The organism is Streptomyces sp. NBC_00457 (genome assembly GCF_036014015.1).
GTDB lineage: Bacteria > Actinomycetota > Actinomycetes > Streptomycetales > Streptomycetaceae > Streptomyces.
The window spans coordinates 2806694-3268066 of record NZ_CP107905.1 but is presented as its reverse complement, the minus strand read 5'-3'; the positions used below and the strand labels follow the sequence as shown (position 1 = coordinate 3268066).

Here is a 461373-nt window from a genome sequence, read left to right as displayed (position 1 = left end):
GTTCCCAACGTGGCGCAGGCCGACGGCTGCTGAACTCGGGCCGTCCATCGGCCGGCGTGGTTACGTACAGGCCAGAGGGTTGTGGCTCACGATCCGGACATGGATGCGTGACCTACGCGGCAACGAGTTCGCACCATACGCATTTCCCTCGGTTGCCGTTCCTGGTCAGCGGCTGCCACCCCCAGACGTCGGCGCAGGCGCGGACCAGTGCGAGGCCGCGGCCTTCCTCCGCGTCGGTCAAGTCGTCGAGTTTTGATGGCGGTTCCGGTGGCTGGGGATCAGCGTCCCAGGCGCCGATACGCAGCACGCCGTCGCGCCATCGCAGGCGCAGGGCGGCAGGTCCCTTGGTGTGGCGTACGGCGTTGGAGATCAGCTCCGCCGCGAGGAGTTCGGCGGTGTCGGTGAGGCGGATCAAGCCGTGCATCGTGAGGATCAGGCGAACGGTGCGGCGACAGACGGTGACGGCGCGTGGGTCGTTCGGGATGCAGAGGGAGTACTCCCAGGGTTCGTTTTCGGGCATGACGGAACTCCTGTCGAAGTAAGGGGAGCTGGCGACCTCTGCGGAAGGGCCGGTGGTGGCAGTGCCGCAGCCGTCATGGCATGACGGAGCGGTGCGCTTCCGGGATCCGGCCGATCTCGCAGCGTGTGCGTGGCGATACCGACAGTAGGTACCAATGTTGGAACGCTGCAAGTCGTTGTCGTAATCTGACGTCTAACGGGTCACCGTTCCAAGGTTGCTGAGGCAGGGAGGCGTTCGTGCCGCGGAGACGGGAGCCCACCGCGCGGCAGGCGCGACTGGGTGCAGAACTACTGAAACTGCGCGACGCGGCGGGGCTCTCGGGGCGCGAGGCTGCTGCGTTGCTCGGAACCGATGCGGCACGGCTCAGCCAGATCGAGTCCGGGGTCGGGGGCGTGAGTGAAGACACTGTGCGACGCGTTGCGGCCAACTATTCCTGCGCCGATGCCGAGTTGATTGAGGCTCTCGTGGCCATGGCGACCGATCGGTCCCGGGGCTGGTGGGAGGAGTACCGAGGCAAGCTCCCCAATACGTTCCTGGACCTTGCCGAGTTGGAACACCACTGCACGTTTCGGCTGGACGTGGAGTTCTTGCACATCCCCGGCCTTTTCCAGACTGAGGCCTACGCCCGTGCTGTCTTCTCGTACCGAGTCCCCGAGCTGCCCGACGCCGACCTCGAGCGGAGGGTTCGTCACCGAATGGCACGCAAGGTGATCATCGAGGGCCCGGCCGTTGTCCCGTATGAAGCGGTGATTCACGAAGCGGCACTGCGCATCAGGGTCGGCGACCGCACCGCGACGCGGACTCAACTCGCCCGCGTCCTCGAACTGAGCGAAGCGGACCATGTCGCGGTGCGGGTGATTCCTTTCGACCTGGACGGCTTTGCCGGGGCCACAAACTCGATGATGTACGTGGGTGGTGTCGTGCCGAAGCTGGATACGGCGGTACGCGACGGGCCTCAGGGTGCTGGCTTCATCGACTCCGAGGCCCAGCTCGGCGCTTTTCGAACGCTCTTCCGTAAAGTGGAGGCCGTGTCGCTCGACCCCGAGAGATCGCGTGACTTCATCCACAAGCTGGCGAAGGAATTGTGAGGCGCACCGTGATTACCCCCGACAACTGGCGGAAGTCGTCTTACTCAGGCAGCGGTGACGGCAACAACTGCGTCGAGATAGTCAACCTCCAGACGCGAGTCGCGATACGCGACTCCAAGACCCCGGCGCAGGGCACGATCTCTCTCCCGGCCGGCACCTTCTCGGCGTTCATCAGCGGCCTCAAGGCCGACGCCGGTCGTGATATCGAAGGCCCGTAGGGTTTTGGTGGCCAGATTCTCTAGGGGGGTCGGCTCCGCGATCATTGCGATCCAGCTCAGGATGCCCACGGGGATGGCGACCACAACGGCGTAGCCTGGCCAGTTGGCCACCTTCTGGCGCAGTGAAGGCTCCCGAGGGCGGGCCTCGCGGCGTTGTCCCTCCGCCCGCGGCTTGATCGCCTGGTATGCCAGGACCGCGAGGACGGCCACGCAGACCGCGACCTGCCAGAGGTTGCCCACGACGCCCCAGAACCCTGCCCGTTGAATTGTCTCCGGCTCTATCCCCTGTTGGGCGTCGAACTCGGTGCCGTCCGGATAGTCGTGCCCGGTGTCCTGGAGGTTGACGAAGATGACCATCGGCGGTGCCGCCGTCCGGCGTGAAGTCCCCTGAGTATGTCGATGAAGGGCGGATCTGGCGTTGATCTTGGGGAGCCGTCACGGCGGGTCACTGATGCACCACCTTCCACGCCGTAGACGACGTGCTCGGCCTGAATCTGCTGCCCTACAGGCGGTCCGGGAGGAGGACGGTGAGGGACACCCAGGGGCGCGCTAGGCTGCCGTTCTTCGGCGGATGGGGGCAGGGCATGTGGCAGCGGGGGACGGGGATACGGGCTGCCGTGCTCGGCGCGGCCCTGATGGTCCTCGTCGGCTGCGGTTCCCAGGCCGCCGGGACCGATGAGGAGACGACGACAGGTGAGGCCACGGCCTCCGCCTGGACGATCGCCGCTCCGATTCGGATCGACGGTGTCCGTGCCGCCGGCGGTGGCCGGTCTCTGGTGGTCGGTGCCGAAGTGCCTGACGGGGCACGCGACTGTGTGCGCGGCCTGCGCGGTGAGCTGGAGACCGTCGAGCACGGCACGGTGTACGTGAGGGTCACGTTCGAGACGCGTTCCCTGGACCAGGACTCCGGCTGCACCGGCACGCGGCGGGTGAAAGCGACGGTGAAGTTGGGCGAGCCCCTGGGCTCGCGCTGGGTCATGGTGAACAGCATGGATGTGTACACCCCCGTCGGTGCCACGCCACCCGCCCTGCGGCAGTGCGGTGAGAACGGCTGCGACCCCACGCCGCCGCGTTGCACCTCGTCCTCGTACGGGCAGGCCGTCAACGACACGGACATCCCCAAGCACACGAGCTGGGAGGAACGCGGCTGCGACGAGACGTGGCTGGTGCTGGACCTGTCGACCCGGATGGGGCCGGCGTGCGGTGACGCCGGCGACGGGTGTTCCTCCTCTGGCGTCTCCCAGCGCTGGTTCTACCGGGCCGAGTCCTCGGGCTGGCGGCCGGTCGCCACGAACGGAGATGCGGGGTGCGCCGGGATCCACAAAGTCCTGCCGGAATTGCCAGAGCACCTCTGTGCGTCGCTGCCGCGGCTCGACCGCGGCTGATCCCCGAGCCTGCGGCCGCTTGGTTACTGGAGTGGAGCAGGATCATCTTGCTGAGTAGTGCGAATCCGGCCCGCCCATAGAGCTGCCTTTTTGATCATTTTCATCCGATGCATGGCACCTTCGACACCCCGGTGAATGCGCGCGCGTGTAGTCCCTGGAGTTCCTCTCGGTGCTGCACCCGGTCATGATTCCCGCCGATTCACGGGTCGGACAAGGCCCTCAGCCCAGGCCCAACCGGCCAGCTGCGCCTTCTCGCCCGGCACGCCACCAGCGGTTACGACCAGCAACTTCAAGGTGAACGGGCTCGGTTCGCCGGAGCAGGAGGACCTCCTTGACAGCACGCATATCGTTTATCGATAGCATCGATAAACGATATGCGTGCGGCGATGGGCAGGGAGAATCATGGGTACGAAGTCCTGGTGGAGCGGCAGCGACAGCCGACTGCTGGAGGCGGCTCTAAGCCTGGCAGTCGTGCTGGTCGGCGTCTTCCAAGTGCTGATCCCGGCCCTCGGAGTGGTCGGTCTCATCGATCCGATGAACACCCGTGAGATCGAGGCCGCGACCACGACCCGGGTAGCGGACACCGTCACCGACGCGGTGGCGGGACACGGCATGGCCCTCACCGGCACCCACCAGGCCGACCTCGTCTTCGCCAGCCCCGACCTGGGTCAGCGTCTGCTGCTCGCCCTGCCGCAGACCATAGACGGCCTGCTCCTGCTCCTCATCCTGGCCGTCCTCCTTCAGATGGCCAGGACCCTGCGCGGCGGCGATGTCTTCGTACCGATGAATGCCCGACGCCTGAGCGTCGTAGGACTCACGGTGCTGGTGCAGACGACCCTCGCCCCGGTACTGCTGGCGTTCACCACGCAGATTCTGGTGAGCGGTGCCCCCATGGCCGAACAGATCCCCTTCTCGGCCACCTTCACCGGCGAGTACGTCCTGCTGGCCCTCCTCATCCTGGCCCTGGGAGAGGTCTTCCGGCGTGGTACGAAGCTTCGCGCCGACACCGAGGGGCTGGTCTGATGCCGCCAGAAGAGGAACACAGGGTCCAGGTCCACCTGGACCGGCTGCTGGCCGAGCGCGGCATGACGCTGTCCGAACTGGCGGCCAGGGTCGGGGTGACGGTGGTCAACCTCTCCATCCTGAAGAACGACCGGGCAAGGGCGATCCGCTTCTCCACCCTCACCGCGATCTGCCGCGAACTGAACTGCCAGCCCGGCGACCTGCTCAGCATCCGCAAGGACTGACCCGCTCCGGAGAAGCTGGACAGAGAGAGGAACCCCAGTCGACGCGCGGCTGGGGTTCCTCGAGTCGGTGAGTATCGGTGAGTATCGGTCAACAGGTGGAGTCGCTCACGCCGTAAGCCACTCGTCTACTCGTCTACGGACCGCACAGCATCGCGATCACCGTGGATCCGGCGGGTCAGCGCTGCAGGGTGAGCACGCCCGGCCGGTACGGCAGTTGCAAGTAGGGGGTGCCCGGCGGTGTGTTGGGGGAGTGGCCCTGGTAGAGGAACTGCAGGTTGCAGGGGTCGATGGTCATGGTCTGGTCGGGGTTGTTGCGGACCAGGTCACCGTGGCTGATGTCGTTGGTCCAGGTGGCACCGCTGTTGGCCTTGCCCGCGAAGGGGTTGCTTTCGGTGGCGGCCTGCGGGGTCCACGAACCGTTCAGGCCGGCGGCCGTGAACGAGCGGAAGAAGCGCTGCTCAGTCGCACCCCGAGCCTCAACGATCATGAGGTACTGGTTCTGGCCCTGGACCTTGTAGACCTCCGGCGCCTCGAACAGGTTCTTCTCCGTGTCGCTCATGATCGTCGTGTACGACGAGCCGAAGCTGCCGGGGAAGTTCCCGATCGGCATGCTCGCCCGGTAGATCTTGCCGTTGTCACCGGCGAAGAACAGGTACATGTTCTGGTTGTCGGCGATCAGCGTCGGGTCGATCGGGACGCCGCCCTCGCCGCCAGGGAAGCTGCCGGTGAACAGCGGCTGCGGCGCGGACCAGCCGTTGGGGTTGGTGGGGTCGCTGGACGTGCGGTAGGCGAACTGCCAGGGGGTACCCCACCCATTCGAGGCCAGTACCCAGATGTTCTTGGGCGCGAAGTAGAACAGTTTGGGCGCCACCGCGAGCTGGCTCATCTCGGTCTGGGTGGCTGACGCCATGTCCGACCAGTTCGTGAAGGGACTGAACCCCATCGTGCCCCAGTTCGATCCGTCAGAGGTCGTCGCGTAGACCAGGCGCTTGCCGTTGTGCGTCGTGGTGGTGAAGTCCTTCAGCGCGATGCCCCCGTTCGCCGGTTGCGCCAGTGGACCCGTCGAGGTCCACCGGTACGTCGACGGAAGAGCACACGCGTTGCCCGTCTCGGACAGGCCGGTCCATTTCTGGTTGTTGGCGCCGTTGCACGTCCAGATCTGCACCGCCGTGGTGTTGGCCGTACCGCCGCCCGAGACGTCCAGGCACAGCCCGGACTGCACGCCGACGATCGTGCCGTCGGAGGTCGCCCGCCACTGCTGGTTCGGACCGCCGTTGCAGGTGTAGATCTGTACCCGGGTCCCGGACGTGGTGGCGTGGCCCGGGACATCCAGGCACTTGTTGCCGTACACGGTCAGCTGGTTGTTGTCCGTCAGCGTCCACTGCTGGTTGGTTCCGCCGTGGCAGTCCCAGATCTGCAGGAACGTGCCGTCGGTCTGGCTGGCGCCCGGCACATCGAGACACCGGCCGGAACCGACACCGCGCACCGCGCCGCTGGTGGCCGCCTGAGCCGGGCCGGCGACGAGCATCGCCGCCAACGTGGCCAGGACCGCGACCGCGGCGGCGAGCACCGCACCCGGATGTCTGCGGCTGAAACTACGTCTATGCATAAGGACCTCGTCATCCTTGAGCGAGCGGCTCCGGTTTGCCCCGTCCGAGGCTGTCCGGCTGTCGGGTGTGGTGCGGTCCTGGAGCATTCGGTATGTCGAACAAGGGTCGAAGTGTCGAGCAACTGGATGATTGAGGCTCCGTTGATCAGCGTCAATACCTCTCGCAGAAATCGAGAGCCGAAACGTTCGCAGGCTGAAACCAAGTGGCTTCAAGTTCTGTGGTCGTACGGGTCTTTGGCGTGGGGGGAGATAGCAGTGCGGGCACGGGCTTGGTGATCATTACGGCTGTTCTGCGCCTGACGATCACGAGAGTGTCCCGTGCCACTGATGCGTCATCCCTGGTCCCTGCCGTGCACCCGCATCCCCGGCCTGCCGAGTTGGGCCCGAACCCAGGGTGGTCGGCCTCAGGAGGCGGCGGGCAGCAGCACCGAAGAGTCCGGTTCCAGCTGGGTGCCGAAGCCGCCGACGACGGCAAGCCGGTCCAGATCGACGACGGCGATCCGGTTGGTGCCCAGCAGGGACACATACGCCAGGGGCCTGCCGGGGTGCAGTGACACGGCGGCCGGGGTCCCGTCGAGCTGAAGGGAGCGGACCGGCCGCAGGTCGGTGCTGAACACGGTGAGGGTGCCCGCGACTATGTCCGTAACCAACAGCCGCTCGTCGTCGAGGGTGTAGACCCGCAGCGGGTCTCCGCCCACCTTCCGGCTCCGCCGCACCTTCATGGTGCGCGCGTCCATGGCGACCAGGGAGGAGCTCTTACGGGCACCGACGAACAGCGTCTTCTCGTCCCGGCTCAGACAGCTGCTCTCGGGCAGTTGGCCGGGAGTCACCAGGAGCGGTGGGACGGAGGCGTCGTGGGGGCGCACAAGGCTCACCGTGTGGGACAACAGGCCGGTGACGTAGGCTCGTTCGCCGTCCCGGCTGAGCGTGAACAGATGGGTCTTCACCCCGTGCGTGGGTACCGCCCTGGTGGGTGCCTGGTCGGTGGTCGGGGCGTCGAAACCGAGCAGTACCGCCTTCTCCTCACTCAGGGCGTACAGCCGGTCGTGGCGGTCGATGCCCATGCCGTGGATGCGGTTGAACGGCCGGGTGTCGATGGTCCGGGCCAGGGACCGCTCGACGAGGTCGATGACGAAGACCGCGGCGCCGCCCTCGCCGACGACGGAGGCCATGCGCACTCCATAGTGCCCGACATAGGCGAATCGCCCGCGCGAGTCGACGACCATCTCATGCGGATAGTCGGGCAGCCCGACGGTCTGCAGGCGCTGCCCCGACGCGGCGTCGTAGAAACCGACCGCGTGGCTGCCCTTCTCCACCACCACCAGTACGTCGGCCTCCGCCGCCCGGGGAGCACCGGCAGCCGGCGTGGTCAGCCCGCTCGCTAACGTTCCGGCGCCCGCCGCCTTGATCACCGTACGACGCGTTACCACAGTCCCTCACCTCGATCTCTCGACAGCCCGTCATCCTCGCCGGCACGGGACCGCGGCCCTCGCGTCCAGGCGTGAGTCTGCTCGACACGGAACCGTAGTAGGCCGGACTGGGACAAGGCCACCGCGCACTTTCTATGTTGAACTGCCCGTTTATCAGGGAGAGTTGCACGATGGCCCGCCTCATGCGCAGGAAGCGGAAGCCCCTCGTGGGTGGGCCCCCCGGGAGTAAGCCCGCGCACACCTGAACCTCGATCGGCCACACCCACGCAACAGGACACCATCGCGGAGTCCCCCGACAAAGGAGCTTGAATGTCAGGACTCAGACGAGTGGGGCTCGTGTTGACGATGGCTGCTCTGCTGTCTGCCACGGTCGTGCCGGCCGCGTCCGCGGCGCCGGACGGTTCTGGTCACGGTGTGCCTCTGGACCAGTTGACGGTGGTCACTACCCCGGTAGTTGACGGTGGTCACCACCCCGGTGGCATCCGGTCTGAAGCAACCGGTCGTGATGGTCACGGCCAACGAGACCCGAATACGCCCTTCATCCGCCCACCATGATGTTGGGTTCCTTCTCCAAGAGTCTTGAGAGACCGGCCTGTTCGGCAAGGGCCCTGCGCTGTGGTTCGGCTTGGGCGCGTTCCTGCTCGTACCTTGCCCAGTCCGCTGGCTGCACGAAGAGCATGTCGTTGCTCGCCGGCACGATCATGACGCCGCCGAAGGCCATGTCACCGGCGAACCAGGCACCCCCCTCCTCGGCCTCCTTCGGCCAGCGGCGCACCGTCGAGGCGTTGAGGGCACGCAGGGAAGGGGTGCCGTGCTGCCCGCGTACCGTCAGCCTGACGGTGTGCACATTTCCGAGGTACTTCCACTCGGAGCCCTTCTTCAACACCCGGGTGCGGTACTCCAGCGGGTAGGTGCGCAGCACCTTCTCGCACACCTTGAGTCGCGACCCGTGGCGCAGTCTGAGTGCCAGGAAGATCAGCACGAACAGGGCGGCTGGGATGCCGAACGCGGGGAGGGCGGCGTCATAGCCGACCAGGTGAGCCGCGTACGGCATCGCGAACAGGGCCATGGCGAGCGCCAGGCGTGTGGCGATGTGCTGGTACAGCTGCGTGCGGTTGTGCTTGGGACTGCTGCAGGGTTGGGTGACACCTGATCTGGCTCGCTGAGAGGCGGGCTGGAAGGATGTCGCAATGCCCAAGCCGTATCCGAAGGAGTTCCGGGAGGACGTCGTGCGGGTCGCGCGCAACCGCGAGCCCGGCGTCACCCTGGAGCAGGTAGCCACCGATTTCGGCGTCCACCCGGCCTCGTTGACGAAGTGGATCCGACGTGCGGAGGCCGAGGAACGCGGTGAGCCGGGCCCTGCCGCCGGTCCCGGCTCCGCAAGGAGTGAGTCGGCTGAGCTGGCCGAGGCCGGCAAGCGGATCCGGATGCTGGAGCAGGAGAACGAGGTGCTCAGGCGGGCTGCGGCCTATCTGTCGCAGGCGAACCTGCCGGCAAAATGATGTACCCGCTCGTCCGCGAGCGGGCCGCCTCCGGTGCCCCTGTGCGGGTGCCGGTGGCGGTGACGTGCCGGGTGCTGGGGCTGGCCCGCCAGCCCTACTACCGGTAGCTGAACAGCCCGGTCACCGACGCCGAACTGGCCGAGGCATACCGGGCCAACGCCCTGTTCGACGCGCACCGCGACGACCCTGAATTCGGTCATCGCTTCCTTGCCGACGAGGCCCGCGCCGCGGGCGAGGCGATGGCGGAGCGCATCGCTTACCTCGTGGGTGCCCAGATGTATGGGCTGTTCAAGCTCTGGCGCATGCACCGGATCCTCAAGGTCTATCCCTGGCGGCAGCAGCCCGACGGTGTCCACGCTGATCGGCGACGGTCCAGGTGGGTGAGGGCAGTGTTCGTCCTGCCGAACCCGGACCAGCCCGAGAAGACGGAGTCAGCTGAGGAGCATGGGGGGATGTTCCGAATCTGGGACCGCGTCGTCCGCAAGGGGTTCGACGACGAGTTGTGGCACGCGGGAGACCCGCGCTTCGCTTGCGTGGTTGCCAGGCCTGGGCCGAAGACGTTGAGCTACGTCGCCCAGCCCACCGCGTACGACCAACGCACCTCCCCCCGCCGCAAAGGCCTCAGCCCCGAAGCCCGCGACCGCGCCCGGGCGATCGGCGCGCGCGTCGCCGACTGATGCAGCCCGAGTACAACCAACGCGCGCCCCAAGTGAGTTGGTGTCGGCATGGCAGGGCGCTCGCGTCCGCGCACAGTGAACCGCTCCGGGATCACTGGAGGCTCTATGCGTTGACTCCAGCCGCCGGTTGGGGCTGGTGTTGAGCGTAGTAGTTGGTCTCGTGCTCGTGGGGCGGGATGTTTCCGATCGCTGTGTGGAGGCGGTGGTTGTTGAACCAGTCGACCCATTCCGCGGTGGCGAGTTCGATGTCGGCCAGGCCGTGCCAGGGCTTGCGGGGCTTGATCAGCTCCGTCTTGTAGAGGCCGATCTGGGATTCCATGAGCGCGTTGTCCAGGGCGTCGCCGACGGTGCCGATCGAGGCGTCGATGCCGGCGTCGAGGAGGTGCGCGGTGAACGCGAACGACGTGTATTGACTGCCCGCATCCGAATGATGAATGAGCCCTGGTCCGGCGGGAGTTCCAGCGCGGTCGCGGCGCCACAGGGCCATGTCGAGGGCGTCGAGGACGAGCTTGGCCCGTTTGCTGGTGGCGGCGGACCAGCCCACGATCGTGCGGGAGAAGACATCGACGACGAACGCGACGTAGACGATCCCGGACCAGGCGGCGACATAGGTGAAGTCCGCCACCCACCGCTCGTTCGGACGCGACGCGGTGAAGTCGCGTCCAAGCAGGTCACCAGCCCTGTCCTGGCCGTCGTCCCGGATAGTGGTGCGGATCTTCTTCCCGCGTCGGGCGCCCTCCAGGCCCAGGTCGCGCATCAGCCGGGCGACCGTGCAGCGGGCCACTGGTATGCCTTCGCGGTGCAGCTGGCGCCAGACTTTTCGGACCCCATAGACGCTGAAGTTGTCCGTGTGGACGCGGCTGATCTGTGTCTTCAGCTCGTCGTCGCGGACCGACCGGGTGCTGGGGGTGCGGTTCTTGGCGGCGTAGTAGGTGCTCGTCGCGATCTTCAGTCCATGGCTGGTCAGGACTCTGCAGATCGGCTCGACTCCGAACACCTGACGGTGTGCGTCGATGAACGCTACGAGCGCTTCGACGGCCGGTCGAGCTCGGCCGCGAAGAAAGCGGACGCCGCCTTCAAGATCTCGTTGGCCCGCCGCAGCTCGGCGTTCTCGGCCTTCAGCCGCTTGATTTCCGCGGCCTCCTCGGACGTGACGCCGGGCCGCTGGCCGCCGTCGACTTCGGCCTTGCGGACCCAGGTCCGCACCGTCTCGGCCGCGCCGATCCCCAGCTTGGCTGCGACCGCCTTCATTGCGGCCCACTCGGTCGGGTAGTTGGGACGGATCTCCGCGACCATGCGCACCGCACGCTCACGAAGCTCGGGCGGATAGGGGGACGGACGAGCCATGACTCGATCCTCTCAGGGAATCGAGCCTCCATCAGACCCGGAGCGGTTCACAGCGCTTGCGGGTCGTCGTCGACCGATAGGCTCGGTTGCCATGACAACGCATGGTGATGAGGTGACGAACGGGCCGGACGGGACGGGTGGGGGGCCGTTGCCGTCCGGGGTGAGCGCGGACGAGTTGCGGGCGCGGTTCGAGGCTCAGGGACAGCCGGGGCTCGTGGAGGAGCGGCGGCGGGATGCGCGGCAGGCGCGTGGGTTGTACGGGGTGTTCGCCGGGCTGGTGGCCGTTGCCTGCCTTGTGCTGATGGTCGTACGCCTCGGTCAGGGCGACGCGCTGGGGGTCTGGGTCGCTACGTATGCCGTGGGTGTGGCCTGTGGTGGGTGGGGTTTTGTGCTGGCCCGGAGCGGCCACACGCGCTGGGCGATGATGGTCACCTGTATTGGGGTGGCGTTGGCGGGTGTCGGCGACAGTCCCGCATTCCGTTGAGGCGGCTCGAAGTCACGGCCGACGGCGGCTGTTGCCGATCACGTAGGCGAGGCCCCAGGCGGCGGCTGCGGCGAGCACGAGGCCGAGCGGGGAGAACCAGTCGACTCCGCCGTCGATCTCGTTGTTCCACCAGGCCTTGGCCGGGAGGAAGGGGTCGGCCTCCATCATGTCGCCGATGGCGCTGGGGGATTGGCTCTCGGCGATGATGAGCGGGACGGTGTTGGTGAAGCCGAAGAACGCACCGAGCGCGGCGATGACGGCACCACCGACATGTGCGCCGGCGCTGCGGTGAGCCACCGAGCCGACCAGGCAGCCGACGATCGCTCCGTTGACCAGCGCGTGGGCCAAGTAGAGGGTGTGGGCAGTGGTGAGCGACTGGTCCTTGTACGTCGCCAGCATCAGACCGCTGTAGAGCAGCGAGACGATGACCGAGGCGAAGAGGCCGAGGAAGACCGCGCCGACCGGATGACCGCCGGCGGTGGGCTGATGCCCGAATGGGAGCGCCTGGAACGGCGGCGGTGCGGCGTGCATCGGATGCATCGGTTGCGTCGGCGGCATTCCCGGATATGCCGGTGCCGAGGGCTGCTGCCCAGGGGCAGGCGGCGGTCCGAACCCCGGTGACTGTGACTGCTGTTGCTGCGGTGGGGCGGGCTGGCTGTAAGGGTTGTAGGCGGGCTGCTGTCGTTGCTGCGGCGGCAGTGGTGGATGCGGTGGCGGTTGGAACGGCGGCTGGCTCATCGGTTTCCCCCGGAGTGAACAAGTAGAGACAGAAAGTTATCAGTGAGATCAGGAGGGGGACTTCGGAGCCCGAGCGGGCCGCGTGAAGGGCGCTGAGCGGCAACTACGGCCGGATGCGGAGGGCCTTCGCCCCGCGTTCGGTGGCCACGAGGAGGATGCCGTCGGGGGAAAGGTCTGCGGCGGTGACGGGTGTGTCGGCCAGCAGCGTGGCCACGACGTCCCCGCTTGCGCGGTCCCAGACCCGTACGTGGTCGGCGCCGCGGGTCAGTTCCAGCGGGGTGGCGGCCCGCTCCTGCTCGGACGGGTGCAGGATCAGTTCGGGGTCAGGGTCTGTGTCGCCGAAGTGATCAGGCTGTACGAGACCCAGGACGAGCACCCCGGAACGGGAGCCCTCGCCGGGCGTGCCCGCGGGTACCTCGAGAACGGCGACGGGAGTGGCCGGCCCCTCGGAGCGGGGCAGGCTGCCGACGGTCACGGCGCTGATGCCGGGGACGGGCCGGCTCCACAGCGTCTGCCAGGGGAGGTTGACGCCGAGGCTGTGTATGGCTTCCGCGTACTCGGGCAGGCCGTCCTCGACGAACGCGGTCTCCAGCAGGGCGGCACGCTGCACGGCGGGTGCCTGGGTGCGGGTCAGGAGGGGGGCCGTACGGAGGTACGTGCGGGCCGGTGCGCCGAGTTCCTCAGTCGGTACGGCTTCGATGGCGGCGCGTAGTGGCACCGGGTCGGCGTGCACGAACAGCCCGGGGTCCGTGAGGAGTTGGGGCAGCAGGCCTGCTTCCAGGGTGTGGCTCGCTATGTGGTCCCGTACGTACGAGTCCGCCTTGCTCCAGTCCTGTTCCGGCACAGCCTCCAGCAGGGCCATCGCGAACTGCGTCTGAGCGGCGCGGACGTTCGGCAGGCCGGCGCGGATCTCGTCGGCGATGGCCGGGTGCAGCAGCTGGAGAAGCGTCTGCGGGCCGTCGTCCCCGTCGCGCTGAAGTGACCGGACGAACGGTTCAGTCAGCGAGCTGCCCCCCGCGATGACTCCGCTCATGTCCTTGCCCGCAAGGGCGTTGACGAGCCCGGGCCAGAGCTCGACGGGCAGACCGTCGCCCTCCGCGAGGGCCAAGGGCGCCAGGAGGTGACGTAGCGTCTGCGGGTCGGCTTGCAGGCGGCGGGCGTGCAGGTCGAGTGCCTGGCCGATGGAGGAGGGGAGCAGGGCCTCGTCGTGGGGGGCGAAGGTCTCCGGGCTCGTCAGGATGCTCTGCACGGCCAGTTCCACGGTGAGCGGACTCGTCCCGGCTCGGCGGCCGATCGCCTCGGCGAGAAAGCGTCGGGTTGGGGCGTCGGTGGTGAACGGCAGCTCGGGTGCGCCGAGTTGGGGGTTGAGCAGTGCCTCGGCCTGCCGTACCAGGTCCTGCGGGTCTGCCCACTGCGGTGCATCGAGATCGATGACTTGTACGGTGCCGACAGGGAGGCCCGCTGCGAACTCCTCCGCGAGTTCGCGAGGCATCTCCGTGAGCAGGTGGACCGTCTCGATGGCGGCGAGGGGTTTGAGTACCTCGCGCGTGAGTCGGGCGGGTTCTGCTGCCGTACGGACCGGTCCGGCGCGATCGACGTCCGGTACCACCACGGTCACCGGGGCCGGGAGGGTGGCCAGCTCGGTGAGTACGTCCGTTGCCTCGTCGGCCTCCAGGCCGAAATGACCGGCGAGGAGCCAGAGGACCTGGGCCGCGGTCATCCCGGCCGCGCCCGGAACGGCGGGGGCGGGCAGTTCGGGCGGTACGGTCGACGGGTCGAGGGCGTCCAGGGGCAGCCGCTTGCGGTACTCCGGGTCGCAGAGCATCAGGAACCCGGTGAGCAGATGCGATCGACCACTGCCAGGGTTTCCTGTCAGGACCAGGACGCGCGGGGTGCCGGGCCTCTCCATCCGCCAGGCGGCGAGGGCTCGTAGCACTGCGGTGCGGCCGCCTATGTAGGGGTGCGGTGCGTAGCCGTCGGGCGCGTCGTCGGTCATGGGTGCCAGTCCTGGTGGGGCGGTCGGGGGACAGAGCGGTGCTGCGTGGGGCGGGCCCGTCGGCTACGCGTTGCGGGCGCGGTTCTTCCGGTACAGCGCGATGGCCTGCTCGATCGGGTAGTTGGGGACCGTCACGGATTCGCCGGTCTCCTTCGACACTACGATCTTGGCTCCGCCGGGTGGGGCGGGCTGGGGTCGGCCGGATGCGTCGACGCTGGGCGGGAAGACCGCGTAAACCAGGTAGCCGATGTCGAATTCGTGGACGTTCAGTTCGGCGGGGGTGCCGTCGGGGAGTTTGGGCTGGGCGTAACGCGCCTGAACGATGGCGATGGCCTCGCTGGGGGTGGTGGGCGGACCTTGTGGTGTCGGGGTGGGGGCGTCGGGAACCATGCGCTGCCTTTCAGATGCCTGGGTGCCGGGCCGGGACTATGTGGGGAATTCGTTGAGCCAGGCGCCTTCGAGGAGGTGCTTGGGGAGGTATTCGGATTCGACGGTGATGGTGAAGCCGGCCTGGACGGCGAGGCAGCAGGCGCCCAGCGGGCCCAGAGCGACGAGGCCTTCGGTGTCCAGTTCGCGGTCTTCGTCGTGGGTCCAGTAGTCCTTGTGCCATTCAAGGGTTTTGGCGAGTTCGGTGTTGAATTTGTTCTGGTCGCCGCGTGTCAGCTGAGTCAGGAGGTTCATGGGCGGGTACATGATCTGGAAGACGCCGTCGCGCGGGGCATGGCGCAGGGCTCCGGGGTCTGTTCCGTCCACCGCGGCCACCAGTTTGTCGCCGAATTCGGGGCGCTTGAGCCAGTAGGCCTGTAGCGCTTCCACCCAGTTGTAGATGTACTCGTCGAAGACGCCGTCGGCTTGCCGTAGTTGTGCGGCCGGGAACTGGCACAGTTCCGTCATGCGTTTCTTTTCGCGGCAGATGCAGGCGAGCCAGAAGGCGCTGAGCCAGTTCCCGGCGTGGGCGCGGGGCAGGGCGCCGACGCGGATGGTCCGCATCTCGTGACCGATGCGGCATTCGATGGCGTCGGTTGTCGCCCGCGCCGACTCGAAGAGGGCGGAGCCGACCTGCATGGCGGTGACGCAAGCTTCCCAGGTCTCGACCTTGTCGGCCTCCGGGTCCACGACACATTGGCGGCAGAAGAGCCCGATGGCGTCGGCCAGAACGTTCGAGAACCACGACGGTTCGTCCCGTAGGTCTTGAACGTCGTCCCAGAAGTCCTTGGTACGGGTTTCAAGGATCCGCAGGGCATTTCGCGTCGGGAATTCATGCCGCGGAATCTGCATCGCTTTCCCCTTCTCCTCCGTTCTGGTATCGAACTCGTTGGGTAGGCACTCGTTGTTGGGGATACTCCTTGTTGGGGATCAGGTGGGGAAGTCGCCGACGCGGCCGCGTTCCAGCAGATACTTGGGGATGTAGCCGGACTCCACCTCAATGGGCATGCCGCTGTCGTAGGCGAGGCAGGCCATCGCGAGCGGGCCCACTGCGACGAGACCGCTCACCTGCGCTGCCGTCGACTCCTCCGCCGTCCAGTACTCCTTGTGCGATTCCAGGGCCTTGACCAGTTCTGCGTTGAAGCGCTCACCGTCGCCTGCGGCCCAGCGGTAGAACAGGTTGAGCGGGGGATACAGGATGCGCAGCATCAGGCTGCGGTCGGTGACCTGTAGGACCTCCGGGTCCGTTCCCCTGATCGCGGCCGTCAGCTTGTCGCCGAGGCCGGGGCCTTCCTTCCAGTACGTCTGGAGGGTGTCGACCCAGTCGTAGATGTACTCGTCGAACACCGCTCCGGACTCGCGCAACAGCGAGATCGGGACGTCGCTCAGCTCGTTCAGCCGTTCCTTTTCGCGGCAGATGAGTGCCAGGTAGAACGCGGTGAGCCAGTTGCCCGCGTCGGCGGGCGACTGCGGGCCGGTGGTGGGGATCGTCCGCCGTTTGCCCGAGATCAGACATTCCACCGTGGGTTCCGACGAGGTGGCCGACCGGAACAGGGCGGAGCCGATCTGCATGGCCGCGACCCATGCCTCCCAGGTCTCGATCCGTGCGGCGCGGGGATCGAGGGCGCAGTGATTCTTGGCGTCCGACAGCGCCGTGTTCAGCGCCATGTTGAACGTGCTGGGCATGGTTTCGAGCTCTCGGGCCCGTTCTTCGGCGTCGTCAAGGAGCTCTTGCGCACTGATAACTCGGTCGGCAGGCACCTCGTGACGTGTCACTTGGGTAGTCATTGCTGCCTGTCCTCCGGCTTCCGGATGTCGAAGTAGTCCATGTTCGCTCCACCGTACCTCTTGCGATCACGGTGGCCGTCGTCGCCGACGTAACCGCCTTCGTGGTTGCCGTTGTTGGCCTGTGCGTTGGCTTCCGGATCGCTTTCGACCTTGGACTGCACCACGACGTACTGGACGTTCCCCAGTTTGTAGGCGGCCTGCAGTTTCTTGGCAATTGCCCTTTGTTCTGGAGTCCCCTCTCGCATCAGCATATTGATGGTTTCGAAGTACTCCCGGGTGCCCTGCATCACCTTCTTGCCGGTATGGCCGTTGCGTTCACCGAGCTGACCCGTGGGCGCCTTGGCTTCGACCACAATGTAATGTCCGGGCTTGTTCGGGTCCTCGTAGATCTGGTCGAACTGATCGCTTCCATTTCCGGTATGAGGTACGTCGACCAGTACGTACTCAGGGTGCTGGCTGGACATCGCATGATGCAGCGCCGAGTACTCGCCGTGGTTCTCGCCGATGTCGCGTACCGCGGAATGCGTGTCCGCGTACACGCGCTTGGCCGCTTTGTATTCCTCGGAATCCTCGCCGTGGTCCGCCTTCGCCTGCAATTTGGCGGCCTCGGCGATGCGGTCGGCCTGGAGCGTCCACTCGCGATTGTTGGTCTCAGCGTCGAGAGCCTCAAGATTCTCGGGTGTGATCTGGCCGTCCTCGCGGCCCAGCTTGACGGGCTTGACGATGTCTTCGGGCATGTAGTCGGGCGCGTCCGGTGGCGGGACCTCGCTGGCCGCGATGAATTTATCTGGATCGTCCGGTTGGTCCGGGTCCCGCTTGAGCTGCGGAAGCCTTTGGCCATCGACCCTGTCGTCCAGGCTGTTGCGATTGCCGTTCTTCTGCCAGTACTGCTTGCGGTTCTCCCTGCTCTCATTGGCGAAGTCGACCATCCTGCGGATGAAGGCCTTGTCGTCCTCGCTATTGCGCGCGGCGGGTTCGGCGGGCCCTGGCGGTGGGGTGGTGTTGCCGTCGGAATGGGGCCTGTTGCCGACTGCGTTGGTTTCGCCGGTAATGGGGCCGTACAGCGGTTCCTTGCCGCGCGTGGAATCCCTGACGTAGCCGGCCGCATCGGCGTTCTTGCCGTCCGGAAGGCTCTCGCGTGTGGGGACCGCGGAGTCCTTGGTCATGTCGCTCGGGCGGTCGCGGCGGTCGTCGGCCGGCGACTGATTCGGTTCGTCGGGACGGGTCAGGCCCGGGGTCTCGGAACGGTCCTTGTCCGGCGTCTCCGATCGCGGATCATCGACATGATCGGGGTGAGTCGGGTCCGGTCGCGGCGGGGTGTTCGGGTGCCGGCCGTCCGAGCGCTCGTTGGTCTCCGGCTTCTGCTGGGTGGGTGTGTCCCGATGGGGATCGGCTGCGCGGGGGTCGGACGTGCGCGGATCCGTCGTGCGGGGATCTGCAATGCGCGGGTCGGTGGTACGCGGGTCCGCGGTCTGCTGGTGCGGGACGGACGTCCGCGGGTCTGAGGGCGCGGTGGTCTGCTGGGGCGTGTCCCGGTTGTTGGTGGTGGGGTCGTTCGGAGCGTCCTGGGATGACTTCCGGCCGTCAGGCCTGCTGTCCGCTTCGGTCTGCCTGCTATCCGGTTCGGTTGGCTTGCTGCTCTCGCGCTCGGGCCTGCCGTTCTCGTTTGCAGGCTCGCCGTTCGTCGGGTCCTGCGTGGATCGCGTCGAGTCCGGCGACGTGTTCGGGTCGCGCGTCGACGGCTGTGCGGAGTCCGCGTCGTTGGATACGTCCGGGGTCGCCGGGTCCGCCTGAGTACGGGAGGTGGCTTCCGCTTCGGTGTCGTCGCCCTGCTTCGCGGTGTCGCCAGAGACGTCGTTCTGCGGCTGCCCGTTGTTCGCGGAGGTCTCGGAGGTCTCGGACTTCTCCGGCTGCGCCCCGTCGTCCTGCTGGTTCTGCGACGCGTCACTCTGGTTCCCGGAGTCCTCCGCGGCGGGCTGCGTGAGGTCGATCGGGTTGCGGTCGGCGTCGAGCGGGATGTGCCAGACGTGTGCGGCGTTGTCCAGGTGGAGGGGGTCGTGGCTGACCTCTCCGCTCTGGGTGTCGATCCAGATGATGTTGCCGTTGTGGTTGACGGCGTTGAAGGCGTGGCCGCCTCCGCCGGGCCAGTCGACCTGGACGATGGCCGCTGAGCCGGGGCCCGCCTGCTGGAGGACCGAGGCGATCCTGTTGGCGGTGTCGGGGTCGTTGCCGGGGCCGGCGTAGGTGTGTGCGGCGCCCGTCCAGCGGATCTGGTTGGCGTTCGCGTTGTCCTCGGGGGACCAGGGGTCGGGGTTGCCGTGTGCGTCCGTGTCGAGGGTGCGGGGCGCCGACACCTGGGGGTCGCCGTACCAGGTCTCCAGGAAGGAGCGGGAGCAGTCGGCGCAGTTGTTGCTGCGGCCGGGGACTTCGTTGCCGCCGTCGTTCTGGAGCTGCGTCCATGGGCCGAAGGGGTCGGGGAACCGTTCCGGGGTGCCGTCCTCGTTGCGCGGGACCGCGTCGGCCAGCGCCTGCTGGTCGCTGGGGTCGGGCTCTGACAGGCCTCCGGGGTAGTGGTCCAGGTCGGCGCGGATGTCGTCCAGGCTGTCCTGCTGGGCGTGTTGCTGGTTGTTGGCGGTCCCGGGGTCGGCCTGCGGCGAGCCGGGAGGCTGCGGCGTGGCCGGGGTCGCGTGTGATGGCGGCGTCGAGGAGCTTGGAGTGGTGACGACGGTGTGGATCGGGACCGCTGTCACCTGCTGTTGCTGCTGCTGATGCTGTGGGTTGGGCGGCGTGTGGGGCTGGGCAGTCGGCTGCTGCGGGGTACCTGGGGCATGAGGCGCGTTGGGCGTGCTGCCCGGGGGCTGCTGGGGAGGCCTGGTGGGAGTGGAGCCGGTGCCCGGCTGGTTCTGGGCGCCGGGTGTGCCGGGGGTGTTCGTGCTGGTGGCGGCGCCCGGACGTGCTGAAGCGTTCGAGTTGTCGCCGCTCGGTGTCGAAGTGCGGTCCGGTCCGGCGCCGGACGACGTCGAGGGCGTCGTCGTCGGGGTGCTCGGGGACGGAGCCGCGGTCCTCGATGGAGTCGACCGGTCCGGGTTCGGGCTCGGGCTCGGGCTGGTCGTACTCGGGTTCTGACCCGGCGTGGGGGTACGGCTGCTGCCGGTCGGGGGCGGGGTACGGTCCCCCGGCGTCGTACCGGGGTTGTTCCGGGGCGGAGTCCGGTCTCCCGGCGTCGTACCGGAGGAGTCACGCGGCGGCGTTCGGTCCCCGGGCGTCGTACCAGGCGCGTTCCGTGGCGGCATGCCGTCGCCCGGCGTCGTACCAGGCGCGTTCCGTGGCGGCATGCCGTCGCCCGGCGTCGTACCAGGGATGCGCTGGCCCGGCGTTCGACCGTCAGGCGTTCCGGGCGTACGACCGTCCGCCGCACCGGGACTCCGCCCGTCGGGCGTCGTGGCGGGCGTGCTCCGCGGTGTTGTCGGAGACGTGGGGTTCGGCGTGGACGCAGGTCCGGTTCCCACGGACGACGGCGTACCCGGCGTACTGGCGGAAGGGTTCCTCGCCGCACCCGAGTTGGGGGTCGGGCTGGTGGCGGAGGGCGTGCTGCCGGACGTACTCCCGGCGTGGTGCGAACCGGCCGTACCACCTGCAGCCGCCGACGCCGTCGACGCCGTCGACGCCACCGGCGACGTCGGAACGGCCGAGCCGCCATCCGTACGACCCCCCGACCCCGCGGGAGACGGGTCGCCCGTCGTCGGTGTCGGCGCCGCGTTGGACTGGGTGGGGACGCTGGTGGCCAGGCCGTCGATCTGAGTGCCGATCGAGCCGCCCCCCGACGAGGACGACGGGCCGCCGGACGATGTGGGGGTGGGTGCGGACTGCGGGGTCGGGGAGGAGAGGCCGGAGACGGAGGGGCCGCCGTTGGTACCGGGCGAGCTGTTGGTGGACGGGGTGCTCGGCGAGGCTCCGCCGGGCGCCGGATCGTCGAAGTCCGACAGGGACGGCCCCGACAGTGACGGCGCCGGCCTCGAGTACGGCGAGTCTGAAGAGGACGGACCCTGCCCGGAATCCGAACCGGAGCCGGAGTTGGATCCCGAGCCCGCCCCGGAATCAGGGCCGGACCCCACATCCGGTCCACCGACGCCTGCCCCACCGGCATCCGCGGATATCCCACCGCCGATGTTCACACCCGGCCCACTGCCAGTGCTCGCACGCGTAGAACTGGACGAGTCCGAGGAGGAGTTGGAGCTCCCGGAGTTGGAGTCGGAACTTCCCGAGTCGGAACCTCCCGAGTCAGAACTCCCAGAATCGGAGCCCCCCGAGTCAGAACTCCCCAAGCCGGCGCCCCCGCTGCCGCTGCCGTCGCCATTGCTACCCGGCAACCCCGACGGCCCGCGATACCCGTCAATACGGCTGTCGACCGCGTTATGCACGCCGTCGCCCGCCTTCTTCCCCAGGCTGTCGCGCACCCCCTCCGCCAGCGTCTGCGGCGACTGCTTGAGGGCCTCCAGGCCCGCCGTGCCGCCGGTCTTCATGGTGTGGGCGAGGTCGAAACCCTGCTGGGCGCCGAAGCCGACGTTCACCGTCTGGCGGATGAGGTCGGAGATGATCGCCTCGATCGCCGAGATCGCCGGCTCCTTCATCGCCTCGATGATCGCCTCGAGCAACGCCTGTTTCAGCTCGTCGAGGAGGCGCCGGACGATCAGGCGGGCGGCCGCGGTGGCGCCCATACCCGCGACCGAGGACAGACCGAAGGTGAAGGGTGCGGCGGCCGCGGCGGCGGCGATCTGGATGGCGAGGGCGATCAGCTGGGCGATCACCGCCCATTTGGCGAACTCGACCAGGTAGGCGCAGGCCTCCATCACGTTCGCGATGATGTGGGCGGCCTGCGCGGCGTTCGCGAGGTAGCCGTCGGAGCCGTCTCCGCCGTCGAACTTCTTGTAGGTCTTGGAGAACTTGTCGATCGATTCGCCGGCGTTGTGGGCGGTCACCATACGCGCGGCGCTGTTCGCGGAGGTGTGGAGTCCGGTGACGTCGTCGCCGAACTTCCGCCACAGTGCGGCCGAGTCCCTGAGCTTGTCCTCGTCAGCCGTCGGCCAGTTGAAGCCGAGCATCTGGAGAACCCATTCGAGCTCGTCCGGCAGCATCATCGACACAGCAGAAAGCACCCCCGTTGGACCAACACGGCCGTACAACCCCCTCGCTCACCAAGGGAAATCACTCAGCTGTACCACCGTGCGCACAGCTTACGGACTCACCCGCAGGCAACTTCAGAGGGTTGCTGTCACAAATCTGTTGCAGGGCAGTGCTGTTGTCCGGCGCGGCAGCCCGCGCCCGGGCCGCCGGTGACGTCGTGTCACGGCGTACGGCCCTGAGTGCGCTGCCGGTGTCCCTTCACGTCGGGCCGGCCGATGTGGCCCGCCGCGCGTTCGGACTCGCCGAGCCAGATGTGCGGGACGTACTGCTGGACCGCGCTCACCACCTCCTGCCGGTAGGGGGCGGGGAAGGGGAGGCGGTAGCGCAGGCGGGGCAGGTCGGGGTGCAGCGGCTCCTCGTCGCGGACCAGCGTCCACAGCACCGGGTCGTCCCGGTCGATGGGGCCGTTGGGGAACAGCTCAAGGGAGTAGAGCTTCTGGCTGCGGCCGAGCTTGCTCCAGTAGAGGCCGACCCCGGCGAGCGTCTGCCAGGGGATGACGTTCCGCACGTTTCCGTTTGCGACCCACAGGCCCGTGTGGTCGACGAGGATCCTGCTGCGGCGGTTCGCCCAGTTGGAGAGGAAGAGGAACACGCCGAGCACACCGAGCGCCAGCGTGAAGACGAGGCCCGCGAACCCCGCGACGGTGGACTCGCCCTTCTGATTCCCCGTGGTGACGATGGCAGCGCCGACGACGCCGACGGCCCCCACCGCGATGAGCAGGACGGAACAGGGCAGTCCCACCATGACGCTGCGGCGGCCGGTCCGTATGACCATCGCGTCCGGGGCTGGGGAGAGGGAGTGCGGTGTCATGGTGCGTGAGCCTAACGAATCGCCGACGGCCTACGGCAGTTGCGGCTGCGGCACGTATCCCGCCGACCGTGGAGTAGCCCCGCGTAGTACCGGCGCCTCAGAAGAAGTAGCTCACCAGGAAGCACACACCCGCACCCACAAGCCCGACCCCGATCATCCCGATCACAGCAGCCCGCGTCACTCCCCGCCCAGCCGCCTCCCACGCCGCGTCGTACGAGATACGGCTCCGACCGAACGGGGCGAAACCCGTGGCGAGGCAGAAGACGCCGAGGCCCGTGAGGACCCAGCCGCCGAAGAAGGCGCCGAACCAGCGCCATGCCCGGTCCATGCCGCTCTGGACGTAGTCGGCATCGCCCGCGCCGGCCGCCGTCGGTGGCTCCGTCTGCTGCACCGACAACTCGGTGCCCTGCGCGTACCGTTGCCGGACCTGCACCGCGGCCTTGGGGTCCGTGCTCGAGCCGCCGTCGGCGACGAAAGTGCCCTCGCAGCGGACGGGCCGGCGGTTCTTGCGGCTGCTGCGCGAGGCGTTGTTCGGGTAACTCACCTCGCACTGCTGCACGGTGAGGGTGCCGGCCGTACCCGTCCAACCCGCCGCGTACGCCCCCTCGTACGCGCCGAATCCGCTCAGGGCGAGCCCCGCCAGCAGGAAGACCAGTCCGCCCGCGCGCCCGAGGCGACCGAGGGCCCGCCCGAGGAGACCGGCGGCGGAACGGTCGGGTCCGGTGCCCTTGCCGGTGGCTTGCGTCCGAGCCATGACAATCTGTCCTTCTCTTCCGCGGCGGCCGGTGGCGGTCGGTGGCGGCCATCGGCGAGCCATTGGCGGCCAGTGGAAGTCAGCATGGCATCTCGTGCGTGACGCGAGATACTGCGGGTGGCCGAGAGGCGACGAGCACTGAGGAGACGCGACATGGCCAGTCGACCCGACAACTCACCCGATCCGCACGGCTCTTCGCCGGACCGCGGTGTGCTGGACGAGGCACTCGAACCGGAGCAGATCCGTTCCCTGAACTCCGCCCTGCGTCAGCTGTCCACGTCCGACGGTGTCAGCAAGGACATGCAGGAGGCGGCCAAGAAGCTGCTCTCCGGCCGACTTGCCCTGCGCGACGCCCTCGACGACCCCGCGGTGGCCCGCGCGCTGGGCAGCGGCATGTCGTCCCTGCGCGGTCAGTGGGAGTCGCTGTCCGAGGAGGAGCGCGAGCAGATCAGGCGCGGGGAGGCGGGAGGGAGCGGAGACCCCTCCGCCGGGCCGTCCGAGCCGAATCGGCCAGAAGGCGATAACTCGCAGCCCGGAAAGAAGAACCAAGGGCGCCACAGCGGCGGGTTCTCGCTGTACTGACGCCCCTGGGGACGACCGTACGTCCTACTCAGCCGCCATCCCACCATTGTGCGGCGCGGGCTCCAGGTCGAACTCCCCGTCCCGCGCCCCGAGTACGAACGCCCGCCACTCCGCCTCGGTGTACCGCAGCACGGTGTCGGGGTCGAGGGACGAGCGCATGGCGACCGCGCCCTGCGGCAGATACGCGATCTCGACACGCTCCTCGTGTGTCTCGGTGCCGGGCGCGGAGTGCCACTCGACCCCCGAGATGTCGAGGGCGTACAGCTCGTCCCGCTCGCGCTCCTTGCGCGCCTTGACGTCCTCGGGCTGAGTCTCGACCTCGTTGTCCCGTGCCTGGGTCATGCTGCTGGGCCTCTTCCTGACGTGCGAACGAAGTGTGCGTCTCAGCCTACTTGCGCAGAGCGCACTCACGCTGCGGAACCGTCAGGTCACGCACAGCTCACGCTCAGCACAGCTCACAGAGCCGGGTCAGGTCACTCCTGCCGCCGACGCTCATGATGCACGCCGGTCACCATCTCCACCTGGCCGTCGTACTTCGAGGTCAGGTCCCGCCAGGCGGCGTCCTCGTTGCCCTCGTTCAGCTCGTGCCGGACGCCCATCTCCGTGAACGCCAGCCCTATCCCCGCGATGCGCTCCGCCAGGCTGCCCATCGACTGGTACATGCCGTCGCGCAGACCCTCGTAGACGACCCCGAACTTCTCGCCGATGTCGTCGTCGCCCCAGGGCGGCGTGCTGCCGCTGCCGCCCTCCAGCGCGGTCAGGCCGGTTTGCAGGGCCTGCACCGCCTTGCTGAAGTCCAGGCCGACACTGAACATGTTGAAGCCCTCGGTCTTGAGGACCCCAGGATCGGCCTGCATCCCGTCGTTGGCCACAACTGCCCCCCGTGACTCGGCTCTTCTGTCGCAGCGTCACCTTAACGGGCCCGCCGTGGCCCGAACCAGACCCACCCGCACACGGCGGAGGGGCGGCCCCAAAACGGGTGCCGCCCCCCTGCACAGGTCACTCAACCGCGCACAACTCAGTGCCGCGGCGGCAGCCACCCCGTCTGGATCAGCTGCCCGCTCCGGCGCCGGGTGTGGAAGTGCCCACGCCCGGGCGGCAGTTGCGACGCCGTGATGTTGCCGAGCAGCGCCCCCTCGGTCCGGTCGCCGGAAAGCACGATGCCCTGGGCGCCGAGCTCGCGCAGACGCTGCATCACCGGCTCGTACAGCGACCGGCTGGCGCCGCCCGAAGCGCGCGCGATGATGACGCGCAGGCCGACGTCACGGGCGAAGGGCAGGTACTCGAGCAGCGGGGACAGCGGGTTCATACCGGTCGCCACCAGGTCGTAGTCGTCGATGATGACGAACGCGTCCGGGCTGCTGTACCAGCTGCGGTTGCGCAGCTGCTCGGGCGTCACGTCCGGGCCCGGCATCCGGCGGCCGAGCGAACCGGCCAGGCCCTCCAGCGTCTCCTGCAGCGCAGGTGCCGCCGCGCAGTACCGGGAGAGGTGCGACTCGGGCACGCCCTCCAGGTGAGCGCGTCGGTAGTCACCCATGACGATCTTCGCCTGCTGCGGTGTGTAGCGCTCACAGATCTGCTTGATGAGCAGCCGCAGCATCGCGGACTTACCGGACTCGCTCTCACCGAACACGATGAAGTGCGGGTCCGTCTCGAAGTCCACGAAGACCGGCGCCAGCGACGACTCGTCGATGCCGATGGCGACACCGCGCTCCGGGTGCTCGAAGCCCTTGGGCAGCCGGTCCCAGGGCAGCATCGTCGGCAGCAGCCGCACGGCCGGGGCGGGGGCGCCCTGCCAGTTGTCGTTGATGCCCCGGACGAGGATCGCCGTCGCCTCCGACAGGTCCTCCGTCTCCGAGGAGCCGTCTACCCGCGGCAGAGCGGTCATGAAGTGCAGCTTGTCCGGCGTCAGACCGCGGCCCGGCACGGTGGACGGCACGTTCTGCGCGACCTTGCGGTCGATCTCCGACTCGGTCGGGTCACCGAGCCGCAGCTCGATGCGGTTCTGCAGCATGTCCTTGAGCGCGGGCCGCACTTCGGTGTAGCGGCTCGCGGTGAGGATCACATGCACACCGAAGCCGAGGCCACGCGTGGCGATCTCGGTGACGGTGGACTCGAGCAGCTCGTAGTCCGTCTTGAAGGTGGCCCAGCCGTCGATGACCAGGAAGACGTCACCCCAGGGCTGGTCGGGCAGCTGGCCCGCGTTCCGGCGCTGCCGGTAGGTCTGCACCGAGTCCACGTTGTTCGCGCGGAAGTACTCCTCACGCGCGTTGAGGATTCCCTCGACCTCGCTGACCGTACGGCGCACCTTCTCGGCGTCGAGCCGGTTGGCGACCCCGCCGACGTGGGCCAGGTCCTCCATCGAGATGAGACTGCCACCGCCGAAGTCCAGGCAGTAGAACTGCACTTCGGACGGTGTGTGGGTGAGCGCGAACGACGAGATCAGCGTGCGCAGCAGCGTCGACTTGCCGGACTGCGGACCACCGACGAACAGACCGTGGCCCGCGCCACCGGAGAAGTCCCGGTACAGCACGTCGCGCCGCTGCTCGAACGGCTTGTCGACCAGGCCGACTGGCACATTGAGCCGGCCGAGTGCCGTGTAGTCGGGCGCGGTCAGGCCGCGTTCCGGGTGGACGGCGAGCTGGGGGAGCAGCTGCTCCAGCGAGGGCGCCTCCTCCAGCGGGGGCAGCCACACCTGGTGGGCGGGCGGACCCTGGTTGACCATCCGGCTGACGAGGACGTCCAGGACGGTGTCGGCGAGCGCGTCGTCCACCCTGTTGTCGGGCTCCGGCTCGTCGATCACCGGCTGCGGCGGCAGCGCCACGTGCTCCGCGGAGAACAGCGCGGGCCGCAGCTGCGTCGAGCGGTGCACCCGGGACGGGCCTTCGCCGTGGTACGGCCCCGACACGTACGCCGCCTTGAAGCGGACCATGGTGTCGGTGTCGTAGCGGAGGTAACCCGAGCCGGGGATCGACGGGAGGTGGTAGGCGTCCGGGACGCCGATCGCCGTACGCGACTCGGCGGCGGAGAAGGTCCGCAGACCGATCCGGTACGACAGATAGGTGTCCAGGCCGCGCAGCTTGCCCTCTTCCAGGCGCTGCGAGGCCAGCAGCAGGTGGATGCCCAGCGACCGGCCGATACGGCCGATCTGGATGAACATGTCGATGAAGTCGGGCTTGGCGGTGAGGAGTTCGGAGAACTCGTCGAGCACGATCACCAGCGAGGCCATCGGCTCCAGCGCGGCGCCCGCCGCCCGGGCCTTCTCGTAGTCGTGCAGGTTGGCGTAGTTGCCGGCCGAGCGCAGCAGTTCCTGACGGCGCTGCGTCTCACCCATGATCGAGTCGCGCATACGGTCGACGAGGGTGAGGTCGTCGGCGAGGTTGGTGATGACCGCCGCGGTGTGCGGCATGTCCGCCATACCGGCGAAGGTCGCACCGCCCTTGAAGTCCGCGAGGATGAAGTTCAGCGTCTCCGAGGAGTGCGTCACCGCGAGACCGAGCACCAGCGTGCGCAGCACCTCGGACTTGCCGGAACCGGTGGCGCCGACGCACAGACCGTGCGGGCCCATGCCCTCCTGCGAGGCCTCCTTGAGGTCCAGCATGACCGGCTCGCCGTTCTCGCCGACACCGATCGGCACCCGCAGCCGCTCGTGCAGGGTGCGGGGCCGCCAGGTGCGGGAGACGTCGACGGCGCCCGCGTCGCCGATGCCCATGAGGTCGGTGAAGTCCAGGTTGGACAGCAGGGGTTCGCCCTCCTCCGCGGAGCCGACCCGGAAGGGGGCCAGCTGCCGGGCCAGGGACTCGGCCTGCGCCGGGTTCAGCACATCGGGCTTGCCGTTGTACGCGGACTCATGGCCGACGAACAGCCGCATCCGCTCCGGCTTGACGTAGACCGTCAGGCCCGCGCGCAGCTCCTCCTCCAGCTCGCCGGGGGAGATCTCGATGAACGTGACGCCCTGCAGGCCCTCGGCGCTGGCGAGTTCGGAGTCCGGCGGTACGGTGCCGCCGTCGAGCACCACGATCAGATGCGGCTGGTCGTAGACCGGGTTGGCGTCCCGGTTCCAGCGCGGCCGGTCGTCCAACTGGTCCGCCAGCGCCTCCTCCAGCTCCCCGAGGTCGTCGAAGAGCAGCCGGGTCGAGCCCGCGCCGTCTTTGACCTTCGGGTGCTGGCTGTGCGGCAGCCACTTGATCCAGTCCCAGTCCGCCGTCGCCGAGGGATGCGCCACCACGGCGATCATCAGGTCCTCGGGCGAGTGCAGCGTCGCCAGTTGGGCCAGGGCCGCGCGGGCACTGCCGTAGACCGTGTCGGTCTCTCCGCACACCGTCACGTGGTAGAAGGCGCGCAGCGAGACGGAGACGGGCAGGTCGGAGAGGCTGCCGTGCGCGTCGAGGAAGGCCTTCATCGCCGCCGCGGTCAGCGGCTCCAGCTCGTCCTTGGGCGCCGTCTCCGGCGCGACGAGCGGAGTGTTCAGCTGCTGGATGCCACGGCCGATGCGTACGGAGGCGAAGTCCGCGTCCGTCGGGCGGCGTTCCCACAGTCGCTTGCCGTCGGCCGCCACCGCCCACAGCTGTTCCGGGTCGGGGTGCTGGAAGAGCTGGCTGCGCCGCTGCAGTTCGGCGGTCTTGTGCACGTCCTTGCGGACCTGCTCGAGATAGCGGAAGTAGTCACGCCGGTCCTGCGCCATGCCCGCGCCGCCGTTCTGCCGGGACCTGGCGAACTGGGCGATGGCCATGGCCAGCGTCGAGGCCAGCATCAGCCCGCCGACGACCCTCATGTAGGGGGGCAGGCCGGGCATGAAGAAGAAGCCCACGGAACCCAGCATGCCCATCATGGGCAGCATGTTCATCAACATGCTCTCGTCGCCCTCGCGAGGGATCTCGGGCGGCGTCTCGAGCTTGACCTCGCCGTCCGGGACCGCCGGGGGCACTATCCGCGGTGGTCGCTTGATGATGACGACGCTCACCGATGCACTCATCCTTCGCGATTGATACGTCCTGGCATCGACGCCCCCGTGTACCGCGACGTGTTCTCGTTCGCGTAGGCGTCATACGTGTGGGCGTCGATCCTACTGATGCTTCGAGTGCCGGAGGGAGCCAGGAGGATGGAGATGCCGAGGGGGGCCGGGGAGGAAACGGGGGAGGTGGCCCCCGCACCCCCCGTGCCAACGGATATGGTGGCGCTCCGCGTCGTACGAGCGGCGCGAGGAAGCCTTGTCCAGCAGGGGGAAGTACCAGGTGAGCACGGGGACGTCGACAGGTTTCTGCCGAATCACGATCGCGGCGCCGGACAGCCGGGTCGATGTCGCGCTACCGGAGGATCTGCCGATTCAGGACCTTTTTCCTGAGATCGTCAGACTCTCGGGCCTGGCCCGGCCGGACACCGATCCGGCCGGCTACCACCTGGTCACCCGCGAGGGCCAAGTCCTCGACGCCAGCCGCTCGTTGCTCGAGCACCGGGTCAGGGACGGCGACGTGCTGCTGCTGCGCACCTTCGCCGACTCCCTGCCGCCGGCCGTGCACGACGACGTCGTGGACGCGATCGCCGCCGCGGTCAAGCAGGACATCCGCAGCTGGAACGACAACCTGATGCGCGTGGCCGGACTCGTCTCCGGCGCCCTGCTGCTGGTCATGCTCGGCTTCGTCTTCTGGTTCGCGGATCCGATACGGCACGACATGCACGGCCTGCAGGGCATCCTGGCCGGCGTGGTCGCCCTGGCCCTGACGGCACTCGCCGGGGTACGGGCCCGGGTGTACGACGACCGTGGTTCCGCCGTCGCGCTCGGCATCTCGGCGCTGCCGCACGCACTCATCGCGGGCTCCGGCGTCATCCCCCAGGACGCGGGCGAAGGCCCCGGCCGGATCCAGTTCCTCGTCGGCTGTGTCGCCGTACTGCTGTTCTCGGTCGTGCTGATCATGCTGCTGCCGCAGGGCGACGCCCCGTTCGTGGCCGCCGCGCTGGCCGCCGGGATCGGCACGCTCGCCGTGTTCTGCGGCGTGCTCACCGAGGCGGAGCCGCGGGAGATCGCCGCCGGCACCTCCGTCGTCGGCCTGGCTGTCGTCGGCTTCCTGCCCGGCTGGTCCGCCCGCTTCGCCAAGCTGCCGATCGGCTTCCGCAACCCGGAGGACCTGGCCCGGGCCCGTCGTGAGGGCCGCGAGGGCGACCTCGAAGCCGTCGACGTCCAGCGCATCGTCGCCCAGACCAGCCGCGGTCACGAACTGCTGCTCGGCCTGGTCGGGGGCTGCGCCGCCGTGATCGTCGGCGCCGGTGGCGCGGTGCTCGGCTTCAGCGACGGGGGCTGGGCCCAGCTGCTGGCCCTGTGCACCGGCCTCGCCGCGATGCTGCGCGCCCGTCTCTTCCGGTACACCGCCCAGGTCACCTGCCTGTTCGTGGCCGGTGTCAGCACGATCGCGCTGCTGGTGCTCGGGCTGGCCATCTCGCCGCCGGCCGGCATCATCGTCGACCTCCTCAAGGGCGACTCCAGCGCCGTCGACATCCGGACCCTGTGGCTCGCCGCCACGGTCGGGGTGGGCGTGCTGGTCCTGATCGCGATCGCGCTGATCGTGCCGCAGAAGGGGCTCTCCCCGTTCTGGGGCCGCATGCTCGATCTCGCCGACTCGCTGGTGCTGCTCTCCCTGGTCCCGATCTGCCTGGCCGTCCTCGATGTCTACGGCGAGGTCCGCGGCGGCATCTGACCGGCGCGGGACGCCTGTCAAGAGCGCGCTCGTCTGCTGGTACGCTGTGTAACGGCCGTTTGTGTACGCACCCCCGGAGCCCCTGGCTCTGGAGGCCGCGCCCAGCGGATCCCCGCCTCCCGAGTAATGGAAGCTCCCCCGAGAAGTGGACCGGGGGCACTCGGTGGCCCTTCACAGACTACGAGGAGTACGCGTGTCGCTCGACGCCGCTACGAAGAAGCAGATCATCACCGAGTTCGGTACCAAGGAGGGCGACACCGGCTCTCCCGAGGTCCAGGTCGCGATGCTCTCGCGCCGTATCTCGGACCTGACCGAGCACCTCAAGACCCACAAGCACGACCACCACTCCCGTCGTGGTCTGCTGATCCTGGTCGGTCAGCGCCGTCGGCTGCTGCAGTACCTGGCGAAGAAGGACATCGCGCGCTTCCGCGCGCTGGTCGACCGCCTCGGCATCCGCCGCGGTGCGGCGGGCGCCAAGTAAGACGCCGTGAAGGGAGCGGTTCCCGAGACGATCGGGGGCCGCTCCCTTTGCCGTACGTGCGGAAACGTGCGGAGTGTCACACCCGCTTTGTAGTGTGGTAGCACAACGCAATAACAGAACAGAGAGGAGAAGCGCGCCTCGCCGCCGCCGGTCCTCGGTAGTGGCCCCCGGGCGAAGAGCCCCGGGTGCTTCGATCGAAGACCGGCCCGCACCAGACGGAGCGCTTCTCCGCAATCGTCCCCCTGCCACACGGGCAGCCACGGGACAAAGACGACAAGTAACGGAGAAAACGCTAGTGGAGAACGAGACCCACTACGCCGAGGCCGTCATCGACAACGGCTCCTTCGGCACCCGCACCATCCGCTTCGAGACGGGCCGCCTGGCCAAGCAGGCCGCCGGCTCCGCCGTGGCGTACCTGGACGACGACACCATGGTGCTGTCGGCCACCACCGCCTCCAAGAACCCCAAGGACCAGCTCGACTTCTTCCCCCTCACGGTGGACGTCGAGGAGCGGATGTACGCCGCCGGCAAGATCCCCGGCAGCTTCTTCCGCCGTGAGGGCCGGCCGTCCGAGGACGCCATCCTCACCTGCCGCCTCATCGACCGCCCGCTGCGCCCGTCCTTCAAGAAGGGCCTGCGCAACGAGATCCAGGTCGTCGCCACGATCATGGCCCTCAACCCCGACCACCTGTACGACGTCGTGGCGATCAACGCCGCCTCCGCGTCCACGCAGCTGGCCGGCCTGCCCTTCTCCGGCCCGATCGGCGGCGTCCGCGTCGCGCTGATCGGCGGCCAGTGGGTGGCGTTCCCGACGCACACCGAGCTCGAGGACGCCGTCTTCGACATGGTGGTCGCGGGCCGCACCCTGGAGGACGGCGACGTCGCGATCATGATGGTCGAGGCCGAGGCCACCGAGAAGACCATCCAGTTGGTCAAGGGCGGCGTCGAGGCGCCGACCGAGGATGTCGTCGCCGCCGGTCTGGACGCCGCGAAGCCCTTCATCAAGGTCCTCTGCAAGGCCCAGTCGGACCTCGCCGCGAAGGCCGCCAAGCCGACCGGCGAGTTCCCGATCTTCCTGGACTACCAGGACGACGTGCTTGAGGCGCTCACCGGCGCCGTCAAGCCGGAGCTCGCCCAGGCGCTCACCATCGTCGGCAAGCAGGAGCGCGAGGCCGAGCTGGACCGCGTGAAGGCGCTCGCCGCCGAGAAGCTCCTGCCGGAGTTCGAGGGCCGCGAGAAGGAGATCTCCGCCGCGTACCGCTCGCTGACCAAGTCCCTGGTCCGTGAGCGCGTCATCAAGGAGAAGAAGCGCATCGACGGGCGCGGCGTCACGGACATCCGTACGCTCGCCGCCGAGGTCGAGGCCATCCCGCGGGTGCACGGTTCCGCCGTGTTCGAGCGGGGCGAGACCCAGATCCTGGGCGTCACCACGCTGAACATGCTCCGTATGGAGCAGCAGCTGGACACCCTCTCCCCGGTGACTCGCAAGCGCTACATGCACAACTACAACTTCCCGCCGTACTCCACCGGCGAGACCGGCCGCGTCGGCTCCCCGAAGCGCCGCGAGATCGGCCACGGCGCCCTCGCCGAGCGCGCCCTGATCCCGGTCCTGCCGACGCGTGAGGAGTTCCCCTACGCGATCCGCCAGGTGTCCGAGGCGCTCAGCTCGAACGGCTCGACGTCCATGGGCTCGGTCTGCGCCTCCACCATGTCGCTGCTGAACGCCGGTGTGCCGCTGAAGGCCCCCGTCGCCGGTATCGCCATGGGTCTGATCTCCCAGGAGATCGACGGCGAGACGCACTACGTCACCCTCACCGACATCCTCGGTGCGGAGGACGCCTTCGGCGACATGGACTTCAAGGTCGCCGGCACCAAGGAGTTCGTGACCGCCCTCCAGCTCGACACCAAGCTGGACGGCATCCCGGCCTCCGTCCTGGCCGCGGCCCTCAAGCAGGCCCGTGACGCCCGCCTCCACATCCTCGACGTGATGATGGAAGCGATCGACACGCCGGACGAGATGTCCCCGAACGCCCCGCGGATCATCACCGTCAAGATCCCCGTGGACAAGATCGGCGAGGTCATCGGCCCCAAGGGCAAGATGATCAACCAGATCCAGGAGGACACCGGCGCCGACATCACGATCGAGGACGACGGCACGATCTACATCGGCGCGGTCGACGGACCCTCCGCCGAGGCCGCCCGCACCACGATCAACGGCATCGCCAACCCGACGATGCCCGAGGTCGGCGAGCGCTACCTGGGTACGGTCGTGAAGACCACCACCTTCGGCGCCTTCGTGTCCCTGCTCCCCGGCAAGGACGGTCTGCTGCACATCTCGCAGATCCGCAAGCTGGCCGGCGGCAAGCGCGTGGAGAACGTCGAGGACGTCGTCGGCGTGGGCCAGAAGGTCCAGGTCGAGATCGCCGAGATCGACTCCCGCGGCAAGCTCTCCCTGATCCCCGTGATCGAGGGCGAAGACGCTGATGCTGCCGCAGACGACAAGAAGGACGACACCGACCAGTGACGTCGAGCAGCTCCACGGCGACGGCCCGCACCTCTTCGGAGGCGCGGGCCGTCGCCCGTACCCAAACCCTGATCAAGGGCGTCAACGGCATCGGTACGGTCCGTAAGACCACCCTCCCCGGCGGCCTCCGGGTCGTCACCGAAACCCTCCCGTCCGTGCGCTCCGCCACCTTCGGCATCTGGGCGCACGTCGGCTCCCGCGACGAGACGCCGGCCCTGAACGGCGCCACGCACTATCTGGAGCACCTTCTCTTCAAGGGCACCACCCGCAGGTCCGCGCTCGACATCTCCTCGGCCCTCGACGCGGTCGGCGGCGAGATGAACGCGTTCACGGCCAAGGAGTACACGTGCTACTACGCGCGCGTGCTCGACGCCGACCTGCCCCTCGCCATCGACGTCGTCTGCGACATGCTCACGGGCTCCCTCATCCTCGAAGAGGACGTCAACGTCGAGCGGGGCGCCATCCTCGAAGAGATCGCGATGACCGAGGACGACCCGGGCGACTGTGTGCACGACCTGTTCGCGCACACCATGTTCGGCGACAACCCCCTCGGCCGCCCCGTCCTCGGCACGGTCGACACGGTCAACGCCCTCACCGCCGACCGCATCCGCCGCTTCTACAAGAAGCACTACGACCCGACCCACCTCGTGGTCGCCTGCGCCGGCAACATCGACCACAACAAGGTCGTACGACAGGTCCGCGCCGCCTTCGAGAAGGCGGGCGCCCTCCAGAGCCTCGACGCCACGCCCAGCGCCCCGCGCCACGGCAGCCGGAGCATCCGCACCGCCGGACGCGTCGAGCTGATCGGCCGCAAGACGGAGCAGGCGCACATCGTCCTCGGCATGCCGGGCCTGGCCCGCACGGACGAGCGCCGCTGGGCGCTGGGCGTGCTGAACACGGCCCTCGGCGGCGGGATGTCGTCCCGCCTCTTCCAGGAGGTCCGCGAAAAGCGCGGCCTGGCCTACAGCGTGTACTCGTACACCTCCGGCTTCGCCGACTGCGGCCTCTTCGGCGTGTACGCGGGCTGCCGCCCGTCCCAGGTGCACGACGTGCTGAAGATCTGCCGCGACGAACTCGACCAGGTCGCCGAGCACGGCCTGCCCGAGGACGAGATCGACCGCGCCATCGGCCAGCTCCGCGGCTCCACGGTCCTCGGCCTGGAGGACACGGGCGCGCTGATGAACCGTATCGGCAAGAGTGAACTGTGCTGGGGCGAGCAGATGTCCGTCGACGACATGCTGGCCCGGATAGCCTCGGTCACCCCGGACGACGTCCGCGCGGTCGCCCGCGACATCCTGGGACAGCGGCCCTCGCTGTCGGTCATCGGCCCGCTGAAGGACAAACAGGCGTCCCGTCTGCACGAAGCGGTCGCGTCGTGAGCCTCTCGGTCGCGTAAGTCCTCTCCTGAAGGAACTGAAGGAAGCAAGAACATGAGCAAGCTGCGCGTGGCGGTCCTCGGTGCCAAGGGCCGGATCGGATCCGAGGCGGTACGGGCGGTCGAGGCCGCCGAGGACATGGAGCTGGTCGCCGCCCTCAGCCGGGGCGACAAACTGGAGACGCTGGCCGAGACCGGCGCCCAGGTCGCCGTCGAACTGACCACGCCGGCCTCGGTGATGGGCAACCTCGACTTCTGCGTACGGCACGGCATCCACGCCGTCGTCGGTACGACGGGCTGGACCGAGGACCGCCTCGCGCAGCTCAAGGGCTGGCTGGCCCAGTCCCCGGAGACGGGTGTGCTCATCGCGCCCAACTTCTCCATCGGGGCCGTCCTGACGATGAAGTTCGCGCAGATCGCGGCGCCCTACTTCGAGTCCGTCGAGGTCGTCGAGCTGCACCACCCGAACAAGGTGGACGCCCCCAGCGGCACCGCCACCCGCACGGCCCAGCTCATCGCCGAGGCCCGGGCGAACGCGGGCTCCGCCCCGGCGCCGGACGCGACGGTCACCGCCCTGGACGGCGCCCGCGGTGCGACCGTCGACGGGGTCCCGGTCCACGCGATCCGGCTGCGCGGTCTGCTCGCCCACCAGGAGGTGCTGCTGGGCGGCGAGGGCGAGACGCTGACCGTCCGCCACGACTCGCTCCACCACAGCAGCTTCATGCCGGGCATCCTGCTCGGCACCCGCCGCGTGGTGACCACTCCGGGCCTCACCTTCGGCCTGGAACACTTCCTGGACCTCGGCTGACCGTCATGCGCGCGAAGATCACTTATGCCGTCACGGCTGCTGTCCTGGTCATCTACTTCGTCCTGGTCGGCAGCCGCGGCGTCATGCTCATCCAGGCCGGCACGGCCCTGACCGTCACCTTCGGTGTCGCGGTGCTGATCCTGCCGGTGATCGGCGTGTGGTTCCTGTGGAAGAACACCGAGTTCGTCCGCAAGGCCAACCGGCTCGCCGCCGAACTCGACGCCGAGGGCGGCCTGCCCGTCGACGAACTGAAGCGCACCCCCGGCGGACGCATCGACCGCGACTCGGCCGACGAGGTCTTCGCCAAGCGCAAGGCCGAGACCGAGGCCGCCCCCGACGACTGGCGCAGTTGGTTCCGCCTCGCCGTCGCCTACCACGACGCCCGCGACACCCCCCGCGCCCGCAAGGCGATGCAGCGGGCGATCTCCCTCCACGAAGCCACCCGCTGAAGCATCTCCACCATGTGAGGGGGTCCGGTCCACACACGCGGACCGACCCCCTCACATGCGCGTCACCCGTGCCGGCTCTCCGCCGCCCACGCCTCGATCGTGTCCGCCGCCCGGTCGAACGCCTCCGGCCGCGCCAGGAAGTCGGCGTTGTGCGTGGTCAGCAGCGGCTTCTCGTCCTCCGGGGACCGCCCGTGTCGTACGAGGGCCAGAGCCTGGCCCTGCACCGTGCGCGGCAGCCCGAGCCAGCGCACCGGCTGCTGCACCGTCCGCACGGTGACGATCCGGTCCCAGGCCACCGTACGGGTGCCGAGGAAGCCCACCCGGCGCAGACCGCGCACGCTCACCCACACGCCCATGCGCAGCATCCGCAGGGCGGCGGCGATCACGACGAGCGCGATGCCGAAGACCACTCCGGCCTCGGTGAGCGTGCCGGTCAACGCGATGATGACGGCCGCGAACAGCACATACGAGGCGAGCAGCAGCGCAATCGCCGCCACGCCCACCCGGCAGGGCCCGGGACGGTAGGGACGCCGCCACCGGTCGCGGTCGTCGAACGGCAGCGGGACATCCTCCGCTGCCTCGTATGCGCGGTCGGCCGTCAGGAAGGGCAGGGGCACGGCTGGTCCTCACTCAATCCATGCATGGGCTGTGCCCGGTGAGGTTATCGACCCGCGTCCCCGCTCACCACCCTCGGGGGTCCGGATGGGGTCAGCGCCCGCTGTCCGCCTGCGACTGCTCGGGCTGCGTGGACGACTGGTCCTGGGACAGCGCCGGCATTCCGAGCACCAGGGACCCGACCAGCCCCGCCACGATGGTGAGGCCCAGCAGCCAGCGCCCGGCTATCTGCCCCGCGGACGCCCGCTCACGCGGTGGGGGCGCGACATTGCTGCGATACCTGTCGGACTCGGCGACGAAGGCGAACGGAACGGGTTCGCGCCGACGAAACATCAGAGGTACCTCTCCTCTCCAGGACCCTGGGCCTCTTCGGGGCTCTCAGGGATCGAACGAATCGCTGTCACCGAGACAGACGAGCGAACGCCTCAAAAGGTGCCCGATTTCCCCGACTTCGCAGAAGTTCGCCAAAGTTCGCCGCTGTTCGCGACCGAATGTCGCGGCCCGGCACCGAACGCCCCGGTGTCAGTGCCGGGCCGTAGAGTGGGCGCCGCCCCACAGAAGTGATGGAAGGGACCCTCCGAGCCGTGACCGACACCCCCGCCGACGACCTCAAGCCCAGCTTCCGCGGTGATGTCACCGTCGAGCTGGTGAAGCACACCGCGTCCGACGCCGACGTGCTGTTCGCCGCCCGCGTCTCGACCATCGGCGAGCAGTCCCTGGACGAGCTGGGCAAGGACCCCGAGCGCTCCAAGGGCCTGATCAACTACCTGATGCGGGACCGGCACGGCAGCCCCTTCGAGCACAACTCGATGACCTTCTTCATCAGCGCCCCGATCTTCGTCTTCCGCGAGTTCATGCGCCACCGCGTGGGCTGGTCGTACAACGAGGAATCGGGCCGGTATCGCGAGCTCCAGCCGGTCTTCTACGTCCCCGACGAGTCCCGCAAGCTGGTCCAGGAGGGCCGCCCCGGCAAGTACGTCTTCGTCGAGGGCACCCAGGCCCAGCAGGAGCTGGTCGGCCGCGTGATGGAGGACTCGTACCGACAGGCATACGAGTCGTACCAGGAGATGCTCGCCGCCGGCGTCGCCCGCGAAGTCGCCCGCGCGGTCCTTCCGGTCGGCCTGTTCTCCTCCATGTACGCCACCTGCAACGCCCGCTCGCTGATGCACTTCCTCGGCCTGCGCACCCAGCACGAACTGGCGAAGGTCCCGTCCTTCCCGCAGCGCGAGATCGAGATGGTCGGCGAGAAGATGGAGGCGGAGTGGGCCAAGCTCATGCCGCTCACCTACGCCGCGTTCAACGCCAACGGCCGCGTCGCGCCGTAACGCACTGAGGCTGCCCCGCCGGGCACAGATGTGCGGGGTGGCCGGGCGAAGTGTCCGTATTGCGGCATTTGGAGAAGTTCATCTAGCCTGATCAAACGGACCCGGCACTGCTTGAACCCCCGAGCAGGCAGTGCCGGGATCCATCTTTGTCACGACTTGTCGCCTGCCCCTAGGGCAGACCCCGCCCTGAGCAACGAGTAGCGTGTTACCCATGGCTCCGACCTCCACTCCGCAGACCCCCTTCGGGCGGGTCCTCACCGCCATGGTCACGCCCTTCACGGCGGACGGCGCACTCGACCTCGACGGCGCGCAGCGGCTCGCTACCCACCTGGTGGACGCAGGCAACGACGGCCTGATCATCAACGGCACCACCGGCGAGTCCCCCACCACCAGCAATGCGGAGAAAAAGGATCTCGTACGAGCCGTCCTCGAGGCGGTCGGAGACCGGGCCCACGTCGTCGCCGGCGTCGGCACCAACGACACCCGCCACAGCCTCGAACTCGCCCGCGAGGCCGAGAAGACGGGCGCGCACGGCCTCCTGGTCGTGACGCCGTACTACAACAAGCCCCCGCAGGAAGGCCTCTACCGGCACTTCACGGCCATCGCCGACGCCACCGAGCTGCCGGTCATGCTCTACGACATCCCCGGCCGCAGCGGCGTCCCGATCAACTCCGAGACACTGGTCCGTCTCGCCGAACACCCGCGCATCGTCGCCAACAAGGACGCCAAGGGCGACCTCGGCCGGGCCAGCTGGGCCATCGCACGCTCCGCCCTCGCCTGGTACTCCGGCGACGACATGCTGAACCTGCCGCTGCTCTCCGTGGGCGCCGTCGGCTTCGTCTCCGTCGTCGGCCACGTCGTCACCCCCGAGCTGCGCGCCCTGGTCGATGCGTACACCGCGGGCGACGTCCACAAGGCGACCGAGATCCACCAGAAGCTGCTCCCGGTCTACACCGGCATGTTCCGCACCCAGGGCGTCATGACAACCAAGGCCGCGCTCACCCTCCAGGGCCTGCCCGCCGGACCGCTGCGCGCACCGATGGTCGAACTCACTCCAGAGGAGATCGAGCAGCTCAAGATCGATCTTGCCGCGGGCGGGGTACAGCTCTAACACCAGACTTCGCGCGAGTCCTCGCGCAACGAAACTCCACAACTGAATAGCAGGCCACCGGTGCCTGCACAGACAACGACAACTGCTACTGCACGAACGTCATGCGCGCCACGTGCCCACCGGTACGTGGCGCGTGTGGTGAGGAGAGTCTTTTGAGTCATCCGCATCCCGAACTCGCCCCGCCCCCGGCGCTGCCCGACGGCGGCCTACGGGTCACCCCGCTCGGCGGCCTCGGTGAAATCGGCCGGAACATGACGGTCTTCGAATACGGGGGCCGCCTCCTGATCGTCGACTGCGGAGTGCTCTTCCCCGAGGAGGAGCAGCCCGGAATCGACCTGATCCTGCCGGACTTCTCGTCCGTCAGGGACCGCCTCGACGACATCGAGGGCATCGTCCTCACGCACGGCCACGAGGACCACATCGGCGGCGTCCCCTTCCTGCTCCGCGAGAAGCCGGACATCCCGCTGATCGGCTCCAAGCTGACCCTCGCCCTCATCGAGGCCAAGCTCCAGGAGCACCGCATCCGCCCCTACACGCTCGAAGTCGCGGAGGGCCACCGCGAACGCATCGGCCCCTTCGACTGCGAGTTCGTGGCGGTCAACCACTCCATCCCGGACGCCCTCGCGGTCGCCATCCGCACACCCGCGGGCATGGTGGTCCACACCGGCGACTTCAAGATGGACCAGCTCCCGCTGGACGGCCGGCTCACGGACCTGCACGCGTTCGCACGTCTGAGCGAGGAGGGCATCGATCTGCTCCTCTCCGACTCGACGAACGCCGAGGTCCCGGGCTTCGTCCCGCCCGAGCGCGACATCTCGAACGTCCTGCGCCAGGTCTTCGGGACCGCCCGCAAGCGGATCATCGTGGCCAGCTTCGCCAGCCACGTCCACCGCATCCAGCAGATCCTGGACGCGGCCCACGAGTACGGCCGTCGCGTCGCCTTCGTCGGCCGCTCCATGGTCCGCAACATGGGCATCGCACGGGACCTGGGCTACCTCAAGGTCCCACCCGGCCTGGTCGTCGACGTCAAGACCCTCGACGACCTCCCGGACGACGAGATCGTGCTGGTCTGCACGGGCTCACAGGGCGAACCGATGGCAGCCCTGTCGAGGATGGCCAACCGCGACCACCAGATCCGCATCGTCGAGGGCGACACGGTGATCCTGGCGTCGTCGCTCATCCCCGGCAACGAGAACGCGGTCTACCGCGTGATCAACGGCCTGACCCGCTGGGGCGCGAACGTCGTCCACAAGGGCAACGCCAAGGTCCACGTCTCGGGCCACGCCTCCGCCGGCGAGCTCCTGTACTTCTACAACATCTGCCGCCCGAAGAACCTGATGCCGGTGCACGGCGAATGGCGCCACCTACGGGCCAACGCCGAACTGGGCGCCCTGACCGGCGTCCCGCACGACCGCATCGTCATCGCCGAGGACGGCGTCGTCGTCGACCTCGTCGAGGGCAAAGCCAAGATCTCCGGCAAGGTCCAGGCGGGCTATGTCTACGTCGACGGCCTCTCCGTCGGCGACGTGGGCGAGCCGGCCCTCAAGGACCGCAAGATCCTCGGCGACGAGGGCATCATCTCGGTCTTCGTCGTGATGGACGCGTCGACCGGCAAGATCACGGCCGGACCCCATGTCCAGGCCCGTGGCTCCGGCATCGAGGACTCGGCCTTCAGCGACGTCCTCCCGAAGGTCACGGAAGTCCTGGAGCGCTCCGCCCAGGACGGCGTCGTGGAGCCCCACCAGATGCAGCAACTCATCCGACGCACGCTGGGCAAGTGGGTCTCGGACACGTACCGGCGCAGGCCGATGATCCTCCCTGTTGTGGTGGAGGTCTGACCGGCGTACGACCCCTGGCTACGCGCCAACCTGGAGCGGGGCGCCTCGATTTGCATCGAGGCGCCCCGCTCCAGTACGTTTACGGCTCCTCCTCCACGGGAACCCGGCCACCTCGTGCGCCGGAACCAGTCCCCGAAGGGGATGGGAATTCCGACTCAGAATCTCTGATAAAGTCGGAGCCGCTGGAAAGGGAAACGCGAAAGCGGGAACCTGGAAAGCACCGAGGAAATCGGATCGAGAAACGATCTGATAGAGTCGGAAACGCAAGACCGAAGGGAAGCGCCCGGAGGAAAGCCGCGAGAGAGAGTTTCTCGGGTGAGTACGAAGGAAGCGTCCGTTCCTTGAGAACTCAACAGCGTGCCAAAAATCAACGCCAGATATGTTGATACCCCGTCTCTCTCAATTTGAGAGGGCGTGGTTCCTTTGAAGAAATACACAGCGAGGACGTTGTGAACGGTCGGGCTTATTCCGCCCGATGGTTCCGCTCTCGTGGTGTCGACCCGGATGACCGGGAATACATTCACGGAGAGTTTGATCCTGGCTCAGGACGAACGCTGGCGGCGTGCTTAACACATGCAAGTCGAACGATGAACCACTTCGGTGGGGATTAGTGGCGAACGGGTGAGTAACACGTGGGCAATCTGCCCTTCACTCTGGGACAAGCCCTGGAAACGGGGTCTAATACCGGATAGCACTTCCACGCGCATGGGTGGGGGTTGAAAGCTCCGGCGGTGAAGGATGGGCCCGCGGCCTATCAGCTTGTTGGTGAGGTAATGGCTCACCAAGGCGACGACGGGTAGCCGGCCTGAGAGGGCGACCGGCCACACTGGGACTGAGACACGGCCCAGACTCCTACGGGAGGCAGCAGTGGGGAATATTGCACAATGGGCGCAAGCCTGATGCAGCGACGCCGCGTGAGGGATGACGGCCTTCGGGTTGTAAACCTCTTTCAGCAGGGAAGAAGCGCAAGTGACGGTACCTGCAGAAGAAGCGCCGGCTAACTACGTGCCAGCAGCCGCGGTAATACGTAGGGCGCAAGCGTTGTCCGGAATTATTGGGCGTAAAGAGCTCGTAGGCGGCTTGTCACGTCGGGTGTGAAAGCCCGGGGCTTAACCCCGGGTCTGCATTCGATACGGGCTAGCTAGAGTGTGGTAGGGGAGATCGGAATTCCTGGTGTAGCGGTGAAATGCGCAGATATCAGGAGGAACACCGGTGGCGAAGGCGGATCTCTGGGCCATTACTGACGCTGAGGAGCGAAAGCGTGGGGAGCGAACAGGATTAGATACCCTGGTAGTCCACGCCGTAAACGGTGGGAACTAGGTGTTGGCGACATTCCACGTCGTCGGTGCCGCAGCTAACGCATTAAGTTCCCCGCCTGGGGAGTACGGCCGCAAGGCTAAAACTCAAAGGAATTGACGGGGGCCCGCACAAGCAGCGGAGCATGTGGCTTAATTCGACGCAACGCGAAGAACCTTACCAAGGCTTGACATCGCCCGGAAAGCATCAGAGATGGTGCCCCCCTTGTGGCCGGGTGACAGGTGGTGCATGGCTGTCGTCAGCTCGTGTCGTGAGATGTTGGGTTAAGTCCCGCAACGAGCGCAACCCTTGTCCTGTGTTGCCAGCATGCCCTTCGGGGTGATGGGGACTCACAGGAGACCGCCGGGGTCAACTCGGAGGAAGGTGGGGACGACGTCAAGTCATCATGCCCCTTATGTCTTGGGCTGCACACGTGCTACAATGGCCGGTACAATGAGCTGCGATGCCGTGAGGTGGAGCGAATCTCAAAAAGCCGGTCTCAGTTCGGATTGGGGTCTGCAACTCGACCCCATGAAGTCGGAGTTGCTAGTAATCGCAGATCAGCAGTGCTGCGGTGAATACGTTCCCGGGCCTTGTACACACCGCCCGTCACGTCACGAAAGTCGGTAACACCCGAAGCCGGTGGCCCAACCCCTTGTGGGAGGGAGCTGTCGAAGGTGGGACTGGCGATTGGGACGAAGTCGTAACAAGGTAGCCGTACCGGAAGGTGCGGCTGGATCACCTCCTTTCTAAGGAGCAATAGCCGACTGCGAGCAAATGTCTCGCACGGTTGCTCATGGGTGGAACGTTGATTATTCGGCACTCTCAGTCATCTCGGGCTGCCAGTACTGCTCTTCGGAGCGTGGAAAGCTGATCACGAGTGGCGAGGGTGTCGGGCACGCTGTTGGGTGTCTGAGGGAATGAATTTTTCCTCGGGTGCCGGCCCCAGTGAACTCGCCGTGTGACGGTGGGGTGATGGGTGGCTGGTCGTTGTTTGAGAACTGCACAGTGGACGCGAGCATCTGTGGCCAAGTTTTTAAGGGCGCACGGTGGATGCCTTGGCACCAGGAACCGATGAAGGACGTGGGAGGCCACGATAGGCCCCGGGGAGTCGTCAACCAGGCTTTGATCCGGGGGTGTCCGAATGGGGAAACCCGGCAGTCGTCATGGGCTGTCACCCATACCTGAACACATAGGGTATGTGGAGGGAACGCGGGGAAGTGAAACATCTCAGTACCCGCAGGAAGAGAAAACAACCGTGATTCCGGGAGTAGTGGCGAGCGAAACCGGATGAGGCCAAACCGTATGCGTGTGAGACCCGGCAGGGGTTGCGTATACGGGGTTGTGGGATCTCTCTTTCACGGTCTGCCGGCCGTGAGACGAGTGAGAAACCGTTGATGTAGGCGAAGGACATGCGAAAGGTCCGGCGTAGAGGGTAAGACCCCCGTAGTCGAAACATCAGCGGCTCGTTGGAGAGACACCCAAGTAGCACGGGGCCCGAGAAATCCCGTGTGAATCTGGCGGGACCACCCGCTAAGCCTAAATATTCCCTGGTGACCGATAGCGGATAGTACCGTGAGGGAATGGTGAAAAGTACCGCGGGAGCGGAGTGAAATAGTACCTGAAACCGTGTGCCTACAAGCCGTGGGAGCGTCGCGCATCGAGCTTGCTCGGTGCGTCGTGACTGCGTGCCTTTTGAAGAATGAGCCTGCGAGTTTGCGGTGTGTTGCGAGGTTAACCCGTGTGGGGAAGCCGTAGCGAAAGCGAGTCCGAACAGGGCGGTAGAGTAGCGCGCTCAAGACCCGAAGCGGAGTGATCTAGCCATGGGCAGGTTGAAGCGGCTGTAAGAGGTCGTGGAGGACCGAACCCACCAGGGTTGAAAACCTGGGGGATGACCTGTGGTTAGGGGTGAAAGGCCAATCAAACTCCGTGATAGCTGGTTCTCCCCGAAATGCATTTAGGTGCAGCGTCGTGTGTTTCTTGCCGGAGGTAGAGCACTGGATAGGCGATGGGCCCTACCGGGTTACTGACCTTAGCCAAACTCCGAATGCCGGTAAGTGAGAGCGCGGCAGTGAGACTGTGGGGGATAAGCTCCATGGTCGAGAGGGAAACAGCCCAGAGCATCGACTAAGGCCCCTAAGCGTACGCTAAGTGGGAAAGGATGTGGAGTCGCACAGACAACCAGGAGGTTGGCTTAGAAGCAGCCACCCTTGAAAGAGTGCGTAATAGCTCACTGGTCTAGTGATTCCGCGCCGACAATGTAGCGGGGCTCAAGCGTACCGCCGAAGTCGTGTCATTCATACACATAGGGCCAACGCCTGTATGGATGGGTAGGGGAGCGTCGTCTGCCGGGTGAAGCAGCCGCGGAAGCGAGTTGTGGACGGTTGACGAGTGAGAATGCAGGCATGAGTAGCGATTCACACGTGGGAAACGTGTGCGCCGATTGACTAAGGGTTCCTGGGTCAAGCTGATCTGCCCAGGGTAAGTCGGGACCTAAGGCGAGGCCGACAGGCGTAGTCGATGGATAACCGGTTGATATTCCGGTACCCGCTGTAAAGCGTCTAACACTGAACCGGGCGATGCTAAGTCCGTGAAGCCGCCCCGGAGCCTTCGGGCAAGGGGGAGTGGTGGAGCCGGCGAACCAGACCTGTAGTAGGTGAGTGATGGGGTGACGCAGGAAGGTAGTCCATCCCGGGCGGTGGTTGTCCCGGGGTAAGGGTGTAGGACGTCAGGTAGGTAAATCCGCCTGGCAGGAGTCTGAGACCTGATGCCGAGCCGATTGTGGTGAAGTGGATGATCCTATGCTGTCGAGAAAAGCCTCTAGCGAGTTTTATGGCGGCCCGTACCCTAAACCGACTCAGGTGGTCAGGTAGAGAATACCGAGGCGTTCGGGTGAACTATGGTTAAGGAACTCGGCAAAATGCCCCCGTAACTTCGGGAGAAGGGGGGCCATCACCGGTGATCCGATTTACTCGGTGAGCTGGGGGTGGCCGCAGAGACCAGCGAGAAGCGACTGTTTACTAAAAACACAGGTCCGTGCGAAGCCGTAAGGCGATGTATACGGACTGACGCCTGCCCGGTGCTGGAACGTTAAGGGGACCGGTTAGTCATCCTTCGGGGTGGCGAAGCTGAGAACTTAAGCGCCAGTAAACGGCGGTGGTAACTATAACCATCCTAAGGTAGCGAAATTCCTTGTCGGGTAAGTTCCGACCTGCACGAATGGCGTAACGACTTCTCGACTGTCTCAACCATAGGCCCGGTGAAATTGCACTACGAGTAAAGATGCTCGTTTCGCGCAGCAGGACGGAAAGACCCCGGGACCTTTACTACAGTTTGATATTGGTGTTCGGTTCGGCTTGTGTAGGATAGCTGGGAGACTGTGAACTCTGGACGCCAGTTCAGGGGGAGTCGTCGTTGAAATACCAGTCTGGTCGTGCTGGATGTCTAACCTGGGTCCGTGATCCGGATCAGGGACAGTGTCTGATGGGTAGTTTAACTGGGGCGGTTGCCTCCTAAAGAGTAACGGAGGCGCCCAAAGGTTCCCTCAGCCTGGTTGGCAATCAGGTGTTGAGTGTAAGTGCACAAGGGAGCTTGACTGTGAGACCGACGGGTCGAGCAGGGACGAAAGTCGGGACTAGTGATCCGGCGGTGGCTTGTGGAAGCGCCGTCGCTCAACGGATAAAAGGTACCCCGGGGATAACAGGCTGATCTTCCCCAAGAGTCCATATCGACGGGATGGTTTGGCACCTCGATGTCGGCTCGTCGCATCCTGGGGCTGGAGTCGGTCCCAAGGGTTGGGCTGTTCGCCCATTAAAGCGGTACGCGAGCTGGGTTTAGAACGTCGTGAGACAGTTCGGTCCCTATCCGCTGCGCGCGCAGGAACATTGAGAAGGGCTGTCCCTAGTACGAGAGGACCGGGACGGACGAACCTCTGGTGTGCCAGTTGTTCTGCCAAGGGCATGGCTGGTTGGCTACGTTCGGGAGGGATAACCGCTGAAAGCATCTAAGCGGGAAGCCTGCTTCGAGATGAGTGTTCCCACCCCCTTGAGGGGTTAAGGCTCCCAGGAGACGACTGGGTTGATAGGCCGGATCTGGAAGGCGGGTAACCGCTGGAGGTGACCGGTACTAATAGGCCGAGGGCTTGTCCTCAGTTGCTCGCGTCCACTGTGTTAGTTCTGAGGCAACGACCGTGTTGTGTCCGGTCGTCACTTCATAGTGTTTCGGTGGTCATAGCGTGAGGGAAACGCCCGGTTACATTCCGAACCCGGAAGCTAAGCCTTACAGCGCCGATGGTACTGCAGGGGGGACCCTGTGGGAGAGTAGGACACCGCCGAACAAAACTTGAAAGGGTTGGACCCGGAACTTCGGTTCTGGGTCCAACCCTTTTTTGTTGTGCGTTACTTCAAGTTCACGTTGCGCAACGAGCATCCGCAACATGGGTACTGCTGCAATGCTCCGGGCTGCCGGTGTCGGAGTCGGTGACGAGGTCGTCGTCCCGGCGTTCGGGAACGTGGAGGTCGCCGAGGCCGTGGCGATGGCGGGCGCGCTGCCGGTGTTCGCCGATATAGATCCGGTGACGTACTGCCTGGACACGTCCGCCGTCGAGGCGGCCGTAACTCCACGGACAGCGGCCCTGGTTGTCGTACACCGCTTCGGTCGGCCGGCGGACATCGCGCGGCTGCATGAGCTCGGGAAGCGGCATGGGCTGCTGGTGCTGGAGCAGGGGGAGTCCGAGGTGCCGTACGACGAGGTTGCTCAGCGCAGGGAGCGTGCCTCGTATCTCGATGCGAAGTTGAGGGGCGTGCGGACGCCCGATGGTGGTCACGGGCACACCTATCAGCAGTACGTCGTGCGGGTGCCGGGGAACGGGCGGCCCGACCGGGACGCCTTCGCTCGGGCATTGCGGGTCAGGGGAGTTGAGTGCCGGGTGCCGGTGAAGACGCCTGTGCATCGGCTGCCCGAGTTCCGTCGGTGTGTGTCGCTTCCGGAGACCGAGCGGGCTGCGGACGAGACGTTGGCGCTGCCTGTGGACGCGTCGTTGACGAAGCGGGACATGCAGCGAATAGTGTCCGCGTGCAATGCCCTCGGGGGACTGCTTCAGCCCGCCTTCTGACAGGGAGAGCGTGTTGGGAGCACAGGTTCGTTCGGGGTATGATCTATTCCGTCGCCGCGAGGGACACCTCGAGAACGCGACAGGCCCCTATAGCTCAGTCGGTAGAGCGTCTCCATGGTAAGGAGAAGGTCAACGGTTCGATTCCGTTTGGGGGCTCCAGTGAAAAGGCCTCCCGCCCATCGGCGGGGGGCCTTTGTGCTGTTGTCCTAGTCCTTGTGGAGTCCCGGGACTCGCATCGCGAGGATCGCCATGTCATCGGACGGGGCGTCGGATGCGAAGCGCTCCACCGCGCGCATGATGCGGGCCGCGACGGCGCCGGCCGTGAGGCCCGTGCAGGTGGTGAGGACGTCGGTGAGGCCGTCGTCGCCCAGCATGCGGCTGCCCTCGCGGCGTTCGGTGACGCCGTCCGTGACGCACAGGAGGACGTCGCCGGGGTCCAGGGTGACCGTCTGCTCGTACAGCTCGAGGTCCTCCATGACACCGAGGAGCGGCTGGGGTTCGGCGGCCGGTTCGACCGTGCCGTCCTGGCGGAGGCGGAGGGGGAGCGGGTGGCCGGCGCAGACGACCTTCAGCTCCGCGCTGCCGTCGTCCTGGGGGCGCATCTCGCCGTACAGGAGCGTCAGGAAGCGGCTGCGGGCGCCCTCGTCGAGGATGGCGGAGTTCAGGCGCTCCAGGACCGCAGGGCCGCTCAGGCCCTCGCGGGCGAGCAGGCGCAAGGCGTGCCGGGCCAGGCCCGTGACCGCCGCCGCGTTCGGACCCGTACCGCAGACGTCGCCGATGGCGAAGCCGTAGGCGCCGTCGCTGATGGGGAAGACGTCGTAGAAGTCGCCGCCGACCTCGTTGCCCTCGCCGGCCGCGCGGTAGATGACCTCGACCTCTACGCCCTCGATGTCGGGGAGTTCGGGCGGCAGGAGGCTGCGCTGGAGGGACTGGCTGATGGCTGTGCGCTCGGAGTAGAGGCGGGCGTTGTCCAGGGCGAGGGCGGCTCGGCGGGACAGGTCCTCGGCCAGCTCCAGGATTTCCTGGCGGAAGTGTTCGTCCGTCGGCTTCCCGAGGGTGAGCATGCCGATGACACGGTTGCGGGCCACGAGGGGCAGAACCACGGTCTCGCCGCCGACCGCCGAGGCCGTGGCCAGCGTCGGGCCGATGCCCGAGCTGACGCGCGGGATGGGCTCGCCGAGGCCCAGGCTACGCATGGACGTGCGCAGCGCCGCCTGGTGGGCCGACTCCGCGGGGGCCGACCAGACGCGGGCGCCGGGCGTGGGCACGGGATCCGGCGGGGCGATCTTCGAGAGCAACGACTTGATGCCGTCGATGAGTTCCTCGTCCTCGTGCAGGACGTACGACAGGTACGGCTCCGAGGCCTGGTCGGCGATCGTGTAGACCGCACACCAGGTCGCGAGGGTCGGGACCGTCATCTGGGCCATGAGGGCGAGCGTCTGGTCGCGGTCGAGCGTGCCGGCGAGCAGGTCGGAGGCCTCGACCAGGAAGCTCAGCGAGCCTCGGCGCAGGCGCTCCAGTTCGCCCAGTCGGGCCGACTCGACGGCCAACGCGATGCGGTCCGCGGCGAATTGGAGGCGCAGTGCCTCTTCGTTCGAGTATCTGCCGGGGCCCTCCGCGGCGACGCCCAGGGAGCCGGTGAGGCGGCCCTCGACCTTCAGCGGGACGGTGACGACCGAGCGCATACCGGTGCCGTTCAGCAGGGGTACGGCGCCGGGGACCATGGTGAGGTCCTCGTGGACCGCGGGCATGCGGGCCGAGCCGTAGCGGCCGGGGCCCGCCTCGACGGGGACGCGGGCGAAGCGCTGGCGGGCGGAGGGCAGGCCGGTGGAGGCGCGGACCTCCAGCTCCGTTTCGTCGTCGGTGGCGAGGAGGAGGAACGCGCTGTCGCCGTCGAGCATGTCGCGGGCGCGTTCCACGGTGCGCTGGAGGAGGCCGTCGAGGTCGTCCGGGGGCGGGGAGCCGATGAACACCTCGAAGGGGTCGGTGTTCTGGCCGTCCGGGCCGGTGCCGGAGTCGGAGGAGGAATGGCGCAACGGCGTCTGCAGGACGGCGCGTTCGTGGTCCCGTACGAGAAGGCAGACCGTGGACGGCTCGCCGCCGGTGTCGCGGACTCGGAGGTGGGAGGCGTACACCGGGGTCACCCGGCCATTGGCTCCGCGGATGCCGTAACTGCCCTCCCAGCGCGAGAGTTGGAGTGCCTCCGCGACGCCGGTGCTGGTGCCCGGGGTGTGCGGCCAGGCCGCGAGGTCCGTGAGGGGCTTGCCGTTCACTTGTTCGGAGGCGTAGCCGAAGAGTTCCTCGGCGTCCTCGTTCCAGGCGGAGATGCAGCCCGTACGGTCGATCTGGACGACGGCGACGCGGACGCGGCCGTCGGCGAGGGGCAGGAGGTCTGCGGGGAGCGAGGGGCCCGCCGTGCGGGTGCCCACCGCACGGTCGGGGAGGTCGAGTTGGAACCAGACCTGCTTGTGCGTGGGCGTGTACTCGACGCCCCAGCGGCCGGCCAGCGCCGCGCACAGCTGGAGGCCGCGGCCGCCCTCGCGGTCCGGGCTGCCCATGTTGACGGCGGAGCCCTGGAGGGGGATTTCGCGCTCCGGGTAGCGGTCGGCGACTTCGATCCGGACGCCGTCGTCACTGCGCAGGCACAGGACGTCGGCGGAGGTGCCCGCGTGCACCACGGCGTTGGTCACCAGCTCGCTGGTGAGGACCACGGCGTCGTCGACGATGTCGGCGAAGCCCCAGCCCTGGAGCGTGTCGCGGACGAAGGCGCGGGCGGTCGCGACCGATCGCCCGACGGGCTCGAAGCTGGCGGCCGCGCGCGCGGTGATCACAGAACTCCTCGACCGGTTGTCGACGTGCAGGGCTCCGTGGCCGACCGGCTCCCGTCGCGTTTGCGACGGCAGGCCGTCGGTCGGCCGGGGGTCCGGGGGATGTCCCCCCGGGATCAGTCCGGTGGTCATGGTGCGGCCGCCCCTCCGATGCCCGCTCGTTCTCGTGCCACCGCCCAGGCCGGACGGACCGGCGCGGCTGGACAGCCGCATGCAAGGTTACTTACCTTCCCCGTCCATGCGGATGCCGGTCTGCAGTGTTTCCGTCCGGAGGGTGTGCGGACGGTGTGGGAAGCTGCCGAACTGTTATGGCCGGGTTCAGCGAGGGTGAAACACTGGGCAAGCTTCTTGTGAAGGTCCGGACAGGCAGAGTGAGATCCGCCTCCGGGGGGCAGCAGCCCCGGGTGTGGCCTGGTATATCCGGCAGGAATACGCAGTAGTAACTGGTACGCCGAGCAGTAGTACCGGATCGCAGCAGCAACGGTCGACCCCTGCGGGAGGGACAAGTGGAGTCTGGCGCAGCGACGCGGGGCACTAAAACGCGCGCGAAAGGCGGACAGTCCCTGAGTAACCAGCGCAAACCGCGGGGCGGGACCACCGCGGTCGACACGGCGTCCCTGGACAGACTGCTGGCGGCCCTCGTGTCGATGCGGGACGGGAACTTCCGCAAGCGGCTCACGGTGTCCGGTGACGGCGTGATGTCCGAGATTGCTGCGGTCTTCAACGAGGTGGCCGACCGCAATCTGCACCTGACGGGTGAGCTGTCGCGCGTGCGGCGCATGGTGGGCCGAGAGGGCAAGCTCACAGAACGGCTGGAATCAGGCGCCTGTGAGGGCTCCTGGGCGGCCGCCATCGACCACTCGAACGCCCTGGTCGACGATCTCGTACGACCGGTCTCCGAGGTCGGCCGGGTGCTCTCGGCGGTGGCCGAGGGCGATCTGTCGCCGCGTATGGAGCTGCGGACGCAGGCGCCGGACGGCACCACGGGGCAGCCGCTGCGCGGGGAGTTCCTGAAGGTCGGGCGGACGGTCAACAATCTGGTCGACCAGCTGTCGATCTTCACCGACGAGGTCACGCGTGTGGCCAGTGAGGTCGGGACCGAGGGCAAGCTGGGCGGACAGGCCCAGGTGCGCGGTATGTCGGGTTCGTGGAAGGACCTCACGGATTCCGTCAACACCATGGCGTACCGGCTGACGGCCCAGGTGCGGGACATCGCGCTGGTGACGACCGCGGTCGCGAAGGGTGATCTGTCCCGGAAGGTCACGGTTCATGTGGCCGGCGAGATGCTGGAGCTGAAGAACACCGTCAACACGATGGTGGACCAGCTGTCGTCCTTCTCCTCCGAGGTGACGCGAGTCGCACGCGAGGTGGGTACCGAGGGCGAGCTGGGCGGGCAGGCGCAGGTGCCGGGTGTGGCCGGCGTGTGGAAGGACCTCACCGATTCGGTGAACCTCATGGCCGGCAACCTGACGGCCCAGGTGCGCGGTATCGCACAAGTGACGACGGCGGTCGCCAACGGTGATCTGTCGCGGAAGGTGACGGTGTCGGCGCGCGGTGAGGTCGCGCAGCTCGCGGACACGATCAACCAGATGACCGAGACGCTGCGGATCTTCGCCGACGAGGTCACGCGCGTGGCCAACGAGGTCGGTGCCGAGGGACAGCTGGGCGGTCAGGCGAATGTGCCGGGTGCGGCGGGGACGTGGAAGGACCTGACGGACTCCGTCAACACGGTCTTCCGGAACCTCACGACCCAGGTGCGGGACATCGCCGCCGTGACGACGGCCGTGGCCAGCGGTGACCTGTCGCAGAAGGTCACCGTCGACGTGGCCGGCGAGATGCTGGAGCTGAAGAACACCGTCAACGGGATGGTGGACCAGCTGTCGTCCTTCGGTTCCGAGGTCACGCGCGTGGCGCGGGAGGTCGGTGTCGAGGGTGAGCTCGGCGGGCAGGCGCAGGTCCCGGGCGCGGCGGGAACGTGGAAGGACCTGACGGACTCCGTCAACACCGCGTTCCGGAATCTCACCGGACAGGTGAGGAACATCGCGCAGGTCACGACCGCGGTGGCCAACGGTGACCTGTCGCAGAAGGTCACCGTGGACGTCTCCGGCGAGATGCTCCAGCTGAAGAACACCGTGAACACGATGGTGGACCAGCTGTCGGCCTTCGCGGATCAGGTGACCCGGATGGCCCGGGACGTGGGCACGGAGGGCCGGCTGGGCGGGCAGGCCGTCGTACCGGGCGTGTCCGGTACGTGGAAGGAGCTCACCGACTCCGTCAACTTCATGGGCGGCAACCTCACCTCGCAGGTGCGGCAGATCGCCCAGGTGACGACGGCGGTGGCCCGGGGTGACCTGTCCCAGAAGATCGACGTCGACGCGCGCGGCGAGATCCTGGAGCTGAAGAACACCATCAACACGATGGTCGACCAGCTCTCCGCCTTCGCCGACCAGGTGACCCGGGTCGCCCGTGAGGTGGGCACGGAGGGCCGCCTCGGCGGTCAGGCGCAGGTGCCCGGCGTCGCCGGTGTGTGGCGTGACCTGACCGACTCCGTGAACGGAATGGCAGGAAACCTCACCGCCCAGGTGCGCAACATCGCGCAGGTCGCGACGGCGGTGGCCCGGGGTGACCTGTCCCAGAAGATCACCGTGGACGCGCGCGGCGAGATCCTGGAGCTGAAGAACACCCTGAACACGATGGTCGACCAGCTGTCGTCGTTCGCGGAGGAGGTCACCCGGGTCGCCCGTGAGGTGGGCACGGAGGGCGAGCTGGGCGGGCAGGCCGAGGTGCAGGGCGTCTCCGGCACCTGGAAGGACCTCACCCAGTCCGTGAACTTCATGGCGAACAACCTGACCATCCAGGTGCGTCAGATCGCCGAGGTCACGACCGCTGTCGCCAAGGGCGACCTGTCGAAGAAGATCACTGTCGACGCGAAGGGCGAGATCCTCGAACTCGTCACCACCGTCAACACGATGGTCGACCAGCTGTCGTCCTTCGCCGAGCAGGTGACCCGCGTGGCCCGCGAGGTGGGCACCGAGGGCATTCTGGGCGGCCAGGCGCACGTACCGGGTGTCACGGGCATCTGGAAGGACCTCAGCGGCAACGTCAACCTGATGGCCAAGAACCTGACCATGCAGGTGCGGAACATCTCCCAGGTCGCGGCGGCCGTCGCCAACGGTGATCTGACGCGGACGGTGACGATCGAGGCGCGCGGCGAGGTCGCGCAGCTCGCGGACACCTTCAACACCATGGTGAAGACGCTGAGTTCGTTCGCCGACCAGGTCACCAAGGTGGCCCGCGAGGTGGGCACGGACGGCATCCTCGGCGGGCAGGCGCACGTTCCGGGCGTGGCCGGCACCTGGAAGGACCTCACCGAGTCCGTGAACCAGATGGCGTCCAACCTGACCGGCCAGGTGCGCAACATCGCCATGGTCACGACCGCCATCGCCAAGGGTGACCTGACGAAGAAGATCGACATCGACGCCCGCGGTGAGATCCTCGAGCTCAAGACGACCATCAACACGATGGTCGACCAGCTGTCGTCCTTCGCCGAAGAGGTCACCCGAGTCGCCCGCGAGGTGGGTACCGAAGGCCAGCTCGGCGGTCAGGCACGCGTGCGTGACGTCGACGGCACCTGGCGGGACCTCACCGAGTCCGTGAACGAAATGGCAGGAAACCTTACGCGGCAGGTACGTGCCATCGCGCGCGTGGCGACCGCGGTGACCCGCGGTGACCTGAACCTGAAGATCGACGTCGATGCCTCCGGCGAGATCCAGGAACTCCAGGACTACATCAACAAGATGATCGCCAACCTGCGCGACACCACGATCGCCAACAAGGAGCAGGACTGGCTCAAGGGCAACCTCGCCCGTATCTCCGCGCTCATGCAGGGCCGCCGCGACCTCGACGACGTGGCCTCGCTGATCATGAGCGAGCTGACGCCGGTGGTCTCCGCACAGCACGGTGCGTTCTTCCTCGCCATGCCCCTGCTCGACGGCAAGGACATCAGCGGCGACCAGGAGGACGCGTACGAGCTGCGCATGCTCGGCTCGTACGGCTACTCGATGGGCTCCATGCCGACGTCGTTCCGGCCCGGTGAGGCGCTGATCGGGACGGCCGCCGAGGAGAAGCGCACGATCCTCGTGGAGAACGCGCCGAGCGGCTATCTGAAGATCTCCTCGGGGCTCGGCGAGGCACCGCCCGCCCAAGTGATCGTGCTTCCGGTGCTGTTCGAGGGCAAGGTGCTCGGTGTCATCGAGCTGGCGTCCTTCACGCCGTTCACGCAGATCCAGAAGGACTTCCTCAACCAGATCGCCGAGATGATCGCGACCAGCGTCAACACCATCTCCGTCAACACCAAGACCGAGGTGCTGCTGCGGCAGTCGCAGGAGCTGACCGAGCAACTGCGCGAGCGGTCGGCGGAGTTGGAGAACCGGCAGAAGGCCCTCCAGGAGTCCAACGCCCAACTGGAAGAGAAGGCCGAGCTGCTGGCCCAGCAGAACCGCGACATCGAGGTCAAGAACACCGAGATCGAGGAGGCGCGGCAGGTCCTGGAGGAGCGTGCCGAGCAACTCGCCGTCTCCATGCGATACAAGAGCGAGTTCCTGGCGAACATGTCGCACGAGCTGCGTACGCCGCTCAACTCGCTGCTGATTCTGGCCAAGTTGCTCGCCGACAACGCGGACTCCAACCTCACCCCCAAGCAGGTGGAGTTCGCCGAGACGATCCATGGCGCCGGCTCCGATCTGCTCCAGCTGATCAACGACATCCTCGATCTGTCGAAGGTCGAGGCGGGCAAGATGGACGTCTCGCCGACGCGTATCGCGCTCGTCCAGCTCGTCGACTACGTGGAGGCCACGTTCCGCCCGCTGACCGCGGAGAAGGGCCTCGACCTGTCCGTACGGGTGTCTCCGGAACTGCCCGCCACGCTGCACACCGACGAGCAGCGGCTCCTCCAGGTGCTGCGCAACCTGCTGTCCAACGCGGTGAAGTTCACCGACTCCGGATCGGTCGAGCTGGTGATCCGGCCGGCCGGAGCGGACGTCCCGCTGGCGATTCGCGAGCAGCTCCTGGAGACAGGCTCGCTGCGGGACGCGGACGCGGATCTGATCGCGTTCTCGGTGACCGACACCGGCATCGGTATCGCGGCCAGCAAGATGCGGGTGATCTTCGAGGCGTTCAAGCAGGCGGACGGCACGACCAGCCGGAAGTACGGCGGTACGGGTCTGGGGCTGTCGATCTCGCGGGAGATCGCCCAGCTGCTCGGCGGTGAGATCCACGCGCAGAGCGAGCCGGGCCGCGGGTCGACGTTCACGCTGTATCTGCCGCTGCATCCGAGCGAACTGCCGCCGCAGGGCTACCACCAGGGGCTGCCCGTGCTGGAGGCCGGCGACCTGGTGGCGTCCGCGTCCCGGGCAGCGGCCGACCTGTCGGAGCTGTCCGAGGTGGAGGTCGAGACGCCGGCCGAGGTGAGGTCGTACCGCGAGACCCAGAACGGCGCCGCCGCGCTCTTCAGGCGCCGGCGCAGGACCACGCCCATCGCGGCGGCCGAGCAGCCGGGACAGGAGCGCTGGCCCGCCGACGATCAGGCCACGGCGCCGCGGGCGCACCGGGGTATCCGGTTCGGCGGGCAGAAGGTGCTGATCGTCGACGACGACATCCGCAACGTCTTCGCGCTCACCAGCGTCCTGGAGCAGCACGGCCTGTCGGTGCTGTACGCCGAGAACGGCCGTGAGGGCATCGAAGTCCTGGAGCAGCACGACGATGCGGCGGTCGTCCTGATGGACATCATGATGCCCGAGATGGACGGGTATGCGACGACGACGGCGATCCGTAGGATGCCGCAGTTCGCCGGGCTGCCGATCATCGCGCTCACCGCGAAGGCGATGAAGGGCGACCGGGAGAAGGCGATCGAGTCGGGTGCCTCCGACTATGTGACGAAGCCGGTCGACCCCGATCATCTGCTGGCGGTCATGCAGCAGTGGATGAGGGAGGAGTGACCAAAACCGTCGGGGCGCGAGGCGAAGCGGCGGGGAAGTAGTGGGAACCTTCGGTGTTCACCCGGAGTTGCTGACGCAGGGTGGCCGCAGCCGTGTAGAAGTACGGGATACGGGGAACCTTCTGGTCTCCTGCTGCGTTTCTGCTACGTGCACAGTGACATCGCGGTGACAGGGTGTGGCGACAGGCAGGGTGCGGCTACCATGACCGGCACAAGGACGGGCGGCGCAAGGGAGTCGTCCCCTGGGGCGGCGCGTACCGGCGTCACCCCAAGTCCTGAGGACAGGGGAGGCCCCAAGCCGGGGCGAGGAGGGCGGGCCATGGTGCAGAAGGCCAAGATCCTCCTGGTCGATGACCGGCCGGAGAATCTGCTGGCGCTGGAGGCCATCCTCTCTGCGCTCGATCAGACGCTGGTGCGGGCATCGTCCGGGGAGGAAGCGCTCAAAGCACTGCTGACGGACGACTTCGCGGTCATCCTGCTGGATGTCCAGATGCCGGGCATGGACGGTTTCGAAACCGCCGCGCACATCAAGCGGCGGGAACGGACCCGGGACATCCCGATCATCTTCCTCACCGCCATCAACCACGGCCCGCATCACACCTTCCGCGGCTATGCGGCGGGCGCGGTCGACTACATCTCCAAGCCCTTCGACCCGTGGGTGCTGCGCGCGAAGGTCTCCGTTTTCGTCGAGCTCTACATGAAGAACTGCCAGCTCCGGGAACAGGCGGCCCTGCTGCGGCTCCAGTTGGAGGGCGGCGGAGGCAAGACCGCGGTCGGCGAGGCGAAGGAGCCGGCCGGGCTGCTCGCCGAATTGTCGGCGCGGCTCGCGGCCGTCGAGGAGCAGGCCGAGGCGCTGTCCAAGCAGCTCGACGACGAGTCCGCGGACGCGGCGGCCGTAGCCACGGCCGCGCACCTCGAGCGCAAACTCACGGGCTTGCGCCGGGCGCTGGACGCTCTGGAGCCGGGCGCGGGCAATGGAGCACCGTCGGTGCCCTCGCAGAACTGACGCCTGCCGCAGACGCAGTTGTACCCGCGTGCACGTGGTGTTTGAGCGCGCGTCAGTTTCCCGCCCCGGCAAGGGCGACACGAACGGGTGAAGCAGTGGGCACACGTGTCCGCTGCCGTCTCCACCGGTAACCTCACACCTATGGCCTCACGTCCCTCCGCAGCCAAGAAGCAGCCTTCGAAGAAGGCTGCCGCTTCGGCGAAGGCTCCGGCGAAGAAGGCCGCCGCCAAAAAGGCCCCGGCGAAGAAGGCGCCCGCCAAGAAGGCCGCGGCCAAGAAGCCCGCGCCCAGGCCGGCGCCGAACCCCACCGGGGGCATCCTCTGGCTCGTGCGCGCGATCTGGCTCGGCGCCGCGCACGCCGTCGGCGCGGTGTTCCGGGGCATAGGGCAGGGCGCGAAGAACCTCGACCCGGCGCACCGCAAGGACGGCATCGCCCTGCTGCTGCTCGGCCTCGCGCTGATCGTGGCCGCGGGGACCTGGTCCAACCTGCGCGGTCCCGTCGGCGACCTGGTCGAAATCCTGGTCACCGGCGCCTTCGGCCGCCTCGATCTGCTGGTGCCGCCGCTGCTCGCCCTCATCGCCGTGCGCTTCATCCGGCATCCCGAGAAGCCCGAGGCCAACGGCCGCATCGTGATCGGCCTGTCCGCGCTCCTCATCGGCGTGCTCGGCCAGGTCCACATCGCCTGCGGCGCGCCCGCCCGCAGCGACGGCATGCAGGCCATAAGGGCCGCCGGCGGTCTCATCGGCTGGGGCGCGGCGACCCCGCTGACGTACACCATGGGTGAACTGCTCGCCGTACCGCTGCTCGTGCTGCTCACGATCTTCGGGCTGCTGGTCGTCACGGCGACCCCGGTCAACGCCATCCCGCAGCGGCTGCGGCTGCTCGGCAGGAAGCTCGGGCTCCTCCACGACCCGGCCGACGACGAGGACGAGTTCTCCGACGACGACGAGCGCTACGACGACCAGTGGCGCGACGCGCTGCCCGAGCGCCCGCGCAGGCGCGGACCCAAGCCCGAGGCGTACGACCCCGAGAGCGCGGAGCAGGAGGCCCTCTCGCGGCGTCGCGGTCGTCCGAGGCGTTCCGCGGTGCCCAAGCCCGCGATGGACCGGCAGATGGACGCCGTGGACGTCGCGGCCGCCGCCGCTGCCGCCCTGGACGGTGCCGTGATGCACGGCATGCCGCCCTCGCCGATCGTCGCCGACCTCACCCAGGGCGTGAGCGTGGGCGACCGTGAAGGCACGCCGACCCCCACCCCGACGCCTGTCCCGGCCGCACGGCCGAAGCAGGAGAAGCTCAAGGCGGACGTACCGGATCTCACGAAGTCCGCCCCCGACGAGATCCGCGATCTGCCGCCGCGCGCCGAGCAGCTCCAGCTCTCTGGAGACATCACCTACTCCCTGCCGTCGCTCGACCTCCTCACGCGCGGCGGCCCCGGCAAGGCGCGCAGCGCCGCGAACGACGCCGTCGTCGCCTCGCTCACCACCGTCTTCTCCGAGTTCAAGGTCGACGCGGCCGTCACCGGCTTCACGCGCGGGCCGACGGTCACGCGGTACGAGGTCGAGCTCGGCCCCGCCGTCAAGGTCGAGCGGATCACCGCGCTGACCAAGAACATCGCGTACGCCGTCGCCAGCCCGGACGTGCGGATCATCAGCCCGATCCCCGGAAAGTCGGCGGTCGGCATCGAGATCCCGAACACCGACCGCGAGATGGTCAACCTCGGGGACGTGCTGCGGCTCGCGGCGGCGGCCGAGGACGAGCATCCGATGCTGGTCGCGCTCGGCAAGGACGTCGAGGGCGGCTATGTGATGGCGAACATGGCGAAGATGCCGCACATCCTGGTCGCCGGAGCCACCGGTTCGGGTAAGTCCTCGTGCATCAACTGCCTGATCACGTCGATCATGATGCGGGCGACCCCCGAGGACGTGCGCATGGTCCTCGTCGACCCCAAGCGCGTCGAGCTGACCGCCTACGAGGGCATTCCTCACCTGATCACGCCGATCATCACCAACCCGAAGCGGGCCGCCGAGGCGCTCCAGTGGGTCGTACGGGAAATGGACCTTCGGTACGACGATCTGGCGGCGTTCGGATACCGGCACATCGACGACTTCAACCAGGCCATCCGCGACGGCAAACTCAAAACGCCGGAAGGCAGCGAGCGGGAGCTCAAGACCTATCCGTATCTGCTGGTGATCGTCGATGAGCTCGCCGACCTGATGATGGTCGCGCCGCGGGACGTCGAGGACTCGATCGTGCGGATCACGCAGCTCGCGCGCGCGGCCGGTATCCACCTGGTGCTGGCCACGCAGCGGCCGTCGGTGGATGTCGTGACCGGTCTGATCAAGGCCAACGTGCCCTCCCGGCTCGCCTTCGCGACGTCGTCGCTGGCGGACTCACGGGTCATCCTCGACCAGCCCGGTGCCGAGAAGCTGATCGGCAAGGGCGACGGCCTGTTCCTGCCGATGGGGGCGAACAAGCCGACCCGTATGCAGGGCGCCTTCGTGACCGAGGAAGAGGTCGCGGTCGTCGTCCAGCACTGCAAGGACCAGATGGCGCCCGTCTTCCGGGACGACGTCACCGTGGGCACCAAGCAGAAGAAGGAGATCGACGAGGACATCGGCGACGACCTCGACCTGCTGTGCCAGGCGGCCGAACTGGTCGTCTCCACGCAGTTCGGGTCCACCTCGATGCTCCAGCGCAAACTGCGCGTCGGCTTCGCCAAGGCGGGCCGGCTGATGGACCTCATGGAGTCCCGGGGCATCGTCGGACCGAGCGAGGGGTCCAAGGCACGTGACGTTCTTGTGAAACCTGACGAGCTGGATGGCGTGCTGGCCGTGATCCGTGGGGAGTCTGACGGGTAGGAATCACGCGCAGTGGTCACCTTGCGTGCGGATGCGCGGCGGGCCGATGTTCAACCGTGACCTGCCCGTAAGGGATCATTGAGCAACCGTTTCCCTTGGACGTACGTCAAGTTGAGGGAAGCGAAAAGCTTGTGCCCCACCATCGGGATGCCGGGCCATTCCGATGGCGTACAAAGTCCCACCGCCCGGTTGCCCCACCCTTTCGCACCCCCCCTAGACTGAACCTCCAGCACAGGTGGCTATACGCTCGAAAGGCGCCCCCGTGTCACTCGGCAACTCCCCTGAAGACGAGCGTCCGTTCGAAGACGACCGTGAGGAAGCCCGCCTGTCGATCGGCCGTGTCCTTCAGCAGGCACGTATCGCGGCCGGGCTGACCGTCGACGACCTCACCAACGCCACCCGGGTCCGCCTGCCCATCGTGCACGCCATCGAGGCGGACGACTTCGGCCCCTGCGGCGGAGACGTCTACGCCCGCGGTCACATCCGGACCCTGGCCAAGGCCGTCGGCATCGACCCGGCCCCGCTGCTCGCCCAGTACGACGCCGACCACGGCGGGCGTCCGGCGCCGACCCCGGCCGCCCCGCTCTTCGAGGCGGAACGCATCCGCCCCGAGCGGCGCGGGCCCAACTGGACCGCGGCCATGGTCGCCGCGATCGTCGCCGTGGTCGGGTTCGTCGGGTTCACCGCGTTCAAGGGCGGTGACGGCGGCGACAAGACCCAGGTCGCCGAAGGGTCCACGCCCTCGACGAGCAAGACCGCCTCGCCCACGCCGACCAAGCCCGACGAACCCAAGCCCGACCCGACGGACAGCGCCATCGCGGCCGCGCCCCAGGACAAGGTGACCGTCCAGGTCAGCGCCGCCGACGGCCGCAGCTGGATCTCGGCCAAGGACCACAACGGCCGGCTCCTCTTCGACGGCCTCCTCAAGCAGGGCGAGTCCAAGACCTTCCAGGACAGCGAGAAGATCAACCTCGTCCTCGGTGACGCCGGCGCGATCCAGCTCTACGTCAACGGCAAGAAGATCGACGAGGACTGGCAGCCGGGGGCCGTCGAGCGGCTGACGTACACGAAGGGCGATCCGCAGGTCGGATAAGCGGTCGCATCGGGTGAAGCACTCACGGGGTTGGCCAAGATCGGCCAACCCCGTCGACGTGGGGTGTCAGTGGGACGAAGTAGTCTTGAGCCCATGCCTGAACGCCGTACCGTCGCACTCGTCACCCTTGGCTGCGCCCGTAACGAGGTGGACTCGGAGGAGCTCGCAGGCCGCTTGGAGGCGGACGGCTGGGAACTCGTCGAGGACGCTGAGGACGCGGATGTCGCCGTCGTCAACACGTGCGGCTTCGTCGAAGCCGCCAAGAAGGACTCCGTCGACGCCCTCCTCGAAGCCAATGACCTCAAGGGGCAGGGCAGAACCCAGGCCGTCGTGGCGGTGGGCTGCATGGCCGAGCGGTACGGCAAGGAGCTGGCTCAGGCGCTGCCGGAGGCCGACGGCGTGCTCGGCTTCGACGACTACTCCGACATCTCCGACCGGCTCCAGACCATCCTGAGCGGCGGCATCCACGCCGCCCACACCCCGCGTGACCGGCGCAAGCTGCTGCCGATCAGCCCGGCGGAGCGCCAGTCGGTGTCCGACGTCGCCCTCCCCGGCCATGGCGCTCCGGCCGACCTGCCGGAAGGTGTGGCTCCGGTCTCCGGTCCGCGTGCGCCCCTGCGCCGCCGTCTGGACGGCTCCCCGGTCGCCTCGGTGAAGCTCGCCTCCGGCTGCGACCGGCGCTGCTCCTTCTGCGCCATCCCGTCCTTCCGCGGCTCCTTCATCTCTCGCCGGCCCAGCGATGTGCTGAACGAGACACGGTGGCTGGCCGAGCAGGGCGTCAAGGAGATCATGCTGGTCTCCGAGAACAACACGTCGTACGGCAAGGACCTGGGCGACATCCGGCTGCTGGAGTCCCTGCTGCCGGAGCTCGCCGAGGTCGACGGCATCGAGCGGGTGCGCGTCAGCTATCTGCAGCCGGCCGAGATGCGCCCCGGGCTCATCGACGTCCTGACGTCGACCGAGAAGGTCGCGCCCTACTTCGACCTGTCCTTCCAGCACTCCGCCCCCGACGTGCTGCGTGCGATGCGCCGCTTCGGCGACACCGACCGCTTCCTGGAACTGCTCGACACCATCCGCAGCAAGGCCCCGCAGGCCGGCGTGCGTTCCAACTTCATCGTGGGCTTCCCCGGCGAGACCGAGGCCGACCTGGCCGAGCTGGAGCGATTCCTGAACGGCGCGCGGCTGGACGCCATCGGCGTCTTCGGCTACTCCGACGAGGAGGGCACCGAGGCGGCGACGTACGACCACAAGCTGGACGAGGACGTCGTCGCCGAGCGACTGGCACATGTCTCCCGGCTGGCCGAGGAACTCGTCTCGCAGCGCGCGGAGGAGCGCGTGGGCGAGACCGTGCAGGTGCTCGTCGAATCGGTCGACGACGAAGAGGGCGCGTACGGCCGCGGTATGCACCAGGCGCCGGAGACGGACGGCCAGGTGCTGCTCACGAGCGGCGAAGGCCTCGGCGTCGGTCGTATGGTCGAGGCGAAGGTGGTCGGTACGGAGGGTGTCGACCTGGTGGCCGAGCCGTTGCAGGGCTCGCTCGGATACGGAGAGGAGGCGACCAGATGACGGGAGTCCCGGCGTCCGCCGCGGGCGGCTCCGCCAAGGCGAAAGGACCGGTGACCTCGGCAGCGTCGGTCTCCGGGGGTGCCTCCGCGTCCGTCTCCGGTGGTGCCTCCGGTGCATCGGGCGGCGCCAAGTCGGCGCGGGGCGGAAAGCTGGCCGCCGCAGCCGTCGATCAGGCCAGCGTCTGGAACATCGCCAACCTCCTGACCATGCTCCGGCTGCTTCTCGTTCCCGGCTTCGTCGCGCTGATGCTGGCCGACGGCGGCTATGACCCGGCGTGGCGCTCGCTCGCCTGGGCGGCCTTCGCCATCGCCATGATCACGGACCTGTTCGACGGTCATCTGGCGCGCGCGTACAACCTCGTCACCGACTTCGGGAAGATCGCCGATCCCATCGCCGACAAGGCGATCATGGGCGCCGCGCTGATCTGTCTGTCCGCCCTCGGCGATCTGCCGTGGTGGGTGACGATCGTCATCCTCGGCCGGGAACTCGGGATCACCCTGCTGCGTTTCATCGTCATCCGGTACGGCGTCATTCCGGCGAGCCGTGGCGGCAAGGTGAAGACCCTCACCCAGGGCGTCGCGGTCGGGATGTACGTCCTGGCGCTCACGGGATGGCTCGCCACACTGCGGTGGTGGGTGATGGCGGCGGCGGTGGTTCTGACCGTGGTGACCGGGCTCGACTATGTGAGACAAGCCATTGTGCTGCGCAGGCAGGGAATCGCCGAGCGCAGGGCCGCGTCGGAGGAGGCGGACGCATGAATTCCGCAGCTGACGAGCTGGTGAGACTACTCACTGTGAGGGGTGAGACGCTGGCCGTCGCCGAATCCCTCACCGGCGGGCTGGTTGCGGCGGAAATCACAGCGGCACCAGGAGCGTCCAAGGCCTTCCGGGGATCGGTGACCGCCTATGCCACCGAGCTCAAGCATGAACTGCTCGGTGTCGACGCCACCCTGCTGGCGCAGCGGGGAGCGGTGGATCCGCAGGTCGCGGCCCAGATGGCGGCCGGAGTGCGCAAGGCGCTGGGCGCCGACTGGGGCCTCGCGACGACTGGCGTCGCCGGTCCGGAACCCCAGGACGGACAGCCCGTCGGCACGGTTTTCATCGCCGTCGACGGCCCCTTCGCGGCGGACTCCGCGGCAACCGATGGCGGGAAAGTGGCCTCGCTGCGGTTGAACGGCCACCGGGCGGAAATTCGTATGGAGAGTGTACGGAGCGTACTCGCTCTGCTCCTGCAGCAGCTTGCGAGCGAACAGACTGGGAATGAGCGGGCACAGGATACGGAACAGAACGGGGGGTTTTGATGTTTGCAGCCCTGAGTGAACACGACATCGCTCCCCGCACGGCCGCGGCGCAAGGCGGTACGGTGGGGCGTGAAGGATGCGGCTACACGGTCCGAGGAGGGAGCCACCGATGATTCTGCTCCGTCGCCTATTGGGTGACGTGCTGCGTCGGCAGCGCCAACGCCAGGGCCGTACTCTGCGCGAAGTCTCCTCGTCCGCCCGAGTCTCACTCGGCTATCTCTCCGAGGTGGAGCGGGGGCAGAAGGAGGCTTCCTCCGAGCTGCTGTCCGCCATCTGCGACGCGCTGGACGTACGGATGTCCGAACTCATGCGGGAAGTGAGCGACGAGCTCGCACTCGCCGAGCTGGCCCGGTCCGCTGCGGCCACTTCGAGCGAGTCCGTACCCACGTCGGTGCGTCCGATGCTGGGTTCCGTATCGGTGACCGGTGTGCCACCGGAACGGGTGACCATCAAGGCGCCCGCCGAGGCCGTGGACGTGGTTGCCGCGTGAGTCATGCGCCTGCGCGCATGAGCTGACCAAGTGTGTGAAGCCCCGGTCGGGGCTCCTCCGGGAAGAACCGGGGGAGCGCTGCCGGGGTTTTCTCGTCCCTGTATGTCCCTTTTGATCCGTTTGCCGGTGTCGGGTGGGGCGGTCATGGTGGAGAGATGTGACGGGGCGACCCAACGGAGGTTCGGATGTACGTCGTCAAGAGCCCGCTGTCCGACGCGGATCTGAAGACCGTGTCCGAGGCGCTGCAGGGCGCTCTCGTCGACTTGGTCGACCTGGCCCTGGTGGCCAAGCAGATCCACTGGAACGTGGTCGGCCCGCGCTTCCGCTCCGTCCATCTTCAGCTCGACGAGCTGGTGGCCCTGGCCCGGACGCACTCCGACACCGTCGCCGAGCGTGCCTCGGCGCTGGGTGTCTCACCGGACGGGCGCGCGGCGACCGTGGCAGTCGGCAGCGGTATCGGTCCGGTGCGCGAGGGCTGGGTCACGGACGGCGATGCGGTGGCCACGCTGGTCGATGCCCTGGGTGCGGTGATCACTCGCATGCGGGACCGGATCAAGGCGACCGCCGAGCCCGATCCGGTCAGCCAGGACATCTTCATCGGGATCACCGCGGACCTGGAGAAGCAGCACTGGATGTTCCAGGCCGAGAACGGGTGACGCGGTGCTGCTTGCGGAATGTTCCGCGCCGCAGATCTGTGGCGCGGTCGTGCTCGCGGGACGACCCGGGCCGCGAGCTTGAAAGCGCCGTGCTCGACGGGGGTCGTGCCTCCTGGGTGTGACGGCATTGGCCAGTGCTGCGTCCGTGTGCCGTGGGTGCGCCCTTCCGGCGGGTGAGTGCGGCCCCCTAGCGTCGGGCCGGAGGTGGTGCCATGACGGGGTCGATAGTGCGCTGGGGGGCGGCCCTCGGGCTCGGGGCGCTGTGGTGGTGGGCCGTGCTGCGGCTCGCGCTGGCGCCCGATGCCGGGGTGCTGGAGGGCGCCGTCGCCGCCGGGGGATGGGGGCTGAGCCTGCTGCCGGTGCACTGTGTGCCGAAGGCGCGGGCGGCTGGCGCCATGCGGGCCGGGCGCTGGCGGGAGGCCTGGCGGGTGGCCCTCGCTACCAGGGCATCGCCACCCCGCCGTTCGGGCGCAGAATCTGGCCCGTCGTGAACGCCGACGCGTCCGACGCCAGATGCAGGACCGTGTGGGCGACGTCCTCCGGCTCGCCGACACGGCCCAGGGGCGACCTCCGGGCCATCAGCGACTCGGTGCGCGCCTGGGCCTCGCTGTCGTGGCGGTCCGTCATCGGTGTGCGGATCCAGCCCGGAGCGACCGCGTTGACGCGTATGCCGTGCCGGCCGACCTCGGCCGCCAGAGTCTTCGTCAGCTGGACCACGGCCGCCTTGGCGGCGCCGTAGCAGAGCAGGCCGGGGCCGCCGGTGTCGACGGCTCCCGACGCCATGGTGATGATGCTGCCCCTGATCTGCTGGGCGAGCATCAGCCGGGCGGCCTCCTGGCAGGCGTACAGCACGCCCTTGAAGTTGACGTTCAGTACGCGGTCGAGGTCTTCGTCCCTGGTGTCCAGGACGGGGCTGCTGTGCATGATTCCGGCGACCGCGGCCATGACGTGCAGATGCTCGCAGGAGTGGACGGCCTGCTGGAGCTGCGTGCGGTCGGTGACGTCGAGGGCGTGCGTGTGGGCCACGCCTCCCGCGTCCTTGATCAGGGTCGCCGTCTCGTGCAGGCCCTGTGTGTCGCGGTCCGCGCAGTGCACGGTGGCTCCCGCCTCCGCGAGCAGGACCGCCGAGGCCCGGCCGATTCCGCCGGCGGCGCCGGTGACGAATGCGGTGCGTCCGGTGAGGTCGTACGCCTTGACGGGCATGAAGGGACGGTACGAGGGTTTCTGACGGGTCGTCAATTAGTTGGGCGGGGGCGGGTTCCGTCGCATCGGCCGGTTCGTTCAGTCGTACGAGGGTGGGTTCCGTCTCCTGCGAGGGGCGCCGGGCGCCGGGGCGGGGCCGGCCTGGCAGCTCGGGCACCAGTACGTGGGGCGTTCGCGGCGGCCGTCGCCCTGGTCGGCCACGCGGATCGGGGTGTGGCAGCGGAGGCAGGGGCGGGGTGCGCGGCCGTACACGAAGAGGTCCTGGCCGCGGAGGCCCGTGGTGGCGCGGACAGGGCGGTCGCGGTTGGCCTCCAGGAGCTTTTTGGCGAGGGCGGGGAGGTGGGCGGCGTGCTCGGCGGGAAGGGCGCCGATGGGGAGCCAGGGGGTGGCGCCGAGCAGGAAGCAGAGCTCGCTCTTGTAGACGTTGCCGATACCGGCCAGATTGCGCTGGTCGACCAGGGCCTCGCCGAGAGGGCGTGCGGGGTCCGTGAGGAGGTTGACCAGGGCGCGGTCGGGGTCCCAGTCCGGGCCAAGGAGGTCGGGGCCGAGGTGGCCCACGGCCCGGTGCTCGTCGGTCGTGCGGAGGAGCTCCAGGACGGGGAGGCGGTAGCCGACGGCTGTGTGGGCAGTTGCGCCGAGGATGGCGCGGATCTGGTGGGCGGGGCCGCCGGTCCAGCGCTGGCCCGCGTCGAACACCTTCCAGGAGCCGTCCATCCGTAGGTGCGAGTGGAGGGTCAGGCCGCCCTCGAGGCGGGTCAGCAGGTGCTTGCCGCGAGGCGTGACCTCCAGGACGGTCCGGCCGGTGAGGTCGGCGGTGGCGAATTTGGGGACCCGGAGTTCGCTCCGGGTCAGCATCTGGCCCGCGAGCGCGCCGTGCAGGCGCCTTGCGGCTTGCCAGACGGTGTCTCCTTCGGGCATGTGGGTCCGTTTCTCCTTCGGGGGCGTCGTCCTCGACGGGGCTTGCCTTGGTGCTCCGACGAGGGCTCCGCCGTGGTGCTCTGATGAGAGCTGCCGTCGTAGTGCTCTGATTCCTTGCCCGTGCGTGCGGGTGGGTCAGGCCCGCAGTCTCAGGCCCCTGGGGGTGGCGATGAAACCGGATCCTTCCAGGAGGCTGCCGAGGGGGGAAGTCAGGGCCGAGGCGCCGTTGACGCGTTCCACCGTGACCGTGCCGAGGGAGCCCGCGCGGGCGGCCGTGGCGAGCGCGTCGGCGGCCTCCCGCAGGCGTGGGTCGTCCGTGGCCGCGCTGTCCGGGGTGGAGGGCCAGGCCAGGAGCGTCTTGCCGCCGCGCTCCATGTAGAGCGTCAGCTCGCCGTCGACGAGGACCACGAGGGAGCCCGCCTTGCGACCCGGCTTGTGCCCGGCGCCGGTCGGGGGCTCGGGCCAGGGAAGTGCGGCACCGTAGGCGTTCGCGGGGTCGGCGGCGGCGAGGACGACGGCTCGGGAGTCGGAGGTGGGGCGGGTGCGGTGCGGGGTCGTACGAGGTGGGGGGAAGTCGCGCGGTGATGTGTACTCGTCGCGGGCGCGGGGGGAGTTGGGGCGGGAGGCGTGGGAGCGGGGGGCTTGGGAATGGGGGGTGCCGAAGCCGTCTTCGAAGGCCGGGGTTCCGAAGTCATGGCCGGGAGTGGGGCCGTAGTCGTGGCTGGGAGCGGGGCTGTAGTCACGGCCCGGGATGGAGCCGTAGCCACGGCCGGGAGTAGCGCCGTCGGTTTGCTTGAAGCCGTCCGCTGTCTTGAAGCCGTCCGCTGTGGAGCCGTCGGGCGCGTCGAAGCCGTCCGGCGTGAAGCCGTCCAGCGGTTCGAAGGCACCGGACGGGAAGTCGTGGGAGGTGTCGTGCGGCTGGGGCGGCAGGGCCTCGCCCCGGTCTCGGGCGGACGCCACCGCGCGGAGGCGGTCGACCGCGCCGTCCATGGCGAACTGGGCGGCGCCCAGGCCCTCCACCACGTAGCCGCGCCTTGCCTGGCCGCTGTCTTCGAAGGCGGACAGGATGCGGTACGTCGCCGAGAAGCCGCCCTCGACGCCTTCGGCGGAGACGGCTCCCCGCGTCACCACGCCATGCCGGTCGAGGAGGGTGCGGGCCAGGGCGTGGGCGCGGACGGTGGGGTCGGGCTCACGCTCCGGCAGCAGGGACCAGCGGCCGGCGACCGTCGGCGGGCCGGTGCGGGAGGCGGGGCGGGCGGCGGCGGTCAGTGAGCCGTAACGACCGCGCGGGACCGTGCGCTTGGCGCGGTGGGCCGTGGAGCCCGCGGTACGGCCCGAGCCCAGGAGGGAACGCATGGGGGTGAGGGTGTCGTTCGTCAGACGTCCCGACCAGGCGAGGTCCCAGATGGCGTCGGCCAGTTGGGGGTCGGTGGCGTCGGGGTGGGTGGTGGCCCGGACCTGGTCGGCGATCTGGCGGAAGAACAGGCCGTAGCCCCCGGAGAGGGCGTCCAGGACGGACTGGTGGAGCGCGGTCAGTTCCAGGGGATGTGGGGGCGGCAGGAGCAGTGGGGCCGCGTCCGCGAGGTAGAGGGACACCCAGCCGTCCTTGCCGGGGAGAGCGCCCGCGCCGGCCCAGATGATCTCTCCGGCGGTGGTGAGTTCGTCGAGCAACGCGGGCGTGTAGTTCGCGACGCGGGACGGCAGGACGAGCTTTTCCAGTGCCGATGCCGGTACGGACGCGCCCTGCAACTGCTCCACGGCACGCACCAGTCCGTCGATGCCGCGCAGTCCGTGGCCCTTGCCGACGTGCTGCCACTGGGGCAGGAACTGGGCCAGCGCGGGCGGCGACACCGGCTCCAGTTCATGCCGCAGCGCGGCCAGCGAACGGCGCCGCAGACGGCGCAGGACCGCGGCGTCACACCACTCCTGACCGATACCGGCGGGGTGGAACTCCCCTTGCACGACCCGGCCGTTCGCCGCCAGGCGCTGCAACGCGCCCTCGGTGACCGCCACGCCGAGACCGAAGCGGGCCGCCGCGACGGCCGATGTGAACGGGCCGTGGGTGCGGGCATACCGGGCGAGGAGGTCGCCGAGCGGGTCCTTGACCGGCTCGGTGAAGGCCTCCGGGACGCCGACCGGCAGCGCCGTGCCCAGCGCGTCGCGCAGGCGGCCCGCGTCCTCGATCGCCGCCCAGTGGTCGGCGCCGGCGATCCGGACCCGGATGGCGCGGCGCGCGCCGGCCAGCTCCTGGGCCCACTGCGGTTCGGCGCCTCGCTCGGCCAACTCGGCCTCTGTCAGCGGGCCGAGCAGGCGCAGCAGGTCGGCGACGCTCTCGGTGTCCTTGGCGCGGCGGTCCTCGGTGAGCCACTGGAGTTCCTTCTCCAGCTCGGTGAGCACCTCGGCGTCGAGCAGTTCGCGCAGCTCCGCCTGGCCGAGCAGCTCGGCCAGCAGTCGCGAGTCCAGAGAGAGGGCGGCGGCGCGGCGCTCGGCGAGCGGGGAGTCCCCCTCGTACAGGAACTGGGCCACGTACCCGAAGAGGAGGGAACGGGCGAAGGGGGAGGGCTCGGGGGTGGTGACCTCGACCAGGCGGATCTTGCGAGACTCCAGGTCGCCCATCAGCTCGACGAGTCCGGGGACGTCGAAGACGTCCTGGAGGCACTCGCGGACCGCTTCCAGGACGATCGGGAACGAGCCGAACTCGCTGGCCACCTGGAGCAGTTGGGCGGCGCGCTGGCGCTGCTGCCACAAGGGGGTGCGCTTGCCGGGGTTGCGGCGCGGCAGCAGCAGCGCGCGGGCGGCGCACTCGCGGAAACGGGACGCGAACAGCGCCGAGCTGCCCACCTGGTCGGTGACAACCTGGTCGACCTCGCCCTTGTCGAAGACGACGTCCGCCGCGCCGACCGGCGCCTGCTCGGCGTCGTACTCCGTGCCTGCCTTCGTCGGTGCCTGGTCGAGCAGGTCCAGGCCCATGATGTCGGCGTCGGGCAGGCGCAGCACGATGCCGTCGTCGGCGTGCATGACCTGGGCGTCCATGCCGTACCGCTCGGAGAGCTTGGCGCCGAGCGCCAGCGCCCAGGGGGCGTGCACCTGGGCGCCGAAGGGGGAGTGGACGACGACCCGCCAGTCGCCGAGCTCGTCGCGGAACCGCTCCACGACGATCGTGCGGTCGTCCGGGATGTGACCGCAGGCTTCGCGCTGTTCGTCCAGGTAGGACAGGACGTTGTCCGCGGCCCACGTGTCCAGGCCCGCGGCGAGCAGACGGAGGCGGGCGTCGTCCTTGGACAGGGAGCCGACCTCGCGGAGGAACGCGCCGACCGCGCGGCCCAGTTCGAGCGGGCGGCCCAGCTGGTCACCCTTCCAGAAGGGGAGCCGGCCCGGTACGCCCGGCGCGGGGGAGACCAGAACGCGGTCGCGGGTGATGTCCTCGATGCGCCAGGAGCTGGTACCGAGGGTGAAGACATCCCCGACACGTGACTCGTAGACCATCTCCTCGTCGAGCTCGCCGACCCGGCCTCCGCCCTTCTTGGGATCGGCTCCGGCGAGGAACACCCCGAAGAGGCCCCGGTCGGGAATCGTGCCTCCGGAGGTGACGGCGAGACGCTGGGCGCCGGGGCGGCCGGTGATCGTGCCGGCGACGCGGTCCCACACCACGCGCGGACGCAGCTCCGCGAAGGCGTCTGACGGATAGCGGCCCGCGAGCATGTCGAGCACGGCGGTGAACGCCGACTCCGGGAGCGAGGCGAAGGGCGCGGCGCGGCGGACCGTGGCGAGGAGGTCGTCGACCTGCCAGGTGTCCAACGCCGTCATGGCGACGATCTGCTGGGCGAGGACGTCCAGGGGATTGGCCGGCACCTTCAGCGACTCGATCGAGCCGGTGCGCATGCGCTCGGTGACCACGGCCGCCTGGACGAGGTCGCCGCGGTACTTCGGGAAGACCACGCCGGTGGAGACCGCGCCCACCTGGTGTCCCGCGCGGCCCACGCGCTGGAGGCCGGACGCGACGGACGGCGGGGATTCGACCTGGACGACGAGGTCGACGGCGCCCATGTCGATGCCGAGCTCGAGACTGGAGGTGGCGACCACGGCCGGGAGCCGTCCTGCCTTGAGGTCCTCCTCGACGAGGGCGCGCTGCTCCTTGGAGACCGAGCCGTGGTGGGCGCGGGCGATGACGGGTGGGGCGCCCTGGGCGGCTCCCGAGCCGCCCATGAGTTCGGCGGGGGCGTGGTGCTCGTCCAGGGGTTCGCCGGTGGCCCGCTCGTAGGCGATCTCATTGAGCCGGTTGCACAGCCGCTCCGCGAGGCGGCGGGAGTTGGCGAACACGATCGTCGAGCGGTGGGCCTGCACCAGGTCGGCGATGCGCTCCTCCACATGCGGCCAGATCGACGGGCGCTCCGCCCCTTCGCCGCCGTCGGCCACCGGGGAGCCGCCCAGTTCGCCCAGGTCCTCGACCGGGACGACGACCGAGAGGTCGAACTCCTTGCCGGACTTGGGCTGGACGATCTCCACCTTGCGGCGGGGGGAGAGATAGCGGGCCACCTCGTCGACCGGCCGGACCGTGGCGGAGAGGCCGATACGGCGGGCGGGCTTCGGGAGCAGTTCGTCGAGGCGCTCCAGGGAGAGCGCGAGGTGGGCGCCGCGCTTGGTGCCGGCCACCGCGTGCACCTCGTCCAGGATCACCGTCTCGATGCCGGTCAGCGCGTCGCGGGTGGCCGACGTCAGCATCAGGAACAGGGACTCCGGGGTGGTGATCAGGATGTCCGGGGGACGGGTGGACAGGGCGCGGCGCTCGGCGGCCGGGGTGTCGCCGGAGCGGATGCCCACCTTGACCTCCGGCTCGGGCAGGCCGCGGCGCACGGACTCCTGCCGGATGCCGGTCAACGGGCTGCGGAGGTTGCGCTCGACGTCGACCGCCAGGGCCTTCAGCGGAGACACATAGAGGACACGGCAGCGCTTCTTCGGATCGGTCGGCGGGGGAGTGGAGGCGAGTTGGTCGAGGGCGGCCAGGAAGGCGGCCAGGGTCTTGCCGGAGCCGGTGGGGGCCACCACCAGCACGTCCGAGCCCTCCCCGATGGCCCGCCACGCGCCCGCCTGGGCCGCGGTGGGCGCGGAGAAGGCCCCCGTGAACCAGCCGCGGGTCGCGGGGGAGAAGCCGTCCAGGGCTCGATGTGCGGAGCTGACCATGCGTCCATCCTGCACCCGGCCACTGACAATCGCTCTGACCTGCGACGACATAACCGGCGGCGGGCTGGGCGGGGGCGTGGTGAGAATGGGGGCATGGCTGGTTCGGGTGAGCGGGCACGGCACTGGCAGTACGCGGAGCTGCCCGGTGTCGATCTGCTGCGGGCCCGGTACATCCACAAGACCTTCGTGCGGCACACGCACGAGAACTTCGTCATCGCCGCCATAGCCGAAGGCGTCGAGGTGTTCCACCACCGCGGTGCCGACGAGTACGCGGGCCCCGGCGCGCTCGCGCTGGTCAACCCGGACACCGCGCACACGGGCCGCGCGGGCGGGCCCGAGGGATGGCGGTACGGCGCCGTGTACCCCTCGCCGGAGGTCGTGGCCGAGATCGCCGCGGAGACCACGACGATCCGCGGTACCCCCGGCTTCATCAGCCCCGTGGTCGACGATCCGTACACCGTGAGCCTGGTGCATCAGGTGCTGCGAGCCGCCGACGAGGGCAACGCGCTGGCCGCCGACACCCTGCTGAGGGTCGCGGTGACCCGGCTGCTCAGGCTGAACGGCGGGTCGCTGCCGCGGCGAGACCCGCGGACGGCAGGCGCGCGGATCGCGGCACGCGCGCGTGCCGTACTGGAGGAGCGGATGGCCGAGCCACCGACTTTGGCGCGGCTGGCGGCCGAGTTCGGAACCAGTCCCTTCGCCCTGCTTCGGGCTTTCCGGGACGCTTACGGGATGCCGCCGCATGCCTGGCTCACCGATGCGCGCGTGCGGCGGGCGCGGCGTCTGCTGGACGCGGGTTCGACGCCCGCCGAGGTGGCCGTGGCGGTGGGATTCACCGATCAGCCTCACCTGAACCGCCACTTCAGCCGGATCGTGGGGGTCCCTCCGGGGGCGTACCGGCGTGAGCGCAAGAACGTACAAGACACACGGCAGGGGCTGCGCCTACTGTCCCCGGCGTGGCAGACCAGACAGCTCTCCCGGAGATACGCGCCGGAGCAGAAGACAGGGCCGACGCCGCCGTTGTCCGCGACGCCCTCGGAGTCGGGGTTGCCGTAGGACTGTCCGGGTTTGCCTTCGGGGTGACCTCGGCCGGCAGCGGGCTCACGCTCCCGCAGACCTGTGCGCTGAGCCTTCTGGTGTTCACCGGCGCGTCCCAGTTCGCCCTGGTGGGGGCACTGGCGGCGGGCGGGAACCCGCTCACGGCAGCCGCGGGTGCCTTCTTCCTCGGCGTGCGCAACGCCTTCTACGGGCTGCGGCTGTCTCAGTTGCTGGCCCTCCCGCGCGCGGTGCGGCCGTTCGCCGCCCAGTGGGTCATCGACGAGACGGCGGCCGTGGCGCTCGCGCAGCCGGCGCGACGCAGCGCCCGAATCGGCTTCGCCGTCACCGGACTGACCTTGTACGTGCTGTGGAACCTCACCACGCTGCTCGGCGCGCTGGGGGCCGAAGCCCTCGGCGACACGGACGCGTGGGGGATCGACGCGGCAGGGCCGGCCGTCTTCCTGGCCCTGCTCGCGCCGATGCTGAAGTCCACCACCGAGCGGGCCGTGGCCGCTCTCGCCGTCCTCCTGGGCCTTGGCCTACTGCCCGTCCTGCCCGCCGGAGTGCCGGTCCTGGCAGCCGCGCTTGCGGCACCGGTGGTGGTCTTCCTGGCGGGGCGGCGCAGGGGCACCGTACGCGACGAGGCGAAGGAGGAGACCCGTTGAACATCTGGATCGCGATCGCCGCGACTGCCGTCGGCTGCTACGCCGTCAAGCTCGCCGGACTGCTCGTGCCCGCGGGTGCCCTCGAGAGGCCGCTCGTCAGGCGTCTGGCAGCCCTGCTGCCCGTCGCCCTCCTCGCCGCCCTCACGGCGCAGCAGACCTTCGCCGACGGCCGTGCTCTGGTGCTGGACGCCAGGGCCGCCGGTCTCGCCGCGGCCGCTGTCGCACTGGTGCTGCGCGCTCCGTTCCTGTTGGTCGTCGCGGCGGCCGTGGTGGTGACGGCCGGGGTGCGCGCCGTGAGCGGGTGACCGGGCTCAGCCGATGGTCCGGCCGTACGCCCTGAGGGTGCGCAGTGCCTCGATCGTCACCATGGGGCGTGCCTCCAGTGCCGTGCCCGGTGCCCACTGGCGCCAGGTGATCGGCCAGCCGCCGTCCTCCTGCTGCCGGCTCGCCAAGTGGTCCAGGGAGCGTTCCATCTCCTCGTCCGTGAACCACGCGCGCGAGAGAGAGCCCGGGGTCCGGGCGTAGTCGTACGGGAAGTGATGCTCGCCCGGGGCGTAGTCGGGCGAGACCGGGAAGGCGTCGAGGCGCTCCGGGTCCAGTGCCGCGAGCCGGTGCTCGCGCACCAGGCGGCCGAGACGGTCGGCTGCCGCCTCCGCGCGCGGGCGGTCGGGCGCGGAATCCAGGAAGGCCACGGCCGCCTCGATCTCGTACGGATGGGACTGCTTCAGGGACTCGACCGTGTGCCAGCAGAAGTCCGTGGCCCGGAACAGCCAGGCGTGCCACACCTCGTTGCGGTGCAGCAGGCCGACCACCGGTCCGGTGGCCAGGAGTTCGCTGGGTGGGTCGTCGACGATCGGCACGAAGGGAGCGGTGGGGTAGCCGCGCTGGGCGGGCTGGACGGACGGCAGTGCGCCGTCCGGAGTGGAGACGGAGGTCAGATAGCGGCACACGCGCTCCACCCGCTGCCCGGAGCAGCGTCCGATGGAGTCCAGCACGCGCAGGGCGTGACCGGTGTGCAGGGGCTGGCTCACGGGGCCGCGCAGATCGGGTTCCAGCGCATGGCCGTACCCGCCGTCCTCGTTGCGATAGGCGTCGAGCGCGGTCTCCACAGGGTCGGGGCTGCCGTGCAGGAAGTGGTGGGCGAACAGGCGCTGTTCCAGTACGCGCGCGGTGAGCCAGACGAACTGCTCGGCGCGGAACAGCGGGGAGTGCGCCGGGGGCGTCGGGGGGAGTGGGGAAGCTCCGGATTCGGCCATGCGACAGACCGTAGGGCGCGACGCGGTCCTGGCGAGGGCTCCCGGCCGAGGCCCACCCTCAGGGGCGGGATACTGGAGTCATGCGGTTGACGGTCTTCTGGCAGCGGATGGCTGACCACTTCGGTCAGGGATACGCCGATACGTTCGCGCGCGACCACGTGATGGCGGAGCTCGGCGGGCGCACGGTGTACGGGGCGCTCGATGCCGGCTGGGAGGCCAAGGACGTGTGGCGCGTGGTTTGCGCGGTCATGAACGTGCCACAGGACAGGCGCTGACAGGTCACGAAGATCGCAGGACGGGGTTCGATTGTCGGTGCAGTGGGCGAGACTTGCTCTGTGGCACGCACTGACGAGACCGGCCAGGTCACCCCGCAGGCATCCCCGTTGGGCACGACGCCGCCCACCCGGCCTCCGGCCGGCGGCGCCGGGTCGAACGCCCGCATGCCGCGCTGGCTGCCGCGCGCCATGCTGCTCGCGCTTGCCCTCTTCGCCGTGTTCCAGCTGGGCAGTTGGGCCTTCCATGAGCTCACCGGCCTGCTGATCAACATCCTCATCGCGTTCTTCCTGGCCCTGGCCATCGAGCCCGCGGTGAGCTGGATGGCGGCGCGCGGGATGCGCAGGGGACTGGCCACGTTCCTCGTCTTCTTCACCGTGACGATCGTGGCCGCGGGCTTCGTCACGCTGCTCGGCTCGATGCTCGCGGAGCAGATCATCAAGATCGTCGAGGACTTCCCGAACTACCTCGACTCCGTGATCAACTGGATCAACACGCACTTTCACACCGATCTGAAGCGGGTGGACGTCCAGGAGGGCCTGCTCCGTTCCGACTGGCTGCGCAACTACGTGCAGAACAGCGCCACCGGCGTCCTGGATGTATCCACCCAGGTCCTGGGGGGCCTGTTCCAGCTGCTGACGATCGCACTGTTCTCGTTCTACTTCGCGGCGGACGGCCCCCGGCTGCGGCGCGCGATCTGCTCGGTGTTGCCTCCCGCCCGGCAGGCCGAGGTGCTGCGCGCGTGGGAGATCGCCGTCAACAAGACCGGTGGCTATCTGTACTCACGCGGCCTGATGGCGCTCGTCTCCGGAGTCGCGCACTACATCCTGCTCCAGATACTGGAGGTGCCGAACGCGCCCGTGCTCGCCGTGTGGGTGGGTCTGGTCTCGCAGTTCATCCCCACCATCGGCACCTATCTCGCGGGCGCCCTGCCGATGCTGATCGCCTTCACGGTCGATCCCTGGTACGCGCTGTGGGTGCTGATCTTCGTCGTGATCTACCAGCAGTTCGAGAACTACATGCTGCAGCCCAAGCTGACTTCGAAGACCGTCGACATCCACCCCGCGGTCGCTTTCGGCTCGGTCGTCGCCGGCACCGCCCTCCTCGGTGCCGTCGGCGCGCTGATCGCCATCCCGGCGGTCGCCACGCTGCAGGCGTTCCTCGGGGCCTATGTGAAGCGGTACGACGTCACGGACGACCCCCGTGTCCATGGGCATCGGAGAGGGCAGTCCGGGCCCGGCCTGTTCATGCGGGCGCGTGAGCTGTGGGCGGGCAGGTCCCGGACGAGCACTGACTCTCGCTCGAGCGCTGACTCCCAGGCAAGCGCTGACTCCCGGCCGGAGCGCTGAATCCCGGGCGGATCCGGTGGATTCGGGGCGTTGTCGGGCTGTGAACGTAGGCTCGGAGGTGTCACGTGGTGCGCTTGACACGAAAATCGAACATCCATTCTTATGGAAGCTCCGGCGAGGCTCTCGACGGGGATTTCCATCGGGTTTGGATGGAGAAGTGCCCGAGTTATCCACAGGCCGGACGGGCGTCGGGGCGCATTGTCAGTGGCAGGCGTTAGCGTCTTTGACGTGAAGCGATCGACTCAAGCAAACCGGGTGGAACCCATGGCAGGTACCGACCGCGAGAAGGCACTGGACGCCGCGCTCGCACAGATTGAACGGCAATTCGGCAAGGGCGCGGTGATGCGCCTGGGCGAGCGGCCGAACGAGCCCATCGAGGTCATCCCCACCGGGTCGACCGCGCTCGACGTCGCCCTAGGCGTCGGCGGCCTGCCGCGCGGCCGCGTGGTGGAGGTGTACGGACCGGAGTCCTCCGGTAAGACCACGCTGACCCTGCACGCGGTGGCGAACGCTCAGAAGGCGGGCGGCCAGGTCGCCTTCGTGGACGCGGAACACGCCCTCGACCCCGAGTACGCCAAGAAGCTCGGCGTCGACATCGACAACCTGATCCTCTCCCAGCCGGACAACGGCGAGCAGGCGCTGGAGATCGTGGACATGCTGGTCCGCTCCGGCGCCCTCGACCTGATCGTCATCGACTCCGTCGCCGCGCTCGTCCCGCGCGCGGAGATCGAGGGCGAGATGGGCGACAGCCACGTCGGTCTGCAGGCCCGTCTGATGAGCCAGGCGCTGCGGAAGATCACCAGTGCGCTCAACCAGTCGAAGACCACTGCGATCTTCATCAACCAGCTCCGCGAGAAGATCGGCGTGATGTTCGGCTCGCCGGAGACCACGACCGGTGGCCGGGCGCTGAAGTTCTACGCCTCGGTGCGGCTCGACATCCGTCGCATCGAGACACTGAAGGACGGCACCGACGCGGTCGGCAACCGCACTCGCGTCAAGGTCGTCAAGAACAAGGTCGCGCCGCCCTTCAAGCAGGCCGAGTTCGACATCCTCTACGGCCAGGGCATCAGCCGCGAGGGCGGCCTGATCGACATGGGTGTGGAGAACGGCTTCGTCCGCAAGGCCGGCGCCTGGTACACGTACGAGGGCGACCAGCTCGGCCAGGGCAAGGAGAACGCGCGCAACTTCCTCAAGGACAACCCCGACCTGGCCAACGAGATCGAGAAGAAGATCAAGGAGAAGCTGGGCGTCGGCGTACGCCCGGAGGAGTCGGCCGCCGAACCTGGCGCGGACGCCGCGGTCTCCGCCGCCGCTGCCGACGCCGCGAAGACGGCGCCCGCGCCGGCTGCCGCCAAGGTCACCAAGACCAAGGCCGCGACCGCCAAGAGCTGACGCCGTGACACGACGAACCGACTGGGCCGAGCACGTCTACCCGGACGCTCCGCGTGAGCGGCAGAGACCGGGTGACGGAGGCTCTTGCGCGGCGGACGACCGCGGGGACCGCGACGCGGCCGTGCTGTACGACCACGCGGAGCGGTACGGCTACGACCACGTGGAGCGGTACGGCACCGGCGGGGAGTACGGCGCCGAGCCGGGCGGTCGAGACTGGCCGGACGGGGGAGAGCGGCCGGACGGTGGTGCGGTGCCCGGCGCCGGTTCGGCGGGCGGTTCACGCCGCCGTGGCCGGTCTCGTCGCGCGGGCGGCGGGGATCGTGACGCGGGCAGTGGGGCTTGGGACGCGGGCAGTGGCGCTCGTGACGCGGATGGCGGGGTCCGCGACACGGGCGGCGGAGCTCGCGCCGGGGGCGGTGGACGCGGGCGCCGACGGCGTGGCCGTGGGGAGCCGTCCGGTGAGGACGAAGGCGCCTCCTCCTCGTCGAGGGCCGAGCGGGAGGAACCTTCAGGGGACCCGGTGGAGCGGGCGCGGGCGATCTGTCTGCGCCTGCTCACCGGGACCCCGCGCACGCGGAAGCAACTCGCGGACGCCCTGCGCAAGCGCGAGATCCCAGAGGATGCCGCCGAGGAGGTGCTGTCGCGGTTCGAGGAGGTCGGGCTGATCAATGACAGTGCGTTCGCGGACGCCTGGGTGGAGTCCCGGCACCACGGCAGGGGCCTGGCCCGGCGTGCCCTCGCCCAGGAGCTGCGGACCAAGGGCGTCGACTCCACACTGATCGACGCGGCCGTGTCGCAGCTCGACTCCGAGCAGGAAGAAGCGACCGCACGCGAACTCGTCGCCCGCAAACTGCGCGCCACCCGCGGCCTCGACCGCGACAAGCGACTCCGCCGCCTCGCGGGCATGCTCGCCCGCAAGGGCTACCCCGAGGGCATGGCCCTACGGGTGGTCCGGCAGGCGCTCGAAGAGGAGGGCGAGGACACGGAGTTCCTCCGCGATGAGGGGTTCTGAAGACGACGAGCTCTCAAGAAGCCGGGCTCTGAAGACGACGGCTCTGAAGACGACGGGTTCTGAAGGGGCTCTCCGCGGGGGAGGGCTCCTGGCACGTCGGCCCCGGACACGGTGGACGCGCGGGGGCGCCCATCGCGTCCAGGGCCGCACATGCCGTACCAACTCGCCGAGCGGTTCCGCGTGATGGACGGCATCGCATGTCGCTCAACCCCGCTGCGACGTCACCGGAAGCCCCGCATCCCGCCAAGCCTGGAAGCCGCCCACCAGATCAGTGGCCCGCCGCAACCCCAGCTGATGCAGGGATGCGACCGCCAGACTGGAGGCGTATCCCTCGTTGCACACCACGACCACACGCAGGTCATGGCTCGTGGCCTCGGGTGCCCGGTGGCTGCCCTGGGGATCGAGGCGCCACTCCAGTTCATTGCGTTCGACGACCAGCGCGCCCGGAATCAGACCGTCCCGCTCGCGCAGGGCCGCGTACCGGATGTCCACCAGCAGCGCCGCGCCGGCCTGGACGGCGTCGTAGGCGTCCTGCGGCTCGATGCGGTCGTAGCTCTCGCGGACCCGCTGCAGCAACTCGTCGATGCCGACCGGCCGTTCGCTCGTACTGCCGCCGCCGCTCACTGCCAGTCCTCAGGGCGCTCGACCTGCTCCAGGCGCAGGATCGGCCCGGTGCGGCTGTAACGGCGGATCTGTGGCAGGGGCGGGTAGTAGGCGTGGACGGAGATGGCGTGCCGGTCCGGCGACTCGTTGAGGACCTCGTGGACGTGGTGGTGGCCGAAGGAGCGGCCCTGGCCGGTCGGCAGTCGGCGCTCCCGGTCCACGTCCTCGCTGAGTTCCAGGGTCTTCCAGCCGTCGGTGGGGAGCCGGGCGGCGAGCGAGTTCTCCTTGAGCTCGCCGGCGGCGGTCAGGAAGGCACCGACCGAGTCGGCGTGGTCGTGCCAGCCGGTGCCTGTGCCGGGCGGCCAGCCGATCAGCCAGGCCTCACTGCCGCCGGGCCCCTCCAGACGCACCCAGGTGCGGCCTTCGGGGTCGAGGGGAAGCAAGGCGACCAACGCGGCGTCGGCCGCTGTGCGTCGTACGAAATTGAGAAGGTCCGCCTGGGTGGGCACCGTCGGCGCCGAGGCAGGGACAGAGCTGGAGACAGACACGTACACCGTCCTGATGAGCGTTCGCGGGAGCGCGCGGCTGCATTGCGGCGGCGCGCGCAGGTGAAGAGGGATGCGACTTCAGCAGGACCGGGTACATGTGCAGCCCGCATAGCGGACGAGGTCCATATGGACCCTCCGCCACAGGTGCACACACGTGTCGATCACGATGCGGAGTACACCATGTCGGCGTGGACCGGTCAACTCACCGTCATTATGTGGACAGGACGACGTCAGGGGTGCCGCTCAGCGCGACCCAGCCGTGGCCTCCGCTTCTGCCTCTGACTCCACGCTCGCTCGCGTCGGCCCGCCCAGTGTCGCCTCGGCCGCTGTGTACAGGTCGGCCGGGCGCACGCCGTTCAGGGCGGTGACCAGGTGTCCGTCGGGCCGCACCAGCAGTACCGTGTGCGCGGCCGCTCCCGGGTAGCTCTCCGTGACCAGCAGCTCGGCCGGGTGTGGCAGTGCGGTCACGGCCGCCGCCAGCCGGGGCATGATCCCGGCGGTCACCCAGTGCCGCCGCTCCCACACGCCCGTGCCCGGCGCGACCAGCACGACGAGCAGCGCGCCACGGCCGAGCCGGTCGCGTAGCCGTACGAAGGAGCCGTCCTCCGCGGTGACCCGCACGTCGGTGACCTGTGCGCCGGGCAGTGTGTCCACGACGGTCTCGCCCTCGAGAGGCCCGGGGGCGAGCGGTGAACGGTCGTATGCCCCCGTCGCGCCCAGTGCTCCCTGCCCCAGGTGGCCGTCGGTGAGCAGGCCGTCATGGCCCCGGGCCGATCCGGGGACGTACGACCGCAGCCCTCCGCCCCCGCGCACCAGGGGCAGGGCCTGGTCGGCGGCGCGCAGCCGGGCGGCGACGATGCCGCGCCGCTCGGCCTGGTAGCTGTCGAGCAGTGCCTCGTGCGGCCCGTGGTGCCAGGCCAGCGCCAGCTTCCAGGCGAGGTTGTCGGCGTCCCTCAGCCCTTCGTCCAGCCCCTGCGTGCCCAACGCGCCGAGCAGATGGGCGGCGTCCCCCGCGAGGAAGACCCGGCCCGCCCGCCACCGCCGGGCCAGGCGGTGGTGGACGATGTGGACTCCGGTGTCCAGCAGCTCGTACGGCGGTGTCGAACCGCCCGTCCAGCCCGCGAGCGTCTCCCTGACGTGGGCCACCAGCAGTTCCGGCGTGACCAGGTCCTTGCCGGGCGGCAGCAGCCAGTCCAGCCGCCAGACGCCGTCCGGCAGCGGGCGTCCGGTCACCTCCCCGCCCGAGGGCCCCGACGTCCGCCACGGCGGCATCCGATGGAGCAACGCTTCGTCGGGCCACGGAAGTTCCGCACGCAGCGCGGCCACGGCGTGTCGCTCCACCGCCGTACGGCCGGGGAAGCGGATGTCCTGGAGCTTGCGCACGGTCGAGCGCGGGCCGTCGCAGCCGACCAGATAACTGCCGCGCCACCACGTTCCCTTGGGGCCGCGGGTGTGGGCGGTGACGCCTGAAGGTTCCTGCTCGATGGTGTCGAGGCGGCTGTCCGTCGCGATGTCGACCAGCCGTTCGCCGGTGACGGCCGCGCGCAGGGAGGCCGTCAGTACGTGCTGTGCGATGTGCAGCGGGGCGGCCAGCCCTGTCTCGGTCTCGGTCTCGTCGAAAGTGACCGTCCGCATCACCTGCTTGCGGCGCATCGACCGCCATCCGGCCCAGCGGCAGCCCGCCTCGGCCGACGGGACGCCGGTGAGGCGCTCCATGAGGGCGGCGGTGTCCTCGCGCAGCACGACCGTGCGTGCGGGACGCGGCTCGTCCTTGCCCGGGCCCTCGTCCAGGACCACGGACGGCACTTCCTGACGCGCCAGCGCGAGCGCGAGCGTGAGCCCGACGGGCCCCGCCCCGACGATGATCACCGGGTCCACGGCGCGGCGCCCCCTGCCCGCAGTGGTGTCCTCAGGGACGTGGGTGAACAGGAAGTTGGAGCAGGGTGCACGATCACAGAACGTATGCAACCTATTGCTGGTGCTTGCGTCAAGTGACGGAGGCAGTGGCGATCATGCCACTGCCTCCGTACAGGTCATAGCACTTGACTGCTCATCAGGTCATGCCGATTGCCCTGTCCCGTAGGAGCCGCCGATCTCGGCCGCGTTGAGATCCTCGACCTTCTCGGCGCCGAGCACCGCACCCGTGCTCCGCTTGCTGCGCCGCAGCCGCTGCTCCAGCCAGCCCGCGAAGCTCGTCAGGATGAAGTTCAAGACGATGTAGATGGCCGCGACCACGATGAAGCTCGGGATGACGGTCGCGTAGAACGCCGCGAGTGTGCCGCGCGAGTTGAGCAGCTCGGTGAAGCCGATCATCACGCCACCCAGTGCGGTGTCCTTCACGATGACGACCAACTGGCTGACGATGGCCGGCAGCATCGCGGTGACGGCCTGCGGCAGCAGGACGCTGGTCATCGTCTGGCCCTTGCGCAGTCCGATCGCCTGGGCCGCCTCCGTCTGTCCCTTGGGCAGGGAGAGGATGCCGGCTTTGACGATCTCGGCGAGGACCGAGGCGTTGTAGAGCACCAGGCCCGTGACGACCGCGTACAGCGGACGGTCTTCGGTGCTGACGTCCGTGTAGCTGGAGTAGAACTGGTTGGCGAACAGCATCAGCAGCAGCACCGGGATCGCCCGGAAGAACTCGACCACCGCACCGGCCGGGATCCGTACCCACCGGTGGTCGGACAGGCGGGCGATGCCGAAGATCGCGCCCAGCGGGAGGGCGATGACCATGGAGAGTGCGGCGGCCTTCAGGGTGTTGGCGAGGCCGGGCAGCAGATACGTCGTCCAGGCTTCGGACTCGGTGAACGGCTCCCACAGGGCCCACTCCAGCTGGCCCTTGTCGTCCATCGTCTTGTAGATCCACCACACGAGCAGGGCGAGGAGGACGAAGAACACCACCGAGAGAATGATGTTGCGCCGCTTGGCCCGGGGGCCTGGAGCGTCGTAGAGGACCGAGGTCATCGCTTCACCGCCAGTCGCTTGCTCAGCCAGCCGAAGAAGAGGCCGGTGGGCAGGGTCAGAACCACGAATCCGAACGCGAAGACGACGCCGATGAGTACGACCTGCGCCTCGTTCTCGATCATTTCCTTCATCAGCAGGGCGGCCTCCGCCACACCGATCGAGGCTGCCACGGTGGTGTTCTTGGTCAGGGCGATCAGCACGTTGGCCAGCGGGCCGATCACCGAACGGAAGGCCTGGGGCAGCACGATGAACCAGAGGATCTGGCTGAAGCTCAGCCCGATGGCACGGGCCGCCTCGGCCTGTCCGACGGGCACGGTGTTGATGCCCGAGCGGATCGCCTCGCAGACGAAGGCCGCGGTGTAGGCGACGAAGCCGAGGATCGACAGCCGGAAGCTCAGGGCCTCGAAGTCGTCGGCGGCGCCCAGCGTCACCCTGAAGATGTCGGCAAGGCCGAGTGAGGCGAAGACGATGATGACCGTCAGCGGGATGTTCCGGACGATGTTCACGTACGCGGTGCCGAATCCGCGCATGAGCGGGACGGGGCTGACCCGCATGGCGGCCAGCACAGTGCCCCAGATCAGCGAGCCGATGGCGGAGAGGACGGTGAGTTGCACCGTCGTCCAGAACGCCCCTAGGACGTCGTAACCTTCAAGAAAATCGAACACGATCTCCCGCGCTTCCGGGTGTAGAGATGCCCGGGTGCGCCGCCCCGCCGGGCGGCGCACCTGTCAGGCGCTGCTTCAGCTCTTGATGTCGCCGATCTTCGGGGCGGGCTCGTTCTTGTAGTTCGCCGGGCCGAAGTTCTCCTTGACCGCGGTCTCCCAGGCGCCGTCGCTGACCATCTTCTCGAGGGCGGCGTTGATCTTGTTCACGGTCTCGGTGTCGCCCTTCTTGACGCCGATGCCGTAGTTCTCGTTGCTGAGCTTCAGGCCGGTCAGCTTGAACTGGCCCTTGTACTGCTCCTGCGCCGCGAAGCCCGCGAGGATCGAGTCGTCGGTGGTCACCGCGTCCACAGCGCCGCTCTGCAGACCGGCGATGCACTCCGAGTAGGTGCCGTACGAGCGCAGCTGGGCCTTCGGGGCGATCTCGTCCTTGACGTTCTGCGCCGAGGTCGAACCGGTCACCGAGCACAGCTTCTTGCCGTTGAGATCGGTGGCCTCGGTGATGTCCGAGTCGGACTTGATCAGCAGGTCCTGGTGGGCCAGCAGGTAGGGGCCGGCGAAGTCGACCTTCTGCTTGCGCTCGTCAGTGATCGAGTAGGTGGCCGCGATGAACTTCACGTCGCCGCGGTCCAGCGCGGTCTCACGGTCGGCGCTCTTGGTCTCGACGAACTCGATCTTGTCGGGCGCGTAGCCGAGTTCCTTCGCCACGTACGTGGCCACGTCGACGTCGAAGCCGGAGAAGTCGCCGCCGGCTTCCTTCAGGCCGAGACCGGGCTGGTCGTACTTGATGCCGACCTTGATCGTGCCGCCGCCGTCGGTGGCGCCCGATCCGGCATCGCTGTCCTTGTCGTCGCCCCCACAGGCCGTCGCGGTCAGGGAGAGGACGAGCGCAGCCGCGGCCGCTGCGGTGACCTTGCGGAGCTTCATGGTGAACATCCCTTGGTGTGATGAGGAGAATGCCGTTTGGTGCGGGTGACGCAGCTCGTCGCGCGGGCGCGACGGGTGGGGGTCAGTGGTGGAGGATCTTCGACAGGAAGTCCTTGGCACGGTCGCTGCGCGGGTTGCTGAAGAACTGGTCCGGCACAGCTTCTTCGACGATCTTGCCGTCGGACATGAAGACCACCCGGTTGGCGGCCGAACGGGCGAAGCCCATCTCATGGGTGACGACGATCATGGTCATGCCGTCGCGGGCGAGCTGCTGCATGACCTCGAGGACCTCGTTGATCATCTCAGGGTCGAGAGCCGACGTCGGCTCGTCGAAGAGCATGACCTTGGGGTCCATGGCGAGGGCGCGTGCGATGGCGACACGCTGTTGCTGGCCGCCGGAGAGCTGCGCGGGGTACTTGTCGGCCTGGTTGGCCACCCCGACCCGGTCGAGCAGCGCGCGGGCCTTCTCCTCGGCCTTCTTCTTGTCCGCCTTGCGGACCTTGATCTGGCCCAGCATCACGTTCTCGAGCACGGTCTTGTGCGCGAAGAGGTTGAAGGACTGGAAGACCATTCCGACGTCGGCGCGCAGGCGGGCGAGCTCCTTGCCCTCCGCGGGCAGCGGCTTGCCGTCGATGGCGATCGCACCGGAGTCGATCGTCTCGAGGCGGTTGATGGCGCGGCACAGGGTGGACTTCCCGGACCCGGAGGGCCCGATGACCACGACGACTTCGCCGCGGGCGATCGTCAGGTCGATGTCCTGGAGTACGTGCAACGCGCCGAAATGCTTGTTGACGCTCTTCAGGACGACCAGGTCGCCGGTTGCGGCCACATCTTCCTTGGCCACCGATACATTGGTCATCGCACTCAGGCTCCGTCCTCCTCGGTTTCCGGAGGACAGTAATAACCCTACGCGACCTGCGTCTCTACATCTGAGGGGAATCTGAGCATCACGATCCGATAGCAATCGGACACCTGTCGTAGCAGTTGTGACCTGGGCGGGTTGCTTCCGGGTAACGGATGCGCCGCGCAACCGGAACCCTCTTGACGCCGTCCTCATCCATCAGCGTGACTGCAACGTGCGCACGCGCGCGTGCCCGCGTTTTTCTACACACCGTCACCGTACGGCCGATGAACTGAAGGGAGCCGGGATGAGACTGCTCCTCGTCGAGGACGACAACCACGTCGCCGCCGCTCTGTCCGCGGTCCTGGCCAGGCACGGCTTCGACGTGACGCACGCCCGCAGCGGCGAGGAGGCTCTCCAGGCGCTCGTTCCCGAGGGCGCGGGTTTCGGTGTCGTACTGCTCGATCTGGGCCTGCCCGACCAGGACGGCTATGAGGTGTGCGGCAAGATCCGCAAGCGCACCAGCATCCCGGTGATCATGGTCACCGCGCGCTCGGACGTCCGCTCCCGTATCCACGGCCTCAACCTGGGCGCCGACGACTACGTGGTGAAGCCGTACGACACCGGAGAACTGCTCGCCCGTATCCACGCCGTCAGCCGGCGCACCGTCCACGAGGACGCCGCGGCCGGCGGCGAGAGCGTGCTGAAGCTGGGCTCCATGCACATCGACCTGCCCACGCGGCGGGTCAGTGTGGACGGTTCGGTTGTCCAACTGACCCGCAAGGAGTTCGACCTTCTCGCCCTGCTGGCCCAGCGCCCCGGGGTGGTCTTCCGGCGCGAGCAGATCATCAGCGAGGTATGGCGCACCAGCTGGGAGGGGACCGGGCGCACCCTGGAGGTGCATGTCGCGTCCTTGCGCGCAAAGCTGCGCATGCCGGCCCTGATCGAGACCGTGCGCGGCGTCGGCTACCGGCTCGTCGCCCCCACCTCGTAGCGGGCAAGGGTGCGCACTCGTCTCCTCCCGCTGCTCATCGTCCTGATGGCGGCCGTCCTGCTCGCCCTCGGCTTCCCGCTCGCCGTCAGCGTGGCCGGAGCCCAGCAGCAGAAGGTGGTCGTCGACCGGATCGACGACACGGCACGCTTCGCCGCCCTCGCCCAGTTCGTCACCGACGCGCCCAGCGGGCGGACCGGCACCACGGTCGTCGACGAACGCCAGGAGGTCCTCAAGCGCGAGCTGCTCAGCTACTACGAGGTCTACGGCATTCGTGCCGGTGTCTTCTACCGCAACGGCACCCCCATGGCCAGTGCGCCGACTAGTTGGGACCAGCCGGAAAAGGGCGAGGTGCGTGATGCCTTCGGTGAGGCGCTGCTCAGCCGCCGCAGCCACGACCCGCGGCAGGTGTGGCCCTGGCAGCAAAACCGGCTGGTCGTCGCGTCCCCGGTGATCAGGGACGGTGACGTCGTCGCCGTCGTCGTCACCGACTCGCCCACCGGGCAGATGCGTTCGCGGATCCTGCACGGCTGGCTGATCATCGGCGCGGGCGAGAGCGCCGCGATGCTGCTGGCGGTCGGCGCGGCACTACGACTCACCGGCTGGGTGCTCCGGCCGGTACGGGTCCTGGACTCCACGACCCACGCGATCGCGAGCGGCAGCCTGAAATCCCGGGTCGCGGTGGCGGGCGGGCCGCCGGAACTCCGCAGGCTGGCCCGGTCGTTCAACGAGATGGCGGACAACGTCGAGGGCGTCCTGGAGCAGCAGCGCGCCTTCGTCGCCGACGCCTCGCACCAGCTGCGCAACCCGCTCGCGGCGCTGCTGCTGCGGATCGAGCTCCTCGCCTTCGAGCTGCCCGAGGGCAATGAGGAGATCGCCTCCGTCCAGGCCGAGGGCAAGCGGCTGGCCCAGGTCCTGGACGACCTGCTCGACCTCGCCCTGGCCGAGCACGTCGAGGCGGACCTCAGGCTCACCGACATCGGCGAGCTGACCGCCGAGCGCGTCGCGGCCTGGTCGCCGACCGCCGAGGCCAAGGGCGTACGGCTGGTGGGGGACTGCCCGCCCACCACGGCCTGGGTCGACCCCGTCACCCTGTCCAGCGCGCTGGACGCGGTGATCGACAACGCGGTGAAGTTCACGCCGAAGGACGAGCGGGTGGAGGTGACCGTCACGGCCAACGGCGACACGGCGACCGTCGTGGTCACCGACAACGGCCCCGGCCTCACCGACGAGGAGCTGGCCCGTATCGGCGACCGCTTCTGGCGCAGTGGCCGCCACCAGAACATCAAGGGCTCCGGCCTCGGCCTGTCCATCACGCGTGCGCTGCTGGGGGCGGCCGGCGGCTCGATCTCGTTCGGCCATCACGAGCCGCAGGGGCTGACGGCGACGGTGACGGTGCCGAGGTCGGAACCGGTGTCCTAGCGGGTCCCGCCGATGGTGGGCCTACGGCTTGACGGACTGGTAATAGCGCCGCGCGCCATCATGCAGCGCCAGCGGGTCCGTGTAGATCGCGGTGCGTACGTCGACCAGCTGGGCCGAGTGGACGTGGTTGCCGATGCCGTCACGACTGTTGATCACGGTGCGGGTCAGCCAGTCGGTGAGCCGGGGATCCATGTCGGCCCGGGTGATCAGCAGGTTGGACACGGCCATCGTCGGCACGGCGTTGCCCTTCTGGATGCCGGGGTAGGCCGACTCCGGCATCTCGGTGGCGCGGTAGTACCGGGTGGCGCCGCCCTTGGCGTGCACCTTGGCGACGAGGTCGGCGTCGATCGGCACGAACCGGTAGGCCAGGCTCTTGGCAAGAGTCAGCAGGCCCTCCGTCGGCAGCCCACCCGACCAGAAGAAGGCATCGATCTCGCCCTTCTTGAGCCGGGCGGGCCCGGTGTCGATGCCGTCGGACAGCGGCGTGATGCCTTTCTCCGGGTCGATGCCGGCCGCCTCGAGCACGCGGTTGGAGATCAGCCGTACGCCTGAGTGAGCCGGCCCTATGGCGACCCGCTTGCCGCGCAGGTCCGCCACCGACTCGATGCCCGAGCCCGGACGGGCGACGAGCTGTACGTAGTCGTCGTACAGCCGCGCGACACCGCGCAGCTGGTCGGCGCCGGGCCTGCCGGCCAGGTCGTACGTCTCCACGGCGTCGGCTGCCGCGATCGTGAAGTCCGCCTTCCCGGTCGCCACGCGCGCGACGTTCTCCTGCGAGCCGTCGCTGGTCGTGAGCCGCACGTTCAGGTTCGGCATGTCCTTGTGCAGCTCCTTGCGCAGCAGCTTGCCGTACCTCTGGTAGACGCCCGCCGGCGTCCCGGTGCTGAACGTGATCGTCCCCCCGGGCGGATTCTCCCCGAGCGGCAGCAGCCACCACAGCAACAGCCCGAACGCGACAAACCCGGCAGCCGCGCCCTGCAGGGCCCGGCGCCTGCCGATACGGGGGAAGACCTGGGACATGCGGGCGATCCTGCCAGCAGGGATGCGGTGCTGACCAGCGCCGGGGTCACAGATGGGGCGATGCCGCCGCCCCGGGGGACTGTCAGTGGCGGTCGCTAAAGTTCCCTGCATGAGCTCTTCGCCCGCCGACCTGGTCCGTGCCTTCCATCGCGCCGTCGGGCTGGACATCCGCAGCACTCCGACCGCGGTGTCTCCCGAACTGGCCGCGCATCGGGGCGAGTTGCTCGCCGAGGAGGCCGCCGAAGTCGCCGAGGTCTCGGTCACCGGCCCGCTCGACCGGCTCGCGCACGAGCTGGCGGACGTGGTCTACGTGGCGTACGGCACGGCGCTCGTCCATGGGATCGACCTCGACGCGGTGATCGCCGAGATCCACCGCTCCAACATGAGCAAGCTGGGCCCCGAAGGCCACGTCGCCCGCAGAGCGGACGGCAAGGTCCTCAAGGGCGAGCACTACGAGGCACCGGACGTGTCGGGGGTACTGCGCCGCCAGGGGTGGGCGCCCGGCGCCGCGTGACGGCGGGGGCGCGCCGCTGTGCACGCCGGTGCTGCCTACGGCGTGGCCGCCAGCTCTTGTACTGACGATGCCCCGGCTGGATTGCCCCTTGTAGCCGCCGCCCCGCCCCCGCGCCCCGAGGAACCCCCGGCCCCAACCCCTCAGCGGCCCGTCCCCGTATCCAAGGCATCCGCCGCAGCCGTCACCCCCGGCGAATCCGTCGCCGTAGGCGGACTCTCCCGCGCGTCCCGGCGCTTGCGCCTACGGCCGCCCCACCACATGGCCACCGGCTCGGTGTAACGCGCGGTCAGTGGTCCGAGGACGACCAGGATCAGGACGTACGCCGTCGCCAGGGGGCCCAGGGACGGCTCGATGCCCGCGCTGACGGCCAGCCCGGCGATGACGATCGAGAACTCGCCGCGGGCCACCAGGGCGCCGCCCGTGCGCCAGCGGCCCTTGACGGAGATGCCGGCGCGCCGGGCCGCCCAATAGCCGGTGGCGATCTTCGTCGCGGCGGTGACGAGGGCGAGCGCGAGGGCGGGGAGCAGGACGGGCGGGATGCTGGCGGGGTCCGTATGCAGCCCGAAAAAGACGAAGAAGACGGCGGCGAACAGGTCACGCAACGGGCTGAGCAGAGTGTGCGCGCCCTCCGCGACCTCCCCGGACAGCGCGATGCCGACCAGGAACGCGCCCACGGCCGCGGAGACCTGAAGCTGCTGCGCCACGCCCGCGACCAGGATCGTCAGCCCGAGCACCACCAGCAGCAGCTTCTCGGGGTCGTCGCTCGACACGAACCGGGAGATCACCCGCCCGTACCGCACGGCCACGAACAGCACCAGCCCCGCAGCGCCCAGCGCGATCGCCAGCGTCACGCTGCCCGCCAGCAGCCCGGCCCCGGCCACCAGCGCGGTGACGATCGGCAGGTATACCGCCATCGCCAGGTCCTCCAGGACCAGCACGCTCAGGATGACCGGGGTCTCGCGGTTGCCGACCCTGCCCAGGTCGCCGAGTACCTTCGCGATCACCCCGGACGACGAGATCCAGGTGACACCGGCCAGCACGACGGCGGCCACCGGCCCCCAGCCCAGCAGCAGTGCGGCCAGGGCACCCGGCAGGGCGTTCAGGGCGCCATCGACCAGCCCGGCCGGGTAGTGGGACTTGAGGTTGGTGACCAGATCGCCGGCCGTGTACTCCAGGCCGAGCATCAACAGCAGCAGGATGACGCCGATTTCGGCACCGGTGGCGATGAACTCCTCGCTCGCGCCCAGCGGCAGCAGCCCTCCCTCGCCGAAGGCGAGCCCGGCGAGCAGGTACAGCGGGATGGGTGAGAGCCGGAAGCGGCCGGCGAACCGGCCGAGCAGGCCGAGGCCGAGGATGATGGAACCGAACTCGATGAGCAGGACCGCGGAATGCACCCGTTCACTCCCGCCCGAGTATCGCCGCGGCCGCGTCGACGCCCTCTCGGGTGCCGACGACGATGAGCGTGTCACCGCCCACGAGCCGGAAGTCCGGTGCCGGGGACGGGATCGCCTCGGCCCGCCGCAGCACCGCCACGACGGACGCGCCCGTCTCGGTCCGCATCCGGGTGTCGCCCAGCACCCGCCCGTTCCAGCGTGAGGTGGCGGCCACCTCGACCCGCTCGGCGACCAGCCCCAGGTCCGAGGTGTACAGCAGGCTCGCACTGTGGTGGGACGGCTTGAGCGCATCGATCAGCGAGCCCGCCTCGGCGCCGGTCAGCCGTAGCGACTGGGCGCAGGAGTCGGGGTCGTCGGCCCGGTACACGCTCACCGTGCGGGCGCCGTCGCGGTGTGCCACCACCGACAGATGGCGGTTCTCTCGCGTCATCAGGTCGTACTGGACCCCGATGCCCGGCAGCGGCGTGGCCCTCAGGCGTGGAGCGGACACGTTTCTTCTCTTCCTCTCGTCCCGGTTCTCTCGTCCGGGTCCTCTCGTCCGGGTTTTCTCGTCCCGGTTCTTTCTCTTGTCCCGGTGCCGGCCGGCTTGATCGGCTTCAGGCCGACGCCGCCATGCTGTCACTCGCGCATACGGTGGCGACATGGGTGTTGTGACGGATATACGTGGACGCGGGCGGTCGGCGAGTCTGGTACGGGCGCAGAAGTGCCGAAGGATCGGACGGAGCGGAGCCGGGAACGTGTCGCTGTTCTGGCGGATCTTCTCGCTCAACGCCGCCGGCCTGATCGTGGCCGCCGCCCTGCTGCTGGGTCCGGTCACCGTCTCGACCCCCGTCCAGCCCGCCGAGGCCCTCGTCGTCGCCGTCGGACTGGTCGTGCTGCTGGCCGCCAACGCCGTCGTCCTGCGCGTCGGGCTGGCCCCGCTCCAGCGGCTGGGCAGGGCCATGGCCACCGCCGACCTGCTGCGACCGGGCGCCCGTGCGGTGGTCGCCGGTCCGGCGGAAACGGCCGAGCTCATCACGACGTACAACACGATGCTCGACCGTCTGGAGGCCGAGCGCGCCGCCGGTGCCGCCCGTGCGCTGTCCGCGCAGGAACGTGAACGCCATCGCATCGCCCGGGAACTCCATGACGAGGTCGGCCAGACCCTGACCGCCGTGCTCCTCCAGCTCAAGCGCGTCGCCGACCGCGCCCCCGAGGACCTGCGCCCGGAGGTCGGCCAGGCCCAGGAGGCCACCCGCGCCGGTCTCGACGAGATCCGCCGCATAGCCCGCCGGCTGCGCCCGGGCGTCCTGGAAGAGCTGGGCCTGGCCAGCGCCCTGCGCTCACTGGCGACGGAGTTCACCGCGCACGGTCTCGCGGTGCGCCACCGCATTCCCGGCGACCTGCCCGCGCTGCCCGAGGAAGCGGAACTCGTCGTCTACCGCGTCGCCCAGGAGGCCCTCACCAACACCGCCCGGCACGCCGGAGCCGATCGCGCCGAGATCCGGTTCCGGCGGATCGCGGACGGCGTCGAACTCGTCGTGGGCGACAACGGCAAGGGCGTCGGTACGGCGGCGGAGGGCGCCGGGATCGGGGGCATGCGTGAGCGGGCGCTGCTGATCGGCGCGGACCTCGCCGTGCGGCCGGGGTCCGAGGGCCGCGGGACGGACGTACGCCTGTGCATACCGGCCGGAGGCCGCTGATGTCCGGACCGGATCAGGGCATCTCCGCGTCGGAACACGGGATTCCGGCATCGGGACATGGCATCTCCGCGTCGGAACAAGGAATTCCGGCATCGGGACACTGCATCTCGGCGTCGGAACACGGAATTCCCGCGTCGAAACCCGGCATCCCCGCGTCGGACGACCGCATCCGCGTCCTGCTCGCCGACGACCACACGCTCGTACGCCGTGGTGTGCGGCTGATCCTCGACGGCGAGGACGACCTGACGGTCGTGGCGGAGGCCGGCGACGGCGCCGAGGCGGTCGCGCGGGCACGTGACACCGAGGTGGATCTCGCCGTCCTGGACATCGCCATGCCCCGGATGACCGGCCTGCAGGCGGCCCGCGAACTATCGCGCCGCATGCCGGGGCTGCGGATCCTCATCCTCACGATGTACGACAGCGAGCAGTACTTCTTCGAGGCCCTCAAGGCGGGAGCCAGCGGCTATGTCCTGAAGTCCGTCGCCGACCGGGACCTGGTCGAGGCGTGCCGGGCGGCGATGCGCGACGAGCCGTTCGTCTACCCGGGCGCCGAACGGGCCCTCGTCCGCTCCTACCTGGACCGTCTGCACCGGGGCGACGACCTGCCCGCGCGGGCCGTCACCGACCGCGAGGAGGAGATCCTGAAGCTGGTCGCGGAGGGGCACACCTCCAAGGAGATCGGCGAACTCCTCTTCATCAGCGCGAAGACGGTTGAGCGGCACAGGGCCAATCTGCTGCAGAAGCTGGGGATGCGGGACCGGCTGGAACTGACGCGGTATGCGATACGGGCGGGGCTCATCGAGCCTTGAGGGCTCAGGTACGGACTCGCCTGGGCAGCAAGTCGTCATGACGCTGCCATGGCAATGCGGCGGATGCGCTTCCTGGCCGAGGAGGACTGGACGGGCCCGCTCAGCACCCGCGGCCGCTGGATCGTCGACGCAGACGGCGACCGCTTCAAGCTGCGCTCCGGCAACTGGCACGGCAAGAACTCCAAACTCCAGTGCGCCGACGGCGACTTCCTGATCGGGCCACTACAAAGGGCAGTACGCGGACGACGAGTACGCGGCCGGAATCGCGTTCACCGGCCGGGCGGGGTCGGCTCGAACGCCGGACGCGCTGTACTGCCGGAAGGTGAGCTGAGCAGCGGCAGCGGGTTGAAGGCGTGGTGCTGCCAGAGGAGGCGTGAGGTCTCTTCCGGGTAGCGGGTGACGGTCGGCCGGGCGTCGTAGAGCTGCACCAGGTGCTGCTCCATGTCGTACGCGGGCCAGCCGGGGTCGCCTTCGACGGCGAACCGCGTCCACGCGGCACGCATGCGTGCGGACAGCGCCTCCGCCTCGGGGGACTGGCCGTCGCCGAACAGCACGGCGGGCTGGCCGCGGTCCAGGTTCCCGAAGACGAGCGGTACGTCCAGGCCGTGGCAGGCGCCGAGGACGCCGCCCATGCCCGGGGCGGGCCAGGTCAGCTCGTAGACGTACGCCCGGCCGCCCGCGGCCTGCTGCTCGTGGGCGAGGCGGAGGCTCGGCATGCGGAACAACCAGTCCGAGAGGACCAGTTCGTGCAATGCATCGGGGCCTGCGTCGGGGAAGCCGTCGCGGAAGCGACGCGCGCCGTCCGGACCCGGGGCGAGGATGCGCAGCGCCGCCTCGGCCTGCTCCTCCGTGACCTGGCCGAGCGTTCCGTCGAGCAGGCTGAGCAAACGCTGCTCATCGCGCGCGTGCCCGACGAGGAGGTCGATGCCCCGGCCCGCGCCGTCGGCCAGGGCCTGCCAGGGCGTCACGGGAAGGACGTCGCCGTCGACGACGGGCGCGTACATGATCGACCGGTACGCGGCCCGGCCCCACCGCTCGACCGACTCGGGCATCCGGGCGGTGACCGCGTCTCCGGCGGCGGCCAGCAGCTGCGGGTCCACCGTGGACAGCTCGGCCGCCGTGGGACGCAGGCCCAACTCGGCCGCGCATGCGGCGCCGATGTCGGCGGCGAGTTCCGGCGAGAAGAACGTGCCCTGCACGCTCTGCGCGACCGCCCTCCGGAAGAGCCCGGCGGCACGCGGCATGGCCAGGAGCGCGGCCACGGAACCGGCGCCGGCCGACTGGCCGAAGACGGTGACGCGGTCGGGGTCGCCGCCGAAGCCCCGGATGTTGTCGCGCACCCACTCCAGGGCCGCGACCTGGTCGAGCAGGCCCCGGTTGGCCGGTGCGCCCTCGATCTGCGTGAAACCCTCCACGCCGATTCGGTAGTTGAAGGTCACCACGACGACGTCCTCGGCGAGACGAGCACCGTCGTACTCGGGCAGGCCGGACATGCCGAACGTATAGGCGCCGCCGTAGATCCACACCATCACCGCACGCCCCGCACCCGGGTCCGGCGCGGGCGTCCAGACATTGACCGACAGCCACTCGTCGCCCCGTGAGTCCGTCGCCGTCGCGTCCATGCCCTGCGGGGGCGGCGGCCCGAAGTCCAGGGCGGGCCGCACTCCGTCCCACCCGCGCGCGGGCTGAGGTGCGGCGAATCGGAGGGCGCCGACCGGCGGTTCGGCGAAGGGGATGCCGCGGAAGACCGCCACCTCACCCTCCTGGATGCCGCGCACCGTCCCGGCGGTCGTGCGGACCAGTACGGGCTGAGGTACGGGTACGGGCTGAGGCTCGGACGAGGCGAAGGCCATGCCCGGATCATCCCGTCGTGCCGCGCTGTGTGCCATTCATTTATGGCGGCTCAGCACTGGGGCCAAGGGTTCTGCCGGGACCGCCTACCCTTGAGGAATGACCAGCAGCAGCGACCGGAGCCAGGCAGTGGACGTGAAGACCTACGAAGTGCGCACCTACGGGTGCCAGATGAACGTCCACGACTCCGAGCGATTGTCCGGGCTGCTCGAAGAGGCCGGTTATGTGCGCGCCCCCGAGGGCTCCGACGGCGACGCGGACGTCGTCGTCTTCAACACGTGCGCCGTCCGTGAGAACGCCGACAACAGGCTGTACGGCAATCTCGGCCGCCTCGCCCCGAGGAAGGCCTCGCGGCCCGGCATGCAGATCGCCGTCGGTGGCTGCCTGGCGCAGAAGGACCGCGACACGATCGTGAAGAAGGCGCCCTGGGTGGACGTCGTCTTCGGCACCCACAACATCGGCAAGCTCCCGGTCCTGCTGGAACGGGCGCGCGTGCAGGAAGAGGCGCAGGTCGAGATCGCCGAGTCGCTGGAGGCGTTCCCGTCGACGCTGCCGACCCGGCGCGAAAGCGCGTACGCGGCCTGGGTGTCGATCTCCGTCGGCTGCAACAACACCTGCACCTTCTGCATCGTCCCGGCCCTGCGCGGCAAGGAGAAGGACCGCCGGACCGGCGACATCCTCGCCGAGATCGAGGCCCTGGTCGCCGAGGGCGTCTCCGAGATCACGCTGCTCGGCCAGAACGTCAACGCGTACGGCTCCGACATCGGCGACCGCGAGGCCTTCAGCAAGCTGCTGCGGGCCTGCGGAAAGATCGAGGGCCTGGAGCGCGTCCGCTTCACCTCCCCGCACCCGCGCGACTTCACCGACGACGTCATCGCCGCCATGGCCGAGACACCGAACGTGATGCCGCAGCTGCACATGCCGCTGCAGTCCGGCTCGGACACGGTCCTGAAGGCGATGCGCCGCTCCTACCGCCAGGAGCGCTACCTGGGGATCATCGAGAAGGTCCGCGCCGCCATCCCGCACGCCGCGATCACCACCGACATCATCGTGGGCTTCCCCGGCGAGACGGAGGAGGACTTCGAGCAGACGCTGCACGCCGTCCGTGAGGCCCGCTTCGCGCAAGCGTTTACGTTCCAGTACTCCAAGCGGCCCGGCACGCCCGCGGCGACCATGGAGAACCAGATCCCCAAGCAGGTCGTCCAGGCGCGCTACGAGCGTCTCGTCGCCCTCCAGGAGGAGATCTCCTGGGCGGAGAACAAGAAGCAGGTCGGCCGCACCCTGGAGCTGATGGTCGCCGAGGGCGAGGGCCGCAAGGACGGCGCCACCCACCGCCTCTCCGGCCGCGCCCCCGACAACCGCCTGGTCCACTTCACCAAGCCCGACCAGGACGTCCGCCCCGGCGACGTCGTCACCGTCGAGATCACGTACGCCGCCCCGCACCACCTCCTCGCCGAGGGCGCCGTCCTCGACGTGCGCCCCACGCGCGCGGGCGATGCCTGGGAGAAGCGCAACGCCGCCGAGACGGCCGAGCCGGCCGGCGTGATGCTCGGCCTGCCGAAGATCGGTGTGCCCGAGCCGCTGCCGGTGGCCACGGGCAGCGGCTGCGGCTGCGACTGACCTGGGGCGGCGGACCTGGGGCGGCGGACCTGAGCGAGGCGTGCGGCTCGGTCACAGTTGTACGGGTGTACGGGGTTAATCTGCCGACCATGCTTGTCGCCGCCGCCGTCTGCCCCTGCCCACCGCTCCTCGTGCCGGAGGTCGCCGCGGGCGCCGCGCCCGAGATGGACGCCGCGCGCGCGGCCTGCACGAACGCACTCGGCGTCCTCGCCGCCGCCCGGCCCGACCTGCTCGTGGTGCTCGGGCCGGCGGAGCAGAGCGGGCGCGGAACGCACCCCGAGGGCACACGCGGCTCCTTCCACGGCTTCGGCGTGGATCTCGACGTACGACTGGGCAGCGGCAAGGGCGACGACGAGACGGAAGCGGCGGAGTCGGAGCGTCGGCTTCCGGCCTCGCTCGCCGTGGCCGGATGGCTGCTGGAGCGCATCGGATGGTCGGGCGCCCCGATCGAGGGACTCGGTGTGGGGGAACCGCTGGCGGCCGAGCGGTGTATTGAAGTGGGAAGGGCGATCGCCGCGCGTGCCGAGCGGGTGGCGCTGCTGGTGATGGGCGACGCCAGCGCGTGCCGCACGCTGAAGGCCCCCGGCTATCTCGACGAGCGGGCGGCGCCGTTCGACGCGGAGGTCGCGCGTGCGCTCGGGACGGCGGACGTGGCGGCGCTGAAGGCGCTCGACGTGGAGCTGGCGTATGAGCTGAAGGCATCGGGGCGGGCCCCCTGGCAGATCCTTGCGGGCGCGGCCGAGGAGGCGCAGCTGGAGGGCGCGCTGCTGTACGAGGACGCGCCGTACGGCGTGGGGTACTTGGTCGCGACCTGGTCGTAGAGCCGTATTCGGGACGGCCGGGCGGTATCGGCCCCCGCGCGGATGAAACGGCGGACGGCCGGGAGCTCATCCGCTCCGCGGCCGTCCGTCGGTGTGCCGTTCAGGAAGTCGGCGGCGGCGAGTCCGGCGGCGGCGTCGTGGGTGCGTCGCCCGTGCCGGTGTCGTCCTTGTGCGCGAGTCGATCCATGGCTCCCTTGGCCTTGCCCGTACCCGACTGGATCTTGCCGCTGTACTTGCCCTTGGTCTTCTTGTCGACAGTCTCTGCGGCCTTGTCGAGGCCGTGCGTGATCTTGTCCAGGAGACCCATGGTCCACCTTCCCTCGCGGGAGCAGTTACGTGCGGGCGCCGTCGCCGGCCTCCCGGTCGGCAGCCTCCTCCGAGGACTGCTTGGGGATGTCGTGCTTGGGGACCTCGACACCCTCCGCGGCGGTGGCCTCGACGGTCTCGGCCGCCTCCTCCGTGGCCTCGGACGGCACCTTCGGCTCCGCCGCCTCAGTGGCCTCCGTCACGTCCGCCGCGGTGTCGGCCGTCGGTGTGTCGGCCTGTGCCTCGGCGGTTGACGTCTCCTCCGCAGTCTTCGACCTTCGGAGAAGTCGTGCAAAAACGCCCATATCCACTCCATACGTTACTCGTGCGGGCGAATTCCCGCGTAGCCCGGTGCGCCCGTTTGTGCGGCCCGGGTCACCGCCTCTCGAAATCGGCGGCGAAAACCTCGCAACAGGGAACGACCCCGGGCCCGTGCCGTCACGTAACTCGTTCGAGAGGGCTGCCGGAGGTTTGCGAGACTGGGTCGGTGAGCAGTGCACCCCCCGCCCCCCGCGTCATCGCCGTCGTCGGACCCACCGCGGCCGGAAAGTCCGATCTGGGCGTCTTTCTGGCCCAGCGTCTCGGCGGCGAGGTCGTCAACGCCGACTCCATGCAGCTCTACCGAGGGATGGACATCGGCACCGCCAAGCTGACGCCCGAGGAACGCTCCGGCGTCCCGCACCACCTCCTGGACATCTGGGACGTGACCATCACGGCGTCCGTCGCCGAGTACCAGAGACTCGCGCGAGAACGGATCGATGCACTGCTCGCTGCCGGACGCTGGCCGATCCTGGTCGGCGGCTCCGGCCTGTACGTCCGCGGCGCCGTCGACAACCTGGAGTTCCCCGGCACGGACCCCGACGTCAGGGCCCGCCTGGAGGAGGAGCTCACGCTCCGCGGCTCCGGCGCGCTGCACGCCCGGCTGGCCGCCGCGGACCCCGAGGCCGCGTACGCGATCCTCCCCAGCAACGGCCGCCGTATCGTCCGGGCCCTCGAGGTGATCGAGATCACCGGCAGGCCCTTCACCGCCAACCTTCCCGGCCATGACTCGATCTACGACACGGTCCAGATCGGCGTGGACGTGACACGCCCCGAACTCGACGACCGCATCGCCCGCCGGGTCGACCGGATGTGGGAGGCGGGGCTCGTCGACGAGGTGCGCGCCCTTGAGGTGCAAGGGTTGCGGGAGGGGCGTACGGCCTCGCGCGCGCTCGGCTACCAGCAGGTGCTCGCCGCGCTCGCGGGGGAGTACACGGAGGAGGAGGCGCGCGCCGAGACCGTCCGTGCCACCAAGCGCTTCGCGCGCCGTCAGGATTCATGGTTCAGACGCGATCCCCGGGTGCACTGGCTGAGTGGGGCGGCGGCGGATCTCACAGAACTTCCGCACCTCGCGCTGGCCTTGCTCGAACGACCGGTTACAGCCTGATCACGTCATGGCATCGGGACGCTCCGGCCACCATCCCGGCCTCCGGCGCCGTGCCATCATCGAGCTTCGATCGACCAAGTGGAGTCCGAGTTGGGAGGGCGCGTGGCGATGGAGGCCGGCCCTCGCGACACCGCACAAGACACCGACCCCCTCACCGCCGAGAGCGGTGAACGGGAGCCGGACAGCGACGGTCTGAGCCCGGACGGGCTCGACGAGGACAGTGTGACCGACGACGGCCCTGAACCCGACGAGATGCTCGCGGGCGGCCCGGAGGTCGAGGTCGAGCTGCGGCCGCAGCGCCGACTGCGCATCTGGCAGCTCGCGCCCATCGTCGCCCTGGCCGCGGTCGGCTCCTTGATGTTCGGATTCCCGCTGGCCTTCGACTTCGGCGACAGCGGCGCCGTGATCGCCATGCTGGGGCTGCTGATCTGCTCCTGCGCGGCGGGCTGGGGCATGATGGCCGCCCGCCGCGTCGGCTACACCTGGCCCGGCCTGCCCCAGCGCGGCTCGGGCCGCCGCCTGGACTGGCGAGTCGTGATCGCGTACGTCGTGGTGGTCGCGGCCGTTGTGGTGCTGGCCGTCTGGCGAGTGGCCCGGCTGCGCTGAGCCCGGTGTCGTACCCACCCCTTACGATCGAGGAATGAGCACGCGGATCGCCTTCCTCAAGGGGCACGGCACGGAGAACGACTTCGTGATCGTCCCGGACCCCGAGAACGCCATCGACCTGTCCCCGGCCGACGTCGCCGCCCTGTGCGACCGCCGCGCGGGCGTCGGCGGCGACGGGTTGCTGCATGTCGTACGGTCCGCAGCGCACCCGGAGGCCAAGGACATGGCGGCCGAGGCGGAGTGGTTCATGGACTACCGCAACGGCGACGGCTCGATCGCCGAGATGTGCGGCAACGGGGTGCGGGTGTTCGCGCGCTACCTCCAGCGCGCCGGACACGTCACCGAAGGTGACCTCGCCGTCGCCACGCGCGGGGGCGTGAAGAGCGTGCACATCGCGAAGGACGGCGGCGTCACCGTCGGCATGGGCAAGGCGCGTCTGCCTGAAGGGGACGTCACCGTGAGCGTCGGCGAGCGCAGCTGGCCCGCGCGGAACGTGAACATGGGCAACCCCCACGCGGTCGCCTTCGTGGAGGACCTCGCCCACGCGGGCACCCTGTTCACCCCGCCGCCCTTCAGCCCGGCGTCCGCCTACCCGGACGGGGTGAACGTCGAGTTCGTGGTCGACCGCGGCCCCGCTCACGTCGCGCTGCGCGTGCACGAGCGCGGCGCCGGCGAGACCCGCTCGTGCGGCACGGGCGCGTGCGCCGTCGCCGTGGCCGCTGCCCGAAGAGACGGCGCCGACCCCGCCGTCACCGGCACCCCGGCGACGTACACCGTCGATGTCCCCGGCGGGACCCTGGTGATCACCGAGCGGCCCGACGGCGAGATCGAGATGACCGGTCCCGCGGTGATCGTGGCCGAGGGAGAGATCGACGCGGAATGGCTGGAAAACGCGGTTCGGTGACGGTCCGTAGCGCAGCCCCCGACACCGGAAGTCCTGGTTTTACGGGCTCCTGAGGTCCAGAACTGCCGTTGGCCGCAGGTCACATGGCCGGAAATTGCAAACGTCCAGACCATCGCTCGAATGGGTGATCCGTTTCACGCTCGGCGAGAGGCGGTCAATCACGCGTGATGGGCTCGGTAGCATCAAGCACCGGCCCGGACGGGGGAACGAAGCCATCCCCTGAGCCGCCGTCCGCCATGGGGCAACCCCGTCCGCCGGTCCACGCAGCCGGAGGTGCCCATGAGTGCGGAGGCAACGAACCCTGCCGCAGGTCCCGTAGCCCCCACCGGGCCCCGCAGGAGGTCGCTCCCCAGGATCGACCTGCGCCGCCTTGGCCGTGCCGCGCTGCTCGGCCCCACCGCCCGTGACCGGCTGCCCGACGCCATCGGCCATGTCGTAGAGGCCCATCGCGCGCATTACCCCGACGCCGACATCGAACCCCTGCGCCGCGCCTATGTACTGGCCGAGTCCTCGCACCGCGGGCAGATGCGCAAGAGCGGCGAGCCCTACATCACACACCCGCTCGCCGTGACCCTGATCCTCGCCGAACTCGGCGCCGAGAACACGACCTTGACGGCCTCTCTGCTCCACGACACCGTCGAGGACACCGAGGTGACCCTCGATCAGGTCGGTGAGCAGTTCGGCGCCGAGGTCCGCTATCTCGTCGATGGCGTCACGAAGTTGGAGAAGGTCGACTACGGCGCCGCCGCCGAACCCGAGACCTTCCGCAAGATGCTCGTCGCCACCGGCAGCGACGTCCGCGTGATGTCGATCAAACTCGCCGACCGACTGCACAACATGCGCACGCTCGGCGTGATGCGCCCCGAGAAACAGGCACGCATCGCCAAGGTGACCCGGGACGTGCTCATCCCGCTCGCCGAACGCCTCGGCGTCCAGGCCCTGAAGACCGAACTGGAAGACCTAGTCTTCGCGATCCTGCACCCCGAGGAGTACGACCACACTCGCAAGTTGATCGCCGACAACGCGGCGCTCCCCGACGACCCGCTCGCCGAGGTCGCCCAAGACGTGCGCACCGTCCTGCGCGACGCGGGCATTCAGGCCGAAGTCCTCATCCGGCCCCGGCACTTCGTCTCGATGCACCGCGTGTCCCGCAAGCGGGGGCGCCTCAGGGGCTGCGACTTCGGCCGGCTGCTGGTGCTGGTGGGCGAGGACGCGGACTGCTACGGCGTTTTGGGCGAGCTGCACACCTGTATGACGCCCGTCGTCTCGGAGTTCAAGGACTTCATCGCCGTCCCCAAGTTCAACCTCTACCAGTCGCTGCACACCGCCGTCGCCCGGCAGGACGGCCAGGTCGCCGAAGTCCTCATCCGCACGCACCAGATGCACAAGGTCGCCGAGGCCGGCGTCGTCGCGCTCGGCAACCCCTACGCCCCCGCCCCCGAGGACCCGGCCGACGGCGAGCGCGTCGACCCCACCCGGCCCGGCTGGCTCTCCCGCCTGCTCGACTGGCAGGAGGGCGCTCCCGACCCCGACACCTTCTGGTCCACCCTGCGCGAGGACCTCGCCCAGGACCGCGAGATCACCGTCTTCCGGCCCGACGGCGGCACGCTCGGTCTGCCCGAGGGCGCGACCTGCGTGGACGCAGCGTACGCGCAGTACGGCGAGGACGCGCACGCCTGCATGGGCGCCCGCGTCAACGGCCGCCTGGCGACGCTGAGCACGGTCCTGCGGGACGGTGACACCGTCCAGCTCCTCATGGGGCAGGACCCGGCCTCCGAGCCCTCCAGAGAGTGGCTGGAGCACGCGCACACACCGGCGGCCAGGATCGCGATCCAACGGTGGCTCGCGACCCACCCGTCGCAGGCAGAACCCGAACCCGAGACCGAGCGCGATCCCGGGACGCCGTCCGCGGCCTCGCGGCCCGCCGCCGACGTTCCCGCCACCCGGCCGGGCGCCGCGAACGCGGTGGTCGACGAGCCCGGCGCGACCGTACGGCTCGCCGGCTGCTGCACACCCGTACCGCCCGACGAGGTCACCGGATTCGTGGTCCGCGGGGGAGCGGTGACCGTGCACCGCGTCGAGTGCGCTGCGGTAGCGCGTATGAAGAGCTCGGGGCGCGCGGAGGTCGGCGTGCGCTGGGGCGACACCACCGAGTGCCGGGTCACCCTGGTCGCCGAATCGTTCGGCCGCCCCCATCTCCTGGCCGACCTCACGGAAGCGATCGCCCTGGAGGGCGCGGAAATCGTGTCGGCGACCGTCGAACCCCCGAGCCAGCAACGCGTCCGCCACACCTACACCCTCCAACTCCCGGACGCCGCCCACCTTCCCGCCCTCATGCGGGCCATGCGGAACGTGCCAGGGGTGTACGACGTGGGACGGGCCCAGACACCGGGAGCGTAAGGGGCGGGACGCCGGCCCACGCGCGCGTGCCGCACCGTACGACCTCCTTCAGGACCCCTTTCGAGTGGGCCGGACGCGCGTCGTCGCCGTGCTCCGGGTGAGCCCTGGTAGCCGTGGTCCATGCTGCTCACCCCCCGCACCCCCCGACGGCTGAAGGCGGCCCTGCTCGCCTCCGCCGTGTCCGTCTGCCTCGTCGCGGCAAGTGCCCCGCCGGCCCCCCTCGGCGTCGGCGACCGCCTCTTCCCGCACCTGGGCAACCCCGGATACGACGTGGCGTCGTACGACCTGTCGTTCACCTATCCCGGCACCAACAGCAAGCCCCTCCAGGCGGTCACGACGATCAGTGCCTGGACGACCACCGCGCTGGACCGCGTCAACCTCGACTTCACGCACAGCGAGGTCAAGTCGGTCGAGGTCAACGGGGAAAAGGCGACCTTCTCCAGTGCCGAGGAGGACCTGGTGGTCACCCCGGCGAAACCGCTGCCCGCCGGCGAGTGGATGCGGATCACCGTGCGGCACACCAGCGATCCCCGGCCGGCGACCGGGGGCCGGGACGGGGGGTGGGTGCGGACCGCCGACGGGCTCGTCATGGCCAATCAGGCCGACGTCGCCCACCTGGTGTTCCCGTGCAACGACCACCCGTCGGACAAGGCGATGTTCACCTTCCGGGTCACCGCACCCGCCGGCCACACCGCCGTCGCCAACGGGATGCCGGCCGGCGTCGACCACGCGCGCGGGAAGACGACATGGACGTACCGGACCCGGCACCCCATGGCCACCGAGCTCGCGCAGGTCTCCATCGGCCGCTCCACGGTGCTGCACCGCACCGGGCCGCACGGCATGCGGATCCGGGACGTCGTCCCCACCAAGGACCGCAAGCTGTTCGAGCCGTGGCTGAAGAAGACCCCTGCTCAGATGAAGTGGATGGAGGGCAAGGTCGGGCCGTACCCCTTCGAGACCTACGGGCTGCTCATCGCGGAGGCGGACACCGGGTTCGAACTCGAGACGCAGACCCTCTCTCTCTTCGAGAGAGACCTGTTCACCGAGTCCGGCTTCCCCGAGTGGTTCGTCGACTCGATCATGGTGCATGAGCTGGCCCACCAGTGGTTCGGCAACAGCGTCGGCCCCCGCACCTGGTCCGATCTGTGGCTCAACGAGGGGCATGCCACCTGGTACGAGGCCCTGTACGCGGAGGAGAAGGCGAGCAAGAAGCTCCAGACCCGGATGAAGGCCGCGTACCGCTCCTCGGATGGCTGGCGTGCCGCCGGCGGACCACCGGCCGCACCCAAGGTGCCCGAGCCCGGCCAGAAGATCGGCATCTTCCGCCCGAACGTCTACGACGGCGCCGCGCTCGTCCTGTACGCGCTGCGCGAGAAGATCGGCCGCCCGGCCTTCGAGCGCCTGGAGCGGACCTGGGTGCAGCAGCACCGGGACGGCTCGGCGACCACGGCGCAGTTCGTGCAGCTCGCCTCCGAGGTGTCCGGACGCGACCTCGGCGGGTTCTTCCAGGACTGGCTGTACGGCACGAAGACCCCGCCGATGCCAGGTCACCCGGACTGGAAGTCGGAAGCGCCCGGCGCCTAAGCGGGCCCGGCGAAGTCCGCTGCGGTTCGCCAGCGCCCCGAAGGGGCGCGGGGCTGTATCAATATGCGGCTCCGCCGCGTGGGCGCGATCAGCCACGACGGTGCCGCAGTCGACCGACGGGATAGCGCGGCACCTCCGGCGGAGCGCATAGCGCCTGACCCGGGGCGCCCGACGAATAACACAGTGACGAGACGCCCCGTACCGTGCGACCATCGTCAGGTCGGCGGGTACGGGGCGCGGGAATCTCCCGGAGTGCTCGTACGTTGTGCTCAATGACCGCCGAAATGGCATTTCCAACGACGTAAGGACCCAATGACCTCCTCTTCTTCCCCTTCCCAGGACACTGAGCGCCTCGCGCACGCCTATCCCGAAGGTCTTCGGGCCGATGCCCTGATGGAAGAGGACGTCGCCTGGAGCCACGAGATCGACGGAGAGCGGGACGGCGACCAGTTCGACCGCTCCGAGCGCGCGGCCCTGCGCCGCGTCGCCGGCCTCTCCACCGAGCTTGAGGACGTCACCGAGGTCGAGTACCGACAGCTCCGACTGGAGCGGGTCGTGCTCGTCGGCGTCTGGACCACGGGCACCGCGCAGGACGCGGACAACTCCCTGGCGGAGCTCGCCGCTCTCGCCGAGACCGCGGGCGCGCTCGTGCTCGACGGTGTGATCCAGCGCCGCGACAAGCCCGACGCGGCCACCTTCATCGGCTCCGGCAAGGCCATCGAGCTCCGCGACATCGTCCTTGAGTCCGGCGCGGACACCGTCATCTGCGACGGTGAGCTCAGCCCGGGCCAGCTCATCGCCCTTGAGGACGTCGTCAAGGTCAAGGTCATCGACCGTACGGCCCTGATCCTCGACATCTTCGCCCAGCACGCCAAGTCCCGAGAGGGCAAGGCGCAGGTCGCGCTCGCGCAGATGCAGTACATGCTGCCGAGGCTGCGCGGCTGGGGTCAGTCGCTGTCCCGGCAGATGGGCGGCGGCAAGGGCGGCGGCCTCGCCACCCGTGGTCCCGGTGAGACCAAGATCGAGACGGACCGGCGCCGGATCCGCGAGAAGATGGCGAAGATGCGCCGGGAGATCGCGGAGATGAAGACCGGCCGCGAGATCCAGCGCCAGGTGCGCCGGCGCAACAAGGTGCCCTCGGTCGCCATCGCGGGCTACACCAACGCCGGCAAGTCCTCGCTGCTCAACCGCCTCACCGGCGCCGGCGTCCTGGTCGAGAACGCCCTGTTCGCGACCCTGGACCCGACCGTGCGCCGGGCCGAAACGCCGAGCGGCCGACAGTACACGCTGGCGGACACCGTCGGGTTCGTCCGGCATCTGCCGCACCACCTGGTCGAGGCGTTCCGCTCCACCATGGAAGAGGTCGGCCAGTCCGACCTGATCCTGCACGTGGTCGACGGTTCGCACCCGAACCCGGAGGAGCAGCTGGCCGCCGTACGCGAGGTGGTCAGGGACGTCGGTGCCACGGACGTACCCGAGATCGTCGTGATCAACAAGGCCGACGCGGCGGACCCGCTGACGCTCCAGCGGCTGCTGCGGATCGAGAAGCGCTCCATCGCCGTCTCGGCCCGCACCGGCCAGGGCATCGCCGAGCTGCTGGCACTGATCGACAACGAGCTGCCGCGGCCGTCGGTCGAGATCGAGGCGCTTGTGCCGTACACGCACGGCAGGCTGGTCGCCCGCGCCCACACCGAGGGCGAGGTGATCTCCGAGGAGCACACCCCGGAGGGCACCCTGCTCAAGGCGCGGGTGCACGAGGAACTGGCGGCGGATCTCACGCCGTACGTTCCGGCACCGCTCGCCTGACGCCGTACGAAACGGAAGGCCCGCCCCTGCTTCTACCGGGGGCGGGCCTTCCGCGTGCGCGTCGGCTGCCGGGTCATTGACCGCCGTACGCCTTGCTCACGTCCGTGGTGACCCAGCCGCCGCCGGAGCCGCCGTTTCACATCACTGGCCGGCGAACTTCTCGCTCACCGAGTCGTACACGCCCTTGGCTTCCTCACCCAGCCGCGGACCCGCCAGCCAGCCAGCGGTCACCGGGCCGATCGAGGTGTTGGAAACGAGCGTCTCCTCGCCGTCCGCACCCGTGGTGACCCAGCCGCCGCCGGACGAACCGCCGGTCATGGTGCAGCCAATGCGGTACATCGTCGGATCGGAGGCGTTGATCGACAGCCGCCCGGGCTTGTCCTGGCACTGGTACAGCGTCTGGCCGTCGAACGGCGCCCCCGCCGGGTAACCGGTCGCCGTGATGCTCTCCACCCGCTGCACGGCCGGTGCCTCGAAGTCCACCGGCAGCGCCGAACCGACCGTCTCCTCCAGCGACTTGCCGTCGCCGGTCTCGGGCGTCACATGGATGACGGCGAAGTCATACGACGCCCCGTCCCCGCCCGTCGCACCGCCCTGCTCGATCCACTGATCCGAGGTCTGCACCCAGTCGCCCCACCAGACACCGTAGGGAGCGACCTCTTCCTTGGTGGCGTTCTCCAGCTCGGCGGCCGACTTGCCCGAGTCGTTGTACGACGGCACGAACGCGATGTTGCGGTACCAGCCGCCGCTCTTGCCCGCGTGCACACAGTGGCCCGCCGTCCACACCATGTTGGACTTGCCGGGGTTGGCAGGATCCTGCACGACCGTCGCCGAGCAGACCATCGTGCCCTCGGGGGAGTCGAAGAACACCTTTCCTGCCGTGGCGGCGTTGTCGTGGTACGTAGGCGGTACGGCCTTGGCGTCCACCGGCTCGGGCGTCGGGTCGGTCACGCCCTGGTCACCGGCGAGGTCGCTGTCGTCGACGCCCTGGTCCGGCTCTTCGGCGTCCCGCATCCGGTCCGGGTTCCACAGGTCCTCGATGATGGGGTTGACGAAGTCCTCGGCCTCACGCAGCCAGTCGTCCTTGCTCCAGTCCTTCCAGGCGCCGTTCTTCCAGTTGTCTATGTCGATCCCGTGCTCTTTGAGCCGGTCCTTGATGTCGTCGGGGATCGTGATCTTGCCGTCGCCCTCGGCGGAGGCCGAGGCCTGGCCGCCCGCATCGGCGTCGCCCGAGTCGCAGGCGGTGGCGGTGAGAACGAGCGCGGAGGCTAGCGCGACGGCGGCCAGTACGGGGGAGGTTCTGCGGCGCGCGCTCCCTTCTCGGCGAGCGGTGAACGAAGGCCTTGTCGATCGCATGATCTGACTCCCCCTGAGGTAAACGAATGCGGCGCTGCGGCGTGCTCTCGCGCGGAGCCCACTTGATGGCGGCCGGCGCCACGGCGTCCAGGAACGGCAACTCACACTATGCGCTCGCTGTGGGGGACTTCCGACGGAACAGCAACAGTTCCGTCACGGGAAGGATCTTGAGGCAACCCGTAACCAGGTCAGCAGCGCGCGGTTGGTAGCGGTGGGGGGCGGCCTGCTGTCTGCGTGCGCGGTCCCCAGCGCTGCGTGCGCATGGCCAAGTGTGCGAAAAATGCCGGGTGTCGGGTGCCGGGCGGTTGATGCCGGGACCCGGGCGCCCCTGGACAGCGGGAGGACAGGGAGACGTGACCGTGACCGAGTCTGCGCCCGGGGGGACTGCGGAGCCGGCGGGGGTGTCTGTGGCACGTCATGCCGCGGGGACGCGCTCCGTGCACGAGGGGATCCTGCGGCGCCAGTCGGCGCGCGAGTCGGCGGCACGCACCTACGCGCGTGCCCTGCCGATCGTGCCCGTGCGGGCACGCGGGCTGACGATCGAGGGTGCGGACGGACGCCGTTACCTCGACTGCCTCTCCGGCGCCGGAACCCTCGCCCTGGGGCACAACCACCCGGTCGTCCTGGAAGCCATCCGCAAGGTTCTCGACTCCGGCGCACCGCTGCACGTCCTCGACCTGGCGACGCCCGTCAAGGACGCGTTCATCACGGAGCTGTTCCACACCCTGCCGCCCGGCCTCGCCGACCACGCGCGCGTGCAGTTCTGCGGACCGGCCGGCACGGACGCGGTGGAGGCCGCCTTCAAACTCGTACGGTCCGCCACCGGGCGCACCGGGATGCTCGCCTTCACCGGCGCCTACCACGGGATGACCGCCGGCGCCCTCGAAGCGTCCGGGCACGCCTTCGACGTACGAGTCACACGGCTGCCCTACCCGCAGGACTACCGCTGTCCCTTCGGCATCGGCGGCGCACCCGGTGCCGAACTCGCCGCCCGCTGGACCGAGTCCGTCCTCGACGACCCCAAGTCCGGCGTGCCGCGCCCCGCCGGGATGATCCTCGAACCCGTGCAGGGCGAGGGCGGGGTCATTCCCGCGCCCGACACCTGGATGCGCCGAATGCGGGAGATCACCGCCACCCGGTCCATCCCGCTGATCGCCGACGAGGTCCAGACGGGCGTCGGGCGCACCGGTGCCTTCTGGGCGGTCGAGCACAGCGGAGTCACCCCCGACGTGATGGTCCTTTCCAAGGCCATCGGCGGCAGCCTGCCCCTGGCGCTCGTGGTCTACCGCGACGACCTCGACGTCTGGCAACCCGGCGCCCACGCAGGGACCTTCCGTGGCAACCAACTCGCCATGGCAGCGGGGACGGCGACGCTGGCACACGTCCGCGAGAACCGACTCGCCGAACGGGCGGCCGATCTCGGCACCCGGATGCTTTCCCAACTCCGCTCCCTTGCTGATGAGTTCTCCTGCGTGGGTGATGTGCGGGGGCGGGGACTGATGATCGGCGTCGAAGTGGTGGATCCGGAGGCGGGTGCGGCGCCGGAACCGGGTGCTGACGGTGAGGTGGGTGGAGGCGCCCCCTGGGCGGGACTTGACCCGGCGGGAGGCGGAGGGGGACTGGCGGGCGGTTCGGGTGGTTGGGACAGTGCCGGTGGTGAGGCGCACACGGGCGCGGCCGCGCATGACCGCGCCGTCAGGGCAGTTGGCCCTGCGGATGCTCAAGCACCCCTTCGCGGTCCTCACCCGGCTGCGCCCCAACTCGCGGCCGCCGTACAGCGGGAGTGCCTGCGCCGCGGCTTGATCGTCGAGCTCGGTGGACGGCACTCGAGCGTCGTACGGCTCCTGCCACCGCTGACGATCAGCGACGAGCAGGCGACCGCAGTGCTCGACCGACTGGCCGACGCTGTGGCCGCGGTGGCCCGCGATCGTCATCCGTCCCGACGAGAAGCACCCGTCGCGCCGACGTGATGGCGCACCCGCCCAGCGAACGGGGTGGCTCGGCGACCCGGGAAGGGCTCGCCTGAACGCCCGTGCGTCCGCCGTCGCAGGGCACCGATGCGCCGCCCGGCCGGCTCTTTCGCACATGCCATCTCACCTCCCAGAGCTCATCGCGCAACGAGCCAGAACCGCCTCACGAGGAACAGCGTTGAACAGCACTCCCGCTCCCGGCGTCCACGCCCACAGGGATCTGCCAGGCCCCGCCGAACCCGGATCTCCCCTGACAGCCACGGCTCAGCTGACCTCCGCGCCTTCCGCCGAGCGCCCGGAACGGGTCCCGGAACAGGGCAGGGCTCCCGATGGGGAACGCCAAGCCGAGCAGGACGCAGCCCTTGACGCCGGACGGCCACGCGAGGGCACCGTCGACCTCCTGGAACATCCGGACCCGCATACGGCGGCTCAGTCCGCGGCTGTGGAGAACCTGCTGCGCTGCTGGACGCGCGAGACCAATCTCCCCTCTCCCGACAACGGCACCCTTCGCATCCCCCTGCTGGCCAGCGGCACTGCCCTGCTCGTCCCGGTCCACTACTGGTCCCCGACGGGCTGCCACCGCTTCGGCCCTCCCCGCTTTGCCGACGCCCCGGAGGCATCCCCACCGGCCGACGCGGTCACGGTCGCGGCGCTGCTCACCAGGGAGACATCTCCGGTGGCGGGAAGGACCGATCTGCCTGCCAGGGCTACCGAGTCGAGCCCCGGCGCTTTGCAGAGAGCCGCCTCCGATGCGGACAGGCGCACCATCGCTGGTTCAGGCAATCGCACCGCCTCCGATACAGACAGACACACCATCCTTGGTGCGGGCGATCGGACCACCCTCGACCCAACCGATCGCACCACGCCCGACGCAGCCAGCCGCACCGACCTCGTCTCCCGTGTCGCCGACTCCGTCCGACTGACCACCTCCTTCATCAAGGACCGTCGGCAACACCCTTCCGACGCACCCGACCTCTTCCTCGCGGCTGAACAAGCGCTCCTTCTCGGCCACCCAGTGCACCCGACCCCGAAGAGCCGCGAGGGTCTCTCCGAGCGCGAAGCACGGTGCTACTCACCCGAGTTGCGCGGCTCCTTCCCGTTGCACTGGCTGGCTGTCGCCCCTTCCGTCCTCGCCACCGACTCCGCCTGGACCGAACGAGGCCGCCCTGTCCCAGCACCGCAGCTCACCGCACGCCTGGCCGAGGCGGAACTGCCTCTGCCCGACGGCCATGCCGCCCTCGCGCTGCACCCCTGGCAACTGCGCGAGGTCCAGAGGCGCCCCGAAACCGCCGCTCTGCTCGACGCAGGACTGCTCCGTGACCTCGGCGAGCACGGCACCCAGTGGCATCCCACCTCCTCCGTGCGAACCGTCTACCGTTCCGACGCCCCCGCGATGCTCAAGCTGTCCCTGGGCCTGCGCATCACCAACTCCCGCCGGGAGAACCTGCGCAAAGAGCTCCACCGCGGGGTCGAGGTCCACCGTCTGCTGCGCAGTGGCCTGGCCAAGCAGTGGCAGGCGGCGCACCCGGGCTTCGACATCGTCCGCGACCCGGCCTGGCTCGCAGTCGACACGCTCGACGGCAACCCCGTGCCCGGCCTCGACGTGATGATCCGGCACAACCCGTTCAGCCCCTCGGACGACGTCTCCTGCGTCGCAGCACTTGTCTCTCTTCGGCCGTACCCTCCGTCGGACACGGTCGCAGGCTGCTCCGAGTCCGGTGGCGCCCCATCGCGGTGGCCATGTGCCAAGTCCCGTCTGGCAGAGGTGGTCACGCGTCTCGCCGACCGGACCGGCCGACCTCTCGGCGCGGTTGCCGCCGAGTGGTTCCTCCGCTACCTCGAGCAGGTCGTCCGACCCGTCCTGTGGCTGGACGCGGAAGCAGGCATCGCGCTGGAGGCACACCAGCAGAACACGCTGCTTCTGCTGGACGCCGACGGCTGGCCGACCGGCGGTCGCTACCGCGACAACCAGGGCTACTACTTCCGTGAGTCCCGGCGCGCGGAACTCGAGGCCCGGCTGCCCGGAGTCGGCCGGCACAGCGACACCTTCGTCTCCGACGAGGTCGCCGACGAGCGCTTCACCTACTACCTGGCGATCAACAACGTGCTCGGCCTCATCGGTGCGTTCGGCTCCCAGCGCCTCGTCGACGAGCAGCTGCTGCTCGCCGCCTTCCGCCGCTTCCTCGGCGAGGTCGCTGTCGGCCCAGCCCGCTTGCGCAGCTCATTGCCCACCCACCTGCTCGACTCACCCGTGCTGCGCTGCAAGGCCAACCTGCTGACCCGGCTGCACGGCCTCGACGAGCTGATCGGCCCGATCGACACCCAGTCCGTCTACGTCACCATCGCCAACCCCCTCCGCTTCTGACCATCACCAACTCCCTTCACTTCCGAGGAACATGCCTCTTCCTTCTCTTGAGAGGAGCGTCCCAGTGCCTCCCACCGACGCGAGCGCTGACGCCGGTACCGCAGCCGTCACCGACGGTGGTCCCGCCCCCGCCGACGAGAACGCCACCCGTCCGAGCCCTGACGCCGACGAGAGCAGGACCGGGACGGACGCCAGCTCGGAGGCGGACTGCGAGGACACCCTCGACCTGCGCCTGCCCGACGAGTTCATCGCCCTTCTCACGAAGGATCGGGCCGCTGTGGAGGACCGGTCCTCCGCGGAGGAGCAGATCGACGCGCACGAGCAGGCCGGCGTCGGGGAGCAGGCCCGTGCGCGGGAGCAGGTCGGCACCGGGAGGCACACGGACGCGGGGGAGCACGGCGACGGCGACTGGCAGACGGGTGAGCAGGAGCGGGCCGACGCCGACTGGCAGGCCGACGCGCACGGGCTGACCCACTCGGCGAGGCAAGCGGACGCGTCTGAACGTGCCGCGGCGGGGCGGCAGGCCGGCACGGATGGGAAGCGGAGCCGCGGTGGGGACGCGCCTCATTCCGTCTCTTCCGTACAGGTCGACGACGACCTGCTCGACCACGTCGCCGACTGGGGGCCGACCGTCACACCAGCAGGCGTGTTCCGGCTCGTCCCGGTGGACCTGGAGCAGGACCTGCCGCTCATCAGCCGCTGGATGAACGACCCCGCCGTGGCAGCGTTCTGGGGGCTGGAGGGCGCCCAGGACGCGACCGAGGACCATGTGCGGGCCCAGTTCGCCGGAGACGGACGCAGCATCCCCTGCCTCGGCGTGCTCGAGGGCACGCCGATGAGCTACTGGGAGGTCTACCGAGCGGACCTCGACCCGCTGGCCCGCCACTATCCCGCTCGACCTCACGACACTGGAATCCACCTCCTCATCGGTCGAGTCGCCGATCGCGGGCAGGGACTCGGCGGCACCCTGCTCAGAGCCGTCGCCGACCTCGCGCTCGACAAGCGGCCCGCCTGCGCACGCGTCGTCGCGGAACCCGATCTTCGCAACACCCCCTCCGTAGCCGCATTCCTGAGCGCAGGCTTCCGGTTCTCCGCCGAGATCGACCTGCCTGCCAAGCGGGCCGCCCTGATGGTCCGAGACCGTTCCCTGCGTCATCTGCTGTAGCGCCGTGCCATCACGCTGTCACTTTTGGTACACCGCTCGGGCCGATCCGGTTCCCACTCCCGCCGGACCGAGTCGGTCGTCGGCCGGCCTGTCCGACGCCGACGGGCTCCCTGCTCAAGGCCGGTCCGCGCCTGTTCGGCGCTGGTCGACGGCCGAAAAACGGGGCCGGTCTTCGGCCATCGACGCGACACCTCGGCTCGACCGGTCGGTGCTTGACCACGGACCGGCATCGTTCCTGCATACCGGACCCGGCACCCCGCCGACCTTCCGCAGAATCGCACCCGCAGCTACCCACGCGACCAAAGCGGCCCCCGCCCCACAACCGAACCGATCCGAGCTACCTGTGACCCACCTCTGCCCGGATCAGATCACCCCCGACCGACAACCGATCCGATCCGATCTCCCACCGCGCAGCCCACGGTCTTGATCCAGCCCCTCGCCTCGCCTTGACCGCTCGTTTGTCAGTGGTGGGCCGTAGGGTGGTCGCGCTATGACGAAGCCCTCACTCCCCGAACTCCTGCATGCTGCCGTCACTGCCGTCGGCGGTACGGAGCGCCCCGGCCAGGTGACCATGGCCGAATCCGTCGCGAAGGCGATCGACGACGGCTCCCATTTGCTGGTCCAGGCCGGCACCGGCACCGGAAAGTCGCTCGGCTATCTCGTGCCCGCGCTCGCGCACGGAGAGCGCGTCGTCGTGGCGACCGCCACGCTCGCACTGCAGCGCCAGCTCGTGGAGCGGGATCTGCCGCGCACGGTCGATGCTTTGCACCCGCTGCTGCGCCGCCGCCCGGAGTTCGCGATGCTCAAGGGCAGGTCGAACTACCTGTGTCTGCACCGTCTCCACGAAGGCGTTCCGCAGGACGAGGAAGAGGGCCTCTTCGACCAGTTCGAGGCAGCCGCACCCACCAGCAAGCTGGGCCAGGATCTGCTCAGGCTGCGCGACTGGTCCCAGGACACCGAGACCGGTGACCGCGACGACCTCACCCCTGGAGTGTCCGACCGCGCCTGGGCGCAGATCTCGGTCTCGTCGAGGGAATGCCTGGGCGCCACGAAATGCGCGTACGGCGCCGAGTGCTTCGCCGAGATGGCCCGCGAGCGCGCCAAGCTCGCCGAGGTCGTCGTCACCAACCACGCCCTGCTCGCGATCGACGCCATCGAGGGCGCCCCCGTCCTCCCCCAGCACGAGGTGCTGATCGTGGACGAGGCGCATGAACTGGTCTCCCGGGTCACCGGCGTGGCCACCGGTGAGCTCACCCCCGGCCAGGTCAACCGCGCGGTGCGGCGCGCCGCGAAGCTCGTCAACGAGAAGGCCGCCGACCAGCTCCAGACCGCCGCGGAGGGCTTCGAGCGGCTGATGGAACTGGCTCTGCCCGGTCGTCTCGAGGAGATCCCAGAGGATCTCGGCTACGCGCTCATGGCACTACGCGACGCCGCCCGTACGGTCATCTCCGCGATCGGAGGGACCCGCGACAAGTCCGTCCAGGATGAGGACGCGGTCCGCAAACAGGCCCTGGCCTCCGTGGAATCGGTGCACGACGTGGCGGAGCGGATCACCAACGGCTCCGAGTGGGACGTCGTGTGGTACGAGCGCCATGACCGCTTCGGGGCCTCACTACGCGTCGCCCCGATGTCCGTGTCGGGTCTCCTCAGGGAGAAGCTCTTCACCGACCGCTCGGTCGTCCTGACCTCTGCGACCCTGAAGCTGGGCGGCGACTTCAACGGCGTCGGTGCCTCCCTGGGACTGGCCCCCGAGGGCACGGAGGGCGACGATCTCCCTCAGTGGAACGGCCTCGACGTCGGCTCACCCTTCGACTACCGCAAGCAGGGCATCCTGTACGTCGCCAAGCACCTGTCCCGCCCCGCGCGCGACGGCGACCGCGCGGACATGCTGGACGAGCTGACCGAACTGATCCAGGCGGCCGGAGGCCGCACCCTGGGCCTGTTCTCCTCGATGCGTGCCGCCCAACTGGCCGCCGAGGACCTGCGCTCCCGTATCCCCGAGTTCCCGATCCTCCTCCAGGGCGAGGAGACGCTCGGTGAGCTGATCAAGAACTTCGGAGCCGACCCCCAGACGTGCCTCTTCGGCACGCTGTCGCTGTGGCAGGGGGTCGACGTCCCCGGCCCGAGCTGTCAGCTGGTCGTCATGGACAAGATCCCCTTCCCGCGCCCGGACGATCCGCTGATGAGCGCCCGCCAGAAGGCGGTGGAGGACAACGGCGGCAACGGCTTCATGGCGGTCGCCGCCACACACGCGGCCCTGCTCATGGCCCAGGGCGCCGGCCGCCTCGTACGGGCGTCGGGAGACCGCGGCGTGGTGGCTGTACTGGATCAGCGACTGGCCACCGCGCGATATGGCGGCTATCTGAAGGCGTCACTACCCGACTTCTGGTACACCACGGACCGCGACCAGGTCCGGAAGTCGCTGGCCGCGATCGACGCGGCAGCGCAACAGGCCGAATGAGAACCGGCTCCGCCCGTGGGGGCGGAGCCGGACAGCACAGGGCCCCGGAACCGGCGCAGGGGTCCCGGGGCCCGGTCAGGGGGCGGACCGGTCGGCCCGCCCGCCGCAGCCGTCACACGCGCCGCAGCACAGCCACCACCTTGCCGAGGATGGTGGCGTCGTCGCCCGGGATCGGCTCGTACGCCGAGTTGTGCGGGAGGAGCCAGACATGGCCGTCCTCGCGCTTGAAGCGCTTGACGGTGGCCTCGCCCTCGAGCATGGCGGCCACGATGTCGCCGTTCTCGGCGACGGGCTGGCGGCGGACCGTGACCCAGTCGCCGTCGCAGATCGCGGCCTCGATCATCGAGTCGCCGACGACCTTCAGTACGAACAGCTCACCGTCACCGACCAGCTGGCGGGGGAGGGGGAAGACGTCCTCGACCGACTCCTCGGCCAGGATCGGGCCACCGGCGGCGATACGGCCGACCAGCGGCACATACGACGCGGCCGGCTTGCCCGCGGTGTCCGTGGGCTGCACGGAGGCGGCCTGGTCCGAGCCTCGCACTTCGTACGCGCGCGGACGGTGCGGGTCACGGCGCAGGAAGCCCTTGCGCTCCAGTGCCATCAGCTGGTGTGCGACGGAGGATGTGCTGGAAAGGCCGACAGCCTGCCCGATCTCGCGCATCGACGGCGGGTATCCGCGCCGTTGCACAGAGTCCCTGATGACCTCGATGACGCGGCGCTGCCGGTCTGTGAGGCCCGAGCTGTCCGCCCGGATCCCCGGAGGTCGGCCCGGTAGGGAGCGCTTGTGCCCCTCGGGATTGGTGGCTTCGTTCATCGCATGCACCGGCTCGAGTCGGCCCTGGGAGCGGTCCTGGGCAGTGATGGTGGCACTGTCTGCGGTGGTGGTCACGTCGGCCCCTCTCGATGGTCTCCCTGCTGGACAACGGTAGTTGCTTTCGAAAGGTTGCGCCAAACACACGTTCGAGTGAAAAATCGCGAATCACCCGCCGCGATCATGTGTCTGGGTGTATGGCTAACGCGACACCTGGCGGACAAAAGAGCCCATTGTTGTACTCTTCGCTACCGAGGAACGACCTCTTGGGTCGTTGCCCCAGTCTGCCATCCGGCATCCGGTCAACACGGAACCGACCCTCATCTGTGCGGGAGTCGCACGACCTCTCCCTGCGGTGCCCACGGTATCCCCGCATGTGCCTCGGCGGTACGGCTGTGCACGCGCGCGTGCCGACGTGGCGGTGTTGCCGTACGGCATGTGCCCCTTCGGGCGCGACACGCGCGAACGGTGTGCATGTATGAGCCAATCCCCACATCTAGTGGTTGGATTGCAGCAGCAGCCCAGAAGTTGTGGTCCCGGGGTCTTCGGACCCTCGATCATCGCCTATGCTTGGGGCTGCTTCGAGGGGCCCAAGTGGTCTTTCGAGGCTATTGAGTCTGCTGTGAGGAGGGTTGGAAGATCATGCACTGCCCCTTCTGCAGGCACCCCGACAGCCGTGTCGTCGACAGTCGTACGACCGATGACGGCACGTCGATCCGCAGGCGCCGCCAGTGTCCGGACTGCTCCCGTCGTTTCACGACCGTGGAGACGTGTTCGCTCATGGTGGTCAAGCGGTCCGGAGTCACCGAGCCTTTCAGCCGTACCAAGGTCATCAACGGCGTGCGCAAGGCATGCCAGGGACGACCTGTCACCGAGGACGCGCTCGCCCAGCTCGGCCAGCGGGTCGAGGAGGCGGTGCGGGCCACCGGAAGCGCCGAGCTGACCACCCATGACGTGGGGCTGGCCATACTCGGCCCGTTGCAGGAGCTCGATCTCGTCGCCTATCTGCGATTCGCCTCCGTCTACCGGGCGTTCGACTCGCTGGAGGACTTCGAGGCCGCCATCGCGGAACTCAGGGAAGAGATGCGACGTCCCGGCGCCGACGACGAAGACGCGCGCGCGGGGAGCCAGGAAGACGATCGCGGGCCCGGGGGGACCACTCAGGTCCCCGTGCCCGCCAACGCCGCCGACTGACAGGCGGACCGGACCCGGACCCACGGCTCCGGGTCTGGTCGGTCGGCGGCGAGCGAAGACCTGTTGCGGGCGACAGCGAGAGGTGCCCGCAGCATCAGACAGCACACCGTGCCACGGGAACATCGTGGCACTTCAGGGCGTTTTAGCCCGTACAGGGAGGCGGCATGACAGAGACGGCGAGCGGTCCGGCACGGGGTTCCCGAACCAAGGGCACCAAGGCGAGCAAGGGCCTGCGCATCGAGCGCATCCACACCACCCCCGGCGTGCACCCGTACGACGAGGTGGCCTGGGAGCGCCGTGACGTCGTCATGACCAACTGGCGCGACGGCTCGGTCAATTTCGAGCAGCGTGGCGTCGAGTTCCCCGACTTCTGGTCGGTGAACGCGGTCAACATCGTCACCAGCAAGTACTTCCGCGGTGCCGTCGGCACTCCGCAGCGCGAGACCGGCCTCAAGCAGCTGATCGACCGCATCGTGAAGACGTACCGGAAGGCCGGCGAGGACTACAAGTACTTCGCCTCGCCCGCCGACGCCGAGATCTTCGAGCACGAGCTGGCGTACGCCCTCCTGCACCAGATCTTCAGCTTCAACTCGCCGGTGTGGTTCAACGTCGGCACACCGCAGCCCCAGCAGGTCTCCGCCTGCTTCATCCTGGCCGTCGACGACTCCATGGACTCGATCCTCGACTGGTACAAGGAAGAGGGCATGATCTTCAAGGGCGGCTCCGGTGCCGGCCTGAACCTCTCCCGGATCCGTTCGTCCAAGGAACTGCTGTCCTCCGGCGGCAACGCCTCCGGTCCGGTCTCCTTCATGCGCGGTGCCGACGCCTCGGCAGGAACGATCAAGTCGGGCGGCGCCACCCGTCGCGCCGCCAAGATGGTCATCCTGGACGTCGACCACCCCGACATCGAGGACTTCATCCAGACCAAGGTCAAGGAAGAAGAGAAGATCCGCGCCCTGCGTGACGCGGGCTTCGACATGGACCTGGGCGGCGACGACATCACGTCCGTCCAGTACCAGAACGCCAACAACTCGGTCCGCGTGAACGACGCGTTCATGAAGGCGGTCGAGAACGGCGAGAAGTTCGGCCTGCGCGCGCGGATGACCGGCGAGGTCATCGAGGAGGTCGACGCCAAGGAGCTCTTCCGCAAGATGGCCGAGGCCGCCTGGGCCTGCGCCGACCCGGGCATTCAGTACGACGACACCATCAACCACTGGCACACGTGCCCGGAGTCCGGCCGGATCAACGGCTCGAACCCGTGCAGCGAGTACATGCACCTGGACAACACGTCCTGCAACCTCGCCTCGCTGAACCTGATGAAGTTCCTGAAGGACGACGGCAAGGGCAACCAGTCCTTCGAAGCCGAGCGCTTCGCCAAGGTCGTCGAGCTCGTGATCACCGCGATGGACATCTCCATCTGCTTCGCGGACTTCCCGACCCAGAAGATCGGCGAGAACACGCGCGCGTTCCGCCAGCTCGGCATCGGCTACGCCAACCTCGGCGCCCTGCTGATGGCGACCGGCCACGCGTACGACTCGGACGGCGGCCGTTCCCTCGCCGGCGCCATCACCTCCCTGATGACCGGCACGTCGTACAGGCGCTCCGCCGAACTCGCCGCGGTCGTGGGGCCGTACGACGGCTACGCCCGCAACGCGCAGCCGCACCTGCGGGTCATGAAGCAGCACTCCGACGCCAACGAGAAGGCCGTCCGCATGGACGACCTGGACACGCCGGTCTGGGCCGCGGCCACGGAGGCCTGGCAGGACGTGCTGCGTCTTGGCGAGAAGAACGGTTTCCGTAACTCTCAGGCGTCCGTCATCGCGCCGACCGGCACCATCGGTCTGGCGATGTCCTGCGACACCACCGGCCTCGAGCCCGACCTCGCCCTGGTCAAGTTCAAGAAGCTGGTCGGCGGCGGCTCGATGCAGATCGTCAACGGCACCGTCCCGCAGGCTCTGCGTCGCCTGGGCTACCAGGAGGAGCAGATCGAGGCGATCGTCGCCCACATCGCCGACCACGGCAATGTCGTCGACGCCCCGGGCCTCAAGCACGAGCACTACGAGGTGTTCGACTGCGCCATGGGCGAGCGCTCCATCTCCGCGATGGGCCACGTCCGCATGATGGCCGCGATCCAGCCGTGGATCTCCGGCGCGCTCTCCAAGACGGTCAACCTGCCGGAGTCGGCGACCGTCGAGGACGTCGAAGAGGTCTACTTCGAGGCGTGGAAGATGGGCGTCAAGGCGCTCGCGATCTACCGCGACAACTGCAAGGTCGGTCAGCCGCTCTCCGCCAAGAACAAGGGCAACCAGAGCCCCGAAGCCACCGCGGCCGCCGAGAAGGCCGAGGCGATCATCCGCGAGACGGTCGAGAAGAAGATCGTCGAGTACCGCCCGGTCCGCAAGCGTCTCCCGAAGGGCCGTCCCGGCATCACGACCTCCTTCACCGTCGGTGGCGCCGAGGGCTACATGACCGCCAACTCCTACCCGGACGACGGTCTCGGCGAGGTCTTCCTGAAGATGTCCAAGCAGGGCTCGACCCTCGCGGGCATGATGGACGCCTTCTCGATCGCCGTCTCGGTGGGTCTGCAGTACGGCGTGCCGCTGGAGACGTACGTCTCGAAGTTCACGAACATGCGCTTCGAGCCGGCGGGTATGACGGACGACCCGGACGTGCGGATGGCCCAGTCGATCGTCGACTACATCTTCCGCCGCCTGGCGCTGGACTTCCTGCCCTTCGAGACCCGCTCCGCGCTCGGCATCCACTCCGCTGATGAGCGTCAGCGTCACCTGGAGACCGGTTCGTACGAGCCGTCCGACGACGAGGTCGACGTCGAGGGCCTGGCCCAGTCGGCGCCGCGTGCCCAGGAGCTGAAGGCCGTAGCGACGCCCAAGGCCGTCATCGAGGCGGCCAAGCCCGCCCCGCAGCAGGCCCACACCAGCGCCGAGCTGGTGGAGATGCAGCTGGGCATCCAGGCCGACGCCCCGCTGTGCTTCTCCTGCGGTACGAAGATGCAGCGGGCCGGCTCCTGCTACATCTGCGAGGGCTGCGGCTCGACCAGCGGCTGCAGCTGACCCCAGTTGCCGGCCAGGCCCTGAATCAGAGGGGCGCCGACCACGTGTCGGCGCCCCTTCGGGCTGTTCAGGACCAGCGTGTCTTGCCCATGACCTGGCTGAACGTGGCCGGGTCGTCCTCGAAGCCGTGGATTCCCGCGTGGAAGTCCCATGTGCCGGATCCTTCGCGCACGAACTCCCCGACCCCTGCTGCCGTCGCCGCGAGCACCCCGCCGAAGTCGTCCTGGGCCAGGACGTCGTAGCCCTCGGTGATGCGCAGGTTCGGCTTGAGCACGCTGACGAAGGTCCGCCGTGCGGGGCGCTGTTGGATGATCACGCCGACGACCACGCGCGCGTACCGGCTGTCGAGCCGGTCGAGCTCCAGGGTCATGACCTCGTCCCAGCCGAAGCCCTTGCCGTCCTTGCTGTCCCGGTTGAGCGTGATGGTGCCGTCGGGAGAGCGGCTGCCGAAGTACACCGCATAAGCTGGATCGCCGTACGGATCGCTCGCCAAGTAGGTCGCGGCCACGATGTCCAGATCCGTGGGCGGTTGCCCCGCAGGACTCGGGTCCCACTTCAGTGCGACCTCGGCCTTTCGAATCCCCTTGCTGAGCCCGTTCACCAGACGTCCCCTTCCCCGTGTGCACCTGCCCCAACTGCCGGACAGTCAGCGTTGGTTGTCCATCGTGCCACGCGCGCGTGGGCAGGTGCGCGGATGCGGTCCGCACGAGCGTGACCGAGGCCACGCTCCGTGGCCTTACGATGGCGCGGTGCTGGTCAAGTGGATTCGCTGCACCGTGGTGGACCGCCGCGGCTTCGAGCGGGGGCAGCGAAAGTGGGCGGGGCTTCTGGGGGAGCCGGGGTTTCGAGGGCAGGGCGGAGGCTGGAGTCGGGGGCGGCCTTCCGTCGCGCACATCTTCGCCTTCTGGGAGAGCCGTGCCTTCTACGACTCCTTCATGGCCCGTTCCCACGACCGGCTCGCGGCGGCCCAGTCGGGTACTTTCAAGGACGCCCAGGTCAAGCTGTTCGACTATCGCTTCGACGTGAAGACGGGCTTCGAGCCACGTTTCACCGACGCCGATCTGGTCCGGTTCGCCCACTGCCGCGTCCACGAGGACCGAGCCGAGCACTTCATGCTGATGCAGGAGAAGGTGTGGAACCCCGCGATGGCCGGCTCGCCCGGCATGATCCGCGGACTGTTCGGTGAGGCGCCCGGGAACGAGTTCCTGGTGCTGTCGATGTGGCAGTCGGCCGCCGAGCACGGCAAATACCGCACCGAGCGCGTGGAGCGGCTTGCCCTGCGTGCACAGACCGAGGCGGACATCGCGGCCCTCAGAGGTGACATCGTGGGGCTGGAATCGACCTGGATAGTTTGAGAACTGGACGCACTCTTCGTGTGCCCAGTGTGGCCCATGGTGCAAGAAATGTGTGACCTACGCTGTATGGAGCCCGTACGAGTGCTCGATGGGCCGTCACTCGATCTAGGGTTTTGGCATGGCACGACCACGGCGCATCGTCCTTGTCCGGCATGGTGAGTCAACCGGCAATGTTGATGACACCGTGTACGAACGCGAGCCCGACCATGCCCTGGCGCTGACCGAGCGGGGCTGGCGGCAGGCTGAGGAGACCGGAAAACGGCTGCGCGAGGTGTTCGGCCGCGAGCGCATCAGCGTGTACGTCTCTCCATACCGCCGTACCCACGAGACGTTCCGCGCCTTCCACCTCGACCCCGAGCTCGTCCGCGTGCGCGAGGAACCCCGGCTGCGCGAACAGGACTGGGGCAACTGGCAGGACCGGGACGACGTCCAACTCCAGAAGGCCTACCGGGATGCGTACGGTCACTTCTTCTACCGCTTCGCCCAGGGCGAGTCCGGGGCGGATGTGTACGACCGGGTCGGCGGCTTCCTGGAGAGCCTGTACCGCAGCTTCGAGGCCCCCGATCATCCGCCGAACGTGCTGCTGGTCACTCATGGCCTGGCGATGCGGCTGTTCTGTATGCGCTGGTTCCACTGGACGGTCGCGGAATTCGAGTCGCTGTCGAATCCGGGGAACGCGGAGATGCGGATGCTCGTTCTCGGGGACGACGGCAAGTACTCGCTCGACCGGCCGTTCGAGCGCTGGCGAGATCCGGAACCGTACGGGATCACCGGATAGAGTGGCAGAGCGATGACCGCTGAATCCTCCCCCGACGGACGTCTGGACCGCGCCCTGGCCAGCCTGCGCGGACTCGCGGTCGGGGATGCCCTGGGCTCGCAGTTCTTCGTGCCGGTGAACTACCCGCTGCTGAAGCGTCGCGAGCTGCCACAGGCTCCCTGGCAGTGGACGGACGACACGGAGATGGCGTGCTCCGTCGTGGCCGTCCTCGCCGCTCACCACCGCATCGACCAGGACGCACTGGCCCGCTCCTTCGCCGAGCACCACGACTTCGACCGCGGATATGGTCCGGCGGTCAACCGTCTGCTGCGGCTGGTCCGTGAGGGCGGCGACTGGCGTGAGCTCGCGGCTGCGCTCTTCAACGGACAGGGGTCCTGGGGGAACGGCGCAGCGATGCGGATCGCCCCTCTGGGCGCCTGGTACGCGGACGACCCGGAACAGGCGACCCACCAGGCCGAGATCTCGGCGTACACCACGCACCAGCACCGAGAGGCCGTGGTCGGCGCCATGGCCGTCGCCGCTGCCGCCTCCATGGCCGCGGCCCCCGGCGGCCCGCCCAGCGCCGAGGTACTCCTGGACGGCGTCATCGCGCTCGTGCCCAAGAGTACTGTCGGAGCCGGCTTGCGGCGCGCCCGCGACATGCTCGACTACGCCGATGCGGCCACGGTCGCGGCGGTGCTGGGTTGTGGGCGGCGTACGACGGCGCACGACACCGTCCCGTTCGCGCTCTGGTCCGCTGCTCGTGCCCTCGGTGACTACGAGGAGGCGTTCTGGACCACCGCCCAGGTCGGCGGGGACGTGGACACGACCTGCGCCATCGTGGGCGGGGTGATCGCCGCCGGGAAGGCGGGGACGCCGCCCGGCGCTTGGGTGGAGCGGACGGAAGCGCTGCCGGAGTGGATGCCCACGTCGGCGTAGCGCCTCGAAGACAGACACCGGTGCAAACTCTCTGTGCGCGACGGGAACTCTGCGTAACCGCGTGCTCGTTGTCGTGGCAGTTGCTGTGCGACGCATGAGTCGGCGCACACAGATGACACGCGAGGGGTGGTGGGGTGGTCATGGAGTTCTTGGCGATGCTGTTCACGCTGCTTGTCGCGGCGGTCGTGATGCCCTGGTGTCCACGTGCCGTCAGGGGGCGCGAGATTGCGCCCCCTGACATCGTCGAGCCCGGTGCGGACCGGGCCGCGTCAGCCGGCCATCGGGCCCGATGTGCCCGCGAGGGCTTCCAGGTCGCTCTTGCGGACCCGGATCACCAACCACGCGGTGATCAGCGCCAGCACGGCCATCGATGCTGCCGCGACGAAGCCCATCGAAATGCCGTGGGTGAGCACGTCGTGCCCCCAGGGCGCTGGCAGCTGCTGCGTCTTGGCGAACTCGGCCTTCTGCTCGGCAGAACCGTCGGCCATGAACTTCGGCAGCTGTTTCTCCGCCTCGTCCTTGCTGGCCGAGCCGAACACCGTCGTCAGGATGGACAGGCCCAGCGAACCGCCCACTTGCTGCGTGGCGTTGAGCAGTCCGGAGGCCGCACCCGCCTCATGCTGGGCGACACCGGACACCGCGGTAACCGTCAGGGTGACGAAGTTCAGGCCCATGCCGAAGCCGAACACCAGCATCGGCCCGAGCACCCCGCCGACGTACGAGCTGTCGGAGCTGATCAAGGTCTGCCAGACCAAGCCGATCACGGCGAGCGCCGAGCCGACGAGCATGAACGGCCTGGGGCCGAGCACCGGCAGGAACCGTTGCGACAGTCCCGCGCCGATCGCGATCACCACTGTCACCGGCAGAAAGGCCACACCGGCCGCGATCGGGCTGTACCCCAGCACGTTCTGCACGAACAGCACGATGTAGAAGAACATGCCGAACATCGCCGCTGCCAGGCTCAACATGATCACGTACGTGCCCGAGCGATTGCGGTCGGTGAACATGCGCAGCGGGGTGATCGGGTCCGCGGCCCGGGTCTCGACGAAGGCGAAGGCCAGCAGCAGGACCACCGCGGCGCCGAAGGAGCCGAGCGTCATGCTGTCCCGCCAGCCCTCGTCGGCCGCGCTGATGAACCCGTAGACGAGCGCTGCCATGCCGAGCGTCGACGTGAGCGCGCCGGCGATGTCGAAGCGCCCGGGGTGCCGTTCGGACTCGCTGATGTACAACGGCGTGAGGACAGCGATCAATATGCCGATCGGTACGTTGACGAAGAGCACCCACCGCCAGTCGAGCCACTCGGTGAGCATGCCGCCGGCGAGCAGGCCGACGGCACCGCCGCCCGCGGAGACGGCGGCGAAGACTCCGAACGCCCGGTTCCGTTCCGGGCCTTCGGGGAACGTGGTGGTGATGAGCGCCAGCGAGGTCGGCGACGCGATCGCGCCACCCACACCCTGAAGGGCGCGTGCGGCCAGCAACTGCCAGGGTTCCTGGGCGAGTCCGCCGAGCAGCGAGGCGAAGGTGAACAGCAGGATGCCGGTCATGAACACTCGGCGGCGGCCGAGGATGTCTCCGGCCCGGCCGCCGAGCAGCAGCAGGCCGCCGAAGGTGAGCGTGTAGGAGCTGACCACCCACGTGAGGTCGGTGGTGCTGAACTTGAGTGCGTCTTGAATGTGCGGGAGAGCGATGTTCACAATCGTCGCGTCGAGTACCACCATGAGTTGGCAGGCCGCGATGACGGTGAGCGCGATACCGGGATGTCCTTCCCGGCGTGCCGCACCTGGCTTCTGATCCTTGCTCAACTGAGAGGTTGTCACTATGGGTCCCCCACAAGTGCCTTAGTGAACGCTCGCGTTCACTGTCGCGACAACCGTAGTGACTCCCCGACAGTGAACGCAAGCGTTCACTTAGCTTTGTGTCGCGAGGCGTTTCCCCCTTTGGCGCCGCGCGGCATGTCCCCTCATCTCCGGAATCACCGCTTCCGCTGTTCGTTGGAGACGATCAGATGGTTACTTCGCGCTGGACGGCCGCGCCCGCTCAGACGGCTTCCCTCCGTCGGCGCGGCGCCGTGCTCGAACGGGCAATCCTCGACGCCGCGTTGGATCAGCTCAGTACGGTCGGCTGGAACGGCCTCACGATGGAGGGTGTCGCCGCGGGCGCCCAGACCGGAAAGGCCGCGGTCTACCGTCGCTGGCCGTCCAAGGAGGATCTCGTCGCGGATGCGCTGCGGGCCGGGCTGCCGAGCTTCGAGGCGGCGCCCAACCTCGGGAGCGTGCGCGACGATCTGCTGCAGCTGTGTCGCCAGGCGCGCGACGCCATGTACTCGCGGCCCGGCTTCGCCTTGCGTTCGGTGATTCACGAATGCGACAACATCCAGGCCGAGCGCTTCCATGGGGTGATCATCAAGGGCGTCGTGGAACCGACCATCCAGTTGCTCCGAGAGGTCATCGACCGTGGAATCGAGCGAGGCGAGGTGCGAGCCGATGCGGCCAACGGATACGTCGTCGATGCCATCCCGGCGATGATGATGTACCGAGCGAAGATGTGCGCAAGCGAATGGAATGATCATGAAATCGAGGAGATGATCGACCAGTTGATGGTCCCGTTGCTGCGGCCGTACGGGGTCTGACTGCGAGGTTCGCGGATGGTGACGTCCCCCAGGTGAACCAGGGTGTCGTCGGGGGATCCGGGCGGCGTAGGCTAAGGGCGCCATGCCGTACGAACCACCTACTCACACCGTCGAGCGCTCCCTTCGCGCTACGACCGGAGCGAAGGTCATTGCCGGTGTCGACGAGGTGGGGCGCGGCGCGTGGGCCGGCCCCGTCACCGTCTGCGCCGCGATCACCGGACTGCGTCGGCCCCCCGAAGGCCTCACCGACTCCAAGCTGCTCACCGTCAAGCGCCGTACCGAACTCTCCGAGGTGCTCCTCAAGTGGGTGACCTCGTACGCCCTGGGGCACGCCTCTCCGGAGGAGATCGACGAACTGGGCATGACGGCCGCGCTACGCCTGGCGGCGGTGCGTGCGCTGGAGAGCCTGCCGGTCCGTCCCGACGCGGTGATTCTCGACGGGAAGCACGACTATCTCGGCGTGCCCTGGAAGGTCCGCACGGTGATCAAGGGGGACCAGTCCTGTGTGGCGGTTGCGGCGGCCTCGGTGATCGCCAAGGTTCGGCGCGACAAAATGATGGCCGAACTGGGTATCGACCATGCAGACTTCGGTTTTGCGGACAATGCCGGGTACCCGTCGCCCGTGCACAAGGCCGCGCTGGAGGAGCGGGGACCCACCCCGTACCACCGGTTGTCGTGGGCGTATCTTGATGCGCTGCCCCAGTGGCGGCACCTCAAGAAAGTCCGCAACGGGGTGGACGGAAGCGTTCCGGAGATCGAGGGGCAACTCGGCTTCGACTTCTGACGATTCCGCTCGCACTGATGTGCCACCCGCCGACGCGAGCCGTACCAACGTTTGATAAACATCAGCTCATGCCTCTCATTCCCGAGGAGCCTCAGATTCACGAGAGTGCCCAGGGTCCCCGCGCCACTCCGGCCAGTGGCCGTACCGCGCCGACCCCTCGTCCCGTACCCGGCCCCCGCCCCGCGGCTCCGTCGCGTCCCGGTCGTCCCGGGCCCCTCAGGCCCACGCCGCCGGTGCAACGTACGCCGCGAGACGTGGCCAAGCCCGGACCGTCGGGCCCGGCCGCCCCTGCCGCCTCCGATGCGGCCCCGGCGACTCCGCAGATCCAGCTGATCCCGGCCTCGGCGGAAGGCGCCCTCGACGCCGCCGAAGAGGCCGTGGATCTGCTGCTGGACTCGGGTCGCGCCCCCAGTGACGTGCTGGTGATCACCACCGGCGAACAACATCCATGGGCTGCTCATGAGCTGTCCTTCGGTGAAGCCGCCTATTGGGCGCAGCATGACTCCGGTGACGACGTCTTCTATGCGGACGCCGCCGTCGCGAGCCGTACTGCCTCGCGCCCGGTGGTCGTCGTCGCCGTCAACGGGGGCCCTGACGCCGCTGCCGTCACCGCTCTCCCCTTGGCCCTCACCCGGGCCGGTGCCCTGTTGATCGTCTGCGGGGACCCGCAGCAGATCAACTCGGTGCTGGGCGCGGGCGTCTGAGCCTGTTCCGCAACCTCCGGGGGACGGCGGGGCGATGGTGATGTCGCCGCGGCGGTGTGTGCACGGTGGACGGTTTGGCCTGCACGAGTGGGTGGGGCTTGTGGGGCTCGCGTGCCGCATGTTCCCAGACGGTCGATCCGCTTCACCGAATGCCCCGGGCCCGACCGCACGCCGTGCCACCTGAGCCTCCACTCAGGGCGGGTGCAGGAACCATGCCGCAGGGCTTTTCGTGTCGCGGAGTGAGACGGGCGGGGCAGGGCGCAGGCGACGGTGTGGCTCGTGTCGGGGTCGAGGCTGGAACGTAGCGATGGCCGGCTCCGCCGAAACGTTCCGTCGGTTCCGTCAGCGCTTCCTCAGGGAACCGCGCACTCAGCGAGCCGCCGCGCGGCGCAGGACCTCCGAGGCTGCTCCGCCGGTCTGCGGCTTCGGCGGTGGCGCCTCGGACGTGGCGAAGGGCTCCGGGGTGGAATCCGCGCTGGGTCGGCGTCCGCCGCGGTCCTCGCCGAGGACCTGCCAGCCGTCACGGGTCAGCGTGATGTACGCCCCGCAGCGCAGCCCGTGCAGAGTGCAGGCGTCACGCAGCCCCCACATCCATGCGCCGTCCTCCTGCGTCCAACGCGCGTCGCCCTCGCGGCAGTACAACAGCACCGCGGTGCGCACCGGCGTGCGGCGCCGCAGGTCGTGGGGGATGACCCGACGCAGTTGGGCGAGCAGGACGTTGCGGAACATCCAGCCGTCGGCCGGGGCGGGGCGCCGGGCGAAGGAGGCGCTGGCGCAGAGCCGTTCGTCCGGGTCGAGGACGGCCACGATGGCGGTTGCCGGCCGGGGGTGGTGCCGGGAATGCAGTCCACTGACAACTTCCCGTGGGTTGCGCAGGAGGGGGATGCCGGCCGCGGCCCACTCCGCGGGTTCGAGCATGCGGGCCGCGGACGCGGCGGACAGGTCGGACGACGTGGATGCCGCGGGGGACGGAGCGAATCCGAAGGTCACGGTCCTCCCTTCGGCTACGCGCCCACACTGCGGGCGGGGTCGGATTCGGGGGAGCGCGCACCGCAGAGGAGCCCTGCCGGATCACGGCGAGCCGTGCGGGGAGCGGACCTCAATTCTTCCTGTCGAACCTGGATGCGGCAACGAGCAATTGGGGCCACCGACCGATATCTGGTGGTGCGTGGTTTATATCCCCACCAGGTGTGTCAACTGCGACGCATGGTGCGACCGTGCCTCAAGGGCGGACGCCCGTTTTTGGAGAAGGGCCCAGGCAGGGAGCCGTCCTTCGGGATGGATGTGATCAACCCTGGACTGCCAGGACCAGCGGTAGCACTCCCTGGGCGCCGGCACGCCGGATCATGCGCGCTGCGACCGCGAGTGTCCAACCGGTCTCGGTGAAGTCGTCCACCAGGAGAACGGGACCCCCGATGCCGGACAGAGCAGAGGCAAGGGCCGGCGGCAGGGTCAGCACGCCGTCGAGGGCTTTGAGCCGCTGGGCGCTGTTGCTCCGTGAGACCTGATACCCGTCGCCCGCGTACTCGACGGAGCCCAGCAGTGGCAGTCGGCCCACCTCCGAGATGTGCGCGCCGAGGGAGTTGATCAGTTGCGGCCGGGAGCGCGAGGCGATGGTCACGACACCGACGGGACGCGCCTGGGCGTCCGTTGCCCCCTGGGCCCAGCCGCCGGGCCCTTTGGCCCAGTCGGCCAGCACGCCGACGACAGCCTTTGCCACGTCGTCCGGTACCGGGCCGTCCGAGGCGTGCGGGGCCAGCATCGGCCGGAGCCGGTTGCCCCAGCCGATGTCCGACAGCCGTCCGAGAGCCCTGCCGGGCGCGGCCTGCTCACCGACGGGAATGCGGCCCTTGAGATCGACGCCGATCGCCGGCAGCCCGGTCGGCCACATCCTGCGCGGTTCCACCTCGACGCCCGCCCGGCCGAGGTCGTCGCGCGCGGCGTCCAGAGCGGCCGGGGACATGTCGGCGGTGAAGCGCGTGCCCGCGCAGTTGTCGCAGCGTCCGCAGGGCTTTGCCCCTTCGTCGTCCAGTTGGCGTTGCAGGAACTCCATACGGCAGCCCGTCGCCGACGCGTACTCGCGCATCGCCTGTTGTTCGGCCTTGCGCTGCCGGGCCACCCAGTCGTACCGCTCCGTCTCGTACGTCCACGGCTGCCCGGTCGCGATCCAGCCGCCCTTGACCCGCTTGACCGCCCCGTCCACGTCGAGGACCTTGAGCATGGTCTCCAGGCGGGACCGGCGCAGCTCCACCAACGGCTCCAGAGCGGGCAGCGAAAGAGGGCGCTCCGCGCCCGCGAGGACGTCGAGCGTGCGCCGCACCAGGTCCTCCGGGGGAAAGGCGAGCGAGGCGAAGTACTCCCAGATCGCCTCGTCCTCCTTGCCCGGGAGCAGGAGTACTTCGGCGTGCTCGACGCCTCGTCCCGCTCGGCCCACCTGCTGGTAGTAGGCGATGGGCGACGAGGGCGAGCCCAAGTGCACCACGAATCCGAGGTCGGGCTTGTCGAAGCCCATGCCGAGCGCGGAGGTGGCGACCAGCGCCTTGACCCGGTTGGCGATCAGGTCCTCCTCGGCCTGCTGCCGGTCGGCGTTCTCCGTCCTGCCCGTGTACGGGGCGACGATGTGTCCGCGCTGCCGCAGGAAGGCGGTGACCTCCTCGGCGGCGGCCACGGTGAGTGTGTAGATGATTCCGGAGCCCGGCAGCTCGTCGAGGTGGTCGGCGAGCCAGGCCATCCGGTGCGCGGCGTCCGGCAACCGGAGCACGCTCAGGCTCAGGCTCTCCCGGTCCAGCGGCCCGCGCAGCACGAGGGCGTCCGAGGTGCCCCCGGTGCCGAGCTGCTCGGCGACATCGGCGGTCACACGCGCGTTGGCCGTGGCCGTGGTCGCGAGTACCGGCACACCGGGTGGGAGGTCCATCAGCATCGTGCGAAGCCGTCGGTAGTCCGGGCGGAAGTCGTGACCCCAGTCGGAGATGCAGTGCGCCTCGTCGACCACGAGGAGTCCGGTCGCGGCGGCGAGTTTGGGCAGCACCTGGTCGCGGAAATCCGGGTTGTTGAGCCGCTCCGGGCTGACCAGCAGGACATCGACCTCGCCCGCGGCGATCTCGCTCTGGACCATGTCCCACTCCTCGGTGTTGGAGGAGTTGATGGTCCGCGCGTGGATACCGGCACGGGCCGCGGCCTCGACCTGGTTGCGCATCAGCGCGAGCAGTGGGGAGACGATCACGGTGGGGCCGCTGCCCTGGGCGCGGAGCAACGAGGTGGCGACGAAGTACACCGCCGACTTGCCCCACCCCGTGCGCTGGACGACGAGGGCTCGGCGTTTGTCCGCCACCAACGCCTCGATCGCCCGCCACTGGTCCTCGCGCAGCCTGGCCGTGCCTGTGGCGTCCCCGACGAGGCGGGCGAGGACCGCGTCGGCGGCCGCCCGGAGATCCGCGTTGCTCGTGTGCTCCATGCGTCCCATACAACAGGACGGCGCTGACAATCCGGGTCGGCTGTGGACGATGAGGGTTCTCGCCGACCGGATTGGCGTGTCCCTGATCGGACTTATCCACAGGCCAAAGCGGAGTCCCTCAATCCGGGAGATCGTCGGCGCATGACGAATCACAGCGAAGCGACTGGATCTCCTGAAAACGAGGACATGGCCGGGCGCGAGGGGCTCGATGTGCACGGGGCGATGGACGAGCCCGGCGGAGGCCACGAGCCCTTCGGCCCCAGCGAGACCCACGGTCCTGAGGCGTACAGCGCCCCTGACGCGCACAACCCACCCGCCCTGTATGACGGCCATCCCGGCGAGCACCAGGTCACCCTCCGCACCCCGGCCGAACTGGCCGACGCCCTGCCGTATCTGCTCGGCTACCGCCCAGAGGACAGCGTCGTCCTGGTCGCCCTCCACGACAGGGGTGGCCGCGGACGCTTCGGCGGCCGGGCTCGACTCGGCATTCCCGCGAACCCGGACGACTGGCCCTCCGCGGCCCGGCAGTTGGCCCACGGGCTGGTGACGGGCAGCGAGCGCCGGGGTGCCCGCCCGGAACAGTTGGTCGCCTACGTCTGCCAGGAACCGGGGAGCGCGGAATCCGGCCGCCAGGTCATGGAGCGACTGCAGCCGCTGGCTCAGCGGCTGCGCGTCGAGTGCGGTCTGCTGGACGTGCCGGTGATCGAGGCACTGTGCATCTCGGACGGCCGCTTCTGGTCGTACTGCTGCGTGAACAGGCAATGCTGCCCGCCCGAAGGCACGCCCATGGGCCTGCCCGGCACTTCCGTGCTGGCCGCCGCTGCCACGTATGCGGGCCTCCAGGTGCGCGGCTCTCTGCGCGAACTGCGGGCCAGGCTCCTGCCCTGGGAAACGGCGGCCGCTCTGGAGCAGGAGGTTGCTCTGGACACCGCCGGAAGGAGCCTCGTCCCCCGGATCCTCGACGACGAAAGCAGGGCCGGCGTGGCCCAGGAGACGCTCGATCTTGCCCGGCAGGTCATGAGCCGTCTGGCCGCAGCCCCGTCCGTGTCCGGCACGGTCATGGCCGACCTGCGCGACGACGGACTGCTCGGACACGACGAAGCCGCGACGCTGATTCTCGGCCTGCAGGACCGTACGACGCGTGATCGCGCGGCCGAGTGGATGGAGGGCGACGAGGCCGGTCCGGCGCTGCGCCTCTGGCGAGCCCTGGCCCGCCGCTGCGTCGGCCCGTACAGCGAACATGCCGCGCCGCCGCTCACGCTTGCCGGGTGGGTCGCCTGGTCGACGGGCGACGATCTGGAGGCCAGGGAAGCCCTCGCGATGGCGCTCGGCGCGGACCCCGGTTACCTCTTCGCCCGTCTGCTGCATCAGGCCTGCAACGAGGGGCTGGACCCGGAGTCGATCCGCCGCTGCCTGCGTGCGGAACGCGATGGTCGTGAGCCGATGCGAGCCGGCAGCGCGGAGGCCACGCAGGAGCCGGCGCTGAGCGAGGCCGCCGAGTCGGACCCATGCGCGGCGCCCACATCGGCGTCGGCCTCACGCCGCCGACGCCGTCCACGGCCCACGAGTGCGGGCGACGACTCACCTCGCTCCGCGAAGCCCAAGGCGCGAGAGCCGAGGCCGAAGCCCTCCCGGCCGCGCACGACGGCTGCGGGCGTTGCGCGCCCGGCGGCTGCTCGTGCGGGCGGCACGCGCACGCGTGCCTCAGCCAAGGGAGTGGCCCATGGCACCGGCAATCCGGGAGACCTGCACGCCAAGGGCGACAGCCAAGAGGAAGACACGTGAGCGGAAGCACGGGTGGCCGCACTCGGACGGACGGCGGCAGCGAAGTGGGGACGGTTCGACAACCGGGGCAGTCGGCGGTGGGCGGCCCAGACCGTCATCACTCGATCGAGTCGCCCTGCCGCGGGCGTTACCCCGAACAGCCCCATGCCGTTCACCTGAGTGGCGGAACGCCTGGACGGGCATGGCCGCCGCACCACCCATGTCACTCCGGACGCATCCAGCACGGCGTCAACACGCCCGAGGCGCCCAGAGCGCAGAAGGAGCCGCCCATGTATCAGCCGACTCCGCCCGCCGCCGTTGTCGACGACGAGCGCCGCACGCACGGCGGGTCCGCTCCGGGCGCTGGTCCACCGTCGTGCGCGGACAGGGCCGGCACCCGCAGGTCCGGGTTCCCGAGCGGTTCTCATGGCTGGGCACCGTCCCGGCCCCAGGCTCAGGCACGCGGTCCGGCTCCGGTCCCGTCTCGCGCCGCCCCACCGCCGACCCCGGGTCGGCCCTTGGACCTGCCACCCGCCCACACCGCTCTGGTCTGCGTCGCGCTCCCCGGTTTCGCCATCTCCACGGAACAGGGACAGCTGACCGGTCACGGGCTGGAGGGGTTCTACCGCGCGGGTCGACGTGTGCTCTCCCGCTGCCAGGTTCGGGTGGCCGGCCGCGAGCCACTCGCGGTGCAGGCCAGGATGACCGCGGCCGACACCGCCCGTTTCGTGGGCACCCTGCGCACCTCCGCACACACCGGTCCAGACCCGGACGTCGTCGTCGAGCGCATCCGCGGCGCGGACGGTACAGAGCGGATCACCTTGCACAGTGCGGCACTCCGTCCACTGCGCCTGTCCGTGGAGGTGGCGCTCGGCACGGATCTGGCCGACCTGGCCACGATCGCGAGCGGCAACTCGGGGCATGAACTGCCGGCCAGCGTCCACGACTCCGGCCTGCGCTGGTCCTGCGCCACCGGGAAGTCCTCGGTCACGGCCGTCCCAGCACCGCACGATGCACTGGCCTCCGCGGGGCTGCTGCGCTGGGACCTCGAACTACCCCCGGGCGGCAGCACGAGCGTGGAGCTGCGGGTACGACCCGACGGAGCGGGGCCCCTCCGGGCCGTGGGCCGTGCAGCGACGAGCCCCCTGTCACCCGCCCGGGCGGCGGGAGACAACCCCGGAGTCCAGACACTCCTGCGCACGAGCATCGAGGACCTCCAGTCCCTGTTGCTGCGCGACCCCGCCCACCCGGTGGACACGCACCTGGCCGCCGGCGTGCCGTGGCGCTGTGGCCTCGCTCCGGCGGACGCACTGGCCGCCGCCCGGATGACGCTGCCCCTCGGCACCCGGCTGGCCGCGGGCACACTGCGCACCCTCGCCCGCACCCAACTCGACGGCCCGGGAACCCGGTTCGGCATGATCCCGGGCCCGCGACGGGACGCGGGCCCTCATCTGCCGCCGGCCTGTACGGGCACGGAGGCCACGCTCCTCTTCCCCGTACTCCTGGCCGAGGCCCGCCGCTGGGGCCTGTCCGAACACGAGACACAGGAACTGCTCCCCGCTGCCGACCGCTGTCTGACCTGGCTGCGCACCACGGTGGGCGACGGCCCGTACCTACGCGACCCGTACCCCGGCGGGCCCTTCCGCTGCGAGACACAGGCGCACGCGCATCGTGCCGCACTGCTCGGCGCCGATCTGCTCGACGACTCCGGCAGACCGGGCGGGGCGGGGCTGAGGCAGTGGGCCGAGGCCTTGCGGACGGCGTTCCGGGCGGATTTCTGGGTCGACGACCTGGGTGGCGGCAGGCCGGCAGCCGCCCGTACCCCGGACGGCCGGCTCGTGCCGCACCTGGGCGCGTCCGCCGTCCACCTCCTCGACACCGGCCTGAGCGGCGGAGGTCGGCAGGCAGCCGGTCTGCTCGACAAGGTGCAGACCGAACAGCTCGCCCGGCTGCTCGGGGGCCCGGCCATGGACTCGGGCTGGGGCCTGCGCGGGCTGGGCGCGAGGGAGCCGGGGTACAACTCGTTCGGCCACCGTACCGGGGCCGTGCGCGTCCAGGAGACGGCCGTCGCTGTGGCCGGGCTGACCGCGGCCGGGTACGAGAAGGAAGCGGGAGCCCTGTTGCGGGGCGTACTGTCCGCGGCCGAGACCTTCGGCCACCGCCTGCCCGAGATGTACGCGGGGGAGCAGCGCACCGACGGGAGCGCCCCTCTCCCACACCCCGCAGCCTGCCGCCCGGCGGCCACGGCTGCGGCTGCCGGTGTGCTGCTGCTGACCACCCTCGCCGGCATCCGCCCCGACGCACCCGCCGGGACGGTCACGCTGCGCCCCATGGGCAGCGCACCCCTGGGAGAGGTCGTCCTGACCGGACTGCGTGTGGCGGACGCCCCCTTCTCCGTACGGGTCAGCAGACTCGGCCTCGCCATGGTCGAGGAAGCGGCCGATCAGCTGCAATTGGGAGGGTGACCTCGTATGCCGCGGCACCGCTGACTGCCGGGGGAGCAGGGTGAAACCCATACCGAGCCAAAGTGGATCAGCAATCGATGCGGCCGACGAAGGGAGTGTTTATCGTCAGGCAGACGACTATGATCGCCGCATGCCCTACGACCCGTCAGCCTTTCCGCCCTTCGCCGTCACCGTGGACCTGGTCGTGCTGACCGTGCGTCGCCATGCCCTGTGCGCGCTGGCGGTACGCAGGGGCGAACCGCCGTTCCAGGGACGCTGGGCGCTCCCTGGAGGCTTCGTACGGGCCGACGAGGACCTGGCGCAGGCGGCAGCCCGCGAGCTGGCCGAGGAGACCGGGCTGCGCGCCCATGATCCGGCTGTTCCCGTCCAGGACAACGGCGCCCACCTCGAGCAGCTCGCGACGTACGGCGACCCCAAGCGGGATCCCCGGATGCGGGTGGTCAGCGTCGCGCACCTGGCGCTCGCCCCCGACCTGCCGGCCCCCCGAGCGGGCGGCGACGCCAGCAATGCGCGCTGGGCGCCGGTCGAGGAACTGCTGCAGCAGAGCGGCTACGGCCGCGACGGCGAACCCGTGGCGCCGCTCGCCTTCGACCACGCACAGATCCTGTCGGACGGGGTGGAGCGCGCCCGATCCAAGATCGAGTACTCGTCCCTGGCCACGGCGTTCTGCCCCACCGAGTTCACCGTCGGCGAGCTGCGCCGTGTCTACGAGGCGGTGTGGGGCGTCGCGCTCGACCCGCGCAACTTCCACCGCAAGGTGACGGGCACGCCGGGCTTCCTCGTCCCCACCGGCGGCACCACCACCCGGCAGGGCGGTCGCCCGGCCCAGCTCTTCCGGGCCGGCGGCGCCACGCTGCTCAACCCTCCGATGCTGCGCCCCGAGGTGTGACGCCGGGTACCGGGAGTGAGAGGCGAACAAAAGTGCGATCCGGCCGACCACCGCCGGTGAGCGGGCTGTGACATACCAGAAAAACTGGACATAGCGCGCTATCTTGCTGCGGGTGATCGAGGTCTTCGGATTGACCAGCAACCCCCGCAAGGAGCTTCCACCCGCCGTCGACGACGTCACCTTCGAGGCGCGCGCGGGCCACGTCACCGCGCTGCTCGGCGCGCCGGGGGCAGGCAAGACGACGGCGCTCAGACTGATGCTCGAACTTCAACCGGGCCGCGGAATCACCTACTTCAGGGGCCGCCCCCTGCACCGCATCGCCCATCCCTCGCGTGAGGTCGGCGTACTCCTCGGCGACGTACCCGGACACCCCGCCCGGACCGTACGAGGGCACCTTCGCATGCTGTGTGCCGCCGCGGGCCTGCCCGTGCGCCGCGCCGACGAGGTCCTTGAGGTGGTCGGCCTGGTCAGCCTGCGTGACGAGCGTCTGGGCACCCTCTCACGCGGCATGGACCGCCGCCTCGGCCTCGCCTGTGCCCTGCTCTGCGACCCGCACACGCTCGTGCTCGACGACCCCGCCGACGGCCTCACCGCCCGCGAGATCCGTTGGCTGCACGCCATGCTGCGCGCGCACGCCTCCCAGGGGGGCACGGTCCTGCACACCACTGCCGACCCCAAGGAAGCCGCGCGCACCGCCGACCGCGTCGTCACGCTGGAGCAGGGCAGGCTCGTCGCAGACCAGGAGGCCGCCGAGTTCGCCCGCACCCGGCTCCGCCCCCGGGTCGCCGTCCGCAGCCCGCACGCCGCACGCCTCGCCGCCCTGCTCACCAAGGAGGCCCGCACCGGACAGCGCTCCGTCGAAATCGTGCGCGAGGGAGGCAACCGGCTCTCCGTGTACGGCAGTACCTGCGCCGACGTCGGCGAGACCGCGTTCCGCCACGGCATCCTCGTGCATCAACTCGCCGATGAGATCGGGGACATGGGGGCCGGCGCGGCGGCCGTACCCGCGCAGGAACCGCAAACCCCCCGCCAACCGTCCCCGGTCACGGCCGATCGTGCACCGGACGTGCCGCGACAGACCGAGAACTCTCCGGCGCCGCCTGAGCCGTCGCTGGACGCCGGGGATGCATCGGCGGCGCCGCTCGACACCGGGGACGCCCCGGGAGCGCCGCTAGACGCCTCGCAGACCTCCGCTGACGCACACCGGCCTCCCTTCGACGCGTCGAAGAGCGCAGTGGGCGCTCCCCGGGCGCCTCTCGACGCGTCGCGGAACGCAGAAGACGCAACCCGGGCAGCTGTCGACGCACCGCAGACCGCCTCCGAGCCTGTCGACGCGTCACCCCCCTCGGCCGACGAGCCGCAGATCTCCACCGAAACGACCGCGGGAGCGCAGGTCTCCGACGATGCACGCGTCGCGGCCGGCCGCGCGCGAACGCGCTCCGGCAGTCACGGCGAAGTCCGCACCCTCGACGCCCCGCCCGCGCTGCCACCCCCCATCTCCGTCCGTCCCTCGCCCAGCCCCCTCCGCCCGCTCCGCTACGAGCTGCGCCGCGCCGCGGGAATCAGCACGGGGTTCATCACCGGGGCCGTCGTACTCGCTGTGTCCGTCCTCACCGCCGTCATCCTGGCCCGCATCGGGCACACTCCGCAGCCGCGTCTGCTGGCCGCGTGGCCGCAGGAGCTACCGCTGCCGCCCGCGGCGCTCGGCGCCGGCCTGCTCGGCGCGCTCTCCTTCGGCGACGAGTTCCGCCACCCCGCCCTGGCGGCGGACCGCGGCACCGTGCCCCGCCGACTGGGGCTGCTCGCCGCCAAACTCCTCGTCACCGCGGCCACCGCGCTGCTGCTGGCCTTCCTCACGGTCGGCTGCAACGCCGAAGCGCTCTATCTCGTATACGGACGGGAGCTCGCACAGGTTCCCGCCGACTGGCTGTCGCTGAGCGCGAGTTGGCTCGGTCTCGTGGTCGGCTGCGCCTGGGCCGGAGTGCTGGCCGCCGGTGTCTTCCGGTCCACCACGGCCGGGCTCGCCGCCGTGGTCTCCGTACCGATTCTCGTCGTACCTCTCGTACACAAGGTCCTGGAGGGACCGGCTGTGCGAACGGCGGCAGGGTTTCCCATGCGGCTGCGCGAGGTGCTTCTCATGCAGTGGCCCTTCGGCGGAGAGCGATATCTGGCCGCGGCGGCCCGGGTGGTCGGTCAACCCGTGGGCGGCGCATTGGCGTTGTCACTGTCCGTCCTGCTCTGCGTATATCTGCTCACGACCCTGCGCAGCAGGGTCCGATGACGACCGTCCGAGCCCTTCCGATCCCGCCCTGCGCACAACTCCCCCGGGGAAAGCCCATTTCTTTCCGATAAGGCGTCAATTGCGACGGGGTGAGCGATCACCCTTTCGTGTGCTTTTCACCAAAGACCTCAAGGGAGTTGGAGACGGCGCCGACAAAGGTTCCGTGAGTACCCTTGCGCACACCATGATGACCGCCGCCCGCTCCGCAGACTCTGGTCTCGCCGGCCCGGGCGAACTCGACCGCTATCCCTACGCCGAGGCGCCCCCCGCCGACCGTGTCGGGGCCCCCGCCTGGGACGGCGCCGATCCGGAGCTGGGCCGGGTGGGCCGGCGTGCCGCCGGCAGCCGCGGACGCGGGCTGCACGGCCAACTCGTCCAGCAGCTCGGCCAGATGATCGTCTCGGGCGATCTGGGCGCCGACCGTCCGCTGGTGCCCGAGGAGATCGGCCAGCGCTTCGAGGTCTCCCGCACCGTCGTCCGTGAGTCGCTCCGCGTCCTGGAGGCCAAGGGCCTGGTCAGTGCCCGCCCGAACGTCGGCACGCGCGTGCGTCCCGTCAGTGACTGGAACCTCCTCGACCCGGACATCATCGAATGGCGCGCCTTCGGGCCGCAGCGCGACGACCAGCGACGCGAGCTGAGCGAACTGCGCTGGACGATCGAGCCGCTGGCCGCGCGCCTCGCCGCCGGGCACGGGCGCGAGGACATCCAGCAGCGGCTCGCGGACATGGTCGAGATCATGGGCCACGCCATGGGGCAAGGCGACGCGCTCACCTTCTCCCGCGCGGACGCCGAGTTCCACTCCCTGCTCATCCAGGTCGCGGGCAACCGCATGCTGGAGCACCTCTCCGGGATCGTGTCGGCCGCCCTCCAGGTTTCCGGCGGCCCCGTCACGGGGTGTGACAGGCCGAACGAGACGTCGCTGGCGCATCACGGCAGGATCGCCGACGCCCTCGCCGCCGGCGACGGCCCGGCCGCCGAGGCCGCGATGCGCCAATTGCTCACCGTCCATCCTGAGGTGGAGCGCGTGGTCCCCGCGCCGCGCGAGCACTGACGCGCACCACGGGCGGCGCGGACCGGGATTGCCTCCCCCTCCTGTGGCAATGCCGGTCGGCGGACCGCCCCCTGTCGGACCCCGCAGGACCCCTCGGGTTCCTGCGGGGTCCGACGGCGCGATCGAGCGGAAAGGCACACGGCACGGGTCCGTCACAGGCACGGTTGACCTCATTTACTCGCATCTGACCGCTTTGAGGCTTACGGGGTGTGACTCGGGCCACGCAGATTGGGCGTAACGCTCGTGGGAACAGTGCGATGACCTAAGAGGTGACAGCCGCGGAGGGAATACGGACGCCGTTCAAGGCGCTGTGCATCTTCCCGGCCCCCGCCCGCACCGTCGGCTCATCCCCCAGTCGGCGGTCGGCTCCTGTCCGCCGTGGACGGGGCCGGAAGCCGTTTTCCAACGTTCCGAGAGGTTGTTCGTGTCGGCCAGCACATCCCGTACGCTCCCGCCGGAGATCGCCGAGTCCGTCTCTGTCATGGCGCTCATTGAGCGGGGAAAGGCTGAGGGGCAGATCGCCGGCGATGACGTGCGTCGGGCCTTCGAAGCTGACCAGATTCCGGCCACTCAGTGGAAGAACGTACTGCGCAGCCTCAACCAGATCCTCGAGGAAGAGGGTGTGACGCTGATGGTCAGTGCCGCGGAGCCCAAGCGCACCCGTAAGAGCGTCGCAGCGAAGAGTCCGGCCAAGCGCACCGCCACCAAGACGGTCGCGGCGAAGACGGTGACCGCCAAGAAGGCCACCGCCACCGCCACACCGACGGCACCCGTCGTCGACCCGCCCGTCGAGGACGAGGCGTCCGCGACGAAGGCCGCTGCCAAGAAGACGACCGCCAAGAAGGCGGCCGCGAAGAAGACCGTTGCCAAGAAGACGGCGGCCAAGAAGACCACGGCCGCCGCCAAGAAGGACGACGCCGAGCTGGGCGAAGAGGAAGTCCTCGAGGAAGCAGCAGCCAAGCCGGGCGAGGAGCCCGAGGGCGGCGAGAGCGCCGGGTTCGTGCTGTCCGACGAGGACGAGGACGACGCGCCCGCGCAGCAGGTCGCCGCGGCCGGTGCCACGGCCGACCCCGTCAAGGACTACCTCAAGCAGATCGGCAAGGTCCCGCTGCTCAACGCCGAGCAGGAGGTCGAGCTCGCCAAGCGCATCGAGGCCGGTCTCTTCGCCGAGGACAAGCTGGCCAACGCCGACAAGCTCGCCCCCAAGCTCAAGCGCGAGCTGGAGATCATCGCCGAGGACGGCCGCCGCGCCAAGAACCACCTCCTGGAGGCCAACCTCCGCCTGGTGGTCTCCCTGGCCAAGCGCTACACCGGCCGCGGCATGCTCTTCCTGGACCTCATCCAGGAGGGCAACCTCGGTCTGATCCGCGCGGTCGAGAAGTTCGACTACACCAAGGGCTACAAGTTCTCCACGTACGCCACCTGGTGGATCCGCCAGGCGATCACCCGCGCGATGGCCGACCAGGCCCGCACCATCCGTATCCCGGTGCACATGGTCGAGGTCATCAACAAGCTCGCGCGCGTGCAGCGTCAGATGCTCCAGGATCTGGGCCGCGAGCCCACCCCGGAGGAGCTGGCCAAGGAACTCGACATGACCCCGGAGAAGGTCATCGAGGTCCAGAAGTACGGCCGCGAGCCGATCTCCCTCCACACCCCCCTGGGCGAGGACGGCGACAGCGAGTTCGGTGACCTCATCGAGGACTCCGAGGCCGTCGTCCCGGCCGACGCGGTGAGCTTCACGCTCCTCCAGGAACAGCTGCACTCCGTCCTCGACACCCTGTCCGAGCGCGAGGCGGGCGTCGTCTCCATGCGGTTCGGTCTCACCGACGGTCAGCCGAAGACCCTCGACGAGATCGGCAAGGTGTACGGCGTCACGCGCGAGCGCATCCGCCAGATCGAGTCCAAGACCATGTCGAAGCTGCGCCACCCGTCCCGTTCGCAGGTGCTGCGCGACTACCTCGACTAGGTCGCGGTCGTACGACGCCGAAGGCCCGGCTCCCTCCAGGGGAGCCGGGCCTTCGCGCTGAGCGGGTGCGGGGGTCGGAGTTGTGAATCACCCTGGGTTTTCCATGACCACCCCAGAGTGAGGAACGTGTATGCGTTTTCCTTTTTCCCGGGGGCTGACCCGGCCGCTGGTTCTCGCGGTCGCCGCCACCGCCGTAACGGCAGTGTCCGCCGTCCCGGTGTCCGCGGACAACGTCGTCGTCGGTGGTTTCCCGGTCGAGATATCCGAGAGCCCGTGGACCGTGGCGCTGTCCAGCCGTGACCGGTTCGGGGGTACGCGCGCGGGGCAGTTCTGTGACGGCGTGGTGGTGGGCCCCACCACCGTGCTCACCGCGGCTCACTGTCTGGGCGAGGACGTCCTGAACGCGCCCCCGGACCAGGTGCGCGACCTCAAGGTCATCACAGGGCGTACGGACCTGCTCTCCGACCAGGGACGGGAGATCGCCGTACGCGACACCTGGGTGAACCCTGACTACGACAGCGTCAGCAACGCCGGCGACTTCGCGGTGGTCACCCTTGCGCAGGCCCTCCCGAAGAGCTCGGTCGTCCCGATGGCAGCCGCCGGCGATCAGGCGTACGAACCGGGCACGGCGGCCACTGTCTACGGCTGGGGTGATGTCACCGGCTCCGGCGACTACGCACGCAGCCTACGGGGGGCACGCGTGCATGTGCTTCGTGATGCCCTCTGCGAGCAGGCGTATCCGGGCAGTGCCGAAGGCACCTATGGCGCCGACATCATGGTGTGTGCCGGGGAGGAGAAAGGTGGCCACGATGCCTGTCAGGGGGACAGCGGAGGGCCGCTCGTCGCACGGGGGAAGCTGATCGGGCTCGTGTCCTGGGGGAGCGGCTGTGGGCGTGCTGAGAGCCCCGGTGTCTATACGCGCGTGTCCGAGGTCATGCGCACGCTGGGCTGGGGCGGCAGCCCGGGGGCGAGGCGTACCGGGGCGCCTGGCCGGGTCTGAGGAGGGTCTGGGGGTACGAGCGCGGGCGGCGCCCCTGGCTTTTCTCAGGGGCGCCGCCCGCGGGCCGGCCTGTGCCGGTGCTGGCTCGTCGTGGACGCGAGATGTCAGCGCTCTTCTTCGGCGGCTGCCGGAGCGGCGGTCAGTCGCTCCGTCTCGTCCTGTATCTCAGCGGCGATCTTCTTGAGTTCCGGCTCGAACTTGCGACCGTGGTGGGCGCAGAAGAGCAGTTCTCCGCCGCTCAGCAGGACGACGCGCAGGTATGCCTGGGCGCCGCAGCGGTCGCAGCGATCGGCGGCCGTCAGCGGGCTCGCGGGGGTCAGAACAGTAGTCACGTCGCCTCTTCTCTAGCTCGACGAGCTGTCGTACCAGGGTCAACATCCAACCAGCCCGAAAACGTTCCCGCTCGTGGCTTTCCCTTGAAAAAAATCTTCGCGGGCGGCCGGCTGCTGCCGGTTGGCGGCGAATGTGCCGTATTGCGTGTCTATGTGTCTTACGGTTTCGCACTGTCGGTCAATGTCGGTCCTCCCGGCTGGGTTGCCGGTTGTTCATGAGGACGTGCCCGGAGCCTAAATGGTTCATGCCTGGAAGGGAACGTGATGTGTGCTTCACTCCATCGAGGGATCGAACACCTTTGCGACCCTGGGCTAGGGTGAGTTCATGACGAGGGTGGCGTTACAACGGCTCTACCAGGCCTCGGTACCCTCTGAGCGGCAACCGAAGCCGCGCCCTTACCCAGAAGGGCCCCACCTGAAATTCAGCGAGGAGCGAACCGCGTGACCGCCGAGACGTCCGTGCCGTCCACAGCGCTGCTGGCAGGAGCAGACCGGGACGGTTCCAACTACACCGCGCGGCACCTGCTCGTCCTCGAGGGGCTCGAGGCCGTGCGGAAGCGCCCGGGTATGTACATCGGGTCGACCGACAGTCGTGGCTTGATGCACTGCCTGTGGGAGATCATCGACAACTCCGTGGACGAGGCCCTCGGAGGCTACTGCGACCACATCGACGTGATCCTCCACGACGACGGATCCGTCGAGGTCCGGGACAACGGCCGAGGCATTCCGGTCGACGTCGAGCCCAAGACCGGCCTCTCCGGTATCGAGGTCGTCATGACCAAGCTGCATGCCGGCGGCAAGTTCGGTGGCGGCTCGTACGCCGCCTCCGGCGGTCTGCACGGCGTCGGCGCCTCCGTGGTGAACGCCCTGTCCGCCCGGCTCGACGTCGAGGTGGACCGCAGTGGCCACACGCACGCCATCAGTTTCCGGCGCGGTGTCCCCGGAGCCTTCGCCGGCGACGGCCCCGATGCCAAGTTCGAAGCCAAGAGCGGCCTGCGCAAGGCCAAGAAGATCCCCAAGACCCGCACCGGCACCCGCGTGCGGTACTGGGCCGACCGTCAGATCTTCCTCAAGGACGCCAAGCTCTCCCTGGAGAACCTGCACCAGCGGGCACGCCAGACGGCTTTCCTGGTGCCCGGCCTGACCATCGTCGTGCGCGACGAGTTCGGCCTCGGTGAAGACGGCAGCAAGGGTGAGGAGTCCTTCCGCTTCGACGGGGGCATCAGCGAGTTCTGCGAGTACCTCGCCACCGACAAGCCGGTCTGCGACGTCCTCCGCTTCTCAGGACAGGGCTCCTTCAAGGAGACGGTCCCGGTCCTGGACGACCACGGCCAGATGACGCCCACGGAGGTCACCCGCGAGCTCGGCGTCGACGTGGCGATGCGTTGGGGCACCGGCTACGACACGACCCTGAAGTCGTTCGTCAACATCATCGCCACGCCCAAGGGCGGCACCCACGTCGCGGGCTACGAGCAGGCGGTCACCAAGACGCTGAACGAGGTGCTGCGCGCCAAGAAGCTGCTGCGCGTCGCCGAGGACGACATCGTCAAGGACGACGCCCTGGAGGGCCTCACCGCGGTCGTCACCGTGCGTCTGGCCGAGCCCCAGTTCGAGGGGCAGACCAAGGAGGTCCTCGGCACCTCGGCGGCCCGCCGCATCGTGAACACCGTGATCACCAAGGAGCTCAAGGCGTTCCTCACCTCCACCAAGAGGGACGACGCGGCCCAGGCCCGCGTGGTCATGGAGAAGGCCGTCTCCGCGGCCCGTACCCGGATCGCCGCCCGCCAGCACAAGGACGCGCAGCGTCGGAAGACGGCTCTGGAGTCCTCGTCGCTGCCCGCCAAGCTCGCCGACTGCCGCAGTGACGACGTCGACCGCAGCGAGCTGTTCATCGTCGAGGGAGACTCCGCGCTCGGCACCGCCAAGCTCGCCCGGAACTCCGAGTTCCAGGCGCTGCTTCCGATCCGCGGCAAGATCCTCAACGTTCAGAAGTCGTCCGTGACCGACATGCTGAAGAACGCCGAGTGCGGGGCGATCATCCAGGTCATAGGAGCGGGGTCGGGCCGGACCTTCGACATCGACGCGGCCCGCTACGGCAAGATCATCATGATGACCGACGCCGATGTGGACGGCTCCCACATCCGGACGCTGCTGCTGACTCTGTTCCACCGCTACATGCGGCCGATGGTCGAGGCCGGCCGGGTCTTCGCGGCCGTCCCTCCGCTGCACCGCGTCGAGCTCATCCAGCCCAAGAAGGGCCAGGACAAGTACGTCTACACGTACTCGGACCGGGAACTGCGCGACAAGCTCATGGAGTTCGAGAGCAAGGGCGTCCGGTACAAGGACTCCATCCAGCGGTACAAGGGTCTCGGCGAGATGGACGCCGACCAGCTGGCCGAGACGACCATGGACCCGCGTCACCGCACACTGCGCCGGATCAACCTCGGCGACCTGGAGTCCGCTGAGCAGGTCTTCGATCTGCTGATGGGTAACGACGTCGCACCGCGCAAGGAGTTCATCTCCAGCTCGGCGGCGACGCTGGACCGGTCCCGCATCGACGCGTAGCCGCTGCGCTCGGCCGGGCCGGAAACGGTGTCGGTGCGGCGCCGGAATCGGTGCCGGTGGCCGGCCGTCCGGTGAGAGTCGCGGCACTGTCGGGTGGAGGCAGGTGCCGTGGCTGTCGGCACGGGCGTTGTGCGTGCCGCTCACCGGCCGCGCTGCCGTGCGGGATGCCCGGCCGCCGACCCGCTGTCGGGCAGAGGCGCTCTGCGAGCAGTTCTGTCGGGCGAGGCCTCGCCCTGCCCACAGTTCTGTCGGCTCGCTGTCGGGCAAGGTCTAGGCCTGCCCAAGTTCTGTCGGCCTGCTGCCGAGCAAGGCGTCGCCCCGCCCGCAGCACCGGCGACCGGACACGGAGTCCTTCGTGTCCACCCGTGGGTGGAGACGGCAGCGGTGCCGGATCCACCCATGATCCACCCTGGCTCCGATCTCCTGACCAGCGAATTTCCCTAGCGTCGAAGGCGTCGGCAGCGCTCGCTGTCGGCACCGTCCTTCTTCGCTCACGGAGGCTTCGATGACCGGGCTCGTCGACGCGTTGTTGATCGCGGCCGTGGCCGCTCTGGTGATCGTGCGCCAGTTCCGCGCAAGCCGGATCGGCGCGGGAGAGCGCTGGTGGCTCGCCCCCGCGGTCCTGACCGTCGTCGCGTTGCGCGAGCCCGCCCTCATCGACGCCCATCACCGCACCGAGTCAGTGCTCTTGCTCGGCGCCGAACTCCTCATCGGCGTCGCCACGGGGGCCGCGTGGGCGTGGACCACCCGCATATGGGCGGAGCCGGACGGCACGGTATGGAGCAAGGGCACCAGAGCGAGCGCGGTCGTCTGGGGCGCCGGCATAGCCCTGCGCATCGCGCTCTTCGCCCTCGGTGCGGGATTGGGCGTGAAGCAGGGCACGTCCGCCCTGCTCCTCGCTCTGGCGATCACGTTGCTCGTCCGTGGAGGGATCCTCACCTGGCGTGCTCGATCCTCGCGTCCGACCCCCGAGCAGAGCCCGGCATACGGTGACACCGTGTCCCGGCCCGCGTGGAAGGAACATGTGTGACGGAGAACGCCTGGACGGTCTGGCCCTCCAGGGAAGCGCTCAGCCGCAAGGAACGCGCCCGGCCCCGTCGGCTGTTCGCCTCGGCCGTCCGGCTGGTCGTGCTCGCCCTTCTGCTGTGGGGTGTCTTCACCGGCAGCGTGGTCCACGGCTGGGGTGTCGTCGGGGCCACGGTGGGTGTGCTGGTGGCCGCGGGTGTTGCCTGGGCCTTCTACCGAGCGACCTTCGAGCACCAGCTCTGGTCGTCCCTGGCGCTCGTCACGCTGCTCCTGGGACTCGCATTCGCCGCTCAAGCCGTGGGGTTCAGAATCCCGGCCCTCGTCCTCTGGTGCGGCTGCGCCGTCACCGCGCTGGAGCGGCTGCCTCTCGCGGCCGCGCTACCCGTGGCCTCCGTCGGCCTTGCGTCGTATGCGGCTTTCAACGACGACGCCTGGCTGACGACCGTAGCCACGGCGGCGGGGCTCCCCCTGGCCGGATACGTGCTGCGACTGGACGCCGAGGCCCGTGGCAGCGCCCAGCGGCTGCTCGCCCAGGAGCGGGCGGCGCTGGCGGCCGAAGCCGAGTCGGCGGCGCTCGTGGAGCGGGCCCGTATCGCCCGGGAGATCCATGACGTGTTGGCACACAGCCTCTCGGCGCAGCTCGTGCAACTGGAAGCGGCACGCCTGCTGATCGAGCGGGACGCCGACCGGGACCAGATCCTGGAACGCGTGGTGGCAGCACGCGGGATGGCCCGTGAGGGACTGGAGGAGACCCGGCAGGCCCTCTCGGCACTGCGCGGCGAACTGACCCCGCTGGAGGACTACTTGACTCAACTCGTGGATACGGTCACGGGGGCCGAGGTCACCATTACGGGTGAGCACAGACCGCTGCCGGCCGAGGCGTCACAGGCCGTACGGAGGGTCGCGCAGGAAGCTCTGACGAACGTGCGCAAGCACGCGCCGGGCGCCAGAGTGCGGGTACGGCTGGAGTACGGCGAACACCAAGTCACGCTGGACATAAGGGATTCGGGCGGGCCGGGAGGCTCGGGGGGCGAACTCGCGGGCTCCGGTGCCGGGTACGGTCTGCTCGGTATGCGGGAGCGTGCCGAGCTGCTGGGTGGCTCGTTGGGGGCCGGGCCGGACAAGGAGGGGTTCGTGGTGACGCTGAAGGTGCCCGCATGACGGAGGAGACGGAGGTCGAGCCCGCGCGGGTGGTGGTCGCGGACGACCAGACCGTCGTCCGCGAGGGCATCGTGATGTTGCTTGGGCTGCTCCCCGGGATCGAGGTCGTCGGTGCCGCGGGAGACGGGGACGAGGCGGTGAAGCTCGTCGCCGAACTCGCCCCGGACGTGGTTCTGATGGACCTGCGCATGCCCCGCTGCGATGGAGTGGAGGCGACGCGACGGATCCGGAGCGAGCATCCCGGGACGCAGGTCGTGGTGCTCACCACATACGCGGACGACGAGTCTCTGTTTCCGGCGCTGAGAGCGGGAGCGCGCGGGTATCTCACCAAGGACGCGGGAGGTGACGAGATCGTCCGGGCGGTGCGCAGCGTGCTGTCCGGGGACGCGGGACTGTCGCCGAGCATCCAACGACGGTTGCTGGAGCGGCTGTCGGACCCGGAACCGCCGGCGGCGCCGGCGGTGTCGCCCGACGGGCTCACCGCGCGGGAGACCGAGGTGCTGGAGCTGATCGCCGAAGGGCTCAGCAACTCTGAGATCGCCAAGAAGCTGCATGTCTCCACGGCCACAATCAAGACCCACGTCAACAACATCTTCACCAAGGCAAGGATCAAGGACCGTGCTCAGGCGGTGCGTTACGCGTTCGCGAAAGGGTTGGCGCGGCCGCCGACGGGGTGAGTCACCTGATGGGGTGAGAGCGCGGGGAAGAAGAGTCAGGGATCTTCCCGTTCTGTCCATCCTTGGGCATGCACTCAAGCAACGGTCGCTCCGGCGTAGGCGGGGGTGGACCCGAGAGTACGGCCGGGCAGAGCGGCGGCTATGGCCCACCTCCCGCCGAGAAGCCCGGAAGCGTGCGGTACGACGATCCCTGGTACGACGCGCTCGCCTCGGGCTGGGGGGAGCCGAGCGAGGCCGGAGGACTGGTTCCGGTCGTTCCGCCCGCGCGTCAGGAGCATGAGCAAAGGGCTGCGGTCGATGTGTACCTCGAGGTGCAACGCAGCGCGGCCTTCCGGGAAGTGCGCAGTCGCTACCGGCGGTTCGTGGTGCCGGCGGTGGCGGGATTCTTCGCCTGGTACGTGGGATACGTCGTGACGGCCACGACCGCTCCAGGGCTGATGGGCCGACCCGTGGCGGGTGCCGTGAATGTGGCGATGCTCGCGGGGCTGGGGCAGTTCCTCACCACGTTTCTGCTGACCTGGGCCTATGTCCGGCATGCTCGGCTGCGCAGGGACCGGGCCGCGCTCGAACTGCGGTGGGACACCCAGGAACTGACGCGTGGGGTCCGGGGCGGTGCTTCGTGACGGACAACCATCAGACGCTGGCGCTGCTCCTGTTCAGCGCCTTCGTGGCCGTCACCCTGGGCATCACGACCTGGGTCAGCCGCAACCGGCAGGGTTCGGTGGAGGAGTTCTACGCGGGCGGGCGGCTGTTCACTCCGGTGGAGAATGGTTTTGCCATCGCGGGCGACTATATGTCGGCGGCCTCCTTCCTCGGTATTTCCGGGCTCATCGCCCTCCACGGCTACGACGGGATGCTGTATTCGGTGGGCTTCCTCGTCGGCTGGCTCGTGGTGCTGTTCCTGGTCGCGGAACTGGTGCGCAACTGCGGGAGGTTCACGCTCGCCGATGTGGTCGCGGCGCGGATGCGTGAGCGGCCGGTGCGGATCGCGGCGGGAACCTCCTCGGTCACCGTGTCCGTTCTGTATCTGGTGGCGCAGATGGTCGGTGCGGGCAGCCTGGTCGCGCTGCTGCTGGGGGGTACGGGCGAGGCGGCACAGGCCTGGACGGTCGTCGGTGTCGGCGCGCTGATGGTGATCTATGTGTCGCTGGGAGGGATGCGGGCCACCACATGGATTCAGATCGTGAAGGCGGTTCTGCTGCTCAGCGGCACGGTGGCGCTGACCGTGCTCGTGCTGGTGCGCTTCCGCGGTGACTTCGACCAACTGCTGCTGACGGCGGCGGAGCGCAGCGGTCATGGCGAATCGTTCCTGGCGCCCGGGTTGAAGTACGGCGGCGATTGGACCGCCCGCTTCGACTTCATCAGCCTCGGACTCGCCCTGGTGCTGGGCACGGCCGGGCTGCCGCACATCCTGTCCCGCTTCTACACCGTGCCGACCGCACGGGCCGCACGGCGTTCGGTGGTCTGGGCGATCGGGCTCATCGGCGGGTTCTACCTGATGACCATCGTGCTGGGCTTCGGCGCGGCAGCGATCGTCGGTCCGGATGCCGTACGGGGATCGAACGCGGCCGGAAACACGGCGGTTCCCCTGCTCGCGCTCGATCTCGGAGGTGGCGCTGATTCCACTGGCGGAACGGTTCTGTTCGCGATCGTGGCCGCTGTCGCCTTCGCCACGATCCTCGCGGTGGTCGCCGGCATCACGCTCGCGTCCTCGGCGTCCGTGGCCCATGACCTCTACGCGTCGCTACGACGCCGGCACGCCAAGCCGCGCAGCGAGGTGGCCGTCGCCCGCGCGGCCGCGGGCGGAATCGGCGTGGTCGCCATCGCCCTCGGTCTGCTGGCACGCGACCTCAACGTCGCCTTCCTGGTGGGGCTGGCCTTTGCCGTCGCCGCCTCGGCCAACCTGCCGGTGCTGCTCTACTCGCTGTTCTGGCGCGCCTTCACCACGCGCGGCGCGGTATGGGCCGTATACGGCGGGCTGATCCCAGCCGTGGTCCTCGTGGTGCTGTCGCCGGTGGTGTCGGGCAGCCCCGAATCGCTGTTCCCCGGCGTGGACTTCCAGTACTTCCCGCTGCAGAATCCCGGCCTGGTCTCCATCCCGCTGGGCTTCGTCGCCGGCTGGCTCGGCACGGTCACTTCGGCGGAGGAACCCGACGACGCCAAACACGCGGAGACCGAAGTGCGGTCGCTGACCGGGGCGGGGGCGGTGTAGGCGGGGCGGCCGAGAAGAGGGCGCCCGGCATCCGTATGAAGAGGGGGCACGGTCCCTTCCCCCCGCCCCCACCCGGGCCGTGTCCTCAGGCGCGGGTCGCCCACACGTAACGGTGTTCCGGGCGGCCCGCGTCGCCGTACTTGAGGGTGAGACGGGCCCGTCCGGTGCGTTCCAGGAGCTTCAGATAGCGCTGGGCGGTCTGGCGGCTCACCCCGGTCCGCTCGGCGATCTCCTGGGCCGACAGCGGCCCGTCGGCGCTCATCAGGCACTGACGGACCAGCTCCACGGTGGTGGGGGAGTGCCCTTTGGGCAGGTCGGGCTCCGACGGTGCCGAGAGCGCGCCGAAGATACGGTCCACCTCGGCCTGCTCCGCCTCGCCGCCGCCGTCGAGGGTGCGGCGCAGCTCCGCATAGGCCTCCAGCTTGGCCCGCAGCCCCGCGAAGGCGAACGGCTTGACCAGGTACTGCAGCGCGCCTTGCCGCATCGCCGCCTGTACGGTCGTGATGTCCCGGGCCGCCGTCACCATGATCACGTCGGTCTGGTGGCCGCGGCGGCGCATCTCCTGGACGACCGCGAGTCCCGTCTCGTCGGGCAGATAGTGGTCCATGAGGACGAGGTCCAGTCGCGGCAGCGACTCCACTTGGCGCAGCGCCTCCTCCGCGCTGTGCGCCTCGCCGGCCACATGGAAGCCCGGCACCTTCTCGACGTAGGCGGCGTTCACCCGGGCGACCCGGATGTCGTCGTCCACGACCAGGACCTCGATCATCGCGACTCCTCTGCGGCGGCGCTCGCCGGTGCCGACGGGACCGTGAGGGCCGGTTCCAGGTCCGGCTCGGTCAGTGCCTCGGGCAGGACGACGGTGAACTCCGCGCCCCCGCCGTGCGCCTCGCCCACAGTCGCGCTGCCCCCCTGCCGCTCGGCCAGCCTGCGCACCAGGGAGAGCCCGATGCCGCGCTTGCCGTGCGCCGGCGGCTGCTTGGTGGACCACCCCTCGGTGAAGACCAACTCCCGCTGCTCCTCAGGGATCCCGGGCCCCGTGTCGCGCACCCTGAGAACGACGGTCCGTCCCTCGGCGCGCAATTCGACCTCCACGCGCGCGTGCATCGTGCCCGCGACGGCGTCGAGAGCGTTGTCGACGAGGTTGCCGACGACCGTGACCAGCCCGCGCGGATCGACCAGCCGGTCCGGCAGCCGTGTCCGGTCCGAGACGCGCAGGGGGACTCCGCGCTCCGCGGCGACGGTCGCCTTGCCGACCAGCACAGCGGCGAGCAGGGGGTCCTCGATCTTCTCTGTGACCTGTTCCGCCGTTGCCCGGTGGTCGCCGACCACCTCTCCCACGAAGTCCACGGCGTCGTCGTACATCTCCAGCTCGAGCAGACCCAGGAGCGTGTGCATGCGGTTGGCGTGCTCGTGGTCCTGGGCGCGCAGGGCGTCGATCAGGCCGCGCGTCGAGTCGAGTTCCCGGCCCAGCTGCTCCAGCTCGGTGCGGTCGCGCAGGGTGGCGACGGCGCCGCCGTCGTCGGTGGGCATCCGGTTGGCGATCAGGACACGCTGGCCGCGCACCGTGAGCAGATCGGTGCCCGTCACCCGCCCGGACAGGACATCGGCGGTACGTCCCTCGCCGAGCGCCTCGTCGGGGGAGCGGCCCACGGCCTCGTCGCCGATGCTCAGCAGGCGCTGTGCCTCGTCGTTGAGCAGGCGGACACGGCCCGCGCGGTCCAGGGCGACGACGCCCTCCCGGATGCCGTGGAGCATGGCCTCACGCTCCGCGAGCAGTCCCGAGATGTCGGAGAAGGCCAGGTCCCGGGTCTGCCGCTGGACCCGCCGGGAGATGAGCCAGGCGGCCAGCGCGCCGACGGCCAGGGCTCCGCCCGCGTAGGCCAGCAGCTCCGGGATCGCGTGGATCAGCAGGGCCCGGACACTGTCGTACGCGATGCCCACCGAGACCGCCCCGACGATCTCCCCGTCGCTGTCTCGCAGCGGCACCTTGCCGCGGGCGGAGCGGCCGAGCGTGCCCTCGTCGATCTCCATGACCTCCTGGCCGGCGAGCGCCTCGCTGGGGTCGGTGGAGACGTGCTTGCCGATCTGCGCGGGCTCGGTGTGCGACCAGCGCACGCCGCGAGTGTCCATGATCACGATGTACTCGGCCTTGGTGGCCTTGCGGATCTTCTCCGCCTCCCGCTGAACCGGCCCGCCGGCCGTCGGCGGAGTGTGCTCGACCTGCTCCGCGAGCTGCGGCTGGGCCGCCGCGGTCTGTGCGATCGAGAGCGCTCGGCGCATCGCCTGGTCGTCCAGCTGGTCGCTGAGCGGTGCGAGGAACAGCCCGGTCGCGAGTACCGCGACGCCCGCGGCGATCGCCACCTGCATCAGCAGCACCTGCGAGAACACCCTGCGCGGCAGACCGAGCCGCAGACGGCGTGCGGGGGGAGTGGGGCTCATACCCAAGACGTTACGCGGACGTGCCGGAGCAGCCGTAGGGGTGTGGCATGGATCTCTTGATCAACGCATGGACAGGCGCTGCCTGCGGACACGCTGTGCTGCGGGCATCCCTGACGTCGGTCGTGCGGTCAGCTCGCGAGCGCGGCCGGTGTCAGCTCGCGCACCGCCACCACGTCCATCCGCGCGGGTGAGCCGAGCACGGACGCGCCGCAGCTCTCCTGGCGGGGCGGCAGCGACGCACCCTGGGCGACGACCACGCGCCAGTGGCGTCCGTCCGCGTGCGCGACGGTCACCTCCCAGCGCGGTGCCGCGCCGTCCGTCCGTACGACCGTCAGCGCGTCCGCGGTGCGTTCGCGGGCCGCCGTGCGGACCGCGAGCTCGGCCGCCTGAGCGGGCCGTTCCCAGGCCGAGCTGCCCCGGCACCCCTCCAGGACGATCCGTGCCTCCTGCACGCCGCGCAGGATCTCCTTGACGGCGGGCGCCTCGACCCTGCCGTAGGCGTAGCCGTACGGCAGGACGAGCAGCGTCGGCGAGAAGCGGTGACCGCCCAGATGGGTGACTTCCCAGGCCCCCTCGACCCCGGAGGCGGCGAGTGCGGCCGCCAGGGGACGGCCGAGGAGCGCGCAGCAGCGGTCCCGCTTGCCGTTGGTGCACACGAGCGCGAGCGGATCACCGGCGTGGGGCCGGGCGCCGAGCGCCGTGCCGGCACTGCGGTGGTCGCCTCTGCCGAGTGCGGCGAAGTCGAGGTCGAGCAGGCGCCACGGGTCGCGGACGGTGGCCCCGTGCAGCCACACGTTGCCGGGCACGGTGTGGGCCACGTACACCTGACGTGCGGTGGGGGTGCCGAGGTCGGCGTGGCGTCCAGGGCGCCGGATGAGTGCGATGCGTACGCCCGTGCCCTCGGCGGCGGTCTCCAGGGCGCGGCCCAGCGCGGGATCCAGATGGCTCGAAGTGAGCGCCTTGACACCCCAGGGACCCGGCTGCTCCAGCAGCAGCCAGGTCGTCGCGGTCGCCGCGGTTCCCGAAATGGGCTCGTCGAGGTCTCGGGAGACGCTTGCACACGTACTCACAGAGGTGAGCCTAACCTGACTTGATCCAGGGTGACTTCCGGCCCTGTCGAGTCCTACCCCGGCAGCGGCCGGGGCGGCTTCGGGCCCTCGTAGAGCCCGCTCGGGCGCATGCGCAGCGGGCGCTCGCCGTACTCCTCCAGGGCGTGGGCGATCCAGCCCGCCGTACGGGCCACGGCGAAGATCGTCTCGCCGGCCGTGGCAGGCATGCCGCTGGATGCGGTGAGCACGGCCAGTGCCAGGTCGACGTTGGCGTGCAGGGGGGTGTGCCGGGCGGTGGTGGCCACGATGTCGCGGGCCGCGGCGAGGGCGGGTGCGGCCCGGGGGATGTCCTCCAGAAGAGCGAACAGGGCACGCGCGCGTGGGTCCTCGCCGGCGTAGAGCCGGTGGCCGAGTCCCGGGATACGGCGCCCGGAGCGCAGTTCGTCCGCGATCACGGGCCCGGCGTCGCCCTGGTCGAGGACGTCCAGCAGCAGCCGGTGGACGAGTCCGCTCGCGGCGCCGTGCAAGGGGCCCTCGATGACGCCGAGGCCCGCGGAGACGGCCGCGTAGGCGTGTGCGCGGGCCGACGCGGCGACGCGTACCGCGAGTGTGGAGGCGGCCAGGTCGTGGTCGACGAGCAGTCCGAGCGCGGTGTCAAGGACGCGCAGCGAGGCCTCGTCGGCCTGCCGCCCGCTCAGCCGCGCCCACAGCCGGTGGGCCAGCGGGCCCTCGTCGCCGTGGCCGGGTCGCATCGGCGGCAGTGCGTCGACGAGCGTGGGGATGAGGATGCGGGCCGTGCCGAGCACAGCCTCCTCGGACAGGTCGAAGCGCAGCGGATCCGCCGTCGCGGCGGCGATCGCGGCGACCCGCAACCGGTCGGTCGGGTCGGTGTGTTCGGGCAGCGCGGCGACGGCGCGGCGGGCGACGGCGACGGATGCCTCGGGGGCGGTGAAGACGGTGCCGTGGCGCAGTTGTCCGGTCCACAGCCATTCGGCGACCTCTTCGTAGGTGTGGCGCGCGGCCAGTTCGGCCGCGTCGACGCCCCGGTAGTAGTACCGGTCCGTGTCGATGAGCGTGATGCGGGTGCGCACGGACAGCTCGCCGCCCGAGGTCGGACTCCCGGCGCCGGCCCGTCTGTTGCGCCGTGCCAGCGCCTCGACCTCCTTCGCGTCGAAGGTGCTGCTTCGGCCGCCCGGCGCTCGGCGGCTGCTGAGCTGACCACGGCTCACGTACGCGTAGACGGTCTCGGCCTTCACACCCAGAAGCTCGGCGGCCTCCTTGGTGCTCAGCCGCCGTTCCGGGCGACTGAGGGCGGGTTCTTGATCGGGCATGGAGGTCACCGTATCCGTCTGCAGATTCATTGATCTCAGATTGATTCAATCAATATTGACAGAGATTGAGTCAAGAGTGGACAGTCGAATCAAGTTCAGGGAGGAAATCATGTCCGTCAACAGGTCCGCAACCACCCTTGTCGACGTACCGCGAGGGCTCGCCGGTGTCGTCGTGACCGACACCGAGATCGGCGACGTGCGAGGACTCGAGGGCTTCTACCACTACCGCCAGTACTCGGCCGTCGAGCTCGCGCAGACCCGCGGGTTCGAGGACGTCTGGCATCTTCTTGTCCTCGGCGAGCTGCCGGACGCCGAGCGCGGTGCCGCGTTCGCGGCCGAGACCGCCGCCCTGCGCCGACTGCCCGACGAGGTGCGCGTGGCACTGCCCGTCATCGCGGCGGCGAGCGCCCGGTCCGGCCCGCTCGCCGGTATGCGTACGGCCCTGTCGTTGCTGGGCGCTGCCAAGGGCTTCCGGCCGGTGTACGACATCGACGCGGACCGGCGCCGCCGGGACACCCTCGTCGCGGCCGCCGCCGTGCCGACGCTGCTGACCGCACTGCACCGGCTGGGGAAGGGCCTCGAGCCGGTGGAGCCGCGCGAGGACCTCTCGTACGCGGCGAACTACCTGTACATGTTGACGGGTTCGGAGCCGGACCCGCTGCGGGCCCGGGCGATCGAGCAATACTTGATCTCAACCATTGATCACGGCTTCAACGCATCAACCTTTACGGCGCGCGTCATCACCTCAACCGGAGCGGATGTGGCCGCGTGCCTCGTGGGAGCCGTGGGCGCGCTGTCCGGCCCGCTGCACGGCGGGGCCCCCAGCCGGGCACTCGACACCCTGGACGCCATCGGCACGCCTGAACGCATCGACTCCTGGATCCGCGAGCGCGTCCTGGCAGGCGACCGCATCATGGGCTTCGGCCACCCCGTCTACCGCACGGAGGACCCCCGCTCCCGGATGCTCCGCGAGATCGCCCAGCGCTTCGGCGGCCCGCGTGTCGACTTCGCCGTCGAGGTCGAGCGGCGGGTCGAGGCGATCCTCGCCGAGCTGAAGCCGGGCCGCGAACTTCACACGAACGTCGAGTTCTACGCGGGCGTGGTCATGGAACTCTGCGGTCTGCCGCGCGAGATGTTCACCCCGACCTTCGCGGCGGCGCGGGCGGTGGGCTGGAGCGCCAACATCCTGGAGCAGGCGGAGGACTCGAAGATCATCCGTCCGGTGGCGCGGTATGTGGGTCCGGGGGCGCCGGTTGCCGTACCGGCAGCCTGACATTGGAAATGTGTTCCTTTGCGGAGAAGTGCAGACTTCGCCTTTGTCTGTCACTCTTGGGGATGTTCAGGCGGTGTGCGATTGCATTCACCTCGGCGAGTGATAACGAACTCGCAAAGAGGTGCATCTGCCCGAAGGTCTGACGGGTTGGATAACTCGGGTGCGTGCCGTCGGCCGCTCGGGCCTGCAAAAATGCCGTCGCCGCGCAACAGTGTCGGCAGACGCTTGTGCCTTGAGACAGAGGAAATTGACAGTGAGTCAGATCATTCGCCGCCTCGGCGTATCTCCGCGCCTTCGCGGCAGCACGAACGGCGCGACGTGCCCGGACATCTTTGAATTGGCTGACGGCAATTTTGCCATTATCGGCACGGATGTCACCGACTCGCTGGACTCGCGGTTGCCCGCCGACGCGGCTCGCGCCGACTATGAGCGCATCGTCGTGATCACCCGCGAGACCCTCGTCAAGGCGAAGGCCGATATCCCGGACGCCTGAGCCGTCATCGGTATCGCCGAAGGCGTCTGCCCGGTACGAGATCGCTTCGTGCCAGGTGGGCGCCTTCGTCATTGCTCGCCGGGCGGATCTCCCACGACCCACCACTCCTCGGGGTCGGCCTCCTCCAGTTCGTGGAGCAGTTCGTCGACGATCAGGCCCAGAGCGGCCTCTTCGGTATCGGCCAGGCTGGCGCGCTGCTGCTCGCCGGCGTGCCAGTACTCCCTCATGACCGGGTTCTGGAGCATCCCCCGAACATGCTGGAAGAACTCGTCCTTGCTCAGGTTGCCGATGCGGTAGGAGGTGAGCAGGTTGGTGTACATGGCGTTGGCGAAGAGGTACTGGCGCCGCTGCTTCGGGGTGAGGTTTCCCTCGTAGTGGTCGAGCACCTCGGCGAGTTCGGGGTCGTCGATGGCCTTGCTCAGCAGTTCCCAGTGCTGACGCTGTTGCCAGGCCAGGTTGGCGCGGGCGTTCTGTGCGGTTCTGGCTTCGTCCTCCAGACGCTCCACGCGTGCGCACAGCGCGTTGAGACGGCCTCGTTCGGCTGCCTTGCAGGCGAGGACACCCGCGACGACGCCGAGCCCGGCCGCGGCGACCGAGCCGAGTCCGCGTACCCCGTACTTCCGTGTGGCCATGTCAACCCCCGAATCAGGCGGCCGTCCGCCGGTCGTCGGGTGCGGGTCGACTGAGGGGGACCGGCGAGCGATGGGCGGCGCTTGCCGCCTCCAGGGTGCCGAGCGGCTCTGATCGGCGGGGAGGCGGAGAGGAGGCGCACAGAGGGATGCGAGGGTCGCACGCTCCGGCGCCTTGCCCAACGTCTGCCCCGCGCGGGCTGCTAACAATCGTTCACTTCGCGGGGATTCTCTCCGCTCGTATCCTGGGGCGGCATTCACCGTTCGGACGCACGCCGGGCCGCGAGCCGGGGTGCGCGTTGGCGTGAGAGAGGTCGCACATTGGTACCGAGCCCGGGCCGGCCGCAGATCCCGGTCGTCGTGCTCGCCGGATTCCTGGGCTCCGGCAAGACGACGCTGCTCAACCATCTGCTCCACCGCAGCGGCGGCAGCCGTATCGGGGCCATCGTCAACGACTTCGGCGCCATCGAGATCGACGCGATGGCCGTGGCGGGGGCGCTCGGCGACTCCACCGTGTCGCTCGGGAACGGCTGCCTGTGCTGTGCCGTCGACGTCGGTGAACTCGATCTCTACCTCGACCGGCTCGCCCGGCCCTCGGCCGGTATCGACGTCGTCGTCATCGAGGCCAGCGGCCTGGCCGAGCCGCAGGAGCTGGTGCGGATGGTGCTCGCCAGTGAGCATCCGGGGATCGTGTACGGCGGTCTGATCGAGGTCGTCGACGCCGCCGAGTTCGACTCCACGCGCGCGAAGCACCCCGAGATCGACCGGCATCTCGCGCTCGCCGACCTCGTCGTCGTGAACAAGGTCGACCGGGCGCCCGACGGTGAGCGGGTCCTCGATGTCGTCCGGCCCCTGGTCGACCGCGCCGCCGTCGTCCCCGCCACCTACGGCCGCATCGACCCCGAGTTCCTCTTCGACTGCCGCCCCGCGGGCGAGCGCATCGGGCAGCTCACCTTCGACGACCTCCACGATCACGGGGCGGACGGCCACGACCACGCCGTTCATCTGCACGCGGCATACGACAGCCTGTCCTTTACCTCCGAAGTGCCCCTGAACCCGCGCCGGTTGATGGAGTTCCTCGACAGCAGGCCCGAGGGGCTGTACCGGATCAAGGGGTACGTCGACTTCGGCCCCCACGACGCGAACAACCGGTACGGCGTGCATGCCGTCGGACGGTTCCTCCGGTTCCGTCCCGAGCCCTGGGGCTCCGGCGACGCGCGCGTGACCCAGCTCGTCCTCATCGGGGCCGGCATCGATGCCCCGGCCCTCGGCAAGGAGCTGGAGGCGTGCAAGGACGACGCCCCACACGCCGACGAGCACGGCATGTGGGGCGTCCTGCGCTACGTACAGGATCCCGAAGGGGATCTGGAGGAGCCCGGTCTCTAGACCGGCCCCGCCACCACCGACACCGTCTTCCCCAGGGACACGCCCGAGCCGTCGCGGCGGGGGTCGATCTCCGGGAGGTCGGCCGGTGTGCCGTTCTTCTGCGCGGCCCGCGCCGGGACCGGGCCCGCCCAGGCCAGGGAGAGGCAGTCCTCGCCCTTGAGGAAGCGCTGGCAGCGCACGCCGCCGGTGGCGCGGCCCTTGCGCGGGTACTGGTCGAACGGAGTCAGCTTGGCCGTCGTCTGTACGGAGTCGTCCAGCGTGCCGCGCGAGCCGGCGACGGTGAAGACCACCGCGTCGGCCGCCGGGTCGACCGCCGTGAACGAGATGACCTTGGCGCCCTCGGTGAGCTTGATGCCCGTCATACCGCCCGCGGCGCGGCCTTGCGGGCGGACCTGCGCGGCCTGGTAACGCAGCAGCTGGGCGTCGTCCGTGATGAAGACCAGGTCCTCCTCGCCGGTGCGCAGCTCGACCGCGCCGACGATCCGGTCACCGTCCTTGAGGGTGATGACCTCCAACTCCTCCTTGTTGGACGGGTAGTCGGGGACCACACGCTTGACCACGCCCTGCGCGGTGCCGAGCGCCAGACCCGGGGACGACTCGTCGAGCGTGGTCAGGCAGATCACCGTCTCGTCGTCCTCCAGGGACACGAACTCGGCCAGCGGGGCGCCGCCCGCGAGGTTCGGCGTCGCCGCCGTGTCCGGGAGCTGCGGCAGATCGACGACGTTGATCCGGAGCAGACGGCCGGACGAGGTGACCGCGCCGATCTCACCGCGGGCCGTGGCCGGTACCGCCGAGACGATCACGTCGTGCTTGGTCCGGCGCGCGTCGGCGTCCTCCGCGAACGGATCGCCGTTCGCCGTACGGGCCAGCAGACCCGTCGAGGACAGCAGCACCCGGCACGGGTCGTCCGCCACCTGGAGCGGAACGGCGGCGACCTGGGAGCCCGCGGACTCCATCAGGACCGTACGCCGGTCGGTGCCGAACTTCTTGGACACCGCGGCCAGTTCGGCGGAGACCAGCTTGCGGAGCTCCGCGTCCGACTCCAGGATCCGGGTCAGCTCCTCGATCTCCGCCTTCAGGCGGTCCTTCTCGGACTCCAGCTCGATCCGGTCGTACTTGGTGAGGCGGCGCAGCGGCGTGTCCAGGATGTACTGCGTCTGGATCTCGCTCAGCGAGAAGCGCTCCATCAGGCGCTGCTTGGCCTGCGCGGAGTTGTCGCTGGAGCGGATGAGGCGGATGACCTCGTCGATGTCCACCAGGGCGGTGAGCAGGCCCTCCACCAGATGCAGCCGGTCGCGGCGCTTGCCCCGGCGGAACTCGCTGCGGCGCCGCACGACGTTGAAGCGGTGGTCGAGATAGACCTCGAGCAGTTCCTTCAGGCCCAGCGTGAGCGGCTGACCGTCGACCAGCGCCACGTTGTTGATGCCGAAGGACTCCTCCATCGGCGTCAGCTTGTAGAGCTGCTCCAGGACGGCCTCCGGCACGAAGCCGTTCTTGATCTCGATGACCAGGCGCAGGCCGTGCGCACGGTCGGTGAGGTCCTTGACATCGGCGATGCCCTGCAGCTTCTTCGAGCCGACGAGATCCTTGATCTTGGCGATCACCTTTTCCGGGCCGACCGTGAAGGGCAGCTCGGTGATGACGAGGCCCTTGCGGCGCGCGGTCACGGTCTCCACGGAGACCGTGGCGCGGATCTTGAAGGTGCCGCGGCCCGTCTCGTAGGCGTCCCGGATGCCGGACAGGCCGACGATCCGGCCGCCGGTGGGCAGGTCGGGGCCGGGGACGTGCTTCATCAGGGCGTCGAGATCGGCGCCGGGGGACCGGATCAGATGGCGGGCGGCCGCGATCACCTCGCGCAGGTTGTGCGGCGGCATGTTCGTGGCCATGCCGACCGCGATGCCCGAGGCGCCGTTGACCAGGAGGTTCGGGAAGGCGGCGGGCAGAGCCACCGGCTCCCGCTCCTGGCCGTCGTAGTTCGGGTTGAAGTCGACGGTGTCCTCGTCGATCGACTCCGTCATCAGGCCCGTGGCCTCGGCCATCCGGCACTCGGTGTACCGCATGGCGGCGGGCGGGTCGTCATTGCCCAGCGAGCCGAAGTTGCCGTGGCCGTCGACCAGGGGGACACGCATCGAGAAGGGCTGGGCCATGCGCACCAGGGCGTCGTAGATCGACGCGTCGCCGTGCGGGTGCAACTTACCCATGACCTCGCCGACGACGCGGGCGCACTTCACATAGCCGCGGTCGGGGCGCACGCCCATCTCGTTCATCTGGTAGACGATGCGGCGGTGCACCGGCTTGAGGCCGTCGCGGGCGTCCGGCAGGGCTCGGGAGTAGATGACCGAGTACGCGTACTCGAGGAAGGAGCCCTGCATTTCGTCCACGACGTCGATGTCGAGGATCCGCTCCTCGTACGAGTCGTCGGGCGGCGGGGTCTTCGTGCTGCGGCGGGCCATCGCTGCCTGGCTCCTCTGTCTACTGGTCGCTCGCCCACGGGCGCGCTCTTGCTGAAGCGTTGAATGAGTCTGACGCGGACCATTGTGGACCGCGGCACTGACAACGCGGACCAGGACCCGGCGTCGGCCGTCCCGCCCGGCGTTCACAGGTGCCGCCCGCCTCAGACGGGACAACACGTCCGCAGGCTACGCGATCTCGCTCTGGGCGTACGTCGGGCGGGAACTTCGCCGACCCTCCGCACGCTTGCATACAGTGGCAGGACCGGCGGGATTTCCGCAGTTACGACGAGTGTTTCCGCGATCGAAGGGACGTACATGCCCATGGGTCACACGGCCACAGACCAGGCAGGCACCGGGGGCCTGACAGCGACCGAGCACCGCCTGGCCAACGGCCTGCGCGTGGTGCTCTCCGAGGACCACCTGACCCCGGTTGCGGCGGTGTGCCTCTGGTACGACGTCGGCTCGCGCCACGAAGTCAAGGGCCGTACCGGCCTGGCTCACCTTTTCGAGCATCTGATGTTCCAGGGCTCGGGCCAGGTGAAGGGCAACGGCCACTTCGAGAAGGTGCAGGGCGCCGGCGGCTCGCTGAACGGCACCACCAGCTTCGAGCGCACCAACTACTTCGAGACCATGCCCACCCACCAGCTGGAACTCGCCCTCTGGCTGGAGGCCGACCGCATGGGCTCCCTGCTCGCCGCCCTCGACGACGAGTCCATGGAGAACCAGCGCGACGTCGTGAAGAACGAGCGGCGGCAGCGCTACGACAACGTCCCCTATGGCACGGCCTTCGAGAAGCTGACCGCCCTCGCCTACCCGGAGGGCCACCCTTACCACCACACCCCGATCGGTTCGATGGCCGACCTGGACGCGGCGACCCTGGAGGACGCCCGCGCGTTCTTCCGGACGTACTACGCGCCCAACAACGCGGTGCTCTCCGTGGTCGGCGACATCGACCCCGAGGAGACGCTCGCCTGGATCGAGAAGTACTTCGGCTCCATCCCCGCGCACGACGGCAAGCCCGTCCCGCGCGACGGCCAACTGCCGGAGATCATCGGCGAGCAGCTGCGCGAGATCGTCGAGGAAGAGGTCCCCGCGCGCGCGTTGATGGCCGCCTACCGGCTGCCGCACGACGGCACGCGCGCGTGCGACGCGGCCGATCTGGCGCTCACCGTCCTCGGCGGCGGTGAGTCCTCCCGCCTCTACAACCGGCTCGTACGACGCGACCGTACGGCCGTCGCGGCCGGGTTCGGCCTGCTGCGGCTGGCCGGCGCGCCCTCCCTGGGGTGGCTGGATGTGAAGACGTCCGGTGACGTCGAGGTGCCGGTCATCGAGACCGCCATCGACGAGGAGCTTGCCCGGTTCGCCGCGGAGGGCCCCACGGCCGAGGAGATGGAGCGCGCCCAGGCCCAGTTGGAGCGCGAGTGGCTGGACCGGCTCGGCACGGTCGCGGGCCGCGCCGACGAACTGTGCCGGTACGCCGTCCTCTTCGGCGACCCGCAGCTCGCCCTCACCGCCGTCGGGCGGGTGCTCGAGGTGACCGCCGAGGAGGTCCAGGAGGTCGCCAAGGCCCGACTGCGGCCCGACAACCGCGCGGTGCTCGTCTATGAGCCGACCGTCCCCACGGAGACCGTCGAGGAGCCCACCGAAGACCTGGAGTCCGCGGCGACCGTGGAAGCCACCGACGAGAACGAGGAGGCGGCCAAGTGACCGAGCTCGCCGCTATGGAATTCCACCCCGAGCCCCGGGCCGGCGAGGCCAGGCCGTGGGCGTTCCCGGCCCCCACGCGCGGGACCCTCGACAACGGCGTCACGGTCCTGCGCTGCCACCGCCCCGGCCAGCAGGTCGTCGCCGTGGAAGTGCTCCTGGACGCGCCGCTGGAGGCCGAACCGGCCGGCCTCGACGGTGTCGCCACGATCATGGCGCGGGCCTTCTCCGAGGGCACCGACAAGTACTCCGCCGAGGAGTTCGCCGCCGAGCTGGAGCGCTGCGGAGCCACCCTCGACGCGCACGCCGACCACCCCGGCGTCCGGCTCAGCCTGGAGGTCCCGGTCTCGCGGCTGTCCAAGGCGCTCGGCCTGCTCGCCGACGCCCTCAGGGCGCCCGCCTTCGCCGACAGCGAGGTCGAACGGCTCGTCCGCAACCGCCTCGACGAGATCCCGCACGAGCTGGCCAACCCCTCCCGCCGGGCCGCCAAGGAGCTGTCCAAGGAGCTGTTCCCGGCCGGCTCGCGCATGTCGCGTCCGCGTCAGGGCACCGAGGAGACGGTCGAGAGCATCGACTCCGCGGCCGTACGCGCCTTCTACGAGAGGCACGTGCGTCCCGCCACGGCCACCGCCGTGGTCGTCGGCGACCTCACCGGCATCGACCTGGACGCGCTGCTCGGCGAGACGATCGGCGCCTGGACCGGCTCACCCGGGCAGCCGCGCCCGGTGCCGCCGGTGACCGCCGACGACACCGGCCGCGTCGTCATCGTGGACCGCCCCGGCGCCGTACAGACGCAGCTGCTCATCGGCCGCGTCGGTGTCGACCGGCACGACCGCGTGTGGCCCGCCCAGGTGCTCGGCACGTACTGCCTCGGCGGCACCCTCACCTCCCGGCTCGACCGCGTCCTGCGCGAGGAGAAGGGCTACACCTACGGAGTGCGGGCGTTCGGGCAGGTCCTCAGGTCCGCCCCGGACGGCTCGGGCGCCGGGATGCTCGCCATCAGCGGCTCCGTCGACACCCCGAACACCGGTCCCGCCCTGGAGGACCTGTGGACGGTGCTGCGGACGCTCGCCGCCGACGGGCTCACCGACGCCGAGCGCGATGTCGCCGTACAGAACCTGGTCGGTGTGGCGCCGCTGAAGTACGAGACCGCCGCGGCCGTCGCCAGCACGCTGGCCGACCAGGTGGAGCAGTACCTGCCGGACGACTACCAGGCCACGCTGTACCGGGAGCTCGCCGCGACCGGCACCGTCGAGGCCACCGCGGCTGTCGTACGCGCCTTTCCGGTGGACCGTCTGGTGACGGTGCTCGTGGGCGACGCGGCGCAGATCAAGGAGCCGGTGGAGGCCCTTGGCATCGGTCAAGTCACGGTCGTGTCCGCCGAGTAGAGGCGGGGAGAGGCGAGCGCACGGGTACGCGCGCGTGGAGCCCCGGTGACGGAAGCGTCACCGGGGCTCCCTTATGCCCGAATTACGGGAGAGGTTGCCTGTCTGGCCTGTGGCATGCGCTACAAAAGCCGTGATCCGTTTGGGGATTGAAAGATGTCCCGTTTAGCGTCTTCCGGGCTGTCCGTCAGGCACTGCGCCGCACCCGCGGCACCGGACAGTCATCGCCGAGTCCCCACACGGCGCGAGCCAGGGGAGCCGGGGACCCACCAACGTAGTCCCTGGGGTGAATCGGACGCCCGCGCGTGCCGCGAGGGGGTCCGTAGGAGACCTTCCTGCTCCGAACCCGTCAGCTAACCCGGTAGGCGAGAAGGAAGGAAAGGACCAGCCACTACATGGCGTTCACCCGCGCCACCGGGAAGCACCGCCGTCCCAGCCGCATCCAGCGCACCACCGCCCGCACGGCGGGCGTCGCGGCCCTCGCCGCCACCGGCGTCATCGGCACCCTGGCCGCCCCCGCACTCGCCGCCGAGCCGGCGGCCGAGACGACCGGCCTGATCCCGGTCCTCAGCAGCGCCGCCGCCGACCAGATCGCCGAACAGGCCGCCGCCCAGCAGCAGGCCGCCGAAGAAGCCGCCGCCGCGAAGAAGGCGGCCGAAGCCAAGAAGAAGGCCGAAGAGGCCAAGAAGAAGGCCGCGGCGGAGCGGGCGCAGCAGGCCCGCGAGGCCAAGGAGCGCGCCGCCCGCGAGGCCGAGCGCAAGCGCCTCGCAAACAGCTACGTCCTGCCGATCACCGGCTCGTACGTCTCCACCGGCTACGGCGCCGGTGGCTCCGTGTGGTCCTCCGGCAGCCACACCGGCGTCGACTTCCACGCCGCCAGCGGCACCTCCGTCCACGCGGTCGGCCGCGGCACCGTCGTCGAGGCGGGCTGGGAGGGCTCGTACGGCAACCAGGTCGTGATCAAGATGAACGACGGCACGTACACCCAGTACGGCCACCTGTCGTCCATCGGCGTCTCGGTGGGCCAGAGCGTCACCCCGGGCCAGCAGATAGGCCTCTCCGGTGCGACCGGCAACGTCACCGGGGCTCATCTGCACTTCGAGGCCCGTACGACTGCGGAGTACGGCTCCGACATCGACCCCGTCGCCTACCTGCGCTCGCACGGTGTGAACGTCTGACGACACCTCTCCGCGCCCCTGGGCCCCGGCTCCCCGAGCCGGGGCTTTCGGCCTTTCATACCCCCGGCTGTCCAAAAAATATCCATGGATTCCGGCCCGCCATCGGAAATTCCGGCTCATTGCCATAGAGTCACTGAACACGCGTCAATCGTCGACGTTTCACGGGGATTAAAGCGGAGGTCGGTCATGCGTATTCCGGCGCACTCGGTATGCACGGCGATCCGGGACGACATCGTCGCCGGTGTCTACGAGCGTGGCAGCCGGCTCACCGAGGAACTCCTGGCACGCCGCTACGGCGTCTCGCGCGTCCCCGTCCGTGAGGCCCTGCGCACGCTGGAGGCCGAGGGGTTCGTGGTGACCCGGCGGCACGCGGGCGCGTGCGTCGCGGAACCGACCGAGCAGGAGGCCGCCGACCTGCTGGAGATGCGCATGCTCCTGGAGCCGCTCGGCGCCTCCCGGGCCGCCCAGCGGCGCACCGAGGCGCACCTCAAGGTGCTGCGCGGCCTGGTCAGGCTGGGTCAGGAGCGGGCCAGACGGGGCAACAGCGAGGATCTGCGCTCCCTGGGCGGCTGGTTCCACGAGACGCTGGCCCAGGCCTCCGGCAGCCCCGCGCTGACCTCGATGCTGACCCAGCTGCGGCACAAGATCGCCTGGATGTACGCCGTGGAGGCGCCGGCCAACCCCGTGGAGTCCTGGGCGGAGCACGGCGCGATCGTCGACGCCGTGGCGCGCGGCGACGGCGAGCGCGCGCGGGCGGTCACGGCGCAGCACACGGAGCGCTCGGCGGTCGTGCACCGGCTGCGGTTCGGTGTCCCGGGAGAGCGCACGGAGCGTGTGAGGAACTCGCAACATGCCGTAAACATGACGAGCCTGCGGCATTAACACAAGAGCCGTATACAAAGAGAGTCTAATTCGTGGGGGATTATTTCTGCTGCCCGCGATCGGAAAATGCGAAGGGCTCGCCCGATAATTCGGACGAGCCCTTCAATTCTGCTTCTCAGACGGTCTCGGGAAGCTCCTCGAGCCCCTCGGCGACCAGCTTCGCCAGCCGGTCGAGGGCGATGTCCGCGCCCTCGGCGTCGGAGGCGAGCACGATCTCCTCGCCGCCCTGGGCGCCGAGCCCGAGGACAGCCAGCATGGAGGCCGCGTTGACGGGGTTGCCGTCGGCCTTGGCGATCGTCACGGGGACCCCTGCGGCCGTGGCGGCCCGGACGAAGATGGAGGCGGGGCGGGCGTGGAGACCCTCGGCCCAGCCGACGTTGACGCGGCGCTCAGCCATGTGATGCTGCCCTTCAGGTGTTCAGGGTTGTCTAGACCAGTTTCCCATATCGTGAAGCAAGCCCGGAACGGTCGTGCGTCCCGTCCTCGAAGTGCCGTCGGACCGCGGCCTCGGCCCGACTCCCGTCCTCCACAGACTGCCTCGCGCCGTTGTCGTACGCGAGCCGTACTCTGGGCCCCATGCAGAGCGCGCCGGACCGGCACGAGTACCCCGCCCACTGGGAAGCCGACGTGGTGCTGCGCGACGGCGGCACCGCGCGCATCCGCCCCATCACCGTTGATGACGCCGAGCGCCTGGTCAGCTTCTACGAGCAGGTGTCGGACGAGTCGAAGTACTACCGCTTCTTCGCGCCCTACCCGCGTCTGTCCGCCAAGGACGTCCACCGCTTCACGCACCACGACTTTGTGGACCGGGTGGGACTCGCTGCCACCATCGGCGGCGAGTTCATCGCCACCGTACGCTACGACCGCATCGGCGCCGAGGGGCTGCCCGCGTCGGCGCCGGCCGACGAGGCCGAGGTCGCCTTCCTGGTGCAGGACGCCCATCAGGGGCGCGGTGTCGCCTCCGCCCTCCTTGAGCACATCGGCGCCGTCGCCCGCGAGCGCGGCATCCGTCGCTTCGCCGCGGAGGTGCTGCCCGCCAACACCAAGATGATCAAGGTGTTCACGGACGCCGGGTACACCCAGAAGCGCAGCTTCGAGGACGGCGTCGTACGCCTGGAGTTTGACCTCGAACCCACCGACCGGTCGCTCGCCGTGCAGTACGCGCGCGAGCAGCGCGCCGAGGCGCGGTCCGTGCAGCGGCTGCTGATGCCCGGCTCCGTCGCCGTCATCGGCGCCGGCCGCACCCCCGGCGGCGTGGGCCGCAGCGTCCTCGGCAACATCCGGGACGCCGGGTTCACGGGCGGTCTGTACGCCGTGAACCGGGCCCTTCCCGAGGAGCTCAAGGACCTCGACGGGGTGCCGGCCTACCGCTCCGTGCGGGACATCGAGGGACCCGTCGATCTCGCGGTCGTCGCCGTGCCCGCGGACCACGTCCCCCAGGTCGTCACCGAGTGCGGCGAGCACGGCGTGCAGGGGCTCGTCGTGGTCTCCGCCGGGTACGCCGAGAGCGGTCCCGAGGGGCGCGAGCGGCAGCGGGAACTCGTACGGCACGCGCGCGCGTACGGCATGCGGATCATCGGCCCCAACGCGTTCGGGATCATCAACACGTCCGACGGCGTACGGCTGAACGCGTCCCTCGCCCCCGAGATGCCCCGCCCCGGCCGCATCGGGCTCTTCGCCCAGTCCGGCGCCATCGGGATCGCGCTGCTGTCCCGGCTGCACCGGCGTGGGGGCGGGGTCACCGGGGTCACGGGCGTGTCCACCTTCGTGTCGTCCGGCAACCGGGCGGACGTGTCCGGGAACGACGTCCTTCAGTACTGGTACGACGACCCGGAGACCGACGTCGTCCTCATGTACCTGGAGTCCATCGGCAACCCCCGCAAGTTCACCCGGCTCGCCCGGCGTACGGCGGCGGCGAAGCCGTTGGTCGTCGTGCAGGGTGCGCGGCACGGGGGTGCGGCGCCGCAGGGGCATGCGGTGCGGGCGACGCGGTTGCCGCATGCCACGGTGTCCGCGTTGCTGCGGCAGGCCGGGGTGATCCGGGTGGACACGATCACGGAGCTGGTCGATGTGGGTTTGTTGCTCGCGCGTCAGCCGCTGCCCGCGGGGCCTCGGGTGGCGATCTTGGGGAACTCGGAGTCGTTGGGGTTGCTGACGTACGACGCGTGTCTCTCCGAGGGACTGCGGCCGTTGGCTCCGCTGGACCTGACCACGGGGGCGACCGCGGAGGACTTCCACGCGGCGTTGTCGCGGGTGCTGGCGGATGACGCGTGCGATGCGGTGGTGGTGACGGCTATACCGGCGATCGGGGAGTCGTCGGTCGGGGAGTTGGTCGGGGACGCGATGCTGGCGGAGGCGTTGCGGTCGGCTGCGGCGGAGGTTCCTGGGAAGCCGGTGCTGGTGGTGCATGTGGAGCTGGGAGGGCTTGCTGAGGCGTTGTCGGCTGCGGCCAGTACTGCACCACAGGCGGGTGACACGGTGCCCGGCGCTGCAGGCGGTGCCCACCCTCCCCCACTCTCGGCTTCGCTCGAGCGGGGGGACCCCCATCGCCCTGCGGAACGACTGCCCACCGCGGGAGCGGCAGCGGCACCTGATGACGTAGGGCTCATCCCCGCCTACCCCGCCGCCGAGCGGGCCGTTCGTGCTCTCGGTGAAGCCGTGAAGTACGCGCAGTGGCGGCGGGATGCCTCCGAACCCGGCAAGGTGCCGGAGTACGAGGACATCGATGAGAAGGGTGCTGCCCAGCTGATCGACGGGTTGTTGGCACGGGGGCAGGGGCTGACTCTGGGGACCGAGGAGACGTGTGAGCTGCTCGGGAAGTACGGGATCGGGGTCCACCGGGCTCTCCCCGCGCTGTCACCCGATGACGCCGCCGTGGCCGCCGATGCCCTCGGCTACCCCGTCGCCCTCAAGGCCACGGCCCCGCACCTGAGGCACCGGGCCGATCTGGGCGGCGTACGGCTGGATCTGGCGGACGAGGAGCAACTGCGCAGGGCGTACGCCGAGTTGACGGAGCTGTTCGGGAAGCCGCAGGAGCTGCGGCCGGTGGTGCAGGGGATGGCGCCGCGCGGGGTGGACACCGTCGTACGGGCGGTGATCGATCCGGCGGCCGGGGCGGTGCTGTCGTTCGGGCTCGCCGGGGCCGCCTCCCAGCTGCTCGACGACACGGCGCACCGGATCGTCCCGGTCACCGACCGGGAGACGACCTCGCTGGTGCGGTCGATCCGGACGGCACCGCTCCTGTTCGGCTGGCGCGGCTCGACGCCGGTCGACACCCCGGCCCTGGAGGAGCTGCTGCTGCGGGTGTCGCGGCTGGTGGACGACCATCCGGAGGTCGTCGCGGTGACCCTGGAGCCGGTCGTCGTGGCCCAGCGCGGAGTCAGCGTGCTCGGGGCATCCGTGCGGCTGGCACCCCCGCCCGCCCGCGACGACCTCGGCCCGCGAACGCTTCCGGCGTACTAGCGACCGGCGTCTGTGAGAGACCGGCGTGACCGGTGCCTCGCAGTCAGTGGGCCCCCGTAGGATGGCGTCATGGCCAAGACCAGTACGACGACCCAGGGGCTGCGAGCGGCGATCGAGCGCAGCGGCTACTACCCGGCCCTCGTGGCCGAGGCGGTGGAGGCCGCTGTGGGCGGCGAGCCCATGCGGTCGTTCCTGGTCCACCAGGAGACGACGTTCGACCAGAACGAGGTGCGGCGGCATGTGACGGTGCTCGTCCTCACCGGCAACCGCTTCATCGTCAGCCACACCGACGAGCAGGCGGCCGACAGCACCTCCCCGACGCCGTACGCCACGACCTCCACGGAGTCGGTCAAGCTCAGCCGGATCTCGTCCGTCGTGGTCAGCCGGGTCGTCGCCAACCCGGAGTCGTACACGCCGGGCACGCTGCCCCGAGAGGTCGTGCTGACCATCGGCTGGGGCGCCGTCTCCCGGCTCGACCTGGAGCCCGCCGCTTGCGGCGACCCGAACTGCGAGGCCGACCACGGCTACACGGGCAGCTCGACGGCCGACGACCTCAGCCTGCGGGTCAGCGAGGCCGGCGACGGCCCGGAGACGGTCCGCCAGGCTCTCGCCTTCGCCCAGTCGCTCTCCGAGGCGACAGCGGATCTCGACAACTGATGGTTCAGCCAGCCTGGGACACCCACCCGGAACCCCTCACCGTCGACTCCGCCCCCCGGCCCGAGTACGGCAGCGGCTCACTCGCCGACCTGCTTCCCACGCTGGCCGCCGGCATGGACGTACCCGGAATGACCGCGGCCATCGCGGAGCTGACCGCGGCCGACCGCAACTGCGTGTTCCTGATCGACGGCCTCGGCTGGGAGCAGCTGAAGGCGCACCCGCAGGACGCGCCCTTCATGACCTCCCTCATCAGCAGCTCGCGCGGGGGCACGGGCCGTCCGCTCACCGCCGGATACCCGGCGACCACCGCGACCTCCCTCGCCTCCGTCGGCACCGGCCTGCCGCCGGGCGCCCACGGCCTGCCCGGATACACCGTCCGCAATCCGGCCACCGGCGAGCTGATGAACCAGCTGCGCTGGCATCCGTGGACCGCACCGCGCCCCTGGCAGCCGTACCCCACGGTCTTCCAGCTGGCCCAGGACGCGGGCGTGCACGCGGCCCAGGTGACCTCTCCCGCCTTCCAGAACACCCCGCTGACGAAGGTGGCGCTCAGCGGCGGAACGTTCCACGGGCGGCTGACCGGCGAGGACCGCATGGACCTCGCGGCCGAGCAACTGGCCGCAGCCGACCGCGCGCTCGTCTACACGTACTACGCCGAACTCGACGGCGCCGGCCACCGCTTCGGCGTCGACTCCGACACCTGGCGCGGCCAGCTCATGTACGTCGACCGGCTGGTCCAGCGCCTCGCCGAGCAACTGCCACCGCGCACCGCGCTGTACGTCACCGCCGACCACGGCATGATCGACGTCCCCTTCGACGAGCAGCACCGCATCGACTTCGACGAGGACTGGGAACTGCGCGCCGGCGTCGCCCTGCTGGGCGGCGAGGGCCGCGCCCGCCATGTCTACGCGGTGCCGGGCGCCGAGAACGACGTCCTGACCTGCTGGCGCGAGGTGCTCGGCGAGCAGTTCTGGGTGGCGTCGCGGGACGAGGCGATCGCGGCGGGCTGGTTCGGGCAGCCCGGGGAATGCGACGAGCGGGTGTACGACCGGATCGGCGACGTCGTCGCGGCGGCCCGGGACGACGTACTGATCATCGCCTCGGAGCGGGAGCCGAAGGAGTCGGCGATGGTCGGCAACCACGGCTCGATGACCCCTGCCGAGCAGCTGGTCCCGCTGCTCGAAGTACGCTCCTGACGCCCACCCTCGTAGATCCTTGCCGAAAGGTGCTCAACTTCCCATGCCCGAGCTGGTGTTCTTCTCCGGAACGATGGACTGCGGGAAGTCGACGCTGGCTCTCCAGATAGAGCACAACCGTTCGGCGCGCGGACTGCAGGGCATGATCTTCACGCGCGACGACCGTGCGGGCGAGGGCAAGCTGTCGTCCCGGCTCGGGCTGGTCACGGACGCGGTGGAGGTCGAGGACGGACAGGACCTGTACGCCTACCTCGTCGACCACCTCTCCCACGGTGGCCGCGCGGACTACGTCATCGCGGACGAGGCGCAGTTCCTCGCGCCGGAGCAGATCGACCAACTCGCGCGCGTGGTCGATGATCTGGGCCTCGATGTCTACGCCTTCGGCATCACGACCGACTTCCGCTCCAAGCTGTTCCCGGGCTCCCAGCGTCTCGTCGAACTCGCCGACCGGGTCGAGGTCCTCCAGGTCGAGGCCCTGTGCTGGTGCGGCGCCCGCGCCACGCACAACGCCCGCACCATAGGCGGCGCGATGGTCGTCGAGGGTGCCCAGGTCGTCGTCGGCGACGTCAACCAGGCGGACGACATCGGCTACGAGGTCCTGTGCCGCCGCCACCATCGCCGCCGTATGACCGCGGCGACGTCACACGCGGCGGCACTGTCACCGGACGTGCTGCCGGTCTCCTCGTCGTGACGTGACGTCAGAGCGTCGAACTGATACGAACCGTCAGCCGGTCAGGCAGTCAGGCGTCGAATTCGTGGTCGCGGGTCTCCGGCAGGGCGAGCAGGCACAGGAGGCTCAGCAGGCAGAGGCCGCCGGTGTAGAAGCCCAGTACGAGCGGTGAGTCCCAGTGGCTGTTCAGCCAGGTGGCGATGGACGGGGCGAAGCCGCCGCCGAGGGTGTTGGCGAGGATGAAGGTGGCGGAGGCTCCGGTGTAGCGCAGGCGCGCGGGGAAGAGTTCGGCGAGGAAGGTCGCCATGGGGGAGAACATCAGCGCCAGCAGCATGAGTCCGACGGTGTAGGCGCCGGTGATCACCAGACCGTTGCGTGAACTCAACGAGGCGTACATCGGCACGGCCCACAGCACGGAGCCGATTGCTCCGGTCAGCATCACGGGGCGGCGGCCGAGCCGGTCGGCCAGCCTGGCGGCCGGGAGGGTGAGGGCGATTCCGGCCGCCGCGCCGATGCTCGCGGCGGTCAGCATCGTGTTCCGGGAGATGCCGAGCGACTGAGGCGCGTACGACAGGCTGTAGACGATCGTCAGATAGTAGACGGCCGAGCCGCCGATCGCCGCGCCGGTGCCGAGCAGCAGCCGGCCGGGGTGCTGCTTGAGGAGCGTGCCGAGCGGAAAGCGGGACACGGGTGCGGGTGCCGTACGGCCGGCCGCCGAGCTGAACACAGGTGACTCGGAGACCGTCGACCGCACCCACAGGCCGATCACGAACAGCACGATGCTCAGCAGGAACGGGATCCGCCAGGCGCCGTCCGCGAAGCCGTCCTGGCCCGCGATGTTGAGGGTGGGCAGGATGACGGCGGTGGAGAGGAGGAAGCCGAGCGAGGGGCCGACGTTCGGGATGGCCGCGTACAGCGCGCGGCGTCCGGGCGGCGCGTGCTCCGCGGCGAGCAGTACCGCCCCGCCCCACTCGCCGCCCATGCTCACGCCCTGCAGCAGACGGAGCGTCACCAGCAGTACGGGAGCGAGGAGTCCGGCGGTCTCGTACGTCGGCAGCAGTCCGACGCCGACCGTCGCCACCCCCATCAGCAACAGCGAGATGACCAGGGCCTTTCGGCGGCCCAGCCGGTCACCGATCGTGCCGAACAGTACGACGCCGAGGGGGCGGGAGAGGAAGGCCGCGGCGAACGTGAGGAACGCGGCCAGGGAGGAAGCGGTGGCATTGCCGGAGGGGAAGAAGGCGGGGCCGAGGACGAGCGCGGCGGCAGTGCCGTACACGGCGAAGTCGTAGTACTCGATCGTGGTGCCGACCAGGCTCGCGACGGCGACCCTCGACGCCTGGCCCTTCTCGGCCGGCGATGGTGACGCGGCCGGTCTGGGACCGACGGTCTCGGGATCGGGAACGGTCTGGGAAGTCGAATCGGGCATGGGGGATCACTTCCGGTACGCCCGGAGCGGGGGAACGATCCGGGTTCAGGTGGGGGACGGCCTCGCATGTAACACGAACCGGAGTGCGCCTGTCACCCTAATCCCGGGAATTCAATTTCAACAAGGATGCCGCCTCGTCCGATTTACCGAACAAGGCCGCCGGGATCCACGAAAGAATAAGGGCCCGTTGACACGTGGCACCAACAAACAATAGGGCCTCGATGCGTCTGCGGTAGGGGGAGGTCGCCTGAGTGTGTATACAGCACACCGTGCCCACCTTCTGACCATTTACTGCACAAATCCACCACGAACACCACACCTTGGTGCCGTCAACCCCATCATTCCTGTCAATTCGCTTTCAATATTCTTGCGGGTCTTGGCATAGAAATTCACCCGGGATCACACCTTGCCAAACCGGAGATCGCCCATGAATGCTTACGCGGGATAGAACTTGAATGTTCTACGACCGTCGTTTTTCGGACACTTCAATCGAAGCCGCTGCCGGACCTTTGCCATTCAGCCTTTTGGGCTGGGGAGGCGCATTATCCATGCGGAAAACTGGCAAGTCATTGCGTCTACGAAGACTGTCGTTGGCGGGTGATGACCGATATCTGTTCGTCCCGCTCGACCACAGCGTGTCGGACGGCCCGCTCGTCCCCGCCGGCCAATGGGACGACCTGTTGCGGGCGCTGGTCGCCGGCGGGGCCGACGGGATCATCGTCCACAAGGGACGGGCCCGGGCCCTCGCACCGGAGATCCTCAAGAGCTGCGCGCTCGTGGTGCACCTGAGCGCCAGTACCGCCTGCGCGGCCGATGTCGATGCCAAGGTGCTGGTCGGTGACGTCGAGGAGGCGCTGCGGCTCGGCGCGGACGCGGTCAGCGTCCATGTGAACATCGGCTCGGACACCGAGGGGCAGCAGCTCGCGGATCTGGGGGCGGTGGCCCGCTCCTGTGATGACTGGGGCATGCCGCTGATCGCGATGATCTACCCTCGCGGTCCCCGGATCGACAACCCGCGCGATCCCGCCCTCCTCGCTCATCTGGTCAATGTCGCCGCGGACCTGGGTGCCGACATGGTGAAGACCTCCGTCGCCCTGCCGCTCGAGCGGATGGCCGAGGTGGTGGCCCACAGCCCCATCCCGGTCCTGGCCGCCGGAGGGTCGCCGGACGGCTCCGACCTCATCGAGTACGGCAGGGCGGTGATGGCCTCCGGCTGTCAGGGGCTGGCCGTCGGCCGCCGGATCTTTTCGGCCCCCTCGCCTGCCTCTCTGGTGGCTGGGCTCGCTGCGGTCGTGCATAGCCGTGGCGGTGACGGCACCGCGCCGGGCGACACGGGACAGGCGACGCGTCCAGACGGAACGACAAACGATGACATGAGCATGACTCATTACTCGACGATCGGAGCAGGTGTCGCATGAGGTTCGCGTGGATCGATCTCCGTGAAGTCCCACGGCCGCAGCTCCAGGCGGTGGTTGACGCGGCCGTCCACTCCCGGATGGCCGGGGTGCTGGCCACCGATGCCGAGCTGCTCGGGACGCTGCCGCCGACCATCACTCGGGTGCTGGTCGCCGCGGGTCCGGCCACGGCCGCCGTGAAGAAGCTGAGCGACAAGAGCACCGGGGGCTCGAAGGATGCCAAGGGCGCCGAGGGCGCCAAGGAGTCGAAGTCCTCGGCTCCGGCACCCTCCCCTGACGGAGCCGGAATCGACGTCCTGCTGCGGCAGTTCAGTACCCAGGAGGAACTGGACGCGGTCGCCGCGGAGCATCGTGCCGCCGAGGGTGCGACCATCGCCGGCTTCGTCGATGTACGGGACGACCGCACCCTGCAACTGTCCTGCGCGGGTGCCATGGCGTTGCCGTACACCGTCATCCATTTCGCCGATCCGACCAAGATCCCGCTGGAGATCGTGCTCGCGGCGGCCGAGCCCGCCGAGGGCAAGCTGGTGACCGTCGTCGACGACCTGGAGGAAGCCGGGATCGTCTTCGACGTTCTTGAGCGTGGTTCGGACGGCGTCCTCTTCTCGCCTCGCAGCGCCGACGAGGTGTTCGCGCTGGCGCGGCTGCTGGAGGCCACCACGCCGCAGCTGGAGCTGTCCACGCTGACCGTGGAGAGCATCCGGCATGTCGGGCTCGGCGACCGGGTCTGCGTGGACACCTGCTCGCACTTCGATGAGGACGAGGGCATCCTCGTCGGCTCGTACTCCTCGGGGTTCGTGCTCTGCTGCAGCGAGACCCATCCGCTGCCGTACATGCCGACCAGGCCGTTCCGGGTCAACGCCGGTGCCCTGCACTCGTACACGCTCGGGCCCGACAACCGCACCAGCTACCTGAGCGAGGTCGGCTCCGGGATGGCCCTGCTGGCGGTCGGCGCCGACGGTCGGACGCGGCGGGTCGTGGTCGGTCGGGCCAAGCTCGAATCCCGGCCGCTGCTCGAGATCCGCACCCACGCCGAGAACGGGCAGCTGGTCAGCCTGACGGTGCAGGACGACTGGCATGTACGGGTGCTCGGCCCGGGCGGGAAGGTCCTCAACGTCACCGAACTGCAGACCGGTGACGAACTGCTCGGCTATCTGGCCAAGGACCAGCGCCATGTCGGCCTGCCCATCGGCGAGTTCTGCAAGGAGGTCTGATGGGCGAGCTCGTGGACCTCGTGGGTGACGTGGACGACGAGATGGGCCCTTTCATCCAGCGGCTGTTCGACGCGCGGGACGACGGCCTGCCATATCTGACACACCAGCAGGAGACCGTCACCCGGGCCGCGTTGCGGGAACGGGTCGGCAAGCAGGCCGCCGTGTTCGCCGGATACGGCATCGGACCGGGCAGCACCGTGGGCTTGCGGACACCGCCCAGTTTCACCCAGGTCGAGGTGTTGCTCGCGCTGTGGCGGCTGGGCGCGCAAGTGCTGCTCTTCGATTTCCGGCTCAAACCGGCCGAGGTGGAGGCGCTCTGCGCGACCTGCCGGCCGCAGTTCATGGTCAGCGCAGGGGTCAACGTCCGGGCGACGTTTGGTTTCCGGCCCGACTACGAGGTCGTCACCGAGCGCCATGGGACGGGGTGGCCCGCGACGACCGGGCACCGGCTGGTTCAGTTCAGCTCTGGCTCCACCGGGCGGCCGAAGGTGATCGGCAGGACCGTGCGTTCGCTCGCCGCCGAGGTGGAGCGGTTCGCCGCGATTCCCGGGATGCCGGGGGAGGGTGACCGGCTGCTGCTGCTCAGTTCGACCGCGCACAGCTTCGGTCTGATCGCCGGGCTGCTGCATTCGCTGGCGGCCGGTGTCTCCGTGGTGTTCGCGCCCCGGGTCTCGGCGCGCGACATCCTGCGCACCGCTGTGGACCACCGGATCACCGCCCTGTTCGGGGTGCCGATGCACTACGAACTGCTCGCCGCCGCCATCGATCCTCCCGAACTGCCCGAGCTGCGGGTCGCGGTGTCGGGCGGCGAGCTGATGCCTCCGGCGGTGGCGGGACGGTTCGCCGAACGGTACGGCGTGCCTGTCGGCGAGTCTTACGGGACCACCGAGACCGGGGTGGTCGCCATGGACGCCGGTGGCACGCTGCGGCCGTCGGTCGGGCAGGCCGCGCCGGGGGTGGTGGTGCGGGAGCACAAGGGGGAACTGGATGTCGCCCTTGAGGAGTCGCCGTACCTCTTCGATTCGGGCGGCAGCCAGCACGAGGACGGGTGGCTGCACACGCGGGACCGGGCCACGGTGGACGGCACCGGGGCGGTTCGGGTGCACGGGCGTGCGGACTCCCTCGTCGTGATCGGGGGGCTCAAGGTGGACCTCACCGAGGTCGAGAACGTGTTGCGGGAGCATCCGGCGGTCGAGCAGGCGGTTCTGGTCCATGAGGGCGTGACCGAGGCGTTCGTTGCTGTGGCCGCCGGTCATGAGGCCCCCTCTGCGGAGGAGTTGCTGCGCTGGTGCCGGGAGCGGTTGGCCGATTACAAGCTGCCGCGGGTGGTCCGGGTCCTGGAGGCGCTGCCCCGTACGTCCAACGGAAAGCTGGTGCGGCATGCGGCCACACTTCGCTCCGCTGGGTGAGTTGGGGTTCCGCCCGGTTGTTTGTCGTCCGCGGGCGCGTCGTGGCTGGTCGCGCAGTTCCCCGCGCCCCTAACGGGGCGCTCAACTCACGTATGTGAACCACTCACTGGAGATTCTGATCATGAGTACCTCAACCTTGGAAGACGAGATCCGCGAGTTCGTCCTGACCTCTGTCATCGACGAGATGAATATCCTGACCAGCCGTGACGGCATCACGGACGAGAGCCCGGTGACCGTCGGTGGGCTGGATGTGGACTCACTGAGCCTGATCGAGCTCACCCTGCGGCTGGAGTCGCGGTTCGGTGTGGAGATTCCGGACACCGACATCGAGCCGCTGGCCTCCCTGACCCTCGGCGGGCTTGTCGCCGAGGTCGTCCGGCGCGGTGCGAAGGCATGAGCGCGGGAGCCACGGCGAGCGACGCGGACTCCTCGCTTTCCGCCATCACCACTGACACCGTCCGGGAGCTGCTGTCGGACCGCAAGATCTTCCCCGGGCTGCCCGACGACCTCGGCGAGGACGCCGAACTGGTCCTGGACTCCCTCGGGTTGGTGTGGCTACTGCATGTGGTGGAGGAGCGCTACGGCCTGGTCGTGGAGCCCACCGACGAGGACATCGCCGGGCTGACCTCGCTCCGGCGGCTCACCGCGTTTCTGCGCGCCGCCCAGACGGGCCGGGTGGAGGGAGGCAGCGGCGATGAGCGGTGAAGTGACGGTGACCGGATTCGGCGTCCGCACCGCGTTCGGTACGGGCACCGAGGCCCTCCGGCGCGGGGTCTTCGCGGGAGTCCCCTCGTTCGTACCCACCACGAGGTTCGACACCGGCCCGTACCGTACGCCGATGGCGGCCACCGCCCCGGACGGACCCGATGCGGTCGAGGACTGGGCGCTACGGCACGCGCTCGCCCGGTGCGGCGCGGAAGCCCTCGACATGGCCGGCCTGCGCCCGGGCACGGAGGCGGCGGTCCTGCTCGGCGTCGCCGGGGACCACACCAGCGTCACCCGCTACTGGCGAACCGCCGTCGACTCCCCATCCCCATCCTCAGAGCCCGTCCCGGACGGCCAGGACGGCCCAACGGGCCGGAACGCCGACGCCGTGCCCGCGCACCTCGCCGAGTTGCTGGCCGACGGCCTCGGGCTCACCGGGCCACGGCTCACCTTCACCAACGCCTGTGTCGCCTCCGCCGCCGCGATCATCCACGCCTGCCGGCTGATCTCCTCCGGCCGGATCGACACGGCGGTCTGCGCGGGCGGATACCTGGTGGAGGAGGAGACCTTCGGCAAGTTCGACTCCGGCCGGGCACTGTCCCGCGACGGCATGGTGCGCCCGTTCAGCGCCGACCGCAGCGGGCTGCTTCTTGGCGACGGGGTGGCGGCCGTCGTGCTGGAGTCCGCCGAGCACGCCCGGCGCCGCGGTGCCCGGCCGCTGACGACCATCGCGGGCTGGGGCGCGGCCACGGACGCCCACCACATCGCCCAGCCGCACCCGGAAGGTGTCGGCCTCGCACGCGCGGCACGCCAGGCGCTTCGGCTCGCCGGGGACCCGGACGGCGCGTCCCTCGGCTATGTCAACGCCCACGGCACCGGCACCAAGTACAACGACGGTGCCGAGACCCGAGGACTGCGGGCCGCCCTCCTGGAGCGCGCCGAGTCGATACCGGTCAGCTCCACCAAGAGCACCACCGGCCACCTCCTGGAAGCGGCGGGCGTCGTGGAGTTCGTGATCACGATGCTGGCCCTGATGGACGGCGTACTGCCGCCGACGGCCGGATACGGCCGGCCGGACCCCGAATGCGACCTGGACTACGTACCGAACCAGCCGCGCCAGGCCGACCCGCGCCGGGCCCTCACCATCAACGCCGCCTTCGGGGGCGCCAACACCGCACTCGTGCTGGAGCGGCCATGACGACAGAGAAGAGGGAACAGGCCGAGAAGACCGTACTCCGCTCGCCCCTCGGCATCCTCGCGACCGCCACCGCGACCCACGGCACCGGGCGCGACGACGACATCCCGCTCCCCCGACTCCCCGGCTTCGTGGAGTCCGCCTTCAGCCCGCTGGCCTTCGACGTCAGCAGGCAGTGCCTCACCGAACGGCCCGGCGACGGCGCTCGTACAGCCGTGGCGCTGGCCACTCTGATGGGGGACACCACCACGGCGGACCTGGCCAGTCGGCGTATGGTCTCCGGGCGGGTCCACAACCCGCTGCTGTTCATGCAGGCCACTGCCAATGCCGTATTGGGCTATACGAGCCAGGAGTTCGGGATCACCGGGCAGATGTTCAGCCTCTCCACCCTCGACGACCCGGTGGCCGAACTGCTGGCCATGGCCGATCTGCTGCTGGAGGACCCGGAGCTGGACCGGGTCCTGGTGCTGGGCGTGGAACTGGGCGGCGGCGAGCGTCTGGCCGCCGCATACCGGGAACTGGCCGACAGCGGCCGCCCGGTCCCGGACCTGCCCGCGACCGCCGGCCTGGCGGCGGCAGTGCTGCTGGGCCGTCCCGGAGGCGAGGCGCCGGTGTCGGTCCGGTCGGCCGAGGCGTACGACGCCGACGACACAGGGACGGCCGGGCACCCCGGAAGCATCCAGGGCCTGTTCGACCTGGCCGCCGCCCACCGGCGACTGCTCCGGGACGGCGGCAGTCACCTCCTGGTGACCGAGCCCCGGTCGCCCGCATTCATCCTCACCGCCGGGACTGAAGCAAGGAACGAGACGGAGAACCATGCTCATCAGTAGGCAGGAGCGGGCACGGATCTGCTCCGACACCGAACTCGGCGCCGGCAACATCCTGGAGCGCCTGAAGGCGTACGGCCGCCCGCTCGACGAGCCCGTGCTGCGGACGGACGGCAGCTGGCAGGCGCCGGACGGCAGCCGTCCCGAGGTGCTGACGCTGCGTCAGCTCTGCGAGGCCGTCGAGACGTACGCGGGCTGGTACGCGGCCCACGGCGTGGCACCCCGCGACCCGGTCGCCGTGCACTCCCACTCCAGTGCCGAGAACGCGGTGAACTACCTGGCCCTGACGTCTCTCGGCGCGATCCCGTCGCTCGTCAACGGCAACCTGCGCCCCGAGATCGCCCGCGAGTACGTGCGCCGTCAGGGTTCGGTGGGTGCGTTCACGGACGCCGAGCACCACTCCGTGCTGTCGGGCCCGGAGTCGGGGCTCGGCTTCTGCGTGACCGCCGACGGGATCGGGCCGGAGTTCCGCGAGCGGTTGCCGCAGTCGTACCCGTACCGGCACGACCCCACCGACCCGGTGATCATCTCGCACTCCTCCGGGACCACCGGTATGCCCAAGGGAGTGCCGCACACCCACCGGACGCTGATGTACTCGCAGGTGCACCGGCTGCGCTACTCCACCGGAGCCGACATGGCGCGCACCCTGGTGGCGCTGCCGGGGCCGCACAACGCCTCCATCGCGACTCTGCTGTACTGCCTGCTGCTGCGCGCGGACATCAAGCTGCTCTCCAGCCAGCGCGGCACCGAAGTGCTCGACGCCATCGAGGAGTTCCGGCCGAGCACGGTACTGGCCTTCGCCGGAACCTTCGGTGAGATGGCCGGGGAGGACCTGGCGGCCCGTGACCTGTCCAGCGTCGAGGTGTGGTTCAACACAGGCGACGCGGCGCACGAGGCGCACATCCGGGCCCTGGTGCGGCACGGCGTTCGCGAGGAGATCAGCAGGGACGGCGGGGTTCTGCGCCGCAGTCGGGTCGAGGGTTCCGTCTTCATCGACGGGCTCGGCTCCTCCGAGGTCGGCCACTCGATCTTCCACAACCGGCACACCAAGGACACCTCCGCGTACTCGCGCTGCATCGGCAAGCCGTTCAGCTTCGCCGAGGCCGCCGTGCTCGCCGAGGACGGAACCCCGCTGCCGCCCGGGGAGATCGGCCGCCTCGGCCTGAAGTCGCCGACGATCACGCCCGGTTACTGGAACGACTCGCTGACCTGGAACCGGATGCGGCTGGGCGGCTACTGGCTTCCCGGGGACCTCGCCTACCAGGACGAGGAAGGCAACTTCTACCACCTGGACAGGGCGACCGACGCCATCCGGACCCGCGACGGAATCCTGTTCAGCACCCGCACCGAGGAACTGCTGCTGCGGGAGCTGCCCGAACTGGCCGACTGCACCGTCGTCGGGGTCGCCCCGGCCGGCGTACGAGCCGACTGGGACGGCGACGGAGAGGCCGAGGCGTACGCGCTGCTCCAGCTCACGCACGACGTCGCCGACGACAAAGACGGCGACGAGGCGTGGACCGGGCAGGTCAACGCGGTCCTGTCGGGAGCCGGCTTCCCCCCGGTGACCCGGGCCGTGCCGATGAAGCCCGACGACGTGGCCAAGGGCGCCACCGGCAAGGTCCTCAAACGCGTGATGCGCGACCGCTTCGCCGCCAAGGAGCTCGCATGAGTACGGAAACGGGTGCCGGCGAAGTCAACCACCGTGCCCGGGCGTCGGAGGCGTACCGGCTGTGGTGGCAGCACGACGCCAACTGGTACCAGGGAGTGGCCGCGCGGTTCGGGCAGCAGGCCGCGAACGAGATCAACGCCGAGGCGATGCGCAAGGTCGCCCTCAAGGTCGCGCAGCAGGTCGCTCGCCGGAGCGGCCCGCTCCCCGGCACCGGTGACAGCGGCAAGGACCTGGAGGAGCTGCGCCGCCGCTACGACGACTGCGGGGACCGCATGTTCCCGCCGGAACTGCGCAACGCCTCCACCGAGGTGGAGGGTGACGACCTGATCGTGCTCACCCTGCGGCGGAACTTCGCCATCACCATGGTGCGGATGTCCGGTTCGCTGGAGGGCTACCGGTGCCCGTGCACCGACATCCACGCGGGCTGGTCCGAGGGACTCGGCGTGACCCTGACGGAGAACCGGGCCGAGAGCTGTCTGCGGGACGGGGACAAGGCGTGCCGCCTGCTGATGCGGGTCGCCACTCCTGTCGCTTCTGGTGGGGAGGGCTGAGCCGTGCGAGTGCTGGTCGCCGGGGCCACCGGAGTGGTCGGACATCCGCTGGTGGGCGCGCTCCGGGCGCGAGGACACCAGGTGAGCGCGCTGGTACGTGAGGAGTCCCGGGCCGGGGCCCCGGAGGCGGACGCGGTCGTGTTCGCCGACGCCCTCGACCGTCAGGCCCTGCTGGCGGCGGTGTCGGCCGCCAGGCCGGAGGTGGTCGTCCACCAGATGTCGGCGTTGCGGCTGCTGCGCGACGACTCCGCGGGGGCCTTCGCGCTGACCGCGCGGTTGCGTACCGAGGGCACCGCCAACCTGGTCGCGGCGGCCCGGGCGGCCGGTGCGCGGCGGCTGGTCGCGCAGTCCATCGCCTTCGCCGCCGCCCCGGCCGGGGATCCGGTCCTCGACGAGGACGCACCGCTGTACGTGGACGCCCCCGACCCGGGCTGGGCCGCCACCGTACGGGCCGTCGCCGAGCTGGAGCGGCTGGTCCTGGGCGGCGGCCCGGACCTCGCGGGCGCGGTGTTGCGGTACGGCACGCTGTACGGCGCCGGGACCGCGTACGCCCGTGACGGCGGGACCGGGCAGCGGGTGCTGGCCGGGAAACTTCCGCTGCCCGAGGGCGGCTCCGGGATCATGTCGTTCCTGCATGTGGAGGACGCCGTGGGGGCCGCGGTGGCGGCCGTGGAGTCGGATGCCACCGGGGTCTTCCACGTGACGGACGACGACCCGGCCCCGGCCGTGCAGTGGCTGCCGCACTACGCCCGCACGCTGGGCGGGCCGCCCCCGCGCACGGTTCCGGCGGCGATGGCGCCCCGGCTGCTCGGCTGGTTCATGGCCCACCAGCTCACCGCGGCGCGCGGGGCGGCGAACGACCGGGCCCGTGCGGCGCTGGGCTGGAAGCCGCTGCGGCCGAGCTGGCGCGACGGGCTGGGCAGGGAATGACCGAGCCAGGACTGACCGGGCCGGCACAGAGCGGGCCCGGTGACGCCCTCGTCATCTGTGTGATCGGTGCCGGTCCACGCGGGCTCTCGGTCCTGGAGCGGATCTGCGCCAACGCCGACGGCACCGCCGGAACCACCCGTCCGGTCGTGGTCCACCTCGTCGACCCGTACCCGCCCGGCGCGGGCGCGGTGTGGCGTACCGACCAGCCGGGCGAACTGCTGATGAACACGGTCGCCTCCCAGGTGACCCTGTTCACCGACGACAGCGTGGACTGCGTGGGGCCGTCGGTGCCGGGGCCTAGCCTGTACGAGTGGGCTCGCATGGTCAGCCAGGGAGCGTTCGCCGAGGGCTGCCCGGACCGGGTCCTGGACGAGGCGCGGCGGCTAGGCCCGGACACCTACCCGACCCGGGCATTCCACGGCCACTACCTGAAGTGGGTGTTCCGGCACCTTTTACGCACCGCCGCTCCCCGAGTGACGGTCCACACGCACCGGGCGACCGCGGTCGCGCTGGACGACGCCCCGGACGGGCGGCAGACGGTGACACTGGAGGACGGCGGCCTGCTGTCCGGGATGGACGCGGTGGTCCTGGCGCTCGGCCACGGGGAGCTGACCCCGAGCCAGGAGGAACGGGAGCTGCGCTCCTTCGCCGACCGGCACGGCCTGGCCTATGTCGGTCCCGCCAACCCGGCCGACACCGATCTGAGCGGCATCCCGCCGGGCACGCCGGTTGCGCTGCGCGGGCTTGGGCTGAACTTCTTCGACCAAGTGGCGCTGCTCACCGAGGGCCGCGGCGGCACATTCAAGGAGAGCCAGTCCGGACTCGTGTACCTCCCGAGCGGCAACGAGCCGGTCCTGTACGCCGGTTCGCGGCGCGGTGTGCCGTACCACGCCCGGGGTGAGAACGAGAAGGGCGCACTCGGCCGCCACCACCCCCGGTTCCTGACCCCGGAAGTCATCGCCGGGCTTCGGCGGGCGGACGGCGGGCGGCTCGCCACCTTTCGCAGTGACATCTGGCCGCTGATCGACCGGGAGGTCCGCACCGTCTACCACGAGGCGTGGATCCTGGCCGCCCACGGGCCCGGGGCCGCCGACGAGTTCGTACGATCCTGTCTTGCCGGGGCCTGTCTTGCCGGGGCCGGGGAAGCGGCCCTGCTCGACCGGTACGCGGTGCCGCCCGGTGAGCGGTGGGACTGGCAGCGGATCGAGCGTCCGTACGGCGAGCGGACCTTCGCCGGCCGGGACGACTTCCGGCACTGGCTGCTGGACCACCTGCGGCGGGATGTCGCCGAGGCCCGGCTGGGCAATGTGAGCGGGCCGCTGAAGGCCGCGCTGGACGCCCTGCGGGATCTGCGCAACGAGATCCGGCTGGTGGTCGACCACGGCGGTGTCTCCGGTGAGTCGTACCGTGCCGAACTGGACGGCTGGTACACGCCGTTGAACGCGTTCACCTCGATCGGTCCGCCGGCCTTCCGGATCGAGCAGCTGATCGCGCTGATCGAGGCCGAGGTACTGCACATGGTCGGTCCGCGGATGCGGGTGCGGCCCTCGGCACGCGAAGGCGGTTTCCTCGTGGACGCGGAGCTGGTGTCCGCGCCTGAGGTGCTGGTGAGTGCACTGGTCGAGGCGCGGTTGCCCGTTGTCGATCTGCGGCGGAGCACGAATCCGCTGCTGCGGGGGCTGCTGACGGCCGGCCAGTGCGGCCCGTACCGGCTGACCGGCTGGGAGACGGGTGGACTCGCGGTGACAGGAAGCCCGCCCCGGCTCGTGGACGCGGCGGGCCGGGCGCATCCGCGCCGGTTCGCCTTCGGGGTGCCGACGGAGGGCGTGCGCTGGGTGACGGCGGTCGGCATCAGGCCGGGCGTCGGCTCGGTGACGCTGGAGGACTCGGACGCGATCGCGCGGGCGGCTCTGCAGCTGGCGGGGAACGAAGTGGCGTTGTCCGCCAGCACTTTGACTGTACGTCAGACACCAGACGCAGGGGGCCGAAGAGCGTGAACGGGATGTCTGTGGGCACCGACGCGGGCCTGCTCGCCCCGACCTGGGCGGGCACGCCCGTCGCGGCCGAGGTGACCGACGAGGCATGGCTGCAGGCGATGCTGGACGCCGAAGTGGCGCTGGCCCGGGCCCAGCACGCCGTCGGGCTGACGCCCGCCGCCGCGGTGGAGGCGATCGCCTCGGTGGCCCACGCGGACCGCCTCGACCTGGTCGCCCTGGCCCATGCGGCCCGGGCCGCGGCCAACCCGGTCGTCGCGCTGGTGAGCGCCTTCACCGAGGTGGTCGCCGCCAGGGACGTGGCAGCCGCCGAGTACGTGCACCGCGGGTCGACCAGCCAGGACATCCTCGACTCGGCGGCCATGCTGGTCGCCCGCAGAGTGCTCGGCCTGATCGCCACCGACCTGGAACGCACCGGCGCCGCCCTGGCCGCGCTGGCCGACACCCACCGCCACACCGTCCTGGCCGGGCGCACCCTGGCCCAGCACGCGGTGCCCACCACCTTCGGCCTCAAGGCAGCGGGCTGGCTCCAACTCGTCGCCGACGCCCTGGCCCGGGTCCGTACGGTCGCATCCGCGCTACCGGCCCAACTCGGCGGCGCGGCAGGCACCCTGGCCGCGTACCGCGAGTACGCGGCACTGGACGGCGGGGCGGGTGAGGGCGGCGTGGAACTGCTCGCCCCCTTCGCCGAGGCACTGGGGCTGGCCGAGCCGGTGCTGCCGTGGCACACCGTGCGCACTCCGATCGCCGAACTGGGCGCGGTGCTTCAGCTGGTCACCGGAGCGCTCGGGAAGTTCGCGCTCGATGTGCAGACGCTGTCCCGTACCGAGATCGGCGAGGTGTCCGAGCCCGCGGCCGCGGGACGCGGGGCCTCTTCGGCGATGCCGCAGAAGCGGAACCCCGCGCTCGCCACGCTGATCGTGGCGGCGGCCCGTCAAGTGCCCGCCCATGCCCTCGTACTGGCGCAGTGCATGCTCGCCGAGGACGAGCGGCCCGCCGGGGCGTGGCACGCGGAGTGGCAGCCGCTGCGGGAGGCTCTGCGGCTGGCGGGCGGGGCCACACACACGGCCGTCGAACTCGCGGAGGGGCTGATCGTCCACCCCGAACGGATGCTCGCCAATCTCGAACTGACCGGCGGCGCCATCGTCACCGAACGGCTGACGGTGGCGCTCGCCCCGGTGCTCGGCAAGGTACGGGCGAAGAAGCTGCTGACCGCCGCCTCGGCCGAGGCCGCCGACACCGGGCGCACGATCGGCGAGGTGCTGTCCGGCCATCCCGAGGTGTCGGCCCGGCTCACCACCGACCAGCTGTCCGAACTGCTCGACCCAGCCCGCTACACGGGCGCCGCCGACGCGCTGGTCGACCGGGCGCTGCGCGGCTACGGGCACCTCGGCGACACCACGGACGACGGAGGCATCCGATGAGCACCGTGAGCCCGACGGAAGAGAAGGCCGCGCCGTCCCGGGCGTGGCCCGTCCTGGTGGTCGTGGTCTGCGCCCAGATGCTGATCTGGCTGGACACCTCGGTCCTCAACGTCGCCGTCACCACCCTCGCCGACCCGGACGAGGGCCTGGGCGCGACCCCCGCCGAACTGGAGTGGGTGGCGAGCGCCTACACCCTGGTCTTCGCCGGCACCCTCTTCGCGGGCGGCGCGCTGGCCGACCGGTTCGGCCCCCGCACCACCCTCATCGCCGGTCTGGCACTGTTCGGCGCGGCCTCCGGCGCCGGGGCGTTCGCCTCGAGCCCGGCCTGGCTGATCGTGGCGCGGGCCTTCATGGGCGCGGGCAGTGCGCTGCTGATGCCCGCGACTCTGTCGGTCATCGTGCAGAGCACTCCGGAGGAGAAACGCACCCGGGCGATAGCGATCTGGAGCTCGTCCAGCGGTCTGGGCGTGGCCGTCGGCCCGGTCGTGGGCGGGGCGCTGCTCAGCCATTTCTGGTGGGGTTCGGTGTTCCTGGTCAACGTGCCGATCGTGGCCCTGTGTCTGGCCGGGGTGGTGGCCGTCGTACCCGAACTGAAGGGTCCCCGGCGCCGGGTGCTCGATCTGCCGGGGATGGGCCTGTCGGTGCTCGGCCTCGGCGGCGTGGTCTACGGGATCATCGAACTCGGCAACGGACGGACCTGGTACGGCCCGCACGTCTTCCTCCCCCTCCTCCTGGGCGGCGCACTGCTCACCGCCTTCGTGGCCGGTCAGCGCAGGTCCCCAGCCCCCAGCCTGGACCTGCGACTGTTCCGGCAGCCCGGGTTCACTGCCGGGAGTGTGGTGCTGCTGATCGCGTTCATGGCGCTGGCCGGGCATCTGTTCTACGCGGCCTTCTATCTCCAGGGGCCCCGCGGACTCTCCCCCGCCGACGCCGGAACCGTGATGATCGCCGCCGCGGTCGGCATCGTCCTGGGCAGCCAGGCCTCCCCGGCGATGAGCCGGCTGCTGTCGGCCCGGTGGACGGTCGCGGCCGGAGTCCTGGCCACGGCCGCCACGTACGTCGGTTATCTGTGGTTCGACGGACGGACCTCCATCCTGACCGTCGCCGCGCTGCTGTGGGTGCAGGGGTTCGGGATGGGTCTGGTCGGTACGCCGGTCACGGCCGTGATGATGAGCGGGGTGCCGCCGCATCTCGCGGGCGCCGGATCGGCCGTCAACAGCGTCACACGGCAGGTGGGCGGGACGCTCGGGGTGGCGATGGCAGGCTCGGTCCTCTCCGGGGTGTACCGGGCGCGGATGGCGGACGCCGAACTGCCCGGTGACGCACAGGGGTTGACGGCGGGCGCCGAAGAGCAGGCCCGGACCTCGGCCGAGGCGGCACGCTCGCTGGCCGGCTCGCTGCGTCTGCCGGAACTGGCGGCCACGGCCGACCGTGCCTTCCTCGACGCGATGTACGCGGCCACGTTCTGGACCGCCGTACTGGCCCTCGTCGGGTTCGCCGTGTCCGTCGTCGGGCTGCGCGCGCGGGACTCCAGCAGCGAGAACAGCGGAACCGGGACATCGGAAGCGGAGAAAGCACAGGAACAGCGGAAGAGGCATGGAGGAGACAATGGAACAGGCACCGGCTCGGTCGGTTCTCGTGACCGGGGGCAACAGGGGGATCGGACTGGCCACGGCACTCCGCTTCGCGAGGGCGGGGGACCGGGTCACGGTGACCTACCGGGGCGCTGAACCCCCGGTCTCCGAGGGACTCCTCGCCGTACGCTGCGATGTGACGGACAGTCAGCAGGTGGACCAGGCCTTCAAGGAGGCCGAGGCCGCCCACGGGCCCGTCACCGTCCTGGTCGCGAACGCGGGCGTCACCCACGACCGTCTGCTGGCGCAGATGACCGAGGAGGACTTCACCTCCGTCGTCGACACCAACCTCACAGGTGCCTTCCGGGTCGCCCGGCGCGCGATACGCGGGATGCTCCGCGAAGGCCACGGCCGTATCGTGCTGATCTCCTCCACGGCGGCGCTGCACGGAGCCGCCGGACAGTCCAACTACGCGGCGGCGAAGGCGGGGCTGGTCGGTTTCGCCCGGTCGCTGACCCATGAACTCGGCCCCAGGGACATCACCTGCAATGTGGTGGCGCCCGGTCTGACCGAGACGGACATGAGCCGAGCGCTCACCGAGGCGCAGCGCCGCGACCTGCTGAGCCGGACCCCGGCCGGACGCCTCGCCCGGCCCGAAGAGGTCGCCGACGCGGTGGCGTTCCTGGCCGGTGCCGGATATGTGCGCGGCGCCGTGATCCCGGTCGACGGAGGCGCCGGGCTCGGCCATTGAGACGGGAGGGCAAGCTGTCCTCGCGGCTCGGGCTCACCGGTCTGAGCTCAGGCCGGGCTCTGGACCAGGCAGAACCTGGCGCCCTCGGGGTCCGCGACCGTGGCCACGCGGCCGTGTTCGGTGTCGTGGGCCGGCCCCAGGACATGCCCGCCGAGGTCGGCGACCTGGGCGAGGCTCTCGTCGGCGTCGGCGACTTCGAAGTACGTCACCCAGTGCGGACCCCGGTCGCGGGGGAGGGAGTTGCCGACGCCGTGGATACCGGCGACCGGGCGGCCGTCGATGAGCAGGGTCACGTAGTCGAAGTCGGCGGAGATCACCGGCTCCTCGTCGTACTCGAACACGGTCTCGTAGAACTTGGCGACGCTCGCCGTCTCGAAGGTCAGCAACTCGTGCCAGGCCGGAGTGCCGGGCACCCCGGCGATGGCCGTGCCGCGATGCGCCGCCGCCTGCCACACGCCGAAGACCGCGCCCGAGGGATCCGAACCGATCACCAGCCGCCCGGCATCCTCCGCGTCCAGCGGGCCCACCCCGACGGTGCCGCCGCACAGCCGTACCGTCTCGGCGGTCAGATCGACGTCGTCCGAGGCCAGGTAGGGCGTCCAGGCGATGGGGAGGTGCCGGTCCGGCGGAAGCTGGCCGATGCCGGCCACGTCGGAGCCGTCGAGCAGCGCCCGCACATAGGGGCCGAGCTGTTGGGGGCCGGGCCGGAACTCCCAGCCGAACAGAGCCCCGTAGAACTCCTGGGTCGTGGCCAGCCCGTGCACCATCAGACTCACCCAGCAGGGCGTGCCGGGCGCGTGCGTTTCGCCGTTCGGGCCGGCCGACCCCCGTGCCTCGGTCATCGTCACTCTCTCCTCGACCCCTTGCGGCAGCCGTGTCGCCACCGCTCTGCGGACCCCCGTGCCGATGCTCGCACCCCCATGGGACCGCGCGCTCCGGGCGCGCCGCCGTCTTTGCGGGCCCATGCCCGGAGAATGCCCGGTGTGCGGTTCCTTGACCATTTCGGTGCGATTGCCGACGGATGTCGATCCGCTGTACAGCATGTGCCCGATCCCGTACGCCTCGTGATCGGGGCTGTCCGGCCGAGCAGAGTAGTCGGACATGGACGATGCGGCCACCCCATACGCAAGGATGGTGGCCATGAACGCCATCATCTCCGCAACCGAACTCGCGAGCGAGCTGGCGGGACCGACCCCGCCCGTCCTGCTCGATGTCCGCTGGCAGCTGAGCGTGGCCAAGGCGGCCGGTGAACCGCCCTTCGACGGGCGGGCCGAGTACGAGGCCGGGCATCTCCCCGGCGCGGTCTACGTCGATCTGGACCGTGAACTCGCGTCGGCACCGGGCGAGCGCGGCCGGCATCCGCTGCCCGGCATGGCCGAATTCGGTACGGCCATGCGCCGGGCCGGTGTCTCGTCAGCGGCCCCTGTGGTCGTGTACGACGGCGGCCAGGGCTGGGCCGCGGCACGCGCGTGGTGGCTGCTGCGCTGGACGGGGCATCCGGAGGTGCGGGTCCTCGACGGCGGGCTGCCCGCTTGGCAGGGCCCGCTGGAGACGACCGTGCCCGTGCCGGCCGAGGGCGACTTCCAGCCGGTGCCGGGGGCGGTGGACATGCTGGATGCCGAGGGGGCCGCGGCGTTGGCCCGGAGCGGCGTGCTGCTCGACGCGCGGGCGGGGGAGCGGTACCGGGGAGAAGTGGAGCCGATCGATCCGGTAGGCGGTCACATTCCGGGCGCCGTGTCCGCGCCAACGAACGAGAACGTGGCGCCGGACGGCCGCTTCCTCGCCGCGGACGAGCTTCGGGCCCGGTTCAAGACCCTGGGCGTGTCCGAGGACGGCCCGGAGGTCGGCGTGTACTGCGGTTCGGGAGTCTCCGCCGCCCACGAGGTGCTCGCCCTGGCGGTAGCGGGAATTCCGGCGGCGCTGTACGTCGGGTCCTGGTCGGAGTGGTCCGCGGATCCGTCCCGGCCGGTCGCCGTCGGGCCGGATCCTCAATAGCCGTGCAGCCGTACGACAGTGGGGCCCGCGCCTTGGTCAGGCGCGGGCCCCACTGTCGTACGACCTACTACTCCTGCTTCTTCCGCCGTGTCCCGAACACGATCTCGTCCCAGCTCGGCACCGCTGCCCGGCGGCCGGGGCGGACCCCGTCGGCTTCGGCCTGGCGGTCGGTGGAGCCGATCAGGCGGTCGCGGTGACTGCCGACGGACCGGGGCATGAGGACGTCGGCGTAGGCGGAACCGGCCCCGGCCGAGGCGGCGGGCGCGGGGGGTTCCTCCTCGGCGGGTTCGGGGGCGGAGGGAGGTTCCTCCACCGGATCCGGCGCCGGGCGTTCCGGGACGACCATGTCGCCGCGGAAGCTCGGCACCGCCTCCAGGAGGCTGGTCAGCGAGTCGCGTTCGCCGGTGCTCTCCACCTCGGGTTCGGGGGAGGGCGACGGCAGCACCGGACGGTCCGGGCGGTCCATCGGGCGATCGCGCGGCAGCCGGGCGATGCGCGGCACGAACGGGAAGCTGGGCTCCGCCGAGGCGAGGTCCTCGGACTCGCCGATCAGCGAGCGCGCCTCCTCGTCGACGGCCTGTACGAGCCGCCGGGGCGGGTCGTACGTCCAGCTCGCCGAGTGCGGTTCGCCCGCGACGACGTACACCAGCAGGACTTCCCAGGTGCCGTCGTCACGGCGCCACGAGTCCCACTGGACGCTGTCCTTCTCGGCGCCGCGCAGCAGCAGCCGCTCCTGGACGGTCTCGCCGAGCTGAGGTCCGGCGGCGTTCTCGCCGGGTCTGCGGACGGGTGTCTTGCGGGCCCGCTCGGCCATGAAGGCGCGCTCGGCCAGCACCGGACCCTCGAAGCGGCGTACGCGGTCGACCGGAATTCCGGCCATCTGTGCGACCTCTTCCGCGGTCGCACCCGCACGTATACGCGCCTGGATGTCACGCGGGCGGAGATGGCTCTCCACCTCGATCTCGATCTGGCCGAGGCGCGGCCGGTCGCCGCGCACGGCGGCGCGCAGCCGTTCATCAATCGGAAGGGTGTACTCCGTCGAGTCGGCAGCCTTGAGCACCAGCCGTGTGCCGTCATTGGAGACGGCCACGACACGCAGTTCGGGCATGGGGACCTCCCGGGTGGTGCCTGCCGACGTCACGTGCGTCGCTGCTTCCGCTAGTCGAGTGTGGCCTGCCCGGGTGCAGCCTGCCACAACCTTGCCGAGTTGCCCGGCGTGTCGGGCCGGGGCCCTGGAACGCCGTTATGGCACGGTTACCTATTCGCAACGCTAAGTGACAAACTCCGTCACCCTGTGCAACTAGCCCCCTCACGGCGGTCCTTGAAGGCCACGGACGCCCTGGCGGGAGACCGGACCCAGGGCTCGCAACAGTACTCCATTTGGACCACGTGCGTGGATTGGCTCGCCGCCCAACTTCTGGCAAGGGGTCGGACTTGGCCGCCCGAGCGCGGGTTTTCGGGATCTTGAACGTGGCGCACTTCACGCAATCGGCAGAAACGGAACCAATCGCTGTGCGCCTGCGTCCCGAGTCGGCTACGACCCCAGCACCCGCCGCAAGTAGTCGTTCTGGAACCGCCGTTCGGGATCGAGCCGATCCCGCAACGCCGTGAACTCACCGAACCGGGGGTAGACCCCGGCGAAGTACTCGGCGTCCCGGGTGTGCACCTTGCCCCAGTGCGGCCGGCCCTCGTGCGCGGTGAAGATCCGTTCGGCGGCGGTGAAATACGCCTGATAGGGCGTCCCCTTGAACATGTGGACGGCGATGTAGGCGGTGTCGCGGCCGGACGCCGTGGAGAGCGTGATGTCGTCCGCGGGGGCCGTGCGCACCTCGACGGGGAAACTGATCCTCAGGCCGGATCGGTCGACCGTCCTCTTGAGTTCGCGCAGCGTCTCGACGACGGCCTCGCGCGGAACGGCGTACTCCATCTCCACGAAGCGCACCCGGCGCGGCGAAGTGAAGACTTTGTAGGGAATATCGGTGTAAGTCCGCGCGGACAGCGCCTTGCTGGAGATCTGGGCGATCGCCGGGACGGTGGCCGGTACCGCGCGGCCGGCCCACTGGGCCACCTGGAAGACGCCGTTGGAGAGGAACTCGTCCTCGAACCAGCCCGCGAGCTGCCCCACCGGCTGTTCCGGGCCCGCGCTGCGGTTGTTGCGCTTGGTGTTGGTGTTGCCGGTGTGCGGGAACCAGTAGAACTCGAAGTGCTCGTTCTCCGCCCAGAGTTCGTCGAACCGGCTGGTGACCTGGTCCAGACTCATCGGCTCCTCACGGGCCGTGAGCAGGAAGATCGGCTCCACGGCGAAGGTGATCGCGGTGATGATGCCGAGGGCGCCGAGACCTGTGCGCGCGGCCGCGAAGATCTCCGGATTCTCCTTCTCCGAGCACGTCAGCAGCGAGCCGTCGGCCGTAACCAGCTCAAGCTCCTTGATCTGGGCGGCTATCGAGGCCGAGTCGCGGCCGGTGCCGTGGGTGCCGGTGCTGGTGGCCCCGGAGACCGTCTGCTCCATGATGTCGCCCATGTTCGTGAGCGACAGGCCCTCACGGGCGAGAGCCATGTTGAGTCTCTTGAGCGGGGTGCCGGCCTCCACCGTGACCGTCCCGGCTTCGCGGTCAATATTGCGGATGCCGGTCAACAGTTGAGGACGGATCAACACACCGTCGGTGGCGGCGACGGACGTGAACGAATGCCCGGAACCGACGGCCTTCACCGTCAGCCCGTCCTCCGCCGCCTTCCGTACGGCCGCGGCCAGTTCGTCCACGGAGGCGGGTTCGACCTGCCGCGCCGGCCGGGCGGCGACCGTGCCGCCCCAGTTACGCCACGTGCCGTTCCTGCCGCTCACTGTGGTGCTCAACGGTGCCTCCCCGACGCGGAGCCGGCCTGCTGAGCCGGCGATACCCGAGGAAACCGACCGCGACCGCGACGGCTCCGGACACTGCCGGAACCCCGTACCCGGCACGCGCTCCGGCCGCGTCGATCACCCAGCCGGCCACGGAGGAGCCGAGTGCGACCCCGACCGCGAGCCCTGTGCTCACCCAGGTCATGCCTTCGGTGAGCTGCGCGCGTGGTACGTGCTCTTCGATGAGGGACATCGTCGTGATCATCGTGGGAGCGATGGACAGACCCGCAACGAACAGCGCCACGGCCAGAAACGGCAAGTTTCCGACCAGTAGGAGGGGGATCATACTCACGGCCATCATGAACACGCCCAGCAGCCAGCGACGTTCGGGCGACCCGTGGAACCGCAGCAGCCCGAACACGGCTCCTGCTACGCAGGAGCCCGCGGCGTAGATCGCCAGCACGAGGCTGGCCGCGCCCTTGTGCCCCTGCTCCTCGGCGAAGGCCACGGTGACCACGTCGACGGCCCCGAAGATCGCTCCGGTCGCCACGAAGGTGGCCACCAGGACCTGCAGACCGGGTGCGCGCAGCGCGCTGCCGCCGCCGCGGTGCTCGCGCGGATGCGGCTTCGGCTCGGTCGCGCGCTGTGCGGTGAGCCAGAAGACCCCGGCCGCCAGGAAGCAGGCGGCGAGCAGCGGTCCCGCCTCGGGGAACCACGCCGTGGACAGGCCGATGGAGATGATCGGCCCGAAGATGAAGCAGATCTCGTCCACCACGGACTCGAAGGAGTACGCGGTGTGCAACTGCGGGGTGCCCCGGTACAGGGCCGCCCAGCGGGCACGGATCATCGCCCCGATGCTCGGCACGCAGCCGATCCCGACGCAGGCCACGAACAGCACCCAGTCCGGCCACTCGTAGTGCGCGGCGAACAGCAGCAGTGCCGCCGCGACGAGCGACACCAGCGTCGCCGGGCGCAGCACCCGCCGCTGCCCGTACCGGTCCACCAGCCGCGACACCTGCGGGCCCGCGACCGCGGCCGCCAGCGCGATGGTGGCCGACAGGGCGCCCGCCAGCCCGTACCGGCCGGTGAGCTGGGAGATCATCGTGACGACGCCGATGCCCATCATCGACAGCGGCATCCTCCCGAGGAAGCCGGCGGCGGCGAAGCCCTTGGAGCCGGGGGCGGCGAACAGGGCGAGGTAGGGGCTGGGCACGAGGTCTCCGGTACGGCGGGTGCGGGTGTCCCGCGGCCGGGCACGGGCCCGGCGCGGGCTGAGGTAAGGCGTAAAGGGGGCTGATACAGGTTACGAGCCGTGTCACCCACATGCACCACCGGGACCGCACTGCTCACCCCGCCGTTTCCCGGCTGTCAGGAGCGGGTGGCAGGATCGAGTCATGCCAGACGCGCTCGATGCCACCCCCTACGACGCCCTCCTCCTGCTCTCGTTCGGCGGCCCGGAGGGCCCGGACGACGTGGTTCCGTTCCTGGAGAACGTGACGCGAGGGCGCGGCATCCCCAAGGAACGCCTCAAGGAAGTCGGGCAGCACTACTTCCTGTTCGGCGGGGTCAGCCCGATCAACGACCAGAACCGCGCCCTTCTCGACGCCCTCCGCAAGGACTTCGCCGACCACGGCGTGGACCTGCCGGTCTACTGGGGCAACCGCAACTGGGCGCCGTACCTGACGGACGCCCTGCGCGAGATGGTCGCCGACGGCCGCCGCCGCATCCTGGTCCTCGCCACCAGCGCCTACGCCTCGTACTCGGGCTGCCGCCAGTACCGCGAGAACCTCGCGGACTCGCTCGCCCAGCTTCAGGAAGAGGGCCTGGAGCTGCCGAAGATCGACAAGCTGCGGCACTACTTCAACCACCCCGGCTTCCTGGAGCCCATGATCGACGGCGTGCTCCGGTCACTGGCCGACCTCCCCGAGGACGTCCGGGACGGCGCGCACATCGCCTTCACCACCCACTCGATCCCGACGGCCGCCGCGGACACCTCCGGCCCGGTCGAGGACCACGGCGACGGCGGCGCCTACGTCGAGCAGCACCTGGACGTAGCGGAGTTGATCGCTGACGCCGTGCGCGAGCGCACCGGCGTCGACCACCCCTGGCAGCTGGTGTACCAGTCGCGCTCCGGAGCCCCGCACATCCCGTGGCTGGAGCCCGACATCTGCGACCACCTCGAGGAGCGGCACGCGGCCGGGGCCCCGGCGGTCGTCATGGCGCCCATCGGTTTCGTCTCCGACCACATGGAGGTCCTGTACGACCTCGACACGGAGGCCAAGGCGAAGGGCGAGGAGCTGGGGCTGCCGCTGCGCCGCTCCGCCACCGTCGGCGCCGACCCGCGGTTCGCCGCCGCGATCCGCGACCTCGTCCTGGAGCGGGCCGCCGTCGAGCGCGGCCAGGAGGTCACACCGTGCGCCCTGGGCGCCCTGGGCCCGAGCCACCACCTCTGCCCGGCGGGCTGCTGCCCGGCCCGTGCCCCCCGTCCCGCCGCCGCGGGCGCCGACAGCACGTACGCGTGAGGAGCGCCGTGACCGACCCCCTGCACTCGGACCTGCTCGCCCTGGCCCAGGAGGCCGCCCGACAGGCGGGCGAGCTGCTGCGTGACGGCCGCCCGGCCGACCTCGCGGTCGCCGCCACCAAGTCCAGCCCGATCGACGTCGTGACCGAGATGGACATCGCGGCCGAGAAGCTGATCACCGGACTGATCGCCGACCGCCGCCCCGACGACGGCTTCCTCGGCGAGGAGGGCGCCTCCGTCGAGGGCTCGAGCGGCATCCGCTGGGTGATCGACCCGCTCGACGGCACCGTCAACTACCTGTACGGACTGCCCACTTGGGCCGTCTCCATCGCGGCCGAGCAGGACGGCGAGCGAGTCGTCGGTGTCGTCGCGGCGCCGATGCGCGGTGAGACGTACCACGCGATACGCGGCGGCGGAGCGTGGGCCACGGGCGCGTGGGACGGTGAGCGGAAGCTGACCTGCCGCCCGGCGCCGCCCCTCGACCAGGCCCTGGTCTCGACCGGCTTCAACTACGTCTCCGAAGTCCGCGCCCACCAGGCCGACGTCGTACACAAACTCATCCCGCTCCTGCGGGACATCCGGCGCGGCGGCTCGGCCGCGGTCGACCTGTGCGACGTGGCCGCGGGCCGCCTGGACGGCTACTACGAGCGGGGCCTGCACCCATGGGACCTGGCCGCCGGTGACCTCATCGCCCGCGAAGCAGGCGCCCTGACCGGCGGACGGCCCGCAGAGCCCCCGTCGTACGCCCTGACGGTCGCGGCCACACCGGGCGTCTTCGAGCCCCTTCAGCGCCTCCTGGAGGACTTCGGCGCCTGGCACGACTGACCAAGAACCACGCCCCCCACACACAACAGTCCCCGGCGCTGGATTCGCCGGGGACTGTCGTCGTGCGCGTGCTGGTGGATCAGACGCTGGCGGCGCCGACCTCCACACCGTGTTCGGCTGCCAGGCGGCGCAGGTCGTCGAGCTCGCCCTGCTCCACCTCGACGAGGAAGTCGTCGCCCTCGTCACGAGCCCGCGTCAGGTCGGACTCGGTCGCCCTTATGCGCTGCAGAAGTCCTGCGGTGAATGCGTCCATGCTGCGCCCCCTCGTCCTGGGTCGTGGGTCGGTGGCACGGGGGTGTGCCGTTCGGAAGGGGCGATCACGTCTCCTGTGGATGCCCAGCGCAGCCCGGGCTGGGCGGCGACGGTGCCGGACACCCACGCCCGCTCTGCGGAAAGCGGATTGCGGCGTACCACATGGTGCTGCGGTACATGCAGAGCGTGATCGCGGGGTGTAATCGGTCCTCCCCGCGCTCCCTCCCACGGAAACCTCAACCCGAGGAGAAAATCTCGTATTCCCGGCTGCCGCAGGCTCCCCCAGGGCCCCGGTTCCCCGCCTTACCGCCGACTTATGGCCGAAAAGGGCAGGATGGAGACCAACACTCCCACGTAGACCCTGCCCGCGTGCGCCCTGGAGGCGCTACGCGGGTGGACACAGGAAGGACAAGCGACGTGCGCGTACTCGTCGTCGAGGACGAGCAACTGCTCGCCGATGCGGTGGCCACCGGACTGCGCCGGGAGGCCATGGCCGTCGACGTCGTGTACGACGGTGCGGCCGCCCTGGAGCGCATCGGCGTCAACGACTACGACGTGGTCGTCCTCGACCGTGACCTCCCGCTGGTGCACGGCGACGACGTCTGCCGCAAGATCGTCGAACTCGGCATGCCCACACGCGTGCTGATGCTCACGGCGTCGGGCGACGTCAGCGACCGGGTCGAGGGCCTGGAGATCGGCGCCGACGACTACCTCCCCAAGCCCTTTGCGTTCAGCGAGCTGACGGCACGCGTGCGTGCCCTGGGCCGGCGCACCAGCGTGCCGCTGCCGCCCGTCCTGGAGCGCGCCGGCATCAAGCTCGACCCGAACCGCCGCGAGGTCTTCCGCGACGGCAAGGAAGTCCAGCTCGCGCCGAAGGAGTTCGCCGTCCTGGAGGTGCTGATGCGCAGCGAGGGCGCGGTCGTCTCCGCGGAACAGCTGCTGGAGAAGGCCTGGGACGAGAACACGGACCCGTTCACCAACGTCGTGCGCGTGACCGTGATGACCCTGCGCCGCAAGCTGGGCGAGCCGCCCGTCATCGTCACCGTCCCCGGCTCCGGTTACCGGATCTGATCCAGTGGCCGCCACACCGGCGCCTCCCCAGGCGCCCCCGAAGCCCACCTGGGACCCCCGCAGGCCGGAGGCCCCGTTCCCCTGGCTGCGCCCGACCATCCGGATACGGCTCACGCTGCTGTACGGCGGCATGTTCCTGATCGCGGGCATCCTGCTGCTGTCGATCATCTACCTGCTCGCCGCCCAGGCACTGAACGTCGGCAGCGACCTGCCCTTCAAGATCACTAAGGGTCAGGTCACCAGCAATGTCTGTGACCTGCCGTCGAGCGCCACGCCGGACGTGTTCAACGAGGCGATGAACGCCTGCGTCAACGAACAGCGTCAGCACGCCCTCGACAACCTCCTCAGCCGCTCCCTCCTGGCCCTGCTCGGTCTGGCCGTGATCGCCTTCGCCTTCGGCTACGCCATGGCGGGCCGCGTCCTGGCGCCGCTGGGCCGGATTCTGCGCACGGCACGCGCGGTGGCGGGTTCGGACCTGTCCCGCCGGATCGAGCTGGACGGCCCGGACGACGAGATCAAGGAACTGGCGGACACCTTCGACGACATGCTGGAGCGGCTGCAGAGAGCCTTCACCGCTCAGCAGCGCTTCGTCGGTAACGCGTCGCACGAGCTGCGCACCCCGCTCGCGATCAACCGCACGCTCCTCGAAGTGCATCTGTCCGACCCGAGCGCACCGGTGGAGCTCCAGCAACTGGGCAAGACGCTGCTGGCCACCAACGAGCGCAGCGAGCAGCTCGTGGAGGGCCTGCTGCTGCTCGCGCGGAGCGACAACCAGATCGTCGAGCGCAAACCGGTGGACCTCGCCGAGGTCGCCTCGCAGGCCGTCGACCAGGTGCACGCCGAGGCGCAGGCCAAGGGCGTGCGGATCCGGGGCGAGCAGAAAACGGCGGTGGTCCAGGGCAACGGCGTCCTGCTGGAGCGCATCGCGCTGAACCTCGTGCAGAACGCCGTGCGGTACAACGTCCCGGAGGGCGGCTGGGTCGAGGTCAGCACCGAGGTCCAGCACGGTCAGGCGGTCCTGGTCGTCACGAACACCGGCCCGGTGGTCCCGGCGTACGAGATCGACAATCTCTTCGAGCCGTTCCGACGGCTGCGTACCGAGCGCACGGGCAGCGACAAGGGCGTCGGACTCGGGCTGTCCATCGCCCGGTCCGTGGCCCGGGCACACGGCGGGCACATCACGGCGCAACCGCGTGAGGGGGGAGGGCTCATGATGCGGGTCACCCTGCCCGTCTGAGACCATTCCGCGACACACACGGGGTTGTTCGCTTTGCGCGGAATTTTCATGGACCGCTCCTGGCGTCTCCCTGTGTGATCGATCACAAAGGCAACTTTCCGGCCATCTACTCTCAGTGATCATGCACCCTGTCGGAAAGCCGGGAAAATCCCGGTTTTCGGGGAGCTTGATCACGGGAAGTACACGGTGAGACGCCTTTGAAGTGCGGCATCGGGACCGTGTACGGTCCGCATCGCCATCCAAGCCGATCACTCGTGAGGAGTCCGGTTGGGTGTCGATTGAGTAACAGACCTTGATGTGAGGCAAAATCTCCGCCTCGGGTCGGGCACAAGTCCGGCCTCTCACGCGTTACGTGCGCTGGAGACACCACAGACACCCAGAGGGGGAGAGCGACATGGCAACGGATTACGACACCCCACGCAAGACCGACGACGACGTCGACTCGGACAGCCTTGAAGAGCTCAAGGCCCGTAGGAACGACAAGTCGACCTCCGCAGTGGACGTCGACGAGTTCGAGGCCGCCGAAGGTCTTGAGCTGCCCGGCGCGGACCTCTCGAACGAGGAGCTGGCCGTCCGGGTGCTGCCCAAGCAGCAGGACGAGTTCACTTGCATGAGCTGCTTCCTGGTGCACCACCGCAGCCAGCTGGCCCGGGAGAAGAACGGCCAGCCGATCTGCCGCGACTGCGACTGAGGACGGGTCGGCCGTGACTGGCTCGACCCCTCCCTGGAAGCGCCGCTTCCCGCGGGGAGCGGACGAAGGGCCGCTCGACGGTCCTCATGGCGCGCGTGACGACGAGCGGGGCTCATCCGATTCCGGATCGGCCTCGCTCGAACCGGCCGACCGGGCCGACCTCCCGGTGCCGGTCCCGACGGAGGCTCCGGCACCCGTCGCACGGCGACGTGCGGCGGTCTTCCGGGACAAGGCCAGGGAAGGCGTCCGCAAGAGCGGCAGCCGGGCCCGGGCGGGCCTGGCGTACCTCGCCGACCGGCTGATCGAGATCGCCCCGCGGATCCCCGTACGCGACCTCGAGACACTGCGCCGGCAGTTCCCGGGCCTCGGGCCCGAGCAACTCGCGGACAAGCTCGTGACGGGCGCGGCGAACGCGACGTCCACGGTCGGCGCGGGCATCGGAGCGGCGGCCATGCTGCCGGTACCGCCCGCGATGCCGACCGAACTGGCCGCCGAGATCACCGGCGTCGCGGCCATCGAGCTGAAACTGATCGCCGAGCTGCACGAGGTCTACGGCGTACGCCCGCCCGGCAATCTCAAGCAGCGCAGCACCGCGTATCTCAACTCCTGGTCGGGAGAGCGCGGGGTCGACGTGACGAAGCCGTCGACGTTCAGCGCGGCGATGAACGGTCAGATGAAGCGCCAGCTGCGCCAGCAGATCATGAAGCGCATGGTCCGCAACCTGCCGAACCTGATGCCGTTCATGGTCGGGGCCGCGGTCGGGGCGGTCATGAACCGCAGAGACACCCGCAAGCTCGCCGAACACATCCGCAAGGACCTGCGCAAGGCACAGGTGCCGTGGGAGACGCTGACGGAGCTGCCACCGCTGGAGACTCCCGCGGATCCGCTGCGCATCGGCGAGATCCCCAAGGAACTCGGGAACTGAACCGAAACTTTGCCCGGCGGGCAGAATCCTTGCCTAGGCGGCCGCCGCCCGCGCGGCCTCCAGCGCCTCCGCCAGCCGCTCGGGCTCCCGCGTCGACAGGTACAGATACGGCGTCGGGTCGTCCGGGTCGGTGACCTCGACCTTCAGCGCGGTCGGGATGTAGGCGCGCAGCAGCAGGAACGCGCGCGTGTCCGCCTTGTACGTGCGCCAGGCGCGCGCCTCCTCCGGGTCGAGGATCTCCGCCTCGCCCAGGGCCGTCACCGGGATCTTCGCCTCGCCCGCGATCAGCGAGCCGCCGACGACGCGGATGCGCGGCGAGCCGTACGAACTGGCGACGACGGCCGCGGCGGCGGTGCCCCCGGCCAGGCCGCCGAGCATCGGCAGCGTGCCGAACGGCAGCAGGATCAGCGCCATGGAGACCCCGACCAGGAAGCTGATCAGCCACCAGGAGCGGGGAGCGGTCAGGCGTTCTTCGTACGGGGTGGCGGAGAGCTGCATACGGCCAAGCTTGGCACGGTGTCGGTATCAGGTCGGCGCGCGGGTAAGGTCTGCGGCTGTGAGTGGTTCGTCCGCAGTTCTCAAGCCCCCCGCCGACGCCAGGAAGCCGGTGCGTCATCCCGACGCTCCCGCGCCCGGTGAACTGCTCGGCGCGCACTACGGCCAGTGCTTCGGCTGCGGCGGCGAGCAGGCTCACGGACTGCATCTGGAGGCGCGGGCGGGCGAAGGTGTCTCCCTCACCGCCGAGTTCACCGTGCGGACCGCACACCAGGGCGCCCCGGGGCTCGCCCACGGCGGCGTGCTGGCGTCCGCCCTCGACGAGGCCCTCGGCTCGCTGAACTGGCTGCTGCGGACGATCGCCGTGACCGGCCGCCTGGAGACGGACTTCGTCGCGCCGGTGGCGGTGGGCACCACACTGCATCTGACCGCCGAGGTCGTGGCGGTGGCCGGACGGAAGATCTACTCGACGGCCGTCGGACGCATCGACGGTCCCGACGGACCCGTGGCCGTCCGCGCCGACGCGCTCTTCATCGAGGTGAAGGTCGATCACTTCGTCGACAACGGCCGCCCGGAGGAGATCCGGGCCGCCATGGACGACCCGGACCAGATCAGGCGCGCCCGCGCCTTCGAGGTGAATCCGTGAGCCGTGACCCCGTGAACGTGCTGATCCGGCGCGTCGACCCGGACGTACCGCTTCCGTCGTACGCGCACCCCGGTGACGCGGGAGCCGATCTGCGCACCACCGAGGCGTGCGCACTGGAGCCCGGTGAGCGGGCCGTGCTGCCCACGGGGGTGTCTGTCGCGCTCCCGGAGGGGTACGCGGCCTTCGTGCACCCGCGCTCCGGTCTCGCCGCCCGCTGCGGTGTCGCCCTCGTCAATGCCCCGGGGACGGTTGATGCCGGGTACCGTGGAGAGATCAAGGTGATCGTGGTGAATCTCGACCCGCGCGAGGCCGTGCGGTTCGAGCGCTTCGACCGGATTGCCCAACTGGTCGTCCAGCAGGTCGAGAGGGTCCGCTTCCAGGAGGTCGCGGAGCTTCCCGGGTCGGCGCGGGCCGAAGGGGGCTTCGGATCCACCGGCGGCCATGCCGCGGTGACCGGAACGAGCAGCACAAGCGGTCAGACCGCCGTGGGCGGCGCGACGGGTGGGAATCGATACGCTTCGGTCGTATCCGACCGGGAAGGACAGTGACGTGTTCGGACGTCGCAAGAAGAAGGGTGCCGCCGACGACGCGGCCGGCGAGGCCGAGCAGGTCGTCGACAGTGTCGACACTGAGGCGGACGTTGAGGTAGAGAGCGGGCGCGTGCGGCTCGAGCCGGAGCCGCGGCCCGACGGGCCCTGGGACAGCTCCGAGGTGAGCGACCCGGCCGAGGGCCGGGTCGACCTGGGCGGCATCTTCGTGCCGGGTGTCGACGGCATGGAGCTGCGGGTCGAGGTCGCGGGCGACGCGATCGTCGCGGCGACCGTCGTGCTGCGCGACAGCGCCGTCCAGTTGCAGGCCTTCGCCGCTCCCAAGCGCGAGGGCATCTGGGGCGAAGTACGTGAGGAGATCGCCGGCGGCATCACTCAGCAGGGTGGCATCGTCGACGAGGTCGAGGGTCCGCTGGGCTGGGAGCTGCGCGCCCAGGTGCCGGTGCAACTGCCGGACGGCACGGGCGGCTTCCAGGTCGTGCGGTTCGTCGGTGTGGACGGGCCCCGCTGGTTCCTGCGCGGGGTGATCTCCGGGCAGGGTGCGGTGCAGCCGCAGGCCGCGGGGCTGCTCGAGCAGATCTTCCGGGACACGGTCGTGGTCCGCGGCGAGGGCCCGATGGCGCCCCGCGACCCGATCGTCCTGAAGCTGCCGAACGACGCGCAGATGGTCCCCGAGAGCATCCAGCAGGAGGAGGCGGGTTCGCGCTTCTCCGGTGGCATGGGGCAGTTGCAGCGCGGGCCGGAGATCACCGAGGTCCGCTAGTCAGACACGAGAAGGGCCGCACCCCGGGTTCGGGGTGCGGCTCTTTTTCGTGCGCGGAACCGTCAGGGTTGCGTCAAAGACGTCCCCTGGCGCCCACCCCGTCCCGTTTGTCCACATCGTTGGCCGTAAGGTCGACGCTGCGTACGCAGCAGTGAACGGGAAGACAATAGGGCCATGGGACGCGGCAAGCTTCGGATCTACCTCGGTGCGGCACCGGGCGTGGGCAAGACGTACGCCATGCTGTCCGAAGCGCACCGGCGGGTGGAGCGCGGCACGGACTGTGTGGTGGCGTTCGTGGAGCATCACGGGCGGCCGCGGACCGAGGTGATGCTGCACGGTCTGGAGCAGATCACGCGCCGGGAGCTGGAGTACCGCGGCGGTGTCTTCACGGAGATGGACGTCGACGCGGTCCTCGCGCGCCGGCCGAAGGTGGCGCTGGTCGACGAGCTGGCGCACACGAACATTCCCGGGTCGCGGAATGCCAAGCGGTGGCAGGACGTGGAGGAGTTGCTGGCGGCCGGGATCGATGTGGTCTCGACGGTGAACATCCAGCATCTGGAGTCCCTCGGCGATGTCGTCGAGTCGATCACGGGCGTACGGCAGCGGGAGACGGTGCCGGACGAGGTGGTGCGCCGCGCGGATCAGATAGAGCTGGTGGACATGTCGCCGCAGGCGCTGCGGCGGCGGATGGCGCACGGCAACATCTACCGGCCGGACAAGGTGGATGCGGCGCTGTCGAACTACTTCCGGCCGGGGAATCTGACGGCGTTGCGGGAGCTGGCGCTGTTGTGGGTGGCGGACCGGGTCGATGAGTATCTGCAGCAGTACCGCAGTGAGCATCGGGTGTCGGCGATCTGGGGTTCGCGGGAGCGGATCGTGGTGGGGCTGACGGGGGGTCCGGAGGGGCGGACGCTGATCCGGCGGGCGGCGCGGCTGGCGGAGAAGGGGGCCGGCGGTGAGGTGCTGGCGGTGTACATCGCCCGCAGCGACGGGCTCACGTCCGCCTCTCCGAAAGAGCTGGCGGTCCAGCGCACGCTCGTCGAGGACCTGGGCGGCACGTTTCATCACGTGGTCGGGGATGACATTCCTGCCGCCCTGCTGGACTTCGCGCGCGGAGTGAACGCCACGCAGATCGTGCTCGGTGTATCCCGGCGCAAGAGCTGGCAGTACGTCTTCGGGCCGGGCGTGGGGGCGACGGTCGCCCGGGACTCCGGGCCCGATCTCGACGTCCACCTGATCACCCACGACGAGGCGGGCAAGGGACGAGGACTGCCCGTCGCCCGCGGGGCGCGCCTCGGGCGGGCCAGGATCCTCTGGGGCTGGCTGGTCGGACTGGCCGGTCCGGCGCTCCTGACGGTGCTGCTGAACACCGTCGATCTCGGCCTGGCCAACACCATGCTGCTGTTCCTGACGGTGGTCGTGGCGGCGGCGCTGCTCGGCGGGCTCTTCCCGGCGCTGGCCTCGGCGGCCTTCGGATCGCTGCTGCTGAACTTCTTCTTCACCCGGCCCCTGCACCGGCTGGCCATCGCGGACCCGAAGAACATCGTCGCCCTCGTGATCTTCGTCGGGGTGGCGGTGTCGGTGGCGTCGGTGGTGGATCTGGCGGCCCGGCGTACCCAGCAGGCGGCGCGGCTGCGGGCCGAGTCGGAGATCCTGTCGTTCCTGGCGGGCAATGTGCTGCGCGGTGAGACCGGGCTGGAGGAGCTGCTGGAGCGGGTGCGGGAGACGTTCGGGATGGAGTCGGCGGCGCTGCTGGAGCGGCAGAGCGACGTGGACCCGTGGACCTGCGCCGGGAGTGTGGGGCCGCGGCCGTGCGCGAGCCCTGAGGACGCGGACGTGGACGTGCCGGTGGGCGATCACATGGCGCTGGCGCTGACCGGGCGGGTGCTGCCGGCGGAGGACCGGCGGGTGCTGGCCGCGTTCGCCGCGCAGGCGGCGGTGGTGCTGGACCGGCGGCGGCTGCGGGCGGAGGCCGACCGGGCGCGGGCGCTGGCGGAGGGCAACCGGATCCGTACCGCGCTGCTGGCCGCCGTCAGCCATGACCTGCGCACCCCGCTGGCCGGGATCAAGGCGGCGGTGACCAGTCTGCGCTCCGACGACGTGGCGTGGTCGGAGGAGGACCAGGCGGAGCTGCTGGAGGGCATCGAGGACGGCGCCGACCGCCTCGACCACCTGGTGGGCAACCTGCTGGACATGTCCCGGCTGCAGACCGGCACGGTCACCCCGATCATCCGGGAGATCGACCTGGACGAGGTGGTGCCGATGGCGCTGGGCGGGGTGCCCGAGGACAGCGTGGTACTCGACATCCCCGAGACGCTGCCCATGGTGTCCGTCGACGCCGGGCTGCTGGAGCGCGCGGTGGCCAACCTGGTCGAGAACGCCGTCAAGTACAGCCCGGACGGCAAGCCCGTCCTGGTGTCCGCCAGTGCCATCGCGGACCGGGTCGAGGTGCGGGTGGTCGACCGCGGACCCGGCGTCCCCGACGAGGCCAAGGAGCGCATCTTCGAGCCTTTCCAGCGCTACGGCGACGCCCCGCGCGGCGCCGGAGTCGGCCTGGGTCTCGCCGTCGCCCGCGGTTTCGCCGAGGCGATGGACGGCACCCTGCACGCCGAGGACACCCCCGGCGGCGGCCTCACCATGGTCCTCTCCCTCCACGGGACCGGCTCCCGCCCGCCGGACGCGGCAGAACCGCACGCGCAGGAACCTCTTTACCCCGCTCGACCGGAAAGGCAGCCCCTATGACCCGGGTGCTCGTGATCGACGACGAACCGCAGATCGTGCGCGCCCTGGTGATCAACCTCAAGGCCCGCAAGTACGAGGTCGACGCGGCCCACGACGGTGCCACCGCCCTCCAGCTCGCCGCCGCCCGCCACCCCGACGTCGTGGTGCTCGACCTGGGCCTGCCCGACCTCGACGGCGTCGACGTGATCAAGGGGCTGCGCGGCTGGACCCGGGTGCCGATCATCGTGCTCTCCGCCCGGCACACCTCCGACGAGAAGGTCGAGGCGCTGGACGCGGGTGCCGACGACTACGTCACCAAGCCCTTCGGCATGGACGAGCTGCTGGCCCGGCTGCGGGCCGCCGTCCGCCGCGCCGAGCCCACCGGGGGCGGCGAGGATGACGTGACGGTGGAGACCGACGAGTTCACCGTCGACCTGGCCGCCAAGAAGGTCCACCGCGCCGGCAAGGACGTACGGCTGACCCCCACGGAGTGGCACCTCCTGGAGGTCCTCGTCCGCAACAGCGGCCGTCTGGTCAGCCAGAAGCAGCTGCTGCAAGAGGTGTGGGGGCCGTCGTACGGGACGGAGACGAACTACCTGCGGGTGTACATGGCCCAGCTCAGGAGGAAGCTGGAGGCCGACCCGTCGCACCCGAAACACTTCATTACGGAACCCGGGATGGGGTACCGGTTCGAGCGCTAGCACCGGGGGTACGTAGCTGTCGGCGGGCCCCGGTACGCTTCAGATATGAGTGGTGTTCCTCGTTCCGAAAAGCCGGTGGGCCGGTTCCGGCGCATGCTCGACCGGCTCTCCTCGTCGCAGGAGGATCTGGAGTCGGAGGAGCTGCGCGAGGACGCCGACACCGCAGGCTGTATCCGCATCGGTGACTGCCACGACCGTCAGATAGTGACCGTTACTGGTACCTTGCGCACGGTCACCCTGCGGCCGCGTGCCGGAGTTCCGGCCCTGGAGGCCGAGTTGTTCGACGGCTCCGCCGCGCTGGACGTGGTGTGGCTCGGGCGGCGCTCCATCGTGGGGATAGAGCCAGGACGCAAGATGATCGCGTCGGGCCGGATCTCGATGAGCCGCGGACGCCGTGTGCTGTTCAACCCGAAATACGAACTGAGACCCCTTGGACGGGAGTAGCCGGTGACGTCGCTCGACAAGCCGACCACAGACACCGAAGACACCGCAGCCGCCGGGCACGACGCCCGGGCGGTGACCGAGGCAGCGCTGTTCGAGGCGTTCGGCGGCCTGCGGGGCATGATCGAGACGGTGTTGCCCGGTCTTCTCTTCGTCACCATCTACACGATCAACAAGGACCTGCACCTGTCGGCGATCGCCGCCCTCGGTGTGTCCGTGCTGCTGGTCGTGGTCCGTCTGGCGATGAGGGACACCGTCAAGCACGCCTTCAGCGGAGTCTTCGGCGTCGCGTTCGGTGTCGTGTTCGCGATGATGACGGGCAACGCCAAGGACTTCTACCTGCCCGGCATGCTCTACACGCTGGGCCTGGCGCTCGCGTACATCATCACGACCCTGGCCGGCGTCCCGCTGCTCGGTCTGATCCTCGGCCCGGTCTTCAAGGAGAATCTCTCCTGGCGCACCCGCAACCCGGGCCGCAAGAAGGCGTACGCCAAGGCCAGTTACGCCTGGGGCCTGATCCTGCTCGCCAAGTGCGCGATCCTCTTCCCGCTGTACTGGTGGGCCGACACCACCCAGCTCGGCTGGGTCCTGATCGCCCTGAAGATCCCGCCGTTCCTGCTGGCCGTCTGGCTGACCTGGGTGTTCCTGGCGAAGGCCCCGGCACCGATCGACGTCTTCGCCGAGATGGAGGCGGAGGAGCAGGCCGAAAAGGAACGCAAGGAAGCCCTCACGCAGGAGCACGACGAGGCCACGGCGGGCCGGCACCGCCGGGACGCCTAGCAAGCGGTTCTACGACGACGGAGGGCGCCCCGCGAATCGCGGGGCGCCCTCCGTTCTCGTAACCCTGGAACGGCTCAGCTCACCGTGTCCTCGCGGCGCACCGACAGCAGATCCTCCAGCTGTTCCTCGCGGGCCTGGGCTGCCACGAACAGCAGTTCGTCGCCGGCTTCCAGGGAGTCCTCCTGGGACGGGGTGAGGACGCGGTTGCCGCGGATGATGGTGACCAGGGACGTGTCCTGCGGCCACTCGACGTCGCCGACCTGGGTGCCGGCCAGAGCCGACTCCTCCGGCAGGGTCAGCTCGACGAGGTTGGCGTCGCCGTGGCTGAAGCGCAGCAGCCGGACCAGGTCGCCGACGCTGACCGCCTCCTCGACGAGGGCGGACATGAGGCGGGGGGTGGAGACGGCGACGTCGACGCCCCAGGACTCGTTGAAGAGCCACTCGTTCTTCGGGTTGTTCACCCGGGCGACGACGCGCGGGACGCCGTACTCCGTCTTCGCCAGCAGGGAGACGACCAGGTTCACCTTGTCGTCGCCGGTCGCGGCGATCACGACGTTGCAGCGCTGGAGCGCGGCCTCGTCCAGGGACGTGATCTCGCAGGCGTCGGCGAGCAGCCACTCCGCCTGCGGGACGCGCTCGACCGAGATCGCGGTCGGCGCCTTGTCGATGAGCAGGACCTCGTGGCCGTTCTCCAGCAGTTCGCCCGCGATCGAGCGGCCCACCGCACCGGCACCGGCAATGGCGACCCTCATCAGTGACCGCCCTCCTCTTCGGGACCCTTGGCGAACGCCGCCTCGACCTTGTCGACCTCGTCGGCACGCATCATCACGTGCACCAGGTCGCCCTCCTGCAGCACCGTCTGCGAGGAGGGCAGCATCGCCTCACCGAGGCGGGTCAGGAACGCCACGCGGACGCCCGTCTCCTCCTGCAGCCTGCTGATCTTGTGACCGACCCAGGCGGTCGAGGCGTGCACCTCGGCCAGCTGGACACCGCCGGTGGGGTCGCGCCACAGCGGCTCGGCACCCGAGGGGAGCAGACGGCGCAGCATCTGGTCGGCGGTCCAGCGGACGGTCGCTACGGTCGGGATACCGAGGCGCTGGTAGACCTCGGCGCGGCGGGGGTCGTAGATACGGGCCGCGACGTTCTCGATGCCGAACATCTCGCGCGCGACGCGGGCGGCGATGATGTTCGAGTTGTCGCCGCTGGAGACGGCGGCGAAGGCGCCGGCCTCCTCGATGCCGGCCTCGCGCAGGGTGTCCTGGTCGAAGCCGACGCCGGTGACCCGGCGGCCACCGAACGAGGAGCCGAGCCGTCGGAAGGCGGTGGGGTCCTGGTCGATCACGGCGACCGTGTGCCCCTGTTGCTCCAAGGTCTGGGCGAGAGCGGAACCCACTCTGCCGCAGCCCATGATGACGATGTGCACGACCGTCCTTCCGCTGTCAAAGAGTCGTTGACTTGGTCTGAACAGGGTCTCAGACCGCCGCCCAAGCTACACACGCGCGGTCGGCGGAGGGGACCCCCGTGCACGGGCCGCCGCGGGTCAGCGGCGGCTGATGCTGCGGACGCTGACCAGGGTCAGGATGCCGAGGCCGACGAGGGCGGCCGCGGCGCCGATCAGCTGGGCGGTGCTGTGCATGGATCCTCCAGAGGTCGGCAACGGCCGGGAGACGGACAGGAATCGGTCGGGAATCAGTCGGGTTTTGTCATATAGGCATAGGTGCCAGACGGCCCGCGGAAACCGAGCCCGCACCGGTCCCCGTTTTCACCCGGTGAGCAGATGTGGGGTGGCAGGTGGGCGGCCCCCCGTTCGAACGCCTACGATCCTCTGTTGTGTCCAAACTGACCGACGTGCCCAAACGGATTCTGATCGGGCGCGCACTGCGCAGTGATCGGCTGGGGGAAACACTCCTGCCGAAGCGCATCGCCCTACCCGTCTTCGCCTCCGACCCGCTGTCCTCCGTGGCGTACGCGCCCGGAGAGGTGCTGCTGGTCCTGTCGATCGCGGGCGTGTCGGCCTACCACTTCAGCCCCTGGATCGCGGTCGCGGTCGTCGTGCTGATGTTCACGGTGGTCGCCTCCTACCGGCAGAACGTGCACGCCTACCCCAGCGGCGGCGGCGACTACGAGGTGGCCAACACCAACCTCGGCAACAAAGCGGGCCTGACCGTCGCGAGCGCGCTGCTCGTCGACTACGTCCTCACCGTCGCCGTGTCGATCTCGTCCGGCATCGAGAACCTCGGCTCCGCGATCCCCTTCGTGGTCGAGCACAAGGTGGTCTGCGCGATCGCCGTGATCGTGCTGCTGACACTGATGAACCTGCGCGGAGTGAAGGAGTCCGGCAAGCTCTTCGCGATTCCGACGTACGTCTTCGTCGCGGGCGTGTTCATCATGATCGCGTGGGGCGCGTTCCGCGGGCTGGTGCTGGACGACCCCATGCGGGCGCCGACGGCGTCGTACGAGATCAAGGCGGAGCACCAGGGCCTGGCGGGTTTCGCGCTGGTCTTCCTGCTCCTGCGCGCCTTCTCCTCCGGCTGTGCCGCGCTCACCGGTGTCGAGGCGATCTCCAACGGTGTCCCGGCCTTCCGCAAGCCCAAGTCCAAGAACGCGGCGACCACGCTGGCGATGATGGGTCTGCTCGCGGTCACCATGTTCTGCGGGATCATCGGGCTGGCCATGGCGACCAAGGTCCGCATGGCCGAGAACCCGGCCGTCGACCTGCTCAGCAACGGTGTCGCGCTCGGCTCCGACTACGTCCAGAACCCGGTCATCACCCAGGTCGCCGAGGCCGTCTTCGGCAAGGGAAGCTTCCTGTTCGTGATCCTCGCGACGGCCACCGCGCTGGTGCTGTTCCTCGCGGCCAACACCGCGTACAACGGCTTCCCGGTGCTCGGCTCGATCCTCGCCCAGGACCGCTATCTGCCCCGCCAGCTGCACACCCGCGGCGACCGGCTCGCCTTCTCCAACGGCATCGTGCTGCTGGCCGGCGCGGCCGTGCTGCTGGTGTGGATGTACGGCGCCGACTCCACCCGGCTGATCCAGCTCTACATCGTCGGCGTGTTCGTCTCCTTCACGCTCAGCCAGACCGGCATGGTCCGCCACTGGAACCGCCACCTGGCCACCGAGAAGGACCCCGCCAAGCGCCGTCACATGATCCGCTCCCGCGCGATCAACACCTTCGGCGCCTTCTTCACCGGCCTGGTGCTGGTCGTCGTCCTGGTCACCAAGTTCACCCACGGCGCCTGGGTCGCGCTGCTCGGCATGGTGATCTTCTACGTCACGATGTCGGCCATCCGCCGCCACTACGACCACGTCTCCGAGGAACTCGCCGCCCCCGAGGGCCCGAGCGACGACAGCGTACGACCGTCCCGCGTGCACTCCGTCGTCCTGATCTCCAAGATCCACCGCCCCACCCTGCGCGCCCTGGCCTACGCCAAGCTGATGCGCTCCGACACCCTCGAGGCGCTCAGCGTCAACGTCGACCCGGCCGAGACCAAGGCGCTGCGCGCGGAGTGGGAACGGCGCGGGATCGACGTACCGCTGAAGGTGCTGGACTCGCCGTACCGGGAAATCACCCGGCCGATCATCGAGTACGTCAAGAACGTGCGCCGGGAGTCGCCGCGCGACGCCGTGTCGGTGATCATCCCGGAGTACGTCGTCGGCCACTGGTACGAGCATCTGCTGCACAACCAGAGCGCGCTGCGGCTGAAGGGCCGGCTGCTGTTCACGCCGGGTGTCATGGTGACCTCGGTGCCCTACCAGCTGGAGTCGTCCGAGCTCGCGAAGAAGCGGGCGCGGAAGGAGTGGAACGCGCCGGGGTCGGTGCGGCGCGGTCCGGCGGAGCAGCGGCCGAAGGAGCCGAGTGCGAAGGAGCCGAGCGGGAAGGAGTGACGTGCGGCTGAGCACGTAGACTGGTGGGCTGTTGTCCCGCGGTTCCCCTTGACCGCCCGTTTTCCCTTTCCCTTTTCCTATGACGTTGTGGAGTCACCCCGCCATGCAGGCAGAACCGAAGAAGTCGCTGGTCGGGGAGGAGTACGAGGTCGAGATCGGGCCCGTCGCGCACGGCGGGCACTGCATCGCCCGTACGGAGTCGGGGCAGGTGCTGTTCGTCCGGCACACGCTGCCCGGTGAGCGGGTCGTGGCGCGGGTGACCGAGGGCGAGGAAGGCTCCCGTTTCCTGCGCGCGGACGCGGTGGAGGTGCTGTCCGCCTCCAAGGACCGGGTCGAGGCGCCCTGTCCCTACGCCGGTCCGGGGCGCTGCGGCGGCTGCGACTGGCAGCACGCCAAGCCCGGCGCCCAGCGGCGGATGAAGGGCGAGGTCATCGCCGAGCAGTTGCAGCGGCTGGCGGGGCTGACGCCCGAGGAGGCCGGCTGGGACGGCACGGTCATGCCGGCCGAGGGCGACAAGCTGCCCGCCGGTCAGGTCCCGGCGTGGCGGACGCGGGTGCAGTACGCCGTGGACGCCGAGACGGGACGGGCGGGTCTGCGCCGGCACCGCTCGCACGAGGTGGAGCCGATCGACCACTGCATGATCGCGGCCGAGGGCGTCAGCGAGCTGGGCATCGAGAAGCGTGACTGGACGGGCATGGAGTCCGTCGAGGCGATCGCGGCGACGGGGTCGCAGGACCGCCAGGTGATCCTGACGCCGAGGCCGGGCGCGCGGCTGCCGCTCGTCGAGCTGGACAAGCCGGTGTCCGTGCTGCGGGTGGAGGAGAAGGACGGCGGCGTTCACCGCGTCCACGGCCGCGCCTTCGTCCGCGAACGCGCCGACGGCCGCACCCACCGCGTCGGCAACGGCGGCTTCTGGCAGGTCCACCCGAAGGCCGCGGACACGCTCGTGACAGCGGTCATGCAAGGGCTGCTCCCACGCAAGGGCGACATGGCGCTCGACCTCTACTGCGGCGTCGGCCTCTTCGCCGGCGCCCTGGCCGACCGGCTCGGCGAGAAGGGCGCGGTGCTCGGCATCGAATCCGGCAAGCGCGCCGTCGAAGACGCCCGGCACAGCGTCGCCGACTTCCCCCGCGTCCGCATCGAGCAGGGCAAGGTCGAGTCGGTCCTCCCGCGCACCGGTATCACCGAGGTCGACCTGATCGTCCTCGACCCGCCGCGGGCGGGAGCGGGCCGGAAAACGGTCGAGCATCTGTCCTCACTCGGCGCCCGTCGTATCGCGTACGTGGCGTGCGATCCGGCGGCGCTGGCGCGGGACTTGGGGTATTTCCGGGATGGGGGGTATCGGGTGCGGATGCTGCGGGCGTTCGATCTGTTTCCGATGACTCATCATGTGGAGTGCGTGGCGATCCTTGAACCGGTCGCGAAGGGATCCTGACCTGCGGTTTTGTGTGTGCGCATTATGTGCGGTGTGGGCGTTACGGGCGATATCTTGACGCTGAAATGACGCTCGTAACGCTCATTTGACGCTCGTTCTGATGGGGTGTCAGGCGCCTTGTCGGGCAGGTCAGAACCCTGCCAAGGTGGCGAGCATCGATGGACCGCCGAAGGCAGGCGACGCAGGTCGCGGACCTACTGAGTCCTGCTGGTCAGATGTTCCGGAAGAGACCAGGCGGTCCCGTGTGTGAGCGGTCGAGCAATTACGCGATCTTCCACACCGTGACCTGTCGCGATGGGTAGCTGCTCCTCGCTGACCTGTGAAGACAGTCTTTCGGTTGCTTCACGGTCATGCCCGTTGATGCGGCCGGAAGTCCCAGAGGACTCCCACCTGTGATCGCCACTCTTGCAGCTCTATGCAGAGCGAGGGGGGCGGGCGCAGCACGCCGCCATCGTCCATCACCGCGCGGCGGCACGATCGACCCGTGCCTGGCCGGAGTCGCCCGGCGATCTGCGCAAACCCTCCGCCCGAGCGCGTAGAAGCGGACACGTGACAGCGGCAGGGCCCTCCGCCTGGTAGACGGCGGGCCCGATCGCTGGCTACCCGCTGTCGCCGCCGCCCTGGACGTCGACCGCCGCACCGTCTACCGCTTCATCACCGCCGGAGACCTCCCCGTCGTCGATCTGCGCACCGGGACGGAACGCTCCCGCGTCCGTTTCCCCGCTGCCGGGCTGGAGGAGTTCATCGCCAGCAGATTGGTTGCTTCCCCGCGTACCCGTCGGTGATCTCGCTGCCGTCAACCCGGCCCTCACCGTTCCCGAACGAAGGAGTAGTACCGCGTACCTCCGCAAATTGAAGTCCGGCAAGTGGCAGGCGACCGTCCGCAACCGGGCAGGAGACCGGTTCAGTGGGTCCTTCCCCCTCAAGGCCCAGGCGCGGGCTTGGGGCATCGAGTTGGAGACGCAGTTCGCCCGTGGAGGCATGCGCGACCCGCGGGCCGGCGAGATCGCATTCCGTGAGTGGCATGACCGATGGTGGAAGGCCCGTATCGTCGAGCCCCATACCCTGCGGGGCGACGCGTCCAGCATCAAGAACCACGTCATGCCCTACTGGGCGGACTGGGAGATGCGGGCGATCACTCGCATGGATGTCCAGAGCTGGATCCGCTCTCTTGTCGAGAAGGGGGCGGGAGCCTCCGCGATCAAGCGGGCCTACAACCTGACGTCGTCCATCATGCGTGCGGCGGTCGACGACGATGTGATCGTGGTGAGTCCCTGCCGCAGCATCGACCTGCCGGCCATCGCGGTCAAACCGCCGCAGTGGTTCACGACCGATCAGGCACAGAGCATCCTCGACGGACTCGCCCCCGCCTGGCGGACGATGTGCCCGCTCGGCTTCTACACCGGGCTGCGCTGGGGCGAGCTCTCTGGCCTGCACCGGCACCGCATAGACACACGGCGCTCGCGCCTGTTCGTGGTGGAGGTCAACGCCAAGAGCGGCATCAAGGAGTATCCCAAGAGCTCCAAGAGCCGCCGGGAAGTCCCGCTCCCGCCTCACGTCCTGGAGGCCCTCGAACGCCACATCCACCGACTCGACCGCGACGCGGTGGTGTTCACCACCATCACCAAGGGCCGCTCCGGGCGCCTCCTCGCCGACAGCAACTGGCGACGGCAGACCTGGTGGCCCGCCGTCGAGGCCGCCTACCACTTCGGCGACGACTGCGAGCTGCAGCTCGTCCCGCACTACCCACCGCACTCCATGCGCCACACCTGCGCCTCTTGGCTGGTCCAGAAGGGAGTCTCGCTCTACGAGGTCCAGCACCTCCTCGGTCACGAGAGCTTCCAGACCACCCAGCGCTACGCACACCTGCAACCCGACGCCCACAAGGCCGTCCTCGGAGCCTGGGAGCGTATGGAAACTCCGCTCACCATCGCCGCATAAACCCTTCGCCCTGTCCTTCCCGGACAGGGCGAAGATCCGATATGTCCGGGCGGCGCGCCGTGGTTTCGTGATCTCGCGGCGGCAGCACCGGGACGCGATGTCCTCCGGCGACCACGCCTGTTCCGCGTCCCGCTGATCCGCCGTCAGCAGCCGAGCTCGACCCCGCTGTACCAAGCGCGGCTTCTGTCTTCCCTGACGCCCCACCGGCTCCTGCGATTCCGGACGCGTAACCGCGCTCTGGCTGGGAAGCAGCGGCGGTGGAAGTGGAAGGACAAGTCACCGCGGCCCACGGCAGGGGCCGGAGAAGGTGTGATGGCGACCGAATCACATGGGGGCGGCAAGCCGTCTTCTGAAGAGATACAGGACTGGGAGGCCAGGTTTGACGGGGGATTTGGTGATGTGACGAGAGCCCGCCTCGGCGCGGAGGAGTTTCTGACCATGCTCGCGCGGTCCTCACCGCCGGCGACGCCCGAGTACCGGGATGACGTCCTACTGGTTGTCAGCGAGCTTGCCGCCAACGCCATACAGTACGCTCCAGGACCCTTCGGGCTGACGATGCGCAGGTCGTTCGACGGTGTGCACGTGACGCTCAGCGACACGAGCACCACCCCACCGGCGCCGCGCCCCTTCCACCCCGGCAAGGGCAGTGGTGGCGGGATCGGTTGGTACCTGATCCACACGCTGTGCGACCAGGTCAGTGTGGTGGTGCGGGCCGACGGCAAGGACGTGCACGCGTTCCTGCCCTGGTGAGCCGCCCGCCCGACGAGCCGGCACTCACGTCAGCGGCACCAGCACGCTGACTGTCTTGCCGCCCTCTCGGCGGCGCTCGATGTGGATGTCGCGGGACAGGCGGATGATCAGCGGCCACCCGTAGCCGCTGCCCTCGTGCGCCTGGGGGAGTGTGCCGGGCCCGTAGGCGGCGGAGGGAACGGCGTTGCTGTAGTCGTGCACGCTCAGTCGCACCCCCTCAGGAAGCAGGGCCACCTCGAACCCCGCGAGGCCGCCGCCGTGCCGGATGGCGTTGGTGACGAGCTCCGACACGACCAGCAGGAGGTCCATGACGGCTCTCTCGCTCGCCGGCCCGGACGCGGCGCGCCAGTGCTCTTCTACGACCGACCGCACATAACTCCGTGCCGTCGCCGCGCTGGTGATCGGGACCGGCCGGGTGGGCGCCGTCCCGCTGTCCCCGGCCGTACGATGCTCCGCCGGCTTCACGATTGCTCGTGCGCCGCCCGCGAGATGCTCCTCACTGCCTGAGCATCGCGGGCGCGCACCAAGAGGGCTGCGGCTACTGTCACTTCACCATTCCCCGCACGCTGTCGTCCCCGCTCCTCGTCGTCCATCCGTGCTCACGTCCATCCGTGCTCATGGGACTCCGCTACCCGCTCGCGCCCGAACCATGGGGCCGAGTGGTGCGGTGAGCAGCGGGCGGCGGACGGTTACTCGGGATCGAGGGGCTCGCGGTCCGTCGACCCGAAGGGTACTTCCCTGCTCGCACAGCTCAGCCGGCGATCGCCGACTCCTCCGCCGGAGGCTTGCCCAGGCCCGTGGTGACCGCACGTCGCTGCACCGGTGCGACGGGGTCGTGCGCGGCGGCGAGCAGGCGGCGGGCCGTTTCGAGGGCCTGTTCCACCTCGCGCGTTCCGGTGGACACGCACAATGTGTAGGCCAGGTCCCGTGCGCGCAGGTCCCTCCGGCCCGTGTCGGGCTCCCCGTCGCCGTCGTGGGCCATGACTGTCTCGTACTCCTCGACGAGCCTGCGCAGTATCGCCGGATGGGGCATCAGCATGGGTATCCGCTCCTGGAAGATGTGATCGTCGCTCCTGCCCGACGGGCGAGGCGGTCGGGCCTGGGGGGGAACATGCCGGGAATCGGGCCACTCCTGCGTCACGTGGGCCAGCCGTTGTCGGAGGGCTCCGGCCGTGTTCCCTGGGCGAGCGCTTCGTCCCGTACCCGCGCGCAGCACCGGCTGATGAGGCGGGAGACGTGCATCTGGGAGATGCCCAGGTGATCGGCGATGCGGCTCTGCGTCATGTCCTCGAAGAAGCGCAGGTACAGGATGGTGCGCTCGCGCTCGGGCAGGCGCCGCAGCCCCTCCTTCGCCGCCTCTCGGTCGATGACCACGTCGTAGGCCTCGTCGCAGGCGCCGATCGTGTCGGCGAGGCTGAAGCCGTCGTCGCTCGAGGACATTTCGGCGTCGAGGGACAGGGTGCTGTAGCTCTCCAGGGCCTCCAGCCCCGTGTTGACCTCGTCCTCGGTGAGCCCCGTGTGGGCGGCGATCTCGGCGACCGAGGGTGTGGAGCCGCTCGCCGAATCGCTGAGGTCGCGGCGCGCGATCCGTACCTTGTTGCGCAGGTCCTGGACGCGACGGGGAACCCTGAGGGCCCACATCCGGTCGCGGAAGTGCCGCTTGATCTCCCCCGTGATGGTGGGCACGGCATAGCTTTCGAAGGCGCCCCGTCCGGGCTCGTACCGGTCGATGGCCTTGATCAGGCCCAGGGCCGCGACCTGGCGCAGATCCTCCAGCGACTCACCGCGGTTGCGGAACTTCCCCGCGATGCGGTGGGCCATGGGCAGCCAAACCTCGGTGAGTTCGTCGCGTACCGCGTCTCGCTCGGGACCCTCGGGCAGGGCGGCCAGGCGGGCGAAGTCGGACGCGGTGTCGGGGGCGTCGTCGTGGGCGTGTCCGCCGGACACGCGGGGGCGGGCAGTGAAGTCGGAACCATGTGCGGACGTTTCGACCAGCATGCGGGAACAGCTCCTGAACGGCGTTCTCGGCGAGTTTTCGTGGGAAACGGTGCACGGGGCACGAAGACCCCGGAGCGGTCACATCTGTCGCACCGGTGCGCCTCTGGTCCGAAGCACGGAATTCCGCTTGCCCCGCGTCTCCCCACGCAAACAACCCGGGGACGAAAGCGGTTGGCAGAGAGACCGGCGCCGGTCGGGGGACTTCCGCGGCCGATATGCCCGGATCGGCCACGCCGAGCGCCGACTTCACGCCAATACTCACCTCGATGGCGCGTTCGCGGTGGGGGAGGCGGAGTGATCCGCGAGAGCCGGGGCACGCGGGGGTATGACAGCGGGTTCCGGCGATCGGGAGGGCGGCATGGCAGCCGTGACGGTGGCGCAGGCAACGGCACCGGAGACGGTCACGACGGAGGGGGCGGCGCTGCCGCTGATCGAGGATCCGACGAGCGTGAGGCCCCAGGACGCACGGGAGTTGTCGCGTCAGTTCTTCGACCGACTGGCCATGCTGGAGGAGGGCACGCACGAGTACCAGTACGTGCGCAACACGCTGATCGAGATGAACCTGTCGCTCGTGCGGTACGCGGCGTCGCGCTTCCGCGCGCGTGGGGATTCGCTGGAGGACATCGTCCAGGTCGGGACGATCGGGCTGATCAAGGCCATCGACCGCTTCGAGGTGTCCCGAGAGGTCGAGTTCACGACGTTCGCCGTCCCGTACATCGTCGGCGAGATCAAGCGCTTCTTCCGCGACATGAGCTGGGCGGTCCATGTGCCGCGCCGGCTGCAGGAGGCGCGCGTGGAGCTGGCCAAGGCGACGGAGGAACTCCGCTCCCGTCTGGGCCGTACGCCGACCACCCGCGAGCTGTCGCAGCTGATGTCCCTGTCGGAGGAAGAGGTGATAGAGGCCCGCAAGGCCGCCAACTGCTATCAGTCCACCTCCCTCGACGCGGCCGTCACGTCCGACACGGACAACGGCGAGTCCGTCCTGGCCGACCTCCTCGGTGAGGAGGATCCGTCGCTGGAACTCGTCGAGGACTTCCACTCGTTGGCACCGCTGATCGCCAGGCTGGACGAGCGTGAGCGGCGGATCATCCATCTGCGGTTCGTCGACGAGCTCACCCAGGCGCAGATCGCCGACCGGATCGGGGTCTCCCAGATGCACGTCTCGCGGCTCATCAGCCGCATCATCAAGCAGCTGCGCACCGGGCTGTTGGAGCCCGGGGTCGCCTGAGCGGTATCCGACGAGCCTGAGCGGTGTCCGACGAGGGGGCCGCGGCCGTGTGGCCGTCGCCCCCCGGTCTGCCCGGGTCAGGTTCTGCCGACCGGGCGCCGGCACTCCGCCGACGCCGACAGGGGAATCACCGCGGTGACGCGCTTGCCGCCGGCCGGCAGATCCGACACCAGCACGGTGCGCGACAGCCTGCAGACGATCGGCCAGCCGCGCCCTGAGCAGCGGCGTCGTCCCTGACGGTCGACCGGGTCGACTGTGATGGGCGGGCGCCGCTCCCGGTCGCTGACGGACAGGTACAGGTTCTGGCCGACGACCTCGACGTCGAAGTCGGTCACACCGCCGCCGTGCAGCATCGCGTTGGTCGTCAGTTCCGACGCCACCAGCAACGCGTCCGAGAGCGTGTCCGGCGCGCATGCGGTGCCCCGCGCGCGCGACTGTTCGGTCAGGACCCGGCGCACGGCACCCCGTGCCTCGGCCGGGCTCCGCGGCCCGCAGCGCACATGGCCCGCTCCCGCCGGGTTCCTGGTGGCGCCGGTGCGATGGTTCTCACTCATCCTTTCGCCCCTGACACAGACGAGGAGGTCTCCCTCTTCCCCTGGCGTGTTGCCTCCTGTGTACCTGCCTGACCAGTCGGCGAGCCGCCAAACCGCTCCTTCGGCCCATGCGTGCAAAAGCAGCCAAAGCAGGCCGGCGTACCGCGCCCTCGCACGAAACCTGTGTGCCGGGGAGATTCGGGGGTAGGCGGGCGGACGCATCGACGGCATGGTCAACAGCGCGCGCGGGACAGGAGCGTCATGCCCGAAACCGTCAACGACCGGCCGCCAAGGGGCCGGTCGCGGGGTTTCTTCGCGTCACGATGCATGGAATCCGTTTCTCGGGGCACTCGGCCCGATCGCCAACGCCTGTAGGAGGCACTTGTGTCCGTTGCCCACAATCCCTTGTCGATCACGGTGGAAGTGCCCCGCGAGGACGCCGTGCTGCTCACGGTGGAGGGCGACCTGGACATGGATACAGCCACCGAGTTGCAGCACCACCTCGCCAATCAGCTCCATCACGGCCGACGGCACTTCCTGCTCGACATCTCCGGAGTCCCCTTCATGGATTCGTCCGGCATGAACATCGTCCTGCGGGCGTATCAGGAGGTACGGGAGATCCATGGCGGCGTGTACGTCATCTCCCCGACCCCCGCCGTCCGGCGGATCATGGATCTCACCGGTGTCAGCATCACCGTCCCGATCGTGGGCAGTGTCGAGGAGGCGCTGGCCACCGCCGACTCCCGGCGGGCCGATCCTCTGCCGCCGGCCCCGACGGACGAGTGAGGACCGCTTCCCGGGGAGGCAGTTGACCGGTCGCGGGCCGCATCCGCAGCGCCAACAGTTGCCGTTTGACAACTATAGCCGTGAGGCAACAGAGTGGGCGAGTCAAGCGCGGGAGGGTGTGGAACGTGCCGTTCAGCAACGACGACAGCCCGCGTCGCCGCGCGGCGGCGCACACGCCGCCCCTCCCTGGCGCCGAACCGGGGCGGGGGCGGGATTCAGGCACTCCTGACATCGGAGGAGGACTCGTCACCCTCGTGGATCTCGGCGGACGCCGCGGCACAGAACGCCTCCAGGCCCTCCAGCAGCGCGGTCCGATTCCTGACGGGCATCTGCTCGAGCACGGACTGCAGAGCGGCTTCGCGTCGTGCGCGGAGTTCCGCCAGAAAGGACCGTCCGCGACGGCTCAACTGAAGCCGCAGTTCACGGCGGCTGGAGACGCTGGGCTTGCGTTCGACGAAGCCCACCGCCTGGAGGCGGTCGCACAGCCGGCTGGTCGACGGCGGAGTGGAGCCGAGGGCCTCGGCGAGCATGCGCAGGTTGATGCCGTCACTGTGCTCCAGGATGAACAGCACCCGGATCTGGGAGGCGGACACCGGCGCCGTCGAGGCCCTGCCCCACAAGACCTCCAGCAACTCGGCGGCCTCGGAGGTCACACGCGCCACCTCGTCCGGCCGCGGATGCGAGGAGGAGGAAGTCACGCCCCCACTCTTCCAGGCTTCACGAACACTGTCAGCCCAGCGGTTCGGCAATACGCACAGAGCGCTGGATACGGGCAAGAAGGACCGACGGACGGCGTCCGCAGCAGAGCGGGTCGGGCGCCGTCACCGTGACGAGAATGGCGTATCCAACACCGTGAACAGATTCGTGGCAGCCGAGCGGGCCCTTCGCTGCGCGGCCCCGCACCAACTCGTGGACGCTGTCCGCGACGTACTGTGCAACGTCTACGGGGCGAAGACCGTTCAGCTCTTCCTGGCCGACTACGGCCTTGCCACGCTCCAGTCCGTCCACACGGCTCCGAGTCCGCCCGAGTCCCTGCCGGCGCACGGCACCCCTGCCGGACGGGCCTTCGGGTCCCAGGAACCGTACGTCGAGAAACTGACGGACGACCAGGTGCGCCTGCACCTGCCGGTGACCGTGCGCGGCGACCGGCTCGGCGTCCTGACCGTCACCCTGCCCTCCGCCGACCGGGCCGAGGAGTGCCTGGACGAACTGGCCGAGGTGGCGCAGGTGCTGGGACACGAGGTGATCGTCGCTGACCGCGACACCGACCTGTACCTCCGGGCACGCCGCACCGAGCGGCTCACCCTGGCGGCGGAGATGCAGTGGCAACTCCTGCCGGGCCGCTCCTGCACACGCCCCGAATACGCGCTCGGCGCCCAACTGGAGCCCGCCTACGCCATCTTCGGCGACAACTTCGACTGGTCCGCGAGCGCCGCCCGCCTGCAGCTCTACGTCACCAACGGCATGGGCGAGGGCATCGAGGCCGCCCTCCTGACCAACCTGGGCATCAACGCGCTGCGCAACGCACGGCGTGCGGGCCTGTCCATCGCGGACCAGGCGGCACTCGCCGACCAGGCCGTCCACGCGCAGTATCGCGGAGACGCCCATCTCTCCGTGCTCCTGCTCGACCTCGACCTGCGCACCGGACGGCTGCAGGTCGTCGACGCCGGCTCCCCGCAGATGTTGCGGCTGCGCGGCCGTACCGTCACCGCTGTCGACCTGGAGGCGCAGCTCCCGCTGGGCATGTTCGAGGAAACGGACTACGTCGCCCAGGAACTCGCCATCGAACCCGGCGACCGGCTCGTCTTCGCCAGCGACGGGGTGTACGCCGTCGCCGCGCCCGGCGGTGAACGCTACGGGGAGCGCGCGCTGGCCCGCGCCCTCGTGGCCACCAGCCTCTTGCCCGCGGCCGAGGTCCCCGGTGCGGTCCTGAGACAACTGTCCGGCCACCGCGGCACCCGCGTGGCCGACGACGACGCGCTCGTGGTCTGCCTCGACTGGTTCGGGCCGCGCAAGGCGCCTTGACCATGCCGTCCGGCGCTCCCCGTATGGTCGGGGCGGCGCGCACCGTATGAGGAGGGAAGTACGTGCCGGAGCAGCAAGCGGCAGCACATCAGACGGACCCGGCCGAGGAGATCGGCGACTTCCTACGGCGGCGGCGGGAGCAGATCGCCCAACGCTGGGCCGACGCGACTCTGTTCCGCACCGTGTTCACCGTCTCCCGGGACGAGGCGGTGGAAGCCGGCCGGGCCGTCGTGGAGGCGTTGGCCGCGGTGGCCGCCGCGGGGCGCCTGGAGGACGCGGAGGCGGACGGGTTCGCGGTCGTTCGCGAACAGCTGGCGCGTACGGCGCATTCCCGGGCGCGCGCCGGCGCCACCCTCGCGCAGATCTCGGCCGAGATGGACGCGCTGCGACCGCCCGTCAACGACCTCCTGCTCGACGAGCTCTCCGAAGCGCCCGCCGAGCACCTGCGGGAGTGCACGACCGCGCTGACCGTGCTGATGGGCACCCTGCGCCTGGTCATGATGGAAGCGGCGATGAGCGCCGGGCAGGAACTCATCAACCGCCAGCGGCTCGAACTGCTCGAGATCGCCACACCCGTGATCAAGCTGTGGGAGGGCATCGTCGCCGTACCGCTGATCGGCACGCTCGACAGCGCCCGCAGCCAGGTGGTGATGGAGACACTCCTGGACGCGGTCGTCGAGCAGCACGCCCGCTTCGCGATCCTGGACATCACCGGAGTGCCGACCGTGGACTCCCTCGTGGCGCAGCATCTGATGAAGACGGTGGCGGCGGCGCGGCTGATGGGAGCGGAGTGCATAGTCTCCGGTATCCGGCCGGCCATCGCGCAGACCATCGTCCACCTCGGCATCGACCTGAGCTCGGTGCTCACCCGCGCCAGTCTCGCGGACGCCCTGGCCTACGCCCTCCAGCAGCAGGGCGCTCACATCGTGCCGAACCCCGACCCGGCCGTGGAGCCCCGGTGACCGGCGCCGCCACGTCCCCGTACGGAGGACACGTACCCGTACTGAGGCTCGGCGGGGTCCTCCTGGTCACCCTTCAAGGCGACCTGTACGACAGCACGGCGGAACAGCTCCGGCAGGACATCGGCGAGACTGTCTCCGACAGCGCGGTCACCGGTGTGGTCATCGATCTCTCCGGCGTCGAGATCGTCGACTCCTTCATGGGCCGCGTGCTCAGTGACATCGCGGCCATGACCCGGCTGCTGGCCGCGCAGACCGTGGTGGCAGGGATGCGCCCGGCGGTGGCCATCACCCTGGTGGAACTCGGCCTGACCCTGCCGGGACTGCGCACCGCGCTGAACACCGAGGAGGCCCTGCGCCTGCTCGGGGCCGAGGTGTCGGCCCTGCCCCGCGACGGGCGTGCACGCCGGGAGAGCCCGTGACCCACAGCACCGGCAGTGTCTCCGCCTGCCTGCCGATCCACTCGGACCTCGATCTGGTGCGAGTGCGGCAGCATGTGCGGCAGATGACCGCCCAACTCGGGTTCGGTCTGGTGGAGCAGACCAAACTCGTCACCGCCGCCAGTGAACTGGCGCGCAACGCCCTCGTCCACGGAGGCGGGGGTCAGATGGAGTGCACCCCGGTGACCAGCGGCGGGGCACAGGGACTGCGTCTCGTGTTCAGCGACCAGGGCCCCGGTATCGCCGACCTGGACCAGGCACTGTCCGACGGCTACACCTCCGGTGAGGGGCTGGGGATGGGGCTGGGCGGCGCCCGGCGCCTGGTCCACGAGTTCTCCATCGACAGCCGCCGCGGCATCGGCACCACCGTCACGGTGACGTCCTGGACCTCTCCTCAGCCCCGTCCGCCCCGCCCGCGGGAGGCGCCCTGATGCCGCGCGTCTGGGAGGTGCCGGTGCACGACTCGACCCGGGTACGCGACGTCCGCGTCGCGGCCGCGGCCGCGGCCCGCCATGCCGACCTCGCCGAGGACAGGGTTGCCGCCGCCGAACTCGTGGCCACCGAACTCGCCACCAATCTGCTCAAGCACGCCGAGGGCGGATGGATACTCCTCGATCTCGTGGGGCCGACCGTTCCGGCCTACGGCGACGAGAGGGTCTCCATGGTGCAGATCATGTCCGTCGACCACGGGCCGGGCATCCCCGACACCGCGACGGCGCTGCGCGACGGCTACTCGACCATGGCATCCCTCGGCGCCGGCCTCGGCACCTGCCTGCGCACGGCCGACGACTTCGGCCTGCACAGCACACCCGGCCGGGGAACCATCGCCATGGCCCGGATCGCCCCCCGCCCGAACCCCGGCACGACCGGCCCGCACCGCGCTCCGCTCCCGGCGCGGGCCGGCGGAGTCAACATCCCCTTCGCGGGCGCGGAGTTCTCCGGCGATGCCTGGGCCTGCGTCCGTACGGCCGACCGCGTGACACTGATGCTGGCCGACGGGCTCGGCCACGGCCCCCAGGCGGCCCGCGCCTCCTCCGCCGCGGTGGAAGCACTGCGAGGCTCACCCCACCTGCCACCGGCCGACCTGCTGCGACGGCTGCACCGCGCCCTGCGCGACACCAGGGGCGCGGCCGTGGCCGTGGCACAGCTCGACGTCGCCGCCGGACGGCTCTACTTCGTCGGCGTGGGCAACGCGGGGGCCCGGCTGCGCCGCGGCGGCAGCTGGCAGGGGCTTGTCTCGCGGCCCGGCATCATCGGCGCCCACCTCCCCGTGCACCTGCCCGAGCAACAGCAGACCTGGGCGGATGACTGCCTCCTGGTCCTGCACAGTGACGGCCTGCCGAGTCGCTGGAGCCCCGGCCCGGCCGACGACGCGCCCTCGTCCCTCGACCCCGCCGTGATCGCCGCCTCGATCGTGCGGGACGCCAGCAGCCCCGCCCGGCCGGTACGCGACGACACCGCCGTCGTCGTGCTGAGCCCCTTCCCCACGGACCGCTCCTCATGATCCGCACCTTGTACGTCCGTACCATCACCGACGCCGCGCAGGCCCGCATCTCAACCGCGCGGCTGGCCGCCGCGTGCGGAGTGACCACCGTGGAGCGCACACGCCTGGTGGCCGCGCTCACCGCACAGCTACGGCAGTGCCTCACCAAGGGCGGTGACTGGCGGGTCGGCGTGGAAACGAACCTGTCCGCCGGTGGGGGAGACTTCCGCGTCGAGGTCGGGCCGGCCACGCGCCGCCCGGACGACCGGCAGCCCTCCTGGCGCGCGTCGGTCCCCTGCGCCGAGGACGCGGACGTCTCCGGTGCCCAGGATGCGGCCACCGGCGACGACCCGGCGGCCCTGGCCGAGGCCCTGTTCGGCGCCGACGAGGACGCGGCCCTGCTGCTGGAGCGACTGGACGAACAGGAGGCACTGGTCGCGTTCCACCGCGAGGAACTCCACCAGACCAACCAGGGAGTACTGGCCCTCCACGCCGAACTGGACGCCGCCGGCCGGGCCCAGCGCGAACTCTTCGCCGCCGAGCAGAAGGCCCGCAAGGAGGCGGAGAACGCCCGCGGCCGGCTGACCTTCCTGGCCGACGCCAGCGCCGCCCTGACGGCCTCCCTGAACCACGAGGCCATCGTCCGGCTGCTGCCCGCACTGCTGGTGCCGCGCTACGCCCGCACCGTCGACGTCTGGCTGTTCGACGGAGTGGACGACGCGCGAAGCGGCGGCCCGCATCCCGCCGCCGCCGTCCTCGCGGCCCGCCGCGGCCGCCCGCAATACGCCGCCGACCACCCCGGCAATCTGCCCGGCGTCGACGATCAGCCACCCTCGGCCCTCGACCCCGGCAGGCCCCTGCTGTGCATCCCCCTGCTCACCCGCCGAGCATCACAGGGCGTCCTCACTCTCTCGCCGCCCGACGACCGCTGGGACCCCGACGACGCCGTCATGCTGATCGAGCTGACCCGACGGGCCAGCATCGCCCTGGAGAACGCCAGGCGCTTCGAGCACAACCGAGACATCGCCGAGACCCTGCAACGCGCCCTGCTCACCGAACTGCCCACCACACCCGGTCTGAGCCTGGCCGCACGCTACCTTCCGGCCACCCGGGGCCTGAACATCGGCGGCGACTGGTACGACGCCTTCCGCCGGCCCGACGGCAGCCTGATCACCGTCGTCGGAGACGTCACCGGACACGGACTGCACGCCGCGGTGATGATGAGCCAGCTGCGCACCGCCCTGCGCGCCTACGCCGTCGACGGCAGCAGCCCCGGCCGGCTCCTGACCCGACTGCACCAGTTCCTGCACCACCTGCACCTCGACCTCTACGCCACCGCCGTCATCGCACGCTTCCACCCGCAGGACGCCACGCTCACCTGGGCCGCCGCCGGCCATCCGCCGCCCGTGCTGCGCGCCCCCGACGGTCAGGTGCGCACCCTCGACGCCAAGCCCGGCGCCATGCTGGGCATCCCGCTGAAACAACAGATCGCCGACCACACGGTGCCGCTCCCACCCGGGTCGACGCTGGCGCTGTACACCGACGGGCTGGTGGAGCGCCGCTCCCAGGGGATCGACCCCGGCATCCACCGCCTCGCCGAGGCGCTGGGCGGCTTCCGCCCGACCGAACTCGACGAGAACCTGGAAGCGTCGGCCGACCGGCTCCTGCAGCCGCTGCTGGACGACTCCGAACACGACGACGACGTATGCCTGTTGCTGTGCCACGTACACGACGACGCGCGCGAGCAACGGACGCCGGAGCCCTGAGCAGGCGCTCTCAGTGTTCGGCCCCGGAGTCCCCACCGGGCTCCGGACAGGCGGGGAGCCCGCCCTCCTGAAAGGCGCGCAGCACCTGCTCGAGCCGCACCCGCTGCGCGGCAGGTACACCGTCGAAGGCGGTGGCCAGACGCAGGGACACCCGCTCGGTGACGTCGGCCAGGAACCTCCGCCCCTGGGCGGTGACCTCCAGAAGCACCTCACGCCGGTTGTCGGGCTGCACGCACCGCCGGAGCAGTCCCGCGGCTTCGAGCCGGTCGCAGAGCCGGCTGGCGGCGGGGAGCCCGATGCGCAGATGCTCGGCCAGGGCGGTGACGTTGAGCGCGGGCCGACGACGCACGGCCCGCAGGGCACGTATCTGCCGCGGAGGCAGCCGCGGACGGACATCCTCGACCGCCGAGAACCAGAGCGCCACCAGGTTCTCCACGGCTTCGACGATCTGCCGGTCGACGGCATCGGAGGGGATCTCGGGATCTGGTTCACGGCGCACGTCCGTCATCCTTCGAAGGCCGCGGTGCACTGCCGACCGGAGCGACCGGACACCCTCGCAGCGATACCCACGAGTACTTCTCTCTCGGTCGACTCCGGCCTGGGTTCATCAGTGCATGGGCCTACCCGAAGCGATGGAGACTACACAGCCGCGTCGGCGACGTCCTCGAGATCTCCCCGCCCCCGCCGATCAGAGACGGCGGGTGCACCCGCCTCGACCGCGGCAGCACGGTCACCGGAAGGGTCGGAGATCGGGCGTCGATGCCTTCCCCCAGTTGACCGGAAGAGGCGGGCGCGCATGTGCGGCGTGAGGTTCTCGAGGATCTCGCGCAGCCACGGGCTGCGGTCGGCCGGCAACCGGACCAGGGTGTGCTGGAACGCACCCTGGTCGGCCCGGAACAGGTGAGGGGGGCGCGGTGCGGGCGGGTCGTCGCGGAGGACGCCGTCGGGCATGCCGCCCGACGCGGGGATGGGCAGGTGCGGTTCGGGCGAGGCCAGCCACAGCCACACGCCGAACGGCAGCGGTACCGGGTATGCCGAGGCGGCCGGGTCGGGCGGGGTCCAGGCAACAAGGTGATCGTCGCCGGACGGCGCAAGGAACTCCTCGACGAGATCACGGCCGAGCACCCGGGCATCGACGTGCTCGTCCTCGATGTCGCGGACCCCGACTCGATCGCCCGGGCCCGGGTGACCGTGGCGGCGAGCCACCCGGGGCTGAACGTCCTGGTCTACAACGCCGGTATTCAGCGGCTGGAGAGCGTCCTTGACCCGGCCGGACTGCAGGTCGCCGAGGATCACGTCGCGACCAATCTGCTGGGCACGATCCGGATGACGTATGCCTTCCTGCCGCTGCTGGTGGGCAAGGACGACGCGGTCGTCATGAATGTCACCTCCGCGCTGGCGTTCGTCCCGTACCCGGTCACCCCGACCTACAGCGCGACCAAGGCCGCGCTGCACTCCTTCTCCGAAAGCCTGCGCATCCAGCTCGCCGGTGCCGACGCCGGTGTCCAGGTGATCGAGGTGGTCCCGGCGGGCGTGCGCACGACCCTGATGGGCCAGCAGGACAGCGAGCAGGCCATGCCGTTGGACGATTTCCTCACCGAGGTCCTCGATCTGCTGCGTGAGAAGCCCGACGCGAAGGAGTTGGTCGTCGAGCGCGCAAGGTTCATCCGCGACGCGGTGGCCAACGGCTCCTACGACGAGGTCCTCGCCATGATCAGCGGCAGCTGACCGACCCGTCATGCCCGACGCGGAACAACAGCACGCGGGAGCGGAACGGTCAGGAAGCGCCTTCGGCTGCGCCCCGGTCGTCGCGCTGGAGGCGACCGGCTCTTTCCTGAGTGCCGGCCGTCTGACACGGCGAACATCGTCGTGTCATACGGGCCGGGCGACGAGGCCCGGGGCCGGTCAAAGCGTTGGGTGCCCTCGACGGGGGGACCGTCGCGGCGGGCCGTCTTCCAGACCGGCGGCCTGCGCACCGCGGACAGTCGGCGCATGTCCCAGCGGGTCATGCAGGTCCGGTGACCATCGGGTCTTCTGGCTGCGCGGGCCCTCGGCGTCGGCCGTACGAGCGGCTTCGCGCGAGCGGGAGAGGGCTGCTCAGCCATGGATCGGTGGTCTCTGGATAGCCGGGCGGGATGCGGTGAGGATGGGGGCATGGACAAGAAGGCACTGGCGGAATTCCTGCGCCGTCGGCGTGAGGTGTTGCGGCCCCGCGATGTCGGGCTGGTCGAGGGGGCGCGCAGGCGTACGCAGGGGCTGCGCCGCGAGGAGGTTGCGCAGCTCGCCGGTATGTCCACCGACTACTACGCACGGCTGGAACAGCAGCGTGCTCCGCAGCCCTCCGTGCAGATCACCGAAGCTCTCGCCCGGGCACTGCGGCTGACCCTGGACGAACGCGACCATCTCTTCGTCCTCATCGGCCACAACGCCCCGGCCCGCTTCCACCGTTCCGAGCACGTCAGCCCGACGCTGATGCGAGTGCTGGACCGCCTGGACGACTCCCCGGCCCTGGTAACGACCGACCTGGTCGACACCCTCGCGATGAACCCCTTGGCCGTCGCACTGCTCGGCGACCAGATGCGCCACACCGGTCTGGCCAGCAGCGGCTACTACCGCTGGTTCATGGACCCGGCCGAACGTCTGGTGTACCCCGAGGAGACCCACGAAAGCCACGGCCGTGCCCAGGCGGCACGCCTGCGGGCCGCGCTCACCGCCGGCAGTGACACCCCCCGAGCCGCCCTGATCCTCGCCGAACTCCAGGAGCACAGCCCCGAGTTCGTCCGCATGTGGGAACTTCAGGAGGTCGCCCGCTACGGCGACTGCAAGACCCTCCTCCATCCCGAACTCGGCCGCATCGACGTCGACGCCCAGCTCCTGTACACCGAGAACCGCGCCCAGACTCTGGTGGTGCTGACCACCCGGCCCGGCACCGAGAGCCACAGCAAGCTCGAACTGCTCTCCGTCATCGGACACCAGCAGCTCACCCCCTGACGTCCTGGACGGGAGACCGGGGACCGGGCCGGGCTCGGCGCGGGAGGGCCGGACAAGGGCACCCTGGAATGGTGCAGCCCGCACGGCGCTTGCCCTGCGCTCTACGGCCAGACATGACGGCCTCCTGCGAGATCCGGGCTCCGCGCTCAGGCCGCCCATTTGACCGGACGCTGCCTCCGCTTTACGCTCGCATACGTACGGAGGCAGCATCCGTTTTGATGTGGTCGCAGGATTACGGCAGGCAGGAGGGCGCATGAGCGCCGTCGAACAGCGGGGACGCAAGCCGCGCGCGGACGTCCAGCGCAACCGCGCCGCGCTCCTGGAGACCGCGCAGCGTCACTTCCTGCAGCACGGGGTCGGCACCTCGCTGGAGGCGGTGGCCAAGGAGGCGGGCGTCGGGCCCGGCACCCTGTACCGGCACTTCCCCACCCGGGAGGCACTGCTGGCGGCCGTGCTGCAGACGCGCTCCGAGGAACTGGTGGCCCGCCAGGCGGACATCGAGCAGCTCGGCGACCCCGCCGAGGCGCTGGAGCAGTGGCTGCGCGCGATGGAGGAGTACTTCAGCGCCTTCAGCGGGCTGCCGGACCCGCTCATGGCCGCGGCCCGGGCGCAGGAGCCGGACAACCCGCTCACCATCCCCTGCGGCATCCTCATCTCCGCCACCGACCAGTACGTGCGAGCCGCGCAGCTCGCGGGCCACGTGCGCGCGTCGGTGCGGGGGAACGACCTGTTCCTCGCGGCCTGCTCGGTTGCCTGGATCAAGGGCGCCGGCATCGAGGAGGAGTCGCTCGACCGGCTCCGCATGCTCATCGCGAGCGGCTACCGCCAGCAGGACACCCAGGCGTAAACCGCCAGGCACCCCCGCCCCGACGCTCGCAACGCCGGGTGGCATCACCACCCGGCCATTACATCGCGCTGCCCTCAAGTGCGGCACAACCTCTCTAGGGACAATTCATGAAAATTACTGTCATAGGCGCCGGTGCCATCGGCGGGAACCTCGCCGCCAAGCTCAGCACGGCCGGTCACGACGTCCAGGTGGCCGACGCCCGCGGCCCCGAGGCCGTCCGGGCCGAGGTGCTGGAGTCCGGGGCCCGCGCGACGGACCTCTCCGACGCCGCCGTCCAGGGCCGGGACGTCATCATCCTGTCGATCCCGTTCGGGGTGGCGGGCCAGCTGGCGGACCTGTTCGCGTCGGTGCCGGACGAGACGGTGGTCATCGACACCTCGAACTACTACCCGGGCATGCTCAGCGAGCCGATCGAGGCGGTGGACAACGGCCAGGTGGAGAGTGTGTACACGGCCGAGCTACTCGGCCGCCCCGTGGTCAAGGCGTGGAACGCCGCGCTGGCCGAAACCCAGCGGACCAAGGGCGTCCCGGCCGGAACACCCGGCCGCCTTGCCATCCCCGTCGCCGGCGACTCCGAGGAGGCGCGGCGCGTGGCCATGCAGCTCGTGGACGACACCGGCTTCGACCCCTACGACGCCGGCACCCTGGCCGACTCCTGGCGCCAGCAGCCGAACAGCCCCGCCTACTGCACCGAACTGACCCTTGATCAGCTGCCGGCGGCCCTGGCCGCGGCCGACCGTGCCAAGGACGCGGCCATCCGCGACAGCCTGCCGGAACGCTTCGCCGCCCTCGGTGCCAACCCCACCGTCGACGACGTCGTCGAGATGAACCGCGCCGCCCACCGCTGAGTCACCCGACGGTGGTGGTGTCCATCCCGCTGGGCGCCTACGAGAAGATCCCGGCACAGCCGCTGGCGGGCAAGATCGTGATCGACACGCTGAACTATTACCCGGAGCGCGACGGCCGCATCGCCGAGCTGGACGCGAACGAGCCGACGACCAGCGAGCTGGTGCAGCGCCACCTGGCCGACTCCCGTGTGGTCAAGGCGGCCAGCAACATCGTCTCCAGCCAGCTGTCCAGCCTTGCCCGCCCCTCGGGTGCGCCGGACCGCAGTGCCATGCCGATGGCCGGCGACGATGCCGCCGCCAAGGCGGAGGTCGTGGAGTTGCTCGACATCCTCGGCTACGACGCGGTGGACATCGGCACGCTCGCCGACAGCTGGCGCAGCGAACCAGGCACGCCCGTCTACGGCAAGGCGTACTACGGGGAAGTGCCCAAGGACGTGAGCTTGGACAAGACGATGGAATGGATCTTCCAGGCCCCGGGCGTTCCGATGCCTGCCGACCGCGTGACGGAACTGACCGCCACGGTTGTCCGGGGCCCCGCGGGCGGCAGCTTCTCGGTCGACGCCTGGACCTGAGTGGAGAGGATCGCGGAAGAAGAGGCGGAACCGGAACGCCTGACCGGGTCCGGACACCGACCCACCGCGGTGGTTCCGGCCGCCAGCGGGGAGACAGACGCCTGCGGCCGCCGCCCCGGCTGCGACTGCTGCGGCTGAGCCCGACACCTGCACGAGGCAGAGGGATCGTCCCCGGGAATGTTGCCCGTCGTGTACGGCGGGCTCACCCACCGTCGCCCAGCGGGGCAGCCGGGCCCAGGCGCAACGCACAGCAGGAGCGCGGTACTCGCGGCGGTGAGCAGCGGTTTGCGGACGTCGGGACCGGTCCCCGGCGGGGTGGATACGTTGGGGCATGGCGTGGTGGCGCCGCTCGAAGCCCCGTTGCGGGCCGTCCGACGTGGCGGCTCCTTTCGCGGCGTTTGATCCGCGCCAGTTCAGCCGAGCGGCAAGCGACGGAGGTGTGAGATGGAGTCGGCCGGCCAGGGCGCCCGGCAGGGTGTTTATCCGTTCTGCGGGCCGTGTACGGACGAGACCATCGCGTGGCATGCCCCGGACACGGAGACCGTCAACGGGATCGGCACCGTGCTCTACGGCTGGGCGGACCCCTGTCCGCGGTGCGGCTCCGTCGTCAAGCGGGAGTACTTCTGCGTCCTGTGGATCCCCCTCTGGCCGATGGGCCGTTACCGCGTCATCACCCTCAGCCGCTCACTGACCGGCTCACGCTACGTCGGCCGGCGGTTCCCCAAGAGCGCCGACAACCCGTACGGGATGGACAAGAAGACCGCAGCGCTCATAGCGCAGGTGGAGGCCGGACAGGAGGAGGCTGCGAAGTCCTGGCCCGAACCGCCACCGTCTCAGTTGGCCGATCATCCCGAACTGCGCGGCGAGCGCTACCAGGAGGCCGAGGACTACTGGGAGTTCGACTTCCCCGACCGTGCTCTGCCGGTGTACGAGGAGGTACTCGCCGCGCACGAGGCGGTGCTGCCCGCCGACGACACCACGACGCTCCAGTTGCGCCAGCGCGTGGCGGAGGCGTATCTGGCGGTCGGACGGCCGGTGGAGGCGCTGGCGCTGCTCACGCAGACTCATGCCCATCTCGTCCGGGTGCTGGGCCCCACCCACCCGGACACCCGCCGCGCGGGCGACGACATGACCAACGCGCGCAGACAGCTGGGCCTGGTGTCCCGTGATCAAGCCAAGGCGCTGAGGTGGGAGCTGGACGAACTGGTACGCACGCTGGGGCCGGACCACCCGAAGGCCCTGCGCACGGCGTGTGCCCTGGGCTCGGCGCTGGGGCTCAACTCCGTGACAGAGGCACTTGAGGTGCTGCAAGAGACGTTGGACCGGTCCGAGCGGGTGCTCGGCGCCGAGCACCCGGACACCGGCCTTGTACGGGAGGAACTCATCAGGACCTGGGAGTACGCGGAATACCGCGGCAAGCCTGACGAGGTTCGGGCAGCGGCGCGGGCCCGGGAACGCGTACACGGTCCCGACGCCCCGGAAACGCTGGAGGCCATGCGCGGTCTGGCCCAGCTTCTCGCGTCGTCCCGCAGGCGCAGGGGTGAGGCGGTGGAGCTGCTGCGGGACACGCTGGAACGGTGCGAGCGGACGCTGGGCCCGGACGGCCCGCTGACGGCCGACGTACGGCGGCAGCTGGAGGAGCTGAGCTGACCCGGCATGCTCTCCCCGCCTGTCCAAGTCTGGCAGTGAATTGGCGCGGTCACATCCGCCACGAGCCGTGTGTGCAGCTCCGGCATGTCCGTCACGCGGATCCCCGGGTGAGCTTCTTGAGCCCGCTGACCAGTGAAGCAAGGTTTACGCAAGGTTACTGCCCACGTGCGCGCCACACCGTAGGGACAAGGGGCCCGTGACATCGAGGGAGCACCGGCCTTCTCGATCCTGTCGGTCCATGAAGGAGTGCAGATGCGTTTGCGTAAGCGTTCAGTCGTCACCGTATTCCTGGTCACAGCGGCGTGCAGCGTCCTCGGTCCGGGTGCCTTGGCCGCTCCCATGCCGTGGGACTCGCACAGGAACCCGGTTTCACATGGGGGTGTGGCTGACGGTGGTGGCCAGGATGGCTTCCATGACAGCGGCTACCACGACAGCGGCCACCACGAGAACGGGCAGCACGAAAACGGGCATCACGACAGCTGATCGGGCCTGCAGGGTGCAGTCAGCCCGGGCCTCCTCACTCAGCCTTCGAGTCGTTCCCCGGCGGCCTGTCCTGATCGGAGCAGACCGCCGGGGTTGTGACCATCAGCGCAGGCCGGCGAAGAGATCGTTCTCGGGGGTGGCCGCGCCGGTGGAGTCCTTGACGCGTAGGAAGGTCTCCATGCCCATCAACTCGCCGAACCTCTCCTTGCCCATCTTGAGGAAGAAGATGTTCTCGCCCTGACTGGCGTGCGCGGCCAGCGCATCGAACTTCTGATCGCTGAATCCGGTGGTGTCCACCCACGTGGTGATCTCATCGTCGGGGAGGCCGATCTCGGCCATCGCGGCGGCCTCGGCAGGATCCGGCTCCGGCATGTCCGGATGAAACTCGCGCATGATCTCCCCGAACCGCTGCATCCCGGAGCGGGGCATCGTGGTCCAGTACACCTTCGGAGTCAGCGCCGTCATCTCCAGCGCCGCCATCGTGATGCGGTGGGCCTGGATGTGGTCGGGGTGGCCGTAGAAGCCGTTCTCGTCGTAGGTGACGACCACATCGGGTCGGTAGTGCCGCATGAGTTCCGCGAGTCGGGCGGCACCTTCCTCCACGGGGGTCTGCCAGAAGGATCCGGGGGCGTCGTTGGTCGGCCAGCCCATCATTCCGGAGTCGGCATAGTCCAGCATCTCCAGATCGCTGACCTTCAGGACGTCACAGCTCGCCTGGAGTTCCTGACGGCGCATCAAGACGACGGACGCCGGATCATGCCCGGGATCGCCCGGCTTGACACCCCCCGGTCCGTCACCGCAACCGCCGTCGGTACAGGTCACGAGTACCGTACGTATGCCTTCCGCCGCGTACCTTGCGAGGACCCCTCCGGTTCCGGTGGCCTCGTCGTCGGGGTGGGCGTGTACTGCCATGAGCGTCAAGGGCCGGTCAGTCATGAAAACAGTCCTCCTGCAGAAATATGTCTTGGTCGAGGCAACCTGCGGGCCCGCCCGGCTGTTCCCGGCGATACCGCCCGTTGCGGCCTCTCGCTACTGCGGTGCGATGGCTTTGAGCCAGTCCTCGACGGTGAGGACATCTGCCCACTGCGGGAACAGCTTTTCGGTGAGCATCGTGTGCACCTCGGGGTCGGTGTCGAGGCAGGCATCCGCCAGGACGGTGAGGCCGAAGTCCAGGTCGATGGCGTGCCACAGGGTGGACAGCACTACGGCGCTGGTGGCGATGCCGGTGAGAACAAGGCTGTCGATGTCGCGAGCCCTGAGTACCAGGTCGAGGTCGCTGCCCGAGAACGCGCTCCCTCGTCTCTTGGTCACCACGACGTCGCCCTGCTGGGGCGCGACGTCGGGATGGATCTCGGTACCAGGGGCGCCCTCGGTGAACAGGCCGGCCCGCACGGCGTTGGTCATCACCCTGTTGCGAGGGCTGACTTCCGGATCGCCCGGCCGTAATCCGATCACGACGTAGATCACGGGGATGCCTGCAGCCCGGGCACCGTCGATCGCCCTGCGCAAGCGCCGCGGATATCCGGAACCGTCGTCGGCGATGGCCACGACGTCCCGTTGGACGTCCATCACCAGCAGCGCGCTGTTCGCCATGCTTGCCGTCCCTTCTCCGTTGGGAAACGTTGGGAAACAAGTGCAAGTCTGGTATCAAGTCGCCCCGCCGCGTGGGCAGTCGGGAATGAGTTGGCGGGCGGGGAGTCCTCGGTCATGGCACTACTGACTCCGCAGCTCACAAGAAGTCATCGGTGGAGCCACACGGGCGGCTCATGGACCGTGAGTCTGCCGTCGTCGATTCGCCAGAGGGCGTCCGCGCGGGCGGCGAGTTGGGGTTCGTCGGTGACGTAGATGACGGTGCCCGGGTAGCGGTCGAGCAGGCGTTCCAGCAGGTCGCAACCGAGCGGCTTGTGCGGCCTGGCCTCGTCCAGCAGCAGGATGCGGGGGCCGCTGCGCAGGGCCCGTACCATCGCCACCTGGTAGCGCGCGGTCGTGGAGAGGCCGTGTCCGCCTTCACCCACGCGGGTGCGCAGGCCGTCGGGGAGCAGCTCGGCGAGGGCCTCGATGTGGTCCTCGTCCGGCTCCGTGGCCGCGTCGGGTGGTTCGCCGTGCCGCAGGTTCTTGCCCACGCTGCCGCGGAGCAACGGGAGTTCGGGGCTGGTCAGCCTGATCATCCGCCGTACGGATTCGGGGTCGTGCCGGGCGAGGTCCTGGCCGTCGAGGAGTACGGTGCCGGCGTCCGGCTCCTGCAGTCGCGCGATGAGGCGAAGCAGCAGCGACTTTCCCGCGCCCGGAGGGCCCTGCAGTACGATCCGCTGCCCCGGCGTCGCGACGGCCGACGCGTCCAGGACGCCGTACACGCGCAGTCCCGCGAGTTCGAGGCGCCCGGGCCCGTCCGCGAGCGGCTCGGCGCGGCGGGGTCTGCGCAGTGGCGCCGGTGCCGCTAGGACCTCGGCTATGCGACGGCGTGCGACGCGCGACTGCTGCCAGTGCTCCTGCACACGGACCAGGGAGGCCAGGGGTCCGCCGAGGAAGTTCGCCACCGTCAGCAGCGAAGCGAGAACTTCCCAGCTGGTGCCCGTGACCAGACCCGCGGTGACCACGATCAGCAGGATGCCGATGCCGCACGCCTCGGCCGTCGCCGACATCACTCCGGTGAGCCGGGCCTGGCGCACCATGGCGCGACCGTACTCACGGCTGCGCCGCCGCATCACCCGGCGCTCCTGCTCGATCCGTCCGAGGGACTGTATGACGGCCGTGTGCGTGACCCGTTCGTTGACGAAGGCGGCGAGCCGGCCGTTGTGCCGTCTGGTCTCGCGTACGCGTTCGCTGAGCCGCCGCCCGAACAGCGCGACCGTGGCCCCGGCGAGGAGGATCACCGCCGCCGAGAGCGCGCCGATCCTCGGCGCGATGACGGCCAGGGCGACGAGCGCGCACGCCAGGAACACCCCGTCCACCAGCAGCGGTGCCACGCCCTTGCTGATCCACAGCCGGAGGGCGGACGCGTCGCCGGTGAACCGGAGCACGGTGACGCCGACCGTGCGACGGTCCGGCCCGCATGCCTCGCTTCCGGCGACATGGTCGAAGAGACGCATTCTGACGCTGTGCACGTAGCTCTGGGCCAGCCGTTCCGCGAGCGGTTCGCCTGCCGCCCTGAGGAGTACGGTCGCGCAGGCCGAGGTGAGGAGTCCGGCGGCGAGTGTGCCGGGCGCGTAACCGGCGACGTGGGTGTAGATGGCGCTGCGGTCGTGGCCGTACGCGATCTGCCCGCCGTGCGTGATGCGGTAGGCCGCGCCATGCACCAGGAGGGCAAAGGCGACGACGCAGACCGCCTGCCCGAATCCCGCGAGAACCAAGAGGAGCATCAGCCGGCGCCGTACACCGCCGAGCGTGTGCGGCATCCGGGCGCGCTGCAGGCCCGCCGTGGTCAAGCCACTGATTCGGCCGTCAGAGGGCCGCTGCGGTCCGCCAGCCGACTGTGGTCCTGCGACAGTGCGGTGCAGTCCGTGTAGTCCGCGTAGTCCGTGCGGTCCGTCAGCCGCGTGCCGTCCTCCGGCTGGCCGCTCTCGTCCCTGACGGGGCTCCCGCCCGCGATGGCGCCCGCGAGGATCTGGACGGCGACGGAGGGGTCGGACAGGGCAGCCGCTTCGAACACGGGGATGTCCACGCCGGCCACCGCTTCGGCCATGGCCAGCGGAGAGGCCGTCAGTACCCCGCTCAGGGCCATGACGGGAAGCCCCTCCTCATGCAGCAGCCGCACCCCCGCCACCGCGCTGACCGAGTCACCGGCCGCGAACACGATGCCGTCCACGTCGGCGCGGAATTCCGGTGTCCGCATCAGCGCCGCCGTCTCCCGTTGCAGGATCCCGTCCGCGACTTCCAGCACTATGGCATCCGCCTGGTGGCTCGTCAGATCCGTGATCGCGCTGCGCAGAATGCGGATCACCTGCGGCATCGGCAGCTGGTAGGTGGTGGGGAATCCCAGGTCGGTGAAGTCGATGACCCGGGACGCGCCCGCGTCGGCCATCAGCGTCGGGTCTCCGGGCGCACCGGTGCCGGTCACCTTTGCCGCGCCGACCCGGCGGCCGGCCAGGCTGAGGCCGCGTATGAGGGCGGCGGCCACGGTCGTCTTGCCCGCGTTCATCGAGGTGCCGAGTACGGCGATGGTGCGCGGGCGCGGTGCGAGGGCGGGCACGACGGGTCGGGCCAGGCGGGCGAGGTTGATGACCGCGCCGTGCTCGTCGGTGACCAGACCAAGGGGCTGCAGCCGGGTGGGAGGGTTCATTCTGGAGTGGGAGGAGACGACCCGCCCGGCTATGCCGCCTCCGGCGGCCAGGTCACAGGGGCCGAGGTCGCCCGGCACTTCTGCCTCGAATTGGTCGGGGGCGTAGCGTGCGCCATAGGCGACCACTATCGTGTCGCCGACGAACAGTCGATTACGCTTTCCGTGTGCTTGCCCGAGGGATTTGTGCTGGCCGATTTCGGTCACCCGGCACAGCACCAGGTCGCCTGCCTGTGGACGGGCGTCCTGCCTGCTCAACCCCAGTGTGCCGGTGCTTCCGTGGCCCAGCTCGACAAGGCGGCGGGCCGTATAGGAAACTTTCGCCGCCGCATTGCCGGAAGCATTGAACCGCGCGCTCTGCATGGATTTCTCCTTATCCGCACGAGCTGAAAATCGCCCCGTGGAGCACCTTAGGGATTCTTCATCACTCAAATCCGCGGCGACCAAAAGAGAAACTTAGGGGAGATCACCCGGGAGGGCGGGGTCTCAATATGCCCAGCGGCGATCGTCGTCGGCAACATGCCGACAGCCATTCGTGGCCGTACCACCCGTGCCGCCGATCGGGCCGCCGTCAGTCGTCCTCGTCCCCCTCGTCGTCCTGACGCCCGTCGTGTCGCTTCTCCCGCTCCGGCTTCTCCTCGTCACGCTGTTCCCGGCTGTCGCCCGGCTCCGCCGTCGGGCTCGGGGCGGCGGTGGAAGCCGGGCTCGAGGCCAGGGGAGAGACGGAGGCGGGAGCGCTCGTACGGGGCGACGGCTCGGAGTCCGTGCCCTTCGCCGCGGTGTTGTCGGGGGCGAACCACAGCACGCCGAGGAGCATCGCGGCCACGAAGAGCACGGCGGCGGCTGCCGTGGCCGCCACACGCGGCCGGCGCGCGAGGGGCGCCGGTCGTGCCGGACGGCGTGCCCGGGATCGGCGGGGGGCGGCGCTGCCGGCGACGGAGGGCAGTGCGTACGTGGTGGGAGTGCTGGTCTCGCCCAGTTGCTGTGACCTCGGCCGGGCGGCCGGTGTCGCGTCGGGGAGCGGTTCGGGGCGTCCGAGCCAGGCGCCGGCGGCGAACCACTCGGCGGCCTGCTGGGCGGTGGGCCGGTGCTCCGGGGCCTTGGCGAGCAGGCCGAGGAGGTAGTTCTCGAAGGCGGGCGGAAGACCGGGGATGCCCAGTTCGCGCGGTGGGACGGGGGCGGCGTCGAGGTGCTGGTGCAGGATGGCGATGGCGGTGTCGGCCTGGAACGGCGGGCGGCCGGTGAGGAGTTGGTAGAGCACACAGCCCAGCGCGTAGACGTCGGAGGCCGGGCCCGCCGGCTGTCCGAGGGCGCGCTCGGGGGCGAGATAGAGACTCGTGCCGACGATCTGCCCGGTCGCGGTCAGCGCGGCGCCGGGGTCGTCGAGGAAGCGGGCGATGCCGAAGTCGCCGATCTTGAGGGTGCCGTCGGCGTCCAGGAGCAGGTTGCCGGGCTTGATGTCCCGGTGGACGATGCCCTGCCGGTGCGCGGCGGCCAGCCCGGCGGCGGCCTGCGCGGCGATCGAGGCCACGCGGTCGGCGGGCAGCGCGCCGGACCGGGCCAGTGCCTGGGCGAGGCTGGCGCCCTCGACGAGTTCCATCACCAGGAAGAGCCGGTTGTCGTACTCGCCGAAATCCAGGACGCCGACCACGTTCGGGTGGTCGATCCGGGCCGCGGTCTGCGCCTCCAGCCGGAAACGGGAGGTGGCGGTGGGGTCGGTGTCCTGGGGCAGCAGGAGCTTGACGGCCACCGGCCGGGCGAGGGTCTCGTCGTACGCCCGCCAGACCTCCCCCATGCCACCGCGTCCGATCGACTCGCTCAGCCGGTAGCGGCCCGCCATCAGCACCTGTTGTCATCCTCTTGCCGTGAGACGTCGTGGTCGCCGCAGGCCGTAACTCACCACGTGGGAACGGGTGTTGGTGGGGGGTGCCGCAGCCGCCTCAGCATACCGGCGGCTCGGACACGGCCTGTTCTTCGTGCCGCCGGTGCCGTCCGGGCCGGATCGATCTCAGGCTCTGGGGCCGACCCGATCTCCGTATGCGCGGATTGAACCATCACGGCCGGTCGACCGTGAGACCACACGTGGCGGCGGCACGGTGCGGCTGCTCCGGAACCTCGCGTGACGTGGGACATATACGTTTTCGGTCGGATTGTGGCTACCTTGGGACGCTTGCCCTGTGCGCAGTGCCGCGTCCTCCGGTGCACCGTCCCCCATCCATCGTCCAGGAGACCCATGCGCCCCCGAATACCCACCGTTCCGCCCCTCGCCCTGGCCGGCGGCGCTCTGACCGTCGGTGTGGGTGGCCTGTATCTCGCCGGGCTGCTGCTCGCGGGCGGGGACATCGACGCCGGTACGACGGTGCGCGGTGTGGACATCGGGGGCCTGACCCGCGAGGAAGCCAGCCAGAAGCTGAAGGAGCGCCTGGGGGAGGCCGCGTCGCAGGGCCTGGCCGTGACGGTCGGTGACCGCAGGGGCACGGTCGATCCGCAGGGGGCCGGAATCACCTTCGACATCCAGGAGACCGTCGACCGGGCGACGCGCACCGGTGACGCCGATCCGTTCAGCGTGATCGGCGGTCTCTTCCGCTCCGGCGGCGCCGTCGAGCCCGTCGTACGGGTCGACGAGGACAAGGCCCACTCCGCCCTCGGAAAGCTGGCGAAGTCCCTCGACCAAAAGGGCCGGAACGGTGGCGTCACCTTCGCGGACGGCCAGGTCCGGCAGGTCGCTCCGCGCAACGGCCACGCGCTGGAGGTGGACGCCGCGGTCGACCCCCTGCGCACCGCCTTCCTGCGCGGCGAGGCCGGCTCCACCACCGCGCTGCCCACCCGCGAGACGAAGCCGCAGGTCACGGCGGAGGAGGTGCGGCGGGCGGTGCGCGAGTTCGCGCGGCCGGCCATGTCGGCGCCCGTCACGCTCACCGCGGGCGACAAGCGGTTCACGATCGACCCGTCCGTCCTGGGCGCACACCTGACGATGCGGCCTGACAAGACCGGCAGCCTGACCCCGAAGCTGGACGGCAAGGGCCTGCGCGCCGCCCCCGCGGTGGCCCGGTCCCTCGCCGACCTGCCTGCCGAGGCCGAGAACGCCGTGCTGCGCCTCGACGGCGACAAGGTCGCGGTGGCCGAGGACGCCCGCCCCGGCCAGGAGGTCACCGACAAGGCGCTGAGCAAGGCCGTACTGCCGCTGCTCACCAAGTCGGGCGCCGCACGGACCGGCGAGGTGGCCACGCGGGAGACGCAGCCGCAGGTGACCCGCGAGAACGCCGCGCGGCTGGGGCTGACGGAGAAGATGTCCTCCTTCACCGTCAACTTCGAACCGGCGCCGTACCGCACGAAGAACATCGGCCGGGCCGTGGAACTGATCAACGGCTCCGTCGTGATGCCGGACGAGACCTGGAGCTTCAACCGGACCGTCGGTGAGCGCACCGAGGCCAACGGCTTCGTCGAGGGCGTCATGATCCTCGACGACCAGTTCACCAAGGCGCCCGGCGGCGGGGTCTCCGCGGTGGCCACGACCATGTTCAACGCGATGTTCTTCGCCGGGGTCGAGCCCGTGGAGTACGGCGCCCACTCCTTCTACATAGAGCGCTACCCGGAGGGCCGCGAGGCCACGGTGGCCTGGGGCAGCCTGGACCTGAGGTTCGCCAACGACTCCGGCAACGCCATCTACATCCAGGCCGAGTCCACCGACACCTCGGTGACCGTCACCTTCCTCGGCACCAAGAAGTACGACGAGATCGAGTCGGTCACGGGTCCGCGCACGAAGGTGAAGCAGCCGGAGAAGAAGGTCAGCACCGACAAGGAGTGCGTGCCGCAGACTCCGCTGGAGGGCTTCGACGTCACCGTGGAGCGGGTCTTCCGCGACGGCGGCGAAGAGGTGAAGCGGGAGCCGTTCCGCACCCACTACACGCCGCGCAACGAGATCATCTGCGAGTAGGGCAGCGGGTCGGCCTCCAGCCCCCTCGGAACCTCACGCCGTCGGCTCCCACGCGAACCCGTCCGGATCGGTGAACGTCCCGGCGTCGCCGCCGATCGTGAGCCGGTGGGACCCGCTGCCCTCCGGCGGGACTCCGGCGACCTTGGCCAGGCCGCGACGTCCGTACAGCGACAGCTTGACGGGACTCGACGAGGCGTCGAACTCGGCGTACTTGCTGCCGAAGCTCTTCGCGACCTTGAAGCCGCGGTCGACGTAGAACCGCTTGGTCGCGGCCATGTCCGAGACGCCGAGGAGGAGAACGATCTCATCGATCTGCCGGCTGTCCGGGCCGGTGTCCTTCTTCGACGAGCTCGCGAGCTGCCAGATCGTCCCGTCGGGGGCCTGTACGACACCGCCGTAGCCCCAGAACGACTTCTTGGCGGGCTTCAGCTCGGTGGCGCCGGCGGCCAGGGCGGCGCCGAACAGGCCGTTGACGATCGACGGCTGGGAGACCACGAGGGACACCGTGAACCCGCGGAAGCCGGACGTCGGCTCCTCCGAGGCCCGCACACGTACCTGTTTGCCCAGGCCGAAGGCATCGGCGTAGAAGCGCTCGGCGGCCGTGGGGTCGGCCACCTCGAGGGTGACGCAATCGATGGAGGTCATGGCACTCACGCTAAGCGCGCCTCGATGCCCGGCGCTTCTCGAATCCTGACCGGCCGACGCAACCCCTGGCGCGGGGGACCGCCGTCGTCGTCTGCGTGTATGCGACAGGGGAAGGATGGTGCGTTTTACGGTGCTCTGATGCGACTTGTGCCGTGGTGGACCCTGCTTTCATCGGCGTGTGCGCCTCTCGTGCTGATCGGCGGCTGGTCGGTCGCGGCGCTGCTCGAAGGGCCCGCCTACGACCCCGCCACCCAGACGATCAGCGTGTTGGCGGCCTACGGGGCGTCGGGGTACTGGGTGATGACCCCGGCCCTGTTCGCGCTGGGCGTCTGCCATCTGCTCACCGCCCGGGGTCTGCGGCCGGCCGCGTTCGCCGGGCGTGTGGCGCTGGGCGGGGGCGGTTTCGCGGCGTTGGTGGTGGCGCTGGTGCCGCCGCCGAGCAGCGGGGGTTCGCTGCGGCACGGTTCGGTCGCCGCGGTCGGCTTCACGCTCCTGGCGGTGTGGCCGGTGCTGGCCGCCGTGCGCGGCGCATCCGCACCCTGGGCCCTGCGGCCGGGGCCCTCCCTCGCGGCGAGCGCGCTGATGGGTCTCGCCGCACTCTGGTTTCTCATCGAGATGCAGCAGGACGACGGTGCCATCGGGGCCGCCGAGCGTCTGGTGACGGCGATGCAGGCAATGTGGCCCTTCGTGGTCGTCGCGTCCTGCGTACGGCGTCCCTACGGCGACCGGCCGAGAGGCTGATATTCCGCTTTTGAAAAGTTTCAAAAGCCGTTCAATTTTCGCTGCGGCTTCTTCGGTCGAAGCCATGGACAGCCATCCCAGACGCCACTAGGTTCCCGGCCGATCGCAGTGAATCGATACAACCCGTGAGTCGAAAGCCGAAGGGATGACGGCGTGGACAACGGCGTGGACAACGGAATCGACAGCGAACGGAACGGGGTGCCCCGCAGAACCGTGCTCGCCGTGAGCGTGGGTACGGCGGTCGCGGCGGCGGTGACGACGGGGGGAGGTACGGCGTATGCCGCGCCGCCCGCCTCAGCCGACACCTCCGTCTCCGCCCTGACCGTGGAGCACCTGAGCGTGGAGCACCGGGCGGACCCTCTGGGCGTGGACGAACCCACCCCCCGCTTCGGCTGGCAGCTGCGCTCGCCGGTCCGGGGCCGGCGCCAGACGGCGTACCAGATCCTGGTCGGGACCAGGCCCGGCCGCACGGACGTGTGGAACAGCGGCCGGATCGACTCGGCGGACTCCGTGGCCGTGCGGTACGCGGGCCCCGAACTCCGGCCCTCCACCCGCTACTTCTGGACCGTCCGGGTCTGGGACGAGCACGGCCGCAAGGTCTCCGCCCCCACCGCCGCCTTCGAAACCGGTCTCCTCAGCACGGACGGCGTGACCGGCTGGAACGGCGCCCAGTGGATCAGTATGGCGGGCAAGCGTCCGAACACCGCCGGAGCGCCGCTGCTCCGCCATGAAACCGCTCTCCGCAAGGCCCGAGTCGCTCAGGCCCGCCTCTACATCTCGGCCCTCGGCGTCTACGAGGCGCACCTCAACGGCCGCCGCGTCTCCGTCCCGCAGGACGGCGGGCGCACGTACGAGCTGCTCACGCCGGGCTGGACCAACTACGACACCAGCGTCAACTACATGACGTACGACGTGACCGAGCTGCTCGCGGGCGAGCGGCGCGTCACGCTCGCCGCGGTCCTCGGCAACGGCTGGTACAACTCGCGCGTCAGCGAAGCGGTCGACGGCGCGCCCGCGAGCAAGTACTACAGCAAGGACGGCAACCCGCTCGCCCTGAAGGCGAAGCTGCTGATCCGGTACACCGACGGCACGACCCAGACGGTGGTCACCGCGCCCGGCACCGGCTGGAAGGCCACCGACACCGGCCCGTACCGCGCGGACGACATCTACGACGGGCAGACCTACGACGCCCGCAGGGAACTGGACGGCTGGACGGCGAACGGCTTCGACGACAGCACCTGGGCCGACGTCGACGTACCCGGTTTCGCCGCGAAGTTCCCCGACTCGAAGCTGATCGCCTACCCCGGCGAGACGGCACGCCTGATGCCGCAGTGGGACCGCCGGCCGCAGTCGGTGACCGTCTACGACAAGGTCACCGGCGCGTCGGACAGCCCCAACGGCAAGGGCCGTATCGTCGTCGACCCGGACCGCTCGACCACCGACCCGGCCGAGGCCGCGCGCGCCCGGGTCACCCTCCGCACCGGGGACACCGCCGTCTTCGACCTGGGCCAGAACATGGTCGGCGTCCCCCGCTACACCCTCGAGGGCCCGGCCGGCGCCGAAGTCGTGTTCCGTTTCGGCGAGATGCTCAACGACGACAGCGCGGGCGCCGACGGCCCCGAGGGCTCGGTCTATCTGGCCAACCTGCGCTCCGCCAAGGCGACCAGCACCTACGTCCTGAAGGGCGCCGAGGCCGGCGAGACCCACGAGGACTCGCTCACCTTCTACGGCTTCCGCTACGTCCAGGTGCGCGTCGCAACCCCCGGCACCACCGTCACCGTCTCCGGCGTCACCGGCAGGGTCGCCACCTCCGCCGTCCGCGACACCGGCACCGTCACCACCGACAACGACCTCGTCAACCAGCTGTTCAGCAACGTCCGTTGGGGCCAGCGCGGCAACTACCTCTGGGTCCCCACCGACTGCCCGCAGCGCGACGAGCGCCAGGGCTGGACCGGCGACACCCAGGTGTTCTGCAACACCGCCCTCTACAACGGCGACGCGGTGAACTTCCTCAGCCACTTCCAGGACACCCTCATCGCCTCGCAGACCGCCTACGGCCTCGACGGCGCCCAGTTCCCCTGCATCGCCCCCGGCTCCCGGTACGCCTTCTCGGCCCCCGCGAGCGGCTGGGCCGACGCGGGTGTCATCGTGCCGTGGACCGTCTGGCAGATGTCCGGCGACACCACGGTGATCGACCGCAGCTGGGCTGCCATGACCAAGTACGTCGACTGGATACGCGCCAAGTCCGGTGACGCTTACGCCGGTCAGGGCGCGATCTTCGGCGACTGGCTGTCGTTCCAGAACACCAGCGCCCAGCTGATGAGCGACGCCTACTTCGCGTACTCCACCCGGTTGCTGGCGGACATGGGCCGCGCCACCGGCCGTACGGCCGAAGCTTCCGCCTACGACGAGCTGTACGCACGGATCAAGAAGGCGTTCACCGCGAAGTATCTCGCCACCGACGCCTCCGGCAGGCTCGTGCTCCGCTCCAGCCTCGGCAAGCCGCAGGACTGGGGCGAACCGGCGCCGGCGGAGGACAACTCCCAGACCGCGCTGGTGTGGGCGCTCAAGCTCGGCCTGTACGACACGGACGCGCAGCGCCGCGAACTGGTGGCCCTGCTCGCCGAGAACATCGGCAACTCGGAGGAGTACAAGCAGGCCCACCCGGACAGCGCCCGGGTGGACTACGCCGAGAACACGCTGTCCGTGGGCTTCCTGGGCGTCAACGTCCTCGCCCCCGTGCTCACCGCCGCGGGCCGCGCGGACCTGGCGTACGCACTGCTCCACCAGGACGCCATGCCGTCCTGGCTGTACTCGGTGAGAAACGGCGCCACCACCGTCTGGGAGCGCTGGAACTCCTACTCCGAGGAGGACGGGTTCGGCCCGGTCGAGATGAACTCGTTCAACCACTACGCCTACGGCGCCATCGCGGAGTGGATGTACGAGGACATGGCCGGCATCGCCAAGGACCCGGCCCACCCCGGCTTCCGGCACTTCTTCCTGCGGCCGCACATCGACCCCACCGGGAAGGTCACGCGGGTGACGGGTTCGTACGTCTCCCCGTATGGCGAGATCGTCAGCGAGTGGAGCGTCACGGGGACGGCGTTCACCCACCACTCCGTGGTCCCGCCCAACACCACGGCGACCCTGCGCGTCCCGACGGCCGATCCGGACACGGTACGGGAAGGACGGACACCGCTGGCTCGTGTGCCCGGGGTGAAGTACCTGGGGTACGCGGACGGGGTGGCCAACTACCGGATTCCGTCCGGCAGTTACCGGGTGACCAGCGTGCTGCGGTGACGCCGGACGGGAGTCACCACGTGGGCCCCAGCGCCAGCAACCGCTCCCGTACCCGTACGACGTCCCGATTCTCCGGTGTCCCCGGGCGCTGGACGAGGTACGCGGTGTTGATCGGCGGATCGTCCGTCTCGTGCAGCAGGACCAGTGCGCCGTCGGCGAGTTCGGCCGCGCAGAGATAGCGGGGCAGGACCGTGAAGCCCGCGCCCGCCGTGACCGCCGCCAGGACACCGCGCAGGTCGGGCATGGTCACGGCGGCGCGGCAGTTGAGGCGCTGCTCGAAGACGTGACGCCAGTAGCGGCGGACGATGGGCAGGTCCTCGGCGTACGTGATCAGCGGGACGGTGTGCAGGACGCCGGGGCCCTCCCTGGTGAGGCGGCCGGCGAGGTGCTCGGCCCACTTCGGCGCGGCGACGAGGACGAACTCCTCGTCCAGCAGCGGCATCGCGGCCAGCGTCCGGCCGCGCGGGCGCGTGGTCGCGATGACCAGGTCGTGGCGGCCGGACCGCAGTTCGTCGAGGAGCGGGTCGGTCAGGCCCGGCGTGATCCGCAGCTGCACGCCGTCCGCGACGAGCGGTGCCAGCGCGGGCAGCACCCGGACGCAGAGGAGTTCGGCGGGACCGGCCAGATGGACCGGAGCGGTGGCCGGCGTCTGAGCCGGGTCGTGTCCGGCGGCGGCCAGCAGGGCGTCGAGCGGGCCCGCGATGCGGGTCGCCAGGTCATGGGCGTACGGCGTCGGCGTGACCCCGCGCGGCAGCCGGGCGAACAGCTCGCGCCGCGACTGCCGTTCCAGGGCCCTGACCTGCGTGGTCACCGTGGGCTGCGAGATACCGAGCAGCTGGGCGGCGGCGGTGAAGGAACCGGAGCGGTAGACGGCGAGGAACGTACGGACGAGGTTCAGGTCCAGGGGCGTGGGCGGGGAAGGCGGCGCGGGGGATTGCGGCGCCCCGTCCGGGTCCCGGGGTTCGCGGGACCCGTCGGGGCCATTGGAATCCTGATGCCTCATAGCGAGGAGCCTAGCTCTCCGCTATGGCTCGCGGCTCTGCCCGGTCAGGTCAGCTTCTTCAGCAGCTCGGTGGCGACCGGGGCGGCGGAGGCCGGGTTCTGGCCGGTGACCAGGTTGCGGTCGACGACCACGTGCGGCGCCCAAGGCTCGCCGACCTGGACGTCCACGCCGGCCTCCACGAGACGCGTCTCCAGCAGCCACTTCGCCTTGTCGGCGAAACCGGACTGCGTCTCCTCGGCGTTGGTGAAGGCCGCGACGCGGTAACCCGCGAAGGCGTTGTCGCCGCCGGCCCGGACAGCGGCCAGCAGCGCGGCCGGACCGTGGCAGACGACGCCGAGCGGCTTGCCGGAGTCCAGGGTGTCGGTGAGCAGCCTGCCGGAGGCGGCGTCGACGGAGAGGTCCTCCATCGGGCCGTGACCGCCCGGGTAGAAGACGGCGTCGTAATCGTCGAGCCGGGTGTCCTCCAGCTTGACCGGCTGCTGAAGCTCGGTGATCGAGGCGAGTGCGGCCGCGACCCGGTCGGCGCCCTCCTGACCGCCGTTGAACTCCGGCGCCAGGCTGGCCCGGTCCACGGTCGGCACGACGCCGCCGGGCGTGGCGACCACGATCTCGTGACCGGCGGCCTTGAACGCCTCGTACGGGGCGACGGCCTCCTCCGCCCAGAAGCCGGTCGGGTGCAGGGAGCCGTCGGCGAGCGTCCAGTGGTCGACACCGGTTACTACGAAGAGGATTTTTGACATGCGTCCACCCTAGGGGGACCTGCCATAGGGATCCAATGAGGAATCCGATGTGTGTCATAGGTAATCCAATAGCTACGGGCCGGTGCCCGATACTCATTACCCGATACGCTTATTCAACTTGTTGAGTACTCCACAGTGAGGTGACGCTCGTGCACCCCTTCCGCAAGGCCGTCGAGAACCGTGACATCGCAGGCGTGGAGGCGCTGCTGGCCGACGACGTCGTGTTCACCAGCCCCGTCGTCTTCAAGCCCTACGCGGGCAAGGCGATCACCGCCGCGATCCTGCGCGGCGTCATGCGCGTCTTCGAGGACTTCACCTACGTCCGTGAGATCGCCAACCCCGACGGCCGCGACCACGCGTTCGTCTTCACCGCCACCGTGGCCGGAAAGCAGCTCCAGGGCTGCGACTTCCTGCACTTCGACGAGGACGGCCGCATCGACGAGTTCACCGTCATGGTCCGTCCGCTGTCCGCCGCCAACGCGCTGGCCGCGGCGATGGGTGCGCAGTTCGAGCAGATCGAGCGGGAGGCGGCCGGCGCGCAGTGACGCGCGCCACAGGGCGGGCGGGGAACCCGGACCCAGCCGGGCCCGACTGCTGAAGATGATGGACGACACCCGACTACTCCCCGCCGACGCGGGCGCGGGCGCGGCACTGCGCAAGCTGCTGCCACCGCCCGCGCTCTGCGGTTTCCTCCTGCTCCTCGCCCTGCTGTTCACCGTGTCGTACGCCGTCGGCGCGGGCGCCGGACCGGTCGCGCCCGGCATGCACGACCCCGGAACCGTTTCCGACGGCGATGACGGCGACGGTGACGGCACGACTCACGGGGGCGGGGGAGGGCACGGTGGCTGAAGCGACCCTGGTGACCACCGACCTGACCGTCGGCGGCATGACCTGTGCGGCCTGTGTGAACCGCGTCGAGAAGAAACTCGCCAAACTCGACGGCGTCACCGCGACCGTCAACCTCGCCACCGGCCGGGCCCGGGTGAGCCATCCTGAGTCCGTGCGGCCCGAGGAACTGGTCGCGACCGTCGAGAAGGCCGGGTACACGGCCGCGCTGCCCGAGCCTCCGAAGGAGCGCCGGGTTGATCGGGATGCGGCGGAACTTCCAAATGATGTACGGCAGTTGGTGATCACCGCGCTGCTCGCGACGCCGGTGCTCGTGCTGTCGATGGTGCCTTCGCTCCAGTTCCGCAACTGGCAGTGGCTGTGCTTCGTGCTGGCCGCACCGGTCGCCGTATGGGGAGCGTGGCCGTTCCACGCGCGCGCGGTACGCGGGCTCCGTCACTCGGCGGCGACCATGGACACGCTGGTGTCGCTCGGTGTGGTGGCGTCGTACTCCTGGTCGGCGTATGCGCTCTTCCTCGGCGGCGCGGGCGAACCGGGGATGCGGATGCCGTTCAGTCTGCTGCCCTCCGCCTCCGACGGCGTGGCGCACATCTACCTCGAAGCGGCCGTCGGCGTACCGCTGTTCGTGCTCGCCGGCCGCTTTCTGGAGGCTCGGGCGCGGCACGGGACGGGAGCGGCGCTGCGGTCGCTGGCGGCGCTCACGGTCAAGGACGTGGCGGTACGGGAAGACGGGAGTGAACGTCTGCTTCCCCTGGGGGAGTTGCGGGTCGGCCAGGTCTTCGTGGTGCGGCCCGGGGAGCGGGTGGCCACCGACGGTGAGGTGGTGGAGGGCGGTTCCGCGGTGGACCTGTCCCTGGTCACCGGGGAGAGCGAGCCGGTGGAGGTGCGGCCGGGCGCGGCGGTCGTCGGTGGGGCCGTCAACGCGGGCGGGCTGCTGCTCGTCCGGGCCACCGCGGTCGGCTCCGACACGCAACTCGCCCGGATCGCCCGTCTGGTGACGGAGGCTCAGGCGGGCAAGGCGCGGGCGCAGCGGCTGGCGGATGCGGTGGCGGGCGTCTTCGTCCCCGTCGTTCTCGCGCTCGCCGTCACGACGCTCGGCTTCTGGCTGGGCGCCGGGGCCGAGCCGCAGGCCGCCGTCACCGCGTGTGTGGCCGTGCTCGTCGTGGCCTGCCCGTGCGCCCTCGGCCTGGCGACACCGACCGCGCTGATGGCCGCCACCGGCCGGGGCGCCCAGCTCGGCGTCCTGGTCCGCGGACCGCAGGCCCTGGAGGGGCTGCGGCACATCGACACCGTCGTCCTCGACAAGACCGGCACCCTCACCTCCGGCCACATGACCGTCGCCCGTATCACCGCCGTGCCGGGCGGCCTCGGCCGCGAGACCGCGCTGCGGCTGGCCGGGGCGGTCGAGCAGGGCTCGGAGCATCCGCTGGGGCGGGCGATCGCCGCGTACGCGCGAAGGGCGCTGCCGGAGGGGTCGTTGCCCGAGGTGGGCGAGCTTCGGGCGGGGGTGGGTGTGCGGGGGCGGGTCGGCGGGCGGTTTGTTGACGTCCTTGGGCCGGACGGGGAGTTGTCCGTGTCACGGGCGGATGGGCTGCCGGAGGGGGCGTTGCCCGAGGTGAGCGAGTTCCGGGCAGTGCCGGGGGTGGGTGTGCGGGGCCGTGTCGACGGGCGACTCGTCGAAGTCCCCGCTCCGGACGGGGAGTTGCCCGCCGCGCTGGCGGACGCGCTGCCGGTTGCGGAGGCCGCCGCGCACACGCCGGTGCTGGTCCGGGTGGACGGAGTCGACCAGGCGCTGATCGAACTCGGGGACGTCGTGCGCCCCGGCAGTTACCGTGCCGTCGACCGGCTTCGGCGCCTGGGCGTACGTCCGGTCCTGGCGACCGGCGACCGAGCGGCGTCCGCTCGTGCCGTCGCCGCCGACCTGGGCATCGACGAGGTGCACGCCCGCTGCACACCCGAGGACAAGGCCGACCTCGTACGGGAGTTGAGGGAGCGCGGTGACCGCGTCGCGGTCGTCGGCGACGGCGTGAACGACGCCGCCGCGCTCGCCGGAGCCGACCTCGGCATCGCCATGGGCAGCGGCACGGACGTGGCCGCCGGGGCGGCCGACGTGACCCTCGTGCGCGGCGACATCGAGGCCCTGGCCGATGCGATCCGGCTGGCCCGCCGCACCCTGGGCACGATCCGCGCCAACCTCGTCTGGGCCTTCGGCTACAACGCGGTGACGCTGCCGCTCGCCATGGTGGGCCTCCTCACCCCGATGTTCGCCGCCGTGGCCATGTCGCTCAGCTCGGTGCTGGTGGTGGGGAACAGCCTGCGGCTGCGGGCCTGGCAGCCGACGCGAGCAGGAGAACGTACGCGATGACCTCGGCCCACCACCCCTGGCGCCCCACCCGCCGTCGCCTCGCCGACACCCTGCTCGCCGCCCTCGTCCCGGTCGCCGCATGCAGCGTCGCGCTGGCCGGCCTGACGGCCTGGGTGAGTGCCGGAAAGGCGGGCACCCCGCCCCGCGTCGGCGTCTCGAACGCGCGCGTGTTCCTGCCGTACGGCGACACCACGGACACCGCGGCCTTCTTCGACATCTCCAATTCCGGCGGCGCGGACGACCGGCTGGTCCGGGTCACGTCGACCGACGTCCGCGGTGAGATCACGCTCAGCCGCCACCGTATGACCGGCAGCGGGGCGGCCTACGCCGAGGACGTGGAGTCGGCCGCCGTGCCCGCGGGCGGCGAGCTGTCGATGTCGCCGCAGAGCGTCGACGCGACCCTGCGAGCGGGCGCCGACTGGCGGACCGGCGACCTCGTGGCGTTCACCCTGCACTTCCGGCACAGCGATCCGGTGCACGTTCCCGCGGTGGTGGTCCGGCCGGGTTCGTGACCTGCCCGCCCTACAGACGTCGGTTCCGAAACCCGGTACGTTCCCGGGAGTTGCCGTGGCGTGGATCACACGCCTTGGGGCGAGTGGGGGAACGGTCCATATCCGTACCCGGACGTGACGGTGGACGTCAGGATGCGAGGATGAGGCGCCATGACAGCAGGGTGGTGTTCTCGCACAGTACGGGCCGCGGTGTTCGCGGCCGTCTGTGTGCTGCTCGCCGCCCTGGGCCACGTCCTGATGTCCGGCGCCCATGTGCCCGCCTGGACGCTCGCCGCGGGTGTGGCCGGAACCGGCGTCGTCGGCTGGGGCCTGGCGGGCCGTGAACGCGGGCTCGCCCTCGTCGTGACGGTCGTGGTCGTCGCCCAGACCGCACTGCACCAGGCGTTTTCGTACGCGCAGTCGGTGAGCGGCTCGACCTCCATGACCTCGGACATGGACATGGGCGCGACCCATATAGGCGCGGCCCATATGGACATGGGCCACATGGATCACATGGGGCATACGGCTTCGCACTCCATGCCCTCCATGCCTTCCATGTCTTTCGGCATGCTCGCCGCCCACCTGCTCGCCGCGCTCCTGAGCGGACTGTGGCTGGCGTACGGCGAGCGCGCCGCCTTCGGCATCCTGCGCACCGTCGCCGGATGGCTGGCCGCACCCCTGCGGCTGCTGCTCGCCCTGCCGACCCCGCCGCACCGCCCCCGCCTCGTCGTGCGCCGTCGGCGCTCCGAGCGGGCGCCGCGGCTTCTCCTCCTTGTCCACACGATCACCTCTCGGGGCCCACCCCTGGGGACCGCTGTCATCTGAAGACAGCCGGTGACCCGAGGCCGCCCATGCGCGCCTCGGGCTTCGGTCGTACGTCCATGAAGGCGTCGTAAAGGCGTCGTACGGCCGTATCCCCATTGACCGGACCGCCGCACCCACGCGTGCGCCGTCGGTCCGATTCTGGATGACCGAGAAGGACACCAGGTGATCACTCCTGCCCTGCCTCCCTCGTGCGACAAAAACGGCAGAAGGGAAGTAGTTAGTCAGACGGAAGTCATCGACCAGGCAACCCTCGACGACTCGATAACCGCCTGGGCGCTCGCCGCCCGCGGCGGAGACCCGGACGCCGTCGAGCAGTTCGTCCGCGCGCTGCACCGAGACGTCCTGCGGTACGTCGCCCATCTCTGCGCCGATCCCCAGGCGGTCGACGACCTGGCGCAGGACACGTTCCTGCGGGCGCTCGGCAGTCTGCACCGGTTCGAGGGCCGTTCCTCGGCCCGTTCCTGGCTGCTGTCCATCGCCCGGCGCGCGGTGATCGACCGCTATCGGTACGCCGCCGCCCGGCCCCGCCTGGCCGACGTAGCGGACTGGCAGCTGGCGATCGAGCTGGCCCAGCCGCAGGACCTGCCCGGGTTCGACGACGGCATCGCGCTGCTCGACCTGCTGGCGGGGCTGCCGGACGAGCGCCGGGAGGCGTTCATCCTCACCCAGTTGCTCGGACTGCCGTACGCGGAGGCGGCCGAGGTGAGCGACTGTCCCGTGGGGACGGTCCGTTCGCGGGTCGCTCGCGCGCGGGCGACGCTGATGGATCTGCTGGCGGAGGAGCCGGCGCCGCGGACGGAGCACGCCGCGTTGGTGGCGGCGTAGGCCCCGGGAACGGGCGGCACAGGGAACGGGGGTCGGTGGCGAGGTCTCGCCATCGGCCCCCGGGAACTCATCCGCCCTTGACCCCGACTACTGCACCGGGTGACGGACGTTCGCCCGCGTAGCAAGTGGATCGTGGATCGGGGAGAAGTTCGATGCGTTCTCGTGTGAGGTGCGGTACGGCCGCCGCAGTGCTCGGTGGTCTGCTCCTGGCAGGCTGCGGCGATGCGGAGACGGACTCGGCCGGCGGGAGCGCGGCGGGTGCCGAGCCCGTGACCGTCACCGACTGCACGGGCGCGAAGACCACGTTCTCCGCCGCCCCGGAGAAGATCGTCACCAGCAACGCGTCCAGCCTGGAGCTGCTGCTCCGGCTCGGCGCCGGCGACAAAGTGATCGGAACCGGTTTCCCGCCCGGCAAGGGCACACTGCCCGCCGCGCTCGACACGCAGGCGCAGAAGGTGCCGGTGCTCAGCGACACCGTCATCCCGAAGGAGAAGCTGCTCGGCTCCGGCGCGGACGTCTACATCGACACCTTCGCGTCCATGGACGGCATGGGCGGCGGTATGGGCGACGCGCCGACGGAGGAGGAGTTCAAGGCGGCCGGGATCAAGCACATCTACCTGAAGTCCACCGCCTGCGCCGCCATGGCCAAGGGCCCGGTCACGGACCTGGCCGCCGTCGAGGACGACATCACCTCGCTCGGCCAGGTCACCGGCACGAGCGCCGAGGCGAAGAAACTCGTCGCCGGGATGCGGGCGAAGGTGGACGCCGTCCAGAAGGCGGTCGGTGACACACCCGAGGACGAGCGGCCGACGTACTTCTTCTTCGACTACGACGCCGGCACCAAGCAGCCCTTCGTCGTCTGCAACCGCCAGGTCGCCCACGCGGTGATCACGCTCGCCGGTGCCCGCAACGCCTTCGGCGACTGCGACGGCGACTTCAAGCAGGTCGGCTGGGAGGACGTCATCGCGAAGAACCCGGACTGGATCCAGCTGGGGGTCCGCGACCGGGGCAGCGCCGACGCCAACGAGAAGGCTTTCGACGAGGCCGAGAAGTGGCTCAAGGCAAACTCGGCCACCAAGGGCCTGACGGCCGTCAAGGAAGACCACTTCCTGCGCATCGGTTCCGAGCAGACCACCATCGCCGGGGTGGAGAACGCCGACACGGTGGAGCAGATCGCCCAGGCCGTCCACCCCGGCAAGGTCGACTAGCCGTGTCGTCCGTGCTGTCGCGCCGGACCGCGGAACCCGGGACACGCGGCCGCGTTCCGGCCGTGCCGCTGGCCGCCGCGCTGGGTGTCACGCTGCTCCTCGCGCTCACGGTGGCCGTGTCCTGGGGCTCGACCTCCATCCCGCCCGCCGAAGTGTGGGCGGTCGTCGGGCGGCGGCTGACCGGTGAGGCAGCCCGCCCGGGCACCGACGACCTGATCGTGTGGCAACTGCGCGTTCCGCGCGCCCTGTTGGCCGCGCTCGTCGGCGCCGGGCTCGGCATCGTCGGTACGGCGGTCCAGGCGCTCGTACGCAATCCACTGGCGGACCCCTATCTGCTGGGCATCTCCAACGGAGCCTCGCTCGGAGCCGTCGCCGCGATCGTGCTCGGCGTCAGCGCCGGGGGAGCGCTCGGACTCGGGCTGTCCGGCGCGGCCTTCGTCGGCGCCCTCGCCACCTTCGCCCTGGTGTGGACGGTGGCCCGGCGCGGCGGGGGATTCGCGCCGCTGCGGCTGGTGCTGGCCGGAGTGGCCGTCGGGCAGTTCCTGTCCGGTTTCACCAGCTACCTCGTCCTCCAGGCCGGGGACGAGCAGCAGACCCACAGCGTGCTGTTCTGGCTCATGGGCAGCCTCAGCGGGGCGAGCTGGCAGCTGCTGGCGGTGCCCGCCGTGGCGGTACCGGTGGCCCTGGTGTGCCTGCAGGGGCGCGCCCGTGGCCTGAACGCGCTGCTGATGGGCGACGAGACGGCGGCCGGGCTCGGCGTCGACGTCACCCGTCTGCGCCGCGAGCTGTTCACCGTGACCAGCGTCCTCACCGGCGTCCTCGTCGCCGTCTCCGGCGCGATCGCCTTCGTCGCCCTGATGGTGCCGCACGCCTGCCGTCTCCTCGTCGGCGGCGACCACCGCCGGCTCCTCCCGGTCTCCGCCCTGTTCGGCGCGCTGCTCCTCGTGGTGGTCGACATCGTGTGCCGGGTCGCGATGGACACACAGGAGCTGCCGGTCGGCGTGGTCACCTCACTGCTCGGCGCACCGGCCCTCTTGTACTTGCTCGACCGGCGTCTGGAGAGCGGCAGTTGAGGACGAACACGATGGATCGGCAGTCGGGGAGCGGCAGTTGAGGATCGACATCGAAGACCTGCAGGTCGCCTACGCGGGCCGTACGGTCGTCTCCGGCGCCCATCTCGTCGCCGCCGAGGGAGAGATCACCGGCCTCGTCGGCCCGAACGGCAGCGGCAAGTCCACGCTCCTGCGCACCGTCTACCGGCATCTGAAGCCCACCGCCGGCCGGGTCCTGCTCGACGGCACCGACCTGCGCACGCTCACCCCGACCCGGTCGGCCCGACATGTCGCCGCCCTCCCACAGGAACGCGGCGGCGACTTCGAGCTGACCGTCCGCGAGGTCGTCGCCATGGGCCGCACCCCGTACAAGCGGGCGTTCGCGGGCGAGGACGCCGCCGACCGGGACATCGTGGCGCAGGCACTGTCCGACGTCGGCATGGCGCAGGCGGCCGACCGCCGGTTCACCGCACTCTCCGGCGGCGAACGCCAACGCGTCCTGCTGGCCCGCGCGTTCGCGCAGAACCCGGACGTCCTGGTCCTGGACGAGCCGACCAACCACCTCGACATCCGCCACCAGGTGGAACTCCTCACCCTCCTGCGCGAGCGCCGCCGTACGACCCTGGTGTCCCTGCACGACCTCAACGCCGCCGCCTCCGTCTGCGACCGCCTGCACGTCCTGCACGCCGGTGAAGTGGTCGCCTCCGGCCCGCCCCGCGACGTGCTCACGCCCGCCCTCATGGCCGAGGTGTTCGGCGTACGGGCGGCCGTCGTCGACCACCCCCTCACCGGCGACCCGCTGATCGCCTTCGACCATCGGGCGTCCGAGGACAGCGCGACGAGAGTTTTGGACACGTACGGGAACTAACCACCGTTTCCTCCCGACTTGTGGGACGAGGCTGCCGAACCGAACGGCAGCCCGCCCACGAGACGAGGGACGGAAGACGGTGTCTGACCCACAGCCCGGTCGCATACGCGAGGACCGCTGGCCGCTGGTCGCCGTTGCGGGCCTGCTGTCCTTCGTGGCGATGCTCGACATGAACATCGTCAACGTGGCACAGGTGGACATCGCCGACGGTCTGCACGTGTCGGCGGCGACCGCGCAGTGGGCCGTACTGGGCTATCAACTCCCGGTCGTGGTACTGCTGTTGCCGGTCGGACGGTGGCTGGACGGCGTGGGCCTGAGGCCCGCGCTGCTCACCGCGACCACCGGCTTCGCCCTGGGCAGCGCCTTCTCGGCCGCCGCGCCCTCCGCGGGCTGGCTCATCGCCGCCCGGCTCGTCCAGGGCGCGTGTGCCGCGGTGTTGTTCGTGCTGATGCCGGTGCTGGCGATCCGTTCCGTGCGGCCGCACCTGCGCGGCCGGGCGATGAGCGTGCCCGCGACCCTCGGCCCCCTCGGCGCGGTGACGGGTCCGGCGGTCGGCGGGCTGCTCCTCGATCACTGGGGCTGGCAGGCGATCTTCCTGGTCAAGATCCCGTTCTGCGTACTGGCGTTGGCGGTGGCGTGGCGTGCGATGCCGCGGGACGGCGGGCTCACGAAACCCGACCGGCGGTCGCTTGCGGACGCCGGGCTGGTGGCGAGCGGTGTCACGCTCCTGCTGCTGTCGCTGACCCTCGGCACCTGGTGGCTCGCGCTCGCCGCCGTAGCGCCCTTGTGGCGGTGGCTGCGCGGACCGGGCGCCCGTCCGCTCACCGGCGTACTGCGCGTCCCTGGTCTGCTCCGGGCACACAGCGCGGTGCTCGCGCTCGCCGCCGGATTCGCCGCCATGCACTACGTCGTCGCCCTGCACCTCCAACGCGAGGACGGCGTCAGCGCCACGACGACCGGCCTGACCGTACTCGCCTTCCCACTCGGCATGGGTCTGGCCGGACCCGTGGGCGGACGCCTCGCCGACCGGTACGGCCCCCGCCCCGTCGCGGCCGCCGGCGCCGCCCTCACCGCCGCGGGTCTCCTCCTGCTGGTCCCGCTCGGCGACGGCTGGGCGCCGCCCGACGTCGCCTGGCGGCTGGCGCTCGCGGGCATCGGCATGGGCCTGAACGGTGGCCCGACCCAGGCCCTCGTCATGGACGCCGCCCCGCCGGACCGCGCGGCCACCGCCGGTTCCGCCGTGCAACTCGCCCGCAGCCTCGGCTTCACGCTCGGCCCGGCCCTGGCCACGGCCGCCTGGGGACTCGCCGGTCCCGGAGGCGACGGCGCCCGGGCGGGCCTCGCGCTCGCCGCGACCGCCGCCTGTCTCGCCGTACCTCTGCTCGCTCGACCGCCGCGGCGGACCGCCGCCACGCCCCTCACCCAGGAGTAGCCCCCATGTGCGGAATCACCGGCTGGGCGTCCTTCCACACCGACGCCCGCACCCAAGCCCCCGTCATCGAGGCCATGACCGCCACCCTCGCCCCGCGCGGCCCGGACGCGGGCGGCGTCTGGCTCGGTGAGCGCGCCGCCATCGGCCACCGTCGGCTCGCCGTCATCGACATCGAGGGCGGCCGTCAGCCGATGACCGACCGCGCCGACGAGCCCACATCCGTACTCAGTTACAGCGGCGAGGTCTACAACCACCACGAACTCCGTGACCGGCTACGGGCGTTGGGCCATGAGTTCCGCACCCGCAGCGACACCGAGGTCGTCCTGCGTGCCTACGCCGAATGGGGCGAGGACGTCGCCGAGCACCTGGACGGCATGTTCGCCTTCGCCGTCTGGGACGAACGGGCGCAGCGACTGCTGCTGGTGCGCGACCGGCTCGGCGTCAAGCCGCTGTTCTGGGCGCGCATCGACGGCGGACTGGCCTTCGCCTCCGAGCCCAAGGCGCTGTTCGCGCACCCGGAGATCCGCCCGCGGGTGGACGCGGACGGGCTGCGGGAGGCGTACAGCCTGCTGTTCAACACGGGACCGACGATCTGGTCCGGCGTCCGCGAGGTCGAGCCCGGCGGGGTGCTGGTCCTGGACCGGGACGGCGTACGGGAGCGCCGCTACTGGCAGTTGGCGGCCCGAGGACACACCCATGGCCGGGACGAGACCGTCGCCCGCGTCCACGACCTGGTGAGCACCGCGGCGCGTGGCCAGCTCGAAGCCGACGTCCCCCTGTGCTCGCTCCTCTCCGGCGGTATCGACTCCACCGTCCTGACCGCCCTGCTCGCAGACGAACTCCGGCTGCGCGAAGGCCCGGACGCCCGGATCCGGTCGTACGCCGTCGACTACAGCGACCAGGCCGAGCAGTTCACGGGCGATGTGCTCAGAACCGGTCACGACACCCCGTACGCCACCGAGGCGGGCGCCTTCATCGGCACCGACCACTCCACCGTCGTCCTGGATCCGCACGCCCTGCTCGATCCCGAGCACCGGAAGGCGGTCGTCGTGGCCCGGGACTCGCCCATCGGGGTGGGCGACATGGACACCTCGCTGTATCTGCTGTTCGGGGAGATACGACGGCACTCGACCGTCGCGCTGTCCGGCGAGGCGGCGGACGAGGTGTTCGGCGGCTACCCCTGGTTCCACAACCCCAAGGCGCTGGCCGCGTCCACCTTCCCCTGGTTGCTGGTCACGGGCGACGAGGCCGCGATGCCGCTCAACCCCGAACTCGCCTTGAACGTACGCGAGTTCCGCGCGGACACCTACCGCGACGCGCTCGCCGCCGTACCGCACATCGAGGGCGAGACGGAGACCGAGCACCGGCAGCGCGAGATGCAGCATCTGTCCCTGACCCGCTGGTTGCGCCAACTCCTGCACCGCAAGGACCGGTTGAGCATGGCGCAGGGGCTGGAGGTGCGGGTGCCGTACTGCGATCACCGGCTCGTCGAGTACGCCTACTCCGTCCCGTGGGCGCTGAAGAGCTTCGACGGCCGGGAGAAGAGCCTGCTGCGGGCCGCGGGGGAGGGCCTGGCGCCCGACTCGGTACTGCTCCGGCCCAAGAACCACTACCCGGCTACCCACCACCCCGACTACAACCGCGGCCTCCAGGACCTGGCCCGCGAAGTCCTGCCGTTCGTCCGCGAACTGGCCGACGAGACCCGCATCAAGCCCTGCCTGGACACCCCGCCCGACCGCCTGGAGTGGGGCCACCGCCTCCGTCTCGAACGCGTCGTCGACCTGGCCCTGTGGCTGGACCACTACCGCCCCGAACTCGCCCTCTGAGGACCGTGAGGAACCACCTGATGACAGTGCAGGAACCGCTCTCCGAACCCGTCCCGCTCATGGGCTGCCCCTACAAGAGCAATCCCTATCCGCTCTACGAGCGTCTGCGCGAGGACGGTCCGGTGCACCCGGTGCTCTTCCCCAGCGGCGTCCAGGCCTGGCTCGTCACCGGTTACGACGCCGCCCACGCCGCCCTCAACGACGACCGGCTCGGCAAGAACCACGACCGCGGCAACGACCGCTGGCGGGCCCGCGCCTCGATCATGCCGGAGCCGCAGCACTCCCAGCTCCAGGTGCACCTCCTGCACCAGGACCCGCCGCAGCACACCCGGATGCGGCGCCATGTCACGGAAGCGTTCACCCCGCGCCGAGTCGAGCAACTGCGCCCGCGTTTCCAGGAGTTGGCGGACGCCCTGATCGACCGGCTGCCGGAGACCGGACCCGCCGACCTCGTCGCCGGGTTCGCCGCCCATTTCCCCTTCCGGGTCCTCGCCGAGGTCATCGGGCTCCCCGCCGGGTTGGCGGAACGCTTCGACCGCGACTGGGGCAAGGTCGTCCAGCCGGTCGGTCCGGCCGATCCGGGGCGGCCGGTGTACGAGGCCCGGCTGCACGGGCTGCAGAGCTATATCGCCGAGATCGTCGCCCACAAACGCGCGCACGGGAACGACGATCTGCTCAGCCGTCTGGTCGTGGCCCGCGACCACCGCGAACTGTCCCAGGAAGAGCTGGACTCCATGATCTTCCAGCTGCTGGTGGCGGGCCAGGAACCGGTGACGAACCAGATCACCACGGCCCTGATCGCCCTGTTCCGCCACCCCGCTCAACTCGCCCGCCTCCGCGACGACCCGGCCCTGCTCCCGCGCGCGGTCGAGGAACTTCTGCGGTACGACAGCGCGTTCGAGCTGACCACCTGGCGTTTCTTCGCCGAGGACAGTGATCTGTACGGCACCCGCATCCCGGCCGGCGACTCCGTGATCGTCTCCCTGTGCGCCGCCAACCGCGACCCGCGCCGCTTCGAGGCCCCCGACACCCTCGACCTGGACCGCTCACCCAACCCGCACCTGGCCTTCGGCCACGGCATCCACTTCTGCCCCGGCGCGGCCCTCGCCCGCACCGAACTCCAGGTCGCCCTGGGCACGTTGCTCGCCCGGCTCCCGGGCCTGCGCCTCGCCGTCCCGGACGACGAGATCGAGTGGATCCCGGCGGTCCTCGGCCGCGGCACCAACCACCTGCCCGTGGGCTACGACCGACGCGTCTGACGACCTCCCGAGGAGACCCCACCCCCATGCCGTCGACGACCTCGCCGGACACGCTCACCACGAGCGCGTCGATCCTGCGCCTGCTGCTCCCGCACCACCGCACCACGGACGCCACCCGCACCGCCCCCGCCGAGGCGTTCCCCCACCAACTGCGCCGGATCGACGCCTTCGTACGAGCCGGCGCACCCGTCCGCTTCACCCTCCCCGGCTTCCCCTGCAAGTCCCCCAACCCCGCCAAAGTCCTCGGCCACCTCCCCGACCAGGGCGAACGCCTCTCCCTCCGCTTCCTGGACTCCCTCTGCGAGGAGGTGGAGCACATCTACGCACCCGGTGCCCGCGTCATCATCTGCTCCGACGGCCATGTCTTCGGCGACCTGATCCGTGTCCCGGACGAGCACATCGACGCGTACGCCGACGAACTCCGCCTCCTCATAGACCAGTTGGGCCTGGAGAGACTGTCGGTGTTCGATCTCCGGGACATCCTCGGCGACCTGCCGAACGACACGAAACGCGCCCACGTCCACGAGCGCTACGCCCCCACGGTGGACGCCCTGCGCGCCGAGGTCCGTTCCGACGACCACGCCCTAGCTCTCTACCGGGGCATCACCCGGTTCCTCGTCGAGGACACGGCCGGCTTCTCCGGTACCCGTTCCGCCCTCCAGCGTGAATGCCGACGACGCGCATACGGCGTCATTCAGCGCAGCCGCGCCTGGGGCGACCTGATCGCCGAGCACCACCCCGGTGCCGTACGCCTGTCCATCCACCCCCAGCCGGTCGGTGCCGCCAAGTTCGGCATCCGGCTGCTCGACGCGCCGGACGCCTGGACGACGCCGTGGCACTCGGCCGCGCTGCTCCGGGCCGATGGCACATGGACTCTCATGCCGCGCGTCCGCGCCGCGAGCGAGGGGCGCCTGGTGCGGTGCGATAGCCGGCCGAGCCACTTCGAACAGAGCCCCTGAGAGGGGTGCCTGGTCACGTACGGGGCAGCCCCGACGCCAGCAGCTCCGCCAGGTGCACCCCTTCATGCCCCCCACTGTCCAGCTCATGGATCTGCGTTCGGCAACTGAACCCGTCCGCCAGCACAGCCACACCCGCGTCCGTCTCCCGCAACCGCGGCAACAACACCCGCTCCGCGCAGGCCTTGCTCACCTCCAAGTGCCCCCGCTCGAAACCGAAGTTGCCGGCCAGTCCGCAGCACCCGGACTCCAGCCGCTCGGCCTCGACCCCCGCCCGGCCGAGCAAGTCCTGGTCGGCGTCCCAGCCCAGCACCGCGTGCTGATGGCAGTGCACCTGGACCAGCGCCTCCCGGCCGGGCAGCCGTGGGGGCTCGTAGCCGGGGGAGTGCTCGGTGAGCAGTTCGGCCAGCGTCACGGTTTGGTCGCGCAGCCTGCGTACATCCCGGTCGCCGGGGAACAGCTCTGCCGCGTCCGAGCGGAAGACGGCCGTGCAGCTCGGTTCGAGACCGACGACCAGGCCGCCGTCGCGGATGTGCCCGGCGAGGCGGCGGACGGTCCGGGCGAGTACCCGTTCGGCGACGCCGAGTTGCCCGGTGGAGATCCAGGTCAGCCCGCAGCACAGCGGTTCGCGGGGCAGCTCGACCCGCCAGCCGGCGTGCTCCAGCAGCCGGACGGCGGCCCGACCGACGTGCGGGTGGAAGAAGTTGGTGAAGGTGTCCGGCCACAGCAGGACCGTCCCGCGCGCCCCGTCGCCGTACGGCCTGTGCCGGGTGAACCACTGCTGCAGTGTGCGACCGGCGAACCGTGGCAGCTCCCGATCCTCGACGCCCGCGAGCGCCACGGCCGCCTTCGACAGCGGCGGCAGGTGAGTGAAGGCGTTGACCAGCGGCCCCAGCCGCGAGCGGCCCACCGCCTGGGCGGCGACCGGCAGCCAGCCCATGGTCAGGTCGGAGCGTGGCCTGCGCCAGGGCCGGCGCGCGTAGTGGTGGGCGAGGAACTCCGCCTTGTACGTGGCCATGTCGACGTCGGCCGGACAGTCGCTCTTGCACCCCTTGCACGCCAGACACAGATCGAGGGCGTCCTTCACCGCCTCCGACCGCCAGCCGTCCCGGATCGCGCCGTCGCCGTGCCCGTCGAGCATCTCGAACAGCAGGCGGGCCCGGCCGCGCGTGGAGTGCTCCTCCTCCAGGGTGACTTGGTAGGAGGGGCACATCACCGCGCCGCCCTTGTTGGTGAGTTGGCGGCACTTGCCGACGCCCACGCACCGGTTCGCGGCCTCGGCGAACGACCCGCCGTCGTGCGGGAAACGGAAGTGCAGGTCGCGCGGGTCGTACGGCGCCCAGTCGCCGCCGAGGCGCAGATGCTCGTCGAGCCCGTACGGCGCCACGACCTTGCCGGGATTCATCCGGTCCCGCGGATCGAAGACCGCCTTGAGGCGGCCGAACGCCTCGACCAGCTCCTCCCCGAACATCCGCGCCAGCAGCTCGCCCCGGCTCTGCCCGTCCCCGTGCTCACCGGAGAAGGACCCGCCGAACTCGGTGACCAGATCGGCCGCCCGTTCCATGAAGCGCCGGTAGGCGGCCACACCGTCGGCGGAGTACAGGTCGAAGGGGATCCGGGTGTGCACACAGCCCTGCCCGAAGTGGCCGTAGAGGCTGGGCCCGGTGTCGCTGCGGTAGCCGAACTCCTCGAACAGGTCCTGCAGCCGGCGCAGATAGTCACCGAGCCGTTCGGGCGGTATGGCGGAGTCCTCCCAGCCCTCGAAGGTGTCGGGCCGGTGCGGGACGTGCGCGGTGGCGCCGAGCCCGGCCTCGCGGACCTGCCACAGCTCCTCCTCGCGGTCCGGGTCGTCCACGAACGCGACCTCGGGGTCGTGCTCGCTCTCGTGCAGCGCGGCCAGCATGCGGTGCGCCCGCCGGTCCGACTCCTCGAGCGTGTCGCCGCCGAACTCGGCCATCAAGTAGGCCTTGCCTTCGGGGAGTTCGGAGATCGCCTGGGGATTGAGGTGCTTGAGCTGCTCGTCGCGGATGAGCTTCGAGTCGACGCCCTCCAGCGCCATCGGCTCGTACGGCAGGATCTCCGGCACCGAGTCGGCGGCCCGCTCGACGCTCGGGAACCCGAGCACGACCAGCGTCCGTTCCTTCACCACGGGCACCAGCTTCAGTTCCGCCCGCACCACGGTGACGAGCGTGGACTCGCTGCCGACCAGCAGTCCGGCGACGTCGAAACCGTGTTCCGGCAGCAGTGAGTCGAGGTTGTAGCCGGAGACGCGGCGCGGGATGTCGGGGAAGCGGTGACGGATCTCGTCGGCGTAGGTGTCGCGCAGGGCGCGCAACCGCCGGTAGACCGCCGAGCGGAGGTCGCCGTGCCGCTCGATCTCGGCGTACTCCTCGTCGTCGGTCGGGCCGCACCAGAAGCGGGTGCCGTCGTAGAGGAGCACCTCCAGGCGGGCGACGTTGTCGACCACCTTGCCGGTGGCCTGGGCGGTTGCGCCGCACGAGTTGTTGCCGATCATGCCGCCGATCGTGCAGTTCATGTGGGTGGCGGGTTCGGGTCCGAAGCGCAGCCCGGTGTCCGCGAGTTGCCGGTTGAGGTCGTCGAGCACGATGCCGGGCTGGACGACGCAGGTGCGGGCGCCGGTGTCCACGGACTCCAGGCGGTTGCAGTACTTGGACCAGTCGATCACCACGGCCGTGTTGGTGCACTGCCCGGCCAGGCTCGTCCCGCCGCCCCGGGACAGCACGGGTGCGTCGTACTCGCGCGCGACGGCAACGGCTTCCACGGCCGCTTCGGGGGTACGGGGGACGACCACGCCGATCGGGGTCTGCCGGAAGTTGGAGGCGTCGGTCGAGTACGCGGCCCGGCTCCCGGCGTCGAACCGCACCTCACCGTCGACGCGTGCGCGCAGCGCCTCCTCCAGGCCACCGCCGTCGACCGGCGGCGCGGCCCCTCGGCGGGTGACGGGTGCGGGCAGGTCGGACACGGCCATGAAGCGCTCCTTCGGCTGCGGTCGGCAGCCGGGTACCCCGGGCTCCTCGGGACAACCGGGGCGTCAGCGCCCCTCCGGCTCCTCGACGAGGTCGGGCACCAGGCCGCACATGGCCTCCCGCTGGTCGGCCCCCATGAACTGGGCGAGGGCCTCCTTGACCGTGTCGGCGAGGCCGCCGGAGGCCTCCGACAGCAGACGGCGGGCCTTCTCCGTGAGGGTCACCTCGATGCCGCGCTTGTCGCCGCAGACCGATCTGCGGGAGACCAGGCCGGCGTGCTGGAGGCAGGCGATCTGGTAGGTGAGCCGGGTCTTGGGGCGGCCCAGGAGCTCGGCGATCCGGGTCATGCGCAGACCCGTCTCGGGCTGCTCGGCCAGCAGGCACAGGACCAGGAACTCGTCGTGCGAGACGTCCAGCCGCTCCTTGACCACGGCCCGCAGCCGCTGCTCGACGGCGCCCGTCGCGGCCAGCAGCACCATCCAGGCGCGCAGCTCGGAGGGCAGCAGTCCGCCACCCTGCGCGGAGGGGCATTCGGGCAGGTCGGCGGAGTGTGCGTCGGAGTCGGCCATGGATTCGAGTGTACCTGTTGTCCATTTTTGGACGAGGGGTTGTTCAGGTTTGGATAGTCGGCTAGCGTGAGGTCATCCAAATTTGAAGCACCCAGGCAGCTATCAGGCAGTCATCAGGAAAGCAGGAACGATCATGACCGTCGCCGTGGAAACCGGACTGTGGCAGCTCGACACCACCGCCTCCACCGTCGCCCTCCGGCACAAGACGATGTGGGGCCTGGTCACGGTGAAGGGCACCTTCGGCGCCGTCACCGGCCAGGGCGAGGTGCGGTCCGACGGGTCGGCCATCGGCACCGTGACCCTGGACGCCACCACCCTGGACACCGGCAACGCCAAGCGCGACACCCACCTGCGGTCCGCCGACTTCTTCGACGCCGACCACCACCCCGAGATCACCTTCGCGGTCCGCAGCGCCGAGCTCCGCGACGGCGACCAGGTCCACGTCGTCGGTCAGCTGACCGCGCGCGGCATCAGCCGCCCCCAGTCCTTCACCGCCCGCCTGATCGGCTCGGACGCCGACTCGCTCACCCTGGACGCGGAACTCTCCGTGGACCGCGACCAGTTCGGCATGGGCTGGAACCAGCTCGGCATGATCCGCGGCCTCACGACGGTCGCCGCCACCCTCCGCTTCGTCCGCACGGCGGCCTGACGGCCCGGGGAGCGCCGCACCGAGGTCACCTGCATCCGCGGCGGCGTTCCCGCGCCGGCGAACTCCGACGCCGGCGCGGTCACCCCCGCAGCCAGCCACAGCGGCGTCATCTTCAGGCAGCAACCGGGATCCGGACCGGAGTGACACTTGTCATGTGCCGGGGCGGGACCGTGTCGCGGTTGGGCCGAACGGGTGGTGTGGCGTAAGAATTGGCTGGTGCAGGCATTGAAGGCGAGTCACTTCGGGGGGAACCGGTGAACGGTCATGACGTCACCGATGAACAGTGGGAAGGGCTCGCCCAGGTCGTACCGCTGCGTGGTCGCGATGCCTGGCCGTCCGCGGTGGACCACCGTGCGCTTCCGGACGCGGACACCGAACCGCGGCGCCGGTTCGTCGTCCTGAGGGTGAGCGTCTTCGGCGATGCCCGCGAAGTCGCCGAGACGCTGATGGCGGGCATCCCGGTGCTGCTCGACCTGACCGGAGCGGAGACCGAAGTCGCCAAGCGCGTCCTGGACTTCAGCACCGGCGTCGTCTTCGGCCTGGCGAGCGGGATGCATCGCGTCGACCGCAATGTGTTCCTGCTGACGCCGCCGGGCACCGAGGTGAGCGGGCTGATGGAAGGCGTGGCGGGCCCGTGATGCCGCGCCAATCCCTCGATCGTAGGAAGCGGGACGGGGCGGAACGGTTCGGCTGACGGACGGAGCCCTACGGTCCGGATATGCCCGCGTCATCCGCGTCGCCGGGGACTCCCAGGTCTTCGGCGATCTCTGCGTCCTCTGCGTCCTCTTCGTCTCCTTCATCCTCGCTTTCCTGTGCACCCGCGCCCATCGGGAACCGACCCGACCGGCCCTGTGTCACCGAGTTGCGGCTGTCGGCGTTCGCCGGGCACCGGCGGGCCGGGTTTCCGCTCGGGCCGCTCACGCTCTTCGCCGGCCGGAGCGGCTGCGGGAAGACCAGTGCGCTCAGGGCGTACGAGGCGCTGGCGCGGCTCGGGGGAGGGGCCGAGCTCGGTGAGGTGTTCCCGGATCCGGCCGCCTGCGTTCCCGAGCGGGCGCGGCCCGACGCGCAGCGCCGCCGCGGCTTCCGGATCGGCTGCACCGCCGACGGTCCCGAGGGTCCGGTCCGGCTCGATGTCGCCGTCCAGGCCGAGCCCGAACTGCGCATCGTGGGCGAGCGGTTGAGCGCCGAGGGACTCGTCCTCCTGGAGACCGCCCTGCGCGACCCCGGGCGCCGTGCCGTACAGGCCGCCTGGCACACCGCCGGATCGGCGCCCGTCACCCGCGCCCCGCTGCCGGACGACCGGCTCGGCACCGCACTGCTGCCGCTGCGGGTGGCCGGCAAGACGGACGGGCAGCGGCGCGTCCTCGCCGCCGCCGAGCAGATGGTCGTCGCCCTGCGCTCCGTCTTCGCCTGCGACCCACGGCCCGACCGTATGCGCGGGCCCGTGCCGCTCGGCTCCGGGCGGCTCCTCGGCGGCTGCGACAACCTCGCGGACGTCCTGTGGCGCACCCGCACCGAGTGCGGCCGGCGGCACGCGCAGCTCGTCGCGGCGGTGCGCGCCGGATGCGCCGGACCCGTCGCGGACGTCCTCGCCGAACCCCTCGGCGACGGCACGGTCCGCGCCGTACTCGACCGGGGCGACGGCCCGCGCACCGCCCTCGAACGGCTCGGCGACGGCGAGTTGAGGCATCTCGCGCTGACGCTGGTCCTGCTCACCGGGCCCGGCGTCCTCGAGGTCGACCCGGCCGGGGAGGTGCCCGCCGCCCTGCAGACGCTCACCGTCCTCGCCGACGGTCTCGACCGCTCCCTGGACCCACGGCAGCGCGACGGTCTGCTGCGGCTGGCGACGCGGATGTGCGAGCGCGGGCATATCCGCCTGGTCGGCGCGGTGAGCGACGCGTCCTGGGCCGCGGGGACGGACGGCGTCACGGTGGTACACCTTGACGCGTGACTGACGACCTGGACCTGGCGAAACTGCAGCGCAGGCTGGCCGAGTTCGCCGCCGCGCGGAACTGGCAGCCGTACCACACCCCCAAGAACCTCGTCGCCGCGCTCAGCGTGGAGGCCTCCGAACTCGTCGAGATCTTCCAGTGGTTGACGCCCGAGGAGTCGTCCCGCGTCATGGACGACCCCGACACCGCGCACCGGGTCACCGACGAGGTCGCCGATGTGCTCGCCTATCTGCTGCAGCTTTGCGAGGTCCTCGGCATCGACCCGCTGGCCGCGCTGGACGCGAAGATCGACCGGAACGAGCGGAGGTTTCCGGCGGCGGGGGAGCGGGACGAGTAGGGGAGACAGGGGAGTTGGCGGCTCCATTTTTACTCTCCGTAGTCAAAAACCCGCCCGAATCCGATTTGTTGTCCGAAGATTTCCGTCTTCCTCTGGCTTTTCGTCCCATCGGACCTCACTCTGGGTAGTGGACAGTGGAGTTCGGGCGAACGCGCGACGAGCGCGTCGGGACAGACTGGGGCAGCGCATGGACGCGGTGCGGCTCATCGTGACGAGCAGGCGCGCGCTCGCGGGGAGCGGCGAGGCGCCACAGACCATGGCGGAAGCGTGGCAGGCACAGGCCCTCGCGCAGGCGATAGGCAGCCGCCTCGCGGTCGCCGGTCCACCCGAACTACGGGGTGAGGCACTGGGGTTGACCGAACTCGCGGGCAGAGGCTGCGGGGTCCTGGACCGCCCGGACGTCCCCGACACCGACCTGCGTGCCGCCCAGCTCACGGAACTGGGCGATGCCCGGCAGGCGTTGATGTATCTGGGCGGGCTGCTCGGCGAGGTGGGTATCGCGCTGGTCGGCATCGCGTCCTCCGCGGGCGACGAAGCGACGTACTGGCAGTGCATGGAGGCGATCGATGCGGCGGACGAATCTCGTGACCGGGTGCTGGAGATGTTGCGGCGGCTGACGGACCGGGATCTGGGGGAGGCCTTACCGGAGAGGGAGGCGGGGTAGCTCCGCGGACGTGTTGCTACGGCCGTCGGTCGTCTGCGGGTCCGTTGTGGCTGGTCGCGCCCACGCGGCGGAGCCGCATGTAGATGCAGCCCCGCGCCCCTTTCGGGGCGCTGCAGGCGACGTCGCTTTTCACGCGACCGGGACCGCTGGGGCCGACGGGACCGGTGAGGCTGAGCGGGGTCGGAGCGTGCAGGATGGGTGTATGGATCTGCGTATTTTTACTGAGCCCCAGCAGGGCGCCACCTATGACAGCCTCCTCGCCGTTGCCAAGGCCACGGAGGATCTGGGGTTCGATGCCTTCTTCCGTTCCGACCATTACCTCAAGATGGGCTCCGGGGATGGCCTCCCGGGCCCCACGGACGCCTGGGTCACGCTCGCCGGTCTGGCCCGGGAGACCCGGCGCATCCGGCTCGGCACGCTGATGACCGCTGCTACGTTCCGGCTGCCCGGTGTCCTCGCCATCCAGGTCGCGCAGGTCGATCAGATGTCGGGTGGGCGTGTCGAGCTGGGCCTGGGTGCGGGCTGGGCCGAGGAGGAGCACAAGGCGTACGGCATCCCGTTCCCGAAGGAGAAGTTCGGCCGCCTCGAAGAGCAGCTGGAGATCGTCACCGGGCTGTGGGCCACGGAGGTCGGCCGGACCTTCGACTTCCACGGGACGTACTACGACCTCACCGACTCGCCCGCCCTCCCCAAGCCCGCCCAGCCGAAGATCCCCGTGCTCATCGGCGGCCACGGCGCCACCCGCACGCCCCGCCTCGCCGCGCGGTACGCCGATGAGTTCAACATGCCGTTCGCCTCCGTCGAGGACAGCGAGCGCCAGTTCGGCCGGGTCCGTGCCGCCGCCGAGGAGGCCGGGCGCAAGGCCGACGAGATCATCTACTCCAATGTCCTCGTCGCCTGTGTCGGCAAGGACGACGAGGAGGTCGCCCGCCGCGCCGCCGCGATCGGCCGCGAGGTCGACGAGCTGAAGAGGAACGGCCTGGCCGGTTCCCCCGCCGAGGTCGTCGACAAGATCGGCCGCTACGCCGAGACCGGCGCCCGGCGCTTCTACTTCCAGATCCTCGACCTCGGCGACCTGGACCACCTGGACCTGATCTCCTCCGAGGTCCAGTCGCAGCTGTCGTAGGACTTCCCGGGCAACGGTCGTCCGGCGGATCGGAGAGCGGGTGGCGAGCGATCCGCCGGACGAGGCCTCATGGCTTGCGGGCCACCCCCACGTACAGGGGTATGTCCTCGCCGCCGCGTTCCTCGCCGAGCTCGGGGTGCCAGTGCGCGGCGAGCGTCAGGCCGGGGTCCAGCAGGTCGAGGCCCGTGAAGAAGGCGGCGAATGCGTCGCGCGACCGCACCTGCGCGGGAGTGCCGCCCTTGCGGTAGATCTCGACGACACGCTGCCAGGTCTCCGGGTCGAAGTCCCCCGTTGCGTGCGACAGCGTCAAGTAGCTTCCGGATGCGAGAGGTTCGAGCAACTCGCGCACGATCCGGCCGGGTTCGTCCTCGTCCACCACCAGGTGGAGGAGCGCCACGAGGGACAGCGCGATCGGCTCCGTGAAGTCGAGGGTCTCCCGTGCCGCCGCGAGGATTCTTCCCGGTTCCCGTACGTCGCCGTGGACGTAGGCGGTCCTTCCCTCGGGTGTGCTGTGCAGCAGCGCCTCGGCGTGCCGCAGGACGATCGGATCATTGTCGGCGTACACCACTCGGGCGTCCGGAACGATCCCCTGCACGATCTGGTGGAGGTTCGGCTCGGTCGGGATTCCGGTCCCGATGTCGAGGAACTGGCGGACACCCCGCTCGGCCAGCAGCCGCGAGGCGCGGTGCATGAACCGGCGGTTGGTCCGCGCCATCTCCCGCACCGCGGGGAACAGGGAGATCACCTGTTCGCCCGCCTCCGCGTCGACCGGGTAGTTGTCCTTCCCGCCGAGGAAGTAGTCGTACATGCGGGCCGAGTGGGGTTTGCTCGTGTCGATGGGGGTCGCGCGTAATCCGGCGTCTGTCACGTGATGCCTCCGCTGGTGGACCTGGTGGGCGATCGGTCGTACCCCACTCGAACGCCCGGGCGACTGGGAGGTTAGCGAAAAACCCCGGGTGCTGCCGACGCCCCCTCTGTACGGTGGGCGTATCCGCAGTTCAGACCACTATTCCAAGGCTGAGCCCCTGTGTTCCTGACGATCACCAGCACCGGCACCGACGAACGCCCCGCCACCGACCTCGGCTTCCTGCTGCACAAGCATCCCGAGAAGGCGCAGGCGTTCTCCACGTCCTACGGCACGGCGCACGTCCTCTACCCCGAGGCGGGCGCCGAGCGCTGCACCGCGGCGCTGCTGCTGGAGGTCGACGCGGTGGCGCTGGTCCGGCGCGGCAAGGGCAAGGGACGGGGCGGCGCGCCCGACGCGGCGCTCGCGCAGTACGTGAACGACCGCCCGTACGCGGCCTCCTCACTGCTCGCGGTGGCCCTGAGCGGCGTGTTCTCCAGCGCGATGAAGGGCACCTGCACCGCACGGCCCGAACTCCCGCAGCAGGCACGCCCGTTGCGCATCGAGGTGCCCGCGCTGCCCGCCCGCGGCGGCCCCGGCCTCGTACGGAGCCTCTTCGAGCCGCTCGGGTGGACGGTCACCGTCGAACCCGTGGCGCTGGACGCGCAGTTCCCCGAGTGGGGCGACTCGCGGTACGTCGGTCTCGTGCTGGAGTCCTCGGCCCTCACCCTCGCCGAGGCCCTGCGCCACCTGTACGTCCTGCTGCCCGTGCTCGACGACGCCAAGCACTACTGGGTCTCCCCCGACGAGGTCGACAAGCTGCTGCGGGCGGGTGAGGGCTGGCTGCCCGCGCACCCCGAGCAGAAGCTGATCACCAGCCGGTATCTGTCGCGGCGCTGGTCGCTGACCCGGCAGGCGATGGAGCGGCTGGAGCTGGTGCGGCTGGCCGAGGCGGACGACACCGAGGTCGAGGAGATCGACAACGCGGTGGAGGCGGAGACCGAGTCGGAGGAGCGGCCGACCCCGCTCGCCGAGCAGCGCCGGGACGCCATCATCGCGGCGCTCGGCACGTCCGGCGCCGCCCGCGTGCTCGATCTGGGCTGCGGGCAGGGCCAGTTGGTGCAGGCGCTGCTCAAGGACCCACGGTTCACCGAGATCGTCGGCGTCGACGTGTCGATGCGGGCGCTCACCATCGCCTCCCGCCGCCTCAAGCTGGACCGCATGGGCGAGCGCCAGGCCTCCCGCGTCAAGCTCTTCCAGGGCTCGCTCGCCTACACCGACAACCGACTCAAGGGCTACGACGCCGCCGTGCTCAGCGAGGTCATCGAGCACCTCGACCTGCCCCGGCTGCCCGCCCTGGAGTACGCGGTGTTCGGCTCCGCCCGCCCCCGGACGGTCCTCGTGACCACCCCGAACGTCGAGTACAACGTCCGCTGGGAGTCCCTCCCGGCCGGCCACGTCCGGCACGGCGACCACCGCTTCGAGTGGACACGCGAGGAGTTCCGGACCTGGGCCGACGCCGTCGCAGAACGGCACGGGTACGGCGTGGAGTTCGTGCCCGTGGGGCCGGACGACCCCGACGTGGGACCGCCGACGCAGATGGCCGTATTCACCATGAAGAGCACGAACGAGCTGGGGGCGAAGGCCGCATGACCGAGACCCGCACGGGACGCACCCTGCCCGTCACCGACCTCTCCCTCGTGGTGCTCATCGGCGCCTCCGGCTCCGGCAAGTCCACCTTCGCCCGCAGGAACTTCAAGCCCACCGAGGTCATCTCCTCCGACTTCTGCCGCGGCCTGGTCTCCGACGACGAGAACGACCAGTCCGCCACCCGCGACGCCTTCGAGGTCCTGCACTACATCGCGGGCAAGCGCCTCGCCGCGGGCCGCCGTACGGTCGTCGACGCGACCAGCGTGCAGTCGGACTCCCGGCGCCAGCTGATCGAGCTGGCCCGGCAGTACGACGTGCTGCCGATAGCCATCGTGCTCGACGTGCCCGAGGACGTGTGCGCCGAGCGCAACGCCACCCGCAGCGACCGCGCCGACATGCCCCGCCGGGTCATCCAGCGCCACACCCGCGAACTCCGCCGCTCGCTACGGCACTTGGAGCGCGAGGGCTTCCGCAAGGTGCACATCCTCCGGGGCACCGAGGAGGTCGAGAACGCGTCGATCGTCACCGAGAAGCGGTTCAACGACCTGACCCACCTCACCGGCCCCTTCGACATCATCGGCGACATCCACGGCTGCGCCGCCGAACTGGAGTCCCTGCTCGGCAAGTTGGGCTACGTCGACGGCGTCCACCCCGACGGCCGTACGGCGGTCTTCGTCGGCGACCTCGTCGACCGCGGCCCGGACAGCCCGGGCGTGCTGCGCCGCGTGATGTCGATGGTCGGCTCCGGGAACGCACTGTGCGTGCCGGGCAACCACGAGAACAAGTTCGGCCGCTACCTGAAGGGCCGCAAGGTCCAGCACACCCACGGACTGGCGGAAACCATCGAGCAGATGGCGGACCAGTCGGACGAATTCCTCGCCCAGGTACGGGAGTTCATCGACGGCCTGGTCAGCCACTACGTCCTCGACGGCGGCCGGCTGGTCGTCTGTCACGCCGGGCTCCCGGAGAAGTACCACGGCCGCACCTCCGGGCGGGTGCGCTCGCACGCGCTGTACGGCGACACCACCGGCGAGACGGACGAGTTCGGGCTGCCGGTGCGCTACCCGTGGGCCGAGGACTACCGGGGCCGGGCGGCAGTGGTCTACGGCCACACTCCCGTGCCCGAGGCCACGTGGCTCAACAACACGATTTGCCTCGACACCGGCGCTGTGTTCGGCGGCAAGCTGACCGCGCTGCGCTGGCCGGAGCGGGAGCTGGTCGACGTACCGGCCGAGCAGGTCTGGTACGAGCCGACCAAGCCGCTGCGGACCGAGGCACCCGGCGGACACGACGGACGGCCGCTCGACCTTGCCGACGTGCAGGGGCGCAGGGTGGTCGAGACCCGGCACCAGGGCCGTATCGCGGTCCGCGAGGAGAACGCGGCCGCTGCTCTGGAGGTCATGAGCCGCTTCGCCGTCGACCCGCGGCTGCTTCCGTACCTGCCGCCGACCATGGCACCGACGGCCACCTCGCACGTCGAGGGCTACTTGGAGCACCCGGCCGAGGCCTTCGCGCAGTACCGGGAGGACGGCGTCGCGCGGGTCGTGTGCGAGGAGAAGCACATGGGTTCGCGTGCGGTGGCGCTGGTGTGCCGGGATGCGGAGGCGGCGCGGAAGCGGTTCGGCGTGGACGGTCCCACGGGTTCCCTTTACACCCGTACCGGACGGCCGTTCTTCGACGACGGTTCGGTGACGGAGTCGGTCCTGGACCGGGTCCGGGCCGCCGTGACCCAGGCCGGCCTGTGGGACGTACTCGAGACGGACTGGCTGCTGCTCGACGCCGAGTTGATGCCGTGGTCGCTGAAGGCATCCGGGCTGCTGCGGTCGCAGTACGCGGCCGTGGGCGCCGCTTCCGGGGCGGTGTTCCCGGGCGCGCTCGCCGCGCTGGAGGGTGCGGCGGCGCGGGGCGTGGAGGTGGCGGACCTGCTGGCGCGGCAGCGCGAACGGGCCGCGGACGCCGCGGCGTTCACGGAGTCGTACCGCCGCTACTGCTGGACCACGGACGGCCTCGACGGCGTCCGCCTGGCCCCGTTCCAGATCCTCGCCGTCCAGGGCCGCAGCCTCACGGGCCTGCCGCACGACGAGCAGCTCACTCTGCTCGACCGCCTCGTCGAGCACGACAGCACCGGCCTGCTCCAGACCACCCGTCGGCTGTACGTCGACACCGCCGACCCGGAGTCGGTGCGGGCGGGCGTCGACTGGTGGCTGGAGATGACGGGACGCGGCGGCGAGGGCATGGTCGTCAAGCCGGTCGGCGCGGTTGTGCGCAGTGATCAGGGCCGTCTGGTGCAGCCCGGCATCAAGTGCCGGGGCCGTGAGTACCTGCGGATCATCTACGGTCCCGAGTACACGCGCCCCGAGAACCTCGCCCGTCTCCGCTCCCGCTTCCTCAACCACAAGCGCTCCCTCGCGATCCGCGAGTACGCGCTGGGCCTGGAGGCACTGGACCGGCTGGCGGAGGGCGAGCCGCTGTGGCGGGTGCACGAGGCGGTGTTCGGGGTGCTGGCGCTGGAGTCGGAGCCGGTTGATCCGCGGCTGTGACGGTCAGCTCAGCAGACCAGCCGCAGCCGTTCCCGGCACACGCCCACCAGGACCGTCTGCCCCCAGGTCAGCGCGACCGCGTCCGTCTCCATCCCGTCCCCGAAGGCGACCAGCCGCTCGGACTCGACGGTGAGGCGGAGACGGGTCGCGGCGGCGAGTTCCCCGGCCACCAGTGACGTACCGGTGGCCGGGGACGGCCAGGCCTCCCGTACGAACCACAGCAGCCGTTCCTCGGTAGGGGCGGGCAACCGCAGCCGCGTGCCCCGCTCCTGCCACACGGACCGGATCCATCCTGTGGCCCCGGTTCCGGTGCCGACGATCACCCCGGAGGAGGCCTGCGCCTCGACGACACCCCCGTCGTCCTCGAGGCCCAGGCGGTATCGGGCCGTCTGGTGGCCGCCGGCGCCCAGGTAGATCTCGTTCAGTGCCACGAGCCGCTGGGTGTCGTCGGCGACCGCCTCGACCATGGTGAGTTCGTCGACCGGCGGGGTGGTGGATGTCAGCAGTTTCGCCGCGTCCTGGGGGCGGTGGCGCACCAGTACGCCCGGGTTGCGTCCGGGGTCCGTGTCGAACCCCACCACCGGCTGCCCGGACAGGTACTTGGCCACATTCGCCACCAGACCGTCCTGGCCGACCACGACCACCATGTCCTCCGGTGCGAACAGGAACCGGTCCAAGTCGGCACGCTCCACCTGCGCCTGACGCCATGTCAGGGGAACTGCGGAGGTCACCTCGGCCAGGGCTCTGCGCGTGCGGCGGTGCCGGTCCGCGATCTCCTCGATGTCCCGGCCGCGGGAGCGGAGGAAGAAGGCGGCCTGGCCGTGCGTGCCGTGCCGGGCCACCAACTCCTCGTACTCCGTGGTGCGATGGACGAGCACGGCACGCGGGGCGAGGCTCACGCCCGCTCCCCGTCGCCGAGCCGGGAAAGCAGCCCCGTGAGCACGTCCGGCGAGATGGTCACGCTGTCGATGTGCGGCAGGTTCTCCGCGAGGCGCGTGCCGGTCAGCGCGTGCAGGGTCGCCACGTCGACGTCCGCGTGCACCCGCAGCCAGGCCGACTGTGCCTCGGCCCGCGCCGCGCCCACCTCGCGCGCGCCCTCGGCCTCGGCGCGGGCCAGCCGTACGGAACGGGCGGCCTCCGCCTCCGCCAGCTTCACCGTGCGGGCCGCCTCGGCCTGCGCCCGTACCGCGTCGGACGCTGCCTGCTCCTCCGCCTCGCGGCGGGCGTTCGTGCCGCGCTGGTCGACCAACTGCTCCTCGCGGCGGGCGAGTTCGATGCGGCTGTCCAGCTCGTTCTCGGCGATCGCCCGCTCCCGCTCGACGGCCACGGCACGCCGTTCGTACGTCGCCCGGTCGGCGTCCTGCTGGATCTGCTCACGGGCGGGGGTGCGCAGGGCCCGCTCCACCTCCGGCTCCGGACGCAGGGCCACCACGCGCACGGCGACCACCTCGATGCCCGTGGCCGGCAGCCGGGGTTCCGCAGCCAGGCCCGCCGCGACGCGTTCGCGCACCGCCGTCACGCCGTCCACGAGCGCCGACGACAGCGACGTACGGGCGAGGACGTCCAGCGCGTGCTGCTGGGCCGTCTCCGTCAGCAGGGTGCCCAGTTGCTCCAGCGGAGCGCCGCGCCAGGCGCCGGTGTCCGGGTCGATGGAGAAGTCGAGGCGGGCGGCGGCGAGGGCGGGGTCGGCGATCCGGTAGGTGACCGTCGCCTGGACCGCGACGTCCTGGAAGTCGGACGTACGAGCATGGAAGGTCATCGCCAGTTCGCGGTCGTCGACCGGCACCTCGGAGAGCGCGGCGGTCAGGGAGCGGTACCAGAAGCTCAGTCCCGGGCCGTCGTGCACGAGCCTGCCGGAGCGGTGGTGGCGGATGTGTGCCGTCGGCGCGCCCCGCAGATGGCGCCAGCCCAGGCGCCGGGTGATGTCGGCCATGAGACCCCCTCGTTTTCGTCATGCAGACGATAAGCGCGAAGCCTGCTTGTCGTCAAGAGGACGAAAAGGGAAACGGCCAAGCAGGGGGTGAACTCGGTCGTCGATGGTCAGGATGGAGTCATGGGATTCCATGTCGACTCCGAGGCCGGGCGGCTGCGCCGCGTCATCCTGCACCGGCCGGATCTCGAGCTCAAAAGGCTCACCCCGAGCAACAAGGACGCGCTCCTCTTCGACGACGTGCTCTGGGTGCGCCGGGCGCGCGCCGAACACGACGGCTTCGCCGATGTGCTGCGCGACCGCGGTGTCGCCGTCCACCTCTTCGGCGATCTGCTCACCGAGGCCCTGGACATCCCGGTGGCCCGGAAGCTCGTACTGGACCGGGTCTTCGACGAGAAGGAGTACGGGGTGCTCGCCACCGACCACCTCCGGGCCGCCTTCGAGTCGCTGCCGGCCGCCGAGCTCGCCGAGCTGCTCGTCGGCGGCATGACCAAGCGCGAGTTCCTCGACGCCCACCCGGAGCCGACCTCCGTCCGCTTCCATGTCATGGACCTCGACGACTTCCTCCTCGCCCCCCTGCCCAATCACCTCTTCACCCGCGACACCTCCGCCTGGATCTACGACGGCGTCTCCGTCAACGCGATGAGATGGCCCGCCCGGCAGCGCGAGACCGTGCACTTCGAGGCGATCTACCGGCACCATCCGCTGTTCCGTGACGAAACGTTCCACGTCTGGTCCGAGGGGCAGGCCGACTACCCGTCCACCATCGAGGGCGGCGACGTCCTGGTGATCGGCAACGGCGCCGTCCTCATCGGCATGAGCGAGCGGACCACCCCGCAGGCCGTCGAGATGCTCGCCCACAAGCTGTTCGCCGCGGGCTCCGCCGAGACGATCGTGGCCCTCGACATGCCCAAGCGGCGGGCCTTCATGCACCTCGACACCGTGATGACGATGGTCGACGGCGACACCTTCACCCAGTACGCGGGGCTCGGCATGCTCCGCTCGTACACCATCGAACCGGGCGTCGCCGACAAGGAGCTGAAGGTCACCGACCATCCGCCGGAGCACATGCACCGCGCGATCGCCGCCGCGCTGGGCCTCAGCGAGATCCGCGTCCTGACCGCGACCCAGGACGTGCACGCGGCCGAGCGTGAGCAGTGGGACGACGGCTGCAACGTCCTCGCCGTCGAGCCGGGTGTCGTCGTCGCCTACGAGCGCAACGCCACCACCAACACGCATCTGCGCAAGCAGGGCATCGAGGTGATCGAGATCCCGGGCAGCGAGCTGGGGCGGGGGAGGGGCGGGCCGCGGTGCATGAGCTGTCCGGTCGAGCGGGCGGCCGTATAGAGATGTCAGCCGTATAGAAATGTCGTCGGTCGTATAGACTTCCAAAGGTCTTGTTATCGCACCTCTGGAGCGCCCCCATGGCGACAGTCCCGACCGCTCTTGCCGGCCGCCACTTCCTCAAGGAGCTGGACTTCGGCCAGGAGGAGTTCCTTGCCCTGATCGCGCTGTCCGCCGAGCTGAAGGCGGCCAAGAAGGCCGGGGCCGAGACGCGGTATCTGAGCGGGAAGAACATCGCGCTGATCTTCGAGAAGACCTCGACGCGCACCCGCTGCGCGTTCGAGGTCGCGGCGGCCGACCAGGGTGCTTCGACGACGTACCTCGACCCGTCGGGCTCACAGATGGGGCACAAGGAGTCGGTGAAGGACACCGCGCGGGTCCTCGGCCGGATGTTCGACGCGATCGAGTACCGGGGCGACAGCCAGGCCGCCGTCGAGGAACTCGCGGCGCATGCGGGCGTGCCGGTCTACAACGGGCTCACCGACGACTGGCACCCCACGCAGATGCTGGCCGACGTCCTCACCATGACCGAGCACAGCGCCAAGCCGGTCCAGGAGATCGCCTACGCCTACCTCGGCGACGCCCGCTTCAACATGGGCAACTCCTACCTGGTCACCGGAGCCCTGCTCGGCATGGACGTACGGATCGTCGCGCCCCGGCCCTACTGGCCCGCCGAGGAGATCGTCGGCCACGCCCGCAATCTGGCCGAGACCAGCGGTGCGCGGATCACGCTCACCGAGTCCGTGGACGAGGGTGTCCTGGGCGCCGACTTCGTCGCCACCGATGTCTGGGTGTCCATGGGGGAGCCGAAGGAGGTCTGGGACGAGCGGATCGCCGCGCTTTCGGCGTATGCCGTGACCATGGATGTGCTGCGCGCCACGGGTAATCCGGATGTCAAGTTCATGCACTGCCTGCCGGCGTTCCATGACCTTGGGACGAAGGTCGGGCGCGAGATTTATGAGCGGCATGGATTGGAGGCGCTGGAGGTCACGGACGAGGTTTTCGAGTCGGCGCACTCGGTCGTTTTCGACGAGGCGGAGAATCGGTTGCACACGATCAAGGCGGTGCTGGTGGCGACGCTGGGTTGAGTTCGGGGTGGCGCCGTGGGGGTGTTTGTCGTTTGCCGGGTGCGGGTTGTTTGTGGCTGGTCGCGCAGTTCCCCGCGCCCCTTACGGGGCTTACAGCGGGCGGCGTTGATGCGGCACCGTTGGGAGTCTGAACCAGACCGCCTTGCCGGAGTCTGTTGGGCGGTGGCCGCAGGAGGAGCTGAGGGCTCGGATGAGGAGCAGGCCGCGGCCGTGTTCCTGCCAGGGGTCGGGCTCTCCGTTGAGGGGGCGGGTGAGGTTGCCCGGCGGTGCCGGGTCCGGGTCGTGCACCTCGACCTGGCAGCCGCTCGGCAGCAGCTCCACGACCAGCTCTATCGGACCGCTCCCGGCGGTGTGCTCGACGGCGTTGGCGACCAGCTCGGCCGTGAGCAGTTCCGCGGTGTCGCAGTCGGCCCCGTGCTCCAGCTCGGCCAGCGCCGTACGGACCAGTGCGCGGGCCACGGGCACCGCCGCGGCGGTGTGCGGCAGCGCGATGCGCCACGAGGCGGAGGCGGAGGGGCGTTCGTACAAGGCGGTTCCGTTCATGAGCAGGCTGTCCTGCTTTCAACCATATGAATGGTACGGCGCCCTCCGGCAGAGTGCTCGACGGACGCCGTACGGGACCTTCGGCCCCGGTATCGAGCGGCTTACCCCTCCCAACGGTCCGCCCACCGCGGCTGCTCCCGCCGTTACCGCGCTGTCGCCGATCCGTGCTGTGCCGTGACGGATGTGACAGAGGCCGGTTACCCGTGACAACTACGGTGCCGCCCGGCTCTATCGCGCCCTCATGACGACAGTCACATATGAGTGATAACTTCGAAGGGTAGAGCCCCGTGAGGCAACGTCGCCCGAGGAGGCCCCACGTCATGAGTCCCTTCACCGGCTCGGCCGCCCGCACCTCCGACTGGCAGCACCTGCGGGTCGAGCTCACCGACGGTGTCGCCACCGTCACCCTCGCCCGCCCCGAGAAACTCAACGCCCTCACCTTCGGCGCCTACGCCGACCTGCGCGACCTGCTCGCCGAGCTGTCCCGGGAGCGGGCGGTCCGCGCGCTGGTGCTGGCCGGCGAGGGACGCGGCTTCTGCTCCGGCGGCGACGTCGACGAGATCATCGGCGCCACCCTCGCCATGGACACCGCCCAGCTTCTCGACTTCAACCGGATGACCGGGCAGGTGGTCCGTGCCGTACGGGAGTGCCCGTTCCCGGTGATCGCGGCCGTGCACGGCGTGGCCGCCGGCGCGGGCGCGGTCCTCGCCCTGGCCGCCGACTTCCGCGTCGCCGACCCCAGCGCCCGCTTCGCCTTCCTGTTCACGAGGGTCGGCCTGTCCGGTGGCGACATGGGCGCGGCCTATCTGCTGCCCAGGGTCGTCGGCCTGGGCCACGCGACCCGCCTGCTGATGCTGGGCGAGCCGGTCAGGGCCCCCGAGGCCGAGCGCATCGGCCTGATCAGCGAACTGACGGACGAAGGCCGAGCGGATGAGGCGGCGGGTGCGCTGGCCCGCCGCTTGGCGGAGGGCCCGGCGCTGGCGTACGCCCAGACAAAGGCGTTGCTGACAGCGGAACTGGACATGCCACTGGCGGCGTCGGTAGAGCTGGACGCCTCGACGCAGGCCCTTCTGATGAACGGCGACGACTACGCAGAGTTCCACGCAGCCTTCAAGGAAAAGCGCCCTCCCAAATGGAGGGGGCGGTGATCGTGCCAACCTCAGGGGCGCGGGGAACTGCGCGACAAGCCACAACGCACCCGCAGCCGCCCACGACGACCAACCACCCCCTACGCGTGGCGATCGTCGGCGGAGGCCCCGGCGGCCTCTACGCCGCCGCGTTGCTCAAACGCCTCGACCCCTCCCGAGAAGTCACCGTCTGGGAACGCAACGCCCCCAACGACACCTTCGGCTTCGGAGTAGTCCTCTCCGACGAAACCCTCGGCGGCATCGAACACGCCGACCCCGTGGTCTACGAGGCCCTCCAAAAACACTTCATCCGCTGGGACGACATCGACATCGTCCACCGAGGCACCCGCCACACCTCCGGAGGACACGGCTTCGCCGCCCTCGGCAGAAAACGGCTCCTGGAAGTCCTGCACGAACGCTGCCGCACCCTCGGCATCGACCTCCGCTTCCGCGCGGAAGCCCCCTACCCGGCCTGGCTGGCGGAGACATACGACCTCGTCATCGCCGCCGACGGGGTGCACAGCACCACCCGCGAGGCCTACGCCCATGTGTTCCGCCCCCATGTGGCCACCCACCACTGCCGCTACATCTGGCTGGCAGCCGACTTCGCCTTCGACGCCTTCCGCTTCGAGATCGCCGAAACCGAACACGGCGTGATGCAGCTTCACGGCTACCCCTACGCGCCCGACGCCTCCACCGTGATCATCGAGATGCGCGAAGAGGTCTGGCAGGCAGCAGGCTTCGAGGATCTCGACGACCAGGAGTCCGTCGAACGCTGTGCCAAGATCTTCGCGGAAGCGCTCGGCGGTCGCCCGTTGAGGTCCAACAAGTCGGCGTGGACCACGTTCCGTACGGTGGTCAACGAACGCTGGTCGCACGGGAACGTGGTGCTGCTGGGCGACGCCGCTCACACCGCCCACTTCTCCATCGGCTCCGGCACCAAGCTCGCGGTCGAGGACGCCCTGGCGCTGGCGGCCTGCCTGGAGGAACAGCCCACGCTGGAGCGTGCGTTGGAGGCCTACGAGGAGGAGCGGCGCCCTGTCGTCGCCTCCACCCAGCGTGCCGCCCGCGCCAGCCTGGAGTGGTTCGAGAACGTCGCCCGCTATCTCGACCAGCCGCCCCGCCAGTTCGCCTTCAACCTGCTCACCCGCAGCCGCCGTGTCACCCACGACAACCTGCGACTGCGCGACGCCCACTTCACCGAGTCCGTGGAGCGCGCGTTCGGCTGCCCGCCCGGTACGCCGCCGATGTTCACGCCGTTCCGGCTGCGCGGCCTGACGCTGCGCAACCGGGTCGTGGTGTCCCCGATGGACATGTACTCGGCCCTCGACGGCGTCCCCGGCGACTTCCACCTCGTCCACCTGGGCGCACGGGCGCTCGGCGGCGCCGCTCTGGTGATGACCGAGATGGTGTGCGTGAGCGCGGAGGGCCGGATCACCCCGGGCTGCACCGGCCTCTACACCGGCAAGCAGGCCGAGTCCTGGAAACGGATCACCGAGTTCGTGCACGCGCAGGCGCCCGGCACCGCGATCGGCGTCCAGCTCGGCCATTCCGGACGCAAGGGCTCGACCAAGCTGATGTGGGACGGCATGGACGAGCCCCTGGAGGACGGCAACTGGCCGCTCGTGGCCGCGTCCCCGATGCCGTACAAACCGCAGAGCCAGACCCCCCGCGAGCTGACCCGCGCCCAACTCACCGACATACGCGAGCAGTTCACGGCCGCCGCCTGGCGTGCCGCCCGCGCCGGCTTCGACCTCCTCGAACTGCACTGCGCCCACGGCTACTTGCTTTCCGGCTTCCTCTCCCCGCTGACCAACCACCGCACCGACGCCTACGGCGGCACGCTCGCGAAACGGCTCCGCTTCCCGCTGGAAGTCTTCGACGCCGTACGGGGAGTGTGGCCCGAGGAGCGGCCCATGACCGTCCGGATCTCGGCCACCGACTGGGCCGAGGGCGGCACGAGCGGCGAGGAGGCCGTGGCGATCGCCCGCGCCTTCGCCGCGCACGGCGCCGACGCGATCGACGTGTCGACCGGGCAGGTGGTCGCCGAGGAGCGGCCGGAGTTCGGGCGGTCCTACCAGACGCCGTACGCCGACCGCATCCGCCACGAGACCGGCATCCCCGTGACCGCCGTCGGCGCGATCTCCTCCTGGGACGACGTCAACTCGCTGATCCTGGCCGGGCGCACGGACCTGTGCGCCCTCGCCCGCCCCCACCTCTACGACCCGCACTGGACGCTGCACGCGGCGGCCGAGCAGGGTTACGACGGCCCCGGCGTCGTCTGGCCGGCACCGTACCGCGCAGGCAGCCGCCGCCCCCAGACCGGCCGCACGGACGCCCCCAAGCCCCGCTTGACGCTGGGGACTTGAGGGCGGCGTCAAGCCCGCGGGCAGTCGTACCGGAGGGCGATGGGGGTTTCCCCGCTCGAGCGCGGACGGCACCGCTGGACATCGTCAGAAGTACCCATCGCGCTTACGGTCTTCCATCGCGGCCTCGGAGAGCTTGTCGTCGGCGCGGGTGGCGCCGCGTTCGGTGAGCCGGGACGCGGCGATCTCGGCGATGACCTTCTCGATAGTGTCGGCGTCGGAGTCGACGGCGCCGGTGCAGGACATGTCGCCGACGGTGCGGTAGCGGACTCGCCGCTTCTCCACCGTCTCGGTCGCCTTCGGCCCGCCCCACTCGCCGGCCGTCAGCCACATCCCGGCCCGCTGGAACACCTCACGCTCGTGCGCGAAGTAGATCTGGGGCAGTTCGATGCCCTCGCGGGCGATGTACTGCCACACGTCCAGCTCGGTCCAGTTGGACAGCGGGAAGACGCGGACGTGTTCGCCGGGTGCGTGGCGGCCGTTGTAGAGGTTCCACAGCTCGGGGCGCTGGCGGCGCGGGTCCCACTGCGAGAACTCGTCCCGCAGCGAGAACACCCGCTCCTTGGCGCGGGCCTTCTCCTCGTCCCGGCGTCCGCCGCCGAAGACGGCGTCGAACTTCTCCGCCTGGATCTTCTCGGTCAGCGGCAGCGTCTGCAGCGGATTCCGCGTCCCGTCGGGACGTTCGCGCAGCACACCCCGGTCGATGTAGTCCTGTACGGAGACCACATGGAGGCGCAGTCCATGTGCCGCCACCACACGGTCCCGGTAGTCGAGCACCTCGGGGAAGTTGTGGCCGGTGTCCACGTGCAGCAGCGAGAAGGGAATCGCCGCGGGGGCGAACGCCTTCAGCGCCAGATGCAGCATGACGATGGAGTCCTTGCCGCCCGAGAACAGAATCACCGGCCGCTCGAACTCGCCCGCCACCTCCCGGAAGATGTGCACGCCCTCCGACTCCAGGGCGTCGAGGACTTCCACGCGATGTCCCTCGGCCTTCAGCCGCTCACCGAGATGCCTTGCCGTGGTGGTCATGCGTCAGAATCCTCTTTCCTTACCCGGCGTGCTGAGTGGACGCTAGGTAAGAACCTTGAGAAGAGCGATAGAAGAACCTAAGGGTTCCATTAGTGACGCATGATGTGGGTGGGATCACACAATTCCGTGGGTGAGGTCACACGCCCGCGAAGCCGGCCCCCGCGTCCCGCAGCCGCTCGTGCAAGCCCCGGAACACCGCCGCGGAGCGGGCGCCCGGCCAGTCGGCGGGGAGCAGGTGCGCGGGCAGTCCCGGGTCGGCGTAGGGGAGATGGCGCCAGGAGTCCAGGGCGAGCAGATAGTCGCGGTAGGCCTCCTCGGGCGGAGTGTCCGCCCGTTGCTCCCAGTCGTGCAGCACGCGCGCGTGGCGGTCGAGGAACGCCTCGTGCTGCTTGGCGATCGCGGCCAGGTCCCACCAGCGGGCGACCGCCTCCGCGGTCGGCGCGTAGCCGAGGTGGTCGCCGCGGAAGAAGTCGACGTACGGATCGAGCCGCAGCCGCTGGAGGGTGTGCCGGGCCTCCTCGTACAGCCGGGCCGGGGCGATCCACACCCCCGGGGCCGCGGTGCCGAAGCCGAGACCGGCCAGCCGCGAGCGCAGCACATGCCGCTTCTGCCGCTCCGACTCCGGCACCGAGAACACGGCGAGCACCCAGCCGGTGTCCTCGGGCGCCGTGGTGGCGTAGATGCGCCGGTCGCCGTCGTCGAGCAACTGGCGGGCGTCCGGCGACAGTTCGTACCCGGCCGCGCCCCGCGCCGTACGGGCCGGTACCAGCAGCCCGCGCCGTTTCAGCCGTGACACCGACGAGCGTACGGAGGGCGCGTCCACGCCCACCGCGGCGAGCAGCCGGATCAGCTCGGCGACGGGCACCGGGCCGGTCATATGGCGGCCGTACGCGCCGTAGAGCGTGACGATCAGGGACCGTGGAGCATGCTGGTCGGACACGTTGATCATCTTAGGTCGTCGATATCATCGCTGGTCACCTTCGGTGCGCCGCCCCAAGTGGCGGTCACCCTCGGCGCGCAGCCTGAAGCGCTGGAGTTTGCCGGTCGCCGTGCGCGGCAGCGCGTCCAGGAAGACGACCTCGCGCGGGCACTTGTAGGGCGCGAGTTCCGCCTTCACGAAGTCGCGCAGCGCCTCGGCGTCCCGCCGCGCGCCCTCCCTGAGCACGGCGTACGCCACCACGACCTGGCCGCGCGCCTCGTCGGAGCGCCCCACGACGGCCGCCTCCAGCACATCCGGGTGACGCAGCAGCGCGTCCTCCACCTCGGGGCCCGCGATGTTGTAACCGGCCGAGATGATCATGTCGTCCGCGCGGGCCACATAGCGGAAGTAGCCGTCAACCTCGCGCACATAGGTGTCACCCGTGATGTTCCAGCCGTCGCGCACATACTCCCGCTGCCGCGGGTCGGCGAGATACCGGCAGCCGACCGGCCCGCGCACCGCGAGCAGTCCCGGCTCGCCGTCGGGCAGCTCCACGCCGTTCTCGTCGACCACGCGCGCGTGCCACCCCGGTACGGGAACTCCCGTCGTGCCTGGCCGGATGTGCTCGTCGGCCGCCGAGATGAAGATGTGCAGCAGCTCGGTGGCGCCGATGCCGTTGATGATGCGCAGCCCGGTGCGCTCGTGCCAGGCCCGCCAGGTGGCGGCGGGCAGGTTCTCGCCGGCGGAGACACAGCGGCGCAGCGAGGAGATGTCGTACGCGGCGAGCTCGTCGAGCATCACGCGGTACGCCGTCGGCGCGGTGAACAGCACCGAGACGCGGTGCTCGGCGATCGCGGGCAACAGCTGCTTGGGGCCCGCCTGTTCGAGCAGCAGCGCGCTCGCGCCGGCCCGCATCGGGAAGATCACCAGACCGCCGAGCCCGAAGGTGAAGCCGAGCGGGGGACTGCCGGCGAAGACATCGCCCACATGTGGGCGCAGCACATGCTTGGAGAAGGTGTCCGCTATCGCGAGCACATCCCGGTGGAAGTGCATGCACCCCTTGGGGCGGCCGGTGGTGCCGGAGGTGAAGGCGATCAGCGCCACGTCGTCGGCGGCGGAGTCCACGGCCGGGTACGGCGTGTCGGGCGCCGTGCGGTGCAGCAGGTCGTCCGGGGCGTCGCCGCCGTACGTCGTGATGCGCAGCCCCGGTATCTCGGCCTTGGCGAGGTCGTCCACGGCCCGGATGTCGCACAGCGCGTGCCGCACCTCGGCGATCTCGCACATGGTCCTCAGCTCGTGCGGACGCTGCTGGGCCAGCACGGTCACCGCGACCGCGCCCGCCTTCAGCACCGCCAGCCAGCAGGCGGCCAGCCAGGGGGTGGTGGGGCCGCGCAACAGGACGCGATTGCCGGGCACGACGCCCAGGTCATCGGTGAGCAGATGCGCGAGCCGGTCGACTCGGGCGCGCAGTGTGCCGTACGACCATGTGTCGCCGTTCGGCGTGTGGAACGCCGACCGGTCGTCGTCCGGCCCGGCGAGCAGTTCGGCGGCGCAGTTCAGCCGGTCGGGGTAACGCAGCTCCGGCAGATCGAAGCGGAGCTCGGGCCACTGGTCGGGCGGCGGCAGGTGCTCGCGCGCGAAGGAGTCGACGTGGGCCGAGGTCGTCGGCCGCCCGGTGACGCCGGCGTCCGGGTTGTCCATGGCGGTTCGCCCCCTTGCCGTGATGGGCGTGGTGGTGGGCTCGCGCAACGAGCGTATCGTGTTGGTGACGGCAGTCAACGGTGCGCGATACCGTCGGGGGAGACGAACGGGAGAGGGGACCGGCGATGTCCGCATTCTCACTCGAACCGCGACAGATCGCCTGGTGTGCCGAGCTGCGCACGCTGGCCGCCGAACGGCTGCGCCCGCTCGCGGAGAAAGGCGAGCCGGGGCGGGTCAACCGTGCGCTCGTGGCGGAGCTGGGCCGACTGGGGCTGCTGGAGCGGCTGTTCACCTCCGGCGCGGTCGATCTCTGCCTGATGCGCGAGTCCCTCGCATACGCCTGCACCGAGGCCGAGACCGCCCTCGCCCTCCAGGGCCTCGGCGCCCACCCCGTCCACGCCTACGGCACCCCGGCCCAGCGCGCCCACTGGCTGCCCCGGGTCAGCGAGGGCACGGCGATCGCCGCCTTCGCGCTGAGCGAGCCGGGAGCGGGGTCGGACGCGGGCGCACTGGCGCTGCGGGCGGATGGGGAGGGGGAGAGGGAAGCGGAAGCCGCTCGACGGGACGGCTCACCTCGCGCCGACACTGAGGGCTCGCCCGCTGCCGAGCCCGACGGCTCACCCTTCGCCGGTCTCGACAGCTCACCCGCTGCCGAGCCCCACGGCTCACCCTTCGCCCCCGACAACTCACCCGCCGCCGACACCGACGACTCCCCCCTCGCTGCTCCCGACGGCCCCTCCCGCTGGCGGCTCACCGGCGAGAAGTGCTGGATCTCCAACGCCCCTGAGGCCGACTGCTACACCGTCTTCGCGCGCACCACGCCCGGCACCGGCGCCCGTGGTGTCACCGCCTTTCTCGTGCCCGCCGACCGTCCCGGCCTCACCGGCGCCGCGCTGGAGATGCTGTCCCCGCACCCCATCGGCAGCCTGGTCTTCGATGCCGTGCCGGTCACCGCGGATGACGTGCTCGGTGAGGTCGACCGCGGCTTCCGCGTGGCCATGGGCACCCTGAACCTGTTCCGGCCCAGCGTCGGCGCCTTCGCGGTCGGTATGGCGCAGGCCGCCCTGGACGCCACCCTCGCCCACACCGCCGGACGGGACGCTTTCGGCGGCAAGTTGAGGGATCTGCAGACCGTCGCCCACCAGGTCGCGGAGATGGCGCTGCGCACGGAGGCGGCCCGCCTGATGGTGTACGCGGCGGCGACGGCGTACGACGAAGGCGCCCCGGACGTCCCGAAGCGCGCGGCGATGGCGAAGCTGCTGGCCACCGAGACCGCGCAGTACGTCGTCGACGCGGCCGTCCAGCTGCACGGTGCCCGAGCCCTGCGCCGTGGTCACCTGCTCGAACACCTCTATCGCGAGGTGCGCGCCCCACGTATCTACGAGGGCGCGAGCGAGGTCCAACGGGGCATCATCGCCAAGGAGTTGTACGCGTCGATCGGAGAGGCCCCGTGACCGCCGAGCGAGTCAATCCGCCCGAGCTCTCCCCGCCCACCGGCTTCTCGCACGCGGTCGTCGCCACCGGCTCCCGCATCGTCTTCCTGGCCGGCCAGACCGCCCTCGACGCCGACGGCAAGGTCACCGGCTCCACCCTCCCGGTCCAGTTCGAGCAGGCCCTCACCAACCTGCTCACCGCCCTGCACGCCGCGGGCGGCACCCCGGCCGACCTGGCCCGCGTCACCGTCTACGCCACGGATGTCGCCGAGTACCGCGCGCACGCCGCCGAAGTGGGCGGCATCTGGCGCCGGTTGGCCGGACGGGACTATCCGGCGATGGCGGTCGTGGAGGTCGTACGCCTGTGGGACGTACAGGCGCTGATCGAGCTCGACGGGTTCGCCGTACTGCCGTAGGGGCCGGTCAGGCGGCGACGGCCAGGTGCTCGACCGGCACCCGGTGCGGGGCCACGACGCGGCCGTCGGGGAGCAGTTCACCGGTGTCGTCGAAGGCGATCGCGCCGTCGCACAGCAGGTTCCAGCCCTGCTCGGGGTGGGCGGCGACGATGTGCGGGGCGCTGCTGTCGGCCGAGGGGCACAAAGGCTGGTGAGAACACATGGTGTACCTCCACATCGGTCGGGCCGTCCTTGGACGATCCCTATGGACAGACCATCCTCCGGCCGTGAAGTGAGCGGAACAGCCCGCCGCCAAGCGTGACAACACGCGGACAACACCCGGACGGTTCCACGACGGTCGGCGCGGACTCGCCACCGAAGGGGTGAGGTCACGCCCGAGGGCGTACCGGTGGAATTAGATGTGGAAACCTGCATTCCGTTTCATTCGGGAGTTCCTGCCATGCCCGTACGTCCTGTTCCCGCCGTCCTCGCCTCAGCCGGCGCCGCGCTGCTCCTGCTGGCCGCCGCTCCGTCCGCCTCCTCCGCCCCGCCCGCTCCCGCCGACACCAAGGAAATGGTGACGGTCGACAAGACCGCGCGGATCGCCGCCGACGGGACCGTCAAGATCTCCGGCACCTACCGCTGCCACAACAACGTCGGCCCCGTCTTCGTCAGCTCCAACGTCGGCCAGGGCGCCGGCTCCTCCGACACCCTCGGATCCGTGACGGTCCGCCACGCCATCGGCGGCACGCACGCCGTGTGCGACGGCGCCAAGCACCGCTGGGAGAACACCGGCAAGCCCGCGCCGCGCTCGCTCAAGGCCGGCAAGGCCAAGGTCGAGGTCACGCTGATGGAGCTGCGCCCCTGGGGCGGGCTGCCCCTGATGCCTCACTTCCACGCCCAGTCGCAGCAGGACATCACCCTGGCCAAGGGCTGACGCACCAGGTCGACATCACGCCGTCGCGCCTCCTCCCGTCCGGGGGAGGCGCGGCCGTGTTTCGGAACGATCTCAGTAGTTGAGAATTCACCAACCTGGGTGAATGTTGGTAAGCCTTGCCTTATATGGTGCTCTCCATGCGCACCACCGCCTCCCGCGGCCTCATCGCGGCACTCGCTCTCACCCCGTTGCTGACCGGCTGTTTCGCCGCGAGCGAGGGAGGTTCGGACGCCGAGGGCGGAGCGGACGCCCGGCTGCGGGTCGCCCTCGCCGTGCCGCCGGCGCAGGCGCTGTCGCCGTACAGCAATGACGCCACCGTGCTGAGCAAGCTCTCCGTGGCCGAAGGCCTCACCGCGCTGGGCAAGGACGGCACCGCCGCGCCCGCGCTCGCCACATCCTGGAAGCAGGTGAACGACACCACCTGGACCTTCGAACTGCGCAAGGCCACCTTCCAGGACGGCACCGACGTCACCGCCGCGTCGGTCGTCAGCGCGCTCGACCACGCCGACGAGGCCGAGACCAAGCCCCGGGTCCTCAGCGATGTGACCCTGACCGCGAAGGCCCAGGACGCCGACACGGTCACCCTCACCACCAAGACCGCCGACCCCGTGCTCCCGCTGCGGCTCGCCAGCCCCGCGCTTGCCATCCTCTCGGCCAAGGCGTACGCGAAGGACGGCACCGCCAGCCCGGTCGGCACCGGCACCGGCCCCTTCAAGATCACCAAGCTGACCGGCAAGACCAAGGCGACACTCGACCGTTACGACGGCTACTGGGGCGGCAAGGCCAAGGCGTCCGGCATCGACGTCAGCTGGATCGCCGACGGCACCGCCCGCGCCAACGCCCTGCGCGGCGGCGACGTCGACATCGCCGAGTGGATTCCCACCTCCCAGGCGAAGCTCCTCGACGAGAACACCCGCCACGAAGTGCCCTCCGTACGGACCGACAGCCTGGTCCTCAACACCGGCAGCGGCCTGTTCACCGACGCGACGCTGCGTGCCGCCGCCCGCGAGGCCGTGGACGGCGGCGCCCTCGTCGACTCGGTCTTCAGCGGCTACGCCGACCCCGCCGAGGGCCTGTTCGGGCCCGCCGTCTCCTGGGCCGCCGACGACCGGGTGGCGGTGACCGGCCGCGCCGAGGCCGCGACCACCGCCCAGGTCGAGTCGAAGGCCAAGGGCAAGACCCTGCGCCTGGCCACCTACACCAACCGCGCCGAACTCCCCGAGGCCGCGACCGTCCTCCAGCAGCAGCTGGAGAAGGCCGGGTTCACGGTCAAGCAGGACGTACGCGAGTACACGCAGATGGAGGCCGACCTCCTCGCCGGCAAGTACGACGCACTCGTCTTCTCCCGGGTGACCCTGCTCGACACCGGCGACGCGGTCGCCTACCTCGCGAGCGACTACATGAGCGACGGTGTCTACAACATCGCCCGGCTGAAGGACGCCAAGGTCGACCAGGCCGTCAAGTCGGCGGCCGAGGAAGCCGACACGGACCGGCGGCGGGAGAAGATCATGCGGGCCGAGGCGGAGATCCTGCGCACCGACGCCGTCGTGCCGCTCGTCCACGAGAAGGTCGTCCAGGGCATCGCCGCCGATGTCGACGGCGTGCTGCTCGACCCCTATGAGCGCTCGCTGATCGACATCGACACGCGACTGAAGTAGCGGCCGATGAGCGTCACCGCGGTCCGTGCCGGGGCCGGCCGGGCCGTCGCCGGGACGGCGCTGCTGGCGGCGGTCTCACTGCTGCCCTGGCTGTCCGGGACCGACCCCGCGCTGACCGTCCTGCGGGCCCGCTCCGCCGATCAGGATCCGACGCCGGCGCAGCTGACCGCCGTACGTGAGCAACTCGGCCTGGACGAGGGCCCGCTCGCGCACCTCGTGCACTGGCTGGGCGGGTTGCCGCGCGGGGACGCCGGCGTCTCCTGGGTGTCGGGCGAGCCCGTGCTGCCCGAGGTGTCGGCCGCGTTCGGGGTGTCCGTCACGCTGATGCTGGGCGCGTTCGTGGTCACCGTCGCGGTCGCCGGGCTGGTGTGCGCCCGCACCCTGTATCTCGGGTCGCGGCGACGGCTGCGGCAGGGGCGGGCGGGCACCGGGGCCGCCGTTCTCGCCGCGCTGCCGAAGTTCCTGCTGGCCTCGCTGCTCGCCACGGTGTGCGGGGTGTGGCTGGGCTGGTTCCCTTCCAGCGGCTGGGAGGGGCCCGCGTCGATGGTGCTGCCCGCGCTCGCGCTCGGTGTGCCGTCCGGGGCGATGATCGGCGGGATGCTCGCCCCGGCGCTGCCCGCCGCCTTCCACGAACCCTGGGCGCGGACCTGGCACGCCTCCGGGTTCCCGCCCGGCCTCATCGCCCGCAACGCGCTGCGCCGCACGCTGTCCGGGGTGCTCCCGCAACTGCTGCCCACGGTCGTCGCCCTGGTCGGCGGTGCGGTCGCGGTCGAGAAGATCTTCAACATCCCGGGGCTCGGGCGGCTCGCCCTGGACACCGCCATGGCCCAGGACCTGCCGCCGCTGCAGACCGCGACGCTGGCCCTCGTCCTGCTCGGCGTCGCCGCCGGCCTGCTCATCCAGGCCCTGCGCCGCGCCCTCCTCGGCCCCGCCCTGCGCGACGGCGCCCTGCCCGCACTGCACCCGCCGGCCCTCGCGCGCCCACGCTCCCTCCGCCTGCTCACCGGAGTGTGCGCCCTCGCCCTGCTCACCCTGGTGGTGGCTGGCCTGCTGCGTGACCCCCTGCAGGTGGACACGGCGGCCCGGCTGCTCGCGCCCTCGGCCGCGCACCCCCTGGGCACGGACTCCCTCGGCCGCGACCTGCTGGCCCGGCTGGGCCATGGAGCGCTGCGCACGGCGGGCATCGCCCTCGCGGTCACGGCCGTCAGCATCGTCGTCGGGCTGCTGCTCGGCATGGCGGCAGGGGTCAGCGTGGGCCTGACCGAAGTGATGTCGACGCTGCCGGCCGTCCTCGCCGGACTGCTGACGACGGCGGTGACCGGACCGTCCGTATGGGGTGCGGCACTTGCGGTATGCCTGGTCGGCTGGACGCCGTACGCCGCCCAGACCGCCGCGCTGGCCGAGGAGGAACGCGCGAGCGGCCACTGGCTCGCCTCGGTCTCGCTCGGCGCCGCCCCCCGGTATCTGCTACGCCGTCATCTGCTGCCCGCGGTGCTGCCCGCCGTGCTGCGCAACGCCCTGCTGCGGCTGCCCACCACCGTCCTCGTCCTGGCCTCCCTCGGCTTCCTCGGCCTGGGCGAACAGCCGCCCACCCCGGAGTGGGGCCGCCTGCTCTCCGAGAACCAGCCCTACGCCGAACTGGCCCCCTGGACCGTCCTCGCCCCGGCCGGCGCGCTCGTCCTGCTCGCCGTACTCGCCGTGTCCGCCACGGAGTCGGGAGGGGCGACCGGGGGCGGGCGCCGTCGCACAGCGCCTGCCGGCTCGCCCTGAGCCCATTTGGGCGGACCGGCCGAGGGGCGAGTGTCATTGGTGGATGTCACGCTGGGGCCACACAGGTTCTGCGAAAGGGAATCACCGTGATCACCACAGATTTCGTCCCCGGCTCGCCCTGTTGGCTCGACCTCGGTGCCCCCGATGTCCCGGCCGCCGCGGCGTTCTACGGCGCCGTGCTCGGGTGGGACTACGAGTCCATGGGGGAAGGCGGGGACATGGAAGGCGGGATGTTCCGGAGAGACGGCAAGATCGTCGCCGGACTCGGCAAGCTCACCGAGGAGGGCGCGCGCCCGGCCTGGATGATCTACTACTGCGTCGCCGACGCGGACGCCACCACCGAGGCCGTGCGGAGCGCGGGCGGCACGGTGCGGGTCGCGCCCATGGACCTCGACGAGTGGGGCCGCATGGCGCAGTACAGCGATCCGCTGGGCGGCCAGTTCGCTGTCTGGCAGCCGGGCACGAACAAGGGCGTCGAGCTGGTGGACCAGCCGGGCTCGCTGTCCTGGACCGAGCTGTACACGAGCGACGCCGGGGCGGCGAAGGAGTTCTACGGCGGTGTCTTCGGCTGGCAGTTCAGTGACATGGAACTGCCGGGCGGCGGGGGTACGTACGCCCTCATCACCCCTGCGGGGCAGCCCGAGGAGCGGATGCACGGCGGCCTCATGGAACTCCCCAAGGAGAGCCTCGCCCTGGCGGACGGACGGCCGTACTGGCACCCGGTGTTCGCCGTCGCCGACTGTGACGCCGCGGTTGCCAAGGTCACGGAGAACGGCGGGAGCGTGCAGATGGGGCCTGAGGACGCGGAGGGGGTTGGCCGGCTGGCCGTCTGCCTCGACCCGGCGAACGCGGACTTCGTGGTGCTCACGCCGACCAACCCGAGCTGAAGCGCTCCGCTAGAAGCGTGGGGTTGGGCCGTCTTTCGTCTGCGGCGCCGTCGTGGCTGGTCGCGCCCGCGCGGCGGAGCCGCAAATTGTCACAGCCCCGCGCCCCTTCGGGGCGCTTCCACGTACTGAGCGACGCGGGCCGCCGCGTCCAGCATTGCGAGTCCCCGGGCTGTGAGTCTGTGCCGCCAGTCGTCGAGGGCCGCGGACAGGGCCTGGGTGCCGCCGGCGGTGCGGATCTGCTGGACCACGGTGGAGATGTGGTCCAGCGGATAGCCGCCCCGCCGGAGGAGGTGGGCGAGTTCGGCGTCGCGGATGTCGGCGGGGCCGTAGGTGCGGTGTCCGGTGATCGGCTCGCGGTCGGGGGCGAGGATGCCCGCGACTTCCCAGTTGCGGAGGGTCGCTGCGGTGACGCCCAGGCGGTGTGCCAGCTCGCCGACGCTGAGGGGCTCGGTGGCTGCGGGGATGTGCGGCGCGGTGGCCGGGGCGGTGTCCGGGCCCGTGGTCAGGTGCTCGACGGCCTGGGCGACCGCGTCCAGGGTTTCCCGGTCGCGGAGCAGCTGCGCGTGACTGCGGTCCACGGCCGTCAGCGCGGCGTCGAGTTCGCCCGTGTTGAGCGACCTCATGATCTGCCCGCTCACGGCGTAACCGTGCGCCGGGACGAGCGCGAGGTAGGCGCGGAGGGCGGCCGCATGTGACTCGGTATAGGTCCGGTAGCCGGACGGGGTGCGCTCGGCGCGCGGGATGCAGCCGTCGCGCTCGTAGTTGCGGACCGCCTGGGTCGAGATGCCGTGCTCGCGGGCGAGGTCGACGGGGCGCAGACGATCCACGGTTGAGACTTTAGCGCACACGGCCTGGGGGTCTTCGGGGAAAGTCTCAACGGGCGTTGCAGATATACGATTAAGGGGCATGACCAGGGAAGTTCAGGAACTCAGCAGCACGTCATCGCATATCGCCGACAGCCACGACCTGATCCGCGTGCACGGCGCGCGCGAGAACAACCTCAAGAACGTCGACATCGAGATCCCCAAGCGGCGTCTGACCGTGTTCACCGGTGTCTCCGGCTCGGGCAAGAGCTCGCTGGTGTTCGACACGATCGCCGCGGAGTCGCAGCGGCTGATCAACGAGACGTACAGCGCTTTCGTACAGGGCTTCATGCCCACACTGGGGCGGCCCGACGTCGACGTACTCGACGGGCTGACGACCGCGATCATCGTCGACCAGCGGCCGATGGGCGCGCACCTCCGCTCCACGGTCGGTACCGCCACCGACGCGGGCGCGTTGCTGCGCATCCTGTTCAGCCGGCTCGCCCAGCCGTACATCGGCTCGCAGCAGGCGTTCTCCTTCAACGTCGCCTCGGCCGAGGCGACGGGCACGATGGTGGTGAACGGGAAACGGGTCGAGAAGGCAATCAGCGTGGTCGGCGGGATGTGTCCGCGCTGCGAGGGCACGGGCACCGTGTCCGACGTCGATCCCACCCGGCTCTACGACGACGCCCGGTCGCTCGCCAGCGGAGCGATCACCGTTCCGGGGTGGAAGACGGACAGCTGGGTGGTGCAGTCGTTCACCGAATCCGGTTTCCTCGACCCGCACAAGCCGATCCGCGACTACACCGGCGAAGAACTGCACGCCTTCCTGCACCACGACCCGGTCAAGGTGAAGGTGAGAGGGCTCAACACCACGTACGAGGGCCTGATCGCGCGGGTCCGGAAGGCGTTCCTGTCCAAGGACAGGGAGACACTGCAGCCACACGTCCGTGCTTTCGTGGACCGGGCGGTGACGTTCTCCGTCTGTCCCGCGTGCTACGGCACCCGGCTCAGCGAAACCACGCGCTCCGCCAAGATCGACGGGATCAGCATCGCCGACGCCAGTGCGATGCAGATCAGCGACCTGGCCGCATGGGTCCGCGGCCTCGCCGAGCCCTCGGTGGCGACGCTGCTCAAGGCGCTCGGCGAGACCCTCGACTCGTTCGTCGCGATCGGGCTCGGCTATCTCTCGCTGAACCGGGCGTCGGGCACGCTCTCGGGCGGCGAGGCCCAGCGCACCAAGATGATCCGCCATCTCGGCTCCGCGCTCACCGACGTCACCTACGTCTTCGACGAGCCCACCGTCGGCCTGCACCCGCATGACATCCAGCGCATGAACGAACTGCTGCTCCGACTGCGCGACAAGGGCAACACCGTGCTGGTCGTCGAGCACAAGCCGGAGGTCATCGCGATCGCCGATCACGTCGTCGACCTCGGTCCGACGGCCGGTGCGGCCGGCGGCGAGGTGGTCTTCGAGGGCACGGTGCAAGGGCTGCGGGCTTGCGGCACGCTCACCGGACGGCACCTGGACGACCGTGCCTCGGTGAAGCCGTCGGTGCGCAGGCCGTCCGGCGTCCTTGAGGTGCGCGGCGCCACGGCCCACAACCTGCGTGACGTCGACGTGGACATCCCGCTCGGCGTTCTCACCGTGGTCACCGGGGTCGCCGGCTCCGGCAAGAGTTCGCTGATCCATGGCTCGGTGGCCGGACGGGACGGCGTGGTGACAGTGGACCAGGGGGCCATCAGGGGTTCCCGGCGCAGCAATCCGGCGACGTACACCGGGCTGCTCGATCCGATCCGCAAGGCGTTCGCCAAGGCCAACGGTGTGAAGCCGGCGCTGTTCAGCCCCAACTCCGAGGGCGCCTGCCCCCATTGCAAGGGCGCCGGCGTCATCTACACCGACCTGGCGATCATGGCCGGTATCGCCACGACCTGCGAGGAGTGCGAGGGGAAGCGGTTCCAGGCGTCGGTGCTCGAGTACCGGCTCGGCGGCCGGGACATCAGTGAGGTGCTGGCGATGCCGGTGACCGAGGCGGAGGAGTTCTTCGGCGCCGGCGAGGCACGCACCCCGGCCGCGCGGACCGTCCTCCACCGGCTCGCGGACGTCGGGCTCGGCTACCTCACCCTCGGCCAGCCGCTCACCACCCTCTCCGGCGGCGAACGGCAACGCCTCAAGCTGGCCGCCCAGATGGCGGGCACGGGCAGCGTCTACATCCTCGACGAGCCGACCAGCGGCCTCCACCTCGCCGACGTCGAGCAGCTGCTCGGCCTGCTCGACCGGCTCGTCGACTCCGGCAAGTCCGTCATCGTCGTGGAGCACCACCAGGCGGTGATGGCGCACGCCGACTGGATCATCGACCTCGGCCCGGGCGCGGGGCACGACGGCGGCAGGATCGTCTTCGAGGGCACGCCCGCCGATCTCGTCGCCGCGTGCTGCACGCTCACCGGGGAGCACCTGGCGGAGTATGTCGGCGGCTGAGGCGGTGCGCTCCGCGGGAGGGGCAGCTCGTCGGCTGCGGGTCCGTTGTGGCTGGTCGCGCCCACGCGGCGGAGCCGCATATAGATACAGCCCCGCGCCCCTTTGGGGCGCTGCCGAACCGTACGCGACTTCACCAGGGCCCCCGGCACCCGTTCGGGTCGGCGCTTCATGAAGTTGGTGCGCCACACGAGCTGTTCTGGCGACTCTCCGTGATTTGGACGCGCGCTTCTCGTGCACTTCCTCAGCGCTGTACGGGCGTTAACCGGCCATGCGACACCGTCGCATCAGCCACCCCGATCGCACCACGTCAGACACGTCAGAAGGGCAGAACCCCATGAGCCTTGCCCGGCAACCGCAGCGCAGAGCCGTTCTCACCGGAGGGCTGCTGGCCACCGCGGCTCTGATAACCGGCTGTTCGTCGAAGGACGACAGCAAGACCGCGGAGAAGACGACGGCCGTGGGAGCGGCGGCGGCGACCCCCTCACCCTCCACGAGCGCACCCCCCGGCTCTCCTTGGGCGGCGTTCGCGCGGCTGATGGAGGGCAACGAGCGCTGGGTGGACGGGGCTCTGCAGCACCCCGACCGGGATCCCGGGCGGCGCGATTTCGTCGCCGAGGAGCAGGACCCGTACGGCGTGATCCTCTCCTGCATCGACTCCCGGGTGCCGCCGGAGCTGATCTTCGACACGGGGCTCGGGGACCTGTTCGTGATGCGCACCGGCGGGCAGGTGGTCGCCCCGGTGGTCACTGGTTCCGTGGAGTACGGGCCCATGACCTCGGGGACGCCGCTGATCGTCGTGCTCGGGCACCAGCGCTGCGGTGCGGTCAAGGCGGCGTACACGGCGCTCAAGGACGACAAGCCGCTGCCGGGCAACCTGCAGTCGATCGCCGAGGCCCTCCGCCCGGCGTACGAGGTGGTCTCCAAGGAGAAGCACGCCGACCCGGTGGACGCCATGGTCCGCGTCCACATCAAGCAGACCTCCGCCGATCTGCGCTCCAACGCCGATCTCGCCCCGCTGGTGAAGAAGGGCGAGCTGGCCGTCGTCAGCGCCTACTACTCGCTCGACACCGGCCGGGTGGAGGTCCTGACCGGCGCGCCGTCCGCATGATGCAGCGTGGGCCGGCCGCCGTACGCGGCGGCCGGCCCAGGCAGTTGCCCCTTCATGCCTGCCCGACCCGCAAGACGTCGAGCGCTGTGAGTGCCACGTGCAGTTCGGTGCGCTCTTCGCCCGACTCGAGGTCGCAGTCGAGGATCCGCTCGATGGTGCGCAGCCGTTGGTAGACGGTCTCGCGGGACAGGCCGCCGGAGCGGGCGGCCACCGTCTTGTTGCCTGCCGCGTCCAGGTAGTGGCGCAGGGTGGTGAGCAGATCGGTGCCGTGGCGGGTGTCGTGGTCGGCGAGCCGGCCGAGCCGGCGTTCGGCGTAGTCCTGGATCCGGGGGTCTTCGCGGAGGGCGAAGAGGAGGCGGCGCAGGCCGATGTCGGATCGTTCGTGGTACGAGCGTCCCGGCGGGAGCGGCCGGCCGGGCTCGGTGGCTTCGGCGACGCGGGTCGCCTCTCGGAAGGAACGGGCGACGGCGGGGAGGCCGGTCGCCTCGCTGCCCACGCTCACCGTTGTCCCCGGCACCAGCTCGAGTGCGGTGCGGCCGAGGTGTTCGACGACGGGGCGCCACGGCTGGTCGGCGCGCAGGGACAGCAGGACGCCGAGACGGGTCGGTCCGAGGAGGCCGACGAGGGCCTGCGTTCCCTTCTTCCTCAGCTCCTCGGAGAGGAGTTCCTCAGCCTTCGCCGTGTCTTCCTCGGGGCGGACGTCCGCGAGCACGGCGATGAAACGGGCGTCCCTGGTGGGCAGGCCCAGCGCGGCGACCTGCGCCTCGGCGTCGGCGGGCGAGCGGTGGCGCTGTTCGACGAGGTCGCGCAGGACGCCGCGGTGTGCGGTGCGTTCCCAGGGGGTGGGGTGGGTGAGGCGGGCGATGGTGAGGGCCATCGCGGTTCTCTCCAGGACCGTGACGTCCTCGGGGCGGAACCGGCCGAGGGTGGACGGAGAGGCACGGCCGAGTGGGCTCGGGAGCATGGCGACCCTGCCCCACCGTTCGCCCTGGTACTCCACCGGTGCCACGAGCCAGCCCTCGGGGCCGGAGACGGTGGTGTGGTCGGCGGGCGGTGTCGCCCGGGAGCGCTGTTCCCAGTCGGTGAGCGCCGCCTCGACCGTGTCGCCGGAGGGCTCGCAGACGAGTGCCTGGTGCACCAGGTTCTCCAGCACGACGGTGTGGCCGCTCATCTCGGCGGCGGCGCGTACGACGTCCTCGGGCACGGCGCCGCGCAGGGTGAGGGCGGTGAACGCCTCGTGGACGCGCTGGGTCCGCCGCATCACCTCGGCCTGGTTGCCGAGGATGAACGCGTGGACGACCTGGGTGACCTCCAGGAAGTTGACGTCCTTGGCCAGGGTGACGAGGGGCAGACCGCGGGCCCGGCAGGCGTGGACCAGGGCGTCGGGCGGGCGGTGGTAGCGGCGGACCAGTTCGATGACCAGCGCCGCCGCGCCGATGTCGGCGAGTTCGTCGACGTAGCGGCGTACACCGGCCGGTTCCTCGGGCAGCGGCATGCCGGTCGTCAGGACGAGTTCGCCGCCCTTGAGGAAGGAGGCGGGGTCGGTCAGCTCGGTGATGTGGACCCAGCGCACGGGCCGGTCGAGCCGTGCTGTGCCGGTGACGACCTGGGGTTGTCCGGCGGCCAGAACGGGAAGGGCGAGCACGTCGGCCACGGTGAGCGGGCGGCCGATGGCATCCATGGCCGGTCCCGGATCCGAGGCGTCAGGCCCTGGAGCCGTGTGGTGGTTCTCGCTCACGGTGCCTCCATGGGGTCCCTGCTCGCGACCCCCGAGAGCTCGGGACGTGCCCTGTCACTCTGACAAGCACCGCTGACCTGCGCAAGAGGCCGCAGACGGCGGCGGCGAGGCGGACCGGGCGGGGTACAGGGCCCCGTATGCCTGACACAACGTCCGGATACCGCGTCCCGGCCGGACAGATCGCGCGTTGGCCCTGCCCTGGTCCGCGGAGATGCTCAGTAAGACCGGAGCAGACCGCCGACCCCGCCGGGAGACGAACATGACCGCACTGTCGCCGCACCTTCGCCAGGCCACACCCGTGACGGCGGTCCGGGGCGAGGGCGTCCACCTCTACGGCGAGGACGGCCGCCGCTACCTGGACTTCACCGCCGGTATCGGCGTCACCAGCACCGGCCACTGCCACCCCAAGGTCGTGGCGGCGGCCCAGGAACAGGTCGGCACGCTCATCCACGGCCAGTACACGACGGTCATGCACCAGCCCCTGCGCCGACTGGTCGAGAAGCTCGGCGAGGTACTGCCGGCCGGTCTGGACAGCCTGTTCTTCACCAACTCCGGCAGCGAGGCGGTCGAGGCGGCGCTGCGGCTGGCCCGCCAGGCCACCGGCCGTCCCAACGTCGTCGTCTGCCACGGCGGCTTCCACGGCCGTACGGTCGCCGCCGCCGCCATGACCACGTCCGGCACCCGCTTCCGTTCCGGCTTCTCCCCGCTGATGAGCGGCGTGGTCGTCACCCCCTTCCCGACGGCCTACCGCTACGGCTGGGACGAGGACACCGCGACCAGCTTCGCCCTGAAGGAGCTCGACTACACCCTCCAGACGATCTCCTCGCCCGCCGACACAGCCGCGATCATCGTCGAGCCGGTGCTCGGCGAGGGCGGCTACGTCCCCGCGAACCGCGCCTTCATGGAGGGCCTGCGGGAGCGCGCCGACCGCCACGGCTTCCTCCTCATCCTCGACGAGGTGCAGACCGGCGTCGGCCGCACCGGCCGGTTCTGGGGCCACGACCACTTCGGTATCACCCCGGACATCCTCGTCACCGCCAAGGGCCTGGCGAGCGGCTTCCCGATCTCCGGCATCGCCGCCTCCGAGGAGCTGATGACCAAGGCGTGGCCGGGCTCGCAGGGCGGCACGTACGGCGCCAACGCCGTCGCCTGCGCGGCAGCCTGCGCCACCCTCGACGTCGTACGCGACGAGAAGCTCGTCGCGAACGCCGACGCGATGGGCGCACGGCTGCGCGCCGGTCTGGAGGCGGTCGCCGACCGGACCCCGGGCATCGGCGACGTACGGGGCCTCGGACTGATGCTGGCCACCGAGTTCGTCACCGAGGACGGCGGCCCCGACCCCGACACCGCCGCCCGCGTGCAGCGCGCCGCCGTCGACGAGGGCCTGCTCCTGCTGCTGTGCGGGGCCTGGAACCAGGTCGTCCGCATGATCCCGGCGCTCGTCATCGACGAGGCGGCGGTGGACGAGGGCCTCCAGGCCTGGGCGACCGCGGTGGAAGTCGGCACCTCGGGACCAGCGGCACGATGAGCGACACCCTCCCGCGGCTGACCGCCCGGCTCACCGAGACCGCCCCCGGCCTGCGGGTGGAGACCGGCCCGGGCGCCACCGGCCTCTACGCCTACGACGCCTCCAACTACCGGGTTCCGCCACGGGCCGTGGCCTTCCCCCGCAGCGCCGGCGACGTGGTCGCGGTGCTGCGGGCCTCCCGGGAGACGGGCGTTCCGGTCACCGCGCGCGGCGGCGGTACGAGCATGGCGGGCAACGCGGTCGGACCCGGCGTAGTCCTGGACTTCTCCCGGTACATGAACCGGATCCTCGACATCGACCCGGTGGCGCGCACCGCACGCGTCGAGGCCGGAGTGATCCTGGACGCGCTGCGCGACGCGACCGCCCCGCACGGGCTCACCTTCGGCCCCGACCCCTCCTCCCACAGCCGCTGCACCCTCGGCGGCATGATCGGCAACGACGCGTGCGGCAACCGCTCGGTGCGGCACGGGCGCACCAGTACCCACATCGAGGCACTGGAGATCGTGACGGCCGACGGCGTGCGAGCCGTCGCCGACCGCACGGGGCTGCGACCGATGGACCCCGCGGACACAGAACGGATCGCCCGCCTCGAAGCGGACGTACGCCACCTGATCGACGCCAACCTGGCACCCATCCGCACCGAACTGGGCCGCATCCCGCGCCAGGTCTCCGGCTACCAGCTGCACCGCCTGCTGCCCGAGCACGGCTTCGACCTGGCCCGCGCCCTGGTCGGCACCGAGGGCTCCTGCGCGGTCGTCACCGCCGCGACGGTCCGCCTGGTGGCGACCGCACCGGCATCGGCACTGCTCACCCTCGGCTACGACGATGTCGTCGACGCCGCCGAGGACGTACCGGAGATCCTGCGCCGGCACCCCACCGCCGTGGAGGGCATGGACGAGGCGATCGTCGCCACCATGCGCGCCCGGCGCGGACCGGACTCCGTGACCGGGCTCCCCGAGGGACGGGCCTGGCTGTATGTCGAACTCGACGGCGACGACCAGGCGGCGGTCGACGCCCGCGCCGCCGAACTGCTGGACGTGCTCAAGGCGCAGGGCCGGATGACCGGGGGTCGGGTCGTGGAGACCCCGGCCGAGCGGCGCTCGCTGTGGCGGGTCCGCGAGGACGGGGCCGGGCTCGCCGCCCGTCTCGTCGACGGCGGGGAGTCCTGGCCCGGCTGGGAGGACGCGGCGGTCGCGCCCGAGAACCTGGCCGCCTATCTGCGGGACTTCAGGAAATTGCTGGCCTCCCACGATCTGACCGGTGTGCTGTACGGCCACTTCGGCGCGGGCTGTGTCCATGTACGGATCGACTTCGACCTGGCCACGGACACCGGCCGGGCCGCCACCCGCCGCTTCCTCACCGAAGCCGCCGCCCTGGTCGTCGAGCACGGCGGCACGCTGTCCGGCGAACACGGGGACGGGCGGGCGCGTGGTGAGCTGCTGGAGATCATGTACAGCGGGCGCATGATCCGGACGTTCGCCGCCTTCAAGGAAATCTTCGACCCCGAGGGGCTGCTCAACCCCGGAGTCATCGTGGCCCCGGCCCCGCTCGACGCCGACCTGGCACTGCGCCAACTCCCGCTCGTCGAAACGACGTTCACCTTCCCGCACGACGAAGAGGGCTTCACGGGCGCCGTACGCCGCTGCGTCGGCGTCGGCCGCTGCCGCAGCGACGCGGGCGGCGTGATGTGCCCCAGCTACCGGGCCACGGGCGAGGAGAACGACTCCACCCGGGGCCGGGCCCGCCTGCTTCAGGAGATGGTGCGCGGCGGGACCGTCCAGGACGGCTGGCGCTCGACGGAGGTACGCGACGCCCTCGACCTGTGCCTGTCCTGCAAGGCGTGCTCCAGCGACTGCCCGGTAGGCGTCGACATGGCCACGTACAAGGCGGAGTTCCTGCACCAGCACTACAAGGGCAGGCTCCGGCCCCGTTCCCACTACTCGCTGGGCTGGCTGCCTCTCACCTCCGCCCTCGCCGGCTACGCCGCCCGCCCCCTCAACGCGCTGTTGCGCGGACCGGCCGGCAAGCTGCTCGCCCGGCTCGGCGGCGTGACCACGAAGCGCCGGATCCCGGCCTTCGCCTCCCGGCGTGCACGCCGCGAGGTCCTGCGGGCGGCGAAGACGGAAGCACCGGCCAAGGCCCTGCTCTTCGTCGACAGCTTCACCCGCGCCTTCCGCCCCGAGGTCGCGGGCGCCGCGAGCCGCGTCCTCGCCGACGCCGGCATCCCCTGCACCGCTCATGACGGCCTCTGCTGCGGCCTGACCTGGGTCAGCACCGGGCAACTGTCCACCGCCCGCCGCATCATGGCCCGCACGGTCGCCCACCTCGACAACGGCGACGACCGGCCCATCGTCGTCGCCGAACCCAGCTGCGCCGCCGCCCTCAAACGCGACGTGCCCGAACTGCTCGGCACCGAAGCCGCCAAACGCGTAGCGGCCCGCGTCCACACCCTCACCGGCGCCCTGACCGACCTCGCCGCGCCGGACTGGACCCCACCGGAACTGCCGGACAACGTCGTCCTGCAGACCCACTGCCACGAGTACGCCACCTTCCAGGGCCGCCACCCCCGCGACCTGCTCGGCCGCCTCGGCGTACGGAAGGTCGACGAGGCCGAGGGCTGTTGCGGACTCGCCGGGAACTTCGGCTTCGAGGAGCAGCACTACGACACGTCGATGGCCGTCGCCGACCTGGCCCTGAAGCCCCGCCTCGACGCCATCGCCCCGGACGCACCGGCCGTCGTCGTGGCCGACGGCTTCAGCTGCGCCACCCAGATCGATCACCTCGCCGGTGACCGGGGCATCCGCGCCCTGCACCTCGCGGAACTGCTCGACCCCGCCGCCGATCAAGCCGCTCGACCAGGAGGAACCCCATGACCGACACACCCACGCAGTTGTTCATCGGCGGGGCCTGGGTGGATGCCGCGGACGGCGCCACCATGCCCGTCGACGACCCGGCGACCGGTGAGATCCTCTGCCATGTCGCCGACGCGGGCGCCAAGGACGCCAGGCTCGCGGAGGACGCGGCCGTCCAGGCGCAGGAGGAGTGGGCCCGTACGGCGCCTCGGGCCCGTAGCGAGATCCTGCGCCGGGCGTACGAGATCATCCTCGACCGCACCGACGAACTCGCCCACTTGATGACGTCCGAGATGGGCAAGCCGCTGGCCGAGGCCAGGGGAGAGGTGGCGTATGCGGCCGAGTTCTTCCGCTGGTTCTCCGAGGAGGCCGTCCGTGTCGACGGCGGCCACGGCGTCCTGCCCGACGGCCGCAACCGCATGTTGCTCTCCCGGCGCCCGGTCGGCCCCTGTCTGCTGATCACCCCGTGGAACTTCCCGCTGGCTATGGGCACCCGCAAGATCGGCCCGGCGATCGCCGCCGGCTGCACGATGATCCTCAAGCCGGCCCCGCAGACCCCTCTGTCCAGCCTCGCTCTCGCCGCGATCCTCAAGGAGGCCGGGCTGCCGGACGGCGTGCTCAACGTCGTCACCACCTCCCGTGCCGGGGAGGTGTGCGAACCGCTCCTGCGCGGCGGGCGGATGCGCAAGCTGTCCTTCACCGGCTCGACGCAGGTCGGGCGGCTGCTGCTCGCGCAGAGCGCGGAGGCGGTCGTACGGACCTCGATGGAGCTGGGCGGGAACGCGCCGTTCATCGTCTTCGAGGACGCCGACCTGGACAAGGCGGTCGACGGCGCGATGGTCGCCAAGATGCGCAACATGGGGGAGGCGTGCACGGCGGCCAACCGCTTCTTCGTCCACAGTTCCGTGGCGGAGGAGTTCGGGCGGCGGCTGGCCGAGCGGATGGGCGCGTTGGTCGTGGGTCCCGGCACCCGGGACGGTGTCGACGTCGGTCCGCTGATCGACCGGGTCGGGCGGGCCAAGGTCGAGGAACTGGTGGCCGACGCGGTGGAGCGCGGCGCCCGGGTGCTCGTCGGCGGCCGTACGCCCGAAGGGCCGGGCTGCTTCTACCCGCCGACCGTGCTCACGGACGTCGCCTCCGACAGCCGCCTGATGGACACGGAGATCTTCGGGCCGGTCGCGGCGATCCTCACCTTCGACGAGGAGGACGAGGTGATCCGCCGCGCGAACGACACCCCCTGGGGTCTCGTCGGCTACGTCTTCACCGAGGGCCTGGACCGCGCCCTGAGCGTCAGCGAACGCCTGGAGGTCGGCATGGTCGGACTCAACACCGGCCTCGTCTCCAACCCGGCCGCGCCCTTCGGCGGCGTCAAGCAGTCCGGGCTCGGCCGTGAGGGCGGCCGGGTCGGGATCGACGAGTTCCTGGAGTACCAGTACCTGGCGGTGCCCGTGCGGTGACGGCGGTGGCCGTCGCCCTCAGTGCAGGTGGCGAGCGGTGATCTCCGCCGCGGTCTCCGTCACCAGTCGCCCCAGCTCGGCGAGGCGGCCTGCCTCGAAACGGGAGTCGGGCATGGAGACCGCCACGGCGGCCAGCGGCACCCCGTCACCGTCCAGGACGGGTGCCGCGATGGCACAGACGCCCTGGAGGTACTGGTTGTGGTTGACGGCGTACCCGCGGTCCCTGACGCGGCGCAGCTCCGCACGCAGCTCCACGGGATCGGTGATGGTCTCCTCGCCGTATCCCTCGAACGCGCCCGTCGCGAACTCGTCGACCTCGGACTTCGTCAGATGGGCGAGGACCGCGTGCCCGGTTGCCGTGGCGTGCAGCGGCGAGGTGTCGCCGATGGTGTGGAAGGTCCGTACGGGGTGGTCGCAGTCGACGCGGTCCACGACGACCATGCTGTGCAGCGCGTCGGGCACGGAGAGGTGGATGGTCTCGTTCAGCGTGTCCCGGAGCCGGAGCATGGGTTCGCGGGCAGCGGCGAAAAGGCTGGAGCCCTGGAGGGCGGCTGGTCGTACGGCCAGTACGCGGGCGCCGACCTCCCACCGGGTGGTGTCCTTGCGGTTGGCCCGGAGCCAGCCCGCCTCGTTGAGCGTGACCAGGGTGCGCTGCACGGTGGACTTCGGCAGGCCGAAGAGCTTCGTCAGCTCGCCCACGGTCACGGGCTGGTGCTGGGCGACGGCCTCCAGGATGCGCAGCGACCTCGTGACGCTCTTCATTTCCATCCGGTGCCCCCGTCAGTTGCGCGGCTTCTTGGTGCTCCCCTCGTGACTCCCTCCCGGGGCCGAGGCACGATTGTGCCGGATTCTAGCATGGCGTTCCACAATATGGCATGAGTTGGAGTTGTCGGTAGCGTGCCGCCGCCTTCCGTTCAGGCGCCCAGCAGGCGCCCGGAGATCTCCGCGACCGTGTCGGTGACGAGGCCGCCCCACTCGGGCGCACGGTCCTCGTCGTACCGGGAATCGGGCATCGAGATGGCCACGGCGGCCAGCGGTGTCCCGCTCTCGTCGAGCACGGGAGCGGCGAGGGCGCAGACGCCCGGCCGGTACTGGTTCCGGTTGATCGCGTAGCCGTCGGTGCGGATCCGGTCCAAGTCGGCGCGCAGCTCGTCGGGGTCGGTGGGGGTCGTGTCGCTGAAGCGCTCCAGTCCCTGCCTGAGGAGTTCCTCGACGTCCTGTTTCGGGAGGTGGGCGAGGATGCTGCGCCCGACGGCGGTGGCGTGCAGCGGAGACGTGTCGCCGATGGTGTGGAAGGTCCGCACGGGGTGGTCGCAGTCGACGCGGTCCACCACGACCACGCATTGGAGTGCGTCCGGCACCGACAGGTGGATGGTCTCGTTCACCGCGTCGCGCAGGCGAATCATCGGTTCACGGGCGGCGGCGAACAGGCTGGAGCCCTGAAGGGCGGCGGGTCGTACGGCCAGTACGCGGGCGCCGATCTCCCAGCGGGTGGTGTCCTTGCGGTTCGCGCGCAGCCACCCCGCCTCGGCCAGCGTGACCAGCGTGCGCTGCACCGTCGACTTCGGGAGACCGAAGAGCTTCGTCAACTCCCCGACGGTGACCGGCTGATGCTGGGCGACCGCTTCCAGGATGCGCAGTGATCTCGTAACGCTCTTCATTTCCATCCGGTTTCCCCCTGTTAATCCTCGAAATCTCTGCTGGGCACCCTCTTGACTCCCCTCTGGGCCGCTGTCATTCTCGTGCCAGATTCTAGCACAGCGTTCCACAATGTGGCACGGCCCAGCAGGAAGATCCCGCGAAGTGGGCCGGCACCCCGAGACACGGCGGCTGTGAGCCGTAGGCCCGAAGGTCGTAGGCCCGAAGGTCGTAGGCCCGAAGGTCGTAGGCCCCGAAAGCCGTAGGCCCGAAGGAAGGGCCCGGCCCCGTCCGAACCGCCTCGAATCGATCAGCTCACGTCGGGCGCTCAGCATGCGCCCCGGCGTTACGAAAGGAAAGCCTGTGTCAGCTGCCAGGAAGCGCGTCGCCGTCGTCGGCGTCGGAACGATGGGCAGCCAGGCCGCCTGGCGGCTGGCGGCCCGCGGCGCCGAGGTCGTCGGATACGACAGGTTCGCCCCCGGCCACGACCGTGGTGCCGCCGGCGGTGAGACCCGGATCTTCCGCAGCGCCCACTTCGAGGACTCCCGCTACGTCCCGCTCCTCAAGCACGCCGACGCCCTGTGGGAGCGGCTGCAGCAGGAGACCGGCCGTGAGCTGCGCCGGCTGACCGGGTGCCTGCTGATGGGGCCGACCGAGCACCATCAGATGGCCACCGTCCTGCAGTCCATCGCGGAGCACGGCCTCGACCACGAGGTGCTCGATGCCGAGCTGCTGGCCAAACGTTTCCCCCAGTTCCGCATCGAGGACGGCGACGCGGCCGTGCTGGACCGTCGCGCCGGTTTCATCCGCCCCGAGCTGACCATCCAGACCGCCGCCCGCCGCGCCGAGCAGCTGGGTGCCGTGATCCACCGCTACACCACGGTCCGCGAGATCGTCCCCGTCGCGAACGGCGTGGAGATCCGCACCGACGCCGGCAGCGAGCGCTTCGACACCGCCGTCGTCACCCCCGGCCCCTGGGTCAACGACCTGCTGCCCGACCTGCCCTGGGAAGTGGACGTCCGCCGCCTCGTCAGCGCCTGGTACGTGCCCACCACCCCCGACGCCTGGTTCGGCGAGGAGCGCCCCGCGTTCATCCGTACGGCGCCCACGCACTGTTACGGCCTGCCCTCCCCGGACGGCATCTCCGTCAAGCTCGGCCTCTCCCGCGCACTGCACCGGCCCGCGGGTGACCCCAACCAGCTGGACCGGGCCGTACAGCCCGAAGAGCTGGAGATCTTCTCCGAGTTGATGGGGCGTTACATGCCGGACCTGCACCCGGACCCGACCCGGCTCTCCGTCTACATGGAGGGCTACACCGAGAGCAGCCGCCCCCTGGTCGGCCCCCTGCCCGCCGCCGAGAACGTGATCCTGCTCGCCGGCTTCTCCGGCCACGGCTTCAAGCTCTCGCCCGCCTTCGGCGACATCGCCGCAGACCTGGCGCTGGACGGCGGCTCGCCCCAGCCCATCGACTTCCTCTCCACCGTCGGCCGTACGGAGGCATGACCATGAACGACGCCACGCTCGCCGTCGGCTCCCTGCACGCGCTGCCCGGCACCAAGACCCGCGGTACCCTCCGGGCCGACCTCGGCACCCTCACCGCCGACATCCCGCTGACCCTGGTCAACGGCGCCCGCCCCGGACCCCGGGTCGTCATCACCGCCGGCGTGCACGGCGGCGAGTTCACGCCCATCGACGCCGTCGTACGACTCGCGGACCGGCTGGAACCCGGCGACGTGCACGGGCAGCTGATCATCTGCCCCGTCGCCAACCCTCCCGCCGTCTACCAGGGCCGGCTCAACGTCTCCCCGGTCGACGGCGTGAACATCAACCGCGTCTTCCCCGGCGACCCGGACGGCGGCCCCACCGAGCGGCTGGCCTCCTGGCTCTTCACCCACCTCGTCGACGGCGCCGACGTCTACATCGACCTGCACTGCGGCGGCATCGACCAGGTCCTGAAGGACTTCGTCGGCTACCGCCTCACCGGCGACCCGGACCTCGACAAGGCGACGGCCGAACTGGCCCGCTCCTTCGGCATCGAGGACGTCATCCTGGGGCTGACGGCCGACGGCGGCAACAGCCACGCGGCCGCCGCCCGCCGGGGCATCTCGGCGGTCCTCGTCGAGGTGGGCTCACTCGGGCAGCGGGACGAGCCCACGGCCCTGAGCCGCGTCGACGGTCTCCTCACGGCACTGCGCCACCTGGGCGTCCTCGACCAGGACGGGTCCGCCCCGGCGCCGACCCGTGAATGGGTCTGGTCCGCCGGCGTCACCGCCGAGGCCACCGGCCTGTGGTACCCGGAGTTCTCCCTCGATGCCGACGCCGACGTCATCGGCGAGGTGGCGGAGGGCGACGTACTGGGGCGCATCGTCGACCCGGCCGACGGTACGGAGCACACGGTCCTCGCCTCGGCCGGCGGGCGCATCTTCTACGCCATGCACGGCCTCACCGTCGCCCCCGGCGCCGAACTCGCCGCCCTCGCCGTCCCGTGGGACCCCGACACGGCCACGCGCCCCGACACCCTCCGCACCCCTGGCGCGGGACACGGATCCGACGAGACGGACCCCCGCACGTAGCGCCCTCCCTCCAGTACCGCGCCCCGCAAGGGGCGCGGGGCTGTATCGCTTTGCGGCTCCGCCGCGTGGGCGCGACCAGCCCCCACCGGCCCGACACGCACCCAGCACCTCACCGCCCCGCACCCAGCACCCTCACCGCCCGCACGCAGAGCCCTCACCCCCGCAGGCAGGGCCCACCCCCGTCCCCTTCCCCAGCAGTCCCACCCCAGGAGGCACCCGATGACGAATCGAAATGCGGCTCCGCCGCGTGGCGCCCGGATAGACCGCCGGCTCTTCCTGCGCGGCGTCGGCGGAGTCACGGCGGGTCTCGCCACCGCGTCCGCCCTCAGCGCCTGCGGCACCGGCACCAGCCGCTCCGTCGGCGGCGGCGACGGCAAGAACTCCAAGACGCTCGTCGTCCGCAACAGCGGTGGCACCTACGGCGACGCCAACCAGAAGGCGGTCTACGACGCGTTCACCAAGGAGACCGGCATCCAGATCAAGGTGGTGAACATCGCGTTCGCCCAACTGCTCGCCCAGATCCAGCAGGGCCGCCCGCAGTTCGACCTGATCGACACCTCCATGGCCGACATCGTGCGCTTCAAGGACGAGGACGCCACCGAGGCGCTCGACTACGACCGGCTGAAGAACGCCAAGAACGCGGGCATCGCCGACTCCCTGCTGATGACCCACGGCGTCGGCAAGAACTACTGGGCCAGCGTGATGGCGTACCGCACCGATTCCTTCGACGGCAAGAAGCCCGAGAGCTGGGCGGACTTCTGGGACACCAAGGCGTTCCCCGGCAGCCGCGCCCTCCAGGCCCGTGACGCCGACCTGCCCGAGCTGGAGTTCGCGCTCCTCGCCGACGGCGTGCCCCTGGACAAGCTGTACCCCCTCGACATCGAACGGGCCTTCAAGTCCCTCGACAACATCAAGGGGTCCGTCCGCAAGTACTGGGACACCGGTGCCCTCCCCGGCCTGCTGCTGGGCCGCAAGGAGGTCGTCGCCACCAGCGTCTGGCACGGACGGCTCGACGCCCTGATCAAGGGCGGCTCGCCGATGGCGTACCAGTGGAACGGCGCCCGCCGGCAGAGCAACGGCTTCTGCGTCCCCAAGGACGCGGCCAACCCCGACGCCGCCTACCAGCTGATCGACTTCGCGCTGCGGCCCGACATCCAGGCCGCCTACGCCGAGCTCTACCCGATGGCGCCGGTCGTGCCCGCCGCCTACAAGAAGCTCTCCCCGGCCGCCGCCGGCAACCTGGCCAGCTCGCCCGAGCACCTGAAGTCCGGGTTCGACCTGGACGTCGAGTGGTGGATCAAGAACGAGGCCGCCGTGTCCAAGCGCTGGCAGGAGTGGGTCAATGCCTGAGCTGCACGTGAAATCCCAGCCCCCGTCGTCCCCGGCGCTCTCCACGCCGTCGGGCACCGGCACCGGAAAGCCCCTCTCCGTCACCGATCTGCGCAAGACGTACGGCGGCGTGACCGCCGTCGACACCGTCTCCATGGAGATCGCGGGCGGCGAGTTCGTCACCTTCCTGGGGGCCTCCGGCTCCGGCAAGACCACCACCCTGATGATGATCGCCGGGTTCTGCGAACCGGACTCCGGCAGCATCGTCGCCGGCGGCCGTGACGTGACCCGGCTGGCCCCGCAGAAGCGCGGTCTCGGCTTCGTCTTCCAGCAGTACCTGCTCTTCCCGCACATGACGGTGTGGGAGAACGTCGCCTTCCCACTGCAACTGCGCGACGTCCCCAAGGCGGAGCTGCGCCGCCGGGTCGGCGAGACCCTGGAGATGGCCGGACTCTCCGCCATGGCCCGCCGCCGGCCGCGCGAACTGTCCGGCGGCCAGCAGCAGCGCGTCGCGCTGTGCCGGGCCCTGGTCTACCGGCCGCCGGTGATCCTCATGGACGAGCCGCTGGGCGCCCTCGACAAGAAGCTGCGCGACCAGCTCCAGACCGAGATCAAGCGCATCCAGCAGGAACTCGGCCTGACCGTCATCTATGTGACGCATGATCAGGAGGAGGCGCTGGTCCTCTCCGACCGGATCGCGGTGATGCGGGACGGACGGATCGACCAGTTCGACACCCCGCGCGAACTCTTCGAGCGCCCCGGCACCCCGTTCGTCGCCGACTTCCTCGGTGCGGCCAACTTCCTCCCGGGCACCGTCAAGCAGCAGACCTCCGAGCAGACTCTCGTACGGCTCGACACGGGAGGCTTGCTCGAGGCCCGCCCGCAGCCGGGAGCGGAGGGAGCGCGGGTACGGGCCGCGGTCCAGCCCGGCCGGCTCGCCCTGTGTACGCCCGGCGACGGGTTCTGTACCGGGACCGTGGAGACGGTCACCTACGTCGGCACCCTCGTCCGTGTCACGGTCCGCCCGGCGGGCGACGCAGACACCGGCGCCGACACCGGTGTCGTACGGCTGGAACTCCCGGCCTCAAAGGCCCCGGTCCTCGGCGAGCAGGTCAGCCTGACCGCCCACCCCGACGACGTCAGCGTCTTCGCGGCCGAAGGAGGCGGATGAGCATGGCCGGAACCGTCCTCGCCCCCGCGCCCCCGGCCCCGGGACCCGCGACCCCCACCCCCCGCAAGGGACGCCTCCACCGGCTGCGCCGCGTGCTGTCCGAGCGCCGCACCCGCTTCGGGCTGCTCAACGCCGCCCCCGTCGTCATCTACCTGCTGGTGCTGTTCGTCTTCCCGATCTTCAGCACCCTGCTCCTCAGCTTCAAGGGCGAGGAGGGCGGCTGGACGCTGCACTGGTACACGGACGCACTCCAGGGCTCCAACCTGGAAGTCCTCCTCACCACGCTGCGGATCTCCGCCGAGACCTCGCTGCTGAGCCTGGTCATCGGGTTCCTGCTGGCCGCCGCCGTCTCCCGGCTCAAGCCGCTGTGGGCGGGCCTGGTGATGGTCATCGTCATCGTGCCGCACTTCATCAGCGCGCTGGTGCGCACCTACGGCTGGATCATCCTGCTCGGTGAACACGGCGTCATCAACAACGCCCTGACGGACCTGGACGTCCCCGGCGCCCCGTTCCAGATGCTCTACAACGAGCTGGGCGTGGTCATCGGCACCACCTCGGTGATGCTGCCGTACACCGTGCTGTTGCTGTACGCGGTCATGAAGGGCATCGACCGCAGGCTGCCCGCCGCCGCGGCCAGCATGGGCGCGGGAAGGCTGACGATCTTCCGCCGGGTCTACCTGCCCATGGTCGCCCCCGGCCTGGTCAACGCGGGAATCCTGTGCTTCATCCTCTGCCTCGGCTACTACCTGACCCCCGCCCTCATGGGCGGCCCGAAGCAGACCATGGTCGCCTCGCTCATCAGCGAGCAGGTCATGAAGCAGAGCCAGTGGAACGGCGCCGCCGCGCTCGGCATCATCCTGCTGCTCCTCACCTTCGCCGGTCTGCTCCTGCTGCGGCTCATCAAGGTCGTGACCGAGGCCGCGAAGAATCGAGGTATCTCATGATCGCGCTGCGCTCGACCCTGACCGGGCGGATCTGCCTGACCGTCGCCTCCACGCTGATCCTGCTGTTCCTCGCCCTGCCGATCGTCCTCATCGTCGTCACCTCCTTCGGCAGCGACGCGTTCGGCTCCTTCCCGCCGGACTCCTGGACGCTCGGCTGGTACAAGTCACTGTTCGCCGACGGCAGCAAGTGGCCGGCCGCGCTCTCCCTGAGCGCTCTGGTCGCCTCCCTGACCACCGTGTTCTCGCTCGTCCTGGGCATCACGGCGGCGACCGCGCTGGTCCGCAGCGACCTGCCGCTGCGCACGGCGGTCTACGGCCTCGTCCTCGCCCCGCTGGTGATCCCCCAAGTCGTCGTCGCCCTCGGCCTGTTCCTGCTCTTCGAACCGGCCGCGATGCTCGGCAGCCCGATCGCCATCGCCCTCGGCCACACCGTGCTCGCCGCACCGATCGCCGTGATGATCCTGATGGCCACCCTGAAGGGCATCGACGAACGGCTGGAGGACGCCGCGGCCAGCATGGGCGCGAGCCGTCTGACCGTCGCCCGGCGCATCACGCTCCCGCTGGCCATGCCCGGCATGATCGCCGCCGCGATCTTCTCCTTCATCACCAGCTTCGACGAGTTCTTCATCTCCATGTTCCTGTCCTCGGTGGACACCGTGACCCTGCCCGTCCAGGTCTTCAACGTCCTCCAGTTCGACGTCGACCCGTCGGTGACGGCCATCAGCGCGGTGCTCATCGCGGTCGCCGTCCAGGCCCTCGCCCTGGTCGCCGCCGTACGCCGGCTCGGCGGCTCCGGCAAGCAGGGCGGTCTGCTGCCGACGGAGCCCGCCGTGGGCCTGTCCACCGGGAGTGACCCCGAATGACCACCGGCACCCGCACCCCGGCCGCTGAACTGTCCGCCACCGCGGCCAGACACCTGCTCCTCAACATGACCCCCAACGGCTCGCTCGGCCCCGACGGCGAGAACCTCCTCGTCGTCGAGCGGGGAGAGGGCCCCTACGTCGACGACGCCGACGGCAGGCGCTACATCGACGGCCTCTCCGGGCTGTACTGCTGCCAACTCGGCTACTCCTACGGCCCCGAGTTCGCCGAAGCCGCCGAACGGCAACTGCGCGAACTCTGCTACAGCCCGCTGTGGACCTCCTCCGCGCACCCGACGGCCATCGAACTCGCCGAACGGCTCTCCCGGATCGCCGCCGTCGACATCGAGCACACCTTCTTCGCAGGCGGCGGCGCCGAAGCCGTCGAGACCGCCTGGAAGATCGCCCGCCGCTACCACGCCCTGCGCGGGGAGCCGGGCCGGGTGAAGGCCATCTCCCGCCGCGGCGCCTACCATGGGCTGACCATCGGCACCCTGTCCCTCACCGACGACCCCGGGCTGACGGAGCCGTACGGCCCGCCCGCGATCGACACCCGGTTCGTGTCGAACACCAACCGCTTCGGCCTCGCCCCGGAGTTCGCGGACGACGACCTGTACACGGCCCACCTGCTCGCCGAGCTGGAGGCCGAGATCCTCGCCGAGGGCCCGGAGACGATCGCGATGCTGATCGCCGAGCCGGTGCAGAACCGGGGCGGCTGCATCACCCCACCCACGGGTTACTGGCAGGGACTTCGCGCCCTGGCCGACCGCTACGGCTTCCTCCTCGTCGCCGACGAGGTAATCACCGCCTTCGGCCGGCTGGGGGAGTGGTTCGGCGGTGACCGCTACGGCGCCCGCCCGGATCTCGTCACCGTCGCCAAGGGCATCACGGCCGGATACGCCCCGATGGGAGCAACTCTGGTCAGCGGTCGCGTAGTTGAGGTCATCAACCGGCCGGGCGCCGTCCTCAACCACGGCTACACCTTCGCCGGGCACCCGCTGAGCGCGGCCATCGCCCTGCGCAACCTCGACATCATGGAGCGGGACCAGATTCTGGAGAACGTCCGCGGCCTCCAGGACCATCTCGCGGCGCGCATGAACACGCTCATGGACCTGCCGATCGTCGGCGACGTCCGGGGCACCGGGTTCTTCTACTCCTGCGAACTCGTCGGCGACCTCGACGGCGGCGGTTTCAGCGACCGCGCCCGGGCCGACCTGATCGCCGACCTGATCCCGCGCCGCATGCGCGAGGCCGGCCTGCTGGCCCGCGTCTACAACCGCTCCGCGCCGCTGGTCCAGATCGCGCCCCCGCTGATCAGCGACCGTGCCCTGCTCGACGCGATCGCCGACATCCTCGCGCAGACCCTCGCCGAGGCGTCCGCCCGCATCTGATCCACGTTTCGGAAAGGAACGACATGTACTCCATCGGTCCGCTGACCGTCGCCCCCGGCGAGCGCGCCCAGGGCCTCATCCCGGTCGGCACCAGCAGCTACGGCGTGGAACTCGGCATCCCGCTGATCGTCGTCAACGGCGTCGAGGACGGCCCGGTCCTGTGCGTGGACGCGGGTGTGCACGGCGACGAGTACGACGGCCAGGAAGCCGTCCGCCGGGTCCTCGCCGAACTCGACCCGGCCACCCTGCGCGGCACCGTCGTCGGCATCCCCTGCCTGAACACCCCGGCCTTCGAGGCGGCCGCCCGCGCCAGCGGCATCGACCACCTCAACCTCAACCGCATCTTCCCCGGCGACGCGGAGGGCTCCTACTCCCAGCGCCTGGCCGCCACCTTCGTCGCGCAGGTCGTCCCCGCCATCGACGCCCTGGTCGACCTGCACACCGGCGGCGCCTACGGCGAGATCGCCCCGCTCGTCATCCTCCAGGGCGGCTACGAGGACCTGGCGACCGACCTCGCCCTCGCCGCCGGGCACGAGCTGGTCTGGAAGGGCGGCAAGTGGGGCGGCACGGTCCGCCACCCGACCCTCGAGGCCGGCAAGCCCGCCATCACCATCGAGGTCGGCGGCGGCACCTACCGCGAGGCCAACGTCGAGACGCACATGAACTCGATCCGCAACGTCCTGCGCCAACTCGGCCTGACCGACGGTGAGGTGGAGCTGCGCGACACCTACACCACCGTCTCGGGCACCTTCGCCCGCTCCGCCGCCGGCGGCTTCTTCGTCGCTCGCGCCGAGCCGGGGGAGACCTGCAAGGAAGGCGACCTGATCGCCACCATCACCGACCACTACGGCAACACGCTGGAGGAGGTCCTCGCCCCGCAGGAGGGCATCGTGCTCTGGGTGCGCCGCATCCGTACGGTCCGTCCGGGCGACGAGGTCGTCATCTTCGGCGAGGTCCAAGGGGAGATGCGGCCATGAGCGGTGACACCCGGCTGCTTCTCATCGACGGCAAGCAGGTGCCCGCCGCCGACGGTCGCACCTTCACCGTCCTCGACCCGTCGGACGGGAAGGCCCTCACACGGGTAGCGCTGGCCGGTAAGGCGGACGTGGACCAGGCGGTGGCGGCGGCCCGCGCGGCCTTCACGTCCCCCGAGTGGGCCCGTATGCGGGCAGCCGACCGTGGCCGGATCCTCTACCGGATCGCCGAGGCCATCCGCCACCAGGGCGAACGGCTGGCCCGCCTGGAGAGCCAGGACGTCGGCAAACCGCTCCGCCAGGCCAAGGCCGATGTCGAGGCGGCGGCCCGCTACTTCGAGTTCTACGCGGGCGTAGCCGACAAGCTGGGCGGCACGACGATCCCCCTCGGGCCCGGCCTGATCGACTACACGGTCCGCGAGCCGATCGGCGTCTCCGGCCAGATCATCCCGTTCAACTACCCGCTCCAGAACACCGCTCGCGGGTCCGCCCCGGCACTCGCCGCGGGCTGCACGGTGGTGCTCAAGCCGTCCCCCGAAGCCCCGCTCACCCCGCTGGAGATCGGCAGGATCGCCCTGGAGTGCGGCCTGCCGCCAGGCGTCCTGAACGTCGTCCCCGGCGACGGCGAGACGGGAGCCGCCCTGTCCGGCCACCCGGACATCGACCAGGTCACCTTCACCGGCTCGGTGCCGACCGGCATCAAGGTCGCCCAGGCCGCCGCGGCCAACGTGGTGCCCTCCGTCACCGAGCTGGGCGGCAAGTCCCCGGTCGTCGTCTTCGCCGACGCCGACTTCGATCTGGCGCTGACCGCCGTCGCCGCCTCGGCCTTCGGCAACGCCGGCCAGACCTGCTCGGCCGGCACCCGGCTGCTGCTCCAGCGCGGCGCGGAGGAGTTCCTGGACAAACTGACCGCGTACGCCGCCTCGCTGAGCATCGGCCCGGGACTCACCGACCCGGACATCGGCCCGCTGGTCGCCGCCCGGCAGCGCGACCGGGTGCTCGGCTACCTGGACCTGGCCCGCGAGGAGGGCGCCGTGGCCCGGGCAGGCGGCGGTGCGCCGTCCGACCCGGCCCTTGCCGACGGCTACTACGTCGAGCCGACCGTCCTCACCGGCCTGACCAACGACGCCCGGTGCGCCCGCGAGGAGATCTTCGGCCCCGTCATCACCGTCATCGAGTTCGACGACGCCGACGAGGCGCTGGACATCGCCAACGACAGCCCGTACGGCCTGGCTTCGTACGTCTGGACCCGCGACATCGACAGGGCGATGCGGCTCGCCGAGGGCATCCGGGCCGGCCAGGTATACGTCAACGCCACCGGCGTCGGCACCGGCGTCGAACTCCCCTTCGGCGGCTACAAGCACAGCGGCTGGGGCCGCGAGAAGGGCCTCGCGGCACTCGACAGCTACACGCAGACCAAGAACGTCTGCATCGGCTTCGGGAGCCGGCCATGAGATACCGCCCGCTCGGTGAACGCGGCCCGGCCGTCTCCGTGGTGGGCGTCGGCGGCAACAACTTCGGCTCCCGCCTCGACGAGGAGGGTACAACGGCCGTCGTACACACGGCACTTGATGCCGGGATCACCCTCTTCGACACCGCCGACATGTACGGCGGGCGCGGTGACGGCGAACGGCTCCTGGGCGCGGCGTTGAAGGGCCACCGCGACGAGGTCGTGCTGGCCACCAAGTTCGGCATGGAGATGGGAGCGGAGGCGGACCGGTACGGCCCGCGCGGCTCCCGCCCCTACATCCGGTACGCCGTCGAGGCGTCCCTGCGCCGCCTGGGCACCGACCGGATCGACCTGTACCAGTACCACGAGCCGGACGGCACAACCCCGCTGGAGGAGACGGTCGCCGCGCTCCGCGAACTGGTCGACGAGGGCAAGATCGGCCACCTCGGCTGCTCCAACCTCCCCGCCGAAGACCTCACCGACGCCTTCGTCTCCACCCAGGCCCGCTACCACCTGCTCGACCGAGGCGTGGAGCGGGACCTGATCCCGGCCTGCCTGCGCCACGGCGTCGGCCTGCTGCCCTACTACCCACTGGCCAACGGCCTGCTCAGCGGCAAGTACCGGCGCGGCGAGGAGCCCCCGCCCGGCAGCCGCCTGTCCTGGCGGCAGGGCTGGCTCACCGATGCGGCCCTCGACAAGGCCGAGGCGCTGACGGCGTACGGCGCCGAACGCGGCCTGACCCTCCTCCAGGTAGCCGTCGGCGCACTGGCCGCCCTCCCCGCCGTCGGCTCCGTCATCTGCGGCGCCATGACCCCCGACCAGGTCACCGCCAACGCGGCGGCGGCCGACTGGATACCGAGCCCGGCCGACCTGGCCGCACTCGACGCGATCGTCACCCCCGGCGAACGCGTCGTCTAAACCCTCGAACCCCTCTAGAAACCCGCGAAACTGAGGCGAACACCATGCGAGAGATCGTCACCTTCGACGCCTATGCGACCCTGATCAACTTCGAACTCGCCCCCACGACCCTGAAGGTCCTCGAGGACCGTCTGGACCTGGACAACCTGGACGTCGACGAGTTCCTGGACGACTTCCGCGTCATGCGCTTCCAGGCCGTCCTGGAGGCCTACCGCCCGTACCACGAGATCCTGCACTCCAGCCTGCGCAACGCCATGCGCCTGCACGGCCTGGAGTACCGCGAGTCCGACGGTGACGCCCTCGTCGAGGCCGTCCCGACCTTCGGTCCCTGGCCGGAGGTCCCGGACGCGCTGCGCGCACTGAAGACCAAGTACGAGATCGCGATCATCTCCAACACGGACGACAACCTGATCGCACGCAACGTGCAGAACATCGGCGTCGACTTCGACTACGTCATCACGGCCCAGCAGGCCGGCGCCTACAAGCCGGACCGCCAGACCTTCGAGTACGCCTTCAAGACCATGGGCGTCGAGCCGTCGCAGGTCATCCACACCGCCCAGGGCTGGGAGTACGACCACATCCCGACCCGCGACCTCGGCCTGAAGCGCCGGGTGTGGATCAACCGCTACGGCCGCCTCGGCAGCGCCGACTACCAGCCGTACGACGAGCTGCCCGACCTGTCGGGCCTGCCGAAGCTGCTCGGCTGCTGACACTCCCGGACCCAAGCGACGTATGTGAGGACGCACGCCATGAAGCAGATCCCCTACTGGCTGGACACAGCCCCCGCCCTGCCCGACCGTTCCGGCAAGGACCTGCCCGACGAGGCGGACGTGGTGGTGATCGGCGGCGGTCTCACCGGGCTGTCCACCGCCTACCACGCCGCCCGCAAGGGGGCCAGGGTCGTCCTCGTCGAGAAGGACAAGGTCGGCTCGGGCGCCTCCGGCCGCAACGGCAGCATGTGCACCCAGGGCATCACCATCGCCCCCGCCGAGGCCCGCAAGCGCTACGGCCAGGAGCGGGCCCGCGAGCTGTACGACGCGTTCCGCGAGGCGGTGGACGTGGTCGAGGAGCTCACGGTCAGGGAGCAGATCGACTGCGACTTCCACCGCTCCGGGCGCCTCGGCACGGTCTGCAAGCCCGGGCACTTCGAGGGCCTGCGCGCCAAGCAGCGCGACCTGGCCGACAACTTCGGCCACGAGACGATCGTCCTGAGCAAGAGCGAACTGCGGGCCGAGCTCGGCACGGACTACTACCACGGCGCCCTGCTCGACCCGCTCAGCGCGGGCCTGCACGTGGGCAAGTTCGTCGGCGGCCTGGCGGACGCCGCCGAGCGGGCCGGCGCCGAGATCCACGAGCGCAACGCCGCCACCGGCCTCACCCGCCTCCCCGGCGGCGGCTTCGTGGTGGAGACCCTGCACGGCACCATCCGCGCCAAGCAGGTCATGGCGGCGACGGACGCCTATACCGACAAGTCGATGCCGTGGTTCCGCAAGCGGCTGATCAACGTCGGCAGCTTCATCATCGTCACCGAGCCGCTGGGGGAGGCACGCGCCAAGGAACTCATCCCCAACGGCCGTCTGCTGGTCGCCCACAAGAACGTCGGCCACTACGTCCGCCTCACCCCGGACAACCGCCTCGCTTTCGGCGGCCGGGCCCGCTTCGCCCCCTCCAACCCCGCCTCCGACGTCAAGAGCGGCGACATCCTCAAGCGCGAGATGACCGAGATCTTCCCGCAGCTCGCGGGGGCGCGCATCGACTACGTCTGGGGCGGCACGGTCGGCTTCTCCTGGGACCGCATCCCGCACGCCGGTGACGTCAACGGCCTGTACTACTCCATGGGTTACTGCGGCCACGGCGTCCAGATGGCCACCTACATGGGCCGCGCCGTCGCCGAAATGATGGACGGCAGGCCCGAGGCCAACCCCCTACGCGGCCTCGGCTTCCCCAAGGTCCCCGTCCCCTTCTACAACGGCACCCCCTGGTTCCTGCCCTTCGGCGGCGCCTACTACAAGGCGAAGGACAAGCTGCTCTGATCCGCCGCCGACAGCGATGACACGGCGGGATCCTTCCACGAAACAGTTGTGGAAGGTCCCGCGGCGTCCGCCCCTCAGTTATCCCGGAACTCCTGCGCGACTTCGCTCACTTGCGTGAACGAACCCGACTGAAGCTCATCTTGCAGGCACTACGGGCCGCAATCCGGCTCTTGGTCGAAACCGGGCCCGTACGGGATGCTGCACGCGTGATCGAGCGAGAAGCCGCCGTTCGGGCCGTCGAAGAACAGCTGGAGCGCGACTATCAGCAGTGGCGGGCTGTGAGCACGGACGCGGTGAGGATGGCTGTGGTCCGTGTCGAGGAGCACGAACTGGTGTGGATCGTCTCCTGGACCTCCGAGCAGTTCGTACGCACCCAGAACTCGGAGTTCATGCTGGCTGGCAACGGGCCGTACCTGGTCGACCGTGTCGACGGCGGCCTGCACCAGATCGGCGTCGTCTCCGCGGTAACCGGAGCGTGGGAGGACGACTACCGAGCCCGGATACGTGGGCTGCCGGTGAGCACCGCAGTAGACGAACTGCACGAGGCGCTATGCGGAGTCGCCGCTACGCGCGGACGCATGCACGCTGTGCGGACACTGCGCCAGAGGCTGCCTGTGCTCTCGCCTGCGGAGGCCATCGAATACGTGAGCGCGTTGCTGGACGGTGATGCGCCCGCACGCCTCGTGGCCGTTGCCACCAAGGAACTCGTGGAGCCTCTCAACCCGGTACTCGCGGTGAAGACCATTCTGAGCGGGGCGGCGATCCGAGCCGGTCAGAGACCCGCGGGATGACTGGAAAGCCAGTCGCCATACCGATCGCGCATCCGGTCCCGTTCCTCGGAGGTGGCGAGGAAGGCGTCGGCGCCACCGTCGTAGGGGTGGTGGATGCGCTGCATGCGGGTGTCGGTGATGAGGATTCCCGCCCCCTTGTCGTCGGCGATGTCTCGGAGGGACTCGTCGATGCAGCCTCGCCGCCAGGGCCGGCGGGCGGCGAAGAGGTGGCACGTGCGGAACTCAGGGTCAGGATCGTCCTTCACCAGCAGGCTCTGCCCATACCCCGTGACGGGTTGCGATGACGGCATCTCGGCTTCGGTCGTCCAGAGCGGAGTGATCACGTACACGTCCGCACCAGCGAACAACTCATCGAGGACGGTGTTGTAACGCTCCAGGACGACGGTGTACTCGCTCTCGCCCTCCGGGTACCGCTTCGACTCCGGCAGGCTGTGAAAACGTACCCAGACATCCCGATACGGCTCACGGAGTTTGTCCCAACCGGAGGGCAACTAGGGCCTGTTTCAAAGCCTGCCTCATGCGAGTGGTCAGTCGGCGGAGAGGATGTCGGCAAGACTCACAGCAGGGCGGCCAAACATGTTTGTCAGCGTGCGCTGCTGGCGCTCGGTCAAGGTGGCAACGAAGATCACTGCGTCAGCTTTGACCTGGTCACAGGCCTGAGCCACCTCGCGGACTTTTCCGTAGCTCAGCAGAGTCCGCGAGGAGTAGGGCAGGCCCATCTTCTGGACCCCGCCGTCCGAGACGCCTCGTCGTTGCACGATCTGCACGACGACCCGAGCGCCGTGCGCTGCCAGTTCCGTCGCTGCCGACGCCATGAGCGCTTCGAAGTCCTTCTGCTTCGCAGAGAAGTAGCCAACCAGGACCACATCAGCGCCCACTGTGAGCCGGAACGCTTCACGCTGGGCCGGCTCCGACGGCGCACGGCGAGCCAGGCGCCGGTCGCGCCTTCGTGGCTGATGCATGCGCCAGAGGCTAAGTGTCTGGCTACCTGCAGCGATACCGCATTTCTCGCTAACCGAGGCTGGCGAGCAAGGTCAGAGCCACTCGTTGATGACGGCGATGGTGACGGTGGCCTCGTAGCGGACGGCGAGCTTGTCGTATCTCGTGGCCACCGCTCGGTGGCGCTTGAGGCGATTGATCCCGCACTCGACAGCGTGGCGCTCGCGGTAGTCGTCCTTGTCGAACTTCGACGGACGACCGCCGCGGGCGCCCAACTTCTTGCGGTTGCGGATCTGGTCGGACTTCTCCGGGATCGTGCAGCGGATTCCGCGTTTGCGCAGGTAGTCGCGGTTGGCTCGGGACCCGTGGGCCTTATCGGCCCGCACCCGGTCCAGTCGCCGGCGCGGCCAGCCACCCCGGGAACGCGGCTACCATTCCCTGCGCCACTTCTACGCCTCCGAGTAGCTGGAGGCTGGCGAGTCGGACGTCTCCCGCACTTCCTGCCCCGCGCGGGTGCACGCGGCAGCACCGCCATCGACGGGGTCTTCGCGGAGCCACACCGGTCGGTGGAAGTCCGGTCCGGGCCCAAGTCCCAGAGAAGTACCAGAAGTGCCGCCGCACCCTTTCCTGACCGGCATTGATGCAGGTCAAGCGGGGTGCGGCGGCATCCGTCCCTCAGATGTCCCGGAAGATCTCGATCTGCGCCCCCACAGAGTTGAGCCGCTCCGCCAGATCCTCGTACCCCCGGTTGATGACATACACGTTCCGCAGCACGGACGTCCCTTCCGCCGCCATCATCGCCAGCAGCACGACCACGGCGGGCCGTAGGGCGGGCGGGCACATCATTTCGGCGGCGCGCCAGCGGGTGGGGCCCTCGACCAGGACGCGGTGCGGGTCGAGCAACTGGAGTCTGCCGCCGAGGCGGTTGAGGTCCGTGAGGTAGATGGCCCGGTTGTCGTAGACCCAGTCGTGGATGAGGGTCTTGCCCTGTGCGACGGCGGCGATGGCCGCGAAGAACGGGACGTTGTCGATGTTGAGGCCCGGGAACGGCATCGGGTGGATCTTGTCGATGGGCGCCTCCAGCTTGGAGGGCCGGACGGTGAGGTCCACCAGCCGGGTACGGCCGTTGTCGGCGACGTACTCCGCCGACCGGTCGTGGTCGAGGCCCATCTCCTCCAGCACCGCGAGCTCGATCTCCAGGAACTCGATCGGCACCCGGCGCACCGTCAGTTCCGACTCCGTCACCACGGCGGCGGCCAGCAGGCTCATCGCCTCGACCGGGTCCTCGGAGGGGGAGTAGTCCACGTCGACGTCGATGGTCGGCATGCCGTGCACGGTGAGCGTGGTGGTGCCGATGCCCTCGACCTTGACGCCGAGCGCCTCCAGGAAGAAGCAGAGGTCCTGGACCATGTAGTTGGACGACGCGTTGCGGATGACGGTGACGCCGTCATGCCGCGCGGCGGCCAGCAGCGCGTTCTCGGTCACCGTGTCCCCGCGCTCGGTCAGCACGATCGGCCGCACGGGGGAGACGGACCGGTCCACCTGGGCGTGGTACAGCCCCTCGGTGGCGGCGATGTCGAGCCCGAAGCGCCGCAGGGCGATCATGTGCGGCTCGATGGTCCGGGTGCCCAGATCGCAACCGCCCGCGTACGGCAGCTTGAAGCGGTCCATACGGTGCAGCAGCGGACCGAGGAACATGATGATCGAGCGGGTACGGCGGGCCGCCTCGGCGTCGATCGCCTCCAGCTCCAGCTCGGCCGGCGGCACGATCTCCAGGTCGACCCCGTCGTTGATCCAGCGGGTGCGCACCCCGATCGAGCCCAGCACCTCCAGCAGGCGGTACACCTCCTCGATGCGCGCCACCCGACGCAGCACCGTGCGCCCGCTGTTGAGCAGCGAGGCGCACAGCAGTGCCACGCACGCGTTCTTGCTGGTCTTCACGTCGATGGAGCCGGACAGCCGACGACCGCCGACCACCCGCAGATGCATCGGGCCCGCGTAACCCAGAGACACGATTTCGCTGTCCAGCGCCTCACCGATGCGGGCGATCATCTCAAGGCTGATGTTCTGGTTGCCCCGCTCGATGCGGTTCACCGCACTCTGACTGGTGCCGAGCGCCTCGGCGAGTTGTGACTGCGTCCAGCCCCGGTGTTGCCGGGCGTCACGGATGAGCTTGCCGATGCGTACGAGGTAGTCGTCTGCCATGAGGTTGAGGTTATCTCAGATATGAGATGGCGCCCGTTGAGGGGGCCATTCGGGTGACGGCTCGTCAACGCCGCCGAGTGGTACGGGTACGCCGCCACCCGAAAGGTCCGGGCAAATCCACTGATGTCGTACGACGTCCTGTGCTGCTGCGTGTGTGCCGGGGGCCGCGCCCGCCACCGGTCGTGATGGACCACGAGCGCCGGTTGATGTTCAGTCGCACCCCCGGCAGGATCCGGAAACTCTTGCGGAATGTGAGCGGCATCAGCGTCTCCCTTCGGGAAAGGCCGGGTGGTCCCGGTTCACCTCGGATACCCCGACTTCGCGCACTGATGGGCGAACTCGACCGGTTCCTCGAAGCCGGTCGCTGTCACGGGACCGGCCCGTACGGTGCGGTTGCGCGGCTGTCCGGTGTGAACTCCGGTGGACACGGCGGCAGTTGGTGTGACTCACCTCACTCCTGGCCACTCTTGGTGCGGAGTTGTCATCCGTGTCACTCTTTTTGGACGCCTTCCCTGCCCAAAAACAGTCCTGTGGCAGCGGATTGTGATCTTCTGAGCGTTCGCCGACTCCGGCCATGGCCGTGACCATCTGATGCGGGCCTGCTGCCTGATTTCTCGCCGCTCGGCTTTCCGGCGGAATTGCCTCATCCAGCTTTTGCGATATCCCCTTTCCCGATCTCTCGCCGTATGCGGCAGTGCCATGCGACCTGCAACGCGCTGCCGGAAAGTGGAGATGCCCGTGAAGATATCCGTGTCCGGAACCTACTCCTCAGGCAAGACGTCGACGGTGATGGCACTGTCGTACTACACCGGTGTACCCCGCTCGCTCGCCCGGACGATCAGGGAGATCATGCCGGAGGCTCTGCCGGGCGTGAAGCTCGCGGACGTGACGCCGGCGCAGTTCCTCCAGCTCACCATGCGCCGCCACACCGGCCGCGCCGTACAGGAAGCCCTGCTCGGGGATCACTTCATCTCCGACGGGTCCTCCCTCCAGGAATGGCTCTACGGCGCGGCCCGGCTCCGGTACGGCATGAATCCCAACGCCGACGCCGGGAACGAGGGCGGCCCGGCGACGGTGACGCCGGAGGAGATGGCCTTCTTCGGCAAGGTCGTCGAGCAGTACGGGCACGCCTTCAAGCAGCACGTCAAGGCCACCTACGACGCCTATGTCCACCTGCGCCACGAACTGCCGATCGCCGCGGACGGCCACCGGCCGATGAACAACGACTTCCGCGCGACCGTCGACAAGATGCTGCTCGCCACGCTGGACGAGCTGGAAATTCCCTGCCACGTGGTCAGCGGCTCCATGGCGGAACGCATCGAGGCCATCGCCCGGATCTTCGACTGGACGCCCGTCATGAGCACCACAGAGGCCATCGAGCGGGCCCGACACGACTACGGCCGGCAGGACTTCCGAATGGAGCACGAGCGGGTGCCGGCACGCGCGTGAACTGCCCTCACGACCAAAGGAGAACACCCGATGGAAAAGCCGCCGACCATCGCCGTCGCCTACCACTCCGGCAGGGGCCACACCGATGTACTGGCGCAGTCCGTCCGAGTCGGTGCCGAGGCCGTGGGCGCCGGAGTGACCATGGTGACCGTCGACGCCATGGATGACGCCAAGTGGGAGACCCTCGACAACGCCGACGCGATCGTCTTCGGGGCGCCCACCTACATGGGGTCGGCGTCGGGAAAGTTCCACACCTTCGCGGAGTCGACCAACAAGCGCTGGGCACGGCAGGCCTGGAAGGACAAGCTCGGGTCGGGGTTCACCATCGGCGCCTGCAAGGCGGGTGACAAGGACTCCACCCTCGGCTACTTCGCGACCCTCGGCGCCCAGCACGGGATGATCTGGGTCAGCCTCGGCCTGCTCCCCGGCTGGCACCTCAGCCACGAGAGCGAGAGCGACCTGAACCGGCTCGGCTACTTCAACGGCGCCGCCGCAACCACCCCGGGCGACCTCCCCGCCGACGCCGTGCACAAGGCCGACATCGCCACCGCCGAGCACCTCGGCGAGCGCGTCGCCCAGTTGACGGCGATCCACCTCGCGGGGCGTGCCGCCCTGTCCGCCGAGTAGCGCCCTTCCCGCCAAGTAACCGACAGACGGAGCGAGTCGACATGACGACAGCGCAGCCGACCACCACCGGGGCGACCGTGGACGCGTTCTTCGAGAGGTACGCCTCCGGCGATCTGCCCGGCCTGCTCGAGCTGTTCGCCGACCGGGTGGACTTCCGGGTGGCCGGAAGCCCGCACGTGCCCTGGACCGGCACCAGGTCCACCCGGCGGGAGATCGCCGAATTCTTCGAGACCTTCCCCGAAGTGCTGACCGCGCCGCAGAGTTTCACGCTGCACGCCCGCATGGTCGACGGACAGCACGCGGTGGTCACGGCCGAGTCCGTCTTCGGCGTCCTGGCCACCGGAAAGACGTTCGCCAACGCCTACGCGCTGCACTTCTCCGTAGTGGACGGACAGATCACCCGATACCACATGTACGAAGACAGCTACGCGATCGCCGAAGCCTTCATCCCATTCAGCGGCGAGCGCGCCGAGCGCTCCTCCAGCTGAACTCGGAGGCGGTTCATCGGCGGGAACAGGAGTACCCCGTGCCATCCCTGGAACTCGCGTCCATCGACGATGTCCTCGGCCCACGAGAGAGCAGATTCCTCGGCGAGGGATTCAAACGGGTCGAACACTCGCTGACCGATCTCACGATATCGCCGGGAGCCGACGACGCTTCGGGTATCGAGGCCACGGCCCATGTCGCCATTCCGGGCCTGTGGTCCCGCAAAGGCGACCAGAACCAGAAACCTCATCTCAGCTCCATCGATGTGATGCTCTTCGCCGCCCGGCTCACCGGTCTGTACGCGGCCCACACGTACGGCCTCTCCCCCGACGCCCGGTTCGAGGTGCGGTCGGTCGACATGAAGGCCGGTTCCAGCCCGGACGAGGAGGGCTTGGCGGAGCTGCCGGTGAGCGGTCGGCTGGTCGCCGCCGAGACGCGCGGCGAGGAGTGGTCGACCACCCTGGACTGCCGTGTCGGCTCGCTGTCGGCTCGCGTGCACGCCCGGCACGCCGCGGGCTCTCACCCGATCGGCACCCGCCGGACCTACTACCTGGCGGAGGAACTGCCCGGCCCCTGGAACGACGCGCCCTACGGCGTTCGGCATGGTGCGCGGCAACAGTTGCTCACCGGCGTGAACCTGACGGGCGACAACGAGGACGACCTGCGGGCGACCGCCCGGGTCGCGCTGGTCCCGGACGGGGCGGAGGCCGCCCAGGACGACGCCCCGGCCACCATGATCGATGCTTTGGTCACCGCCATGCAGCTCGGTCAGGTCCTGCTCTACACGCTCGACGGGGTCGAGCGTGTACACAGCAACAACCTCTGGATGCGACGGGCCCGCATCACGGCCGACGGCACCGCACCGGCCCGGTCCGACGGCAAGGTGACGGCCCGTCTGGAGCAGGCCCGGTTGCTGCCCACCCCGTCCGGAACATGGCGGTCGGCCGAGGTGGTCGGAGCCCTGCACGGCGTACGGACCCGGGTCGGCGTCGCGCATCTTCTCAACTCGCCCGCGCGGAACGGCAGCCGGGGAGATGAGAGGCGGTGAGCGCGCCCGCTGCCGTCCTCGCCGGACTGGGCGGCTATGTGCCGCCGCGCACCGTGACCAACGAGGAACTCTCCCGCCGTATGGACACCAGCGACGCATGGATCGTCCAGCGCACCGGTATCCGGAAGCGGCACTGGGCCGATCCCGGCGTGGCCACCAGCGACCTCGCCGTCGAGGCGGGCCACCGGGCACTGAAGTCGGCCGGAGCCGGTGCACCCGACGACATCGGCATGGTGGTCGTGGCCACTGCCACTCCCGACCAGCAGATCCCCGCCACCGCACCGGACGTGGCCGCCCGCCTGGGCCTCGGCCCGGTCGCCGCCCTGGACGTGGCGGCCGGCTGCTCAGGGTTCGTGTACGCGCTCGCCACCGCGTCCGCCGCCCTGGTGGCCGGGTACGCCGAGCGTGTTCTCGTCATCGGTGCGGAGACGTTCCGCCCCTTCCTCAACCCCGCCGACCGCAGTACGGCGGTGATCTTCGGCGACGGTGCCGGTGCCGCGGTGCTGCGCCGCGGAACCAGCGACGAGGCCGGTGCGGTCCAGAGCGTGGACCTGGGCTCGGACGGCGCTTTCAAGGACCTGGTCGCCCTGCCGGGGAACGGCTCCCGGCACCGCTCCACCGACCGTGCGCCGCACCCGGACGACCAGTACATCCGTATGGACGGCAAGGAGGTCTTCGTGCACGCGGTCCGCCGGATGGCACAGTCCTCGGCGGTCGCGCTCACCCGGGCGGGCTGGAGGGTCGATCAGGTCGACCATGTGGTGGGCCACCAGGCGAATCTGCGCATCCTGGATGCGCTGGCCCGGCAGTTGGGCGTGGACAGATCGCGCGTGGTCACCCATATCGAGCAGGTGGGCAACACCTCGGCCGCCTCCATCCCGCTGGCCCTGGCCGACGCTGCCGACCAGGGCCGGTTCCAGCCCCGTGACCGGCTGCTGCTGACCTCGTTCGGGGCCGGTTTGACGTGGGGTTCCGCCGCGCTCACCTGGCCGGAGATCACCCTCACCTGACAGCCGTCGTACCCCGAAAGGAAACGCCATGACGAGCCGCATCTCCCTCGAGCCCGAAGCAGTGCTCGACCTTCTCAGGACGCACTTCGACGTCCCCGCCGAAACGACTGCCGACACGCAGTTCCACAGTCTCGACCTGGACTCCCTGGTCCTGATCGAGCTGAGCGTCATCCTGACGAAGCGGTACGGCGTCCAGGTGGCCGGAGACGAACTGGCCACCGCCGGGACCGCCGCCAAGGCCGCCGATCTGCTGACCCAGAAGGGCGCCGCTGCCTGACACGCGACGGCGACTTCGAGCAGAACGGTTCCCCCTGGAAATCCCGGCGGCTGCGAGACAGCGGTCGCCGGGATTTTCACACGCTGAACAACGACGCTTGGGAGAACGGAATGTCCGGACCGGTCAATGGGGAAGTCGATGTGGAAACGGTGTACTCGGCCATCGAGGAAGCCGCCGGCCTGCTCGACCTGCGCTGCTCGCCGGACACGGTCCGGCCGATCCTGAACGCGTTCGAGCCGTTCGAGGGCGGGATCATCTTCAGCGCCTCGGCCGGCGAAGGACACGCGGGAGATCTCGATCTCACCATCCAGGTGCCCCGAGCGATCGACGATCCCTACGCCCATGCGCTGGCGCACGGGCTCGTGCCGCCGACCGACCATCCCGTGGGCGCACTGCTCTCGGACCTCCGCAAGCACTGCTCCGTCGACGAGTTCCTCATCGACTTCGCGGTTCTGGGCGGCTTCCACAAGATCTATGTGCACTTCCCCCGCGACGTGCAGGGAGTGTCCCAGCTCGCCGCCATCTCCTCCATGCCCCGTGCGCTGGGTGAGAACGCCGACTTCTTCGCCCGGCACGGCCTGGACGACGTCGCGATGATCTCGATCGACTACACGAACCGGACCGTGAACGCCTACTTCACGTTTCCGGCCGGCCTGGAGGCGGCGACCGTCTCGTCGATCCTTCGCGACCTCGGGCTGCCGGAACCCGACGAAGAACTGGTGGAATCCGCACGGAAGACGTTCCGGGCCTACGTCACGCTGGGCTGGGACTCCGGACGGATCGAGCGGATCAGCTTCGCCCGCAGCCTCGATCTGGCAGTCGTCCGGCCCCGGGTGGAGCCGGAGATCGTACGGTTCGTGACCGGCACTCCGTACACGTACGAAGGCGATCGCTTCAGCATCTCGATCGTCAAGTGGTCACCCGACGGCGAGTGGTTCAACGTCGGGTCGTACTACCGATTCGGCCCGTTGCAGTGGGACGTACTGCGGAAGATCCTGAACTGAACCGAGTCAGCGCAGGAGGCCTGGGCATGACCATTCCGCCCTCATGTACTAGAGTTATCTCGACATCGAGATATCTGCCGAGGCGTACCGCAGCCGCACGCGCTCATCGGTCTGGCACTAAGGGTTACCTAACTTAGCCTTACCTTAGCGGATCGGCCAAGACGTCGTGGCGGCAGGATGCGGTGGGAACGCGCACATCAAAGAAGGAGACTGTCGTGTCGGCGAACAGCTTCGACGCCCGCAGCACGCTGCAGGTGGGCGACGAGTCGTACGAGATCTTCCGGCTGGACAAGGTGGAAGGCTCGGCCCGCCTTCCGTACAGCCTGAAGGTGCTGCTGGAGAACCTCCTCCGCACCGAGGACGGCGCGAACATCACCGCCGACCACATCCGCGCCCTCGGCGGCTGGGACTCGCAGGCCCAGCCGTCGCAGGAGATCCAGTTCACGCCGGCCCGCGTGATCATGCAGGACTTCACGGGCGTGCCCTGTGTCGTGGACCTCGCCACCATGCGTGAGGCCGTCAAGGCGCTCGGCGGCGACCCGGCGAAGGTCAACCCGCTCTCCCCGGCCGAGCTGGTCATCGATCACTCGGTCATCGCCGACAAGTTCGGCACCAACGAGGCCTTCGCGCAGAACGTCGAGCTGGAGTACGGCCGCAACCGCGAGCGCTACCAGTTCCTGCGCTGGGGCCAGACCGCCTTCGACGACTTCAAGGTCGTCCCGCCCGGCACCGGCATCGTCCACCAGGTCAACATCGAGCACCTGGCCCGTACGGTCATGGTGCGTAATGGCCAGGCCTACCCCGACACCCTCGTCGGCACCGACTCGCACACCACCATGGTCAACGGCCTCGGTGTGCTGGGCTGGGGCGTCGGCGGTATCGAGGCCGAGGCCGCCATGCTCGGCCAGCCGGTCTCGATGCTCATCCCGCGCGTCGTCGGCTTCAAGCTGACCGGTGAGCTCACCCCCGGCACCACCGCCACCGACCTCGTGCTCACCATCACCGAGATGCTCCGCAAGCACGGTGTCGTCGGCAAGTTCGTCGAGTTCTACGGCGAGGGTGTGGCGGCCACGAGCCTCGCCAACCGCGCCACCATCGGCAACATGTCGCCGGAGTTCGGCTCCACCGCCGCGATCTTCCCGATCGACGACGAGACCATCAAGTACCTGAAGCTCACCGGCCGCTCCGAGCAGCAGCTCGCGCTGGTCGAGGCGTACGCCAAGGCGCAGGGCCTCTGGCTGGACCCGAAGGCCGAGCCGGACTTCTCCGAGAAGCTGGAGCTCGACCTCTCCACGGTCGTCCCGTCGATCGCCGGCCCGAAGCGCCCGCAGGACCGCATCGTCCTCGCGAACGCCGCCGAGCAGTTCAAGTCGGACGTCCTCAACTACGTCGACACCGTGGACGAGTCGGGCAAGGAGTCCTTCCCGGCCTCCGACTCCCCGGCTGTCGCGCCCAACGGCGTGCCGTCCAACCCGGTCACCGTCACCGCCCCCGACGGCTCGACGTACGAGATCGACCACGGTGCCGTGACCGTCGCCGCGATCACCTCCTGCACCAACACCTCCAACCCGTACGTCATGGTCGCCGCCGCGCTGGTGGCCAAGAAGGCGGTCGAGAAGGGCCTGACCCGCAAGCCGTGGGTCAAGACCACCCTCGCCCCGGGTTCGAAGGTCGTCACCGACTACTTCGACAAGGCGGGCCTCACCCCCTACCTCGACAAGGTCGGCTTCAACCTCGTCGGCTACGGCTGCACCACCTGCATCGGCAACTCCGGCCCGCTGCCGGAGGAGGTCTCCAAGGCCGTCAACGACCACGACCTCGCCGTCACCTCGGTCCTCTCCGGCAACCGGAACTTCGAGGGCCGTATCAACCCCGACGTCAAGATGAACTACCTGGCGTCCCCGCCGCTGGTCGTCGCGTACGCCCTCGCCGGCTCCATGAAGGTGGACATCACCAAGGACGCCCTGGGCATCGACCAGGACGGCAACCCGGTCTTCCTGAAGGACATCTGGCCCTCCGAGGCCGAGGTCAACGACGTCGTGGCCAACGCCATCGGCGAGGACATGTTCAACAAGTCCTACCAGGACGTCTTCGCGGGCGACGCCCAGTGGCAGGCGCTGCCGATCCCGACCGGCAACACCTTCGAGTGGGACCCGCAGTCGACGTACGTCCGCAAGCCCCCGTACTTCGAGGGCATGACGATGGAGACCACCCCGGTCTCCGACATCTCCGGCGCCCGGGTCCTGGCCAAGCTGGGCGACTCGGTGACGACGGACCACATCTCGCCCGCCGGTGCCATCAAGGCCGACACCCCGGCCGGCAAGTACCTCACCGAGCACGGTGTGGAGCGTCGTGACTTCAACAGCTACGGCTCCCGCCGAGGCAACCACGAGGTCATGATCCGCGGTACGTTCGCCAACATCCGCCTGCGCAACCAGATCGCGCCGGGGACGGAAGGCGGCTACACCCGCGACTTCACCGTCGAGGGCGCCCCGGTGTCGTTCATCTACGACGCCTCGCGCCACTACATCGAGCAGGGCATCCCGCTGGTCGTCCTGGCCGGCAAGGAGTACGGTTCCGGCTCGTCCCGTGACTGGGCCGCCAAGGGCACCGCGCTGCTCGGCGTCAAGGCCGTCATCGCCGAGTCGTACGAGCGCATCCACCGCTCCAACCTCATCGGCATGGGCGTGCTCCCGCTCCAGTTCCCGGAGGGCGCGTCCGCCGAGGCCCTCGGTCTGACCGGCGAGGAGACCTTCGACTTCACCGGCGTCGAGGAGCTCAACAACGGCACCACCCCGCGTACGGTCAAGGTCACCACCGACACCGGTGTCGAGTTCGACGCGGTCGTCCGCATCGACACCCCCGGTGAGGCCGACTACTACCGCAACGGCGGCATCATGCAGTACGTGCTGCGCCAACTTGTCGGTTGATGAGCTGATCGGCTCGGATGTCGGAGGATCTGGTCGCTGACCCGCTGCCAACGGCCGTCGCACCAGAGTCTCGCACAAGCGCCCCGTCAGGCTTCGGCCTGGCGGGGCGCTTGCTGGTTCATGCTGATTGCGTAGTGGTCGGTACACGGTCCAGCTGACGCAAGTTGCTCTGGCTCGCGACTGCCCGCCTCGGCCTCGTGCTGCTGGGCTGTGTGCCGCTCGTCGTCGCGGCGACCCGCAACGCCCAGCACGTCGCGACGCTCTCGCTTATCTCGTTCAGGTCCGGGATACGGACACCCGGGCACGCCCTGGAAAGAACAAACCCCGGCGACATCGCTCCAGCGAGCGAGGGGTCATCCAGGGAGTTCGCGGCCTAATCTGCCGCGCCAGTCTTCTGAGGCCGGGCGGCGGTTCCTGGGAGCTTGCTAGTCCTTGCCGAGGAAGACCGACTTGAACAGGTCGGCCGCGTCGACGAGGGGCTCGGTGGGTACCCGGAGCTCACCACTGGTCACGGCGTCGTTGCCGTCCTCGGTGAGTTCCCACGAGACCTCCACCGAACTGGCCTGGGGATCCCTCGCGATGATCACGTAGTCGTCTTGGTCGCTCGTCCAGGGTACGTTCGGGCGGAACGACTCCGGAGTGAGCACAACTTCAGCGTCCTCGCCGTGGTTGCTCCAGGTCACGGGATACCCCTGTGGGAGGGGTCGGAGAGTCGAGTAGTCCAAGATGCGTCGGTCGCAACGCGTCCGTCTTCCTCGTCCGCTGCGCGCAAGGCGGCACCCTCGACGAAGCCGCCCAGTTCCTCGGCATCAGCGCTCCCGGCAAGAACCTCGGCTTCACGGGCAAGCTGAACCACTACCTTCGCTCCCACAGCATGCTGCACGACTTCGAGCTGGCCCTCGACGCCATCACCGCCGACCTCCACGCAACGCCCCTGGTCGACTACCGACGGCGGCGCGAAGCGCTGAACTCCTGGGTTCTCGAACCGCACGCCTGGCAGCGCATGGTCACTGCACTCCCGGTCCTGCCCGGACACCGCGCGTCCCTCAACGACGACCGGAAACGCCTGGCCGTCAGGTCTACATCTGGACCGGGATCACCGAAGGCGAACACGAACTCGCGCCCTCCCCACCGCACATTGCTGACGACCCGGAACTCCATGCCGTCTGGAGCAGACAACGGCATAACATCTGCCACTGGCTCAGGGAACCCGACAAACACCCGTACTACCTCGCGCTCAAACCGTTGCTCGACACCCACATGGAGCAACTCGCCAGAGCAATCGACAAGGGCATGCCGCCCAGTCGGTGACAACAAGCCTGCCGTCGGGTCGGTCTGGCCGGCGTCCAGGGGTGGACGTCGCCGGGGGTGGCGGTAACGCCGCCCCCTGGCGCTTTGCTTGATCGTCAGCGGCGGGCCTGGATCTTCAGGTCGCCGCGGGTCTGGACGCGGATGTGGTTGCTCGCGAGCATGGCGTGAGGGAATCCAAGGTCGATCGCGCTGACCTCGTCAAGACGCGCCACCTGGGACGGGGTGAGGTCGACTTCCAGAGCTCCCAGGTTCTCCCGCAGTTGCTCGGCGGTTCGAGCCCCGATGATCGGCGCTGTCACCCCCGGGTTCTGCAGGGTCCAGGCGAGCCCCACCTGGGCCGGCGTGCGGCCCAGCTCATCAGCGACCTCCTTGACCACGTCCACGATGGCGAGGTTGCGGTCGGTCACGCCGCCGAGGGCCAGGTTGAAACTCTTGCGGGCGCTTTCGCTCTGGCCGGACGGTGACGTGGTCAAGTCCTGGCGGCTGTACTTGCCGGTGAGCACCCCTCCCGCCAGCGGCGACCACAGAACTGTTCCCAGCCCCAGCTCCTGCGCCATCGGGATGAGGTCACGTTCCCCGGTACGCTCCACCAGGTTGTACTCCAGCTGCAGTGCCACCAGCGGCGACCAGCCGCGCAGGTCGGCGATCGTCTGCATGCGTGAGATCTGCCAGGCCGGGGTGGTGGAGATGGCCACGTAGAGGATTTTGCCGTGCCGGACCAGGTCGTCCAGACCGCGAAGGATCTCCTCCACGGGTGTGGTGGGGTCCCACACGTGCAGGTAGAGCAGGTCGATGTAATCGGTGTTCAACTGTCGCAGGCTGGTTTCGACCGCTCCGAAAAGGCTCTTTCGGCTCGCGCCACCGGAGTTGGGGTCGTCAGGCCGGCGCAGGGTCGTGTACTTCGTGGCCAGGACCAAGCTGTCTCGTCTGTCCCTGGCGAACTCACCGAGCATGCGCTCCGACGTACCGTTGGTGTAGGTGACCGCCGTGTCGATGAAGTTCCCGCCGCGCTCGACATAGAGGTCGAACAACCTCCGCGCCTCGTCCTGCTCCGCGCCCCAGCCCCAGTCGTTGCCGAAGGTGGCCGCCCCGAGCGCGAGCGGCGAGACCCGCAGGCCGGAACGTCCCAGTTGCCGGTAGGTGTCGAGAGTCAGTGGCATCGTGTTCTCCGATAGGTGTGGTTCGGGGGGTGCGCACTGGTGGTCGGTGTGCCCGAGTTTCAGGCGCCGAGCCCGTAGCCGCCGGCCACGGCGACGTCCTGGCCGGTGACGTAGCCGGCGGCGTCCGAGGCGAGGAAGGCGACGACTTCCGCGACCTCCTGGCTGAATCCGAAGCGCTCGAACGGGATCTTCGTGCGCATGGCGTCCCGGCCGCTCTGGGGGACGCCCAGCTTGTCGAACAGCGGGGTCTCGGTCGCCCCGGGACTCACGGCGTTGACGCGGATCCTGCGCGGAGCCAGTTCGAGCGCGAGCGAGGGCAGCATCGCCAGCAGGGCACCGCGTGTCGCTGCCCCCACCGTGGCGCCAGGGCTGCCGCGACGGGATCCGATGCCCACGGTGAGGACGATCGATCCGCCGTCGTTCATGAGCGGTAGGGCCTTTTGGAGGGTGAAGTACTGGCCCTTGAAGTTGACGTCGGCCTGCTCGTCGAACGACTCCTCCGTCACGTCGGCAACCGGTGCGGGGCGGAAGATCCCGGCGTTGAGGAACAGTAGGTCGAGAGAGCCGAAACGTTCGGACACCGTCGCCACGAGAGCGTCGGTGTCGGCCAGAACGCGTGCGTCGGATCGGACGACGAGTACGTCGTCGGGAAATTCGAGCCCTGCTCGCGCGAGGGAATCGGGGTTCTGTCCGGTGACAGCGACCTGGTAGCCACGGGCGTGCAGCAGTTCAGCGGTCGCTCTGCCGATTCCGGTCGTGCCGCCGGTGATGAGCGCTGCGGGCATGGCGGGCCTTTCGTCGAGAGGGCAGGGTTGGGCGCCATCGTTAAGCGGGGAGATCCCCGTTTACGTCACTGTGCACTGAACCGGAGACCTCTCCGATTCGCCCCCGCACCTCGACCCGACGCTCCCGATCGCGAAGGCCATGACACCTCCACGCAGCACCCTGCGCGCCGATGCTCAACGCAACCGCGAGCACCTGATCGCCACGGCCGCTGAGGCTTTCGCCTCCGGACGGGCGATCTCGCTCGACGCGATCGCCAAACGCGCGGGTGTGGGAAGCGGCACCCTCTACCGCCACTTCCCCACCCGAGCGAGACCTCCTGGCCACCTTGCAGCCCGCACAAGCTCTCCACGCCTGGATGCTCCGCTTCGCCGAGTGGGCGGGTGAACGGCGCGGCATCTGCGAAGCCCTGGTCGCCATGAGCGCTTCCGGACGCTTCGGCACCGGAGCGGTCTGCGATGAGATCCAGCAAGTCCTGGGGATGGTGCTCCAGGCCGGCGCCGAAGCAGGAGAACTGCGCAGCGACATCGATCCGGTCGACGTCGGCGGCATCCTCGCCGGCGTGCTCTCCGTGGCCGGCGCGCGCCCAACTCGACCGCATGCTCACCGTCGTCGTCGATGGGCTGAAGCCGCGCTAGGAAGGTCGAAGAAGTGCCTGTCCCGCGTTAGCGACCAATCAAGGCTGCCTCACTGGCCTGATCACGAACGACTCCAGCGTGCTGCGTCTCCTCCGCCTTCGATCGCTTGGTGGTCCGCAGCCACCCGGGGACGGGCACGAGCGGTAGCCCGGGCTGCAGCCTCCGTCTCAGGCCCGCGATCCGCACGCCGTCGCGCTCATGAGACACCTCCAGTCCGGAGAACGGGGAACTGGTGGTGTGGGACTCCGGCCGCCTGGCCTTCGAGCGGCGGTGGATGCGCTGTTCGCGGAGCACGGTCGGATCTCCTGGCTGCTGGTTGCTCATGTGGGTGCCGCCGCTCCGAGGTTGGCCGGAGCGGCGGCGGGGTGGAGTCGGGGTCAGTACCTCGTGATCGGCGCCCACTTCTTGATCATGAACCCGCTGCCCTTGTGCTCGACTTCGAGGGCGCTGTGGCCGCTGAAGTGGGCGGGCAGGACGAGGGCGCCTGTGTCGGCGGCCCAGCCGAGCAGCCTGCGGCGGGTTTTGCGGGCCTGGGCCGGGTCGTGGCAGAAGCAGCTGTTGTGGTCGGGGTGCGTGACCTGCAGGGGGGTGTGCATCAAGTCGCCGGCGAACAGGGCCCGGTCGCTGCGGGAGGTCAGCGTGACGATGCTGGATCCGGGCGTGTGGCCGGGGGCTGCTTCCAGCCGCAGGTGCGTGTCGATGGTGTGGCCTTCCTCCCACAGCTGCACCTGGCCCGCGGCGTGTACGGGGGCGACGCTGTCCTCGAAGACGTTCTCGTTGACGCCGCCGGCGATGTCGGGGTTGTTCGCCGGGTTCCAGAACTCGAAGTCGGCCTTGGGCATCAGGTAGGTGGCGTTCGGGAACGTGGGTACCCAGGCGCCGTCGATCAGGTGGGTGTTCCAGCCGACGTGGTCGACGTGCAGGTGGGTGTTGACCACAAGGTCGACGTCCTCGGGCCGCACACCGGCGCGCGCGAGGTTGCCGAGGTAGTCCAGCCGCAGGTGGTCCCACGCGGCGACGGCCGGCCGGGACTTGTCGTTGCCGACGCCGGTGTCGACCAGGATGGTCCTGCCCTCGCTGCGCAGCAGCCAGGTCTGCATCGCAGTATGGACCATGGCGTCGTCGGCGCCCAGGTGGTCGGGCACGAGCATGGCACGCTGGTCCTTCCATGCCTGCTCGGGCAGGTCCGGAAAGAACTGGTCCGTGGGCATGATCGGCCCGTGCATCTCCTCGATCCGGGTGATGGTGACATCGCCCAGGGTGATCTCATGGGTGTCCTGCAAGGTGCTTCTCCGTTCGGTGCGCGGGTCTTGGAGTGGTCGGGGTGGCATGACGGGGCGGCCCGTCGACAAGGACGCGGTCGTCCGGGACGAGCCGGTGCAACTCCTCGGCGGGTCGGTGCCCGCGACGCTCAGCGGTTCAGGTGGGCGCGGAGCAGGTTGGGGTCCTGGGCGGTGGTATAGGCGGCGCTCGTCACGTAGACGGTGTTGCCGCTCAGGGCGATGGACGTGGGGTTCCGCAGGCCGTCGGCCTGGGTCAGCACGGTGGAGTGGCTGCCGTCGGGCTGGACGAGCGCGACCTGGCTGGGGCCGTTGAGGGCGGCCAGCAGTTGGTTTCCGTGGCCGGTGAAGGCCAAGTCGTCGATCCCCGGCAGACCGGTGGCCTCGGTCCTCACCGAACCGGCGTGCCCGTCCCGGAGGATGGGGATGTGCACGACGGTGCCCTTGTCGAGGTTGGTGGCCCAGACCGCCCCGTTGTGGATCTTCAGGCCGTTGGCGCCGAGAAAGCCGGCGGGGGCAGTTCAGGGGCGGTGGACCAGGCGGTGGGGGTGCCGCCGGTGGTGGGCACGCTCCAGACGGTGCCGAGCACGGAGTCGGTGACGTAGAGGGTGCGGGTACGCGGGTCCAGCGCCAGGCCGTTGGCGGGCAGTGCGGCGATCCGTTGTGGCTTGCCACCGGGGCGCAATTGCCACACACCAGTGAGGTCGGCGGTTCCGGTGGCGTACAGAAAGTACAGGGTGCCGTCGTGGGCACGGACGATCGCGACGGTCAGCGGGAAGCCCAGGACCTGGGTGTGGATACCGCCCTCGGCGGGCAAAGGCAGGGTGGCCAGGATCAGGGACGTGCCGTTGGGGGAGACCTTGGCGACCTGGCGGCCCTGGGCGAAAGTGACGTACGTGGCGCCGCCCGGTGCCAGGGCGACGTTCTCCGGCATCTGCCCCTTGGCCAGGTCGCGCGGCGATCCGCGCGCTGCTCAGCGGGGCGGACTCGACCGACACCGACGCCGACGCCGGAGTGGGCGCTGCGGCAGCGGCCGCGACAAGGACGGCCGCCGGTACAGCGGACCTGGAGAGCTTCTTGAACATGGTTCCTTCGCTGGTTTTCGGGCATGCGGCAGCAACACGCCGATGCACGGGTTGGGCAGGTGGGCTCTGCTCGGGGGCCGTGCGGCCCCGGAGCTGCTCCCGGCGGTGGCCGGTCGTCGGCCGAGCCCGGGCGGAACGGGTGCTCGCAGGTGCCGGCCGAGCGCCCGGTGACGTTGTGTGAGGTCAGGCAGTGGCGGCCCGGGGCCCCCTCGCCGGGTCAGCCGGGACCGTGTCCTGGGTGATGGCCTGGGCGAGCAGGGCCAGCGCGGCCCGCGAGGGCGAGCCCGCCTCCGTGGTGACAACCACCATGTTGGGGCCCGGCCCGCGGCTCAGGGTCTGCTGAACGACGCTCAGCGGGCCGACCAGCGGGTGCCGCATCTCATAGGTAGCGACGGTGCACGCCTTGACCCGATGGTCGGCCCACATCGAGGAGAACTCAGAACTCTTGGCGCTCAGTTCACCCAGCAGCGCGTGCAACGCGGTGTCCTGCGGATGCTGGGCCGCCACTAGGCGCAGGTTCCCCACTACCGCCCTGGCCTTGCTCGGCCAGTCCGCGTACAGGTCGCGGGTATGACAGTCGAGGAACACCAGTCTGGCCATGTTGGGCCGCTGCCCCGACAGGTCCGGGGCGCCACGGTCCAGGTGCCCGGCGAACAGCGCGTGACCCAGGCGATTCCATGCCAGCACGTCACTGCGCAGGCCGAGCACGATCGCGGGAACGTCCGCCAGCACGTCCAGCAACTGAGCCGTCGCCTCCGTCACCCGCTCCGGCGCAGCCCGCCGGCCCCGAGTGCGTTGCCTGTCCGCCCGGGCCAGGTCGTGCAGGTACCGCCGCTCGGACTCGTCCAGCCGCAGAGCCCCGGCGATCGCGTCCAGCACCTCAGAGGACGCGCTCAGCGACTGCCCCTGCTCCAGCCGGGTGTAATAGGAGGCGCTCACACCCGCCAGCAGCGCCAACTCCTCGCGCCGAAGACCCGGCACACGCCGACGCTCCCCGTAGGTGGGCACCCCGACATCGTCAGGACGCAGCTGGGAGCGCCGCGCCTGCAAGAAGTCCCCGAGCTGCGATTTTCCGGTCATGGATCCGAGTATGGGCCGACTCGAAACGCACAGCCTGCCCCAGCTGTGGATAGGCACCATCGGGTCTGGCTCCCCGGCAGACCTGGTGGTGACGTGGGCGGAGCCGACCCGGCACCATCCCGCACGCACCCAGGAGGACGCCTTGAGCGCCACCACCAGCGAACACGACCTCTTCGAGGCTCTGGACGCATCAGCCTTCGCCTTCACCAGACGTGCATGGGTCGATGCCGCACCCGCCCGGGTCTATGACCTGGTCAGTGATGTGTCCGCGATCGGCCGCTGGAGCCCCAACGCGACCGACGTTACGTTCGACCAGGGCGCCGGCCCTCGGGTCGGCGCCTGGTTCAGCGGCCGCAATCGGAAGGACGGCAGGGAATGGACCACCCGCTCCCAGGTCGTACGAGCCGACCGCGGCAACGCCTTCACCTTCGTGGTCGGCGGCGCCGAAGACGGCATCGTGCAGTGGAGCTGGAGCTTCCACCCCCAGGGACGCGGAACCGTCGTCGAGCAGTCCTGGCAACTCCTCCGCCTCGACCCGGTGCTGGGCACCACCCGCGGCGACCTCGACACACTCCGCGACTACATGACGAACAGCGTCGAAGCCACCCTGATCTCCCTCGCCCAATGGATCGCCGAAGAGTGAGGTTCCCGGGTGTGGCTTCGTCGACGCTGGCATGGCGCGAGCGACGCGCCTGGACCCTCTACCGCTGGGACACCCGCCCACGAACCCCGTATCCGATGACCTATTGGCGGACGCTCTAAAACAAATGCCCTCTCAGATCGACGCGGCCGGCGGCTCGTCGACGGGCAGTGGCAGCGCGACGATACGGCGCGCCTCGGCGTCTTCCATGCCGAACATCCGCAGCACGTTGAGCACGCTCTGGTCGGCGATGTCGTCGACCGGGGCCTGCGGGTCGACGTCGCACAGGTGCATCGTGGCGATCAGGCACCCCGCCGTGCAGGCGAGCGCGACCTCAACGTTCTCGGTCACGAAGCGGCCGGCGGCGATCGCCGCCTCGATGTCGCGGCGGGCGTGTGCCGCGTGGCCGTACGACGCGGAGAGAAGCGCACCCCTGCCGCTCATCAGCACCCGCGCCATCCGGGGGCGCGTGCGGACCAGCCGGCCGGTCAGCCGCATCGACGTCGCGAAGACCACGGCCGGGTCGTCGACGTCCGCGAGCAGGCCCTCGAGCCATGCGGCGTGGGCCTCGAGCGCCTCGGCGATCGCCGCGTCGAGCAGCTCGGCCTTGGACGAGAAGTGGTTGTAGAACGAGCCGAAGCCGACGTCGGCCGCCTCGGTGATCTGCTGGATGCTGACCTCGAGGTCACCGCGCTGGGCGTAGATCTCCTGCGCGGCCTCGATCAGCGCCGCGCGCGTACGCAGCTTGCGCCGCTCCCCACGCGACGGTGGCCGTTCTGACATGGTCGGCATCGTATCCGGGCCGACCGTCGGCTCACCCATCGGTCCCCCGGGCGCAGCGGGTCGGGGCCTGTAGTAGCCGGGCGGCGTTGGCGGTGGTCTTCTCCCGCCACGGCGGGAGTCCGAGCCGGGTCGTCCTGGTCGGCCAGGCGTTGTCGAGGAGGCCGAGCTGGAGGTCCACCGCGACCGGCGGGGTGAAGCAGAAGTCGCTGCCGTAGACGAGGTGATCGTCTCCCACCCGGTCGACGATCGCGTCGAGGTGGGTGGGGGTCGGCGTGCCGCTGAGGTCCCACCGCAGGTCGCCGAGGATGCCGGTGACCGCGGGCTCGGTGTGGGCCGGATCGCCCGGCGGCAAGGCGAGGCGTTGCCCGAGCTGGAACATCGCGGCCCGGTCGACGAGCATCGGCACCAGGCTGCCCGAGTGCGGTACGACGAGGCGAAGGCCGTGATGGCGCCCGAGTGTCCCGCGCATCGCGAGGGCCAGGACCACCCGGCCCGTATCGAACAGGAAGTCCGCCATCGGGCGCGGCTGGCCCAGCGCGGTGGCCTCCCAGCCCACCGGCGAGGTCGGGTGCAGGAGCACCACGCACTCCCGGTCGGCCAGCTCCCGCCACAGCGCTTCGTGAGAGGCGTCGGCGACGTAAGTGCCCAGTGCGTGCGTGGGGAGGATGACCCCCTCGGCGCCGAGGGGGTCGATCGAGTGCCCGAGCTCGGCGATCGCGGCGTCGACGTCCGGCAGCGGCAGGGAGGCGAGCAGCCCGAAGTGGTCCGGGTGGTCCGCGACCACCATCGCGCCGTACTCGTTGACGCGCTTGGCCAGGTCGACGGGATCGACTCCGCCGCCGAGCGCGACGCCGGGGCTGGAGAGTGACAGCAGCGACCGGGTGATGCCCCGTTCGGCCATGAAGCCGAGATGGTCGGCGGCGTTCCATGCCGGCCAGCCCGGCATCCCGTAGGGCAGCTCGTGACCGGCAGCCCTCGCAAGGTCCACGTACCACTGCGGCAGGAAGTGGCTGTGGACGTCGACCACGCCCTCACTCACCGCGGCACCCCCGCCGGTCCGGCGGTCCTGATCACACGGTCAGGGTCGACTCCGACCCATCCGACGTGGGCGTTGCGGAGCCATCGCGCGAGGAGCCGCTCGCCCTCGCTGCCCTCCGGGTCGACGGTCAGCCACGCCGACGGCAGGGCGTCGGGGACGGCCGCGAGGTCGACGCCGGGGAGCGCGACGACGGCCGTGCGGTCGCCCAACACCCGGTCGATCAGCACGAGTTCGCCGTCCGGGCCGGGCAGGCGCACGAGGGGGAGGAGTGCACCGCGTACGCCGCGGGGTGTGTGCCGCTGGATGCGAGGGCCGGGCGTGAGCGCCGGGGTGCGGCTGTCGAGCAGGACCCGCCGGACCATCCGGGAGCGCGCGAGCGCGGGCATGAGGCGCCGACGTGCGAGGGAGGCGGCCCGTCCGCCGCCGGTCATCATCTGGCCCATGGTCCTGGCCCGTTTGATCATCGTCGTCGCGTGCGGCCTGCGCTCGGCTTCGTAGGAGTCCAGGAGCTTTGGCGCGGCATGTCCGCGCAGCTCCGCGTCCAGTTTCCACGCGAGGTTCTGGGCGTCGCGCAGACCGGCGCACATGCCCTGGCCGATGAACGGCGGCGTGACGTGGGCAGCGTCGCCAGCGAGGAAGACGCGGCCCACGCGCCACTGTCGCGCGACCCGGGCGCGGAAGGTGTACTCCGTGCACTTGAGCAGGTCCAACTGGTCGTCGGGGATCCTGCCGACCCAGGGTCCGATCAATCGGCGCAGCGTCGGGACGTATCCGAAGTCGGCGGGAGTCTCGCCTTCGAGCAGCTGGAACTCCCAGCGGTAGCGGTCGGGACCGATGCGCATGTACGTACCTGCCCGACGGGTGTCGCACACCTGGTGCACGCCGTCCCATGCGTCGAGGTCGAGTCCGCAGCGGACGTCGGCGACGAGCCAGCGCTGCTCGAACCCGAGGTCGTCGCTCTCGATTCCGAGCCGGCCGCGGACCGTGCTGTTGGCGCCGTCGCAGGCGATCACGTAGGGCGCCCGCAGGCCGACAGGATTACCGTCCGGCCGGCGCACGTGGGCGGTCACCGATGCGGCGTCGGTGGTGTCGAGGCGCAGCAGCTCGTGGCCGCCGAGGACCTTCACCTCGGGGAGGCGCTTGAGGTTGTCACGCAGCAGGTGTTCGAGGGCGGGCTGGTCGAACATGTTGGCCTGTGGAAGTCCCGAGGCGGTGACCCGCTCACGGGTGAAGGTGGCCAGTTCGCGGTGGTGTGCGTCGACGAGCCGGAGCCCCGCCGCGGGACGGGTGTGGGCGGCGAACTCCTCGCCGATGCCCAGCTGGTGGAGGATCCGGTAGACCTCGTCGTCGAGGTGGACGGCCCGGGGGAGCGGGTAGACGTCGCGATGACGCTCGACGACCGCGACGCGCAGGTCGCGTTGGCCCAGCAGAGTCGCCGCCGACAGGCCGGTGGGACCGCCGCCGATCACGATCACGTCCCATGGACCGGCCGGCGGACTGGGCTCGGTCGATGTCACTGGTCCGTCTCCTCGGCCTCGGCGCGGATGTCGACGTCGTAGCCCTGCAGGACGGTGGCGGCTCTGTCGGCCCCGCCACCGCCGGTCAGTCGTACGACGAGTCGTCCGGACTCGTGACCGACACCGACCTCGACGTCGTCGATGCCGTGCTCGACGAGCTCGTCACGGAAGCGCCGGGCGGCCGCCGCCTCGCGCAGCGCGGGCTTGAACGGCTTGCCGACTTCGGTGAGCGGGATCGAGTCGAGCACCGTGATCGCCTTGGGGCGTGCCGCCGGTTCGCTGATGTGCAGGCCCGCCCAGGTCATCAACTCCTCGACGGTGACCTCGTCAGTGGCGAGCGCGACGAACGCCACCGGGACCTCGCCTGAGGAGCGGTCGGGTCGGCCGACGGCGCCGGCGGCGGTCACGGCGGGATGGTCGAGCAGGGCGTCCTCGATGACCGCGGGGTCGATGTTGTGGCCGCCGCGGATGATCAGGTCCTTCTGCCGGCCGCGCAGATGGATCCGTTCGTCGCGTACGAAGCCCAGGTCACCCGTGCGCAGCCAGCCGTCGATGACGACGTCGCCGTCGGACACCCACCTGCGGGCTCCGTCGCGCCGCAGGTATCCCGCGAACACGGTCGGGCCGCTGATCACCAGCTCGCCGACCTCGCCCGCGGGGAGCAGACGCACCCGGCCGCTCCCCTCGTCCACCTCCGCCGCCGCCACCGCCTGGTAGGGCAGCCGCTGCCCCACCGACCCGGGGCGCACGTCACCGGGGAGGGTCGCCGACGATGCACACGTGCCCTCGGTGAGCCCGTAACCTTCGAGGAGCTCAAGCCCCGTCGCCTCGGCGAACATCCGCCGCACGCCGTCCGGCAGCGGCGCGGCACCGACGACCGGCATCTCCAGCGAGCTGATGTCGGCGTCGATCGGTACGGCCGCGAGGAAGGCGTAGATGGTCGGCACCGCCGACATGGCGCGGGGCCGGTAGAGCTCGACGAGCCGCCAGAACGCGGCGTACAGCTTCGGGTCGCGGTAACCCAGCGGGCTCGGCCAGATGGACCGGGCTCCGCTCACCATCGGCGCCAGAGCGGTCACCAGGAGTGCGTTGACGTGGAACAGCGGCAGGCCGGCCACGATGCTCTGCCCGGTGTCGGCGCCACCGGCGAGCGCGAGGCTCCACGCCATCACCGCCTGGTTGCGGTGGGTGTGGGCAGCCACCTTGGGGGTGCCGGTGGTGCCACCGGTGTGGAAGAACGCCGCGAGGTCGTCGGGCGCCGGCGGGGCGGTCGGGAGTTCGGTGGGAGCGCTGTCCACCAGGTCGTCGAGCCGCACGGTGCGCAGCCCCGGGCGCGTCTCCAGCTCGGCCGCCGGGCCCTGGTCGCCGCCGTCGGGCGACAGTGCGACGAGGACCTCGATCCCGAGGTCGCAGGCAGAGTCGAGGAGCTGCTTCCACAGCGCCTCGTCGAGCTCGGGGCCGCCGGTGACCAGCACATGGGAGCCGGTCAGGCGCACGATGTGCGCGACGTTGCGCACGTCGAGCGCGGCGTTGACGGGGGCCGCGATCCCGACGGCCTCGGCCGCCAGGGTGACCGCGAGGAGGTCGCTGCAGTTGGGGGCCATCAGCGTGACCGCGTCGTCGCGCCCGACCCCCAGCCCGTGAAGGGCGTGGGCGATTGCGTGCACGCGACCGAGCAGCGCGCCGAACGTGACCATCACGTGGTCCCCGATGGCGGCCGCGTCGGGGATCCACAGCGAGCACGGCTCGTCGGGCCACCGCTGCGCGGCACGTACGAGCAGGTCGTACGTCGTGAGCGCGAGGTCGCGGTCGGCGAGCGGGACCCGCTCGATGGCGTGGAGGTCCCCCACCGACATCAGCGGCGGGAGGCCGGCCGGCGTCACAGCGCAGCCCTCTGGACCGGCTTGCGCACGACGTTGGTCTGCTGGCCGAGGTCGATGCCCCGCAGGGGGTCGGAGATGGTCGCGGCGACCACGTCACCGTCCTTGAGGTAGTGCGGGTTGCCGGCCTGCCGCTTGAAGAACGCCTTCCATTTCACCGCCGGTGGCAGGAGGGCACCGATCCTCTCGACCACCGGTCCCGGCGCCTTGAGTGCGGTGCCGCCGGGCGTGCCGGTGAGCACCAGGTCGCCGGCGTCGAGCGGCTGGAAGCGGGCGAGCAGTGTGAGCGCACGGACGGGCTTGACGATCATGTCTGCCACTGTGTTGTTCTGGCGGACCTCGCCGTTGACGCTCAGGGTCAGCCGCAGCCGCTCGAGTGCGGCGAGTTCGTCGCCGTCGAGCAGGGTGAGAAACGGGCCGACCGGGGTGAACGTCGGGTAGGACTTCGACTCGTAGAACTGCGTGCGGGTCAGCTGGATGTCGCGGGCACTGACGTCGTTGGTGACGACGATTCCCGCGACCACGTCGGCGAGGTCGTCCTCGGTCACCACGGTTCCGACGTCGATCCGACGCCCGATCACCAGGCCGAGCTCGACCTCGTAGTCGAGGAACCCGACGTGGTCGGGGCACCGGATGTCGTCGGTGGGCCCGCAGACCGAGCTTGACGCCTTGCGGAAGAAGGCCGGGGGAACGGTGCCGGGGTCGAAGCCGGAGTCGTGCGCGTGGCTCCGGTAGTTGACCATCTGGGCGACCACCCGGGCCGGCACGGTGACGGGGGAGAGCAGGTCGACGTCTGCGAGCCTTGGCCCCTCGGGATCGGGGGCACTCGCGGCTTTCTCGACCGCCGGCCGGTCGGCGAGGAGCTCCTTGGTGGTGGTTGCGTCGGTCTTGATCCGTGTCAGCCGGCCGTCGTTCTCGACCCACCATCCGGCGTCCGTGCGTGCCACGTTCGTGCTCATGCCGCCATCGCTTTCGCCAGTGCCTTCAGGACGTTCTTGTCGATCTCGTTGGTCTCGTCGCCGAGCGCCTTGAGCAGGACGGGGATCATGCCGGGCCCGGGCTTGCTGCCCAGGAAGTCGCGGGAGACGGGCGGGCCCCACTGGGCGAGTCCGCTCGCGCTCATCGGCGCCCACCCGGGTTCGACGGAAGAGTCGAAGAGGTCGCCGTCGGTGTAGTGCTCCACCATCATCCGGTCGGGGTCGCGCCAGTAGTCGAAGATCTGGCTGCCCTGGATGTGCCGGCCGATACCCCAGACGCGCCGGTAGCCCCGGGCGGCGAGTAACTCCCCGCCCGCCGCCACGGCGTCGAGGTCGGTGACCTGGTAGGCCGAGTGCACGTAACCGACGCGCGGCCCGAGGTGCATGGCCAGCGTGTGGTGATCCGCCGGCACAGACCCGAGGTCGCAGCGAAGGAAGGCCATCGTGGGCCCGCGGTCACGGAGGTCGTCGAGGTACAGGAAGTCGCTCACGATCAGGCCGAGCGCCTCGAGGTACCACGACAGGGCTCGCTGGAACCTGGTCGTCTCCAGCACGACGTGCCCGAGCCGCTGCACCTCCGCGGCGGCTCGTGGGGCCCGCTGGGTCGCGTTGACCCGGACCGGCTTCGTGCCGAGGTTCAGATCGAGCGGGTCGCGCTCGGGCAGGGGAGCCGGCCGGTCCAGGCCGGCGACGACCCGCACCGGGATGCCGCTCGGATCGGTCAGCTGAACGGCCTGCCCGTCCCCGAGGGGGAGCGTGTTCGCACCCGCCCAGCGAGCCAGACGGCGTACGTCGGCGACCGACTCCGCGACGAACGTCGGCCCGACGAAGCGGGCGCCTCGACCACGGCGGACGACCAGGCACGGCAGGGCCGACCAGGTGCCGCGCAGGCTGAGCCGGTCGGGTGTGCGCTCATGGACCACGAAGCCGAAGTCGCGAGCGAACCGCTCGGCCCGGTCGAGGTCGGGCTTCACGAACTCCAGCCACCCGAGCTCGACCACCTTGATCACCGGGTTGCGGGCGCGTTCCGGGTGCTCCCCTTGCAGCGCGCCGAGCTCGCTGTGGAGCCCGTGGTGGACGTCGGCCGGAGCAGTTCCGGTCGGCACATCGATCTCGATCACAGGCTGACTCCCTTCTCGATGGATCTTCTGGTCACGTCTGATGAAGTCGCCGTTCAGCAGGGCGCGATGATCGAGCCGCATGCGTCACCGCGTCGGGAGCCTCGCCGAGCGTGATCGGCAGGAGGTCGTGACCGACCGACACCCGCCCCTCGAACCCGCCCTTGCGGACCTCGGCCTCGTACTCGGCCACCTGGTCCGGCGACGTCGGCTCGGGGATGAGGTGCGTCAGCACCAGGTGCGGCACGCCGACGTACTGGGCCATCTCGCCCAGCGCCACCGTGTCGGAGTGGTAGCTGAAGATGGTCTCGAAGCGTGTCCCCTTGACGAACTCCGCGAGTGCCGAGCTCCGGCACGCCTCGTGGACCAGGACGTCGGCCCCGACCGACAACGCCGCGACCTCCTCGCAGACCCGCGTGTCGCCGGAGACGACGACCACACCGTCGGGCGTTGTGATCCGGTAGCCGACGGCCTGCTCGACGGGCTCGTGCCGTACGCGGACGGCCGCGACGCCGACACGCCCGCACGGGCTGCGCCAGACCTCGGTCGGAGTGTCCGGGAGGTCGAACCAGTGGCCGACCACCTCGGGTGGGGCGTCCTGCACGTGCTGCACGCGCACGTCCACGTCGTACTCGTTCGCCGCCAGCACTCGCTGGACGAACCCGGGCGCGTGCCCGTCGGCCGCCACCACGGGAAGCGGGCCGGTGCCGTACATGTGGTCCTGGACCCACCGGGTGTGCACGAGGTCGGCGACGTCGCTGACGTGGTCGCTGTGCAGGTGCGTGAGCAGCAGCGCCGAGAGCTGGTGCGGGCTGATCCCGGCCTGGGTCAGCCTCATCAGCGTGGACCGGCCGGCATCGATCTGCAGGTGGACGTCGTCATGGCTCACCAACACACCTGGGCCGGCCCGCTCCGCACTCGGGAAGGGCACGCCGGTGCCGGTCAGCGTCACGGTGGTCGTCATCTACTGGCTCCTCTCGCCTCGGGCGCCCGGTCCGGCGGCGAACGGCATCGTGTGCCGGCGGCTCCACACCCTCTTTACAATGATTGATTTATCAGCTGTGATGTGTCAAGCAACGCTGACCAGTGCATCATCGGTTGTCGGTGCGGGAAGGGCAGGCGCCGGATCCCGGACCAGGGCCGCGAGCGCGGCCCCAAATCCACGGCCGGCCGGACGGTCGTCGGACCCCCGTGAGCCTCGGGCGAGATCGATGTCCGTGAGTGCTGAGCAAATCCCGACGCCCGATGCACATGGCCCGGCGCTTCCCAGCGCCGAGGACGGACCGGCCGTCCAGGCCGTCCGAGACGATGACAGGAGGACGCGATGTACGAACCCGACACGGGCGACGCATGGAAACCGATCCCCGGCCCACCTCGCCGCCCGGCCGACATCGCACGGCACTTCATCGACGCGGCTTCCGCACCGGCGGCGTTCCTGATCGTCGAGTCCCGCTGGGGCCCGGAGTGGGGAGCACTCGTCGCGCTGCTGGTCGCCCTGGTGGTCGCCGCGCTCCGCCGCCACCGCGGCGAACCATTGGTCGTCGTTACTGTGTCGACCTCGATCGTGGCCCTCCACAGCGTGAGTGCCATCGCCTTCGGTGAAGGGCGTGCGTTCTACTTCCCCGAGCTCGTCATCAACGCCGCCGGTCTGGTGGCGTGCGTCGGCTCCTTGCTGATCGGGCAGCCGATCACCGAGACGGTGTGCCGCAGGGTCCGGGTGGAGCCGGCCTCGACGGCCGGCGATCCAGCGGCCCGGCGTCGCCACCGTCGCCTGACCGCCGCCTGGGCCGTGCTCTGGACGACCCACCTCGTACCGCTCGGCTACCTCTACGCGATCGACTCGGTCGTCGGACTCACGCTGCTCAGCGCGCTCTTCACCAAACCGACGATGCTGGCGATGGTCGCCCTCACCGCGGTGGTCGTGCGCCGCGCCCTGCGTCCCCGCCCGGCGCCCCACCGAACCAAGACGCGGTCACTGCCGCCTCTCCCGACCGCAGTGCAGCCCACCGAAAGGACCCGTCATGAAGACCTCGATCCTCCAGCAGGCCGCCGAGATGTGGAACGGCGACCGTGAGCTGACCTCGTTGGTCGAACCCACCATGACCCACGCCGAGGAGGTGGCCGACGGGGTGCTGATGGTGCCCGGCTTCGGGCACGCCTTCGCCATCCGGCACGCGCACGGACTCGTGCTCTTCGACACCGGCGCCGAGTTGTTCGCCGAGCGGCTCCATGAGCAGGTCACCGCGTGGGACTCCGGGCCGGTCACCCACGCGGTCTACTCCCACGGCCACATCGACCACGTCGGCGGCCTGGGACGCTTCGACGCCGACGCCCAGGGCCGACCGCGCCCGGTGGTGGTCGCGCACGAGAACGTGCTCACGCGATTCCGGCGGTACGCCGAGACGCAGGGCTACAACACGGTCATCAACCGCCGGCAGTTCCGCATCTCCGACCTCGTCTGGCCCGCCGAGTTCCGGCAGCCGGACATCACCTTCGCCGAGACCCATGTGGTCGAGGTCGGTGGCCTCCGACTCGAACTCACCCACCACCGGGGCGAGACCGACGACCACGTGGTCGGCTGGATCCCCGAAAAGCGGATCCTCTTCCCCGGCGACCTGTTCCTCGGCGTTGCCCCGAACGCCGGCAACCCGCAGAAGGTGCAGCGCTATCCCGTCGACTGGGCCGTCGCGCTGCGGTGGATGGCCTCGCTCGACGCCGAGCTCATGCTCGGCAGTCACGGCATCCCGGTCGTCGGCGCCGACCACGTGCGCGAGGTCCTGGAGAACACCGCGCGCTACCTGGAGACCCTCGTCGACCAGACGATCGCCTGCCTCAACAGCGGGGCGACGCTGGTCGAGACGCTGCACCGCGTGCGGGTGCCGGACGACCTGGCGGCGCTGCACTACCTGCAGCCGGTCTACGACGAGCCGGAGTTCATCGTCCGCAACCTGTGGCGCCAGTTCGCAGGCTGGTACGACGGCAACCCCGCCCACCTCAAGCCCGCCCCGGACGAGGAGCTCGCGACCGAGCTCGCCGCGCTGAGCGGGGGCGCCCAGGTCCTCGCCGACCGCGCGCTGGAGCTGGCCCGTGCCGGCTCCCACCGGCTGGCGTGCCACCTCGCCCAGCTCGCCGGCGACGCCGCCCCGGACGACACCACCGTCCACACCGCCCGGGCCCAGGTCTACGCGCTGCGTGCCGCCCAGGAGCGCAGCCTCATGTCGACCGGCATCTTCACCTGGGCCGAGGCCGAGTCGCGGGGCGTGATCGCCGGCACCGACGCCAGGACCGAGCTCGCCTCGACGGCGCCGACCCGTTGAGCGCTCCGCTGGAAATACGGTTCGAAGCTGCGGGTCCGTCGTGGCTGGTCGCTCCCCCCACTCGGCTTGGCTCGAGCAGGGGGGAGCCTCATCGCGGCGGAGCCGCATATTGATACAGCCCCGCGCCCCTGAAGTGGCGCGGTATCGCACGGACTTCGGCAAGCCCGCTCAGGTCGCGTTCGACCGTGTTGCGCTGTTTGTAGGCGTCGCGGTCGAAGGCCGGCGGTCGTCTGGCGGTGGAGCGTGCCGAGCACGCGGTGGCGCTTACCGTCGTGCAGCTCGCCTCCCACGCTTACAGGGTTGGAAGCAGTCCCCCGTCAAGCGTGACCTGGGTGCCGGTCAAGTACGAGGCTCGCGGGGAAGCGAGAAACGCGATGACCTCAGCTGCTTCGTCGCCCCGTCCGGGTCGCCCGAGAACACCTGTGAAGTTCTCATGTAAGTGGGCACGTAGGGCCTCGAGGGTGACGGCAACAGGGGCCACACGTTCCCACAGGTCAGGCACAAGATCGACAGGCACCCAACAGATCCTGCCGACACAACACCCAACTGCCAAGTCACACAGGGCATTTCATTCTGAAACGATCAGTTGGACGGTAGGGCGGCAGACATGTACTACGTTCCTCCTGTTTCTCCGGTGACGTCACATTCAGAGGCCGGCAGCGAAATGGTGCACGCTCTCGACGGTCGCGTCGTACATGTCCGGGATGGCGGCCCGGAGCATCAGATCGCCTGCGTGGCACGTCCCGGCCACTGTCCGTGACGCGGCCTCGACCCCGGCCTCGACGAGACGGCGGTGGTAGACCAGCCCCTCGTCACGCAGCGGGTCGAGCTCGTTGACGGAGATGGCGTGCGGCGGCAGTCCGGACAGGTCCTCGACCGTCGCGTGGTAGGGCCAACAGAGGGGATCGGTGGCGTGCTCAGCACCGGGGTCGTAGACCTCAGCGAAGATCGCGGACCCGTCACACGCCATGAAGTACCCGTCGTTCTCGACGAGCGACGGCAATGCCGCTTCACGCTCCTCGGCGCTGCCGCCGTAGAGGCCCGAGATGGACGGCGCCAGAGCGTAGACACCGTCGACGGCCGCGAGCCTGCCCTCGCGCTTGGCACGGATCGCGGTGGCGAGCGCAAGGTTGCCCCCACCCGACTCGCCCGCGACGGTGAGTGTGGAGATCCCCAGCGCCGCGCGGTGCTCGTGCACCCAGTCGAGCGCTGCTGCGCAGTCGTCGAGGCCGGCCGGGAACGGGTGCGCACCGAGTTCGCCACCACCGTTGCGGAACTCGACGCCGATGACGACGAGTCCGGTGGCGGCCAGCTCATCCTGGAACCGTGCGTAGATCGGCCCCGAGCCCTTCAACATCACCATGCCGCCACCGTGCAGGTACAGGATCCCGGGCAACGGGGCAGAGGAGTCCGCGGGCCGTGTCAGGTACAGCTGGATGTCGTTGCGGGCCGGGCCGGTGATCGTCTCGGTGCGGTGGTCGAGCCCCGCTATCGGCTCCAGGCCGTCGACGAGCGTGGCGAGGAATCCCTCGGTCCCGGCCTCGGCGGCCTTGACGAACTCGAGTAACTGCTCCCGCGGGGCGTCGGGACCGAACGGGGCAGGCTCGATGTTGTCGTCCAGGCCGAAGGGTGTCAGTGCTTCGACGACCCGTGGATCGGTGCGTGGGTCGGTACGCAGGTTTTGGGTGTGGTCGCCCAGGCGTCCGGGCCGTTCGATCGCCGTTGTGCTGTCCGAATTCATTATCACGCCTTTGCTCTCTTACTCTCTCGCCGTCTGTTTTCCCAACGGCCACTGTGGATCGGCCCAGACAATCGCAGCCCAGCACTCCCCCCCCAGCCCGCCGAGGTGAATCACGTCGACAGCGAGGGCAGCGGCCGGGCTGCCGCCGGGCATCTCGGCAGCACCAGCGTCCCGCCGAGGTACCGGCCAGGAGCGGCTCCGAGCCGCTCCGGCGGTGTCGTGAGGGGTGTTACGCGACCTTGACGGAGCCGGCGTCGACCGCCCAGTTCGCACCGATCGCGCTCGGCATGGTCGGGGATGCCAGCAGCAACACCGCGCGAGCGATTTCGTCCGGCTCGATCAGGCTGCCGGTGAGCATGCCGAGATCCGCCGGCAGGTTCTGCATCAGGGCAGCGTGCTCGACGCCGATCGCCTGCGCCACCTGGGACATGTAGCCGTCCTTGCCCTCGATGGCGTTGGTCCTTGTCACGGACGGCGAGACGGTGTTGACCCGTACCCCCTGCGGGGCCATCCGTTCGGCGAGCCCTCGGGAGAACGTGTTCAGCGCCGCCTTGGCCGCCCCGTAGGGCAGCGGGGTGCTGCCGGGAGCGCCGGGGCGCCGGGCGGCTTCGGAGCTGATGTTGACAATCGCGCCCCGGGCTTCGGTCAGCGCGGGCAGGGCGGCCCGGGTGACCCGCACGGCGGAGCTGAGATTCAGTGCGAAGACGTCCTGCCAGATTTCGTCCCCGCCGTCGAGGGTGTCACCGAGCGATCCCTCCGGCAGGCTGCCGCCACCGGCATTGTTGACCAGAACATCCAAGCGCGGGTCGATTGCGAGGACTGTCTCGACCATGCGGCGGGGCCCGTCGGCCTCGGACAGGTCGGCGGACACGAAGGTCGCCTCGGTCTCGTCGAGCTCGGGTGTGCTGCGCCGGGACACGGCGGTGACCGATGCGCCTTCGGCGAGGAAGGCCCGCACGATCGCGAGGCCGATGCCTTTGCTGGCGCCGGTCACGAGCACGCGCTTGCCGGCGAGTTGCAGATCCACGGTGCGTTACTCCTGTGTGGTGCGTAGGAACGTGATGCGGCCCGGCAGGAGGCCGGAGGTCAGAAGGTGCCGTGCAACGGTGCGCCGAACCGGGAGGCGTCCAGGAATAGCTGCCCGTCGGCGTTGAGGCGGAGGGTGTCAACGTCACTCTCGCCCCGCACCCGGGCAAGTACGTGGAAGCCACGGTGGGCCGGCTCGCTTGCGGGGGCGGCTCCCATCCCGGCCGAGGCTCTGGTCACCACGGTTATGCTGCCCGCTTCATCGGACTCGCATGACGTTGTCATATGAGTGACCGTAAGAGGTTTCATGTGACAGTGTCAAATAGATGATGTGACGCTGTCATCTGTAATATGTGGGCATGGTCAGTCGCGCAGAGTCCGCCGCCGCGACCCGCCGCGCCCTTCTCGACGCGGCCGCCGAGCTGCTCGACGAGGGCGGCCCTGACGCGGTAACCCTGCGGGATGTGGGCGCACGGGCCGGTGTGAGCCGCGGCGCCCCCTACGGGCACTTCGCCGACAAGGAGAGCCTGCTTGGCGCCGTCGCCACAGAAGGCTGGGAGCGTTTCAGTGACGAGATCGCAGCCCTGCGCGGTACCCCGTCCGGCAGGCTCCGGGGCGCCCTCACTGTGCTCGTCTCCATCGGCCGTCGCCACCCTCACCACTACCGGCTGATGTTCGGCCCCCCGGCCGGCGACGACCCCGCCATGATGATCCGTGCCTCCTGCCGCGCTCAGGATGAATTCCTGGCCATCGTCTCCGAACTCGTCGACGAACACGACCTGCACCGATACGGAGGCCTGCTCCTCACCGGCGTCAGCGGCATCATCAACGCGGAACTGAGCGGCCACTTCAGCACCGGGAATTGGCGCACCTCCGCCGACGAACTCGTCGATACCCTCGTCATGATCATCGCCGACGGACGGCCCCGTGCCTGAGCTTGTTCTTGAGGATCTGACCTGGTGCTGACTGTCTGCCGGCGTCCAGACTTCGATCAGGCCCTCCGGCGCCCACTCCTGCCGTACCTCTGGGTCGCCGGCGAACAGGTGGTCGCCCACGGGGGAACCTCTGCACGTCGACCGCATCGCCGCCCAGCGGGCGGTGGCCGAGGCAGCCGCTCACATGCTGCGGGGCGAACCGCTCAGCAGCCCGCCCGCGTTGTAGGGGAGCGGGGTGCTCATCGATGCCGTGATCGCCCAGGCCTTCTCCGCGCTGCGGGTCTCCTCCGGCGCCAGGGCCTGCTACGAGCAGCAACGCGCCCGGCGGCATCGAATTCAACGTCGCCCCGCGCCGACTCGCCAACCGGCTCGTTGGCATCCTGAGGAATGGGTCGGAAATCTGGCGATCGTTTCGCTGGTCAGGATTCGAACACGGCTGGTTCGAGCTGCTTGGTCGGCGAGGTGGGCGTGATCCTCAGCTCTTTGATGGTGCGAGGTGGGTGGCGAAGAAGGCGGTGAGCTTGGCGACGGCCGGGGTGACGTGCTCGTCCTTGTCGTAGAGGGAGATGTGGGTGCCGCCGTCGATGACGAAGAGTTCTTTGGGCTCGGCTGCCTTCTCGATGGCTTCGTGACTGATGTACGCCGTGTTCGCGTCGGATCCGGTGATCATCAACAGGGGGCGGGGCGAGATGAGATGGATCAGGGCGTACGAGTCGTACTGGATGATCTGGTCGAGGCTGCGGACGGGCCAGGGCTGGACCGCGCGGGGGTGGTAACCGCGTGGGGTGCGGTAGTACTCGTAGGTCTCGGCGTCCACGGCCTCGGTGATCCATTCCTGCCGGGGGACGGCCTCGCCGCGCGCCTCGGCGGTGCGTGCGGCTCCGGCGCGCTCGAGCATTGAACGCATGGTCCCCGGATCCTGGGTGCGACCCAGGCCGTCGCGCATCACCGATCCCAGGTCTCCCGCACTGACCGTGGCGACGGCCTTGACGCGCAGGTCGGTCTGGGCGGCATAGGGGACGTAGCCGCCGGAGGCGCAGATCCCCAGAGCGCCGATCCGGTCCGGATCGATCTCGTCGCGGGTGGTCAGGAAGCTCACGGCGGACTTGATGTCCTCCGCGCGCTGGAAGGGGTTCTCCAGACCGCGCGGCTCGCCCTCGCTCTCACCCTGGTAGGCGGCGTCGAAGACCAGCGCGGCGAAGCCCTCGCGCGCCAGGCGCTCGGCGTAGATGCTCGCGGTCTGCTCCTTCACGCCGCCGCCCGGGTGAGAGACGACGATGGCCGCAAGCCGATCGGAGACGGGTGTGTCGGGCAGGAAGAGGGTCCCGGCGAGCGTGAGATTGCTGCTGAGGAAGGTGACGTCTGTCTTCATGCCCTCGACCCTGGCAGGCGCCCCGCGCTGGGATAAGGGGACAGAACTGGCCCCCTCGCCAGCCGGCTCTCGGTGCGAGACTTGCTCGCATGAGCAGCGAACTGGGTGACTTCCTCAAGGCCCGGCGCAGGGAGCTGAGCCCCGCGACGGCCGGGCTCCCCGACGACGGGCTGCGGCGGGTCCCGGGCCTGCGCCGGGAGGAGGTCGCCCTGCTGGCGTCGATCAGCCCCGACTACTACACCCGCCTGGAACAGGGGCGTCGCCGGGCCTCCGAGCCGGTGCTTGACGCCCTTGCACGCGCGCTGCGGCTCAGCAAGGACGAGCGTGCCTACCTCTTCGAGCTCTCGGGCAAGGATGCCGGCCGACCGCGTCGGCGGCCCACCCAACGGGTCCAGCCGCAGCTGCGGCGCCTGCTCGACGATCTCACCAACACCCCGGCCCTCGTCCTTGGCCGGTGCACCGACATCCTGGCGTGGAATCCGCTGGCCGCCGCGCTGTTCACCGACTTCGCGCTCCTTCCGGAGCACAGACGCAATTTCGTACGCCTGGTGTTCTGCGACCCGAAGGTACGGGCCCTGTATACCGACTGGGACTACATGGCGCGGGCCTGCGTGGCGCAGCTGCGGATGGAGGCAGCCCGGGACCCGGAGAATCCGCGCCTGGCGATGCTGGTGGGGGAGCTGTCGGTGCGGGACCCGGACTTCCGGACATGGTGGGGCGACCACCGCGTGGCCGCACGGACCGCGGGCACCAAGGCCCTGCGCCACCCGGTGGTCGGCGAACTCGCCCTCGACTGGTCCACACTGACTGACGCGGCCGACCCGGACCAGCAGCTCATCGCCCTGACCGCCGCGCCCGGCACGCCCTCCCACGACGGCCTGCGCCTCCTGGGCGCCGCCACCGCGGATCCATCCGCATCGCCACGACCAGTAGGTCACTCCGCCGACCTCCCCGACACTTGACCGCGGCCGAGGTGGTGATCGACTTGGAGTGCTGGATGAGCCGCCAAGGGGATCACCGACCTGGCCTGCGCACCCCGCGTCAGGGCGTTGCGTCAGGCTCATCGCGCTGACCGGTCACGCTGACCGGAGAAGATGCCTGCGATATGGGGAGCGGCGAGGTAGACGGAGACGGTGTGGGCAAGCCGGCGGCCTCTTGCACGGGTTGTTTGTACGAGCGGTTGTGTGCGAGAGGTTTCCAGAGCTTCGATCCTGATTGCCATCGCCGCCCCGCGGCCCGATGTTCAGGACCCGCTGGAAGTGTCCTGGAGGGCGCGGAACGTATCGAAGAACGCCGGGTTGTGCGCCATGTCGCCGTTCGCGGAAGGTCGGGCGACGAGGTTGGCGTACAGGCTGTTCAGCAGCCATGGCGTCTTGTCCGGCCCGATGTCGCGGATCATCGCAGGTCCCTGGAGTGTGCCGTAAGTCGCCACCGCCAGCCGTCCGGTGGCGCGGAACTGCCGTACCTGGGTGGTCAGATACTCCTTGCGCGAGGCGAACCACGGGCTGTTCATCAGCAGGTCGTGCCACCGTTGCTGCGCAAACGGGTCCGCGGCCGCGTTTCGCACTTCCTGCCAGAACGGGGTTCCGGTCGGCACCCCGTAGCGGTCGGCGTAGGTGGCGGGGACCGGGTCGCTCCAATGCTGCTTCCACCAGTGCACCAGGGAGAACTCGGTGGCCAGAAAGCGCTGTTCGGGGCGGATCCGGGGCAGCACGTAATCCGTGAACGCCTTGGCCTGCTCGATCGAGGAGACGTGCGGATGGATGTCGACGCCCTCCATCTCGGGGACGGCCTTGACGTGATCCAGCCAGCGGTTGACGGCGGGGGTCTGCCAGGCGGGCTCGTGGAGGCGGTTGAGGGCGCCCATGTACAGGCGGGTACGGCAGCCGGGCCCGCAACGCTTCTCCCGCTCGGCGATCACATGCGCGGCGACGGCCTCGTAGAAGGGGTTGAGCAGGGTGGCGCGGTCCTCCTGGCGCGTCTCGATGAACGGCTCGTTGCCGATGACCAGGATGTCGACCTTGCCGAGGACGGCACCCAAAGCCTTGTCGACGCGGGCGAGTTCGATGTCCATCGCGCTGGTGCCCGGCCGCGGGAGAGGCTTGTTCTGGTAGGGGAACTTCAGCGACAGCACGGTGCCGTAGCCGGAGCCGGCGAACGACAGCAGGGTTCTGATCGCCGGTTGCCGGGCCGCCTCCACACTGTCCAGCTCGGGCATCGGGGTGAAGCCGCGCACCCACTTGGTGCGCAGGTCGTCGAGGACGGCGGCGGTCATGCCCCGCGGTTCCTCGTTGAAGTTGGAGCCGAGCACGCCCTCCGGGGCCGCGGGACGCTTCCGGTGCCCGGCGTAGCTGCCCGAACCACCGGTGCCGCTGCCTCCGGAGCCCCCCGCTCCGGCTCCGTCCCATCGGCACCCCGCGAGCAGCAGAGCGCCACCGCCGGCGAGGCCGAGGAGCCTCCGCCGGCTGGGGCTCGCGCGATCCGCCCGGCGCCCGGCGTTCGGCTCATCTGGTTCCCGCACGTACGTCACCCCATTCTCATAGATCTTGAGCACCTGGATGGGCCATGCGAAACCGTCAGCCCTCGGCCGGTTGGTTCCGCCCGCGCCGGACGTAGAGGCGATTGCCCTCCGGGCCTGTCCACTCCAGCCGTACGACGCCGGGGACGGCGGCGTTCGCGATGCGCGACGGGTGGGACCAGTAACCGGCGTTCGGGTTGCGGAAGAACGTGGCCCACAGGCCCCCCGCGTGGTCGGTGAAGAAGTTGTTGTGGCCCGCGCCGACGCCCGCGGTCCACCGTCGGGAGTACGGGCCCTCGAAGCGGTCGGCGACGGCGACGACCGCGTCGTACTGGTATTGCGTGCGACCGATGCCCGGCGGGTCGTAGGCGTAGCGCGTGCTGCCGTCCGGGGCGACGGACGAGCGGTTCCAGGCGGCGTGCAGGAGGTAGTACTTGCCGCCGTGCTTGAAGACGTACGCGCCTTCGAGGTACGGCTCCGGAGAGTAGGGCGACTGCTGGAACTTGGGGAGGTCCGTGGTGGGGACGATGTCCTCCATGTCGGCACGGAACTTGGCGTACAGGTCGTTGTGCAGCACGAGCCAGGCGTCGTCGCCCTCGGCGTAGATGCTGCCGTCGATGTGGTGGTACGCGCCGGGCGCGATGAACGACGGCCCGCCGATGAACGATTCGCCGAACGGCTTGGCGAGGTTTCCCTTGGCGAGCCGGTACGGGCCCGCCACCCCGCCCTCGCTCACCAGCAGGAACGAGCCGACCTTGCGGGAGTGGTCACCCATGCACGCGACGATGTACCAGCGGCCGCGGACGTAGTGCACTTCCGGTGCCCACACGTTGCCGCGCTTGCCGAACTCGTCGTCGTGCCAGTACTGCTGCCAGGGGGCGACGACCGTGCGCCCGGGCCGGTTCTCGCCCGCGAACTCGGGTGACCACACCTTGCCGCGCTCGGCGCCGGGACGGATTCCGGTGGTGTCGGCCAGCCGCCACGGTCCGCGCAGCGACCGGGACACCCACACGAAGATGCCGTCGTTCCACGGCGCGGCCGCGTCAAGGCCCGGCACCCGGGAGGTGCCCGTGGCGACGTAGAGCGGACGGCCCCGGACGACGAAGCAGTTGACATAGGTGTCCCGCATCCAGACCACGCCGCGCTCCTTGTCCCGGGGGCGCAGTTCGAGCGGGAGGACGAAGGAGTTGTCGTCGCGCGGCCAGAGGTCGGGGCGGGTGTCGGCGAGGCCGTACGGTTCGGGATCGGGCCAGTTCTCCGGGTAGGCCGCGGCTTGTGCACGTCGCGTCGCCGGGTTCGCCTGTGCGGAAGCCGTGGGCAGCGCCGCCGCCACTCCCAGCGCGCCGGTACCTGCCAGCAGGGTCCTCCGGCCGATGGGCGGCCGGTTCGTGTTGTCGATCATCCGCCATGTCCTCCTCGTCAGGCCGCCCGGGGACGGCATGACGCCCAGGATGCGAACGGCAGCGGTATTTCGTCAACAGCCCGGAAAATTAATCCGGATCGGGTGCTCCGGGGGCGTGGTTTCGGCCGGGGCGGCCCCAACCGTCGTGCGTTACCGAAGCGTTACGAGCCGGGTGGCAACGTAGACTTTCCAAGTAACCCCAGGTCACGAGCGCTGGTGTCGGCTGCGTCCGAGGGGTGGCGGCGGCGAAATGATTTCGTCCGGCTCGTTGACGAAAATATTCGGCCCCCCACATGCTGTCCGGCATGCACCCACACGACGGTCCGCTGACCCGGCTCCGGCGCAGCCATGAGCAAGCCGTACTCGAGCAGCTGCGCAAGTACGGTCCGCTGAGCCGTGCCGAGCTGGGCACCCGCAGCGGGCTTTCCCGCACCACGCTCTACGACATCGTCGCCGGCCTGGTGACCAGCGGTGCGGTGGTCGCCGGCACGCCGTATGTCGAGGCGCGCAAGCGGGGGCGTCCGGTGGAGAAGCTCAGCCTCAACCCGGCCGCCGGGGAGGCGGTGGGTATCGACTTCGCGCGCCGCGCCGTGCATGTCGCCGCGGTCAACCTCGCCCACGAAGTGGTCGGTTCGGCCAGTGAGGGGCATGCCGGGGACCTGTCCTGGCCCGAGCGGGTGGACATCGCGGTACGGCTGCTCGACTCGCTGACGACCGATGCGCCGGGGGAGTCGGGGGCCGGCGGCCCAGGGCGGGCACAGGCCGTTCATCTCGGCGCGCTCCGTGCGATCGGCGTCGGCGTGGTCGGTCCGACCACCGACCCCGGCAGTGAGAGCGCCCACGCGCAGGGCATCGACGGTCTGCCGGACCTGCTGCGCAAGCGGTTCGGGGTGCCGGTGCTGCTCGACAACAACACCCGCCTCGCAGCGCTCGCCGAAGCGGTGTGGGGCGCGGCGGCGGACAGCGGCGACGTGCTCTACCTGCGCCTGTCGCACGGTGTGGGCGGCGGCCTCGTCGTGGGCGGTGCGCTGCACCGGGGCAGGCACGGACTGTCCGGCGAGTTCGGACACATCACCGTGGACCCGGCCGGCGAGCGGTGCGAGTGCGGCAAGACCGGCTGCCTGGAGACCCTCGCCTCACTCGATGCGGTACTGCGCCGCCACCGGGCGGCGGGCGGCACAGCGGACACCCCTGCGCAGTTCCTGGACGCGGCAACGGCAGCCGACCCGCCCGCCCTTGAGGTCCTTGCCCGCGTCGGTGGCGAGGTCGGCGAAGTCCTCGCCGCGGTCTGTCACGCCGTCGGCCCCGGCGTCATCGTCGTCGGCGGCGAACTGGCCCAGGCCGGCGACGCCCTGCTCGAACCGGTCGAACAGGCCCTGCGACAGCACCTGATGCCGCTGGCCCGCCACCACGTGGACGTACGGCGCGCGACGCTCGGCGAGGCCGGCAGCGCCCTGGGCGGCATCGCCCTCGTACTCCATGAAACCCCCCTGCTCACCCATTACCCGCAGCCCGTCTCCGAGGAGAACGCATGAGGCCACCAGTGAGGAACACATGGCTGTGATCACCCCTCTCGACAAGACCGCCGCCCCTGAGCGGCGGCAGCAACAACCGCGTCGTACCGTTCGACCACTGGTCCTGGGCGCCCTGGCGCTCGCGGCGGGTGTCGGCGCCTGGGCCGTCGTGGCCGCCCTTGGACTGGTCGAGAACTTGCCCACGCCTGCGGCGGTGGCGAGCAAGGCCGGCACCATGATCGCCGACGGCACGCTGGCCTCCGATACGCTCGCCAGCCTGCGCCGGGTCTTCATCGGCTACGCCCTCGGTGTGGTCGTGGCGGTCCCGGTCGGCTTCCTCATGGGCTGGTACCCGGCGGTGCGCGCCGTGATCGAGCCGTACATCCAGTTCTTCCGCACGATCCCGCCGCTGGCGATGATCCCGCTGGCCGTGGTGCTGCTCGGGATCGGCGAGGTCCCGAAGATCGCCGTGATCTACCTGGCCTCATTCATGGCCTGCGTCGTGGCCTCCTTCCAGGGCGTCGTCGACGTGGACAAGACCCTGATCAACGCGGCCAGAGTGCTGGGCGCCTCGGACCGCGTCATCTTCGCCAAGGTGGTCGTGCCGGCGTCCACGCCGTTCATCCTCGTCGGCATGCGGATCGGCCTCGGCGCGTCCTGGGCCACCGTGGTCGCCGCCGAACTCATCGGTGCGCAGGAGGGATTGGGCTACCGGATGCAGAAGGCGGCCACCTGGTTCGACATGGACGCGATCTTCGTATCGCTGATCACTATCGGAGTACTCGGGCTCGTCATGGACCGGCTGCTGCTGCTGGCCGAGCGACGCCTCACCGGCTGGCAGGAGCGACGATGAACAGCAAGATCAGTTTCCGTGGCGTGGTGAAGACCTTCCCGCTGAAGGGCGTCACCTTCACGGCACTTGGCGGAGTGGACCTGGACATCGCGGACCAGGAGTTCGTCACCGTCGTAGGCCCGTCCGGCTGCGGCAAGTCCACGCTGATGAGCATGGCCGCCGGACTGCAGGAGCCCGACTCGGGCAGCGTCCTGGTCGACGGGAAGCCGGTGTCGGGTCCCGGCCCCGACCGGGGGGTGATCTTCCAGCAGTACGCCCTGTTCCCCTGGCTGACCGTGCGGCAGAACGTGGAGTTCGGGCTCAAACTCGCCTCCGTACCCGCCGAAGAGCGCAGGCGGCGCACGGACGAGGCCATCGCGCTCGTCGGACTCGGCGAGTTCGCCGACGCCCTGCCCAAGACGCTGTCCGGCGGCATGAAGCAGCGCTGCGCCATCGCCCGCGCGTACGCGGTGGACCCTCAAGTGCTGCTGATGGACGAGCCGTTCGGTGCTCTCGACGCGCTCACTCGGGTGCACTTGCAGGACCAGCTCCTTGCGACCTGGAGCCAGGAGAAGCGGACCGTGCTGTTCATCACCCATGACGTGGACGAGGCCATCTACCTGGCCAACCGTGTCGTCGTCATGGCGGCGGGCCCCGGGCGCATCCACCGCGTCATCGACGTGGACCTGCCCTACCCGCGTACGGAGGAGATCCGGCTGTCCGCGGAGTTCCGCCGCATCCGCAACGAAGTCTGGACGTCCGTCTACCACCAGGACGAAGCCGCCTCGGCCGCATAACCGCCGGTCGGCTTTCCGTTCCCCACTCTTCTACTGCCTCGTACTGCACCGAGAGGATCCACCCACCATGTCCCGAAGCACGGTCAGGCACGCCCTCATCACATTGCCCTCCGTATTCATACTGTCGCTGTCCGTGAGTGCGTGTTCCGGCGGCGGCTCCGGCGACGACTCCACGGTCAAGTTCGGCTACATCGGTGACTACAACGGGGCCAGTCTGCTGGCGATCGCCGAGAAGCAGGGGCTGTGGAAGAAGGCCGGGCTGACCGCGGACGTGAAGTCGTTCAACAACGGCCCGGTGCAGATCCAGGCGCTCAGTGCCGGCGACCTCGACTACGGCTACATCGGCCCCGGCGCCGTGTGGCTGCCCGCCTCCGGTCAGTCCAAGATCATCGCCATCAACACGCTCACGTACGCCGACCGGGTCATAGGACAGCCCGGGATGGAGTCCATGAAGGACCTCAAGGGCAAGCGGATCGGCGTGCCCGAGGGCACCTCCGGCGACATGATCCTCAACATCGCGCTGGAAGAGGCCGGGATGACCGACAAGGACATCTCCAAGGTCAACATGGATCCGTCCACGATCGTCTCCGCCTTCTCCTCCGGGAAGATCGACGGCGCCGGCTTCTTCTATCCGGCCATCGACACCATCAAGCAGAAGGTGCCGGACCTGGTGGAGGTCGCCAGCACCAAGGACACCGGGGACTCCTTCCCCACCGCGTTCGTCGCCGGCAACAAGGTGCCCGAGGAGAAGAACAGCAAGGTGGTCAAGGTCCTTCAGCAGGCCAACGACTGGCGTCAGGAACACCCCGAGGAGACCATCGCGCTCACCGCGAAGATGCTCGAGGTCTCCGAGGCCCAGACGAAGGCCGACGCCTCCCACGTCCAGACCCTCTCCACCGCGGACCTGGTCGCCAAGTCGAAGAGCGGTGAAGTGGACAAGTGGCTGAAGACGCTGGGCGACTTCTTCGTACGCAACAAGCAGCTGGACGAGAACCCCGATCCGGGTGAGTACTACGCGGGCGAGCTCTACGAGGAGGCGCAGGGCGGCGAGTAGGGCGGCCACCTGCACCGTCCCGACCCGCCCGTGAGGCAACGCGAACACGCCTCGTACGACCCGAAAGGCACAGTCTTGCGCCACAACATGCTCTTCCTCATGACCGACCAGCATCGCGTCGACACCCTCGGTGCCTACGGCAACCCGCACGTGCGCACCCCCAACCTGGACCGGCTCGCCGCGCAGGGCACCCGCTTCGACAGCTGTTACACGCCGACCGCCATCTGCACTCCGGCCCGCGCCAGCCTGCTGACCGGCGCGGCACCCTTCCGGCACAAGCTGCTCGCCAACTACGAGCGCAACGTGGGGTACCTCGAGGACCTGGCCGACGGCCAGTTCACCTTCGCCGAGCAACTGCGCAGCGAGGGCTACAACCTCGGCCTCCTCGGCAAGTGGCACGGCGGCGTCCGGCGCACCGCCGCCGACTACGGCTTCCAGGGCCCCGACCTCGCCGGCTGGCACAACCCCGTCGATCACCCCGACTACCTGGCCTACCTCAAGGAGAACGGCCTGCCCGGGTACGCCATCAGCGACCGGATGCGCGGCACGACCCCCAACGGCAGCCCCGGCAACCTCCTCGCGGCCCGGCTGCACCAGCCCGTCGAGGCCACCTTCGAGTACTACCTGGCCACCCGCACCATCGAGATGCTCCACCGCTTCGCCGGGAGTGAGCAGGCGGGGGAGGGCGCCCCGTTCTTCCTCGCCACGCACTTCTTCGGCCCGCACCTGCCGTACATCCTCCCCGACGAGTACTTCGACCTGTACGACCCGGACCTGGTGGAGCTGCCCGCATCCATCGGGGAGACCTTCGCGGGCAAGCCACCGGTGCAGAGCAACTACAGCAAGCTGTGGGCGTTCGACACCATGCCGATCGAGGACAGCCGCAAACTCATCGCCGTCTACTGGGGGTACGTCACGCTCATCGACGAGCAGATCGGCCGCATCCTCGACGCCGTACGGGAGTTGGGCCTGGATGAGCGCACCGCGGTGTGCTTCACCGCCGACCACGGCGAGTTCACCGGCGCCCACCGGCTGCACGACAAGGGCCCCGCCATGTACGAGGACATCTACCGCATCCCCGGGCTGCTGCGGGTGCCGGGCGCCGTACCCGGCCAGGTGCGCGATGAGTTCGTCTCCCTCACCGACTACACGGCGACCATCCTGGAACTCGCCGGCAGCGACCCCGCCCCGGCCGTCGACAGCCGCAGCCTGCTGCCCCTTGCCCGCGGCGAACGGCCCGTCTGGGACGAGCACCATCTGGCCGAGTACCACGGCCACCACTTCCCGTACCCGCAGCGCATGCTGCGCACCCGGCGCTACAAGCTGGTCGTCAACCCCGAGTCGCGCAACGAGCTGTACGACCTTCAGACCGACCCGGACGAGCTCCTCAACCGCTACGACCACCCCGAACTCCGGGACATACGCACACAGTTGATGCACCGCCTGTACCGCCTGCTACGGGACCGCGGCGACAACTTCTTCCACTGGATGACACCCATGTACGACGTGCCGACCGACCATGACACCACCCTGTCGTCGTTCGAGACGGAGAAGGGCGGCGGCGCGGGCCCCTCGACGCCCACCGGTACGGAAGCCTCGAGGCCGGTCCTCGGTACGCGATGAGCAGCCCACCGAGCGCAGGCCGGGCCCATCCCTCCTGTTGCGCCCCCTCCCGCGCCGGCGCCGATGCCGCCGGCGCGGGACCGGTCGCCCTGGCGCTCACGCCGCCCACCGCACGCACCCGGCCGCCCGGCTACGACACCCGCGTCGCCCTGCCCGGCGGAACCTTCCGTATGGGCACCGAGGACGCGGACGCGAACCCCGGCGACCGGGAGGGCCCCATCCGTGAGGTGGCCGTGGACGCGTTCGCCATCGACGCCTACGCCGTGACCACCGCCCGCTTCGCCGCCTTCGTCGCGGACACCGGGCACCGCACCGAGGCCGAGCGCCACGGCTGGAGCTTCGTCTTCGCCCGCTTTCTGCCAGGCGAATTGAGACGCATCTCCTCCCGCCCCGACGCCACCCCGTGGTGGTGCGGCGTGCAGGGAGCCACCTGGCGCACCCCGGAGGGACCCGGCAGCGACCTCGAAGGCCGCTGGGACCATCCCGTCACCCACGTCGGCTGGTCCGACGCCAAGGCGTTCGCCGAGTGGGCCGGCGGACGGCTGCCCACCGAAACCGAATGGGAGTACGCCGCCCGCGGCGGCCTCGACCAGGCCCGTTACCCATGGGGCGACGAACTCACCCCCGACGGCGAGCACCGCTGCAACATCTGGCAGGGCACCTTCCCCACCAAGAACACCGCCGAGGACGGCTACACCGGAACCGCCCCCGTCCACGCCTTCCCGCCGAACGCCTACGGGCTCTACAACGTCTCCGGAAACGTGTGGGAGTGGTGCGCCGACCCGTGGGACACCAAGTCGCGGGAGCTGCGCGTCATGCGCGGAGGCTCGTACCTGTGCCACGACTCGTACTGCAACCGCTACCGGGTCGCCGCCCGCACGGCCAACACCGCCGACAGCACGACGGGCAACCTAGGCTTCCGGGTCGCCTACCCCGACGACGGCCCGCGAGTCTCCCTCGACGGCTGGCGGTAGCCATCATGCGGGCCGCCGGGAGCGAGCAGTCCCACAGGCAAGTCCCTTACTGACTCGGCACCGTCACATCGGCCGCGCTCATTTCCCCCACCCTGCTCGCCTTCCCCCTTCCCCCTTCCTCCTGAGCGATTGAAGAACGATGATGACTGATCAGCCGCCTCAGACCCTTGCCGACCTCGGCCTCTTCACCGGCGCGCCGCAGTACGAGAACTTCTGCCGGATCAAGGACTTCGCGGACGTGCGGGAGATGGCCCCCTCGTCAAAGCCGCACGCCTGGCCTGTGGGGGACACGATCACGCTTCCTGATGCGTACGAGGTCGACGGCACCGTCCGGTCGACCGAGGAGTTCCTGGCCGACACGGACACAGCGGCGCTTCTCGTGCTGATCGATGGCGAGATCCGATACGAGCGGTACCTGCTCACCGGCGGGCCGGACGTGCCGTGGGTGTCCATGTCGGTGGCCAAGAGCTTCGTCTCCGCCCTCGTAGGCATCGCGGTCGAGGAGGGGCACATCCGGAGTATCGACGAGGCGATCAGCGCTTACGTGCCGGTACTGCCCGGCTCCGCGTACGACAGGGTCACGATCAGGGACGTCCTGCAGATGTCGTCTGGCGCCCGCTGGAACGAGGACTACAGCGACCCGGACTCGGACATCTTCCGGCTCAGCCTGGCCACGCTGGGCATCGGCGGCACACTCGACGGCTTCGTCGCGAACATGGTGCGCGCGAGTAAGCCGGGCACCGTCTGCCGCTACAACTCCGGGGAGACGCAGGTGCTGGGCGCGCTCGTGGCCCATGCGACAGGCCGCACGATGGGCGACTACATGCAGGAAAAGCTGTGCGAGCCGCTCGGCATGACCTCGCCCGGCTACTGGGTCCTCGACCCGGCCGGAACGGAGATGGCTTACGGCGGGCTCAACCTCACCGCCCGCGACTACGCCCGGATCGGCGAGCTGTACCGGTGCGGCGGCGTGTGGCAGGGCGAGCAGATCATCCCCGCCACATGGGTGCGCGACTCGGTGACCGTCGCCGCCCCGCACCTGGAGCCCGGCCGCCCGGTCATCGGCGGCCACCCGACCGGCCTGGGTTACGGCTACCACTGGTGGCTCCCGGCCGGCGACCGCGGCGAGTTCAGCGCGATCGGTGTCTACAACCAGTTCGTCTACGTCGCCCCGACCGCCCGCACCACCATCGTCAAGCTCTCCGCCAACCGCAGGTACGGCACCTCCGCAAAAGAGTCCACCAACCGCGAGATGGAAACGGTCACCTTCCTGCGCGCGCTCGCTCGACGCAACAACTGAGAGGGCGTCAAGTCCGTTTCTGGTAGATGCCTCGTCCGGGGTTGAGTGAGGAAGGCTTGGCGGGTGAGGCGTCCGAGGCGGCTTCGGGTGACGTTCAGGCCCTGATCGGCGCTTTGACCTGGACTAATCCTACGGCGCAGCCGTCGTGGGCCGACGTTGTCGATCTTCGGAGGGCCGTGGTGGCGGTCGAGTTCTTGTCGGATGAGCACCAGCCCGGTACGGGTCGTTCTACGGGGCGCCGTCTCGTACGGAGTTGGAGCGGGCCGTGGCGGAGCGTACGGCCGCGGGCGGCACGGTCGTGTTCGTCGATCACGACCCGCGGCGGTTGGCGGGGGTACGGACGCGACGTACGCCGTGGTCGAGGGTGGACTCAACTTCCGTACGGCTCAAGGCAGTTCCGCCCCTCTGGGACCGCAGGAACCGCAGGGTCCGCGAGTCGTCGTCGAGGTTCAGGGACCACCGGGCGCCCAGCCTCCCCCCGGACGCGGCACGGCTCGTCACGTCCGTCGAGAAGGTCGAGAACACCGAGGGCATCGAGGAGGCGCGGGCCGGCAGGCTTCGCCAGGATCGCGAGGCCGGGGGCGACGCCGAGGTGCTGGGCGGAGGTGAGCCGCGCCGAGGCGATCTCCGGTTCCACTCCATGGACTGCGGCCTGGTCCGGGCGATGACGCCGGTCCCGAAGCCGAGGGCGATCACCAGCGTCGCCGGTGCCATCCCAGTCCGGTAGTCCGTCTCGGTCGCGATCAGGGAGGACCAGACCAGCGGGCTCGCGCTGCGGCACTGGGTGAGCGCGAACGCGAGAGGAGCGTGACCGTACCCCCGTGCCGCCGGTGCCGAGTACCGCTCCCACGGCCTCCAGCCGTCCGGTGTGGCGCTCCGCGTCCACGACGTGCACTGGCCTGAGAGCCTGCCTGGCGCAGGATGGCGACGATCTGGTCGACTTGCGCCTGTGACAGAGGAGGCGCGCCCTCGGCCTTGGCGGCTCCCGCCTTCCGGAGGTTCTCGAGTACGGCCGGAGAGGCCAGGTGGCGCGGCCATCGTGTTCGCGAGGCGCTCTGATTGTCGGCGTGCTCTACGCTCACGGTCGTGGCTGCCGAGCGTCGAGCTGACCGTGGTACATCGCTGCTGTCCTCGGCTGTGTCGCCTGCTGCAGCTGATGAACCCGACAGTTGCCTCCTTCCGGCCAGGTCCATCTGCCACAGGTGCATCGGCACCTCACGCTGCCACGGGCGGTACTTGCGCGGATGCTGCTGTTCCTGGGCGCGGACCAGGCCATTGCGGGACAGCACCCGGTGGACCGTGGCCCGCGACGGCGCCGACTCCAGCCCGCGGCCGGACAACTCGTGGGAGATCCGGCGGGCACCCCACCGGGGATGCCGGCGGCGCAGCTCGCAGATCTCGGCCTCAACCTCGGCGGACAGGCGCGTGGGACTGTTCCGCGGCCGGCGGGAGCGATCCAGCAGACCGGACATGCCCTCCTGCTCGAACCGCCGCCGCCAGCTGCGCAGGGTCTGGCGCGAGGTGCCGTACCGGGCCGCGACCTCACCGATCGGAGACCCGCCGAGCACTTCGCGGACAGCCTGGTAGCGGTACTCGGCCAACTGCTGTATATCCACGACTCCGACGGAAGCACCCCTGCCGCACCGGCAGGTGGGGGACAGCGGACGTTCAGCCGAACGTGTCAACCATGTCCAGAGCACAAACGGTTAAGCATCTCCTGAGACCGCACAGCGACAGCCTCCTTCCTCAAGTACGAGCCGCTCTCGACTCGTCAGCCGAACACGTGGCCCATGACCGACGAAGCCGGTGCCAAGCGCGGAAGCTCGGCTCGGACCCCGGGTCGATCGCAACGTCGGATTTCAGGGGAGGTGGCGTTCTCAAGTACCGCAATCGAAGCATGTCTCAGTACGTGCTGCGCAGCCTGATCCGCAAGTAGGCGATCCGGTACGGCGGTTGAGGGGCCGCATCCCTGGCTGGACAGGGGTGCGGCCCCTCGCGTCATACCGTCACACCCAGCCGCGCTGCGCCGCCCGTAACCCCAGCTGGAAACGGCTCGCCGCGCCCAGCCGCTCCTGCAGTTCGCTCACCCGCCGACGCAGCGTCCGCAGGCTCACCCCCAGGTGCCGCGCCACCGCCTCGTCCTTCATGCCGGCGGCGAGAAGCCTCGTCAATGCCCGTTCACCCTCGGAGAGTTCGCCGTCGGCGACCGGCTGACCGAGCGGCGTCGCCTGCTGCCAGGCCAGCTCGAAGAGCTTCTGCAGCGCTTCGGTCACCGCCGAGTGCCGTACCACCGCCGCGCAGTAGCCGCCCGCGGCGGAGGCGGTCAGCGGGAGCATCGCCCTGCGGCCGTCGACCACCAGCAGCTTGACCGGCACGGAGGGCAACACCCGGGCCTGCTCGCCGAGTTCGACCATCTTCCAGGCGTGGTACAGCACGTCCGGGTCCTCCAGGGCGGTGGCCGCGTACACCGTGCGGTAGACGATGCCACGGCTGAGCAGATCCGCCTGGAGGTCCAACTGCGGGGTGCGCGGGGCGAGATACGGGGGAGTGTCGAAGACGCACACCTCGTGCTCGGCGCGCGCGTAAAGCTCCTCCAGGCGCGCGGCGTTGGCGCCCTCGCCCGACACGACGTCGACCAGGCGCGACGGTTCCTCGCGCAGCAGCCCCGCCTCGTACGCCGTCGCCATATCGTCGGCGGTGGCGGCGAGCAGCTCGGACTCGGTCTCGCGTCGCCGGATCAGGGCGCGGATCGCCACGCGCGGATCGACGGCCCGTAACCCGCCGGTGGAATCGGGCGGCTGAAGAAGACCGAGTGTGAGCAGCCGATCGCAGGCCTCGCGCACCCGGGCGGGGGAGGCGTCGGTGAGCCGTGCCCAGCCGCCCGCGCCCGCATCGGGCTGATGAAGAATCGCCTGGTACAGCAGCTCGTCGAAGGCAGAGACCCCCACCGCGGCCCAGGGGCTCGCGGCAGGGGTCTGTCTTGGTGCCGGGCTCTGTCTGAGTGCCGAGTCGTATGCCGTGTTCACCATGGCCCGGCACGGTAGACGATCTGTGTTAAAGCTGTCGCACGGCTTCTGGCGGCGCTCCTACTTCAGGCCATACGCCCGCAGTACGGTCTGATCGACCTGGTTTCCGGCACCGTCGGAGGCCTGCACGCGCAGCGACACGAACTCCGCGCCCTTCGGGTGTTTGATCTCGGCCTTGCCCTTCCGGACCTTCGCCTCCTTCCAGGACGCGCCGTCGTCGTACGAGACCCAGGCCTTGAGGGCCTTGGCCTTGACGCTCCCCTCCTGATCCCGGACGGAGAGCCCGAGCTCCAGCTTCCGCTTGGATTCGGCACGGTTGAGGAGGTCGAGCCCGTCCAGGTCGTAGTCGACGGAGAGCAGGGGCAACGCCGTCGCCTCGTCGGTGTGCGCCGAGGCGAAGGACCATTCGGTGTGGGTGCTCGTCGAGTACGGCGTCCAGCCGGCCTTGCGCTGGGTGTCGAGCACGAAGCGGTACGAGGCCTTCGCCGCCGGGACGTCGAAGATGCCGTACCCGCCGAGCGTCGAGTCGCCGACCAGCTGCCCGTCCGCGTAGAGCTTGCCCTGCGCGGTGTCGCTCACGTCTCTCACATACCCGTAGTGACCGGGCATAGAGTCGCTCAACTCAGCTACCTGGAGGGTGAGTTTGTCGCCGGTGCGCTCCGAGAGGCCGTACTCGCTGCTCGTCGCCGGGCGTACCACCTGGCGCAGCCAGTCCTCGCTCGGCTGGGTGCCCGCCTTGCCGTAGGTCCGCAAGGTGTTCCACTGGGCCCCGTACGCCTCCCAGGACGGGTAGACGGCGTGCCAGACACGGGTGTCGGGGCTCACGTTGAAGTACTCGGTGCGTTCCTGGCCGAGTTGCATGTAGTCACTGGACTCGACGCCGACGAGTTGCCAGGGGCGGAACGTGTAGACGGTGTCCGCCCCCAACTCGCCCGCCCTGCCCGCGTAGTAACGGCTCGTCACCTTCGCCGTGGTGGAGCGGTCCAGGGTGTACGTCTGGTCCGGCGAGATCGCTCCGGACTGCGGGAGGGTCACGTTGTAGACGTACGGGCTGACCTCTGTGCCGCCCAGCTTGAGCGTGACCTTCTTGCTGCTCTTCAGCAGGGTGGTGAGCTTCTCGCCGTCCTCGCCGGTGGCGATCATCACCGGCATCGTCGCCCTGTCCACGGCCGTGAGCCAGTGGCCGGCCTTCTTGCGATACGCGATCAGATAACTCGCCCCCGCCTCAGCCGCGTTGGCCATCGCCTCGTCCGGCCCCCACGTGTTGGCGGGGACCCCGACCACCACCGCCTTGCCCTTGACGTCCAGTCCCTTGAAGTCGGCCGCCGTGCCGGCGCCCGCGTACACTGCCCGCACTTTCCGGTCACCGGTGATCTTCACCGGGAAGTCGTTGTACGTGTTGGCGTAGTCGAGCGGCAGCGCGTACTGCTCGGGGCTGGTGACGCTCGCCGTCAACTCCTTGGCGTACAGACGGAACTTGGCGTAGAACTCGAGGGTTCCCTCGGTGACCTTCTTGGTCGGCGCCACATAGATGTGCTCGGTCCAGGGGCCCTGGCTGTACGTCAACCCCCAGGAGCTGCCGGGCCCTTCGCGGTGCCAGGAGGTACTGAAGCCCTGGTGCTCGGTGTCCTCCTTGGTCTTCGGCTTGATCTCCACCGCCTTGCGCGCGTCGAGCGTGACCTCGGTGTCCCCGTCGACCTTGATCTCGGGATTACCGACGACCGACGTGCCGACGGCTACGCCGCCCGCGTCGGTGTCGTAGATCCAGGTGGCCATGGAGTACGTACCGGCCGGGACCTCCCAGGTCCCGGTGGCGCCAACGGAGCCGTAGGCGTTGGCGTAGGCGCCGTTCAGCTCCTGCAACGTGTAGAGCGACCCCCCGGTGGTCGGCTTGCCGTCGCGGCCCACGAGGGAGACCTTCAGGGCGTGCGTCTTCGGCGCCTTCTCGAAGCCGACACCCGTCGTGACCAGGATGCCGTCGGCGGTCGCGGTGATGTGGCCCGTGTACCGGCCCTGGGCTGCCTGCGCCGGGTCGACGCCGACCGGGACCTTGGCGGTGCCCTTCGCGGGCACGGTCACGGTGCCGGCCCCCAGGGTGACATCGGCGAGGGACGACGAGAGCTTCAACTCCACCGGCGTGTCAGTGGTGTTGGTGTAGGTGATGTCCTTGCTGCCGACCTCCGTGTCGCCGTCCTCGTACTTGCCGAAGCTCAGCGTCGAGGTCCCGAAGACGTTCTGCTTGACCGCCCGCACGGCGTCGACGCGGCCGTCGCCCTGCTCGAACACGGAGTTGTCGGCGTTCGTCTTCGCGGTACTGGCCAGGGCCTGCTTGATCTGCTCGCCCGTCCAGTCCGGATGGGCCTGCGCGACCAGCGCCGCCGCGCCCGCCACGTGCGGGGTCGCCATCGAAGTGCCGTTGGCCGCCGTGTAGTTGTCGTCGAGCGGCGTGCCCATGGAGGTACCGGAGGCGCGGGCCGCCGTGATGGCCACGCCCGGCGCGGTGATCTCCGGCTTGACCGCGGAGTCACCGAGGCGCGGACCACGGCTGGAGAACGAGGCCAGCTTGTCGGACTTGTCGACCGCGCCGACCGTGAGCGCCGAGTCGGCGATGCCCGGCGTACCGACGGTCTGCGCCCGCGGGCCCGAGTTGCCCGAGGCGATCACGAAGAGGGTGCCGGTCGACGCGGACAGCTCGTCCACCGTCTCGCTCATCGGGTCCGAGGGGCCGGAGGCCGTACCGCCGAGGGACATGGAGACGATGTCCGCGCCGGAGTCCGCCGCCCACTGCATGCCGGCGATGATCCACGACGTCTGGCCGGAGCCCGCGTTGTTGAGGACCTTGCCGACCATCAGCTCCGCGCCCGGCGCCACACCCTTGCGCTTGCCGTCGGAGGCAGCGCCCGAGCCTGCGATCGTGGACGCGACATGGGTGCCGTGACCGTGGCCGTCCTGTACCTCCTGATCGGGCACGAAGGTCTTCGAGTCCGTGATCTTGCCAGCGAGGTCCGGGTGTCCGGTGTCCGCGCCCGTGTCCAGGACGGCGATCTTGACGCCCTTGCCGTCGTAGCCCGCCTGCCACACCTCGGGGGCGCCGATCTGCGGGACGCTGACGTCGAGGGACGCCTTGACCTTGGCGTCCAGCCAGAGCTTGTCGAGGCCGCTGCCGAACTGCCTTGCCGCCTTGGTCGTGGGCTCGGCGGCGGCCGTGTTCTCGGCGTCGGGGGCGACGTCCGCCCAGAACTTCTCGGCGGTGGACTTCTTCGCGGTGAGCGCGGCGCCGTCGATGCCGGGCAGGGACAGCGTCCTGCGCGCGCCCTCGGGGATGGTGTTCCCCTGGCGGTAGGTGGCGATCAGCGGGATGGCGCCGGTCTTCGAGTCCGCGTACCCCTGCTTGACGAGTTGGGTGACGTTGAACAGAGCCGGGTCGATACGGCCCGCTTGAAGCAGAGGGATCGCGTCGTCCGGTGCGACGCTGACCTCGCCCTCCTGCTCGCTCGACAGGAAGGTGGCGAACTCGCGGCCCTTGCCGCGCCGGACGTCGACGGCGGACTTGCCGTCGGCGGCGGTGGTGAGGGTGACCGTGTCACCGGTGATGAGCGTGACGGTCTGCGTGCTGGTGGTGCCTGGCGCGGTGACGCTCGGCACGGGCGTGGCGCCCGGCTCGGTGACCGGGGACTCGGGGCCGGCCATCGCGGGGGTGATGGCCCCCGCGAGCAGTCCGGCCGCTCCTGCCACGGCCCAGAGGGCGTGGAGTCTTCGCATGTGTGGACTTCCTCCCCTGAACACTGAAATCGCTTCCGGCCTGGTAAGCGGAAGCCAGTGATCAGGGTGGGCGCTGCGGGAATGCGGCTCAAGGGATTCCTGTGGCCGGGGCGTGCCAATGCCCCCTTCGGCCAAGGCTGTTGACGGTCGGCCTGATCCGCAATTGATCTGCAAGTAGGCTCCCTTGTACGGAAGTCGGGCCGCGCCCCGTACGGGGTGCGGCCCCTCGCGATCAGAGCCAGCCGCGTTGCGAAGCCTGCACCCCCAGCTGGAACCTGCTCGTCGCCCCCAGCCGCTCCTGCAGCTCACTCACCCGCCGCCGCAGGGTCCGCAGGCTCACCCCCAGATGACGGGCCACCGCCTCGTCCTTCAAGCCGGCCGCCAGCAACCTGATCAACGTCCGTTCGCCCTCGGCGAGTTCGCCGTCGCCGACCGGCCGGCCGAGCGGTGTCGCCTGCTGCCAGGCCATCTCGAAGAGCTTCTGCAGGGCTTCGGTCACCGCCGAGTGCCACACCACGACGGCGCAGTAGCCGCCCGCCGCGGAGGGGGTCAGCGGGAGCATCGCCCTGCGGCCGTCGACCACCAGCAGCTTGACCGGCACGGAGGGCAACACCCGGGCCTGCTCACCGAGTTCGACCATCCTCCAGGTGCGGGAGAGGACTTTCGGATCTTCGAGGCCGGTCGCCGCGTAGATCCCGCGAGAGGCGATCCCGCGGCTGAGCAGATCGGTCTGGAGATCCAACTGCCGTGTGGGCGGTGCAAGATACGGAGGCGTGTCGAAGAGGCACACCTCGTGTTCGGCGCGCGCGTACATCTCCTCCAGGCGAGCGGCGATGGCACCCTCGCCGGAAGCGACCTCGATCAGCCGGGACGGCTCCTCACGCAGCAGCCCGGCCTCGTACGCGGTAGCCATCTCCTCAGCGGTGGCGGCGAGCAGTTCGGACACCGTCTCGCGCCGTCTGATCAGTCCGCGGACCGCCACTCTCGGGTCGATCGCGCGTAATCCCCCCATGGAATCCGGCGGTTGGAGCAGCCCGACCGCGAGCAGTTGGTTGCAGGATTCGCGCACCCGGGCCGGGGAAGCGCCGGTCAGGAGCGCCCAGCCGGCCGCGCCGGCATCGGGCTGGTGGAGGATCGCCTGGTATACCCGCTCGTCGAAGGCGGAGACCCCCACCGCGGCCCAGGGGCTCGCGGCAGGGGTCTGGTCTGCCGTGTCGTATGCCGTGTTCACCATGGCTCGGCACGGTAGGCAATGTTTGTTAAGGCTGTTGGTACCGGCCCGGCATGCCGTCTACTTCAGGCCGTCTACTTCAGGCCGAACGCCCGCACCACGGTCTGGTCGACCGCGTTGCCGTTCCGGTCGGCGGCCCGCACGCGCAGCGACACGAACTCGGCGCCCTTCGGGTGCTTGAGCTCCGCCTTGCCGTGCCGGACCTTCACCTCCTTCCAGGTCGTGCCGTCGTCGTAGGAGACCCAGGCCTTCAGCTGACCGGTCGTGATGCTCTTGTGCTGGTCCCGGACGGAGAGTCCGAGCTCCGACCTCCCCTTGGACTCGACCCGGTTCAGGAGGTCCAGCCCGTCCACGTCGTAATCGACGGAGAGCAGCGGCAGCGCCGTCTGCTGTTCCGTGCGCGCCGAGGCGAAGGACCATTCGGTGTGGGTGCTCGTGGAGTACGTCGCCCAGTCGGCCGTGCGCCGGGCGTCGAGAACGAAGCGGTACGCGGTCTTCGCCGCCGGGACGTCGAAGGTTCCTGAGCCGCGTACGGAGTCGCCGATCAGCTTCCCGTCCGCGTACAGCGCGCCCTTCGCGGTGTCCTGGGCATTGTCCACGTACCCGTAGTGACCGGGTGCGGCATCGCTCAACTCCGGTACTTTGAGGGTGAGTTTGTCGCCGGTGCGCTGGGAGACGCCGTACTGCTCACTGGACGCCGGGCGCACGACCTGGCGCAGCCAGTCCTCGGTGGGTACCCGGCCCGCCTTGTCGAAGGTCCGCAGGGTGTTCCACTGGGACAGGGGCGCATTCACGTCGGGGTAGACGGCGTGCCAGACACGGGTGTCGGGGGAGACGTTGTAGTACTCGGTGCGCTCCGTACCGAGTGGCGTCTTGTAGCTGGCCTCAACGGCGGCGGACTGCGAGGGGCGGTACCGGTAGACGGCGTCCTTGCCGACCTGGCCGGCCTTGCCCCCGTGGTAACGGACCTTGTGCCGCACGGTGTTGGAGCTGTTCAGGGAGTACGTCTGGGTCTTCGCGATGGCGCCGGTCTGCGGGAACATCACGTTGTAGACGTACGGGCTGACCGCCGTGCCGTCCAGCTTCAGCGTGACCTTCTTCCCGCTCTCGAGCAGTGCCCCGAGTCTCGCGCCGTCCTCGCCGGTGGCGACCATCAGCGGGATCGTCGCGCTGTCCACCCAGGAGATCCAGTACCCGGGCGTCTCGCGGTACGCGATCACGTAACCGGCCCCGGCCTTGGTCGCGTTGGCCAGCGCCTCGTCCGCCGTCTTCCCGGCCGGCAGCCGGACGACCGCCACCTTGCCCTTGACGTCGAGCCCTTCGAAGTCGGCCGCGCTGCCGCTGCCGGCGGCCACCGCCCGCACCTTCCGCTCGCCGCTGAACCCCGCCGGGAGGCCGTTCCGCGTCTGTGCGTAGTCGAGGGGAAGCGCGTACGTCTCGGGACTGGTGACGCTCGCCGTCAACTCCTTGGCGGCCAGCCGGAACTTGGAGACGAACTCGAACACGCCCTCCGTGACCTTCTCGGTCGGAGCGACGTAGATACGGTCGGTCCACCAGTTCTGAAGGTACGTCACCCTGAGGGCGGAACCCGGACCTTCCCGGTGCCAGCTGGTGGTGAACCCCTGGAACTCGGAGTCCTCCTTGGTCTTCATCTTGATCTCGACCGCTTTGCGGGCGTCGAGGACGACCTCGGTGTCCTTGTCGACCTTGATCTCGGGATCACCGACGACCGAGGTGGCGACCTCCAGTGCGCCCGCGTCCCGCTCCGGGATCCAGGCCGCCGTGGAGTACGTGCCGGCCGGCACGTTGAGGGTGTAGCCGCTGCCGATGTACCCGGTCGTTGCCGGGTACGCGCCGTTCAGCTCCTGCAACATGAAGATCGATGGCGAGGTGGACGGCTTGCCGCCGCGGTTCACCACCGACACCTTCAGGCGGTAGGTCTTCGGCTGCTTCTCGAAGCCGACGGCCGTGGTGACCCGGACGCCGTCGGCGCTCGCGGTGATGTGGCCCGTGTACCGGCCCTCGGCCTGGTCGGCGGGGGCGACCGTGACAGCGACGGTGGTGGTGCCGTTCGCCGGGACGGTCACGAGGCCCGTGGCCGGGGTGGCCGCGGTGAGGGACGAGGAGAGCTTCAACTCCACTGCTTCGTCAGTGGTGTTGGTGTACGTGATGTCCTTGCTGTCGGTCTCGGTGTCGCTGTCCTTGTACGTGCCGAAGCTGAGCGCCGGGGTCGCGAAGACGCCCTGCTCGACGGCCTGCACGGCGTCCACCCGGCCGTCGCCCTGCTCGAACACGGTGGTGTCCGGGCTGGTCTTCGCGGTGCTGGCGAGGGCCTGTTTGATCTGCCGGCCCGTCCAGTCCGGATGCGCCTGGGCGACGAGCGCGGCCACGCCTGATACGTGCGGGGTCGCCATCGAAGTGCCGTTCGCCGACGTGTAGGTGTCGTCGACGGGTGTGCCCATGCTGGTACCTGCGGCACGGGCCGCGACGATGCCCACGCCCGGCGCGGTGATCTCCGGCTTGATCGCGGAGTCACCGAGGCGCGGGCCCCGGCTGGAGAAGGAGGCCAGCTTGTCGGACTTGTCGACCGCGCCCACCGTCAGCGCGGAGTCGGCGATGCCGGGCGTGCCGATGGTCCCCTCCGCCGGGCCGGTGTTGCCGGCGGCGACCACGAAGAGGGTGCCTGTGGACGCGGACAGCTCGTCCACGGTCTCGCTCAGCACGTCGGAGGGGCCCGACGCGGTACCGCCCAGCGACATCGAGACGATCTTCGCTCCCGAGTTCGCCGCCCATTGCATGCCCTCGAGGATCCAGGAGGTCTGGCCGCGACCGTCGTTGCCCAGCACCTTGCCGACCAGCAGCTCCGCACCGGGGGCCGCGCCCTTGAGCTTGCCGTCCGAGGCCGCGCCCGAGCCGACGATCGTGGACGCCACGTGGGTGCCGTGGCCGTGACCGTCCTGCACGGCCTGGTCGGGCACGAAGGTACGCGACTCGGCGATCCTGCCCGCGAGGTCCGGGTGCCCGGCGTCCACGCCGGTGTCCAGGACCGCGACCTTGACGCCCTTGCCGTCGTAGCCGGACTGCCACACCTCGGGCGCGCCGATCTGCGGAACACTCACATCGAGGGACGCCTCCACTTTGGCGTCCAGCCAGATCTTCTCGATGCCCTCACCGAGCAGGCGTGCGGCCTTCGAGGTCGGTTCGGTGCCGGGCGCGGGGGCGATGTCCGCCCAGAACGCGGTGGACTTCTCGGCGCTCAGTGCGGCGCCGTCGATCCCGGGGAGCGCGAGGGTGCGACGCGCGCCGTCGGGGGTCGCACTGCCCTTGGTGTAGGTCGCGATGACCGGGGTGGCCCCGGCTCGGGCGTCGGTGTAGCTCTGCTTCACCAGCTGGGTGATGTTGAACAGGGCGGGGTCGAGGCGGCCCGCCTGGATCAGCGGGAGCGCGTCGGAGGGCAAGACGCTGATCTCGCCGTCGCGTTCGCTGGACAGGAAGGTGGCGGTCTCACGGCCCTCGCCACGCTGTACGTCCACGGCGTACTTGCCGTCCGGGCCGGTCGTGAGCGACACGGTGTCGCCGGTGATGAGGGTGACGGTCTGCGTGTTCGTGGCACCGGTCTTGGCGCCGCTCTGCACGGGCGTGGCGTCCGGTGCGGTGACCGGTAATCCGGAACCGGCCGCCGTGGGCGTGATGGCGGCCGTCAGTAGTCCTGCCGCTCCTGCCACAGCCCAGAGGGCATGGAGTCTTCGCATGGGTGGCGTCCTCCCCTGAACGCTGCCGACGCTTCCGGCCTGGTGGACGGAAGCCAGTGATCAGAGTGAGCGCCGCACGCAAAGCGACTCAAGGGATTGCTGTGGCCGAGGCGTGCCAATGCACCCTTCGGCCACAGCAGTTGAGGGCCCGCAGGCCACCGACGTTTCTGCGTTTCTACGGACGACGCGGACCGCCGCTCAGCCGACCCGGCAGGGCAGACTCGTCGCCGTATCACCGCCGGAACCGGTGACGACGTAGCCGAACGTCGTGCTCTCGCCCGGATCCAGTGATCCGTTCCAGCCGGCGTTGTGGACCATCACGGCCTGCCCGTTGTATGTCGGGGTGCCGCTCCACAGACTGTCGACCTTCTGGCCGCCCGGCAGCGTCCAGTCGACCATCCAGCCGAGCATCGGGACGTCGCCGGTGTTGGTGACGGTGACCTCGGACTGGTAGCCACCGCTCCAGCTGCCGGTCGTCTTCCGGGTGGCCGTGCAGGTGCCCGGCACCGGATCGGTCGGGTTGCCGGGCTGCTTGATACCGGTCACCTCGCCGTTCCCGCCGTCGAAGACGACGTCGGAGCAGGAGTAGAAGGTCTCCGCGCTGTCCGAGCGCTGCCACACCATGTAGATGATGTGCCGCCCCGACTTGCCCTCGGGGAGCTGCCCGGACCAGGAGTAGTTGGCCTCGACCGTGCCCGGCGAACCGTTCAGCGGCGGGTGGTCGACGCTCAGGAACGGCCGTTCCTCCATGTCGTCCCAGGTGAGCGTGGAGGTCGGGTCGAAGCCGTCCTTGGTGATGTAGACGTAGAACCAACCCGGGTGCGCGGCCCAGGCGTTGTACGAGAAGTCGACGGTCGCGCCCGAGGTCAGATGGGTCAACGGCCAGTCGGCACTGGGGGTGTTGAAACCGGTGAAGTTGGTGTTGCCGCCGCTGCACAGCTCACCGTCCGGCACGAAGCCGCGGGTGCGGCCGGCGCCGTCGGAGCGCAGCACGGAGAACCAGTTGTAGAACGGCGTGGTGCCGCTGACCTGTTGGGCCGTCTTGCAGGCCGGGTTCACGGGCTTGATCTCGCCGGTGTCGGTGAGCCCGTCCTGCCAGCACAGGAAGGTGCGGCTGCCGGGCTTCATCGGGGTGCCGTGGGCCTCCGCCTCGCCGCCGGCCGTGACGATCAGGCCGAGGGCCGGGATCGCCGTGAGCAGGGACAGCAGGACGAGGAGAAGGGCTCCGCGGCGGGTCGGGAGCGGTAATCGGGGTCTGGGGCGGGGAGGTGGAGATGATGTTGTCATGACCATGACAGTTCTACGTCCCTTCGCTCGGCGGTCGTGAGGAACGTGCGCACATGGATGCGGGGGATGGGAGCACTCCTGGGCGGGTTCCGGTCCACCGAATGTGGGAGCGCTCCCATCCGCCGCTGTGGGGCAAGTTAGCGCTGTGTTGCCCACTTGTAAACGCTTGGCACACGGGGTCAGCCCAACAGGTCCCGGAGCCACGCCAGTTGGCCCCGTACATGAAACGCGTCGCCGCCCTCGTGACCGTTGAACGGATAGGCGTGGATCTCCTTGCGCGGGTCCGCGCCGCTCAGCTCCGCATAACCGTTCCAGGCGGCGTACGCGCCGCTCGGCGGGCACACCGTGTCGCGCAGGCCGACCCCGAAGTGGGTCGCGGCGTGGGCGCGGCGGGCGAAGGAGATGCCCTCCATATAGGAGAGCGTGCGGTACGCCGCCTGTTCGGCGCCGCGATGGACGGTGAGGTACGCGACGATCTCGCCGTACGGGCCCGCGTCCGTGAGGTCCAGTGCGCGCCGGATGCCGCACAGGAGGGGCGCGGTGATCAGGGCCGCCGTCAGGTCCGGGACGAGTCCGGCGACGGCGAGGGCGAGGCCGCCACCCTGGCTGTTGCCGACGGCCGTGATCCGTGAGGCGTCCACGCCGGGCAGGGCGCGGACGGCGGCGACGGCACGGACGGCGTCGGTGATGAGACGCCGGTAGTGGTAGTCGTGCGGGTCGAGCAGGCCGCGTACGGCGGGGCCGGGGCCGCCCGGTGCGGTGGCGTGCGGGTCGGGGGTGTGGCCGCCGTTGCCGTACTGGTCGCCCTGGCCCCTGTTGTCCATGAGCAGATGGGCGTACCCCGCGTTCACCCAGGTCAGCCGCTCGTGCGGAAGGCCGCGTCCGCGTCCGTACCCCGCGAACTCGACGACCGCGGGCAGCGGTTCGGGCATGCCGGCGGGTCTGCTGAACCAGGCCCGCACCGGTTCGCCCGCGAAGCCCCGGAAGGTCACGTCCCAGGTCCGGGTCAGCCGCAGCCCGGTCTCCACCGGGTGTACGGACAGCAGGGGTTCGGGCCGCTCGGCCTCCCTCAGGGTGTCCCGCCAGAACGCGTCGAAGTCGGCGGGCTCGTCGAGGGCCGGGCGGCGGTGCTCCAGTTCCGGCAGGGGCAGGTCGAACACTGGCACGTCGGCACCTCGCAGGAGTCGGTCCCCATACAGAAACTTGCGATGGGCTGAGCGGTCAAGTCTCTGTGCCTTACCCATACAGCGGCGGGTTTATAACGCTGTCTCTCGTCTCAACTGACCGTTGCAGCCCCCATTGACAGCGCTTTCTAGGGGCTTTAAGTTGCCGCGAGTTACCGGTAAGAGCTCGAAAGTTTCGGTTCCGTGAATCCGTCCGGGAGGACCGAGCATGAGCACCTCCACCAGATCGACGCCACCGCCCGGCACCCAGGACCCGCCCCGACCGAAGTCCGCGCCCTCCTCCGCTTCCCGCCCGTCGCACCGCGGCTGGCGGCGGGCGGTGCGCCGGGACTGGCAGCTGTACTCACTGGTCGTGCTGCCGCTGCTGTTCTTCCTCGTCTTCCGCTATCTGCCGATGATCGGCAATGTGATCGCCTTCCGGCGCTTCGAGCCGGGCGGGTCGATCCTGGGCGAGCAGTGGGTGGGCCTGCGCTATGTGGAGATGTTCCTCACCGACCCCACGTTCTGGCAGGTGTTCCGCAACACCCTGTGGCTCGGCGGACTCACGCTGGTGTTCTGCTTTCCGATCCCGATCGTCCTCGCGCTGCTGCTCAACGAGGTGCGCAGACGGGCGCTGAAACGGTTCGTGCAGTCGGTCTCGTATCTGCCGCACTTCCTGTCGATCGTCATCGTCGCGGGCATCACCATGCAGATGCTCGCCACGGACGGCCCGGTCAACCACATGCTCGGCTGGTTCGGCCAGGACCCGATCCGCTTCATCCAGGAACCCGAGTGGTTCCGCACGATCTATGTCGGCTCGGAGATCTGGCAGACCGCCGGCTGGGGCACGATCCTCTACCTCGCCGCGCTCACCACGATCGACGACAACCTGTACGAGGCCGCGACGATCGACGGCGCCAACCGCTGGCAGCAGATCTGGCACGTCACCCTGCCCGGCATCCGGCCCACCATGATCACGCTGCTGATCCTCAACATCGGCACGTTCATGGCGGTCGGCTTCGAGAAGGTCCTGCTGCTGTACAACCCGCTGACGTATCCGACGGCGGACGTGATCTCCACGTACGTCTACCGGACCGGTGTGGAGTCCAACAGCTTCAGCTATGCCGCCGCGATCGGCCTGTTCGAGGCGATCATCGGCCTGTTTCTGATCATCTCCGCCAACCAGCTCTCGCGCCGCACAGTGGGGACGAGCCTGTGGTGAAGCCGAGTCGTTCCTACCGCGTGTTCCAGGGAGTCAACGGGTTCATCCTCACCGTCGTCGTGGTCGTCACCCTGTACCCGTTCGTCAACATCATCGCCCGCTCGTTCAGTTCCGAGCAGAAGATCCGCGCCGGTGAAGTGACGCTGTGGCCCGAGGGGTTCAACCTCACCACGTACAAGATCGTGTTCCAGGACTCGATGTTCTGGCGGAACTACGGCAACACCGTGCTCTACACGGTGGTCGCCACCGCCATCGCCATGATCCTGACCACCAGTTACGCCTACGTCCTGTCGAAGAAGCACCTCAAGGGACGCGGCTTCCTCGTCGGCATCGCCGTCTTCACCATGTTCTTCACCGGCGGCCTGATCCCCAACTACGTCCTGATCACCAGCCTCGGCCTGAAGAACAGCATCTGGGCCATCGCGCTCCCCAACGCGATCAGCGTGTTCAACCTGCTGGTGATGAAGGCCTTCTTCGAGAGCCTGCCCACCGATCTGGAGGAGGCCGCGCAGATCGACGGCCTGAGTACGTACGGCATTCTGCTGCGGATCGTGCTGCCGCTGTCGAAGGCGGTCGTCGCGACGATGGTGCTGTTCTACTCGGTGTCCTTCTGGAACTCCTGGTTCAGCGCCTTTCTCTACCTGGACAAGTCCGAGCTCATGCCGGTCACCGTCTATCTGCGCAACCTCATCTCCGGCGCCACCACGGGCGGCAACGCCGGTGCCGCCGACGCACAGCTCAGCCAGGTGGGGGCGAACATCCAGGCGGTCACGATCGTGCTGACCTCGCTGCCCATCCTCTGTGTCTATCCGTTCGTCCAGCGCTACTTCGTCTCGGGCGTGATGCTCGGCGCGGTCAAGGGCTGACAAAGGAGTGCCCATGTCATCCGTGAACAACGCAGGACAGCTGTCGCGGCGTCAGATACTCGCCGCCGCAGGATTCATCGGCCTCGCCACCCTCACCGGCTGCGGCAGCGGCGACGACGGAGGGGACTCCAAGGACCTGTCGAAGAAGCAGAACGGCGCGATGAAGGAGTACCGCGTCGGCCAGCAGTTCAAGGCGACCAAGCCGCTGTCGTTCTCGATCCTGCACAACAACAACCCGGTCTACCCGATGAAGGACAGCTGGCTGTTCTGGAAGGAGCTCAGCAAGCGCACCGGCGTCACCTTCGATCCCGTCGCCGTCCCCCTGGTCGACTACGAGAAGAAGCGCAGCGTCCTCATCGGCTCGGGCGACGCCCCCTTCCTGATCCCCAAGACGTACCACCCCTCGGAGGTCGCGTTCGTGTCGTCGGGCGCGATCCTGCCGGTCAGCGACTACCTGCACCTGATGCCGAACTTCCGGGACAAGGTCAAGCGCTGGAAGCTGGAGCCGGAGATCGACTCCTACCGGCAGGCCGACGGCAAGCTGTATCTGCTGCCAGGACTGCACGAGAAGGCCAGATCCGGCTACTCGATGGCGCTGCGCACGGACGTCCTCGACCGCCTCGGGCTGAGCCTGCCCGGCACCTGGGACGAGGTGTACGAGGTCTTCAAGGCGATCAAGGCGGAGTACCCGGACCGCTACCCGTTCTCCGACCGCTGGAGCAAGAACACGCCCTACCCGGCCGCCGCCCTGTTCAGTTACCTCGGCCAGGCGTACGGCGTCCGGGCCGGCTGGACTTACGACAACATCAGCTGGGACGCGAACGCGCAGAAGTACGTCTTCACCGGAGCGACGGACACCTTCCGGCAGATGATCGAGTACGTGCGCAAGCTGGTCACCGAGAAGCTGGTGGATCCGGAGAGCTTCACCCAGACCGACGACGAGGCGGCGCAGAAACTCCTGGGCGAGAAGTGCTTCGCGATCAGCGCCAACCCGCAGGTACTGGTGCAGGAATACCGGTACAACCTGCAGAAGCAGGTCAAGGGCGCGAAGATCGAGATGATTCCGGTGCCGCTCGGCCCCGCCGGCCCGATCGTGCTGGGCGGCGTCCGGCTGGAGAACGGCGTCATGATCTCCAGCAAGGCGCTCAAGAGCGACAGCTTCGTCGCGATGATGCAGTTCGTGGACTGGCTGTGGTACTCGGACGAGGGCCAGCGGTTCGCGCGGTGGGGCGTCGAGGGCGTCACGTACACCCGCTCCGGCGGCCAGTACAAGACCAAGGACGGCATCAGCCTCATGGGCTCCGACCCGGACGCCCCGAAGGACATGCAGAAGGACTACGGCTTCTACAACGGCGTCTTCGCCTACGGCGGCAGCTGGGAACTCGTCTCCTCCATGTTCAGCCCCGACGAGAAGAAGTTCCAGGACGCCATGTCCCAGCGCCGGCAGACGCCCATCGGCCCCGCCCACCCGCTGCAGTCCTTCGAGCAGGAACAGGCCTCCCTGTGGGAGACGCCGCTCAGGGACCACGTCACCCAGAACACCCTCCAGTTCGTCCTCGGCAAGCGCTCCCTGTCCGAATGGGACGCCTACGTCTCCGAGTTGAAGGCGAAGAACATGCAGCAGTTCGTCGACCTGCACAACAAGGCGTACGAACGCTTCAAGAAGGAGAACGGGTGAGCGGCGCCGGCGTACGCGCGGACGGCTTCGGCACCGGCGTCCTCTCCCGCGCCGCCGCACTGATCCACACCCTGGTCACCGTGGAGGCCCTGCTGCTCCTCGCCGCCGCACCCGGCCTCGCCGGTCTGCTCCTCCTCGGCCCCGACCCGGGCAACCTGCCCCTCGCCGCCGTATGCCTGCTCCCGCTGGGCCCCGCCCTGTCCGCCGCCCTGTACGCCCTGCACCACCGCTCCGGCGACCTCACCGACCTGCACCCGGCCCGCACCTACGCACGCGGCTGGCGGCTCAACGCCCTCCCGGCGCTGAAGCTCTGGGCACTCCTGCTCGCCTGGCTGACCGTCATCGCCTTCACCCTGACCCACTTCTCCGCGACCGGCCTGCCCGGCTGGTGGGCAGTGCTGCTCGCGGCGATCGGCGCCGGCTCGCTGCTGTGGGGAGCGCACGCGCTGGTCCTCACCTCGCTGTTCACCTTCCGCACCCGCGACACGGCCCGCCTCGCGGCGTACTTCCTCGTCCGGCATGCCCGCGCCACCCTCGCCGCCGCCTCCCTGCTGGTGCTGACGGCCGCGTCGACCGCCCTGCTGACCGAGGCCCTGCCCGCCCTCCTGGCCGCCCCGCTGCTCCTGTCCCTGCTAGACAGCAGCCGCCCGGTGATCGCCGAGACCGAGGAGGACTTCACCGTATGACCGGGCCCCGCACCCCGAAGATCCCCTACGGCGGCGACTACAACCCGGAACAGTGGCCGCAGGCGGTGTGGGACGAGGACCATCGCCTGTTCGACCGGGCCGGCATCGACACGCTCACCGTGGGCGTCTTCTCCTGGTCCCTGACCCAACCCGCCGAAGACACCTACGACTTGACCGTTCTCGACCGCATCCTCGACCGCGCCGCCGCCGAAGGCCGGCAGGTCTGCCTCGCCACCGGCACCGCCGCCCTCCCACCCTGGCTCGCGAAGCGGTACCCCGAGGTCAACCGCACCGACTTCGAAGGCCGCCGCCACCGCTACGGCCAGCGCCACAACTTCTGCCCCAGCGCACCGGCATACCGGAAAGCCGCCACCGCCCTCGCCGCCCGCCTCGCCGAACGGTACGCGGCACACCCCGCACTCCTCGCCTGGCACATCAACAACGAATACGGCGGCGCCTGTTACTGCGACCTGTGCGCAGCCGCGTTCCGGGACTGCCTCCGCGACCGCCACGGCACGCTCGACGCCCTCAACGACGCCTGGTGCACCACCTTCTGGTCGCACCGATACACCGATTTCGACGAGATCGAACCCCCGAACGCCCTCACCGAACACTGGCGCGGCCCCGACCACACCGCCTTCCAGGGCATCACCCTCGACTACCACCGCTTCACCACCGACGCCCTGCTCGGCTGCTTCCTCGCCGAGAAGGACGCGATCCGCGCCCACGACCCGGACACCCCCGTCACCACCAACTTCATGGGCATGTTCCGCCCGCTCGACTACCACCGCTGGGCGCCCCACCTCGACTTCGCGTCCTGGGACAGCTACCCGCCCCTCGGCGCCCCGCCCACCTGGCCCGCCCTCGCCCACGACCTGATGCGCGGCCTCAAGGACGGCGCCCCCTTCTGGCTCATGGAGCAGACCCCGTCCACCACCGCCTGCCGCGACGTCAACCCGCTGCGCCGCCCCGGCGAACTGCGCCTCGCCACCTTCCAGGCCATCGCCCACGGCGCCGACGCCGCCCTGTACTTCCAGATGCGCGCTGCACGCGGAGCCTGCGAGAAGTACCACGGCGCGGTCATCGGCCACGCGGGCCGCGACGACACCCGCGTCTTCCGCGAAGTGGCCGAACTGGGAAGGGAGTTGGGCCTACTGGGTGATACGACCCTCGGCGCCCGAACCCCATCCCGCACCGCCCTCCTCTTCGACTGGGACAGCTGGTGGGCCCTGGAGATCTCCGACGGCCCCTCGCGTCTGGTCCGGTACCAGGAGGTGGTCCACGCCTACTACCGGGCCGCCCGCGAGGCCGGCGCGGACGTCGACGTCGTCCCGGTCACCGCCGACCTCACTGAGTACGCCGTCGTCCTCGCCCCCGTCCTGCACATGGTCAAGGGCGACCTCGCTACCCGCCTCGAAGCGGTTGCCGAACGCGGCGGCACCGTCCTCGCCACCTTCCTCTCCGGCCGCGTCGACGAGCACGACCGCGCCTTCCTCACCGACGTCCCCGGCCCGCTCGCCCCCCTCATGGGCATCCGCGTCGACGAATGGGACGCACGCCCGCCGGACGTCGTACAGCCCATAGAACTGGGGGAGTTACGCACCGAGGCCCGTCTGGTGTTCGAGCTGGTGCTCCCGCGCGGAGCCGAACCGGTTGCCGTCTACGGCGCCGACTTCTACGCCGGCACCCCCGCCGTCACCCGCCACCGGCACGGCGAGGGCGAGGCCTGGTACGTCGCCACCGCCCTCGACCAGCCCGGCGTCGACTGGGTCGTACGCCGCGTCCTGGCCCGCCATGACCTGCTCGGCCCGTACGCCGACCACCCGAGCGTCGAGACGGCGACCCGAATCGCCCCCGACGGCACCGGCCTCCTCTTCCTGCTCAACCACGCCCCCGAGCCGGCGCACCTCATCGCCCACACGACCGCCACCGACCTGCTGACCGGCAAGCGGGTCGAGGAGGGGCAGTCCCTGACTCTCGAACCGCTGGGCACAGCCATTCTCCGGATTCAGTAGATGCGGCGCCCATGTGTGTCGGGCACACCCGACTTGCGCAGCAAGTAGCTGTTGATCTGATCACGCCACTCGCGTGCGCTGCGAAGCTGCTCCTCGTAGAGCGCGGCGACCCGCGCGTGGCGTGCCGGATCCACCAGATCCGTAAGCCCCGCCCACACCCGCTGGGCGGCCTCCACCTCCTCCACGCCTTCGAAGTGCGTGTCGTATATGTGCTGGATCACCGTCTTCCCACTCCGAAGTACGTGGTCGTACGACACGTGGTGGAAGAACAGCAGCAGCTCGTCGGGGCAGGTGTCCGGCGACTCGTACACCTCGGACCACGGCTGGGCGTACTGCGCCGCATACCCGGTGCCGGTCGCCGCGCTGCGGTCCACGCCGATGCCGTCCCGGTCGGCGAAGTGATAGGTGCCCCACGGGCTGTACTCGTAGCCGTCCACGCTGGGCCCGTAGTGATGCCCGGGCTGCACCATGAAGCCCACGCCGAGCGGCGCGGTGTACTTCTCGTACGTCCGCCAGGAGCCCTTGAGTACCTTGTGCAGCCCGGTGACCAACCGCGGGGGAGCGGCGGGGAACGTCAGCGCGATCCACTCGTCCAGTAGCCGGTGCGGGTCCGCGTCCGGCTGCCAGGCGAGCCTGCCGACCGTGTAGAGGTTCGCCTGGGCCAGCGGATGCCCGGTCCAGAAGGGATCGTCGCCGACGTTGGACACCGCGACCAGACCATCGGCCAGGTCCCCCACGGTCGCTCCGCCCGCCGTACCCGCTCCACCCTCCGGCCGGAACCGCAGCACCTCGCTCCACATCGGCCCCAGCCAGCACACATGCCGCTGCTGACCGGTGTACTCCTGCGTCGCCTGCACCTCCACCGCCAGCCGCGTCCCCGGCATCGCGCCCAGCACCGGTGACACCGGTTCCCGCACCTGGAAGTCCATCGGCCCGTGCTTCACCTGGAGCACCGCGTTGTCCGCGAACTCCCCGTCCAGCGGCACGAAATGGTCGTACGCCGCCCGCGCCCGGTCGGTCGTACGGTCCCGCCAGTCCTGACGGTGGTTGTAGACGAAAGCCCGCCAGTGGACCGTGCCGCCGTGCGGAGCGAGCGCGGCGGCCAGCATGTTCGCGCCGTCCGCGTGACTGCTGCCGTACGCGAACGGGCCCGGCTGTCCCTCCGAGTCGGCCTTCACCACGTACCCGCCGAAGTCCGGTATCGCCGCGTACACCTCGGCAGTCGCCCGCGCCCACCACTCCCGAACCCGCGCGTCCAGCGGATCGGCCGTCTCCAGACCCCCGAGCACGATCGGCGCGGCGAAGGTCACCGACAGATGTGTCTTGATCCCGTACGGCCGCAACGCCTCGGCCAGGGCGGCGACTTCACCGATCCGGTCGGTCAGCAGCCGCGCCTCGGTCCTGTGCACATTGACGTTGTTCACAGCCACCGCGTTGATTCCGCAGGCCGCGAGCAGCCTGCCGTACGCCCGCACCCGCTCCAGATCTCCGCGCGCCCGCCCGTCCTCCCAGAACAGCGACCCGCCGGAGTAACCGCGTTCCACCTGGCCCATCACCGGGTGCACGGCCACGTTGTCCCAGTGGTCCAGCATGCGCAGCGCGAGGGCCGGGCGGTGCACCTCGCGGGCGCGGTCGCCGCTGAAGGCGTCCTCGCCGAGCCTGACGACGTGGAAGAGGCCGTACAGCAACCCGGACTGCCCGGACGCGGAGACGGTCGTGCGACCGTTCTCGCGCCCGCACGCGAACTCCTCGTCCCCGAGGTCCCCGAGCCCCGGCTTCAACTCGAGCACCAGGTCGTACGACACGCCCGCGCCCGGCCCGGGATCGCGGTCCACGCGACCTCCGAACCGGGCGCAGGCGTCCGCCACTTCACCGTGCACCGTCTCCACCAGGAGACCCGATCCGCGGATCAGGGTCCGCCGGGTGCCGAGCGGCCGGAAGGCGGCCGGAGGCAGCCAGGCCGGGGCGACACCCTCGGCGAGGACGGGCACGGGAAGCGGCACAGGACGTCAACTCCTCGGCTCAGGCGAGGAGTTCGACCTCCGAGACGGTCGCCTCGCCGTTCAGGACCAGGCGGTACTTCTCGTACGTACCCGGCCGCCCCACGGAGAACGCGCGCGTCTGCTTGTCCCACGTGAAGGACTCACCCGACCGCTGGTCGAGCGTGCGCCACTTCGTCCCGTCCGAGGAGCCCTGGAGCGTCCAGCCGGTCGGCGCCTTCGTCCGGTCCGAGGAGGTCAGCGTGTACTGGACGGCCTTCGCGCCCGCGGTGACCGGCAGATCCACCGACGTCACCGCCGCCTCCGTGGCCGACGTGTTGTCGAACAGGGCGCCCTCACCCTTCAGCACGTCCGCACGCGGCGTCGGCACCTCGTCGTCCTGGGTGATCGACGGGGGCGCCGCGTTCTTCCCGGTACCCCATCGCGACGGCCGCGGCCCCATGTCGAACTCCAGGACACCACCCTTCGCGATCAGCGAATGCGGCAGCGAAGTCGACGTCCATGCACGCCCGTTGACCTTCAGCCCCTGCACGTACACGTTCTTCGCGCTGTTCCTCGGCGCCTTGACGACCAGGTCCCGGCCGTTCTCCAGATGGACCGTCGCCTTGGTGAACAGCGGGGAGCCGACGGCGTATTCGCCGCTGCCCATCACCAGCGGGTAGAAGCCGAGCGCGGAGAACAGGAACCAGGCCGACTGCTCGCCGTTGTCCTCGTCACCGTGGTAGCCCTGCCCGATCTCGCTGCCGACGTAGAGGCGGGACAGCACCTCACGGACGTTCTTCTGCGTCTTCCACGGCTGCCCGGCCGCGTCGTACATGTAGAGGGCGTGGTGGGCGACCTGGTTGGAATGCCCGTACATGCCCATCCGGACGTCCCGCGCCTCCGTCATCTCGTGGATGACACCGCCGTAGGAGCCGACGAACTCGGGCGAGGCCGTCTCGGGGGTGGCGAGGTACTCGTCGAGCTTGTCACCGAGGCCGCCGCGACCGCCGTAGAGGTTGGCGAGGCCGCGGGAGTCCTGCGGGGCCGTGAACGCGTAACCCCAGCCGTTGGTCTCGGTGTAGTCGTAGCCCCACACCCTCGGGTCGTACTTCGACGACTCGACCCGCCAGTCACCCTTGGCGTCGCGGCCCTGGAAGAAACCAGCCTCGGAATCGAAGAGGTTCACATAGTCCTGGGCGCGGTCGAGGAAGTACTCCGACTCCTCCTTGTACCGCTTCTCGCCCGTCTTCTCGTACAGCTTCCGGCCCATCCGCGCGATGCCGTAGTCGTTGAGGTAGCCCTCCAGCGCCCACGACAGGCCCTCGTGCGTGTCGGTGCTCGTGTAGCCGAGGAACGGTGAGGTGGTCATGCCCTTGCGGCCCACGCCCGACGAGGGCGGTACCACTGTGGCGTTCTTCACGGCCGCGTCGTACGCCGACTTCGCGTCGAAGCCGACGCCCTTGACGTACGCGTCCGCGAAGGCCACGTCCGACGAGGTGCCGGTCATCAGGTCCGCGTACCCGGGCGAGGACCAGCGGGAGGTCCAGCCGCCGTCCTTGTACTGCTGCACGAACCCGTCGACCATCTCACCCGCCTGACCGGGCGTCAGTAGCGAGTAGGCCGGCCAGGTCGTCCGATACGTGTCCCAGAAACCGTTGTTGACGTACACCTTGCCGTCCACGATCTTCGCGCCGGTGTGCGTCGGGGTGTCCGGGCCCGGCATCGGCGAGAACGGTGAGGCGTACTGGTACTTCGAACCGACCTTCTCGAAGCCGGAGTTGGGGTACAGGTACAGCCGGTACAGGCTGGAGTACAGCGTGGTCAGCTGGTCCGGCGTCGCGCCCTCGACCTCTACCTTGCCGAGGATCTTGTCCCACTGCCGTTGGGCCTTCGTCTTCACGGCGTCGAAGGACGTGCCGTCCGGGATCTCCTGGCGCAGGTTGTCCTTCGCCTGGTCGACGCTGATCAGGGAGGTGGCGATCCGCAGGGTCACGGTCCGGTCGTCGCCGGGCTGGAACCGCAGATAGCCCTTGACCCCGCTCGACGTCCCCTCCGTCACCGGCGCGTCGAACACCCCGTACACGAACAGCCGGGTCGCGCCCGTCGACAGCCCCGACTTCACGTCGGAGTAGCCGGTGAAGGTGCCGGTTTCCTTGTCGAGCGTCAGGCCCGCCTGGTCGGTGACGTTGTCGAACAGGACGCTCGCGTCGTCGCCGGGATAGGTGAAGCGCATGACCGCCGCATGGTCGGTCGGCGCCATCTCCGTCTTGAGACCGTTCTCGAAACGCACCCCGTAGTAGTACGGCCGCGCCGTCTCGTTCTCGTGCCGGAAGGCCAGCTCCCGTGCCTCACGGCCGTTGTCGGGCGTACCCGACGCGGCGGACGGCATCACCTGGAAGGTCTGCCGGTCGCCCATCCAGGGGCTGGGCTCATGGCTCGCGCTGAACGCCTGGATCGTCGGCAGGTTGTCGGCGTTGTTCCCGCGTGCGTAGTCGTAGAGCCAGCTCAGCGAACCCGCGTTGGTCACCGGTGTCCAGAAGTTGAACCCGTGCGGCACGGCCGTCGCGGGGAAGTTGTTGCCGCGTGAGAAGCCACCGCTGGAGTTGGTGCCGCGGGTCGTCACCGCGTAGTCCGACAGATGCGCCTTCGGCTTCTCGCGCGGTACGGCCTTCAGCGCCACGTCATCGAGCCAGCCCCGGAACTTCGCCGGCCCCTTGGGGGAGTCGTACGCCACCAGGATCCGGTCCACGGTCTTCCCGGCCGCGACCGACCCGATCCGCGAGGCCACGTTGTTCCACTGGTTCACGTAGAGGATCTTGGCCGCGCCCTGCCCCTGCGGCGTCAGCGCGAACCCGTGCTGGTCGGTCGCCTTGAGATCGCTCAGATACGTCCCGTCCGTGAACGCGAGATCGACGGAGACGTTGGTCGCGTCGTAGTCCCGGTCGCCGTCCGCCATGGAGGGGAAGATCCGATACGACAGTTGCGTATCGCGCCCGACGGCCACATCGACGTCGAAGACCTTGTTGTACGAGTACGCCTGCCCGTCGGCGGTGTGCCGCCCGGCGTAGCGCAGCGCCCGCTTGCCGGTGAAGCCCGCGCCCGCCTTCGCCGTCGGCGAGCCGCTCGGGCCGCGGTCGACCAGCGAGAGCATGTCCTGCGGGATCGGGTCGCCGCTGCCGCCCGTGGAGAACTGCACGTCGGCGAGTTGCAGGGCGTCCGAGGCGCCGTTGTTCCTGGTCACGTCGAGCCGGAAGTGCCGGTACTCGGCGACATTCGCTTCCGGGATGTCGTACGTCTTCGTCTGGAACCGCTCGGCGAAGGATTCGCCGGTGCGGGTGTCCAGGGTCGTCCAGTTCGTGCCGTCCGTGGAGCCCTTGAGGGTCCAGTCCACCGGGTCGCGTTCGTCGTGGTCGTTGGCCGACGTCAGCGCGTAGGTGACCACCTTGACCGGCGCGTCCAGATCGAACTCCGCCCAGCCGGTGGGCGCGAAGGTCAGCCACTTGCTGCTCGGCTCGCCGTCGACGAGGTTCTCCTTCACCTCGCCGGCGCCGGTGTTCTCCCCGCTGGCCCGGACGTCCGTGACATGGTCGGTCACATTGCCCGGAATGCCGCTGCTGTACCCTCCGTCGACACCGGACGCACGCTTGCTGCCGTCCGGTGCGGTGTCGACGGTGTTCAGCCAGTCGGGCGCCGGATCGTCCGCCTCGAACGACGAGGCGAACTCCCGGTCGGCGGCGGCCACCTCGCCCGGCAGCGCCACCGCCACCCCCTGCGAGCTGACGGCCAAAGCAAAGGCGGTCGCCACGACGACCGCCGAACCCCATCTGTGCCGACTTCTGCGCTGCATGAGCAAGCACCCTCCCTGCACCCTGGACAACGTTGTCAATCTCGGTGTGCAAGGACCAGTAGTGGTGCAAGTGGCCAAGCCTGTCAAGGGTGTTGGGTGGGGCATTCGGGGGCAATCCCGAGGATTTATCCGGCAAGGAGGGCGCAGGCCGCTCATATTTCCGCGAGGTCTCAACTCGGAAAAGACCAACAGCCAACCTTGCATTCGATCTTGCTCCGTTGGCGGGAAGTGGACTATACCTGTCGGCAATTCACTCGATCCGAACGTCCTGCACCACCCTGCTTGACCTGACCGCGGTGCCGGGAGGATCCGGTTCACCGCCTGAGTCCTGGAGAAGGCGAGGACTTAGCATGGGATCCACTTCCGCCGAGAACACCGACAAGACGGCGAACACCGCGAACACCGGTTCCGCAGGCGTGGACCGTCGTGATCTGATCAAGCGGTCCGCCGCGCTCGGTCTGATCTCCGTTCCCACCATGAGTTTCCTCTCCGCCTGCGCGAGCGGCGGCGGAGGCGACGACTCCGACAACGACACCCAGGGCAAGACGTCCAAGGAGAACCCCTTCGGGGTGAAGGAGGGCTCGAAGCTCGACGTCGTCATCTTCAAGGGTGGTTACGGCGACGACTACGCCAAGGCCTGGGAGGCGAGCTTCAAGAAGAAGTGGGGCGTCACCTCCACGCACACCGGCACCCAGGAGATCACCGGCAAGCTCCAGCCCCGCTTCAACGGGGGCAACCCGCCGGACATCGTGGACGATTCGGGCGCCCAGCAGATCCCGATCGACGTCCTGTACAAGAACGGCCAGCTCCTCGATCTCGCCGAGGTCCTGGACGCCCCGTCGATCGACGACCCCGGCAAGAAGGTCCGCGACACCCTCATCCCCGGCACGATCGACGCGGGTCTGCAGGGCGGCAAGATCGTCGCCCTCAACTACATCTACACGGTGTGGGGCCTGTGGTACTCCGGCAAGCTCTTCAAGGAGAAGGGCTGGGAGGTGCCCAAGACCTGGGACGACTTCCTCGCCATCTGCAAGGACGCCAAGTCCCAGGGCATCGGCGGCCTCGCGCACCAGGGCAAGTACCCGTACTACATCAACGTCGCCATCATGGACCTGATCGCCAAGACGGGCGGTCTGGACGCCATGAAGGCGATCGACAACCTCGACCCCAAGGCGTTCGTCGGCTCCGACGTCGCGAAGGCGGCCGTCGAGGCGATCTACGAGGTCGTCGAGAAGGGCTACTTGATGCCCGGTACGAACGGCCTGACCCACACCGAGTCCCAGACCCGCTGGAACCAGTACAAGGCCGTGTTCATCACCAGCGGTTCCTGGCTGGAGAACGAGCAGCTCAAGCAGACTCCGGACGACTTCGACATGCAGTTCATGCCGATGCCGCTGCTGCCGGACAGCGCGCTGCCCTTCGAGGCGATCCGGGCCGGCTCCGGTGAACCCTTCATCATCCCGTCCAAGGCCAAGAACCTCGCCGGCGCCAAGGAGTTCATGCGGATGATGCTGTCCAAGGAGTGGTCGACGCTGTTCGCCAAGGAGGCGAACTCGCTGACCATCCTGAAGGACGGCGTCGACACGGGCGTCCAGCTGCGTCCGGGCACGCAGTCCACGGTGGAGGCGTCCGACGCGGCCGGGGACAACACCTTCCGCTACCTGTACACCGAGTGGTACAGCGAGATGGGCACCGCCCTCGAGAACGCGTCCAACGAGCTGATGGCCAAGCGCATTCAGCCCGCGGAATGGCTCAAGCGGTGCCAGGCGGCGATCGACAAGCAGGCCAAGGACCCGGAGTCCAAGAAGAACCGCCGCGACTGATCTCGCTCGACCGACCGGATTCCGGGCCGGGAATGTCCCGGCCCGGGACGGACACCAGGGGCAGGAACGCCATGCGCAAAGGGCAGTACCGGTTCGTCGCGGGGTTTCTCTTCGTTCCCGTGGCGCTCTATCTGATCTTCGTCATCTGGCCGTACATCCAGACGTTCGGCTATTCGCTGACCGACTGGAAGGGTCAGTCGCAGACCTTCAGTTTCGTCGGACTGGACAACTACAAAGCGCTGTTCCAAGACGACATCTTCATGGGGGCCATCTGGCACAACGTCCTGTTCCTGGTGTTCATCCCGGTGATCACCATTCTGCTCGCCCTGTTCTTCGCCTTCATGCTGAACGCGGGCGGGCGCAGCCGGTCCGGCGGTGTCTCGGGAGTCGCCGGCTCCAAGTTCTACAGAGTCGTCTACTTCTTCCCGCAAGTGCTGTCACTCGCGATCCTCGCCGTGCTTTTCGGCGCCGTGTACCGCAGCGACGGCGGCGGCATGCTCAACGGCTTCCTGATCAAACTGGGGCTCGTCGACGCCGACAGCCCCGTCGAGTGGCTGAACGAGCCGAATTTCGTGCTGTGGGCGCTGATCGCGGTCGTCGTCTGGCACGGCGTCGGCTTCTATCTGGTGCTGTTCTCCGCCGCCATGCAGTCCATCCCCAGGGACATCTACGAGGCCGCGCTCATCGACGGCGCCGGCCGCGCCCAGTCCTTCTTCCGCATCACGCTGCCGCTGCTGTGGGACTCCGTGCAGACCGCGTGGGTCTATCTCGGCATCGCGGCGATGGACATGTTCATCCTCGTCGCCACCATGACGTCCGGTGACTACGGCGGTGGCCCCGACCACCACAGCGAGGTCATGGCGACCGTGATGATGCGGAACTTCCTGCTGTACGGCAAGAGCGGCTACGCCTGTGCGATGGGCGTCGTCATGCTGGTCCTCACCCTGATCGTGTCCGCCGTCATGCTGCGCGCCACCCGCCGCGACCGCATCGAGTTCTGAGCCGGAGAGACGACGATGAGCGCACCCCTCAAGGAGACCGCCGCCACAGGCGGTTCCGTCCCGGCCCAGCCCCCGGTCGGCAAGGCCCCGGCCCGCCCGGGGGACGAGCGGAGCGAAGGCGTCGTACTGAACGTCTTCTCGCACGGCTTCCTCGCCCTGTGGGCGCTGCTGATCGTGCTGCCGCTGCTGTGGCTGATGTTGAGTTCCTTCAGGACCGACGCACAGATCGGCGGTTCGGCGTTCGGCTGGCCGGAGAACTGGTCGTTCGACGTCTTCTCCCGCGCCTGGGACAAGGGCATCGGCGACTACTTCGTCAACACGGTCATCGTGCTGGTGTTCTCGGTGCCGCTGACGATGCTGTTCGGCTCGATGGCGGCGTACGTGCTGGCCCGCTACCAGTTCTGGGGGAACCGCTTCCTGTACTACTTCTTCGTCGCGGGCGCGATGTTCCCCGTGTTCCTGGCGCTGGTCCCGCTGTTCTTCATGGTCAAGCGGCTGGACATGCTGAACACGTATCAGGGGCTGATCCTGGTCTATGTCGCCTACTCGATGCCGTTCACGGTGTTCTTCATGCACGCCTTCTTCCGGACCCTGCCGACAGCGGTCTTCGAGGCGGCCGTCCTGGACGGGGCCTCGCACACCCGGACCTTCTTCCAGGTGATGCTGCCGATGGCGAAGCCGGGCCTGCTCAGCGTCGGCATCTTCAATACGCTCGGGCAGTGGAACCAGTTCATCCTGCCGACGGTCCTGATGCAGCCGCAAAGCGGTGACGACCCCGAGCGCTATGTCCTCACTCAAGGCCTCATCCAGCTGCAACAGCAGCAGGGGTACGCCTCCGACCTCCCCGTGCTGTTCGCGGGCGTGACGATCGCGATGATCCCGATGCTGGTCGTGTATCTGTCCTTCCAGCGTCAGGTGCAGGCGGGTCTGACTTCGGCGACCCTGAAGTAACACTCCGCGACGGTCCGGCCGCGCGCCGCTCCCGCGTCGGGGCGGCGCGCACAGGCATGCGCGAGCGCCCCGATCCGGTTCAACCTCTTGACGGGAGGCGACCCGAACAGCTCAGCTTAGAGTTCACTAGTTGGACATAGACGGGGCCTCATTGAAGCGGTCCCGCGCGCAGGAGGTCGTCGTGGAGACTCCGGGGTCGCAGTCGTCGCTGCACCGAGCCAACCTGGAGCGGGTCGTCCGGGCCGTACGGCTGGCGGGCTCGCTCACGCAGGCGGAGATCGCGAGGACGACCGGACTGTCCGCGGCGACGGTCTCCAACATCGTCCGGGAGCTCAAGGACGGCGGAACGGTCGAGGTCACACCCACTTCGGCGGGCGGCCGCAGGGCCCGCAGCGTCTCCCTGAGCGGGGACGCCGGGATCGTGATCGGGGTGGACTTCGGGCATACGCATTTGCGCGTCGCGGTCGGGAATCTCGCCCATCAGGTGCTGGCCGAGGAGGCCGAGCCGCTCGATGTGGACGCCTCCGCCACGCAGAGCTTCGACCGGGCGGAAGAGCTGGTCAACCGGCTGATCGCGGCGACCGGAGTGGACAGTTCCAAGGTCGCGGGCGTGGGCCTGGGCGTGCCGGGACCGATCGACGTCGAGTCGGGCACCCTGGGCTCCACCGCGATCCTGCCGGGCTGGACCGGCACCAAGCCCGCCGAGGAGCTGCGGGGGCGGCTCGGCGTGCCCGTCCATGTCGACAACGACGCCAACCTGGCCGCCCTCGGCGAGATGGTCTGGGGCAGCGGCCGGGGTGCGAGGGACCTGGCGTACATCAAGGTCGCCAGTGGTGTCGGCGCCGGTCTGGTCATCAACGGCAAGATCTACCGCGGCCCGGGTGGCACAGCGGGAGAAATCGGGCATATTACTCTTGATGAGTCCGGTCCCGTCTGCCGCTGCGGCAACCGGGGCTGCCTGGAGACCTTCACGGCCGCGCGCTATGTGCTCCCGCTCCTCCAGTCCAGCCACGGCACCGATCTGACCATGGAAGGCGTCGTACGGCTGGCGCGGGACGGAGACCCTGGCTGCCGTCGGGTGATCGCCGACGTCGGCCGTCACATCGGCAGTGGAGTCGCCAATCTCTGCAATTTGCTCAACCCGAGCCGAGTGGTCCTCGGCGGTGATCTCGCCGAGGCCGGTGAGCTGGTGCTCGGGCCCATCAGGGAGTCGGTCGGCCGGTACGCGATCCCGAGTGCCGCACGTCAGCTCTCGGTGTTGCCAGGGGCACTTGGCGGCCGCGCGGAGGTCCTCGGGGCCCTTGCGCTGGCGCTCAGTGAGATGGGTGATTCGACCCTTTTGGACGGGTCGTTGACGGCCGCTGCCCCTGTCTTCACTTAGAGAACGGATGGCACCGTTGCCAACCCGTTAAGGATTTACTTCTTGACGTCGCACGTGTGGCCGAGTTGACTTCCAGCCACCTCGGCCGCAACGACGCGGCCTCGTCAGGGAGGTTTCTGAAGTGAACACGCGTATGCGTCGTGCCGCCGTTGCCATTGCCGCAGGTGCGATGGCCGTTTCCCTCGCCGCCTGTGGCAGCGCTGAGGAAGCCGACGGAGGCAGCGAGACCGCTGGTACCGCCGCCAAGGGTGACAACATCAAGGTCGGTCTCCTGCTTCCGGAGAACAAGACCGCGCGGTACGAGAAGTTCGACCGCCCCTTGATCGAGAAGAAGATCGGGGAGCTGACGAACAACAAGGCGGAGATCCAGTACAACAACGCCCGCCAGGACGCCAACCTCCAGGCCCAGCAGGTCGACACGATGATCACCAACAAGGTGGACGTGCTGATCCTGGACGCCGTGGACGCCAAGGCCATCCAGAACTCCGTACAGAAGGCCGTGGACGCCGGCATCAAGGTCGTCGCCTACGACCGCCTCGCCGAGGGCCCGATCAGCGCCTACACCTCGTTCGACAACGTCTCGGTCGGCAAGACCCAGGGCGAGGCCCTGCTCAAGGCGCTGGGCGACAAGGCCAAGGACGGCCAGGTCGTCATGATGAACGGTTCCGTCACCGACCCGAACGCCGCCCAGTTCAAGGAGGGCGCGCACTCCGTCCTCGACGGCAAGGTGAACATCGGCAAGGAGTACGACACCAAGGAGTGGTCGCCGGACAACGCCAACGCCAACATGGAGTCGGCGATCTCGGCGCTCGGCAAGGACAAGATCATCGGTGTCTACTCCGCCAACGACGGCATGGCGGGCGGCATCATCACCGCCCTGAAGTCGGCCGGCATCGACGCTCCGGTCACCGGCCAGGACGCCGAACTCGCCGCCGTCCAGCGCATCGTCACCGGCGACCAGTTCATGAGCGTCTACAAGCCGTACGCCCCCGAGGCCAACGCCGCCGCCGAGATGGCTGTCGCGCTCGCCAAGGGCGAGTCCCTGGACTCCATCGCCAAGGACAAGGTCGACAGCGGCAGCGCCAAGGACGTTCCCTCGGTTCTGGTCCCGGTCACCTCGATGACCCAGGACAACATCAACGACACCGTCATCAAGGACGGCGTCTACACGATCGACGAGATCTGCACGGCCAAGTACAAGTCGGCCTGCGACAAGATCGGTCTGAAGTAAACAGCCACAAGTCCCTGTGAACGTACGGGAATTCGGGAATCCTTGTCCGAACTCCCGTACTGGGACTGCCGCTCTCCAGGCTCCTCCGGCGCCCCGCATACACACAGCCCCGCAAGCTCGTTGCGGGGCGCCGGACGGAACATCCCCCAAATCTTTCTGCACAACCTCCCGCCGGGTCAGGCGGCGAAGGAGATGGTTCACGTGTCCGCTACGCCCGTGCTGGCGTTGCGCGGGGTCTCCAAGCGATTCGGTGCCGTTCAGGCGCTCACCGACGTAGAGCTTGAGGTCCACTCCGGCGAGGTGGTCGCCCTCGTCGGCGACAACGGCGCCGGAAAGTCCACGCTGGTCAAGACAATTGCCGGCGTACACCCCATCGATGAGGGCGTCATCGAATGGGACGGCAAGGCCGTTTCGATCAACCGGCCGCACGACGCCCAGGCCCTGGGCATCGCGACGGTCTACCAGGACCTCGCGCTGTGCGACAACATCGACGTCGTCGGCAACCTGTTCCTCGGCCGTGAGCTGAGGAAGTGGGGCGTCCTCGACGAGGTCGAGATGGAGCGCCGCTCGCAGGAGCTGCTGAAGACGCTTTCCATCCGCATCCCCAGTGTCCGTATCCCGATCGCCTCGCTCTCCGGCGGTCAGCGCCAGACCGTGGCCATCGCCCGCTCCATGCTCGGCGAGCCCAAGCTGGTCATTCTCGACGAGCCCACCGCGGCCCTCGGTGTCGAGCAGACCGCCCAGGTCCTCGACCTGGTGGAGCGGCTGCGTGAGCGCGGCCACGCGGTCATCCTCATCAGCCACAACATGGCCGATGTGAAGGCCGTGGCCGACAAGGTCGCCGTGCTGCGACTGGGTCAGAACAACGGCGTCTTCGAGGTCAAGACGACCTCGCAGGAGGAGATCATCTCCGCCATCACCGGCGCCACCGACAACGCCGTGACCCGCCGTGCGGCGCGCACGACCGGGGAGGTTTAACAGTGAGCATCGACAAGACCTCCTCGTCCCCGCAGGACGCGCACGCCGTCGAGAACCCCGAGGCCGCCGCGGCCGCGGTGACCGCGGTCGACCCGCGGCTGCTGGTGCGCGAGCGGGGCCTGGCCGGCTACCTCGGCGAGTTCAAGCGGAAGATCAAGGCGGGCGAGCTGGGCTCCCTGCCGGTCATCATCGGCCTGGTCGTCATCTGCGTCGTCTTCCAGACCCTGAACTCGCAGTTCCTGTCCGCGCAGAACATCAGCGACATCACCGTCACGATGGTCGGCACGGGCATGATCTCCGTCGGCATCGTCTTCGTGCTGCTGCTCGGCGAGATCGACCTGTCGGTCGGCTCGGTCAGCGGCGCGGCCAGCGCCATCGCGGCCGTCCTCGCCGTCAACCAGGGCTGGCCCGAGTGGATGGCGGTGCTCTTCGCCGTCGCCGCCGGTGCGGCCATCGGCGCGGCACACGGCTTCTTCTTCGCGGTGCTCGGCGCTCCCGCCTTCGCCGTGACCCTGGCGGGTCTGCTGTTCTGGCTGGGCTTCATGCTCCAGACGCTCGGCGAGAACGGCACGATCAACCTCGACAGCGACGGCTTCATCGGCAATCTGACCACGTACTTCTTCAGCGACGTGGCTGCCGCGTACGGTCTCGCGGTCGTGATGGTCGCCGTCTTCTTCATCACGTCGTTCCTGGGCAACCGGCGCCGGGAGGCAGCGGGCGTTCCGTCCCGGCCGCTCAGCGACACGCTCATGCGGACGGTGCTGCTGGCCATCGTCTCCTTCGCCGCGGCGGCCATGTACAACCAGTACAAGGGCCTGCCGCTGGCCACGGTGATCTTCCTGGGCTTCCTGTTCCTGACCGACTTCGTGCTGCGGCGTACCTCGTACGGCCGCAAGATCTTCGCCCTCGGCGGCAGCGTGGAGGCGTCCCGCCGTGCGGGCATCAACGTCACCGCGATTCGGATCTCGGTGTTCGCGATCTCGGGTGGGTTCGCGGCGATCGGTGGTCTGTTCCTGGCCTCGAAGATCGCGTCCGCCAACCAGAGTGCCGGTACGGGTGACCTGCTGATGAACGCGATCGCCGCGGCGGTCATCGGTGGTACGTCGCTGTTCGGTGGGCGTGGGCGTACGTGGAACGCGCTGCTGGGTGTGCTGGTGATCGTGTCGATCCAGTACGGGCTGCAGTTGGAGTCCATCGCGGAGCCGGTGAAGTACATGATCACTGCGGGTGTTCTGCTGACGACGGTGGTCATTGACTCGATCACCCGTAAGACGCAGAAGACGGCAGGTCGTGCCTAGACAGGTCGTTCGCGGGCCGCGGGTCGGCTGTGGCTGGTCGCGCAGTTCCCCGCGCCCCTTAGTGGCGTGACTGTTGCCCGGCATCTTCAGGTGCCGGGCAACAGTCATGTCGTAGGACTGCCACAAGCTGGGTACAGCCGATCGCGTGACCTATGACGCACCGCCCGGGCATCGCCCGCTCAGGCGGAACATTAGACTCGACAGGCCCGGCAACAGCTCGATCAGCTCTACTGCAAGGAGGCACGGGTGCCGCTGCTGACCCGCATCAGGGGACCGCGCGATCTGGACCGGCTCAGCCTGGAGGAGCTGGCCCTGCTGGCGGAGGAGATCCGGAGCTTCCTGGTCGAAGCCGTCTCCAAGACCGGCGGCCACCTCGGCCCGAACCTCGGCGTGGTCGAGCTCACCATCGCGCTGCACCGGGTCTTCGAGTCACCCAAGGACAAGGTGCTCTGGGACACCGGCCACCAGTCCTATGTGCACAAGCTGCTCACCGGCCGCCAGGACTTCAGCAGGCTGAAGATGAAGGGCGGACTGTCCGGCTACCCCTCGCAGGCCGAGTCCGAGCACGACGTCATCGAGAACTCGCACGCCTCCACGGTCCTCGGCTGGGCCGACGGCCTCGCGAAAGCGAACGAGATCCGTAAACGCGACGACCACGTGGTCGCCGTGATCGGTGACGGCGCCCTGACCGGCGGCATGGCCTGGGAAGCCCTCAACAACATCGCCGAGGCCAAGGACCGCCCGCTCGTCATCGTCGTCAACGACAACGAACGGTCGTACGCGCCCACCATCGGCGGTCTCGCCAACCACCTGGCCACGCTGCGGACGACCGACGGGTACGAGCGCTTCCTCACCCGGACGAAGGAGATCCTCGACCGCACGCCCGTCGTCGGCAGGCCGCTCTACGAGACCCTCCACGGCGCCAAGAAGGGCCTGAAGGACTTCATCGCGCCCCAGGGCATGTTCGAGGACCTCGGCCTGAAGTACGTCGGCCCGATCGACGGCCACGACATCGAAGCCCTGGAGTCCGCGCTGGCGCGGGCGAAGCGCTTCGGCGGGCCCGTCATCGTGCACTGCCTCACCGAGAAGGGCCGCGGCTACCAGCCCGCCCTCCAGGACGAGGCCGACCGCTTCCACGCCGTCGGCAAGATCCACCCCGACACGGGCCTGCCGATCGCCTCCTCCGGCGCCGACTGGACCTCCGTCTTCGGCGAGGAGATGGTCAAGCTCGGCAAGGAGCGCGAGGACATCGTCGCCATCACCGCGGCCATGCTCCAGCCGGTCGGCCTCGACCGGTTCGCCAAGGCCTTCCCGGAGCGGGTCTACGACGTCGGGATCGCCGAGCAGCACGGCGCCGTCTCCGCGGCGGGCCTGGCCACGGGCGGTCTGCATCCGGTGTTCGCGGTGTACGCCACATTCCTCAATCGTGCCTTCGACCAGGTCCTGATGGATGTCGCCCTCCACAAGTGCGGTGTGACGTTCGTACTGGACCGGGCCGGCGTCACCGGCACCGACGGCGCCTCCCACAACGGCATGTGGGACATGTCGATCCTCCAGGTCGTCCCCGGGCTGCGGCTGGCCGCCCCGCGCGACGCCGACCAGGTCCGCGCCCAGCTGCGCGAGGCCGTCGACGTGACCGACGCGCCGACCGTGGTCCGCTTCTCGAAGGGCGCCGTCGGCCCCGCCGTACCCGCCGTGGGCCGCGTCGGCGGCATGGACGTACTGCGCGAGCCGGGGACGGAGACGCCGGACGTGCTCCTGGTCTCGGTGGGCGCCCTGGCGCCGATGTGCCTGGAGATTGCCTCCCTGCTCGACAAGCAGGGCATCTCCACGACCGTCGTCGACCCGCGCTGGGTCAAGCCCGTCGACGAGGCCATGGCGCCCCTCGCCGAGCGGCACCGCGTGGTCGTCACCGTCGAGGACAACTCCCGCGTCGGCGGTGTCGGCTCGACGATCGCCCAGGCCCTGCGTGACGCCGGCGTCGACGTCCCGCTGCGCGACTTCGGCATCCCGCCGCGCTTCCTCGACCACGCCTCCCGCAAGGAGGTCATGGCCGAGATCGGGCTGACCGCGCCCGACATCGCCCGCCAGGTCACCGGGCTGGTCTCCAAGCTGGACGGCCGTTTCGACCGTCCGGAGGCCACCGTGGAGCCCGCGCGCGACTAAGCGGGCCCGGTGAAGTCCGGTACGGTTCGGCAGCGCCCCGAAGGGGCGCGGGGCTGTATCAATGTGCGGCTCCGCCGCGTGGGCGCGACCAGCCACGACGGACCCGCGGACAAGCACCGGACTTCCAGCGGAGCGCTTAGCGCCTCACTCCGCGTCCGGATGGGTCGGTTCCACCACCGCGAAGGGTGGTGAAACCGGCCCATCCGTGTGAAACGAACCGCGCCGGGGCATACGCACCACGCCCCCTCTCGATCATGTCGAGGACGACACAGCGTGGGAGGTACGCCCGTGAGCAGCACCCTCTTCAGGACGAAGAAGGTCGAGCAGTCCATCCTCGATACCGAGGAACCCGAGCACGCGCTCAAGAAATCCTTGTCCGCGCTCGATCTGACGGTGTTCGGCGTCGGCGTCATCATCGGCACCGGCATCTTCGTCCTCACCGGCACGGTCGCCAAGAACAACGCCGGTCCCTCCGTCGCGCTGGCCTTCGTCGCGGCCGGCGTCGTCTGCGCGCTCGCCGCGCTCTGCTACGCCGAGTTCGCCTCCACGGTCCCGGTGGCGGGCTCCGCGTACACGTTCTCGTACGCCTCTCTCGGCGAACTGCCCGCCTGGACCATCGGCTGGGACCTGGTCCTGGAGTTCGCGCTCGGCACGGCGGTGGTGGCCGTCGGCTGGTCCGGCTACGTCGCCTCCCTGATGGACAACGCGGGCTGGGAGCTGCCCGAGGCGCTCGGCACCAGAGACGGCGCCGACGGCTTCGGCTTCGACATCCTCGCCGCCGCGCTCGTCCTGCTGCTCACCGCCATCCTCGTGGTCGGCACCAAGCTCTCCGCGCGGGTCACCTCGCTCGTCGTCGCCATCAAGGTGACGGTGGTACTGACCGTGATCATCGCGGGCGCCTTCTTCATCGACGGCGACAACTACGACCCGTTCATTCCGAAGGCGCAGCCCGTGGACGCGGGGGATAGCCTGCAATCCCCGCTCATCCAGCTGATCTTCGGCTGGGCGCCCGCCAACTTCGGCGTGATGGGCATCTTCACCGCCGCCTCCGTCGTCTTCTTCGCCTTCATCGGCTTCGACGTCGTCGCCACGGCCGCCGAGGAGACCAAGAACCCACAGCGCGACATGCCCCGCGGCATCCTCGGATCGCTCCTCATCTGCACGACCCTGTATGTCGCCGTGTCGATCGTCGTGACCGGCATGCAGCACTACACAGATCTGTCGATCACCGCCCCGCTCGCCGACGCCTTCAAGGCCACCGGGCATCCCTGGTTCGCGGGCTTCATCAGCTTCGGCGCCGCGGTCGGCCTGACGACGGTCTGCATGATCCTGCTGCTCGGCCAGACCCGGGTCTTCTTCGCGATGAGCCGTGACGGGCTGCTGCCGCGCTTCTTCTCCCACGTCCATCCGCGGTTCAAGACCCCGCACCGGCCGACCATCCTGCTCGGCGTGCTCATCGCGATCCTCGCCGGCTTCACCCCGCTCAGCGAGCTGGCGGAGCTGGTGAACATCGGCACGCTGTTCGCCTTCGTGGTCGTCGCGATCGGCGTGATCATCCTGCGGCGCAGCCGCCCCGACCTGCACCGGGCCTTCCGCACCCCGTGGGTGCCGTTCATCCCGATCCTGTCGGTGTGCGCCTCGCTGTGGCTGATGCTCAACCTGCCCGCCGAGACCTGGCTCCGCTTCGCCATCTGGATGGCCGCCGGCTTCGTCGTGTACTTCGTCTACGGCCGCTCCCACAGCCGTCTCGGACGGCACGCGGAGACGAAGGTCAGCGACGTGGTGAAGCCGCCGAAGCCCGGCGACGCCCAGTAGCCGACCGAGCCACCGATCCGGCCCCGCGGGCCCGCTCCGGCGGAGACCGCGGGGTCGGTAGGCTCGTCGGACACGTACCCGACCGGAACGGCGAGCCATCAGTGATCCGAGACCTGTACAACGTGCGGTACACGGAAGGCGAAGAGTCCACCCCGCTCACCGACGAGGAGGAACAGCGCACCAGGTCCGCCCTGTTCCACGAACTCGGCCACCAGATCGCCGAACGCGGCTGGACCCGCTTCCCCGCCTACACCCCGCAGGAGCGCCGCCGTCTGGTCGACGTGGCGCAGCGCCTCACCGCCCACTGGGGGCAGCGGGTGACGGTGGAGGCCGAGGACCAGTGCGGGATGCGGCTGTCGCTCGCCGGGTACGAGATCACCGCCGGCGGATCGACCGGGGGCCGGTGACCTCCGCGCCCAACTCCGTCACCCGGCGCCGCAGTTCACGGTCGGCCGTGACGACGAGACAGTCCCGTCCGTCCGCCCGCGCGACCAGCTCGACCATGTGATCGTCCCCGCTCCCACTCGCCCCCTCGACCCGCACGCCGGGCACGGCCTCGACCCCCCGAGCGGCCCCCTCGACAACGAGCACGATCTCCACGGCCCCGGAATGCCCCGGCACCCCATCAGCAGCCAGCACATCCCGCAACCGCTCCGCAGCCCCCCGCCGATCCCGCCACCACCCATCGGGCACCGACCCGACGACATTGGCCGCGTCGACGATGACGAGCAGCGGAGATTCGTCATTCATGGGCCTAGGATCGCACGCGGCGCCCGCCCAGCTGCGGGCATGCGTGCGGTCTGGGTCGGCGCCCACCCTGCAGCCGACGGGCTGCCGTCCCGCCAAGCTGCGGACTCCCGTCCCGCCCAGCTGCGGGCCTGCGTGCGGTCTGGGTCGGCGCCCACCCTGCAGCCGACGGGCTGCCGTCCCGCCAAGCTGCGGACTCCCGTCCCGCCCAGCTGCGGGCATGCGTGCGGTCTGGGTCGGCGCCCACCCTGCAGCCGACGGGCTGCCGTCCCGCCAAGCTGCGGACTCCCGTCCCGCCCAGCTGCGGGCATGCGTGCGGTCTGGGTCGGCGCCCACCCTGCAGCCGACGGGCTGCCGTCCCGCCAAGCTGCGGACCCCCGTCCCGCCCAGCCGCGGGCATGCGTGCGGTCTGGGTCGGCGCCCACCCTGCAGGCGGCGGGTTGCCGTCGCGCCAAGCTGCGGACCCCCGTCCCGCCCAGCTGCGGGCATGCGTGCCGCCTGGGGCGGCACGGGTGGGCGCAGGCGGCACCCCGTCAGCGCCGGGCTGCGCGGCCCACCCCACCCCGGCCACGACGGCGCGGCGGCTGTGCGACCCACGCCGCCTCAGCCCTCGCGCCGGGCTGCGCGACCCACCCCCGCCCAGCACTCACCCCCGCGCTCAGTCCTCCGACTTCTCGTCAAAGCTGGCGAAATACGCCGCCACCATGTCCTCGCCCCCATGCCCCTGCACAACCGCCCGCTCCAACCGCTGCGCACCGGCCGCCGCGCCATCCAGCCGTACCCCGCGCCGCGCAGCCGCCTCGACGATCAGCCGCGCATCCTTCGCCGCGGTCGTCACCGCGAACTGAGGGGGCGTCAGCCGGTTCTCCAGTACGAGCCCGGCCTTCGCCCGCAGATACCCCATGTCGAGCGGCCCACCCGCGATGAGGTCGAAGAAGCCCTGCGGATCCACCTCGAGCGCCTTGGCCAGCGCCAGCACCTCACCGGTGGCGTTGGTCGCGGCGATCACCCAGCTGTTGGCCACCAGCTTCAGCCGCGTCGCGGTGCCCGCCGCCCCGTCCTCCCCGGTCCACACGGTGCGCGCACCGACCGCGTCGAACACCGGCGTCACGGTCCTCCGCCCCCGCTCCGGCCCGGCGGCGAGCACGGTGAGCTGCCCGGCCTCGGCGGGCTGCCGGGTGCCCAGCACGGGCGCGTCGTAGAACACCAGGTCGTGTGCCTGGGCGAAGGCCGCCAGATCGGCGATCGAGTCGAGCCCGGCGGTGGTGGACTGCACCCAGACGGCGCCGGAACGCAGGCCGGGCGCGGCCTCGTCCATGACGTCCAGCGCGGCGGGACCGTCGTACAGCATGGTCAGTACGACATCGGCGCCCCGGACCGCGTCGGCGGGCGTGTCGGCGATGTACGCACCGTCGGCGGCGAGGGGTTCCGCCTTGGCGCGGGTGCGGTTCCAGGCCCGCACGGCGAGGCCGGACTTCGCGAGGTTACGGGCCATCGCGGCCCCCATGATCCCGGTGCCCAGGACGCTCACGGTCAGCTGGTCGGTCATCTGCGTCAACTTTCTGTGTCGCGGGTGTGCGCGAGTGCCACGTCTGTCCAACGTAGGGGAATGCCTGCCCGGTTTCGGCGCCGGAAGACGCGGGCGCGGCCGTCCGGCCGTGCAGGAGAAGTGTCGGCCCGCACGGCTGTGACCAGGCGGGGGCCGATCCCCGGAGCGTGGTCCGCCCCGATTAGAGTGAGGCGGTGAACGGCGACTGGCTCATCCGCGGCCGCGACGGCCGCCTCGGCGTCTACTGGCTGTCGGACGACGCCGTCCTGTGCCGGGCGGAACGCGTCCCCGGCGGCACCTGGGACGCCCCGCGCCGCGTGGGCGGCGAGCAGAGTGTGCACGCGGGGTTCGCGGTCGGCCAAGGTGCCGACGGCTACGCCCATCTGGTCGCCTGGCGGCCCACGGTGCCGGGCGAGTCGGGCCTGGTGCACTCCACACACTTCCGGCCCCTGCTCGCGCCCCTGGACTGGATCCCGATCGGCCATCCCCAGAAGAACGGCGACCGGACCGGCACCCCGGCCGTCGCCGTCGACGCCGAGGGCCGGGCGTACCTCTTCGTGCGCAACCGCAGCAAGGGCGTCCACACCATCAACCAGAAGGAACGCGGCGGCTGGAACGCCTGGCACAACCTCAGGGGCTCCAGGGTCCACGAGGAACTCGTCGCCGTCACCGGGGAGTCGGGCCTCGTCGAGGTGTACGGCACCAACCCCGACGGGATCCTGAGCTGGCATCAGCAGGAACCCGGCGCCCGCCCGGTCGCGGCCGATCCCCTGCCCGTCCGCATCGAGCCGGGCACGCTGAGCGCGCTGCCGACGTCGAAGGAGCACACGACGCTGTTCTTCGCGGACCCCGAGGGCATGCTGTACGCGTGGCGGCCGGGCGGCGGCGACCCGGTCGCGCTCATCGCCGCCGTGGGCCCCGGCCCGGTGGCCACCTTCCGCTGCGTCCTGGACGGCCACGACTGCACCCTGCTCGCGCAGCGCTCGGCCTCCGGCCGGGTCGCCTTCGCCGCCTACCCGACCGAACAGGAGTCGGCGGGCCTGTGGTGGACGGAGTCCGGCCCGCAGCTTCCGTCAGGCACCCGGGTCGCCCTGGCGGAGGACGCCGAGGGACGTGTCGTGGCCGCCAGCATGACCCCGGACGGCGTCCTGCGCCTCGCCCGCCAGAAGGACGAGCCCGGCCTCGCACTCGCCGCCTGGCAGGAAGACCTCTAGCGACGACAACGCCGGTGCCCCGCACACCGGTTGGCGTGCGGGGCACCGACGTACATCATCAGCGGTTTATACGGGGACGCTGGCCACGCCCGCTTCCAGGAACCGCTTCCCGTTCACGCGCTCCGACACGCCCTCGCGGTCCAGGTACGGCGTGATGCCGCCCAGGTGGAAGGGCCAGCCGGCGCCGGTGATCAGGCAGAGGTCGATGTCCTGGGCCTCGGCGACCACACCCTCGTCGAGCATGAGCCCGATCTCCTGCGCCACCGCGTCCAGGACGCGCGCCCGCACCTGCTCCTCGGTCAGGACGACATCGCCCTGCTTGAGCAGCGCGGCCACCTCGGGGTCGAGCTCCGGCTTCCCGGAGTCGTACACGTAGAAGCCGCGCTTGCCCGCCTTGACGACGGCCGCGAGGTTCGGGGAGACCGTGAAGCGGTCCGGGAAGGCCCGGTTGAGGGTCTCCGAGACGTGCAGACCGATCGCGGGACCGACCAGCTCCAGGAGGACGAGCGGAGACATCGGCAGGCCCAGGGGCTCCACCGCCTTCTCCGCCACCTCGACCGGCGTGCCCTCGTCGATGACGTTCTGGATCTCGCCCATGAAGCGGGTGAGGATGCGGTTCACGACGAACGCCGGCGCGTCCTTCACCAGGACCGCCGTCTTCTTCAGCTTCTTGGCGACGGCGAACGCCGTGGCCAGCGAGGCGTCGTCCGTCTGCTCGCCGCGGACGATCTCGAGGAGCGGCAGGACGGCGACCGGGTTGAAGAAGTGGAAGCCGACGACCCGCTCGGGGTTCTTCAGCTTCGACGCCATCTCCGTGACGGAGAGGGAGGAGGTGTTCGTCGCGAAGATCGCGTGCGCCGGGGCGACCGCCTCGACCTCCGCGAACACCTGCTGCTTGACGCCGATCTCCTCGAACACGGCCTCGATGATGAAGTCGGCGTCCGCGAAGCCCTCGGCCTTGTCCAGGACACCGCTGACCAGGGCCTTCAGGCGGTTGGCCTTGTCCTGGTTGATACGGCCCTTGCCGAGCAGCTTCTCGATCTCGGCGTGGACGTAGCCCACACCCTTGTCGACGCGCTCCTGGTCGATGTCGGTCAGCACGACCGGCACCTCCAGGCGGCGCAGGAAGAGAAGAGCCAGCTGCGATGCCATCAGGCCCGCGCCGACCACGCCCACCTTGGTGACCGGACGCGCCAGGTTCTTGTCCGGCGCACCCGCCGGGCGCTTGCCGCGCTTCTGCACCAGGTTGAACGCGTAGATACCGGCACGCAGTTCGCCACCCATGATCAGGTCGGCGAGGGCCTTGTCCTCGGCGTCGTAACCCTGCTGCAGGTCGCCGTTCTTGGCGGCGGCGATGATGTCGAGGGCGCGGTAGGCGGCCGGAGCGGCCCCGTGCACCTTGCCGTCGGCGATGAAACGGCCCTTGGCGACGGCGTGGTCCCAGGCCTCACCGCGGTCGATCACCGGACGCTCGACCTCGACGTCGCCCTTCAGCACCTGGGCGGTCCAGATCAGCGACTGCTCCAGGAAGTCGGCGCCCTCGAAGATGGCGTCGGCGATGCCCAGGTCGAAGACCTGCTGGCCCTTGAGCTGCTTGTTCTGGTTGAGGCTGTTCTCGATGATCACCGAGACGGCCTTGTCGGCACCGATCAGGTTCGGCAGGATCGTGCAGCCGCCCCAGCCCGGGACCAGGCCCAGGAAGACCTCGGGGAGCGAGAAGGCCGGGAGCGCCTTTGAGACGGTACGGTACTTGCAGTGCAGACCGACCTCGACGCCACCGCCCATCGCGGCGCCGTTGTAGTACGCGAAGGTCGGCACGGCGAGGCCGGCGAGGCGCTTGAAGACCTCGTGGCCGCCCTTGCCGATGGCGAGCGCGTCGTCGTGCTTCTTCAGCAGCTCGACGCCCTTGAGGTCGGCGCCGACGGCGAAGATGAACGGCTTGCCGGTGACACCGACACCGACGATCTCGCCGGCCGCGGCCTCCTGCTCGACCTGGTCGATGGCGGTGTTCAGGTTCGCCAGCGAGGCCGGGCCGAATGTGGTCGGCTTGGTGTGGTCGAAGCCGTTGTCGAGCGTGATCAGCGCGAAGCGCCCGGCGCCGTACGGCAGGTCGAGGTGGCGTACGTGCGCCTGGGTGACGACCTCGTCCGGGAACAGCTCGGCCGCGCCCTTCAGGAGTTCAGCGGTGCTCACTTGTTGCCTCCGGCGTCCTTGTGGTGCGGGTTCTCCCAGATCACCGTGGCGCCCATGCCGAAGCCGACGCACATGGTGGTGAGGCCGTAACGGACCTCCGGCTGCTCCTCGAACTGGCGGGCCAGCTGCGTCATCAGACGGACGCCGGAGGAGGCGAGCGGGTGGCCGTAGGCGATGGCGCCGCCGTACTGGTTGACGCGCGCGTCGTCGTCGGCGATGCCGTAGTGCTCGAGGAAGGCCAGGACCTGGACGGCGAAGGCCTCGTTGATCTCGAAGAGGTTGATGTCCTCGATCGACAGACCGGCCTGGGCCAGCGCCTTCTCGGTCGCCGGGATCGGGCCGTAGCCCATGACCTCCGGCTCGACGCCCGCGAAGGCGTAGGAAACCAGGCGCATCTTGACCGGCAGGTTGTGCTCGCGGGCGAAGTCCTCGCTCGCGATGATCGACGCGGTGGCGCCGTCGTTCAGACCGGCTGCGTTACCCGCGGTGACCCGGCCGTGGACACGGAACGGGGTCTTCAGACCGGCCAGGTTCTCCAGCGTCGTACCCGGGCGCATCGGCTCGTCGGCGGTGACCAGGCCCCAGCCGGTCTCACCGGCCTCAGAGTTGGTGCGGCGCACCGAGATCGGCACCAGGTCCTGCTGGATCTTGCCGTTGGCGTACGCCTTCGCGGCCTTCTCCTGCGAGCGCACGGCGTATTCGTCGGCGCGCTGCTTGGTGATGGTCGGGTAGCGGTCGTGCAGGTTCTCGGCGGTCATGCCCATGAACAGGGCGGACTCGTCGACCAGCTTCTCGCTGACGAACCGCGGGTTCGGGTCCACGCCCTCGCCCATGGGGTGCCGGCCCATGTGCTCGACACCACCGGCGATGACGGCGTCGTACGCACCGAAGGCGATGGAGCCCGCGGTGGTGGTGACGGCGGTCAGCGCACCGGCGCACATGCGGTCGATCGAGTAGCCGGGCACCGACTGCGGCAGACCGGCGAGGATGCCCGCCGTCCGGCCGAGGGTGAGGCCCTGGTCACCGATCTGAGTCGTCGCGGCGATGGCGACCTCGTCGATCTTCTTCGGGTCGAGACCGGGGTTGCGGCGCAGCAGCTCCCGGATCGCCTTCACGACAAGGTCGTCGGCGCGGGTCTCGTGGTAGATGCCCTTCGGGCCCGCCTTGCCGAACGGGGTGCGGACGCCGTCGACGAAGACGACATCCCTGACGGTACGAGGCACGATGGCTCTCCTCCAGAGGTGCGGGATCTGCACTGCTGCGTTGCAAGCGCTGAGCGCGCGCTCAGGCCCATGCTACTTGTGGGTAACGTAGCTGCACACCCCTGGCAGGGGGAGCGGCGAAGGTCACATTGAAGTCGGCAGTACTGAAGCGCCCCAAAGGGGCGCGGGGAACTGCGCGACCAGCCACAAACAACCCGCAGCCGCTCCACCACTGGACTTCCTACGGCGCCTCCGCGGACAAAGCCTCCACCAGCACCGGAGTCACCAGCTCGACTTGCCACGCCCGAGCCCCGAACCCGGCCAGAGCCGCCCCCACCGCCTCCGCGTCAACCGGCACCGGCGGCTCCCAGCAAACCCTCCGCACCGTGTCCGGCGTGATCAGGTTCTCCTGCGGCATGTTCAGTTCCTCGGCCAAAGCGGAAACCCCGGCCCGGGCGGCGGACAACCGCGCGGCCGCGGCTGGATCCTTGTCGGCCCAGGCCCGCGGCGGCGGAGGCCCGGTGACGGCCTGACCCGGCTGCGGCAACTGCGCTTCGGCCAGCGCCTTCGCACGATCCACCGCCGCCTGCCACTGCTCCAGCTGTCGCCGCCCCATCCGGTGCCCGAACCCGTTCAGAGCGGCGAGCGCATGCACATTGGCCGGAAGAGCGAGCGCGGCCTCCACGATGGCCGCGTCACTCAGCACCTTGCCCGGCGAAACGTCCCGCCGCTGCGCGATCCGGTCCCGCATCTGCCACAGCTCGCGCACGACGCCCAGCTGCCGCCGCCGCCGCACCTTGTGCATCCCGGACGTACGACGCCAGGGATCCTTGCGCGGCTCGGCGGGCGGCGCCGCCGCGATCGCCGCGAACTCCTGGTGGGCCCACTCCAGCTTGCCCTGCCGGTCCAGCTCCTTCTCCAGCGCGTCCCGCAGGTCGACGAGGAGCTCGACATCCAGCGCGGCGTACCGCAGCCACGGTTCGGGCAGCGGGCGGGCGGACCAGTCGACGGCCGAGTGCCCCTTCTCCAGGACGAAGCCGAGAACGCCCTCGACCATCGCCCCGAGCCCGACCCGCGGGAACCCGGCGAGCCGCCCGGCCAGCTCGGTGTCGAACAGCCGCGTCGGCACCATGCCTATTTCCCTGAGGCAGGGCAGATCCTGTGTGGCGGCGTGCAGTACCCACTCCACGCCGGACAGCGCCTCGCCGAGGCCGGAGAGGTCGGGACAGTCCACGGGGTCGATCAGCGCGGTGCCCGCGCCCTCGCGGCGCAACTGGACGAGATAGGCGCGCTGTCCGTAGCGGTAGCCGGAGGCGCGCTCGGCGTCGACGGCGACGGGGCCGGAACCGGCGGCGAAGGCGGCGATCACCTCGGCGAGCGCGGCGTCGTCGGCGACGACCGGCGGAATCCCGTCACGCGGCTCGAGCAAAGGGATCGGTTCAGGGTTCGGCGCCCCCGTAACAGAAGTTCCGCCGTCGTCCGGAGGGGCGCCTCCGGTGGTTCGCAGTGAGCTGTCTGCTGCGGTCTCTTGGGCGTCGGTCACATGTCAAGGGTATCTGTGTATGGACAGCGCCCGTCGACGGAACGTTCCGTCGACGGGCGCTTGAGGGTCGTAAACCAGTCAGGTCGGTGAATGATCCGGTTCACGACGCATGGGGTTGGTGAGGCGGGACCGGCGGCCGGTCCCGTTCATGAGTTCACGAAGGTGAATACGGCTTCACGAAGGCGAATGCGGCGGCTCGGTTCGGGCTCAGTGGATGATTCCGGTGCGCAGGGCCACCGCCACCATGCCGGCGCGGTCGCCCGTGCCGAGCTTGCGGGCGATACGGGCGAGGTGGCTCTTGACGGTCAGGGCGGACAGGCCCATCGAGACGCCGATCGCCTTGTTCGACTGGCCCTCCGCCACCAGTCGCAGCACCTCGACCTCACGGCCGGACAGCTCTCGGTAGCCGCCCGGGTGGCTCGGGGCACCCGGGGGGCGGCGGTGCATACGGGCGGCGGCGGCGCCGATGGGGGCGGCGCCCGGTCGGGTGGGGAGCCCGACGGTCGTACGGGTGCCGGTGACGACGTAGCCCTTGACGCCGCCGGCGAGGGCATTGCGTACGGCGCCGATGTCGTCGGCGGCGGAGAGGGCGAGGCCGTTGGGCCAGCCCGCGGCGCGGGTCTCCGACAGGAGGGTGAGGCCGGAACCGTCGGGCAGATGGACGTCGGCGACACAGATGTCGCGGGGGTTGCCGATGCGGGGACGAGCCTCCGCGATGGACGAGGCCTCGATGACGTCGCGCACACCGAGCGCCCACAAGTGGCGGGTGACGGTGGAGCGGACGCGGGGGTCGGCCACGACCACCATGGCGGTCGGCTTGTTCGGGCGGTAGGCGACCAGGCTTGCGGGCTGCTCGAGGAGAACGGACACCAGGCCTCCTGGGGTGCGGGGACGACTTCTAGGTCACAGTCGTCTTCGGCACCAAACCTCTGTTTCTTTAGAGAAAGATCACGATCTAGTGAGTAACAATCAGGGCAATTCGGACAGGCTGTCGATCGCTCGATGAACGAATCGGTTCGTTCGAGGGCTCGTTCATGACTGAAAGTGGCCGTATCGACAAAGCGAGAGGCGGGCGTCGGCCGTTGGGGTGGCCGTCAGCGTGACTGCGGTCCCCGCCGCTGCGGCAGGGTCACCACCGAAGCGTCGCCCGGACCGGCCGGCGGCAGGCCGGCGACCTGGGCGAGCAGATCGCACCAGGACGCCAGGTGAGCCGCCGCGTCCGGGACGCCGCCCAGGCCCTCACGCGGCGTCCAGGAGGCGCGGATCTCGATCTGCGAGGCCGACGGGCGCTCGGCGAGGCCGCCGAAGTAGTGCGAGCTCGCCCGCGTGACGGTGCCGCTCGGCTCGCCGTACGTCAGTCCGCGCGCCTGCAGCGCGCCGGTCAGCCACGACCAGCACACCTCGGGCAGCAGCGGATCGGCGGCCATCTCCTGTTCCAGTTCCGCGCGCACCAGCGTCACCAGCCGGAAGGTGCCCCGCCAGGCGTCGTGTCCGGCCGGGTCGTGCAGCAGCACCAGGCGGCCGTCGGCCAGATCCTGGTCGCCGTCGACGACCGTGGCCTCCAGTGCGTGGGCGAAGGGGGCCAGGCGCTGGGGCGCGCGCGTCGGCTCGACCTCGACCTGCGGCCGCAGCCGGGCGGTGCGCAGCGCGTCGACGGCGGCGCGGAAGGGTGGCGGAGCGGTGGGTTCATGCGCAGCGCCCTCCTTCGCGTCGTCCATTCCGTCAGCGCCTTCCGAGAGTTGTCCCTGAGCCGCAGCCATGCGGTGCAGATTAAGCGGAACGGGGGCTGGGTGCAGGGTAGACACCCTTGCCGCTGGTGGTTTGGTCGCCTACGGGGAGGGGTGGTTGCCTGTCGTGGGGCGGGTGCGGGCCGGTGGGGGCTGGGCGCGCAGTTCCCCGCGCCCCTGGGTTGGCTGCCCTCGGACTGGGTTGTCAGGCGGGCGTGCGAGACTCTTCGTCGTGAGCGTCAATGACAGCCCTGCGGGCAAGCAGCCGACGGTGACGTATGACTCCGCCTTCATGAGGGCGTGCAGGCGGGAGAGTGTGCCGCATACGCCGGTGTGGTTCATGCGGCAGGCCGGGCGCTCGCTGCCGGAGTACCGCAAGGTGCGTGAGGGCATTCCGATGCTCGAGTCCTGTATGCGACCGGACCTGGTCACCGAGATCACGCTGCAGCCGGTGCGCCGGCACAACGTGGACGCGGCGATCTACTTCAGCGACATCGTCGTCCCGCTCAAGGCGATCGGCCTCGACCTCGACATCAAGCCCGGGGTCGGCCCGGTCGTCGAGCAGCCGATCCGCACCCGCGCCGACCTGGCCCGGCTGCGGGACCTGACCCCCGAGGACGTCGGTTACGTCACCGAGGCCATCGGCCTGCTGACGCACGAGCTCGGCTCGACTCCCCTCATCGGTTTCGCCGGGGCGCCGTTCACCCTCGCGAGCTACCTCGTCGAGGGCGGCCCGTCCCGGACGTACGAGAACGCCAAGGCGATGATGTACGGCGACCCCGAGCTGTGGGCCGACCTGCTCGACCGCCTCGCGGACATCACGGCCGCCTTCCTGAAGGTGCAGATCGAGGCGGGCGCCTCAGCGGTCCAGCTGTTCGACTCCTGGGTCGGCGCGCTCGCCCCCGCCGACTACCGGCGCTCGGTCATGCCCGCCTCGGCGAAGGTGTTCGAGGCGGTCGCCGGGTACGGGGTGCCGCGCATCCACTTCGGTGTCGGCACCGGCGAGCTGCTGAAGCTGATGGGCGAGGCCGGCGCGGACGTCGTGGGCGTCGACTGGCGCGTCCCGCTGGACGAGGCCGCCCGCCGCGTCGGCCCCGGCAAGGCGCTCCAGGGCAACCTCGACCCGACCGTTCTGTTCGCCTCCACGGAAGCCGTCGAGACCAAGACCCGCGAGGTCCTCGACGCGGCGGCCGGCCTTCAGGGGCATGTCTTCAACCTCGGCCACGGCGTCATGCCGAACACCGACCCGGACGCGCTGACCCGCCTCGTGGAGTACGTCCACACCCACACCGCCCGCTGACTCACCACGTGTGCCGGGGCCGGGCCCGCCTGCCGAACAGCAGGCCGCGCGGCTCCGGTGGCGGTGGGGTGCCCTGCTTGAGCGGCCAGGCGAGCAGCATGCCGGCGAGGAAGCCGACGATGTGCGCCGCGTACGCCACCGTGCCCGCGTCGGAGATGCCCTCGCCGGACGAGTACACGGCCTGGAGCACGAACCAGAAGCCCAGCACCAGCCAGGCGGGCAGCCGCAGCGGCAGGAAGATCAGGAAGGGCACGAGGACCCAGACGCGGGCCTTCGGATACAGCACCAGATAGGCGCCCAGCACCCCGGCGATCGCCCCGGACGCGCCGATCAGCGGTTCGCCGGAGTCGGCGTTGAGGAGCGCGAAGCCGTACGACGCCGCGTAGCCGCAGACGCCGTAGAAGAGCGTGAACCGCACATGGCCCATGCGGTCCTCGATGTTGTTGCCGAAGATCAGCAGGAAGAGCATGTTGCCGAGCAGGTGCAGCCAGCTGCCGTGCAGGAACATCGCCGTGAGGACGCTCAGTTCCGGCGACTTGTCGTAGGACGGTGGGCCGACGACGCAGCCTGGTCCCTGCCGGCCGACGGCGACGTCACCGGTGGGCACCAGCTGGGGCAGCTGATGGTGGATCAACTCCCTTGGCACCGCCGCGTAGTGGTCGAGGAAGGCCTGGAGGTGGCAGAGCTGGGCCAGGCTGCTCTCTCCCGCCACGGAGCCGGCTATGCCCGGCATGGACAGGAAGACGACCACGTTCGTCGCGATCAGCGCGTACGTCACCCAAGGGGTGCGGCGCGTCGGGTTCACGTCATGGACGGGGATGACCACAAGGAAGTAGTGCCCCCGATGAGGGTGGCGAATCGGTGAACGGTGCCGTGTGCGCGTGCGTATGTCTCCTCAACCGACCGCGGAATGGCGCTTCCGCGGGGATGACGTGAGGAACAGGCGATGAACGACCGAGTTACTCCTCCCATTCACGCCTTGCCCGATGGTGAGGCCGAAGTTTCCCTGGTGCTGCATCTGCCCTGGGAGGACATTGCCCGGCTCGGCCAGGAGGCGGGGCGGCTTGCCGCGCAGATGCAGCGGCCGGTGACGTTGGACGAGGCCGTCAGTCATCGGTTGCGGTCCGCGCGGAATGCCGCGCATGCGAGGCCCTCCGGGGAGCAGCCGGCCGCGGTTTCTACGGGGTCGGTTTCGTCGTTGCCGGCGCGGCCTCCGGCGGAGCAGGCGCGTCAGGCTATTGACCGGATCAACGGGACTGGTTGATTGTCGGGGTGCGCCGTAGGGGTGCGGGTTGTTTGCGGGGTGCGGGTTCGTTGTGGCTTGTCGCGCCCAGGCGGCGGAGCCGCATATCGGGCACAGCCCCGCGCCCCTTTAGGCATGCTGTTGTACCGCCTTTGATGCCTTTCTGGCTGCTACTAGTACCGGGTCCCAGACTGGGGAGAACGGGGGCGCGTAGCCGAGGTCCAAGGCCGTCATTTGTTCCACTGTCATGCGTGCTGTGAGGGCTACTGCTGCGATGTCGACCCTCTTGCCTGCGCCCTCTCTGCCGACGATCTGGACGCCCAGGAGGCGGCCGGTGCGGCGTTCGGCGAGCATTTTGACTGTCATGGGGTTGGAGTCGGGGTAGTAGCCGGCGCGGCTGGTGGATTCGATGGTTACCGAGGTGAATTGGAGGCCTGCTCGGCGGGCGTCTTTTTCGCGGAGGCCGGTGCGGGCGATTTCCAGGTCGCAGACCTTGCTGACGGCTGTGCCGACGACGCCGGGGAAGGTGGCGTAGCCGCCGCCGATGTTGGTGCCGATGATCTGGCCGTGTTTGTTGGCGTGGGTGCCCAACGCGATGTGGCGTTCCTGACCGGAGACCAGGTCGAGGACTTCTACGCAGTCACCGCCGGCCCAGATGTCGGCGTGGCCGCGTACGCGCATCGAGAGGTCGGTCAGCAGGCCTCCGTGGGTGCCTAGGGGGAGGCCTGCCTGGGCGGCGAGGGTGGTCTCCGGGCGGACGCCGATGCCCAGGACGACCACGTCCGCCGGGTATTCGGCGGCCTCCGTGGCCACCGCGCGCACGTGGCCGTCGTCGCCGGTGAGGATCTTGGTGACCGCCGCGTCGTTGACCATGGTGATGCCGAGGCCCTCCATGGCCTCGTGCACCAGGCGGCCCATGTCCGGGTCGAGGGTGGACATGGGCTCGCTGCCGCGGTTGACGACCGTCACCTCGTAGCCGCGGTTGATGAGGGCCTCGGCCATCTCGACGCCGATGTAGCCCGCGCCGACGACCACGGCGCGCCCGCGCCGGAGGAGCGCGCCTGTGTCGAGACCACGAGCGCGCGGAGGCCCGGAGGGCTGAGCACGGTCGTGGTCTCGACACAGGCTTTGGCGCTCCGTAGGCGCGTGATCAATACAGCCACGCGTGCGTGCCAGCGTGTCGATGAGGGCCTGGCCGTCGTCGAGGGTCTGGACTCCGTGGACGCCGGGGGCGTCGGCGCCCGGCATGTCGGGGCGGATCGGGCGGGCGCCGGTGGCGATCACGAGTTTGTCGTACGACGTCCAGGACTCGGCGCCGGAATCGACGTCACGCGCGCGTAGGCGCTGTCGGTCGACGTCGATCTCCGTGACCTCGGTACGCAGGCGCAGGTCGATGCCGCGGGCGCGGTGCTCCTCGGGGGTGCGGGCGATCAGCTGGGCCCGGTCGGGGACGTCGCCGCCGACCCAGTAGGGGATGCCGCACGCCGAGTACGAGGTGAAGTGGCCGCGTTCGAAGGCCACGATCTCCAGCTCGTCCGGGCCCTTGAGGCGGCGGGCCTGCGACGCCGCGGACATCCCCGCGGCGTCGCCGCCGATCACGACCAGTCGTTCCCGTGCACTCCCTGCAGCGCTCATGTTCATGCGAACACGCTACGGGGGCCGGGCATTTCAAGCCCGTACCCTCAGTCCTCGTCCTCTCCGCGGGGGCGCTCCGGTGCCGGGTGCGCCGTCGGGATCGGGCCCAGCGCGCTCATCGCGGGCGCGGGGGCCGGGCGACGGGGCAGCCGGGGGCGGATCAGGCGCAGCCAGAGCAGGACGAGCAGGGCCGCCGCCGCGGCGAACGGCAGCACCGCCGCGATCACCACGCCGATCCAGCGCAGCACCGACACGAACGCGTCCCAGCCGCCCGTGAGCGCGTCCACGAACCCGGGGTCGTCGTCCTTGGCGGCCTCCTTCTTCACGGGCGTCTCCGAGAGGGAGAGCGTGATGGTGGCCAGAGTCGTGCGGTCCTTCAGGGACGTCTGCTGGGCGAGGAGGGACTCCAGGTCGGCCTGGCGGGTGCTCAACTCGCCCTCCAGGGTGACCACATCGCTGAGCCTGGTCGCCTGGTCCATCAGCTCGCGGATCCGGGCGACGCTGGCGCGCTGCGACTTGATGCGGCTCTCCACGTCGACGACCTGCTCGGTGACGTCCTGCGCCTTCGCCGTGCGGTCGAGGAGCTTGCCCGCGCCCTCCAGATCGGTGAGGACCTCCGCGTACTGATCGACGGGTACGCGCAGGACCACACGGGTGCGTTCGTTGCCCTTCTCGTCGCGGGTGGTGGTCTCGTTGCCGACGTAGCCACCCGCGTTCTCGGCGGTCGTACGGGCCTCGTCCAGGGCCTTCGGGACGTCCTTGACCTGCACGGTCAGTGAGGCCGTGCGGATGATGTGGCTCGCGGACAGTTTGGGCGGGGCGTCGGCCTTGGCGCCGCTCGCGTCGCTTTCGGTGCCCGCGGCGCCCTCCTGGGCGTTCGGCGCGGCGGCCTTGTCGGCCAAACTGTCGCCGCCGGCGCTGTCATCCGCGCCGGTGCAGCCCGTCAGCGCGAGGGCGGCGGCCAGCAGGATGCCGGCCAGCGCCGGAACTGGTCGTACGGAACGTCGTGTGCGCATGTGCGGTTACCCCCCGAGGGTCGGTGACGACTGACATCTCTTCGACGCCGGGGCAGGCCGGGACGTTGGCCGGTAACGGTCCCGAAGAGGTCACGGTCGGGACTCGTGCCGGACACCTGGGGCGCTGCGGTTGTTTGTCTGCGGCGCCGTGGGGGCTGGTCGCGCAGTTCCCCGCGCCCCTAAAAGGGGCGCGGGGAACTGTCAGTGGGGTCTGAGAGGCTGGGGACATGCGCGAAACGGAGAGTCGTACGGGTGTGGGGCAGGTCGTCGTCATCGGGGGCGGCGTCGCCGGGCTGGCCGCTGCCCATCGGCTGGTGCGGGGTGGGGCGCGCGTGACCGTTCTGGAGGCGTCGGACCGGGTCGGTGGCAAGCTGCTGCCCGGTGAGATCGCGGGCGCGCGGGTGGACTTCGGCGCCGAGTCGATGCTTGCGCGCCGCCCCGAGGCGGTGGCCCTCGCCCGCGAGGTGGGGCTGGCCGACCGCCTTCAGCCGCCCGCCACCGCGTCCGCCGCGATCTGGACGCGCGGCGCCCTGCGCCCGATGCCCAAGGGGCACGTCATGGGCGTCCCCGGCACCGCCTCCGCCCTGACCGGCGTCCTCTCCGACGAGGGCCTGCGCCGCATCGAGCGCGACGCCGACCTGCCGCGCACCGAGGTGGGGGAGGACGTGGCCGTCGGGGCGTATGTGGCCGAGCGGCTGGGCCGTGAGGTCGTCGACCGCCTGGTGGAGCCCCTGCTGGGCGGTGTCTACGCGGGCGACGCCTACCGCATCTCGATGCGCTCCGCGGTCCCCCAGCTCTTCCAGGCGGCCCGGACGCACCACTCGCTCACGGAGGGGGTCCGCGAGATCCAGGCGAAGGCGGCCGCCGCCCAGCAGACGGGACCCGTCTTCATGGGCATCGAGGGCGGAGTGGGCAGCCTGCCGCTCGCGGTGGCGGAGTCGGTGCGGGAGCGGGGCGGCGAGATCGTCACCGGGGCGGCCGTCACGGAGCTGCGCCGGGAGTCCTCCGGTGGGTGGCGGGTCGTCACCGGCGACCGTGTCCTGCACGCCGACGCGGTGATCGTCGCCGTACCCGCTCCTGTCGCCGCCGACCTTTTGCGCGCCGAGGCCCCCGCCGCCGCGGCCGAGCTCTCCGCCGTCGAGTACGCCTCCATGGCGCTGGTCACCCTCGCCTACCGCCGCGCCGAGACCGTGCTCCCCGAAGGCAGCGGGTTCCTCGTGCCGCCGGTCGACGGGCGCACCATCAAGGCGTCCACCTTCGCCTCGCAGAAGTGGGGCTGGATCGCCGACCGGAACCCGGACCTCGTCGTGCTGCGCACCTCCGTCGGGCGGTATGGAGAGACCGAGATCCTCCAGCGGGCGGACGACGAGCTGGTGGACGTGTCCCGGCACGACCTCAAGGCGGCGACCGGTCTCGACGCGACCCCCGTCGAGACCCGGGTCACTCGGTGGGACGACGGCCTGCCCCAGTACCCCGTCGGCCACCACGCGCGCGTGGCCCGCATCCGCGAGCACGTGGCCAAGCTGTCGGGCCTGGCGGTGTGCGGCGCGCAGTACGACGGCGTCGGCATCCCGGCGTGCATCGCCAGCGCGTACGCGGCGGCCGACCAGATCCACGGTGACCTGCGCGCTGTGCAGGACCTCACCGCCCACCCGGTGCAGAGCCTGCACGGCGGAGCGGGAGAATGAGGGACATGAGTGACGACGCCCCCACCACCGAGTCCGCCAGGGTCCCGAACAAGGGCAAGCTGGCCAAGGACCTCAACGAGGTCATCCGCTACACGCTGTGGTCCGTCTTCAAGCTGAAGGACGTCCTGCCCGAGGACCGCGCGGGCTACGCCGACGAGGTCCAGGAGCTGTTCGACCAGCTCGCCGCCAAGGACGTGACGATCCGCGGCACGTACGACGTGTCCGGGCTGCGCGCCGACGCCGACCTCATGATCTGGTGGCACGCGGAGACCAGCGACCAGCTCCAGGAGGCGTACAACCTCTTCCGCCGCACGAAGCTGGGCCGCGCGCTCGAGCCGGTCTGGTCGAACATGGCGCTGCACCGCCCCGCCGAGTTCAACCGCTCGCACATCCCGGCGTTCCTCGCCGACGAGACGCCGCGCAACTACATCAGCGTCTACCCGTTCGTGCGGTCCTACGACTGGTACCTGCTGCCCGACGAGGACCGCCGCCGCATGCTCGCCGACCACGGCAAGATGGCCCGCGGCTACCCGGACGTGCGCGCCAACACGGTCGCCTCGTTCTCGCTGGGCGACTACGAGTGGATCCTCGCCTTCGAGGCCGACGAGCTGTACCGCATCGTCGACCTCATGCGTCACCTCCGCGCCTCGGAAGCCCGGATGCACGTCCGCGAGGAAGTGCCGTTCTACACGGGCCGCCGCAAGGACATCGGCGAGCTGATCGCAGGGCTCGCCTGATCAGCCGCCGGGCTGATCAGGGCCTGCTCGACCTCAGCCCTTGTGCCGGGCGGCTGTCGCCTTGTCGGCGCGGTCGCCCGTCCGGCGCGGCTCGGCGGACTTCGTCTCCGGCTTTGGTTCCGGATGTGCCTTGCAGGCCGCGCGCCACAGCGGCAGGCGGCCCTCCATCAGATACGCGTCCAGGTGCCCGTTGACGCAGGCGTTCGGCCCGCCCGCGATGCCGTGCGTGCCGGAGTCCCGCTCGGTCACCAGTACCGAGCCCGACAGCCGCCGCTGCATTTCGCGGGCGCCGTCATAGGGCGTGGCCGCGTCCCGCTCGGCGGCCAGGATCAGCGTCGGCGGCAGCTCGCCGGGCACGGTGCGCACGTCGAGGGGCTTCTGCCGGGGCGCCGGCCAGTAGGCGCACGGCAGGTTGAGCCACACGTTGTCCCAGGTCTCGAAGGGCGCCACGCGCGCGAGCCGGGTGTTGTCCCGGTCCCACACCGCCCAGTCCGTCGGCCAGGGCGCGTCGTTGCACTCGACGGCCGTGTAGACGGCGCCCGAGTTCTCCTCCTCGGCCGCCGCCTCGGTCTGGGGCCCGGCGATGTCGATCAGCGGCTGCGGATCGCCCTTCAGATACGCCGACAGGGCGTGCGCGCGCCCAGGCCAGTAGTCGTCGTAGTACCCGGCCGTGAGAAACACGTCCTGCAACTGCCCCGGCCCCACCTTGCCGCCCGCCGGCTTGTCGGCCAGCCGGGCCCGCGCCTTCTCGTAGTTGCGCAGCACCTGCTGCGGGGTGTCGCCGAGGCCGTACACGCGATCGTGCTTGGCGATCCACTTCCGCAGGTCCGCCCAGCGGCCCTCGAACGCGGCCGACTGGGCGAGGTTGTTGCCGTACCAGATCTGCTCCGGGTCCGGGTTCACCGGCCCGTCGAACACCATCCGCCGCACATGCGTGGGGAACAGCGTCGCGTACAGCGCCCCGAAGTAGGTGCCGTACGAGGCACCCATGAACGTCAGCTTCTCCTCGCCCAGCGCGGCCCGCAGGACGTCCAGGTCACGGGCGTTGTTGAGGGAGTGGTAGTGCTTCAGGGCGCTGCCCGACCGCTTGGCGCAGCCGCGCGCATACGCCTTGGCCTGCGCGATGCGCTCCTTCTTGTACGCCTGAGAGGGGTACGTCGGCGACTGCGAGGGAGCCTTGAAGAACTGCTTGGGGTCCTGGCAGGACAGCGGCGCGGAGCGGCCGACGCCGCGTGGGGCGTAGCCGACGAGGTCGTACGCCCCGGCGATGCGCTTCCACTCGGGGAGCAGGCCGACCAGCGGGAAGTACATGCCCGAAGCGCCCGGCCCGCCCGGGTTGTAGACCAGGGCGCCCTGCCGGGGCACCTCGTGCTTGCTGTTGTGCGGGTCCTTGCGGGTCGCCCGCACGCGGCTGACGGTGAGCTTGATCTGCTTGCCGTTCGGCTGGGCGTAGTCGAGGGGGACGGTCACCGTGCCGCACTGCATGCGGCCCGGCATGTCCTGTCCCAGGGCGCACTTGCCGAAGTCGACCCCGGCCGCCTCGGCGCGCGCGGCGGCGACCGCGGCGCCGTGCAGTTCGGGGATGCCTGTCGCGGCCTCGGTGCCGCCGGCCGACGGGGCGGTGACACCGGCAAGGGCTGTCAGGAGCAAGGACCCGGCGGCCGAGTACAGGGCGGGGGCTCTCATCAGGTATCCCTTCGGTGCACGTCAGCAACAGAAGGGATGTTTCGGTCGGCCGTCGGCGAAGGCAAGCACCGCCCGCCGGTGTCGGCGCCATTGCGCCCTATGCGCCCCCTGACGTGTCAGTGACGCCAGTACGGGTCGTGGCGCCCGAAGGCCGCGCGCAGGTCCGGTTCGCCGATCGCGCGCACCCCGCGGACGGCGACGGACGTGAGGGACGTACGGTCGTCGGCCGAGCCGGCGTGCAGGGCCAGGACGCCCAGCAGGCGCTGCCCGGCCGGGGAGGCCCAGTGCGAGTACGGGTGCACCTCGATCCGCGCGCTCGCCAGGCAGCTCAGGGTGAGGGTGAGGGGGAGCGCGAACCAGAGGGCGACCAGATTGGGCGGCAGCTCCGACGGGGCGGGCGTCAACAGCGCGGCGGCGCCCAGCGCGAGAACGGCCACCGCGGCGAGCCGCACCTGGCGGACCGCGGCCCCGACGGACGTACGGGAGCCGAGGGGCACGGCGAGGCCCGCGCTGACCAGCCGGTCGGCGAGGCTGCCGACCGCGTCGGCGGCAGCGGCGGCGTCCCGCACCGGAGCGATCGGCGACTGCCCCTCCGGTCCGATGGCCCCGATCACCGAGCGCTCCATCTCGTCCCGCCCGCGCGGGTCGACGACTGTCGCCCAGCCCGTGTGCGCGAGGAGCAGCCGCTGCTGGCGGGCCATCGACACCAGCGTCAGATCGGCGACCCGGCGGGGGCCGCCGGACAGGAACGCCGCTTCGTACAGCGTCAGGTCGTGTCTGCGGCCCGCGGCCGCCGTACGCACGGCGGCCAGGCACAACCGTGTGCACGATGTGCCGGCGGCGGCCCAGGCGAGCAGCAGGAGCAGCACCCAGAACATGCGCCTATTGTGCGGCCAAACCGCCGCCGTTATCGCGGACTTGGTTGCTATTGCCGGGAATATTCGGTGGTGGGCTGGTGGCGGGTGGCGGGAGAGGGTACGTCGGTGATGGCGGCGGGGTCAGCGGGACGACCGGGCCCGGGTCGGTGGTGGGGCCGGGCGGGGCCGGGGCGGGGGTGAGTGGGGGAGCGTTGCCGGCGGCCATGTGGCGGGCCAGGGCGTCGAAGTCGACGTAGCCCGTGGCCTCCAGGACCTTGATGTGGTCCAGCACGGTGGTGTTCGCGTCGTCGGCGAGTGCGCGGACCAGGGAGTTGCGGGTGCTTGCGCGGACCTGGGCGACTACGGAGAAGACCTTGCCGTGCGCCAGGCGCAGGATGTTCGCGAACTCGCGGTCGTACGTCACTCCTTGCGCCACGTTGAGGGTGGCGAGCCATTCCTTCTGCTGGTCGGTGGGCTCGTTGGGCAGGGCGAGACCGAGCCGGGAGGCGACGTCGCGGGCCCGTTCGTCCAGGAAGACGTGGCCCTCGATCAGGTGCCGGCCCGCTGTGCGTACGGCCGGGGTGGTGCCCTTCTGCTGTGCCAGCCGGCCCGCCGGCAGCTCCCACAGGCCGGCGAGCCGGACCTTCGTGACGAAGTCGCGGTCCAGTCCCGACAGCGGTCCGAACCTCGTCGACACCGTCTCGGCGTTGAGGACGTCGACGCCGGTTCCTGATCGGTCCGTGTACGACCAGATCGGGAAGATCAGCGCGGCGAGGGTCGCTGCCAGGCCGGTGATGATCAGGCCGGTGCCGGTGAAGATGCCTCGGCCGTTGATCGGGGGGTGGGGTCGGGGTCGGGGTCGGGGTCGGGGTCGCATGGTGCCTCCTGCTTGCGGCACCGCACGTTAGTGCGCTTTTGGTGCGGCGTTGGCATATTACTTCGCGGTCTACGCCAACTTCGGTATGGGGAGGCAGGGTTGGGGTGGGGTTGTGGGGGTCGTATGGGGGATTTGGGTGGTGGGCATATGGGGCTAAAGGGGGTGAGAGTGGGGTTCTGGGGGTGAGGTGGGGGTGGGGTGTTATGTCCCGCACATTTGTGGCGTGCCCTGCGTCTAGGGGCCGGGGTGGGTCGCACAGCCGCCGCGCCGTCGTGGCTGGGGTGGGGTGGGTCGCGCAGCCCGGCGCTGACGGGGTGCCGCCTGCGCCCACCCGTGCCGCCCCAGGCGGCACGCATGCCCGCAGCTGGGCGGGACGGTGGCGCCTGGTGGGTGGGTGGGCGTCGCGTCAGGCGGCACGAATGCCTGCAGCTGGGCGGGACGGTGGCGCCTGCTGGGTGGGCGTCGCGTCAGGCGGCACGAATGCCTGCAGCTGGGCGGGACGGCGACCCGCAGGCTGGCGGGAGGGCAGTTCGCCGCCTGCTGGGTGGGCGTCGCGTCAGGCGGCACGCGTGCCCGCAGGTTGGCGGGACGGCGGCTCGCAGCTGGGCGGCGCGGGTAGTTCGCCGCCTGCTGGGTGGGCGCCGCCTCGGGCGTCGCGCATGTCCGCAGCTTTGCGGCACGTGCTCAGCGGCGTAGCAGTACCTTGCGGGTTGCTCGGGCCAGGCGGGTTGTGGGGCGGTGGGTGGGTGGGGTGGGGGAGGAGCGGTCCAGGCGCCAGGTGTGGAGGTGGCGTCGGGCTGCTGCGTTCTCGGGGTGGCCCGTGGACAGGAGGTGGCCTGCGAAGTCCAGTGCGTCCTGGCGGTAGCCGCCGGTCATCGGGTGGCGCTGGGCGTAGGCGAGGAAAGCGGGGCGGTAGGTCTGGCCCAGGATGTGCGGGAGTTCGGGGGCGACCTTGGCGACGACGTCCGCCCGCTTTCCGGCCAGGGCACGGGCCTGTACGCCCAGCCGGACCCGGTCGAAGCCCTCGGGTACGGGCGTGCCGGCCACCAGGGCGGAGAGAAGTGCCGTCTGCGCGAGGGCGAGGCGCTGGCGGGCGGCGGTCGTGTCGGCGGGAGGCTCTACGGTGGTCGAGCTCTGCGCTGCCTCGGAGCCGTCCGGTGTCTTGGAGTGCTGCGGTGCCGTGGAGTCCTGCGGTGCCGTGGGGCCATCCGGTTCCGCGGAGTCATGCGGTGCCGTCGCAGGGCGGCCTGTCTGCGTCTCCCGCCTCGCCCGTCCCTTCTCCAGCGCCTCCCGGATCGCCCCCAACTCCCGCTCCAGCTCGGTCGGTTCCGGGAAGTTCTCGTCGCGTTCCAGGAGGACTCCGGGGGGCGAGATGCGGGAGGCGAGGTCGGTCAGGATGTCGAGGACCGCTTCGGGGACCGGGTGGGCGTGGCTGTCGTGCCAGACGCCGTCGCGTTCGAAGCCGCCGGCGACATGGACGTAGGCGATCGCTTCGAGGGGGAGTTCGGCGAGGGCCTTGGCCGGGTCCTCGGCGCGGTTGACGTGGTTGGTGTGCAGGTTGGCCACGTCGATCAGGAGCCGGACGCCGGTGCGGTCGGCGAGGTCGTACAGGAACTGGCCCTCGGTCATCTCCTCGCCGGGCCACGCGATGAGCGCCGCTATGTTCTCCACGGCGAGCGGCACGGGCAGGGCGTCCTGGGCGATGCGGATGTTCTCGCAGAGGACGTCGAGGGCGTCCCGCGTGCGCGGGACCGGCAGCAGGTGGCCCGCTTCCAGGCGCGGGGACGCGGTGAGGAGGCCGCCCGCCCGTACGAACGCGATGTGCTCGGTGACCAGCGGAGAGCCCAGCTCCTCGGCCCGCTCGGCGAGCGCCGCCAGGCGGGTCTCGTCGGGGCGGTCGGCGCCGCCGAGCCCGAGGGAGACGCCGTGCGGGACCACGGTCACGCCGCGCTCACGCAGCCGCCGCAGCGACTCGGGGAGATGGCCGGGGCATACGTTCTCCGCGACGGCCTCGACCCAGTCGATACCCGGCATCCGCTCCACGGCGTCCGCGATCTCCGGCCGCCACCCGATTCCCGTCCCCAGTCGCTCCATCGTCCCCTCCTCCACCCGATGTCACCTGGCTGTGCCGCGTCGTCTCCTTCGACGTTCCGCCGCTGTGTGACGGGGGTATGGCCCCGGCGCACCGACCCGAACCGCGCTCCGGGCGCCTTCAGAGCAACATTTGAGGTTCGGGGAGGAAGCGGACGTGGACGGGAGGCCGCCGACGGAGGGGGATACGCGCGGGAGGCGGCCCGTGTTCAATGGCGGGGGCAGACCGTTCAGCGCTTTACGGCCACGCCCCCGAAGCTGTCCACGTCACGCCGCTCGTCCGTGCCGGACGTTCCGGCCGGGCCGGAGCGCCACTCGGCGACCGGGACCAGACCGGGTTCCAGCAGGTCGAAGCCGTCGAAGAAGCGGGCCAGCTGCTCTGGGGCCCGGTTGATCCGCGGGTTGTCGCTCGCCTCGTTCCAGCGCTCGACCATCGCCCGCATCTCGTCCGCGTGGAACACCTCGGTGCTGTCGCAGAACACCAGGTGGCTTCCGGCGGGGAGGGCGTCCTTGAGCTGCTCCACGATCGGGTAGGCGGTGTCGTCCGGTACGTGCGCGACGATGCCGAGCAGCATGAGCGCGACGGGCCGGCTGAAGTCGAGCGTGCGCTCGGCGCCCCGCAGGATGGACGCCGGGTCGCGCAGATCGGCGTCGATGTAGTCGGTGGCGCCTTCCGGGGTGCTGGTGAGCAGCGCGTGGGCGTGGGTCAGCACGACGGGGTCATGATCGACGTACACGATCCGTGCCTCGGGGGCGATGCCCTGGGCGACCTCGTGGGTGTTGTCGAGGGTGGGCAGGCCGGTGCCGACGTCGAGGAACTGCCGGATCCCGGCCTCCGCGGCCAGATAGGTGACCGCGCGCTTGAGGAACCCTCGCTGGGCGCGCGCGATGTCGACGATCTCGGGGTTGAGCTCACGCATCTGGTCACCCACCTGCCGGTCGATCTCGTAGCAGTCCTTGCCGCCCAGCCAGTAGTTCCAGATGCGAGCGGAGTGCGGCACCTTGCTGTTGATCAGCGGACGGTCGACTGACATGACAACTCCCGGACATTCCCTCGGCGTTGCGCGCTCCCAGCGGCGCGGGTCTCACCGTAGCCGGATGATCTGTGCGGGGCGACCGGCGCCCCGCTCAGGATCAGTACTCCAGTTCGGGGCGCAGGGGACCGCCGACCGCGTGCAGGTGCCGCAGGACCTGGGCGTAGGAGTCGACGAGGCCGGTCTCGTGGTAGGCGACGCCGTGCCGGGCGCAGAAGGCGCGTACGAGTTTCTGGGCGTGGCGCAGGCCCGGCCGCGGCATGGAGGGGAACAGGTGGTGTTCGATCTGGTAGTTCAGCCCGCCGAGGGCGAAGTCGGTGAACCGGCCGCCACGGATGTTGCGTGAGGTCAGGACCTGCCTGCGCAGGAAGTCGATCTTGTCGTCCTTGCCGAAGATGGGCATGCCCTTGTGGTTGGGGGCGAACGAGCAGCCCATGTACAGCCCGAAGAGCCCCTGATGCACGGCGAGAAAGGCCACGGCCTGGAGGGGGGTCAGGACCAGGAACAGGGCGGCGACATAGCCGACGAGATGCGCGGTCAGCATTCCCGCCCCGGCCAGCTTGGCTCCCCGTGAGCCCGCGGTGCCGTCGCGTTCGAACTGCGCCCGTACGCCGGCGACGTGCAGGGCGAGTCCTTCAAGGAGCAGCATCGGGAAGAACAGCCAGGCCTGGTGGCGGGCCAGCCAGGCATAGGGGCCGCGGCGGACCCGGGCGTGGTCCTCGGTGAAGGCGATCGCACCGTCGGCGATGTCGGGGTCGCGGTCGACGTGGTTGGGGTAGGAGTGGTGCCGGTTGTGCTTGGCGATCCACCAGCCGTAGCTGAGTCCGATCAGCAGGTCGGCGTGCACGCGGCCGAGCAGGTTGTTGACGCGCTTGGAGCGGGCGATCTGCCCGTGTCCGGCGTCGTGCCCGATGAACCCGGTCTGGGTGAACATCACCGCGAGGAAGGCGGCGGTCACCAGCTGCCACCACGACTGCCCGATCAGGGCGAACGCGGTCCAGCCGGCGGCCATCAGAAGCAGGTTCGCGCCGACCTTGACGGAGTAGTAGCCCGGCCGCCGCTTCAGCAGCCCGCTCTGCTTCACCTCGCGGGACAGTGCGGCGTAGTCGCTGCCGCGGCCGACGGACGGGGGCTTGGTCGTCGCGACGTGGCTCGGCGGCGGCTCGGTGCCCCGGTTGATGATCTCAGTGGTCACGTTTTTCCCTTCAGGGTGGGTGCGGGCCGGCTTTCGACGGCGCGGGGGCAGGGCGCCGGATGCGGAAAGGCCCGTGGGGAAGCAGCGCGAGGCAGGCCCACGGCGCGGGCCCGCCTCGGAACGGGTGTCCTCAGAGCGAGGTCTCCTTCGAGATGGCGAAGATGGCGAGTAGATGCGGAGAACGCGCGCTCGCGCGTCCCCGGGCTGCTGGTCGCCAGCCGTCGAAGAAAACCCCCGACACGACAATGCGCCCGCTGTCAGAACTCCGCGGGCGCTTCCACGTCGCAAACTTCAACTACAACCACTCACTGAACGTCCCGAGTGCCGGGAAGGTTCCCGGCTGCCCTACCTGCCCAAGGACATGAGCGGGCAGTAGCGGCTGCCTCCTTCGACGGCGACCGTTTCCCCGGGTGCGATCTCCGTGAAGCCCGCGTCGCGGACCACCGGCAGACCGCTGGTGGTGAGCTCGGCCCAGCGGCCGGCGGGGGCGGTGCGGACGGCCAGCGGGAAGCCGGCGTCGCGCCAGGCGGCGCGGTCCTCGTCCGACAGCTCCCACCAGGCGAGCTGGGCGCCGTGGCCGACCTGCGCCATCGCCTTGCCGGCCGTCATGTCCAGGTCGGGGCTGAGCCACAGCACCGGCACACCCGGGTCGGCCCCGGCCGGCGGCTCCGGGTCGTCGAGGTCGGTGCCGGAGACCTGGAGCCGGGCGAGGTCCTTGGGCCAGCCGTCCAGCGGGACGGGCGGAAAGACCCGTACCTCCGCGGACTTGCCCGTGACCGTGATGCCGGGCAGTGCCTCGGCGCGCCGCCACTCGGCGCCCCGCGCCCGCCGCACCACCTTGCGGATCCGCGCGTCCTGCCAGTCCCGCACGGCCTGCGCCCACTCGCCGTCCCCCAGCGCACGCTCGTCGCTGAGCAGCACCAGCACCGCGCGGGCCGCGGTCTCCAGCGCGTCCGTACGGGCCGGGGGAGCCCCCCGCTCGATCCGTACGACCAGCGGCAGCACGAACTGCGGCGCCTCGTCGCGCACGGAGGACTCGGAACGGAAAGGGCTCTCCCGGGGCACGCCGAGATCGCCGGGAACGCCGGGAACGGACGGATCACTGGTCACGTCCTCCAGTCTGCCAGGCGGAAGATCGGTTCTTCCGGCCGCGAGAGGATGACCGCATGCAACGTGCGTTACGACTGGAGCGCGTCGGCCGCCGCTACGGCCTGCGTGGACCCTGGGTGCTGCGCGGGATCGACCTGGCCGTGACCCCCGGCACTCTCCTGCGTATCGAGGGTGCGAACGGCACCGGCAAGTCCACCCTCCTCCGGCTGCTCGCCGGGATCGACGCCCCGACGGAGGGCCGGATCAGCGGCCGTCCGCGCACGGCCTACGTCCCCGAGCGCTTCCCGTCGGCGCTGCCCTTCACCCCGGCCGGCTATCTCACCCACCTCGGCGCGGTGCACGGACTGTCCCGTACGGCGGCGGCCCGCGCCGCCGACCAGTGGCTGGAGCGCTTCGGCGCCGCCGCCCACGCCCGTACGCCGATGGCGCAGCTGTCGAAGGGCAGCAGCCAGAAGGTCGCGGTCGCCCAGGCCCTGCTCGCCGAGCCGGACCTGCTCGTCCTCGACGAGGCCTGGACCGGCCTGGACGAGTCCGCCCGCGCCGAGCTGGAACGGGCGGTCGCGGAACGGACTGCGGCGGGCGGCGCCGTGGTCTTCGTCGACCACGACCCGCACCGCCTGGCGGGGGCGCCCGACGCGACGTACACCGTGCTCGACGGCGCCCTCAACCACCGTACGGAGCAAGGGACTTCGCCCTCCGGACCGTACGTCGTCATCGTGGTCCAGGGTCCACCGGGCGGACCACTGCCCGCCACCCCGAAGCTCGCCTCCGCCGAGGAGACCGCGCCGGGAACCCACCGGCTCACCGTCCCCGCGTCCCACTCGGACGTCGTCCTGCGCTCCCTGCTGACGGCCCGCCCGCCGTGGCATGTGGTGAGCGTCGCCCATGAGGACGCCGAGGAGGTCCGATGACCGCACTCCTGCGCTATCAGGCCGCCCTGCTGCTGCGTTCGCAGCGCTGGCTGCCGCCGTTCATTCTGTACGCCGTGTTCCTGGGCGTCGGTGTGCAGGGCGGGCAGCCCGTGCTCGACTCGCTCGGCTATGCCGCGGCGGCGCTGCTGCCCGTCGCCGCCTGGCTGGTGCGGATCTGCGTCGGCAACGAGCCGCCCGCCGCCCGCGCCCCGGTGGCCGCCGCGGCCGGACCCGGACGGGCGCACCTGGCCTGTCTGCTGGTCGCGCTGGCGTCGGCCGCCGCGCTCGGCACCGTCGCGACCCTCGTCGTGACACTGATCAGCGATCCGGTGACCTCCGACCACCAGAGTCGGGTGGCGCCGCTCCCGGCGGGCGCGGCCGGGCTGCTCGCCGCGCTGGCCTGCGCCCTGCTCGGCGCGGCCGTCGGCGCGCTCACCTCCTGGCCGCTGCTGCGCTCGCCCGGCCGGGCGGTCCCGGCGATGCTGCTCGCGGCCCTGCTGTCCGTGGTCGTCACGGGCTCCCCGGCGCAGGCGGCGGTCAGCGGACTGGTGACGGGATCGCAGTCGGGCCAGGTCCAGCTCCCCCTGCTCCCGCTCGGCGCCGCCGCCCTGCTGACCGCGGTGGCGATCACCGTGGCCTGCGCCCTCACCTCTCGCCGGTCACCCTGAGCAGGCCGTGCGCTGGGCCTCCTGCCACTCGCAGACGGGGCAGAGGGTGATGCCCTTGTACGACTCCGGGTACTCCGTCGGCTCCCGGCACAGCACACACTCCGCGTACGGCGGCCCATCCGCCTTGGGCGGCCTGGTCGCGTCGATCAGGCAGTAGTCGTCCTCGCTCATACATCCAGCGTAAGAGGGTCAGCTGTCCGTCGTACGAGCCTCAGCGCCGCCCGCCCGCGGCCCCGATCAGCTCGGACACCTTCACGAACCGGAAGCCCTTGCGGCGCAGCTCGGGGACGATCGTACGGAGGGCGCGTTCGGTCGTCGGGGCGGCGCTGGTCGTGCAGTGCAGCACCACCACCGAGCCTGGCTGTACGCCGTCCAGCACCTGCCGGGCCACCGCCTCCGGGTCGGTGGCGAAGGCGTCCCCGCCCACCACGTCCCACTGCACGGCGGTGACGCCGGTCGCGCTCAGCGCCTTCAGGGCCCGGCCGTCGTAACAGCCGCCCGGGAAGCGGAAGTACGGCATCGGCTCCCGCACCCCGGCCTTGCGGAAGGCGGCGTACGCCTGCTCCACGTCCGTCCGCATCCGGTCCTCGGAGACGGTCGGCAGGCCGTAGCAGTCGTCGGTGAAGGCGTAGTGGCTGTACGAGTGGTTCGCGACCTCGAAGAGCGGGTCCCGGCCGATGGCGCGGGCCTGGACCGGGTACTCCTCGGCCCAGCGGCCCGTCATGAACACGGTGGCCGGCACCTTCAGCGCCCTCAGCGCCGCGATGAGCCGAGGATTGTCGAACCGCTCCCCGGCCGCCGCCCGCGACCCCTGGTCCGCGGTCATGTCGGCGTCGAAGGTGAGGGCGACGGTCCTGGCCCCGGTCCGCGGACCGTTCTCGAAGACAGGGGTCAGGCCCGCGGGGCCGGGGGCGAGGGTCGGGGGCCGGGAGGGGGCGACGGTCCGTTTCGAGGGGGCGGGAGGGCGGTGTGGTTCTTCGGCCGTCCCGCAGGAGATGAGGGTGGCGCTCAGGGCGCAGGCGATGGCTACTCGACGTGCAAGTGTGATCACCACACGAACGTAACTATGCGAGTAATGCGCCTTTTGTTATTGGCGCCTGCTTACCGGGTGTCTCTCGCCGATTTCACCCGCCCGCCGGTGATGAAGGCCGGGCTGCACAGCGCCCCGTAAGGGGCGCGGGGAACTGCGCGACCAGCCCCCACCGCCCCGCGGACGATCGACGACCTATCGCGGCACAGCCCGCGGAGCGACCGTCACCGCGAACGTCGTCCCCGGCGAGTAGCAGTTGACGTACATCGTCCCCCCGTCGGGCGAGAAGCTGACGCCCGCGAACTCGCCCCACTCCGGCTCCTCGTCGGTGCCGATGTTCTGGCGGTTGCGGGCCATCGCGTACACGTCGCCCTGCCGCGTCACCCCGAACACATGCTGGGCACCGTTGCCGTCCTCGCAGACCATGAGCCCGCCGCTCGGTGCGAGACAGATGTTGTCCGGTGACTCGCCGGGCAGCTGGACGTCCGTGTCCGGGCCGAAGACGACGACCAGGGTGAGACGGCGTGCCGACGGGTCGTACCGCCAGATCTGCCCGTAGTGGTCGGCCGCCGACCCCTCGGCACTTCGGGCGTACGACGACACGAAGTACACGGACCGCCCGCCCCAGTAGCAGCCCTCCAGCTTCTGCGCGTGCGTGATGCCCCGCGGGCCGAAGTCCTGGAGGCGGACGGGGGTTCGGGCCGCGAGCGGGTCCGGTACGTCGGCCCACTCGACGCCGTCGAAGCGGGCGCCGGGCTCCTGGACCGAGGAGAGGTCGGGGACGCCGGGCACGCGCATCGCCTGGAGGCGGCCGCCTGCGCGGAGCGAACCGGGGCCGCAGAGCGGCTTGTCGGGCAGGAAGCGGTAGAACAGGCCGAAGGGCCGCTCGAAGGCGTCCTCGGTCTCGTAGACGATGCCGCGACGGGGATCGACGGCGACCGCCTCGTGCTGGAAGCGGCCCATCGCGGTGAGCGGTACGGCCCCGCTGCGGCGGGGGTCGGCCGGATCGACCTCGAAGACGAAGCCATGGTCCTTGGCGTAGCCGCCGGTGCTTGCCTTGTCCTCGGTCTCCTCGCAGGTCAGCCAGGTGCCCCAAGGGGTGGGCCCGCCCGCGCAGTTGACGGCCGTACCGGCGATCGCGACCCGCTCGGACCGGACCCGGCCGTCGCTGTCCAGCGTCAGGGCCGTACAGCCGCCCTTGCCCGCGGGATCGTAGGTGAGGCCCTCGACCGTCGGGACGGGGATCTCGGCGTCGGCCCTGTTCTCGTGGTTGCGGACCAGGTGGACGCGACCGTGCCGGCCCGCGAAGGCCGCCATGCCGTCCGGGTGGGAGGGCACTTCGCCCTCGCCGGAGCGCAGTGGGGCGCCCTCGCGGGACAGGACGCGGTAACGGAAGCCTTTCGGGAGATCGAGCAGGCCCTTCGGGTCGGGGACGAGCGGGCCGTAACCGGTGTGGCCCAGGTTCACCTGCGCGGAGGCGGTGCCCGCGAAGAGTTCGGTGAGGTTTCCGGCGAAGGCGATCGCGGCGACCGACGCGCCGGTGCGGGCGAGTATCTGACGGCGTGTCGTACGGCCGTTCTCGGACATGGGGCAACCTTCCTGCTGGCGGACAGGACTGTGATGCCGCCGTGTCTATCACTTGGTCACGGCCGCGTGAACCACGCGCGTAGAACCTGTCATTGCTCCAGCGAGCGGTCGGGGGAGGGCTGCCGGTCGGCGGGGGCGGGCGGGATCTCGTCGGGGTGCTCGGGCGGGAGCTGGTCGAGGCTGTCGGGCGGGAACTCGTCGGAGGGATCGGGAGAGAGCTGGCGCGAAGGGGCCGGCGGGACCTGGCCCGAGGCGTCCGGCGCGGGTCGGCCGTGGTGTTCCGGGTGCTGCTCCGCCCCCTTCTCCAGGAACCGCAGCAGCTCCACCGGGATGGGCAGCACCAGCGTGGAGTTCTTCTCCGCCGCCACCGCCATCACCGTCTGGAGCAGCCGCAACTGGAGCGCGGAAGGTGTGGCCTCCATCTGCTGGGCGGCCTCGGCGAGCTTCTTGGACGCCTGGAGTTCGGCGTCGGCGTTGATGACCCGGGCCCGCCGCTCACGGTCCGCCTCGGCCTGCCGGGCCATGGAGCGCTTCATGGTGTCCGGCAGGGACACGTCCTTGATCTCGACGCGGTCGATCTGCACGCCCCAGCCGATGGCCGGGCTGTCGATCATCAGCTCCAGGCCCTGGTTGAGCTTCTCGCGGTTGGAGAGCAGGTCGTCCAGGTCGCTCTTGCCGATGATCGAGCGCAGCGAGGTCTGTGCCATCTGGGAGACCGCGAAGCGGTAGTCCTCGACGTTGATGATCGCCGCCGCCGCGTCCACGACCTTGAAGTAGACGACCGCGTCGACCCGCACGGTCACGTTGTCGCGCGTGATGCCCTCTTGGGCGGGCACCGGCATCGTCACGATCTGCAGATTCACTTTGTACAGCCGGTCCACGGCCGGGATGATCAGAGTGAAGCCCGGTGGTCGTACGGCGCCCCGCAGGCGCCCGAGCCGGAGGACCACCCCGCGCTCGTACTGCTTGACGACGCGCGCCGCCGCGGCGAGATACACCACCCCGGCGGTCCCGGTGGCGATGGCCGCGGTCAGCAACTCTTCCAGCATGATGACGACCCCTGTTCAGCCGTCCCTGCACCCTGCACCTTTTAAAAGCGGTATGGGCAACCTCTTTCCCACGATATGCCCGAATAGGGCAACAGTAAGCCCGGCTGAAGCCCCGGTTCAGGGCTTCAGCCGGGCATCGCCGGACGTCGGGGAGTGCTACGTCCGGGCCTCGGGTGCCGCCACGGCACCGTCGAGCCGTACCGGATCGGTGCCGGCCGCGCTGTGCCGCTCGGCCCAGTTCTCCAGCGCCGTACGGCAGGCGTGGTCCAGGTGGTGCAGCCCGGACAGGTTCAGCTCGACCGGACGGTCCTGGGGCAGGGATTCCAGGCTGTCGAGTATCTTCGGCAGCCGCAGGAAGGTCGCGTTGCCCGACAGGTAGGCCTGGACGGGCCCGGCTCCCTTGTCTATGACCTCGAGCTTGATGTGCGAGGCCTCCCAGGCGGTCTTGGCGACGGCCAGCGCGAGGCCGATGAGGACGCCCTCGAACATGCTGACCGCAACGATCGACACCGCCGTGACCACCAGGATCAGCGCCTCACCGCGATGCTCGCGCCACAGCGACACGATCTGCCGCACCGGGATGAGCTTGGCGCCGGCGTGCACCAGGATGGCCGCCAGGGCCGGGATCGGGATGTAGGCGAGGACGGCCGGCAGCAGGGCCGCGAACAGCAGCAGCCATACGCCGTGCAGCACCCGGGACGCCTTCGTCCGCGCGCCCGACTGGACGTTCGCCGCGCTGCGTACGATCACCGCGGTCATCGGCAGCGCGCCCAGCGCGCCGCAGACGGTGTTGCCCGCGCCCTGGGCGAGCAGTTCCTTGTCGTACTCGGTGCGCGGACCGTCGTGCATCCGGTCCACCGCCGCCGCGCTGAACAGCGACTCCGCGGACGCGATCAGCGTGAAGGCGGCGACGGTGGCGAGCAGGCCGACATCGGCGAGATCACCGAAGGCGTCCACGGACGGCGGCTGGATGGAGCCCAGCAGCCCCTGCACCTCGACGGTGGCCACCGGCAGGCCGAAGGCCACGGCGACCAGCGTCGCCAGGCCCACCGCGGCCAGCGGACCGGGCACCGTGCGCACCTGGCGCGGCATCCGCTTCCACAGCACCAGCACGGCGATCGTGCCCACGCCGAGGCCCAGCGAGGCCAGCGCCCCGGTGTCCTGGACGGCGTCCGCGAGCGCCCCGGGCAGCCCCGCGATCTTCGCGAGCCCGGAGGCGGGCGCCTCGGCGTCCGCGATCGAGTACAGCTGCCCGGCGATCAGGACGAGCCCGATTCCGGCCAGCATGCCCTCGACCACGGCGACCGAGATGGCCCGGAACCAGCGCCCCAGCTTCAGGGCGCCCATCAGCATCTGGAGCAGGCCGGTGACGAGCACGATCACACCGAGCGCCGGCAGCCCGAACTCACGCACCGCCTCGAAGACCAGCACGGTGAGCCCGGCGGCCGGGCCGGACACCTGGAGGCTGCTGCCGCGCATCAGCCCGGTGACGATGCCGCCCACGATGCCGGTGACGAGCCCGAGCTCGGCCGGCACACCGGAGGCGACGGCCACGCCCACGCACAGCGGGAGCGCGACCAGGAAGACGACGAGGGACGCGGCGAAGTCCTGCCGCAGATGAGGGAACTTGGTGAGGGTGGAGGGATTCATGGCGGCGCTCACAGGGCCTTGAAGGTGTCGGTCTGCGGGCTGTGCGCCAGTACGGCGCCGGTGTGCACCTCGTAGTACCAGGCGTGCAGGGCGAGTTGGCCCTGCTCCAGCTTCTGGGCGATACAGGGGTAGGAGCGCAGCCGCAGCAGCTGCGCCAGGGCATGGCTCTGCACTCCCTCGGCCACGGTCGGATCGCCGGCCGCCCCCTGCGGACGCGGCGTCGCGGCGGCGAGCCAGTCGCGGACGGCGGGTACGGCGTCCAGGTCGTCGCCGCGCACCAGTGCGCCGACCGCTCCGCAGTGGGAGTGGCCGCAGACGACTATGTCGCGGACCCCGAGCACCTCGACCGCGTACTCGATGGTGGCCGCCTCGCTGGTGGGGTGCTCGGAGGCGTACGGCGGGACGATGTTGCCCGCGGTGCGCAGCTCGAAGAGCTGGCCGGGGCGGGCGCCGGTGATCAGGGCCGGTACGACCCGGGAGTCGGAACAGGTGATGAACAGGACCTCGGGTGACTGGCCTTCGGCCAGTCTGGCGAACTCCTCAGGGCGCTGTCCGAACGTGCGGGCGTTGTCGATGAGGGGCTGCATGATGTGGTGACTCCTCCTGGCGCGCCAAAGGCGCGTCGGACGTGCAAGACAGAGTGGTGATGACTGCTCTGCTCTCTCTCAGCAGCGGAAGACCTGAAGTGCCGCCGGAGAGTGGGTCGTCGAGGATCTCGCCGTGCGGCATTGCACGGCACGCGGCACCGTCGGGTGCGCGGCTGTCGCGCCCGGGGCCACGAGCGGGCGCTCCTGCGCCCCGGGCCAGGCGACCGAGGAGCGGTTCCGCTCCCGGGTGTGCTGGGGACCGGTCGGGTCCCCGGAGCAGCTCACGTCACGCAGCGCGAGGATTCCGTCGCGCGGTGCCTTGGGTGACAGCTTGGATCCGGGCTGAGCCTTGGCCTCGACATGACCAACCGTGTGCGCGGATGCGAACGAAGCGGAGGGAGCGAAGAACTGCAGGGCGAGCAGGACGGCGGCTAGGGCCGAAACTACGGTCCTGGTCGTCGTACCTCGCAACATCCGCCCCTCTCCAGGCAGTTCACGACTTATGCGCACGCCAACTCTTGGTCAATGGCTGGTCAAGAAACACGTTAACCCTGCAAAGTTGTTTGCAGGGTTAACTTAACGTTTCAGGCTGAAGAGAGCCTGAAAGACGATGCCGCTTGGCTTGAAATGCCTCTTGACCTGGGGGAGTTGCCGGACTAGTCGGCGTCGACGAGTCCCTTGGCGTCCCGGGCCAGCGCGGTGAGCCGGGAGATCGCCCGGAAGTACTTCTTGCGGTAGCCGCCGTTCAGCATCTCCTCGCTGAACAGCCGGTCGAAGGGGAGCCCCGAGGCGAGCACGGGCACCTCGCGGTCGTACAGCCGGTCCGCGAGGACGACGAGCCGCAGCGCGGTCGACTGGTCCGGGATCGGCTGGACGTCGGTGAGACACACCGCCCGGATTCCGTCGGTCAGCGCGCCGTACCGGCTGGGGTGGACACGGGCGAGGTGCTCCAGCAGATGCGGGAAGTCGTCGAGCGAGGCGCCCGGCGTGGCGTACGCGGACTTGGTGACCTGCTCGTCGGAGAACGGCGCCGGTGCCTCGGGCAGCCCGCGGTGGCGGTAGTCCTCGCCGTCGATGCGCAGGGAGCGGAAGTGCGCGGACAGGCCCTGGATCTCGCGCAGGAAGTCGGCCGCCGCGAACCGGCCCTCACCGAGCTTGCCCGGCAGCGTGTTCGAGGTGGCGGCGAGCGCGACGCCCGCGTCCACCAGCTTGCCGAGCAGCGTCGAGACCAGGACGGTGTCGCCGGGGTCGTCCAGTTCGAACTCGTCGATGCACAGCAGACGGTGACCGGACAGGGTCTGGACGGTCTTCTGGAAGCCGAGGGCGCCGACCAGGTTCGTCAGCTCCACGAACGTGCCGAACGCCTTGAGCGCGGGCTCGGCCGGGGTGGCGTGCCACAGGGAGGCGAGCAGGTGGGTCTTGCCGACGCCGTAGCCGCCGTCGAGGTAGACGCCGCGGGGGCCGGCCGGGGTCTTCGGTGCCTTCGCCCTGCCGAAGCCGAAGAAGCCGCGCTTGGCGCCGGCGGCCGTGTGCGCGCCGCCGAGTCCGCCCGCGAAGGCCTCCAGGACCCGGACGGCCTCGGTCTGGCTGGGCTGGTTCGGGTCCGGGATGTATGTGCTGAAGCGGACCGAGTCGAAGCGGGGTGGTGGCACCATCTCCGCGACCAGCCGGTCCGCGGGGACGTGGGGCTCGCGGGCGCACAGGGACACAGGGGCCGCGTCTGCTATCGGACCGGTCCCGGAGGCGGCGGTGGAGGTAGGCACGGTTCTCTACTTTAGGCGGTCCGCGGTGGGGCGGTACTTCGTCTGCTGGTCCGTTGTGGCTGGTCGCGCCCACGCGGCGGAGCCGCATATTGATACAGCCCCGCGCCCCTTTGGGGCGCCTGACCTCCCCGGACCTGCTTGGCGCCGTGCCAGACTGCACCACATGCGACGTCTGTTCCCTGTGACCTACGAAACAGCCCCGGACGCCCGTGAATGGAGCCTCGACGAGCTGGCCGACGCGTACGCCTACCCCGAAGCCGGGCCCGGTGGGCGGGAGCCGTGGCTGCGGGCCAACATGGTGGGGACGCTCGACGGTGCCGCTCAGCACGGTGGCCGCTCTCAGCCCATTTCCAGTGCGACGGACATGCGGATCTTCGGCACGCTGCGGGCGCTGGCGGATGTGGTGGTGGTCGGGGCGGAAACGGTACGCCTGGAGGGGTACCGTCCGGCACGCGCGCGTGAGGAGTTCGCTCGGCGGCGTACGGAGGCCGGACAGGCGCCCGCGCCGGCGATCGCGGTGGTCACCGCGAGCATGGACCTGGACTTCTCGCTGCCGCTGTTCACCTCGCCCACGGTGCCGACCCTGATCCTGACGGGTGCCGCCGCGGCCCCCGACCGGATCGCGACAGCGGAGAAGGCGGGCGCCCAGGTGGTGATCGCCGGGGACGGGGTCGGAGTCGACCCGGCCCGCGCCGTACGGGCCCTCGGCGACCTCGGACACACCCGGCTGCTGACCGAGGGCGGCCCGCGCCTGCTCGGCCAGCTGGTGGCGGCCGAGGTGCTGGACGAACTGTGTCTGACCGTCTCTCCGATGCTCACCGCGGGAGACGCGCAGCGGATCGCGGGCGGGCCGACGGTCGCGGTGCCGCGCCGATTCGCACTGGTGTCCCTGCTGGAGGAGGAAGGGTTCCTCTTCAGCAGGTACCGGCGGGCTTGAGTGCGCTGGTCGGGTAATCGCCGGAATATACCGTTCCGTTTAGCTTCCGGCGGGCACACTGAATCTCGCAGTCCCCGTGCGATCGCGGGGCAGGATGGTTTCCGCAGGGGCCCGGCCAAGGCCCACGGAGGAGAAGGACGCCTGTCGTGTTCACAAGCGTATTGATGATCGAGAAGGCCCTGACATCCGCCGACGTGGAGTTCGTCACCACCTTGCACGGGGACGAGCCGGTCTCCTTCCACGTCCTGCTCCAACCGCGCGGCGATCAGGCCGACCGGCTGCTGCGGGCCATCGACGACATCGCACTCGGCGAGATCGACGAGGCGGCTCGCGAGCTGGAGAGCCCGGAGGGCAAGGACGCCGCCGCCCTCGGCGAGCAGGCCCTGGAGGTGTCCCTCGCGGCTCTGCGCGGCTCGGGCAGCGAGGCGGAGGGCCGACTCATCGAGGGCCATGCGCTGGACGCGCTCAGGGCCCTGGTCGAGGAGACCGGGGCGGACGAGGTCATCGTGCTGACCGACCCCCACTACGTGGAGGAGTTCTTCCACCGGGACTGGGCCTCGCGGGCCCGGCACAAGGTGGGGGTGCCGGTGCTGAAGCTGTTCTCCCACAGCAAGGCATAGGCTGACCCCTCGATACGTGTCGCATCACTTGGGGAGAAGCACTCATGGCACCCGGCCTTCCTACCGCCATGGACCGCCCGCACTTCATCGGCATCGGCGGGGCCGGGATGTCGGGGATCGCGAAGATCCTCGCGCAGCGGGGCGCGAAGGTGGCGGGCAGTGACGCGAAGGAGTCCGCCACCGCCGAGGCGCTGCGCGCACTGGGCGTGACCGTGCACATCGGGCACGCCACGGAGTACCTCGCCGACGACGCCAGCTGTGTCGTGGTGTCGTCGGCGATCCGCGAAGACAATCCGGAGCTGGCCCGCGCGGCCGAGCTGGGCATCCCGGTGGTGCACCGCTCCGACGCCCTCGCGGCCCTGATGGAGGGGCTGCGTCCGATCGCCGTCGCGGGCACCCACGGCAAGACCACGACCACGTCGATGCTGGCCGTCTCGCTGTCCGAGCTGGGTCTGACCCCCTCGTACGCGATCGGCGGCGACCTGGACGCCCCCGGCTCCAACGCCCTGCACGGCGAGGGCGAGATCTTCGTCGCCGAGGCGGATGAAAGCGACCGCAGCTTCCACAAGTACGCGCCCGAAGTCGCCATCGTCCTCAACGTGGAGCTCGACCACCACGCCAACTACGCGTCGATGGACGAGATCTACGAGTCCTTCGAGACCTTCGCGGGCCGGATCGTGCCCGGCGGCACGCTGGTGATCGCCGCGGACCAGGACGGCGCGCGCGAGCTGGCCCGGCGGATCGAGGGCGTCCACGTGGTGACGTACGGCGAATCGCCGGACGCGGACGTACGGATCCTGTCGGTGCGGGCCCAGGGGCTGAAGAGCGAGGTCACGGTCCTGCTGGACGGCACGGAGATCACCTTCACGGTCTCCGTCCCCGGCCGGCACTACGCCCACAACGCGGTCGCCGCGCTCGCCGCCGGCGTGGCGCTGGGCGTCCCCGCCGCGGAACTGGCGCCCGCGCTGGCCGCGTACACCGGCGTCAAGCGCCGCCTGCAGCTCAAGGGCGAGGCGGCGGGCGTCCAGGTCATCGACTCCTACGCGCACCACCCGACGGAGATGACCGCCGACCTGGAGGCGATGCGCTCGGCGGCCGGTGACGCGCGGATCCTGGTGGTCTTCCAGCCGCACCTGTTCTCCCGCACCCAGGAGCTGGGCAAGGAGATGGGCCAGTCGCTGGCCCTCGCGGACGCCTCCGTCGTCCTGGACATCTACCCGGCCCGCGAGGACCCGGTCCCGGGCGTCACCAGCGAGCTGATCATCGAGGCGGCGCGCGTGGCGGGCGCGGACGTCACCGCGGTCCACGACAAGGCCGAGGTGCCGTCGGTGATCGCGGGAATGGCCAAGGCGGGCGATCTCGTTCTCACCATGGGCGCGGGCGATGTGACCGACCTGGGCCCGCTGATCCTGGACCGCCTGTCGCAGTGAGGGGCTGACACCCATGTCGTACGACGTCGAGAAGCCGGAAGAGCAGTGGCGCGCGGAGCTGACGCCGGGCGAGTACGCGGTGCTGCGCCAGGCCGCCACGGAGCCCGCCTTCACCGGTGAGTACACCGACACCAAGACCAAGGGCATCTACTCCTGCCGCGCCTGCGGCGCCGACCTCTTCACCTCGGACGCCAAGTTCGAGTCCCACTGCGGCTGGCCGAGCTTCTTCGACGCCCGCGACTCCGACGCGGTCGAGCTGATCGAGGACCGTTCGCACGGGATGGTGCGGACGGAGGTGCGGTGCGCCCGGTGCGGTTCGCACCTTGGGCATCTGTTCGAGGGCGAGGGCTATCCCACGCCCACCGACCAGCGGTACTGCATCAACAGCATCGCGGTGCGGCTGTCGCCCGACGAGGGCTGAGCGCCCCGTCAGGGGCGCGGGGAACTGCGCGACCAGCCACAACGGACTCGCAGCCAAAGGACCACCGGCGGAAGCACTCACAACATCTTCCGCCGTACCATCCCCGACAACACCAACGCCCCCGGCAACAACGGCAACCACACGGTGATCACGCGAAAGCCGATCACCGTGCCGGTGGCCAGAACCATGGGCGCCCCGAACACGACGAGGGTGAACACCAGCGCCGCGTCCACGGGGCCGATGCCACCAGGCGCCGGCACGGCCCCCACCGCGGCGCTGGCCGCCAGGTACGCGAAGATCACATGCACCCAGGGCAGTTGCAGCCCGAGCGCCGACCCGACCGAGGCCAGCACGCAGGCCTGCAGCAGCGGAAACGCCGCCGCCCCGCCCCACAGCTGAAGCACCCGGACCGGACGGGTGTGCAGCAGCCGCGCGTCGGTCAGGGCGGAGTTCAGACAGCCGAGCAGCGGCCGCCGCAGCGGCCGTACGGCCGTCACCAGCAAGGCCGCCGCGCCGAGCACGCAGACGATGCCGAGGCCGGCCACGGCCAGCGTCGACGCGTCCGGGACGAGCTGGCCGACGCGCAACGTGCCGGGGAAGGCGGCGAGGAACGCGAGGATGAGTAGCGTCTTCACGATCGGCTTGACCAGCGAATACAGCGCCAGGGACGCGGTCGCCCGGGGGATCGATATCCCCTGGTTCTGCAGAAACCGCAGGGTCACGGCGTGCGCGCCCAGCCCCGCCGGCAGCACATGATTCGCGGCGCCCGCGGCGAACTGCGAGGCCAGCAGCGGACCCGGCGGGAGCCGTTCCGGCAGGGCGCCCTGCCGGGTCACGGACGCGGCCACCCAGCACAGGATGTTGAACACGGTTCCGGCCAGCAGCCACCAGGGGTCGGCGCCGGCCAGCCGGACGGCGCTGTCATGGACGGTGGGCCAGTCGTACGCCGCGTACCCGCCGATCAGCAGGAGCGGCAGCAGACTCAGTGCCCAGCGGAGCCGCCGCCGGCGCGTCGTGGTCGGCGGGCAAGTGGTCGGAGTGGGAGCGGCCGGTGTGGGGGCACTGACCGAGGCGGGAGCCGGGATGGGGACGGGGGTGAGCGACGGCTTGGGGAGCTCGTCGAGCTGGAGCGGGGACACGGCGCACGTCGTCCTTCCACGTCGTGCCCGACGCTGTGGCGGGACCGACGGGTACGAGGAGGCGAGCAAAGGGGGACGCCGGGAGCGTTCCCTTTCTGCGTGACGGGACGGTTGCCGGGAACCGACAAGGCGAGGGCGGACGGGCGACGCGGTCACGGTGTGGCCGGAGTCACCAGCCCGTGAGCAAGAGATGGTTGACGAGAAGTGCGACGATCGCCTGCGCCGCCAGCCACCCCCGCGCGCCCCTCAGAAACGTGCACGCCGGCAGCAGCCACAGCGCGAACGGCAGCCAGATCCGTTCCGTCTCCGCCTTGCTCATCCCGGACAGATCGGCGACGACCATCGCGACCAGCGCCGCCAGCACCAGCACCCCGAGCCGTACGGCGGCCTTGTCGTCCCGCCGGAGCAGCGCCACCCCGGTCCGCCGCAGCCCGGCCGCTGTCGCGAGGCCCACCACCAGCACCGTGCACGCGAAGTTGGCCCACACCCAGTAGCCGTACGGCCGGACACCGCCCACGCCCTCGTGGTAGCGGGTGACCAGCAGGTCGTACGCCTCCCACCAGTAGAAGCCCAGTGCGGTGAAGAGGATGGGGACGACCACGAATCCGGCGAGCACGAAGGGGAGCGGTCTGATGCGGTGGGTCCCCAGCAAGAGGACGGCCGCGGCGATCAGCGCGAAGAGCGTGAGGCCGTACGACAGGTAGAGCGTCAGGCCGAACAGGAGGCCGGAGGCCAGGCCGGTCCAGGGTGGCCGGTGGCCTGTGACCGCCAGTGCCAGGAACGCGACCGCCCAGGCGGCGACCGCCGCGAAGTAGGCGTCGGCGGAGGTGCCCATCCACACCGCCCCCGGGGCCAGGACCAGGAAGGGCGCGGCGCGGCGGGCCAAGTGCTCGTCGGTGAGGAGGCGGACGGTGACGAGGATGGCGAGGGCGGCGGTGGTGCCGACGGTGATGCACCAGACACCGGCCCAGGCGCCGCCGCCGAGGCCGATGCGGTCCAGGTAGACGAAGGTGAGGGTGGCCGCGGGGGGATGCCCGGCGACATGCGCGGGCCAGTTGTCGGGCGAGTCGATCAGGATGTGCTGGGTGAAGTCCCGCAGGGTGGCCGGAATGTCCCCGAAACTGTCGATGACCTGGAGGTATTCGGCGCGTGTCGTCAGCCGCCGCGCGATGCCGCGGTTCCAGCCGTCGATGAGCGCCAGCGACCATGTCCAGGCCATGCCTGACCCCCAGACCGCGAGCAGCAGGGAGCGCCAGGGCAGGCGTACGGCCAGGACGGGGCCGTATGCGATGACGGCGATCGCGACGGTGAGGGCGGCCGGGGTGCCGGGGCCGATGTGCGGGTGCCAGAGCGCCAGCAGCGGGGGCCAGCGGACGAAGAGCGTGTCGTCGCGGCGCTCGATCGCGCGGCCGACCAGCGCGGCGGTCACGACAAGGAGGGTGGCGGCCGTCGCCATGTACAGGTCGCGGCTCAGCTCCCGGCGGGAGTCGGGGAGCGCGTCGGGGCGGGTTCCTGGCAGAAGATCGCGGGTCACGTCCGAACGCTAGGACGCCCGGCGTGCGCCGGACGCGTGACGGGCGCGGACGTCAGAGATTCGTCATGGTTCGCGGACCCTGTCCTGGGGTGATCCCGGCCTACGGTCGGGGCATGCGACCCACACCTCCCACTCCGTTCTCGCCCGGATTCTGGCGCAGCCCGCTGCGCGGGGCGCGGTTCACCTCGGTGCTCGGCATCGTGCTGCTCGGCGGGATCACGGTGCTGTTCCTGACGGGGCTGGTGTCGTACGCCGCCTACAACCCGAACCTGGATCCGGTGAACGACAAGACCCCGGACAAGGGGATCCTCGGCTTCTACCTCTTCTCCTGGCCGACCGACCCGCACTGGCTGTACCGGCTCAACCAGGGCATCCACGTCACGCTCGGGATCGCCCTCATCCCCGTGCTGCTGGCCAAGCTGTGGTCGGTCGTGCCCCGGCTGTTCACACTGCCGCCGGCCCGCTCGCTCGCGCACGCGGCGGAGCGGATCTCGCTGCTCCTGCTGGTCGGCGGTGCCCTCTTCGAGTTCGTCACCGGTGTGCTGAACGTCCAGCTCGACTACATCTTCCCCGGCTCCTTCTACGCCCTGCACTTCTACGGGGCCTGGGTGTTCTTCGCCGCGTTCGTCGCCCATGCCGCACTGAAGACGCCGAAGGCGCTGCGCAATCTGCGGCAACTGCGGGAGGAGAGGGGGGAAAGGGAGGAGCAGGACGACCTGGTGGCCCCGGAGCCCGCCGAGCCGACCGTGTCCCGGCGTGGCGCCCTGTGGTTCGTCGGGGGCGGCTCGCTGCTGCTGTTCGCCACGACCGTCGGGCAGAGCTTCGACGGCTTTCTGCGCCGTACCGCCCTGCTCGCCCCGCACGGCGGCGGCGAACCGGGCTCGGGACCGAACGGCTTCCAGATCAACAAGACGGCCGCGAAGGTGGGCATCACTCCCGCGGAGACCGGCGCTGAGGTGTGGCGGCTGGTCGTCACCGGCCGCACCGGAACCATCCGCCTCAGCCGCGCCGACCTGCTCCAACTCCCCCTGCACTCCGCCTCGTTGCCCATCGCCTGCGTCGAGGGCTGGTCGACCTCCGACCAGTGGTGGCGCGGCGTACGGCTGCGGGATCTGGCCGCGCTCGTCGGCCACGACGATCCCACCGACGTCTTCGTGGAGTCGCTGCAACGTGTCGGCGCCTTCCGCCGCGCCGCCCTGCGGGCGAACCAAGTCGCCGACGAACGCTCCTTGCTCGCCCTGACCGTCAACGGCGAGGACCTGTCCCCCGACCACGGCTACCCAGCCCGGGTCATCGTGCCCGCGGCACCCGGTGTGCTCAACACCAAGTGGGTGGCCCGGATGACGTTCGGAGATCTGTGATGCGACCCGAGATGCGATCTCTGAGGCGCGCGCGTGTCGCCGTCGGCAGCCCGTTCCAACTCCTCCTGCTCGCCGCGTCGTTCGCGCTCGCCGGATACGCGGGCGTGCGGCTGCTCGACGGCGACTGGTTCGAGATCGTGCTGTGGTTCGTGGGCGCCGCCGTGGTCCACGACCTGGTCCTGGTGCCGCTGTACGCGGCGGCCGACCGCGCGCTGGTGGCGGCGTGCGGCGCGGCCGGGCGGCGGTGGGCGGCCGGCTACGTCCGTGTGCCGGCCGCCCTGTCACTGTTGCTGCTGCTTGTGTGGTTCCCGCTGATCAGCGGGCGGGTGGCGGACCGCTACGCCGGCTCCACCGGCATGTCCGCGGACACCTACCTCGCCCGCTGGCTGCTGATCACCGCCGTACTGTTCGCGGGCTCCGCGATCCTGTTCGTACGACGGCTGCGCAGGGCGGCGAAGGAACGGCCGCCGGAGGTCCACTGATCGACGGCGCTCCAGCCCGCGCTGTGGGCGTGCCGCAGCAGGGCGGGAGTGCCGAGGCGGGCCCACGGGAACGGGGCGCCGACCGCGCCCCGGCCGTCGGTCACGTGCACATGGACACGCTCGTCCACGTCGACCGGGGCAGTCTCGGCGATCAACAGCCCGCCGGGAGCCAGCAGTCGGTCCAGCCGGCCGAGCAGGGCGACGGGGTCGCCGCCGATGCCGACATTGCCGTCCGCGAGCAGGACGGTGCCCCAGCGGCCCTCTCCCGGCACCGGCTCGAACACCGAGCGGTGCAGCGCCTGTCCGCCGAGCCGCACGGTGTGCGCGACGGCCGCCTCGCTGACGTCGATGCCGAGCGCGCGCCGTCCCCGGGCCGCGAGTTCGGCGACCAGCCGGCCGGGACCACAGCCCACGTCCAGCACCGCGCCCTCGCACCGGGCCAGCACCTCCAGGTCCACCGCGTCGGCCCGCGCACACCAGCGCTCCACGTCCAGCGGCAGCAGCCAGCCGTCCGTACGGCGCAGGAAGAGCGGCCCGCGCCCGGTGCGCAGTGCGTCGCTGTAGAGGTCGACGGTCCAGGGACGGCCCTCCGGGGTCGGCTGCCGGACGATCGGTACCAGCTGCTGGGCGCTCCGCACCGCACTCACCGCGCCTCCGTCGTCAGCCGCTCCAGCTCCGCCGCGAAACGCCCGCCGGGCGCCGCCTTGGCGACGACCTCGGCGTCGTACGCCGTGTCGACGTCGCGCAGGCGCGGCAGGTCCCGCACCCGCAGTCCCGCGAGGCGGTCGCGTTGTACGGCGCCGGTGTGCGGCGTCGACATCGGGACGCCCCGCAGCAGGGCGGGGTCCGGTGCGGCCAGGCCCAGCGCCCAGAAGCCGCCGTCCTCGGCGGGACCGAAGTACGCGTCGCAGCCGGCGAAGTCCACCGTCAGCAGCTCCGGCGTCACCTGCGGGGTGTCCATGCCGATGAGCAGGGACGGGCCGGTGCAGCCCGCGAAGGCGGCGGCGAGACGTTCGTCGAGGCCGCCCGCGCACTGCGGTACGACCTCGAAGCCGGACGGCAGCCAGCGCCCCGGTCTGCCGTCGAGAACCAGGACCCGGCGTGTGGCCGGTGTTCGCGCCACCACGTCCAGGGTGTCCGCGAGCGAGGCCTCGGCGAGGGCCGCCGCCTCCTCGGGCGTGAACGGCGGCGTCAGCCGGGTCTTGACCCGGCCCGGCCGGGGCTCCTTGGCGATGACGAGCAGCGTGGTCACGGGCGAACTCCCTGCTCGGCGGCGGTCTCGGTCAGTACGCGGCTCATGTCCCGCACCGCCTGCCAGGTCCCCCGCCAGGTGCCGGTGACCTTGGAGGCGCCGGTGCGCGGGAAGTACGGCACGTCGTGCTCGGCGATGCGCCAGCCCGCGTCGGCGGCGCGCACCACCATCTGCAGCGGATAGCCGCTGCGCCGGTCGCTGAGCCCGAGGGCGAGCAGCGGCTCGCGCCGGGCGGCCCGCAGCGGGCCCAGATCGCGCAGGCGCAGCCCGGTACGGCGGCGCAGCATCCGGGCCAGCGCCAGATTGCCCGCGCGAGCGTGCACGGGCCAGGCGCCCCGGCTCTGCGGGCGCCGCCTGCCGAGCACCAGGTCGGCCGCGCCGCCCGCCACTTCCCGTACGAAGGGCACGAGGTCGCCCGGGTCCAGGGAGGCGTCGCAGTCGCAGAAGCACACGATGTCGGCGGTGGCCGCCGTCAGGCCCGCATGGCAGGCGGCGCCGAAGCCGCGCCGCTCCTCGCGTACGACGGTCGCGCCGAGGGCGCTGGCGATGTCGGCGGAGCCGTCGGTGGACCCGTTGTCCACGACGAGCGCGCGCCAGCCGGGCGGGATGCGCTCCAGGACCCAGGGCAGCGCCTCGGCCTCGTTGAGACAGGGGAGGACCACGTCGACTGCCTGGTCCGTTCCGTGGTCCGTGCTGTGGTCCGTCGGAGAAGAGGTCGTCACGGCTTTCACCCTACGAGCGCGAAACGGGCATACCGGACTGCGGCTCCTTACGAAACAAGGACGTCAGCGGGGGTGGGCACCATCCGCGGGCGGGTGGTGCGACGCTGGCGGCATGGAACAGCAGCAGCACGCGGGGCCCGGGGCCCGGGTCCTCGTCGTCGACGACGATCCGACCGTCGCCGAGGTGGTGTCCGGATACCTCGACCGGGCCGGATACGTCGTCGACCGGGCCGGGGACGGACCCGACGCGCTGGAGCGGGCCGCCGCGCACTGGCCGGACCTCGTCGTACTCGACCTGATGCTGCCCGGCATGGACGGCCTGGAGGTGTGCCGGCGGATGCGGGTACGCGGGCCCGTGCCGGTCATCATGCTCACCGCGCGCGGCGACGAGGACGACCGGATCCTGGGCCTGGAGGTCGGCGCCGACGACTACGTCACCAAACCCTTCAGCCCCCGCGAACTCGTCCTGCGCGTCGAGTCCGTGCTGCGCCGCGCCCGTCCCGCCCAGCCGTCCGCCAGCCTGCACGCGGCCGGGCTCACCGTCGACCCGGCGGCCCGCCGCGCCGCCAAGAACGGCACCGAACTCGCCCTCACCGTCCGCGAGTTCGACCTCCTCGCGTTCTTCCTCCGGCACCCCGGCCGGGTGTTCAGCCGGGAGGACCTGATGCGTGAGGTGTGGGGCTGGGACTTCGGCGACCTGTCGACCGTCACCGTCCATGTCCGCAGGCTGCGCGGCAAGGTCGAGGACGATCCGGCGCGGCCGGGGCTGATTCAGACGGTGTGGGGGGTCGGCTATCGCTTCGACGCCGGCTCCGGCACGGGCTCCGGCAGCGGTTTCGACACCGGCTCCGGCTTCGGCAGCGGTTTCGACAACGGGGAGGCGTGATCATGCGCGACATGCTTCTCATCGCCCTCTTCGCCTTCCTCGGCGCCGCCGCGGCCGGCGTGCTCGGCGCGGGCGTTCTGCGGCTCATCCGGCGCCGCTCGCTCGCGGTGCACCTCGCCGTCGTCGCCGCCGTCGGCGTCACCGCGATGCTCGCGGGCACCCTCGCGGTCGCGCGGGCGATGTTCCTGTCCGAGCACGATCTGAAGGTCGTCACGCTGGTCGTCGCCATGGCCGCCGTGGTCTCCCTCGTCACCGCGACGGTGCTCGGCCGCTGGGTCGTCGCCCGCAGCCGCGCCCTCGCGCTCGCCGCGCGCTCCTTCGGCGACGGCGGCGACTTCACCTCGCCCGTCGGTCCCGCGACCGCCGAACTCGCCGCGCTGAGCCGTGAGTTGGAGGCGACGAGTATCAGACTCGCCGAGTCCCGGACCCGTGAGCGGGCTCTGGAGTCCTCGCGGCGTGAACTCGTCGCCTGGATCTCGCACGACCTGCGTACCCCGCTCGCCGGGCTGCGGGCGATGGCCGAGGCGCTGGAGGACGGTGTCGCCGCCGACCCCGACCGCTATCTGCGTCAGATCCGCACCGAGGTGGAGCGCCTCAACGACATGGTGGGTGACCTCTTCGAACTCTCCCGCATCCATGCGGGGACGCTGGCGCTGAGTCCCAGCCGGATCTCGCTGTACGACCTTGTCGGGGACGCCCTCGCGGGGGCGGATCCGCTGGCGCGGGAGCACGGTGTGCGGCTTGTCGGTGATCGGGTGGAGCCAGTGCCGGTGGAGGTGGACGGGAAGGAGATGAGCCGGGTTCTCGGCAATCTGCTCGTCAATGCGATTCGGCGTACGCCGACGGACGGGACGGTCGCTGTGGCCGCCGAACGGTCGGCCGATGGTGTGGTGTTGTCCGTGACGGACGGTTGTGGGGGGATTCCTGACGAGGATCTGCCGCGGGTGTTCGATACCGGATGGCGGGGGAACGATGCGCGGACGCCTCCGGCGGGGGCGGGGCTGGGGTTGGCGATTGTGCGGGGGATTGTGGAGGCTCATCAGGGGCGGGCGGCGGTTCACAATGTGCCAGGCGGCTGTCGGTTCGAGGTGACGTTGCCGATGGCTGGGGTGTGACGGGCGGTTTTCGCCCCGCCGCCCCTACCCGGTCTCCCTCAGCGGCGGGCCACCGTCGGCGGGGTGGCGGCGCCGTTCAGGCAGTGGTCGAGGAGTGCGTGCATGCGGGGGACGGGGAGGGACGGGTTGGCCGCGGCGCCCTCTGCGGGAGGCCGGTGAGGAGGGTTTCCAGGGTCTCCGGTGTCAGGGCCGGGTTGGCGGCGGCTGCCCGGCGTACTGCGTCGTCGGGGTCTTCCAGCGGCGGCTCGGGCAGGGTGGGGTCGGCCGCGGCCAGGGCGCGGACCTCGGGGTCCGGGTGGCCGATGAGATGGGTCCGGCCGGTGCGGGGGAACGTGGGCAGGGTCAGCAGGTGCGGACGGTGGGCCGGGCGGGTCACGAAGACGTCCAGGAGGAGGTGCGGCGGAGCCAGCGGGTGGTGGCAGGCCAGCCGGATCCTACCTCCTCGTCATCATCCAGCGCCAGTGTCCCGACGAGCTCTGCGGGCAGGCCGGGCCAGCTCGCCGCGACCCGGCGGAGCACCGGTTCCTCGGACACCGCGCAGGCGGCGAACCAGTCCGGCGACAGCTCTGTATCCAGCTGCGGGATCGGGCAGGTGCAGTCGGGACCGTGATCGACCACACTCTGGACCGCCTCGAATTCGGCCCAGGTACGGATGGAAGGCTGGAGGCGGGCACGCATCCGCACGTCCTCGTCCGGATCCCGCGTCAGCTCCACCACCGCCGGTCCCAGG

Annotated in this window: 390 protein-coding genes, 1 tRNA gene, 3 rRNA genes, 4 pseudogenes, 1 riboswitch and 1 other annotated feature (1 of these 400 running past the window's edge); of the genes and pseudogenes, 241 read left to right on the top strand and 157 right to left on the bottom strand. The window is 70.0% G+C overall.

Annotated features, from left to right (window positions below; genetic code table 11):
• Nucleotides 1-112 precede the first annotated feature (112 nt).
• A complete protein-coding gene (locus OG828_RS14785) occupies nt 113-520 on the bottom strand; it encodes an ATP-binding protein (protein ID WP_328501389.1) in 408 nt (135 codons plus the stop codon).
• Nucleotides 521-756: 236 nt separating this feature from the next.
• On the opposite strand from OG828_RS14785, the gene OG828_RS14780 reads away from it, so the two are divergent.
• From OG828_RS14780 to OG828_RS14760, 5 genes are all read left to right on the top strand, one after another.
• Nucleotides 757-1608: a helix-turn-helix domain-containing protein gene (locus OG828_RS14780; RefSeq protein WP_328501388.1), complete on the top strand. Its 852-nt coding sequence runs from the start codon at nt 757-759 to the stop codon at nt 1606-1608.
• A complete protein-coding gene (locus OG828_RS14775) occupies nt 1605-1826 on the top strand; it encodes a DUF397 domain-containing protein (RefSeq protein WP_328501387.1) in 222 nt (73 codons plus the stop codon). The genes OG828_RS14780 and OG828_RS14775 overlap by 4 nt, the downstream gene beginning before the upstream one ends.
• A 527-nt stretch (nt 1827-2353) precedes the next feature.
• The gene (locus OG828_RS14770; protein ID WP_328501386.1) at nt 2354-3211 is read left to right on the top strand and encodes a hypothetical protein; all 858 of its coding nucleotides are present in this window, start codon (nt 2354-2356) and stop codon (nt 3209-3211) included.
• A 402-nt stretch (nt 3212-3613) separates the two neighbouring features.
• Nucleotides 3614-4234 (top strand): DUF2975 domain-containing protein, encoded by a 621-nt coding sequence (locus OG828_RS14765; protein ID WP_328501385.1) that lies wholly within the window; start codon nt 3614-3616, stop codon nt 4232-4234.
• Nucleotides 4234-4458, top strand: a complete 225-nt coding sequence (locus tag OG828_RS14760) for a helix-turn-helix domain-containing protein (protein WP_328438212.1) — start codon at nt 4234-4236, stop codon at nt 4456-4458. Before OG828_RS14765 ends, OG828_RS14760 begins: the two co-directional genes overlap by 1 nt.
• A 175-nt stretch (nt 4459-4633) precedes the next feature.
• On the opposite strand, the gene OG828_RS14755 is transcribed toward OG828_RS14760, so the two are convergent.
• The 3 genes from OG828_RS14755 to OG828_RS14745 form a co-directional block, all read right to left on the bottom strand.
• A complete protein-coding gene (locus OG828_RS14755; protein WP_328501384.1) occupies nt 4634-6067 on the bottom strand; it encodes a non-reducing end alpha-L-arabinofuranosidase family hydrolase in 1434 nt (477 codons plus the stop codon).
• 404 nt (nt 6068-6471) lie between these two features.
• Nucleotides 6472-7497, bottom strand: a complete 1026-nt coding sequence (locus OG828_RS14750; RefSeq protein ID WP_328501383.1) for a YncE family protein — start codon at nt 7495-7497, stop codon at nt 6472-6474.
• 538 nt (nt 7498-8035) lie between these two features.
• Nucleotides 8036-8695 (bottom strand): hypothetical protein, encoded by a 660-nt coding sequence (locus OG828_RS14745; protein WP_328501382.1) that lies wholly within the window; start codon nt 8693-8695, stop codon nt 8036-8038.
• Here OG828_RS14745 and OG828_RS14740 point away from each other — a divergent pair.
• Nucleotides 8688-8999, top strand: a complete 312-nt coding sequence (locus OG828_RS14740) for a transposase (protein ID WP_328501381.1) — start codon at nt 8688-8690, stop codon at nt 8997-8999. The two genes, OG828_RS14745 and OG828_RS14740, sit on opposite strands and share 8 nt — an antisense overlap.
• Nucleotides 9000-9451: 452 nt before the next feature.
• Nucleotides 9452-9676: a hypothetical protein gene (locus OG828_RS14735; RefSeq protein ID WP_328501380.1), complete on the top strand. Its 225-nt coding sequence runs from the start codon at nt 9452-9454 to the stop codon at nt 9674-9676.
• A gap of 103 nt (nt 9677-9779) precedes the next feature.
• Here the strand turns inward: OG828_RS14735 and OG828_RS14730 are convergent.
• Nucleotides 9780-11023, bottom strand: a protein-coding gene (locus OG828_RS14730) for an IS3 family transposase (protein ID WP_328501379.1) whose coding sequence is annotated in 2 segments (ribosomal slippage) — nt 9780-10741 and nt 10741-11023 — 1245 coding nt in all. Because the reading frame shifts where the segments join, the coding sequence is not laid out codon by codon here.
• Nucleotides 10614-10742 (bottom strand) — a sequence feature (AL1L pseudoknot). It overlaps the preceding gene by 129 nt.
• A gap of 91 nt (nt 11024-11114) precedes the next feature.
• Here OG828_RS14730 and OG828_RS14725 point away from each other — a divergent pair.
• Nucleotides 11115-11507, top strand: a complete 393-nt coding sequence (locus OG828_RS14725) for a hypothetical protein (RefSeq protein ID WP_328355584.1) — start codon at nt 11115-11117, stop codon at nt 11505-11507.
• A gap of 12 nt (nt 11508-11519) precedes the next feature.
• On the opposite strand, the gene OG828_RS14720 is transcribed toward OG828_RS14725, so the two are convergent.
• The 8 genes from OG828_RS14720 to OG828_RS14685 all read right to left on the bottom strand — a co-directional run bounded on the left by OG828_RS14720 (nt 11520) and on the right by OG828_RS14685 (nt 23204).
• Complete coding sequence (locus OG828_RS14720) at nt 11520-12038, bottom strand: hypothetical protein (protein WP_328501378.1); 519 nt, start codon at nt 12036-12038, stop codon at nt 11520-11522.
• Between the two features lie 310 nt (nt 12039-12348).
• Nucleotides 12349-14241 carry an ATP-binding protein gene (locus tag OG828_RS14715; RefSeq protein ID WP_328501377.1) on the bottom strand — a complete coding sequence of 631 codons (1893 nt, stop codon included), beginning with the start codon at nt 14239-14241 and terminating at the stop codon, nt 12349-12351.
• Nucleotides 14242-14304: 63 nt separating this feature from the next.
• Nucleotides 14305-14631: a hypothetical protein gene (locus tag OG828_RS14710; RefSeq protein WP_328438204.1), complete on the bottom strand. Its 327-nt coding sequence runs from the start codon at nt 14629-14631 to the stop codon at nt 14305-14307.
• 36 nt (nt 14632-14667) lie between these two features.
• Complete coding sequence (locus OG828_RS14705) at nt 14668-15519, bottom strand: immunity 49 family protein (protein WP_328438203.1); 852 nt, start codon at nt 15517-15519, stop codon at nt 14668-14670.
• Between the two features lie 78 nt (nt 15520-15597).
• Nucleotides 15598-16353 carry an immunity 49 family protein gene (locus OG828_RS14700; protein WP_328501376.1) on the bottom strand — a complete coding sequence of 252 codons (756 nt, stop codon included), beginning with the start codon at nt 16351-16353 and terminating at the stop codon, nt 15598-15600.
• A 98-nt stretch (nt 16354-16451) separates the two neighbouring features.
• Nucleotides 16452-21593 carry a toxin glutamine deamidase domain-containing protein gene (locus OG828_RS14695; protein ID WP_328501375.1) on the bottom strand — a complete coding sequence of 1714 codons (5142 nt, stop codon included), beginning with the start codon at nt 21591-21593 and terminating at the stop codon, nt 16452-16454.
• Between the two features lie 206 nt (nt 21594-21799).
• Nucleotides 21800-22450, bottom strand: a complete 651-nt coding sequence (locus OG828_RS14690) for a hypothetical protein (RefSeq protein ID WP_328501374.1) — start codon at nt 22448-22450, stop codon at nt 21800-21802.
• A 97-nt stretch (nt 22451-22547) separates the two neighbouring features.
• A complete protein-coding gene (locus tag OG828_RS14685) occupies nt 22548-23204 on the bottom strand; it encodes a hypothetical protein (RefSeq protein ID WP_328501373.1) in 657 nt (218 codons plus the stop codon).
• 153 nt (nt 23205-23357) lie between these two features.
• Here OG828_RS14685 and OG828_RS14680 point away from each other — a divergent pair, with 153 nt between their 5' ends.
• Nucleotides 23358-23786 (top strand): hypothetical protein, encoded by a 429-nt coding sequence (locus OG828_RS14680; RefSeq protein WP_328501372.1) that lies wholly within the window; start codon nt 23358-23360, stop codon nt 23784-23786.
• Between the two features lie 24 nt (nt 23787-23810).
• On the opposite strand, the gene OG828_RS14675 is transcribed toward OG828_RS14680, so the two are convergent.
• From OG828_RS14675 to eccCa, 3 genes are all read right to left on the bottom strand, one after another.
• A complete protein-coding gene (locus OG828_RS14675; RefSeq protein WP_210582683.1) occupies nt 23811-24128 on the bottom strand; it encodes a DUF397 domain-containing protein in 318 nt (105 codons plus the stop codon).
• Nucleotides 24129-24259: 131 nt separating this feature from the next.
• Nucleotides 24260-24658 (bottom strand): hypothetical protein, encoded by a 399-nt coding sequence (locus tag OG828_RS14670; protein ID WP_328355554.1) that lies wholly within the window; start codon nt 24656-24658, stop codon nt 24260-24262.
• Nucleotides 24659-24804: 146 nt separating this feature from the next.
• Complete coding sequence (eccCa, locus tag OG828_RS14665) at nt 24805-28749, bottom strand: type VII secretion protein EccCa (protein WP_328438198.1); 3945 nt, start codon at nt 28747-28749, stop codon at nt 24805-24807.
• Nucleotides 28750-29020: 271 nt separating this feature from the next.
• On the opposite strand from eccCa, the gene eccD reads away from it, so the two are divergent.
• From eccD to OG828_RS14635, 6 genes are all read left to right on the top strand, one after another.
• Nucleotides 29021-30478 (top strand): type VII secretion integral membrane protein EccD, encoded by a 1458-nt coding sequence (eccD, locus tag OG828_RS14660; protein ID WP_210582680.1) that lies wholly within the window; start codon nt 29021-29023, stop codon nt 30476-30478.
• Between the two features lie 193 nt (nt 30479-30671).
• Nucleotides 30672-30959 (top strand): 30S ribosomal protein S15, encoded by a 288-nt coding sequence (rpsO, locus tag OG828_RS14655; protein ID WP_210582679.1) that lies wholly within the window; start codon nt 30672-30674, stop codon nt 30957-30959.
• Nucleotides 30960-31254: 295 nt separating this feature from the next.
• Nucleotides 31255-33483 carry a polyribonucleotide nucleotidyltransferase gene (locus OG828_RS14650; RefSeq protein ID WP_328501371.1) on the top strand — a complete coding sequence of 743 codons (2229 nt, stop codon included), beginning with the start codon at nt 31255-31257 and terminating at the stop codon, nt 33481-33483.
• Nucleotides 33480-34862: a M16 family metallopeptidase gene (locus OG828_RS14645; protein WP_328355541.1), complete on the top strand. Its 1383-nt coding sequence runs from the start codon at nt 33480-33482 to the stop codon at nt 34860-34862. Before OG828_RS14650 ends, OG828_RS14645 begins: the two co-directional genes overlap by 4 nt.
• A 51-nt stretch (nt 34863-34913) precedes the next feature.
• Complete coding sequence (gene dapB, locus OG828_RS14640) at nt 34914-35666, top strand: 4-hydroxy-tetrahydrodipicolinate reductase (RefSeq protein ID WP_328355538.1); 753 nt, start codon at nt 34914-34916, stop codon at nt 35664-35666.
• 5 nt (nt 35667-35671) lie between these two features.
• The gene (locus OG828_RS14635; RefSeq protein ID WP_328355535.1) at nt 35672-36115 is read left to right on the top strand and encodes a hypothetical protein; all 444 of its coding nucleotides are present in this window, start codon (nt 35672-35674) and stop codon (nt 36113-36115) included.
• Nucleotides 36116-36177: 62 nt separating this feature from the next.
• On the opposite strand, the gene OG828_RS14630 is transcribed toward OG828_RS14635, so the two are convergent.
• Nucleotides 36178-36732: a hypothetical protein gene (locus tag OG828_RS14630; protein ID WP_328355532.1), complete on the bottom strand. Its 555-nt coding sequence runs from the start codon at nt 36730-36732 to the stop codon at nt 36178-36180.
• A 91-nt stretch (nt 36733-36823) separates the two neighbouring features.
• Entirely contained in the window at nt 36824-37063 is a 240-nt protein-coding gene (locus OG828_RS14625; RefSeq protein WP_328355529.1) for a hypothetical protein, read from the bottom strand.
• 251 nt (nt 37064-37314) lie between these two features.
• Here OG828_RS14625 and thyX point away from each other — a divergent pair, with 251 nt between their 5' ends.
• From thyX to OG828_RS14585, 8 genes are all read left to right on the top strand, one after another.
• Nucleotides 37315-38055, top strand: coding sequence for an FAD-dependent thymidylate synthase (thyX, locus tag OG828_RS14620; protein ID WP_328355526.1), 741 nt, complete (start codon nt 37315-37317; stop codon nt 38053-38055).
• A 211-nt stretch (nt 38056-38266) separates the two neighbouring features.
• Complete coding sequence (gene dapA / locus OG828_RS14615) at nt 38267-39166, top strand: 4-hydroxy-tetrahydrodipicolinate synthase (RefSeq protein ID WP_328501370.1); 900 nt, start codon at nt 38267-38269, stop codon at nt 39164-39166.
• A gap of 152 nt (nt 39167-39318) precedes the next feature.
• The gene (locus OG828_RS14610) at nt 39319-41004 is read left to right on the top strand and encodes a ribonuclease J (protein WP_328355520.1); all 1686 of its coding nucleotides are present in this window, start codon (nt 39319-39321) and stop codon (nt 41002-41004) included.
• A 519-nt stretch (nt 41005-41523) separates the two neighbouring features.
• Nucleotides 41524-43049, top strand: a 16S ribosomal RNA gene (locus OG828_RS14605).
• A 277-nt stretch (nt 43050-43326) separates the two neighbouring features.
• A 23S ribosomal RNA gene (locus tag OG828_RS14600) occupies nt 43327-46449 on the top strand.
• Nucleotides 46450-46519: 70 nt separating this feature from the next.
• A 5S ribosomal RNA gene (gene rrf, locus OG828_RS14595) occupies nt 46520-46636 on the top strand.
• Together the 16S, 23S and 5S rRNA genes form the textbook arrangement of a ribosomal RNA operon.
• Before the next feature lie 114 nt (nt 46637-46750).
• Nucleotides 46751-47413, top strand: a complete 663-nt coding sequence (locus OG828_RS14590; RefSeq protein ID WP_328504870.1) for a DegT/DnrJ/EryC1/StrS family aminotransferase — start codon at nt 46751-46753, stop codon at nt 47411-47413.
• Nucleotides 47414-47496: 83 nt separating this feature from the next.
• Nucleotides 47497-47572: transfer RNA gene (locus tag OG828_RS14585), tRNA-Thr, on the top strand.
• Nucleotides 47573-47619: 47 nt separating this feature from the next.
• On the opposite strand, the gene OG828_RS14580 is transcribed toward OG828_RS14585, so the two are convergent.
• The gene (locus tag OG828_RS14580; RefSeq protein WP_328355518.1) at nt 47620-50373 is read right to left on the bottom strand and encodes a SpoIIE family protein phosphatase; all 2754 of its coding nucleotides are present in this window, start codon (nt 50371-50373) and stop codon (nt 47620-47622) included.
• A gap of 374 nt (nt 50374-50747) precedes the next feature.
• Between OG828_RS14580 and OG828_RS14575 the strand changes: the two genes are divergently transcribed.
• The 10 genes from OG828_RS14575 to OG828_RS14530 all read left to right on the top strand — a co-directional run bounded on the left by OG828_RS14575 (nt 50748) and on the right by OG828_RS14530 (nt 65697).
• Complete coding sequence (locus OG828_RS14575; protein WP_328438194.1) at nt 50748-56237, top strand: HAMP domain-containing protein; 5490 nt, start codon at nt 50748-50750, stop codon at nt 56235-56237.
• Between the two features lie 318 nt (nt 56238-56555).
• Complete coding sequence (locus tag OG828_RS14570) at nt 56556-57242, top strand: response regulator (RefSeq protein ID WP_210576808.1); 687 nt, start codon at nt 56556-56558, stop codon at nt 57240-57242.
• A gap of 141 nt (nt 57243-57383) precedes the next feature.
• Nucleotides 57384-60101, top strand: coding sequence for a DNA translocase FtsK (locus OG828_RS14565; RefSeq protein ID WP_328501369.1), 2718 nt, complete (start codon nt 57384-57386; stop codon nt 60099-60101).
• A 262-nt stretch (nt 60102-60363) separates the two neighbouring features.
• Entirely contained in the window at nt 60364-61194 is an 831-nt protein-coding gene (locus OG828_RS14560; RefSeq protein WP_328438191.1) for a helix-turn-helix domain-containing protein, read from the top strand.
• Nucleotides 61195-61287: 93 nt separating this feature from the next.
• Complete coding sequence (rimO, locus tag OG828_RS14555) at nt 61288-62760, top strand: 30S ribosomal protein S12 methylthiotransferase RimO (RefSeq protein WP_328355509.1); 1473 nt, start codon at nt 61288-61290, stop codon at nt 62758-62760.
• Nucleotides 62757-63518: a CDP-diacylglycerol--glycerol-3-phosphate 3-phosphatidyltransferase gene (pgsA, locus tag OG828_RS14550; protein ID WP_328501368.1), complete on the top strand. Its 762-nt coding sequence runs from the start codon at nt 62757-62759 to the stop codon at nt 63516-63518. The genes rimO and pgsA overlap by 4 nt, the downstream gene beginning before the upstream one ends.
• Nucleotides 63515-64060 (top strand): CinA family protein, encoded by a 546-nt coding sequence (locus OG828_RS14545; protein ID WP_210576813.1) that lies wholly within the window; start codon nt 63515-63517, stop codon nt 64058-64060. Before pgsA ends, OG828_RS14545 begins: the two co-directional genes overlap by 4 nt.
• Before the next feature lie 109 nt (nt 64061-64169).
• A complete protein-coding gene (locus OG828_RS14540; protein WP_328355504.1) occupies nt 64170-64550 on the top strand; it encodes a helix-turn-helix domain-containing protein in 381 nt (126 codons plus the stop codon).
• A gap of 185 nt (nt 64551-64735) precedes the next feature.
• Nucleotides 64736-65206: a Dps family protein gene (locus OG828_RS14535; protein WP_328355502.1), complete on the top strand. Its 471-nt coding sequence runs from the start codon at nt 64736-64738 to the stop codon at nt 65204-65206.
• A gap of 212 nt (nt 65207-65418) precedes the next feature.
• The gene (locus OG828_RS14530; RefSeq protein WP_328438190.1) at nt 65419-65697 is read left to right on the top strand and encodes a hypothetical protein; all 279 of its coding nucleotides are present in this window, start codon (nt 65419-65421) and stop codon (nt 65695-65697) included.
• On the opposite strand, the gene OG828_RS14525 is transcribed toward OG828_RS14530, so the two are convergent.
• The 3 genes from OG828_RS14525 to OG828_RS14515 all read right to left on the bottom strand — a co-directional run bounded on the left by OG828_RS14525 (nt 65645) and on the right by OG828_RS14515 (nt 72508).
• On the bottom strand, nt 65645-66409 hold the full coding sequence (locus OG828_RS14525; RefSeq protein ID WP_328438189.1) for an SDR family NAD(P)-dependent oxidoreductase: 765 nt from the start codon (nt 66407-66409) through the stop codon (nt 65645-65647). The genes OG828_RS14530 and OG828_RS14525 overlap by 53 nt on opposite strands.
• Before the next feature lie 78 nt (nt 66410-66487).
• Complete coding sequence (locus OG828_RS14520; RefSeq protein ID WP_328355494.1) at nt 66488-67327, bottom strand: Fpg/Nei family DNA glycosylase; 840 nt, start codon at nt 67325-67327, stop codon at nt 66488-66490.
• 135 nt (nt 67328-67462) lie between these two features.
• Entirely contained in the window at nt 67463-72508 is a 5046-nt protein-coding gene (locus OG828_RS14515; RefSeq protein WP_328501367.1) for an ATP-dependent helicase, read from the bottom strand.
• A 93-nt stretch (nt 72509-72601) separates the two neighbouring features.
• On the opposite strand from OG828_RS14515, the gene OG828_RS14510 reads away from it, so the two are divergent.
• Genes OG828_RS14510 through OG828_RS14500 form a run of 3 tightly spaced genes read left to right on the top strand, consistent with a single transcriptional unit; the run spans nt 72602 to nt 74516 of the window.
• The gene (locus OG828_RS14510) at nt 72602-73564 is read left to right on the top strand and encodes an AraC family transcriptional regulator (RefSeq protein WP_328501366.1); all 963 of its coding nucleotides are present in this window, start codon (nt 72602-72604) and stop codon (nt 73562-73564) included.
• Nucleotides 73465-74211: an AzlC family ABC transporter permease gene (locus OG828_RS14505; protein ID WP_328501365.1), complete on the top strand. Its 747-nt coding sequence runs from the start codon at nt 73465-73467 to the stop codon at nt 74209-74211. Before OG828_RS14510 ends, OG828_RS14505 begins: the two co-directional genes overlap by 100 nt.
• Nucleotides 74208-74516 (top strand): AzlD domain-containing protein, encoded by a 309-nt coding sequence (locus OG828_RS14500; protein WP_328355482.1) that lies wholly within the window; start codon nt 74208-74210, stop codon nt 74514-74516. The genes OG828_RS14505 and OG828_RS14500 overlap by 4 nt, the downstream gene beginning before the upstream one ends.
• Nucleotides 74517-74522: 6 nt before the next feature.
• On the opposite strand, the gene OG828_RS14495 is transcribed toward OG828_RS14500, so the two are convergent.
• Nucleotides 74523-75467 carry a hypothetical protein gene (locus OG828_RS14495; protein ID WP_328501364.1) on the bottom strand — a complete coding sequence of 315 codons (945 nt, stop codon included), beginning with the start codon at nt 75465-75467 and terminating at the stop codon, nt 74523-74525.
• An 80-nt stretch (nt 75468-75547) separates the two neighbouring features.
• Between OG828_RS14495 and OG828_RS14490 the strand changes: the two genes are divergently transcribed.
• From OG828_RS14490 to recX, 4 genes are all read left to right on the top strand, one after another.
• Nucleotides 75548-75742: a DUF3046 domain-containing protein gene (locus OG828_RS14490; protein ID WP_210576824.1), complete on the top strand. Its 195-nt coding sequence runs from the start codon at nt 75548-75550 to the stop codon at nt 75740-75742.
• A gap of 60 nt (nt 75743-75802) precedes the next feature.
• Nucleotides 75803-77089, top strand: a complete 1287-nt coding sequence (locus tag OG828_RS14485) for an AI-2E family transporter (RefSeq protein ID WP_328501363.1) — start codon at nt 75803-75805, stop codon at nt 77087-77089.
• Between the two features lie 264 nt (nt 77090-77353).
• Nucleotides 77354-78481: a recombinase RecA gene (gene recA, locus OG828_RS14480; RefSeq protein WP_328501362.1), complete on the top strand. Its 1128-nt coding sequence runs from the start codon at nt 77354-77356 to the stop codon at nt 78479-78481.
• A 4-nt stretch (nt 78482-78485) separates the two neighbouring features.
• Nucleotides 78486-79493: a recombination regulator RecX gene (gene recX / locus OG828_RS14475; protein WP_328501361.1), complete on the top strand. Its 1008-nt coding sequence runs from the start codon at nt 78486-78488 to the stop codon at nt 79491-79493.
• A 204-nt stretch (nt 79494-79697) separates the two neighbouring features.
• Here the strand turns inward: recX and OG828_RS14470 are convergent, their stop codons facing one another.
• The 8 genes from OG828_RS14470 to OG828_RS14435 form a co-directional block, all read right to left on the bottom strand.
• Entirely contained in the window at nt 79698-80117 is a 420-nt protein-coding gene (locus OG828_RS14470) for a rhodanese-like domain-containing protein (protein WP_328438183.1), read from the bottom strand.
• Nucleotides 80114-80644 carry a cysteine dioxygenase gene (locus tag OG828_RS14465; protein WP_328501360.1) on the bottom strand — a complete coding sequence of 177 codons (531 nt, stop codon included), beginning with the start codon at nt 80642-80644 and terminating at the stop codon, nt 80114-80116. Before OG828_RS14465 ends, OG828_RS14470 begins: the two co-directional genes overlap by 4 nt.
• Nucleotides 80645-80722: 78 nt before the next feature.
• Nucleotides 80723-80770, bottom strand: coding sequence for a hypothetical protein (locus OG828_RS14460; RefSeq protein ID WP_443062504.1), 48 nt, complete (start codon nt 80768-80770; stop codon nt 80723-80725).
• 117 nt (nt 80771-80887) lie between these two features.
• The gene (locus OG828_RS14455; RefSeq protein WP_328438181.1) at nt 80888-82522 is read right to left on the bottom strand and encodes an FAD-dependent monooxygenase; all 1635 of its coding nucleotides are present in this window, start codon (nt 82520-82522) and stop codon (nt 80888-80890) included.
• 180 nt (nt 82523-82702) lie between these two features.
• Nucleotides 82703-83605, bottom strand: a complete 903-nt coding sequence (locus OG828_RS14450; RefSeq protein WP_328438180.1) for an amino acid ABC transporter permease — start codon at nt 83603-83605, stop codon at nt 82703-82705.
• Nucleotides 83602-84270 (bottom strand): amino acid ABC transporter permease, encoded by a 669-nt coding sequence (locus tag OG828_RS14445; RefSeq protein WP_328355452.1) that lies wholly within the window; start codon nt 84268-84270, stop codon nt 83602-83604. The genes OG828_RS14450 and OG828_RS14445 overlap by 4 nt, the downstream gene beginning before the upstream one ends.
• A 75-nt stretch (nt 84271-84345) precedes the next feature.
• A complete protein-coding gene (locus OG828_RS14440; RefSeq protein WP_328355449.1) occupies nt 84346-85194 on the bottom strand; it encodes a glutamate ABC transporter substrate-binding protein in 849 nt (282 codons plus the stop codon).
• 82 nt (nt 85195-85276) lie between these two features.
• On the bottom strand, nt 85277-86053 hold the full coding sequence (locus tag OG828_RS14435; protein WP_328501359.1) for an amino acid ABC transporter ATP-binding protein: 777 nt from the start codon (nt 86051-86053) through the stop codon (nt 85277-85279).
• Between the two features lie 289 nt (nt 86054-86342).
• On the opposite strand from OG828_RS14435, the gene OG828_RS14430 reads away from it, so the two are divergent.
• Both OG828_RS14430 and OG828_RS14425 read left to right on the top strand, forming a co-directional pair.
• The gene (locus OG828_RS14430; protein WP_210576833.1) at nt 86343-87029 is read left to right on the top strand and encodes a response regulator transcription factor; all 687 of its coding nucleotides are present in this window, start codon (nt 86343-86345) and stop codon (nt 87027-87029) included.
• Between the two features lie 9 nt (nt 87030-87038).
• Nucleotides 87039-88448: a sensor histidine kinase gene (locus OG828_RS14425; protein WP_328501358.1), complete on the top strand. Its 1410-nt coding sequence runs from the start codon at nt 87039-87041 to the stop codon at nt 88446-88448.
• A gap of 21 nt (nt 88449-88469) precedes the next feature.
• Here OG828_RS14425 and OG828_RS14420 read toward each other — a convergent pair whose 3' ends face one another.
• Nucleotides 88470-89468: a TAXI family TRAP transporter solute-binding subunit gene (locus OG828_RS14420; protein WP_328501357.1), complete on the bottom strand. Its 999-nt coding sequence runs from the start codon at nt 89466-89468 to the stop codon at nt 88470-88472.
• A 109-nt stretch (nt 89469-89577) separates the two neighbouring features.
• On the opposite strand from OG828_RS14420, the gene OG828_RS14415 reads away from it, so the two are divergent.
• Nucleotides 89578-89982, top strand: coding sequence for a MazG nucleotide pyrophosphohydrolase domain-containing protein (locus tag OG828_RS14415; protein ID WP_328355439.1), 405 nt, complete (start codon nt 89578-89580; stop codon nt 89980-89982).
• A gap of 140 nt (nt 89983-90122) precedes the next feature.
• On the opposite strand, the gene OG828_RS14410 is transcribed toward OG828_RS14415, so the two are convergent.
• Complete coding sequence (locus tag OG828_RS14410) at nt 90123-91376, bottom strand: cation:proton antiporter (RefSeq protein ID WP_328501356.1); 1254 nt, start codon at nt 91374-91376, stop codon at nt 90123-90125.
• Nucleotides 91377-91380: 4 nt separating this feature from the next.
• On the bottom strand, nt 91381-91866 hold the full coding sequence (locus OG828_RS14405) for a TrkA C-terminal domain-containing protein (RefSeq protein WP_328438176.1): 486 nt from the start codon (nt 91864-91866) through the stop codon (nt 91381-91383).
• Nucleotides 91867-92113: 247 nt separating this feature from the next.
• Between OG828_RS14405 and OG828_RS14400 the strand changes: the two genes are divergently transcribed.
• A complete protein-coding gene (locus OG828_RS14400) occupies nt 92114-93058 on the top strand; it encodes a sensor histidine kinase (RefSeq protein WP_328501355.1) in 945 nt (314 codons plus the stop codon).
• Nucleotides 93058-93867 carry a response regulator transcription factor gene (locus OG828_RS14395; RefSeq protein ID WP_328501354.1) on the top strand — a complete coding sequence of 270 codons (810 nt, stop codon included), beginning with the start codon at nt 93058-93060 and terminating at the stop codon, nt 93865-93867. Before OG828_RS14400 ends, OG828_RS14395 begins: the two co-directional genes overlap by 1 nt.
• A 269-nt stretch (nt 93868-94136) precedes the next feature.
• Here the strand turns inward: OG828_RS14395 and OG828_RS14390 are convergent, their stop codons facing one another.
• Nucleotides 94137-95720 carry a carboxylesterase/lipase family protein gene (locus tag OG828_RS14390; RefSeq protein WP_328501353.1) on the bottom strand — a complete coding sequence of 528 codons (1584 nt, stop codon included), beginning with the start codon at nt 95718-95720 and terminating at the stop codon, nt 94137-94139.
• Nucleotides 95721-95817: 97 nt separating this feature from the next.
• On the opposite strand from OG828_RS14390, the gene miaB reads away from it, so the two are divergent.
• On the top strand, nt 95818-97338 hold the full coding sequence (gene miaB / locus OG828_RS14385) for a tRNA (N6-isopentenyl adenosine(37)-C2)-methylthiotransferase MiaB (protein WP_328501352.1): 1521 nt from the start codon (nt 95818-95820) through the stop codon (nt 97336-97338).
• A gap of 89 nt (nt 97339-97427) precedes the next feature.
• Entirely contained in the window at nt 97428-98159 is a 732-nt protein-coding gene (locus tag OG828_RS14380) for a class III extradiol dioxygenase subunit B-like domain-containing protein (protein WP_328501351.1), read from the top strand.
• Between the two features lie 100 nt (nt 98160-98259).
• On the opposite strand, the gene OG828_RS14375 is transcribed toward OG828_RS14380, so the two are convergent.
• Complete coding sequence (locus tag OG828_RS14375) at nt 98260-98466, bottom strand: antitoxin (protein ID WP_328501350.1); 207 nt, start codon at nt 98464-98466, stop codon at nt 98260-98262.
• A gap of 25 nt (nt 98467-98491) precedes the next feature.
• On the bottom strand, nt 98492-98668 hold the full coding sequence (locus OG828_RS14370; RefSeq protein WP_328355413.1) for a gliding motility protein: 177 nt from the start codon (nt 98666-98668) through the stop codon (nt 98492-98494).
• 284 nt (nt 98669-98952) lie between these two features.
• Between OG828_RS14370 and miaA the strand changes: the two genes are divergently transcribed.
• The 6 genes from miaA (at nt 98953) to hflX (ending at nt 107191) form a co-directional block, all read left to right on the top strand.
• Entirely contained in the window at nt 98953-99891 is a 939-nt protein-coding gene (gene miaA / locus OG828_RS14365) for a tRNA (adenosine(37)-N6)-dimethylallyltransferase MiaA (protein ID WP_328438170.1), read from the top strand.
• A gap of 108 nt (nt 99892-99999) precedes the next feature.
• On the top strand, nt 100000-100497 hold the full coding sequence (locus tag OG828_RS14360) for a hypothetical protein (protein ID WP_328371841.1): 498 nt from the start codon (nt 100000-100002) through the stop codon (nt 100495-100497).
• Between the two features lie 34 nt (nt 100498-100531).
• Nucleotides 100532-101401 (top strand): diaminopimelate epimerase, encoded by an 870-nt coding sequence (gene dapF, locus OG828_RS14355; protein ID WP_328438169.1) that lies wholly within the window; start codon nt 100532-100534, stop codon nt 101399-101401.
• Nucleotides 101402-101680: 279 nt separating this feature from the next.
• Entirely contained in the window at nt 101681-103801 is a 2121-nt protein-coding gene (locus OG828_RS14350) for a RelA/SpoT family protein (RefSeq protein ID WP_328501349.1), read from the top strand.
• Nucleotides 103802-103921: 120 nt separating this feature from the next.
• Complete coding sequence (locus OG828_RS14345) at nt 103922-105385, top strand: M1 family metallopeptidase (RefSeq protein ID WP_328501348.1); 1464 nt, start codon at nt 103922-103924, stop codon at nt 105383-105385.
• Nucleotides 105386-105697: 312 nt separating this feature from the next.
• A complete protein-coding gene (gene hflX / locus OG828_RS14340) occupies nt 105698-107191 on the top strand; it encodes a GTPase HflX (RefSeq protein WP_328501347.1) in 1494 nt (497 codons plus the stop codon).
• Between the two features lie 141 nt (nt 107192-107332).
• On the opposite strand, the gene OG828_RS14335 is transcribed toward hflX, so the two are convergent.
• Nucleotides 107333-108547, bottom strand: coding sequence for a trypsin-like serine peptidase (locus OG828_RS14335; protein ID WP_328501346.1), 1215 nt, complete (start codon nt 108545-108547; stop codon nt 107333-107335).
• Nucleotides 108548-108900: 353 nt separating this feature from the next.
• Here OG828_RS14335 and OG828_RS14330 point away from each other — a divergent pair, with 353 nt between their 5' ends.
• The 4 genes from OG828_RS14330 to OG828_RS14315 all read left to right on the top strand — a co-directional run bounded on the left by OG828_RS14330 (nt 108901) and on the right by OG828_RS14315 (nt 116508).
• Nucleotides 108901-110517, top strand: coding sequence for a diaminobutyrate--2-oxoglutarate transaminase family protein (locus OG828_RS14330; RefSeq protein ID WP_328438165.1), 1617 nt, complete (start codon nt 108901-108903; stop codon nt 110515-110517).
• A 178-nt stretch (nt 110518-110695) separates the two neighbouring features.
• Complete coding sequence (locus OG828_RS14325; protein ID WP_443062402.1) at nt 110696-112882, top strand: IucA/IucC family protein; 2187 nt, start codon at nt 110696-110698, stop codon at nt 112880-112882.
• Between the two features lie 226 nt (nt 112883-113108).
• On the top strand, nt 113109-114047 hold the full coding sequence (locus tag OG828_RS14320) for a GNAT family N-acetyltransferase (protein WP_443062503.1): 939 nt from the start codon (nt 113109-113111) through the stop codon (nt 114045-114047).
• A gap of 490 nt (nt 114048-114537) precedes the next feature.
• Nucleotides 114538-116508 carry an ATP-dependent DNA helicase gene (locus tag OG828_RS14315; protein ID WP_328501345.1) on the top strand — a complete coding sequence of 657 codons (1971 nt, stop codon included), beginning with the start codon at nt 114538-114540 and terminating at the stop codon, nt 116506-116508.
• 112 nt (nt 116509-116620) lie between these two features.
• Here the strand turns inward: OG828_RS14315 and lexA are convergent, their stop codons facing one another.
• Entirely contained in the window at nt 116621-117400 is a 780-nt protein-coding gene (gene lexA, locus OG828_RS14310) for a transcriptional repressor LexA (protein WP_301984767.1), read from the bottom strand.
• A gap of 564 nt (nt 117401-117964) precedes the next feature.
• Between lexA and nrdR the strand changes: the two genes are divergently transcribed.
• A complete protein-coding gene (nrdR, locus tag OG828_RS14305; protein ID WP_328501344.1) occupies nt 117965-118516 on the top strand; it encodes a transcriptional regulator NrdR in 552 nt (183 codons plus the stop codon).
• A 164-nt stretch (nt 118517-118680) separates the two neighbouring features.
• A complete protein-coding gene (locus OG828_RS14300) occupies nt 118681-121587 on the top strand; it encodes a vitamin B12-dependent ribonucleotide reductase (protein WP_328438163.1) in 2907 nt (968 codons plus the stop codon).
• Nucleotides 121588-121654: 67 nt separating this feature from the next.
• Here OG828_RS14300 and OG828_RS14295 read toward each other — a convergent pair whose 3' ends face one another.
• Complete coding sequence (locus tag OG828_RS14295; protein WP_328501343.1) at nt 121655-122188, bottom strand: TerD family protein; 534 nt, start codon at nt 122186-122188, stop codon at nt 121655-121657.
• Nucleotides 122189-122336: 148 nt separating this feature from the next.
• Between OG828_RS14295 and OG828_RS14290 the strand changes: the two genes are divergently transcribed.
• The 3 genes from OG828_RS14290 to OG828_RS14280 all read left to right on the top strand — a co-directional run bounded on the left by OG828_RS14290 (nt 122337) and on the right by OG828_RS14280 (nt 124638).
• Complete coding sequence (locus OG828_RS14290) at nt 122337-122942, top strand: YdbC family protein (protein WP_328438162.1); 606 nt, start codon at nt 122337-122339, stop codon at nt 122940-122942.
• Between the two features lie 118 nt (nt 122943-123060).
• On the top strand, nt 123061-123720 hold the full coding sequence (locus OG828_RS14285) for a histidine phosphatase family protein (RefSeq protein ID WP_328355379.1): 660 nt from the start codon (nt 123061-123063) through the stop codon (nt 123718-123720).
• A 12-nt stretch (nt 123721-123732) separates the two neighbouring features.
• Nucleotides 123733-124638, top strand: coding sequence for an ADP-ribosylglycohydrolase family protein (locus tag OG828_RS14280; protein WP_328501342.1), 906 nt, complete (start codon nt 123733-123735; stop codon nt 124636-124638).
• Between the two features lie 269 nt (nt 124639-124907).
• Here the strand turns inward: OG828_RS14280 and OG828_RS14275 are convergent, their stop codons facing one another.
• A complete protein-coding gene (locus tag OG828_RS14275) occupies nt 124908-126455 on the bottom strand; it encodes an MFS transporter (protein WP_328438161.1) in 1548 nt (515 codons plus the stop codon).
• Nucleotides 126456-126643: 188 nt separating this feature from the next.
• Between OG828_RS14275 and OG828_RS14270 the strand changes: the two genes are divergently transcribed.
• The 3 genes from OG828_RS14270 to OG828_RS14260 all read left to right on the top strand — a co-directional run bounded on the left by OG828_RS14270 (nt 126644) and on the right by OG828_RS14260 (nt 128755).
• Nucleotides 126644-127267, top strand: coding sequence for a TetR/AcrR family transcriptional regulator (locus OG828_RS14270; RefSeq protein WP_328355373.1), 624 nt, complete (start codon nt 126644-126646; stop codon nt 127265-127267).
• An 82-nt stretch (nt 127268-127349) separates the two neighbouring features.
• On the top strand, nt 127350-128051 hold the full coding sequence (locus tag OG828_RS14265) for a ribonuclease HII (protein ID WP_328501341.1): 702 nt from the start codon (nt 127350-127352) through the stop codon (nt 128049-128051).
• Between the two features lie 68 nt (nt 128052-128119).
• Nucleotides 128120-128755 carry a hypothetical protein gene (locus OG828_RS14260; RefSeq protein ID WP_328501340.1) on the top strand — a complete coding sequence of 212 codons (636 nt, stop codon included), beginning with the start codon at nt 128120-128122 and terminating at the stop codon, nt 128753-128755.
• Between the two features lie 369 nt (nt 128756-129124).
• Here the strand turns inward: OG828_RS14260 and OG828_RS14255 are convergent, their stop codons facing one another.
• Both OG828_RS14255 and OG828_RS14250 read right to left on the bottom strand, forming a co-directional pair.
• Entirely contained in the window at nt 129125-129745 is a 621-nt protein-coding gene (locus OG828_RS14255; protein ID WP_328438159.1) for a hypothetical protein, read from the bottom strand.
• A gap of 298 nt (nt 129746-130043) precedes the next feature.
• Entirely contained in the window at nt 130044-132209 is a 2166-nt protein-coding gene (locus tag OG828_RS14250; protein ID WP_328501339.1) for a RecQ family ATP-dependent DNA helicase, read from the bottom strand.
• 141 nt (nt 132210-132350) lie between these two features.
• Here OG828_RS14250 and OG828_RS14245 point away from each other — a divergent pair, with 141 nt between their 5' ends.
• From OG828_RS14245 to OG828_RS14215, 7 genes are all read left to right on the top strand, one after another.
• On the top strand, nt 132351-133994 hold the full coding sequence (locus OG828_RS14245; RefSeq protein WP_328501338.1) for a DUF4192 domain-containing protein: 1644 nt from the start codon (nt 132351-132353) through the stop codon (nt 133992-133994).
• 503 nt (nt 133995-134497) lie between these two features.
• Nucleotides 134498-136438, top strand: a complete 1941-nt coding sequence (locus tag OG828_RS14240) for a glycogen debranching N-terminal domain-containing protein (protein WP_443062502.1) — start codon at nt 134498-134500, stop codon at nt 136436-136438.
• A gap of 130 nt (nt 136439-136568) precedes the next feature.
• Nucleotides 136569-137327 carry an NUDIX hydrolase gene (locus tag OG828_RS14235; RefSeq protein ID WP_301984782.1) on the top strand — a complete coding sequence of 253 codons (759 nt, stop codon included), beginning with the start codon at nt 136569-136571 and terminating at the stop codon, nt 137325-137327.
• 112 nt (nt 137328-137439) lie between these two features.
• The gene (locus tag OG828_RS14230; protein ID WP_328501336.1) at nt 137440-139608 is read left to right on the top strand and encodes an ABC transporter ATP-binding protein; all 2169 of its coding nucleotides are present in this window, start codon (nt 137440-137442) and stop codon (nt 139606-139608) included.
• A 163-nt stretch (nt 139609-139771) separates the two neighbouring features.
• The gene (locus tag OG828_RS14225) at nt 139772-140659 is read left to right on the top strand and encodes a FadR/GntR family transcriptional regulator (RefSeq protein WP_328355347.1); all 888 of its coding nucleotides are present in this window, start codon (nt 139772-139774) and stop codon (nt 140657-140659) included.
• Between the two features lie 424 nt (nt 140660-141083).
• Nucleotides 141084-142625, top strand: a complete 1542-nt coding sequence (locus OG828_RS14220) for an RNA polymerase sigma factor (protein WP_328355345.1) — start codon at nt 141084-141086, stop codon at nt 142623-142625.
• 130 nt (nt 142626-142755) lie between these two features.
• Entirely contained in the window at nt 142756-143625 is an 870-nt protein-coding gene (locus tag OG828_RS14215) for a S1 family peptidase (RefSeq protein WP_328355342.1), read from the top strand.
• Nucleotides 143626-143729: 104 nt separating this feature from the next.
• Here the strand turns inward: OG828_RS14215 and OG828_RS14210 are convergent, their stop codons facing one another.
• On the bottom strand, nt 143730-143957 hold the full coding sequence (locus tag OG828_RS14210; protein WP_328355339.1) for a DUF7455 domain-containing protein: 228 nt from the start codon (nt 143955-143957) through the stop codon (nt 143730-143732).
• Nucleotides 143958-144398: 441 nt separating this feature from the next.
• Here OG828_RS14210 and OG828_RS14205 point away from each other — a divergent pair, with 441 nt between their 5' ends.
• The 6 genes from OG828_RS14205 to OG828_RS14180 all read left to right on the top strand — a co-directional run bounded on the left by OG828_RS14205 (nt 144399) and on the right by OG828_RS14180 (nt 151598).
• Nucleotides 144399-146522: a DNA gyrase/topoisomerase IV subunit B gene (locus tag OG828_RS14205; protein ID WP_328438154.1), complete on the top strand. Its 2124-nt coding sequence runs from the start codon at nt 144399-144401 to the stop codon at nt 146520-146522.
• 505 nt (nt 146523-147027) lie between these two features.
• Nucleotides 147028-147552, top strand: a complete 525-nt coding sequence (locus tag OG828_RS14200) for a DUF1453 domain-containing protein (protein ID WP_328501335.1) — start codon at nt 147028-147030, stop codon at nt 147550-147552.
• The gene (locus OG828_RS14195; RefSeq protein WP_328501334.1) at nt 147549-148709 is read left to right on the top strand and encodes a sensor histidine kinase; all 1161 of its coding nucleotides are present in this window, start codon (nt 147549-147551) and stop codon (nt 148707-148709) included. Before OG828_RS14200 ends, OG828_RS14195 begins: the two co-directional genes overlap by 4 nt.
• Nucleotides 148706-149386, top strand: coding sequence for a response regulator transcription factor (locus tag OG828_RS14190; RefSeq protein WP_328501333.1), 681 nt, complete (start codon nt 148706-148708; stop codon nt 149384-149386). Before OG828_RS14195 ends, OG828_RS14190 begins: the two co-directional genes overlap by 4 nt.
• Nucleotides 149387-149454: 68 nt before the next feature.
• The gene (locus OG828_RS14185) at nt 149455-150009 is read left to right on the top strand and encodes a DUF485 domain-containing protein (protein ID WP_328501332.1); all 555 of its coding nucleotides are present in this window, start codon (nt 149455-149457) and stop codon (nt 150007-150009) included.
• On the top strand, nt 150006-151598 hold the full coding sequence (locus tag OG828_RS14180) for a solute symporter family protein (RefSeq protein ID WP_328501331.1): 1593 nt from the start codon (nt 150006-150008) through the stop codon (nt 151596-151598). Before OG828_RS14185 ends, OG828_RS14180 begins: the two co-directional genes overlap by 4 nt.
• An 85-nt stretch (nt 151599-151683) precedes the next feature.
• On the opposite strand, the gene OG828_RS14175 is transcribed toward OG828_RS14180, so the two are convergent.
• The 4 genes from OG828_RS14175 to OG828_RS14160 all read right to left on the bottom strand — a co-directional run bounded on the left by OG828_RS14175 (nt 151684) and on the right by OG828_RS14160 (nt 156417).
• Nucleotides 151684-152364: a response regulator gene (locus OG828_RS14175; RefSeq protein ID WP_210576876.1), complete on the bottom strand. Its 681-nt coding sequence runs from the start codon at nt 152362-152364 to the stop codon at nt 151684-151686.
• Nucleotides 152361-154037, bottom strand: a complete 1677-nt coding sequence (locus tag OG828_RS14170; RefSeq protein ID WP_328501330.1) for a sensor histidine kinase — start codon at nt 154035-154037, stop codon at nt 152361-152363. Before OG828_RS14170 ends, OG828_RS14175 begins: the two co-directional genes overlap by 4 nt.
• A gap of 128 nt (nt 154038-154165) precedes the next feature.
• Complete coding sequence (locus OG828_RS14165) at nt 154166-155107, bottom strand: sucrase ferredoxin (RefSeq protein ID WP_328501329.1); 942 nt, start codon at nt 155105-155107, stop codon at nt 154166-154168.
• Between the two features lie 53 nt (nt 155108-155160).
• A complete protein-coding gene (locus tag OG828_RS14160; RefSeq protein ID WP_328501328.1) occupies nt 155161-156417 on the bottom strand; it encodes a citrate synthase family protein in 1257 nt (418 codons plus the stop codon).
• A 109-nt stretch (nt 156418-156526) separates the two neighbouring features.
• Between OG828_RS14160 and OG828_RS14155 the strand changes: the two genes are divergently transcribed.
• Together OG828_RS14155 and OG828_RS14150 are read left to right on the top strand one after the other, a co-directional pair.
• Nucleotides 156527-157690 carry a citrate synthase/methylcitrate synthase gene (locus tag OG828_RS14155; RefSeq protein WP_328438145.1) on the top strand — a complete coding sequence of 388 codons (1164 nt, stop codon included), beginning with the start codon at nt 156527-156529 and terminating at the stop codon, nt 157688-157690.
• Between the two features lie 253 nt (nt 157691-157943).
• Nucleotides 157944-158183 (top strand): hypothetical protein, encoded by a 240-nt coding sequence (locus tag OG828_RS14150; RefSeq protein WP_210576881.1) that lies wholly within the window; start codon nt 157944-157946, stop codon nt 158181-158183.
• Nucleotides 158184-158251: 68 nt separating this feature from the next.
• On the opposite strand, the gene OG828_RS14145 is transcribed toward OG828_RS14150, so the two are convergent.
• A complete protein-coding gene (locus OG828_RS14145) occupies nt 158252-158815 on the bottom strand; it encodes a DUF6082 family protein (RefSeq protein WP_328438144.1) in 564 nt (187 codons plus the stop codon).
• Between the two features lie 318 nt (nt 158816-159133).
• On the opposite strand from OG828_RS14145, the gene OG828_RS14140 reads away from it, so the two are divergent.
• The gene (locus OG828_RS14140) at nt 159134-160198 is read left to right on the top strand and encodes a CobW family GTP-binding protein (RefSeq protein ID WP_328501327.1); all 1065 of its coding nucleotides are present in this window, start codon (nt 159134-159136) and stop codon (nt 160196-160198) included.
• Here the strand turns inward: OG828_RS14140 and OG828_RS14135 are convergent.
• Nucleotides 160195-162651 (bottom strand): DNA gyrase/topoisomerase IV subunit A, encoded by a 2457-nt coding sequence (locus OG828_RS14135; RefSeq protein ID WP_328501326.1) that lies wholly within the window; start codon nt 162649-162651, stop codon nt 160195-160197. The genes OG828_RS14140 and OG828_RS14135 overlap by 4 nt on opposite strands.
• 321 nt (nt 162652-162972) lie before the next feature.
• Here OG828_RS14135 and OG828_RS14130 point away from each other — a divergent pair, with 321 nt between their 5' ends.
• The 4 genes from OG828_RS14130 to OG828_RS14115 all read left to right on the top strand — a co-directional run bounded on the left by OG828_RS14130 (nt 162973) and on the right by OG828_RS14115 (nt 167800).
• Nucleotides 162973-164358 carry a M16 family metallopeptidase gene (locus OG828_RS14130; protein WP_328442331.1) on the top strand — a complete coding sequence of 462 codons (1386 nt, stop codon included), beginning with the start codon at nt 162973-162975 and terminating at the stop codon, nt 164356-164358.
• Nucleotides 164355-165743: a M16 family metallopeptidase gene (locus tag OG828_RS14125; RefSeq protein WP_328501325.1), complete on the top strand. Its 1389-nt coding sequence runs from the start codon at nt 164355-164357 to the stop codon at nt 165741-165743. Before OG828_RS14130 ends, OG828_RS14125 begins: the two co-directional genes overlap by 4 nt.
• Nucleotides 165744-165955: 212 nt before the next feature.
• Nucleotides 165956-166122, top strand: a riboswitch (cyclic di-AMP (ydaO/yuaA leader).
• Between the two features lie 13 nt (nt 166123-166135).
• Nucleotides 166136-166918, top strand: a complete 783-nt coding sequence (locus OG828_RS14120) for a M23 family metallopeptidase (RefSeq protein WP_328501324.1) — start codon at nt 166136-166138, stop codon at nt 166916-166918.
• A gap of 186 nt (nt 166919-167104) precedes the next feature.
• Entirely contained in the window at nt 167105-167800 is a 696-nt protein-coding gene (locus OG828_RS14115) for a GntR family transcriptional regulator (protein WP_210576887.1), read from the top strand.
• A gap of 115 nt (nt 167801-167915) precedes the next feature.
• Here OG828_RS14115 and OG828_RS14110 read toward each other — a convergent pair whose 3' ends face one another.
• Nucleotides 167916-168197, bottom strand: coding sequence for an HPr family phosphocarrier protein (locus OG828_RS14110; RefSeq protein WP_071373146.1), 282 nt, complete (start codon nt 168195-168197; stop codon nt 167916-167918).
• Between the two features lie 179 nt (nt 168198-168376).
• Between OG828_RS14110 and OG828_RS14105 the strand changes: the two genes are divergently transcribed.
• From OG828_RS14105 to OG828_RS14090, 4 genes are all read left to right on the top strand, one after another.
• On the top strand, nt 168377-171262 hold the full coding sequence (locus OG828_RS14105) for a bifunctional acetate--CoA ligase family protein/GNAT family N-acetyltransferase (protein WP_328501323.1): 2886 nt from the start codon (nt 168377-168379) through the stop codon (nt 171260-171262).
• Between the two features lie 69 nt (nt 171263-171331).
• Nucleotides 171332-171919, top strand: coding sequence for a DUF5998 family protein (locus tag OG828_RS14100; RefSeq protein WP_328355284.1), 588 nt, complete (start codon nt 171332-171334; stop codon nt 171917-171919).
• Nucleotides 171919-173115 carry an alkaline phosphatase family protein gene (locus OG828_RS14095; RefSeq protein ID WP_328355281.1) on the top strand — a complete coding sequence of 399 codons (1197 nt, stop codon included), beginning with the start codon at nt 171919-171921 and terminating at the stop codon, nt 173113-173115. The genes OG828_RS14100 and OG828_RS14095 overlap by 1 nt, the downstream gene beginning before the upstream one ends.
• A gap of 43 nt (nt 173116-173158) precedes the next feature.
• Nucleotides 173159-173806, top strand: coding sequence for a thymidine kinase (locus OG828_RS14090; RefSeq protein WP_328501322.1), 648 nt, complete (start codon nt 173159-173161; stop codon nt 173804-173806).
• Between the two features lie 49 nt (nt 173807-173855).
• Here the strand turns inward: OG828_RS14090 and OG828_RS14085 are convergent, their stop codons facing one another.
• Nucleotides 173856-175214, bottom strand: coding sequence for an MFS transporter (locus tag OG828_RS14085; RefSeq protein WP_328501321.1), 1359 nt, complete (start codon nt 175212-175214; stop codon nt 173856-173858).
• A gap of 548 nt (nt 175215-175762) precedes the next feature.
• Between OG828_RS14085 and OG828_RS14080 the strand changes: the two genes are divergently transcribed.
• The 14 genes from OG828_RS14080 to fabG all read left to right on the top strand — a co-directional run bounded on the left by OG828_RS14080 (nt 175763) and on the right by fabG (nt 190872).
• Nucleotides 175763-176632 carry a 2-amino-3,7-dideoxy-D-threo-hept-6-ulosonate synthase gene (locus OG828_RS14080; RefSeq protein WP_328504869.1) on the top strand — a complete coding sequence of 290 codons (870 nt, stop codon included), beginning with the start codon at nt 175763-175765 and terminating at the stop codon, nt 176630-176632.
• Complete coding sequence (locus tag OG828_RS14075; protein WP_328501320.1) at nt 176629-177843, top strand: 3-dehydroquinate synthase II family protein; 1215 nt, start codon at nt 176629-176631, stop codon at nt 177841-177843. The genes OG828_RS14080 and OG828_RS14075 overlap by 4 nt, the downstream gene beginning before the upstream one ends.
• Nucleotides 177843-179252 carry a class I adenylate-forming enzyme family protein gene (locus OG828_RS14070; protein WP_328501319.1) on the top strand — a complete coding sequence of 470 codons (1410 nt, stop codon included), beginning with the start codon at nt 177843-177845 and terminating at the stop codon, nt 179250-179252. Before OG828_RS14075 ends, OG828_RS14070 begins: the two co-directional genes overlap by 1 nt.
• A gap of 121 nt (nt 179253-179373) precedes the next feature.
• On the top strand, nt 179374-179649 hold the full coding sequence (locus OG828_RS14065; RefSeq protein WP_245685624.1) for an acyl carrier protein: 276 nt from the start codon (nt 179374-179376) through the stop codon (nt 179647-179649).
• Nucleotides 179646-179957 carry an acyl carrier protein gene (locus OG828_RS14060; RefSeq protein ID WP_328355257.1) on the top strand — a complete coding sequence of 104 codons (312 nt, stop codon included), beginning with the start codon at nt 179646-179648 and terminating at the stop codon, nt 179955-179957. Before OG828_RS14065 ends, OG828_RS14060 begins: the two co-directional genes overlap by 4 nt.
• The gene (locus tag OG828_RS14055) at nt 179947-181155 is read left to right on the top strand and encodes a beta-ketoacyl-[acyl-carrier-protein] synthase family protein (protein ID WP_328355254.1); all 1209 of its coding nucleotides are present in this window, start codon (nt 179947-179949) and stop codon (nt 181153-181155) included. The genes OG828_RS14060 and OG828_RS14055 overlap by 11 nt, the downstream gene beginning before the upstream one ends.
• Complete coding sequence (locus OG828_RS14050; protein ID WP_328355251.1) at nt 181152-181982, top strand: hypothetical protein; 831 nt, start codon at nt 181152-181154, stop codon at nt 181980-181982. Before OG828_RS14055 ends, OG828_RS14050 begins: the two co-directional genes overlap by 4 nt.
• Complete coding sequence (locus tag OG828_RS14045; protein WP_328501318.1) at nt 181969-183648, top strand: class I adenylate-forming enzyme family protein; 1680 nt, start codon at nt 181969-181971, stop codon at nt 183646-183648. Before OG828_RS14050 ends, OG828_RS14045 begins: the two co-directional genes overlap by 14 nt.
• Nucleotides 183645-184199, top strand: coding sequence for a hypothetical protein (locus OG828_RS14040; protein ID WP_328501317.1), 555 nt, complete (start codon nt 183645-183647; stop codon nt 184197-184199). Before OG828_RS14045 ends, OG828_RS14040 begins: the two co-directional genes overlap by 4 nt.
• Before the next feature lie 3 nt (nt 184200-184202).
• Complete coding sequence (locus tag OG828_RS14035; protein ID WP_328501316.1) at nt 184203-185129, top strand: NAD-dependent epimerase/dehydratase family protein; 927 nt, start codon at nt 184203-184205, stop codon at nt 185127-185129.
• Nucleotides 185126-187126, top strand: a complete 2001-nt coding sequence (locus OG828_RS14030; protein ID WP_328501315.1) for an FAD/NAD(P)-binding protein — start codon at nt 185126-185128, stop codon at nt 187124-187126. The genes OG828_RS14035 and OG828_RS14030 overlap by 4 nt, the downstream gene beginning before the upstream one ends.
• A 5-nt stretch (nt 187127-187131) precedes the next feature.
• A complete protein-coding gene (locus tag OG828_RS14025; protein WP_328501314.1) occupies nt 187132-188547 on the top strand; it encodes a class-II fumarase/aspartase family protein in 1416 nt (471 codons plus the stop codon).
• Nucleotides 188544-190277 carry an MFS transporter gene (locus OG828_RS14020; protein ID WP_328501313.1) on the top strand — a complete coding sequence of 578 codons (1734 nt, stop codon included), beginning with the start codon at nt 188544-188546 and terminating at the stop codon, nt 190275-190277. Before OG828_RS14025 ends, OG828_RS14020 begins: the two co-directional genes overlap by 4 nt.
• Complete coding sequence (gene fabG / locus OG828_RS14015) at nt 190186-190872, top strand: 3-oxoacyl-ACP reductase FabG (RefSeq protein WP_328501312.1); 687 nt, start codon at nt 190186-190188, stop codon at nt 190870-190872. Before OG828_RS14020 ends, fabG begins: the two co-directional genes overlap by 92 nt.
• A 47-nt stretch (nt 190873-190919) precedes the next feature.
• Here fabG and OG828_RS14010 read toward each other — a convergent pair whose 3' ends face one another.
• Nucleotides 190920-191714, bottom strand: coding sequence for a VOC family protein (locus OG828_RS14010; protein WP_328501311.1), 795 nt, complete (start codon nt 191712-191714; stop codon nt 190920-190922).
• A gap of 298 nt (nt 191715-192012) precedes the next feature.
• Here OG828_RS14010 and OG828_RS14005 point away from each other — a divergent pair, with 298 nt between their 5' ends.
• Nucleotides 192013-192867 carry a sulfurtransferase gene (locus OG828_RS14005; RefSeq protein WP_328438127.1) on the top strand — a complete coding sequence of 285 codons (855 nt, stop codon included), beginning with the start codon at nt 192013-192015 and terminating at the stop codon, nt 192865-192867.
• A gap of 67 nt (nt 192868-192934) precedes the next feature.
• On the opposite strand, the gene sepH is transcribed toward OG828_RS14005, so the two are convergent.
• The 3 genes from sepH to OG828_RS13990 form a co-directional block, all read right to left on the bottom strand.
• Entirely contained in the window at nt 192935-193975 is a 1041-nt protein-coding gene (gene sepH, locus OG828_RS14000) for a septation protein SepH (protein WP_328501310.1), read from the bottom strand.
• A 426-nt stretch (nt 193976-194401) separates the two neighbouring features.
• A complete protein-coding gene (locus tag OG828_RS13995) occupies nt 194402-195721 on the bottom strand; it encodes a D-arabinono-1,4-lactone oxidase (protein ID WP_328438126.1) in 1320 nt (439 codons plus the stop codon).
• Entirely contained in the window at nt 195681-196919 is a 1239-nt protein-coding gene (locus tag OG828_RS13990; RefSeq protein ID WP_328501309.1) for an MFS transporter, read from the bottom strand. The genes OG828_RS13995 and OG828_RS13990 overlap by 41 nt, the downstream gene beginning before the upstream one ends.
• A 181-nt stretch (nt 196920-197100) precedes the next feature.
• Between OG828_RS13990 and OG828_RS13985 the strand changes: the two genes are divergently transcribed.
• A complete protein-coding gene (locus tag OG828_RS13985; RefSeq protein ID WP_328501308.1) occupies nt 197101-198228 on the top strand; it encodes a ferrochelatase in 1128 nt (375 codons plus the stop codon).
• A gap of 8 nt (nt 198229-198236) precedes the next feature.
• Nucleotides 198237-199052, top strand: a complete 816-nt coding sequence (locus tag OG828_RS13980) for an inositol monophosphatase family protein (RefSeq protein WP_328501307.1) — start codon at nt 198237-198239, stop codon at nt 199050-199052.
• Between the two features lie 79 nt (nt 199053-199131).
• Here the strand turns inward: OG828_RS13980 and OG828_RS13975 are convergent, their stop codons facing one another.
• Entirely contained in the window at nt 199132-199305 is a 174-nt protein-coding gene (locus tag OG828_RS13975) for a hypothetical protein (RefSeq protein ID WP_210576912.1), read from the bottom strand.
• A gap of 416 nt (nt 199306-199721) precedes the next feature.
• Here OG828_RS13975 and OG828_RS13970 point away from each other — a divergent pair, with 416 nt between their 5' ends.
• From OG828_RS13970 to OG828_RS13955, 4 genes are all read left to right on the top strand, one after another.
• Nucleotides 199722-200375, top strand: coding sequence for a response regulator transcription factor (locus OG828_RS13970; protein ID WP_007385219.1), 654 nt, complete (start codon nt 199722-199724; stop codon nt 200373-200375).
• Nucleotides 200376-200379: 4 nt separating this feature from the next.
• On the top strand, nt 200380-201612 hold the full coding sequence (locus OG828_RS13965; RefSeq protein WP_328438123.1) for a sensor histidine kinase: 1233 nt from the start codon (nt 200380-200382) through the stop codon (nt 201610-201612).
• A gap of 394 nt (nt 201613-202006) precedes the next feature.
• Nucleotides 202007-202303, top strand: a complete 297-nt coding sequence (locus OG828_RS13960) for a DUF4193 domain-containing protein (protein ID WP_005481602.1) — start codon at nt 202007-202009, stop codon at nt 202301-202303.
• Nucleotides 202304-202316: 13 nt separating this feature from the next.
• Nucleotides 202317-203228 (top strand): hypothetical protein, encoded by a 912-nt coding sequence (locus OG828_RS13955; protein ID WP_328355201.1) that lies wholly within the window; start codon nt 202317-202319, stop codon nt 203226-203228.
• Between the two features lie 33 nt (nt 203229-203261).
• On the opposite strand, the gene OG828_RS13950 is transcribed toward OG828_RS13955, so the two are convergent.
• Nucleotides 203262-203726, bottom strand: coding sequence for a DUF3093 domain-containing protein (locus tag OG828_RS13950; protein WP_210576915.1), 465 nt, complete (start codon nt 203724-203726; stop codon nt 203262-203264).
• Nucleotides 203727-203784: 58 nt separating this feature from the next.
• Here OG828_RS13950 and OG828_RS13945 point away from each other — a divergent pair, with 58 nt between their 5' ends.
• The 7 genes from OG828_RS13945 to OG828_RS13915 all read left to right on the top strand — a co-directional run bounded on the left by OG828_RS13945 (nt 203785) and on the right by OG828_RS13915 (nt 210323).
• Complete coding sequence (locus OG828_RS13945) at nt 203785-204369, top strand: PaaI family thioesterase (RefSeq protein ID WP_328355196.1); 585 nt, start codon at nt 203785-203787, stop codon at nt 204367-204369.
• On the top strand, nt 204366-204917 hold the full coding sequence (dut, locus tag OG828_RS13940; protein WP_328355193.1) for a dUTP diphosphatase: 552 nt from the start codon (nt 204366-204368) through the stop codon (nt 204915-204917). Before OG828_RS13945 ends, dut begins: the two co-directional genes overlap by 4 nt.
• Before the next feature lies 1 nt (nt 204918).
• Nucleotides 204919-205680, top strand: a complete 762-nt coding sequence (locus OG828_RS13935; RefSeq protein WP_328355190.1) for a DUF3710 domain-containing protein — start codon at nt 204919-204921, stop codon at nt 205678-205680.
• Between the two features lie 174 nt (nt 205681-205854).
• Nucleotides 205855-208422, top strand: coding sequence for a sensor histidine kinase KdpD (locus OG828_RS13930; protein ID WP_328501306.1), 2568 nt, complete (start codon nt 205855-205857; stop codon nt 208420-208422).
• Nucleotides 208419-209102 (top strand): response regulator, encoded by a 684-nt coding sequence (locus tag OG828_RS13925; RefSeq protein WP_328355184.1) that lies wholly within the window; start codon nt 208419-208421, stop codon nt 209100-209102. The genes OG828_RS13930 and OG828_RS13925 overlap by 4 nt, the downstream gene beginning before the upstream one ends.
• Before the next feature lie 45 nt (nt 209103-209147).
• The gene (locus tag OG828_RS13920; protein ID WP_328355181.1) at nt 209148-209546 is read left to right on the top strand and encodes an OB-fold nucleic acid binding domain-containing protein; all 399 of its coding nucleotides are present in this window, start codon (nt 209148-209150) and stop codon (nt 209544-209546) included.
• A 3-nt stretch (nt 209547-209549) separates the two neighbouring features.
• Nucleotides 209550-210323: a DUF3159 domain-containing protein gene (locus tag OG828_RS13915; RefSeq protein WP_328355178.1), complete on the top strand. Its 774-nt coding sequence runs from the start codon at nt 209550-209552 to the stop codon at nt 210321-210323.
• A gap of 74 nt (nt 210324-210397) precedes the next feature.
• Here the strand turns inward: OG828_RS13915 and OG828_RS13910 are convergent, their stop codons facing one another.
• Nucleotides 210398-211075 carry a potassium channel family protein gene (locus tag OG828_RS13910; RefSeq protein ID WP_301984885.1) on the bottom strand — a complete coding sequence of 226 codons (678 nt, stop codon included), beginning with the start codon at nt 211073-211075 and terminating at the stop codon, nt 210398-210400.
• A complete protein-coding gene (locus tag OG828_RS13905) occupies nt 211075-211746 on the bottom strand; it encodes a potassium channel family protein (RefSeq protein ID WP_328355170.1) in 672 nt (223 codons plus the stop codon). The genes OG828_RS13910 and OG828_RS13905 overlap by 1 nt, the downstream gene beginning before the upstream one ends.
• 407 nt (nt 211747-212153) lie before the next feature.
• Between OG828_RS13905 and OG828_RS13900 the strand changes: the two genes are divergently transcribed.
• The 5 genes from OG828_RS13900 (at nt 212154) to OG828_RS13880 (ending at nt 218337) form a co-directional block, all read left to right on the top strand.
• A complete protein-coding gene (locus tag OG828_RS13900; RefSeq protein WP_328438120.1) occupies nt 212154-214211 on the top strand; it encodes an APC family permease in 2058 nt (685 codons plus the stop codon).
• A 103-nt stretch (nt 214212-214314) separates the two neighbouring features.
• Nucleotides 214315-215646 (top strand): class I SAM-dependent RNA methyltransferase, encoded by a 1332-nt coding sequence (locus tag OG828_RS13895; RefSeq protein WP_328501305.1) that lies wholly within the window; start codon nt 214315-214317, stop codon nt 215644-215646.
• Between the two features lie 572 nt (nt 215647-216218).
• Nucleotides 216219-216431, top strand: a complete 213-nt coding sequence (locus OG828_RS13890) for a helix-turn-helix domain-containing protein (protein ID WP_328371830.1) — start codon at nt 216219-216221, stop codon at nt 216429-216431.
• A 67-nt stretch (nt 216432-216498) separates the two neighbouring features.
• Nucleotides 216499-217587, top strand: a complete 1089-nt coding sequence (locus OG828_RS13885) for a tyrosine-type recombinase/integrase (RefSeq protein WP_328501304.1) — start codon at nt 216499-216501, stop codon at nt 217585-217587.
• 312 nt (nt 217588-217899) lie between these two features.
• Nucleotides 217900-218337, top strand: a complete 438-nt coding sequence (locus OG828_RS13880) for an ATP-binding protein (protein WP_328371827.1) — start codon at nt 217900-217902, stop codon at nt 218335-218337.
• A gap of 24 nt (nt 218338-218361) precedes the next feature.
• Here OG828_RS13880 and OG828_RS13875 read toward each other — a convergent pair whose 3' ends face one another.
• From OG828_RS13875 to OG828_RS13865, 3 genes are all read right to left on the bottom strand, one after another.
• Nucleotides 218362-218802, bottom strand: a complete 441-nt coding sequence (locus tag OG828_RS13875) for an ATP-binding protein (protein WP_328355158.1) — start codon at nt 218800-218802, stop codon at nt 218362-218364.
• 286 nt (nt 218803-219088) lie between these two features.
• Nucleotides 219089-219376: a DUF5133 domain-containing protein gene (locus tag OG828_RS13870; protein ID WP_328355155.1), complete on the bottom strand. Its 288-nt coding sequence runs from the start codon at nt 219374-219376 to the stop codon at nt 219089-219091.
• A gap of 98 nt (nt 219377-219474) precedes the next feature.
• The gene (locus OG828_RS13865; protein WP_328355152.1) at nt 219475-220335 is read right to left on the bottom strand and encodes a SigB/SigF/SigG family RNA polymerase sigma factor; all 861 of its coding nucleotides are present in this window, start codon (nt 220333-220335) and stop codon (nt 219475-219477) included.
• 358 nt (nt 220336-220693) lie between these two features.
• Between OG828_RS13865 and OG828_RS13860 the strand changes: the two genes are divergently transcribed.
• Entirely contained in the window at nt 220694-221563 is an 870-nt protein-coding gene (locus OG828_RS13860) for an RNA polymerase sigma factor SigF (protein ID WP_328501303.1), read from the top strand.
• 77 nt (nt 221564-221640) lie between these two features.
• Here OG828_RS13860 and OG828_RS13855 read toward each other — a convergent pair whose 3' ends face one another.
• Nucleotides 221641-222117 (bottom strand): ATP-binding protein, encoded by a 477-nt coding sequence (locus OG828_RS13855; RefSeq protein WP_328355146.1) that lies wholly within the window; start codon nt 222115-222117, stop codon nt 221641-221643.
• Nucleotides 222118-222480: 363 nt separating this feature from the next.
• On the opposite strand from OG828_RS13855, the gene OG828_RS13850 reads away from it, so the two are divergent.
• Nucleotides 222481-222882: an STAS domain-containing protein gene (locus OG828_RS13850; RefSeq protein WP_328501302.1), complete on the top strand. Its 402-nt coding sequence runs from the start codon at nt 222481-222483 to the stop codon at nt 222880-222882.
• A gap of 215 nt (nt 222883-223097) precedes the next feature.
• On the opposite strand, the gene OG828_RS13845 is transcribed toward OG828_RS13850, so the two are convergent.
• Nucleotides 223098-223580, bottom strand: coding sequence for a MarR family transcriptional regulator (locus OG828_RS13845; protein WP_328438116.1), 483 nt, complete (start codon nt 223578-223580; stop codon nt 223098-223100).
• A gap of 154 nt (nt 223581-223734) precedes the next feature.
• Here OG828_RS13845 and OG828_RS13840 point away from each other — a divergent pair, with 154 nt between their 5' ends.
• The 6 genes from OG828_RS13840 to OG828_RS13815 all read left to right on the top strand — a co-directional run bounded on the left by OG828_RS13840 (nt 223735) and on the right by OG828_RS13815 (nt 229555).
• Nucleotides 223735-224907 (top strand): PP2C family protein-serine/threonine phosphatase, encoded by a 1173-nt coding sequence (locus OG828_RS13840; RefSeq protein WP_328355137.1) that lies wholly within the window; start codon nt 223735-223737, stop codon nt 224905-224907.
• A gap of 62 nt (nt 224908-224969) precedes the next feature.
• On the top strand, nt 224970-225869 hold the full coding sequence (locus tag OG828_RS13835) for an STAS domain-containing protein (RefSeq protein WP_328355134.1): 900 nt from the start codon (nt 224970-224972) through the stop codon (nt 225867-225869).
• Nucleotides 225866-226288: an STAS domain-containing protein gene (locus OG828_RS13830; RefSeq protein WP_328355131.1), complete on the top strand. Its 423-nt coding sequence runs from the start codon at nt 225866-225868 to the stop codon at nt 226286-226288. Before OG828_RS13835 ends, OG828_RS13830 begins: the two co-directional genes overlap by 4 nt.
• Nucleotides 226285-226737 (top strand): anti-sigma regulatory factor, encoded by a 453-nt coding sequence (locus tag OG828_RS13825; protein WP_328355128.1) that lies wholly within the window; start codon nt 226285-226287, stop codon nt 226735-226737. The genes OG828_RS13830 and OG828_RS13825 overlap by 4 nt, the downstream gene beginning before the upstream one ends.
• Nucleotides 226737-227810: a SpoIIE family protein phosphatase gene (locus tag OG828_RS13820; protein ID WP_328501301.1), complete on the top strand. Its 1074-nt coding sequence runs from the start codon at nt 226737-226739 to the stop codon at nt 227808-227810. The genes OG828_RS13825 and OG828_RS13820 overlap by 1 nt, the downstream gene beginning before the upstream one ends.
• Nucleotides 227807-229555: a PP2C family protein-serine/threonine phosphatase gene (locus OG828_RS13815; protein ID WP_328355122.1), complete on the top strand. Its 1749-nt coding sequence runs from the start codon at nt 227807-227809 to the stop codon at nt 229553-229555. The genes OG828_RS13820 and OG828_RS13815 overlap by 4 nt, the downstream gene beginning before the upstream one ends.
• 10 nt (nt 229556-229565) lie before the next feature.
• Here OG828_RS13815 and OG828_RS13810 read toward each other — a convergent pair whose 3' ends face one another.
• Nucleotides 229566-230063 carry a MarR family winged helix-turn-helix transcriptional regulator gene (locus OG828_RS13810; RefSeq protein ID WP_443060135.1) on the bottom strand — a complete coding sequence of 166 codons (498 nt, stop codon included), beginning with the start codon at nt 230061-230063 and terminating at the stop codon, nt 229566-229568.
• A 272-nt stretch (nt 230064-230335) separates the two neighbouring features.
• Nucleotides 230336-230617: pseudogene (locus tag OG828_RS13805) on the bottom strand (hypothetical protein); the annotation flags it as partial.
• 9 nt (nt 230618-230626) lie between these two features.
• On the opposite strand from OG828_RS13805, the gene OG828_RS13800 reads away from it, so the two are divergent.
• The 6 genes from OG828_RS13800 to OG828_RS13775 all read left to right on the top strand — a co-directional run bounded on the left by OG828_RS13800 (nt 230627) and on the right by OG828_RS13775 (nt 236463).
• A complete protein-coding gene (locus OG828_RS13800) occupies nt 230627-231283 on the top strand; it encodes an SDR family oxidoreductase (RefSeq protein ID WP_328501300.1) in 657 nt (218 codons plus the stop codon).
• 426 nt (nt 231284-231709) lie between these two features.
• Nucleotides 231710-232546: a helix-turn-helix transcriptional regulator gene (locus OG828_RS13795; RefSeq protein ID WP_328501299.1), complete on the top strand. Its 837-nt coding sequence runs from the start codon at nt 231710-231712 to the stop codon at nt 232544-232546.
• Between the two features lie 253 nt (nt 232547-232799).
• On the top strand, nt 232800-233393 hold the full coding sequence (locus OG828_RS13790; RefSeq protein ID WP_328501298.1) for a TetR/AcrR family transcriptional regulator: 594 nt from the start codon (nt 232800-232802) through the stop codon (nt 233391-233393).
• Between the two features lie 107 nt (nt 233394-233500).
• A complete protein-coding gene (locus tag OG828_RS13785; RefSeq protein ID WP_328438109.1) occupies nt 233501-234241 on the top strand; it encodes an NADPH-dependent F420 reductase in 741 nt (246 codons plus the stop codon).
• An 11-nt stretch (nt 234242-234252) separates the two neighbouring features.
• Nucleotides 234253-234813 (top strand): NADPH-dependent F420 reductase, encoded by a 561-nt coding sequence (locus OG828_RS13780; protein WP_328438108.1) that lies wholly within the window; start codon nt 234253-234255, stop codon nt 234811-234813.
• 444 nt (nt 234814-235257) lie between these two features.
• Entirely contained in the window at nt 235258-236463 is a 1206-nt protein-coding gene (locus OG828_RS13775) for a tetratricopeptide repeat protein (protein WP_328501297.1), read from the top strand.
• Nucleotides 236464-237048: 585 nt separating this feature from the next.
• Here the strand turns inward: OG828_RS13775 and OG828_RS13770 are convergent.
• The 5 genes from OG828_RS13770 to OG828_RS13750 all read right to left on the bottom strand — a co-directional run bounded on the left by OG828_RS13770 (nt 237049) and on the right by OG828_RS13750 (nt 243068).
• Nucleotides 237049-237882 carry a PIG-L family deacetylase gene (locus tag OG828_RS13770; protein ID WP_328501296.1) on the bottom strand — a complete coding sequence of 278 codons (834 nt, stop codon included), beginning with the start codon at nt 237880-237882 and terminating at the stop codon, nt 237049-237051.
• 93 nt (nt 237883-237975) lie between these two features.
• Nucleotides 237976-238539 carry a cysteine hydrolase family protein gene (locus OG828_RS13765; protein WP_328438105.1) on the bottom strand — a complete coding sequence of 188 codons (564 nt, stop codon included), beginning with the start codon at nt 238537-238539 and terminating at the stop codon, nt 237976-237978.
• A gap of 146 nt (nt 238540-238685) precedes the next feature.
• The gene (locus OG828_RS13760; protein WP_328501295.1) at nt 238686-240371 is read right to left on the bottom strand and encodes an ABC transporter ATP-binding protein; all 1686 of its coding nucleotides are present in this window, start codon (nt 240369-240371) and stop codon (nt 238686-238688) included.
• Nucleotides 240368-241585 (bottom strand): DUF1611 domain-containing protein, encoded by a 1218-nt coding sequence (locus OG828_RS13755; RefSeq protein ID WP_328501294.1) that lies wholly within the window; start codon nt 241583-241585, stop codon nt 240368-240370. Before OG828_RS13755 ends, OG828_RS13760 begins: the two co-directional genes overlap by 4 nt.
• A gap of 208 nt (nt 241586-241793) precedes the next feature.
• A complete protein-coding gene (locus OG828_RS13750; protein ID WP_328501293.1) occupies nt 241794-243068 on the bottom strand; it encodes a serine/threonine-protein kinase in 1275 nt (424 codons plus the stop codon).
• A gap of 387 nt (nt 243069-243455) precedes the next feature.
• On the opposite strand from OG828_RS13750, the gene OG828_RS13745 reads away from it, so the two are divergent.
• A complete protein-coding gene (locus tag OG828_RS13745) occupies nt 243456-245159 on the top strand; it encodes a VanW family protein (protein WP_328501292.1) in 1704 nt (567 codons plus the stop codon).
• A gap of 33 nt (nt 245160-245192) precedes the next feature.
• Here OG828_RS13745 and OG828_RS13740 read toward each other — a convergent pair whose 3' ends face one another.
• Entirely contained in the window at nt 245193-245804 is a 612-nt protein-coding gene (locus tag OG828_RS13740; protein ID WP_328438100.1) for a glyoxalase, read from the bottom strand.
• Nucleotides 245805-245942: 138 nt separating this feature from the next.
• Between OG828_RS13740 and OG828_RS13735 the strand changes: the two genes are divergently transcribed.
• The gene (locus OG828_RS13735; protein ID WP_328355078.1) at nt 245943-246545 is read left to right on the top strand and encodes a DUF998 domain-containing protein; all 603 of its coding nucleotides are present in this window, start codon (nt 245943-245945) and stop codon (nt 246543-246545) included.
• Between the two features lie 153 nt (nt 246546-246698).
• Nucleotides 246699-249845 (top strand): alpha-L-rhamnosidase, encoded by a 3147-nt coding sequence (locus OG828_RS13730; RefSeq protein WP_328501291.1) that lies wholly within the window; start codon nt 246699-246701, stop codon nt 249843-249845.
• 13 nt (nt 249846-249858) lie between these two features.
• On the opposite strand, the gene OG828_RS13725 is transcribed toward OG828_RS13730, so the two are convergent.
• Both OG828_RS13725 and OG828_RS13720 read right to left on the bottom strand, forming a co-directional pair.
• The gene (locus OG828_RS13725; protein ID WP_328501290.1) at nt 249859-250848 is read right to left on the bottom strand and encodes a LysR family transcriptional regulator; all 990 of its coding nucleotides are present in this window, start codon (nt 250846-250848) and stop codon (nt 249859-249861) included.
• A gap of 44 nt (nt 250849-250892) precedes the next feature.
• Nucleotides 250893-251588: a type 1 glutamine amidotransferase domain-containing protein gene (locus OG828_RS13720; RefSeq protein WP_328355069.1), complete on the bottom strand. Its 696-nt coding sequence runs from the start codon at nt 251586-251588 to the stop codon at nt 250893-250895.
• Nucleotides 251589-251737: 149 nt separating this feature from the next.
• On the opposite strand from OG828_RS13720, the gene OG828_RS13715 reads away from it, so the two are divergent.
• The 13 genes from OG828_RS13715 (at nt 251738) to OG828_RS13655 (ending at nt 265544) form a co-directional block, all read left to right on the top strand.
• Entirely contained in the window at nt 251738-252133 is a 396-nt protein-coding gene (locus OG828_RS13715) for a nuclear transport factor 2 family protein (protein WP_328355066.1), read from the top strand.
• A gap of 58 nt (nt 252134-252191) precedes the next feature.
• A complete protein-coding gene (locus OG828_RS13710; protein WP_328504868.1) occupies nt 252192-252437 on the top strand; it encodes a hypothetical protein in 246 nt (81 codons plus the stop codon).
• Between the two features lie 37 nt (nt 252438-252474).
• Entirely contained in the window at nt 252475-254799 is a 2325-nt protein-coding gene (locus OG828_RS13705; RefSeq protein WP_443062501.1) for a heavy metal translocating P-type ATPase, read from the top strand.
• On the top strand, nt 254796-255311 hold the full coding sequence (locus OG828_RS13700; RefSeq protein WP_328501288.1) for a copper chaperone PCu(A)C: 516 nt from the start codon (nt 254796-254798) through the stop codon (nt 255309-255311). The genes OG828_RS13705 and OG828_RS13700 overlap by 4 nt, the downstream gene beginning before the upstream one ends.
• Before the next feature lie 150 nt (nt 255312-255461).
• A complete protein-coding gene (locus tag OG828_RS13695; RefSeq protein ID WP_328501287.1) occupies nt 255462-256115 on the top strand; it encodes a hypothetical protein in 654 nt (217 codons plus the stop codon).
• 162 nt (nt 256116-256277) lie between these two features.
• Nucleotides 256278-256940, top strand: coding sequence for a sigma-70 family RNA polymerase sigma factor (locus OG828_RS13690; RefSeq protein WP_443062401.1), 663 nt, complete (start codon nt 256278-256280; stop codon nt 256938-256940).
• 152 nt (nt 256941-257092) lie between these two features.
• Nucleotides 257093-258148, top strand: coding sequence for an ABC transporter substrate-binding protein (locus tag OG828_RS13685; protein ID WP_328501286.1), 1056 nt, complete (start codon nt 257093-257095; stop codon nt 258146-258148).
• A gap of 2 nt (nt 258149-258150) precedes the next feature.
• Nucleotides 258151-259221, top strand: a complete 1071-nt coding sequence (locus OG828_RS13680) for a FecCD family ABC transporter permease (protein ID WP_443060133.1) — start codon at nt 258151-258153, stop codon at nt 259219-259221.
• Nucleotides 259222-259258: 37 nt separating this feature from the next.
• The gene (locus OG828_RS13675) at nt 259259-260068 is read left to right on the top strand and encodes an ABC transporter ATP-binding protein (RefSeq protein WP_328501285.1); all 810 of its coding nucleotides are present in this window, start codon (nt 259259-259261) and stop codon (nt 260066-260068) included.
• Between the two features lie 79 nt (nt 260069-260147).
• Nucleotides 260148-261500 carry an MFS transporter gene (locus OG828_RS13670; RefSeq protein WP_328501284.1) on the top strand — a complete coding sequence of 451 codons (1353 nt, stop codon included), beginning with the start codon at nt 260148-260150 and terminating at the stop codon, nt 261498-261500.
• Between the two features lie 5 nt (nt 261501-261505).
• Nucleotides 261506-263326, top strand: a complete 1821-nt coding sequence (asnB, locus tag OG828_RS13665) for an asparagine synthase (glutamine-hydrolyzing) (protein ID WP_328438089.1) — start codon at nt 261506-261508, stop codon at nt 263324-263326.
• 20 nt (nt 263327-263346) lie between these two features.
• Nucleotides 263347-264585: a cytochrome P450 family protein gene (locus OG828_RS13660; RefSeq protein ID WP_328501283.1), complete on the top strand. Its 1239-nt coding sequence runs from the start codon at nt 263347-263349 to the stop codon at nt 264583-264585.
• A 26-nt stretch (nt 264586-264611) separates the two neighbouring features.
• On the top strand, nt 264612-265544 hold the full coding sequence (locus OG828_RS13655) for an isocyanide synthase family protein (RefSeq protein WP_328501282.1): 933 nt from the start codon (nt 264612-264614) through the stop codon (nt 265542-265544).
• Between the two features lie 13 nt (nt 265545-265557).
• Here OG828_RS13655 and OG828_RS13650 read toward each other — a convergent pair whose 3' ends face one another.
• Both OG828_RS13650 and OG828_RS13645 read right to left on the bottom strand, forming a co-directional pair.
• Nucleotides 265558-268530, bottom strand: a complete 2973-nt coding sequence (locus OG828_RS13650) for an FAD-binding and (Fe-S)-binding domain-containing protein (RefSeq protein WP_328501281.1) — start codon at nt 268528-268530, stop codon at nt 265558-265560.
• 63 nt (nt 268531-268593) lie between these two features.
• The gene (locus tag OG828_RS13645) at nt 268594-269097 is read right to left on the bottom strand and encodes a MarR family winged helix-turn-helix transcriptional regulator (RefSeq protein WP_328501280.1); all 504 of its coding nucleotides are present in this window, start codon (nt 269095-269097) and stop codon (nt 268594-268596) included.
• Nucleotides 269098-269230: 133 nt separating this feature from the next.
• Here OG828_RS13645 and OG828_RS13640 point away from each other — a divergent pair, with 133 nt between their 5' ends.
• The 6 genes from OG828_RS13640 (at nt 269231) to OG828_RS13615 (ending at nt 273825) form a co-directional block, all read left to right on the top strand.
• A complete protein-coding gene (locus OG828_RS13640; protein ID WP_328501279.1) occupies nt 269231-269746 on the top strand; it encodes a YceI family protein in 516 nt (171 codons plus the stop codon).
• 254 nt (nt 269747-270000) lie between these two features.
• On the top strand, nt 270001-270384 hold the full coding sequence (locus OG828_RS13635; protein ID WP_210576962.1) for a cell division protein SepF: 384 nt from the start codon (nt 270001-270003) through the stop codon (nt 270382-270384).
• An 80-nt stretch (nt 270385-270464) separates the two neighbouring features.
• Nucleotides 270465-271697: an ATP-binding protein gene (locus OG828_RS13630; protein WP_328501278.1), complete on the top strand. Its 1233-nt coding sequence runs from the start codon at nt 270465-270467 to the stop codon at nt 271695-271697.
• A complete protein-coding gene (locus OG828_RS13625) occupies nt 271694-272035 on the top strand; it encodes a nucleotide pyrophosphohydrolase (RefSeq protein ID WP_328355014.1) in 342 nt (113 codons plus the stop codon). Before OG828_RS13630 ends, OG828_RS13625 begins: the two co-directional genes overlap by 4 nt.
• Before the next feature lie 187 nt (nt 272036-272222).
• Nucleotides 272223-272699 (top strand): DUF6099 family protein, encoded by a 477-nt coding sequence (locus OG828_RS13620; protein WP_328355011.1) that lies wholly within the window; start codon nt 272223-272225, stop codon nt 272697-272699.
• A gap of 202 nt (nt 272700-272901) precedes the next feature.
• Nucleotides 272902-273825 carry an LLM class F420-dependent oxidoreductase gene (locus OG828_RS13615; protein WP_328501277.1) on the top strand — a complete coding sequence of 308 codons (924 nt, stop codon included), beginning with the start codon at nt 272902-272904 and terminating at the stop codon, nt 273823-273825.
• Nucleotides 273826-273892: 67 nt separating this feature from the next.
• Here OG828_RS13615 and OG828_RS13610 read toward each other — a convergent pair whose 3' ends face one another.
• The gene (locus OG828_RS13610) at nt 273893-274693 is read right to left on the bottom strand and encodes an SAM-dependent methyltransferase (protein ID WP_328501276.1); all 801 of its coding nucleotides are present in this window, start codon (nt 274691-274693) and stop codon (nt 273893-273895) included.
• 159 nt (nt 274694-274852) lie between these two features.
• Here OG828_RS13610 and OG828_RS13605 point away from each other — a divergent pair, with 159 nt between their 5' ends.
• Both OG828_RS13605 and OG828_RS13600 read left to right on the top strand, forming a co-directional pair.
• Entirely contained in the window at nt 274853-276322 is a 1470-nt protein-coding gene (locus tag OG828_RS13605) for a 3' terminal RNA ribose 2'-O-methyltransferase Hen1 (protein WP_328501275.1), read from the top strand.
• The gene (locus OG828_RS13600) at nt 276319-278859 is read left to right on the top strand and encodes a polynucleotide kinase-phosphatase (RefSeq protein WP_328501274.1); all 2541 of its coding nucleotides are present in this window, start codon (nt 276319-276321) and stop codon (nt 278857-278859) included. Before OG828_RS13605 ends, OG828_RS13600 begins: the two co-directional genes overlap by 4 nt.
• Nucleotides 278860-278867: 8 nt before the next feature.
• Here the strand turns inward: OG828_RS13600 and OG828_RS13595 are convergent, their stop codons facing one another.
• On the bottom strand, nt 278868-279758 hold the full coding sequence (locus OG828_RS13595) for a hypothetical protein (RefSeq protein WP_328501273.1): 891 nt from the start codon (nt 279756-279758) through the stop codon (nt 278868-278870).
• The gene (locus OG828_RS13590) at nt 279755-280792 is read right to left on the bottom strand and encodes an SPFH domain-containing protein (protein ID WP_328354993.1); all 1038 of its coding nucleotides are present in this window, start codon (nt 280790-280792) and stop codon (nt 279755-279757) included. Before OG828_RS13590 ends, OG828_RS13595 begins: the two co-directional genes overlap by 4 nt.
• Before the next feature lie 120 nt (nt 280793-280912).
• Between OG828_RS13590 and OG828_RS13585 the strand changes: the two genes are divergently transcribed.
• Together OG828_RS13585 and argF are read left to right on the top strand one after the other, a co-directional pair.
• Entirely contained in the window at nt 280913-282136 is a 1224-nt protein-coding gene (locus OG828_RS13585) for an arginine deiminase (RefSeq protein ID WP_328354989.1), read from the top strand.
• Nucleotides 282137-282213: 77 nt separating this feature from the next.
• Nucleotides 282214-283221, top strand: coding sequence for an ornithine carbamoyltransferase (gene argF, locus OG828_RS13580; protein WP_328501272.1), 1008 nt, complete (start codon nt 282214-282216; stop codon nt 283219-283221).
• A gap of 90 nt (nt 283222-283311) precedes the next feature.
• Here the strand turns inward: argF and OG828_RS13575 are convergent, their stop codons facing one another.
• The gene (locus OG828_RS13575) at nt 283312-283764 is read right to left on the bottom strand and encodes an ATP-binding protein (protein WP_328501271.1); all 453 of its coding nucleotides are present in this window, start codon (nt 283762-283764) and stop codon (nt 283312-283314) included.
• A 320-nt stretch (nt 283765-284084) separates the two neighbouring features.
• Here OG828_RS13575 and OG828_RS13570 point away from each other — a divergent pair, with 320 nt between their 5' ends.
• A complete protein-coding gene (locus tag OG828_RS13570) occupies nt 284085-284912 on the top strand; it encodes an enoyl-CoA hydratase family protein (RefSeq protein ID WP_328501270.1) in 828 nt (275 codons plus the stop codon).
• Nucleotides 284897-287260 (top strand): bifunctional salicylyl-CoA 5-hydroxylase/oxidoreductase, encoded by a 2364-nt coding sequence (locus OG828_RS13565; protein WP_328501269.1) that lies wholly within the window; start codon nt 284897-284899, stop codon nt 287258-287260. The genes OG828_RS13570 and OG828_RS13565 overlap by 16 nt, the downstream gene beginning before the upstream one ends.
• An 84-nt stretch (nt 287261-287344) precedes the next feature.
• Here the strand turns inward: OG828_RS13565 and cysD are convergent, their stop codons facing one another.
• The 3 genes from cysD to OG828_RS13550 all read right to left on the bottom strand — a co-directional run bounded on the left by cysD (nt 287345) and on the right by OG828_RS13550 (nt 290906).
• Complete coding sequence (gene cysD, locus OG828_RS13560; RefSeq protein WP_328438076.1) at nt 287345-288286, bottom strand: sulfate adenylyltransferase subunit CysD; 942 nt, start codon at nt 288284-288286, stop codon at nt 287345-287347.
• A 136-nt stretch (nt 288287-288422) separates the two neighbouring features.
• A complete protein-coding gene (locus tag OG828_RS13555) occupies nt 288423-289235 on the bottom strand; it encodes a PaaX family transcriptional regulator (RefSeq protein ID WP_328354971.1) in 813 nt (270 codons plus the stop codon).
• Between the two features lie 15 nt (nt 289236-289250).
• Nucleotides 289251-290906: an AMP-binding protein gene (locus OG828_RS13550; protein ID WP_328501268.1), complete on the bottom strand. Its 1656-nt coding sequence runs from the start codon at nt 290904-290906 to the stop codon at nt 289251-289253.
• Nucleotides 290907-291031: 125 nt separating this feature from the next.
• Between OG828_RS13550 and OG828_RS13545 the strand changes: the two genes are divergently transcribed.
• Both OG828_RS13545 and OG828_RS13540 read left to right on the top strand, forming a co-directional pair.
• Complete coding sequence (locus OG828_RS13545) at nt 291032-292360, top strand: acyl-CoA dehydrogenase family protein (protein ID WP_328438074.1); 1329 nt, start codon at nt 291032-291034, stop codon at nt 292358-292360.
• Entirely contained in the window at nt 292357-292755 is a 399-nt protein-coding gene (locus OG828_RS13540) for a RidA family protein (protein ID WP_328501267.1), read from the top strand. Before OG828_RS13545 ends, OG828_RS13540 begins: the two co-directional genes overlap by 4 nt.
• Before the next feature lie 7 nt (nt 292756-292762).
• On the opposite strand, the gene OG828_RS13535 is transcribed toward OG828_RS13540, so the two are convergent.
• Nucleotides 292763-292957 (bottom strand): DUF5999 family protein, encoded by a 195-nt coding sequence (locus tag OG828_RS13535; protein ID WP_328501266.1) that lies wholly within the window; start codon nt 292955-292957, stop codon nt 292763-292765.
• A gap of 237 nt (nt 292958-293194) precedes the next feature.
• On the opposite strand from OG828_RS13535, the gene OG828_RS13530 reads away from it, so the two are divergent.
• The 4 genes from OG828_RS13530 to OG828_RS13515 all read left to right on the top strand — a co-directional run bounded on the left by OG828_RS13530 (nt 293195) and on the right by OG828_RS13515 (nt 297986).
• Nucleotides 293195-293671, top strand: a complete 477-nt coding sequence (locus OG828_RS13530) for a DUF6299 family protein (protein WP_328438072.1) — start codon at nt 293195-293197, stop codon at nt 293669-293671.
• Between the two features lie 137 nt (nt 293672-293808).
• Complete coding sequence (locus OG828_RS13525; RefSeq protein WP_328501265.1) at nt 293809-295329, top strand: ABC transporter substrate-binding protein; 1521 nt, start codon at nt 293809-293811, stop codon at nt 295327-295329.
• 6 nt (nt 295330-295335) lie between these two features.
• Nucleotides 295336-297099, top strand: a complete 1764-nt coding sequence (locus OG828_RS13520; protein WP_328501264.1) for an ABC transporter permease subunit — start codon at nt 295336-295338, stop codon at nt 297097-297099.
• Nucleotides 297100-297185: 86 nt separating this feature from the next.
• Entirely contained in the window at nt 297186-297986 is an 801-nt protein-coding gene (locus tag OG828_RS13515; RefSeq protein ID WP_328501263.1) for a VOC family protein, read from the top strand.
• A gap of 89 nt (nt 297987-298075) precedes the next feature.
• On the opposite strand, the gene OG828_RS13510 is transcribed toward OG828_RS13515, so the two are convergent.
• Nucleotides 298076-298813, bottom strand: a complete 738-nt coding sequence (locus tag OG828_RS13510; protein WP_328501262.1) for a TioE family transcriptional regulator — start codon at nt 298811-298813, stop codon at nt 298076-298078.
• Between the two features lie 79 nt (nt 298814-298892).
• Between OG828_RS13510 and OG828_RS13505 the strand changes: the two genes are divergently transcribed.
• Nucleotides 298893-301268, top strand: a complete 2376-nt coding sequence (locus tag OG828_RS13505; protein WP_328501261.1) for an excinuclease ABC subunit UvrA — start codon at nt 298893-298895, stop codon at nt 301266-301268.
• Between the two features lie 334 nt (nt 301269-301602).
• Entirely contained in the window at nt 301603-302376 is a 774-nt protein-coding gene (locus tag OG828_RS13500; protein ID WP_328501260.1) for a carbonic anhydrase, read from the top strand.
• 52 nt (nt 302377-302428) lie between these two features.
• Here OG828_RS13500 and OG828_RS13495 read toward each other — a convergent pair whose 3' ends face one another.
• Nucleotides 302429-304114, bottom strand: coding sequence for a PucR family transcriptional regulator (locus OG828_RS13495; RefSeq protein ID WP_443062400.1), 1686 nt, complete (start codon nt 304112-304114; stop codon nt 302429-302431).
• Nucleotides 304115-304373: 259 nt separating this feature from the next.
• Here OG828_RS13495 and OG828_RS13490 point away from each other — a divergent pair, with 259 nt between their 5' ends.
• Genes OG828_RS13490 through OG828_RS13480 form a run of 3 tightly spaced genes read left to right on the top strand, consistent with a single transcriptional unit; the run spans nt 304374 to nt 309951 of the window.
• Nucleotides 304374-305642 (top strand): aspartate aminotransferase family protein, encoded by a 1269-nt coding sequence (locus OG828_RS13490; protein WP_328501259.1) that lies wholly within the window; start codon nt 304374-304376, stop codon nt 305640-305642.
• Nucleotides 305639-308515, top strand: coding sequence for an FAD-binding and (Fe-S)-binding domain-containing protein (locus OG828_RS13485; protein ID WP_328501258.1), 2877 nt, complete (start codon nt 305639-305641; stop codon nt 308513-308515). Before OG828_RS13490 ends, OG828_RS13485 begins: the two co-directional genes overlap by 4 nt.
• Nucleotides 308512-309951 carry an NAD-dependent succinate-semialdehyde dehydrogenase gene (locus tag OG828_RS13480; RefSeq protein ID WP_328501257.1) on the top strand — a complete coding sequence of 480 codons (1440 nt, stop codon included), beginning with the start codon at nt 308512-308514 and terminating at the stop codon, nt 309949-309951. Before OG828_RS13485 ends, OG828_RS13480 begins: the two co-directional genes overlap by 4 nt.
• 18 nt (nt 309952-309969) lie before the next feature.
• Here the strand turns inward: OG828_RS13480 and OG828_RS13475 are convergent, their stop codons facing one another.
• Nucleotides 309970-310713, bottom strand: a complete 744-nt coding sequence (locus tag OG828_RS13475; RefSeq protein WP_328354925.1) for an IclR family transcriptional regulator — start codon at nt 310711-310713, stop codon at nt 309970-309972.
• 152 nt (nt 310714-310865) lie between these two features.
• Entirely contained in the window at nt 310866-311612 is a 747-nt protein-coding gene (locus tag OG828_RS13470; protein ID WP_328354922.1) for an IclR family transcriptional regulator, read from the bottom strand.
• Nucleotides 311613-311952: 340 nt separating this feature from the next.
• On the opposite strand from OG828_RS13470, the gene solA reads away from it, so the two are divergent.
• The 13 genes from solA (at nt 311953) to OG828_RS13405 (ending at nt 326023) form a co-directional block, all read left to right on the top strand.
• Nucleotides 311953-313092, top strand: a complete 1140-nt coding sequence (gene solA, locus OG828_RS13465) for an N-methyl-L-tryptophan oxidase (protein WP_328501256.1) — start codon at nt 311953-311955, stop codon at nt 313090-313092.
• A gap of 2 nt (nt 313093-313094) precedes the next feature.
• Entirely contained in the window at nt 313095-314162 is a 1068-nt protein-coding gene (locus OG828_RS13460; RefSeq protein WP_328501255.1) for a succinylglutamate desuccinylase/aspartoacylase domain-containing protein, read from the top strand.
• A 219-nt stretch (nt 314163-314381) separates the two neighbouring features.
• On the top strand, nt 314382-315512 hold the full coding sequence (locus OG828_RS13455) for an ABC transporter substrate-binding protein (protein ID WP_328438058.1): 1131 nt from the start codon (nt 314382-314384) through the stop codon (nt 315510-315512).
• Complete coding sequence (locus OG828_RS13450; RefSeq protein WP_328501254.1) at nt 315505-316662, top strand: ABC transporter ATP-binding protein; 1158 nt, start codon at nt 315505-315507, stop codon at nt 316660-316662. The genes OG828_RS13455 and OG828_RS13450 overlap by 8 nt, the downstream gene beginning before the upstream one ends.
• 2 nt (nt 316663-316664) lie before the next feature.
• Nucleotides 316665-317606 (top strand): ABC transporter permease, encoded by a 942-nt coding sequence (locus OG828_RS13445; RefSeq protein ID WP_328438056.1) that lies wholly within the window; start codon nt 316665-316667, stop codon nt 317604-317606.
• The gene (locus OG828_RS13440; RefSeq protein ID WP_328354905.1) at nt 317603-318469 is read left to right on the top strand and encodes an ABC transporter permease; all 867 of its coding nucleotides are present in this window, start codon (nt 317603-317605) and stop codon (nt 318467-318469) included. Before OG828_RS13445 ends, OG828_RS13440 begins: the two co-directional genes overlap by 4 nt.
• On the top strand, nt 318466-319857 hold the full coding sequence (locus OG828_RS13435) for an aminotransferase class III-fold pyridoxal phosphate-dependent enzyme (RefSeq protein WP_328438055.1): 1392 nt from the start codon (nt 318466-318468) through the stop codon (nt 319855-319857). The genes OG828_RS13440 and OG828_RS13435 overlap by 4 nt, the downstream gene beginning before the upstream one ends.
• Nucleotides 319858-319880: 23 nt before the next feature.
• Nucleotides 319881-320834, top strand: coding sequence for a succinylglutamate desuccinylase/aspartoacylase family protein (locus tag OG828_RS13430; RefSeq protein ID WP_328354899.1), 954 nt, complete (start codon nt 319881-319883; stop codon nt 320832-320834).
• The gene (locus OG828_RS13425) at nt 320831-322285 is read left to right on the top strand and encodes an aldehyde dehydrogenase family protein (protein WP_328354896.1); all 1455 of its coding nucleotides are present in this window, start codon (nt 320831-320833) and stop codon (nt 322283-322285) included. Before OG828_RS13430 ends, OG828_RS13425 begins: the two co-directional genes overlap by 4 nt.
• Complete coding sequence (locus tag OG828_RS13420; protein ID WP_328501253.1) at nt 322282-323199, top strand: aldo/keto reductase; 918 nt, start codon at nt 322282-322284, stop codon at nt 323197-323199. Before OG828_RS13425 ends, OG828_RS13420 begins: the two co-directional genes overlap by 4 nt.
• Before the next feature lie 44 nt (nt 323200-323243).
• Entirely contained in the window at nt 323244-323909 is a 666-nt protein-coding gene (locus OG828_RS13415; protein WP_328354890.1) for a haloacid dehalogenase type II, read from the top strand.
• Between the two features lie 39 nt (nt 323910-323948).
• Nucleotides 323949-325232 carry an NAD(P)/FAD-dependent oxidoreductase gene (locus tag OG828_RS13410; protein WP_328501252.1) on the top strand — a complete coding sequence of 428 codons (1284 nt, stop codon included), beginning with the start codon at nt 323949-323951 and terminating at the stop codon, nt 325230-325232.
• A gap of 206 nt (nt 325233-325438) precedes the next feature.
• On the top strand, nt 325439-326023 hold the full coding sequence (locus tag OG828_RS13405) for a YrhB domain-containing protein (RefSeq protein ID WP_328501251.1): 585 nt from the start codon (nt 325439-325441) through the stop codon (nt 326021-326023).
• Here OG828_RS13405 and OG828_RS13400 read toward each other — a convergent pair.
• The 6 genes and pseudogenes from OG828_RS13400 to OG828_RS13375 all read right to left on the bottom strand — a co-directional run bounded on the left by OG828_RS13400 (nt 326005) and on the right by OG828_RS13375 (nt 329595).
• Entirely contained in the window at nt 326005-326514 is a 510-nt protein-coding gene (locus OG828_RS13400) for a DUF3885 domain-containing protein (protein ID WP_328501250.1), read from the bottom strand. The genes OG828_RS13405 and OG828_RS13400 overlap by 19 nt on opposite strands.
• A gap of 36 nt (nt 326515-326550) precedes the next feature.
• The gene (locus OG828_RS13395; protein ID WP_328501249.1) at nt 326551-326985 is read right to left on the bottom strand and encodes a hypothetical protein; all 435 of its coding nucleotides are present in this window, start codon (nt 326983-326985) and stop codon (nt 326551-326553) included.
• A 72-nt stretch (nt 326986-327057) separates the two neighbouring features.
• Nucleotides 327058-327390, bottom strand: a pseudogene (locus tag OG828_RS13390) (transposase); the annotation flags it as partial.
• Between the two features lie 247 nt (nt 327391-327637).
• Nucleotides 327638-329167 (bottom strand): helix-turn-helix domain-containing protein, encoded by a 1530-nt coding sequence (locus tag OG828_RS13385; RefSeq protein ID WP_210580948.1) that lies wholly within the window; start codon nt 329165-329167, stop codon nt 327638-327640.
• 64 nt (nt 329168-329231) lie between these two features.
• Nucleotides 329232-329429 (bottom strand): DUF4236 domain-containing protein, encoded by a 198-nt coding sequence (locus tag OG828_RS13380; RefSeq protein WP_210580946.1) that lies wholly within the window; start codon nt 329427-329429, stop codon nt 329232-329234.
• Between the two features lie 37 nt (nt 329430-329466).
• Nucleotides 329467-329595, bottom strand: coding sequence for a hypothetical protein (locus OG828_RS13375; RefSeq protein ID WP_282615222.1), 129 nt, complete (start codon nt 329593-329595; stop codon nt 329467-329469).
• A gap of 304 nt (nt 329596-329899) precedes the next feature.
• Here OG828_RS13375 and OG828_RS13370 point away from each other — a divergent pair, with 304 nt between their 5' ends.
• The 8 genes from OG828_RS13370 to acnA all read left to right on the top strand — a co-directional run bounded on the left by OG828_RS13370 (nt 329900) and on the right by acnA (nt 337998).
• Entirely contained in the window at nt 329900-330616 is a 717-nt protein-coding gene (locus OG828_RS13370) for an AAA family ATPase (RefSeq protein WP_443060131.1), read from the top strand.
• Between the two features lie 30 nt (nt 330617-330646).
• Complete coding sequence (locus OG828_RS13365) at nt 330647-331243, top strand: flavodoxin family protein (protein WP_210580942.1); 597 nt, start codon at nt 330647-330649, stop codon at nt 331241-331243.
• Nucleotides 331244-331284: 41 nt separating this feature from the next.
• A complete protein-coding gene (locus OG828_RS13360; protein ID WP_328354829.1) occupies nt 331285-331731 on the top strand; it encodes a nuclear transport factor 2 family protein in 447 nt (148 codons plus the stop codon).
• Nucleotides 331732-331769: 38 nt separating this feature from the next.
• Entirely contained in the window at nt 331770-332777 is a 1008-nt protein-coding gene (locus tag OG828_RS13355) for an AvrD family protein (protein WP_328501248.1), read from the top strand.
• Nucleotides 332774-333787, top strand: coding sequence for a beta-ketoacyl-ACP synthase III (locus tag OG828_RS13350; protein ID WP_328438043.1), 1014 nt, complete (start codon nt 332774-332776; stop codon nt 333785-333787). Before OG828_RS13355 ends, OG828_RS13350 begins: the two co-directional genes overlap by 4 nt.
• A 28-nt stretch (nt 333788-333815) precedes the next feature.
• The gene (locus OG828_RS13345; RefSeq protein ID WP_210580934.1) at nt 333816-334064 is read left to right on the top strand and encodes an acyl carrier protein; all 249 of its coding nucleotides are present in this window, start codon (nt 333816-333818) and stop codon (nt 334062-334064) included.
• A gap of 110 nt (nt 334065-334174) precedes the next feature.
• Entirely contained in the window at nt 334175-335068 is an 894-nt protein-coding gene (locus OG828_RS13340) for an aromatic prenyltransferase (RefSeq protein ID WP_328501247.1), read from the top strand.
• A 215-nt stretch (nt 335069-335283) separates the two neighbouring features.
• Nucleotides 335284-337998, top strand: coding sequence for an aconitate hydratase AcnA (acnA, locus tag OG828_RS13335; RefSeq protein ID WP_328438041.1), 2715 nt, complete (start codon nt 335284-335286; stop codon nt 337996-337998).
• A gap of 425 nt (nt 337999-338423) precedes the next feature.
• On the opposite strand, the gene OG828_RS13330 is transcribed toward acnA, so the two are convergent.
• From OG828_RS13330 to OG828_RS13315, 4 genes are all read right to left on the bottom strand, one after another.
• The gene (locus tag OG828_RS13330; RefSeq protein ID WP_328354813.1) at nt 338424-338681 is read right to left on the bottom strand and encodes a hypothetical protein; all 258 of its coding nucleotides are present in this window, start codon (nt 338679-338681) and stop codon (nt 338424-338426) included.
• Complete coding sequence (locus OG828_RS13325) at nt 338678-338989, bottom strand: hypothetical protein (protein ID WP_328438040.1); 312 nt, start codon at nt 338987-338989, stop codon at nt 338678-338680. The genes OG828_RS13330 and OG828_RS13325 overlap by 4 nt, the downstream gene beginning before the upstream one ends.
• Before the next feature lie 415 nt (nt 338990-339404).
• A complete protein-coding gene (locus OG828_RS13320; RefSeq protein WP_328501246.1) occupies nt 339405-340469 on the bottom strand; it encodes an aldo/keto reductase in 1065 nt (354 codons plus the stop codon).
• A 59-nt stretch (nt 340470-340528) separates the two neighbouring features.
• Nucleotides 340529-341254, bottom strand: a complete 726-nt coding sequence (locus OG828_RS13315) for an SDR family oxidoreductase (protein WP_328501245.1) — start codon at nt 341252-341254, stop codon at nt 340529-340531.
• Between the two features lie 139 nt (nt 341255-341393).
• Here OG828_RS13315 and OG828_RS49530 point away from each other — a divergent pair, with 139 nt between their 5' ends.
• Together OG828_RS49530 and OG828_RS49525 are read left to right on the top strand one after the other, a co-directional pair.
• Nucleotides 341394-341639 carry a TetR/AcrR family transcriptional regulator gene (locus OG828_RS49530; RefSeq protein ID WP_443062399.1) on the top strand — a complete coding sequence of 82 codons (246 nt, stop codon included), beginning with the start codon at nt 341394-341396 and terminating at the stop codon, nt 341637-341639.
• Nucleotides 341611-341805, top strand: a pseudogene (locus OG828_RS49525) (SbtR family transcriptional regulator); the annotation flags it as partial. The gene OG828_RS49530 and the pseudogene OG828_RS49525, both read left to right, overlap by 29 nt.
• A gap of 462 nt (nt 341806-342267) precedes the next feature.
• Here the strand turns inward: OG828_RS49525 and OG828_RS13305 are convergent.
• The 4 genes from OG828_RS13305 to OG828_RS13290 all read right to left on the bottom strand — a co-directional run bounded on the left by OG828_RS13305 (nt 342268) and on the right by OG828_RS13290 (nt 345335).
• Nucleotides 342268-343116, bottom strand: coding sequence for an MBL fold metallo-hydrolase (locus OG828_RS13305; RefSeq protein WP_328371819.1), 849 nt, complete (start codon nt 343114-343116; stop codon nt 342268-342270).
• Nucleotides 343117-343301: 185 nt separating this feature from the next.
• A complete protein-coding gene (locus OG828_RS13300; protein ID WP_328354801.1) occupies nt 343302-343604 on the bottom strand; it encodes a hypothetical protein in 303 nt (100 codons plus the stop codon).
• A 50-nt stretch (nt 343605-343654) separates the two neighbouring features.
• Nucleotides 343655-344104: a hypothetical protein gene (locus OG828_RS13295; protein WP_328438038.1), complete on the bottom strand. Its 450-nt coding sequence runs from the start codon at nt 344102-344104 to the stop codon at nt 343655-343657.
• 334 nt (nt 344105-344438) lie between these two features.
• Nucleotides 344439-345335, bottom strand: coding sequence for a helix-turn-helix domain-containing protein (locus OG828_RS13290; RefSeq protein ID WP_328501244.1), 897 nt, complete (start codon nt 345333-345335; stop codon nt 344439-344441).
• A 10-nt stretch (nt 345336-345345) separates the two neighbouring features.
• On the opposite strand from OG828_RS13290, the gene OG828_RS13285 reads away from it, so the two are divergent.
• Entirely contained in the window at nt 345346-345978 is a 633-nt protein-coding gene (locus OG828_RS13285; RefSeq protein ID WP_328354792.1) for an SRPBCC family protein, read from the top strand.
• A 132-nt stretch (nt 345979-346110) separates the two neighbouring features.
• Here the strand turns inward: OG828_RS13285 and OG828_RS13280 are convergent, their stop codons facing one another.
• Genes OG828_RS13280 through OG828_RS13250 form a run of 7 tightly spaced genes read right to left on the bottom strand, consistent with a single transcriptional unit; the run spans nt 346111 to nt 354253 of the window.
• Complete coding sequence (locus OG828_RS13280) at nt 346111-346758, bottom strand: TetR/AcrR family transcriptional regulator (protein ID WP_328354789.1); 648 nt, start codon at nt 346756-346758, stop codon at nt 346111-346113.
• A 31-nt stretch (nt 346759-346789) separates the two neighbouring features.
• The gene (locus tag OG828_RS13275; RefSeq protein WP_328501243.1) at nt 346790-347797 is read right to left on the bottom strand and encodes an amidohydrolase family protein; all 1008 of its coding nucleotides are present in this window, start codon (nt 347795-347797) and stop codon (nt 346790-346792) included.
• Complete coding sequence (mhpA, locus tag OG828_RS13270) at nt 347794-349314, bottom strand: bifunctional 3-(3-hydroxy-phenyl)propionate/3-hydroxycinnamic acid hydroxylase MhpA (RefSeq protein WP_328501242.1); 1521 nt, start codon at nt 349312-349314, stop codon at nt 347794-347796. Before mhpA ends, OG828_RS13275 begins: the two co-directional genes overlap by 4 nt.
• Nucleotides 349311-351197, bottom strand: coding sequence for an acyl-CoA synthetase (locus OG828_RS13265; RefSeq protein WP_328501241.1), 1887 nt, complete (start codon nt 351195-351197; stop codon nt 349311-349313). Before OG828_RS13265 ends, mhpA begins: the two co-directional genes overlap by 4 nt.
• Nucleotides 351194-352153, bottom strand: coding sequence for a fumarylacetoacetate hydrolase family protein (locus OG828_RS13260; protein ID WP_328438033.1), 960 nt, complete (start codon nt 352151-352153; stop codon nt 351194-351196). Before OG828_RS13260 ends, OG828_RS13265 begins: the two co-directional genes overlap by 4 nt.
• Nucleotides 352150-353289, bottom strand: coding sequence for a VOC family protein (locus tag OG828_RS13255; RefSeq protein WP_443062500.1), 1140 nt, complete (start codon nt 353287-353289; stop codon nt 352150-352152). Before OG828_RS13255 ends, OG828_RS13260 begins: the two co-directional genes overlap by 4 nt.
• A 34-nt stretch (nt 353290-353323) precedes the next feature.
• Entirely contained in the window at nt 353324-354253 is a 930-nt protein-coding gene (locus OG828_RS13250; RefSeq protein WP_328354774.1) for an MBL fold metallo-hydrolase, read from the bottom strand.
• A gap of 360 nt (nt 354254-354613) precedes the next feature.
• Between OG828_RS13250 and OG828_RS13245 the strand changes: the two genes are divergently transcribed.
• Nucleotides 354614-355363 carry a DUF3159 domain-containing protein gene (locus tag OG828_RS13245; RefSeq protein ID WP_328438031.1) on the top strand — a complete coding sequence of 250 codons (750 nt, stop codon included), beginning with the start codon at nt 354614-354616 and terminating at the stop codon, nt 355361-355363.
• Nucleotides 355311-356606: an alkyl sulfatase dimerization domain-containing protein gene (locus tag OG828_RS13240; protein WP_328438030.1), complete on the top strand. Its 1296-nt coding sequence runs from the start codon at nt 355311-355313 to the stop codon at nt 356604-356606. Before OG828_RS13245 ends, OG828_RS13240 begins: the two co-directional genes overlap by 53 nt.
• 292 nt (nt 356607-356898) lie before the next feature.
• On the opposite strand, the gene OG828_RS49520 is transcribed toward OG828_RS13240, so the two are convergent.
• From OG828_RS49520 to OG828_RS13225, 4 genes are all read right to left on the bottom strand, one after another.
• Nucleotides 356899-357087: an SDR family oxidoreductase gene (locus OG828_RS49520; RefSeq protein ID WP_443060273.1), complete on the bottom strand. Its 189-nt coding sequence runs from the start codon at nt 357085-357087 to the stop codon at nt 356899-356901.
• A gap of 165 nt (nt 357088-357252) precedes the next feature.
• On the bottom strand, nt 357253-358347 hold the full coding sequence (locus OG828_RS13235) for an alpha/beta hydrolase fold domain-containing protein (RefSeq protein WP_328438029.1): 1095 nt from the start codon (nt 358345-358347) through the stop codon (nt 357253-357255).
• A gap of 229 nt (nt 358348-358576) precedes the next feature.
• Nucleotides 358577-359374: an SDR family NAD(P)-dependent oxidoreductase gene (locus tag OG828_RS13230; protein ID WP_328438028.1), complete on the bottom strand. Its 798-nt coding sequence runs from the start codon at nt 359372-359374 to the stop codon at nt 358577-358579.
• 59 nt (nt 359375-359433) lie between these two features.
• Nucleotides 359434-359613 carry a hypothetical protein gene (locus OG828_RS13225; RefSeq protein ID WP_328354759.1) on the bottom strand — a complete coding sequence of 60 codons (180 nt, stop codon included), beginning with the start codon at nt 359611-359613 and terminating at the stop codon, nt 359434-359436.
• Nucleotides 359614-359732: 119 nt separating this feature from the next.
• Here OG828_RS13225 and OG828_RS13220 point away from each other — a divergent pair, with 119 nt between their 5' ends.
• Entirely contained in the window at nt 359733-360308 is a 576-nt protein-coding gene (locus OG828_RS13220) for a TetR/AcrR family transcriptional regulator (RefSeq protein ID WP_328354756.1), read from the top strand.
• Between the two features lie 475 nt (nt 360309-360783).
• Here the strand turns inward: OG828_RS13220 and OG828_RS13215 are convergent, their stop codons facing one another.
• Nucleotides 360784-361680 (bottom strand): alpha/beta hydrolase, encoded by an 897-nt coding sequence (locus OG828_RS13215; RefSeq protein ID WP_328354754.1) that lies wholly within the window; start codon nt 361678-361680, stop codon nt 360784-360786.
• Nucleotides 361681-361769: 89 nt separating this feature from the next.
• On the opposite strand from OG828_RS13215, the gene OG828_RS13210 reads away from it, so the two are divergent.
• On the top strand, nt 361770-362642 hold the full coding sequence (locus OG828_RS13210; protein ID WP_328354752.1) for a helix-turn-helix domain-containing protein: 873 nt from the start codon (nt 361770-361772) through the stop codon (nt 362640-362642).
• A 281-nt stretch (nt 362643-362923) separates the two neighbouring features.
• On the opposite strand, the gene OG828_RS13205 is transcribed toward OG828_RS13210, so the two are convergent.
• Nucleotides 362924-364201 carry a hypothetical protein gene (locus tag OG828_RS13205; protein ID WP_328438027.1) on the bottom strand — a complete coding sequence of 426 codons (1278 nt, stop codon included), beginning with the start codon at nt 364199-364201 and terminating at the stop codon, nt 362924-362926.
• 55 nt (nt 364202-364256) lie between these two features.
• Nucleotides 364257-365600, bottom strand: coding sequence for a family 43 glycosylhydrolase (locus OG828_RS13200; protein WP_328354747.1), 1344 nt, complete (start codon nt 365598-365600; stop codon nt 364257-364259).
• Nucleotides 365601-365893: 293 nt separating this feature from the next.
• On the opposite strand from OG828_RS13200, the gene OG828_RS13195 reads away from it, so the two are divergent.
• The 8 genes from OG828_RS13195 to OG828_RS13155 all read left to right on the top strand — a co-directional run bounded on the left by OG828_RS13195 (nt 365894) and on the right by OG828_RS13155 (nt 374421).
• Nucleotides 365894-367135, top strand: coding sequence for an ROK family transcriptional regulator (locus OG828_RS13195; RefSeq protein WP_328354744.1), 1242 nt, complete (start codon nt 365894-365896; stop codon nt 367133-367135).
• A gap of 19 nt (nt 367136-367154) precedes the next feature.
• Nucleotides 367155-367967 carry an ABC transporter permease gene (locus OG828_RS13190; RefSeq protein ID WP_328354741.1) on the top strand — a complete coding sequence of 271 codons (813 nt, stop codon included), beginning with the start codon at nt 367155-367157 and terminating at the stop codon, nt 367965-367967.
• On the top strand, nt 367964-368743 hold the full coding sequence (locus tag OG828_RS13185; protein ID WP_328501240.1) for an ABC transporter ATP-binding protein: 780 nt from the start codon (nt 367964-367966) through the stop codon (nt 368741-368743). The genes OG828_RS13190 and OG828_RS13185 overlap by 4 nt, the downstream gene beginning before the upstream one ends.
• Before the next feature lie 67 nt (nt 368744-368810).
• Nucleotides 368811-369797: an aliphatic sulfonate ABC transporter substrate-binding protein gene (locus OG828_RS13180; protein ID WP_328438025.1), complete on the top strand. Its 987-nt coding sequence runs from the start codon at nt 368811-368813 to the stop codon at nt 369795-369797.
• A gap of 87 nt (nt 369798-369884) precedes the next feature.
• Entirely contained in the window at nt 369885-371420 is a 1536-nt protein-coding gene (locus OG828_RS13175; protein ID WP_328504864.1) for a sulfatase-like hydrolase/transferase, read from the top strand.
• The gene (locus OG828_RS13170) at nt 371417-372394 is read left to right on the top strand and encodes a formylglycine-generating enzyme family protein (RefSeq protein WP_328501239.1); all 978 of its coding nucleotides are present in this window, start codon (nt 371417-371419) and stop codon (nt 372392-372394) included. The genes OG828_RS13175 and OG828_RS13170 overlap by 4 nt, the downstream gene beginning before the upstream one ends.
• 139 nt (nt 372395-372533) lie before the next feature.
• Nucleotides 372534-373694, top strand: a complete 1161-nt coding sequence (locus tag OG828_RS13165; RefSeq protein ID WP_328501238.1) for a serine hydrolase domain-containing protein — start codon at nt 372534-372536, stop codon at nt 373692-373694.
• Nucleotides 373695-373959: 265 nt separating this feature from the next.
• Nucleotides 373960-374421 carry a hypothetical protein gene (locus tag OG828_RS13155; RefSeq protein ID WP_443062398.1) on the top strand — a complete coding sequence of 154 codons (462 nt, stop codon included), beginning with the start codon at nt 373960-373962 and terminating at the stop codon, nt 374419-374421.
• 451 nt (nt 374422-374872) lie between these two features.
• Here the strand turns inward: OG828_RS13155 and OG828_RS49515 are convergent.
• From OG828_RS49515 to OG828_RS13120, 7 genes and pseudogenes are all read right to left on the bottom strand, one after another.
• A pseudogene (locus OG828_RS49515) lies at nt 374873-375355 on the bottom strand (helix-turn-helix domain-containing protein); the annotation flags it as partial.
• 345 nt (nt 375356-375700) lie between these two features.
• The gene (locus OG828_RS13145; protein WP_328501235.1) at nt 375701-376723 is read right to left on the bottom strand and encodes a helix-turn-helix transcriptional regulator; all 1023 of its coding nucleotides are present in this window, start codon (nt 376721-376723) and stop codon (nt 375701-375703) included.
• A 57-nt stretch (nt 376724-376780) separates the two neighbouring features.
• Complete coding sequence (locus OG828_RS13140; protein ID WP_328501234.1) at nt 376781-380482, bottom strand: S8 family serine peptidase; 3702 nt, start codon at nt 380480-380482, stop codon at nt 376781-376783.
• Between the two features lie 232 nt (nt 380483-380714).
• Nucleotides 380715-381716: a response regulator transcription factor gene (locus OG828_RS13135; protein ID WP_328354717.1), complete on the bottom strand. Its 1002-nt coding sequence runs from the start codon at nt 381714-381716 to the stop codon at nt 380715-380717.
• Nucleotides 381717-381787: 71 nt separating this feature from the next.
• Nucleotides 381788-385465: a S8 family peptidase gene (locus OG828_RS13130; RefSeq protein WP_328501233.1), complete on the bottom strand. Its 3678-nt coding sequence runs from the start codon at nt 385463-385465 to the stop codon at nt 381788-381790.
• 198 nt (nt 385466-385663) lie between these two features.
• Nucleotides 385664-386758 (bottom strand): lytic polysaccharide monooxygenase, encoded by a 1095-nt coding sequence (locus tag OG828_RS13125; protein WP_443062397.1) that lies wholly within the window; start codon nt 386756-386758, stop codon nt 385664-385666.
• A 173-nt stretch (nt 386759-386931) separates the two neighbouring features.
• Nucleotides 386932-387918, bottom strand: a complete 987-nt coding sequence (locus OG828_RS13120) for an acetylxylan esterase (protein ID WP_328501231.1) — start codon at nt 387916-387918, stop codon at nt 386932-386934.
• Nucleotides 387919-388144: 226 nt separating this feature from the next.
• On the opposite strand from OG828_RS13120, the gene OG828_RS13115 reads away from it, so the two are divergent.
• From OG828_RS13115 to OG828_RS13095, 5 genes are read left to right on the top strand one after another with little or no spacing between them, the layout of a single operon-like run.
• Nucleotides 388145-389137: an ABC transporter permease gene (locus tag OG828_RS13115; RefSeq protein WP_328354706.1), complete on the top strand. Its 993-nt coding sequence runs from the start codon at nt 388145-388147 to the stop codon at nt 389135-389137.
• Nucleotides 389131-390003 carry a carbohydrate ABC transporter permease gene (locus OG828_RS13110; protein WP_328438015.1) on the top strand — a complete coding sequence of 291 codons (873 nt, stop codon included), beginning with the start codon at nt 389131-389133 and terminating at the stop codon, nt 390001-390003. The genes OG828_RS13115 and OG828_RS13110 overlap by 7 nt, the downstream gene beginning before the upstream one ends.
• Before the next feature lie 22 nt (nt 390004-390025).
• Complete coding sequence (locus tag OG828_RS13105; protein WP_328371810.1) at nt 390026-391681, top strand: ABC transporter substrate-binding protein; 1656 nt, start codon at nt 390026-390028, stop codon at nt 391679-391681.
• The gene (locus OG828_RS13100; RefSeq protein ID WP_328501230.1) at nt 391678-392367 is read left to right on the top strand and encodes a hypothetical protein; all 690 of its coding nucleotides are present in this window, start codon (nt 391678-391680) and stop codon (nt 392365-392367) included. Before OG828_RS13105 ends, OG828_RS13100 begins: the two co-directional genes overlap by 4 nt.
• Complete coding sequence (locus OG828_RS13095) at nt 392364-394382, top strand: beta-galactosidase (RefSeq protein WP_328501229.1); 2019 nt, start codon at nt 392364-392366, stop codon at nt 394380-394382. The genes OG828_RS13100 and OG828_RS13095 overlap by 4 nt, the downstream gene beginning before the upstream one ends.
• Here OG828_RS13095 and OG828_RS13090 read toward each other — a convergent pair.
• Nucleotides 394376-396385 (bottom strand): alpha-glucuronidase, encoded by a 2010-nt coding sequence (locus tag OG828_RS13090; RefSeq protein WP_328501228.1) that lies wholly within the window; start codon nt 396383-396385, stop codon nt 394376-394378. The two genes, OG828_RS13095 and OG828_RS13090, sit on opposite strands and share 7 nt — an antisense overlap.
• A 19-nt stretch (nt 396386-396404) precedes the next feature.
• Nucleotides 396405-400211 (bottom strand): GH92 family glycosyl hydrolase, encoded by a 3807-nt coding sequence (locus OG828_RS13085; protein WP_328501227.1) that lies wholly within the window; start codon nt 400209-400211, stop codon nt 396405-396407.
• A 350-nt stretch (nt 400212-400561) separates the two neighbouring features.
• On the opposite strand from OG828_RS13085, the gene ngcE reads away from it, so the two are divergent.
• From ngcE to OG828_RS13035, 10 genes are all read left to right on the top strand, one after another.
• Complete coding sequence (ngcE, locus tag OG828_RS13080) at nt 400562-402034, top strand: N-acetylglucosamine/diacetylchitobiose ABC transporter substrate-binding protein (protein ID WP_328354688.1); 1473 nt, start codon at nt 400562-400564, stop codon at nt 402032-402034.
• A gap of 71 nt (nt 402035-402105) precedes the next feature.
• The gene (locus tag OG828_RS13075; RefSeq protein WP_328354685.1) at nt 402106-403035 is read left to right on the top strand and encodes a carbohydrate ABC transporter permease; all 930 of its coding nucleotides are present in this window, start codon (nt 402106-402108) and stop codon (nt 403033-403035) included.
• A 15-nt stretch (nt 403036-403050) separates the two neighbouring features.
• On the top strand, nt 403051-403986 hold the full coding sequence (locus tag OG828_RS13070) for a carbohydrate ABC transporter permease (RefSeq protein ID WP_328501226.1): 936 nt from the start codon (nt 403051-403053) through the stop codon (nt 403984-403986).
• Nucleotides 403987-404167: 181 nt separating this feature from the next.
• Nucleotides 404168-405367, top strand: a complete 1200-nt coding sequence (locus OG828_RS13065) for an ROK family transcriptional regulator (protein WP_328354679.1) — start codon at nt 404168-404170, stop codon at nt 405365-405367.
• A gap of 133 nt (nt 405368-405500) precedes the next feature.
• The gene (locus OG828_RS13060) at nt 405501-406598 is read left to right on the top strand and encodes a substrate-binding domain-containing protein (RefSeq protein ID WP_328371807.1); all 1098 of its coding nucleotides are present in this window, start codon (nt 405501-405503) and stop codon (nt 406596-406598) included.
• Between the two features lie 192 nt (nt 406599-406790).
• A complete protein-coding gene (locus OG828_RS13055; protein WP_328354676.1) occupies nt 406791-407576 on the top strand; it encodes an ATP-binding cassette domain-containing protein in 786 nt (261 codons plus the stop codon).
• Between the two features lie 2 nt (nt 407577-407578).
• Nucleotides 407579-408874 (top strand): sugar ABC transporter permease, encoded by a 1296-nt coding sequence (locus OG828_RS13050; RefSeq protein ID WP_328501225.1) that lies wholly within the window; start codon nt 407579-407581, stop codon nt 408872-408874.
• Nucleotides 408875-409120: 246 nt separating this feature from the next.
• Entirely contained in the window at nt 409121-411040 is a 1920-nt protein-coding gene (gene dxs, locus OG828_RS13045; RefSeq protein WP_328354670.1) for a 1-deoxy-D-xylulose-5-phosphate synthase, read from the top strand.
• A 288-nt stretch (nt 411041-411328) separates the two neighbouring features.
• Complete coding sequence (locus OG828_RS13040; RefSeq protein WP_328501224.1) at nt 411329-412855, top strand: amino acid permease; 1527 nt, start codon at nt 411329-411331, stop codon at nt 412853-412855.
• Nucleotides 412856-412956: 101 nt separating this feature from the next.
• The gene (locus OG828_RS13035; RefSeq protein ID WP_328438007.1) at nt 412957-413262 is read left to right on the top strand and encodes a hypothetical protein; all 306 of its coding nucleotides are present in this window, start codon (nt 412957-412959) and stop codon (nt 413260-413262) included.
• Here the strand turns inward: OG828_RS13035 and OG828_RS13030 are convergent.
• Entirely contained in the window at nt 413231-413605 is a 375-nt protein-coding gene (locus OG828_RS13030) for an NTP pyrophosphohydrolase (protein WP_328438005.1), read from the bottom strand. The genes OG828_RS13035 and OG828_RS13030 overlap by 32 nt on opposite strands.
• Before the next feature lie 655 nt (nt 413606-414260).
• Nucleotides 414261-415202 carry an NAD(P)-dependent oxidoreductase gene (locus tag OG828_RS13025; RefSeq protein WP_443062396.1) on the bottom strand — a complete coding sequence of 314 codons (942 nt, stop codon included), beginning with the start codon at nt 415200-415202 and terminating at the stop codon, nt 414261-414263.
• A gap of 143 nt (nt 415203-415345) precedes the next feature.
• Here OG828_RS13025 and OG828_RS13020 point away from each other — a divergent pair, with 143 nt between their 5' ends.
• Nucleotides 415346-416365 carry a hypothetical protein gene (locus OG828_RS13020; protein WP_328501222.1) on the top strand — a complete coding sequence of 340 codons (1020 nt, stop codon included), beginning with the start codon at nt 415346-415348 and terminating at the stop codon, nt 416363-416365.
• Between the two features lie 66 nt (nt 416366-416431).
• Here OG828_RS13020 and OG828_RS13015 read toward each other — a convergent pair whose 3' ends face one another.
• The 5 genes from OG828_RS13015 to OG828_RS12995 all read right to left on the bottom strand — a co-directional run bounded on the left by OG828_RS13015 (nt 416432) and on the right by OG828_RS12995 (nt 423021).
• Nucleotides 416432-418558, bottom strand: coding sequence for a 3-hydroxyacyl-CoA dehydrogenase NAD-binding domain-containing protein (locus tag OG828_RS13015; RefSeq protein ID WP_328438003.1), 2127 nt, complete (start codon nt 418556-418558; stop codon nt 416432-416434).
• Complete coding sequence (locus OG828_RS13010; protein WP_328438002.1) at nt 418555-419781, bottom strand: thiolase family protein; 1227 nt, start codon at nt 419779-419781, stop codon at nt 418555-418557. Before OG828_RS13010 ends, OG828_RS13015 begins: the two co-directional genes overlap by 4 nt.
• Before the next feature lie 220 nt (nt 419782-420001).
• Nucleotides 420002-421303: a ribonuclease D gene (locus OG828_RS13005; protein WP_328501221.1), complete on the bottom strand. Its 1302-nt coding sequence runs from the start codon at nt 421301-421303 to the stop codon at nt 420002-420004.
• A 207-nt stretch (nt 421304-421510) separates the two neighbouring features.
• The gene (locus OG828_RS13000) at nt 421511-422173 is read right to left on the bottom strand and encodes a response regulator transcription factor (RefSeq protein ID WP_155059374.1); all 663 of its coding nucleotides are present in this window, start codon (nt 422171-422173) and stop codon (nt 421511-421513) included.
• A 224-nt stretch (nt 422174-422397) separates the two neighbouring features.
• Nucleotides 422398-423021: a DUF3000 domain-containing protein gene (locus OG828_RS12995; RefSeq protein ID WP_328354643.1), complete on the bottom strand. Its 624-nt coding sequence runs from the start codon at nt 423019-423021 to the stop codon at nt 422398-422400.
• A 241-nt stretch (nt 423022-423262) separates the two neighbouring features.
• Between OG828_RS12995 and hemE the strand changes: the two genes are divergently transcribed.
• Nucleotides 423263-424330, top strand: coding sequence for a uroporphyrinogen decarboxylase (hemE, locus tag OG828_RS12990; protein WP_328501220.1), 1068 nt, complete (start codon nt 423263-423265; stop codon nt 424328-424330).
• A 1-nt stretch (nt 424331) separates the two neighbouring features.
• Here the strand turns inward: hemE and OG828_RS12985 are convergent, their stop codons facing one another.
• Complete coding sequence (locus OG828_RS12985) at nt 424332-425156, bottom strand: rhomboid family intramembrane serine protease (RefSeq protein WP_328438000.1); 825 nt, start codon at nt 425154-425156, stop codon at nt 424332-424334.
• 120 nt (nt 425157-425276) lie between these two features.
• Here OG828_RS12985 and OG828_RS12980 point away from each other — a divergent pair, with 120 nt between their 5' ends.
• Complete coding sequence (locus OG828_RS12980) at nt 425277-425594, top strand: hypothetical protein (protein ID WP_210580873.1); 318 nt, start codon at nt 425277-425279, stop codon at nt 425592-425594.
• Between the two features lie 108 nt (nt 425595-425702).
• Here OG828_RS12980 and OG828_RS12975 read toward each other — a convergent pair whose 3' ends face one another.
• Both OG828_RS12975 and OG828_RS12970 read right to left on the bottom strand, forming a co-directional pair.
• Nucleotides 425703-427214, bottom strand: a complete 1512-nt coding sequence (locus OG828_RS12975) for an FAD-dependent oxidoreductase (protein ID WP_328501219.1) — start codon at nt 427212-427214, stop codon at nt 425703-425705.
• A gap of 41 nt (nt 427215-427255) precedes the next feature.
• The gene (locus OG828_RS12970; RefSeq protein WP_328354630.1) at nt 427256-428224 is read right to left on the bottom strand and encodes a DUF4349 domain-containing protein; all 969 of its coding nucleotides are present in this window, start codon (nt 428222-428224) and stop codon (nt 427256-427258) included.
• Between the two features lie 227 nt (nt 428225-428451).
• Here OG828_RS12970 and hemG point away from each other — a divergent pair, with 227 nt between their 5' ends.
• Together hemG and hemQ are read left to right on the top strand one after the other, a co-directional pair.
• A complete protein-coding gene (gene hemG / locus OG828_RS12965; RefSeq protein ID WP_328501218.1) occupies nt 428452-429912 on the top strand; it encodes a protoporphyrinogen oxidase in 1461 nt (486 codons plus the stop codon).
• Nucleotides 429913-429917: 5 nt separating this feature from the next.
• Complete coding sequence (hemQ, locus tag OG828_RS12960; RefSeq protein WP_328354624.1) at nt 429918-430649, top strand: hydrogen peroxide-dependent heme synthase; 732 nt, start codon at nt 429918-429920, stop codon at nt 430647-430649.
• A 33-nt stretch (nt 430650-430682) separates the two neighbouring features.
• On the opposite strand, the gene OG828_RS12955 is transcribed toward hemQ, so the two are convergent.
• From OG828_RS12955 to OG828_RS12925, 7 genes are all read right to left on the bottom strand, one after another.
• Nucleotides 430683-432335, bottom strand: a complete 1653-nt coding sequence (locus tag OG828_RS12955; protein WP_328501217.1) for an alpha/beta hydrolase — start codon at nt 432333-432335, stop codon at nt 430683-430685.
• Between the two features lie 116 nt (nt 432336-432451).
• The gene (locus OG828_RS12950; protein WP_328501216.1) at nt 432452-433213 is read right to left on the bottom strand and encodes a TIGR04222 domain-containing membrane protein; all 762 of its coding nucleotides are present in this window, start codon (nt 433211-433213) and stop codon (nt 432452-432454) included.
• 4 nt (nt 433214-433217) lie between these two features.
• Nucleotides 433218-434069 (bottom strand): DUF4142 domain-containing protein, encoded by an 852-nt coding sequence (locus tag OG828_RS12945; protein ID WP_328501215.1) that lies wholly within the window; start codon nt 434067-434069, stop codon nt 433218-433220.
• 684 nt (nt 434070-434753) lie between these two features.
• Entirely contained in the window at nt 434754-436163 is a 1410-nt protein-coding gene (locus OG828_RS12940; RefSeq protein ID WP_328501214.1) for a multinuclear nonheme iron-dependent oxidase, read from the bottom strand.
• Between the two features lie 227 nt (nt 436164-436390).
• Nucleotides 436391-437194, bottom strand: a complete 804-nt coding sequence (locus tag OG828_RS12935) for an SAM-dependent methyltransferase (protein ID WP_328437992.1) — start codon at nt 437192-437194, stop codon at nt 436391-436393.
• 100 nt (nt 437195-437294) lie between these two features.
• Nucleotides 437295-438389, bottom strand: a complete 1095-nt coding sequence (locus tag OG828_RS12930) for a fatty acid desaturase family protein (protein ID WP_328501213.1) — start codon at nt 438387-438389, stop codon at nt 437295-437297.
• A gap of 345 nt (nt 438390-438734) precedes the next feature.
• Nucleotides 438735-439499, bottom strand: coding sequence for a peptidyl-tRNA hydrolase (locus OG828_RS12925; RefSeq protein ID WP_328501212.1), 765 nt, complete (start codon nt 439497-439499; stop codon nt 438735-438737).
• Nucleotides 439500-439555: 56 nt separating this feature from the next.
• On the opposite strand from OG828_RS12925, the gene OG828_RS12920 reads away from it, so the two are divergent.
• Nucleotides 439556-440410, top strand: coding sequence for an ABC transporter ATP-binding protein (locus OG828_RS12920; RefSeq protein ID WP_328437989.1), 855 nt, complete (start codon nt 439556-439558; stop codon nt 440408-440410).
• Nucleotides 440407-441078: an ABC transporter gene (locus tag OG828_RS12915; RefSeq protein WP_328437988.1), complete on the top strand. Its 672-nt coding sequence runs from the start codon at nt 440407-440409 to the stop codon at nt 441076-441078. The genes OG828_RS12920 and OG828_RS12915 overlap by 4 nt, the downstream gene beginning before the upstream one ends.
• Here the strand turns inward: OG828_RS12915 and OG828_RS12910 are convergent.
• The 7 genes from OG828_RS12910 to zapE form a co-directional block, all read right to left on the bottom strand.
• On the bottom strand, nt 441070-441249 hold the full coding sequence (locus OG828_RS12910) for a hypothetical protein (RefSeq protein WP_210580844.1): 180 nt from the start codon (nt 441247-441249) through the stop codon (nt 441070-441072). The two genes, OG828_RS12915 and OG828_RS12910, sit on opposite strands and share 9 nt — an antisense overlap.
• Nucleotides 441250-441289: 40 nt before the next feature.
• Entirely contained in the window at nt 441290-442129 is an 840-nt protein-coding gene (locus OG828_RS12905; RefSeq protein ID WP_328501211.1) for a polysaccharide deacetylase family protein, read from the bottom strand.
• Between the two features lie 174 nt (nt 442130-442303).
• Nucleotides 442304-443695 carry an alkaline phosphatase PhoX gene (locus OG828_RS12900; RefSeq protein ID WP_328501210.1) on the bottom strand — a complete coding sequence of 464 codons (1392 nt, stop codon included), beginning with the start codon at nt 443693-443695 and terminating at the stop codon, nt 442304-442306.
• Nucleotides 443696-443784: 89 nt separating this feature from the next.
• On the bottom strand, nt 443785-444744 hold the full coding sequence (locus OG828_RS12895) for a slipin family protein (RefSeq protein ID WP_328437986.1): 960 nt from the start codon (nt 444742-444744) through the stop codon (nt 443785-443787).
• A gap of 156 nt (nt 444745-444900) precedes the next feature.
• Entirely contained in the window at nt 444901-446394 is a 1494-nt protein-coding gene (locus OG828_RS12890) for a SulP family inorganic anion transporter (RefSeq protein ID WP_328501209.1), read from the bottom strand.
• Between the two features lie 8 nt (nt 446395-446402).
• Nucleotides 446403-446981 (bottom strand): carbonic anhydrase, encoded by a 579-nt coding sequence (locus OG828_RS12885; RefSeq protein WP_328501208.1) that lies wholly within the window; start codon nt 446979-446981, stop codon nt 446403-446405.
• Nucleotides 446982-447637: 656 nt separating this feature from the next.
• Nucleotides 447638-448744 (bottom strand): cell division protein ZapE, encoded by a 1107-nt coding sequence (gene zapE / locus OG828_RS12880; protein WP_328501207.1) that lies wholly within the window; start codon nt 448742-448744, stop codon nt 447638-447640.
• A gap of 163 nt (nt 448745-448907) precedes the next feature.
• Here zapE and OG828_RS12875 point away from each other — a divergent pair, with 163 nt between their 5' ends.
• The 4 genes from OG828_RS12875 (at nt 448908) to msrB (ending at nt 452152) form a co-directional block, all read left to right on the top strand.
• Nucleotides 448908-449681, top strand: a complete 774-nt coding sequence (locus tag OG828_RS12875; RefSeq protein WP_328501206.1) for a pyrimidine reductase family protein — start codon at nt 448908-448910, stop codon at nt 449679-449681.
• Between the two features lie 146 nt (nt 449682-449827).
• On the top strand, nt 449828-450301 hold the full coding sequence (locus tag OG828_RS12870) for an indole-3-glycerol phosphate synthase (RefSeq protein WP_328354568.1): 474 nt from the start codon (nt 449828-449830) through the stop codon (nt 450299-450301).
• 44 nt (nt 450302-450345) lie between these two features.
• A complete protein-coding gene (gene murC / locus OG828_RS12865; RefSeq protein WP_328501205.1) occupies nt 450346-451731 on the top strand; it encodes a UDP-N-acetylmuramate--L-alanine ligase in 1386 nt (461 codons plus the stop codon).
• 13 nt (nt 451732-451744) lie between these two features.
• A complete protein-coding gene (msrB, locus tag OG828_RS12860) occupies nt 451745-452152 on the top strand; it encodes a peptide-methionine (R)-S-oxide reductase MsrB (protein WP_328354563.1) in 408 nt (135 codons plus the stop codon).
• Nucleotides 452153-452229: 77 nt separating this feature from the next.
• Here msrB and OG828_RS12855 read toward each other — a convergent pair whose 3' ends face one another.
• Entirely contained in the window at nt 452230-453291 is a 1062-nt protein-coding gene (locus OG828_RS12855) for a lysylphosphatidylglycerol synthase transmembrane domain-containing protein (protein ID WP_328501204.1), read from the bottom strand.
• Between the two features lie 169 nt (nt 453292-453460).
• A complete protein-coding gene (locus OG828_RS12850) occupies nt 453461-454825 on the bottom strand; it encodes a hypothetical protein (RefSeq protein WP_443062395.1) in 1365 nt (454 codons plus the stop codon).
• 113 nt (nt 454826-454938) lie between these two features.
• Between OG828_RS12850 and OG828_RS12845 the strand changes: the two genes are divergently transcribed.
• Nucleotides 454939-456186, top strand: a complete 1248-nt coding sequence (locus OG828_RS12845; protein WP_328437979.1) for a molybdopterin-dependent oxidoreductase — start codon at nt 454939-454941, stop codon at nt 456184-456186.
• An 11-nt stretch (nt 456187-456197) separates the two neighbouring features.
• Nucleotides 456198-456668, top strand: coding sequence for a hypothetical protein (locus tag OG828_RS12840; RefSeq protein WP_328501203.1), 471 nt, complete (start codon nt 456198-456200; stop codon nt 456666-456668).
• Here the strand turns inward: OG828_RS12840 and OG828_RS12835 are convergent.
• From OG828_RS12835 to OG828_RS12825, 3 genes are read right to left on the bottom strand one after another with little or no spacing between them, the layout of a single operon-like run.
• Nucleotides 456557-457288 carry a class I SAM-dependent methyltransferase gene (locus tag OG828_RS12835; RefSeq protein ID WP_443062499.1) on the bottom strand — a complete coding sequence of 244 codons (732 nt, stop codon included), beginning with the start codon at nt 457286-457288 and terminating at the stop codon, nt 456557-456559. The genes OG828_RS12840 and OG828_RS12835 overlap by 112 nt on opposite strands.
• A gap of 23 nt (nt 457289-457311) precedes the next feature.
• Nucleotides 457312-457920, bottom strand: a complete 609-nt coding sequence (locus OG828_RS12830) for a TIGR04282 family arsenosugar biosynthesis glycosyltransferase (protein ID WP_328354551.1) — start codon at nt 457918-457920, stop codon at nt 457312-457314.
• A complete protein-coding gene (locus OG828_RS12825; protein WP_443062394.1) occupies nt 457917-458651 on the bottom strand; it encodes a glycosyltransferase family 2 protein in 735 nt (244 codons plus the stop codon). Before OG828_RS12825 ends, OG828_RS12830 begins: the two co-directional genes overlap by 4 nt.
• Before the next feature lie 103 nt (nt 458652-458754).
• Here OG828_RS12825 and OG828_RS12820 point away from each other — a divergent pair, with 103 nt between their 5' ends.
• Nucleotides 458755-459528, top strand: a complete 774-nt coding sequence (locus OG828_RS12820; RefSeq protein ID WP_328437975.1) for a response regulator transcription factor — start codon at nt 458755-458757, stop codon at nt 459526-459528.
• Nucleotides 459529-459530: 2 nt separating this feature from the next.
• Nucleotides 459531-460643 (top strand): sensor histidine kinase, encoded by a 1113-nt coding sequence (locus tag OG828_RS12815; protein ID WP_328354542.1) that lies wholly within the window; start codon nt 459531-459533, stop codon nt 460641-460643.
• Nucleotides 460644-460719: 76 nt separating this feature from the next.
• Here OG828_RS12815 and OG828_RS12810 read toward each other — a convergent pair whose 3' ends face one another.
• A complete protein-coding gene (locus tag OG828_RS12810; RefSeq protein WP_328501202.1) occupies nt 460720-461019 on the bottom strand; it encodes a hypothetical protein in 300 nt (99 codons plus the stop codon).
• On the bottom strand, nt 461016-461373 hold the end of the coding sequence (locus OG828_RS12805; RefSeq protein ID WP_328501201.1) for a hypothetical protein. 803 nt of this gene lie beyond the right edge of the window; 358 of the gene's 1161 nt are visible here — the last part of the coding sequence; its start codon lies beyond the right edge, outside the window; its stop codon occupies nt 461016-461018. Before OG828_RS12805 ends, OG828_RS12810 begins: the two co-directional genes overlap by 4 nt.

Excerpts from the sequence above, each read along its gene's own strand:
- OG828_RS14785 (WP_328501389.1), bottom strand. The coding sequence starts at position 520 with ATGCCCGAAAACGAACCCTGGGAGTACTCCCTCTGCATCCCGAACGAC.
- OG828_RS14765 (WP_328501385.1), top strand. The coding sequence starts at position 3,614 with ATGGGTACGAAGTCCTGGTGGAGCGGCAGCGACAGCCGACTGCTGGAG.
- OG828_RS14760 (WP_328438212.1), top strand. The coding sequence starts at position 4,234 with ATGCCGCCAGAAGAGGAACACAGGGTCCAGGTCCACCTGGACCGGCTG.
- OG828_RS14755 (WP_328501384.1), bottom strand. The coding sequence starts at position 6,067 with ATGCATAGACGTAGTTTCAGCCGCAGACATCCGGGTGCGGTGCTCGCC.
- OG828_RS14740 (WP_328501381.1), top strand. The coding sequence starts at position 8,688 with ATGCCCAAGCCGTATCCGAAGGAGTTCCGGGAGGACGTCGTGCGGGTC.
- OG828_RS14735 (WP_328501380.1), top strand. The coding sequence starts at position 9,452 with ATGTTCCGAATCTGGGACCGCGTCGTCCGCAAGGGGTTCGACGACGAG.
- OG828_RS14725 (WP_328355584.1), top strand. The coding sequence starts at position 11,115 with ATGACAACGCATGGTGATGAGGTGACGAACGGGCCGGACGGGACGGGT.
- OG828_RS14720 (WP_328501378.1), bottom strand. The coding sequence starts at position 12,038 with ATGCACGCCGCACCGCCGCCGTTCCAGGCGCTCCCATTCGGGCATCAG.
- OG828_RS14715 (WP_328501377.1), bottom strand. The coding sequence starts at position 14,241 with ATGACCGACGACGCGCCCGACGGCTACGCACCGCACCCCTACATAGGC.
- OG828_RS14710 (WP_328438204.1), bottom strand. The coding sequence starts at position 14,631 with ATGGTTCCCGACGCCCCCACCCCGACACCACAAGGTCCGCCCACCACC.
- OG828_RS14705 (WP_328438203.1), bottom strand. The coding sequence starts at position 15,519 with ATGCAGATTCCGCGGCATGAATTCCCGACGCGAAATGCCCTGCGGATC.
- OG828_RS14700 (WP_328501376.1), bottom strand. The coding sequence starts at position 16,353 with ATGCCCAGCACGTTCAACATGGCGCTGAACACGGCGCTGTCGGACGCC.
- OG828_RS14695 (WP_328501375.1), bottom strand. The coding sequence starts at position 21,593 with ATGATGCTGCCGGACGAGCTCGAATGGGTTCTCCAGATGCTCGGCTTC.
- OG828_RS14690 (WP_328501374.1), bottom strand. The coding sequence starts at position 22,450 with ATGACACCGCACTCCCTCTCCCCAGCCCCGGACGCGATGGTCATACGG.
- OG828_RS14685 (WP_328501373.1), bottom strand. The coding sequence starts at position 23,204 with ATGGCTCGGACGCAAGCCACCGGCAAGGGCACCGGACCCGACCGTTCC.
- OG828_RS14680 (WP_328501372.1), top strand. The coding sequence starts at position 23,358 with ATGGCCAGTCGACCCGACAACTCACCCGATCCGCACGGCTCTTCGCCG.
- OG828_RS14675 (WP_210582683.1), bottom strand. The coding sequence starts at position 24,128 with ATGACCCAGGCACGGGACAACGAGGTCGAGACTCAGCCCGAGGACGTC.
- dapB (WP_328355538.1), top strand. The coding sequence starts at position 34,914 with ATGAGCAAGCTGCGCGTGGCGGTCCTCGGTGCCAAGGGCCGGATCGGA.
- OG828_RS14635 (WP_328355535.1), top strand. The coding sequence starts at position 35,672 with ATGCGCGCGAAGATCACTTATGCCGTCACGGCTGCTGTCCTGGTCATC.
- OG828_RS14625 (WP_328355529.1), bottom strand. The coding sequence starts at position 37,063 with ATGTTTCGTCGGCGCGAACCCGTTCCGTTCGCCTTCGTCGCCGAGTCC.
- dapA (WP_328501370.1), top strand. The coding sequence starts at position 38,267 with ATGGCTCCGACCTCCACTCCGCAGACCCCCTTCGGGCGGGTCCTCACC.
- OG828_RS14590 (WP_328504870.1), top strand. The coding sequence starts at position 46,751 with ATGCTCCGGGCTGCCGGTGTCGGAGTCGGTGACGAGGTCGTCGTCCCG.
- OG828_RS14580 (WP_328355518.1), bottom strand. The coding sequence starts at position 50,373 with ATGACCACCGGACTGATCCCGGGGGGACATCCCCCGGACCCCCGGCCG.
- OG828_RS14570 (WP_210576808.1), top strand. The coding sequence starts at position 56,556 with ATGGTGCAGAAGGCCAAGATCCTCCTGGTCGATGACCGGCCGGAGAAT.
- OG828_RS14565 (WP_328501369.1), top strand. The coding sequence starts at position 57,384 with ATGGCCTCACGTCCCTCCGCAGCCAAGAAGCAGCCTTCGAAGAAGGCT.
- rimO (WP_328355509.1), top strand. The coding sequence starts at position 61,288 with ATGCCTGAACGCCGTACCGTCGCACTCGTCACCCTTGGCTGCGCCCGT.
- pgsA (WP_328501368.1), top strand. The coding sequence starts at position 62,757 with ATGACGGGAGTCCCGGCGTCCGCCGCGGGCGGCTCCGCCAAGGCGAAA.
- OG828_RS14545 (WP_210576813.1), top strand. The coding sequence starts at position 63,515 with ATGAATTCCGCAGCTGACGAGCTGGTGAGACTACTCACTGTGAGGGGT.
- OG828_RS14540 (WP_328355504.1), top strand. The coding sequence starts at position 64,170 with ATGATTCTGCTCCGTCGCCTATTGGGTGACGTGCTGCGTCGGCAGCGC.
- OG828_RS14535 (WP_328355502.1), top strand. The coding sequence starts at position 64,736 with ATGTACGTCGTCAAGAGCCCGCTGTCCGACGCGGATCTGAAGACCGTG.
- OG828_RS14530 (WP_328438190.1), top strand. The coding sequence starts at position 65,419 with ATGACGGGGTCGATAGTGCGCTGGGGGGCGGCCCTCGGGCTCGGGGCG.
- OG828_RS14525 (WP_328438189.1), bottom strand. The coding sequence starts at position 66,409 with ATGCCCGTCAAGGCGTACGACCTCACCGGACGCACCGCATTCGTCACC.
- OG828_RS14520 (WP_328355494.1), bottom strand. The coding sequence starts at position 67,327 with ATGCCCGAAGGAGACACCGTCTGGCAAGCCGCAAGGCGCCTGCACGGC.
- OG828_RS14515 (WP_328501367.1), bottom strand. The coding sequence starts at position 72,508 with ATGGTCAGCTCCGCACATCGAGCCCTGGACGGCTTCTCCCCCGCGACC.
- OG828_RS14510 (WP_328501366.1), top strand. The coding sequence starts at position 72,602 with ATGGCTGGTTCGGGTGAGCGGGCACGGCACTGGCAGTACGCGGAGCTG.
- OG828_RS14495 (WP_328501364.1), bottom strand. The coding sequence starts at position 75,467 with ATGGCCGAATCCGGAGCTTCCCCACTCCCCCCGACGCCCCCGGCGCAC.
- OG828_RS14490 (WP_210576824.1), top strand. The coding sequence starts at position 75,548 with ATGCGGTTGACGGTCTTCTGGCAGCGGATGGCTGACCACTTCGGTCAG.
- recA (WP_328501362.1), top strand. The coding sequence starts at position 77,354 with ATGGCAGGTACCGACCGCGAGAAGGCACTGGACGCCGCGCTCGCACAG.
- OG828_RS14450 (WP_328438180.1), bottom strand. The coding sequence starts at position 83,605 with ATGACCTCGGTCCTCTACGACGCTCCAGGCCCCCGGGCCAAGCGGCGC.
- OG828_RS14440 (WP_328355449.1), bottom strand. The coding sequence starts at position 85,194 with ATGAAGCTCCGCAAGGTCACCGCAGCGGCCGCGGCTGCGCTCGTCCTC.
- OG828_RS14435 (WP_328501359.1), bottom strand. The coding sequence starts at position 86,053 with ATGACCAATGTATCGGTGGCCAAGGAAGATGTGGCCGCAACCGGCGAC.
- OG828_RS14430 (WP_210576833.1), top strand. The coding sequence starts at position 86,343 with ATGAGACTGCTCCTCGTCGAGGACGACAACCACGTCGCCGCCGCTCTG.
- OG828_RS14420 (WP_328501357.1), bottom strand. The coding sequence starts at position 89,468 with ATGTCCCAGGTCTTCCCCCGTATCGGCAGGCGCCGGGCCCTGCAGGGC.
- OG828_RS14415 (WP_328355439.1), top strand. The coding sequence starts at position 89,578 with ATGAGCTCTTCGCCCGCCGACCTGGTCCGTGCCTTCCATCGCGCCGTC.
- OG828_RS14395 (WP_328501354.1), top strand. The coding sequence starts at position 93,058 with ATGTCCGGACCGGATCAGGGCATCTCCGCGTCGGAACACGGGATTCCG.
- OG828_RS14390 (WP_328501353.1), bottom strand. The coding sequence starts at position 95,720 with ATGGCCTTCGCCTCGTCCGAGCCTCAGCCCGTACCCGTACCTCAGCCC.
- miaB (WP_328501352.1), top strand. The coding sequence starts at position 95,818 with ATGACCAGCAGCAGCGACCGGAGCCAGGCAGTGGACGTGAAGACCTAC.
- OG828_RS14380 (WP_328501351.1), top strand. The coding sequence starts at position 97,428 with ATGCTTGTCGCCGCCGCCGTCTGCCCCTGCCCACCGCTCCTCGTGCCG.
- OG828_RS14375 (WP_328501350.1), bottom strand. The coding sequence starts at position 98,466 with ATGGGTCTCCTGGACAAGATCACGCACGGCCTCGACAAGGCCGCAGAG.
- OG828_RS14360 (WP_328371841.1), top strand. The coding sequence starts at position 100,000 with ATGGAGGCCGGCCCTCGCGACACCGCACAAGACACCGACCCCCTCACC.
- dapF (WP_328438169.1), top strand. The coding sequence starts at position 100,532 with ATGAGCACGCGGATCGCCTTCCTCAAGGGGCACGGCACGGAGAACGAC.
- OG828_RS14350 (WP_328501349.1), top strand. The coding sequence starts at position 101,681 with ATGAGTGCGGAGGCAACGAACCCTGCCGCAGGTCCCGTAGCCCCCACC.
- OG828_RS14345 (WP_328501348.1), top strand. The coding sequence starts at position 103,922 with ATGCTGCTCACCCCCCGCACCCCCCGACGGCTGAAGGCGGCCCTGCTC.
- hflX (WP_328501347.1), top strand. The coding sequence starts at position 105,698 with ATGACCTCCTCTTCTTCCCCTTCCCAGGACACTGAGCGCCTCGCGCAC.
- OG828_RS14335 (WP_328501346.1), bottom strand. The coding sequence starts at position 108,547 with ATGCGATCGACAAGGCCTTCGTTCACCGCTCGCCGAGAAGGGAGCGCG.
- OG828_RS14315 (WP_328501345.1), top strand. The coding sequence starts at position 114,538 with ATGACGAAGCCCTCACTCCCCGAACTCCTGCATGCTGCCGTCACTGCC.
- nrdR (WP_328501344.1), top strand. The coding sequence starts at position 117,965 with ATGCACTGCCCCTTCTGCAGGCACCCCGACAGCCGTGTCGTCGACAGT.
- OG828_RS14300 (WP_328438163.1), top strand. The coding sequence starts at position 118,681 with ATGACAGAGACGGCGAGCGGTCCGGCACGGGGTTCCCGAACCAAGGGC.
- OG828_RS14285 (WP_328355379.1), top strand. The coding sequence starts at position 123,061 with ATGGCACGACCACGGCGCATCGTCCTTGTCCGGCATGGTGAGTCAACC.
- OG828_RS14280 (WP_328501342.1), top strand. The coding sequence starts at position 123,733 with ATGACCGCTGAATCCTCCCCCGACGGACGTCTGGACCGCGCCCTGGCC.
- OG828_RS14270 (WP_328355373.1), top strand. The coding sequence starts at position 126,644 with ATGGTTACTTCGCGCTGGACGGCCGCGCCCGCTCAGACGGCTTCCCTC.
- OG828_RS14265 (WP_328501341.1), top strand. The coding sequence starts at position 127,350 with ATGCCGTACGAACCACCTACTCACACCGTCGAGCGCTCCCTTCGCGCT.
- OG828_RS14260 (WP_328501340.1), top strand. The coding sequence starts at position 128,120 with ATGCCTCTCATTCCCGAGGAGCCTCAGATTCACGAGAGTGCCCAGGGT.
- OG828_RS14250 (WP_328501339.1), bottom strand. The coding sequence starts at position 132,209 with ATGGAGCACACGAGCAACGCGGATCTCCGGGCGGCCGCCGACGCGGTC.
- OG828_RS14245 (WP_328501338.1), top strand. The coding sequence starts at position 132,351 with ATGACGAATCACAGCGAAGCGACTGGATCTCCTGAAAACGAGGACATG.
- OG828_RS14235 (WP_301984782.1), top strand. The coding sequence starts at position 136,569 with ATGCCCTACGACCCGTCAGCCTTTCCGCCCTTCGCCGTCACCGTGGAC.
- OG828_RS14215 (WP_328355342.1), top strand. The coding sequence starts at position 142,756 with ATGCGTTTTCCTTTTTCCCGGGGGCTGACCCGGCCGCTGGTTCTCGCG.
- OG828_RS14200 (WP_328501335.1), top strand. The coding sequence starts at position 147,028 with ATGACCGGGCTCGTCGACGCGTTGTTGATCGCGGCCGTGGCCGCTCTG.
- OG828_RS14190 (WP_328501333.1), top strand. The coding sequence starts at position 148,706 with ATGACGGAGGAGACGGAGGTCGAGCCCGCGCGGGTGGTGGTCGCGGAC.
- OG828_RS14185 (WP_328501332.1), top strand. The coding sequence starts at position 149,455 with ATGCACTCAAGCAACGGTCGCTCCGGCGTAGGCGGGGGTGGACCCGAG.
- OG828_RS14175 (WP_210576876.1), bottom strand. The coding sequence starts at position 152,364 with ATGATCGAGGTCCTGGTCGTGGACGACGACATCCGGGTCGCCCGGGTG.
- OG828_RS14170 (WP_328501330.1), bottom strand. The coding sequence starts at position 154,037 with ATGAGCCCCACTCCCCCCGCACGCCGTCTGCGGCTCGGTCTGCCGCGC.
- OG828_RS14160 (WP_328501328.1), bottom strand. The coding sequence starts at position 156,417 with ATGCCCGATCAAGAACCCGCCCTCAGTCGCCCGGAACGGCGGCTGAGC.
- OG828_RS14155 (WP_328438145.1), top strand. The coding sequence starts at position 156,527 with ATGTCCGTCAACAGGTCCGCAACCACCCTTGTCGACGTACCGCGAGGG.
- OG828_RS14145 (WP_328438144.1), bottom strand. The coding sequence starts at position 158,815 with ATGGCCACACGGAAGTACGGGGTACGCGGACTCGGCTCGGTCGCCGCG.
- OG828_RS14135 (WP_328501326.1), bottom strand. The coding sequence starts at position 162,651 with ATGGCCCGCCGCAGCACGAAGACCCCGCCGCCCGACGACTCGTACGAG.
- OG828_RS14130 (WP_328442331.1), top strand. The coding sequence starts at position 162,973 with ATGGGTCACACGGCCACAGACCAGGCAGGCACCGGGGGCCTGACAGCG.
- OG828_RS14120 (WP_328501324.1), top strand. The coding sequence starts at position 166,136 with ATGGCGTTCACCCGCGCCACCGGGAAGCACCGCCGTCCCAGCCGCATC.
- OG828_RS14115 (WP_210576887.1), top strand. The coding sequence starts at position 167,105 with ATGCGTATTCCGGCGCACTCGGTATGCACGGCGATCCGGGACGACATC.
- OG828_RS14110 (WP_071373146.1), bottom strand. The coding sequence starts at position 168,197 with ATGGCTGAGCGCCGCGTCAACGTCGGCTGGGCCGAGGGTCTCCACGCC.
- OG828_RS14105 (WP_328501323.1), top strand. The coding sequence starts at position 168,377 with ATGCAGAGCGCGCCGGACCGGCACGAGTACCCCGCCCACTGGGAAGCC.
- OG828_RS14100 (WP_328355284.1), top strand. The coding sequence starts at position 171,332 with ATGGCCAAGACCAGTACGACGACCCAGGGGCTGCGAGCGGCGATCGAG.
- OG828_RS14095 (WP_328355281.1), top strand. The coding sequence starts at position 171,919 with ATGGTTCAGCCAGCCTGGGACACCCACCCGGAACCCCTCACCGTCGAC.
- OG828_RS14090 (WP_328501322.1), top strand. The coding sequence starts at position 173,159 with ATGCCCGAGCTGGTGTTCTTCTCCGGAACGATGGACTGCGGGAAGTCG.
- OG828_RS14085 (WP_328501321.1), bottom strand. The coding sequence starts at position 175,214 with ATGCCCGATTCGACTTCCCAGACCGTTCCCGATCCCGAGACCGTCGGT.
- OG828_RS14080 (WP_328504869.1), top strand. The coding sequence starts at position 175,763 with ATGCGGAAAACTGGCAAGTCATTGCGTCTACGAAGACTGTCGTTGGCG.
- OG828_RS14075 (WP_328501320.1), top strand. The coding sequence starts at position 176,629 with ATGAGGTTCGCGTGGATCGATCTCCGTGAAGTCCCACGGCCGCAGCTC.
- OG828_RS14070 (WP_328501319.1), top strand. The coding sequence starts at position 177,843 with ATGGGCGAGCTCGTGGACCTCGTGGGTGACGTGGACGACGAGATGGGC.
- OG828_RS14065 (WP_245685624.1), top strand. The coding sequence starts at position 179,374 with ATGAGTACCTCAACCTTGGAAGACGAGATCCGCGAGTTCGTCCTGACC.
- OG828_RS14060 (WP_328355257.1), top strand. The coding sequence starts at position 179,646 with ATGAGCGCGGGAGCCACGGCGAGCGACGCGGACTCCTCGCTTTCCGCC.
- OG828_RS14055 (WP_328355254.1), top strand. The coding sequence starts at position 179,947 with ATGAGCGGTGAAGTGACGGTGACCGGATTCGGCGTCCGCACCGCGTTC.
- OG828_RS14050 (WP_328355251.1), top strand. The coding sequence starts at position 181,152 with ATGACGACAGAGAAGAGGGAACAGGCCGAGAAGACCGTACTCCGCTCG.
- OG828_RS14045 (WP_328501318.1), top strand. The coding sequence starts at position 181,969 with ATGCTCATCAGTAGGCAGGAGCGGGCACGGATCTGCTCCGACACCGAA.
- OG828_RS14040 (WP_328501317.1), top strand. The coding sequence starts at position 183,645 with ATGAGTACGGAAACGGGTGCCGGCGAAGTCAACCACCGTGCCCGGGCG.
- OG828_RS14030 (WP_328501315.1), top strand. The coding sequence starts at position 185,126 with ATGACCGAGCCAGGACTGACCGGGCCGGCACAGAGCGGGCCCGGTGAC.
- OG828_RS14025 (WP_328501314.1), top strand. The coding sequence starts at position 187,132 with ATGTCTGTGGGCACCGACGCGGGCCTGCTCGCCCCGACCTGGGCGGGC.
- OG828_RS14020 (WP_328501313.1), top strand. The coding sequence starts at position 188,544 with ATGAGCACCGTGAGCCCGACGGAAGAGAAGGCCGCGCCGTCCCGGGCG.
- OG828_RS14010 (WP_328501311.1), bottom strand. The coding sequence starts at position 191,714 with ATGACCGAGGCACGGGGGTCGGCCGGCCCGAACGGCGAAACGCACGCG.
- OG828_RS14005 (WP_328438127.1), top strand. The coding sequence starts at position 192,013 with ATGAACGCCATCATCTCCGCAACCGAACTCGCGAGCGAGCTGGCGGGA.
- sepH (WP_328501310.1), bottom strand. The coding sequence starts at position 193,975 with ATGCCCGAACTGCGTGTCGTGGCCGTCTCCAATGACGGCACACGGCTG.
- OG828_RS13985 (WP_328501308.1), top strand. The coding sequence starts at position 197,101 with ATGCCAGACGCGCTCGATGCCACCCCCTACGACGCCCTCCTCCTGCTC.
- OG828_RS13975 (WP_210576912.1), bottom strand. The coding sequence starts at position 199,305 with ATGGACGCATTCACCGCAGGACTTCTGCAGCGCATAAGGGCGACCGAG.
- OG828_RS13960 (WP_005481602.1), top strand. The coding sequence starts at position 202,007 with ATGGCAACGGATTACGACACCCCACGCAAGACCGACGACGACGTCGAC.
- OG828_RS13950 (WP_210576915.1), bottom strand. The coding sequence starts at position 203,726 with ATGCAGCTCTCCGCCACCCCGTACGAAGAACGCCTGACCGCTCCCCGC.
- OG828_RS13930 (WP_328501306.1), top strand. The coding sequence starts at position 205,855 with ATGGGACGCGGCAAGCTTCGGATCTACCTCGGTGCGGCACCGGGCGTG.
- OG828_RS13925 (WP_328355184.1), top strand. The coding sequence starts at position 208,419 with ATGACCCGGGTGCTCGTGATCGACGACGAACCGCAGATCGTGCGCGCC.
- OG828_RS13920 (WP_328355181.1), top strand. The coding sequence starts at position 209,148 with ATGAGTGGTGTTCCTCGTTCCGAAAAGCCGGTGGGCCGGTTCCGGCGC.
- OG828_RS13910 (WP_301984885.1), bottom strand. The coding sequence starts at position 211,075 with ATGAGGGTCGCCATTGCCGGTGCCGGTGCGGTGGGCCGCTCGATCGCG.
- OG828_RS13895 (WP_328501305.1), top strand. The coding sequence starts at position 214,315 with ATGCAGGCAGAACCGAAGAAGTCGCTGGTCGGGGAGGAGTACGAGGTC.
- OG828_RS13880 (WP_328371827.1), top strand. The coding sequence starts at position 217,900 with ATGGCGACCGAATCACATGGGGGCGGCAAGCCGTCTTCTGAAGAGATA.
- OG828_RS13870 (WP_328355155.1), bottom strand. The coding sequence starts at position 219,376 with ATGCTGATGCCCCATCCGGCGATACTGCGCAGGCTCGTCGAGGAGTAC.
- OG828_RS13865 (WP_328355152.1), bottom strand. The coding sequence starts at position 220,335 with ATGCTGGTCGAAACGTCCGCACATGGTTCCGACTTCACTGCCCGCCCC.
- OG828_RS13860 (WP_328501303.1), top strand. The coding sequence starts at position 220,694 with ATGGCAGCCGTGACGGTGGCGCAGGCAACGGCACCGGAGACGGTCACG.
- OG828_RS13855 (WP_328355146.1), bottom strand. The coding sequence starts at position 222,117 with ATGAGTGAGAACCATCGCACCGGCGCCACCAGGAACCCGGCGGGAGCG.
- OG828_RS13820 (WP_328501301.1), top strand. The coding sequence starts at position 226,737 with ATGCCGCGCGTCTGGGAGGTGCCGGTGCACGACTCGACCCGGGTACGC.
- OG828_RS13815 (WP_328355122.1), top strand. The coding sequence starts at position 227,807 with ATGATCCGCACCTTGTACGTCCGTACCATCACCGACGCCGCGCAGGCC.
- OG828_RS13810 (WP_443060135.1), bottom strand. The coding sequence starts at position 230,063 with ATGACGGACGTGCGCCGTGAACCAGATCCCGAGATCCCCTCCGATGCC.
- OG828_RS13795 (WP_328501299.1), top strand. The coding sequence starts at position 231,710 with ATGGACAAGAAGGCACTGGCGGAATTCCTGCGCCGTCGGCGTGAGGTG.
- OG828_RS13790 (WP_328501298.1), top strand. The coding sequence starts at position 232,800 with ATGAGCGCCGTCGAACAGCGGGGACGCAAGCCGCGCGCGGACGTCCAG.
- OG828_RS13785 (WP_328438109.1), top strand. The coding sequence starts at position 233,501 with ATGAAAATTACTGTCATAGGCGCCGGTGCCATCGGCGGGAACCTCGCC.
- OG828_RS13775 (WP_328501297.1), top strand. The coding sequence starts at position 235,258 with ATGGAGTCGGCCGGCCAGGGCGCCCGGCAGGGTGTTTATCCGTTCTGC.
- OG828_RS13770 (WP_328501296.1), bottom strand. The coding sequence starts at position 237,882 with ATGACTGACCGGCCCTTGACGCTCATGGCAGTACACGCCCACCCCGAC.
- OG828_RS13765 (WP_328438105.1), bottom strand. The coding sequence starts at position 238,539 with ATGGCGAACAGCGCGCTGCTGGTGATGGACGTCCAACGGGACGTCGTG.
- OG828_RS13755 (WP_328501294.1), bottom strand. The coding sequence starts at position 241,585 with ATGCAGAGCGCGCGGTTCAATGCTTCCGGCAATGCGGCGGCGAAAGTT.
- OG828_RS13745 (WP_328501292.1), top strand. The coding sequence starts at position 243,456 with ATGCGCCCCCGAATACCCACCGTTCCGCCCCTCGCCCTGGCCGGCGGC.
- OG828_RS13740 (WP_328438100.1), bottom strand. The coding sequence starts at position 245,804 with ATGACCTCCATCGATTGCGTCACCCTCGAGGTGGCCGACCCCACGGCC.
- OG828_RS13735 (WP_328355078.1), top strand. The coding sequence starts at position 245,943 with ATGCGACTTGTGCCGTGGTGGACCCTGCTTTCATCGGCGTGTGCGCCT.
- OG828_RS13725 (WP_328501290.1), bottom strand. The coding sequence starts at position 250,848 with ATGAGGCATCAGGATTCCAATGGCCCCGACGGGTCCCGCGAACCCCGG.
- OG828_RS13720 (WP_328355069.1), bottom strand. The coding sequence starts at position 251,588 with ATGTCAAAAATCCTCTTCGTAGTAACCGGTGTCGACCACTGGACGCTC.
- OG828_RS13710 (WP_328504868.1), top strand. The coding sequence starts at position 252,192 with ATGGACGACACCCGACTACTCCCCGCCGACGCGGGCGCGGGCGCGGCA.
- OG828_RS13705 (WP_443062501.1), top strand. The coding sequence starts at position 252,475 with ATGACCTGTGCGGCCTGTGTGAACCGCGTCGAGAAGAAACTCGCCAAA.
- OG828_RS13700 (WP_328501288.1), top strand. The coding sequence starts at position 254,796 with ATGACCTCGGCCCACCACCCCTGGCGCCCCACCCGCCGTCGCCTCGCC.
- OG828_RS13695 (WP_328501287.1), top strand. The coding sequence starts at position 255,462 with ATGACAGCAGGGTGGTGTTCTCGCACAGTACGGGCCGCGGTGTTCGCG.
- OG828_RS13685 (WP_328501286.1), top strand. The coding sequence starts at position 257,093 with ATGCGTTCTCGTGTGAGGTGCGGTACGGCCGCCGCAGTGCTCGGTGGT.
- asnB (WP_328438089.1), top strand. The coding sequence starts at position 261,506 with ATGTGCGGAATCACCGGCTGGGCGTCCTTCCACACCGACGCCCGCACC.
- OG828_RS13660 (WP_328501283.1), top strand. The coding sequence starts at position 263,347 with ATGACAGTGCAGGAACCGCTCTCCGAACCCGTCCCGCTCATGGGCTGC.
- OG828_RS13655 (WP_328501282.1), top strand. The coding sequence starts at position 264,612 with ATGCCGTCGACGACCTCGCCGGACACGCTCACCACGAGCGCGTCGATC.
- OG828_RS13650 (WP_328501281.1), bottom strand. The coding sequence starts at position 268,530 with ATGGCCGTGTCCGACCTGCCCGCACCCGTCACCCGCCGAGGGGCCGCG.
- OG828_RS13645 (WP_328501280.1), bottom strand. The coding sequence starts at position 269,097 with ATGGCCGACTCCGACGCACACTCCGCCGACCTGCCCGAATGCCCCTCC.
- OG828_RS13640 (WP_328501279.1), top strand. The coding sequence starts at position 269,231 with ATGACCGTCGCCGTGGAAACCGGACTGTGGCAGCTCGACACCACCGCC.
- OG828_RS13630 (WP_328501278.1), top strand. The coding sequence starts at position 270,465 with ATGCCCGCGTCATCCGCGTCGCCGGGGACTCCCAGGTCTTCGGCGATC.
- OG828_RS13620 (WP_328355011.1), top strand. The coding sequence starts at position 272,223 with ATGGACGCGGTGCGGCTCATCGTGACGAGCAGGCGCGCGCTCGCGGGG.
- OG828_RS13615 (WP_328501277.1), top strand. The coding sequence starts at position 272,902 with ATGGATCTGCGTATTTTTACTGAGCCCCAGCAGGGCGCCACCTATGAC.
- OG828_RS13600 (WP_328501274.1), top strand. The coding sequence starts at position 276,319 with ATGACCGAGACCCGCACGGGACGCACCCTGCCCGTCACCGACCTCTCC.
- OG828_RS13590 (WP_328354993.1), bottom strand. The coding sequence starts at position 280,792 with ATGGCCGACATCACCCGGCGCCTGGGCTGGCGCCATCTGCGGGGCGCG.
- OG828_RS13585 (WP_328354989.1), top strand. The coding sequence starts at position 280,913 with ATGGGATTCCATGTCGACTCCGAGGCCGGGCGGCTGCGCCGCGTCATC.
- argF (WP_328501272.1), top strand. The coding sequence starts at position 282,214 with ATGGCGACAGTCCCGACCGCTCTTGCCGGCCGCCACTTCCTCAAGGAG.
- OG828_RS13575 (WP_328501271.1), bottom strand. The coding sequence starts at position 283,764 with ATGAACGGAACCGCCTTGTACGAACGCCCCTCCGCCTCCGCCTCGTGG.
- OG828_RS13570 (WP_328501270.1), top strand. The coding sequence starts at position 284,085 with ATGAGTCCCTTCACCGGCTCGGCCGCCCGCACCTCCGACTGGCAGCAC.
- OG828_RS13565 (WP_328501269.1), top strand. The coding sequence starts at position 284,897 with ATGGAGGGGGCGGTGATCGTGCCAACCTCAGGGGCGCGGGGAACTGCG.
- cysD (WP_328438076.1), bottom strand. The coding sequence starts at position 288,286 with ATGACCACCACGGCAAGGCATCTCGGTGAGCGGCTGAAGGCCGAGGGA.
- OG828_RS13555 (WP_328354971.1), bottom strand. The coding sequence starts at position 289,235 with ATGATCAACGTGTCCGACCAGCATGCTCCACGGTCCCTGATCGTCACG.
- OG828_RS13550 (WP_328501268.1), bottom strand. The coding sequence starts at position 290,906 with ATGGACAACCCGGACGCCGGCGTCACCGGGCGGCCGACGACCTCGGCC.
- OG828_RS13545 (WP_328438074.1), top strand. The coding sequence starts at position 291,032 with ATGTCCGCATTCTCACTCGAACCGCGACAGATCGCCTGGTGTGCCGAG.
- OG828_RS13535 (WP_328501266.1), bottom strand. The coding sequence starts at position 292,957 with ATGTGTTCTCACCAGCCTTTGTGCCCCTCGGCCGACAGCAGCGCCCCG.
- OG828_RS13530 (WP_328438072.1), top strand. The coding sequence starts at position 293,195 with ATGCCCGTACGTCCTGTTCCCGCCGTCCTCGCCTCAGCCGGCGCCGCG.
- OG828_RS13525 (WP_328501265.1), top strand. The coding sequence starts at position 293,809 with ATGCGCACCACCGCCTCCCGCGGCCTCATCGCGGCACTCGCTCTCACC.
- OG828_RS13520 (WP_328501264.1), top strand. The coding sequence starts at position 295,336 with ATGAGCGTCACCGCGGTCCGTGCCGGGGCCGGCCGGGCCGTCGCCGGG.
- OG828_RS13505 (WP_328501261.1), top strand. The coding sequence starts at position 298,893 with ATGACCAGGGAAGTTCAGGAACTCAGCAGCACGTCATCGCATATCGCC.
- OG828_RS13500 (WP_328501260.1), top strand. The coding sequence starts at position 301,603 with ATGAGCCTTGCCCGGCAACCGCAGCGCAGAGCCGTTCTCACCGGAGGG.
- OG828_RS13490 (WP_328501259.1), top strand. The coding sequence starts at position 304,374 with ATGACCGCACTGTCGCCGCACCTTCGCCAGGCCACACCCGTGACGGCG.
- OG828_RS13485 (WP_328501258.1), top strand. The coding sequence starts at position 305,639 with ATGAGCGACACCCTCCCGCGGCTGACCGCCCGGCTCACCGAGACCGCC.
- OG828_RS13480 (WP_328501257.1), top strand. The coding sequence starts at position 308,512 with ATGACCGACACACCCACGCAGTTGTTCATCGGCGGGGCCTGGGTGGAT.
- OG828_RS13475 (WP_328354925.1), bottom strand. The coding sequence starts at position 310,713 with ATGAAGAGCGTCACGAGGTCGCTGCGCATCCTGGAGGCCGTCGCCCAG.
- OG828_RS13470 (WP_328354922.1), bottom strand. The coding sequence starts at position 311,612 with ATGAAGAGCGTTACGAGATCACTGCGCATCCTGGAAGCGGTCGCCCAG.
- OG828_RS13460 (WP_328501255.1), top strand. The coding sequence starts at position 313,095 with ATGAACGACGCCACGCTCGCCGTCGGCTCCCTGCACGCGCTGCCCGGC.
- OG828_RS13455 (WP_328438058.1), top strand. The coding sequence starts at position 314,382 with ATGACGAATCGAAATGCGGCTCCGCCGCGTGGCGCCCGGATAGACCGC.
- OG828_RS13450 (WP_328501254.1), top strand. The coding sequence starts at position 315,505 with ATGCCTGAGCTGCACGTGAAATCCCAGCCCCCGTCGTCCCCGGCGCTC.
- OG828_RS13445 (WP_328438056.1), top strand. The coding sequence starts at position 316,665 with ATGGCCGGAACCGTCCTCGCCCCCGCGCCCCCGGCCCCGGGACCCGCG.
- OG828_RS13440 (WP_328354905.1), top strand. The coding sequence starts at position 317,603 with ATGATCGCGCTGCGCTCGACCCTGACCGGGCGGATCTGCCTGACCGTC.
- OG828_RS13435 (WP_328438055.1), top strand. The coding sequence starts at position 318,466 with ATGACCACCGGCACCCGCACCCCGGCCGCTGAACTGTCCGCCACCGCG.
- OG828_RS13430 (WP_328354899.1), top strand. The coding sequence starts at position 319,881 with ATGTACTCCATCGGTCCGCTGACCGTCGCCCCCGGCGAGCGCGCCCAG.
- OG828_RS13425 (WP_328354896.1), top strand. The coding sequence starts at position 320,831 with ATGAGCGGTGACACCCGGCTGCTTCTCATCGACGGCAAGCAGGTGCCC.
- OG828_RS13420 (WP_328501253.1), top strand. The coding sequence starts at position 322,282 with ATGAGATACCGCCCGCTCGGTGAACGCGGCCCGGCCGTCTCCGTGGTG.
- OG828_RS13415 (WP_328354890.1), top strand. The coding sequence starts at position 323,244 with ATGCGAGAGATCGTCACCTTCGACGCCTATGCGACCCTGATCAACTTC.
- OG828_RS13410 (WP_328501252.1), top strand. The coding sequence starts at position 323,949 with ATGAAGCAGATCCCCTACTGGCTGGACACAGCCCCCGCCCTGCCCGAC.
- OG828_RS13395 (WP_328501249.1), bottom strand. The coding sequence starts at position 326,985 with ATGCATCAGCCACGAAGGCGCGACCGGCGCCTGGCTCGCCGTGCGCCG.
- OG828_RS13385 (WP_210580948.1), bottom strand. The coding sequence starts at position 329,167 with ATGGCAGACGACTACCTCGTACGCATCGGCAAGCTCATCCGTGACGCC.
- OG828_RS13380 (WP_210580946.1), bottom strand. The coding sequence starts at position 329,429 with ATGCCGCTCACATTCCGCAAGAGTTTCCGGATCCTGCCGGGGGTGCGA.
- OG828_RS13370 (WP_443060131.1), top strand. The coding sequence starts at position 329,900 with ATGCCCGTGAAGATATCCGTGTCCGGAACCTACTCCTCAGGCAAGACG.
- OG828_RS13365 (WP_210580942.1), top strand. The coding sequence starts at position 330,647 with ATGGAAAAGCCGCCGACCATCGCCGTCGCCTACCACTCCGGCAGGGGC.
- OG828_RS13360 (WP_328354829.1), top strand. The coding sequence starts at position 331,285 with ATGACGACAGCGCAGCCGACCACCACCGGGGCGACCGTGGACGCGTTC.
- OG828_RS13345 (WP_210580934.1), top strand. The coding sequence starts at position 333,816 with ATGACGAGCCGCATCTCCCTCGAGCCCGAAGCAGTGCTCGACCTTCTC.
- OG828_RS13340 (WP_328501247.1), top strand. The coding sequence starts at position 334,175 with ATGTCCGGACCGGTCAATGGGGAAGTCGATGTGGAAACGGTGTACTCG.
- OG828_RS13320 (WP_328501246.1), bottom strand. The coding sequence starts at position 340,469 with ATGCCACTGACTCTCGACACCTACCGGCAACTGGGACGTTCCGGCCTG.
- OG828_RS13315 (WP_328501245.1), bottom strand. The coding sequence starts at position 341,254 with ATGCCCGCAGCGCTCATCACCGGCGGCACGACCGGAATCGGCAGAGCG.
- OG828_RS49530 (WP_443062399.1), top strand. The coding sequence starts at position 341,394 with ATGACACCTCCACGCAGCACCCTGCGCGCCGATGCTCAACGCAACCGC.
- OG828_RS13305 (WP_328371819.1), bottom strand. The coding sequence starts at position 343,116 with ATGCACGGGCCGATCATGCCCACGGACCAGTTCTTTCCGGACCTGCCC.
- OG828_RS13295 (WP_328438038.1), bottom strand. The coding sequence starts at position 344,104 with ATGCCGGAGAACGTCGCCCTGGCACCGGGCGGCGCCACGTACGTCACT.
- OG828_RS13290 (WP_328501244.1), bottom strand. The coding sequence starts at position 345,335 with ATGACCGGAAAATCGCAGCTCGGGGACTTCTTGCAGGCGCGGCGCTCC.
- OG828_RS13285 (WP_328354792.1), top strand. The coding sequence starts at position 345,346 with ATGGGCCGACTCGAAACGCACAGCCTGCCCCAGCTGTGGATAGGCACC.
- OG828_RS13280 (WP_328354789.1), bottom strand. The coding sequence starts at position 346,758 with ATGTCAGAACGGCCACCGTCGCGTGGGGAGCGGCGCAAGCTGCGTACG.
- OG828_RS13260 (WP_328438033.1), bottom strand. The coding sequence starts at position 352,153 with ATGAGCACGAACGTGGCACGCACGGACGCCGGATGGTGGGTCGAGAAC.
- OG828_RS13250 (WP_328354774.1), bottom strand. The coding sequence starts at position 354,253 with ATGACGACCACCGTGACGCTGACCGGCACCGGCGTGCCCTTCCCGAGT.
- OG828_RS13245 (WP_328438031.1), top strand. The coding sequence starts at position 354,614 with ATGTACGAACCCGACACGGGCGACGCATGGAAACCGATCCCCGGCCCA.
- OG828_RS13240 (WP_328438030.1), top strand. The coding sequence starts at position 355,311 with ATGAAGACCTCGATCCTCCAGCAGGCCGCCGAGATGTGGAACGGCGAC.
- OG828_RS13235 (WP_328438029.1), bottom strand. The coding sequence starts at position 358,347 with ATGAATTCGGACAGCACAACGGCGATCGAACGGCCCGGACGCCTGGGC.
- OG828_RS13220 (WP_328354756.1), top strand. The coding sequence starts at position 359,733 with ATGGTCAGTCGCGCAGAGTCCGCCGCCGCGACCCGCCGCGCCCTTCTC.
- OG828_RS13215 (WP_328354754.1), bottom strand. The coding sequence starts at position 361,680 with ATGAAGACAGACGTCACCTTCCTCAGCAGCAATCTCACGCTCGCCGGG.
- OG828_RS13210 (WP_328354752.1), top strand. The coding sequence starts at position 361,770 with ATGAGCAGCGAACTGGGTGACTTCCTCAAGGCCCGGCGCAGGGAGCTG.
- OG828_RS13200 (WP_328354747.1), bottom strand. The coding sequence starts at position 365,600 with ATGATCGACAACACGAACCGGCCGCCCATCGGCCGGAGGACCCTGCTG.
- OG828_RS13195 (WP_328354744.1), top strand. The coding sequence starts at position 365,894 with ATGCTGTCCGGCATGCACCCACACGACGGTCCGCTGACCCGGCTCCGG.
- OG828_RS13190 (WP_328354741.1), top strand. The coding sequence starts at position 367,155 with ATGGCTGTGATCACCCCTCTCGACAAGACCGCCGCCCCTGAGCGGCGG.
- OG828_RS13185 (WP_328501240.1), top strand. The coding sequence starts at position 367,964 with ATGAACAGCAAGATCAGTTTCCGTGGCGTGGTGAAGACCTTCCCGCTG.
- OG828_RS13180 (WP_328438025.1), top strand. The coding sequence starts at position 368,811 with ATGTCCCGAAGCACGGTCAGGCACGCCCTCATCACATTGCCCTCCGTA.
- OG828_RS13175 (WP_328504864.1), top strand. The coding sequence starts at position 369,885 with ATGCTCTTCCTCATGACCGACCAGCATCGCGTCGACACCCTCGGTGCC.
- OG828_RS13170 (WP_328501239.1), top strand. The coding sequence starts at position 371,417 with ATGAGCAGCCCACCGAGCGCAGGCCGGGCCCATCCCTCCTGTTGCGCC.
- OG828_RS13165 (WP_328501238.1), top strand. The coding sequence starts at position 372,534 with ATGATGACTGATCAGCCGCCTCAGACCCTTGCCGACCTCGGCCTCTTC.
- OG828_RS13145 (WP_328501235.1), bottom strand. The coding sequence starts at position 376,723 with ATGGTGAACACGGCATACGACTCGGCACTCAGACAGAGCCCGGCACCA.
- OG828_RS13140 (WP_328501234.1), bottom strand. The coding sequence starts at position 380,482 with ATGCGAAGACTCCACGCCCTCTGGGCCGTGGCAGGAGCGGCCGGACTG.
- OG828_RS13135 (WP_328354717.1), bottom strand. The coding sequence starts at position 381,716 with ATGGTGAACACGGCATACGACACGGCAGACCAGACCCCTGCCGCGAGC.
- OG828_RS13130 (WP_328501233.1), bottom strand. The coding sequence starts at position 385,465 with ATGCGAAGACTCCATGCCCTCTGGGCTGTGGCAGGAGCGGCAGGACTA.
- OG828_RS13125 (WP_443062397.1), bottom strand. The coding sequence starts at position 386,758 with ATGGTCATGACAACATCATCTCCACCTCCCCGCCCCAGACCCCGATTA.
- OG828_RS13115 (WP_328354706.1), top strand. The coding sequence starts at position 388,145 with ATGAGCACCTCCACCAGATCGACGCCACCGCCCGGCACCCAGGACCCG.
- OG828_RS13095 (WP_328501229.1), top strand. The coding sequence starts at position 392,364 with ATGACCGGGCCCCGCACCCCGAAGATCCCCTACGGCGGCGACTACAAC.
- OG828_RS13085 (WP_328501227.1), bottom strand. The coding sequence starts at position 400,211 with ATGCAGCGCAGAAGTCGGCACAGATGGGGTTCGGCGGTCGTCGTGGCG.
- ngcE (WP_328354688.1), top strand. The coding sequence starts at position 400,562 with ATGGGATCCACTTCCGCCGAGAACACCGACAAGACGGCGAACACCGCG.
- OG828_RS13075 (WP_328354685.1), top strand. The coding sequence starts at position 402,106 with ATGCGCAAAGGGCAGTACCGGTTCGTCGCGGGGTTTCTCTTCGTTCCC.
- OG828_RS13070 (WP_328501226.1), top strand. The coding sequence starts at position 403,051 with ATGAGCGCACCCCTCAAGGAGACCGCCGCCACAGGCGGTTCCGTCCCG.
- OG828_RS13060 (WP_328371807.1), top strand. The coding sequence starts at position 405,501 with ATGCGTCGTGCCGCCGTTGCCATTGCCGCAGGTGCGATGGCCGTTTCC.
- OG828_RS13055 (WP_328354676.1), top strand. The coding sequence starts at position 406,791 with ATGGTTCACGTGTCCGCTACGCCCGTGCTGGCGTTGCGCGGGGTCTCC.
- OG828_RS13030 (WP_328438005.1), bottom strand. The coding sequence starts at position 413,605 with ATGAATGACGAATCTCCGCTGCTCGTCATCGTCGACGCGGCCAATGTC.
- OG828_RS12995 (WP_328354643.1), bottom strand. The coding sequence starts at position 423,021 with ATGGACGACGCGAAGGAGGGCGCTGCGCATGAACCCACCGCTCCGCCA.
- OG828_RS12980 (WP_210580873.1), top strand. The coding sequence starts at position 425,277 with ATGAACGACCGAGTTACTCCTCCCATTCACGCCTTGCCCGATGGTGAG.
- OG828_RS12975 (WP_328501219.1), bottom strand. The coding sequence starts at position 427,214 with ATGAACATGAGCGCTGCAGGGAGTGCACGGGAACGACTGGTCGTGATC.
- OG828_RS12970 (WP_328354630.1), bottom strand. The coding sequence starts at position 428,224 with ATGCGCACACGACGTTCCGTACGACCAGTTCCGGCGCTGGCCGGCATC.
- hemG (WP_328501218.1), top strand. The coding sequence starts at position 428,452 with ATGCGCGAAACGGAGAGTCGTACGGGTGTGGGGCAGGTCGTCGTCATC.
- hemQ (WP_328354624.1), top strand. The coding sequence starts at position 429,918 with ATGAGTGACGACGCCCCCACCACCGAGTCCGCCAGGGTCCCGAACAAG.
- OG828_RS12955 (WP_328501217.1), bottom strand. The coding sequence starts at position 432,335 with ATGAGAGCCCCCGCCCTGTACTCGGCCGCCGGGTCCTTGCTCCTGACA.
- OG828_RS12950 (WP_328501216.1), bottom strand. The coding sequence starts at position 433,213 with ATGTTCTGGGTGCTGCTCCTGCTGCTCGCCTGGGCCGCCGCCGGCACA.
- OG828_RS12945 (WP_328501215.1), bottom strand. The coding sequence starts at position 434,069 with ATGCGACCCCGACCCCGACCCCGACCCCGACCCCACCCCCCGATCAAC.
- OG828_RS12940 (WP_328501214.1), bottom strand. The coding sequence starts at position 436,163 with ATGGAGCGACTGGGGACGGGAATCGGGTGGCGGCCGGAGATCGCGGAC.
- OG828_RS12935 (WP_328437992.1), bottom strand. The coding sequence starts at position 437,194 with ATGTCAGTCGACCGTCCGCTGATCAACAGCAAGGTGCCGCACTCCGCT.
- OG828_RS12920 (WP_328437989.1), top strand. The coding sequence starts at position 439,556 with ATGCAACGTGCGTTACGACTGGAGCGCGTCGGCCGCCGCTACGGCCTG.
- OG828_RS12915 (WP_328437988.1), top strand. The coding sequence starts at position 440,407 with ATGACCGCACTCCTGCGCTATCAGGCCGCCCTGCTGCTGCGTTCGCAG.
- OG828_RS12910 (WP_210580844.1), bottom strand. The coding sequence starts at position 441,249 with ATGAGCGAGGACGACTACTGCCTGATCGACGCGACCAGGCCGCCCAAG.
- OG828_RS12900 (WP_328501210.1), bottom strand. The coding sequence starts at position 443,695 with ATGTCCGAGAACGGCCGTACGACACGCCGTCAGATACTCGCCCGCACC.
- OG828_RS12895 (WP_328437986.1), bottom strand. The coding sequence starts at position 444,744 with ATGCTGGAAGAGTTGCTGACCGCGGCCATCGCCACCGGGACCGCCGGG.
- OG828_RS12890 (WP_328501209.1), bottom strand. The coding sequence starts at position 446,394 with ATGAATCCCTCCACCCTCACCAAGTTCCCTCATCTGCGGCAGGACTTC.
- OG828_RS12885 (WP_328501208.1), bottom strand. The coding sequence starts at position 446,981 with ATGCAGCCCCTCATCGACAACGCCCGCACGTTCGGACAGCGCCCTGAG.
- OG828_RS12875 (WP_328501206.1), top strand. The coding sequence starts at position 448,908 with ATGCGACGTCTGTTCCCTGTGACCTACGAAACAGCCCCGGACGCCCGT.
- murC (WP_328501205.1), top strand. The coding sequence starts at position 450,346 with ATGGCACCCGGCCTTCCTACCGCCATGGACCGCCCGCACTTCATCGGC.
- msrB (WP_328354563.1), top strand. The coding sequence starts at position 451,745 with ATGTCGTACGACGTCGAGAAGCCGGAAGAGCAGTGGCGCGCGGAGCTG.
- OG828_RS12845 (WP_328437979.1), top strand. The coding sequence starts at position 454,939 with ATGCGACCCACACCTCCCACTCCGTTCTCGCCCGGATTCTGGCGCAGC.
- OG828_RS12840 (WP_328501203.1), top strand. The coding sequence starts at position 456,198 with ATGCGATCTCTGAGGCGCGCGCGTGTCGCCGTCGGCAGCCCGTTCCAA.
- OG828_RS12820 (WP_328437975.1), top strand. The coding sequence starts at position 458,755 with ATGGAACAGCAGCAGCACGCGGGGCCCGGGGCCCGGGTCCTCGTCGTC.
- OG828_RS12815 (WP_328354542.1), top strand. The coding sequence starts at position 459,531 with ATGCGCGACATGCTTCTCATCGCCCTCTTCGCCTTCCTCGGCGCCGCC.